At 67.2% G+C, this 459504-nt stretch carries 403 protein-coding genes, 6 tRNA genes, 6 pseudogenes and 1 other annotated feature (2 of these 416 running past the window's edge); of the genes and pseudogenes, 195 read left to right on the forward strand and 220 right to left on the reverse strand.

Annotation, left to right across the window (positions count from 1 at the left end; genetic code table 11):
• The 9 genes from QE363_RS11945 to QE363_RS11985 form a co-directional block, all read left to right on the forward strand.
• Positions 1-12, forward strand: the 3' end of a protein-coding gene (locus QE363_RS11945; RefSeq protein WP_309695488.1) for a patatin-like protein. 2271 nt of this gene lie to the left of the window's left edge; the window shows 12 of its 2283 coding nt (coding positions 2272-2283); its start codon lies off the left edge, out of view; its stop codon occupies positions 10-12.
• 99 nt (positions 13-111) lie between these two features.
• Entirely contained in the window at positions 112-432 is a 321-nt protein-coding gene (locus QE363_RS11950; protein WP_307098822.1) for a hypothetical protein, read from the forward strand.
• 7 nt (positions 433-439) lie between these two features.
• A complete protein-coding gene (gene pyrF, locus QE363_RS11955) occupies positions 440-1114 on the forward strand; it encodes an orotidine-5'-phosphate decarboxylase (protein ID WP_309695499.1) in 675 nt (224 codons plus the stop codon).
• 37 nt (positions 1115-1151) lie between these two features.
• Positions 1152-1793 carry a phosphoribosylanthranilate isomerase gene (locus QE363_RS11960; protein WP_309695501.1) on the forward strand — a complete coding sequence of 214 codons (642 nt, stop codon included), beginning with the start codon at positions 1152-1154 and terminating at the stop codon, positions 1791-1793.
• A gap of 48 nt (positions 1794-1841) precedes the next feature.
• Positions 1842-3074, forward strand: a complete 1233-nt coding sequence (trpB, locus tag QE363_RS11965; protein WP_309695503.1) for a tryptophan synthase subunit beta — start codon at positions 1842-1844, stop codon at positions 3072-3074.
• Positions 3071-3883 carry a tryptophan synthase subunit alpha gene (gene trpA, locus QE363_RS11970; RefSeq protein WP_309695505.1) on the forward strand — a complete coding sequence of 271 codons (813 nt, stop codon included), beginning with the start codon at positions 3071-3073 and terminating at the stop codon, positions 3881-3883. Before trpB ends, trpA begins: the two co-directional genes overlap by 4 nt.
• A complete protein-coding gene (gene accD / locus QE363_RS11975) occupies positions 3880-4734 on the forward strand; it encodes an acetyl-CoA carboxylase, carboxyltransferase subunit beta (protein WP_309695507.1) in 855 nt (284 codons plus the stop codon). The genes trpA and accD overlap by 4 nt, the downstream gene beginning before the upstream one ends.
• Before the next feature lie 97 nt (positions 4735-4831).
• Positions 4832-6151, forward strand: coding sequence for a folylpolyglutamate synthase/dihydrofolate synthase family protein (locus tag QE363_RS11980; RefSeq protein ID WP_309695509.1), 1320 nt, complete (start codon positions 4832-4834; stop codon positions 6149-6151).
• Between the two features lie 92 nt (positions 6152-6243).
• Positions 6244-6672: a DUF6628 family protein gene (locus QE363_RS11985; protein ID WP_307098835.1), complete on the forward strand. Its 429-nt coding sequence runs from the start codon at positions 6244-6246 to the stop codon at positions 6670-6672.
• Here the strand turns inward: QE363_RS11985 and QE363_RS11990 are convergent.
• Both QE363_RS11990 and QE363_RS11995 read right to left on the reverse strand, forming a co-directional pair.
• Positions 6662-7990, reverse strand: coding sequence for an AmpG family muropeptide MFS transporter (locus QE363_RS11990; RefSeq protein ID WP_309695511.1), 1329 nt, complete (start codon positions 7988-7990; stop codon positions 6662-6664). The two genes, QE363_RS11985 and QE363_RS11990, sit on opposite strands and share 11 nt — an antisense overlap.
• Before the next feature lie 83 nt (positions 7991-8073).
• Complete coding sequence (locus tag QE363_RS11995; RefSeq protein WP_309695513.1) at positions 8074-8505, reverse strand: response regulator; 432 nt, start codon at positions 8503-8505, stop codon at positions 8074-8076.
• Positions 8506-8611: 106 nt separating this feature from the next.
• On the opposite strand from QE363_RS11995, the gene QE363_RS12000 reads away from it, so the two are divergent.
• Both QE363_RS12000 and rsmD read left to right on the forward strand, forming a co-directional pair.
• Complete coding sequence (locus tag QE363_RS12000; RefSeq protein WP_309695515.1) at positions 8612-9958, forward strand: pseudouridine synthase; 1347 nt, start codon at positions 8612-8614, stop codon at positions 9956-9958.
• Positions 9958-10494 carry a 16S rRNA (guanine(966)-N(2))-methyltransferase RsmD gene (gene rsmD, locus QE363_RS12005; RefSeq protein ID WP_309695517.1) on the forward strand — a complete coding sequence of 179 codons (537 nt, stop codon included), beginning with the start codon at positions 9958-9960 and terminating at the stop codon, positions 10492-10494. Before QE363_RS12000 ends, rsmD begins: the two co-directional genes overlap by 1 nt.
• Here rsmD and QE363_RS12010 read toward each other — a convergent pair.
• From QE363_RS12010 to QE363_RS12020, 3 genes are all read right to left on the reverse strand, one after another.
• Positions 10485-11759: an MFS transporter gene (locus QE363_RS12010; RefSeq protein WP_309695519.1), complete on the reverse strand. Its 1275-nt coding sequence runs from the start codon at positions 11757-11759 to the stop codon at positions 10485-10487. The two genes, rsmD and QE363_RS12010, sit on opposite strands and share 10 nt — an antisense overlap.
• 66 nt (positions 11760-11825) lie before the next feature.
• Positions 11826-13466, reverse strand: a complete 1641-nt coding sequence (locus QE363_RS12015) for an anion permease (RefSeq protein WP_309695521.1) — start codon at positions 13464-13466, stop codon at positions 11826-11828.
• 127 nt (positions 13467-13593) lie between these two features.
• A complete protein-coding gene (locus tag QE363_RS12020) occupies positions 13594-13902 on the reverse strand; it encodes a UrcA family protein (RefSeq protein ID WP_309695523.1) in 309 nt (102 codons plus the stop codon).
• A gap of 207 nt (positions 13903-14109) precedes the next feature.
• On the opposite strand from QE363_RS12020, the gene QE363_RS12025 reads away from it, so the two are divergent.
• Both QE363_RS12025 and QE363_RS12030 read left to right on the forward strand, forming a co-directional pair.
• Positions 14110-16422, forward strand: a complete 2313-nt coding sequence (locus tag QE363_RS12025) for a UvrD-helicase domain-containing protein (protein WP_309695525.1) — start codon at positions 14110-14112, stop codon at positions 16420-16422.
• An 82-nt stretch (positions 16423-16504) separates the two neighbouring features.
• Entirely contained in the window at positions 16505-17065 is a 561-nt protein-coding gene (locus tag QE363_RS12030; protein WP_309695527.1) for a glycine zipper 2TM domain-containing protein, read from the forward strand.
• A 59-nt stretch (positions 17066-17124) separates the two neighbouring features.
• Here QE363_RS12030 and QE363_RS12035 read toward each other — a convergent pair whose 3' ends face one another.
• Positions 17125-17484, reverse strand: a complete 360-nt coding sequence (locus QE363_RS12035) for a hypothetical protein (RefSeq protein ID WP_307098855.1) — start codon at positions 17482-17484, stop codon at positions 17125-17127.
• A 95-nt stretch (positions 17485-17579) separates the two neighbouring features.
• On the reverse strand, positions 17580-19694 hold the full coding sequence (locus tag QE363_RS12040) for a prolyl oligopeptidase family serine peptidase (RefSeq protein ID WP_309695529.1): 2115 nt from the start codon (positions 19692-19694) through the stop codon (positions 17580-17582).
• Positions 19695-19876: 182 nt separating this feature from the next.
• On the opposite strand from QE363_RS12040, the gene QE363_RS12045 reads away from it, so the two are divergent.
• Complete coding sequence (locus tag QE363_RS12045) at positions 19877-20701, forward strand: alpha/beta hydrolase (protein ID WP_309695531.1); 825 nt, start codon at positions 19877-19879, stop codon at positions 20699-20701.
• Positions 20702-20732: 31 nt separating this feature from the next.
• Here the strand turns inward: QE363_RS12045 and QE363_RS12050 are convergent, their stop codons facing one another.
• Positions 20733-21053, reverse strand: a complete 321-nt coding sequence (locus QE363_RS12050; protein WP_307098861.1) for a septum formation initiator family protein — start codon at positions 21051-21053, stop codon at positions 20733-20735.
• A 23-nt stretch (positions 21054-21076) separates the two neighbouring features.
• Positions 21077-22357 carry a phosphopyruvate hydratase gene (gene eno / locus QE363_RS12055; protein ID WP_309695534.1) on the reverse strand — a complete coding sequence of 427 codons (1281 nt, stop codon included), beginning with the start codon at positions 22355-22357 and terminating at the stop codon, positions 21077-21079.
• Between the two features lie 158 nt (positions 22358-22515).
• Between eno and QE363_RS12060 the strand changes: the two genes are divergently transcribed.
• The 5 genes from QE363_RS12060 to QE363_RS12080 all read left to right on the forward strand — a co-directional run bounded on the left by QE363_RS12060 (position 22516) and on the right by QE363_RS12080 (position 26124).
• Positions 22516-23040, forward strand: a complete 525-nt coding sequence (locus tag QE363_RS12060; protein WP_309695536.1) for a hypothetical protein — start codon at positions 22516-22518, stop codon at positions 23038-23040.
• Entirely contained in the window at positions 23037-23390 is a 354-nt protein-coding gene (locus tag QE363_RS12065) for a phage holin family protein (protein ID WP_309695538.1), read from the forward strand. Before QE363_RS12060 ends, QE363_RS12065 begins: the two co-directional genes overlap by 4 nt.
• A complete protein-coding gene (locus tag QE363_RS12070; protein ID WP_307098869.1) occupies positions 23387-23638 on the forward strand; it encodes a phosphatase in 252 nt (83 codons plus the stop codon). The genes QE363_RS12065 and QE363_RS12070 overlap by 4 nt, the downstream gene beginning before the upstream one ends.
• A gap of 55 nt (positions 23639-23693) precedes the next feature.
• Positions 23694-24134, forward strand: a complete 441-nt coding sequence (locus QE363_RS12075; RefSeq protein WP_309695540.1) for a hypothetical protein — start codon at positions 23694-23696, stop codon at positions 24132-24134.
• 160 nt (positions 24135-24294) lie between these two features.
• Positions 24295-26124, forward strand: a complete 1830-nt coding sequence (locus tag QE363_RS12080; protein ID WP_309695542.1) for a DUF885 domain-containing protein — start codon at positions 24295-24297, stop codon at positions 26122-26124.
• A 42-nt stretch (positions 26125-26166) separates the two neighbouring features.
• On the opposite strand, the gene QE363_RS12085 is transcribed toward QE363_RS12080, so the two are convergent.
• Genes QE363_RS12085 through cyoA form a run of 7 tightly spaced genes read right to left on the reverse strand, consistent with a single transcriptional unit; the run spans position 26167 to position 32995 of the window.
• Complete coding sequence (locus QE363_RS12085) at positions 26167-26700, reverse strand: response regulator transcription factor (RefSeq protein ID WP_307098875.1); 534 nt, start codon at positions 26698-26700, stop codon at positions 26167-26169.
• Positions 26700-28013, reverse strand: coding sequence for an ATP-binding protein (locus QE363_RS12090; protein ID WP_405053182.1), 1314 nt, complete (start codon positions 28011-28013; stop codon positions 26700-26702). The genes QE363_RS12085 and QE363_RS12090 overlap by 1 nt, the downstream gene beginning before the upstream one ends.
• Entirely contained in the window at positions 28010-28732 is a 723-nt protein-coding gene (locus QE363_RS12095) for an SURF1 family protein (RefSeq protein ID WP_309695545.1), read from the reverse strand. The genes QE363_RS12090 and QE363_RS12095 overlap by 4 nt, the downstream gene beginning before the upstream one ends.
• Positions 28732-29139 (reverse strand): cytochrome o ubiquinol oxidase subunit IV, encoded by a 408-nt coding sequence (gene cyoD, locus QE363_RS12100; RefSeq protein WP_373424621.1) that lies wholly within the window; start codon positions 29137-29139, stop codon positions 28732-28734. Before cyoD ends, QE363_RS12095 begins: the two co-directional genes overlap by 1 nt.
• Entirely contained in the window at positions 29136-29774 is a 639-nt protein-coding gene (gene cyoC / locus QE363_RS12105) for a cytochrome o ubiquinol oxidase subunit III (protein WP_309695547.1), read from the reverse strand. The genes cyoD and cyoC overlap by 4 nt, the downstream gene beginning before the upstream one ends.
• A gap of 3 nt (positions 29775-29777) precedes the next feature.
• Complete coding sequence (gene cyoB / locus QE363_RS12110; protein WP_309695549.1) at positions 29778-31772, reverse strand: cytochrome o ubiquinol oxidase subunit I; 1995 nt, start codon at positions 31770-31772, stop codon at positions 29778-29780.
• Positions 31773-31783: 11 nt separating this feature from the next.
• Positions 31784-32995: a ubiquinol oxidase subunit II gene (gene cyoA / locus QE363_RS12115; RefSeq protein ID WP_309695551.1), complete on the reverse strand. Its 1212-nt coding sequence runs from the start codon at positions 32993-32995 to the stop codon at positions 31784-31786.
• Positions 32996-33167: 172 nt separating this feature from the next.
• Between cyoA and QE363_RS12120 the strand changes: the two genes are divergently transcribed.
• From QE363_RS12120 to QE363_RS12130, 3 genes are all read left to right on the forward strand, one after another.
• Positions 33168-34502 carry an MFS transporter gene (locus QE363_RS12120; RefSeq protein ID WP_309695553.1) on the forward strand — a complete coding sequence of 445 codons (1335 nt, stop codon included), beginning with the start codon at positions 33168-33170 and terminating at the stop codon, positions 34500-34502.
• 115 nt (positions 34503-34617) lie between these two features.
• Positions 34618-35046 (forward strand): DUF2147 domain-containing protein, encoded by a 429-nt coding sequence (locus tag QE363_RS12125; RefSeq protein ID WP_309695555.1) that lies wholly within the window; start codon positions 34618-34620, stop codon positions 35044-35046.
• Between the two features lie 69 nt (positions 35047-35115).
• Positions 35116-35388, forward strand: coding sequence for a DUF1488 family protein (locus QE363_RS12130; RefSeq protein WP_307098886.1), 273 nt, complete (start codon positions 35116-35118; stop codon positions 35386-35388).
• A gap of 3 nt (positions 35389-35391) precedes the next feature.
• Here the strand turns inward: QE363_RS12130 and QE363_RS12135 are convergent, their stop codons facing one another.
• Positions 35392-37440, reverse strand: coding sequence for an ATP-binding protein (locus QE363_RS12135; protein ID WP_309695558.1), 2049 nt, complete (start codon positions 37438-37440; stop codon positions 35392-35394).
• Between the two features lie 46 nt (positions 37441-37486).
• The gene (locus QE363_RS12140) at positions 37487-39292 is read right to left on the reverse strand and encodes a glycoside hydrolase family 15 protein (RefSeq protein ID WP_309695560.1); all 1806 of its coding nucleotides are present in this window, start codon (positions 39290-39292) and stop codon (positions 37487-37489) included.
• A gap of 135 nt (positions 39293-39427) precedes the next feature.
• On the opposite strand from QE363_RS12140, the gene QE363_RS12145 reads away from it, so the two are divergent.
• From QE363_RS12145 to QE363_RS12195, 11 genes are all read left to right on the forward strand, one after another.
• Positions 39428-40564, forward strand: a complete 1137-nt coding sequence (locus QE363_RS12145) for a Gfo/Idh/MocA family oxidoreductase (RefSeq protein ID WP_309695562.1) — start codon at positions 39428-39430, stop codon at positions 40562-40564.
• 86 nt (positions 40565-40650) lie between these two features.
• A complete protein-coding gene (locus QE363_RS12150) occupies positions 40651-40965 on the forward strand; it encodes a DUF2934 domain-containing protein (protein ID WP_309695567.1) in 315 nt (104 codons plus the stop codon).
• A gap of 112 nt (positions 40966-41077) precedes the next feature.
• A complete protein-coding gene (gene glgX / locus QE363_RS12155) occupies positions 41078-43180 on the forward strand; it encodes a glycogen debranching protein GlgX (protein WP_309695569.1) in 2103 nt (700 codons plus the stop codon).
• Positions 43177-44871, forward strand: coding sequence for a malto-oligosyltrehalose trehalohydrolase (treZ, locus tag QE363_RS12160; protein WP_309695571.1), 1695 nt, complete (start codon positions 43177-43179; stop codon positions 44869-44871). The genes glgX and treZ overlap by 4 nt, the downstream gene beginning before the upstream one ends.
• Positions 44868-46766 (forward strand): 4-alpha-glucanotransferase, encoded by a 1899-nt coding sequence (malQ, locus tag QE363_RS12165; RefSeq protein WP_309695572.1) that lies wholly within the window; start codon positions 44868-44870, stop codon positions 46764-46766. Before treZ ends, malQ begins: the two co-directional genes overlap by 4 nt.
• 25 nt (positions 46767-46791) lie before the next feature.
• Positions 46792-49197: a malto-oligosyltrehalose synthase gene (gene treY / locus QE363_RS12170; protein ID WP_309695574.1), complete on the forward strand. Its 2406-nt coding sequence runs from the start codon at positions 46792-46794 to the stop codon at positions 49195-49197.
• A 2-nt stretch (positions 49198-49199) separates the two neighbouring features.
• Positions 49200-50504 (forward strand): nicotinate phosphoribosyltransferase, encoded by a 1305-nt coding sequence (pncB, locus tag QE363_RS12175; RefSeq protein WP_309695576.1) that lies wholly within the window; start codon positions 49200-49202, stop codon positions 50502-50504.
• Positions 50501-51097, forward strand: coding sequence for a DNA-3-methyladenine glycosylase (locus QE363_RS12180; RefSeq protein WP_309695578.1), 597 nt, complete (start codon positions 50501-50503; stop codon positions 51095-51097). Before pncB ends, QE363_RS12180 begins: the two co-directional genes overlap by 4 nt.
• An 85-nt stretch (positions 51098-51182) precedes the next feature.
• Positions 51183-51371, forward strand: a complete 189-nt coding sequence (locus QE363_RS12185) for a hypothetical protein (RefSeq protein WP_309695581.1) — start codon at positions 51183-51185, stop codon at positions 51369-51371.
• A gap of 88 nt (positions 51372-51459) precedes the next feature.
• Positions 51460-52095 carry a TIGR02281 family clan AA aspartic protease gene (locus QE363_RS12190; protein ID WP_309695584.1) on the forward strand — a complete coding sequence of 212 codons (636 nt, stop codon included), beginning with the start codon at positions 51460-51462 and terminating at the stop codon, positions 52093-52095.
• Positions 52096-52173: 78 nt separating this feature from the next.
• A complete protein-coding gene (locus QE363_RS12195; RefSeq protein WP_309695585.1) occupies positions 52174-55284 on the forward strand; it encodes a response regulator in 3111 nt (1036 codons plus the stop codon).
• A 450-nt stretch (positions 55285-55734) separates the two neighbouring features.
• On the opposite strand, the pseudogene QE363_RS12200 reads toward QE363_RS12195, so the two are convergent.
• The 4 genes and pseudogenes from QE363_RS12200 to QE363_RS12215 form a co-directional block, all read right to left on the reverse strand.
• Positions 55735-57058, reverse strand: a pseudogene (locus QE363_RS12200) (ATP-binding protein).
• Positions 57055-57765, reverse strand: coding sequence for a response regulator (locus QE363_RS12205; RefSeq protein WP_307098917.1), 711 nt, complete (start codon positions 57763-57765; stop codon positions 57055-57057). The pseudogene QE363_RS12200 and the gene QE363_RS12205 overlap by 4 nt, the downstream one beginning before the upstream one ends.
• 9 nt (positions 57766-57774) lie before the next feature.
• Positions 57775-58344 (reverse strand): gamma carbonic anhydrase family protein, encoded by a 570-nt coding sequence (locus QE363_RS12210; RefSeq protein ID WP_309695588.1) that lies wholly within the window; start codon positions 58342-58344, stop codon positions 57775-57777.
• The gene (locus tag QE363_RS12215) at positions 58344-60452 is read right to left on the reverse strand and encodes a malate synthase G (RefSeq protein WP_309695590.1); all 2109 of its coding nucleotides are present in this window, start codon (positions 60450-60452) and stop codon (positions 58344-58346) included. The genes QE363_RS12210 and QE363_RS12215 overlap by 1 nt, the downstream gene beginning before the upstream one ends.
• Positions 60453-60553: 101 nt before the next feature.
• On the opposite strand from QE363_RS12215, the gene QE363_RS12220 reads away from it, so the two are divergent.
• Both QE363_RS12220 and QE363_RS12225 read left to right on the forward strand, forming a co-directional pair.
• Positions 60554-61426 (forward strand): LysR family transcriptional regulator, encoded by an 873-nt coding sequence (locus tag QE363_RS12220; protein WP_309695592.1) that lies wholly within the window; start codon positions 60554-60556, stop codon positions 61424-61426.
• A 77-nt stretch (positions 61427-61503) separates the two neighbouring features.
• On the forward strand, positions 61504-62442 hold the full coding sequence (locus QE363_RS12225) for a DUF808 domain-containing protein (protein WP_309695594.1): 939 nt from the start codon (positions 61504-61506) through the stop codon (positions 62440-62442).
• Positions 62443-62447: 5 nt separating this feature from the next.
• Here QE363_RS12225 and QE363_RS12230 read toward each other — a convergent pair whose 3' ends face one another.
• Entirely contained in the window at positions 62448-62711 is a 264-nt protein-coding gene (locus QE363_RS12230; protein ID WP_309695596.1) for a DUF5818 domain-containing protein, read from the reverse strand.
• Positions 62708-65764: a diguanylate cyclase gene (locus QE363_RS12235; RefSeq protein WP_309695598.1), complete on the reverse strand. Its 3057-nt coding sequence runs from the start codon at positions 65762-65764 to the stop codon at positions 62708-62710. The genes QE363_RS12230 and QE363_RS12235 overlap by 4 nt, the downstream gene beginning before the upstream one ends.
• A gap of 177 nt (positions 65765-65941) precedes the next feature.
• Between QE363_RS12235 and dinB the strand changes: the two genes are divergently transcribed.
• Complete coding sequence (dinB, locus tag QE363_RS12240; RefSeq protein WP_309695600.1) at positions 65942-67051, forward strand: DNA polymerase IV; 1110 nt, start codon at positions 65942-65944, stop codon at positions 67049-67051.
• 8 nt (positions 67052-67059) lie between these two features.
• Here dinB and QE363_RS12245 read toward each other — a convergent pair whose 3' ends face one another.
• The 4 genes from QE363_RS12245 to glmU form a co-directional block, all read right to left on the reverse strand.
• The gene (locus tag QE363_RS12245; protein ID WP_309695602.1) at positions 67060-68865 is read right to left on the reverse strand and encodes an ATP-binding protein; all 1806 of its coding nucleotides are present in this window, start codon (positions 68863-68865) and stop codon (positions 67060-67062) included.
• Positions 68865-70760 carry an EAL domain-containing protein gene (locus QE363_RS12250; RefSeq protein WP_309695604.1) on the reverse strand — a complete coding sequence of 632 codons (1896 nt, stop codon included), beginning with the start codon at positions 70758-70760 and terminating at the stop codon, positions 68865-68867. The genes QE363_RS12245 and QE363_RS12250 overlap by 1 nt, the downstream gene beginning before the upstream one ends.
• Before the next feature lie 92 nt (positions 70761-70852).
• Complete coding sequence (gene glmS, locus QE363_RS12255; protein WP_307098940.1) at positions 70853-72676, reverse strand: glutamine--fructose-6-phosphate transaminase (isomerizing); 1824 nt, start codon at positions 72674-72676, stop codon at positions 70853-70855.
• A gap of 7 nt (positions 72677-72683) precedes the next feature.
• Positions 72684-74048, reverse strand: a complete 1365-nt coding sequence (glmU, locus tag QE363_RS12260) for a bifunctional UDP-N-acetylglucosamine diphosphorylase/glucosamine-1-phosphate N-acetyltransferase GlmU (protein ID WP_309695607.1) — start codon at positions 74046-74048, stop codon at positions 72684-72686.
• Between the two features lie 63 nt (positions 74049-74111).
• On the opposite strand from glmU, the gene QE363_RS12265 reads away from it, so the two are divergent.
• Positions 74112-74804 (forward strand): HAD-IA family hydrolase, encoded by a 693-nt coding sequence (locus tag QE363_RS12265; RefSeq protein WP_309695609.1) that lies wholly within the window; start codon positions 74112-74114, stop codon positions 74802-74804.
• Here QE363_RS12265 and QE363_RS12270 read toward each other — a convergent pair.
• The 4 genes from QE363_RS12270 to QE363_RS12285 are packed head-to-tail and all read right to left on the reverse strand — an operon-like array spanning position 74764 to position 77341.
• Positions 74764-75804, reverse strand: a complete 1041-nt coding sequence (locus QE363_RS12270; protein ID WP_309695612.1) for a nucleotidyltransferase family protein — start codon at positions 75802-75804, stop codon at positions 74764-74766. The two genes, QE363_RS12265 and QE363_RS12270, sit on opposite strands and share 41 nt — an antisense overlap.
• Positions 75789-76634, reverse strand: a complete 846-nt coding sequence (locus QE363_RS12275) for an HprK-related kinase A (RefSeq protein WP_309695615.1) — start codon at positions 76632-76634, stop codon at positions 75789-75791. Before QE363_RS12275 ends, QE363_RS12270 begins: the two co-directional genes overlap by 16 nt.
• Entirely contained in the window at positions 76631-76912 is a 282-nt protein-coding gene (locus QE363_RS12280; protein WP_309695617.1) for an HPr-rel-A system PqqD family peptide chaperone, read from the reverse strand. The genes QE363_RS12275 and QE363_RS12280 overlap by 4 nt, the downstream gene beginning before the upstream one ends.
• 3 nt (positions 76913-76915) lie before the next feature.
• Positions 76916-77341 (reverse strand): hypothetical protein, encoded by a 426-nt coding sequence (locus QE363_RS12285; RefSeq protein ID WP_405053183.1) that lies wholly within the window; start codon positions 77339-77341, stop codon positions 76916-76918.
• A gap of 127 nt (positions 77342-77468) precedes the next feature.
• Between QE363_RS12285 and QE363_RS12290 the strand changes: the two genes are divergently transcribed.
• From QE363_RS12290 to QE363_RS12325, 8 genes are all read left to right on the forward strand, one after another.
• Positions 77469-78713, forward strand: coding sequence for an ATP-binding protein (locus tag QE363_RS12290; RefSeq protein WP_309695619.1), 1245 nt, complete (start codon positions 77469-77471; stop codon positions 78711-78713).
• A 72-nt stretch (positions 78714-78785) separates the two neighbouring features.
• The gene (locus tag QE363_RS12295; RefSeq protein ID WP_309698196.1) at positions 78786-79832 is read left to right on the forward strand and encodes a substrate-binding domain-containing protein; all 1047 of its coding nucleotides are present in this window, start codon (positions 78786-78788) and stop codon (positions 79830-79832) included.
• Entirely contained in the window at positions 79829-81205 is a 1377-nt protein-coding gene (pstC, locus tag QE363_RS12300) for a phosphate ABC transporter permease subunit PstC (RefSeq protein WP_309695621.1), read from the forward strand. The genes QE363_RS12295 and pstC overlap by 4 nt, the downstream gene beginning before the upstream one ends.
• Before the next feature lie 52 nt (positions 81206-81257).
• The gene (pstA, locus tag QE363_RS12305; protein ID WP_309695623.1) at positions 81258-82472 is read left to right on the forward strand and encodes a phosphate ABC transporter permease PstA; all 1215 of its coding nucleotides are present in this window, start codon (positions 81258-81260) and stop codon (positions 82470-82472) included.
• Positions 82469-83230 carry a phosphate ABC transporter ATP-binding protein PstB gene (pstB, locus tag QE363_RS12310; protein WP_307098956.1) on the forward strand — a complete coding sequence of 254 codons (762 nt, stop codon included), beginning with the start codon at positions 82469-82471 and terminating at the stop codon, positions 83228-83230. The genes pstA and pstB overlap by 4 nt, the downstream gene beginning before the upstream one ends.
• An 11-nt stretch (positions 83231-83241) precedes the next feature.
• Positions 83242-83925 (forward strand): phosphate signaling complex protein PhoU, encoded by a 684-nt coding sequence (gene phoU, locus QE363_RS12315; protein ID WP_307098958.1) that lies wholly within the window; start codon positions 83242-83244, stop codon positions 83923-83925.
• A 13-nt stretch (positions 83926-83938) separates the two neighbouring features.
• On the forward strand, positions 83939-84631 hold the full coding sequence (phoB, locus tag QE363_RS12320; RefSeq protein WP_307098960.1) for a phosphate regulon transcriptional regulator PhoB: 693 nt from the start codon (positions 83939-83941) through the stop codon (positions 84629-84631).
• Positions 84632-84743: 112 nt separating this feature from the next.
• Positions 84744-85094, forward strand: coding sequence for a hypothetical protein (locus QE363_RS12325; RefSeq protein ID WP_307098963.1), 351 nt, complete (start codon positions 84744-84746; stop codon positions 85092-85094).
• Positions 85095-85164: 70 nt separating this feature from the next.
• Here QE363_RS12325 and QE363_RS12330 read toward each other — a convergent pair whose 3' ends face one another.
• Positions 85165-85497: a DUF2794 domain-containing protein gene (locus QE363_RS12330; RefSeq protein ID WP_309695627.1), complete on the reverse strand. Its 333-nt coding sequence runs from the start codon at positions 85495-85497 to the stop codon at positions 85165-85167.
• Positions 85497-86180: a serine O-acetyltransferase EpsC gene (gene epsC, locus QE363_RS12335; RefSeq protein ID WP_309695629.1), complete on the reverse strand. Its 684-nt coding sequence runs from the start codon at positions 86178-86180 to the stop codon at positions 85497-85499. The genes QE363_RS12330 and epsC overlap by 1 nt, the downstream gene beginning before the upstream one ends.
• Before the next feature lie 151 nt (positions 86181-86331).
• Here epsC and QE363_RS12340 point away from each other — a divergent pair, with 151 nt between their 5' ends.
• Positions 86332-87099 carry a sulfite exporter TauE/SafE family protein gene (locus QE363_RS12340; RefSeq protein WP_387430957.1) on the forward strand — a complete coding sequence of 256 codons (768 nt, stop codon included), beginning with the start codon at positions 86332-86334 and terminating at the stop codon, positions 87097-87099.
• 51 nt (positions 87100-87150) lie between these two features.
• Here QE363_RS12340 and QE363_RS12345 read toward each other — a convergent pair whose 3' ends face one another.
• Both QE363_RS12345 and QE363_RS12350 read right to left on the reverse strand, forming a co-directional pair.
• The gene (locus QE363_RS12345; RefSeq protein WP_307098971.1) at positions 87151-87672 is read right to left on the reverse strand and encodes a carboxymuconolactone decarboxylase family protein; all 522 of its coding nucleotides are present in this window, start codon (positions 87670-87672) and stop codon (positions 87151-87153) included.
• Between the two features lie 121 nt (positions 87673-87793).
• Entirely contained in the window at positions 87794-88339 is a 546-nt protein-coding gene (locus QE363_RS12350; protein ID WP_307098974.1) for a peroxiredoxin, read from the reverse strand.
• Between the two features lie 154 nt (positions 88340-88493).
• Between QE363_RS12350 and QE363_RS12355 the strand changes: the two genes are divergently transcribed.
• The 3 genes from QE363_RS12355 to QE363_RS12365 all read left to right on the forward strand — a co-directional run bounded on the left by QE363_RS12355 (position 88494) and on the right by QE363_RS12365 (position 90787).
• Positions 88494-89396, forward strand: a complete 903-nt coding sequence (locus QE363_RS12355; RefSeq protein WP_307098978.1) for a hydrogen peroxide-inducible genes activator — start codon at positions 88494-88496, stop codon at positions 89394-89396.
• A 48-nt stretch (positions 89397-89444) separates the two neighbouring features.
• On the forward strand, positions 89445-90071 hold the full coding sequence (locus QE363_RS12360) for a fasciclin domain-containing protein (RefSeq protein ID WP_307098980.1): 627 nt from the start codon (positions 89445-89447) through the stop codon (positions 90069-90071).
• A gap of 113 nt (positions 90072-90184) precedes the next feature.
• Positions 90185-90787, forward strand: coding sequence for a fasciclin domain-containing protein (locus tag QE363_RS12365; protein WP_309695637.1), 603 nt, complete (start codon positions 90185-90187; stop codon positions 90785-90787).
• Between the two features lie 59 nt (positions 90788-90846).
• Here QE363_RS12365 and QE363_RS12370 read toward each other — a convergent pair whose 3' ends face one another.
• From QE363_RS12370 to pgsA, 3 genes are read right to left on the reverse strand one after another with little or no spacing between them, the layout of a single operon-like run.
• The gene (locus tag QE363_RS12370) at positions 90847-91290 is read right to left on the reverse strand and encodes a molybdenum cofactor biosynthesis protein MoaE (protein ID WP_309695639.1); all 444 of its coding nucleotides are present in this window, start codon (positions 91288-91290) and stop codon (positions 90847-90849) included.
• Positions 91287-91544 (reverse strand): molybdopterin converting factor subunit 1, encoded by a 258-nt coding sequence (gene moaD, locus QE363_RS12375; protein WP_309695640.1) that lies wholly within the window; start codon positions 91542-91544, stop codon positions 91287-91289. The genes QE363_RS12370 and moaD overlap by 4 nt, the downstream gene beginning before the upstream one ends.
• The gene (gene pgsA / locus QE363_RS12380; RefSeq protein ID WP_309695642.1) at positions 91544-92098 is read right to left on the reverse strand and encodes a CDP-diacylglycerol--glycerol-3-phosphate 3-phosphatidyltransferase; all 555 of its coding nucleotides are present in this window, start codon (positions 92096-92098) and stop codon (positions 91544-91546) included. Before pgsA ends, moaD begins: the two co-directional genes overlap by 1 nt.
• A 114-nt stretch (positions 92099-92212) precedes the next feature.
• Here pgsA and QE363_RS12385 point away from each other — a divergent pair, with 114 nt between their 5' ends.
• A complete protein-coding gene (locus tag QE363_RS12385; RefSeq protein ID WP_309695643.1) occupies positions 92213-93523 on the forward strand; it encodes an MFS transporter in 1311 nt (436 codons plus the stop codon).
• Positions 93524-93547: 24 nt separating this feature from the next.
• On the opposite strand, the gene QE363_RS12390 is transcribed toward QE363_RS12385, so the two are convergent.
• From QE363_RS12390 to QE363_RS12410, 5 genes are all read right to left on the reverse strand, one after another.
• Complete coding sequence (locus tag QE363_RS12390) at positions 93548-93715, reverse strand: hypothetical protein (protein ID WP_307098993.1); 168 nt, start codon at positions 93713-93715, stop codon at positions 93548-93550.
• Between the two features lie 100 nt (positions 93716-93815).
• Positions 93816-95519: a cation acetate symporter gene (locus tag QE363_RS12395; protein ID WP_309695646.1), complete on the reverse strand. Its 1704-nt coding sequence runs from the start codon at positions 95517-95519 to the stop codon at positions 93816-93818.
• On the reverse strand, positions 95516-95821 hold the full coding sequence (locus tag QE363_RS12400; RefSeq protein ID WP_309695648.1) for a DUF485 domain-containing protein: 306 nt from the start codon (positions 95819-95821) through the stop codon (positions 95516-95518). Before QE363_RS12400 ends, QE363_RS12395 begins: the two co-directional genes overlap by 4 nt.
• Positions 95822-95906: 85 nt before the next feature.
• On the reverse strand, positions 95907-97223 hold the full coding sequence (locus QE363_RS12405; protein ID WP_309695650.1) for a sigma-54 dependent transcriptional regulator: 1317 nt from the start codon (positions 97221-97223) through the stop codon (positions 95907-95909).
• On the reverse strand, positions 97220-98977 hold the full coding sequence (locus QE363_RS12410; RefSeq protein ID WP_309695652.1) for an ATP-binding protein: 1758 nt from the start codon (positions 98975-98977) through the stop codon (positions 97220-97222). The genes QE363_RS12405 and QE363_RS12410 overlap by 4 nt, the downstream gene beginning before the upstream one ends.
• A gap of 241 nt (positions 98978-99218) precedes the next feature.
• Between QE363_RS12410 and QE363_RS12415 the strand changes: the two genes are divergently transcribed.
• The 3 genes from QE363_RS12415 (at position 99219) to QE363_RS12425 (ending at position 103472) form a co-directional block, all read left to right on the forward strand.
• On the forward strand, positions 99219-100547 hold the full coding sequence (locus QE363_RS12415) for a dicarboxylate/amino acid:cation symporter (RefSeq protein WP_309695655.1): 1329 nt from the start codon (positions 99219-99221) through the stop codon (positions 100545-100547).
• Positions 100548-100654: 107 nt separating this feature from the next.
• The gene (locus QE363_RS12420) at positions 100655-102139 is read left to right on the forward strand and encodes an alginate export family protein (RefSeq protein WP_309695657.1); all 1485 of its coding nucleotides are present in this window, start codon (positions 100655-100657) and stop codon (positions 102137-102139) included.
• Positions 102140-102179: 40 nt separating this feature from the next.
• The gene (locus QE363_RS12425; RefSeq protein ID WP_307099006.1) at positions 102180-103472 is read left to right on the forward strand and encodes an MFS transporter; all 1293 of its coding nucleotides are present in this window, start codon (positions 102180-102182) and stop codon (positions 103470-103472) included.
• 3 nt (positions 103473-103475) lie between these two features.
• On the opposite strand, the gene mtnP is transcribed toward QE363_RS12425, so the two are convergent.
• The gene (gene mtnP, locus QE363_RS12430; protein ID WP_309695660.1) at positions 103476-104351 is read right to left on the reverse strand and encodes an S-methyl-5'-thioadenosine phosphorylase; all 876 of its coding nucleotides are present in this window, start codon (positions 104349-104351) and stop codon (positions 103476-103478) included.
• A 261-nt stretch (positions 104352-104612) separates the two neighbouring features.
• On the opposite strand from mtnP, the gene QE363_RS12435 reads away from it, so the two are divergent.
• From QE363_RS12435 to QE363_RS12450, 4 genes are read left to right on the forward strand one after another with little or no spacing between them, the layout of a single operon-like run.
• Complete coding sequence (locus QE363_RS12435; RefSeq protein ID WP_307099010.1) at positions 104613-105245, forward strand: TetR/AcrR family transcriptional regulator; 633 nt, start codon at positions 104613-104615, stop codon at positions 105243-105245.
• Positions 105246-105281: 36 nt separating this feature from the next.
• Positions 105282-106397, forward strand: a complete 1116-nt coding sequence (locus QE363_RS12440; protein ID WP_309695662.1) for a glycosidase — start codon at positions 105282-105284, stop codon at positions 106395-106397.
• Complete coding sequence (locus QE363_RS12445) at positions 106394-107989, forward strand: alpha-amylase family glycosyl hydrolase (RefSeq protein ID WP_309695664.1); 1596 nt, start codon at positions 106394-106396, stop codon at positions 107987-107989. Before QE363_RS12440 ends, QE363_RS12445 begins: the two co-directional genes overlap by 4 nt.
• The gene (locus tag QE363_RS12450) at positions 107986-108993 is read left to right on the forward strand and encodes a glycosyltransferase family 4 protein (RefSeq protein WP_309695666.1); all 1008 of its coding nucleotides are present in this window, start codon (positions 107986-107988) and stop codon (positions 108991-108993) included. The genes QE363_RS12445 and QE363_RS12450 overlap by 4 nt, the downstream gene beginning before the upstream one ends.
• On the opposite strand, the gene QE363_RS12455 is transcribed toward QE363_RS12450, so the two are convergent.
• The gene (locus QE363_RS12455) at positions 108972-109442 is read right to left on the reverse strand and encodes a MarR family transcriptional regulator (RefSeq protein ID WP_309695668.1); all 471 of its coding nucleotides are present in this window, start codon (positions 109440-109442) and stop codon (positions 108972-108974) included. The genes QE363_RS12450 and QE363_RS12455 overlap by 22 nt on opposite strands.
• Before the next feature lie 63 nt (positions 109443-109505).
• Here QE363_RS12455 and hppD point away from each other — a divergent pair, with 63 nt between their 5' ends.
• From hppD to QE363_RS12475, 4 genes are all read left to right on the forward strand, one after another.
• Positions 109506-110567, forward strand: a complete 1062-nt coding sequence (hppD, locus tag QE363_RS12460; RefSeq protein ID WP_309695670.1) for a 4-hydroxyphenylpyruvate dioxygenase — start codon at positions 109506-109508, stop codon at positions 110565-110567.
• 102 nt (positions 110568-110669) lie between these two features.
• On the forward strand, positions 110670-111959 hold the full coding sequence (gene hmgA / locus QE363_RS12465; protein WP_309695671.1) for a homogentisate 1,2-dioxygenase: 1290 nt from the start codon (positions 110670-110672) through the stop codon (positions 111957-111959).
• Positions 111956-112588 (forward strand): maleylacetoacetate isomerase, encoded by a 633-nt coding sequence (gene maiA, locus QE363_RS12470; protein WP_309695673.1) that lies wholly within the window; start codon positions 111956-111958, stop codon positions 112586-112588. Before hmgA ends, maiA begins: the two co-directional genes overlap by 4 nt.
• A complete protein-coding gene (locus QE363_RS12475) occupies positions 112585-112944 on the forward strand; it encodes a Rieske (2Fe-2S) protein (protein ID WP_309695675.1) in 360 nt (119 codons plus the stop codon). Before maiA ends, QE363_RS12475 begins: the two co-directional genes overlap by 4 nt.
• Here the strand turns inward: QE363_RS12475 and QE363_RS12480 are convergent.
• Complete coding sequence (locus tag QE363_RS12480; RefSeq protein WP_309695676.1) at positions 112934-113830, reverse strand: PEP-CTERM sorting domain-containing protein; 897 nt, start codon at positions 113828-113830, stop codon at positions 112934-112936. The two genes, QE363_RS12475 and QE363_RS12480, sit on opposite strands and share 11 nt — an antisense overlap.
• Positions 113831-113910: 80 nt before the next feature.
• Here QE363_RS12480 and QE363_RS12485 point away from each other — a divergent pair, with 80 nt between their 5' ends.
• The 5 genes from QE363_RS12485 to QE363_RS12505 all read left to right on the forward strand — a co-directional run bounded on the left by QE363_RS12485 (position 113911) and on the right by QE363_RS12505 (position 119234).
• On the forward strand, positions 113911-114186 hold the full coding sequence (locus tag QE363_RS12485; protein WP_309695678.1) for a metal/formaldehyde-sensitive transcriptional repressor: 276 nt from the start codon (positions 113911-113913) through the stop codon (positions 114184-114186).
• Positions 114187-114205: 19 nt separating this feature from the next.
• Positions 114206-115177, forward strand: coding sequence for a CDF family Co(II)/Ni(II) efflux transporter DmeF (gene dmeF / locus QE363_RS12490; RefSeq protein ID WP_309695680.1), 972 nt, complete (start codon positions 114206-114208; stop codon positions 115175-115177).
• 35 nt (positions 115178-115212) lie between these two features.
• Positions 115213-115848 (forward strand): L,D-transpeptidase family protein, encoded by a 636-nt coding sequence (locus QE363_RS12495; RefSeq protein ID WP_309695682.1) that lies wholly within the window; start codon positions 115213-115215, stop codon positions 115846-115848.
• Positions 115849-116071: 223 nt separating this feature from the next.
• The gene (locus QE363_RS12500) at positions 116072-118246 is read left to right on the forward strand and encodes a TonB-dependent hemoglobin/transferrin/lactoferrin family receptor (protein ID WP_309695684.1); all 2175 of its coding nucleotides are present in this window, start codon (positions 116072-116074) and stop codon (positions 118244-118246) included.
• Between the two features lie 13 nt (positions 118247-118259).
• Positions 118260-119234, forward strand: a complete 975-nt coding sequence (locus QE363_RS12505) for a DUF6607 family protein (RefSeq protein ID WP_309695686.1) — start codon at positions 118260-118262, stop codon at positions 119232-119234.
• A gap of 331 nt (positions 119235-119565) precedes the next feature.
• On the opposite strand, the pseudogene QE363_RS12510 reads toward QE363_RS12505, so the two are convergent.
• The 4 genes and pseudogenes from QE363_RS12510 to QE363_RS12525 all read right to left on the reverse strand — a co-directional run.
• Positions 119566-119793: pseudogene (locus tag QE363_RS12510) on the reverse strand (NADPH-dependent FMN reductase); the annotation flags it as partial.
• The gene (locus QE363_RS12515; protein ID WP_309695688.1) at positions 119793-121079 is read right to left on the reverse strand and encodes an arsenic transporter; all 1287 of its coding nucleotides are present in this window, start codon (positions 121077-121079) and stop codon (positions 119793-119795) included. The gene QE363_RS12515 and the pseudogene QE363_RS12510, both read right to left, overlap by 1 nt.
• The gene (gene arsC, locus QE363_RS12520) at positions 121079-121507 is read right to left on the reverse strand and encodes an arsenate reductase (glutaredoxin) (RefSeq protein ID WP_309695690.1); all 429 of its coding nucleotides are present in this window, start codon (positions 121505-121507) and stop codon (positions 121079-121081) included. Before arsC ends, QE363_RS12515 begins: the two co-directional genes overlap by 1 nt.
• A gap of 11 nt (positions 121508-121518) precedes the next feature.
• Positions 121519-121851, reverse strand: coding sequence for a metalloregulator ArsR/SmtB family transcription factor (locus QE363_RS12525; protein ID WP_309695692.1), 333 nt, complete (start codon positions 121849-121851; stop codon positions 121519-121521).
• 155 nt (positions 121852-122006) lie between these two features.
• Between QE363_RS12525 and QE363_RS12530 the strand changes: the two genes are divergently transcribed.
• The 3 genes from QE363_RS12530 to QE363_RS12540 all read left to right on the forward strand — a co-directional run bounded on the left by QE363_RS12530 (position 122007) and on the right by QE363_RS12540 (position 124654).
• On the forward strand, positions 122007-122303 hold the full coding sequence (locus QE363_RS12530) for a hypothetical protein (protein WP_309695695.1): 297 nt from the start codon (positions 122007-122009) through the stop codon (positions 122301-122303).
• A 294-nt stretch (positions 122304-122597) separates the two neighbouring features.
• A protein-coding gene (locus QE363_RS12535; protein WP_309690612.1) for an IS3 family transposase occupies positions 122598-123829 on the forward strand; the annotation gives its coding sequence in 2 pieces (ribosomal slippage) (positions 122598-122889 and positions 122889-123829; 1233 coding nt in all).
• Positions 122882-122998, forward strand: a sequence feature (AL1L pseudoknot). It overlaps the preceding gene by 117 nt.
• Positions 123830-123883: 54 nt before the next feature.
• On the forward strand, positions 123884-124654 hold the full coding sequence (locus tag QE363_RS12540) for a hypothetical protein (protein ID WP_309695697.1): 771 nt from the start codon (positions 123884-123886) through the stop codon (positions 124652-124654).
• A 51-nt stretch (positions 124655-124705) separates the two neighbouring features.
• Here QE363_RS12540 and QE363_RS12545 read toward each other — a convergent pair whose 3' ends face one another.
• The 8 genes from QE363_RS12545 to QE363_RS12580 all read right to left on the reverse strand — a co-directional run bounded on the left by QE363_RS12545 (position 124706) and on the right by QE363_RS12580 (position 130757).
• Positions 124706-125170 (reverse strand): hypothetical protein, encoded by a 465-nt coding sequence (locus QE363_RS12545; protein ID WP_309695699.1) that lies wholly within the window; start codon positions 125168-125170, stop codon positions 124706-124708.
• Positions 125171-125297: 127 nt separating this feature from the next.
• A complete protein-coding gene (locus QE363_RS12550) occupies positions 125298-125918 on the reverse strand; it encodes a hypothetical protein (protein WP_309695701.1) in 621 nt (206 codons plus the stop codon).
• A gap of 142 nt (positions 125919-126060) precedes the next feature.
• Positions 126061-126939 carry a hypothetical protein gene (locus tag QE363_RS12555; protein WP_309695703.1) on the reverse strand — a complete coding sequence of 293 codons (879 nt, stop codon included), beginning with the start codon at positions 126937-126939 and terminating at the stop codon, positions 126061-126063.
• Between the two features lie 57 nt (positions 126940-126996).
• Positions 126997-127503 (reverse strand): hypothetical protein, encoded by a 507-nt coding sequence (locus tag QE363_RS12560; protein WP_309695705.1) that lies wholly within the window; start codon positions 127501-127503, stop codon positions 126997-126999.
• Positions 127504-127623: 120 nt separating this feature from the next.
• Positions 127624-128559 (reverse strand): AAA family ATPase, encoded by a 936-nt coding sequence (locus tag QE363_RS12565; RefSeq protein WP_309698197.1) that lies wholly within the window; start codon positions 128557-128559, stop codon positions 127624-127626.
• Entirely contained in the window at positions 128559-129173 is a 615-nt protein-coding gene (locus QE363_RS12570) for a hypothetical protein (protein WP_309695707.1), read from the reverse strand. Before QE363_RS12570 ends, QE363_RS12565 begins: the two co-directional genes overlap by 1 nt.
• 85 nt (positions 129174-129258) lie before the next feature.
• A complete protein-coding gene (locus QE363_RS12575) occupies positions 129259-130074 on the reverse strand; it encodes a ribonuclease H-like domain-containing protein (RefSeq protein WP_309695708.1) in 816 nt (271 codons plus the stop codon).
• A gap of 47 nt (positions 130075-130121) precedes the next feature.
• Entirely contained in the window at positions 130122-130757 is a 636-nt protein-coding gene (locus QE363_RS12580; RefSeq protein ID WP_309695710.1) for a hypothetical protein, read from the reverse strand.
• A 1414-nt stretch (positions 130758-132171) separates the two neighbouring features.
• Between QE363_RS12580 and QE363_RS12585 the strand changes: the two genes are divergently transcribed.
• Entirely contained in the window at positions 132172-134259 is a 2088-nt protein-coding gene (locus tag QE363_RS12585; RefSeq protein ID WP_309695712.1) for a S8 family peptidase, read from the forward strand.
• A gap of 23 nt (positions 134260-134282) precedes the next feature.
• Positions 134283-134861 carry a hypothetical protein gene (locus tag QE363_RS12590; RefSeq protein WP_309695714.1) on the forward strand — a complete coding sequence of 193 codons (579 nt, stop codon included), beginning with the start codon at positions 134283-134285 and terminating at the stop codon, positions 134859-134861.
• Positions 134862-135080: 219 nt separating this feature from the next.
• On the opposite strand, the gene QE363_RS12595 is transcribed toward QE363_RS12590, so the two are convergent.
• The 3 genes from QE363_RS12595 to QE363_RS12605 form a co-directional block, all read right to left on the reverse strand.
• Positions 135081-136061 (reverse strand): DarT ssDNA thymidine ADP-ribosyltransferase family protein, encoded by a 981-nt coding sequence (locus tag QE363_RS12595; RefSeq protein ID WP_309695716.1) that lies wholly within the window; start codon positions 136059-136061, stop codon positions 135081-135083.
• Entirely contained in the window at positions 136052-136963 is a 912-nt protein-coding gene (locus tag QE363_RS12600) for a macro domain-containing protein (RefSeq protein WP_309695718.1), read from the reverse strand. Before QE363_RS12600 ends, QE363_RS12595 begins: the two co-directional genes overlap by 10 nt.
• Positions 136964-137183: 220 nt before the next feature.
• The gene (locus QE363_RS12605; protein ID WP_309695720.1) at positions 137184-139583 is read right to left on the reverse strand and encodes a type I restriction enzyme HsdR N-terminal domain-containing protein; all 2400 of its coding nucleotides are present in this window, start codon (positions 139581-139583) and stop codon (positions 137184-137186) included.
• Between the two features lie 393 nt (positions 139584-139976).
• On the opposite strand from QE363_RS12605, the gene QE363_RS12610 reads away from it, so the two are divergent.
• The 3 genes from QE363_RS12610 to QE363_RS12620 all read left to right on the forward strand — a co-directional run bounded on the left by QE363_RS12610 (position 139977) and on the right by QE363_RS12620 (position 141845).
• A complete protein-coding gene (locus QE363_RS12610; RefSeq protein ID WP_309695722.1) occupies positions 139977-140348 on the forward strand; it encodes a hypothetical protein in 372 nt (123 codons plus the stop codon).
• 67 nt (positions 140349-140415) lie between these two features.
• The gene (locus tag QE363_RS12615; RefSeq protein ID WP_309695724.1) at positions 140416-140745 is read left to right on the forward strand and encodes a hypothetical protein; all 330 of its coding nucleotides are present in this window, start codon (positions 140416-140418) and stop codon (positions 140743-140745) included.
• Positions 140742-141845, forward strand: coding sequence for an ImmA/IrrE family metallo-endopeptidase (locus tag QE363_RS12620; protein WP_309695726.1), 1104 nt, complete (start codon positions 140742-140744; stop codon positions 141843-141845). Before QE363_RS12615 ends, QE363_RS12620 begins: the two co-directional genes overlap by 4 nt.
• Before the next feature lie 118 nt (positions 141846-141963).
• Here the strand turns inward: QE363_RS12620 and QE363_RS12625 are convergent, their stop codons facing one another.
• The 7 genes from QE363_RS12625 to QE363_RS12655 all read right to left on the reverse strand — a co-directional run bounded on the left by QE363_RS12625 (position 141964) and on the right by QE363_RS12655 (position 148152).
• Positions 141964-142098 carry a hypothetical protein gene (locus tag QE363_RS12625; RefSeq protein ID WP_309695728.1) on the reverse strand — a complete coding sequence of 45 codons (135 nt, stop codon included), beginning with the start codon at positions 142096-142098 and terminating at the stop codon, positions 141964-141966.
• Between the two features lie 54 nt (positions 142099-142152).
• Positions 142153-143067 (reverse strand): hypothetical protein, encoded by a 915-nt coding sequence (locus QE363_RS12630; protein WP_309695730.1) that lies wholly within the window; start codon positions 143065-143067, stop codon positions 142153-142155.
• 16 nt (positions 143068-143083) lie between these two features.
• Positions 143084-144331 carry a thymidylate synthase gene (locus QE363_RS12635; RefSeq protein WP_309695732.1) on the reverse strand — a complete coding sequence of 416 codons (1248 nt, stop codon included), beginning with the start codon at positions 144329-144331 and terminating at the stop codon, positions 143084-143086.
• Positions 144307-145095, reverse strand: coding sequence for a hypothetical protein (locus tag QE363_RS12640; RefSeq protein ID WP_309695734.1), 789 nt, complete (start codon positions 145093-145095; stop codon positions 144307-144309). The genes QE363_RS12635 and QE363_RS12640 overlap by 25 nt, the downstream gene beginning before the upstream one ends.
• Before the next feature lie 123 nt (positions 145096-145218).
• Positions 145219-146340: a hypothetical protein gene (locus QE363_RS12645; protein ID WP_309695736.1), complete on the reverse strand. Its 1122-nt coding sequence runs from the start codon at positions 146338-146340 to the stop codon at positions 145219-145221.
• Positions 146341-146486: 146 nt separating this feature from the next.
• Positions 146487-146560 (reverse strand) — tRNA-Gly (locus tag QE363_RS12650).
• 287 nt (positions 146561-146847) lie between these two features.
• The gene (locus QE363_RS12655; protein WP_309695738.1) at positions 146848-148152 is read right to left on the reverse strand and encodes a lipopolysaccharide biosynthesis protein; all 1305 of its coding nucleotides are present in this window, start codon (positions 148150-148152) and stop codon (positions 146848-146850) included.
• A gap of 324 nt (positions 148153-148476) precedes the next feature.
• Between QE363_RS12655 and QE363_RS12660 the strand changes: the two genes are divergently transcribed.
• From QE363_RS12660 to QE363_RS12680, 5 genes are all read left to right on the forward strand, one after another.
• Positions 148477-149598 (forward strand): acyltransferase, encoded by a 1122-nt coding sequence (locus QE363_RS12660; protein WP_309695740.1) that lies wholly within the window; start codon positions 148477-148479, stop codon positions 149596-149598.
• Between the two features lies 1 nt (position 149599).
• Positions 149600-150943, forward strand: a complete 1344-nt coding sequence (locus QE363_RS12665; protein WP_309695742.1) for a hypothetical protein — start codon at positions 149600-149602, stop codon at positions 150941-150943.
• Positions 150944-151018: 75 nt separating this feature from the next.
• On the forward strand, positions 151019-152107 hold the full coding sequence (locus QE363_RS12670) for an acyltransferase (RefSeq protein WP_309695744.1): 1089 nt from the start codon (positions 151019-151021) through the stop codon (positions 152105-152107).
• Positions 152108-152283: 176 nt separating this feature from the next.
• A complete protein-coding gene (locus QE363_RS12675; protein ID WP_309695746.1) occupies positions 152284-152859 on the forward strand; it encodes a GDSL-type esterase/lipase family protein in 576 nt (191 codons plus the stop codon).
• Between the two features lie 98 nt (positions 152860-152957).
• On the forward strand, positions 152958-153929 hold the full coding sequence (locus tag QE363_RS12680) for an acyltransferase (RefSeq protein WP_309698198.1): 972 nt from the start codon (positions 152958-152960) through the stop codon (positions 153927-153929).
• A 424-nt stretch (positions 153930-154353) separates the two neighbouring features.
• Here the strand turns inward: QE363_RS12680 and QE363_RS12685 are convergent, their stop codons facing one another.
• The 10 genes from QE363_RS12685 to QE363_RS12730 all read right to left on the reverse strand — a co-directional run bounded on the left by QE363_RS12685 (position 154354) and on the right by QE363_RS12730 (position 171447).
• On the reverse strand, positions 154354-155745 hold the full coding sequence (locus tag QE363_RS12685; RefSeq protein WP_309695749.1) for an HlyD family type I secretion periplasmic adaptor subunit: 1392 nt from the start codon (positions 155743-155745) through the stop codon (positions 154354-154356).
• Entirely contained in the window at positions 155742-157877 is a 2136-nt protein-coding gene (locus QE363_RS12690) for a type I secretion system permease/ATPase (protein ID WP_309695751.1), read from the reverse strand. Before QE363_RS12690 ends, QE363_RS12685 begins: the two co-directional genes overlap by 4 nt.
• Positions 157878-158127: 250 nt before the next feature.
• Positions 158128-163275: a hypothetical protein gene (locus QE363_RS12695; protein ID WP_309695753.1), complete on the reverse strand. Its 5148-nt coding sequence runs from the start codon at positions 163273-163275 to the stop codon at positions 158128-158130.
• A 184-nt stretch (positions 163276-163459) separates the two neighbouring features.
• On the reverse strand, positions 163460-164629 hold the full coding sequence (locus QE363_RS12700; protein ID WP_309695754.1) for an acyltransferase: 1170 nt from the start codon (positions 164627-164629) through the stop codon (positions 163460-163462).
• Positions 164630-164803: 174 nt separating this feature from the next.
• The gene (locus QE363_RS12705; protein WP_309695756.1) at positions 164804-165919 is read right to left on the reverse strand and encodes a glycosyltransferase; all 1116 of its coding nucleotides are present in this window, start codon (positions 165917-165919) and stop codon (positions 164804-164806) included.
• Between the two features lie 8 nt (positions 165920-165927).
• Positions 165928-166596: a hypothetical protein gene (locus QE363_RS12710; protein WP_307099059.1), complete on the reverse strand. Its 669-nt coding sequence runs from the start codon at positions 166594-166596 to the stop codon at positions 165928-165930.
• On the reverse strand, positions 166593-167963 hold the full coding sequence (locus tag QE363_RS12715; RefSeq protein ID WP_309695758.1) for a GNVR domain-containing protein: 1371 nt from the start codon (positions 167961-167963) through the stop codon (positions 166593-166595). Before QE363_RS12715 ends, QE363_RS12710 begins: the two co-directional genes overlap by 4 nt.
• Positions 167960-169327, reverse strand: coding sequence for an ATP-binding protein (locus QE363_RS12720; protein ID WP_309695759.1), 1368 nt, complete (start codon positions 169325-169327; stop codon positions 167960-167962). Before QE363_RS12720 ends, QE363_RS12715 begins: the two co-directional genes overlap by 4 nt.
• 44 nt (positions 169328-169371) lie before the next feature.
• Positions 169372-170202 carry a polysaccharide biosynthesis/export family protein gene (locus tag QE363_RS12725; protein WP_309695761.1) on the reverse strand — a complete coding sequence of 277 codons (831 nt, stop codon included), beginning with the start codon at positions 170200-170202 and terminating at the stop codon, positions 169372-169374.
• Positions 170203-170253: 51 nt separating this feature from the next.
• Positions 170254-171447, reverse strand: coding sequence for a hypothetical protein (locus tag QE363_RS12730; RefSeq protein ID WP_309695763.1), 1194 nt, complete (start codon positions 171445-171447; stop codon positions 170254-170256).
• Between the two features lie 401 nt (positions 171448-171848).
• On the opposite strand from QE363_RS12730, the gene QE363_RS12735 reads away from it, so the two are divergent.
• Positions 171849-173234 (forward strand): hypothetical protein, encoded by a 1386-nt coding sequence (locus QE363_RS12735; RefSeq protein WP_309695765.1) that lies wholly within the window; start codon positions 171849-171851, stop codon positions 173232-173234.
• A gap of 25 nt (positions 173235-173259) precedes the next feature.
• Here the strand turns inward: QE363_RS12735 and QE363_RS12740 are convergent, their stop codons facing one another.
• Both QE363_RS12740 and QE363_RS12745 read right to left on the reverse strand, forming a co-directional pair.
• Positions 173260-174480, reverse strand: a complete 1221-nt coding sequence (locus QE363_RS12740; protein WP_309695767.1) for a glycosyltransferase family 4 protein — start codon at positions 174478-174480, stop codon at positions 173260-173262.
• Between the two features lie 40 nt (positions 174481-174520).
• On the reverse strand, positions 174521-175054 hold the full coding sequence (locus QE363_RS12745) for a serine acetyltransferase (protein WP_309695769.1): 534 nt from the start codon (positions 175052-175054) through the stop codon (positions 174521-174523).
• A 246-nt stretch (positions 175055-175300) separates the two neighbouring features.
• Between QE363_RS12745 and QE363_RS12750 the strand changes: the two genes are divergently transcribed.
• Both QE363_RS12750 and QE363_RS12755 read left to right on the forward strand, forming a co-directional pair.
• Positions 175301-175564, forward strand: coding sequence for a hypothetical protein (locus tag QE363_RS12750; protein ID WP_307099073.1), 264 nt, complete (start codon positions 175301-175303; stop codon positions 175562-175564).
• A 3-nt stretch (positions 175565-175567) separates the two neighbouring features.
• Positions 175568-176929: a GDSL-type esterase/lipase family protein gene (locus QE363_RS12755; protein ID WP_309695771.1), complete on the forward strand. Its 1362-nt coding sequence runs from the start codon at positions 175568-175570 to the stop codon at positions 176927-176929.
• Here the strand turns inward: QE363_RS12755 and QE363_RS12760 are convergent.
• Complete coding sequence (locus QE363_RS12760; protein WP_309695773.1) at positions 176926-177999, reverse strand: glycosyltransferase family 1 protein; 1074 nt, start codon at positions 177997-177999, stop codon at positions 176926-176928. The genes QE363_RS12755 and QE363_RS12760 overlap by 4 nt on opposite strands.
• A gap of 199 nt (positions 178000-178198) precedes the next feature.
• Here QE363_RS12760 and QE363_RS12765 point away from each other — a divergent pair, with 199 nt between their 5' ends.
• Positions 178199-179587 (forward strand): exopolysaccharide biosynthesis polyprenyl glycosylphosphotransferase, encoded by a 1389-nt coding sequence (locus QE363_RS12765; protein WP_309695775.1) that lies wholly within the window; start codon positions 178199-178201, stop codon positions 179585-179587.
• Between the two features lie 53 nt (positions 179588-179640).
• Positions 179641-181008, forward strand: coding sequence for a cellulase family glycosylhydrolase (locus QE363_RS12770; protein WP_309695777.1), 1368 nt, complete (start codon positions 179641-179643; stop codon positions 181006-181008).
• Position 181009: 1 nt separating this feature from the next.
• Here QE363_RS12770 and QE363_RS12775 read toward each other — a convergent pair whose 3' ends face one another.
• The 3 genes from QE363_RS12775 to QE363_RS12785 all read right to left on the reverse strand — a co-directional run bounded on the left by QE363_RS12775 (position 181010) and on the right by QE363_RS12785 (position 183416).
• Entirely contained in the window at positions 181010-181513 is a 504-nt protein-coding gene (locus QE363_RS12775; RefSeq protein ID WP_309695779.1) for a hypothetical protein, read from the reverse strand.
• Positions 181514-181645: 132 nt separating this feature from the next.
• Entirely contained in the window at positions 181646-182629 is a 984-nt protein-coding gene (locus tag QE363_RS12780) for an NAD-dependent epimerase/dehydratase family protein (RefSeq protein ID WP_309695781.1), read from the reverse strand.
• A 16-nt stretch (positions 182630-182645) separates the two neighbouring features.
• Complete coding sequence (locus QE363_RS12785; RefSeq protein WP_309695783.1) at positions 182646-183416, reverse strand: molybdopterin-binding protein; 771 nt, start codon at positions 183414-183416, stop codon at positions 182646-182648.
• 51 nt (positions 183417-183467) lie between these two features.
• Here QE363_RS12785 and map point away from each other — a divergent pair, with 51 nt between their 5' ends.
• Both map and QE363_RS12795 read left to right on the forward strand, forming a co-directional pair.
• On the forward strand, positions 183468-184295 hold the full coding sequence (gene map / locus QE363_RS12790) for a type I methionyl aminopeptidase (protein WP_309698199.1): 828 nt from the start codon (positions 183468-183470) through the stop codon (positions 184293-184295).
• Positions 184296-184302: 7 nt separating this feature from the next.
• Positions 184303-185814: an AarF/UbiB family protein gene (locus QE363_RS12795; RefSeq protein WP_309695785.1), complete on the forward strand. Its 1512-nt coding sequence runs from the start codon at positions 184303-184305 to the stop codon at positions 185812-185814.
• Here the strand turns inward: QE363_RS12795 and QE363_RS12800 are convergent.
• Entirely contained in the window at positions 185811-186752 is a 942-nt protein-coding gene (locus QE363_RS12800; protein WP_309695787.1) for a hypothetical protein, read from the reverse strand. The two genes, QE363_RS12795 and QE363_RS12800, sit on opposite strands and share 4 nt — an antisense overlap.
• A gap of 98 nt (positions 186753-186850) precedes the next feature.
• Between QE363_RS12800 and purL the strand changes: the two genes are divergently transcribed.
• A complete protein-coding gene (gene purL, locus QE363_RS12805) occupies positions 186851-189076 on the forward strand; it encodes a phosphoribosylformylglycinamidine synthase subunit PurL (protein WP_309695790.1) in 2226 nt (741 codons plus the stop codon).
• Here the strand turns inward: purL and nhaA are convergent.
• Positions 189073-190479 carry a Na+/H+ antiporter NhaA gene (gene nhaA / locus QE363_RS12810; protein WP_309695792.1) on the reverse strand — a complete coding sequence of 469 codons (1407 nt, stop codon included), beginning with the start codon at positions 190477-190479 and terminating at the stop codon, positions 189073-189075. The genes purL and nhaA overlap by 4 nt on opposite strands.
• Positions 190480-190561: 82 nt before the next feature.
• Between nhaA and QE363_RS12815 the strand changes: the two genes are divergently transcribed.
• The 4 genes from QE363_RS12815 (at position 190562) to katG (ending at position 195579) form a co-directional block, all read left to right on the forward strand.
• A complete protein-coding gene (locus QE363_RS12815) occupies positions 190562-191800 on the forward strand; it encodes a DUF418 domain-containing protein (RefSeq protein ID WP_309695795.1) in 1239 nt (412 codons plus the stop codon).
• 82 nt (positions 191801-191882) lie between these two features.
• Complete coding sequence (locus QE363_RS12820; RefSeq protein ID WP_309695797.1) at positions 191883-192053, forward strand: (2Fe-2S)-binding protein; 171 nt, start codon at positions 191883-191885, stop codon at positions 192051-192053.
• Positions 192054-192185: 132 nt separating this feature from the next.
• A complete protein-coding gene (locus QE363_RS12825; protein WP_309695800.1) occupies positions 192186-193181 on the forward strand; it encodes an SDR family oxidoreductase in 996 nt (331 codons plus the stop codon).
• 133 nt (positions 193182-193314) lie between these two features.
• Complete coding sequence (gene katG, locus QE363_RS12830; RefSeq protein ID WP_309695802.1) at positions 193315-195579, forward strand: catalase/peroxidase HPI; 2265 nt, start codon at positions 193315-193317, stop codon at positions 195577-195579.
• Positions 195580-195603: 24 nt separating this feature from the next.
• Here the strand turns inward: katG and QE363_RS12835 are convergent, their stop codons facing one another.
• From QE363_RS12835 to QE363_RS12865, 7 genes are all read right to left on the reverse strand, one after another.
• Positions 195604-197661 (reverse strand): EAL domain-containing protein, encoded by a 2058-nt coding sequence (locus QE363_RS12835; RefSeq protein WP_309695803.1) that lies wholly within the window; start codon positions 197659-197661, stop codon positions 195604-195606.
• On the reverse strand, positions 197658-198110 hold the full coding sequence (locus QE363_RS12840; protein WP_309695806.1) for a GAF domain-containing protein: 453 nt from the start codon (positions 198108-198110) through the stop codon (positions 197658-197660). Before QE363_RS12840 ends, QE363_RS12835 begins: the two co-directional genes overlap by 4 nt.
• A gap of 163 nt (positions 198111-198273) precedes the next feature.
• Positions 198274-199506, reverse strand: a complete 1233-nt coding sequence (gene lysA, locus QE363_RS12845; protein WP_309695808.1) for a diaminopimelate decarboxylase — start codon at positions 199504-199506, stop codon at positions 198274-198276.
• A gap of 26 nt (positions 199507-199532) precedes the next feature.
• Positions 199533-199799 carry a hypothetical protein gene (locus QE363_RS12850; RefSeq protein ID WP_309695810.1) on the reverse strand — a complete coding sequence of 89 codons (267 nt, stop codon included), beginning with the start codon at positions 199797-199799 and terminating at the stop codon, positions 199533-199535.
• Complete coding sequence (locus QE363_RS12855) at positions 199796-200203, reverse strand: SAM-dependent methyltransferase (protein ID WP_309695812.1); 408 nt, start codon at positions 200201-200203, stop codon at positions 199796-199798. The genes QE363_RS12850 and QE363_RS12855 overlap by 4 nt, the downstream gene beginning before the upstream one ends.
• A 13-nt stretch (positions 200204-200216) precedes the next feature.
• On the reverse strand, positions 200217-200477 hold the full coding sequence (locus QE363_RS12860; RefSeq protein WP_309695814.1) for a hypothetical protein: 261 nt from the start codon (positions 200475-200477) through the stop codon (positions 200217-200219).
• A 136-nt stretch (positions 200478-200613) separates the two neighbouring features.
• Positions 200614-201333, reverse strand: a complete 720-nt coding sequence (locus QE363_RS12865) for an arylesterase (protein ID WP_309695816.1) — start codon at positions 201331-201333, stop codon at positions 200614-200616.
• A 42-nt stretch (positions 201334-201375) separates the two neighbouring features.
• On the opposite strand from QE363_RS12865, the gene QE363_RS12870 reads away from it, so the two are divergent.
• The 8 genes from QE363_RS12870 (at position 201376) to QE363_RS12905 (ending at position 214045) form a co-directional block, all read left to right on the forward strand.
• The gene (locus QE363_RS12870) at positions 201376-202050 is read left to right on the forward strand and encodes an ABC transporter ATP-binding protein (protein WP_309695818.1); all 675 of its coding nucleotides are present in this window, start codon (positions 201376-201378) and stop codon (positions 202048-202050) included.
• Positions 202047-204542, forward strand: coding sequence for an FtsX-like permease family protein (locus QE363_RS12875; protein WP_309695820.1), 2496 nt, complete (start codon positions 202047-202049; stop codon positions 204540-204542). The genes QE363_RS12870 and QE363_RS12875 overlap by 4 nt, the downstream gene beginning before the upstream one ends.
• A gap of 322 nt (positions 204543-204864) precedes the next feature.
• On the forward strand, positions 204865-205740 hold the full coding sequence (locus QE363_RS12880; protein ID WP_309695822.1) for an alpha/beta hydrolase: 876 nt from the start codon (positions 204865-204867) through the stop codon (positions 205738-205740).
• 338 nt (positions 205741-206078) lie between these two features.
• Positions 206079-206753 (forward strand): response regulator transcription factor, encoded by a 675-nt coding sequence (locus QE363_RS12885; protein ID WP_307104536.1) that lies wholly within the window; start codon positions 206079-206081, stop codon positions 206751-206753.
• Between the two features lie 64 nt (positions 206754-206817).
• Positions 206818-208092, forward strand: a complete 1275-nt coding sequence (locus QE363_RS12890) for a HAMP domain-containing sensor histidine kinase (RefSeq protein WP_309695824.1) — start codon at positions 206818-206820, stop codon at positions 208090-208092.
• A 128-nt stretch (positions 208093-208220) separates the two neighbouring features.
• Positions 208221-211442 (forward strand): efflux RND transporter permease subunit, encoded by a 3222-nt coding sequence (locus tag QE363_RS12895; RefSeq protein WP_309695826.1) that lies wholly within the window; start codon positions 208221-208223, stop codon positions 211440-211442.
• The gene (locus tag QE363_RS12900; protein ID WP_309695828.1) at positions 211435-212610 is read left to right on the forward strand and encodes an efflux RND transporter periplasmic adaptor subunit; all 1176 of its coding nucleotides are present in this window, start codon (positions 211435-211437) and stop codon (positions 212608-212610) included. The genes QE363_RS12895 and QE363_RS12900 overlap by 8 nt, the downstream gene beginning before the upstream one ends.
• Complete coding sequence (locus tag QE363_RS12905) at positions 212603-214045, forward strand: efflux transporter outer membrane subunit (RefSeq protein WP_309695830.1); 1443 nt, start codon at positions 212603-212605, stop codon at positions 214043-214045. Before QE363_RS12900 ends, QE363_RS12905 begins: the two co-directional genes overlap by 8 nt.
• Here the strand turns inward: QE363_RS12905 and QE363_RS12910 are convergent.
• The 6 genes from QE363_RS12910 to QE363_RS12935 all read right to left on the reverse strand — a co-directional run bounded on the left by QE363_RS12910 (position 214042) and on the right by QE363_RS12935 (position 221560).
• Entirely contained in the window at positions 214042-214992 is a 951-nt protein-coding gene (locus tag QE363_RS12910) for a spore coat U domain-containing protein (protein WP_309695833.1), read from the reverse strand. The two genes, QE363_RS12905 and QE363_RS12910, sit on opposite strands and share 4 nt — an antisense overlap.
• Positions 214989-217388: a fimbria/pilus outer membrane usher protein gene (locus QE363_RS12915; RefSeq protein ID WP_309695835.1), complete on the reverse strand. Its 2400-nt coding sequence runs from the start codon at positions 217386-217388 to the stop codon at positions 214989-214991. The genes QE363_RS12910 and QE363_RS12915 overlap by 4 nt, the downstream gene beginning before the upstream one ends.
• Positions 217366-218082: a molecular chaperone gene (locus QE363_RS12920; RefSeq protein ID WP_309695837.1), complete on the reverse strand. Its 717-nt coding sequence runs from the start codon at positions 218080-218082 to the stop codon at positions 217366-217368. Before QE363_RS12920 ends, QE363_RS12915 begins: the two co-directional genes overlap by 23 nt.
• Before the next feature lie 22 nt (positions 218083-218104).
• Positions 218105-218596: a spore coat U domain-containing protein gene (locus QE363_RS12925; RefSeq protein ID WP_309695838.1), complete on the reverse strand. Its 492-nt coding sequence runs from the start codon at positions 218594-218596 to the stop codon at positions 218105-218107.
• 271 nt (positions 218597-218867) lie between these two features.
• Entirely contained in the window at positions 218868-219773 is a 906-nt protein-coding gene (locus tag QE363_RS12930) for a formylglycine-generating enzyme family protein (protein WP_309695840.1), read from the reverse strand.
• Positions 219774-219787: 14 nt separating this feature from the next.
• Positions 219788-221560: an arylsulfatase gene (locus QE363_RS12935; protein ID WP_309695842.1), complete on the reverse strand. Its 1773-nt coding sequence runs from the start codon at positions 221558-221560 to the stop codon at positions 219788-219790.
• 325 nt (positions 221561-221885) lie between these two features.
• On the opposite strand from QE363_RS12935, the gene QE363_RS12940 reads away from it, so the two are divergent.
• Positions 221886-224792 (forward strand): TonB-dependent receptor domain-containing protein, encoded by a 2907-nt coding sequence (locus QE363_RS12940; RefSeq protein WP_309695845.1) that lies wholly within the window; start codon positions 221886-221888, stop codon positions 224790-224792.
• A 60-nt stretch (positions 224793-224852) separates the two neighbouring features.
• Here the strand turns inward: QE363_RS12940 and QE363_RS12945 are convergent, their stop codons facing one another.
• The 9 genes from QE363_RS12945 to QE363_RS12985 form a co-directional block, all read right to left on the reverse strand.
• Complete coding sequence (locus QE363_RS12945) at positions 224853-225224, reverse strand: response regulator (protein ID WP_309695847.1); 372 nt, start codon at positions 225222-225224, stop codon at positions 224853-224855.
• 1 nt (position 225225) lies between these two features.
• Positions 225226-226317, reverse strand: a complete 1092-nt coding sequence (locus QE363_RS12950; protein WP_309695849.1) for an HWE histidine kinase domain-containing protein — start codon at positions 226315-226317, stop codon at positions 225226-225228.
• Positions 226318-226347: 30 nt separating this feature from the next.
• Positions 226348-226629 carry a hypothetical protein gene (locus tag QE363_RS12955; RefSeq protein ID WP_309695851.1) on the reverse strand — a complete coding sequence of 94 codons (282 nt, stop codon included), beginning with the start codon at positions 226627-226629 and terminating at the stop codon, positions 226348-226350.
• A 165-nt stretch (positions 226630-226794) separates the two neighbouring features.
• Positions 226795-227613, reverse strand: a complete 819-nt coding sequence (locus QE363_RS12960; protein ID WP_307099155.1) for a serine hydrolase — start codon at positions 227611-227613, stop codon at positions 226795-226797.
• Between the two features lie 174 nt (positions 227614-227787).
• Positions 227788-229971 (reverse strand): M3 family metallopeptidase, encoded by a 2184-nt coding sequence (locus QE363_RS12965; protein WP_309695853.1) that lies wholly within the window; start codon positions 229969-229971, stop codon positions 227788-227790.
• Between the two features lie 422 nt (positions 229972-230393).
• Entirely contained in the window at positions 230394-230912 is a 519-nt protein-coding gene (locus QE363_RS12970; RefSeq protein ID WP_309695855.1) for a GNAT family N-acetyltransferase, read from the reverse strand.
• Complete coding sequence (gene ndk / locus QE363_RS12975) at positions 230912-231334, reverse strand: nucleoside-diphosphate kinase (protein WP_307099160.1); 423 nt, start codon at positions 231332-231334, stop codon at positions 230912-230914. Before ndk ends, QE363_RS12970 begins: the two co-directional genes overlap by 1 nt.
• Positions 231335-231455: 121 nt before the next feature.
• A complete protein-coding gene (locus tag QE363_RS12980; protein ID WP_309695859.1) occupies positions 231456-231896 on the reverse strand; it encodes a DNA polymerase III subunit chi in 441 nt (146 codons plus the stop codon).
• Positions 231897-231913: 17 nt separating this feature from the next.
• Positions 231914-233380, reverse strand: a complete 1467-nt coding sequence (locus tag QE363_RS12985) for a leucyl aminopeptidase (protein ID WP_309695861.1) — start codon at positions 233378-233380, stop codon at positions 231914-231916.
• Positions 233381-233554: 174 nt separating this feature from the next.
• On the opposite strand from QE363_RS12985, the gene QE363_RS12990 reads away from it, so the two are divergent.
• The 4 genes from QE363_RS12990 to rsmA are packed head-to-tail and all read left to right on the forward strand — an operon-like array spanning position 233555 to position 239080.
• A complete protein-coding gene (locus QE363_RS12990) occupies positions 233555-235801 on the forward strand; it encodes an LPS-assembly protein LptD (RefSeq protein ID WP_405053184.1) in 2247 nt (748 codons plus the stop codon).
• A gap of 58 nt (positions 235802-235859) precedes the next feature.
• The gene (locus QE363_RS12995; RefSeq protein WP_307099168.1) at positions 235860-237242 is read left to right on the forward strand and encodes a peptidylprolyl isomerase; all 1383 of its coding nucleotides are present in this window, start codon (positions 235860-235862) and stop codon (positions 237240-237242) included.
• A 13-nt stretch (positions 237243-237255) separates the two neighbouring features.
• Entirely contained in the window at positions 237256-238251 is a 996-nt protein-coding gene (gene pdxA, locus QE363_RS13000) for a 4-hydroxythreonine-4-phosphate dehydrogenase PdxA (protein WP_309695866.1), read from the forward strand.
• 4 nt (positions 238252-238255) lie between these two features.
• Complete coding sequence (gene rsmA / locus QE363_RS13005) at positions 238256-239080, forward strand: 16S rRNA (adenine(1518)-N(6)/adenine(1519)-N(6))-dimethyltransferase RsmA (RefSeq protein ID WP_309695868.1); 825 nt, start codon at positions 238256-238258, stop codon at positions 239078-239080.
• A gap of 300 nt (positions 239081-239380) precedes the next feature.
• Here rsmA and QE363_RS13010 read toward each other — a convergent pair whose 3' ends face one another.
• Genes QE363_RS13010 through guaB form a run of 3 tightly spaced genes read right to left on the reverse strand, consistent with a single transcriptional unit; the run spans position 239381 to position 242574 of the window.
• Positions 239381-239878, reverse strand: coding sequence for a tetratricopeptide repeat protein (locus QE363_RS13010; protein ID WP_309695870.1), 498 nt, complete (start codon positions 239876-239878; stop codon positions 239381-239383).
• Between the two features lie 32 nt (positions 239879-239910).
• Entirely contained in the window at positions 239911-241098 is a 1188-nt protein-coding gene (locus QE363_RS13015; protein WP_309695872.1) for an RsmB/NOP family class I SAM-dependent RNA methyltransferase, read from the reverse strand.
• A gap of 18 nt (positions 241099-241116) precedes the next feature.
• Positions 241117-242574, reverse strand: a complete 1458-nt coding sequence (guaB, locus tag QE363_RS13020) for an IMP dehydrogenase (protein ID WP_307099198.1) — start codon at positions 242572-242574, stop codon at positions 241117-241119.
• Between the two features lie 127 nt (positions 242575-242701).
• On the opposite strand from guaB, the gene QE363_RS13025 reads away from it, so the two are divergent.
• Together QE363_RS13025 and QE363_RS13030 are read left to right on the forward strand one after the other, a co-directional pair.
• A complete protein-coding gene (locus tag QE363_RS13025; protein WP_309695875.1) occupies positions 242702-243670 on the forward strand; it encodes an SPFH domain-containing protein in 969 nt (322 codons plus the stop codon).
• Positions 243667-244116 (forward strand): NfeD family protein, encoded by a 450-nt coding sequence (locus QE363_RS13030; RefSeq protein WP_309695877.1) that lies wholly within the window; start codon positions 243667-243669, stop codon positions 244114-244116. Before QE363_RS13025 ends, QE363_RS13030 begins: the two co-directional genes overlap by 4 nt.
• Positions 244117-244255: 139 nt before the next feature.
• Here the strand turns inward: QE363_RS13030 and QE363_RS13035 are convergent, their stop codons facing one another.
• Positions 244256-245863, reverse strand: coding sequence for a phosphoenolpyruvate carboxykinase (locus QE363_RS13035; RefSeq protein WP_309695879.1), 1608 nt, complete (start codon positions 245861-245863; stop codon positions 244256-244258).
• A gap of 214 nt (positions 245864-246077) precedes the next feature.
• On the opposite strand from QE363_RS13035, the gene QE363_RS13040 reads away from it, so the two are divergent.
• From QE363_RS13040 to QE363_RS13070, 7 genes are read left to right on the forward strand one after another with little or no spacing between them, the layout of a single operon-like run.
• A complete protein-coding gene (locus QE363_RS13040; RefSeq protein ID WP_307099206.1) occupies positions 246078-246785 on the forward strand; it encodes a response regulator transcription factor in 708 nt (235 codons plus the stop codon).
• The gene (locus QE363_RS13045; RefSeq protein ID WP_309695881.1) at positions 246754-248319 is read left to right on the forward strand and encodes a stimulus-sensing domain-containing protein; all 1566 of its coding nucleotides are present in this window, start codon (positions 246754-246756) and stop codon (positions 248317-248319) included. Before QE363_RS13040 ends, QE363_RS13045 begins: the two co-directional genes overlap by 32 nt.
• Complete coding sequence (locus tag QE363_RS13050) at positions 248316-248750, forward strand: HPr kinase/phosphatase C-terminal domain-containing protein (protein ID WP_309695882.1); 435 nt, start codon at positions 248316-248318, stop codon at positions 248748-248750. The genes QE363_RS13045 and QE363_RS13050 overlap by 4 nt, the downstream gene beginning before the upstream one ends.
• Positions 248750-249661, forward strand: coding sequence for an RNase adapter RapZ (rapZ, locus tag QE363_RS13055; protein WP_309695884.1), 912 nt, complete (start codon positions 248750-248752; stop codon positions 249659-249661). Before QE363_RS13050 ends, rapZ begins: the two co-directional genes overlap by 1 nt.
• Before the next feature lie 18 nt (positions 249662-249679).
• The gene (locus QE363_RS13060) at positions 249680-250087 is read left to right on the forward strand and encodes a PTS sugar transporter subunit IIA (RefSeq protein ID WP_307104538.1); all 408 of its coding nucleotides are present in this window, start codon (positions 249680-249682) and stop codon (positions 250085-250087) included.
• Entirely contained in the window at positions 250084-250356 is a 273-nt protein-coding gene (locus QE363_RS13065; protein ID WP_307099215.1) for an HPr family phosphocarrier protein, read from the forward strand. The genes QE363_RS13060 and QE363_RS13065 overlap by 4 nt, the downstream gene beginning before the upstream one ends.
• Positions 250356-251168, forward strand: a complete 813-nt coding sequence (locus tag QE363_RS13070; RefSeq protein ID WP_309695888.1) for an RNA methyltransferase — start codon at positions 250356-250358, stop codon at positions 251166-251168. Before QE363_RS13065 ends, QE363_RS13070 begins: the two co-directional genes overlap by 1 nt.
• Positions 251169-251371: 203 nt before the next feature.
• On the opposite strand, the gene rmuC is transcribed toward QE363_RS13070, so the two are convergent.
• The 3 genes from rmuC to recR all read right to left on the reverse strand — a co-directional run bounded on the left by rmuC (position 251372) and on the right by recR (position 254083).
• On the reverse strand, positions 251372-252835 hold the full coding sequence (gene rmuC / locus QE363_RS13075; RefSeq protein WP_309695890.1) for a DNA recombination protein RmuC: 1464 nt from the start codon (positions 252833-252835) through the stop codon (positions 251372-251374).
• Between the two features lie 84 nt (positions 252836-252919).
• A complete protein-coding gene (def, locus tag QE363_RS13080; protein WP_309695892.1) occupies positions 252920-253441 on the reverse strand; it encodes a peptide deformylase in 522 nt (173 codons plus the stop codon).
• A 45-nt stretch (positions 253442-253486) separates the two neighbouring features.
• On the reverse strand, positions 253487-254083 hold the full coding sequence (gene recR / locus QE363_RS13085) for a recombination mediator RecR (protein WP_307099223.1): 597 nt from the start codon (positions 254081-254083) through the stop codon (positions 253487-253489).
• Between the two features lie 53 nt (positions 254084-254136).
• Between recR and fmt the strand changes: the two genes are divergently transcribed.
• A complete protein-coding gene (gene fmt, locus QE363_RS13090) occupies positions 254137-255042 on the forward strand; it encodes a methionyl-tRNA formyltransferase (RefSeq protein WP_309695894.1) in 906 nt (301 codons plus the stop codon).
• Positions 255039-255788 carry a tRNA pseudouridine(38-40) synthase TruA gene (truA, locus tag QE363_RS13095; protein ID WP_309695896.1) on the forward strand — a complete coding sequence of 250 codons (750 nt, stop codon included), beginning with the start codon at positions 255039-255041 and terminating at the stop codon, positions 255786-255788. Before fmt ends, truA begins: the two co-directional genes overlap by 4 nt.
• Here truA and QE363_RS13100 read toward each other — a convergent pair.
• The 9 genes from QE363_RS13100 to smpB form a co-directional block, all read right to left on the reverse strand.
• On the reverse strand, positions 255770-256966 hold the full coding sequence (locus QE363_RS13100) for a class I SAM-dependent RNA methyltransferase (protein WP_309695898.1): 1197 nt from the start codon (positions 256964-256966) through the stop codon (positions 255770-255772). The genes truA and QE363_RS13100 overlap by 19 nt on opposite strands.
• A gap of 4 nt (positions 256967-256970) precedes the next feature.
• Positions 256971-258350: an NAD(P)H-hydrate dehydratase gene (locus QE363_RS13105; protein ID WP_309695900.1), complete on the reverse strand. Its 1380-nt coding sequence runs from the start codon at positions 258348-258350 to the stop codon at positions 256971-256973.
• On the reverse strand, positions 258347-258733 hold the full coding sequence (locus tag QE363_RS13110; RefSeq protein WP_309695902.1) for a hypothetical protein: 387 nt from the start codon (positions 258731-258733) through the stop codon (positions 258347-258349). The genes QE363_RS13105 and QE363_RS13110 overlap by 4 nt, the downstream gene beginning before the upstream one ends.
• Positions 258720-260441 (reverse strand): dihydroxy-acid dehydratase, encoded by a 1722-nt coding sequence (gene ilvD / locus QE363_RS13115; protein ID WP_309695905.1) that lies wholly within the window; start codon positions 260439-260441, stop codon positions 258720-258722. Before ilvD ends, QE363_RS13110 begins: the two co-directional genes overlap by 14 nt.
• Before the next feature lie 92 nt (positions 260442-260533).
• Positions 260534-260884 (reverse strand): response regulator, encoded by a 351-nt coding sequence (locus QE363_RS13120; RefSeq protein ID WP_307099237.1) that lies wholly within the window; start codon positions 260882-260884, stop codon positions 260534-260536.
• A gap of 25 nt (positions 260885-260909) precedes the next feature.
• Positions 260910-263318 carry a response regulator gene (locus tag QE363_RS13125; RefSeq protein WP_309695908.1) on the reverse strand — a complete coding sequence of 803 codons (2409 nt, stop codon included), beginning with the start codon at positions 263316-263318 and terminating at the stop codon, positions 260910-260912.
• A gap of 73 nt (positions 263319-263391) precedes the next feature.
• Positions 263392-265449, reverse strand: a complete 2058-nt coding sequence (locus QE363_RS13130) for a M13 family metallopeptidase (RefSeq protein WP_309695910.1) — start codon at positions 265447-265449, stop codon at positions 263392-263394.
• A gap of 95 nt (positions 265450-265544) precedes the next feature.
• The gene (locus QE363_RS13135) at positions 265545-266120 is read right to left on the reverse strand and encodes a DUF2062 domain-containing protein (protein ID WP_309695912.1); all 576 of its coding nucleotides are present in this window, start codon (positions 266118-266120) and stop codon (positions 265545-265547) included.
• On the reverse strand, positions 266120-266599 hold the full coding sequence (gene smpB / locus QE363_RS13140) for an SsrA-binding protein SmpB (protein WP_007403364.1): 480 nt from the start codon (positions 266597-266599) through the stop codon (positions 266120-266122). The genes QE363_RS13135 and smpB overlap by 1 nt, the downstream gene beginning before the upstream one ends.
• 137 nt (positions 266600-266736) lie before the next feature.
• Between smpB and QE363_RS13145 the strand changes: the two genes are divergently transcribed.
• Positions 266737-267666 carry an endo alpha-1,4 polygalactosaminidase gene (locus QE363_RS13145; protein WP_309695924.1) on the forward strand — a complete coding sequence of 310 codons (930 nt, stop codon included), beginning with the start codon at positions 266737-266739 and terminating at the stop codon, positions 267664-267666.
• Here QE363_RS13145 and QE363_RS13150 read toward each other — a convergent pair.
• Positions 267632-267940 carry a 5'-nucleotidase gene (locus QE363_RS13150; RefSeq protein ID WP_309695926.1) on the reverse strand — a complete coding sequence of 103 codons (309 nt, stop codon included), beginning with the start codon at positions 267938-267940 and terminating at the stop codon, positions 267632-267634. The genes QE363_RS13145 and QE363_RS13150 overlap by 35 nt on opposite strands.
• Before the next feature lie 87 nt (positions 267941-268027).
• A complete protein-coding gene (dapA, locus tag QE363_RS13155; RefSeq protein ID WP_307099250.1) occupies positions 268028-268927 on the reverse strand; it encodes a 4-hydroxy-tetrahydrodipicolinate synthase in 900 nt (299 codons plus the stop codon).
• A 90-nt stretch (positions 268928-269017) separates the two neighbouring features.
• Here dapA and QE363_RS13160 point away from each other — a divergent pair, with 90 nt between their 5' ends.
• Genes QE363_RS13160 through QE363_RS13175 form a run of 4 tightly spaced genes read left to right on the forward strand, consistent with a single transcriptional unit; the run spans position 269018 to position 272650 of the window.
• Positions 269018-271024 carry a lytic transglycosylase domain-containing protein gene (locus QE363_RS13160; protein WP_309695929.1) on the forward strand — a complete coding sequence of 669 codons (2007 nt, stop codon included), beginning with the start codon at positions 269018-269020 and terminating at the stop codon, positions 271022-271024.
• Between the two features lie 43 nt (positions 271025-271067).
• Positions 271068-271550, forward strand: coding sequence for a transcription elongation factor GreB (greB, locus tag QE363_RS13165; RefSeq protein ID WP_309695931.1), 483 nt, complete (start codon positions 271068-271070; stop codon positions 271548-271550).
• 51 nt (positions 271551-271601) lie between these two features.
• Positions 271602-271826 (forward strand): hypothetical protein, encoded by a 225-nt coding sequence (locus QE363_RS13170; protein ID WP_309695933.1) that lies wholly within the window; start codon positions 271602-271604, stop codon positions 271824-271826.
• Positions 271827-271873: 47 nt separating this feature from the next.
• Positions 271874-272650 (forward strand): NYN domain-containing protein, encoded by a 777-nt coding sequence (locus QE363_RS13175; RefSeq protein WP_309695934.1) that lies wholly within the window; start codon positions 271874-271876, stop codon positions 272648-272650.
• A gap of 36 nt (positions 272651-272686) precedes the next feature.
• Here QE363_RS13175 and QE363_RS13180 read toward each other — a convergent pair whose 3' ends face one another.
• Positions 272687-273871, reverse strand: a complete 1185-nt coding sequence (locus tag QE363_RS13180) for a histidine kinase dimerization/phosphoacceptor domain -containing protein (protein WP_309695936.1) — start codon at positions 273869-273871, stop codon at positions 272687-272689.
• A 193-nt stretch (positions 273872-274064) separates the two neighbouring features.
• Positions 274065-275744 (reverse strand): energy-dependent translational throttle protein EttA, encoded by a 1680-nt coding sequence (ettA, locus tag QE363_RS13185; RefSeq protein WP_309695939.1) that lies wholly within the window; start codon positions 275742-275744, stop codon positions 274065-274067.
• Between the two features lie 108 nt (positions 275745-275852).
• Between ettA and QE363_RS13190 the strand changes: the two genes are divergently transcribed.
• From QE363_RS13190 to QE363_RS13200, 3 genes are all read left to right on the forward strand, one after another.
• Complete coding sequence (locus tag QE363_RS13190; protein ID WP_309695942.1) at positions 275853-277250, forward strand: M20/M25/M40 family metallo-hydrolase; 1398 nt, start codon at positions 275853-275855, stop codon at positions 277248-277250.
• A 192-nt stretch (positions 277251-277442) separates the two neighbouring features.
• Positions 277443-277709, forward strand: coding sequence for a hypothetical protein (locus QE363_RS13195; protein WP_307099264.1), 267 nt, complete (start codon positions 277443-277445; stop codon positions 277707-277709).
• A 160-nt stretch (positions 277710-277869) separates the two neighbouring features.
• A tRNA-Ile gene (locus QE363_RS13200) sits at positions 277870-277945 on the forward strand.
• Positions 277946-277977: 32 nt separating this feature from the next.
• Here QE363_RS13200 and QE363_RS13205 read toward each other — a convergent pair.
• Positions 277978-278625, reverse strand: coding sequence for a PAS-domain containing protein (locus QE363_RS13205; RefSeq protein WP_309695945.1), 648 nt, complete (start codon positions 278623-278625; stop codon positions 277978-277980).
• Positions 278626-278752: 127 nt separating this feature from the next.
• Between QE363_RS13205 and bfr the strand changes: the two are divergent.
• Positions 278753-279276: pseudogene (gene bfr, locus QE363_RS13210) on the forward strand (bacterioferritin).
• A 390-nt stretch (positions 279277-279666) separates the two neighbouring features.
• Here bfr and der read toward each other — a convergent pair.
• The 5 genes from der to QE363_RS13235 all read right to left on the reverse strand — a co-directional run bounded on the left by der (position 279667) and on the right by QE363_RS13235 (position 284521).
• On the reverse strand, positions 279667-281043 hold the full coding sequence (gene der, locus QE363_RS13215; RefSeq protein ID WP_309695947.1) for a ribosome biogenesis GTPase Der: 1377 nt from the start codon (positions 281041-281043) through the stop codon (positions 279667-279669).
• 83 nt (positions 281044-281126) lie between these two features.
• Positions 281127-282449, reverse strand: coding sequence for a PQQ-binding-like beta-propeller repeat protein (locus tag QE363_RS13220; protein ID WP_307099274.1), 1323 nt, complete (start codon positions 282447-282449; stop codon positions 281127-281129).
• Positions 282446-283114: a tetratricopeptide repeat protein gene (locus QE363_RS13225; RefSeq protein ID WP_309695949.1), complete on the reverse strand. Its 669-nt coding sequence runs from the start codon at positions 283112-283114 to the stop codon at positions 282446-282448. The genes QE363_RS13220 and QE363_RS13225 overlap by 4 nt, the downstream gene beginning before the upstream one ends.
• 134 nt (positions 283115-283248) lie before the next feature.
• Positions 283249-284112 (reverse strand): 3-methyl-2-oxobutanoate hydroxymethyltransferase, encoded by an 864-nt coding sequence (panB, locus tag QE363_RS13230; RefSeq protein WP_307099279.1) that lies wholly within the window; start codon positions 284110-284112, stop codon positions 283249-283251.
• Positions 284113-284173: 61 nt separating this feature from the next.
• Positions 284174-284521, reverse strand: coding sequence for an ArsC family reductase (locus tag QE363_RS13235; RefSeq protein WP_309695952.1), 348 nt, complete (start codon positions 284519-284521; stop codon positions 284174-284176).
• A 255-nt stretch (positions 284522-284776) separates the two neighbouring features.
• On the opposite strand from QE363_RS13235, the gene QE363_RS13240 reads away from it, so the two are divergent.
• Together QE363_RS13240 and QE363_RS13245 are read left to right on the forward strand one after the other, a co-directional pair.
• A complete protein-coding gene (locus QE363_RS13240) occupies positions 284777-286831 on the forward strand; it encodes an NAD(+) synthase (protein WP_309695954.1) in 2055 nt (684 codons plus the stop codon).
• 109 nt (positions 286832-286940) lie between these two features.
• Positions 286941-287585 carry a GntR family transcriptional regulator gene (locus QE363_RS13245; protein WP_307099286.1) on the forward strand — a complete coding sequence of 215 codons (645 nt, stop codon included), beginning with the start codon at positions 286941-286943 and terminating at the stop codon, positions 287583-287585.
• Positions 287586-287588: 3 nt separating this feature from the next.
• Here QE363_RS13245 and QE363_RS13250 read toward each other — a convergent pair whose 3' ends face one another.
• The 3 genes from QE363_RS13250 to QE363_RS13260 all read right to left on the reverse strand — a co-directional run bounded on the left by QE363_RS13250 (position 287589) and on the right by QE363_RS13260 (position 291129).
• Positions 287589-288878, reverse strand: a complete 1290-nt coding sequence (locus QE363_RS13250) for an NAD(P)/FAD-dependent oxidoreductase (protein ID WP_309695957.1) — start codon at positions 288876-288878, stop codon at positions 287589-287591.
• 10 nt (positions 288879-288888) lie between these two features.
• Positions 288889-289893, reverse strand: coding sequence for an NAD(P)-dependent alcohol dehydrogenase (locus tag QE363_RS13255; protein WP_309695959.1), 1005 nt, complete (start codon positions 289891-289893; stop codon positions 288889-288891).
• Between the two features lie 63 nt (positions 289894-289956).
• Entirely contained in the window at positions 289957-291129 is a 1173-nt protein-coding gene (locus QE363_RS13260) for a hypothetical protein (protein WP_309695961.1), read from the reverse strand.
• A 142-nt stretch (positions 291130-291271) separates the two neighbouring features.
• Between QE363_RS13260 and QE363_RS13265 the strand changes: the two genes are divergently transcribed.
• Positions 291272-291487 carry a hypothetical protein gene (locus QE363_RS13265; protein ID WP_309695963.1) on the forward strand — a complete coding sequence of 72 codons (216 nt, stop codon included), beginning with the start codon at positions 291272-291274 and terminating at the stop codon, positions 291485-291487.
• Between the two features lie 111 nt (positions 291488-291598).
• Here QE363_RS13265 and QE363_RS13270 read toward each other — a convergent pair whose 3' ends face one another.
• From QE363_RS13270 to QE363_RS13280, 3 genes are all read right to left on the reverse strand, one after another.
• Entirely contained in the window at positions 291599-292189 is a 591-nt protein-coding gene (locus QE363_RS13270; RefSeq protein ID WP_309695965.1) for an alpha/beta hydrolase, read from the reverse strand.
• Between the two features lie 99 nt (positions 292190-292288).
• Positions 292289-292708, reverse strand: a complete 420-nt coding sequence (locus QE363_RS13275; protein WP_307099297.1) for a hypothetical protein — start codon at positions 292706-292708, stop codon at positions 292289-292291.
• Between the two features lie 188 nt (positions 292709-292896).
• Entirely contained in the window at positions 292897-293505 is a 609-nt protein-coding gene (locus tag QE363_RS13280) for a TetR/AcrR family transcriptional regulator (RefSeq protein ID WP_307099299.1), read from the reverse strand.
• 144 nt (positions 293506-293649) lie between these two features.
• Between QE363_RS13280 and QE363_RS13285 the strand changes: the two genes are divergently transcribed.
• Entirely contained in the window at positions 293650-295989 is a 2340-nt protein-coding gene (locus tag QE363_RS13285) for an EAL domain-containing protein (RefSeq protein WP_309695968.1), read from the forward strand.
• Here QE363_RS13285 and QE363_RS13290 read toward each other — a convergent pair.
• The 7 genes and pseudogenes from QE363_RS13290 to QE363_RS13320 form a co-directional block, all read right to left on the reverse strand.
• Positions 295953-297356: an amino acid permease gene (locus tag QE363_RS13290; protein WP_309695970.1), complete on the reverse strand. Its 1404-nt coding sequence runs from the start codon at positions 297354-297356 to the stop codon at positions 295953-295955. The two genes, QE363_RS13285 and QE363_RS13290, sit on opposite strands and share 37 nt — an antisense overlap.
• Positions 297357-297391: 35 nt before the next feature.
• A complete protein-coding gene (locus QE363_RS13295) occupies positions 297392-298102 on the reverse strand; it encodes a GntR family transcriptional regulator (RefSeq protein WP_309695971.1) in 711 nt (236 codons plus the stop codon).
• On the reverse strand, positions 298102-299016 hold the full coding sequence (locus QE363_RS13300; protein WP_309695973.1) for a dihydrodipicolinate synthase family protein: 915 nt from the start codon (positions 299014-299016) through the stop codon (positions 298102-298104). The genes QE363_RS13295 and QE363_RS13300 overlap by 1 nt, the downstream gene beginning before the upstream one ends.
• 74 nt (positions 299017-299090) lie before the next feature.
• Positions 299091-300275: a DUF885 family protein gene (locus QE363_RS13305; protein WP_309695975.1), complete on the reverse strand. Its 1185-nt coding sequence runs from the start codon at positions 300273-300275 to the stop codon at positions 299091-299093.
• A gap of 79 nt (positions 300276-300354) precedes the next feature.
• Positions 300355-300894, reverse strand: a pseudogene (locus QE363_RS13310) (DUF885 family protein); the annotation flags it as partial.
• A 12-nt stretch (positions 300895-300906) separates the two neighbouring features.
• Positions 300907-301902, reverse strand: coding sequence for an Ldh family oxidoreductase (locus QE363_RS13315; RefSeq protein WP_309698200.1), 996 nt, complete (start codon positions 301900-301902; stop codon positions 300907-300909).
• An 11-nt stretch (positions 301903-301913) separates the two neighbouring features.
• Positions 301914-304262, reverse strand: a complete 2349-nt coding sequence (locus QE363_RS13320; protein ID WP_309695977.1) for a glycoside hydrolase family 127 protein — start codon at positions 304260-304262, stop codon at positions 301914-301916.
• A 128-nt stretch (positions 304263-304390) separates the two neighbouring features.
• Here QE363_RS13320 and QE363_RS13325 point away from each other — a divergent pair, with 128 nt between their 5' ends.
• Entirely contained in the window at positions 304391-307132 is a 2742-nt protein-coding gene (locus QE363_RS13325; RefSeq protein ID WP_309695979.1) for a DUF5695 domain-containing protein, read from the forward strand.
• On the opposite strand, the gene QE363_RS13330 is transcribed toward QE363_RS13325, so the two are convergent.
• A complete protein-coding gene (locus QE363_RS13330) occupies positions 307078-307542 on the reverse strand; it encodes a (deoxy)nucleoside triphosphate pyrophosphohydrolase (RefSeq protein WP_309695981.1) in 465 nt (154 codons plus the stop codon). The genes QE363_RS13325 and QE363_RS13330 overlap by 55 nt on opposite strands.
• 32 nt (positions 307543-307574) lie before the next feature.
• Between QE363_RS13330 and QE363_RS13335 the strand changes: the two genes are divergently transcribed.
• Entirely contained in the window at positions 307575-307766 is a 192-nt protein-coding gene (locus QE363_RS13335) for a Flp family type IVb pilin (RefSeq protein ID WP_309695983.1), read from the forward strand.
• 131 nt (positions 307767-307897) lie between these two features.
• Complete coding sequence (locus QE363_RS13340) at positions 307898-308077, forward strand: Flp family type IVb pilin (protein WP_307099319.1); 180 nt, start codon at positions 307898-307900, stop codon at positions 308075-308077.
• 124 nt (positions 308078-308201) lie between these two features.
• On the opposite strand, the gene QE363_RS13345 is transcribed toward QE363_RS13340, so the two are convergent.
• From QE363_RS13345 to QE363_RS13360, 4 genes are read right to left on the reverse strand one after another with little or no spacing between them, the layout of a single operon-like run.
• Complete coding sequence (locus tag QE363_RS13345; RefSeq protein WP_309695985.1) at positions 308202-309152, reverse strand: acetyl-CoA carboxylase carboxyltransferase subunit alpha; 951 nt, start codon at positions 309150-309152, stop codon at positions 308202-308204.
• Between the two features lie 11 nt (positions 309153-309163).
• Positions 309164-310078, reverse strand: a complete 915-nt coding sequence (locus tag QE363_RS13350) for a tyrosine-type recombinase/integrase (RefSeq protein ID WP_309695987.1) — start codon at positions 310076-310078, stop codon at positions 309164-309166.
• Positions 310075-311877, reverse strand: a complete 1803-nt coding sequence (locus tag QE363_RS13355) for a hypothetical protein (protein ID WP_309695989.1) — start codon at positions 311875-311877, stop codon at positions 310075-310077. Before QE363_RS13355 ends, QE363_RS13350 begins: the two co-directional genes overlap by 4 nt.
• Positions 311878-311923: 46 nt before the next feature.
• Positions 311924-312058 (reverse strand): hypothetical protein, encoded by a 135-nt coding sequence (locus tag QE363_RS13360; RefSeq protein ID WP_307099327.1) that lies wholly within the window; start codon positions 312056-312058, stop codon positions 311924-311926.
• A gap of 81 nt (positions 312059-312139) precedes the next feature.
• Between QE363_RS13360 and QE363_RS13365 the strand changes: the two genes are divergently transcribed.
• From QE363_RS13365 to QE363_RS13375, 3 genes are read left to right on the forward strand one after another with little or no spacing between them, the layout of a single operon-like run.
• Positions 312140-312682 carry a shikimate kinase gene (locus tag QE363_RS13365; protein WP_307099329.1) on the forward strand — a complete coding sequence of 181 codons (543 nt, stop codon included), beginning with the start codon at positions 312140-312142 and terminating at the stop codon, positions 312680-312682.
• Entirely contained in the window at positions 312679-313779 is a 1101-nt protein-coding gene (gene aroB, locus QE363_RS13370; protein WP_309695991.1) for a 3-dehydroquinate synthase, read from the forward strand. Before QE363_RS13365 ends, aroB begins: the two co-directional genes overlap by 4 nt.
• Positions 313779-313919, forward strand: coding sequence for a DUF2256 domain-containing protein (locus tag QE363_RS13375; RefSeq protein ID WP_183950758.1), 141 nt, complete (start codon positions 313779-313781; stop codon positions 313917-313919). The genes aroB and QE363_RS13375 overlap by 1 nt, the downstream gene beginning before the upstream one ends.
• Positions 313920-314014: 95 nt before the next feature.
• Here QE363_RS13375 and QE363_RS13380 read toward each other — a convergent pair whose 3' ends face one another.
• Both QE363_RS13380 and QE363_RS13385 read right to left on the reverse strand, forming a co-directional pair.
• On the reverse strand, positions 314015-315382 hold the full coding sequence (locus QE363_RS13380) for a deoxyribodipyrimidine photo-lyase (protein ID WP_309695993.1): 1368 nt from the start codon (positions 315380-315382) through the stop codon (positions 314015-314017).
• Positions 315379-316326: a histone deacetylase gene (locus tag QE363_RS13385; protein WP_309695995.1), complete on the reverse strand. Its 948-nt coding sequence runs from the start codon at positions 316324-316326 to the stop codon at positions 315379-315381. The genes QE363_RS13380 and QE363_RS13385 overlap by 4 nt, the downstream gene beginning before the upstream one ends.
• Positions 316327-316345: 19 nt before the next feature.
• Here QE363_RS13385 and QE363_RS13390 point away from each other — a divergent pair, with 19 nt between their 5' ends.
• The 11 genes from QE363_RS13390 to QE363_RS13440 all read left to right on the forward strand — a co-directional run bounded on the left by QE363_RS13390 (position 316346) and on the right by QE363_RS13440 (position 326982).
• Complete coding sequence (locus QE363_RS13390; RefSeq protein ID WP_309695997.1) at positions 316346-317326, forward strand: alpha/beta hydrolase; 981 nt, start codon at positions 316346-316348, stop codon at positions 317324-317326.
• A complete protein-coding gene (locus QE363_RS13395) occupies positions 317323-317838 on the forward strand; it encodes an RNA pyrophosphohydrolase (RefSeq protein ID WP_309695999.1) in 516 nt (171 codons plus the stop codon). Before QE363_RS13390 ends, QE363_RS13395 begins: the two co-directional genes overlap by 4 nt.
• A gap of 10 nt (positions 317839-317848) precedes the next feature.
• Positions 317849-318760 carry a YdiY family protein gene (locus QE363_RS13400; RefSeq protein WP_307099344.1) on the forward strand — a complete coding sequence of 304 codons (912 nt, stop codon included), beginning with the start codon at positions 317849-317851 and terminating at the stop codon, positions 318758-318760.
• Between the two features lie 48 nt (positions 318761-318808).
• Positions 318809-320011: a hydrolase gene (locus QE363_RS13405; protein ID WP_309696002.1), complete on the forward strand. Its 1203-nt coding sequence runs from the start codon at positions 318809-318811 to the stop codon at positions 320009-320011.
• The gene (locus tag QE363_RS13410; protein ID WP_309696004.1) at positions 320008-321027 is read left to right on the forward strand and encodes an arginine N-succinyltransferase; all 1020 of its coding nucleotides are present in this window, start codon (positions 320008-320010) and stop codon (positions 321025-321027) included. The genes QE363_RS13405 and QE363_RS13410 overlap by 4 nt, the downstream gene beginning before the upstream one ends.
• Before the next feature lie 5 nt (positions 321028-321032).
• On the forward strand, positions 321033-322286 hold the full coding sequence (locus tag QE363_RS13415) for an N-succinylarginine dihydrolase (RefSeq protein ID WP_309696006.1): 1254 nt from the start codon (positions 321033-321035) through the stop codon (positions 322284-322286).
• 39 nt (positions 322287-322325) lie between these two features.
• Positions 322326-322544 carry a hypothetical protein gene (locus QE363_RS13420; protein WP_307099352.1) on the forward strand — a complete coding sequence of 73 codons (219 nt, stop codon included), beginning with the start codon at positions 322326-322328 and terminating at the stop codon, positions 322542-322544.
• A gap of 49 nt (positions 322545-322593) precedes the next feature.
• Positions 322594-323493, forward strand: coding sequence for a sulfate adenylyltransferase subunit CysD (gene cysD / locus QE363_RS13425; RefSeq protein WP_058744137.1), 900 nt, complete (start codon positions 322594-322596; stop codon positions 323491-323493).
• 1 nt (position 323494) lies between these two features.
• Positions 323495-325408 carry a sulfate adenylyltransferase subunit CysN gene (cysN, locus tag QE363_RS13430; RefSeq protein WP_309696009.1) on the forward strand — a complete coding sequence of 638 codons (1914 nt, stop codon included), beginning with the start codon at positions 323495-323497 and terminating at the stop codon, positions 325406-325408.
• A complete protein-coding gene (locus QE363_RS13435; RefSeq protein ID WP_309696010.1) occupies positions 325405-326136 on the forward strand; it encodes a 3'(2'),5'-bisphosphate nucleotidase CysQ in 732 nt (243 codons plus the stop codon). The genes cysN and QE363_RS13435 overlap by 4 nt, the downstream gene beginning before the upstream one ends.
• Positions 326137-326274: 138 nt before the next feature.
• On the forward strand, positions 326275-326982 hold the full coding sequence (locus QE363_RS13440) for a ZIP family metal transporter (protein WP_309696012.1): 708 nt from the start codon (positions 326275-326277) through the stop codon (positions 326980-326982).
• Between the two features lie 49 nt (positions 326983-327031).
• Here the strand turns inward: QE363_RS13440 and QE363_RS13445 are convergent, their stop codons facing one another.
• The 5 genes from QE363_RS13445 to QE363_RS13465 form a co-directional block, all read right to left on the reverse strand.
• On the reverse strand, positions 327032-327550 hold the full coding sequence (locus tag QE363_RS13445; protein ID WP_309696014.1) for a ferritin-like domain-containing protein: 519 nt from the start codon (positions 327548-327550) through the stop codon (positions 327032-327034).
• A 21-nt stretch (positions 327551-327571) separates the two neighbouring features.
• Entirely contained in the window at positions 327572-328354 is a 783-nt protein-coding gene (locus tag QE363_RS13450; RefSeq protein WP_309696016.1) for an SDR family NAD(P)-dependent oxidoreductase, read from the reverse strand.
• An 11-nt stretch (positions 328355-328365) separates the two neighbouring features.
• Positions 328366-329541 carry a zinc-dependent alcohol dehydrogenase gene (locus QE363_RS13455; RefSeq protein WP_309696018.1) on the reverse strand — a complete coding sequence of 392 codons (1176 nt, stop codon included), beginning with the start codon at positions 329539-329541 and terminating at the stop codon, positions 328366-328368.
• Positions 329538-330128: an SRPBCC family protein gene (locus QE363_RS13460; protein ID WP_309696020.1), complete on the reverse strand. Its 591-nt coding sequence runs from the start codon at positions 330126-330128 to the stop codon at positions 329538-329540. Before QE363_RS13460 ends, QE363_RS13455 begins: the two co-directional genes overlap by 4 nt.
• Positions 330129-330268: 140 nt before the next feature.
• Positions 330269-330988, reverse strand: a complete 720-nt coding sequence (locus QE363_RS13465) for a helix-turn-helix domain-containing protein (protein WP_309696022.1) — start codon at positions 330986-330988, stop codon at positions 330269-330271.
• A gap of 531 nt (positions 330989-331519) precedes the next feature.
• Here QE363_RS13465 and QE363_RS13470 point away from each other — a divergent pair.
• Positions 331520-332710, forward strand: coding sequence for an aromatic amino acid transaminase (locus tag QE363_RS13470; RefSeq protein WP_309696024.1), 1191 nt, complete (start codon positions 331520-331522; stop codon positions 332708-332710).
• Positions 332711-332930: 220 nt separating this feature from the next.
• Here the strand turns inward: QE363_RS13470 and xylA are convergent, their stop codons facing one another.
• From xylA to QE363_RS13485, 3 genes are read right to left on the reverse strand one after another with little or no spacing between them, the layout of a single operon-like run.
• On the reverse strand, positions 332931-334253 hold the full coding sequence (gene xylA / locus QE363_RS13475; RefSeq protein WP_309696026.1) for a xylose isomerase: 1323 nt from the start codon (positions 334251-334253) through the stop codon (positions 332931-332933).
• Complete coding sequence (xylB, locus tag QE363_RS13480; protein ID WP_309696028.1) at positions 334254-335702, reverse strand: xylulokinase; 1449 nt, start codon at positions 335700-335702, stop codon at positions 334254-334256.
• A 10-nt stretch (positions 335703-335712) separates the two neighbouring features.
• On the reverse strand, positions 335713-336852 hold the full coding sequence (locus tag QE363_RS13485; RefSeq protein WP_309696030.1) for a glycoside hydrolase family 43 protein: 1140 nt from the start codon (positions 336850-336852) through the stop codon (positions 335713-335715).
• Between the two features lie 272 nt (positions 336853-337124).
• Here QE363_RS13485 and QE363_RS13490 point away from each other — a divergent pair, with 272 nt between their 5' ends.
• The 6 genes from QE363_RS13490 (at position 337125) to QE363_RS13515 (ending at position 347030) form a co-directional block, all read left to right on the forward strand.
• Positions 337125-338204 carry an alpha/beta fold hydrolase gene (locus QE363_RS13490; RefSeq protein WP_309696032.1) on the forward strand — a complete coding sequence of 360 codons (1080 nt, stop codon included), beginning with the start codon at positions 337125-337127 and terminating at the stop codon, positions 338202-338204.
• Positions 338204-340555, forward strand: a complete 2352-nt coding sequence (locus QE363_RS13495; protein ID WP_309698201.1) for a glycoside hydrolase family 95 protein — start codon at positions 338204-338206, stop codon at positions 340553-340555. Before QE363_RS13490 ends, QE363_RS13495 begins: the two co-directional genes overlap by 1 nt.
• A gap of 119 nt (positions 340556-340674) precedes the next feature.
• Complete coding sequence (locus QE363_RS13500) at positions 340675-342585, forward strand: NPCBM/NEW2 domain-containing protein (RefSeq protein WP_309696034.1); 1911 nt, start codon at positions 340675-340677, stop codon at positions 342583-342585.
• Positions 342586-342667: 82 nt separating this feature from the next.
• Positions 342668-343801, forward strand: a complete 1134-nt coding sequence (locus QE363_RS13505; RefSeq protein WP_309696036.1) for an endo-1,4-beta-xylanase — start codon at positions 342668-342670, stop codon at positions 343799-343801.
• The gene (locus QE363_RS13510; RefSeq protein WP_309696039.1) at positions 343798-345465 is read left to right on the forward strand and encodes a glycoside hydrolase family 43 protein; all 1668 of its coding nucleotides are present in this window, start codon (positions 343798-343800) and stop codon (positions 345463-345465) included. Before QE363_RS13505 ends, QE363_RS13510 begins: the two co-directional genes overlap by 4 nt.
• Complete coding sequence (locus QE363_RS13515) at positions 345462-347030, forward strand: glycoside hydrolase 43 family protein (protein ID WP_309696041.1); 1569 nt, start codon at positions 345462-345464, stop codon at positions 347028-347030. The genes QE363_RS13510 and QE363_RS13515 overlap by 4 nt, the downstream gene beginning before the upstream one ends.
• A gap of 120 nt (positions 347031-347150) precedes the next feature.
• Here the strand turns inward: QE363_RS13515 and QE363_RS13520 are convergent, their stop codons facing one another.
• The gene (locus QE363_RS13520; RefSeq protein WP_309696043.1) at positions 347151-348695 is read right to left on the reverse strand and encodes a tryptophan 7-halogenase; all 1545 of its coding nucleotides are present in this window, start codon (positions 348693-348695) and stop codon (positions 347151-347153) included.
• 69 nt (positions 348696-348764) lie between these two features.
• On the reverse strand, positions 348765-351782 hold the full coding sequence (locus tag QE363_RS13525; protein ID WP_309696045.1) for a TonB-dependent receptor: 3018 nt from the start codon (positions 351780-351782) through the stop codon (positions 348765-348767).
• A gap of 246 nt (positions 351783-352028) precedes the next feature.
• Here QE363_RS13525 and QE363_RS13530 point away from each other — a divergent pair, with 246 nt between their 5' ends.
• Both QE363_RS13530 and QE363_RS13535 read left to right on the forward strand, forming a co-directional pair.
• Entirely contained in the window at positions 352029-352718 is a 690-nt protein-coding gene (locus tag QE363_RS13530; protein WP_309696047.1) for a SapC family protein, read from the forward strand.
• A complete protein-coding gene (locus tag QE363_RS13535; RefSeq protein WP_309696048.1) occupies positions 352715-353716 on the forward strand; it encodes a cupin-like domain-containing protein in 1002 nt (333 codons plus the stop codon). The genes QE363_RS13530 and QE363_RS13535 overlap by 4 nt, the downstream gene beginning before the upstream one ends.
• A gap of 4 nt (positions 353717-353720) precedes the next feature.
• Here the strand turns inward: QE363_RS13535 and QE363_RS13540 are convergent, their stop codons facing one another.
• Entirely contained in the window at positions 353721-356186 is a 2466-nt protein-coding gene (locus tag QE363_RS13540; protein ID WP_309696050.1) for a glycosyl hydrolase 115 family protein, read from the reverse strand.
• 119 nt (positions 356187-356305) lie between these two features.
• Between QE363_RS13540 and QE363_RS13545 the strand changes: the two genes are divergently transcribed.
• Positions 356306-357532, forward strand: coding sequence for an SGNH/GDSL hydrolase family protein (locus tag QE363_RS13545; RefSeq protein WP_309696052.1), 1227 nt, complete (start codon positions 356306-356308; stop codon positions 357530-357532).
• Here the strand turns inward: QE363_RS13545 and QE363_RS13550 are convergent, their stop codons facing one another.
• From QE363_RS13550 to QE363_RS13565, 4 genes are all read right to left on the reverse strand, one after another.
• Positions 357533-359962 carry a TonB-dependent receptor domain-containing protein gene (locus QE363_RS13550; protein WP_309696054.1) on the reverse strand — a complete coding sequence of 810 codons (2430 nt, stop codon included), beginning with the start codon at positions 359960-359962 and terminating at the stop codon, positions 357533-357535.
• The gene (locus QE363_RS13555; protein ID WP_309696057.1) at positions 359959-360921 is read right to left on the reverse strand and encodes a FecR domain-containing protein; all 963 of its coding nucleotides are present in this window, start codon (positions 360919-360921) and stop codon (positions 359959-359961) included. The genes QE363_RS13550 and QE363_RS13555 overlap by 4 nt, the downstream gene beginning before the upstream one ends.
• On the reverse strand, positions 360918-361418 hold the full coding sequence (locus QE363_RS13560; RefSeq protein WP_309696059.1) for an RNA polymerase sigma factor: 501 nt from the start codon (positions 361416-361418) through the stop codon (positions 360918-360920). The genes QE363_RS13555 and QE363_RS13560 overlap by 4 nt, the downstream gene beginning before the upstream one ends.
• A 140-nt stretch (positions 361419-361558) precedes the next feature.
• Positions 361559-364702, reverse strand: coding sequence for an autotransporter domain-containing protein (locus QE363_RS13565; protein WP_309696062.1), 3144 nt, complete (start codon positions 364700-364702; stop codon positions 361559-361561).
• A gap of 277 nt (positions 364703-364979) precedes the next feature.
• On the opposite strand from QE363_RS13565, the gene mgtE reads away from it, so the two are divergent.
• Positions 364980-366338 (forward strand): magnesium transporter, encoded by a 1359-nt coding sequence (gene mgtE / locus QE363_RS13570; RefSeq protein WP_309696065.1) that lies wholly within the window; start codon positions 364980-364982, stop codon positions 366336-366338.
• Here mgtE and QE363_RS13575 read toward each other — a convergent pair.
• Positions 366335-367204, reverse strand: a complete 870-nt coding sequence (locus tag QE363_RS13575) for a glycoside hydrolase family 16 protein (RefSeq protein ID WP_309696067.1) — start codon at positions 367202-367204, stop codon at positions 366335-366337. The two genes, mgtE and QE363_RS13575, sit on opposite strands and share 4 nt — an antisense overlap.
• A gap of 78 nt (positions 367205-367282) precedes the next feature.
• The gene (locus QE363_RS13580; protein ID WP_309696069.1) at positions 367283-368086 is read right to left on the reverse strand and encodes an SDR family oxidoreductase; all 804 of its coding nucleotides are present in this window, start codon (positions 368084-368086) and stop codon (positions 367283-367285) included.
• A 136-nt stretch (positions 368087-368222) separates the two neighbouring features.
• Between QE363_RS13580 and QE363_RS13585 the strand changes: the two genes are divergently transcribed.
• Positions 368223-371420 (forward strand): helicase-related protein, encoded by a 3198-nt coding sequence (locus QE363_RS13585; RefSeq protein ID WP_309696071.1) that lies wholly within the window; start codon positions 368223-368225, stop codon positions 371418-371420.
• A gap of 82 nt (positions 371421-371502) precedes the next feature.
• A complete protein-coding gene (gene mgrA / locus QE363_RS13590; protein ID WP_309696072.1) occupies positions 371503-372579 on the forward strand; it encodes an L-glyceraldehyde 3-phosphate reductase in 1077 nt (358 codons plus the stop codon).
• Between the two features lie 57 nt (positions 372580-372636).
• Here mgrA and QE363_RS13595 read toward each other — a convergent pair whose 3' ends face one another.
• Both QE363_RS13595 and QE363_RS13600 read right to left on the reverse strand, forming a co-directional pair.
• Positions 372637-373494 (reverse strand): hypothetical protein, encoded by an 858-nt coding sequence (locus QE363_RS13595; protein WP_309696074.1) that lies wholly within the window; start codon positions 373492-373494, stop codon positions 372637-372639.
• Between the two features lie 69 nt (positions 373495-373563).
• A complete protein-coding gene (locus QE363_RS13600; RefSeq protein WP_309696076.1) occupies positions 373564-374826 on the reverse strand; it encodes a S8 family serine peptidase in 1263 nt (420 codons plus the stop codon).
• Between the two features lie 105 nt (positions 374827-374931).
• On the opposite strand from QE363_RS13600, the gene QE363_RS13605 reads away from it, so the two are divergent.
• From QE363_RS13605 to QE363_RS13615, 3 genes are all read left to right on the forward strand, one after another.
• Entirely contained in the window at positions 374932-375417 is a 486-nt protein-coding gene (locus QE363_RS13605; protein WP_309696078.1) for a sigma-70 family RNA polymerase sigma factor, read from the forward strand.
• Positions 375414-376112, forward strand: coding sequence for an anti-sigma factor (locus QE363_RS13610; protein ID WP_309696081.1), 699 nt, complete (start codon positions 375414-375416; stop codon positions 376110-376112). The genes QE363_RS13605 and QE363_RS13610 overlap by 4 nt, the downstream gene beginning before the upstream one ends.
• A gap of 92 nt (positions 376113-376204) precedes the next feature.
• On the forward strand, positions 376205-377221 hold the full coding sequence (locus tag QE363_RS13615; protein WP_309696083.1) for an LLM class flavin-dependent oxidoreductase: 1017 nt from the start codon (positions 376205-376207) through the stop codon (positions 377219-377221).
• Positions 377222-377546: 325 nt separating this feature from the next.
• Here the strand turns inward: QE363_RS13615 and QE363_RS13620 are convergent, their stop codons facing one another.
• From QE363_RS13620 to QE363_RS13630, 3 genes are all read right to left on the reverse strand, one after another.
• Entirely contained in the window at positions 377547-378365 is an 819-nt protein-coding gene (locus QE363_RS13620; protein WP_309696085.1) for a toll/interleukin-1 receptor domain-containing protein, read from the reverse strand.
• 154 nt (positions 378366-378519) lie between these two features.
• Positions 378520-378596, reverse strand: a tRNA-Arg gene (locus tag QE363_RS13625).
• Positions 378597-378630: 34 nt separating this feature from the next.
• Positions 378631-378707, reverse strand: a tRNA-Arg gene (locus QE363_RS13630).
• A 141-nt stretch (positions 378708-378848) separates the two neighbouring features.
• Here QE363_RS13630 and QE363_RS13635 point away from each other — a divergent pair.
• On the forward strand, positions 378849-379376 hold the full coding sequence (locus tag QE363_RS13635) for a hypothetical protein (RefSeq protein WP_309696087.1): 528 nt from the start codon (positions 378849-378851) through the stop codon (positions 379374-379376).
• Between the two features lie 7 nt (positions 379377-379383).
• Here the strand turns inward: QE363_RS13635 and QE363_RS13640 are convergent, their stop codons facing one another.
• Together QE363_RS13640 and hemB are read right to left on the reverse strand one after the other, a co-directional pair.
• On the reverse strand, positions 379384-381576 hold the full coding sequence (locus QE363_RS13640; RefSeq protein WP_309696088.1) for a hypothetical protein: 2193 nt from the start codon (positions 381574-381576) through the stop codon (positions 379384-379386).
• A gap of 32 nt (positions 381577-381608) precedes the next feature.
• On the reverse strand, positions 381609-382601 hold the full coding sequence (hemB, locus tag QE363_RS13645; RefSeq protein WP_309696090.1) for a porphobilinogen synthase: 993 nt from the start codon (positions 382599-382601) through the stop codon (positions 381609-381611).
• 103 nt (positions 382602-382704) lie between these two features.
• Here hemB and QE363_RS13650 point away from each other — a divergent pair, with 103 nt between their 5' ends.
• Positions 382705-383559 carry a diacylglycerol kinase family protein gene (locus QE363_RS13650; protein WP_307104544.1) on the forward strand — a complete coding sequence of 285 codons (855 nt, stop codon included), beginning with the start codon at positions 382705-382707 and terminating at the stop codon, positions 383557-383559.
• A 3-nt stretch (positions 383560-383562) separates the two neighbouring features.
• Here QE363_RS13650 and QE363_RS13655 read toward each other — a convergent pair whose 3' ends face one another.
• From QE363_RS13655 to QE363_RS13680, 6 genes are read right to left on the reverse strand one after another with little or no spacing between them, the layout of a single operon-like run.
• Positions 383563-385011, reverse strand: coding sequence for an MATE family efflux transporter (locus QE363_RS13655; protein ID WP_309696092.1), 1449 nt, complete (start codon positions 385009-385011; stop codon positions 383563-383565).
• Positions 385008-385865 (reverse strand): hypothetical protein, encoded by an 858-nt coding sequence (locus QE363_RS13660; RefSeq protein ID WP_309696094.1) that lies wholly within the window; start codon positions 385863-385865, stop codon positions 385008-385010. The genes QE363_RS13655 and QE363_RS13660 overlap by 4 nt, the downstream gene beginning before the upstream one ends.
• A gap of 47 nt (positions 385866-385912) precedes the next feature.
• Positions 385913-388561 carry an alanine--tRNA ligase gene (alaS, locus tag QE363_RS13665; protein WP_309696096.1) on the reverse strand — a complete coding sequence of 883 codons (2649 nt, stop codon included), beginning with the start codon at positions 388559-388561 and terminating at the stop codon, positions 385913-385915.
• Positions 388562-388607: 46 nt separating this feature from the next.
• Positions 388608-388904: a hypothetical protein gene (locus tag QE363_RS13670; protein WP_309696098.1), complete on the reverse strand. Its 297-nt coding sequence runs from the start codon at positions 388902-388904 to the stop codon at positions 388608-388610.
• A complete protein-coding gene (locus QE363_RS13675) occupies positions 388904-389581 on the reverse strand; it encodes a phytanoyl-CoA dioxygenase family protein (protein WP_309696100.1) in 678 nt (225 codons plus the stop codon). Before QE363_RS13675 ends, QE363_RS13670 begins: the two co-directional genes overlap by 1 nt.
• Positions 389578-390822 (reverse strand): Xaa-Pro peptidase family protein, encoded by a 1245-nt coding sequence (locus QE363_RS13680; RefSeq protein ID WP_309696101.1) that lies wholly within the window; start codon positions 390820-390822, stop codon positions 389578-389580. The genes QE363_RS13675 and QE363_RS13680 overlap by 4 nt, the downstream gene beginning before the upstream one ends.
• A gap of 88 nt (positions 390823-390910) precedes the next feature.
• Between QE363_RS13680 and QE363_RS13685 the strand changes: the two genes are divergently transcribed.
• On the forward strand, positions 390911-392242 hold the full coding sequence (locus QE363_RS13685; protein ID WP_309696103.1) for a dicarboxylate/amino acid:cation symporter: 1332 nt from the start codon (positions 390911-390913) through the stop codon (positions 392240-392242).
• Positions 392243-392303: 61 nt separating this feature from the next.
• Here the strand turns inward: QE363_RS13685 and QE363_RS13690 are convergent, their stop codons facing one another.
• The 6 genes from QE363_RS13690 to QE363_RS13715 all read right to left on the reverse strand — a co-directional run bounded on the left by QE363_RS13690 (position 392304) and on the right by QE363_RS13715 (position 399208).
• The gene (locus tag QE363_RS13690; protein ID WP_309696105.1) at positions 392304-392930 is read right to left on the reverse strand and encodes a glutathione S-transferase; all 627 of its coding nucleotides are present in this window, start codon (positions 392928-392930) and stop codon (positions 392304-392306) included.
• Between the two features lie 87 nt (positions 392931-393017).
• Entirely contained in the window at positions 393018-393863 is an 846-nt protein-coding gene (locus QE363_RS13695; protein WP_309696106.1) for a class I SAM-dependent methyltransferase, read from the reverse strand.
• Positions 393864-393925: 62 nt separating this feature from the next.
• Positions 393926-394999, reverse strand: coding sequence for a recombinase RecA (recA, locus tag QE363_RS13700; RefSeq protein WP_307099453.1), 1074 nt, complete (start codon positions 394997-394999; stop codon positions 393926-393928).
• Positions 395000-395092: 93 nt separating this feature from the next.
• Positions 395093-395929, reverse strand: coding sequence for a 4-(cytidine 5'-diphospho)-2-C-methyl-D-erythritol kinase (locus tag QE363_RS13705; RefSeq protein WP_309696111.1), 837 nt, complete (start codon positions 395927-395929; stop codon positions 395093-395095).
• Between the two features lie 41 nt (positions 395930-395970).
• Positions 395971-397491, reverse strand: coding sequence for a tetratricopeptide repeat protein (locus tag QE363_RS13710; RefSeq protein ID WP_309696114.1), 1521 nt, complete (start codon positions 397489-397491; stop codon positions 395971-395973).
• Positions 397492-397552: 61 nt separating this feature from the next.
• Positions 397553-399208, reverse strand: a complete 1656-nt coding sequence (locus tag QE363_RS13715; RefSeq protein ID WP_309696116.1) for an electron transfer flavoprotein-ubiquinone oxidoreductase — start codon at positions 399206-399208, stop codon at positions 397553-397555.
• A gap of 143 nt (positions 399209-399351) precedes the next feature.
• Between QE363_RS13715 and QE363_RS13720 the strand changes: the two genes are divergently transcribed.
• The 3 genes from QE363_RS13720 to moaB all read left to right on the forward strand — a co-directional run bounded on the left by QE363_RS13720 (position 399352) and on the right by moaB (position 403054).
• Entirely contained in the window at positions 399352-400131 is a 780-nt protein-coding gene (locus tag QE363_RS13720; RefSeq protein WP_309696118.1) for a uracil-DNA glycosylase, read from the forward strand.
• Positions 400128-401996 carry a lytic transglycosylase domain-containing protein gene (locus tag QE363_RS13725; protein ID WP_309696121.1) on the forward strand — a complete coding sequence of 623 codons (1869 nt, stop codon included), beginning with the start codon at positions 400128-400130 and terminating at the stop codon, positions 401994-401996. Before QE363_RS13720 ends, QE363_RS13725 begins: the two co-directional genes overlap by 4 nt.
• 530 nt (positions 401997-402526) lie before the next feature.
• Positions 402527-403054, forward strand: coding sequence for a molybdenum cofactor biosynthesis protein B (moaB, locus tag QE363_RS13730; protein WP_309696123.1), 528 nt, complete (start codon positions 402527-402529; stop codon positions 403052-403054).
• A gap of 5 nt (positions 403055-403059) precedes the next feature.
• Here the strand turns inward: moaB and QE363_RS13735 are convergent, their stop codons facing one another.
• Positions 403060-403392 carry a VOC family protein gene (locus QE363_RS13735; RefSeq protein ID WP_309696125.1) on the reverse strand — a complete coding sequence of 111 codons (333 nt, stop codon included), beginning with the start codon at positions 403390-403392 and terminating at the stop codon, positions 403060-403062.
• 67 nt (positions 403393-403459) lie between these two features.
• Here QE363_RS13735 and QE363_RS13740 point away from each other — a divergent pair, with 67 nt between their 5' ends.
• Both QE363_RS13740 and QE363_RS13745 read left to right on the forward strand, forming a co-directional pair.
• The gene (locus tag QE363_RS13740) at positions 403460-404527 is read left to right on the forward strand and encodes a PA0069 family radical SAM protein (protein WP_309696128.1); all 1068 of its coding nucleotides are present in this window, start codon (positions 403460-403462) and stop codon (positions 404525-404527) included.
• 48 nt (positions 404528-404575) lie between these two features.
• Entirely contained in the window at positions 404576-404710 is a 135-nt protein-coding gene (locus tag QE363_RS13745) for a hypothetical protein (protein ID WP_309696130.1), read from the forward strand.
• A gap of 343 nt (positions 404711-405053) precedes the next feature.
• Here the strand turns inward: QE363_RS13745 and dnaE are convergent, their stop codons facing one another.
• Positions 405054-408545 (reverse strand): DNA polymerase III subunit alpha, encoded by a 3492-nt coding sequence (gene dnaE / locus QE363_RS13750; RefSeq protein ID WP_309696132.1) that lies wholly within the window; start codon positions 408543-408545, stop codon positions 405054-405056.
• A gap of 98 nt (positions 408546-408643) precedes the next feature.
• Between dnaE and QE363_RS13755 the strand changes: the two genes are divergently transcribed.
• A complete protein-coding gene (locus QE363_RS13755) occupies positions 408644-409213 on the forward strand; it encodes a DUF308 domain-containing protein (RefSeq protein ID WP_309696134.1) in 570 nt (189 codons plus the stop codon).
• Between the two features lie 166 nt (positions 409214-409379).
• Here the strand turns inward: QE363_RS13755 and QE363_RS13760 are convergent, their stop codons facing one another.
• The 5 genes from QE363_RS13760 to QE363_RS13780 all read right to left on the reverse strand — a co-directional run bounded on the left by QE363_RS13760 (position 409380) and on the right by QE363_RS13780 (position 415374).
• On the reverse strand, positions 409380-409859 hold the full coding sequence (locus QE363_RS13760; RefSeq protein ID WP_309696136.1) for a glutathione peroxidase: 480 nt from the start codon (positions 409857-409859) through the stop codon (positions 409380-409382).
• Positions 409856-410449 carry a GNAT family protein gene (locus QE363_RS13765; RefSeq protein WP_309696138.1) on the reverse strand — a complete coding sequence of 198 codons (594 nt, stop codon included), beginning with the start codon at positions 410447-410449 and terminating at the stop codon, positions 409856-409858. Before QE363_RS13765 ends, QE363_RS13760 begins: the two co-directional genes overlap by 4 nt.
• Positions 410446-411144: an ABC transporter ATP-binding protein gene (locus QE363_RS13770; RefSeq protein WP_309698202.1), complete on the reverse strand. Its 699-nt coding sequence runs from the start codon at positions 411142-411144 to the stop codon at positions 410446-410448. Before QE363_RS13770 ends, QE363_RS13765 begins: the two co-directional genes overlap by 4 nt.
• Positions 411145-411157: 13 nt before the next feature.
• On the reverse strand, positions 411158-412408 hold the full coding sequence (locus QE363_RS13775; protein ID WP_309696140.1) for a lipoprotein-releasing ABC transporter permease subunit: 1251 nt from the start codon (positions 412406-412408) through the stop codon (positions 411158-411160).
• 548 nt (positions 412409-412956) lie between these two features.
• Positions 412957-415374 carry a TonB-dependent receptor gene (locus QE363_RS13780; protein WP_309696141.1) on the reverse strand — a complete coding sequence of 806 codons (2418 nt, stop codon included), beginning with the start codon at positions 415372-415374 and terminating at the stop codon, positions 412957-412959.
• 266 nt (positions 415375-415640) lie between these two features.
• Between QE363_RS13780 and QE363_RS13785 the strand changes: the two genes are divergently transcribed.
• The gene (locus QE363_RS13785) at positions 415641-416117 is read left to right on the forward strand and encodes an Hsp20 family protein (RefSeq protein ID WP_309696143.1); all 477 of its coding nucleotides are present in this window, start codon (positions 415641-415643) and stop codon (positions 416115-416117) included.
• Positions 416118-416712: 595 nt separating this feature from the next.
• Here QE363_RS13785 and QE363_RS13790 read toward each other — a convergent pair.
• Positions 416713-418363, reverse strand: a pseudogene (locus tag QE363_RS13790) (CTP synthase).
• Positions 418364-418469: 106 nt separating this feature from the next.
• On the reverse strand, positions 418470-418835 hold the full coding sequence (secG, locus tag QE363_RS13795) for a preprotein translocase subunit SecG (protein WP_309696147.1): 366 nt from the start codon (positions 418833-418835) through the stop codon (positions 418470-418472).
• 265 nt (positions 418836-419100) lie between these two features.
• On the opposite strand from secG, the gene QE363_RS13800 reads away from it, so the two are divergent.
• The 8 genes from QE363_RS13800 to eda all read left to right on the forward strand — a co-directional run bounded on the left by QE363_RS13800 (position 419101) and on the right by eda (position 426343).
• Complete coding sequence (locus tag QE363_RS13800) at positions 419101-419421, forward strand: MarR family transcriptional regulator (protein ID WP_058732142.1); 321 nt, start codon at positions 419101-419103, stop codon at positions 419419-419421.
• Positions 419357-419731 carry an SH3 domain-containing protein gene (locus QE363_RS13805; RefSeq protein WP_309696149.1) on the forward strand — a complete coding sequence of 125 codons (375 nt, stop codon included), beginning with the start codon at positions 419357-419359 and terminating at the stop codon, positions 419729-419731. Before QE363_RS13800 ends, QE363_RS13805 begins: the two co-directional genes overlap by 65 nt.
• Entirely contained in the window at positions 419728-420654 is a 927-nt protein-coding gene (argC, locus tag QE363_RS13810) for an N-acetyl-gamma-glutamyl-phosphate reductase (RefSeq protein ID WP_309696150.1), read from the forward strand. The genes QE363_RS13805 and argC overlap by 4 nt, the downstream gene beginning before the upstream one ends.
• Positions 420655-420663: 9 nt before the next feature.
• A complete protein-coding gene (gene zwf / locus QE363_RS13815; RefSeq protein WP_307099496.1) occupies positions 420664-422127 on the forward strand; it encodes a glucose-6-phosphate dehydrogenase in 1464 nt (487 codons plus the stop codon).
• 103 nt (positions 422128-422230) lie between these two features.
• Positions 422231-422941 (forward strand): 6-phosphogluconolactonase, encoded by a 711-nt coding sequence (gene pgl / locus QE363_RS13820; RefSeq protein ID WP_307099498.1) that lies wholly within the window; start codon positions 422231-422233, stop codon positions 422939-422941.
• Entirely contained in the window at positions 422938-424755 is a 1818-nt protein-coding gene (gene edd, locus QE363_RS13825) for a phosphogluconate dehydratase (RefSeq protein ID WP_307099500.1), read from the forward strand. Before pgl ends, edd begins: the two co-directional genes overlap by 4 nt.
• Positions 424756-424775: 20 nt before the next feature.
• Positions 424776-425741 (forward strand): glucokinase, encoded by a 966-nt coding sequence (gene glk, locus QE363_RS13830; protein WP_309696154.1) that lies wholly within the window; start codon positions 424776-424778, stop codon positions 425739-425741.
• Entirely contained in the window at positions 425738-426343 is a 606-nt protein-coding gene (eda, locus tag QE363_RS13835; protein ID WP_309696156.1) for a bifunctional 4-hydroxy-2-oxoglutarate aldolase/2-dehydro-3-deoxy-phosphogluconate aldolase, read from the forward strand. Before glk ends, eda begins: the two co-directional genes overlap by 4 nt.
• 118 nt (positions 426344-426461) lie before the next feature.
• Here eda and QE363_RS13840 read toward each other — a convergent pair.
• Positions 426462-427332 (reverse strand): annotated as a pseudogene (locus QE363_RS13840) (LysR family transcriptional regulator).
• 94 nt (positions 427333-427426) lie between these two features.
• Between QE363_RS13840 and bla the strand changes: the two are divergent.
• Complete coding sequence (bla, locus tag QE363_RS13845; RefSeq protein WP_309696158.1) at positions 427427-428299, forward strand: subclass B3 metallo-beta-lactamase; 873 nt, start codon at positions 427427-427429, stop codon at positions 428297-428299.
• A 263-nt stretch (positions 428300-428562) separates the two neighbouring features.
• Here the strand turns inward: bla and mltG are convergent, their stop codons facing one another.
• The 6 genes from mltG to fabD form a co-directional block, all read right to left on the reverse strand.
• Positions 428563-429531 (reverse strand): endolytic transglycosylase MltG, encoded by a 969-nt coding sequence (gene mltG, locus QE363_RS13850; protein WP_309696159.1) that lies wholly within the window; start codon positions 429529-429531, stop codon positions 428563-428565.
• Between the two features lie 354 nt (positions 429532-429885).
• On the reverse strand, positions 429886-431142 hold the full coding sequence (fabF, locus tag QE363_RS13855; protein ID WP_309696161.1) for a beta-ketoacyl-ACP synthase II: 1257 nt from the start codon (positions 431140-431142) through the stop codon (positions 429886-429888).
• A 121-nt stretch (positions 431143-431263) separates the two neighbouring features.
• Complete coding sequence (locus QE363_RS13860; protein ID WP_007403554.1) at positions 431264-431500, reverse strand: acyl carrier protein; 237 nt, start codon at positions 431498-431500, stop codon at positions 431264-431266.
• 132 nt (positions 431501-431632) lie between these two features.
• Positions 431633-432373, reverse strand: coding sequence for a 3-oxoacyl-[acyl-carrier-protein] reductase (fabG, locus tag QE363_RS13865; RefSeq protein ID WP_307099515.1), 741 nt, complete (start codon positions 432371-432373; stop codon positions 431633-431635).
• Between the two features lie 2 nt (positions 432374-432375).
• On the reverse strand, positions 432376-432804 hold the full coding sequence (locus tag QE363_RS13870; protein WP_309696168.1) for a GxxExxY protein: 429 nt from the start codon (positions 432802-432804) through the stop codon (positions 432376-432378).
• Between the two features lie 32 nt (positions 432805-432836).
• A complete protein-coding gene (fabD, locus tag QE363_RS13875) occupies positions 432837-433796 on the reverse strand; it encodes an ACP S-malonyltransferase (RefSeq protein WP_309696170.1) in 960 nt (319 codons plus the stop codon).
• A gap of 257 nt (positions 433797-434053) precedes the next feature.
• Between fabD and rpsF the strand changes: the two genes are divergently transcribed.
• From rpsF to rplI, 3 genes are read left to right on the forward strand one after another with little or no spacing between them, the layout of a single operon-like run.
• The gene (gene rpsF / locus QE363_RS13880) at positions 434054-434464 is read left to right on the forward strand and encodes a 30S ribosomal protein S6 (protein ID WP_037567458.1); all 411 of its coding nucleotides are present in this window, start codon (positions 434054-434056) and stop codon (positions 434462-434464) included.
• Positions 434464-434688, forward strand: a complete 225-nt coding sequence (rpsR, locus tag QE363_RS13885) for a 30S ribosomal protein S18 (RefSeq protein ID WP_007403456.1) — start codon at positions 434464-434466, stop codon at positions 434686-434688. Before rpsF ends, rpsR begins: the two co-directional genes overlap by 1 nt.
• Before the next feature lie 13 nt (positions 434689-434701).
• Positions 434702-435295, forward strand: a complete 594-nt coding sequence (gene rplI / locus QE363_RS13890) for a 50S ribosomal protein L9 (RefSeq protein WP_307099521.1) — start codon at positions 434702-434704, stop codon at positions 435293-435295.
• Between the two features lie 334 nt (positions 435296-435629).
• Here rplI and QE363_RS13895 read toward each other — a convergent pair whose 3' ends face one another.
• A complete protein-coding gene (locus QE363_RS13895) occupies positions 435630-436055 on the reverse strand; it encodes a hypothetical protein (protein WP_309696175.1) in 426 nt (141 codons plus the stop codon).
• Positions 436056-436105: 50 nt separating this feature from the next.
• Positions 436106-437815 carry a DNA mismatch repair endonuclease MutL gene (gene mutL / locus QE363_RS13900; protein ID WP_405053185.1) on the reverse strand — a complete coding sequence of 570 codons (1710 nt, stop codon included), beginning with the start codon at positions 437813-437815 and terminating at the stop codon, positions 436106-436108.
• Between the two features lie 212 nt (positions 437816-438027).
• Here mutL and QE363_RS13905 point away from each other — a divergent pair, with 212 nt between their 5' ends.
• From QE363_RS13905 to QE363_RS13940, 8 genes are all read left to right on the forward strand, one after another.
• Entirely contained in the window at positions 438028-439068 is a 1041-nt protein-coding gene (locus QE363_RS13905; RefSeq protein ID WP_261267979.1) for a rod shape-determining protein, read from the forward strand.
• Between the two features lie 24 nt (positions 439069-439092).
• Positions 439093-439962: a rod shape-determining protein MreC gene (mreC, locus tag QE363_RS13910; RefSeq protein ID WP_309696178.1), complete on the forward strand. Its 870-nt coding sequence runs from the start codon at positions 439093-439095 to the stop codon at positions 439960-439962.
• Positions 439959-440483, forward strand: coding sequence for a rod shape-determining protein MreD (locus tag QE363_RS13915; RefSeq protein WP_307099530.1), 525 nt, complete (start codon positions 439959-439961; stop codon positions 440481-440483). The genes mreC and QE363_RS13915 overlap by 4 nt, the downstream gene beginning before the upstream one ends.
• A 2-nt stretch (positions 440484-440485) precedes the next feature.
• On the forward strand, positions 440486-442558 hold the full coding sequence (gene mrdA, locus QE363_RS13920) for a penicillin-binding protein 2 (RefSeq protein ID WP_309696181.1): 2073 nt from the start codon (positions 440486-440488) through the stop codon (positions 442556-442558).
• Positions 442555-443667: a rod shape-determining protein RodA gene (gene rodA / locus QE363_RS13925; protein WP_309696183.1), complete on the forward strand. Its 1113-nt coding sequence runs from the start codon at positions 442555-442557 to the stop codon at positions 443665-443667. The genes mrdA and rodA overlap by 4 nt, the downstream gene beginning before the upstream one ends.
• 116 nt (positions 443668-443783) lie before the next feature.
• A tRNA-Lys gene (locus QE363_RS13930) sits at positions 443784-443859 on the forward strand.
• A gap of 77 nt (positions 443860-443936) precedes the next feature.
• Positions 443937-444299, forward strand: a complete 363-nt coding sequence (locus tag QE363_RS13935; protein ID WP_307099536.1) for a DUF6481 family protein — start codon at positions 443937-443939, stop codon at positions 444297-444299.
• Entirely contained in the window at positions 444296-444967 is a 672-nt protein-coding gene (locus QE363_RS13940; RefSeq protein ID WP_309696185.1) for a spermidine synthase, read from the forward strand. The genes QE363_RS13935 and QE363_RS13940 overlap by 4 nt, the downstream gene beginning before the upstream one ends.
• A 49-nt stretch (positions 444968-445016) precedes the next feature.
• Here the strand turns inward: QE363_RS13940 and QE363_RS13945 are convergent, their stop codons facing one another.
• From QE363_RS13945 to QE363_RS13970, 6 genes are all read right to left on the reverse strand, one after another.
• On the reverse strand, positions 445017-445202 hold the full coding sequence (locus QE363_RS13945) for a DUF4169 family protein (RefSeq protein WP_309698203.1): 186 nt from the start codon (positions 445200-445202) through the stop codon (positions 445017-445019).
• On the reverse strand, positions 445202-446581 hold the full coding sequence (locus QE363_RS13950) for a phospholipase D-like domain-containing protein (RefSeq protein WP_309698204.1): 1380 nt from the start codon (positions 446579-446581) through the stop codon (positions 445202-445204). Before QE363_RS13950 ends, QE363_RS13945 begins: the two co-directional genes overlap by 1 nt.
• A 154-nt stretch (positions 446582-446735) precedes the next feature.
• A complete protein-coding gene (locus QE363_RS13955; protein ID WP_309696187.1) occupies positions 446736-447779 on the reverse strand; it encodes a sulfate/molybdate ABC transporter ATP-binding protein in 1044 nt (347 codons plus the stop codon).
• Positions 447776-448621 (reverse strand): sulfate ABC transporter permease subunit CysW, encoded by an 846-nt coding sequence (gene cysW, locus QE363_RS13960; protein ID WP_309696189.1) that lies wholly within the window; start codon positions 448619-448621, stop codon positions 447776-447778. Before cysW ends, QE363_RS13955 begins: the two co-directional genes overlap by 4 nt.
• Positions 448618-449448 carry a sulfate ABC transporter permease subunit CysT gene (gene cysT / locus QE363_RS13965; RefSeq protein WP_307099543.1) on the reverse strand — a complete coding sequence of 277 codons (831 nt, stop codon included), beginning with the start codon at positions 449446-449448 and terminating at the stop codon, positions 448618-448620. The genes cysW and cysT overlap by 4 nt, the downstream gene beginning before the upstream one ends.
• A 5-nt stretch (positions 449449-449453) precedes the next feature.
• Complete coding sequence (locus QE363_RS13970) at positions 449454-450488, reverse strand: sulfate ABC transporter substrate-binding protein (RefSeq protein WP_309696192.1); 1035 nt, start codon at positions 450486-450488, stop codon at positions 449454-449456.
• A 205-nt stretch (positions 450489-450693) separates the two neighbouring features.
• Here QE363_RS13970 and QE363_RS13975 point away from each other — a divergent pair, with 205 nt between their 5' ends.
• On the forward strand, positions 450694-452133 hold the full coding sequence (locus tag QE363_RS13975; protein ID WP_309696194.1) for an NAD-dependent succinate-semialdehyde dehydrogenase: 1440 nt from the start codon (positions 450694-450696) through the stop codon (positions 452131-452133).
• Between the two features lie 161 nt (positions 452134-452294).
• Positions 452295-452370, forward strand: a tRNA-Lys gene (locus QE363_RS13980).
• A gap of 127 nt (positions 452371-452497) precedes the next feature.
• Here the strand turns inward: QE363_RS13980 and QE363_RS13985 are convergent.
• The gene (locus tag QE363_RS13985; RefSeq protein WP_309696195.1) at positions 452498-454135 is read right to left on the reverse strand and encodes a S10 family serine carboxypeptidase-like protein; all 1638 of its coding nucleotides are present in this window, start codon (positions 454133-454135) and stop codon (positions 452498-452500) included.
• Between the two features lie 310 nt (positions 454136-454445).
• Complete coding sequence (locus QE363_RS13990) at positions 454446-457031, reverse strand: M1 family metallopeptidase (protein ID WP_309696197.1); 2586 nt, start codon at positions 457029-457031, stop codon at positions 454446-454448.
• Positions 457032-457172: 141 nt separating this feature from the next.
• Here QE363_RS13990 and QE363_RS13995 point away from each other — a divergent pair, with 141 nt between their 5' ends.
• Positions 457173-458150, forward strand: a complete 978-nt coding sequence (locus QE363_RS13995; RefSeq protein ID WP_309696199.1) for a nitronate monooxygenase family protein — start codon at positions 457173-457175, stop codon at positions 458148-458150.
• An 87-nt stretch (positions 458151-458237) separates the two neighbouring features.
• Here the strand turns inward: QE363_RS13995 and QE363_RS14000 are convergent, their stop codons facing one another.
• Together QE363_RS14000 and QE363_RS14005 are read right to left on the reverse strand one after the other, a co-directional pair.
• A complete protein-coding gene (locus tag QE363_RS14000) occupies positions 458238-458699 on the reverse strand; it encodes a DUF1465 family protein (RefSeq protein WP_309696201.1) in 462 nt (153 codons plus the stop codon).
• A gap of 75 nt (positions 458700-458774) precedes the next feature.
• Positions 458775-458972, reverse strand: a complete 198-nt coding sequence (locus QE363_RS14005) for a YdcH family protein (protein ID WP_307099560.1) — start codon at positions 458970-458972, stop codon at positions 458775-458777.
• Between the two features lie 207 nt (positions 458973-459179).
• Here QE363_RS14005 and QE363_RS14010 point away from each other — a divergent pair, with 207 nt between their 5' ends.
• Entirely contained in the window at positions 459180-459335 is a 156-nt protein-coding gene (locus QE363_RS14010) for a YdcH family protein (protein ID WP_307099562.1), read from the forward strand.
• Between the two features lie 126 nt (positions 459336-459461).
• Here the strand turns inward: QE363_RS14010 and QE363_RS14015 are convergent, their stop codons facing one another.
• Positions 459462-459504: the final stretch of a PilZ domain-containing protein gene (locus QE363_RS14015; protein WP_309696205.1), read on the reverse strand. Its footprint extends 323 nt past the window's final position; the window shows 43 of its 366 coding nt (coding positions 324-366); the start codon falls outside the window, past its right edge; its stop codon occupies positions 459462-459464.

Consider the following 459504-nt stretch of genomic DNA (forward strand, 5'->3'; position numbering starts at 1 on the left):
GAGATAGGCTGACAGGCTGGTCATGCCGGACCAACGCCGCTAGACCCGCCTCGCCAAGCGATGTCCGGTGCCTGTACGGCGTTCGGACGAGAGAATGACGCGGAGAAGCGCATGCAGTTCCTGAAAATGCTGTTCTGGTGCCTGCTGGCCTTTCTGGCCGCGGCCTTCACGATCGGGAACTGGACGACTGTGCCGATCCGGCTGGTCGGCGGGCTGGTGGCCGACGTCAACCTGCCGCTTCTCCTGTTCCTGACCTTCCTGATGGGGCTGGTCCCGACGCTGATCTGGCAGCATGCGGCACGCTGGCGTCTTCGCCAGCGGCTGAGCGCGGCCGAGCGTTCGCTGGCCGCCGTCTCGGCGGAGACCGACGCCTATGCCGCCACCGGCCCGGTCGCCGCCCAGCCCATCGCCACCCCCCAGCCCATGGTCTGATCCCTTTATGAGCAACCGCATCTTCGTCGCGATCGACACCCCTGACCTCGCCCGTGCCCAGGCGCTGGCGAACAAGGTCCGCCACCATGTCGGCGGGCTGAAGCTGGGGCTGGAATTCTTCTGCGCGCACGGCGCGGGGGGCGTGCGCGAGATGGCGCATATCGGGCTGCCCATCTTCCTCGACCTGAAGCTGCACGACATTCCCAACACCGTCGCCAAGGCGGTCCAGTCGCTGGGGCCGCTCGCCCCGGCGATCCTGACCGTCCATGCCAGCGGCGGCCGCGCGATGCTGGAGGATGCCAAGGCCGCCGCACCGACCGGCACCAAGGTGGTGGCGGTGACGATGCTGACCAGCCTCGACGCCAATGACCTGTCGGATACCGGCGTCACTGGCTCGCCCGCCGATCATGTCCGGCGCCTCGCCGATCTGGCCGCCGAGTCCGGGGTGGACGGCATCGTCTGTTCGGGTGCCGAGGTCGCGGCGGTGCGTAAGGCCTGGCCCAAGGGCTTCTTCGTGGTGCCGGGCGTCCGTCCGGCGGATGGTCCCGTCGGCGACCAGAAGCGCGTGGTGACCCCGCGCGCCGCGCTGGACGCGGGGGCCTCGATCCTGGTCATCGGCCGCCCGATCACCCAGGCCGAAGACCCCGACGCCGCCGCGCGGGCGATCGCCGCGACGCTTTGACGATATTCGCGACAGTCCTCTCTTTTCGGAGCTGGCCATGACGACCACTGCCAAGATCTGCGGACTGACGACCCCCGCCACGCTCGACGCCGCGCTGGGCGGCGGGGCGAGCCATGTCGGCTTCGTGTTCTTTCCCGCTTCTCCGCGCCACCTGACCTTCGACGTCGCGGCGGGACTGGCGGGGCGGGTCCCGGGCCATGTCCAGCGTGTCGGCGTCTTTGTCGATCCCGACGACCAACTGCTGGAGGCCGCGGTGCGCGCCGGAATGCTCGACGCGATCCAGCTTCACCGCACCGCCCCCGCGCGGGTGGCGGCGATCCGGTCGAAATTCGACCGCGAGGTCTGGGCCGCGGTTGCCATCAAGGTTCGCGCCGATGTCGACAAGGTCCGCGACTATGCCGGAGCGGCCACGCGTATCCTGTACGATGCCAAGACGCCTGACGACGCATCGCTACCGGGCGGCATGGGGCTGCGCTTCGACTGGAGCCTGCTCGACGGGGTGCGCCATCCGCTCCGCTGGGCACTGTCGGGCGGGCTGGACGCGGACAATGTGGGCGAGGCTATCCGCCGGACCGGCGCGCCGCTGGTCGATATATCCTCCGGCGTCGAGAGCGCGCCCGGCGTCAAGGATATGGACAAGATCGCGACGTTCCTTAAAGCCGTTGCGACAAATCAGTGACAGGATCGTTTGCAGGGGTCGCCTTTGCAAACGCCCAAGGGAAACGAGATGAACGCCCCCAATTCCTTCCGTGCGCAGCCCGACGAGCGCGGCCATTTCGGTGATTTCGGCGGGCGCTATGTCGCCGAGACGCTGATGCCGCTGATCCTCGACCTGGAACGCGAATATCGCGCGGCGCAGGTCGACCCGGCCTTCAAGGCCGAGTTCGACGACCTGATGACCCATTATGTCGGTCGCCCCAGCCCGATGTACTATGCCGAGCGCATGACCGAGACGCTGCGCGCCAGCGCGCCCGAGGGCAAGGGGCCGAAGGTCTATTTCAAGCGCGAGGAACTGAACCACACCGGCGCGCACAAGATCAACAACTGCATCGGCCAGATCCTGCTCGCCAAGCGCATGGGCAAGACGCGGATCATCGCCGAGACGGGCGCGGGGCAGCATGGCGTGGCGACCGCCACGGTGGCGGCGCGCTTCGGCCTACCCTGCACCATCTTCATGGGCGCGCGCGATATCGAGCGTCAGGCACCCAACGTCTTCCGCATGAAGCTGCTCGGCGCCGAGGTCCGCCCGGTGACCTCGGGTGCGCAGACGCTGAAGGACGCAATGAACGAGGCGCTGCGCGACTGGGTCGCCAATGTCCACGACACCTTCTACATCATCGGCACCGCCGCAGGGCCGCATCCCTATCCGGAGATGGTCCGCGACTTCCAGGCGGTGATCGGCACCGAGTCGAAGGCGCAGATTCTCGAAGCCGAAGGACGGCTGCCCGACCTGCTGATCGCCGCGGTCGGCGGCGGGTCGAACGCCATCGGCCTGTTCCACCCCTTCCTCGACGATCCCGAGGTCGCGATGCTGGGCATCGAGGCGGCCGGACACGGCCTGAACACCACCCAGCACGCTGCCAGCCTGACCGGCGGCAAGCCGGGTATCCTGCACGGCAACAAGACCTATCTGCTGCAGGACGAGGACGGCCAGATCGCCGAGGCGCATTCGATCTCGGCCGGGCTCGACTATCCGGGTATCGGGCCCGAGCATAGCTGGCTGAACGACACGGGCCGGGTCGTCTATGAGGGCGTGACCGACACCGAGGCGCTCGACGCGTTCCAGCTGTGCTGCAAGGTCGAGGGGATCATCCCCGCACTGGAATGCAGCCACGCGCTGGTCGGTCTGATCCGCCGTGCGCCGCTGATGAACCGCGACCAGATCGTGCTGGTCAATATCTCGGGCCGGGGGGACAAGGACATCTTCACCGTGGCCGAAGCGCTGGGAGCCAAGATGTGAGCCGGATCGCCGACACCTTCGCCCGCTGCGGTGCGGCGGGGCGCGCCGCGCTCGTCTGTTTCGTGACCGCCGGCGATCCCACCCCCGCCGACACCGCCGCGATCCTCGACGCGCTGGTCGAGGGCGGCGCGGACCTGATCGAGCTGGGCATGCCCTTCACCGATCCGATGGCCGACGGCCCCGCGATCCAGAAGGCGAATATCCGCAGCCTGGGGGCAGGCACCCGCACTGCCGACGTGCTGGCGATCGCCAGCGCCTTTCGCGCGCGCCATGCCGAGGTGCCGCTGGTCCTGATGGGCTATGCCAATCCGATGACGGTGCGCGGCCCCGAATGGTTCGCGCAGGCCGCAGCTGGCGCAGGCGTGGACGGCGTGATCTGCGTCGACGTACCCGCCGAGGAGGACGACGCGCTGGGCGTCGCCTTGCGGGACAAGGGCATCGCCTCGATCCGGCTGGCGACCCCGACCAGCGACGCCGTGCGGTTGCCGACGATTTTGACGGGTGCCGATGGTTTCCTCTATTATGTCTCCGTCGCGGGCATCACCGGCCAGCAGCAGGCGGCGCAATCCTCGATCGAGGATGCGGTCGCCCGGCTGAAGGCGGCGACGTACCTGCCGGTCGCGGTGGGTTTCGGCGTCCGTACGCCCGACCAGGCGGCCGCGATCGGCCGGGTCGCCGACGGCGTGGTCGTCGGCTCCGCCATCGTGGATCTGGTCGGCGAACATGGCGCGGCGGCGCCCGCCCCGGTCCGCGCCTATATTGAAACTCTGTCGTCGGCGATCGCCGACGCGCGCAAGGAACTCGCATGAGCTGGCTCAACAGCGTCCGCAACGTCATCCCCTTCGTCGCCAAGCGGGAGACGCCCGACAATCTCTGGCACAAGTGCAAGGGGTGCGGGCAGATGGTCTTCACCAAGGAGCTGGAAGACAATCTGAACGTCTGCCCGAAATGCGATCATCACGACCGCATCGGGCCGAAGGCGCGTTTCCGGCACCTGTTCGACGAGGGCAGCTGCGCCGAGCTGTCGCCGCCCAAGGTACCCGAGGATCCGCTGAAGTTCCGCGACTCCAAGCGCTATACCGACCGCCTGAAGGTCGCGCGCGCCAATAACGGCGACGCCGACGCGCTGGTCAATGCGCGCGGCACGATCCTGGGTAACAAGGTCGTGGTCGGCGTGCAGGACTTCGCCTTCATGGGCGGCTCGATGGGCCTGGCCGTGGGTGAGGCGTTCGTGCGCGGGGTCGAGGCGGCGATCGCCGACAACTGCCCCTATGTGATCTTCACCGCCTCGGGCGGCGCGCGGATGCAGGAGGGTATCCTCAGCCTGATGCAGATGCCGCGCACCACGGTCGCCATCCAGATGCTGCACGATGCGGGCCTGCCCTATATCGTCGTGCTGACCGACCCGACCTCGGGTGGTGTGATGGCCGCCTATGCGATGCTGGGCGACGTCCAGATCGCCGAGCCCAAGGCGACTTTGGCGTTCACCGGCCGCCGCGTGATCGAGAGCACGATCCGCGAAAAGCTGCCCGACGATTTCCAGACTTCGGAATATTATCTGGATCACGGCATGCTCGACATGGTCGTCCATCGCCACGACCTGCGCGAGCGGCTGGCGACGGTCATCGGCTATCTGACCGCCTCGCGTCAGGCCGCCTGACATCCCGATTGCGAAGCGTCGCCTTTTCGCCGCGGCGCCATTAGAGGGGCGGGCCGAGAGGTCCGCCTCTTTTTCATTCCCTTCACGAGACCGGCCGATGCCCGATCATGCCCGATCCCAGAACCCCGCCGTTCAGGCGCAACTCGACCGGCTCTGGTCGCTGTCGCCGGGGGCGGACATATTGGGGCTGGAACGGATCACGACGTTGCTCGCCCGGCTGGGGGATCCACAGCATCATCTGCCGCCGGTCTTCCATGTCGCCGGGACCAACGGCAAGGGATCGACCTGTGCCTTTCTGCGTGCCGCGATCGAGACGTCGGGACAGGCGGTGCATGTCTATTCCAGCCCGCATCTGGTTCGCTTCAACGAGCGTATCCGGCTTGGCGGGCGGCTGATCGACGACACCGCGCTGGCATCCGTGCTGGACGAGGTGCTCGACCATGCCGAGGGGATCGGCGCGAGCTTCTTCGAGGTGACGACCGCTGCCGCCTTTCTGTGCTTTGCGCGGACCCCGGCGGCGGCGACCATCGTCGAGGTGGGCCTGGGCGGACGGCTCGACGCGACCAACATCCTGCCGCCCCCCGCCATATGCGGGATCGCGGCGCTGGGGATCGATCATGAGGCCTTTCTCGGCAGCAGCCTGACCGGCATCGCCCGCGAAAAGGCCGGGATCGCCAAGGCGGGCACCCCGCTGGTGACGATGGACTATGCCCGGCCGTTGCGACAGGCGATCGCGGAGGTCGCCGAGGCTGCGGGCGCACCGATGCTGGCGCGTGGTGAGGCCTGGTTCAGCCGATCCGATGGCAAGGCCATTCTCTACGAGGACCGGCAGGGCACGATCGCCCTCCCCCGCCCCTGCCTGTCGGGCCCGCACCAGTCGCGCAATCTGGCCTTGGCGGTGGCCATGGCGCGGCATCAGGCGGCGGTGACGATCCCCGATAGCGCGCTCCAGGCCGCAGCGACGCAGGCGTACTGGCCCGCTCGGATGCAGAGGCTGTCATCCGGCCCGCTGACGCAGGCGTTGCCCGAGGGAAGCGAATGCTGGCTGGACGGCGCGCACAACCCCTCTGCCGCGACGCCGGTGGCGAGAACGATGGCCGGGTGGAAGGCGCAAGGGCCTTCCGCGCTGGTGCTGGGCATGCTGGCCAACAAGGATGCCGGGCCCGTCCTGCATAGGCTGGGCGCGATGGTGGACCTGGTCGTGACCGTGCCGGTGCCGCATCATGCCTGCCACGCGCCCGAGGACCTGGCCGAGCAAGCGCGCCGCCAGGGTCTGTCGGCCGAAGCAGCCACCGATCCGGCCGATGCCTTGGTCCGGATCGCCGGGCATTTCGACCGCCCCGCCAGGGTTCTGATCGCCGGATCGCTCTATCTGGCGGGGCAGGTGCTGGAAGCGAATGACGAGGTGCCGCAATGATGCGACGAACCGATAACGCATCACGCTTTATTTGCGATTGACTATCAATAGCGCCGGTTTAGCATGAGCGGGCAAATACGGAGTCCCGCCCGATGGCCGAAACCACCACGCTCGCCACTGCCCTTCCCCATATGCTCCCGGCCTGCCCCCATGCCCGGATCGCGTTGTTCGCGATCCGTCGGATGGGTGCGCACGGGCTGGCCGATGCCCGGGCCGCGCATACCCTGTTCACCGTCTTCGGGCAGGATTTTCGCCGCCCGCTTATCCTGATGCGGACGCTGATGGCCGATCTCGCGGCGCATGCCTCGGGCCAGATTGCGATCGCGCCGTGCTGCTGCGGGCGGATGACGGCGGCGGAGGCGGCCTTGCTCACCGTCCTGGCGCAGATGGAGGTGGCGCCCGAAAAGGCGCGCTTCCTGATGAGCGATCTGCTCGGCGCCCGGCGGATCGACGGGGTCCTTGCCAGCGCGGCGGCGGTCAGCGCCGCCTTCGCCGATGAGGGGCGGCCGATCAGCCTTTGACGGCTACGTCGGCGCGGGTGTCGCCTTCCCCCTCGACGCCCGCGCTGCCGATCGATCGGTCGATCATCCCCGACCGCGCCATCCAGCCGAACAGGACGACCCCGGGCAAGGCGACGACGGTGGTCAGCAGGTAGAAATCCACATAACCGAACCGCTCGACCAGCGCCCCCGCCGTCGTTCCGCTCAGGATACGCCCCAGCACACTGGTCGCGGCCGAGATCAGCGCATATTGCGCGGCGGTGAAACGCAGATCGGTCAGGGCCGAAAAATAGGCGACCAGCGTGACGCCGCCGATCCCGCTCGCGAAATTCTCGAACCCGATCGCACCCGCCATGCCCAGATTGCTATGCCCCGCCGCCGCCAGCCCGGCGAAGGACAGGTTGGACACCGCCATCAGCACCAGGCTGATCATCACCGATCGCTTCATGCCCAGCCGGGCATAGAGAATGCCGCCGACGAACACGCCGACCAGCAGCGCCCAGAAACCGACCCCGACGTCGTAAAAGGCGATCTCGTCCTTGGAAAAGCCCAGATCGTTGAACAGCAGCCGGAAGGTCAGATTGGCCAGCGTGTCCCCGATCTTGTGGACCAGGATGAAGGCCAGCACGAGAATCGCACCCTGCCGACGAAAAAACTCGGCAAAGGGGCCGACCACCGCGCGCACGATCCCCTCGGCCGGGCGGCGCGCGGTGATTTCGGCATGCCGCGCGGGCTCGCCCATGATCAGCGCGGTGAGCAGCGCGGGCAGCGCGAAGGCGCAGCTGACGATATAGGCGATGCTCCACCCCGCCCGTGCCGCGATCACCAGCGACAGAGAGGCGACCAGCGCCGATCCGATCCGCCAGCCATATTGCCCCATGCCCGCGCCGACGCCCAGCTGGCGCGGCTCCAGCAATTCGATGCGATAGGCGTCGATCACGATGTCGAAGGTCGCACCGGCAATGCCCAGCGCGATCGCGGCCATAGCGGTCTGCGCCAACGAGACGCGGGGGTCCGAAAGCCCCAGTCCGACAGCCGCCGCACAGACGAGCGCGGCGACGACGAACAGCCAGGATACGCGTTGGCCCAGACGGTGCAAGACGGGGATTTTCAATCCCTCAACGATCCAGGCCCACAGCCATTTGAGATTATAGGCCAGGATGACGAGCGCGAAGGCGGTGACGCTCTTCTTCTCGATCCCCGCCTCGGCCAGACGGCTCGCCAGGGTCGCATTGATCATGGTCAGCGGAAAGGCGGAGGATATGCCGAGCGCCAGTGCGGCGAGCGGCGCCGGTTCGATATAGGGTCGTACCGCATCCACCCAACGCCCACTCGCCATACCCGATCCGTTTCGCCTCGACTGCAAAGCGCGGACCGTAGAGGGCTTGGCCGATGGGGGCAATGTCGCCGGTGACGGCGGCGTCAGGCGCCCGCAAACAAGCGGAAGCCCGCGGGCAGACGGCTCGGCGGCTTGCCGGTCCGGCGCTCCTCGATGACCGTGATCGCACCCAGCAGCTCGCGCGGACCATAGGGCTTCATGAGGATGCCCTCGGCCAGTCCGTCCGCCTCGTCGGGGGGCGTTCCGGTCAGGAACAGCACGGGTATGCCCCGCGCCCGCGCCGCGCGCGCCACGTCGAGTCCGCTGCCGTCGGCCAGCCTGACATCGGCCAGAACGAGGTCGATAGGCGTGTCGCCCTCGATCAGCGTCACCGCCTTGCTGGCCCGGTCGACGGTCGCGACGACCTCGTAATCGGCGTCGGTCAGGACATGTTCGGTGTCAAACGCGACCAGCGGCTCGTCTTCGACCACCAACAGCTTGGTCAGCTGTCGCTTCTTTCGCCCGAAGAGTCTCATCCCGTATCGGCCCGTCTTTCTTGCCCGCTCTTGCGCCTAACGCATTGTCGGGGGAAACGACGCAAATATTTTCCTTTGCGCGACACCCTATGTATCAGCGTGGATCATGACACCAGAACAACGTATCGCCAAGCTGCTGGCCCGGGCCGGGGTCGCCTCGCGCCGGGAAGTCGAGCGGATGATCGCCGAGGGTCGGATCGCGCTGAACGGCACGACGATCGACACGCCCGCGACGCTGCTTTCCTCGCTCGACGGAGTGACGGTCGACGGCCAACCGGTCGCCGCGCCCGAACCCACGCGGCTGTTCCTCTACAACAAGCCCAACGGCCTGTTGGTGACCGAACGCGATCCCGCCGGGCGGCCGACCATCTATGACCGTTTGCCCGCCGGGCTGCCGCGCCTCGTGCCGGTCGGGCGGCTCGACCTCAATACCGAGGGGCTGCTGCTGCTGACCACCGATGGCGGGTTCAAGCGCCAGCTGGAACTGCCCGCGACCGGGGTGGAGCGGACCTATCGCGCGCGCGCCTATGGCGACATCACCCAGGCGCAGCTCGAGGATCTGATCCACGGGATCGAAATCGACGGCATCCGCTATGGCCAGATCGACGCCAATCTGGAGCGTCGCACGGGCGCCAATGTCTGGATCGAGATGACCTTGCGCGAGGGCAAGAATCGCGAGGTCCGGCGCGTCCTCGAACATCTGGGCCTTCAGGTCAGCCGCCTGATCCGCCTGCGCTATGGCCCCTTCGTCCTGGACGATCTGCCGGTCGGCGAGATCGGCGAGGTCAAGGGCGCGCAGATCGTCGAGTTCCGCAAGACCCTTCTGGGCGGCATCCCCGCCGATGCCGTCCGCCCGACGCCCCGCGCCGGTTTCCGCACGCCGCCCACGAATGCCAAACCGGAACGCCCGGCCCGTCCCGAGGCAAGGCGCACGGCGGACCAGGATGCCACGCCCCGGCGCGACGCCAAGCCTCGCGCTTCAACACCGTTCGGCGAGCGCGCGCGTCCCGGTGCGCCACGCTCCGGCGACCGGCAGGAGCGTTCCTTCCGCCCGCGATCCGAAAATGCGCCGTCAGGACGGGGGCCGCGTGACGAGCGTCCTGCCCGTGGCGAACGGCCGTCCGGGGGGGAGCGTCCCTTTCGCGCCCGGACGGATGCCGGACCGAGCGGGCGCGGCGTTCGCGAGGATCGGCCTGCACGGGGCGCCGAGCGCCCCTTCCGTTCGCGGCCGGATGCCGGACCCACGGGACGCGGCGCTCGTGACGAAAGACCCGCGCGTGGCGGCGAACGCCCCTCCGGGGGGGATCGTTCTTTCCGGGCGCGGTCCGACGCGGCGCCCTCGGGCGGTGATCGGCCATCGCGGGGGCCGCGACCGCCCGCACCATCGGGCGGCAGACGCCCCTTTGGCGGTGGGCGTAACGGACGGCCCGGTCGTCCGGGAGGAAATCGCTGATGCGCGTCATTGCCGGAGAGTGGCGGGGCCGCCCGCTGGTCGCGCCCAAGGGTGACGTCACGCGCCCAACCGCCGATCGCACGCGCGAAGCCCTGTTCTCGATGCTCGCGGCGCGGTTGGGCGATTTCGAGGGACTGGCGGTCGGCGACTTCTTCGCCGGATCGGGCGCGCTGGGGATCGAGGCGCTATCGCGCGGCGCGGCGTCGTGCCTGTTCGTCGAGCAGGATCGCGGGGCGCTGGACGCGCTACGCGCCAATCTCGCCAAGCTGGGGGCGACGGGCGATGTCCGGGCGACCTCTGTGCTGGCGCTGGGCCCCGCGCGCCAGCCGCTCGATCTGATCCTGATGGATCCGCCTTATGGCACCGGCGCGGGCGTCGTGGCGCTCGACAAGCTGACCCGGCTGGGTTGGGTGGCGGCGGGCACCTGGATCAGTATCGAGACGGCCAAGCAGGAAGAAATCGACCTGCCGGGCTTCATCGTCGACGCCTCGCGCGTCCATGGCAAGGCGCGGCTGACCCTGTTGCGTCAGGGCTGAGCCAGGCTCCGCCCCCGCATCAACGTCAGCCCGGCGAGGCTGAGCAGGCCCGCGGCGACCAGATAGCCGCCGACCCAGTTCAGCCCGCCGCGCTCGGTCAGCGCCTGTGCCGCGATCGGCGCCAGCGCACCGCCGATGATCCCGCCCAGATTGAAGGTCATCGAGACGCCGGTATAGCGCACCCCCGCCGGGAACAGCGCGGGGAGCCAGCCGCCCAGCGGACCATAGGCGAACCCCATCACGAACAGCGCCGCTGCCAGCCAGACGAAGACGATGGCCAGCGATCCCGATCCCAGCATCGGCCCCATTGCGACGCCGACCAGCGCACATCCGGCAAAGCCCAGCGCCAGCATCATGGACGCGCCACGGCGATCGGCCATCACGCTCGACACCACGACGCCCAGCGCCAGGAACAGGATCGCGACGAGCTGGACGCCCAGGAACGCCTCACGCGGATAGCCAAGGGCGCTGGTGCCATAGCCCAGCGCGAAGGCGGTCGCGAGGTAGAAGATGGCGAAACAGGCGATCACCCCGCCCGTCCCCGCCAGCAGCGCACGACCATGCCCCTGCAACAACGTCGCGATCGGCACGCGCGGCAGGGCTTCGGTCCGCTTGGCCTCGGCGAAATCCGGTGTCTCCGTCAGCCGCAGGCGGACCCACAGGCCGAGCATCACCAGCACCGCACTGGCCAGGAACGGCAGTCGCCACCCCCAGGCGCGGAATTGCACATCGGTCAGGACGAGACCCAGGAGCAGGAAAAAGCCGTTCGCCAGGATGAAGCCGACCGGCGCGCCAAGCGGAGGAAACATGCCCCAGGTGTTGCGACGCCCCGGCGGCGCATTCTCCACCGCCAGCAGCGCCGCTCCACCCCATTCGCCGCCCAGCCCCAGCCCCTGTCCCAGTCGCGCGATGCACAACAGCAACGGGGCGATCCAGCCCGCCTGCGCATAGGTCGGCAGGAAGGCGATGGCGACGGTCGATCCGCCCATCAGCATCAGGCTGACCACCAGCGTCGACTTTCGCCCGACCCGGTCGCCGAAGTGACCAAAGGCGATCGCGCCAACCGGCCGCGCGACGAAGGCGAGCCCGAAGCTGGCATAGGACAACAGCAATTGCGCCGCCGCCGAGGAGGCGGGGAAGAAGAGCGGCCCGAACACCAGCGCCGCCGCCGTTGCATAGATATAGAAATCGTAGAACTCGACCGCCGTCCCGGTCAGACTGGCCAGCAGGATATGGCGGTGCGAAGGTGTCGAGGCACGGGTCATCCGCCCGCTGTGGCAGAAGCCAAATGCCGCCGTAAAGACCTATAAGCTGCGACCCGGCAGGCCGGATCAGCCCGCGAGCACCTCGGTCAGCTTCAGCAGCAGCCAGTAAAGCGTGCCCGACAGCAGCATCGCGACCGGCAGGGTCATGATCCAGGCGAGCGCCATGTTGCGGATCGTCCGCGCCTGCAGCCCGGCGCCATTGGCGACCGAGGCACCGGCGACGCCGGAGGACAGGATATGCGTGGTCGACACCGGCCGCCCCAGCTGGTCGGCGAGCAGGATCGTCGCCGCCGTCATCAGCTCGGCCGCCGCCCCCATGCCATAGGTCAGATGCGTCTTGCCGATCCGCTCGCCGACCGTGACCACGATCCGCCGCCAGCCGACCATCGTCCCCAGGCCCAGCGCCAGGGCGACCGTGATCTTCACCCAGAGCGGGATATAGCGGGTGCCGCGCTCCAGCTGCTTGGCATAGCCGTTGAGCGACTCGATCTGACCGGCGGTGAAACGGCTCTTGGCGCCTTCGTCCTTGGTCACCATCCGGGTGGTATCGAGAACCAGATACATATCGTTGCGCAGATTGGGAACGATCGCTGCGGGTACGCGGCTGAGCGTGCCGTAATCGGCGATCCGCTCGCCAATGTCGTGCGACAGAACCGACAGGCCCTCATAGACCTGCGGCGTATCGATCGCCTTGGCGCGCACGCCATCGACGACGGCGGCGCGGGCCTGGTCCAGCGGGACCACATGGCCGGTGCCGTGCGCGGCATAGGCGGCGGAGGCGATGTCGGCGCTGCGGACAAAGGCGGGCATCGCACTTTCGGGCAGCGTCCGGTTGAGCGCATAGGCGGTGGGCGCGCAGCCGATCAGGATCAGCATGATCAGCCCCATCCCCTTCTGCCCGTCATTGCCGCCATGCGCGAAGCTGACCGCCGTGCAGGTGAAGATCAGCAGCGCCCGGATGCCGCGCGGCGGGGGCGTATCGCCCTCGGGTTCGCGATACAGGCGGTCGTCGCGGAAAAAACGCTTCATGACGAGGAGCAGCATCAGCGCACCGGCAAAGCCGATCAGCGGACTGAACAGCAGCGCGGACAGCACTTTCCGCACCTGCTCCATGTCGACGCCCGATGTGCCCGGGATGCTGGACAGAAGCTGGTTGGCGAGGCCGACTCCCAGGATCGACCCGATCAGCGCGTGGCTGGACGAATTGGGCAGCCCCACCGCCCAGGTCGCCAGATTCCAGATCACCGCCGCCAGCAGCAGCGCGAAGATCATCGCGAACCCGCCCGCCGATCCGACATGCAGCATCAGATCGATCGGCAGCAGGGTGATGATGGAATAGGCGACCGCGCCGGTGGAGGTGACGACGCCGAGGAAGTTGAAGAAACCCGACCATATGACGGCCACCGGCGCGGGAAGCGAATGGGTATAGATCACCGTCGCCACCGCATTGGCGGTATCGTGGAAGCCGTTGACGAACTCGAAGCCCAGCGCGATCAGCAGAGCGAGGCCCAGAAAGGCGAAGACACCGACCGCCATCGGCTCGCCGACCCGTGCCGTATCGCTCAGGATGCTGACCCCCGCATAGGCCAGGCCACCGACGATCAGCGCGAGGAAAATCCACCGCCCTGACGGATGCAGCGACGCATCGAGCTTCGGTCCACGAATGCGAGATTCGGATTCCCCGCCGGCAAGCGCATAAGGTGTCATGATGAACGTCCGTTGCGCCACGGAGGTGACGTTTTTATGACGCCGGGCCCGTAAGCCGTGGCGAATGCCATGCCGGGATGCGGCGGGACGCCCTCGTGCGACGTCCCGCCCTATCCCGGACAGGCCCTTATCGCGTGCTGGCCAGCATGACGGGGGCGGCGAGCAGCGTGGCGACCTTCACGGCGGCGTCGGCCTGCATCTCGGCGCGACACCGGGTCACGCCTTCGTTCTGCGCCAGATCATTGGTGATGGGTCCGCATACGATCGCCGCCGCGCGACGAATGCGGGCGTCGAGCATCGCCCGGTGATCGGGTCGATGGAGATCGAGATCGGCGTGACGGACCTTGATGCTGACCGGTTCGCGGATCTGCGCCTGGACGGAGGTACCGGATAGGAAAAACGAGGTCGCAAGGGCGACGGCAAAGATCTTGCTCATGGGAAGCTCCTGCATGGGGTCGTGCCCGTCACGGCGGCGTCGGTGTTTCCACCCCGTCGCTCGTCGGCACGCACCGCCCCTAGGCCGCCCGCATGTCGGTTTCGGGTCGGGCGTGGGACGCCCGTGTGACAGATCCCGCTATGACACAGCATCGCCATCGAACGGCCGAAGGTTGCCCCGGCGGCCAACGTTCCCTAACTGTTCGCGATGACCGTCGCTCCCTCCGCCGATCCCGCCCGGATTTCCACCGGACAAATGGCCGATTACCCCTATCTGCGCACGCTGAACCCGGCACAGCGTGAGGCGGTGCTGACCACCGATGGCCCGGTCCTGGTGCTGGCGGGCGCGGGCACGGGCAAGACGGCGGCGTTGACCGCGCGGCTGGCGCATCTGCTCTACACCCGCAAGGCCTGGCCTTCCGAAATCCTGTCCGTCACCTTCACCAACAAGGCCGCACGCGAGATGCGGGAACGCGTCGGGCGGCTGGTCGGCGATGCCGTCGAAGGGATGCCATGGCTGGGCACATTCCATGCCATCGGTGCCAAGATGCTGCGCCGCCATGCCGAGTTGGTCGGGCTCCAGTCGAACTTCACCATCCTCGACACCGACGACCAGCTCCGCCTGCTCAAGCAGCTGATCGTCGCGGCCGATATTGACGAGAAGCGCTTCCCGGCACGGGCGCTCGGCGGGCTGATCGACGAGTGGAAGAACAAGGGGCTGGTCCCCGGCGATATCGATGCGGGCGAGGCCGAACGCTATGCCAATGGCCGCGGGGCCGAGCTGTATCGCCAGTATCAGGACCGGCTGCGCAGCGTGAACGCCTGCGACTTCGGCGATCTTCTACTCCACATGCTGACCATCCTGAAGACGCATCGCGATGTGCTGGAGCATTATCAGCAGCGTTTCCGCTACATCATGGTCGACGAATATCAGGACACCAACAGCGTCCAGTATCTCTGGCTGCGGCTGCTCGCGCAGGCACGCAAGAATATCGCGTGCGTCGGCGACGACGACCAGTCCATCTATTCCTGGCGCGGCGCGCAGGTGGAGAATATCCTGCGCTTCGAGCGGGACTTCCCCGGTGCCAAGGTCATCCGGCTGGAACAGAATTACCGTTCGACCCCGCATATCCTGGGGGCGGCGTCGGGCGTGATCGCCAATAATGGCGGGCGGCTGGGCAAGACGCTGTGGACCGAACTCGACGTGGGCGAAAAGGTCCGGGTGCTGGGCGTCTGGGACGGTCCCGAAGAGGCCCGCCGCGTCGGCGAGGAGATCGAGGCGGCGCGGCGATCCGGCACCTCCTATGGCGACATTGCGATCCTGGTCCGCGCCTCGCACCAGACGCGCGAGTTCGAGGATCGCTTCATCGCGATCGGCCTGCCGTACCGGATCGTCGGCGGCTTCCGCTTCTACGAGCGCGCCGAAATCCGCGATGCGCTGGCCTATCTGCGGGTGGTCAACCAGCCATCGGACGATCTGGCGTTCGAGCGGATCGTCAACGTTCCCAAGCGCGGGCTGGGCGACAAGGCGCTGGCCAAGATCCACCAATTGGCGCGGGCCGAGGGCCTGCCGCTGACCCTGGCGTCGGCGCGTATCCTCGACACCGACGAACTGACCCCGCAGGCGCGGCGGAGCCTTGGCAATCTGATCGGCGACATCGCCCGGTGGCGCGACATGGCCCGCGACCTGCCGCACCCCGAACTTGCCCGACAGCTGCTGGACGAGAGCGGCTATACCGCCATGTACCAGAACGAGAAGTCGGCGGAGGCGGCCGGGCGGCTGGAGAACCTGTCCGAACTCGTCCGCGCGATGGAGGATTACGAGTCGCTCGGCGCGTTTCTGGAGCATGTGTCGCTGGTCATGGAACGCGACGGCGACCAGCGCGAGCCCGAGGTGACGATCATGACGATCCACGCCGCCAAGGGGCTGGAGTTCGACACCGTCTTCCTCGCGGGCTGGGAGGAAGGGCTGTTCCCCTCGCAGCGGGCGATCGATGAAGGCGGCACGCGCAGCCTGGAGGAGGAACGGCGCCTCGCCTATGTCGCGATCACCCGCGCGCGGCGCAAGGCGGTGATCCTGCATGCAGCCAACCGCCGCATCTATGGCCAATGGACCTCCAGCCTGCCGAGCCGCTTCGTCGGCGAACTGCCGCCCGAGCATATCGACAGCGAGACGAGCATGACCGGCGGCGAAAGTCTGTGGCGCGCCAACTGGTCCGAACATGCCGACCCCTTCGCCAATGTGGCGCGGGGGACGGGGCGCGGGCCGGGCTGGCAGCGAGCGGCGACCAGCCAGAGCGCGACGCCGACGCGCCCCGCGCGGATCGTCGAGTCGCGCGCACCCTCGGTCGGGCTGGGGCAAAAGGGGCGCGACGACCTGGGCGTGGGCGACCGGGTCTTCCACCAGAAATTCGGATATGGGGCGATCGCCGCGATCGAGGGCAACAAGCTGGAGATCGATTTCGAACAGGCGGGGCGTAAGCGGGTGATGGACAGCTTCGTCACCAAAAGCGTCGCCTGATCCGGGCGTCGTTCAGGAACCATATCGATTCGTAGCCGTATCGGTCGCATCGCCCGATTGTCCGGGCGTTGGAGGATAACCGATGGGCTTTCGCCGCTTGGCCACCGTCGCGATCACGACGGCCGTCACCCTGACTGCCATTCCCGCCACGGCACAGACCGCCGCCGACGATGCGCGCTTCCGCGCGGCACAGGCGCGGTTCGACCGGGAATATCAGATCTACCGTCAGGAGGCCGAGCTGTATCTGTCGCGGCGCGAACGTGGCGGATATGACGACGGCTATGACCGCCCTGCCCCGCCGCCGTCCGGCGGTCCCGGTGGCTATCGTGTTGCACCGTCGATCCCGGCGGATGGCTATGCCAATGGCGAACCCTATTACGACCCGGTCGGCGATTATCGGGACGGCCCGCAATATCGCGAGCGCGTGCTGCAACCGCAGGATCGTGTCTATGCGGGCACCGATGGCCGTTATTATTGCCGTCGGTCGGACGGCACGACCGGCCTGATCATCGGCGGCGCGGCGGGCGGCATATTGGGCAATCTGGTCGGCGGGCGAAGCAGCACGATCGCGACGCTGCTGGGCGCGGCGGGTGGTGCGCTGGCCGGGCGGTCGATCGAGCAGAACCAGGTCCGCTGCCGCTGATCCGACATTTGGGGGCGGTCGGGGAACACCCGCCCGCCCGAGATTTCAGCGATGCCCGATCAGGCGGGATCGACCATCATCAGGGCGCAGTTCCTGTATTTCTCCGCATCCCGCTCGAACAGCGCGCTGGCGGGGAAGCGGCGCGGGGTCAGGCGCAGCGAGCCCAAGCCCGCCAGCTTGAACGTCCCCATCTTTTCCTCGCGCGGCGGCTTGCCGTCCCGCTCGACGGTCGTGGCATCGACGTACAGCTCGTCATGCCGCGTGTAGATCACATGGGGCGCCAACACCACTTCGCCGCGATTATACATGGCGGACACCGCCTGCATCTTCACAATGGCTTCGAAGATGATCGCAGGAGCGCCCGCCGCCGGCTCAGCCGGACGGCGCTCGGTCGTCGTCATATCGGTCATGCCCTGCATTTGCCCGTCCTGCCGCAACGCAGCAAGAGCAATTACGCCGCAATCGCCCATCGATAAATGGCGCGAGCGAACGGCATGCGCTCGCGCCCCCTGGTTCACTTCGCCGGGCCCATCAGTTTCTGGGCGAAATAGACCATCTGCTGGGCATTCAGCCGGGCGCCCTGCGCGATGTCGGCGTCGCCCGAATGGCCACCCGCCATATCCTCGTAGAAGAGATAGGGGATGCCATATTCACCCAGCCGCGCCGCGAACTTGCGGGCATGTTGCGGCCCGACCCGATCGTCCTTGGTGGTCGTCCAGATATAGGGCTCGGGATAGGCGACGCCTTTGCGGATATTGGCATAGGGCGAGATCTTGCGCAGGAACGCGGCCTCTTCGGGCACGTCGATCGAGCCATATTCGTCCTTCCACGAATCACCCGCCGCGATCTTTTGATAGCGGACCATGTCGAGCAGCGGGACCTGGATCGTCACCGCCTTCCACAGCTCGGGATGCTGGGTCAGTTCGACCCCCATCAGCAGGCCGCCGTTCGAGCCGCCATAGATGCCCAGCTTCTGCGGGCTGGTGATATGCCGGGCGAACAGGTCCTTGGCGACCGAGGCGAAGTCGTCATAGATGATCTGCCGCTTGGTCTTGCGGCCCGCGTCATGCCATTTCGGCCCGAACTCGCCGCCGCCCCGGATATTGGCGAGCACGAACGCCCCGCCGCGCTCGGTCCAGATCTTGCCGGTCGACCCCAGATAATAGGGCAGCCGCGCAATCTCGAATCCACCATAGGCGGTCATCAGCGTCGGCGTGGTGCCGTCCAGCTTCGCGCCCTTGGGCAGGACGACGAAATAGGGGATCTTGGTGCCGTCGGTCGACACCGCCTCATATTGATGGACCGTCGCGCCGGTCGCGTCGAACCGGGCGGGCAGCGTCTTGAGCACCTGCGGCGCGGACGGTTTCGCCGCATCGAAGCGCGACAGGACGGTCGGGGTCGTGAAGCCCGAGGTCGACAGATAGACGATGTCCGACCGGTCGCTCGTGCTGGCCACGTCGACGGTCATATTGTCGGGCACTTGCACCGCCGAGGACGCCCAGCCGGTGGCGGTGGGGGCAAAGACGCTCGCCCGGCCCCGGACATTGTCGATATAGGTGATGACCACGCGGTCCTTCGTGGTCGACACGCCCTCCACCGCCTGGCGGTCGGTCGGGGTGAACAGCGCGCGCGGGGTGATCCTGCCCGCCTCCAGCTCGGACAGCGGCGCCCAGACGACCGAACCGGCCGGGAACGAGCCCCATGCGTCGCTGGTCTGGAAGATCACGCGGCCATCGACCATCCCGGCGGGGAAGGCGCGCGCGGGCATGGCGATCGCCTTGGCCCCGCCCTGCGGCGTCCAGAACAGCTTGTCGCCGCCGAAAAAGGTTCGCCGCCGCTCGATCACGACCGCGCGGTGGCCCTGGGCATCGGTCAGCACACCCGCATAGGTGCCCAGCTCGTCCGACGGCTCGCCCCGGAAGATCTCAGTCGCCTGTGACAGCGGCTGTCCGCGCCGGACCATCTTCACGACGAAGGGATAGCTCGACTTGGTCAGGGTCCCCTGCCCCCAGTCTCGGCTGACCAGCAGCGTGTCCTTGTCTAGCCATGCCGCGCCCTGCTTGGAGGTCGACAGGCGGAAACCATCGGGTACGAAGCCACCGGTCGCCATGTCGAACTCGCGATACTCGATCGCATCCTCGCCTCCCTCCGACAGCGCGACCAAGCAGAACCTTTCCTCGGGGCTGAGGCAGCTGACGCCCTTCCACACCCATTTCTTGCCCTCGGCCTTGCTCAGCGCATCCAGGTCGAGCAGGGTCGTCCAGCGGGGATTGGCGGTGGCGTAGTCGGCCTCGGTCGTCCAGCGCCACAGCCCCTGGGGGTGATCGGTGTCGCGCCAGAAATTGACGATGCGGCCATACATCTGGCCCGGCATCGGAATGCGATCCTTCGCCGAGGCGATAGCCAGCGCCTGCTGGTAGAAGGTCTGATAGCGCGGATCATTCTGCAACCGGGGCAGTGTCTTGGCATTTTCGGCCTCGACCCAGGACAGCGCCTTGGCGCCATCCTTGTCCTCCAGCCAGATATAGGGGTCATTCTCCGTCATCGTGCTCATCTGGGCCATCGCCGGGGCCCCCGCAACCTGTGTCGCCAGCATCGATCCGGCCAGCATCCACCGCCATCCCCGCATTCGTCATGCTCCATATCCTGAATGGGGGCGAATGTGACTTCATCACCCGCCGCTGGCAATGCGTCATGTCCCGAAAAATCGCACGCGGCCCACATCGCAGTGATGGCGGCATGGCGACGGAACGGTGGCTCGGGCGGCCCGTTCCCCCTTCCGCTTACCACAAGAACGTCAAGGAGTTGGCGATGCCTTATGTGAAGACGCGTGACGGGACCGACATCTATGTCAAGGACTGGGGCGAAGGCCGTCCGGTCGTCCTCATCCATGGCTGGCCGCTGTCGGCCGATATGTGGGACAAGCAGATGATGGGGCTGGCCGAAGCCGGTTTCCGCGCCATCGCCTATGATCGGCGCGGCTTTGGCCGTTCGGGCCAGCCCTGGTCGGGTTACAACTATGACACGCTGTCGGACGATCTGGCCGATGTGCTGGAGGCGACGGGCGCGCAGGACGCCGCGCTGATCGGCTTTTCGATGGGTGGCGGCGAGGTGGCCCGCTATATGAGCCGCCACGACGGCAAGGGCGTGATCGCGGCCGGGCTGATCGCTTCGGTCGTTCCCTATATGCCCAAGACCGACGACAATCCGCAGGGCACCGACCAGTCGGTGTTCGACCAGATCGCCCAGGGCCTGCGCGACGACCGCGCGCATTTCCTGCGCCATACTTTCTTCAAGCAGTTTTTCGGCGTGGGCTATATCTCCAGCCCGGTCAGCGACGAAGTGCTCGACTGGGCGACCGGCGTTGCGATGCAGGCGGGGTTGAAGCCCACGCTGGCCTGTGCCGAGGCCTTCAGCCAGACCGATTTCCGGCCCGACCTGCCCGCCTTCCGCGTGCCAACATTGGTCGTCCATGGCACCGGCGACCAGACCGTGCCGATCGATCCGGCGGGCCGCGCGGCGGCGGCGGGTATATCCGGGTCGCAACTGGTCGAATATGACGGCGCACCGCACGGGCTCAACGTCACCCATGCCGATCGCCTGACCGGCGACCTGCTGACCTTCCTGGGTCGATAATGGAAAAGGGCGGCCCCCGACGGGGTCGCCCTTATTTCAACGGGACGATCACCTCGTCCGGATGCGCGACGTTCAGTTCCTTGCGCACCATCTCATCGACCATGTCGGGATTGGCGTGGTCAGGATCGAGCAGCGCGACACGGTTCTTCAGGATGGTCCGCCGCTTGTCGAGCGCGGCATAATCCTGTTCGCGCTTCACCAACTGCCGCTGATACTCGCCATAAGCGAGCAGACCGTTGCGCCCCAGCACCGCATAGGCACCGAAGAACGCAACGATCGTCAACCCGAGCGCGGGCAAGGCAGCCCGCCGCATGGTCCGCATGAAAGGCGTCGACTTGGTCACAGCGGCCATAATTGTATCGACGCCCTTCGATTTCAAGCGCGGATCAGAATATCGCGACCGGCATAGCGCGCCGAGTCGCCCAGCTCTTCCTCGATCCGGATCAGCTGGTTGTACTTGGCGAGCCGGTCCGAACGCGCAAGGCTGCCCGTCTTGATCTGGCCGCAGTTGGTCGCGACCGCCAGGTCGGCGATGGTCGCGTCCTCGGTCTCGCCGGAACGGTGCGACATGACGGCGGTGTAGCGCGAACGCTGCGCCAGCGACACGGCCTCCAGCGTCTCGGTCAGCGTGCCGATCTGGTTGACCTTCACCAGCAGCGAGTTGGCATAGCCGCCTTCGATGCCCTTCTTCAGACGCTTCGGGTTGGTGACGAACAGATCGTCGCCAACCAGCTGCACCTTGTCGCCGATCAGGTCGGTCAGCGCCTTCCAGCCTTCCCAATCGTCCTCGGCCATGCCGTCCTCGATCGACAGGATCGGGTACTGTCGGGTCAGGTTCGCCAGATACTCGGCCATCTCATGGCTCGACAGGATCTTGCCCTCGCCCGAGATATTGTACTTGCCGTCCTTGAAGAACTCGGTCGCGGCGCAGTCGAGCGCGATCATCACGTCGTCGCCCGGCTTGTACCCGGCCTTCTCGACCGAGGCCATGATGAAGTCGAGCGCTTCGGTGGTCGATGCGATGTTGGGGGCGAAACCGCCCTCGTCGCCCACGCCGGTGGCTAGGCCCTTTTCGTGCAGCGCCTTCTTCAGCGTGTGGAAGATTTCCGAGCCGCAGCGGACCGCCTCCACGATGTTCGCCGCGCCGACCGGCATGATCATGAATTCCTGGAAGTCGATCGGATTGTCGGCATGCTCGCCGCCATTGATGATGTTCATCATCGGCACCGGCAGCAGGTGCGCCGAGACGCCACCGACATATTTGTAGAGCGGCAGGCCCCGTGCCTCAGCCGCCGCCTTGGCCACCGCCAGGCTGACGCCCAGGATCGCGTTGGCGCCCAGGCGCCCCTTGTTCTCGGTGCCGTCCAGCTCGATCATGGCGCGGTCCAGATCGGCCTGGTCCTCGGCGTCCATGCCCAGGATCGCGTCGGTGATCTCGTCATTGACCGCCTCGACCGCCGCCTCGACGCCCTTGCCCATCCAGCGGCTCTTGTCGCCGTCACGGCGTTCGACCGCCTCATGCGCGCCGGTCGACGCGCCCGAGGGCACGGCAGCGCGGCCGAAGCTGCCGTCTTCGAGCAGAACGTCCACCTCGACCGTGGGATTGCCGCGGCTGTCCAGGATCTGGCGCCCGTGGATGTCGATGATTGCGGTCACGTAACGATGCTCCTACATCAGCCTTGAAGGTCTCGGCGGCGCTCTATCGCGTGACACGACGAAGGGCAATTGCGGGAAAAGCATGGAACCGTGCTTCCGTCACCGGGGTTAGAACGCAAATCGCCCGGTGATCCGGGCCTTGGAGAAAGGATTTTCCTATGGTCGACACCGACGGCACATTGCCGACGACGCAGAGCACCACTCCCAATTTCGCGGGCAACGCGGGCGTAGCGCCCGAAGTGGCTCCGTTCGCCAGCGAGGCGGAGGCGCATGACAAGCCCAAGGCGGGACTGGCGGATGCCAAGCAGTCGGTCAAGGAAGGCGCCACCAAGGTGCAGCAGCAGGCGGTAGACAAGGTCTATGCGCTGGCGGGCGACGGCAAGGCCAAGGCGGGATCGGCACTCGATCAGGTCGCGCAGCTGCTCAACGATGCGGCCGGTCAGGTCGATGAGAAGCTGGGCAGCCAATATGGGCAATATGCCCGTTCGGCGGCCGACAGCGTGACCTCGCTGTCCGGCGCGATCAAGGACAAGGACGTCGAGGAACTGCTCGACGACGCCCGCGCCTTCGTCGCGAAGAGCCCGGCGGTTGCGATCGGCATTGCGGCGGCACTGGGCTTCGTGTTGGCGCGCGTGGTACAGTCGGGTATCGAAACCCGCGAGCCGGGTGACGCCACGGCGTGACCCGGGCGGCTGCTCCCCTATCGGCGCGGGTGCCCGAGCCCGAGACGCTGACCTCGCTGGTGTCGCAGCTGGTCGATGACGGTCGCTCGTTCATCGCGGCGGAGATCGATCTGGCCAAGGCGAAAGCCAGCGACAAGGTCGGCCGTTATCGCAGCGCGGCGATCTTCTTCGGTGCGGCGGCGGTCCTCGGGCTTGCGGCGCTGGTCGCGCTGCTCGTCGGGCTGATCCTGTCGCTGACGCCGTTGGTCGGCCCCTTTGGCGCGACGCTGATCGTCGTCGGCCTGGTCGTCATCATTGCAGGCGTGTTGGCGATGATCGGCAAGAGCCGCTTGGCGGGAGGTGCGGCATGACTGTTGCCGAGGCCGAATTGCGGGCCGCCGAAGCGCGCGAGCGGCTGAACAAGACCGCCTCGCGCATCCAGGCGCGACTGGAGCCGCAGGCCTTGGCTGCGCAGGCGCGGGACGCGGGCCGGACCGCCGCCAAATGCGGTCTGGAAGGCGCGAAGAACAATCCCGGCGCGGTGGCGGGCGGCGTCGCCGTCATCGGGCTGCTGCTTAATCGTCGGCGGATCGCACGCCTCTTCAAGCGCAAGCGCTGATTTGGTTTTCCGGCGGATGCGCCCGTCGGCACCGTAGTTCAGAAGGATGATCGCAATGACCACCGAAATCCCTACCGATCAGCAGAATAGCCGGCTTCGCGAGACGCTGGACCATGGTCGCGAGACCGCGTCGCATGCCTATCACGATGCCAAGGACAAGGCTGGCGAGATCGCGCAGAAGACCGCGCGCACCATCGAGGGCAATCCGCTGGGCATTCTGGTCGGCGGCCTTGCGGTCGGCGCGCTCGCCGGGGCGCTGATCCCGCGTTCGCCGCGTGAAAAGCAGCTGCTGGCGCCGGTCGGCAAGAAGTTGGGCGAAACCATTCGCCAAGCCACCCAGGCGGCGCGCGAGACCGGCCTTCGCGAACTGGAGGAAGCCGGGCTGACGAAGGACGCAGCGAAGGACCGTGCCAAGTCGCTGTTCGACGATGTCGTTAAGGCGGCGAGCAATGCCGGATCGGCGGCGGCCAAGGCGGCGGCGAACAAGTCGGCCTGACCCCGCCCACAGCCCTTGACCGAATGACAGCGCGCCGGACCCATAACATGGGTTACGGCGCGCTTTTCATGCGGAAGCGAAGCGGACGACCACACCACCTTGTCGCCGGGGATTGCGGTTTATAGGGATGGGATCTCCTCGATCAGAACGGGATTTCCGCTTGCGCATTCTGCCCCTTGCCGCCTTGCTCGCTGCCGCCACCCTGCCTGTTCCCTTCGCCATCGCGGCCGCTCAGGCGCTGCCCCCGACGCCCGCCCAGCCCGGCGAGGGCAAAGAGGATGCCCGGCTCAAGCAGCTTTTCCATGACAGCGACGAAGCCAGCCTGGCGCGCAATCCGATCAGCGGTCTTTTCCGGGGCGACATACGCCGCGCCGACCGGATCGGCGACTTCTATTCGGACGCCTATATCCAGGCCGAACGGCAGGCAGCGGAAAGCGACCTGAAGCGGCTTGGCCAAATCGACCGTGCCCGGCTGACCGCGACCAACCAGATCGCCTATGAGGTCTTTCGACAGCAGACCGAAACCACGCTCAAGGGCTATGACCCCGCGATCGTCGCGCTGACCATCGTGCGGCCGATGGATCATTTCTACGGCATCCAGACCTTCTATCCCGAATTCGCCTCGGGCCAGGGCGCGGCGCCGTTCAATACGGTGGCGGACTATGAGAACAACCTGAAGCGCAACGTCGAATATGCGCGGCTGCTCGACGAAGCCATCGGCCGCTTTCGGCAGGGCATGGCTAGCGGCGTGGTTCAGCCCAAGCTCGTCGTTCGCAACATGATCGCGCAGTTCGACAATCTGCTCGCCGGGCCGGTCGAGCAATCGACCTTCTACGGTCCGGTCCGTCAGTTTCCCGCAAGCGTTCCGGCGGCGGATCAGGCGCGGCTCAAGGCCGCCTATGCCACGCAGATCCGCGACGTCATCCTCCCCGCCGAGCGGCGGATGCGGGCCTTTCTCGCCGATACCTATCTGCCCGCCGCGCGCGACAGCATCGGCCTGTCGGGAATGCCGGGCGGCGACCGGCTCTATGCCTATCTGATCGAGCAGAATACCACCCTGCCGCTCAAGGCCGAGGATGTGCACCAGCTCGGCCTGTCCGAGGTCGCACGCATCCTGAAGGCGATGGAGGTGCAGAAGCAGGCGGTCGGCTTCAAGGGTAGCCTGGCCGATTTCTTCACCTTCCTGCGCACCGACACGCGGTTCCAGCCCCAGTCGGCGGCACAGCTGCGCGAAGGCTATGAGGCGATCGGTCGCCGCATCGACGCCCGCGTCCGCGAGCAATTCTCGCTGATCCCCAAGACGCCGCTCGAAATCCGCCCCGTGCCCGCCTTCAAGGAGAAGACCGATGCGGGCGGCTCTTACCAGGGGGGCACGCCCGACGGGACGCGGCCGGGTGTCTTCTATTACAACACCTATGACCTGCCCTCGCGCTATATGTGGGAGATGGAGACGCTCTATCTCCATGAAGCGGTGCCGGGGCATCATTTCCAGATCAGCCTTGCACAAGAGAATGCGGCCCTGCCCGCCTTCATGCGCTTCGGCGGTAACACCGCCTATGCGGAAGGCTGGGCGCTCTATGCCGAGACGCTGTGGCCCGAACTGGGGATGGAAACCGATCCCTATCAGCGCATGGGCGGCCTGAGCGACGAGATGCTGCGCGCGATGCGGCTGGTGGTCGATACCGGCATCCATGCCAAGGGGTGGAGCCGCGACCAGGCGATTGCCTATATGCTGGCCAATTCGCCGATGGCGCGGACCGATGCCACCGCCGAGGTCGAACGCTATATCGCCATTCCGGGCCAGGCGCTGGCCTATAAGATCGGACAGATCACGATCAGCCGCGCCAAGGCTAAGGCCAAGGCGGAACTCGGCGTGAAGTTCGATCCCCGGCGTTTCCATGCGGTGGTGCTGGACACCGGCGCTCTGCCGATGCCGGTGCTGGAGAAGAAGATCGACGACTGGATCGCGGCGGAAAAGCGCCGGGGTTGATCGACCGGGGGAGCGGCACATGGTCGCTCCCCCGGCACCGCGTCAGGGAACGTGACGCTTTTCGAGTTTGCGCGCGAGCGTCCGGCGGTGCATCCCCAGCCGCCGCGCGGTTTCCGAGATGTTGAAGTTGGTATCGGCCAGCGTCTCGTTGATCCGTTCCCATTCCAGCGTCTTGATCGAGCTGGGCCGATCGGTGATCGCGGTCGTGGCATCGCCGCTCGCCTTGTGGAAGGCCGCCTCGATATCATCGGTGTTGGACGGCTTGGCGAGATAGTGGCACGCCCCCAGCTTGATCGCCTCGACCGCCGTGGCGATGCTGGCAAAGCCGGTCAGCACGACGATCAGCATTTCGGGATCATGCGCATGGAGGGTCTGGACGCATGCCAGACCTGAAGCCTGGCCCAGCTTGAGGTCGACCACGGCATAGCGCGGCGTCATCTCCGCCAGTGTGGCGACGAGCATGTCGGGCGTTCCCGCCACCCGCACCTGATAGCCGCGCCGCTCGAACGAACGTTGCAGCGTGCGCGCGAAAGTCTCGTCATCCTCGACAATTATCAGCGATCGTTCGCCGTCCATCACATGTCCCGATCCGAAAAGCCTATCATGCTGAGAGGTAGGGTCAGCGTCACCGTCGCGCCACCTTCGACGCGGTTGATCGCCTCGACCCGGCCGCCCAGCTTGCGAACCACGCTGGAGGCGAGGAACAGCCCGACGCCATGCCCCTCGCCCTTGGTCGATTGCTGCGGTCGTCCGAACTGCGCCAGCGTGGCGGCGGTGAAGCCGGGGCCACGATCGGAGACACGCACCGCCACCACCCCGCCCTCGCGCACGACGCTCAGCCCCACCCAGTGCGGCGAGGCCTCTGCGGCATTGTCCAGCACGTTCCACACCGCCTGCTTGATCGCCGGGTCGGACACGATCGGCGCATCGTCGTCGATCGAGCGATAGTCGAGCGGGATCTGGCCATGACTGCGCCGCCATTCGCCGACGATCGCGTCGATGAAGCTGCCCACCTCGGACAGCTCTGCGGCCTCCCCGCGCGGTTCGCCCGCCGATTGCAGGATGCTGGTGACGATCGCCTTGCACCGCTGCACCTCGGCCTGCATCTCGGCGATCTCGCCCATCAGCTCGGCGTCGTCGCGCAGCTTGGGGACGCGGCGCCAGTCGCTCAGGATCACCGAGAGGCTGGCCAGCGGGGTGCCCAGTTCATGCGCCGCCCCCGAGGCGAGCAGGCCCATGCGCACGATATGCTCCTCCTCCGACGCCTGTTGGCGCAGATCGGCGAGCCGTGCGGCGCTGCGCCGCAGATTGCGGCTGATCCGGGTCACGAAGAGGATCAGCAGCCCGGCGACGATCGCAAAGCTCAGCCAGTTGCCCAGCGTGTGGAGCCCGGCAATGTCGCCGAACAGCCAGGACGGAAAGGCCAGCGGGCGGTGATGCAGCGACAACAGGCCGAAGCACAGCCCCGTGATCCCGGCCAGCGCCCAGGCGGACCAGGTCTCCAGCAAGACCGCCCCGAGCACCACTTGGATTAGATAAAGCGAGATGAAGGGATTGGTCGCCCCGCCCGACAGGAACAGCTGAAGCGTCAGCGTACCGACATCGAACATCAGCGCGAACAACAATTCGGTGTTGGTGATCCGGTGGAAGCGAAGGCGCAGATGGCTGAGCAGGTTGATCCCCACCGCCATGGCTAGCACGCCCATCATCGCCGCCACGGGCAGTTGCACGCCCATGATGCGGTTGACAACCAGGATCGTCACCAGCTGCCCCACCACCGCCATCCAGCGCAGATGGATCAGCTGGCGCATGTTCGCGGTGCCCGCCGTCGCGTCGGGCTCGCGCGGACGGACGGTGAACGGCAGGAAGGGCGGCGCGCCCGGCGTCACTCGGAACTCCCGTCCCGACCGCCCCGCCAGAGGATCACAAGCCCAACGCCCGTCAGGATCGCCAGACCGAACCAGGTCAGCGCATAGGACAGATGGCTGTTGCGGAAGGTGACGACGGTCAGGCCGCCGACCGGATAGCCGCCCGGATTGGCCGTGGCGTCGGCATCGATGAAATAAGGGGCGACAGGGCCGAGGCGCTTGGCGGCGGCAATGGCGGAGACGTCGCGTGAGTACCAGCGATCCTGCACGGGATCGTTGGAGCGCAGGAAGCCCCCTTTGGGCTCGGTCATCCGGATCAGGCCGGTCACCGAAACCGGACCAGAGGGACGATCGTGAACGGCGCGCCTTTCGGCCGGAACGAAGCCGCGATTGACCAACACGGTAAATTGCGGGCCGACCAGCGGAGTCATCACCCAATAGCCGGGACCGCGCTCGGTCACCGCCTGGACGAAGGTTTCGCGATCGTTGCGGAAGACACCGCGTGCCGTCACGCGGCGATAGGTGTCGTCTTCATCGGCGACGGGCGGAGCCGCCACCGGGGAGGCATGGAGCCGCGCCTCGACACGGGCGATCAGGTCCAGCTTCCAGACCCGGCGCTGCAACTGCCAGACGCCGAGGGAGACGAAGCCCGCGATCAGGGCGATCCCGATCGCGGACAGGATCGCCAGCCCCAGCGGCGAGCGGCCCCGCCGCTCACCGCTCGTGCCGGCGGCCGTCATTACATGCCACCGCCCATCTGGGCGGCCATGTCGGGCATCATATTGGTGTTCATGTGATACATGACCCAGATCGATCCGCTCAGCGTGATGACGACCAGCACGGCGGTAAACACCAGCGCCATCATCGTCCAGCCACCCTCCGACTTGGTGTTCATGTGGAGGAAGTAGATCATGTGGACGACGATCTGGACGAAGGCCAAGCCCATGATGACGAGCGCGGTCGTCTGGGTATCGCCCAGCGCGCCGGTCATCACTGCCCAGAACGGGATGGCCGTCAGGATGACCGACAGCACGAACCCGATCATATAGCCCTTCATCGAGCCGTGACCGTGCGTATCGCCATGCGCGTGGAGGTCGTGGTCCAGATTGGCGTGATCGCCATGACCATGCGGAGGATGAGCGCTCAACGGAGAACTCCCAGCAGATAGACAAAGGTGAAGACGCCGATCCAGACGACGTCCAGGAAGTGCCAGAACATCGACAGGCACATCAGGCGCCGCTTGTTCGCCTCGATCAGGCCGAAGCGGCCGACCTGCACCATCAGCGTGACCAGCCAGATCGAACCGAAGGTGACGTGCAGACCGTGCGTGCCGACCAGCGTGAAGAAGGACGACAGGAAGGCCGAACGCTGCGGACCCGCGCCCTCATGGATGAGGTTGGCGAATTCGTAGAGCTCGATCGACAGGAAGGCGAGACCGAACAGGCCGGTGATGCCCAGCCAGATCAGCGTGTGCGACTTCTGGTTCTTCTCCATCGCGATCATGGCGAAGCCATAGGTGATCGACGACAGCAGCAGCATCGAGGTGTTGAGCGCGACCAGCGGGAGTTCGAAAATCTCCCGCGGGGTCGGCCCGCCCGCATAGCTGGTGCCCAGCACGCCATAGGTGGCGAACAGGATGGCGAAGATGAGGCAGTCGCTCATCAGGTACATCCAGAAGCCGATGGCCGTCGAGCCACCGGATTCGTGATGATGATCCTCGTCCTCGACCAGATAATAGGTCGGGTTCTTCGCCGGATCGGCGCTCAGAACATCGGTCGACATGGATCAGGCCCCCTGACCGAGCAGGCGACGCCGCTCGTTTTCCGTTGCCACGACTTCATCGACGGGGATGTAGTAATCGCGGTCATAGTTGAACGTGTGCCAGATGGCGACGACGACGACACCGACCAGGCCCAGGGCGGCGAGCCACCACATGTACCAGATCATGCCAAAGCCCGCGGCGGTCGACAGGCCAGCGATGATGACGCCGGTGCCCGTATTCTTGGGCATGTGGATCGGACGATAGCCCTCGGCCGGAGCCTGTGCCTTCTTGTCCTTCATGTCGTACCAGGCATCCAGTTCATGGATGACGGGCGTGAACGCGAAGTTGTAGTCCGGCGGCGGCGACGAGGTCGCCCATTCCAGCGTACGGCCGTCCCAGGGATCGCCCGTCACGTCGCGCAGTTCTTCCTTCTTCCAGATCGACACGCCGATCTGAACCAGGAAGGCTCCAATGCCGCCCGCGATCATCAGCGCGCCCAGCAGCGCGACGACGAAATAAATCTGCAGCGACGGATCGTCGAAGTGATGGAGGCGACGCGTCACGCCCATGAAGCCCAGGATGTAGAGCGGCGTGAAGGCGACCCAGAAGCCGACGACCCACAGCCAGAACGACACCTTGCCCCAGAACTGGTTGAGCTTGAACCCGAAGGCCTTGGGCCACCAATAGTTGATCGCGGCGAAGGCGCCGAACAGCACGCCGCCGATGATCACGTTGTGGAAGTGCGCGATCAGGAACAGCGAGTTGTGCAGCACGAAGTCGGCGGGCGGAACGGCCAGCAGAACGCCGGTCATGCCACCGATGGTGAAGGTCAGCATGAACGCGATGGTCCACATCATCGGCAGCTCGAACCGGATGCGACCCTTGTACATGGTGAACAGCCAGTTGAAGATCTTCGCCCCCGTCGGGATCGAGATCACCATGGTGGTGATGCCGAAGAACGAGTTGACGCTCGCGCCCGAACCCATGGTGAAGAAGTGGTGCAGCCAGACGAGGTACGACAGGATCGTGATGACGATCGTGGCATAGACCATCGAGGTATAGCCGAACAGACGCTTGCCCGAGAAGGTCGAGGTGACTTCCGAGAACACGCCGAACAGCGGCAGGATCAGGATGTAGACCTCCGGGTGGCCCCAGATCCAGATCAGGTTCACGTACATCATCGGGTTGCCGCCGAGATTGTTCGTGAAGAAGTTGGTGCCGACATAACGGTCGAGCGACAGCAGGACGAGCGTGGCGGTCAGCACGGGGAAGCTGGCGACGATCAGGACGTTCGCGCACAGCGAGGTCCAGCAGAACACCGGCAGCTTCATCATGGTCATGCCCGGCGCGCGCATCTTGATGATGGTCGCGATCAGGTTGATGCCCGACAGGGTCGTACCGACACCGGCCACCTGGAGGGCCCAGATATAATAGTCGACACCGACATCGGGACTGAAGTCCAGCTCCGACAGCGGCGGGAAGGCCAGCCAGCCGGTCCGCGCGAACTCGCCGATGAACAGCGAGGCCATGACCAGCACGACGCCGCCCGCGGTCATCCAGAAGCTCAGATTGTTGAGATACGGGAAGGACACGTCGCGCGCACCGATCTGGAGCGGCACGACATAGTTCATCAGGCCGGTGATGATCGGCATCGCCACGAAGAAGATCATGATGACGCCGTGCGCGGTGAACACCTGATCATAGTGATGCGAGTTCAGGAAGCCCTGATTGTCGCCGAACGCGATCGCCTGCTGGCCGCGCATCATCAGCGCGTCGGCAAAACCGCGCAGCAGCATCACGATGCCCAGGATCATGTACATGATCCCGATGCGCTTGTGATCGACCGTGGTGAACCACTCCTTCCAGAGATAGCCCCACAGCTTGAACTTGGTGATGAGCGCGAGCACCGCGATGCCGCCGACCGCGACACCCAGGAAGGTGCCGACGACGATCGGCTCGTGGATCGGCAGCGATTCGATCGATAGCCGTCCGAAGATGGTCTTTATGATGTGTTCCATGATGGCGTGCCTCAGCCGCGACCCGCACCGGCATGACCAAAGGTCTGCGGGCCGGGGGTCTGCGGGATGGAAAGGAAGGACATGCGGCGGTTCTTCATCTCACCGGGCTCCTGCACGCCCTTCGACGGGACAGGCTCCTTGCTCTGATGCGGCGAGGTCTGGATTTCCTCCGGCGACTTTTCGAGCGCGCCCTTGGTCCGATCACCGTGCATGGGGCCGGTATTGTTGACCGGCGGATTGCCCTCGCCGACCTTCATCTTGTGCGGATCGCCGCCACCAGTCATCCGGTCGTGCATCATCACGTCCGACATGCACGGCGTGTTGTCCGCGACGCAGCGGTTGACGACGCGATCGAACAGGCCGCCCTGAACGCCGTTGAAATACATGGCGGGCACATATTCGCTGGGCTTCTCGACCGTCAGGAAGGCGGCGCGGGTCAGCTGGCCATGGCCCTTGCCCTGGCCGGCCTGCGAGGTCCGGACCTTCTCGACCCACTGGTCGAAGCCGTTCGCCTGGAGCGCATAGACCGGAAAGTGCATGCCCGAGAAACCGGCGCCGCTATAGTGCGACGACAGGCCCTTGAACGTGCCCTCGCGGTTGATGACCGCATGCAGCTGCGTCTCCATGCCGGGCATGGTGTAGATCATGCCGGCCATGGCGGGGACGTAGAAGGCGTTCATCACCGAGGTGCCGGTCAGGCGGAACTCGACGGGCCGGTCGACCGGCAACGCCAGTTCGTTGATCGTGGCGACGCCCTGCTCGGGATAGATGAACAGCCATTTCCAGTCGAGCGCGACGACCTGGACCTCGAGCGGCTTGACGCTGGAGGCGATCGGCTGGCCGGGGGCGGTCCGTTCGATCGGGCGATACGGGTCGAGCAGATGGGTGCTCGTCCACGTCACCGCGCCCAGGCAGATGATGATCAGCAGCGGCGCCGACCAGATCACCAGCTCGAGCATGGTGGAGTGATCGAACTCCGGATCATATTCGGCCTGCGTGTTGCTCTTGCGATAGCGCCACGCGAACAGCACCGTCAGCGCCATCACCGGAATGATGATGAGCAGCATCAGGGCCGTCGCGATCAGCACCAGATCGCGTTGCTGCACGGCAACGTCACCGGCAGGGTTTAGCACGACCGCATCGCATCCCCCCAGCATGGCCAGGAGGGGCAAGGCGGCCCAGCGAAGAGGGCGCAGGCGCGCAAGGCTCGACGAATGAGACATATGGCAAGGGCCGCTACGCCTTTGCTGCACCTGCGCACATTGGACAGTTTGTCCAATCCCCCCGGCCCATCGAAAGGCGCATAGGCGCAACAGAATGGCGGTTTTGTGCGGTCGTTTTGCGCCGCCACCGTTCCGCCGAGATGAAAATGCAAGAAATCAGGACTGGCAGCCGATGAGCGCAGAGTTAACCGCATCGACCTCGACGCCCCTTGAGCGGGACGCGCGGCTGGTCAATGCCCGCGATCCGCACCATGTCGCCCCGGGCGACATCGCCATCGGCGTCATCATCGGGCGTACGTCGGAGTTCTTCGACTTCTTCGTCTACGCCATCGCCTCGGTGCTGGTCTTCCCGTCGCTGATCTTTCCTTACGTCGACGCGCTGACCGGCACGATCTATTCGTTCGCGCTGTTCGCTCTGGCGTTCATCGCCCGCCCGATCGGCACCTTCATCTTCATGGCGGTCGACCGCAATCTCGGTCGCGGCGTCAAGCTGACCATCGCGCTGTTCCTGCTCGGCGGGTCGACCATGGCGATCGCCTTCCTGCCCGGCTATGCGCAGATCGGCACGTCGGCCGCCGTGCTGCTCGGCATCTTCCGCGTCATGCAGGGCCTGGCGCTTGGCGGGGCCTGGGACGGCCTGCCGTCGCTCCTGTCGCTCAACGCGCCCGAGCGTCGTCGCGGCTGGTATGCGATGATCCCGCAGCTGGGCGCGCCGCTCGGCCTGCTGGTGGCCAACGGCCTGTTCGCCTTCTTCCTGACCACGCTCAGCCGGGCGGACTTCCTCGACTGGGGCTGGCGCTATCCGTTCTTCGTGGCGTTCGCGATCAACGTCGTGGCGCTGTTCGCACGCCTGCGCATCGTCGCCACGCCCGAGTTCCAGCGCCTGTTCGAAAGCCGCGAGCTTCAGCCCGCGCCGGTCGGCGAGACGCTGAGCACCGAGGGCCGCACCGTCCTTCTGGGCGCCTTCGCGCCGCTCGCCAGCTTCGCCATGTTCCACATCGTGACCGTGTTCCCGCTGTCCTGGGTCGTCCTGTTCAACAAGGAGCGCCCGCAGGACTTCATGATGATCGAGATCATCGGCAGCATCGTCGGCGTGTTCGCCATCCTCGCCTCGGGCAAGATCGCCGACCGGGTCGGCCGTCGCACGCTGCTGGGCTTCTCGGCGGCGGGCATCGCGGCCTTTGCCGGCTTCGCGCCGCAGCTGCTCGACAATGGCGGCACGGGTGAGACGATCTACATCGTGCTCGGCTTCCTGCTGCTCGGCCTGGGCTTCGGCCAGTCGTCGGGTGCGATCAACTCGGGCTTCTCGTCGCTTCGTCGCTACACGGGCGCCGCGATCACCTCGGATCTCGCTTGGCTGATCGGTGCGGGTTTCGCGCCGCTCGCCGCGCTGCTGCTTTCGAGCCATTTCGGCCTGCTGTCGGTCGGCGCCTATCTGCTGTCGGGTGCGGTCGCGACGCTTGCCGCGCTGGGGATTAACAAGGAACTTGCCAAGCGCGCGTCCTGATCCCGATCGACCAATCTCATGCGGGCGGCCGGTGGAGCGATCCACTGGCCGTTTTGTTTTGGCCGGATCGCGCCCTACATCGGTTCTCGACAGGGGATGCATGACGGGAAACAGGATGACGAACGGGAAGCGCTGGATAGCAATGGCCGCCGCGGCGATGGCGGGGATCGGCATGGCCGGGGCGGCGGACGCGCGGGTGCCTGCGGGTACATGGGCCAATCCGTCCAACACCGTGCAGGTCCGCTTCGCCCCCTGCGGCCGTGGCCCCGACGCGGAGCTGATGTGCGGCACGGTGGTCTGGGCGAGCGAACAGGCCAAGGCGGATGCCGCGCGCGGCGGCTCGCCCCGTCTGGTGGGCACCCGGCTGTTCACCGATTTCGAGGAGGAAGAGCCAGGGCGCTGGGCGGGCACCGTCTTCGTTCCGGACATCGGTCGCGAGGTCGAGGGCACGATCACCCAACTCGATGCGCGGACTTTGGTCGGCCAGGGATGCCTGCTGGGGCGGCTGGGCTGTCGCGAGCAGCGCTGGCATCGGGTAAAATAACCGCACTCGATCAGGGAACCCGGGGGCGTCTGCCGCGTCCCCGTCGCGAACATTCAGGAAAGGCACGCCATGGCGGACGACACGCTGACGGTCATCAAGGAAACGGTCGAGGACAATGTCGCGGACCGGCAGGTCGAATTCGTGGCCGAGCTGGAGGGCGAGGAATATCAGTTCGCCGTCCAATATGACCTGCTCGAAGCCCTGAGCGGCGACGTCCCCGATGGCGATGCCGTCGAGATGTTCGATCGCTACTCCGACGATATTCTCGACGCCGCGCTGACCGCGCTGGGCCGGGACATGGAGCAGGCGCTGGTCGTGGTCAGCGAGAATGATCTCGACTGAGCGTCAGACGCCGAACAGCCGATCGATCTGCTGGGCGAGCTCCGCAAGCGTATAGGGTTTACGGAGCAACGCGAAGCCATGGCTCCCCTCGTCGGCGATGACCCGGCTATAGCCGCTGGTGAGCAGAATGCGCAGCTGTGGGTGGAGCCGGGCGATATCGTGCGCGAAGTCGATGCCCGACTGGCCCGGCATCATGACGTCGGAAAAGACCAGGTCGAACCGCTCCGCCCCGGCTTTCAGTTCCTCCATGGCCGCCGCCGCGTTGGTGGCGATGACCGTGCGATAGCCCAGCGTCTGTAGCGCCTCGACCGCGAACTGCCCGACCTCGACATTGTCCTCGACCACCAGCACGCAGCGTTCGGTCCCGTTCGCTGCGCCCGGATCGCCCTGCTGCCGATCGGCGGCGGGCAGGCCGTCGGTCCGGGGCAGGACCAGGGTGAAGGTCGCGCCCTGTCCCGGCGTGCTGGCGACATGCACATCGCCGCCGGACTGGCGCGCAAAGCCGAACACCTGGCTGAGACCCAGGCCGGTGCCCGCCCCCAGCCGCTTGGTGGTGAAGAAGGGCTCGAAGATCTGGTCGAGCCGGTCGGCGGGAATGCCCTCGCCGGTATCGATGATCGCGATCCGGACCTGATCCGGTCCTTGCGACTCCGCCTCCGACCAGACGCGGATGGTCAGCGTCCCCTGCCCCGCCATCGCGTCGCGGGCATTGACCGCCATGTTGACGATCGCGGTGTCGAACTGGCTGCGGTCGACATGGGCATGGCACGGCCGATCCGGCAGATCGAAGACCAGCCGGATGCCCGGCCCCGACAGCGTGGCGATCATGTCGGACAGCGTCATGATGCTTGCCCCGACATCGACCACCTCGGGCGTCAGCGGTTGCCGCCGGGCAAAGGCCAGCAACTGTGCGGTCAGCTTGGCGGCGCGGTCGGCCGCATCCGCGATCGCCTCGATCTGGCACTGGCGGCGCTCGGGCGGGAATCCGGGGCGGCGAATCAGGTCGATCGAACCGCGAATGACGGTCAGCAGATTGTTGAAGTCGTGCGCGACGCTGCCGGTCAGCTGGCCGATCGCCTCCAGCTTCTGCGCCTGACGCAGCTGCTCCTCGGTCTGGCGCAGCGCCTCCTCCGCCGCTTTCTGCTGGGTGATATGGCGACCGACCGCAAAGACTTCGCGCGCGCTGGAGGCGCCGACCCAGGCGATCCACTCGTAATCGCCCTGGGCGTGGCGCATTCGAACCTCGATCCGCGAGACCTGGCGGGTCAGCGAATTGCTGAGGGCCTCTTGCGCCCCGGCCAGATCGTCGGGATGAACCAGCTCCATCACCGATCGCCCGACCAGCGCCTGTCCGCCATAGCCGAGCAGCTTGCCCCAGGCCGGGTTGGTCCGCTGGATCACGCCCTCGGCATCGAGCACGGCGAGCAGGTCGGGCGATACGTCCCACATGCGGTCGCGCTCGGCGGTCCGTTCGATGATCCGCTGTTCGAGCGTGACGTTGAGCCCGCGCAGCTCCTCCAGCGCCTGCGACAATTGCAGCTGGCTGTCGCGCAGCGCCGCATCGGCATGGACGCGCGCCGTCGTCTCGTTGGTGAAGATGAACAGCCCCGCGACATCGCCCTGGCCGTCGAGAACGCGCGAATAGGAAAAGGACCAGAAGGTGTGCGCCTCGCCCCGGTCGGTATCCAGCTTCCAGGGGAGATCGACGAAACGCTGGGTCCGCCCCGCCAGCGCATCGTCTATGATCGGCCGCGCCTGTTCCAGCGCGTCGGTCCATACCTCGTCGAAACGCGTTCCCATCGCCCAGGGCAGACGGGGGCCAAGCAGCGGAAAATAGGTTTCGTTGAAGAAGAAATGCAGCTCCGGCCCCCAGGCCAGGATCATCGATTCCGGTGAGTTGAGCACCAGGCTGAGCGCGACGCGGAACGTCTCCGGCCAATTCCGGGGCGGCCCCAGAGGATGGTCGGTCCAGTCGCGCGCGAGGATCAGGCGTGTCGCCTCGCCGCCCCCGTCGAGGAAGGCCAGGGCGGGATCGGGCTGGGCGGCGGTCATCGCCCCGCTGCTAGCAAGTCGGCCGCGGGTCCGCCACCATGCGCGGCTAGAGTTCCTCGCCCGCCAGCGTGGCCGCCGCCTGAATGACCGCCAAATGGGTCAGACCCTGCGGCATGTTGCCCAGATAATGCCCCGTCTCGGGATCGATCATCTCGGCATAGAGCCCCGCCCCCCGGCTATCGAGCGCGTGCGTCGCGGCGTCGAATGCGGCCTGTGCCGCCTCCTGCTGGCCCAGGATCGCACGCGCCTCGATCATCCAGAAGGTGCAGGCCAGGAAGCACGCCTCCTCCTTCTCTACCCCCGAATAACGATAATGGAATGCTCCCGCCCCCAATTTGCGGTCGAGTGCGTCGAGCGTCCGCGCCAGCCGGTCCTGCCCATCGAAACGGAAGCGCACGGCAAGCGCCAGGCTGGCGTCCAGCGCGTCGCTGTCGGGGTGCATCAGATAGGCGCCGCGCGCTTCCGACCAGCAATGTTCGCCGATCCACGCCTCGATCCGGTCCCGCTCCCGCGCCCAGCGGTCGCGACAGGTGGTGGGAATCTGCCCCTCGTCAGCCAGCTCCACCGCGCGGGCCAGCGCCTGCCAGCAGCTGATCTTGGACATGGTGTAATGCCGTTCCTCCGGCAATTCCCAGATGCCCGCATCGGGCTGGCGCCAGCGATCCGCGCAGGCATCGGCCAGATGCGACAGCGTCTCGGCGCTGGAGGTGTCGAGGAAATTGCCGCACGCGACGAAGCGGCTCGCCGTCTCGAATATGTCGCCATAGATGCCGTGCTGATGCTGGCCACCCGCCAGATTGCCGACGCGCACCGGCCGGGAATGGCGATAGCCGCTCACCGCGATCTCCCGCTCGGCGGGCACGGGGCGTCCGTCGAGCGTGTAGCAGACCTGGGGCTGTCCCTCGCCCAGCCGCTTGAGCAGCCAGGTAAAGGCCGCCTTTGCCTCGGCATGCGCGCCTATCCGCAGGAACGCCTTGATCGTATAGCCCGCGTCGCGAACCCAGGCGTAGCGATAGTCGTAATTCTTCTGCCCGCCGATCCCCTCGGGCAAGGAGGTCGTCGCCGCCGCCGTGATCGCGCCGGTGGGCGAATAGAGCAGCAGCTTCAGCGCGAGCGCGCTGCGTAACACCCGGTCGCGCTGGGCCTCCGGCACTTTCAGTCCGGCGGCCCATTGCCGCCATTCGGCGTCGGAGAGGTCGATCCGCGCATCGATCTGCTCGATATCCTGGCAGACCAGCGGCTCGTCCTCCCCGGCGATCAGCGCGATCCGGGCGCGATCGCCCGGCGCGACCGAGGTATGGCCCGTCACCAGCCCATCCTCCAGATGATCGATCACGACATGGCCGCAATGCCGGAATATGCCGAGCACCCGGTCGACATGGAAGACATTATGCCCCCCGGCGGGCGCGAAATAGGGGCTGACCGTGTCCGCGCGTCGGCTGAAGCGCAGGGTGATGCCGAAGCGGACATGGCCGTCCAGCCCCTCCACCCGCCGCGCCAGCTCCGCCCAAGGCAATCGCCCCGCCGTGCCGCTGTTGATCGACTCGACCAGCTTGGCGCGTCCCGATGCGGTCGTGAAGATCGTCTCCAGCACATTGCTGTCGGGGCGATAGCGGCGCTCGACCGTGAACGGCTCGACCGGGGTGATCGCGAAGGTACCGCCGCGTTCGGCGTCAAGGAGCCGGTCGAACAGCGGCGGGGAGTCCATGTTGGGCACGCACCACCAGTCGATCGCCCCGTCTGCTCCGCTCAGCGCCACGCTACGCCCGTCGCCGAGCGCGGCATAATCTTCGAGGTGCAGAAAGCCGTGCTCGTCGCGAAGCGGGTCGGGGTGCTGATCGGGCAGGGTCACGATGGCGCAGGCTCCGCTGGCGGAAAGACAATCTAGGTTAGGAGCATGGAAACTCGCCAGAACCGTTAAATCTCCGTGGGACCTTCCCGTGATTTGCGCGTTGCAACATCCGACCTGTCTATTGGGAGCATCGCCATGAGCCTGGCATCGGCATTCGGATTCGGCACCAAGAAAGTGCGCTACGCAGTCGTCGGCGCGGGCGACATCACCCAATCGGCGATGCTGCCCGGCATCCGCCACACCGGCAATTCCGAACTGACCGCGATCGTCACTGGCGATGCGGAAAAAGGGCGCCTGCTCGCCGAGAAATACGGTGTCGAGCACGTCTATTCCTATGACGAGTTCGGCAAGCTGCTGACCGCCAATGTCTGCGATGCCATCTATCTGGGCACGCCCAACTGGCGCCATGCCGAATTCGCCATTCCGGCGCTGGAAGCGGGCATCCATGTCCTGTGCGAAAAGCCGCTGGAAATCTCGGTCGAACAGGGCCGCGCCATTCAGGACGCCGAGCGCCGCTCGTCGGCCAAGCTGATGACCGCCTATCGCCTGCATTTCGAGCCGGGCACGCTCGACGCTATCGAGAAGATCCGCAACGGCGAATTGGGCGAGCTGGTCGCCTTCACCTCCTGCTTTGGGCAGAAGCTGGACCCCGACAACCACCGCGCGAAACATGGTCTGGAAGCCGGGCCGCTGTTCGACATGGCGCCTTATCCGATCAACGCCATCCGCTATCTGTTCGGGGCCGAGCCGGTCGCGGTCGAAAGCGCGGTCGCCACGCGCCAGCCGAGCGCGGGTCTGGGCGATCTGGACGATACCTTCGCCGTCGTGCTGCGGATGCCGGGCGACAAGCTCGCCAGCTTCACCGTCAGCTATGCGATGAACGATGTCGACAGCCTGATCGTCGCGGGCATGAAGGGCTCGATCCATATGAGCCCGGCCTATGGCTTCCAGTCGGCGATCGAGCAGAATGTGACGATCGGCGACGAGAAGAGCCATGAAGCCTTCAAGCACACCGACCATTTCGGCGGCGAGATGCGCTATTTCTCGGACTGCATCCTGAACGATCGCGATCCGGAACCGGATACGGAGGAAGGATTGTCCGACCTGCGGGTGATCGAGGGGATCAAGCAGGCGTTGAAGACCGGCGGCCGGGTGGAACTGCCGCCCTTCACCCGTACCCGGCGGATCGATCCCGCCAGCCAGCGCCAGACCCTGTCCGCCGTCGATCGCCCCGCGCCGGTCAAGGTCAAGTCGCCCACCGGCGCAAGCTGATCATTATCTATTCGCTTCTTGGGGAGCGGAATGACAGGATCAATCGTTACGCTGCCGATGACAATTGACGTCACTTCAGGGAGTCGATGGTGGACAACAGGGACGAACAGCTTCGCGAACGGGCCTATGGCATCTGGCAAGCCGAAGGCGAGCCGCATGGGCGCGACCGCGAGCATTGGGAAATGGCGGAACGCGAACTGGCCGGTGCCGACCCCGCGCCGGCCGCCCCCGAGCCTGTCCAGACCGAGGACAAGCCCCAGGCTGCGGAACCCGCTCCGCAGCCCAAGGCCGCCGTCACGCGTCGGAAAAGCAGCAAGCTGACCTCCCCGGCCGGAACCGAAGCCTCGGCCCCCGCCCCTAAGCCGAAGGCGCGCAAGCCGCGCGCCGCCAAGACCGAATAACGCCGCCCGCCTGGCGGGTGGTTCGAGAGCGACGGGCCGGATGCGGCCCCTCGCTTCCCCCTTCTTGCGTTGACCCCACGGATAGTCGTTCGACTTTTGCCGGAGACCCTCTTTGACCGCTTTGCCCTACCAGATGCTTGCCGGTTCGCCCCATCCGCTGGGTGCCACGTTCGATGGCGAGGGCGTCAACTTCGCCGTATTTTCCGCCAATGCCGACCGGATCGAACTCTGCATCTTCGACCCCCAGGGCAAGCGCGAGTTGCGCCGCTATACGCTGCCCGAATGCACGGACGAGGTATGGCACGGCTATTTGCCCGATGCTGGGCCCGGCCTCCTCTATGGCTATCGCGCGCATGGCCCCTATGAGCCGGAGGCGGGACACCGCTTCAACCCCAACAAGCTGTTGCTCGACCCCTATGCGCGCAAGCTGCATGGCGAGATCAAGTGGACCGATGCGCTGCACGGCTATCAGATCCGCTCCAAGAAGGAGGATCTGAGCTTCGACAAGCGCGACAGCGCCGCCGCCATGCCCAAGGCAGTGGTGGTGGACGATCATTTCGACTGGTCGCGCGACGTGAAGCCCAACACGCCCTGGTCCGAAACGGTGATTTATGAAGCTCACGTCAAGGGGCTGACCAAACTGATGGAACTGGTGCCGCCGCGCGAGCGGGGCACCTATGCCGGGCTCGGCCATCCGGCGGTCATCAAGCATCTGAAGCGGATCGGCGTCACCGCCATCGAACTGCTACCGATCCACAGCTTCACCCAGGACCGTTTCCTTCAGGAAAAGGGACTACGCAACTATTGGGGCTATAACACGCTGGGCTTCTTCGCGCCCGAACAGGCCTATTTCGCGACCGATACGCAGGACGAACTTCGTCGTGCTGTTCACCGGCTGCACAAGGCGGGGATCGAGGTGATCCTCGACGTGGTCTACAACCATACCTGCGAAGGGTCGGAAAAGGGACCGACTTTGTCGTGGCGCGGCCTCGACAATGCCAGCTATTACCGGCTGGTCCAGGATCAACCCCGCTATACAATCAACGACACTGGCACCGGCAATACGCTGAACCTGTCCAAGGCGCGGGTGATCCAGATGGTCGCGGACTCGCTGCGCTACTGGGCGACCAGCTTCGGGATCGACGGATTCCGCTTCGACCTCGGCCTGACGCTGGGGCGCGAGGCCGACGGCTTCGATCCGGGCTCGGCCTTTTTCGACGTGCTGCGGCAGGACCCGGTGCTGGGGCGGCTCAAGCTGCTGACCGAGCCCTGGGATGTCGGCCCCGGCGGCTATCAGCTCGGCAATTTCCCGCCCGGCTTTTCCGAATGGAACGACAAGTACCGCGACACCGTGCGCAAATATTGGCGGGGCGACCCCGGCCAGCGCGGCGAACTGGCCGCGCGACTGGCCGGGTCGGGGGACCTGTTCGACCGGCGGGCGCGGCGTCCCTGGGCCAGCCTCAACATGCTGGCGGCGCATGACGGCTTCACCCTGGCTGATACCGTCATGTACGAGGAGCGGCATAACGAAGCCAACAAGGAAGACAATCGCGACGGCCATTCCGAGAATTACTCGCGCAACTGGGGCGCGGAGGGGCCGACCGACGATCCGGGTATCAACGCGGCGCGCGGCCGGGTGATGCGGTCGATGATGACGACGCTGCTCACGTCGCTCGGCACGCCGATGATCGTGGCGGGGGACGAGTTCGGCCGGACGCAGCACGGCAACAACAACGCCTATTGCCAGGATAACGAGATCAGCTGGCTCGACTGGAAGGCGGCGGCGTCGGAGGATGGCGAGACGATGATCGCCTTCACCGCGAGGCTGGCCGAGTTGCGCCGGCGCTTCGTTGTGCTGCGCGCGCCCCAGTTCCTCTATGGCCAGGATACGCCGGGGCACGGGATCAATGATATCGAATGGTGGGACGAGCGCGGCAACCAGCTATCGCCCGAGGACTGGCAGAACCCGGAAGGCCGCGCGCTGATGATGCGCCGGGCCTCGGTCACCGAGGATGGCGAGGTCGAGGCGGTGTCGCTGCTCCTCAACGCGTCGGCCGATCCGATCACCTTCACCCTGCCCCCGCCCCATGCCGACCGCACCGTCCTGATCGACAGCGCCAAGCCGGAGCAGGGTGAGGTCGCGATCGACGACAGCTATGAGGTCGAGCCGCAAAGTGCCGTCCTGGTCACCTGGCGCAATGGGATCGCGGCATGACGCATTGGGGCCCCGAACTGCGCGATGGCGCGGATACCCGCTTCCGTCTGTGGGCACCGGACCGGCCGTCGGTCACGCTGGAGATCGACGGCGGCGGCGAGGTCGCCATGATACGCGACGCCGATGGCTGGTTCACCGGCGAGGCCCCTGCCCCGCCAGGCACCCGCTACCGGTTCAGGGTCGCCCCCGATCTTGCCGTTCCCGATCCCGCCTCGCGGCTCCAGTCGGGGGGCGTCCATGGCTGGAGCGTGGTCGTCGATCCGTCCTTCGCGTGGAGCGCGACCGAATGGCGCGGACGCCCTTGGGAAGAGACGGTGCTGCTGGAGGTGCATGCGGGCACGCTCGGCGGCTTTTCGGGTGTTCGCGAACGGCTGGGCGCGATGGCCGCGTCGGGGATCACCGCGATCGAACTGATGCCGGTCAACGCCTTTGGCGGCACCCGCAACTGGGGCTATGACGGCGTCCTGCCCTATGCGGTGGCCGAAGCCTATGGTTCGCCCGCCGAGCTGAAGACGCTGGTCGACACCGCGCATTCGCTGGGCCTCTCGGTCTTTCTCGACGTGGTCTACAACCATTTCGGGCCGGACGGGAATTATCTGGGCGCTTATGCCGGTGCCTTCTTTCATCAGGACGTCGATACGCCCTGGGGCGGCGCAGTGGCGGTCGATGCTGACCCGGTCCATCGCTATTTCGTCGACAACGCCCTGATGTGGCTGCGCGACTATCGGATCGACGGACTGCGTTTCGACGCGGTCCATGCCATCGAGAATGACCGCTTCCTCGACCGGATGGCCGCCGAAATCCGCGCCGCCCTGCCCGAGCGGCATGTCCATCTCGTGCTGGAAAACGAGAAGAACGATGCGGACCGCCTGACGCCGGGTGGCTATGACGCTCAGTGGAACGACGACTTCCACAATGTCCTCCATGTCCTGCTGACGGGCGAGACGAGCGCCTATTATGGCGACTTCGCGGATCGTCCCGCCGAGCGGCTGGCACGCTGCCTGAAGGAAGGCTTTATCTATCAGGGCGAGGGTTCGCCCAACCATGACGGCAAGCCGCGTGGCAAGCCGTCGAGCGACCTGCCCAGCACCGCTTTCGTCGCGTTCCTCCAGAACCACGACCAGGTCGGCAACCGGGCGATGGGCGAGCGGCTGATCCGGCTGACCGACCGCGAACGGCTGCGCGCGGCGACCGCGCTGCTGCTGCTCGGGCCGCAGATCCCGCTATTGTTCATGGGCGAGGATGAGGGGAGCGAGAGTCCGTTCCTGTTCTTCACCGATTTTCATGACGAACTGGCCGACGCGGTGCGCGAGGGGCGCCGCCGCGAATTCGCCAAGTTCGACGCCTTTGCCGACGAGGCGGCACGCGCGCGCATTCCCGACCCCAATGCGCGCTCCACTTTTGAGGCGTCGGTCCCCGAGCCGGGACCGCAGGCGGGCGAGTGGCGGGCGCTGTACCGCGAATTGCTGAGCCTGCGCCATGCGCATATCGTGCCACGCCTGAAGGATACGGTCGGGCTGGCGGCGGAGGTCTGCGGCCCGGCGGCGGTCAAGGCCCGCTGGCGGATGGGAGACGGCGCGACGCTGACCATCGCGATCGATCTGGGCGACGCGCCGTCGCCGATCGGTGACGAGGAGGCGGAACTGATCTTTCGCGAAGGCGACCGCTTCGCCGCATGGATCGCACGATGAGCGACCTCCACGCCCGCGCCGAAGCCGCCGGTCTGTCGGTGGCGTGGCAGGATGCCAAGGGCCGGGACCAGCAGGTCTCGGACGAGGCACTGGGCGCGATCCTCGACCGGCTGGACACCAGGGTTGAGGAAGAAACGTTCGTCTCCGCCGACCTGGGCGATGCCGTCCTCCTGCCACCGGGTTGGCGGGCGGGAAATGCGCGGCTGATCCTGGAAGATGGTGAGACTTGCCCAGTCGTCCTGACCGGCTATGCCGACCGGGTGTCGCTTCCCGCACCGACGTCATGGGGCTATCACCGACTGGAGCAGGACGACCGTTTCGTGACGGTCGCCGTCGCCCCGCTCCGCTGCCCGGCACCGCCCGCCGGACGCCATTGGGGTAGTGCGGTCCAGATTCCGTCGCTTCGGGAAGGCGGCGGCGCCTATGGCGACTTTGCGAGCCTCGCCTCGGCGGCGGACGCCCTGGCCCGCGCGGGGGCTTCCGCCCTGGCAATCAGCCCGGTCCACGCCCTTTTCCCCGCCGAGGCCAGCCGTTTCAGCCCCTATGCGCCGTCAAGCCGCCTGTTCCGCAACGTCTGGCTGGCGCCGGCGGGGGAGCCTGTGCCGGATCAGCCCGAGCTGATCGACTGGCCCAGCGCCGCACCGGACCGGATGCGCGACCTTCGCGCGGTCTTCGACCGATTGGCCGGGACAGATCGGCAGACCTTCGAGCATTGGCGCGACCGGCAGGGCGAGGTGCTGGAGCATCAGGCCCTCTTCGACGCGCTGCAAGGCTATTTCCACGCCCGCACCGGCGCGCAAGGGTGGCGCGACTGGCCCGCGGATTATCGTGATTTCGCCGGTCCGGCGGTGCGGGCCTTCGCCGACGAGCACCGGGATGCGATCGCCTTCCATGCCTTTGCCCAGTGGCACGCCGACCGCGCGCTCCACGACGCCGCCATGGCTGCGCGGGATGGCGGGATGGGGATCGGGCTGATCGCCGATCTTGCCATTGGCGTGGCCGGAGACGGCGCGGACGCCTGGAGCCGCCCCGACGAGCTGCTCACCGGCCTGTCCATCGGCGCGCCGCCGGACCCGTTGGGCCCCGACGGACAGAACTGGGGGATCACCGCCCTCTCGCCCTTCGCGCTGCGCAGACAGGGGTTCGCGCCCTTCATCGCCACGCTGCGCGCCGTCTTCGCGCATGCTGGTGGCGTGCGGATCGACCATGCGCTCGGCCTGTGCCGCTTGTGGGTCATCCCCGAAGGCGCCGCCGCCGATCAGGGCGCCTATCTGGCGATGCCGTTCGAGGACATGCTGCGCATCCTGAAGATCGAGGCGCACCGCGCCAATCAGGGACGCGGCGCCATCGTCATCGGCGAGGATCTGGGCACCGTGCCGCCGGGATTTCGCGACAGCATGGCACAGGCCGGGATGCTCGGCATGCGTGTCCTTCCGTTCGAGCGGAACGCGGACGGCAGCTTCATCCCGCCGGGGAAATGGGATGCCGAGGCCATTTCAATGACCGCGACCCATGACATCGCGACGGTCGCGGGATGGTGGCGCAGCCGCGATCTCGAATGGCGGGCGCGGATCGCGGGCAAGCCGGTATCCGACGAAGACGCTGCGAGCCGCGATAGCGAACGCGAGGCGCTATGGGCGGTGATCGGCGATGCCGCCCCCCTGCCCGACGACCCCGCCGCCGTCGTCGGTGCCGCGATCGCGGCGGTGGCCGCCACCCCCTGCCCGCTCGCGATCGTGCCGATCGAGGATCTGCTGGCGCTGGAGGAACAGCCCAACCTGCCCGGCACCACCGACGCGCATCCCAATTGGCGCCGCCGCCTGCCCGACAGGCTGGAGCCGCTGCTGGCGGACCCCGACGTCGCCGACCGCATCGCCACGCTCAACGCCCGCTGACCCGCTCGAACCAAAGGACGTCGCCATGACGCCGCGCGCCACCTATCGATTCCAGTTCCACAAGGACTTCCCCTTCGCCCGTGCGGAAGCGCTGCTGCCCTATCTCGATCGACTGGGGATCAGCCATGTCTATGCCTCGCCGATCACCACGGCCACGGCGGGGTCGATGCACGGCTATGACGTGATCGACCCGACGCGGATCAATCCCGAACTGGGGGGTGAGGATGGCTTCCGGTCACTGGCCCTGGCGGCGCGTGCGCGAGGCATGGGCGTCATCATCGATATCGTGCCCAACCATATGGGCGTGGCGGGCGGCGGTAACGAATGGTGGAACGACGTGCTGCGTGCGGGGCCCGACAGCCGCTATGCCCGGTTCTTCGACATCGACTGGTCGAAGAGGCTCGTCCTGCCCATCCTGGGCGATCCGCTTTCCCACGTCCTGGCCGAAGGAAAGATCACCGTCGAGCGGACCGACGGACAGGCGGAGGTCGTCGCCTATGGCGAACACCGCCTGCCGATCCGCGACGCCGATCAGGACGAGGCCGAAATCCTGCCGATCGCCAAACTGCTCGACCGCCAGCATTACCGGCTGGCCTCGTGGCGCGTGTCCAATGACGAGCTCAACTGGCGGCGCTTCTTCACGATCAACGAACTGGCCGGGCTTCGCGTCGAGGACGATGCCGTCTTCGAGGAGACCCATGCGCTCTATTTCCGCCTTTATGCCGAGGGGCTGATCGACGGCGTGCGGATCGACCATATCGACGGGCTGACCGACCCGATCGGCTATGGCCGGAAACTGCGCGCGCGGTTCGATGCCATCCCCCGCGACGACGGCAACCGCGCCTATATCGTGGTCGAGAAAATCCTCGGCGCCGACGAGGCGATGGGTCGCGACTGGGGTGTCGACGGCACCAGCGGCTATGATTTCATGGAGGAGGTCGCCGCCCTGCTCCATGCGCCGGAAGGCACGCGACCGCTTGCCGAACTCTGGGCGCAGCTGAGCGGACGATCAGCCGATTTCGCGCCCGAGGAATTGCAGGCGCGGCAGGATCTGCTTGCCTGGCAGTTCGCAGGCCAGCTGGACGGATGCGTGGCGGCCTTTGCCGCGCTGACGGCATCCGACCCTGCGCTGGAGGGCGCGATCACGACCGCGATGCTCCGCCGTGCGATCGAGCGCCTGCTGTGGGTCTTCCCGGTCTATCGCACCTATGGCCCCGACGCGCCCGCGACGGATGCCGAGGTGCGCGGGCAGGCCCGGTCACGGGTCGAGCGTTTCATCCCGCCGGGCGAAACCTTCGTGGTCGACCAGATCCTCGCTTGGCTGGCGGGCGAAGGTGATGCGGACCGCGCTTTGCTGGCGGAGGCGGTGCGCCGTTTCCAGCAATTGTCCGCGCCGATCGCCGCCAAGGCGGTCGAGGACACCGCCTTTTATCGGCACGGCGTCCTGCTCTCGCGCAATGATGTGGGGTTCGACGCGGCGCGTATGAGCCTGCCGATCGCGGCCTTTCACGACCGGATGTCGGGAAGAGCCAAGACATTCCCGCATGCCATGCTGACCACCGCCACCCATGATCATAAGCGCGGCGAGGATGTGCGCGCCCGCCTTGCAGTGTTGAGCGCGATCCCGGACGAATGGCGCATCGCGGTCGAAGGGTGGCGACAGGACACGCTGGCCCTGTCCGAAGGGGTCGATCCGGCGGACTGGTACATGCTCGTTCAGACGCTTGTCGGTGCCTGGCCCCGGCCGGAGGATTTGGGCGATTTCGCGGAGCGGGTGACGGCGTGGCAGGAAAAGGCGTTGCGCGAGGCCAAGCTGCGCTCGTCCTGGGAAGCCCCGGACGAGGATTATGAGGGGCGCTGCAACGCTCTGGCCGAAGCCCTGATCGACGGCGCGGAGGGTGAGCCGTTTCGAGCGCGGCTGCACGACCTGTTGCGGCGGATCGCACCGGCGGCCTCGGCCAACTCACTGGTGCAACTGGCGCTGCGCTATACGGTGCCGGGGATACCCGATTGCTATCAGGGTACGGAGTTCGCCGACCTCAGCCTGGTTGATCCCGACAATCGTCGTCCGGTCGACTATCCCGCCCGCGAACAGGCGCTGGCGGAAGGCGGCCATGCGAAGCTGGACCTGCTCGCCGGGTTGCTCGACGTGCGCCGTCGATACCCCGCGCTGTTTGCCGAGGGCGATTACCGGCCGCTTCCCGTCAAGGGGCATGGCCGCGACCGCGTGATCGCGTTCGAGCGGCAGCACGGCGATGCGGTGCTGACCTGCGTCATGGGGCTTCGCCTGGCCCCGCTGATGGATGCGCAGGGCCAGGTCGACTGGCGGGATACCGCCGTCGTGCTGGCGGACCGCCCCCGCCTGCTGGCCGATTTGCTGGCGGACGGGCCGGTCTGGTATGACGTTCGGCCCGGCACCAGCAAAGGATAGGCATGGCCGTCACCGATATCGCGACACGGACATGGGATCATGGCTGGCGGCTGGATCCCATTGTCCGCAGCCTGCTGGACACCGATTTCTACAAGCTCCTGATGCTGCAGATGATCCGGAATCTCTATCCGGATACGCAGGCGACCTTCGCACTCCACAACCGAACGCGATCGGTTCGCCTGGCGGACGTCATCGACGAGGCGGAGCTGCGCGCGCAGCTCGACCATGCCCGGACGCTGCGTTTCACGAAGAAGGAACTGATCTGGCTGGCCGGTAACAGCTTCTACGGTCAGACGCGGATGTTCGCGCCGGAGTTCCTGGCATGGCTCGCCGATTTCCAGCTTCCGGATTACGAGCTGAGCCGCCGCGACGGACAGTTCGAACTGCGCTTTCACGGCCCCTGGTGCGCGACGACGATGTGGGAAATCCCCGCGCTCGCCATCGTCAACGAACTGCGGGCCCGTGCGGCGCTGCATGCCAAGGGCCGCTTCGCGCTCGATATCCTCTATGCCCGCGCCAAGGCCAAGCTCTGGGGCAAGGTCGAGCGGTTGCGGGCGCTTCCCTATCTGGCCATTTCCGATTTCGGCACGCGGCGACGCCATGGTTTCCTGTGGCAGCGCTGGTGCGTCGAGGCGTTGAAGGAAGGGCTTGGGGACCGGCTGATCGGCACCTCGAACGTGCTGCTGGCGATGGACAATGATCTGGAGGCGATCGGCACCAACGCGCATGAGCTGCCCATGGCGGTCGCGGCGATGGCGCGGACCGACGACGAACTGCGCCAGGCCCCCTACCGCGTCCTTCAGGAATGGCGGCAGCATTATCACGGCAACCTGCTGATCGTCCTGCCCGACGCGTTCGGCACCGCCGCCTTCCTGCGCGATGCACCCGATTGGGTCGCCGACTGGACCGGCTTCCGACCCGACAGCGCGCCGCCGATCGAAGCGGGCGAGGCGATCCTGGACTGGTGGCGCCAGCATGGCCGCGATCCGCGCGAGAAGCTGCTGATCTTTTCGGATGGCATGGACGTCGACACGATCGATCGGACCTATCGGCATTTCAACGGCCGCGTCCGGATGAGCTTTGGCTGGGGCACCAACCTGACCAACGACTTCCGCGATTGCGATCCCGATGGGCTGCCGGGGCTGGAGCCGATCTCGCTGGTCGCCAAGGTCATCGAGGTGGATGGCCGCCCCGCCGTCAAGCTCTCCGACAATCCGGCCAAGGCCAATGGCGATCCCGCGGAGATCGCGCGCTATCTGGCCGTCTTCGGCAATGACGGGCGAAAGGCCCGCACGACCGAAGTATGATGATGCTGCCGCCCGACTTTTACGGGCAAGAGGTCGATGTCGTAGCCCGCGCGCTGCTTGGCGTCACCCTGCTCGTGGACGGCGTCGGCGGCCCGATCGTGGAGACCGAGGCCTATGACGCCGCCGATCCGGCCTCGCACAGCTTCGCCGGCCGGACCGCACGCAATGCGGCGATGTTCGGACCGATCGGCCATGCCTATGTCTATCGCATCTACGGGCTGCATCATTGCCTCAACATCGTCTGCGGCACGCCCGGCAGCGCCGTCCTCATTCGCGCCATCGAGCCGGTCCATGGCCTGGAGGTCATGCACCGGCGGCGCGGCGGGCGGGTCGCCATCAGGCAGCTTTGCGCCGGACCCGGGCGGCTCTGCGCGGCCCTGGGTGTCGACCAGGGCCTGGACGGGGCCTCGCTCGGCGAGTCCCCCTTCAATCTGCTCCCGACCGCCACCGATGTCGCGATCGTCAGCGGACCGCGCATCGGCATTACTCGCGCTGCGGAACGCCCCCGCCGTTTCGGCATCGCCGGATCTCCGTGGCTGAGCCGCCCATTTCCTCAAGTTCCTGTCGCGGTGCAGCATCGATCGGGCAAATAATGCCATGCGCCGCAGCATCTATTTTGCTTGATCTCACCCCTATTTGTCGCGAGCCTCCCGGGGATAACGATAAGGGGACGAGTCGATGGAGTGGATCAAGGTCCTGGCGGTAGTCGCCATGGTCTATGGCGTCTGGGCGGCCTATCGTTCGCTGGGCGCACCAGTTCTTCACAACGGCAATCGCTATTTCCGTCAACCCGACGGCAGCTTCCGCCGCTGGTATGGCGGCCAGCGTTTCAGCGCGTCGGATGTCGGGGTTGCGGATCAGGGCTGATCGCGTCACGGTCAGCAACGGTACAGACGGATTCCGCGATATAGCCTAATCCGGCCTTTTCCTGGCCCGACAAGGATAGAGCGGTTTCATGTTTGTCGATTGGGGCATCCCCACGCCCTTGCTGTTCGTCGTCGTGGCGATCGTCGTCGCAGGCATCGTCGCGCGTCGTGTGCCGTTCCTGCGGTTGGCGATCAACCTGGTAAGCTGGCTGGTGCTGGGCGGCCTGCTTTTGGTCGTGCTGCAACAGCGCGAGCAGTTCGATCCCTATATCCAGCGGGCGATGCAGGTCCTTAATCTGCAGGACCAGAGCGTCGTCGGTGACACGGTGCGCATCAGGATGTCGCCGGACGGGCATTTCTGGGCACGGGTCACGCTCGACGGGGTCAGCCGACGGATGTTGGTCGACAGCGGCGCGACGCTGACCGCCTTGTCGACCGACACCGCGCGCGCCGCCGGGCTGCGGCCGTCCGCCCCGGTGTTTCCCGTGGTGCTGAACACGGCCAACGGCATGATCCGCGCGCAGACCGGACGCGTGAAGACGCTGGAGATCGGCACGATCCGTGCCGACGGCATCCCCGTCGTCATCTCCCCCGCATTCGGCGAGACGGACGTGCTGGGCATGAACTTCCTGTCGCGGCTCAAGAGCTGGCGGGTCGAGGGATCGACGCTGATCCTGGAGCCGCACCACCCACAGCCATTAACCCACCGGTCATCGCCAACATGACAAGAAGATGATGGAAATCAGTGCAATCGGCGACACCGCCGATTGACTTGGCGGTTTAGCTTACCCATGCGTCAATCCATGAACACTCCCCTGTCGCGAATGCTGCCGCTCCCGGCGCAGCTCGACCGATATGTCGTCCATGCCATTGAAACCGGCCGTTTTCCCGACGAGCACGCGCTGCTGGTCGCGGCGCTCGAGCGGCTGCGCGCGGAGCAGCCTTTCGATGAGACGACCGCCTGGCTGGTCGGCGGCGGCGAATGCGGGCAGCGGGTGCGCGATCATGACTGGGCCGCCACGGCGCTGGGGGCGATCGGCGGCTGGCCCGCCGCGCTGCGCACGACCGTGGCGAACATCGTCCATTCGCCGATCGCCAAGGTCCTGATGTGGGGTCCGGATCATGTGATGATCTATAACGACTCCTATCGCACCATCGCCGGGCCGCGCCATCCCTCGGCGTTCGGTGGCCTGGTGCCGGAGGTCTGGCCCGAAATATGGGACTGGAATCGCAACATCCTGTCGCGGGGATTCCAGGGCGAGGATCTGGCCTTTCACGATCAGAAGCTGATCGTCACCCGCGCGGGTCAGCCCGAAGAGGTGGTGTTCGACCTCTATTACACGCCGGTCTATCTCGACCATGGCGATGTCGGCGGGGTGATGTGCACCGTCGTCGAGAATACGGGACGGGTCGCGGCGGAGCGGCGGCTGGCGGAGAGCGAAGCCGAGCTGCGCGTCATCACCGACTCGCTGCCCGTGCTGGTCGCCTTTGTCGATCGCGAGGAACGCTATCGCTTCGCCAACAGCTATTACCGCGAGTTCCTGGGCGTCGACCCCGACGCCATGCTGGGCACCCGGATCAGCGACGTGCTGACCGACGAGGATTATGCCGAGCGGCGCCCGCTGATCGAGCGGGCGCTGGTGGGCGAGACGGTGGTCGCCGACGTCCGGATCCAGCATCGCGACGGCAGCCATCGGCGCGCCGAGACGCGCTATATTCCCCGCCGGGACGAACAGGGCGCGGTCGTCGGCTTTCATATCCTGGTCTTCGATGTCGACGAGCGGATGCGCCATGCCGAGGTGATCGAGCGCAGCAATCGCCGGTTCCGCGCCGCGATGGACGCCGTCCATGGGGTGCTGTGGACCAACAGCGCCGATGGACGGATGGTCGGCGAGCAACCCGGCTGGGCCGCGATCACCGGCCAGACCCGCGAGGAATATCAGAATTTCGGCTGGGCGAATGCCGTCCATCCGGACGATGCGGCGGACAGCATCGTCGCCTGGAACAAGGCGGTGGCCGCCAAGGGCATGTTCGTTCACGAACACCGCGTCCGTCGCCATGACGGCGAATGGCGCACCTATGCGATCCGGGGCCTGCCGATCGTCGGGGCCGATGGCGAACTGGTCGAATGGGTCGGCGTCCATACCGACATCACCGAGCAGCGCGCGGCCGAACAGGCGCTGCGCGACCAGGCCAATGTGCTGGCACGTCAGGTCCATCACCGCGAACGCGCCGAGGCACAGCTCCGCCAGCTCAACGAGACGCTGGAAAGCCGCGTCATCGAGGAAATCGCCGAGCGCCGCCAGGCCGAGATGAAGCTGGCCCAGGCGCAGAAGATGGAGACGATTGGCAAGCTGACCGGCGGCGTCGCGCACGACTTCAACAATCTGCTTCAGGTCGTGTCGGGCAATCTCCAACTACTGGGCAAAGACGTGGCGGGCAATAGCCGTGCCGAACAGCGGGTCGCCAACGCCATGGCGGGCGTCTCGCGCGGGTCGAAGCTGGCGTCGCAACTGCTGGCCTTTGGGCGGCGGCAGGCGCTGGAGCCCAAGGTCGTCAACGTCACCCGCTTCGTGCAGGGCATGGACGACATGCTGCGCCGTGCGATCGGCGAGGGCGTGGAGATCGAGACGATCGTCGGAGGCGGCCTGTGGAACACCTTCATCGACCCCGCCCAGATCGAGAATGCGCTGCTGAACCTGGCGATCAACGCGCGCGACGCGATGGATGGTCAGGGCAAGCTGACCATCGAGCTGGGCAATGCGCATCTCGACGACGCCTATGCGCGCACCCATGACGAGGTGGTGCCGGGCCAATATGTCATGCTGGCGGTGTCCGACACCGGCAGCGGCATGTCCGAGGACATCATCCAGAAGGTGTTCGAGCCCTTCTTCTCGACCAAGAGCGAGGGCAAGGGATCGGGGCTGGGCCTGTCGATGGTCTATGGCTTCGTCAAACAGTCGGGCGGCCATGTGAAGATCTATTCCGAGGTCGGCCACGGCACCACGATCAAGCTCTATCTGCCGCGCGCGATGGAGGCCGAGGATGTCGAGGTGGCGGTCGACACCGGCCCGATCACCGGCGGCACCGAGACCGTGCTGGTCGTCGAGGACGATGCCGAGGTGCGCGCGACCGTGGTCGAGCTGCTGTCGGACCTGGGTTACCGCGTCCTGAAGGCGGTCGACGCGCAAAGCGCGCTCAACGTCATCGAGAGCGGCATTCCGATCGACATGCTCTTCACCGATGTCGTCATGCCCGGCACGCTGAAAAGCCCCGAACTGGCGCGCAAGGCACGCGAGCGGCTGCCCGATATCGCGGTGCTGTTCACATCGGGCTATACCGAGAATTCGATCGTCCATGGCGGGCGGCTGGACAAGGGCGTCGAGCTGCTGTCCAAACCCTATACCCGCGAGGCGCTGGCGCGGAAGTTCCGCCATGTCCTGGCCAATCAGCGGCAACGCAAGATGCCCAGGGACGATGCGGGCCACGCCGCCCCGGGCGACCCGGTCGACAGCCAGCCGGTCGTCCATCCGCTGCACGACGGACAGACCATCCTGCTGGTGGAGGATGACGATCTGATCCGCGCCAACACGGCCGAGGTGTTGCAGGATGCGGGCTTCGTCGTGGTCCATGCCGTGACCGCCGAGGAAGCGATGACCGCGCTTCAGACGGCGCAGATCGACGTGCTGGTGACCGACATCAACCTGCCGGGCGAATCGGGGATCGAGCTGGCGGGACGGGCGCGGCAAATGCGGCCGACGCTGTCGATCGTGTTCGCGACGGGCGACGGCGGAATGGCGGGCGATGCGGCGGAACTGGACGCGGCGCTGCTGACGAAGCCCTATTCGGCGGGGCAGCTGCTCAACGCGATCCGGGGACGGCTGGATGTTACGGAGCAGGCGGCCCGACCCTGAGGTCGGACCGCCCACCCCCTTCGATCGGGCTCATGCCGGAGGGGGGCGGCAGGGGAGCCCGGACGAAACCGGATAAGGGGTTAGCGGGCCTTCCAGCCCTCGATCGCGGCGAAGGTGATGATCACCGCGAGCACCAGCAGGGCGCCCTGCAATTCCAGTGCGGTCAAATCAAACTCCATCGTCATCGGTCATGCTCCCGAATGATGTCAAAACAACGAACCGTTCGGCGGTCTTTCCACAAGATGCGGCCGACCGTCGCAGGATGGTGCCGAAGCATAAAGGTGCCTCGGCGTTCGTGACGGACCGTCGACCTTGCGCCTCTTCCATGATCGCTGGCTTCAATACTTCTGAAGCCGGTCATGGCCGCTGATCGACGACCCGTCACTCCTCTCCTCTACGGACAGGATATACGCGTTGTTTTTTGCTGTCGTGCAGCGCGTTCGTGACAAATCATGTCCGGCAATGCGGCAGGCGAATTTCCGCGCACAGCCCGCCTTCGGGCCGATTGGCGAGGGTCAACTCCCCGCCTTCGGCCGCGACGACCCGCGCGACGATCGACAGGCCAAGACCAAAGCCCACCGTGTCGCGCCGCCGCGCCGCGTCCAGCCGGACGAACGGTTCCAGGACCAGTTCGAGCGACTCCTCGGGAATGCCGGGTCCGTCATCCTCGACCCGGATGCGCACCGCGTCGCTGCGTTCGACGTCCAGCGTGATGACCGCATGCTGGCCATAGTGCAGCGCGTTCTCGACCAGATTGGTCAGCGCGCGCTTCATTCCGAAGCGGCGAAGACGACAGTCGAAATGATCGGGACCGGCATAGCGGACGTCGCGCCCGTGATCGGCGGCATCGTCGGCCAGATTGGCGCATAATATGGCCAGGTCGGTCAATTCGGGCTGTTCGACATCCCCTTCCCCGCCCAGGAACGCCAGAAGCGACGAGACCATCGCTTCCATTTCCTCGATGTCGTTGCCGATCGCGTCGCGAACCTCGGCCTCGCGGATGGAATCGGCCCGTAAGCGCAATCGCGCGAGCGGGGGTGCGCAGGTCATGGCCCACCGCAGCCAGGGCACGCGTCTGTTCGTCGATCAATCGCCCGATCCGCGCCTGCATCCGGTTGAAGGCACGGGTCACGTGGCGCACCTCCTTGGGGCCGCGCTCGGGAACGATCAGGGCACTGGCACCCTGCCCGCGCCCCAGCTTGTCGGCCGCGCGGGCCAGCGTGCGGAGCGGATGCAGGATCCGCCCGATCAGCGCGCCGCTGACAAACATCAGCGCGATCGCCGGGATCAGCGCCAGCAGCACCCGCCCCAGGGCCAGGTCGAGCGTCCGAACCCCCTCGCGCATCCGGAAGCTCAGCAGCGACCCGTCATCCAGCCGCAAATCCCCCGACACCATCGAGGTCCGCCCCGGCGAGGTCAGCCGAAGATGAATGTCGGTCGCGGCCAGCGACGGCTCCCAATCGACGATCTGGCGGCGCATGCTGTCCATCGCAGGCGCGATGGTCGGGCGTGGCGGGGTCTGGGTGGACCAGCCGACGATATAGCGGTCGGTGGTCAGTTCCTCGGCCACTTCGGGGCGTTCGATCGCGGGCCGCTCGTTGAGGACGCGGCGCGCGACGATCAGATGCTCGGCCAGCCGCCGTGCCTCGTCGTCACGGACCGAGACATGGCTGGCGCGCTCGTAGAGATAGGTGGAGACGGCGAACTCGATCGTCACCGCCAGCAGCAGGATCGCGACGATCCGGCCGAGCAGGCCGACCGAGGGGCGGATCACCGCCGCTCCACCGGCACGTTGAGCATGTAACCGACGCCGCGCACCGTAACGATCGGCGCGGCGCCCCCCGCCCCTGACAGCTTGCGGCGCAACCGGCTGACCAGCACATCGATGCTACGGTCCGAACTGTCGCCGATCCGCGCGCGGGACAGCTCTATCAGACGTTCGCGCGCAATGACGCGCTGGGCATTGTCGAGAAAGGCGACGAGCAGGTCGAACTCGGCCCCCGTCAACTCAACCTGGGCGCCCGATGGCGACATCAGCTCGCGCCGGGGCAGGTTGGCGGTCCAGCCGTCAAAGCCCAATATGCCCGCCTCGCGCTCGCCCGGCGTGCTCTCCAGCCCGCCGCGCCGCAGCACCGCGCGGATGCGGGCGACCAGCTCGCGCGTGCCGAACGGCTTGGCGAGATAATCGTCCGCGCCCAGCTCCAGCCCGACGACGCGGTCGACCTCGCTGCCCTTGGCGCTGATGAAGATGATCGGAACCGGGCTCTTCTGGCGCACCTGACGGCACAGGTCGATGCCGCTGGTGCCGGGCAGCATGATGTCGAGCAGGATCAGGTCGATCTGGCCGACCTCCAGCGCCTGCCACATTTCGGGCGCGGCATTGGCCAGCTTCACGGCAAATCCGTTCTCCTGAAGCGCGCGCGCGGTCAGGGTGCGGAGGGCGGGATCGTCCTCGACGATCAGGATGGTAGGCGGCGTCACCCCATCTGGCTAGGCAGGTGCGACGCCGTCGTCAACGGCCGCTCCGGACCGATCCCGGTCAAGTCGCTGCAACTGCACGGCATATCGCTGAGCACGGTCGGCATAGCCGTCCGCTGACCGCCGCAGCCGTGCCAGATCTTCGGGCGTAAGCGTCCGGATCGCCTTTGCGGGCGCACCCACGATCAGGCTGGCGGGCGGGAAGACCTTGCCCTCGGTCACCAGCGCGCCCGCGCCGACCAGCGAACCGGCACCGATCACCGCATCGTTGAGGATGGTCGCGCCCATGCCGATCAGGCAGCCCTCCTCGACGGTGCAGCCATGCAGGATCGCCCGGTGGCCGATGGTGCAGTCCTGTCCGATCGTCAGCGGGCTGTCCGGATCGGAATGCAGCACCGCGCCGTCCTGCACATTGGTCCGTGCGCCGACCCGGATCGGCGTGTTGTCGGCGCGCACCACCGTCCCGAACCAGAGGCTCGCCTCCGCCTCGACTACTGCCTGTCCGATGACATCGGCGGAGGGAGCGATCCAGGCGCTGGGATGGACGTCCGGGCGAAGCGCGCCCAGGGCATAGAGCGGCATCAGGCGGCCTCCCCCAGCGCCGAACCCTGTTTTGCGACCTGGCGGAAACGATGGAGCAGCGGCTCGGTATAGCCGTTCGGCTGCGCCACCCCCTCGAAGATCAGCGCACGGGCCGCAGCGAGCGCCAGGCTGTCGGCCCGTCCGGCCATCGGACGATAGGCCGGATCGCCCCGGTTCTGGGCATCGACCTTTGCGGCCATCCGCATCAGTGCCGCCTCGACCTGGCCCGCATCGACGATCCCGTGGTGCAGCCAGTTGGCGATATGCTGGGCGGAAATGCGCAGCGTCGCGCGATCCTCCATCAATCCGATGTCATGGATGTCGGGCACCTTGGAACATCCGATGCCCTGATCGATCCAGCGGACCACATAGCCGAGCAGCCCCTGCGCGTTATTTTCCAGCTCGTCGGCGATCTGTTCGGCCGTCCAATCGGGATCGACCGCGATCGGCGGCGTCAGCAGGCGTTCGAGCGCGGCGACCGGCTCGGCCGCACGGGCCCGCTGGCGGGCGGCGACGTCGACGCGGTGATAATGGGTCGCGTGGAGCGTCGCGGCGGTCGGCGACGGAACCCAGGCGGTCGAGGCGCCGCTCATCGGATGCGCCTGTTTCTGCGCGAGCATATCGGCCATCCGGTCGGGTGCGGCCCACATCCCCTTGCCGATCTGCGCCCGCCCGGCAAAGCCGCAGGCCAGCCCGATCTGGACGTTGCGATCCTCATAGGCGGCGATCCAGTCGCATGCCTTCATCGCGCCCTTGCGAACCACCGGACCGGCCTGCATCGCGCTATGGATCTCGTCGCCGGTCCGATCGAGAAAGCCGGTGTTGATGAAGACGATCCGATCCTTCACCGCATGGATGCAGGCCGCCAGATTGGCCGAGGTCCGGCGCTCCTCGTCCATCACCCCGATCTTGATCCGGTGCCGGTCGAGCCCCAGCATATCCTCGACCGCGTCGAACAGCCGATCGGCAAAGGCCGCTTCCTCGGGGCCGTGCATCTTGGGCTTGACGATATAGATCGAGCCCGTCCGCCCGTTGCGCACGGGCGCTCCGTTCCGGCCGTCGCGCATCGCGATCAGGCTGGTGACGATCGCGTCGAGAATGCCTTCCGGTGCTTCGGTACCATTGGCCAGGCGGATGGCGGGCGTGGTCATCAGATGGCCGACATTGCGCACGAAGAGCAGGCTTCGACCGGGCAAGCTGAAGGGCGTCCCGTCGGGTGCCCGATAGGCGCGGTCCCCGGCCAGCCGCCGGGTGGTCGTGCGACCGTTCTTCTCGACTGATGCTGTCAGCGTGCCGTCGATCAGCCCCAGCCAATTGGCGTAGCCCGCCACCTTGTCGGCCGCGTCGACCGCCGCGACCGAATCCTCCAGATCGCAAATGGTGGTCAGCGCCGATTCCAGCACCACATCGGCGATCCCCGCCGGGTCGCTCCGGCCGATCGGATGGCTGCGGTCGACCGTCACCTCGATATGAAGCCCGTGATGGCGGAACAGCCATCCCGTCTCGCTCCGCCCGACGAACTGCGAAGGATCGTCCAGCGCGGCGACCGCATCGGCCAGATCGGTCACCGCCGACCAGCCACCTGCGATCGGCACCGCCGTGTCGAGGAAAGCGCGGGCCCAGTCTATCACCGCCGCCCCGCGTTCGGGGTCATAGCCCTTGGCATCGCCGATGGGGGCGATGGCATCGGTGCCGTAGAGCGCGTCATACAGGCTTCCCCAACGCGCATTGGCCGCGTTGAGCAGGAACCGTGCATTGAGCATCGGCACGACCAGCTGCGGCCCGGCGAGCAGGGCGACCTCGGGATCGACCTTATCGGGCGCGATGGTGAACGGCGGCGGTTCGGGCACCAGATAGCCGATCCCGGTCAGGAAGCGCCGCTGCGCCGCACCGTCATGGAGCCCGCCACCGCGATACCAGTCGTCGATCGCCGCCTGCATCGCGTCGCGCTTGCGCAATAGCGCGGCGTTTTCCGGCGCGAAGCGAGCCAAGACGGCGGCCATGCCGGTCCAGAAGCGATCCGCATCGATCCCGCTTCCCGGCAAGGCTCGTTCTTCCAGGAAGCGGACCAGTTCCGGCGCGACGGACAGGCCTTTGCGGTCGATCATCGATACTCTCCCGAACTGGCATTTCGGGGGACAGGATAGGCCATCGCCATATCCTTCGGTAGAGGTCATAATCGCAACGCTGTCGATCGCCGGAGGAACGAATGGACCCCGATATCGCCCTGTTCGTCGATGTGGTGCGCGAGGCCAGCCTGGCGGGCGGGGCGCGGGCGTGGCGACTGTCCCCCGCCATGGTGTCCAAGCGGATCGCGCGGCTCGAGGCTCGGCTGGGCGTCCGGCTGCTTCATCGCACGACGCGACGGCTGACGATGACCCAGGCGGGAGAGGCCTTTCACGCGGATGTCGCGCCGCTGGTCGCCGGGCTCCGCATGGCCGAGGCGCGGATCAGCCAGACCGCCGCCGCCCCGGCCGGGCCGTTGCGGCTGACCGTTCCGACCTCTTTCGGGCGGCTCTGGGTCGCGCCCTGCCTGCCCGCCTTTCTCGATCGCTATCCGGCGGTCCGGCTGCAACTCGATCTGTCGGACGATTATGTCGATCTGGCTGCGGCACGGGTCGATCTGGCGATCCGGATCACCACCGCGCCGCCGCCGGGGCTTGCCGGGCATCGCTTTGCCGACAATCGCCGCCTGCTCTGCGCCAGCCCGGCCTATCTGGAGCGCGCAGGCCGTCCCACGACGGTCGCGGAGCTTCGCCGACATCGGCTGATCGCCGCACAGGGGCAATTGCCCTGGCGCCTGACCGGCGCGACGGTCGAGGGCGAGAGCCGGGTGGAAACCAATTCCAGCGAGGCCGTACGGGAACTGGCGCTGGCGGGCGCGGGCATTGCGCTTCGCTCGCTCTGGGACGTGGCCGATGCGCTGGCTGACGGACGGCTGGTTCGCGTGCTTCCCGAACGGCAGGGATCGGTCGAGGTCGGCATCTGGGGCCTCCACGCGCCGGTCGGCGCCCCCGCCGCGGTTCCCGCGCTGATCGCCCATCTGACCGAGCAATGGCGCGGGGCGGCCTGGATGACATGACGGCGGCGTCATTTTTCCGTGCATCGGCCCGACACAGGCTTTAGGCACTGCCCATCAATTTGGGGAGTTACGGTTCGATGGCAGGGGGTCTGGTCGCATTGCTGGACGACGTGGCGGCGATCGCCAAGCTGGCGGCGGCGTCGCTCGACGATGTCGCGGCGGCCTCCGCCCGCGCTGGGGCCAAGGCCGCCGGGGTGGTGATCGACGACACCGCCGTCACGCCGCGCTATGTCGTCGGGCTGTCGCCGCAGCGCGAATTGCCGATCATCGGCAAGATCGCGCTGGGGTCGCTGCGCAACAAGCTGTTGTTCCTGCTTCCCGCCGCCCTGCTGCTCAGCGCCTTCGCGCCCTGGGCGATCACCCCGATCCTGATGGCGGGTGGTGCCTTCCTATGCTTCGAGGCGAGCGAGAAGATCCTCGAATCGCTGATCGGCGGGCATGGCGAGGCCGAGGAGGAAGCGGCGGTCGATGCCAGGACGCTGGAGGACCGCCAGGTTTCGGGCGCGATCCGCACCGACCTGATCCTGTCCGCCGAGATCATGGCGATCGCGCTCTCCGAACTGCCCGACCTGTCGATCGGGACCCAGGCGATCGCGCTGGCGCTGGTCGGCATCGCCATCACCGTCGGCGTGTACGGGCTGGTCGCCGCCATCGTGAAGATGGACGATATCGGCCTGCATCTGGCACAGCGCGACAATGCGCTGGCGCAGACGGTCGGGCGCGGGCTGGTCAAGGCGATGCCGGTCTTGCTGCGTATCCTGGCGATCGTCGGCACCGCCGCGATGGTCTGGGTCGGTGGCGGGATCATCGTGCACGGCATGGAAGAGTTCGGGCTGACCACCCTGCCCCATCTGATCCACGACACCGCGCATCACGCGGGCGAGGCGCTGCCCTTTGCCGGAGCCGCGATCGCCTGGATCGTCAGCGCGATCGGGGCCGCGATCGTCGGTCTGATCGTCGGCGGGGTGATTGCGGGGGGGCTTCACCTGCTCCCCTCCCGCAAGGGCGCGCACTGATCCGCTCAGGCGGCGCGGACGCCATCCGCCTCCAGCAGGTCGGGGCCGAGCAACCGGCCGGTGATCGTCACCGACTTGCCGACATGATCGACGGGCACGCGCGACAGACGCAACTCGAATGTCGCACCGTCATCGCATTGCAGGATGAAGGCGCTGTGCTGCCGCACCAGCCGTCCGGTCAGCGAGTGGGTGGGCATGTCCGAAAGGGCGTCGTCGCTCGTCATCATCGGGCCAACGGTGGCGTCCACCTGCGGTTCCCGCAAGGTCATCCATCGACCCTTTCCAGATCGCGGGCCTGTTCCACCCTGTCGCGACCGCCCCGCTTGGCGCGGTAGAGCGCTTCGTCCGCGCGGCGCATCAGGTCGCCCGCGATATTGCCCGCCCGCCAATGGGCGACCCCCGCGCTCATCGTGACGGGCACCGGGCCATGTTCGGCCATGACCGGAGATTCGGCGATCTGGCGCCGCAGCCGCTCGACAATGGCGGTGGCGATCTCCAGCCCGGTGTCGGGAAACAGGATCGCGATCTCTTCCCCGCCATAGCGCGCGACGCAGTCCTTCGCGCGCACCGCCCCCTGGATACGTCGTGCCACCTCGACCAGCACCGCATCGCCGACGCTGTGGCCATGTTCGTCGTTGATCCGCTTGAAATGGTCGAGGTCGAGCAACGCGAAGGCGAAGCCGCCGCCCGAACGGCATGCCCGCTCGGCGGCCTGCTCCATTTCGTTCATCAAGGTGCGGCGATTGGCCAGCCCGGTCAGCGGGTCGGTGCTGGCCAGCCGATCGAGCTGGGCGTTCGCGACGCGCAGCGCGCTGGTCCGCTCGGCCACGATCGCCTCCAGCACGTCGGCGCGCCGCCGGATCACCGCCGTCACCAGCCAGAAGGCGCCGCCGATCGACACCAGCAGCAACAGGCTCAGGCCGATCCGGGCGGGCCAGGTTTCATACCATTGCGGATCGACGGTGATCCGTACCTGTCGCGTCACCGTCCGTGCCGCCAGCCCCGGCACATGCGCGCTGAGCGTCAGCCAGTAATCGCCCGAGGGCAGGTTGGTATAGATGGCGGTGGCAGGGGTGCCCGCAGGCACCGTCATCCAGTCGGCATCGAACCCTTCGAGCCGATAGCGATAGCGTATCTCCTCGGGCGCCGCATAATCGGTCAGCGAAAAGCCCAGCCGCAACGTTCGGCCCTGACGATCGAGATGCACCACCGGGTCGCGCGCGACCGAGTCGATCGCCAGCAGCCGCCCGTTGATATCCGCCTGGCTGACGATCAACTGGGCGGTATCGCTCCTGTCCCGCCGTCCCAGCAGCAGATCGGGTTGCAGGACCATCAACCCCTCGGGCGATCCGAACAGCAACGATCCGTCGTTCATCGTGGCCGCCGCACGCTGGTTGAACGCACGCATCGGCATGCCGTCGCGCTGGCTCATTTCCAGGACATGGAGCGAGGTCGGATCGATGACCGATATCCCGCCCGCGCTCGCCGTCCACAGGCGACGCCGGGCGTCGGGCGTCAGCGAGGCGACATTGTCGCCCGCCAGCCCCTGCGCCTCACCGATCGCGCGGAATTTCCAGCCGCTGCGCGTCGCGCGGCCGAGCGCCACGCCGCCATAGGTACCGACCCATAATCTCCGTCCGTCGGGCACCATCGACCCGACATAATCCTGCGGCAGGCTATAGGGATCGTTCGCCCGATTGGCATAGCAGACGAACCGGCCGCTGCGCGGATCGAACTGCCCGATCCCGCCGGGCGTGGCGACCAGCACCTGGCCATCGGGCCGCGGCAGGATGTTGATGACCTCGTTATTCGGCAGGCTGCGCGGGTCCGCCGGGTCGTGCCGGTACACCGTCACCCGCCCGGTCGCACGGTCGCGCTTGTACAGTCCCTTATAGGTGCCGATCAGCAGATCGCGCTTCGTCTCGGCCAGCGAGATGACCGGCAGGTCGCCAAGCTCGGGGATGGCGAGATCACGGGTGGCGAGCGTCCGGGGATCGATTGCCACGACACCGCGCGCGCCGATCAGGATCGACCCATCCGACGATTCGAGCAGCGCCTTGATATCCTGACCGGCATGATGCCCGGCAAGCGCAAGGTGGCGGACCTGCCCCGCCGCCCGGTCGAGCCGATCGACCGAGCCGTTGCTGAAGCCCAGCCATATCTGCTGGCGACGATCGACCAGCACGCCCCGGACATTGTCATCGGCCAGCGACAGCCGGGGGTCGTGCATTGCCGAACCGATGCGCAGCACGCCGCCCCCCGGCCCCTGGGTCCGCGACGCACCCAGTTCGGTCGCTGCCCAGATCCCGCCGCCATCGTCCATTGCAAGGGCACGCACGGTATCCCCGGCCAGCGCCAGCGGATTGCCCATGTCGTGACGCAGCCCGCTGGCGGCGAACCCGCGCGCCGGGTCGAGCAGGACGATGCCCATGCCGTCGGTCGCGATCCATATCCGCCCGAGCCGGTCCTCGGCAAGGGCGCGGATCGTCCGGTGCCCGATCAACGGCGCATCGCTGGTCAGCGTGGGCAGCTGGACGAAATGCCGGGGATCGCCATTCTCGGACAGGTACACGCCATCCGACCCGGTACCGACCCAAAGCCGCCCCCGGCGGTCGCGCAGGATCGACCAGACATCGCCCGATGGCTTGTGCGCGCCCAGCGGAACAGGGGTGAACGGACGCATACCCGGCGCACGCCTCCATAGTCCATGGTCGGAGCCCGCCCACAAGGTGCCGTCGCCGTCGCGGAACACCGCAAAGGCGCCCTGGGGGCGGCCATCGGGCGAGGGTATCGCGCTTTCGGTCATCGGATCGACGCGATCGAGCCGGGCGATATAATGGTGCACACCGCCGTCCGAGCCGATATAGGCGCCACCCGCCCCGTCCGGCGTGAAGCTGAAGATGCGGGCTCCGATCGCGCCGTGGGTCGGCTTGAGCCGGATGAACGCGTCCCGTTGCGGGTCGTAGCGGGCTAGGCCGCCGACATTGGTGCCGATCAGCACGCCCCCGCCCGGCAGCGCCATCAGCGAGCGGACATAATTGTCGGGCAGCGAATGGGGATCGGCCTGGCGCTGCTTGAAGGTCCGCACCCGCTGGCCGTCATAGCGGGTCAGGCCGCCGCGGGTGCCGATCCACATCGTCCCGTCGCGCGCGCGCACGACCGCGGTGGTCGTGATATGCGGCAGGCCGATCGCTTCGCCGAGGCTCGCGAACGACGTCCATCGCCATGCCGCCCACGAATCGGCCGCCTGAAGGCGCCCAAAAGGCAGGATCATGACCGAAAGGAACAGGGCCAGCGCGGCCAGGGGACGGTATGGCTTCATAGGCTTATGCTGGGAACCCGTATCAGACGACCTCATAAAACCGGGTTAATCGCGCCATGCGCCGCGTGTCGGCCTTTCCCGACAAGCGGCGGGATCCGACTTGACGAACCGCCCGCGTTCCTGTTTCGTTTCCGGGGCCGTGCCTGATCGGCCGACGAACCTGACGAGCTTTTTTCCGTGTCGCTCCAGCCCCCTGCCCCCGACCCCGTCGGCGACAATCGCAAGATCATCCATGTGGACATGGACGCCTTCTATGCGTCGGTCGAACAGCGGGATGATCCGGGTCTGCGCGGGCGGCCGGTCGCCGTGGGGGGATCGCGCGCGCGGGGCGTGGTGGCGGCGGCCAGTTACGAGGCGCGGGGCTATGGCGTCCGATCCGCGATGCCGTCGGTCACCGCGCTGCGCCGCTGCCCCGACCTGGTGTTCGTCCCCCCGCGCTTCGATGTGTATCGCAGCGTTTCGCAGCAGATCCGGGAGATCTTCGCGCGCTATACCGACCAGATCGAGCCGCTGTCGCTGGACGAGGCCTATCTGGACGTCACCAGCGACCGGGCCGGGCTGGGTTCGGCCACCGCGATCGCCGAGGCGATCCGGGCCGCCATTCGCGAGGAGACCGGGCTGACCGCCTCGGCCGGGGTCAGCTACAATAAGTTCATCGCCAAGCTCGCCTCCGACCAGAACAAGCCCGACGGCATTTGCATCATCCCTCCGGCGCAAGGACCGGCCTTCGTCGCCGCCCTGCCGGTCAAGCGTTTCCACGGCGTCGGTCCGGTCACCGCGCGCAAGATGGAGGCGCTGGGCATCCTGACCGGGCAAGACCTGCGCGAGCGGCCGCTCGACGTCCTGCAACGGCATTTCGGTAGCTATGCCGACTATCTGCACGGTGCGGCGCGCGGCATCGACCATCGCCCGGTCCGTACCCATCGCGAGGCCAAGTCGGTGGGCGCCGAGCGGACCTTTGAGAACGACCTGACCGAACGCGACGCGCTGCGGGCCGCGCTGGAGCGGGTGGTCGAGGCCGCATGGGTCCGGATCGAGCGGAGCGGCGTCGCCGGGCGGACCGTGACGATGAAATTGCGGTACAGCGATTTCCGCACGATCACCCGCGCCCGCTCGACCGGCCAACCGATCACCGAGCGAGCGCAATTCCTGGCGATCGGTCTCGACCTTCTCGACCAGCAATTGCCGGTGGCCGGCGGTGTCCGGCTGTTGGGGCTGACGCTGTCGGGCCTCAACGTGGCGCATGGCGGCGAGGACGGGCCGAGCCAGGCCGAATTGCCCTTATAGGCCTTTGGTCACACGGCCCGGTCGGCGTCCGCTTCCGTATCCTCGGCGGCCTCGAGGACCAGTATCGCGACCGCCCCCAATCCCTGGCCATGGCTATGCAGTTCGAGCGATCCGCCCATCGCGGCCGTGGAATTGGCGCACCAGTGGAGGCCCAGCCCGCCGGATTTCTCGGTCCGGGTGGAAAAGCCCGACCGGAACAGCTTGGTCGCCAGCGCCGGGTCGAAGCCCTGCCCGTCATCCATGATCCGCACCGTCACCCGGCCACCCTCCGATTGGATGGTGACGGTGATCGCACCATGGTCGCGCCCGGTTTCGGCGATCGCCTCGATCGCATTGGCGAACAGATTGCCGACCACCTGGCTCAGGATCACCCGATTGGCCAGCACGGGAAAGGGCCGGGCGGGAAAGGCGAAATGGATCGAGGCCGCCTGCGAATAGCGGGCGATGGTGGCGTTGCGTGCGATGATGTCGGTGACGTCGCAGCGTTCGCGTGGAGGGCGTTCATGCGCTCTGGCCTGTTGCGCCCCGATGATCTCCAGCGTCTGACGCATCGCATCGCGCCCGATATCGAGCCGCGCCCGCACCGCCTCGCGCGCCTTGGCTTCGGCATCGAGCGCGCCCGCGACGAACGCCACCAGCTTGACCCGGCGTTCGGACGGAACGTCCTCCCCCGCCAGTTCGGCCAAGGCCCGGTCGATCAGCGCGCGATCATAGGCGGGCGACCGATCGCCGCCATGGCTGAGGATGGCGCCGAGCGGGGATAGCGCGTTGCGGACATTGTGCAGCACCGCCACCGCGCTTTCCGATCGGCCGAGCGCGAAGCTCTGTATCTCATTCTGTTCGCGCAGGTCCTTCAACTGGCTGAGCATCGCATTGAAACTGCGGCCGAGCGAACCGAATTCGTCGTCGCGCCCCTCCCTGTCGTGATAGGGAGAAAGGACGCCCGACGCCTGGACCCGCTGCATATGGCGCTCGACCCGGCCGAGCGGTGCCAGCACCAGCCACCCCAGCGCACGCCGCAGCATCAGCAGCGTGAAGACCAGAAGCAAGATCGATCCGGCCGTCGCCAGCAGGAGCACCCGACGGCCAAGCAGCGTGACCTCACGCGAGATCCGGAACCGCGCCATGCCGACCGCGCGACCACCCAGGCCCGGAACCGGAACGGCAATCTCCATGCGCCGCGTCTCCTTCGACATGGTCCGGTCGGTTCCGGATGCGGGGCCGGTCAGGCGGGCCGTCTTGTGCATCGCGCGGGACAGGTGGGCGGGGGTCAGAATGCGGGCGACGGCGAGATAGTCGCGCGGTCGTCCCACCACGCCGGTGACGGTGGCGATACCGATGGCGGCGATCCGCCCGCGCAACGGCAGATAGAAGCTGTTCGAATCCCGTCCTTCAAGCAGCTGCGAAAGGTCCCTGCGGTTCAGCGCATCGGCCAGCGCCGACGCCATGGCGGCCGCCGCGTCCGGATGTCCGGGATCGCGCCACCGTGCCTTCCACCGCCCATCGGCGGCTCCACGATAGGCCACACCCTGGATCGGATGGTTGGGAAACACATCCGGCACGATACCGGCATGATCGCGCGCGATCTCCTCGACCCGCTGGGTGATATCGGCCAACAGGGTCTGCGCCCGTTGGCGATAGCCCATGATCGCCTGCTGCTCCAGCCGGTCGAAACCGGGTGAGATCACGAGCGCCAGAAAGGTCGCGACCGCCACCGCACCGCCGATCCCGGTCAGCGTCAGCATCGCGACCATCGTGTTGCGCAGCGATCGGCGACGCGACCATTCGCCCAACCACCGGATCGCGGTGCGCATCAGGGGCAGCCTTGCACACCGGCTAACGGGGGTTGGATGGGCGGCGTGCCGTCCAGCGACATGTAGCGGTGCACCGCCAGCGCCCGCGCCTGTGCGGCGGGAACCGGGTGGGAGAAGAGATACCCCTGCAGGTGACTGGCCCCTGCGACGCGCAGCGCCTGGGCCTGCGCCTCGGTTTCGACCCCCTCGGCGATCACGCCCAGCCCAAGGGCACGGCCGAGATGGATGATCGAATGGACGATCGCGGCGGACTCGCGCTCGCGGCCCATGCCGTCGATGAAGCTGCGATCGATCTTCAGGCAGTCGAGCGCGAATTTGCGGATATTGTACAGGCTGGAATAGCCCGTGCCGAAATCGTCGAGAGCGATGCGGAAGCCCAGGTCGCGCAGCTCGCACAGCGTCTCGGCCGCCCGCTCGGCATCGTCGAAGATCGCGGTTTCGGTAATCTCGATCTGAACCCGACCGGGGGCGACTCCCGCCCTCTGCACGCTGTCGAGGATATGCGCGACGAAATGCGAACGGCGGAACTGGATCGGGCTGAAATTCACCGAGACATATTGATCGGGCCAGTGGCGCAACTCGGCCAGCGCATGGTCGAGCACCCAGTCGCCCAGTTCGTGAATGAGATTGCTCTCCTCGGCGATGGGGATGAAGATGGTTGGGCTGACCGCGCCATGTTCGACGGTGTCCCACCGGACCAGCGCCTCGAACCCGACAATGTCGAGATCGGCGCGCCCGACGATCGGCTGGAAGGCCAGGGTCAGCTCGTCACGGGCGATCGCCTGAGTCAGCCCGGCCTCGACACCGCGACGCAGGCGAATGCCGTCGTCCATCTGCGCATCGAACAGCCGGACGACGCCGCGCCCCGCGCGCTTGGCCTCGTTCAGCGCCATGTCCGCCTGACGGATCAGGTCGATCGAATCGCCATCGGTGCCGCCCTGTCGAACCACCAGTCCGCATGACGCGCCGCAGCGCACCGAATGCCCCAATATGCTGAAGGTGGTCGCACAGGCGGTCACGATCCGCTCGCACGCGGCGCCGGCCTCCTCATGATGCGCGCTGTCGAACAGGATGCCGAACTCGTCGCCGCCCAGCCGGGCGATCAGCGCACCGGCGGGTGCGGCCTGGTTCAGCGTGGCATACACCTCGCGGATCAGTTCGTCGCCCGCCAGATGGCCGAGCGTGTCGTTGACCAGCTTGAACCGGTCGAGGTCCAGCATCGCCGTCACGAACCGTCCACCCCGGCGACCCCGCTCGTCCAGCGCGCGCAGAAAGGCGACCCGGTTGGGCGCGTCGGTCAAGGCATCGTGCAGCGCCAGATGCATGGCGCGGCTCTCATTGGCCTCCAGCTCGGCGGTCTTTTCCTCCAGCGCGGCGACCTGCGCGGCCAGCAGGACCCGCGTCGCCGCCAGCTCGCGCTCATTCTGCCAGCGACGACACAGCGCCAGCGCGGTCTGCCAGATTTCGGCGACCTCGAACGGCTTGGCGATGTAGAAGATCTTGTCGGCAGGCCCGGCGACCTTGCTGATCTCGACCGGCGAAAAGTCGGAATAGCCGGTGACGATCACCAGATGGATATCGGGGTCCAGCGCCCGGATCCGCCGTGCCGTCTCGCGACCGTCGAACCCCGGCGGCATGCGGATGTCGATGAAGGCGACGGCAAAGGGCGTGCCGTCGGCCAGTGCCCGCTCGACCGCCGCGACGGCATCCTGGCCCTGACGATAATGGTGACGCTCGAACACCGCATCGCCTTCGTCATCCGATGCTTGGGGCTTGCCGAACAGGTCGGCAGCCATGGCGTCGAGCATCGCGTCCTGCGCCAGACCCTGGCCGGAAAAGCACAATGCATAGCTGTCGTGGATTGCCGGTTCGTCGTCGACGATCAGTATGCGCATCCGGTCACCATGAATCCATCGATCCCCGTTATATGGATCAATGGTAACCGGATACGCTTAAAGTGACGTAAATGGTCAGGTCTGGTCCCCCGTCACTCGACGGTGACGCTCTTGGCCAGGTTGCGGGGCTGGTCGACATCGGTGCCCTTGGCGACCGCGACATGATAGGCGAGCAGCTGAACCGGCACCGCATAGACGATCGGCGCGATCAGCGGGTGGACCTTGGGCATGGTGATGGTCGCGATACAGCCCTCGCCCGCCGCCTCGATCCCGTCATAGTCGGAGATCAGCACGACCTTGCCGCCGCGGGCCTGGACCTCCTGCATGTTGGAGACGGTCTTCTCGAACAGCGGGCCGGACGGCGCGATGACGATGACGGGGACATGCTCGTCGATCAGCGCGATCGGGCCGTGCTTCATTTCGCCAGCCGCATAGCCTTCGGCATGGATGTAGCTGATTTCCTTGAGCTTAAGCGCACCTTCCAGCGCCAGCGGATAGTCGGTGCCGCGGCCCAGATACAGCACGTCGCGCGCGCCCGCGACAGTGCCCGCCATGCCTTCGATCGCCTCGTCATAGGCCAGCGCGCCGTTGATCGCGGCGGGCGCCTCGGCCAGATGACGGACGATCTGCCGTTCCTCGTCGGCGGACAGCCGCCCCTTGGCCTTGGCAAGATTGGCGGCCAGTGCGGCCAGCACGCTCAGCTGGCAGGTAAAGGCCTTGGTCGAAGCGACGCCAATCTCCGGCCCGGCATGGGTCGGCAGCAGCAGGTCGGCCTCGCGCGCCATCGAGCTGGTCGGCACGTTGACGACGGCGGCGATCGTCTGCCCCTCGGCCTTGGCGTGGCGAAGCGCGGCGAGCGTGTCGGCGGTCTCGCCCGACTGGCTGATGACGATCATCAGCCCGCCCGGCTCCATCACCGGCGCGCGGTAGCGGAATTCGGAGGCGACATCGAGGTCGACCGGCACGCGCGCGAACTGCTCGAACCAGTATTTCGCGACCATGCCCGCATAGAAACTGGTGCCGCATGCGACGATGGTGACGCGCTTGATCCCCGACAGGTCGAATTCGGGGATGGGAAGTGCGATCTTGCCCTCAAGCCGCTGGAGATACGAGCGAAGCGTCTGCGCGACGACGATCGGCTGCTCGTAAATCTCCTTCTGCATGAAGTGGCGGTGATTGCCCTTGTCGATCAGCGCGCCCGTCACGCCCGAGATCGTGACGGGCCGCTCGACCGGGTTATTGTCGCGGTCATAGACCTGCGCGCCCTCGCGGGTGCAGACGACCCAATCGCCTTCGTCGAGATAGGCGATGCGCTGGGTGAGCGGGGCCAGCGCCAGCGCGTCCGATCCCAGATAGGTTTCGTCGTCGCCATATCCGACGACCAGCGGCGAGCCCAGTCGCGCGCCGATCAGCAGATCGGGCTGGTCGCGAAACAGGATGGCGAGCGCGAAGGCCCCGTGCAGGCGCGGCAGCACCTCGCGGACCGCCGCGACCGGATCGAGCCCCTGTTCGACCTTCTCGCTGACCAGATGGGCGACGACCTCGGTGTCGGTTTCGCTGGTGAAGACATGGCCGCGACCGATCAGTTCGTCACGCAACGCCTTGAAATTCTCGATGATCCCATTGTGGACGACCGCGACATGATCGGTCGCATGGGGGTGCGCGTTGTTGGTGGTGGGGCCGCCATGCGTCGCCCAGCGGGTATGGGCGATACCGATGGTGCCGGGCAGCGGATGCGCGGCAAGCTCGCGCGCCAGATTGACCAGCTTGCCCGATGCGCGACGCCGCTCGATCGAACCTTGGTCGATCGTCGCGATACCCGCCGAGTCATATCCGCGATATTCCAGGCGACGCAGCCCGTCGAGCAGCCGCTCGGCAACGTCGTCACCGCCCAGAATTCCTACGATACCGCACATAAGCCCTTTACTCCCCAGCCTTTTTCGCGGCCTTCCTGGCCGTCATCATCTCTCTGAAACGCTTGGCCCAACCCGGCTTGGTCTGCCGCTCCGCCCGGACCAGCGCCAGCGCGTCGGCCTCGACATCGCTCGTCACGACCGAGCCCGCGCCGACGATCGCGCCTGCGCCCACCTGGACCGGGGCGACCAGCGCCGAGTTGGAACCGATGAACGCGCCCTCGCCGATCACGGTGCGATATTTGAGGAAGCCGTCATAATTGCAGGTGATCGTGCCCGCGCCGATATTGGCGTTCGCGCCGACCTCGGCATCGCCCAGATAGGTCAGGTGGTTCGCCTTGGCGCCGGGGCCGAGCACCGCCTTCTTCATCTCGACGAAATTGCCGACCCGTGCGCCCTCGCGCACATTGGCACCGGGGCGGAGACGCGCATAGGGGCCGATATCGGCGCCGCTCGCCACGGTCGCGCCCTCCAGATGGCTGAAGGCATGGATGGTCACGCCGTCCGCCACATGGACGCCCGGGCCGAAGACGACATGGGGTTCGATCACCACGTCGCGGCCGATCCGGGTGTCATGGGCGAACCACACCGTCTCCGGCGCGATCAGCGTGGCGCCGTCGGCCATCGCACGGGCGCGGCGACGGACCTGCCAGTCGCCCTCCACCACCGCCAGCTCGGCGCGGCTGTTGACGCCCGCCACTTCCCCGGCGCTCGTCTCGATCACCGCCGAAGGACGTCCATCGCCGGCCGCGAGCATGACGATATCGGGCAGATAATATTCGCCCGCCGCATTGTCGTTGCCGACCCGGTCGAGCAGGCCGAACAGGTCCTCCGAACGGACCGCCATCAGGCCGGAATTGCAAAGGGTTACGGCACGCTCTTCGGCACTGGCATCCTTGAACTCGACCATTCGGTCGATGCGTCCGTCGGCATCGGCGATCACCCGGCCATAAGCGGCGGGGTCGGCCGGTCGGAAACCGAGCACCACCGCCGCAGGACTGTCCGCCTCGGCCAGCCGCCCGATCATCCGGCGCATCGTCGCGGTCTCGACCAGCGGCACGTCGCCATACAGGATCAGCACATCGCCTATGAAGCCCGACAGTGCCTCGCGCGCCTGCGCCACCGCATGCGCCGTACCGAGCTGCTCGGCCTGAAGCGCGGTGCGCACGCCCAGCGGCGTCACGGCCGCCTCGACCTGCTCGCGCCCGGCGCCCGTCACCACGACCATGCGTTCGGGCGAGAGCGCCCCGACGCTGTCGATCAGGTGGAGCAGCATCGGCCGCCCGGCGATCGGGTGAAGGACCTTGTGCAGGTCGGACTTCATGCGGGTGCCCTTGCCCGCGGCAAGGATGATGGCGGCGACTGGTCTCGTCATGATGGTTGCGCCTGCCATGGATTTCTTGCCAAAGCCATACCGAGACTTGGCGCAGGATGGCTCATGGACGCGAATTCACCCGACCGTTTTCCCTTCTCCATCGTGGGCTTCGATCTGGACGGCACCTTGCTCGACACCAGCGGCGACCTAGCGGCGGCGGTCAATCATGCGCTGGCCTCGATCGGGCGTCCGGCCCTCGATGTCGAGGCGGTGAAGCCGATGATCGGCGGGGGTGCGCGGCGGATGCTGGAGCATGGGCTGGCGGCGACCGGGGGATGCGATACCGAGACGCTGGATGTTCTGCACCAGCGGCTGCTGAACCATTATGAGGCGCATCTGGCGGACTATACATGCCCTTTTCCGGGCACGCTGGCGGCGCTCGACGAACTGGCGCTGCGTGGCGTCCGGCTGGGCGTCATGACCAACAAGCTGGAACGCTTCGCGCGGGCGATCCTGGACGGGCTGGGGCTGACCGACCGGTTCGATGCAATCATCGGCGGCGATACGATGGGCGTCGCCAAGCCCTCGCCGGTCCCGATCCAGGCGCTCGTCGCCCGGTGCGGCGGCGGGGCGGCGGCCTTTGTCGGCGATTCGATCTTCGACGTGCAGGCCGCCAAGGCCGCCGGCCTGCCGGTGATCGCCTGTTCCTTCGGCTTCCTCAGCCAGCCGGTCGAGACGCTGGGCGCCGATGCGATCATCGACGGCTATGACAGCCTCATCCCGACGCTGGAGCGGCTCGCGCCTTCCGTCCCTTGATCCACAGGTGCAGCAGGAGGAGCGGCAGGGGCATCCGGATCAGGTGCGAACGCAGATAGAAGGCCAGGCGGGTCAGGGGATGCCGCCCGCGTCCCCAGCCGTCACGCGCCAGGATGCGGCGACGATAGAGACGGTCGGCGAGCGTCAGCGCCTGCCATTGCGGCGGCACGGGCGTGCCGAACAGCGCATGGCTCAGCCGCATCGCGCGGGCGACGGCTCGGTCCAGTCCGTGATGGCGGGCCCGCTCGGCCAGCCCCTCGCAGCCCCCTTCGTCGACCAGCGCATGGATATCCCAGAGATTGCGCAGCCCGCCCGTCAGGTCGCCATCGGCGAACAGATGCGCAGCAGCATGGACGATCATGTCGAGGTGCGACAACACGGCCAGCCCTTTGGCCAGCGGCACCGCCCCCGCGATTAGCCCGGCCGCGTCGGGCTTGGGTCGCGCAGTCGGGGGCAGGATCGTGTGATGCACGTCGAGCATCCGGTCGCGGTCGCGATGGATCAGCGGCGGCAGCTCGTGCATCCATCGCCGGTAGTAACGATCGTCATAGGGGTCGGGCTTGACCCACTCCCATCCCGCCTCGATCAGCCGGGCCTCGGCCCGGGCCAGATCGGCCTGGGGCAGCAATATGTCGCAATCGCCGATCGATCGCCCGCACCCCGCCGCCAGCCCCGCCGCCACGAAGGCCGTTCCCTTCAGCAGGATGACCGGACGACCCAGCGGGGCCAGCGCATGGGCGACGCGGTTCGCCTCCCACAGCGCCGCGCGTCGTCCTTCCTCAGCCGCAGCCTTCGCATCGGCCAGGCACAGGGCGACGCGCGGCGGCAGGTTCAATCCGTCCAGCCGATAGGCCAGCGTGCCGATCAGCAGCTCGGCCCGTGCTACGGTCAGCACCGCCGTCCAGTCACCCGCCGTCAGATGCCGCGCACACCCCGGCTCGCGCAGCAGGGCGATCAGCCGCTCGGCGGGGGGCAGAGCGGGCGTCACAGCGCGGCCCATAGTGTCTCCACGGCGGCGATCCCCGCTTCGCCATCGGGATAATCGACGGCCACCGCCGGAACCTCGGCACGCAGGCGGGTCAGGGCGCGAAACCCCGGCTCGCCCATCGCGACATAATTGGTCGACGCCTGGGTCAGCCGCACGAAACATTCGGCCGGAGGCAGCGGGCGGATCGCCGACGGGAAGCCGAAACGGGGAAACAGCAACAGGGCGGGCCGCGCGGGTTCGTCCATCGCGGCGATGGCGGCGGGGTGGGGCGCGACATGGCGGATGTCGCCCTTGGGCGTTCCCGACAGCAGAGGTCCTGTGACCCGGCCTGCCGGAATGGCCGCCAGGCTCTCATTCTTCAGGCTGACCGGGCGGGGGAAGGGAAAGGCGAGCCCCGATGCGGGATCGATCAGCGCGAATTCGTCGCCCATGAACCGCCAGCCCCGCTCGGCAAGGAGCAGCGCCAGCGTCGACTTGCCCGCACCGGAGATGCCGCTCATCACGATGGCCTTGCTGCCGCGCGCCACGACCGAGGCATGGAGCAGCAAATGCCGTCGATGCCCCAGTGCCATTTGCAGGTTCATGCCCAGCTCGGCCGCCAGCAACCCCTGGGCCAGCGGCAGCGGCGCCGCCTCCGGCAAGCGATAATCGCCGCCGATATGGATGGAGGGCCGAAGCCACCGCCGCCAGGGCTGCCCCGCCTCCAGTCGCACGCTGAAATCGGCAAATTCGGCACGCGGATAATCGCGGTACAGCGCCTCGACCGCCGCGATCGGCCCCCGCCAGTCGGAGCCGATGCGAAAGCCGACCGGCCCGACGCGCAGGGTCGTCCGATACCTCATACCCGCTCGACCAGCCCCGCCGCCTCCAGCTCGGCCAGCCGGGCCAGCAGCATCGCCTCGGCATCGCCCGGCTCGCCCAGATCGAAATCCCGCGACAGCCGGGCCAGCAGCGCCCCGGCGTCCAGCGGCGCATCCGCCAGCGCGCGCAGGATCTGCGGCGCGGGTTCGGTCAGCAAGTGGGTGATGCCCGACGGCCGGTGGAAGACGGCGGTGAACATGTCCAGCGGCTCGACCAGCAACAGCTCCGCCCCCGCCGCGCGGTAGCGCGGAGCGGCCATGCGTCAGCCGCCCGGCATCTGGAGCGAGGCATAGCAGGTGAAGCCGCCCTGCCCCCGCTGCAACCGGCGGATATAGTTGAGATAGGCCCGGTTGCTGAGCGAGTTGGAATTGGGGAGCTGGCCGCCCTGCAGGGCGCGCTTCACTTCCTCGCCGGTATAGGGGCGGCCGGGGGGCGCGAACGAACCCTGCGTGCGCGCGGGCACGGTGGACCCGTCGCGCGCGATATAGCTGCCCGCGCGCCCCGGATCGGGAACGGGAATCTGGCAGTTCAGCACCGAGCCCGTCGTCTGCGCCAGCGCGGGGCGGATCGCGACCACCGTGCTCACCCCGATCGCCCCCAGCATCAGCGCGCGGCGGCTGGATGTGGCGGCACGCGACGGCTCGGGGCCGTCATCGTCGGTCCGGTAGGGCTGGGGCGTCTCGTCCATGTGAAGCGGATGTCCCATATTCGCGCTTTCGCGACAAGCACCTGTGCGATCCCGCCTGCCCCGCATCGGGAGAGGGCGGATGTTGCGGGAAGACAGGGGGAGCCGCGCCCGCTACATCGGCGACATCATGGGATTCGGCATTCGCACCTTGTGGGGCATCGTGGTGGCGGTGGTCGCTGCGGTAGTGGTGTTCCTGACCGCCGGGCCGGGACCCGCCATCATCACGCTGGTCGGCGGGATCGCCGCCGCGCTGGTCGCGAGCGAGGGCGAGGCGACCGGCGCGGAAGAGGACGACAGGCAGATCGAGGACGGCGATACGCTGTCACCCCTGCTGACCGAGGCATTGGACGCCATCGTCGAGCCAGTGCTGCTGATCGAACGCGGCCGGGTGACGCTGGCCAACCGCGCCGCCCGCACGCTGCTGGGCGCGCATATCGTCGGTGAGGATGCGCGGATCGCCATCCGCCATCCCGCCGCCGCCGCCGAACGGTTGATGGCTCCGGGCGCGACCGCCCCCGACCATCCCATTTCGCTCGTCGGGCTCGGCTCGCTCGACCATCGCTGGGAGATGCGGCTGGCCGATACCAGCAGCGGGCAGCGGATCGTCCATCTGATCGACCAGACCGCCCACGACGCAGCCGAGCGGATGCGCGTCGATTTCGTCGCCAATGCCAGCCACGAACTGCGCACCCCCCTCGCCTCGATCCTGGGGTTCATCGAGACGCTGGGCGACGAGGCGGGCGAGGATGCCGAAATTCGCGCGCGGTTCCTGAAGGTGATGTTCGACGAGGCGCGCCGGATGCAGCGGCTGGTCGAGGACCTGATCTCGCTCAGCCGGATCGAAGCGGACAAATATCGCCAGCCCGCCCAGCCGGTCGCCATGGCCGACCTGGTCCAGCATGTCTGGGACGAGTTTCTCGACTCCGGCTCGCCGCGGGCCGAGGATATCGACTGCGATGTGGCCGAAGGGTTGCCGCCGATCGCGGGCGACCGTGCGCAATTGTCGCAGATGCTCCACAATCTGATCGGCAATGCGATGAAATATGGGCGCGCCGACACCCCGGTGCGCGTCACGCTGGACCGCGACGGGCCCATGCTGCGCCTGACGGTGGCGGACCGGGGCGAGGGCATCGCGCCGGGGCATATCCCCCGCCTGACCGAGCGTTTCTACCGCGTCGATTCGGGGCGGAGCCGCAGCATCGGCGGCACCGGGCTGGGGCTCGCGATCGTCAAGCATATCGTCGAGCGGCATCGCGGACGGCTGGATATCGCCAGCGAGGTCGGGGTGGGAACGACCGTCACCGTCCGCCTGCCCCCGATAAAATCCAGCGAGAAACCCGTTTCCGAGGGCACTGTCACAAAACCGCAATAGAAATGTCACACGGAGGTCCGGTGGGCGTGGCAGCGCCGGTCCACACCCGTTCCGGTGTGCTCAAGGATCATGATGCGCCTGCCCTGCCTTCTCGCCGCGATCGTCGCGCTGGCGGCCTGTCACGATCAGGCCAATGGCGGCGGTGCGGGCGTGCGGGATCAGATCACGGCGGTCGGCTCCTCCACCGTCTATCCCTTCACGACCATCATCGCCGAGCGTTTCGTCACCGCCGATCCCGATGCCAAGGCGCCGGTGATCGAATCGACGGGCACGGGCGCGGGCATGAAGCTGTTCTGCGCCGGGATCGGCGCGGCGCATCCCGATATCGAAAACGCCTCGCGTCGGATGAAGGCCACCGAATATCGAGATTGCGCCGCGCATGGCGCGGCCGCGCTGCTGGAGATTCCCATCGGGATCGACGGCATCGCCTTTGCCGAATCGAAGCGCGGTCCGCGCATGGCGCTGAGCACGGTCGACATTTACCGGGCGCTCGCGGCGCATCCCGGCGGGCGGCCCAACACGGCGCGAACCTGGCATGACGTCAATCCCGCCCTGCCCGCCATTCCGATCCAGGTCTATGGCCCCCCCGCGACCAGCGGCACGCGCGACGCGCTGGCCGAGCTGATCCTGATGCGCGGGTGCGATGCGGTCGAACCGGGTGCGGCGGCGCTGGCGCATCGCGATCCCGATGCCCATCGCCTGCTCTGCACCCGCGTCCGCGACGACGGTGCCTATATCGATGCGGGCGAGAACGACAATCTGATCGTCCAGAAGCTGCAATCCAACCCCGATGCGCTCGGCGTGTTCGGCTATTCCTATCTCGAGGAAAACCGCAACACGGTGAACGGAGTGGCGATCGACGGCATCGCCCCCAGCTATGAGGCGATCGCCGCCGACCACTATCCGGGTTCGCGGCTGCTCTATCTCTACGTCAAGAAGGCGCATCTCGATGCCATTCCGGGGCTGCGCCAGTTCCTGTCGCTCTATGCCGCCAATTGGGGGCGTGGCGGGCCGCTGGTCCGGCGTGGGCTGATCGCGGCGCCCGTTGGGGTCCAGGCACGGGCGCGGTCGATCATCGCGAACGAGACCGTCCTCGATCCGGCGACTCTGCCGTCATGAACGGCGTCATCCTTCTGGTCCTGATCGTCGGATTGGGTGTCATCGCCTGGGCGACCACGCGGATGCGCGCGCTCGGCTTTCGGCGGCGGACGGGCGGACGGGTCCGCTCGCTGCCGCATCATCATGGCTGGTATGTCGCGCTGTGGACCGCCGCGCCGCCGCTGATCTTCCTGGCTGTCTGGGCCGCGACCTCGCCCGCGCTCGTCACCGACATGGTGCTGGGCACGCCCGCCGCCGGACAGTTACCGCCGCCGGGCTTCGAGCGCGCGGCGATCCTGTCCGAAGCACGGGCGCTGGCCGCCGGACAGGCGCACGGGGCCTTCCATACGCTTTCGCGCACCCTGGCCCCCGCTTACGCGACCGCCCAGACGCGCATCGACTGGATCGCGACCGCCATCGTCCTGCTGCTCGCGCTGGCGGGCGGCGCCTATGCCTATCTGCGGGTCCGACCCGAATTTTCGGCGCGGACGCGGATCGAGCGGGTGGTGCTGGGGCTGCTGCTCGGCGCCTCGCTCATTGCGATCCTGACGACCGCCGGGATCGTCGCTTCGCTGCTGTACGAGGCCGGGCGCTTCTTTTCGGTGGTGCCCATCACCGACTTCCTGTTCGGCACGCATTGGAGCCCGCAGGTCATCGATCCTCGCGATCCGGGCGCGTCGCTGGGCGCGGTGCCGCTGTTCTGGGGGACGTTCTTCATCGGCGCGGTGATCGCGATGGCGGTGGCCATTCCGTTCGGACTGATGAGCGCCATCTACCTCACCCAATATGCCCGGCCGCGCGCGCGCCGAATCATGAAGCCGGTGCTGGAGGTGCTCGCGGGCATCCCGACCGTCGTCTATGGCTATTTCGCCGCACTGATCGTCGCGCCCGCCGTCCGCCAGTTCGCGGTGTCGATCGGCATCGAATGGGCATCGTCGGAAAGCGCGCTGGCGGCCGGGCTGGTCATGGGGGTGATGATCATCCCCTTCGTCTCGTCCATGGCCGACGACAGCCTGGCGGCGGTGCCCGATTCGATGCGCGACGGCAGCCTGGCGATGGGGGCGACCCCGTCCGAGACGATCACCCGCGTCATGCTGCCCGCCGCCCTGCCCGGCGTGGTCGGCGGCGTCCTGCTGGCGGTCAGTCGCGCGATCGGCGAGACGATGATCGTCGTCATGGCGGCAAGCGGGGTTGCGACCCTGACCGCCAATCCCTTCGCCAGCACCACGACCGTCACCCGCCAGATCGTCGACCTGCTGACCGGCGAGGCGGAGTTCGACAGCCCCAAGACGCTCGCCGCCTTCGCGCTGGGGCTGACGCTGTTCGTCATCACGCTGCTGCTCAACATCATCGCGCTGAGCGTGGTGAAGCGTTACCGGGAAACCTATGAATAGCCCGCCCCCTTCCCCGGCGGACGACGCCCCCACCATCTGGAACAGCCCCGCCATGACGCGCCGCCTGCGCCGTCGCTATGCGGCGGAGCGGCGGTTCCGGTTGATCGGCATGGCGGCGGTCGCCCTGTCGGCGGCGTTCCTGGCCTTTCTGCTGATCACCATGGTGGCGCAGGGGATTGGCGGCTTTACCCAGACGCGCGTCACCCTGCCCGTCGACCTGGCCGCCGCCGAACTGCCGGTCGAGCCCGCCCGGCTGAAGGGGCGCGGTGCCGACCTCGCGCTGGCGGGTGCGGGGCTGGAGCATGCGGTCGACGGCGCGGCGACCCTGGCCTTCGACGCCGACGGCACCGACCTGTTGTCGCCGGGTGCGTGGATCGTGGTGCGCGATGCGGTCAAGGCGGACCCGGCCCTGTTGCGCGGCACCACGCGCTTCTCGCTGCCCGTCGCCAGCGCCTATGACGTCGCCGCCAAGGGCGAAGGCACGCCCGAGGCCGAGGCGGTGGTCGCGCGGCTCAAGGCCCGCGGCGTCCTGTCGACCGGGTGGAACCTGACCTTCCTGACCGACGCCGATGCGACCGATCCGACCCGTGTCGGCATCTGGGGCGCGGCCAAGGGATCGCTGCTGACCATGCTGGTCACGCTGGCGCTGGCCTTCCCGATCGGGGTGCTCGCCGCGCTCTATCTGGAGGAATATGCGCCGAAGAACCGCTGGACCGACCTGATCGAGGTGTCGATCAACAATCTTGCGGCGGTCCCGTCGATCATCTTCGGCCTGCTGGGGCTGGCTGTGTTCCTGGGCACCTTCGGCCTGCCGCGTTCGGCACCGCTCGTCGGCGGACTGACGCTGGCGCTGATGACGATGCCGGTCATCGTGATCGCCGGGCGCAACGCGATCAAGGCGGTGCCGCCGTCGATCCGCGACGCGGCGCTGGCGATCGGCGCCTCGCGGGTGCAGGTCATCTTCCACCATGTCCTGCCGCTCGCGCTGCCCGGCATCCTGACCGGCACGATCATCGGCATGGCCCGCGCGCTGGGCGAGACGGCGCCGCTGCTGATGATCGGCATGCGCGCCTTCATCGCCGCGCCGCCGCAGGGGCTGACCGATCCGGCGACGGTGCTGCCGGTGCAGATCTTCCTGTGGTCCGATCAGGTCGATCGCGGCTTCATCGAAAAGACCTCCGCGGCGATCATCGTCCTGCTCGTCTTCCTGCTCGCGATGAACGGGCTGGCCATTTACCTCCGCAATCGGTTCGAGACACGCTGGTGAGCATTCCCAAGATAACCGCGCGCAACGTCAGCGTGTCCTACGGCGCCAAGCAGGCGATCCACGACATTTCGATCGATGTCGAACGGGATCACGTCATCGCCTTTATCGGCCCGTCGGGCTGCGGCAAGTCGACCTTCCTGCGCACGCTCAACCGGATGAACGACACCATCCCCTCGGCGCGGGTGTCGGGGGACGTGCGGCTGGACGGGCAGGACATCTATGCGCCCGAGATGGACGTGGTGCAGTTGCGCGCCCGCGTCGGCATGGTGTTCCAGAAGCCCAACCCCTTCCCCAAGTCGATCTACGAGAATGTCGCCTATGGTCCGCGCATCCACGGACTGGCCGCGTCACGCGGCGAACTCGACATGATCGTGGAGCGCTCGCTGACCCGCGCCGGGCTGTGGAACGAGGTGAAGGACCGGCTGTCCGAAAGCGGCACCGCGCTGTCGGGCGGGCAGCAGCAGCGTCTGTGCATCGCGCGCGCCATCGCGGTCGACCCCGAGGTGATCCTGATGGACGAGCCGTGCAGCGCGCTCGACCCGATCGCGACCGCGCGGATCGAGGAGCTGATCCACGACCTGCGCGGCCGCTACGCCATCGCGATCGTCACCCACAACATGCAACAGGCGGCCCGCGTGTCGCAGCGCACCGCCTTTTTCCATCTCGGCACGCTCGTCGAGTACGGGAAGACGTCCGACATCTTCACGAACCCGAAGGAAGAGCGGACGAAGGACTATATTACCGGCCGTTACGGCTGAGGACGAGGATCATGGACCACACCGTAAAGGCATTCGACAACGATATCGGCCGCTTGCGCGGGCTGATCAGCCAGATGGGCGGATTGGCCGAGGAAGCGATCGCCAATGCGATCCGCGCGCTGCAACGCTCCGATCTGGAGCTGGCGCGCAAGGTCCGCGAGGACGACAAGGCGATCGACCTGATCGAGGCGGAGGTCGAGCGGCTGGCGGTGCGCACCATCGCGCTGCGCGCGCCGATGGCCAACGACCTGCGCGAGGTCGTCGCCGCGCTGAAGATCGCCAGCGTCGTCGAGCGGATCGGCGACTATGCCAAGAACATCGCCAAGCGCGTGCCGATGATCGAGAGCGAGGACAGGATCGAGCCCGTCTCCATCCTGCCCGCCATGGCCAAGATCGCCTCGGCGATGGTCCATGACGTGCTCGACGCCTTTGCGGCGCGCGATGCCGAGGCGGCGGTCCGGGTCCGCGACAGCGACAACGCACTCGACGATTTCTACGATTCCATCTTCCGCACGCTCGTCACCCATATGGTTGAGAATCCCAAGACGATCGGACAGGTCGCGCACCTGCTGTTCATCGCCAAGAATCTCGAACGCATCGGCGACCATGCGACGAACGTCGCGGAGATGGTCTATTTCGCCGCTACCGGTACCCAGATGGGTGAGCGGGATCGCGGCGGTACTTGGCCTTCTTGAGGGAACAGGCACCATGGCACGGGTAAAGATGTTGCTGGTCGAAGACGATGCCGCGCTGGCGGAACTGCTCGTCTTCCATTTCAAGCGCGAGGATTTCGAGGTCGCCCACACGCCCGACGGCGAGGAGGCGCTGTTGCTGGCGCGCGAGAGCACGCCCGACATCGTCCTGCTCGACTGGATGGTCGAGGGGATTTCGGGGATCGAGGTCTGCCGCCGCCTGCGCCGTTCGCCCGAAACCGCGAACGTGCCGATCATCATGCTGACCGCACGCGGCGAGGAAGAGGACCGGGTGCGCGGGCTGGAGACGGGTGCGGACGATTATGTCACCAAGCCCTTCTCCCCACGCGAGCTGGTCGCGCGCGTCGGCGCGGTGCTGCGCCGCGTGCGCCCGGCGCTGGCGGGCGAGGCGCTGACCTATGCCGATATCGAGATGGACACGGTCGGCCACAAGGTCCGCCGCGCGGGCGAGGTCGTCTCGCTCGGGCCGACCGAGTTCCGCCTCCTGAAGCATTTCCTGGAACATCCCGGCTGGGTCTTCTCGCGCGAGCGACTGCTCGACGCGGTATGGGGTCACGATTCGGATATCGAGAGCCGGACGGTCGACGTCCATATCCGCCGTCTGCGAAAGGCGATCAATGTCGGCGACCGGCCCGATATCATCCGCACCGTGCGCTCGGCGGGCTATTCGCTCGACGCCGGCGGCTGAACGTGAACGAGCCGTCAGAATTGGGCCGGGTGCGAAACGATGGAGCCAAGTCGCGGGTGGGGCGTTCAATCCACCGCGCTAACGCACTTGCGCTTCTGAACAGGAGATTCGCATGAAGCTCGTAATTCTGGCGGCCGCCACGCTGATGGCAGCCCCCGCCCTCGCCCAGACGACCACCCAGGCAGACGCCACGGCCCAGGCCGGTGCCAGCACCGGACAGACCGGCACCACCGCGTCGGCCGACGCCTCGATGCAGGCCAGTGCCTCGGCCGGGACGGAGACGCCGGGCGGCTATCAGCCCGCGCAGCCGCCGATGGCGTCGCCCCCCGCCCCCGGCGTGCCGGTCATCTTCAAACAGGCGCCGAGCCCCGAACAGGCCTATCCGGCCCCGGCCGCGCTGAAGAGCTATCCGATCTGCAAGAAGGGCCAGTTCGACCAGTGTCGCCAGCGCGGCGGCAAGTGATCGCCTGACCCGATTGCTCCGACGAAGCGCCGATCCTCTCACGAGGGTCGGCGTTTTACTGTCGGTGCGGCTATTCCTCGACCAGCTTCATCAGGCGGCGCTCGACCGGCGCCAGCACCGGCCCCAGCTCATGCCCGCGCTTCAGCACCGCCCCGGTCTCGCCGATCAGCGCCCACATGCCCTGGCGGTTGCGCAGTGCCGGGCGCTTCTCGATCCGGTATTCGGGCCGCTCAGCAGTGCGGCGAAAGGCCGAGAAGATCGCGGCGTCGCGCCCCAGGTCCATCGCATAGTCGCGCCAGTGTCCCGCCGCGACCATCCGGCCATACAGGTCGAGGATACGGTTCAGCTCGGCACGCTCGAACCCCACTTGCCCCGGTGCCTTCGGAAACGGGACGATCCCCATCAGGCGCGGTCACGCTCGATATTCTGTTCGGCCAGCAACGTGTCGAGCTGTCGCCGCAGCGTGTCCAGCTCGCACCGCAGCATCTCGATCTTCTGGGTCTGGGGGTCGAACACCTCCGAACAGGGCGTGCCATAGGGGACGAAGCGCTTCTCGGGTGCCGCGCCGCCCTCGACCATCGTCGGCCTTGCCGGAATGCCGACCATCACCGCGCCCTCGGGCACGTCACGGGTGACGACCGCATTGGCCCCCACCCGTGCGCGCGGCCCGATCGTGATCGGGCCGAGCACCTGCGCGCCCGATCCGACGATCGAACCGTCCATCAGCGTCGGATGGCGCTTGCCCGCCACGCCATTGTCGGGGCTGGTCCCGCCCAGCGTCACGCATTGATAGATGGTGACGTCGTCGCCGATCTCCGCCGTCTCGCCGATCACGACGAAGCCATGGTCGATGAAGAAATTCCGCCCGATCTTCGCACCCGGATGGATGTCGATCGCGGTCAGGAAGCGGGTGAAATGGTTGACCAGCCGCGCGAGGAAGAAGGCGCGCGACCGGTAGAGCCGATGCGCCACCCGGTGCCCCGCCAAGGCCCAGACGCCCGGATAGAGCAGGATCTCGGCGCGCGAGTGCGGAGCGGGGTCACGAGCCCGGATCGAATCGAGATAAGCGGCCAATCGGCTCGGCATGAGCATGTCCCCAGATGCGATACCGGCATTTAAGCACGGCTTTTCCTGAATTCCAGATAGGCGTGGAACCTTGGCGGACGCGACAAAGTCTATCTTTGTTGCAGCCACGCTTCGGGCACGGCATGGGCCGGGCGTCACAGGGTAAGGAGAGATGATGGACCCGACCAGTAGCGAATGGATCCATATCCTGCCCTTTATCGGCGTCGGCTTTGCCGCTCAGGTGGTCGATGGCGCTTTGGGCATGGCGTTCGGGGTGATTTCCAATACCCTGCTGATCAGCTTGGGCGTTCCCCCGGCGGCCGCGTCGGCGGGGGTCCACAGCGTCGAGACCTTCACGACCGCCGTATCGGGGATCAGCCATGCGGTGCATCGCAACGTCAACTGGCGGCTGTTCCTCCGGTTGATGATTCCGGGCGTCATCGGCGGCGCTCTGGGCGCCTATGTCCTGTCCAATATCGACGCGGCGGTGGTGAAGCCGTTCATCCTCGCCTATCTGACCGCGATCGGCGTCTATCTCCTGATCCGTGCCTGGCGGCACAAGGCGCATAGCCGCGAGCCGAAGGTGGTCGAGCCGCTGGGCTTTCTCGGCGGGTTTCTCGATGCGGCGGGCGGCGGCGGATGGGGGCCGGTCGTGACCTCCAACCTGCTGGCCCAGGGCGCGGCCCCGCGGACGACGATCGGGACGGTCAACACCGCCGAGTTCTTCCTGACCGCGACGATCTCGGCGACCTTCATCACCCAGCTGGGTTGGGAGGCGTTCACCATGGCGACGGTCGGGCTGCTGATCGGCGGTATCTGCGCCGCGCCGTTCGGTGCGATGCTGGCCAAGCGCGTGCCCGCGCGGGTCTTGCTGACGCTGGTTGGCGTCATCCTGACCCTGACCAGCCTTTGGGGTTTCTACCAGGCCATGAAGGGCTGACCTGCAAGAGCGATGGGGCGCCCGGCCAATGCCGGCGCGCCCCTCGACCGGTTACGCGATCGCCGCATGGACGGTCGCCACCGCCTGCATCACCGCCGCGATACGGACCGAGGTCTGGATGACCTCTGCCGTGACGCCCGCCTTCTTCAGCACCGCCTCATGCGCGTCGATGCACATGCCGCAGCCGTTCATCGCCGACACAGCGAGGCTGAACAGCTCGAAATCGATCTTGTCGATGCCCGGCGCGCCGATCACGTTCATGCGCAGCTTGGCGGGCATGTTGCGATATTCCTGGTTCCCGGCCAAGTGCGTGAAGCGGTAATAGACATTGTTCATCGCCATCACCGCGGCGGCCGCGCGCGCCGCATTGGCCGCCTCGGCCGACAGCTTGGGAGCGCATTCGGCTTCCGCCGCCTCGACCAGCGGCTTGTGGCCCGAGCCATGCGCACAGGCGAGCAGCAGGCCGTATTTGCGCTGGTCGTTCAGCACCGGCTCGTTGATCAGCGAGCCGACGTTCAGGCGGATGTCCTTGGCGAAATCGGGCAGCTGCCCGGCAAATTCCTTGAGCGACATGGATGGAAGGCTCCAGATATGCGACGCCCCAGTCCGGGCCGTCGATCGCACGGGACCGACGACCCTCGCCGGGGCGTCTATAAGATAGGCCGGGGGACGATGCCGCCCCCCGACGCGAAGATTACTCGGCCGCGAGCTGGAGGACGTCGTCGCCCTTGTTCCAGTTGCACGGGCACAGCTCGTCGGTCTGCAGCGCGTCGAGGACGCGCAGCGTCTCGGCCGGGTTGCGGCCAACGTTCAGGCCGTTGATCGTGACGTGCTGGATGACATTGTCGGGGTCGATGATGAAGGTCGCGCGGTAGGCGACATGCTCATTCTTGTCGACGATGCCCAGCGCGTCGGCGAGCACGCGGCCATTGTCCGCGATCCAGGGGAAATCGGCCGCGGCCAGATCCGGGTCCGACTTGCGCCATGCCAGGTGGACGTGCGCGGTGTCGGTCGACGCGCCGATCAGCACGGCGTCGCGATCCTCGAAATCGCCCTTCAGCTCGGAATAGCCGACGATCTCGGTCGGGCAGACGAAGGTGAAGTCCTTCGGCCAGTAGAACAGGACCTTCCACTTGCCCTCGTACGACGTGTCGCTGATCGTCTCGCCGGCGGGCAGCGCGCTGGTGCCCTGCTGGACGGGAACGGTGAATGCGGGGAGCTTGTCTCCAACGGTCAACATGGCAATGTGCCTCCTTCTCTAGAAATTCGGCTCCAGCCATCCTCTCGTGCGATCAGCGGTTCGACCGCCTGTATTCGTTGTACCGACGGATATGGGGACTGGCGCCTTTGATCCAACAAGCTATTTGTCACATGGCAATCGACTGAGACGATCAATGGCCGCGACCTATCTACCGACCCTGAAACAGCTTCAATATCTCGTGGCCTTGCAGGACCATGGCCATTTCGGCCGGGCCGCCGACGCCTGCTTCGTGACCCAGTCGACCCTGTCGGCGGGCCTGCGCGAGCTGGAAACGCTGATCGGCGTGACGTTGGTCGAGCGGACCCGGCGCGTGGTGCGCTTCACCCCGCTGGGCGAGCGGATCGCCGACAAGGCGCGCCGGGTGCTACGCGAGGCGGACGAGCTGGGCGACATGGCGCGCGCCGCCGGACGTCCGCTGTCGGGCGAGATGCGCATGTCGGTCATCCCGACCATCGCGCCCTTCATGCTGCCGCGCATCCTGCCCCGGCTCCGCCGCGACTTTCCCGACCTGAAGCTGTTCCTGCGCGAGGAGCCCAGCGGCCCCGCCTGCGAGCGGCTGCACAATGGCCGCACCGACTGCGTGCTGCTCGCCCTGCCCTTCGCCTGTGGCGAGGTGACCGCCGAGCCGCTGTTCGACGACCGGCTGTTCGTCGCCTTCCCGACCGACGAGGATCACAGCCCGCCGCCCGCCTTCCCGGCGTCGGCGATCGACGAGAACCGGCTGCTGCTGCTCGAGGACGGGCATTGCCTCAAGGATCATGCGCTCGCGGCGTGCAATCGCCCCGAACTGCGGGCCGAGGCGACGATGCTGGGCACCTCGCTCCACACCATCGTGCAGATGGTGGACAATGGGCTGGGCATGACGATGCTGCCCGAAATGGCGCTGCGTTCGGGTATCCTTGACAATACCAACATCACCGCGCGGCCGCTCGACGCCGACAATGCCGTGCGCAAGATCGCGCTGGTCTGGCGCCGGGCGAGCCCGCGCGAGAAGGATTTCCGGCTGCTCGCCCAGGTGCTGGCGGAAGCGGCCTGATCGATCGCGTTCATCGACACCCATCGATTTGCAAAGGAGTTTTGGCCCATGACCCATCCAGCGAAGCGCATGCTGGCGGCCCTGCCGATCGCGGCTCTGGTGATGCTGGGCGCCTGCGGGCGGGGACGGGACGAGCGAGAGGCGCCCGCCGCCCCCTCCGCCACGGCGGTCACGGCGCCCGCGCAGGAGGCGCCCTTCGTCGCCGACCGGCCGATGGCGCCGACCCGCACCATCCTGGACAATGCGGCCGCGACGCCTTCGCTCTCGTCGCTGGTCGCGGCGATCCGCGCGGCCTCGCTCTCGACCACGTTGGCGGGCCCCGGCCCCTTCACGCTGTTCGCGCCGACCAATGCGGCGTTCGGGCGGCTCGCCCCCGGTGTCGAGGCGCAGTTGCTTCAGCCGGCCAACCAGGCTTCGCTGGTCCGCGTGCTGCGCTATCATCTGGTGCCGGGGGTGGTGACGGTGACCGAGCTGCAACGGCGTATCGCGGCGGGCGGCGGGACCGCTACGCTGATGACGGCGCAGGGCGAACCCCTGACCCTCAGCATGACCCAGTCGGTCATCACCCTGACCGATGGCGGCGGCAACAAGAGCTATATCGAGGCGGGCGACATGCGTCAGGCCAACGGCATGATCCACATCGTGAACGGTGTGTTGGTGCCAAAACTGGATTAAGTGCGTTACCCTCGACGGGACGTCCGTTTCGCAACCGGTTCGGATGTCCTGCCCTTCCACGCGGCGTGGGCCCCCATGTGTGCTCCGCCGCCCATAGACGGGAATATGCTTTCATGACGAAGACCCTTGCCATCCTGATGTCCGCCACCGCGCTGGTCGCCGCGGGCACCGCCGCCACCGCCCAGACGGCCCAGACCGCGCCGACGGCCACGGCCCCCGCCCAGGCTCCGGCCCAGCCCGCTCCGGCCACCCCGGCCGCGACCGGCACCGTCGTTCAGGTCCTCGCCGCCACGCCCGATCGCAGCACCCTGGCCAAGCTGGTCACGACGGCGGGTCTGGCCGCCGATCTGTCGGGCCCCGGCCCCTTCACCGTCTTCGCCCCCAGCGACGAGGCGTTCAGCCGCATGCCCGCGGGCGCGCTCGACACGCTGAGCCAGCCCGCGAACAAGGCGGCGCTGACCACGATCCTGAAATATCACGTCGTCTCGGGCAAGCTGACCGCCGAGCAGCTGAAGCAGCAGATCGCCGCCGGCAACGGCACCGCGACGCTGACGACGCTTGCCGGACAGCCGCTGACCGCGCAGCTGGGGCCGAACGGCAATATCATGCTGACCGACGTGAACGGCCAGAAGGCCTATGTCGACAAGGCGGACGTGGCCGCGACCAACGGCGTCGTCCATCTGACCAACGGCATCAGCGTGCCGAAGATCGGCTGATCCGTCCCCTCGGGGACGATCGGAAAGGCGGGGCTGCGGCTCCGCCTTTTTCGTGTCGATCAGATGTCGTCCCAGCGCGCGGCGGCCGCCCCGTCGCTGTCGCGCGCCTCGACCCAGCGGGCGTCCGCCCCCCGCGTCTCGCGTTTCCAGAACGGCGCATCGGTCTTGAGCCGGTCGATCAGATAGGCGCAGGCGTCCAGCGCATCGCGCCGATGCGGGGCCGCCGCCGCGACGAAGACGATCCGCTCGCCCGGCTGCATCGGCCCGACGCGGTGGACGATGGTGGCCGCCTGCAACGACCACCGCGCCTTGGCAAGATGGGCGATCCTGTCCAGCGCGGCCTCGGTCGCGCCGGGATAATGTTCGAGTTCGAGCCGGTCGACCCCGTCGTCCGCGCGGACCAGACCGCAAAAGGTGGCGACCGCGCCCACCTCCGCCTGCTCGACGTGCGCCGCCTCGGCCGCCAGGTCGATGGGATCGCGCGATACGAGAATCCGGATCATCCGCCGGTCACCGGCGGGAAGATCGCGACCTCGCGCGCCCGACCGATCGCCGTATCGAGGCCGACGAAATTCTGGTCCACCGCCGCGCGCAGCCGTTCCGGCTCGGCCAGCGCCCTGGCATAGCCGCCGCCCCGCGTCGCCAGCCAGCCGATCAGATCGGCCATGGTCGCGACCTCGGGCGGCGGGGTCACCGTCTCTTCGGACAGACCGATCCGTTCGCGGACCCAGGCAAAATAGAGAATGGTGAGCGGCATCAGCTGTCCATATGCTTGAGGCCGACGCGCAGATAGTCCCATCCGGTGACGAGCGTCAGCACCGCCGCGCCCCACAGCGCGGCCAGCGCCGCCAGGTGGAGCCAGGGCCATTCGGGCAGCGCCCCGCCCAGGATCAGGCCGCCCAGCGCGATCAGCTGCAGCGTCGTCTTCCACTTGGCGAGCCGCGACACCGGCACCGACACCTGCAACTGCGCCAGGAATTCGCGCAGGCCCGACACCGCGATTTCCCGCAACAGGATGACGAGGCCCGCGACGACGCTGATCCCGCTCAACACCTGCACCGCGACCAGCACCAGGATCACCGAGGCGACCATGATCTTGTCGGCGATGGGGTCGAGGAACACGCCCAGCTTCGACACCGTGCCCTTGGCCCGCGCCAGATAGCCGTCGAAATAATCGGTGATGCCCATCAGGCAGTAGAGCGCGAAGGCGATGGCATAGCCCAGCGCCCATTCGGGTTGCCACAACAGCCCGGCCAGAAGCGGCACGGCCAGGATTCGCGAGAGTGTCAACAGGTTGGGCAGCGTCAGCATAAGGCCTTCTAGCGACAAGCCTGCCCATGACAAACCGCTTTAAGCGGTTGGCGATGGCCCGCCGGATGGTTATGTTGCTGCCATTCTGTTGCCACGATCGGGCCATTTTTCGTTATGCTCAATGCCCTCGGGCTTCTCAAGCGGCGTCGGTTCCTGCCGCTGTTCGCCACCCAGTTTCTCGGCGCCTTCAACGACAATCTGTTCAAGACCTCGATGGTGCTGTTCGCGACCTATGCGATCTTCACCGATGCGACGTCGGAATCCTATTTCAACGCCGCCGCGACCGGGGCGTCGATCCTTCCCTTCGTCTTCCTCTCGGCACTGTCGGGACAGCTGGCGGACAGCCATGACAAGGCGCGGATCATCCGCATCGTCAAGACGGTCGAGATCGGGATCATGCTGGTCGGCGCGGCGGGCCTGCTGATCGCCAGGTCGGGGCATAGCACCATCGGGCTGGCGCTGATGCTGGGCACGGTGCTGGCGCTGGGCGTCCATTCGACCTTTTTCGGCCCGATCAAATACGCCATCCTGCCCCAGCATCTGGAGCCCGACGATATTCTGGGCGGCACCGGGCTGGTCGAGGCGGGGACCTATCTCGCGATCCTGCTGGGCACGGTCGCGGCCGGATGGATCCCGGTCGAGGCGGCGGCGGGCGGCGTGATCGTCGTGGCGGTGCTGGGCTGGTTCACCGGGCGGCAGGTGCCCCCCGCCCCGCGCGAGGGGCCGCCGCTCAAGCTGAACTACAACCCCTTCACCGCATCCTGGCGACTGATCTCGGCGACGCTGCATATCCGCCGCCTGTTCCTGGCGATCATCGCGATCAGCTTCTTCTGGACGATCGGCGCGGTGCTGATCATCGTCTTCCCGCCGCTGGTCAAGAATGTCCTGACCGCCGACAAGGAGGTGGCGAGCTTGGCCATCGCGATCTTCTCGGTCGGGGTGGCGATCGGATCGGTGGTCATCAACACGATGCTGAAGGGCGAGATCTCGGCGCGCTACTCGCCGATCTCGGTCATCGCGATGGGGGCGTTCGTCGTCCTGTTCTCGGTCCTGTGCCGCAACTGGACGCCGGCACCCGATGGCGGGCTGTATAGCTGGCAGGCCTTCCTCGCCGAACCGCGCGCCATCGGCATCCTCGCCACCTTGCTCGCCATCGCGACAACCGGCGGCATGTTCGTGGTCCCGCTCTATGCCTTCCTGACCACCACCGTCGAAAAGGACCAGACCGCGCGCACCGTCGCGGCGAACAACATCGTAAACTGCTTTGCGATGACGATCGGGTCGGTGGCGGTCTTCGGGATCAGCGCGATGGGTGTCACGCCGGAGAATATGCTGTTCGTCGTGGCGGGCATGTGCCTGGTTTCCGCCTGGCTGGCGCTCCGGCTCCACCGCGCCTGCGACGATGGATGCGTCCAGCCGGGCTGATCCCGCCCGGCGAATGGCCGCCGCTCAGAACAGGAAGCTGTAGAAGCAGATGAAGAAGGCGGTGAAGCTGAGCACGAACAGGCGAATGTCCTGATCGTCGTCCCGGCGGCTTCGCGCGGGCGGCACGGGCGGCAGCGACCGCCGGAAGGGGTGACGGGCGGCTTCGTTGGTCAGGACAAGGCGGCGTCTCATGGCATGGACGTTAACGTTTTGTTGACCATTGGGGCACGGGTCCATGCCGCGCCGGAACCGTCCCCGCTGCCCCATTTGAAGACAGCGGGGACAGGCTCAATCAGTGATCGTGCGCCGCCGCCGCGCCGATCCCGGTTTCCGACCGGATGCGCTGGGCCGGATAGCCCGCCTTGTCGACCGCCGCGCGGCCACTACGGTCGGTGATCGACACCAGCCAGATGGTCAGGAACGCCAGCGGCATCGAGAAGATGGTCGGCGATCCATAAGGGAAGATCGGCGCGTCATAGCCGAGCACCTTCACCCAGATGGCGGGCGACAGGATGGTCAGCACCAGTGCGGTCGACAGGCCGACCACCCCGCCCACGACCACGCCGCGCGTCGTGCATCCCGACCAGAGCAGCGACAGCAGCAGCACCGGGAAATTGGCCGATGCCGCCAGCGCGAAGGCCAGGCTGACCATGAAGGCGACATTCTGCTTCTCGAACAGGATGCCGAGCAGGATGGCGACGACCGCCAGCACCAGCACCGTGATGCGCGACACGCGCAGCTCGGAAGCCGAATCCGCCTGCCCCTTCTTGATGACGGTCGCATAAAGGTCGTGGCTGACCGCCGAGGCGCCCGACAGGGTCAGCCCCGCGACCACCGCCAGGATCGTCGCGAACGCCACCGCCGAGATGAAGCCCAGGAACAGGTTGCCGCCGACCGCTTGTGCCAGATGGATCGCGGCCATGTTGCTGCCGCCGCGAAGCGCACCATCGGCATCGAGGAAGCCCGGGTCGGTGGCGACCAGCACGATCGCGCCAAAGCCGATGACGAAGGTCAGGATATAGAAATAGCCGATCCACCCCGTCGCCCACAGCACCGAGCTGCGCGCCGCTTTGGCATCGGGGACGGTGAAGAAGCGCATCAGGATGTGGGGCAGCCCCGCGGTCCCGAACATCAGCGCCGCACCGATCGAGATGGCGGAGATCGGGTCCTTGATGAACCCGCCCGGCCCCATGATCGCCCGGCCCTTCGTCACCGCCTCGTCGGGCCCCGCCCCGGCCAGCGCGGCGAGCGCCGTCTTGACCTCGACCGCGCGCGCGAACAGCGCCTCGGGGCTGAAGCCGAACCGCGCCAGCACCGCGATCGCCATGAAGCTGGCCGCGCCCAGCAGCATCATCGCCTTGACGATCTGAACCCAAGTCGTCGCGGTCATCCCGCCGAACAGGACGTAGAAGGTCATCAGCACGCCGACGATGACGACGGCATAGCCGTAAGGCAGGCCGAAGAGCAGCCGGATCAGCTGCCCCGCGCCCACCATCTGCGCGATCAGGTAGAACAGCACGACCATCAGGGTCGAACAGGCCGCGACCATCCGCACCGGGGTCTGGGCAAAGCGGAACGACGCCACATCGGCGAACGTGAACCGCCCCAGATTGCGCAGCCGCTCGGCCATCAGGAACAGCAGGATCGGCCAGCCGACCAGAAAGCCAATCGAATAGATCAGCCCGTCATAGCCATCGGCATAGATCTGTGCCGAGATGCCCAGGAACGACGCCGCCGACATGAAGTCGCCCGCGATCGCCAGTCCGTTCTGAAAGCCGGTAATGCCGCCGCCCGCCGTATAGAAGTCCGATGCCGTCCGCGTCCGCCGCGCCGCCCAGCGGGTGATCGCCAGCGTGAGTGCGACGAAGGCGGCGAACATGCCGATCGCGGTCCAGTTGGTCGCCTGCTGCACCGCCGGGCCGATCGCATGGGCATGGGCCGCCGACAGGGGCAGCAGCGCCAGAGGCACGGCGAGCCATAGCCCCCGCCCCCTCATGCCCTCTCCTCCGCGCGCAGGACATCGATCACCGGATCAAAGTCGCGATTGGCGCGCCAGACATACAGGCCGGTCAGCAGGATCGCGAGCGCGATCACCCCCAGCCCGACCGGGATGCCCCAGGATGTCGCCCCACCCGAGATCGATCGGGCCAGCAGCGCCTTGTCGAAAGCGATGGTCAGGACGAATCCGAAATAGACGATCAGCATGACGATCGTCAGGATGGTGGTGAAACGACCTCGCTTGCGGACGAGCGCGATATAGCGCGGGTCACGCGCCAGACGGCTGGCGGCATCCTCCATGGCATTCTCCTAACCCTGCGCCGATTGCGTCCGGCGTCGGGACCATGCTCCCCCGCCCCCCGGTCGGCGTCAAGCGGGAATGGCGCTAGCTTCGCTGGGGACGATAGGCATTCAGGTCGATGCCATGACGCGCGACCTTGTCGTAAAAGGTCTTGCGCGGAATGCCCAGGATGGCGAGCGCGGCGCGGACATCCCCCGCCGCTTCCTCCAGCACCGCGCGGATCGTCGCCCCCTCGAACCGCTCGACCCGTTCGGGCAGCGGCAGCGGATCACCCTCCGCCTGTCCCTCGCCCGACAGGCCCAGCGCGACGCGATTGGCGTAGTTGCGCACCTCGCGAACATTGCCCGGCCAGTCGTGCGACAACAGCCGGGCCTGGATCGCGCCGTCGATCATCGGCACCGGGCGGCCGAAGCGCTCGGCCGCCTCGCGCAGGAAATGGGCGAAGAGCAGCGGCACATCGGCCCGCCGTTCCCGCAGCGGCGGCACCCGCAACCGCACCGCGTCGAGCCGATAGAGAAGGTCGGCGCGGAACCGCCCCTCGTCCACCGCCCGCGCCAGGTCGGACTTCGCGGCGGCCACGATCCGCAGGTCCAGGATCTGGGGGTCCTCGGCACCGATGGCGCGCACTTCGCGCTCCTCGACCACACGCAGCATCCGGCCCTGCAGGGCGGGCGCCATGCTGTCCACCTCGTCGAGGAACAGCGTGCCGCGATGCGCCGCCGCGATCCGCCCCGGCGTCCGGCCATGCGCCTGGCCGAACAGCTCGTCCTCGGCAATCGCCTCGGGCAAGGCCGCGCAGTCAACCGCGACGAAGGGGCGCGTCCGCCGCCCGCTCCAGCGGTGGAGCAAGAGCGCGACCAGTTCCTTGCCGGTCCCCGTCTCCCCCTCGATCAGCACGTCGACATCGGCCTGTGCCACCTGCCGCACGGTGTCGCGCAGCCGCATCATCACCGGGGTTTCGCCGATCAGCGGATAGGCCCCTTGCGCCTCCTCCGCCGCCAGCCGCAGCCGCCGGTTGTCCAGAACCAGCCGCCGCATCTCCAGCGCGCGTTCGGCGCTGGCGATCAGGTGATCGGCGGCAAAGGGCTTGGCAACGAAATCGAACACCCCCTGTTTCAGCGCGGCGACCGCCATCGGCACGTCGCCATGCCCGGTCATCAGGATCACGGGGATCTCGCTGTCGATCGCCGCGACCCGCCGGGCCAGTTCGATCCCGTCGATCCCGGGCATCCGGATGTCGGAGACGACCATCCCCGGAAAATCGGCATCGATCCGGGCCAGCGCCGCCAGCGGGTCGCCATGCGGCTCGACATCGATCCCCGCCAGCTCGAACGACTGGGCCAGCGCCTGGCGCAGCACCGTATCGTCATCGACCAGCAGGACGCGCAGCGTATCGCTCATGCCCGGCGCATCCGGATGCGGAAACCCGCACCGCCCAGTGTCGAGGGGATGACCTCCAGCATGCCGCCAAACTCCGTCATGATATCCCTTGCGATCCCCAGTCCCAGGCCGAGCCCGTCGGGCTTGCCGGTGACGAAGGGGGTGAAAATCTCGGTGGCGATGGCGGGGTCCAGGCCCGGCCCGTTATCCTCGACGGTCAGGTCCACCCCGTCCGGCTGCTCGGTGACGGTCAGCCGCACGCGCGGGGCCGGGCGGTCCGCCACGGCGTCGAGCGCGTTCTGGAGCAGATTGACCAGCACCTGCTCCAGCCGGACCCGCCCCGCCACCACCCATGGCAAGGCGCCGCCGCCGGGACGCTCCAATGCGACCCCGGCGGTGCGGAAACGGTCGCCGATCAACAACATGGTGCCGTCGAGCACTTCGTTCAGCGATACCGCACCGATGCCATGCGTGCCCCGCCGGACGAAACGGCGCATCTCCTGGACGATCGACCCGATCCGCTCGGTCAGCTCGACGATGGTCGCCAGGTTGGTCGCCGCCCGGTCGGGCCTGTCGCGGGTCAGGAAGGTGCGGGCATTGTCGGCCAGGGTGCGGATCGCTGCTACGGGCTGGTTGATCTCATGCGCGACGCCCGCCGTGATCGATCCCAACGAGCCCAGCCGATTGGCCTGGGCCAGTTCCTCGCGCGCGGCGCGGAACCGCTGGTCTGCCCGGATGCGCTCGGAGATTTCGACGGTCAGCTGGTCGTTGGTCGCGCGAAGCTCGGCGGTGCGGCGGGCGACCTCCTGCTCCAGCGCCTCGCGCGCCAGTGCGGCGCGTTCGGCGCGGGTCCGACGCCAGATCGCCAGCAGCGTCAGGCCGATCAGCCCGACCGCGATCAGCGCGGTCGCCGAACGGACCCAGCCATCCGCCTCCTTGAGCGCGGGACGCGACGGCAGGACATGGACGAGCCTCCAGCGTGGCAAGGGCGCCGCCGTGGTCCCGGCGACATAGCGCGCGCCGTCGCGGTCGGTCGCATCCCCCCCGGCGATGCGAAAGGGGCCGGGACGCAGCAGGATGTCGCCGAATTGCTGGCTCTGCCGGATCGCCGCCCGTGCCGCGGCGGTCAGCGGGCGGGTCAGGGTGAAGACCGCGCGCGGATCGGTCGTGACCACCACCACGCCATGCTCATCCAGCAGCAGCGTCTGGCCCGCGTCGCTGGCCCAGGCCTGCACCATCCGGGCGAATTCCACCTTCACCACCACGACGCCGTCCGGGGCCGAGGCGGGGCCGATCCGCCGCGCGAGGAACAGGCCGGGTCGAAGGCTGGTATTGCCCAGCGCGAAATATTCGGAAGTGCCGGTGCGCATCGCCTGCCGGAAATAGGGGCGGAAGCTGTAATCCCGCCCGACGAAACTGTCCGACTGGCCCGCATTGGAGGCCGAGATGGTCCGCCCCCGCCGGTCGATCGCATAAATGACGGGCGCGCCGGTCCGCTTCGCCAGTCCGCGCAGCTTTTCGTTCAGCCGCTCGGCCGCGCGGACCGATCCGTTGCGCAACGCCGCGCCCACATCCGGATATTCGACCAGCACGATCGGAAGCAGGCGAAAGCGCTGCAACTCGCTGTTGAGCAACCGCTCTTCCTGCCGGGCCACGCGGACGGCCTCGGCACGCAACTCCGCCACGGCCTGGCGATGCGCATAGACCCGCAGGATCGCCGCCGCCGCGATCGTCAGGATCAGCACGCCGATCAGCGGCAGCGCATAGCGCTGCATGTACAGACGGATGACGGACCATGTCGGCGGCATATGTGCGGAATATCGCAACCCACCACCGAGCGCCATGCGGATTTTCGCGCTACGCTGCTGGTCGCCCCTGTTGATATCGTTGTTTTACAACGACTTAGGTGCGCCTCCGGAAAATTTGTAATGCGTACGTGCATCCCGCACACTCACGGCAATTCGGAAGCGCGGCCTACCGCGTCCGGCCCTTTTTTGCAGAGGATGTCCTAAAGTCATGATCGCTCAGGATTATGCCGTGGCAGAGGCGCCCCGCCGGGCGCGTATCTGGTCCCATCTCTATGTCCAGGTTCTCTTCGCGATCGCGCTCGGCGCGGTCATCGGCCATTTCTGGCCCTCCTTCGGCGAGTCGCTGAAGCCGATCGGCGATGCCTTCATCAAGCTGGTGAAGATGATCATCGCCCCCGTCATCTTCCTGACCGTCGTCACCGGCATCGCGGGCATGCGCGAGCTGGGCTCGGTCGGCCGCGTCGCGGGCAAGGCCTTTTTCTACTTCATCACCGTGTCGACCTTCGCGCTGGTCGTCGGCCTGGTCGTCGCCAATGTCGTCCAGCCTGGCGCGGGCATGAACATCGATCCCGCCACGCTGAACGCCGGATCGATCGCCGAATATACCGCCAAGGCGCATGATACGACCGTCACCGGCTTCCTGCTGGGCATCATCCCCGACACGCTGGTCAGCGCCTTCACCCAGGGCAATATCCTGCAGGTGCTGATGGTCGCGATCCTGTTCGGCGTGGCCATGGCCCTGGTCGGCGAGCCCGCCCGTCCGCTGCTGACCAGCCTGGAGCGGCTCAGCGTCGTCATCTTCCGCCTGGTCGGCATCCTGATGCGCGCCGCGCCGATCGGGGCCTTCGGCGCCATCGCCTTCACCATCGGCAAGTATGGCGTCGGCAGCCTCGTCAATCTCGGCGCACTGGTCGCGACCTTCTACCTCACCTCGATCCTGTTCGTCGTCGTCGTGCTGGGCACCATCGCCCGCGCCAACGGCTTCTCGGTCCTGAAGCTGATCCGCTATCTGAAGGCCGAGCTGCTGCTGGTTCTGGGCACCTCGTCTTCGGAAGCCGCGCTGCCCAGCCTGCTTCAGAAGATGGAGAAGGCCGGTTGCGAAAAGTCGGTCGTCGGCCTCGTCGTCCCCACCGGCTATTCGTTCAACCTCGACGGCACCAACATCTACATGACGCTGGCGGCGCTGTTCATCGCCCAGGCCTGCGGCGTGGACCTGTCGCTCGGCCAGCAGCTGGCCCTGCTCCTCGTCGCGATGCTCTCGTCCAAGGGTGCGGCGGGCGTCACCGGCGCAGGCTTCATCACCCTGGCCGCCACCCTGTCGATCGTGCCGGACGTGCCGGTCGCGGGCATGGCGCTGATCCTGGGCGTCGACCGCTTCATGTCGGAATGCCGCAGCCTGACCAACTTCATCGGCAACGCCGTCGCCACGGTCGTCGTCGCCCGCTGGGAGAATGCCCTCGACAAGGACGCGCTCGACGCCGCGCTGAACGGCGCCCCCATCCTCCCCGATCCCGCCACCCGGCCCGTCATCGCCTGATCCCGGTACAGGCCCGGCCGCTCCCATCGGCCGGGTCATTTGTTTACCTGGGTGCGATAAGGCCGCCATCGTCTTGGCAAAGTGGTTTGATTGAGGGGGGGTATTTCATGAAGTTTCGTTGGCTTGCCGGTACGGCCATAATGACCGCGGGGCTCGCCGCGGCCCCGGTGACGGCGCAGACCGTCACCCCCAAGGCGGCATCCGAACCCGCCAGTCCCGCCAGCACCGCCTATCCGGCCAGTGCGTCGGGTGACGGCAACACCGCCGGCGGTTACAACCAGTCGCGCTGGGCCGAGGACTGGAGCAAGATGTGCGACCCCGCCAAGCGGGACGATGTCATCGACGCGCTCAAATGCGTGAAGCTGACCGAGGACGGCAAGTCCTATGTCACCTTCTCGGGCGAGCTGCGCACGCGGGTCAACATCACGACCAATCCCAATCTTCGCGAGGTCGAGCAGCAGCGGCAGGACATTGCGCGCATCATCGGTGGCGCGGACGTCCATCTGGGCGACCATTTCCGCGTTTTCGGCGAACTGGGCCGCGCCGAGCTGCAGGGAATCAACTTGGGCACGCCGGGCGGCAACCTGCGCAACAAGCTGGCGGTGCAGCAGCTGTTCGCCGAGGTGAAGGGCAAGGCGCTGGGCCTGGATGTCGGCGTGCGCGCGGGCCGTCAGGAATTTTACGACGGGCCGCAGCTTCTGACCGTAGGCCGTGACAACAACACCCTTTATTTCGTGCTGGACGGCGTTCGCGCCTATGCGCGCGGCAAGGATGCGCGGGTCGATGTGTTCGACCTGAACTATGTCACCTATGGCTTTCAGGGCATCAGCGACGACAAGACCAACCCGGACGTGCGCTTCACCGGCGCGACCTTCGGCTTCCGTCTGTCGCCCAAACTGTTCGGCGGATCGAAGCTCTATCTCGATCCCTTCATCTGGCGGTTGCGCAACCGTCGTGCCGTCTGGGGGCCGACCACCGGGCTGGAGGAACGCTATTTCCTGGGCCTGCATGCCTATGGCGATGCCGGCCCGATCAATATCGACTGGACGGTCAACAACCAGCGCGGCACCTTCGCCAACCGCCCGATCTCGGCTTGGCAGGCGTTCATCGCGCAGACCTATCGCCTGGGCAAGAAGCCCGATGCCCCGCGCGTCGGCGTCCATTTCGACTATGGCTCGGGCGGCGGTTCCTATCAGCGGACCGGCGAGCTGAACACGACCAACGGCCTGTTCGGCAACAATATCTATTACAGCTATGGCCTGTTCCTGACGCCGACCAACCTGCTCTACGCGGCGCCGAACTTCACCTTCACGCCGATCAAGGGCGTGCGGCTGGCGACCGAATATGGCTTTGCCTGGCGCCCCGACGAGTTCGACGCGGTCTATCGCGCCAGCGGCGCCTCCTGGGCGGGAACCCAGAATGTCCGGGGCAAGAAGATCGGCGAGGTCGCCCGCCTTCAGGCGGTGTGGACCATCACGCCGCGCTTTTCGTTCACCGGGCGGTACGAACATTTCAAGGCGGACACGGTGATGCAACGCGCCAACCTCAAGAGTTCGGATTTCTGGGCCGGCTGGCTCAGCTTCCGCTTCTGAGGATCGTTCGCGGGCAAGATGCAACCAAAGGGAGTATGACATGACCACCAGTATCGCCGACCCCGGGCGCGAGCGGCTGAAGGCCATTATCGGCGGCTCGACCGGCAATCTCGTCGAATGGTTCGACTGGTATGTCTACTCCGCCTTCACCCTGTATTTCGCGCCGCACTTCTTTCCGTCCGAGGACCGCACCGCGCAGCTGCTGAGCGCGGCGGCGGTCTTCGCGGTCGGTTTCATCATGCGACCGATCGGGGCTTGGGTGATGGGCATCTATGCCGATCGCAAGGGGCGCAAGGCCGGGCTCAGCCTCTCGGTCACGCTGATGTGCCTGGGGTCGCTCATCATCGCGGTGACGCCGGGCTATGCGACGATCGGGATCGCCGCCCCGGCGCTTCTCGTCCTGGCGCGGCTGATGCAGGGGCTGTCGGTCGGCGGCGAATATGGCGCCAGCGCGACCTATCTGACCGAGATGGCGGGCAAGGACCGGCGCGGATTCTTCTCGTCCTTCCAATATGTCACGCTGATCTCGGGCCAGCTGCTCGCTATCTGTGTCCTGCTGATCCTGCAGGCGACGCTTTCGGAGGCGGCGCTGGACGAATGGGGCTGGCGCGTCCCGTTCGCGCTGGGCGCGGTGCTGGCGGTCGTCGTCTTCTATATTCGGCGCGGGCTGGCCGAGACGAAGAGCTTCGAGAACGCCAAGAAGGATGGCGCGCCGCAATCGGGCCTGATCCAGCTGTTCACCAAGCACCCGCGCGAGACGCTGACCGTGATGCTGCTGACGGCGGGCGGCACCCTCGCCTTCTATGCCTATTCGATCTACATGCAGAAGTTCCTGGTCAACACCAGCGGGTTCAGTCGCGAGGTTGCCAGCCAGATCAACGCCGTCACGCTGTTCGTCTTCATGCTGCTTCAGCCGGTGGCGGGCGGGCTGTCGGACCGGATCGGGCGCAAGCCGCTGATGGTTGCGTTCGGCATCGCGGGCGTGCTGTTCACCTATCCCATCTTCTCGACGCTGGCGACGACGCGCGATCCGATGGTGGCGGGCGGGCTGGTGATGATCGCGCTGATCATCGTGACCGGCTATACCTCGATCAACGCGGTGGTGAAGGCCGAGCTGTTCCCCGCGCATATCCGCGCGCTGGGCGTCGCCCTGCCCTATGCGCTGGCCAACACCATCTTCGGCGGCACCGCCGAGTCGGTCGCGCTGCTGTTCAAGAAGGCCGGTTTCGAACAGGGCTTCTACTGGTATGTCACCGCGATGATCGGCGTCTCGCTGATCGTCTATCTGCGGATGCGCGACACCCGCAACCACAGCCAGATCGTCGAGGACTGATCCTCAACCCCGTGCGGCCAGGACGCGCGACACGATCGGGCCGAGGCTGTCGGCCTTGGCCCGATCGATATGCGAACCATGGGTGATCAGCGCCTGGTCGAGCACCGTATCGATGGGCGAGGCGGTCCGCTCCGCGGGCAGCAAGGCCGCCAGTTCCGTCACCAACCCCCGCGCGGTCGCCGCATTCCGGCCCAGTTGCGCCAGCACCGCGTCGACCTCTACATGCGCCTCGTCCTCGCGCCAGCAGTCATAATCGGTGACCATGCCGATCAGCGCATAGGGCAGCTCCGCCTCGCGCGCGAGCTTGGCCTCGGGCATCGCGGTCATGCCGATGACGTCGGCACCCCATTGGCGATAGAGCAGGCTTTCGGCACGGGTCGAGAATTGGGGGCCCTCCATCGCCAGATAGATGCCGCCATGCGTCACCGACGCCCCGGCGCGCTCCCCGGCCTGCGCCGCCAGCGCCGACAGGCGCGGACAGACGGGGTCCGCCATCGAGACATGCGCGACGAGCCCTGCGCCGAAGAAGCTGGTGTCGCGGTGCACCGTCCGGTCGATAAACTGGTCGACCGCGACGAAACGGCCCGGCGCCAGCTCCTCGCGCAGCGACCCGATAGCCGAGATGGCGAGGATGTCGGTGCATCCCGTCAGCTTCAGGGCATGGATGTTGGCGCGCGCATTGACCTCGGTCGGCGACAGGCGATGCCCCCGGCCATGGCGGGGCAGGAAGACGAACCGCACCGCACCGATCCGCCCGCGCACCAAAGTGTCCGACGGCGCGCCCCAGGGGGTGTCGACCACCAGCGGCTCGACATCCTCCAGCGCATCGATCGCATACAGACCCGATCCGCCGATGATCCCGATCGTCCAGCCCGTCATGCCCTGCTCCCGTTCCATGACGGTCCGGTTAAGCGCTCCGGGTCGCAAAGCAAAGGGGTGGGCCGGCGATCCCCCTGTCCGCATGCCGAAGCCGCCAGCGGCGACGGCCCGAAAGGGGAAAATTTGGACCGGCCGTGAAACTCCCCGAACCTCATGACGTTCAAGTCATGCAATTCCCCTGGACCACGCATTTTGCATAAACGACACGACGCAGTGCAGTTGAATTTGACGGCGCAGGGATAAGGCCGCAGAAGGGGGATCATGGCCATTACGAAAAGGACTGCTGGTCGCCCGACCCGGGAGCAGGCACAGCAGATCGACGATATCATCATGTCGGGCGCGCGCGAGGCGTTTTGCCGTCGCGGGATCGAGGGCACCTCGATGGAGGAAATCGCCCTTTCCGTCGGCGTCAGCAAACACACCATCTATCGGCGTTATGCGGGCAAGATGGCGCTGCTCGACGCGGTAGTGTCGCGCGATCTGGACCGCCTCAACCAGGCGATGGTGGAAGACAGCAAGGGCAGCGATCCGCTGGAGCGGCTGAAGAATTCCGCGCGCCGCTTCTTCTTCTTCTGCGTCGAACCCGACACGGTTCGTTTCCTCGCCTTCCTGACCTCCGAAGCGGTGTTTTCCGACGAACTGCGTCGGCGCTTCGCGACTTGGGACCGCGTCCTGTCCGATCCGATCATCGCCTGTATCCAGGCGTCGCAAAAGGTCGGGCTGCTGCGCGCGGACGAGACGCCGATCGCACTGTTCAACCTGCTCGCCGACATGATCGACGGCCCCAGTCGCCGGATGCAGTTCGAATTGCCCGATCCCTTTTCGGGGTTGGACCCCAGCGACTTCTTCGAGCATCGATGGTCGGTCTTCCTGAAGGTCGCCAGCGCCGGATGAGCGGGAACGGGCGATGACAGCAGGCGTTGGCGGCACATGTCCGACGACCTGCTGATTTTTCGCCCCGACGATGTCGACCTGTCCCGGTCGCCGCTGCGCCGGGGCATCGCCGAGCCGACCTATGTCCTCGGCGCTTTCAATCCGGGCATGACCCGGCTGGCCAATGGCAATCTGTTGCTGGTGGTCCGAGTGGCGGAGGCGCTGTCGAACCCGGTCGATGGCGATCATGTCCGCGCGATCCGCTGGACCGGGGCGGGCTATGTGCTCGACCGCTATCCGGTCGACCGGGTCGACATGACCGATCCGCGCCAGTTCGCGATCCGTGGCTCGGCCCATCGCATCTTGGCGCTGACCTCGCTGTCTTGGTTGTTGCCAGTCGAGCTTTCCCCCGACGGCGCGACCGTCCTGGCGGTGCATTACGACAAGGCGATCGAGCCTGCCGCGTCATGGCAGGATTATGGGGTCGAGGATGCGCGGATCAGCCGGGTCGGCGATCGCTGGTACATGACCACCTGTTCGGTCTCGGCGGAGCGGCATTCGACGACGCTCCACATCTCGGACAACGGGCTCGACTATCGCCTGGCGGGGATCATCCTCGACCATCAGAACAAGGACATGCTGTTCTTCGAGGGGCTGGTCGACGGGCGTTTCATGGCGCTGACCCGGCCGCTGGGCGAAGTCTATTTCGCCTATCCCGAGGACAGCCCCTTTGTCGGCGGTCCGTCGATCAACTTCGCGACATCGCCCGACGGGCTTCACTGGAAACCGCTCGAGGCACCCGGCATCCGCGCGCGCAAGGCCTCGACCTCGGCGATGAAGGTCGGTGGCGGCACGCCGCCGATCCTGACCGACCGGGGCTGGCTGACCCTATATCACGGCGTCGAGCGGCGGGAGTCGGTCGGCATCTACCGCAGCTTCTGGGCGCTATTCGACCGGGACGATCCGACCCGCATCCTGCGCATCGAGGACGACCTTCCGCTGCTGGAAGCGAACCCCAGCCTCACCGCCGCCATCGCCCACCAGATGTACCTGCCGACGCCGGTAGTCTTTTCGACCGGCATCGTCGATATGGGCGATCATTATCTAGTGGCCAGCGGTGAGGCCGATCTGGCCTGCCGGATGACCCGGCTGCCCAAGGATCTGTTTCGGTGAGCGCACGGCCCTGGTGGCAGTCGGCCGCCCTCTATCAAATCTATCCCTGGTCGTTTCAGGACAGCGATGGCGACGGGATAGGGGATTTGCGCGGGATCGAGAACCGGCTCGACTATCTGGTCGAGCTGGGAGTGGATGCAATCTGGCTTTCACCGATCTTTCCGTCACCTATGGCGGATTTCGGATATGACGTGGCCGATTATTGCGGGATCGATCCGCGCTTCGGAACGCTGGCGGATTTCGACTCGCTGCTCGCCTCGGCGCATTCGCGCGGGTTGAAGCTGTTGCTCGACTTCGTGCCCAATCACAGCTCCGACCAGCATCCCTGGTTCGTCGAGAGCCGGGCATCGCGCGACAACCCCAAGCGCGACTGGTATATCTGGCAGGACGCCGCGCCGGACGGAGGACCGCCCAACAACTGGATCAGCGATTTCGGCGGCTCCGCCTGGACCTGGGACGCGACGACCGGCCAATATTATTATCACGCCTTTCTGAAGGAACAGCCCGACCTCAACTGGCGCAACCCGGCGGTGCGGGCGGCGATGCTCGACGTCCTTCGCTTCTGGTTCGCGCGCGGAGTGGACGGCTTCCGGATCGACGTGCTGTGGCACATCGTCAAGCATGCCGGGTTTCCCGACAACCCGCCCAACCCGGACTGGGACCCGGCGACCGGGGAAATGAACCGGGTGTTCCAGCTTCATTCGACCGACCAGCCCGAGGTCCATGACATCGCCGCCGACATGCGCGCGATCGCCGATGCCTTTGGCCGCGAAGGGGACGACCGGGTGCTGATCGGCGAAATCTATCTGCCGGTCGAGCGACTGATGCGCTATTACGGACTGGCGGGCGAAGGCGTCCACCTGCCCTTCAATTTCCAGCTGATCGATGCGCCCTGGAATGCGCGCGGACTGGCCCGCATGATCGCCGATTATGAGGCTGCCCTGCCACCGGGCGGCTGGCCCAATTGGGTGCTGGGCAATCATGACCGCCCGCGCAGCGCCACCAAGCGCGGACGCGCGCAGGCGCGGGTTGCCGCCATGCTGCTGCTGACGCTGCGTGGCACGCCGACGCTCTATTATGGCGACGAACTCGGCATGGAGAACGGCCATATCCCGCCCGAGCGGGTCCGCGATCCCCGTGAGTTGCGCGAGCCCGGACTGGGGCTGGGCCGTGACCCCGTCCGCACGCCGATGCCATGGGACGACAGCGCGCAAGGGGGGTTCACCACCGGCGAGCCCTGGTTGCCGCTGGGCGGTGACTGGCCCCGCCGCAATGTCGCCGCCGAGTTGGAAGACCCCGCGTCGATGCTGGCGCTCCACCATGCGCTACTAAGGCTCCGGCGCATGACGCCCGCGCTCGCCAGGGGGTCGATCCGTCTGATCGAGGCGGACGGCGACGTCCTGGCCTATGAGCGGGAACAGGATGGTGAGCGGCTGGTCGTGGCGCTGAACCTGGGGTCCGCCCCGGCGCCAGTCACGCTGCCGCCGGGCGTGGCGCTGCTCTCCACCCTGCCGGGCCCTCCGTCCGACGCCGATCCCACCCTGCTTCGCCCCGACGAGGGGCTGATCCTGAAAGTCGATACCGACGCATGAAAATCGCGATGATCGCCCCGATTGCGTGGCGTACTCCGCCGCACGCCTATGGTCCGTGGGAATTGGTGACGAGCCTGTTGACCGAAGCCCTGGTCGCGCGCGGTGTCGACGTGACGCTGTTCGCCACTCAGGACAGCATCACGAAAGCCAGGCTGGCCGGGCCCGTTCCCGCCGCCTATTCGGAAGATCCGTCGATCGATGCCAAGGTCTGGGAGATGCGTCATCTCGCCGCCGTGTTCGAGCGGGCCGACGAGTTCGACCTGATCCACAATCAGGCCGATTTTCCAGCCCATGCCTTTTCGGGGCTGGTCGATACGCCGATGGTCACGACGATCCACGGCTTCTCGTCCGAGCGTATCCTGCCGATGTACGCCCCCTATCAGGACCGGGTGCATTATGTCGCCATTTCGGACGCGGATCGGCACCCCGATCTGCGCTATGCCGCGACCATTCACCACGGCATTCCGATCGAGGATTTTCCCTTCGATCCAGAGGGTAGCGACGACCTCCTCTTCTTCGGTCGCATCCATCCCGACAAGGGCGCGGCGGAGGCGATTGCGACCGCGCGGGCGGCCGACCGGCGGCTGGTGATGGCTGGGATCGTACAGGATCAGGGCTATTGGGAGCGCGAGGTGCAGCCCCATCTCGATGGCGACCGGATCGTCTATCGCGGCCCCGTCGGCGGTGCGGACCGGACCGCGACGCTGGGGCAGGCCTATGCCCTGCTGCACCTCATCAATTTCGACGAGCCCTTCGGCCTGTCGGTGGTCGAGGCCATGGCCTGCGGCACGCCGGTCATCGCCATCCGGCGGGGCTCGATGGCCGAGCTGATCGAAGACGGCGTAACCGGCTTTCTGGTCGATACGGTCGAACAGGCGATCGAGGCGGTGGCGCGCATCGGCGAAATCGATCGGGCCGCCTGCCGCCGCGCGGCGGCGACACGCTTTTCGGTTGACCGGATGGCCGACGAATATCTGGCGCTCTATCGCTCCATCTTGGGCTGATCGCGCAGGGACAGGGCGACCGCGTCGATCCGGTGGAGCATCGCGACGAATGCCTCCAGCTCCTCCGGCTTGAAACTCGAGAATAATTGTTCCTCCAGTTCCAACGCCTTGGGCGACACATCTGCGTAGAGCTCTCGTCCCGCATCGGTCAGGACGAGCAGGTGCGAGCGTCGGTCGCCGTCATGCGCCGTACGGGCCAGCAAGCCCCGCCCGACCATTGCGATCGCCGCGCGCGAGACGGTGACCTTGTCCATCCGGCTACGCTCGCACACCGCCGACTGCGCCACCGCGCCTTCCTCCGCCACGATCGCGATCAGCCGCCATTCCGGGATCGTGAGCCCGAACAGCTGCTGATAGGCGCTGGCGATATGGTCACTGACCAAATTCGAGGTGATCGACAGGCGATAGGGAAGAAAGGCGTCCAGCCGCAATTCGCGAGATCGTAACATTTGACACCAATTCTCCGGTCTGCGATTTAGTCTCCAACGTTACTGGATCAGGAGTTGGACGTCATGGCAACCACCCCGAACAATCCGCTGGGCCTCGACGGCTTCGCTTTCTGCGAATTCACGACCCCCGAACCCGACATGCTGGCGCGCCAGTTCGACATGATGGGCTTCGTCCCCACCCATCGTCACCCCGCCAAGGCGATCACCCGCTACAAACAGGGGCGCATCACCCTGCTCCTCAACGCCGAGGCCGAAGGCCAGGCCGCCGAGTTCCGCAGCGAGCACGGCCCCTCGGCCAGCGGCATGGGCTTTTACGTGGCCGATCCGGCGGAGGCTTTCGACCATGCGGTGAAGGGCGGCGCGGTGCCGGTCGACGCGGCGCGCGGCTGCCTGAGCCCGGACGCCCGGGCGATCGAGGGCATTGGCGGCAGCTATCTCTATCTGGTCAAGGCGGGCGACGACCTGTTCGCCGACTGGACCGAGGTGGCGGGCTGGCACCAGGCGGAGGCCGAGAACAATGTCGGGCTCGACCTGCTCGACCATCTGACCCACAATGTCCGTCGCGGCGAAATGCGGACCTGGTCGGGCTTCTATTCCAAGCTGTTCGGTTTCGAGGAGCAGAAATATTTCGACATCAAGGGCAAGGCGACCGGGCTGTTCAGCCAGGCGATGATCGCCCCCGACAAGGCGATCCGCATCCCCCTGAACGAGAGCCAGGACGAGAAGAGCCAGATCGAGGAATTCATCCGCGAATATAATGGCGAAGGCATCCAGCATCTCGCGCTGACCACCGACGACATCTACGAGACCGTCGAAAAGCTGCGCGCGCGGGGCGTCCGGCTGCAGGACACGATCGAGACCTATTACGAACTGGTCGACAAGCGCGTGCCCGGCCACGGCGAGGATCTGGACCGGCTGAAGCGCAACCGCATCCTGATCGACGGCAATGTCGGGGAAGAGGGCATCCTGCTCCAGATCTTCACCGAGAATATGATCGGCCCGATCTTCTTCGAGATCATCCAGCGCAAGGGCAATGAGGGCTTTGGCAACGGCAATTTCCAGGCGCTGTTCGAGAGCATCGAACTCGACCAGATCCGTCGCGGGGTGATTACGGTCGACGCCTGACCAGGATCGACCGGCCGGCACGGCGGGGCCACGCCACAGGGGCGCGGCTTCGCCGTGACCGACGGCGTGGCGGGTAGAAGTGCCCGGACAAAGGAGAGGATCATGAACGAGACGGCAACCCCGCGCTACATCCCCGGCTTCGGCAACCACATCGCGACCGAGGCGGTCCCCGGCGCGCTGCCCATCGGTCGCAATTCGCCGCAGCGCCCCGCCTTCGGCCTCTATGCCGAGCAGCTGTCGGGCACCGCCTTTACCGCGCCGCGTCACGAAAACCGCCGTTCCTGGCTCTATCGCCTGCGCCCGACCGCCGAGCATCCGCCCTATCGGCCCTATGACGGCGCGCCGCGTTTTGCGGCCGGCACCAGCGACGCCCCCCTGCCCCCCAACCGGCTGCGCTGGGACCCGGCACCGATGCCGTCCGCCGGGACGGACTGGCTGGACGGCATGACGACGATGCTCGCCAATCGAGACCCCGCCGATCTGGAGGGCGTGGCGGTGCATGTCTATGCCTGCAACCGCGACATGACGCGGGTCTTCGTCGACGCCGATGGCGAGCTGGTCTTCCTGCCGCAATCGGGGCGCCTGACGATCCTGACCGAACTGGGCCGGATCGACATCGCGCCCGGCGAGATCGCGCTGGTGCCGCGCGGCGTGCGCTTCCGCATCGAGTTGCCCGATGGCGAAGCGTCGGGCTATGTCGCCGAGAACCATGGCAGCCTGTTCCGCCTGCCCGACCTGGGACCGATCGGCGCCAACGGCCTGGGCAATCCACGCGATTTCGAGACGCCCGTCGCCTGGTTCGAGGATCGTGACGAGCCCACCCAGGTCGTCCAGAAATTCCTCGGCTCGCTCTGGACGATGACGCTCGACCACAGCCCGCTCGACGTGGTGGCCTGGCACGGCAATCTGGCGCCGTGGCGGTACGATCTGTCGCGCTTCAACACGATCAACACGGTCAGCTTCGACCATCCCGATCCGTCGATCTTCACCCTGCTGACCTCGCCCAGCGACGTGCCCGGCCGGGCCAATGCCGATCTCGTGCTGTTCCCGCCGCGCTGGATGGTGGCGGAGGATAGCTTCCGTCCGCCCTGGTTCCACCGCAACGTCATGTCGGAGGCGATGGGCCTCATCACCGGCGCCTATGATGCCAAAGCGGAGGGTTTCCGTCCCGGCGGGCTGTCGCTGCACAATCTGATGGCGGGGCACGGCCCCGACCTCGCCAGCTGGCAGGCGGCGAGCACCGCCGACCTCAGGCCGCACCGGATCGAGGGGACGATGGCGTTCATGGTGGAAAGCTGCTGGCCCTATCGCCCCACCACCCATGCGCTGTCGCACGCCCAGCTCGACTATGACGCGGTGTGGAAGGACTTCCCCAAGGCCCAGCTGCCATGAACCTGACGCTCCACGGCTATTGGCGGTCGAGCGCGGCCTATCGCGTCCGGCTGGCGCTGGCGCTGAAGGGCCTCTCCTATGACAGCGTGTCGCACGACCTGCGAACGGGCGCGCAGCGGGCGGAAGCATATCGCGCCCTGCAACCGCAAGGGCTGGTGCCGGTGCTGGACGGCCCAGACGGCGCGCTGATCCAGAGCCCGGCGATTCTCGAATGGCTGGAGGAGAGCTATCCCGATCCGCCGCTACTTCCCGCCGATCCGGCTGGCCGCGCGGTGGTGCGCGCCATGGCGGCGATCGTCGCATGCGACATCCATCCGATCAACAATCTGCGCGTCCTGACGGTGCTTCGCCAGGACATGATGGCCGATGAGGATGCGGTCCGGCGCTGGATTGCCCACTGGATCGCGGAGGGCTTTGCCGCGCTGGAGGAGCTGATCGCGCGGCACGGGCGCGGCTATGCCTATGGCGACACCGCGACGCTGGCCGACTGCCATGTCCTGCCGCAGGTCTATAATGCCGAGCGGTTCGCGGTCGACCTCAGCCCCTACCCGCATCTGACCGCCGCCGCCGACCGGCTGCGAAGCCGCACCCCCGAAGCCGCGCCCGAAGCGCAGGAGGACGCGGGATGAGCGACGAACGGCTGACCGCCACCCCGGCGGGAATCGCGCTCGGCCCGCTGGAGACGATCGCGGACGGCGCGGCGCGCAACTTCGTGATCCAGATGCGTGCCGGACGCTTCCACGGCTTCGTCGTCCGACGCGGGACCATGGTGCATGGCTATGTCGACCGCTGCCCGCATATGGGCCTGCCGCTGGCGCAGGAACTCGATGCCTATCTGACCCCCGACGGCGAGCGCATCGCCTGTTCATGGCACGGCGCGCTGTTCGCGGTCGAGGACGGGCATTGCCTGGGCGGCCCCTGCATGGGGCAGGCGCTCACCCCCTGGCCGGTCGCCGTCCGCGACGGAAAGATCGTCACGGAATAGCTTGCGTCAGCTCGGCCTGGGCGATCGCCTGCAACCGGCCGACCACGCGCGGGTCGAGGCCCAGATCACGCCCCGCCCGCTCCTGCTCGCCCAGCCGCCGGACGTCATAGCCGGTCACTTTTCCGAATACGACCAGCGCCTCCAGATAATAGCCCGCCGCGCTGGCATGATACTGGTCCCAGGTCCACAGATCGACCTGGCCATAGGCAATGCCGTCATAGGGGTTCGGATCGGCCACCCGGTCGCGCCATGCCCGGTTCCAGGCCTGGCCCACCGGGATCGCCCCCGCAATCTCCGGATTGCGACGCAGGGCATAGGCATTGCCCGCCGCCAGATCGTCCGCCATCGCGTCGATCGGCTTGCCCCGCCACGGACTGGGGGTGCGATAGGTCAGGTCGGCGCGGCTCCAGGTGGTGACCAGTTCGATGCGGACGCGCGGATTGGCGCGGCGGAGCATCGACGCGATCAGCCCCGCCGCCTCGGCATGGCGGGTCGGATCGCCGGGGCGCTGCGCATCGAGCGTGCTGTAATCCTGCAGGATCACGACATCCCAGCGCCCATCGATCTCACGCCGTTTCTGCTCGTAATGGAACGCCAGATCCTTGCCCGGCGAGGTCTCCAGACTGACCGTCCAGTTCTGCCCCGCCTCCTCGGCAAAGGTCTTGAACAGCGCGGGCACGCCTCCGATCCCCTCATTGTTGAGATCGCGGACCAGATCGGGGCGATAGCGCATGACCGGCGAGTGGGCGCCGAAGGTGAAGCTGTTGCCGACGAACAGGATCGTCTCCGCCCGAACCGGCAGAGCCGCCGTGCCCGCCAGGAACGCCGTCAGCGCCACACTCCATCGCCGCCATGCCTTCACGTCCGCCGCCTCCTGCCGTTGCATCCGCCACCTTGGCCGAACCGAAGCCGCCCCGGCAAGCCGTCTTGCGGAAACACCCAATATACCCTATACCCCTATGCGTTATGGCACATGTCACCACCAGCAAGGAAAAGATCGTCGCACGCGTCCGCCGCATCGCGGGGCAGGTCGCGGCGATCGAGCGATCGGTGACGGCGGATGCCGATTGTGCCGAGACGCTTCATCTGGTGGCGGCGGTGCGGGGTGCGGTGGCCGGGTTGATGGACGAGCTGGTCGAGGATCATCTCCACGCCCATGTCGCCGCCCCCGACCTGGGCGACGCCGAGCGGACCGCCGCCGCCGCCGAGCTGGCCAAGCTGCTTCGCCGCCATTTCCGCTGAGTTCCCATCCCGTGACCCGATGCTGCCGAAGGACCCGACCGTGACCGCCCACAGCCATGATTATCTGGGCCATGCCCATGACGAGAATGCCCGGCGCACGCGGGCGGTCGTCTGGCTGTCGGCCGGAATGATGGTCGCGGAGATTGTCGCGGGCTATCTGACCGGATCGATGGCGTTGCTGGCGGACGGCTTTCACATGGCGACGCATGTCGGCGCCCTGGGGATCGCCGCGCTCGCCTATTCCTATGCCAAGAAGCATGTCGCCAATCCCCGTTACAGCTGGGGCACGGGCAAGGTCGGCGAACTGGCGGGGTTTGGATCGGCCATGGTGCTGGGCATCGTGTCGCTGGGCATCGCCTATGAGTCCGTCGTCCGGCTCGGCGATCCGCATCCGGTCGCGTTTCGCGATGCCATATTGGTCGCGGTGCTGGGCCTGGCGATCAACCTGATCAGCGCGTGGATGCTGGGCGGCGGCCACGGGCATGATCACGGACACGGGCACAGCCATGGGCATGGACATGACCACGGCCATCATCATGGGCATCATCATCACGACCATGCCCATGACCGGCATGGTGGCGATACCAATATGCGCGCGGCCTATATCCATATCCTTGCCGATGCGCTGACCTCGGTCATGGCGATCGTCGCGCTGGTTGCGGGCCGCTATCTGGGTTGGGTCTGGCTCGACCCGGCGGTGGGTCTGTTGGGCGCGCTGGTCATCGCCAACTGGGCGGTCGGGCTGATGCGACAGGCCTCGGCCGTGCTGCTCGACGCCGCCGATCCCAGGCTGGCCACCGAAGTGCGCGAGCGGATCGAGGCGTCCGGCGATACGCGCATCCACGACTTCCACATCTGGCGGATCGGCCCGACCGCCCATGCCGTCGTTCTGTCGATCGAGGGGATCGGCACCGCGCTGGACTGTGCGGAGGTCCATCGCCGCCTGGATGGCATGCCCGCGGTCGGCCATGTGACGGTCGAAATCCGGTAACGCTTCGTTGAAGCCATTCTGCTAAAGCGCTGTCCATGCGCCCCTTGCAGCTTCTGGCCGGTGCGATCCTGATCGGTGCCCTGGGTGGCGGCGTGATGCTGATCCGGCATTCCGCCGATGCGGACGCCACGCGGGCGAAGGTCGCGGCGGCGCCACAAGCGTCGGCTACCCGTCCCCCCGCGCCCTCTCCCAGCCCTAGCCCCTCGCCCGCGCCTTTCGTCGTGCGCCGCATTCTGGACCTGAAGGCGCCGCTGCACCATGGCGACTTCGTGTGGGACGAGAGCGGCGCGCCGCAGGGGCCGGTGGTGATTACCGTCGACCTCGCCGCGCAGGTCGTGTCGATCTTTCGCGACGGCTATGAGATCGGCACGGCGGCGATCATCTATGGCGCGGACAATATGCCGACCCCGCTCGGCGTCTTTCCCATCCTGGAGAAGGACGCCGACCATGTGTCCAACCTCTATGATGCGCCCATGCCCTATATGTTGCGGCTGACCCGCGACGGTGTGGCGATCCATGGCAGCGATGTCCGCTATGGCTATGCGACCCATGGCTGCGTCGGCGTGCCCACCGCCTTTGCACGCAAATTGTTCGCCGCGACGCGGATCGGTGACCGGGTGATCGTCACCAACGGCAAGCGGCTCGCCATGGGACAGAGCATCGTCGGGTAAAACGCATTTCCCGCACAGCCCTATTAGATCACAGCTATTTCAATAGCTTGCACCAAATACCTCTGGCCAGAAACCAAAACGTGACATGAAATCCGCGTAATTGGCGATGCACTACCCCTAGCGTTAGCTCGCAGAACTTAATGCGAGTCATTTGCATTTTTCCATTGAGAATTGCACCTTAGCGTCTTATTGCGAGTGATAGGCAATAGATGAAAGGGGTCATATGCTTCTGGCGCTCGCCGTAATGGCTGCGATCGGGGAACCCGGGGAAAAGGCCGACGAAAAGACCGAACAGCGCGACATCGTCGTGACGGCGACCCGCGCGCCGATCGAGGCGCGGGATGCGCCGGTCACCATCTCGGTCAAACGCGCCGAGACCATCGCCGACGAACTGGCGACCGACATCAAGGATCTGGTCCGCTTCGAACCGGGCGTCAGCGTCCGCCGCGCGCCCACCCGCTTCGGCGCCGCATCGGGATCGACCGGACGAGCGGGCAATGAAGGCTTCGTCATCCGCGGCATCGGTGGCAATCGCGTGCTGATCCAGGTCGACGGCGTACGCGTGCCCTACGGCTTCAGTTTCGGGGCGCAGGATGCCGGGCGCGGCGACTATGTTGACATCGGCCTGATCAAGTCGGTCGAATTCCTGCGCGGTCCCGCCTCGGCGCTCTATGGCAGCGACGGGCTGGCGGGTGCCGTCAGCTTCGTCACCAGCGATCCCTCCGATATTCTGGGCGACAAATCCTTCGGCGGATCGCTGCGCACCCAGTATAATTCGGCGGACGAGGAGTTTACCCAGTCGGGCATCGTCGCGGGCCGATCGGGCGCGGTGTCGGCCATGCTCGCCTATACCCGGCGCGACTTTTCCGAACTGAAGAACCGGGGCGATGTCGAGGGCACCGGCGTCACCCGCACCGCGCCCAATCCGCAGGACGGCCACTCCAATGCCCTGCTGGGCAAGCTGGTCTGGAACGTCGCGCCGGGCCACCGCCTGCGTGCGACCGGCGAGTATCTCGGCAACCGCGTCGCCACCGACGTGCTCACCGGAATCAACACCAGCGTCGCCGGGTTGCAGGCCCGCGACACCGCAGAGCGCTGGCGCGGCGCGCTCGACTGGACCTATGACGGGACCGGCCTGATCGAGTTCGCACGCGCCGCCGCCTATGTCCAGAATGCCGAGGATCGCCAGTTCAGCGCCGAGGACCGCCGGACGCTGGCCGACCGCACCCGGCTCAACACGCTGGAGAACCGGGTCTATGGCGGCTCGGGCGAGGTCCGGCTGGGCTTCTCGACGGGGGCGATCACCCACCGGCTGGTGACGGGCACCGATGTCAGCGTGCTGCGCCAGCGGGGCGTCCGCGACGGCACCGTGCCGCCGTCGGGCGAGACATTCCCGACCCGCGCCTTTCCGACGACCGACTTCGCCCTGGCCGGGGCCTTTGTCGGGGATGCGATCGGCATCGGGCCGGTGACGCTGCACCCGGCGCTGCGCTATGACTGGTATCGCCTGTCGCCCCGGCGCGATCCCCTGTTGCCGCAATTCACCGGCGCCGGGCAATCCGCCGATCGGGTCAGCCCGCGCATCGGCGCGGTCGTCACGCTCACCCCGATGGTGCGACTGTTCGCCAGCTATGCCCGCGGCTTCCGCGCGCCCGAGCCGGGGCAGATCAATCAGTTCTTCTCCAACCTCGCCTTCGGCTATACCTCGATCCCCAATCCGAACCTTCGCCCGGAGACAAGCGAGGCGGTCGAGGCCGGATTGCGGCTGAACAGCGATGCCGTGGACCTGTCGGCGAGCGTCTTTCGCGCCGATTACCGCGACTTCATCAGCCAGGAGGTGGTGGGCGGCCGCTTCACCCCCAGCGATCCCGCGCTGTACCAGTTCATCAATCTCGACCGCGCGAGCGTGAAGGGCGCCGAAGCCCGGTTCGAGGGGCGGGCCCGCAACGGCCTGACCGGCCAGCTCGCCATTTCCTATTCGCAAGGGAACCAGATCGCCGCCGACGGCACCCGCAAGCCGCTGGCGACGATCGACCCGCTCAAGCTGGTGATGGGGGTGGGCTGGCGCGAACCCGGCCAGGGGCGCTTCGGCGGTCAGGTCGTGATGACCCACAGCGCGCAAAAGGCGGCGCGGGACACCACCAGCCTGTGCTCCACCACATGCTTCCGACCGGCCGCCTTCACGATCCTCGACGCGACGCTGTTCGCGAAGCTGACCGACACGCTGACCATGCGCGCGGGCATCTTCAACCTCACCAACGCCACCTATGCCTGGTGGTCCGATGTGCGCGGCCTGTCGGTGCCGCGCCCCCTCCCCACCGGCACCGCCGATGTGCCCCCCGCCGCCTTCACCCAGCCGGGACGCAACGCCAGCGCGTCGCTCTCCTTGCGCTTCTGAAAGGACTGACCCGATGATGAACCGTCCGATGCTGATGCTGGCCGCGCTCGCGCTGCTCCCCGTTCCCGCCCATGCCGATGGCCCGGTGAAGCAGACCATGGCCGAGGCCCAGGCCGCCAAGGCCGCCGACCGGGCCGAGATCCTGGCGATGGCGGGCGATTACAAGGTCCGCTTCGACATGCAGGAAACCACGCCCTGGGCGGCGGGCTATGTTCCGCTGGAGCGCAAGATTTCCGGCGGCAACGAAGTGGTCAGGGTGATCGAGGACACGCCCGACCATATCGCGCTCCAGCACCTTCTGGTCGTCGAGCATGGCGGCAAGACCCATGTCATCAAGCATTGGCGGCAGGATTGGGATTATCAACCGTCCCGCGTGCTGGTCTATGCGGGACCTGGCCGATGGGTGTGGGAGGCCGTGCCCGAGCGGATGCGCGCCGGGCGCTGGTCGCAGACCGTCTATCAGGTCGACGACAGCCCGCGCTATGCCGGATGGGGCCAGTTCGAGACGCAAGCCGGCGTCCGGCGCTGGCGGTCGAACTGGACCTGGCGCCCCCTCGCCCGCCGCGATGCGGTCCGCCATCCGGTCTATGACCGCTATTATGCGATCAACCGGCACCAGCCGACCCCGACCGGCTGGATCCATTGGCAGGACAATACGAAGATGGGCCTGAAGGACGGCAAGCTCGTCCCCATCGTCCAGGAATCGGTGCTGAACAGCTATGAACGCTTCGACGGCTATGACGTGAAGGCCGCCGACACCTATTGGGCGAAGACCAGCGCCTATTGGGCGGCGGTGCGGGCCGCATGGCAACGGGTCGCCGACACCAAGGGCGGTATCGCGATCCAGGAAGAGCCCGAAACCGGCACCGTGATCAGCGGCCGCCTGCTGACGATCGCCGACGAGATCCAGGCGGGCAAGATGACCAACGCCGCCGGAACGGCCGAGGCCATCGCGCTGATCGACGGACATACGAAGCGGATCGGGTGATCGGCTGACGGGTCCGTTCGCATTTTGCCGTCGATCACGACCCGCCGGTTTGCCGACCGGCGGGTCGAACGGCTTGGTGACGTGGCTTTTGTCGGCCCAAGCGTGTGGCGTTTAATTTCGGGGTTCAAGGTCGCGTTGCGGCGATCATCGTCCGGCGATCGGAAATCTGCCGAGCAGGACCTTCATTTCAGAATGGAGCGGGTGAAGGGATTCCGTTCCATGATTTGGCCACACTGAAACCCGCGGAAAACTGCGGTTTCTAGATCGTCCGAAAGGCTATGTGCTACAGTTTGGTGCCCAGATCAATGCGCCTTCCCTGCAACAGATTCAGCAGCCTCGATGGATTGAAGATGCGCGTTTCGCAGCCGAAGAAACGAAGCAGTCGCGCCGCCTCTTCGACGCACAGGCGCGAATAAGACCGCTCACGCAGCGACCCGCAGAGCAGCAGGATGCGGGGCGGCGGATCGCCAGCGCCCAGCCCGAGAGCGGGGCGATCGAGCGCATAGCGCCGGTCGAGCGCGGGCAGATGATCGGGGTCGGCAAGGTCGCGGAGAGGCATCAGGCGATCCCAATTCGCAGCGCGAGCGCCGCCAGCGTGATGAGCAGGACAGGCACGGTCAGCATGACCCCGACCCGGAAGTAATAGCCCCATCCGACGCGCACGCCCTTCTGCCCCAGAACGTGCAGCCACAGCAGCGTCGCGAGCGAGCCGATCGGCGTCAGCTTGGGGCCGAGGTCGCAGCCGATCACGTTGGCGTAGATCATCGCTTCCCTGACGGCCCCGGTCGCGTGCGTTGCGTCGATCGACAGCGCGCCCACCAGAACGGTCGGCATGTTGTTCATCACCGACGACAGGACCGCTGCGATGACGCCCGTGCCCAGCGCAGCGCCCCACACGCCGCCTTGCGCGCTGCTATCGAGCAGCGCCGCCAAATGATTGGTCAACCCCGCGTTCCGTAGGCCATAGACGACCAAGTACATGCCGAGCGAGAAGATGACGACCTGCCACGGGGCGCCGCTCAGCACCTTGGCCGTGGGGATCACGTGGCCCCTCCCTGCGATCACCAGCAGCAGGATCGCGCCGGCAGCGGCCACGGCGCTGACCGGCACGCCGAGCGGTTCGAGCAGGAAGAACCCCGCGAGCAGCAGGGCGAGCACGATCCATCCGGCGCGGAACGTTGCGGCATCGCGGATCGCCTCGCGCGGCGCGCGCAGCGCCCGCACGTCATAGTCTGTCGGTATGTCGCGCCAGAAGAACAGCAGCAGCGCCGCCAGCGTCGCAGCGATCGACACGAGGTCGACTGGCACCATCACAGCCGCATAGTCGCCGAACCCGACGTGGAAGAAGTCGGCCGACACGATGTTGACGAGGTTCGACACGACCAGCGGCAGACTGGCGGTGTCGGCGATGAACCCGGCCGCCATGACGAACGCCAGCGTCGCCTTATCCTTGAACCCCAGCGCCCGCAGCATGGCGATGACGATCGGCGTCAGGATCAGCGCAGCACCGTCATTGGCGAACAGCGCGGACACGCCTGCGCCGAGCAGCACGATCAGGACGAACAGTCGACGACCATGCCCACCGCCCCAGCGCGCGACGTGCAGCGCCGCCCACTCGAAGAACCCCGCTTCATCGAGCAATAGGCTGATGACGATGATCGCGACGAACGCGGCGGTCGCGTTCCAGACTATGCCCCATACCACCGGCACGTCGGACAGGGTGACGACGCCCGCGAGCAGTGCCACGACCGCCCCGCCCATCGCGCTCCACCCGATCCCGAGGCCCTTGGGTTGCCAGATGACGAGCGCGATCGTCGCGACGAAGATCAGGATGGCAAGAAGCATCAGGCGACGCGCTGGCCCGACGCATCGACCACCTCTTCGCCGTCCTCCTTTGCGAACGCGGCAAGCTGGTCGCTCGGCAGCAGATCGAGGACGGTTTCGGACGGGCGGCACAACTTCACGCCGAGCGGCGAGGCGACCAGCGGCCGGTTGATGAGGATCGGGTGTACCATCATCGCATCGACCAGAGCATCGTCGGATAGCGACGTGTCGCCCAGGCCCAACTCCGCATAGGGCGTCCCCTTCTCGCGCAGCAGACCGCGGGGCGTCATGCCGGCGCGGTCGATCAGCTCGACCAGCAGCGCACGCGCGGGTGGGGTCTTCAGATACTCGACCACATGCGGCTCGATGCCGGCATTGCGGATCAGCCCAAGGGCGTTGCGCGACGTGCCGCATTCCGGATTGTGATAGATGACGATATCGACAGCCACGGGGCGTTCTTTCAGCAGCAGGGGGCGAGTTCGGCGATGAGCGGCGCGCACAGTTCCGCGTTGCCCGCACAGCAATCCTTGACGAGGAACAGCGTCAGCACCCGCAGGCCGTCGAGGTCGGCGCGGTAGATGATCGACCGGCTATGGCGTTCGGAGCGGACCAGTCCCGCGCGGGCGAGAATACCAAGGTGCGCGGACATGGTGTTCTGCGGGACGTTGAGTTGGCGGGCGATTTCGCCAGCCGCCATCCCGGCGGGTTCGTGGCGCACCAGCAGCCGGAACACATCTAGGCGCGTTGCCTGTGCGAGAGCGCCGAATGCAGCGATTGCCGAATCAGTTTCCATATATCCAGCATAGTGGATTCGTTGCTATTGTCATCCTGATGGATCGCTTCGGCCTACCCGATCTTACCCAAGTCAGATTCTGCTAGGTGCAGGCTTTCTTCATGCGATTGCCATCGAGTTGGCGGCGTGGACGCGCCAGCCTATAAAGACAGACGATGAGCAGTTCGGCCCCTTCTCAGACCCTGTCTGCGCCCTTGAGCGCCCAGCGGTGTGACGCGATCGGAACACTGCTTGCCGCCGTGTCGCGCATCGTCGGTGCAAGGGCTGACCGCCGTCGCGGCGGCGCCGGTGTATATCGTTGCCTGCAGTCGATCATCGTGACGCTATTTTCGATCGGCATGCTGGTTTGGCTGCGTCTGCAATCGGGCATCCGTCGTATCAGCGCTGCTCTCAACCCACTTGCGCTGCAACGGTTTTTGAATCGTCCGCCCCAACGCTGGGCGGCACCATAACCGCCGTCGCCATTAAATCCCGCGCCTGACCGACACGGTAATGGCGCAAGATGACAATGTGCCAGTCGGATTGACCTGCCGAATGCCTCATCCTGCGGTATCGTAGGTATCGTAGGTATCGTAGGTATCGTAGGTATCGTAGGTATCGTAGGTATCGTAGGTATCGTAGGTATCGTAGGTATCGTAGGTATCGTCTGGCTCGCAGATGGTGAGTGATACAATGAAGAAGAGTGACGAATGGCTCTGAAGCGCGCCGGGTTTGTCGGAGGCCCCAACTCCTGAGAGGAAGGGGCTATGACGAGCAAGACGACGAACAAGTTTTCGCCTGAGGTGCGCGCGCGTGCGGTGCGGATGGTGCTGGACCATGAGAAGGATCACCCGTCGCGCTGGGCAGCGGTGGTATCGATCGCGGCGAAGATCGGATGTGCAGGCCAGACGCTGCACGAGTGGGTGAAGAAGGCCGAGATCGACAGTGGCGCCCGCGCCGGGGTGCCGAGCGATGTTGCCGCCCGGATGAAGGCGCTGGAACGCGAGAACCGCGAGCTGCGCCAGGCCAACGAGATCCTGCGTAAGGCGTCGGCGTATTTTGCGATGGCGGAGCTCGACCGCCGAGTGAAGTGATGGTGTCGTTCATCGACGCGCATCGCAAGGCGTACGGGGTCGAGCCGATCTGCCGGGTCCTGCCGATCGCCCCGTCCACCTATCATGCTCATGCAGCCAGGAGGATTGAGCCGACCAGACGGTCGGCTCGGGTTCGGCGTGACGATGCGCTCGGACCGGAGGTGCGCCGCGTGTTCGAGGAGAACTTCCGCGTCTACGGCGTGCGCAAGGTCTGGCGGCAACTGCGACGCGAAGGGTTCGACGTCGCTCGCTGCACTGTTGCCCGCCTGATGCGGGCGATGGGTCTGGCCGGCGTGATGCGCGGCAAGCCGGTGCGCACCACTGTCGGCGACAGGACGGCCCTATGCCCGCTCGACCGGGTGAACCGGCAGTTCCGCGCGCCAGCACCGAACATGCTGTGGGTATCGGACTTCACCTACGTCGCGACCTGGGCGGGGTTCGTCTACGTGGCGTTCGTCATCGACACCTACGCCCGCCGGATCGTTGGCTGGCGCGCCAGTCGGAGCGCACATGCCGGCTTCGTCTTGGATGCGCTCGAGCAGGCGCTACATGACCGACGGCCGATGCGGGGTGGCGGCCTCGTCCACCATTCCGACCGCGGCAGCCAGTACGTGTCCATCAAGTACACCGAGCGCCTGGCCGAAGCGGGCATCGAGCCGTCAGTCGGCAGCGTCGGCGACAGCTATGACAACGCTTTGGCGGAAACCATCAACGGCCTCTACAAGGCCGAGGTGATCTACCGCCGCGGGCCGTGGCGAAGCTTCGAGGCGGTCGAGTACGCCACGCTGGAATGGGTGGACTGGTTCAATCATCGCCGGCTGCTCGAGCCTATCGGCAACATTCCGCCCGCCGAGGCCGAAGAGCAATACTATGCTGCCGCGAACATCGTCGATATGTCAGCGTGACTCACATCCAACGGCCTCCGGCAAACCCGGCGCGGTTCACTCCGCTCTAATGTCTTGCCTGAGAAGCTCGAAGAGCTGGTCCAGTCCGGGAAGTGGAAACCGGATGACCCTATCTATCAAGCTGCAACTAAGTTGGGCGTTGAGCCCAGTGGTCCATTCTACAAGAACGTGAAGCTATGGAAAGCGACCGTTGCCGACACGGGTGCTCCGCCAGCACTCGAAGTCCCGCCTGACGTCCGCACAGCGTTTCAGGGGCTGTTCGATCGCTTTACAACGGACGGGATGAAAACCCTGCTCGGCGCATTCAGGGATACGGTCAATACGATACATCGCGACGCTTCGCTCCGCATCGCGACGGCCGAGGAGCGTCTGAGCAGGAGCGAAACCGAGGCAGATATGCTGACGGATCACTGGATCGAAGCTGAGAAGGAACGCGATGCCGCGCGAACCCAGTGTGACCAGCTACGGGCTCAGCTCGATGATGCCCGTCAGCGTGAAGATCGACTGCTCGGGCGACTCGAGCAACTGTCTATTCAGTTGGATAAGCCTGCTATCACCAAGGTGAGCAAGGTTGACCTCGGCGCGGGCGACCAGCCTGCGGCCGCGATCGAGAGGAATGACAGGTCGGATGAGGAGCATAATGATCGCGAACCCGCAGCTGACACCGACGCCGCAAGTCGAATCCGCAGCGAGCAGCTCGAGACGATCGAAGGGTCGCAGAGTAGCAGGGCCGTATCGACAGACGATGCTGAACCCGATGCGATGCCGATGAGTGAAATCTGGAGCGGCGGCTCCGCTGACGAGCAGGGTAATATGGAAAGCTGACCCAACAGCGCCCGTGCTGCCGCTGGCGGCGTCAGCACGGGTTCCGTATGCTCACATCCGCTCGAGATCATAAGCCAGCGTGGTCGTCATCCAATCCACTCGCAACAGGAAATCCACCGCGTTCTTCTCCAAATTCTTTGCTCGGATTATCTTGGGATTGGCGAAGTTGACGATACAATGTTCAGGCAATTGCACGACTTCTCTGAGCGGTGTCGCCGATTGATAGAGTTTATTGATAGCGGCTTCGGGCAGCGATGTTCCGGGGACGATCAGTTTAGCGCGCTGGTTGCGCATCTCATCATACAAAATTCCGCCGCACCTTTGATATGTAAGCCAGAATCCGTCACGATAGATGATGTCACCATCAGGAGCATCTTCTTCATAATCTGGATTGTGGCCGGATGATTTACGGCGAGGCGTGACACTCATGCCTTTCTTCCACCGATCTATCATCAAGTCGATGTTCAATCGGTACCGATCCAGCCACTCCAAGCCGGCTAGTGAGATATACTCCATCCATTTCTCCTCTTTGATTTTCCGATGCCGCTATCTTGACGACACATTTCGTCATCTCTTTCCTGCCGAAGCTGCGGAACCTCGGATTGCACAAAGTGCGGATAGAGGCCGGGGCCGCTCCATCTATTCACTTTGCGTGGGGCGATGCCTCGGATCGAAATATCTGCGCGTCAGCGTCGATCCACAGACGTTGCGCGTGACGCTTCAGCGCGCGACGCACGGTGGCGAGATCCTGCATGGACAGGCCTGGGTGGTCGGCAAGCGCCTGCCCGCGCAACCCAAGGCCGATCCCGTCGACCAGCGCGGCCTGACGCGGTGAGGCAGCGCTGAGCTGGTCGAGGATGCGTTCGCACACCAGCCGGACGCGTTCGATCTCGATGACGTCGTCGGCCGCCAAGACGGTATAGCCGCCCATCGCCATCTGTTCGGCCAGGACCTCGACTGGCAGCGACACGATGTCCTCGCCGCGCCGTTCACGAGCGCGGCGATGGGTCGAGGCGATGCTGCGCATGATGCCCGCTAGGAACCGCTCGCCCGACACACCTTCACGACACGTACGCGTTGTCAGCGCACCGACGATTGCCGTCTGTAGGAGATCACGCCCTTCACCCGGATAATCGGCGGCGAATTGGTCGGCGCAGCGCGTCATTGCGGCGCCGGGCGCCATATCGATCCTGACCAGCTCCGCCTTGATTTCGTCGCGGGTGAGTTGGCGGGCGTCCTCGGCAGGAACGAAGGGCTTGGACATGACAGGTCCTACTTCCTCATGCGCCACGCCGAGAATTTGCAGACAGGCTGTCCGCGTTTTTCCGTAATGGCGCATGTGAGAGTAGGACCAGCCTTGTCATGACGGCGAGGCTAACGCAGGTTGGTAAAGCAAGGGTGAAGGGTCAGGCGGCGTCCTGATCCAGCCACGGCGCCAAGATCGCGGCATCGTTGGCGGCTTTCGCATATTGTGTGGCGAAGCGCCGATCCCGATGCGCCTGCAACGCTGCGATATATCCCCGATCCGGTCGCTGTTCGATGACGCGGCGAAGGATGCGATCCTCGACAGCCTCGGCTTCGGCGCGGGGATCCGTCAGCCGCCGCCAGCGGGCCAGCAACAGTGCGGTCGAGACGACGTCGACCTCGCAGGCGGATGCCACCTCTTCCCATCGTCCCGTCTCGATCAGCCGGGTGACCGCGAAGGGCGGACAGGTGATCTTGCCCGGCAGGTCCATCGCGGCGAGAACCTCGGCCAGATGGATCGGCTTGATCTTCATGCCTGCGGTCAGAGCGCGGGCCAAGTCGATATGCCGGTCGCGGTGGAAACCACCATGCGATAGCCAGCCCCAGCATTTCGGTAGCGACAGACCGTGCCGCATCGCGGCCGCAATCAGCACAGGGATGTCATGGACCAATCCCATCCAGGTGCAGAGTTCAGCCTCTGGCGGGGCGTCGGCCAGCACGCGAAGAACGCCGGCCACAACACCGCGTTCATCCAATTCCGGGGCGGACAACGTCTCGAAGCTTCGCACATCAAAGCCGCCCTCAGCATCCTCGACCAGCACCATGATCGACGCGACGCAGAGCGTCTGGAAAATCCATCGCGGACACGTCAGCGGGTCTTCGCTACGGGTGTAGCCACGGCGGATAGGTTTGTCCGGCGACGGCGTCCAACGCTCCATCTGCTGGTAGCGCTGGTGGGCGGTATGATCGAGAACGGCGGACTCAATATCGAGCACGATCCAGCTGCGTCGTGGGCGAGGCGTTGTGGCTTCGAGGGGCATGTAAGGTCTCCAGAACAATCAGGAATTAGCGGCCACCGACTGGTGCCGCCGGGTAAGTCAGGCGAAGCGGACGATTGTCTCGTGCAAGGGCTGCGGGCAGGTAGCGGCGGCACCGGTGGCAACGAACTGGTTATCCGGCAGCAAGTCGCTGCTGCGGGTGGCGGCCACCGCCTTGATCCGCGACATCGCCAGCGCACGGCCGTCGCGCACGGCCTTCGGCCGACCCGCCATGCGGATCAGCGAACCCCGCGTGTCGATCGCGAAATGCTCGTCGGTGGAGGTGCTGACCAGGATCACGCGTGCGCGATCGTCCGCAGCGAAGGGAACAAGCCGATCGATGATGTCGACCGTGACCAGATCGCGAAAGGCCACCGCGAAGCCATCCGGTTCCCTGGCGGTGATGGTCGACCATCCCGAATAGACAAGGTCCTTGTTCAGCGCCTGTGCGATACGGCCAAGCTCAACGCCAACCGGCGCTGACATCGTCTGGCCCGAGGTAAATGCGATCGCGTTGTTCACCGGCGCGAAGGTGGGCCAGCCCATCAGCTGACGCAGCGCGAGCATGAAGTTCTGGTGGCGGACAGTCGTTTCCATGGGTACATTCCTTTTTGGTGACGGCCGCTTCCCGGCCGGAGCATTTTTTCCCGTTCCTGACGGTGCTCACCGCACCGCCTTCGATGATCATCAATGGACTTCGCGGAGCCGGTGGCGTGCCGACACGGCGACCAGCGTCTCGATCGCCTGGCGCAGCCGGCGTATGGAGCGCGTCCGTCGGAACAGGCGCAGCAGCGCGTTTTCGGCGGCCTGTTCGACCTGCGGCAGTGCCGATGACGGCAGGCCGAGCTGATGGGCGACGTCCCGCCAGAGGGCGGGCAGCACCAGTTCGGCATCTTCCGGTCGTGGCCCCGACACGTGGATGACCTCGACCCGCGACAGAAGGGCCGCGGGCAATCGGTCGATGCGGTTGGCCGTCATCACCCAGTTGATGTGCGACAGGTCGATCTCGGCGGCGAGGCAGCCGTCGAAGTAGCGGCTGGCACCACCTCCCTCCAGCATGCCGACCAGCGTCGCGACCGCATCGCCGAGGTCGCTCGCCACCGCCTTCTCGACTTCATCGATGACGATCACCGGATTGGCGGTGTTGGTCCGCTGCATGATCATCGCAGGCAGGCTGGGCTGCGGATGCCGAAAGCCCCTCGGATTGCCCGCCAGTACCGCGTTGCTGTTGACCCCGGCGAAGGACAGCACTGCATCGCCGCAGCCCGACAAGGCCCCCAACCTGCGCGCGAGATACGTCTTGCCCGCCCCCGGCGGTCCGACAAGCAACATAGGGCGCAACGCCAGCCATGGCCGCCCCGCCCAGATGCTCAGCGCGGCGCGTTCTGCGATCCGGTCGGCGAATGCCGCCATCCACGGTGCCTCGGCGCGCAGCGCCGCCGCCAGCCGTGCCTCGCCGCTGCTGCCTGCGCGCTCCAGCATTGCGCCGCCGGCGAGCGGCAGCGGCTGGGTGAGCATCGCATACTGCGTGGGGATTGAGGTGCTCCATTCGTTGTCCGCCAGACCGTCGGACGGGATCGAGCGGCACGGACGGACATGCGGCCTGCAATTGATGACCATCATCACGACCGCACCTCTGCCGCCGGTGTGGCGAGCCAGGCTTCGGCGGCGGCGCGGACTGGGCCAGGGTCCGGCTGGCCGTCCAGCCATAGACGCCATGTGGCCTTGGCACGGGCGGCAAGATGCTCTTCGATATCACCGTGATTGCCGGTCCGGTGCGCGTCGGCGAGCGCGGTGGCCGTCATCGACACGAACGGCAGGCCGGCGCGGTGGGCGACGGCGTCGAACGATGTCGCGGCCGAACCGCCAAAGGCGTCGGCGACGTCGACCATCCCTCCCTCCAACGCCGCATGCAGTCCGCGCAACATCCGGGCGGCGGCGACCGCGTTGCGTGCGGTGCCGGCGCATTCGATCAGCGCGGGAACGACGATGTCCTCGGCGCGCCATAGCAGCAGCCTTCCGGGCGGATGGCGTAGGCGGTCGGCCAGCCAGCCGATCGTCTGGGCCGGATCATCGGTGACGGTGCTGCTGTCGGCAACGAGATCGAAGGCATAGGTGCCGAAGCTGCGGCGTACCGCCAGCGTCGCGGCGCCGATCAACAAGGTGCGCGCCGGTCGTTGCGCCATGGCCGGCTGCCGGATGCAGGCGACGGACAGGACGAGGGTGTCGGTGGTCATGACGGGTGTCCTTGAAATGACGACGGCCCGGCCATCTGCGTTGATGGCCGGGCCGTCCGGGGAGACTTGGTGGTGAAGGTCGTGGTCAGGTGGCGGCAAAGGCCCGCTCATCAGCCTCGCGCCGGAGCGTCGCGGTGACACGGTCCAGCGCGGCACCGACATCGGCCGCGAGCGCCCGCGGGCGCGACCAGCGCATCAGCGGACAGTCGACGAAGGCTTGGAGATGATGAAGCTCCGGCGTCACTTCGATCCGTCTCGCAAGGGCTGCCAGTGGTCGCGTCACCAGCGCCTCGTCAGCGTGGCGCGCCGCCGTCCAGGCGAACCACAGGACGAGGGTGGCGACCGCATCCTCCATCACATAGCGACGGATGCGGTCATGCTCGCCCGCCTCCCACAAGGCGGCGACATCGCCACCCGCCACATCGGTCTTCACGGGGATGCCGATCTGGTCGCACAGCGCTGCCAGCCCCACCTTGCGACCGAAGCTCGCATATCGGTCGGCAAGATCGAGATGCTCGCCGCCATAGCGATGTGCGGCAGAATGATCGGCCAGCGCCGGCAGATTCCATAACCGGCAGCGCTGCGCGGCCAGCCGCAGGACCAGCGCATCGAATTGAGTGGAGTTGTAGCCGGTCACGACTTGCGCCTGGGAGAAGCGGTGGTCGGCCGCGCGGATCAGATCGGTCTCGTCGGTATCGCCGGTTGCGACCAGTGCCTCGATTTCGAACGTCCATTGGCCATTCTGCATGGACGCGGCGGCAAAGCCGATTGCCACCGGCCGATGCAGCGGCCAGGGCGGGAATGCTCCGTCCGGCATCGCCGGGGCGATCGTCTCGATGTCATAGGCCACGACGGAGCCCGGAACGCTGGCGTGGCTGGACGGGCGCTGTGAAAAGCGCATAGGTCACCTCATGCTGTGGAAAGCGGGGCGATGTCCCGCGGGCATGATCAGCGCGGCGGCGGGGCCGGTGTGCCTTTCACCTTTTCCTCACCATCCACCTGATCAAGCGGCATGCGGTAACCGTTCCAGAACGGATGACGCCGCCCGTCCGGCGTGCGGCATTCCTTGTTGCTGCGAATGGGCGGGACGTCGCGCAGCCGGGCCGCAACCTTGCGGCGGACGTATTTGGCGATGACGGCCCATTCCTGCTCGGTAATCACCTCGTGATCGCCGCGCACAATGCCTTGGTTGTGCATCGCTGCGACGAAGGGGCCGTAGACCGTGTCGTTCTTTTCGAAATCCGATGCGGCGTCGACCTCGCGGGCACGTTGGCGTTCGGCATCGTCCAGCGCCTTGAGCATCTCCTCGGCCAGCTCGATCGTGACGATATGTCCGAGCGCCTTGCTCAGCGGTTCGCCCAGCGCCCGCATCGCGTTCAGCCGGTCGGTCTGTAATCTCCCACGAATGCTGTCCGGATAGGTCTGAACCCGGAAGGCGTTCACGAGCATTCGGCGGGTACGTTCGCCTTCGCTGGTCTTTGCGCCGCTGGTGGACCGAATGCGGGTCAGCGCGTCGTCGAGCCTGCTCCAGCGGCCATGAAAACGGCGGGCGAGATGCTTAAAGGCGGCGTAGAGTTCGTCCATGATGATGTCCCGACAGTGTCGGTGGTTATATGTTGGTCGAGCGTTTGCGACAAACGAACGACCCAGCCCCGATGCGGTCGAAGCCGCATCGAGGCGCCCGAGGACGCCGCGCGTCCGATCCGAGGCGCCCCGCGCCGAGCCCAAACGAGCGTATGCGAGCCAACCGCCCCCGAAGCACGGGGGTGGCGCAGCAAACGTGATGGCCTGCCACACGTTTGCGGTATTGCGCCTGACATGAATTTGCCCCTTTACCCGTCCGACCATGGGGGTCGGCGGCTCAGGTCCTAAATTGTACCAATCTGGTTATCCGGAAAATACCGGATGGCGTCCGCAGAGGCGGCTTTTCGCCCTATTCTGCAAAAATGGGGCATTTTCCGGATAGGGTTTTCGGGCTTGCCCCAAAAATCGGTATTTTGGTTTGACCCAAAATACCCCATTTTACGGATAGACGTAAAATCAACGGCTTATGGGCAATTTGACTGCTGATTGCCGGTAGGCGTCCGCGCGCCGGAATGGTCTGATGTCAGAGCCAGGCATAGACGCAACCGGGTTTGTCTCGAAAATCGGCATAGCTGCAAAAAAGACGCTTTTTGAGCTGTCGCAAGGATCGGCGGCGAATGGCCCCAAAATCGCCTTGTCCCGAAAATCAGGTATTTTGCGGATAAGCGATTTGTCCACAAAATGGGCTATATCCCGGATAATCTCGATTTTTAGGTCAGGAGCCCAGTTCGATACCAGTTCGAGGGGACAACGGAGGTGTTTGCAGAATGCGGTCGGTGGTCCCGGAAGACCACAACCATCCGCGCCGCTAGGAATTTGTTAACGATCCGGCTATAGCCTGAGGCGGCCTGCGAGACTTTCAGTTCCGCGGGCCGGGGCGTCGAAACCCTGCAGTAAAAGCCGGTCGCAAGACCACCAGCGGTCGAAAGACCAACACACGGTCGCAAAGCTCTTTGTGACCGGGTGGCGGACGCGTATGTCCAGGCCACCCGGCTAAAGGCGCCCGCGCCTGTTTTACTGCAGGTTTCGAACATCCGGTCTCCAGAGGGCCGGCACCCCGTCATTTAACGGGGTGCCGCCGGCTGGCGTGCATCCCTTCGAGGGGGATGACATGACGAGATTACGGGGGATCAAGGCAGCCTCGGCAAGCCTGCTGACGCTGACGATTGCAGCCTGCGGCGGCGGTGGTGGCAGCATAGCCAGCTCGGGTAGCGTGCCAGTGCCGGCACCGACGCCAACGCCCACGCCAAGCCCAACGCCTGCGCCGACGCCAAGCCCGACGCCGTCTCCGTCGCCAAGTCCTACCCCGTCACCAACACCCACTCCGTCACCGACGCCCACGCCATCTCCAACACCTACGCCAACCCCCAGTCCGACGCCGACGCCCACACCTACGCCCACACCAACACCGCCCGTGTACTCCGCACCGGTGCCACCGCCGGCTGGCTACATCATCACGCCCTCCAACCTGCAGCCGACCAGATCGGCGGCGGACACGGCCGAGTTTCGCCGCAACTACGGCGCGAATGAATTCGTCAACGCGCTCTATGCGCTGGACAGCGGCCATGATGGCCACGGCGTGACAGTCGCGGTCATCGACGACGGCGTTGTCAACGTGAACGGCGAACTCGATGGCCGCATCGACACGTCGCTTTCGAAGGACTTCGGCTACGTCACCAAGGGCGGGGTCAAAACGAAGCGCGACGTCCTGGGCGACGACCAGTCGGACCACGGAACCGCAGTCGCCAACATCATCGCCGGCAACGCAAACGGGCAAGGCGCGGTCGGCTATGCACCCGGCGCGCGGCTCGCGGTGCTTCGCGTATCGGACTGGGATGAGGACACCAAGACCGAGGCGATCTTCCGCGCCGTGGAGGCGCTCGACTATGCGACGGCGCAGAAGATCAGGATCGTCAGCAGTTCGTTGAACCAGGGGGGCAGCACCACCTGGGGCCAGGCCGTCGCCCGCTTCGGCGCGACCGGCGGCCTGATCGTCAATTCCGCTGGCAACAGCGCCGCGGCCAATCCTGCGGATGCCGGCGCCATCGACGCATCCAACGTCAACGCGATCATCTTTGTCGGCGCGCTGAGCCCCAACATCCAGGCCTACACGCTCGAGTCCTATTCGAACCGCGCCGGGACCATGAAGGACCGCTATGTGGTGGCCGTCGGTACTAACGTGACGACCTTGGTCAACGGCAACGTCGGACTGTTCAGCGGTACTAGTTCGGCGACGCCGACGGTCGCCGCACTCGCGGCCGACATCCTGTCGAAATGGCCACAATTGACCGGGCAGCAGGCAGGCCAGGTGATCCTGACCACCGCGAAGGACATTGGTGATCCGGGCGTGGACGATGTGTTTGGCCACGGACTGGTCGACTTCAAGGCCGCGCTGTCGCCGGTCAATCCGACACTGTCGAACGGCGCGACGCAGACATCGGTGGGATCCTCGGTGATGGCGCTGCCGGCACCGATGGGCGCGGCAGCGATCCAGACGGCGCTGTCCAACGTCACGATCCTCGACCAGTTTGGCCGGGACTATTCCGCATCGCTTGCCGAATTGATCGTCAAGCCGCAGGTCGGCGCCGATCATCGGATTTGGCGAAGCGTCGCCCAGATGGGCCACCAGTCGGCGCTGTCCTTCGGCGGCTTCACCGGCACGATGGGCTTCGCCAGCGCGCGGGTCGGCCCCGGCGGCGACCAGGTCGTCACCCGGGCGACGGCCGGGACCATCGACTATGTCAGGGACAGCCTCGGCATTCGTGCAGCGTGGAACGCGGCGGAGTCGCTTCAGTCGGACGTGATGAGGCTTGCCCCCTTTGCCGACGGGGTGCTGGCCTACGCACCGCAGGCGGGCACGAGCATGGGCGTCGATCGGTATCTGGCTGGCGGGCGTCTTGGCATCACCGTCGCCAGCGGCCGCACCCAGGAGAGTGCGGCGAGCGCCGTGACGCTGGGCTGGTCCGGACGGGCAGCCGATATGCGGCTGTCCTTCATCGACGAGACGGGCACGTTGATGGGCATGCCCACCGGCGAAGGCGCGTTGCGTCTCGGCGGCGGCGCCCGCACCGTCATGATCGAAGCGCATCATGGGTTCGGCGTCGCGCCGGGTTGGAGCATCGAGGGCTATGGCTCGCTCGGCCTGACGCGAATGAAGCCGGTCACGGCGTCCCTTGTCACCGGAACGACGCCGCTGGTCGGCAGCCGCCTCGGCTTCCAGATGACCGGCACGGCGCTGGGCGGGCTTGTCAGCCTTGGGGTCGCACAACCGCTGATGATCGAAGCTGGCGCCGCACGTCTGACCTATGCCAGCGGATACGATCTGGCGACCCGATCCCTGATCTATCAGTCGACCAGCGCCAGTCTCGCCGGTCAACGCCGAGTGCAATTGACCGCCGGCTATTCGACCGGCGGCCCTCGCACCACCATCCGCATCGGCCTCATGCAGGATCTGACGGATGGCTCGCCCTCCATGCTCGCCCACTGGGCGGCCCGCTTCTGAATTCCGGACACAGGAACACGACCATGAAGACATTCCCGATCGCCGCTGCTGTCATCGTCGTCACGCTGCCGGCTGTCGCCACCGCGCAAAGTGGCTTCCTCGGCCGCGTGCTGAAGGCGATAACCGTGCCCGCCGCGCAGAACGCGCCCTCACCGACACCGGTTCGACCAATCGCCGTGGTCGAGCCGAGCGCCGAGCAGGCCCGTGCCATTCACGACGCCGTCGCAGCCAGGCAGGCCAACCCGGACATCGCCAAGGATATGGCAGCGGCAGCCCCGCTGATCGAACGCCTCATCCGGACCAGCGCCTGCGGCGTCAACGACACCGCCTGGAGGGCGCTGAACCGCGACGCGGTGACCCCATCGAACTACGGACCGTCGCAAGGCTATGTCGCGCGGGGCGAAGACCAGTATCATGACCCGCGCTACTGCCAGGACGTGCTGCGCCTGAGCGATGTCCGCAAGCCCGCCGCCAATGCGCTGGCTTTCACGGTCTATTACATCTCGCCGCAATCACAGGCCGCGCACCATCAGACGTTCGAACTGCTGCGGACGCCCGAGGGCGCATGGATGGTAAAAACGATCGGCATGGTGTGGGGCTAATTGTTTAGCTGCAAACGGATCAACCTGACGGCGACCCTCAGGTTGATTGGGGGGGCGGACATTTTGAATTTCTCGTAATGGTGGGAACCGGCCTGTCCGCTTTGGAGCGGCTTGCCTAGGAAAGCGGTCATTCGTTGGCGCACCCCATGGGCGACCGCTACGTGCTCAAATTTCGAGCATTCGGCGGCGGTGTTGACTTACCCAATAGCTGACGTGCGCTCAGAACAGCGCCGCACCTAGGGGGATATAAGCGTCATAAGCGAGGTGATCCTCGATCTCGACCCGTACACGGTAGAGGCCGTCGGCAAAGGCGTGATGGTAGATCCACTGTCCTTGGGGTGGCGTGGCTTGCAGATCGGCGTGGTCGAAGCGTCGGACGAACTGTCCCGCGCTATCCCATACTTGGATCGACAGCTTGACACCGCGGCGATCGTCGCGCGGGTTCAGCGTAAAGGTCACACCCTCATGGGTGAGCCCGATCTGCTGGACGAAGCTGTAGCGCTTCTCGAACACCTTAAGCGCATCGGAAACGTAGCAGCGGCCCGCCCAGCGGGCGCGGTGGGCGCCGAGCAGATTGAGGAGCGTGTCTCGCTCGGGCTCTGAGCGAAAGAACACCGCCCTCAGGCACTGGTCGAGGTCGAGCGGCGAGGTCGGCAGCACTTCGGCGCAACGGTGTGGGATGATCGTGTCGTCGCCGCCGGTCGGACCCTCGTGATAAACCTTGCTGAAGGGAATAGCGGCGAAATAGGCTTCGCTGTCGCCAGGCACGGCATTGCCGCTCTGCATGTTGCGGTCGCAGAACTGGGTGCCCGGCAAGGTCAGGATTCGCTCAGCGTCGAGGATCAGCATCACCAGAACCGGCGCATGAGTCTCGTCCCCGAACCGGCATTCGCCGGGCTTGCGGATTCCCTCAATATGGAACTGGGTGGGCGTCTTGGGCCGGAAATAGAGCCGAACCCGGTCATGGGCGTGTACGCGGGCGGCGTTGACCTCGCGTGCGGCGACGTCGCGCGGCCTCGGATTGCCGGGATCGTTGCGGGACCTGAGCACACCTGCGCTGAGAATCGAGACGGCGTTCTCGAGGGGCGCGTGATGGAACAGGCATTCGGGCCAGTAGCGCCGGTGATTGTACCAGGGCTGGTTGAGCTGGGCCTGCCAGTGCTGGACGTGTGCGGCGGCGAACGCCGCGCTCAGTGCCATGCGAAGGCTGTCTGGCCCGGCAGCGGCGCGACGGGCGAGAGGATCTGCCATCCGGGCACGCGCTCGATGGCAAGTTCGGGATCGGCGGCACCGCGCCGCTGAATCTCGATCGGGCGCAGGCCCGGCAACAGGCTCAGCAGCGACACCATCTGGAGGCCGGCATCACGCTCGGTCCAGGCAGCGGCATCCTTGGTCACCACGCCCGACTGAAGCTCGAGCCACACCCCGCGCAGCGCTTCCTCCTCGAACTGCCAACGCGCGTCGCCCGCCTCTATTGCGAGCGCGTCGGGCGCGGTCATCACGGCTCGGAAAGGCGCATGGCTGCCCAACTCGACCAGCTGCTCGCCGCCGAGATCGACAACCTTATGGAGTGATTGCATGAAACTCTCGAACGACGGCTCGGCACGCCCCTCCCGCCGCACCGCATCGGCGATCGTCTCGAGATGCTCGGGCAGGCCGATATCGCGGGTATAGTCGTGGATATAGACCTTGATCGGGAGCTTGCCGAGATAGCGCTCCATCACCGGACGTACCTCGTCCCATTCGAGATTGCCGTTGCCGCAGCCCAGTTTGGGAAACGAGATCTCGGTGATTCCTTGAGATTCAAAGGCCGACACGAACTTGTCGAGCCCGGCCTCGATCCACTCGACCTTGGACGGCTGACGCCAATCCAGCTTGGTCGGGAAGTTGAGCACCCAGTTTGGCGAGCCGCGCCACAGCCACAGCTTGCCCGGCTCGAGCAGATGCTGATCGCAAATCCGCTTGTATGCCGCGAACATCGTCGGCTCGCGTACCTTGAAGGCATGCGCGAGGCCCTTGCCCATCACGCCGACGCAATTGACCGTGTTGACCAGGGTCTGAGCGCTGGATTCGAGAAGGCTGGTGCGTCGGTAAATCAGCATAAAGTGCAGGGCCTATCGCGTCGTATCATGCCCATTTCCTCATGAACCCGCAATGCGCGAAACAGAACAAAGCACGAATAAATCATACATCCGAGCCGGCGTAATGTCCAGCAATGCGCTATGCCGTGAAGCAGGTCCGCGCGCTCAGGGCTGTAAGCCTCGGGCCGAGACCACGTTTGAGATCGCGCCGTCAACCAGCCGGTCGAGATGTGAGGCGACCCTAGTCGGTGGTCGGTGAAAGTGCCTCTCTCAAAGCCGGATTTACCAACGCGTCAAGCTGTGCCTTGGCCCATCTCGCCTGCGATGCCCTTGGATTGAGCTCGGCCAGTATGGAAAGGGCCTGCGAGAGGCGGTTCAGCAAGGGGGCCGATCCGTCGTCACAAGCCTCCTGAAGCCACTCGTCGGCATTGTCCTGCTCGCGCTCAAGGAAGCGCAGCAGCGAGAAGGTAACCGGCTCGATGATCCCGTCTTTCCGGCAGGCGAGCTGGGCACCTCCGGGGCCATCATGGGTATGGTAACCGGAGCGTTCGGGATCTTCCGGCAAGCGGCGCAGAAGGATAGGACTAGTGCCGACCAGCGCCAGGATCGCCGGGTCTATCACGCCGACAATCCGATCCTCGTCGATCGCCAGCGCGCCGATACGGATGCTGGCGAGGTGCGAGAGGATCAGCCAGGCGTCGAGGTCGGCATAAGTCACCGCGGCTTCGTCGGCGGGCAATTCGACGCCTTCGCTCCAGCCAGGCTTCTTGATCACCGTCACGCCATCGGCCCGCGTGACCATGTTGAGCTGGCCGACGCTCGGCATCCAGACGATTGCGCGCGTGCCTGGCTTGAGGGGCCGGATCTTCGGTGTCCGCTGTAGCAAGGTGTTCAGGAAGGCGACACTGATGCCGTTGCGCCATGCAATGAGGTCGACCAGTGCCTGCGCGCCGATGACATCGCCAAACGGCAGTCGGGCGATCGTCGCGACCAGCCAGTTGGCGGCGTTTGCGTCGGCATCCGCCTCCTCGTCTTCCATTAATTTAGCCAGTTGCTCGGCTATCTGCCGAGCGAGCTCGGATGCGATCAGTTCGGGAATGCGTCCGGTGATGACCGAGCGGTTGGCGGCGTCGAGCGTGGATCCTGCAAGCCCAGAGCGCACCATCGCCGCCAATTCGTCGGTATCAGCATGATCTCGCATAGCCGCCTTGCGAACCATGAAACTGTGCATCGAACGCAGAATGACATCGTGGGGCCGGTCGTCCCGATCATAGTCGTCGAGCACGGCGCGAGCGAACGTCGCTGCCTGTTCGGCAAGCTCGTCTTGGACAAAGTGGGTGCGGATGTAGCGGAAGATGTCGACGCTGAGCAGCGGCGGCAGGATCGCCGTCATGCCTTTGGCCCTCTCCGGCGCCTCGACGACGCCGGCCGCCATCGATTGGAGCAGCCAAGGTTGGCGATATTCGTCGGCCCTATCGGCACCGTGCATGAAGGTGACGCCATGCCCCTGCAACACCTTGAGGGCTTGGCCAAACTCGTCGTCGTCGAGCCGATCGACGAGAATGCGCTCGCCACGGCGGGCGAAGACGGTGTCCTTGCGCCGGGTCTCGCCCTTCCAGAGGCGGTCAACGACCGACGTGTCGGCCTCGACGACAAACTTTACCTTCGGTCCCATCGACTGGGCCGACAGAGCTTCGAGTTCGCGACGGATTCCGTCATGCTCAAGGCCGAGGCCATCTATGGCGATCACAAGCTGCGGACCGTCGCAGGTCGCAAGCCGCTCAAGCCAGCGTCGCGCCTCATCTGCCGATATCCGCCAGCCGACCGCCCCGGATAGGAGCTGAGCGACTTCGTCGGCGATCCCGATTGCGGCCGTGCCCGATGCTTCGACCAGGAGCACCGCGATCTTGTCCGACCCGCTGGTGTCGATTGCCAGCTCGCGCAGGACGTGGCTCTTGCCGATCAGGGGCGCGCCCTCGATCGCAATGACGCGGCGGGTGCCGCGCAGAGCCGCCATCGCCTTTGCCGATGCCTTGCGGGAAATGTGGAAGTTCGGCGTGAATGGCATGCGAAAATCGCCCCAGTCACCGGTGAGCTCGTCGAGCGTCTGCTTGGTTGCCGCCCGGATCGCCGCCATCCAAACATCCGAACTCGGACCCATGAGCGTCCCGATGGCGTCTTGCAGACCGGCATGGGCGTTCGCCATTGCGGCATCCATCAACGCGGCGAAGGCCTGCTCGTTGGGCAGCCCGTCCTTCAGAAGATCGCCCGTTTCAGTCGCATAGGTACGGGTCTCGGTGCCATTCGAGACGATCACGATCGGGGGCCTCGGATGCAGAACCCGGGCGTAGGACAGGCCCTGATCAACATCGTCCGAGTCGAGCGGCTGCCCGGGCTTCTTTAGTTCGAGGATCGCCAGGCGCTTGCCGCCGCTTTTGATCAGTACATCGAGCCGGCCGCGCCGGCTAGACGCTTTCGTGCCGTTGATTTCGACCTCTTTATGGCCGAGTTTGAAGGAGAAGGTCAGCTGGTGCTGGATCGCGGTGACGTCGAGCCAAGGCAAGGCAACCTTCAGGGCGGCGTTTGCATTAACTTCAAGGTCAGTTTCGGTTTTGCCGACGGTAGTCTGAGCTATTGTCATCGTTTCGATTTACTAGACATTGTGGCAACTCCAGCACTCAAAATGCCTTGATAGCATGATGACTAGATCATCGCTGAGAAAGCGCGTTCTATGCCCAGGTCGAACGCAGCTGTGACGGCGGCTCAAGCAGGTGGAGAAGCCGCACGTCCGCTTTCGAACGGCGATCGCGGTAAGCCGCCGTTGGTTCAGGTGACGGGGTGGGGGGCTCAAACCCCGGCAACGGGTTTTCGAGCAGCGGGACTTATTTGACGGCCGTCCAAAAGGATCGATGCGACGCAGGCTCCCCCCCATCGGCATCTTAGCTGTATTTCCTGCGCCTTCGTTCACGGCTATTCTTCTTCGGGGCTGGTCGGGCTACGGTCACGCCATTCAACCTTTGGCATCGGGAATGAAGTGGCGGCGGAGATTACATCCTTTCAGAGTCGGGTCGAACGATGGCTTGAAGCCTGCTTCCCACCGGACGTCCGGACGAACCGAGGGGAGCGCACCCACCGCTTTCTTGAGGAGGCGCTCGAGCTAGCGCAGGCGAACGGCTGCACCCGCGACGACGCGCTCGCGCTCGTCGAGTACGTCTTCGGCCGGCCGGCTGGCGAGGCGGCCCAGGAGGTGGGCGGCGTCATGGTGACGCTGGCCAGCCTGTGCAGCGCGTCCGAGATCAACATGGATAACGCCGGTGACCGTGAGCTGGAGCGCAACTGGGAGCGGATCGACCTCATCCGCTCCAAGCAGCAGGCCAAGCCGCACGGGTCTCCGCTGCCGCAATGAACAAGCGCGGCGGCACGATGTCGGCCGTCACGGCCGTCGGTGCCCGCTCATCGGGGGATGGTGAGCGTTGATCACCATCTCGTTCGAGGACCAGCCGCTGCATGACACCTGCGTCGATCTCGAACGGGCCGAGCAGCTTTTCGGCAGCGTCAGCGCGGCGGCGTTGGTGAACTTCATTTCCGACGCCATGGCCTTCGAGCACGTCCAGGAACTCGCCGACTTCCTCGGGGACGACATAAAAATTTTGGGGGATGATTCCCTTTCCGTCGCGATTGGTTCAGACTATCGGGCAGCCCTTGTTGTGGCCGGCAAGCGTTTCGATCGGGACGCCGCCGGACGAGTCGTCTGGTCGAGCGTAGCGAGGTTGAAGCTGGTGCAAATATCGAGGTTGCCTTGACGGACGGACTTGAGTTCACGCCCGATTGGTTCTCGAAGCCCGGAGACTCGCTGCGCGCGCTGATGTCCCGACGCCGCATCGCTGCCACCGACGTCGCCAAGCATCTCCATGGTGGAATGGCTGCCCTCCGGAGCCTTCTCGACGGCACTGGCTCGATTGACCTGGCGCAGGCGGCGGTGCTCGCCCGGCACCTGGGCGGCACCGAGTCGTTCTGGTTGAAGCGGCAAGCGAATTATGAGGCCGCCTTAGAGCGCGCAGTTGATCGTGCGACCGCTATCGAAGGCGACGAGTGGCTGCTCCTGCCGGTACCCGGTGACAAGCCCCGCGGCCGACTTTCGGCGGAGAAGCGCAGGGCCGAGGTGCGGCGCCGGCTGACGTTCTTCAACGTCGGCACCATGAAGGCGTGGGACGCGCGCTACGGCCGGATCTGCTCGGACACGCTGTTCCGCAAGTCCGAGGCGTTCACCTCCGACGACGCCGCGATCCTGATGTGGCTTCGCAGCGGCGAGCTCGGCGCGGATCTGGTCGATACCAAGACCTGGAGCGCCGGGAACCTGGAGGATCGACTCGGCGAGATCCGCAAGCTGTCCAAGGTGAAGGATCCGGAACTGTTCCTGCCCAAGCTGAAGGTGCTGTGCGCCGAGGCGGGGGTCGCGGTCGTGGCGAAGCGTGCGCCGCAGGGTTGTCCGGCGTCCGGCGCGAGCAGGATGGTCGCGCCGGACAAGGCCATGATCCTCCTGAGCTTCCGCGGCCTCTCCGACGACAAGTTCTGGTTCACTGTGTTCCACGAGATCGGGCACTTGATGCTTCACGGCGCCCGGACCTTCATCGACGCCGAGATGGACGGCAAAGGAGTCGACGATGCGGAGCGCGAGGCGAACGACTTCGCCTCGCGCTGCATCGTTCCCGAGCGCAACGCCGAGGAGTTCGTCCGGCTTGATGGAGCCCGAGACGAGGTCGTTCGCTTCAGCGTGCGCGTGGGCGTGTCGGCTGGCCTGACGGTCGGGCAGATGCAGCACCGCGAAATGATCCGTCAGGATCAGCTGAACTACCTCAAGCGGCGTTGGAGATGGGATCAGCTTGAGCCACTACTCGACTAAGTCGCAGAGCCGCCAAACAATGGCGGAGCCGTCTGATCCTAAGCGTTCAGCAGGTGCTTTTCAAAAATCTGCCCGATCGTAAGCCACCAACTTGAACTTGGCGACGCGGTAAGCAACGTCAGCGCGTGCCTTTCTGCATGACGACGATCTCACCGGGGATCCCGAGCGAAGCCGCAAGGCGACGCGCCTCGATCAGCCGGGCTAGGGCGGAGATGCGCGGCGGAAGCGCCGCCGCGGCCTCGATCGCCGGCACCGGGAGCGGCGGATTGGAAAGAATAATTCTCTCTTGCGAACACAAATGCAGCTATCATCCCTTGTAATGGACGAAGTGGCGCGGGCTCTTCTGCCAGTTGCACAGCGCATCCTCCATCACCTCCATGCCGACGTTCAGCCTGCCGTCGAGCGCATCGAGCTTGCTCTGGAGCGTGACGTTGGACGTCGCGCTCGTGGGGTTGCCGTCGAAGAGCTGCCGGACGCCCCGACCCGGGCCGGTCGCGCCATCGAGATAGGCTGATCCGGCAGCGATCGGGGCAAGGCCGTAGCGACCGACGAGCGACAAATAGTCGAACTTGGCCAATCGCCCGAAGGACGTGATCTTCAGCGTGCCGTACAGGTGATCGAAGATCGTGTGCGGATTGTTGCCCGCCGTGCGCACCGCGCCCGCAAAGAAGGCGCGATGCCCGGCCGGCCCGATCCAGGCCAGATAGTCGGCGACGGCTTGCGCCATCGGCCGTTTCGCCGTGGGCCGCATGCTCTCGTACTTGCGGTGGTTGCCGAACGCCCCTCGGACGCTCTGCCAGTTAGCCGCCAGCCATTGGTAGAACGCGGCCGGGTTCGCGGCGACGGTCGGCCAGTCCCAGATGCCGGCGCCAAGCTGTCCATAAACGTCCTTCAGCCGGAGCCAGCCGGTGTCGGGGCGTCGTGCGAAGTGGGTCATCAGAAAGATGAGCCAGCCGGCCTCGTCGACGTTGCCCTGCTGCATGTGGAACGCGACCGCGCGCTCGGCATCGAAGGAGGCGTGGTTCGGATCTGCCCGGCTCGCCGATACCGGCTTGGCCTGGACCTGACGGTAATAGTCCTCACGCCGAATGCTGGCGACGAACTGCATTGCGAGCGTGTCGACGCTCGCGACGTCCGGCAGGCCCTGCAGGCTGAGTGGTCCTCTTGCAGCATTCAGTTCGTTGACGATGCGCTGACGTTCGGCGTTCCTAGACGGCCACATGCTGATTTCCCAAATTCTAGGCGGTGTCGATCTGGAGCGCTGCCCGAGGTTTGGGCTTCAAGTGCATCCTGGCGTCGACGAATGGGTGATATGTTGAGTTGGCGAGTTCAGCACGCAACTGCTTCAGTCGGTGTGGGTGGTCCTCCACCCACTCGCGCGCCCAGAATACCTGCAGGAGCCGGACGATGTCGGCCCAATACGGGTCGGCCATCTCGTTCGAGGCGTCGAGCTCCTCGCCGGCGCGCAGGCGTTGTTCGATGTGCAGCAGTTGGCCGATCAGTTTGAAGGGGTTGCCGTCGGGCATCGCAGGCATTGCGATCGTCTGCTGCACGCCTTCAGCGACGTACTCGGCCATCGCATCGAGCTTGCTCTCGTACACGTGCATGCTGCCCACGTACTGAAGGTATTCGCCCATCTCCACACCCAGGCGCCGAGCCATCATCTCCTGGATCATGGTGAAGCAGAACACATCGTGCGGAAGGCCGAAGTACGCATCGTTCGATCGCATCGTCACCGACATGTGCAGAAGTCCATCGCGCAGGAGGAACTGCCACGTCGTGGTGCAGGGGATCTCCTTGTGGTGGGTGACGATGTCCTCGGCGTTGAACAGCTGGATCACCGCGCGCTTGGATGCGGGACGTTCCTTGAGCAGGGTCTCGACGCTGGCGAACTGGTCGATGCGATCGCGCATCCGCGTAAGCCGTGGGCCGTAAGCGCCTTCAAGGATTCCGTGCACCGCGTCGTCAGCGTAGCGCGCGACATAGGGCTTGATGAATGCGAGGGTGTCGGAACCTGACAGGTACCATAGCAACTCGCCGAACGCGCTGAACGGCTTGCCCCGGTTCTCCGATCTGCTGATGCGCGCTCGTGGATTATGGATGCGCAGCGAGACCCCGAGCATCTCGCGGTTGTCTCCGCGCGTTCCGCCGGCCGATCGACCATGTTTGAGCAGCTCGCGGTATAGTCGATGCAGTACCGCGTCCAGACTTGCTCCCTCGATCTCCATTTCCCGTTCGCCGCCTTGGCGGCGCCCCTCGACATGTTGACGCTGATGATGATGACGACAGAATGAATGATTCCCTCGATGCGTCAACGGTCTGTCCTCTGTCATGGACCGGCTCGGCTTGTTGTCGCGAGCGGCGATGCTCTTCGAACAGGTCGAGCCAGAGTCAACGAAGGTGAACGAACGGCTGGTCTTGGGAAGCGCACCTGGCGGCCTGAGTGTCGCCTCATGGGTCATCACGCCTTCCGCCGCGATGCGCATTCCCTGTACGATCCCGTCCGCGACCGCTCCTCCAGCGGCAGCAGGGCCAGCGGTGCAGGCGTGAGATGCGCCGTCAGGTTCGGCGTCGCGTCGCACATCAGAGCCAGCCGCTTCTGAATGATCGCCGCACCGCCCTTCACGAACCATGCCTTGCAGTATCTGCGCGGCCCCGTGCCTTCACGAACATGGCCCAGAATGTCATCCATATAGACCTGCTTCGCGTCTGAATCCTCCAGGAAACTCGCCCCGGCGGTACGCATCGAATGGAGGTCGGCGCGCTTGCCCGAGGAGGTTCGCAGGAGCGGTACATTTTGATCGACATAGTCGAGCAGGTACCGACCAGCGCCCGCGTAGAAGCGGGCCCCACCACGCTTCGTGAGATCACCCCGATACAATTCGGGGAACAGCATACAGTGACCTTCTGCCTCGATCGCCGTGACGTACTCCTTGAAGCCGAGCCGCAGCAGTTCCGGATGCAGAGGGATGATACGGTGGCGCGAACGGCGTTTCAGGCCCGCCGCGGTTTCGCCATTCTTGCTCTTTGTCATGTTGGCCTTGACGATCAGGAAGGGCGTATCGACGTCGAACACGATCTCGCTGCACTCGAGCCCGCACGCCTCTTCGCGGCTCATGAAGGTGTAGGCCAGCAGCAGTGGAACCCAGTATGCAGCGTCCTGCCACACCTTGTTGTCGGAACCGGTCTTGAACCTTCGGCTGCACCCGCCGCCGCCCGTATAAATCGGAGCCTTGAAGGCGCAGACCAATTGCTCCTCCGTCCACGGCATCCGGTCGGGATCGGTGGGATCATCTTGGACCTTAGCGGTGTGCTCGTTGAAATCGACGATGAGGTCCTTGCCGAATCTCGGCCGCCACGACGCCTTGGCCAGCTACCGCGAGAAGCGCGCCATGATCGTCAGATCGCGATTGTACGTGCGATCGCTGCGCGGCGTCTTCTTCGCCATCGCATCGACCTCCGCAAGCGCCTCCTTCAGCGGACGACTCATGGCGCCCGCCTCGGGCGTTCCCCAGCGAAATTCGGTCGGTAGCTTCCTGAGGGTCTGGGCGTAATGCAGGGCATCGGCAGGGCCATAATCGCATAGGCGCTTGTCGCCGGTGATCCACCCGAAGCTGCGTATCACACGCCGGCGCTGATCGAGATCCTCGTCCCAGTCGCCCGCGCTCTGGATCATCTTGATGGTGTCCTCGATGATCTCGCTGAACCGTCGGGTGTCTTGGGTGAGGAACGGGGAGTCGACCGGCGTTGCGCTGGAGAACCGATGCGGATCAGTCTGATCGAACGGCGCTAGGGTTGAAGGCGCAACCGGCTGGCGCCGGATCGCTCCGACGACATCGTCGTCGAGCAGTGCCGTGTACGGATCCCCCCGGCTGGCTGCGAGCGGGTGATCGGCGAGCGCTGCGCGCGCCTGCGCTTCTGCCCGTGCCCGGAGGAGTTGGACGCGCGCGTCATCGATCGCGCGCGGGGTCGTCGGTGCCGACATCGCCGTCAAGGCGCTCTCCGCGTCACGTTGGGCGCTCTTATGGGGCGCCAAAGAACGGAGCATCATCACGACGGCTGCGCGATCCTCCTCCGAGAAGCCGTCGGTCAGCTCGTTGACGATGGTTTCCGGCACGCTGTCCGCATCGGCAGGCAGACGCGCCGCGATCCGATAGGCCGCCTCCAGCACCCGCAAGGTGCGGCGGTTCCCTTCCAGCGCGTCGGGGGCATCGAAATGGGAGGCCATCGCCAGCCCTAACTCCTCGTCGAGCCCTGCGCGGAAGATGCGCGTCAGTTCCTGCGCCTGGAGGACACCGCGGCTGGTCCGGTTGAACATCTGCATCGCCATCATCTCCCATCGGGCGGACAGCCGGGGGACGAGGCGACGCGCCTCGACCGGATCGGCCGTACCGAGCGAGACGCTTATAGGATGATTGACGACGCTCCGCTGGTACAGGCGGCGGCGGTAGTAATAGCGCGCACCACGCCGGCACAGATAGGTGATCGAGGCCACGTCCCACGTCTCGTCCGATCGCCGGCACGGGCTTGGATTGCGGGCGGACGACGGCGGCGTGTGCGCAACTTGGTGCTACAGCCAGGTGTCCCGCGAAGCGCGGCCGGACGCCGGAATGGCGGAAATCCGTGGGTTCAGTGCGGTGATGGAGCGGGTGAAGGGAATCGAACCCTCGTCGTAAGCTTGGGAAGCTTCTGCTCTACCATTGAGCTACACCCGCGAAACCCCGGAAAACCGGCGTTACTGCGCTTTAAGGCTTGCTAAGGCGACAAGTCAAGCGGCCCGGAGCACGAAAAGGTGGAGGCTTTCCTACAACTGTAACGGCGCGGATGGCTGATTAGACGATGGTAGAAACAATTGGCGCTGACCCCAGTGCAACTGAGGCATAGCGGATCGCCCGTGTAGCCAAAATGAAGATGGAGGCACGGCCCCGTCCGGCCGGAACAGTGGCCGTTAAGCGGCAAGGCGCGCGTAAGGGTTAAGGTGCCGTGCCTTCACGAGCTTGCCTCAGGGAACGGCGGCCTCTGCATGGCCCCGGCGGCCTTGCGCTGCACGCGGGTCGCGCTTGGGTAGCGTACGCAAATAAAGAATGCGAACGATGCACAGGGCCAGCGCCGTGCCCACCGCCGAGATGCCAGCACCGAGCAGACCGAACAGCCATAAGCACAGCGAGCTCAGCATTACCGTCAGGACGACACCGCCGACATTGGTGATGGCATAGACACGGTCTTTGCCTGCGCTGGTCAATCCGACGCTCAATAGGTCACCACAAGCACGAAGGACGGCCGCAACGAGCATCAGGACGAGCAAGGGCCGCGCGACCGGAAAGCGGCCGGGGGGGGCGAAATGGATGATCGCCTCTGTCGCAATGAAGATCACCACGCTCAGCACCGCCGCGAAGCCCAGCACCTTGAAGACTTCACGTCGAAGCGCCGCCAGCCATTCGACGATCCCGCGCTGGCGCAGCACGAGTACCATGCGCGGAAGAGCCAACTGGACGACCGCCGTGCTCAGCAAGGTATAGAGTGCATTGGTGATCGACCAATAGAAGCTGTAAATGCCCGTGGCCGTCAGACCCAGCATCGCATTGAGGATGAAGCGGTCGGCATAGCTGAGCCCCACCAACCCCAGATCACTGAGATAGATATACCAGCCGTTGCGGATGCGCATCCACATTCCCGCCCGGTCCAGTCGCTTGGACAGCGCCGCGCGAACAGGCCAGTGGCGCAGAAAGACGAACAACAGCGCGATCGCCAGAAAGTGACTGACGATCCAGCTGGCAAATACGGTTTCAAGATTGCGGAACGACGGCGAGATCATGCCCAGTCCGACAGCGACCGGAATCCAAAGGGCCGAGCGGACCAAGACCAACATATTGGCCTGCAACGCCATTTCCAATCCCACGAGCGGCATATAGACGTCGAGGGCCAGCGTCTCCAGCCACAGCAGTGCCAGGATGAGCAGATAGACGTTCGGCATTCCGCCAATTTGTGCGAGGATCATCGGTATGGCGACCGCGGTTCCCAGCGACAGTGACAGGATCGTGACGGTCAGTCGGTCGCGCACCAAGGGCGCCGCATCGTCGGGCGTCATCCCGACGACGTCGCGTGACACGAAATAGTTCAGCCCCCAGCCCAGCAGCGCGGGCACGATCCCGATCGCTCCTATCGCCAGACCATAGATGCCAGCGGCTTCAAGGCCGAGATAGCTGACGACATAGAAGGAAAGCGCAAAACGCAGGAACAGCGTCGCCGTGCGAATGCCAAGGCTGACAAATCTGCTACGCAACATGCGACGGAGAAGAGCGGCCATTTGTTCGGGACCTATTCCTGTTTCTGCCGCCATGGCCACGGGTCCTTTCCCAGGCCATGGCCGCGGGGCCTTAGAAAGCCGCGCTCCTGCACGCGGGGTACCCGCCGGATCGACAAATGACGCAGCGCAACATGGCGTCCCAATGCGGGATTATCGCCTGTTGATGCAAGCGTTAAAAAAGAGACAATGTGCCCTATCGGGGCGACAATCAAGCATGTACCCGGCCCATGGTGATGGGCTAAGGCACCAGCCGGTCTTCGGTTTGCTGCTCCTGCGAACAGCGCTCCGACCGCATGGAACAATCTTTGCTCAGGGTGAAATCGGATGCGTTCCGAACGAGTCGATTCACTGCAGATCCTGCGGTTCATAGCGGCGTTTCTGGTGCTTTGCGGCCATGCTCAGCAGGCGCTGGTCGAACAGATGGGCTCGTATGCAGGACACTGGGGTTTCATTCCACTTGATTGGGGACTGGGCGTTGACATCTTCTTCCTGATTTCGGGTTTCGTCATGTATTATATGATGCATGATCGGTTCGGGACACCCGGGGTAGCATCCGACTTTCTCCGGCGCCGGATCATCCGCGTGGTGCCTCTATACTACTTCTTCACCACACTGACCCTCGGGATGGGCCTCTTGCTGCATGTGCCGTTGCCCAGCACGATCCGCATCGTCTTTTCCTATCTCTTCCTGCCGGGTCCGACTTGCGACCTGTACTGCACGCCACTGCTGACGCTGGGGTGGACGCTGAATTACGAGATGATGTTCTATCTTGTTTTCGCGGCCGGGTTACTGCTTCCCTTCCGTCGCGGCTTGGTGACGATCATCGCCATTCTCCTGATCCTGATCGCGGTTGCGACGCTCACCCCGCCCGAGTGGCGCATGATCCGCTTCTGGGGACTGCCTATCACGCTCGAATTTGTCATGGGCATGGGAGTCGCCCATCTGTTCATGGCTGGACGGAGGCTGACCATGCCAATCGCGTGGGCGATGATTGCGCTAGGATTCGCAGCCGCCGTGGCGTTCTATCAGCTTCATATGGTTGAAACCTATGGGCGATTGCTGACCGGCGGGCTCCCTGCCCTGCTCATCGTCAGCGCATCGGTGATGGGATTGGAGCCGCGGCGATCCACCCGTCTGCTGACATTGTTGATCGCGGGCGGCAATGCCTCCTATGCGCTATATCTCTCCCATCCTTTCGCGATCCATGTCGCCCAGTTGCTGGATGACCGGCTGGGTTTGACATCGCGGGCCCCTGCACTGTTCCTGGTCCTGATCGTGCTCGGGGCATTGGCGGGATCCGCGATAGTTCATGTCGGCATCGAAAAGCCGATGCTTAAACGGTTTAACCGACGTTGGAGTCGCTATGGCAGCACCGGCAGAGGCGATGGGCAACCCGCGCCCGGACGCGCCGGTGTGATCGTCACCGCCGAAACGGGAGCGCGTTAATATGGCAACGACCGCAGACGAATTCGCGCCAGTGCGACGCTGGCGTCGGCCGATCGTCAGGACTGTCACAGCTGAGCCCGAGGCCATAAACAGAACGATTGTCAGCGACCGCGCCTTTCTGGTGCTGGTCACCGTCATGCTGATGTTCGCCTATCGCGACATGCTGACAAGTTCGTTACGCTATTATCTCTCATTGGTCCATCTGGGCGTATTGTGGTTCGTGCCGGACATTTTGTCCTTTGGCATCATGGGCTACTTTACCTGGAATATTGCCCTGAAGCGTCGATCACCATTTGCGATCCTGCTCGTGCTGTCATTCACCTTCTCGATGACCGTCGGCATCATCTTCATGCAGACCAACTTGTTCTCCATGTTCTCGGCGGCCAAGCTGTTCATGCCGTTTTTCGTCGGGGCCTCGATGGTTGGGCGCTCGGTAACGGAGTTACGCTGGGTCACCCGGGCGCTGATCGCGCTGTTCGTCATCAGTACCGTCGGCGTTCTTCTCGAACCGCACATCAGTTACCCCTGGCTGGGCCAGGCGCTTGACAATTTCGGACAGGTCAAAAAGGTCGGCAGGATCTGGTGGGCTGGCGGCGGCAAGATCCGCTACGGCGGATTTGCCGGTGAATCCACCATGGCATCATATATGATGCTGATTCCCTATGCGATCGTGCACTTCCGCTTCTCGCGTCTGGTCAACGTGCTGCTTTGGATCCCGATCTACTATGCAATCACGCTGACAACAAACAAGACAGCATTGATCGTCTTCTTCTTTTTCATCACTTGGTATCTTTACACCCATTTCTTGAGCGCCGACCCCACGAGGTTGCTTCGGCGGATCGCAGCCCTATCGTTCTTGACGATCCCGATCGTTTTCATTGCGATGGTGGTGCTGTCGGGGGTGGATCTGACCTCAGTCGACCCCGTACTGTTCAGTCTGCAGGACCGGATCCAGCACACATGGGGCTTCCCGTTTATCTGGATGTCGGAAAATTATCCGGCTGGCTTGTTCATCGGATGCGGCATGGGATGCTTCACCTACCCCATGCAGTACACCAAGCTGGCCTCCTTGTGGGTGCCGGTCGACAATTTCTATCTCAGCACCTTGGCCATGATGGGCCTGCCCTTTGCGGTCTTCGTCATCGGCATGTTCACCGCAGTCTATAAGTCGGCATCGCGGCAAAAGCTGCTGCTGATCGCCATGGTGAACTTTTATTCGGTAACGGTGCAGGGTTACGGTCCATCCACCTGCGCCATCCTGCTAGCCTACGCCTTCAGCGACATGTTCCTGCCAAGCGGTCGCAACTGGATGCGCAAATTCGCACGTCAACCGTCCGCGTCCTGACAAGGTCGAACCGGCCGTAGCGCAACGCCTGCTGTCGGAATTTCGCGGTGGTACGTACAAAGGGAAGAGATTATCATGACATCGCAAGCGCCGGACATTCTGCCGCATGCGCCCAATCATGCGCAACGATTTGCTTTTCTGGACGTCGCCCGCGGCCTAGCCGCCCTGGTGGTGATGTTGCAGCACTCGCTGGAGGGTAGCGGGATTGAGTCGCTGGAACCGGGCGCGGTGGCAACGACATGGCTTAACCTGGGCGAGACGGGCGTCGCGATCTTCTTCCTGGTCAGCGGCTTCATCATTCCGGCCAGCGTTCGCGAAGGATCGACGGTGCGCGACTTCGTCATCCGACGGACGATGCGCATCTATCCGCTTTATTGGGCGATATTCGCAGTCACCATCGTTATCCTGGTCGGGTTCGGCGGCCAGTCCATGCCGCCGCTGGGTACGACCATCGGCAGCCACATGCTGTTCGTTCAGGAATGGCTCCATCTGCCAAATTTCGTGGGCGGGTCGTGGACGCTGTTCATCGAGATGATCTGGTACATCGCGTTCGCGCTGGCCTTCTTTTCCTTTTTCGGCGTCGGCTTCCGACTGGTCGCGAGTTTCCTTGTCGCCTATGCACTCATCACCTTCTCAGCGGCTTATATTTTTCCAAGCTTTCCATTCGGGCGTCTGTCGATTTTCGCGCTCTGCTTCTATGGCTATCTGTATCTTCTCTATTTTGAAGAGCGGGTCAGCAAACATGCGTTCCATATTGGATCTACCATCTTCCTGATACTGATCGCGATCAACATCTTTGTCGGATTCTACCTCAATCCGTCGACGGCGCATGCCGCACCATCCTTTAGTTGCGTCGCTATTTCTTGGTCTATCGCGCTCCTGGTATTTCCCCTGCTTCTTTACAAACGCCACTCCGCCTTCGCTCAGTCTCCGGCGCTGCGATATTTGGGGGAGATCAGCTACTCGGTTTACCTTCTTCACTCTGCGATCATGCGGGCGCTGGAACTGACCGATATTCGCGGACTACCCTTTATTGCCCTGACTTTCACCCTGACGATACTGGGGGCGACCCTTACCTATAAGTACATCGAAAAACCCGGCGTCATGCTCGCCCGCAGCTGGACCCGTTCCAGAACGCCGTCACTCAAAGCAGCCACTCATTGAGAGAACGACTGGAAACCACGCCGATGCAAGATCACATTCGAAGGCCCGGCTCCTTTTCGCGGTCTACATTCTGGTTGTCGATGATCTTCGCGACGACTCTTACCGCAATTCTTACGACTGCAGCCGTAGCCTATATTTCTGTACTGAGAATCCCGCCTTTTAGGCGGCTCTATGACATGGTCCGCCTCATTAAGCCCGAAGATCCCCGGACCAATGTCAATTTCGGCGCACTCGTCCCAATCAACAACGCCAAGCCACTGAGCGCACCCGTGACGCTGACCGGTGACTCCAATATCCAATATGGCCCCTGGCAGGACGTATTGACGCAGCGCGTCGACAATCACGGTATAGCGGGAGACACGACCAGTGGCCTCCTGATCCGGTTGCGTACCGGTGAGAAATCAGCCGGCACGGTGGGAATCATGATCGGAATCAACGATCCCTCGGCCGCCATCACGCTCGCAGAGACTGAGGCCAATTTCCGCGAAATCCTGAAGCTGATGGGACCGCGTCGGATCGTCGTGATCTCGCCGCTGGTCACGGCCATGGCGAAACGTAACTCCCAGATCGTCGCTATCCGGCAGGCAGAGCAGCGCCTCTGCGCATCCTTGCCCAATTGCACGTTCGTGAATATCGGCCCCAGCTTCGAAACGAATGGCGCCCTTAGGGCAAACTACACCCATGACGGGGTGCACCTGTCTTGGTCGGGGTATCAAAAATTAGGTAACATTTTGAATAAAGTACTTTTCTAAACCCGTTTTGGTAGGTAGCGAACGGTCGACCAACGGCACAGGGGGCGACTATTTCCGACACCATCACGGGCCATAACCGCCGGGCACGCCTCAATTATATTCAGGTCCTGCGATCGGTCGCCATTCTCATCGTGGTGGCGACCCATTGCGTCGACCCGTTTCAGCCAGGTGATATCGTCCGTTCGCCGATGGTGGCGTTATTCACTCGACATATTAATATCATGTTCATCTTCGTATCAGGGTTTCTATTCCAGTACCTGATCCATCGTTTTTCCTACGGGCCCTATCTGAAGACCAAGGCGAAGAACGTTCTTCTACCCTATTTTCTGATCTCTCTGCCGGCGATCCTGATCTATGCCACAGGCCTGAAGCCGCTCGATAAGTTTGTCGGATTGGTTACCGCCGATCAGCCGGTGAAGTTGGCTGCGCTGATGCTGGCGACCGGCAGTTCCCTGGCGCCCTTCTGGTTCATCCCCATGATGACCATTTTCTATTTGATATCGCCGGTGCTGAAGTGGATCGACGATCATCCCCGCGCCTATGGAATCATGCTGCCCTGGCTTATCCTGGCTCTGTTCGTTGGCAGATCGGTCGGTGATGCCAATCCGCTTCAGAATGCCATCTTTTTCGGACCCATCTATCTGCTCGGCATGGGTGTGAGCCGTTTGCGGGATAGGGTGATACCCGTGCTGGCACGCTTCTGGCCGCTCCTGATCGCTGCGATCCTCATCCCCATTCCCATATCCCCGAGTGCGGCGATCTGGGATCCGGTGATGTTGCTGACGAAGATCTTGGTCTGTCTCGGCCTTGTCGGCCTGCTATCGAAGGTTGCCGATCATCTGCCGCGCAAGGTTGATTATCTCGGCGATATCAGTTTTGGCATCTTCTTCGTTCATTATTATATCGTGGCAGCGATCACGATCCTGGCGAACAAGGGCAAGCTGCCGTTCCTGCATGGCTTTGCTGTCTATTTCGGCGTGCTATTCCTCGTCGTCGCTCTGTCGAGCATCATCGTTATGGCGATCCGCGAGATTTTCGGTCGGTATAGCCGCCAGCTGGTCGGAGCCTGACCTTAGGACTTGTTCCAAACCATCGCGATCACGCCGGGCGTCAAATACGTCTTGTGCACAGTGCACGCCAGGACGACCGGCGCAAAAGGGGACTGCGATTGCCCTCATCGGGCATTCGGGTAGCAGACCGACGGCCCAATGGCAGGCAGCCATTGATGCGATCGGTCTGCCGATCAGCATCCGTCAGGCACTTGGGGCAAGACGGCGGCTGCCCGCAAACGAATGCCCCCGAAGCGCGTCTCAAGGGCATTGGATGCCGCTTATTACACCGTTCCGCTACTGTCCTTCGATACCGATGACCTTGGTGCTACCGCCGATATCAAAGCCGCCCCAACCGCATCGCTCTGCCCTGCAAGGATACCATCTCCGGGTCTAAGGGCATCCTCGCATGCGCCATGATCTGGCTCCGGCAAATGCAGATACCCTACCGCTCCCGCGCCGCTTCGGATACGTCGCGGCTGACCGGGTCGATCAGATATTCGATCAGGCGCCGCCGACCGGTGCGGATGTCCGCCGTGGCGCTCAGGCCCGGCGTCAGCGGCACCTGCCGCCCATCCACCCCGATCGTCCGCCGGTCGAGCGCGATGCGGGCCAGATAATAGGGCGCGCTTTTCTCCTCGGTCACCGCATCGCGGCTGACCGACAGGATATGGCCCGGCACCGTGCCGTAGCGGGTGAAGGGATAGGCCTCCAGCTTTACCGCGACCGACTGGCCCGCCCGGACGAAGCCGATGTCGCGGTTGAGGAGCTTGGCCTCCACCGTGACCTGTCCGTTGGGCACCACGACCATCAGCGGCCGGACCGATTCGACCACGCCGCCCAGCGTATGGACGCTCAGCTGCTGCACCGTGCCGTCGACCGGTGCGGTCAGCCGCTGCATCCGGCTGTGCTGGCGTGCCTTGGTCAGTTCCTCGCGGCGCTGCATCGCCTCGGTCTGCGCCTTGGACAGGTCGGACAGCGCGATCTGGCGCGCCTGCTCGCGCGAACGGGCCAGTTCCTCGGCATAGCGCCCGGCTTCCGACAGGCCGCGTGAGCGCTGGGCGGCGGCGACGTTGCGGTTGCCCGCCTCGGCCCGCTGCTGGCGTTGCATCTCCAGCACGCGCATGCCCGATGCATAGCCGCGCTGGGCCAGCGTCTCGACCGCCTGGACCTGCCGGTCGAGCAGCGGCTGGTTGGCGGCATAGGTGCGCATCTGCTGCGCCGCCGCCTCGGCATCCGACAAAGCGGAGCGCCGCGCCGCCGCCAGCCCCGCCTCGGTCGCGCGGGCACCGGCGATCTGCGCGGCGACCAGGCGGCGCTGGGTCGCGGCGACATCGGCGGGCGTCCCCTCGGGCGCGGTGAAGACCCCTGCCCCGCCGCTCAGGCCATCGACGATCGCGGCATTGCGCGCGACATCGATCTCGGCCGCGAGCAGCGCCTGACGCGCCTGGGCCTCGTCGGCGCTCGACAGCGTCGGGTCCAGATCGACGAGCGGCTGGCCGCGCCGCACCACATCGCCCTCATGCACCCAGATGCGCCGGACGATGCCGCCGGTCGCGGACTGGACGAGCTTGACCGACTCCGCCGGGACCGTCCGACCCTGTGCCGAGGCGACGACATCGACCTTGCCCAGCACCAACCAGCCGCCGGTCAGCGCCAGACCGCCCATCAACAGCCAGGCGGTGATCCGCGCGGTCGGCGATACCGGCCGCTCGATCACCTCCAGCGCGGCGGGCAGGAAGCTGTGTTCGAGCGGGCGGGCCGCCCCGCGCCGCTCGGCGCGGTCCTCGGACCATGCGGTGCGAAAGAGCGCCCAGTTCTGCGCCAGCGTACTCATGATGCAATTCCATACAGGACGCCCATCTGGCGTCGGTGAAGATCGGCATAGCGCCCGCCGGTGGCGAGCAGTTCGTCATGCGAGCCCGTCTCGACCAGCCGTCCGCGCTCCAGCGCGACGATGCGGTCGCATTGGCGGATCGCGGACAGGCGGTGGGCGATGATGATGACCGTACGACCGGCCGCCATGCGCTTGAGATTGGTTTGGATGATCTCCTCGCTCTCGGCGTCGAGCGCGGAGGTCGCCTCGTCGAAGATCAGGATGCGCGGGCGGTTGATGAGCGCGCGGGCGATGGCGAGCCGCTGACGCTGGCCGCCCGACAGGTTGGCGCCGCGCTCCTCGATCATCGTGTCATAGCCTTGCGGCAGCCGCGTGATGAACTCGTGCGCGCCCGCCAGCTCGGCGGCCTCCATCACCCGCTCCATCGGCAGCGCGGGATTGGCGAGCGCGATATTCTCGCGCACCGTGCGGTTGAACAGGATATTCTCCTGCAACACCACGCCGATCTGCCGCCGCAGCCAGGCCGGGTCGATCTGCGCGACGTCGGTGCCGTCGATCAGGACGCGGCCCCCCGCCGGGACATAGAGCCGCTGGAGCAGCTTGGTCAGCGTCGACTTGCCCGAGCCCGACGATCCGACGATGCCCAACGTCGAGCCCGCCGGAATGGCCAGGTCGATATCCTCCAGCGTCCACGGGCCGTCATCGCCATAGCGGAAGCGAACCCGCTCGAACCGGACATCGCCACGGATCGACGGAAGCGCGGTCTGGCTGCCGCTGCCCGGCTCGACCCGGTGGTTCAGCACGTCGCCCAGCCGGTCGACCGCGATGCGGACCTGCTGGAACTCCTGCCACAGCTGCGCCATGCGGATGACCGGCCCCGACACGCGCTGCGCGAACATGTTGAAGGCGACGAGCGCGCCGACCGTCATGTCCTGCGCGATCACCGCCTGCGCCCCGAAATAGAGGATGGCGGCTAGGTTCAGCTTGGAGATCAGCTGGATCGCCTGCGACCCGCTATTGCCCAGGTCGATGACGCGCTGGTTGGCGGCGGAATAGCCCGCCAGCTTGCGTTCCCAATTGTCCTGCCATTGCGGCTCGACCGCAGCGGCCTTGACCGTCTGGATGCCCGCGATCGTCTCGACCAGAAGCGCGTTGTTGGCCGCGCCCCGCTCGAACTTGTCGTCCAGGCGGTTGCGCAGCGGACCCGTGACCAGCACCGCGACCGCGATATAGGCGGGGATGGCGATGATGCTGATCAGGAACAGCTTGACCGAATAGAGCGCCATCACCGCCAGGAAGACCAGCGCGAAGGCCGGGTCGATCAGCACGGTCAACGAGGCATTGGTCAGGAATTCGCGGATCGTCTCCAGCTGGCGGACCCGCGCGGCGGTGTCGCCGACACGGCGCTGCTCGAAATAGCCGAGCGGCAGGCGCAGCAGATGGCGGAACAGCCGCGCGCCCAGCTCGACATCGATCTTCTGACTGGTTTCGGAATAGAGGCGGGTGCGTAGCCAGCCGAACGCGGTTTCCCAGAAGGACACCGCGACGAAGCCGATCGCCAGCACCGCCAGCGTCGACATGGTGCCATGGACCAGCACCTTGTCCACCACCGTCTGGAAGAACAGGGGCGCCGCCAGGCCCAGCAGGTTGAGTGCCAGGGTCAGCAGCAGCACCTCGCCGATCAGCCGGCGATAGCGGACGATCTGCGGAATGAACCAGGAAATGTCGAAGCCGCGCTGGTTGAGGCGTGCGCTCTCGCGCGTGGCGATCAGGACCAGTTCGCCCGACCACATCGCCTCGAACTCGGCGCGGCCGATCTTCACGACCGGCGCCCCGGCCCGCTGGACCAACAGCTCGTCGCCCTGCATCCGGCCGATCAGGAACCAGCCCTCCGGGCCGTTGCCCAGCACGGGCAAGGGCATGCGACCCAGCTCCGCCCAGTCAGCACGGCGCGTCTTGGCGCGAACCCCGTCCATGCCATTGGCCAGCCGGACCAGATCCTCCCCGGTCAGGCTGTGGAAATGCCCCAGGCCGTGGCGAAGCTGCTCGGGCTCGACCGCGATGCGATGGATCGCCAATAGCGCGGCGAGCGCCGTCAGCCCGCTATCGTCACGAATAGTTTTGAAATCCACTGTCGACCGTCCACCCGCTCATGGCTTGCCGGAACCGGTGGGCGGCGGGGTGCCGCCCTGTCCGGGCTTCCGACGGTCGGATCGTGGCGGCCTGCACCCCGTTCGGCACCACCATCCGATGCGACCGCAATAGCGTGAAATCCCTACATTTTCGTTGTCACGACAGCGCTTGGTCGATGGGCCGAACAAAAATAAGGCCCGGACGACGGAACTTCGTCGTCCGGGCCTCGTTCTGGCCGCCCAGTCGCGATCAGCCGAACTGGAACAGCCCCGATGCCGCCTGATTCGTGTTCAGCTTGTCCGGCGTGACACCGACCAGCGTGACCGATTCCCCTCCGGCATATCGGAGCAGCGTATTGCCGCCCTCCAGCGAGATCATCGGCTGATAACCCGACTTGGCAAAGGCGCTGAGGTCGAGCAGGTCATGGCCCGCGCCGAAGTCGCGGATCGTGGCACTGGCCCCCAGCGTGACCAGGAACCGATCGCTACCGCTGCCGCCCGTCAGCACCATGTCCCGCCGGTCGGCGAGCAGGATATCGTCGGTTGCGCCGCCGCTGATCCAGCCCTTCGAGTCCGAAACCATCACGCCGAAACCGGGCTGGGCCGCGACCCTGGTCGTATCGTGACCGCTGGCCGAGAAGGTCTCGGTCGTCGCGCTGCCGCCCGCCGGCTGGGTCACGCGGCGGACCAGAACGCCGCCCGTATAGGTCGACACGACGCTCGTCCCATCGGCCAGCTTCGCGGTGGCCGACAACGGCGTGCCGGTGGCGGCATCGAGCTGAGTCTCGATCCGGTCGCCATTGGTGCGGACCTGCAACTGGGTCGTCGCTCGCCCCTGCGCATCGCGGTACAGCTCGGTCCGGCCATCGGCGCCCGTCTGGCTGGTGAAGGACAGGGTGCCGTCGCTGCGATAGCGAGACATTGCCGTCACATTGCCCTTTGCATCGACCATCTGGTGCTGCTCCGCATAGGGCTGTCCCGATGCATTATATTGGACATTCTCCCCTGTACCGTCGGCATGGGTCACATATTTCGACGTCAACGTGCCGCCCGCATCATATTTCAACGTGGTCCACTCGCCCACCTTCGTCTTCGTCACATCGGAAACGAGGGTGCCGCTTGCGTTATACTCGCGGAGCCGCTTGGCCCCGTCACTTCCCGTGAACTCGATGCGGCTGACCTTGCCGCCCGCATAGCTGGTCGCGGTCACTCCCTCGGTCTGCTCGACCACCAGATTGAGCAGAGCGCCGCTAGCCGCGTCGTAGTTGCGGGTTTCTCGCGCCCCCGATGCCGAGACCGAGACATCGGCTGTCTTGCGCCCTTTGCCGTCATAATAGGCCAGGTCGCTACCGCCGTCCGCCCGGCGCTGTTCGGTATAGCGCAGGGATCCATCGGCCCCGGTGCGGGTGACAGCCAGGATCTTGCCGCTCTTGTCCAGCTTCTGGACTTGGGTCGTATAGTTCTGGCCCGTGACGTTATAGGCGGTGTTCTCCGACGATCCATCCGCCTGCTCGACAAAGAGCATGGTCGGTTTACCCGTGGCGGGGTCGATCATGGTCGTGCGCCAGACGCCAGCGGCATCGCGATTCTGCGACAGAATCTTCGACCCGGCGCTGTTCAGCGTATCCGCCGACCAGGAGCCATCGGCGTTGAAGGTTTCCAGCTTGATGTTGCCCGTGGCCAGCTGGCTGCGGCGGCTGGCCAGATTGCCTTGGTCATACTGGCTGACAATCACGTCACCGGACGCAGGGCGTTCCAGCTGACGCTTCAACTGGCCACTTGCGGCGTCGTAATCCTTCACGATCTCCCCGCCATCAGTACCGATCAGGATGTCTTGGGTCAGGCGGCCGGTCGAGTCGAAGGTGATCAGCTGGCGCTTGCCATCGTCCAGTCGCCGATCGACATAGGCCAAGCTACCATCGGCATTGCGCCGGTCGAGCCCGATCACCTTACCCTGCGCGTCGACCGCCTGATGCTCGCTGACATAGCTCTGGCCAGTGATGCCATAGCTATAGTTGTCCCCCGTCCCGTCGACGCGTTTCACATAGCGGCGGGTCACAGTGCCGCTGGCATCGTAGAGCGTCGTCGTCCAAGTGTTCGCGCTGTCGACCATCTGGTCGCTGACCTTCACACCCTTGGCATCATATTTCGTCGCGGTGCGCGATCCATCGGTGGCAATCGTCAGCATGGAAGTGATGATACCGGCCGACAGGGTGGCAGTCGTCGAGCCGCCTGCCGCAGGCTTGATCACCCGCTGGGTCAGCGAACCGTCGCTGGCATAGCTCAGGATCGTCTGGCCGCCATCGATGGAGGTCATCGTCTCGACCTGCTTGGCGCCGTTACTGTCATAGACGGTCGCGACCAGACCATTGGCATCGCGCCGCTCGCTATAGACCGCGCTGCCATCGGCGCGGGTCCGGGTCAGCGCGATCAGCTTGCCCGCCGTATCGGTTACTTGGACCTCAGCCGTCCAGCCCTTGCCGGTGATGCCGTATAGGCGCGTCTCTCCGCTGCCATTCGCGTTGGAGAGATAGACCGCCGTCACCGCACCGCTGGCCGCGTCATAGGTCGTCGTCGTCTTATTGCCCGCCGCATCGGTCGCGGTCTGCGACTTGCGCGCGCCATTGGCATCATATGTCTCGATGATGTTGGCCGACCCCGGCTGTGACGTACCCGCTGGCTGGGCATCGGTGCTGGCGGCCGGCTTGTTGACTTGCACCAGCTCCGACAGCTGGGTGTTCGAGGCGGTGCTGGTCGGCGTGAAGGCCTTGCTAGTCCGCGTGCCGTCCGCCGCGATTGTCGTGACGTTGGTCAGCTGTCCGGCGGCGTTATAGGTGCTGAGCGTGCGGGTGCCGTCACTGCTCGTGACATCGGTGAAGTCATAGCTGCCATCGGCATGAGTGCGGACGAGCGAGACGACTTTGCCTGCCTTCGACACGGTCTGCGCTTCGGTCACATAGCTCTGGCCGGTAATGCCAAAGCTGGTATTGGCGCTGCTACCGTCCGGATAGGAAATATAGATCTTGGTCGGCTTGCCCGTGACCGCGTCGTAGAGGCGAGTGGTAAAGGTCTTGTCGACCGCCACCTCGACGCGGCGGACGAGCATGCCGCCCGAGAAGCTGTCGGTCTGGCGGCTGCCATCGGCGCGGGCCAGCGTCCGTTCAGTCGTCGTGCCCGACACATAGGTCGTGGTGGTCGTACCCGCGCTCGTCTGTTCGATACGGCTCGCAATATCGCCGGTGGCGGTGTTGAAGTTCAGGGTCGTGCGATTGCCCTGCGCGGTGACGGTTACTTCCTGCTGCTTCACGCCCTTGCCATCGAAGGTCGTGACGATGTTGCTGCCGTCGCTGGTGAAGCGCTCGGTGTTCACATAGCTGCCGTCCGCGCGGGTCCGCTCGACCAACGTGATCTTGCCGTTCGTCGCCTTCACCTGCCGAACGGTGGTCCAGGCCTGGCCGGCGATGCCGTATGCGATGTTCTCGCCCGAGCCGTCCGGCCGATCGACGAACACACGCGTGACCTTGCCCGCGCTATCAAAGTTGGTGGTCGTCCAGACACCCGCTGTGTCGACACGGACCATCGTGGTCTGCTTGCCGGTCGAGTCGTAGGTGTCGATCTCCCGGCTCTTGTCCGCATTGTTGGTCGTACGGTTGACCAGCACGCCATCCTTATATTGGGACAGGATGGTCGCCTTCCGACTTTCCTCGGCCTTGTCGGTCGGATTGCCCGTCGTCGTATCATAGTTGATCGTGGTGCGCAGACCGCCGGGCGCAGTCGTCACCGAATGGGCCAGCTTGCCCGCCTTGAACACCTGATCGGTGACCGTGCCGTCAGCATATTCCGCATGGGTGTTGTTCAACACACCCCCGACATAGCCATAGTCGATCGTCGACATGGCCTTGCCACTGGCATCGAAACGGCGCTCCTCCTTCCAATTGTCACCGGTCTCGGTAACGAGGAAGGAATAGCTGCCCTTGATCTTCGACAGGACCGAGCCGTAATTCGCCACCATATACTGCATCGTCGCGTTCGAGGCGACGTTGAGCACCGTCGACCCGGTCAGCGTGATGCTGTTCAGTCCGGTAGACACCGCGAGCTTGTCGATCTGCGCCACCAGCGCGTCGGCCGACAGGGTCAGATCGGGCGTAACGCTGGGCTTCACCTCCGTATAGGCGCCCTTGGCCCCGACCTCGACGATCAGCGGCCGGTCGCCCATGGCGACGGTGATCGAGCTGACATTGGTATAGGTTGCGATCGGCGTCGTGCCGTTCAGCGGATCATAGACATAAACGGTCTTCTGGACCCCGCCCAGATCGATCGTCATGGACCGCGGCGCGGTCGTCGTCTCGCTCTGGGTGGCGCTGTCCCACATCTTGACGTCACGCCACAGCAACAGGTCATAAGCGCCATTGCCCTTGGTCAGCGCCAGCGAATGCCCGTCGGTCGGCATGCCATTCAGCTTGTACGCGCTCGCGGCGCTGGCCGCGGTGCCGGTTCCTGCATCCGTGTAGGACAGGATGCTGGTCAGATTATGGAGGGCAACCGCCGACTGCTTGGGCGTACCGTCCGTCTTGAACAAGCCGAAGCTGAATTCGCGCGCCGGACCGCTTGGATCGAGGCTGCTGTCAAAAAGTTCGTAAAGAAATGTCTTGCTCGAGCCGTTCTCAAACGCATGCAGAACCGCATTCAACGTCAGCTTGGCCTGCGCACTCTCGTTGACACCCAGTCCGGTGTCGCTGGCAAGGGTCGTATAGCCGGTTTCCGTGACGACGATCGGATCGCCCTTGGCCGCCCCCGCCGCACGCGCCATGGACTCTTCCATGACCTTGTCCGACTGCCACCCCGTCGCGGTATAGGCGTGCGCGTTCCCATAGTCGGAATAGGCACCAAGGTCGCCGATCGCGGCGTAGGCCGACGTACTCTCCAGGCCGACCGACAGGTTGATGACCGAGATATTGGCCAGCGCGGTATCGCCCTTCACCGCGCCGTACAGCGCCTTTTGATAAGCCGCCGCCGCCTTCAGGTCGCTGCTGCCCTTGTAGGTGAAAGACTGGATATTGACCTCATTCAGCCCCTCGATCGCGACGATGCTGCCGGCATATCTGTTCTGAAATGCCTTGAGACCGGCGATGTAGCTTGTCAGGCCGGCATCACCCTTGGCGGGCATGTCGGATGAGACCACGAAATCGAACTTGATACCTGCCGCCGCCATGGCACCAACGGCCGCGCCGCTCGTTCCCTGATCCGAAAAGCGATCGCGGACGGTGTTGATACCCAGATAGTTAAGCGCGCTGATGACCATGCTCGAATTGGCATAGGCACCATTGGCATTACCAGCATGGGCGTTCACGCCCAGCGTCGACAAAAAGGCGGAGACGGAAAGGGTTTGAGCGGCCACGGGCTGTAGGACTCCGATAAGGATCGAGCCCCATTGTTAGAAATACGCCGGTGGCCGAATCTCTAATCGGCATACTTAAAGTAACTTTAAGTATCCTGAACGATGAGAATTTTCGTTACGCTCTCGATACAGGCAACATTCAAACAAATGATTAACGGCAGCGAAAGGCTGATCCGGAAACGCTTCAGGCCTGACGGGGCTCGGCACCGACGATGGCAGGGCCCTTGCCCCTGCCCCCAGCGAGCCGATTGAAATAGCGCCGCCCAGGGACCTCGATCCAGCGATAGGTCATCACAGCGCACACCAAAAGAACGGCAAGATACCCCAATGCCACCAGATCCATGAGCCAATGGGGCCCAAAATCCATCACGTCGATGCCATTCACTCGCTCAATCAACGCTATGCCTAGCTTGCCTTGGAGAACCCGAACAGCAACAAACATCAGCGAAAAGATGATGAAGTGGCAAAGGTAGATCGAGTAGGACAGTTCGCCGAGCCGTAGCATTACTCGATTGCGCAATCCCCGCGCTACTGCTCCGCCCTCATAAGCGAACAGCAGGATAATGACGCTGAATGCCAGGATATCAAATGATATGAAGCGAGGCTTAAACCAGAACAACAGGACCATCATCACGGTCGCCAGCAGTTCTGGCCAAGTACCCTGCAAGGCTGGTCGATTGTAAAGGCGCAGATAAAGCTCGTAGGTGAGATTGCCTGCAAAAAAGCCAAAGACGCACTGGGCCATACCCATACCCGACGCAATGTTGAGCGTTGGGTAACTCACTTCCAGATATAGCAAAAAAAGCCCCGAAAGAATGAAGGCGATGACACAGCCCAGGATGCGGTGGCGTGCGCCCGCAGCGCTATAGACAGCGAGAAAGACAAGATAAGTGTAGAACTCCGTGCTGATCGACCAGCTTGCAGCATTCCAGCTTAGGTCAGGAAACGGAATGACGGCCTGAAGCAGGAACAGGTTCGCAATCAGCGACGGAACACTATTGGTATTCTGAAAGGGCCCCTCGGATCCGGAAAAGCCATGTTGAACGGCAATCAACTTGGCGAATTCCAACCCCACCAGCACCATCAAGGTCACAAAGTGAAGCGGATACAGCCGCCCAAAACGCCGCACCATGAAACGGATGCCAGCCCCCCGCTCATCCAGCTTTGCACGATAGGCATGAGTAATTACAAAACCGCTCAAAACGAAGAAGAACGGGACTGCTAGATTGCCGTGCCGCACGAGGGGGACGATATAAAAATTGCCCGCAGCCTGGAAGTGGAAGAGCGCGACGAGCAGCGCGGCGATGCCACGCCACGAATCCAGGGCGTCAAACCTGACCTGCCGTTCCGTCATTTAAATTGGATTCCCATTGGTTCCGGATGCGGAACATCGTCGCTCATTCAAAGCATGAACCGTCTAAGGAATTTCTCAATGCCGAATGGCGAAAATCTGTCCCAAAGCGATGCTTTGCATATCTTTTTTGAACAAAACCGCCAAAAATATCCGCACCATAGCAAGGAACAAATCTCAATGCGCGACTAACTCATGATAAACGTCGTCCACTTGTCGCACCATCCGATCTGCAGAATACTCGGTCAGAAAGCGCTGACGACCAATTTCCCCGAAGCGTCCGAGCCACTCGCGGTCAAGCCGGGCGAGAGCTTCGCGCAGGGCCACGACATCCCCCGCCGGAAAGCTGACACCGTAGCGGCCATGATCCAGAATGTCGTTCAGTCCGCCCGCATCGGATGCGATCACCGGGCGGCCGAGCCGCATCGCCTCGATTGCAACCAGGCCAAAACCTTCCCAGCGTGACGGCACGATCACCGCGTCCGCAGCCTTCATTTCGGCCGAGACCCCGTCCCGATCGCGCCACCCGACGAAATCCACGAAATCCAGCGGCGCTCCGAAATCGGTGCCACCGCCGACCACCGGCCGCCCAACCACGCGAACGCTATACTTCCCGCCCAGCGGACGGATCGCATCGATCAAGAGATCCAGGCCCTTCTGCCGATCGAACCGCCCAACGAACAGCAATTTGATGCGCGAATCATTCCAAGGCACTGCGGGAACGGGCGGCGGATCGGTGGCGATCGCGTTGGGAATCGTCACCAGCTTGGCCGCCGCCATGCCGACCTCTTCAGCCGATTCGCGTTCGTGCTCGGAAATCAGGAGAATCCGGTCGGCACGCAAAGCCAAAAGCCGTTCGACCAGGATGATGCAGCGCCGGACCAGCGGCTTGACCTGCATGTTGAAGGCCCAGCCATGCGGGCAAAAGGCAATGCGGGGCCGACCGAAGATCGGCAGAAGCCGCGTGCAGACACCAGCCCCGAAGGAGTGGGCATGGACGATGTCGGGCCGGAAGCGCCTCAGGCATGCCAGATAGGCGAACAGCAATATCGCCATCCCCGCCAACCGATTGGGTCGATTGAAATAGGCGAAGGCAATACCGCTGTCGCGCAATCGGGGCTCGACATCGTCACGATGCTGGCGCGGGATCAACAGCATCAATTGCCCCGGCCCGTAACGCTCCGCCTGGGGTGGCAGCAGTTCAGCCAGGTAACTACCCGTGCCCCCCACGATGCTGTCGCAAACGTGCAGCACCCGGGGTGCCGCACGCGCAGGACCGTGCTCCGACGCCATGGCGTGGCTCAAACCAGGACCGTACCGACGATCGGCACGCGGTGCTGGTCCAGAACGTCGATCAGCGCACGAGTCGGCCGGACTTGCGTCACGTTCTTGCGCGCGACGATCACCGCCGCGTCGAAGCCATGCAGCGCGTTGGCGATGCTGGCGGCGCTATGCGCCTCGTTCAGCGCGATCGCGACGATGACCTGATCGACTCGCGCATTCCATTCGTCGCGCTGCTCGATCAGCGGGCGACGCTCGACCGGGTCGGCCACACCGCCCTCGCCGCGCCCCGTCCCGATCACCGTCAACCCGACCAGCGGCGTCGACTGGACCACCGGCGAATCCGAACAGCCGAACAGCTCGGCGACGCGCGGATGCGCATGGTTGGTGTCGACCACCAGCGTCGACGATCCCATATGCGTCGTCACCACCGCCAGATTGGCGGCCATCACCGCCAGCGCCTCGTTGCAATCGAGACCGATCAGCGCGCAGTAACGGGTGTCGCGCGACACGTCTTCGTAACGCTGGACGATCGAGCTGCGGATGCTGCGGATCGCGACGACATAGGGGTCGTCCATCGTGAAGGCCGCGACCAGCAGGGGATCGATCCCCTGCCCTGTCGCCCGCCCCTGCAGCGCCTCAGCCTCGGCATAGGACTGCGCGGAATTCGCGCTCGAACGGAGCCTCACGCCATTACCTCCCGGTTTGCGGCCCAGCCGCTATTTTGCGTCGACCGCAAGTCGGTCATATCCGCCAGCACGTCCAGATCGAGCGACTGCGACGTGCCCCCCGGCGTGCGCAGCCGCGGCCGGAGCATTTCGGTTCCCAAGGCGGCAGCCAATCCGGCACCGGCTCCAAGAACGATCGCCGCGACCAGCCACAGTACCAGATTGGGCTTGGACGGCAGGAGCGGCGGTTCGGCCGGATCGAGGCTGCTGGCATTGGCGCGGGAAATTTCGCTCTGCAACGTCGCCTCGTTAAAACGCTGGCGGACCGTGTCATAGGTCTGACGCGCGGCATCCACATCCCGCTGGAGCACGTTCAAATCGTCCTGCACGCTGGACAGCGCAACCATGCGGGCCTGTTGCTGCGCGAGATCGGCACGCAGGCTTGCCTCACGCTGCGCGGCGGCGGAACTGGCCGCGGTCAGCGCCTGGGCCTGCACCGATCGTGCGCTACCCAACTGGCTGCGCAACGCATTCAACTGCGCATTGGCGGCGACCATGTCCGGATGGTTGGGCCCCAGTGTCTTGGACAACTCGGCCACGCGACCGGCCTGAATGCCGATCTCCTTCTGCAGGTCCTGTACGATGGTCGACTGAGCGACCTCCGGCTGTGCGGCCGAACCCGATTTGGAACGGGCGGCAGCAGCCGCAGCCTGCGCGGCGACCAATTCGGTCGACAAGCTGCGCGCCTTTTCCGCCTCGAGGTCCATGCGGTTCACACCCACGATGCCGTGCTGGCGCTGGAAGTCCGACAGCTTACGCTGCGCCTCTTCCAACCGACCACGCACCTCCGCCGTACGGGCATTATACCATTTGGCATTTTCGCGTGCAGCGACGCTGCGCAACGTGACCTGCTTGTTCAGAAACACGTCGGTGATTGCGTTCAGCGTGTTTGCAGCTTCCTGCGGCGAGGGCGCGGTGTAGCTCAGCTGAATGACATTGCTGCCCTTGTCGGCGTCCACTTTAAGATTGCGACGGAGAATATTGACCGCGCGCTGCATCCGGCTTTCGCTCGTTCCTTCACTCGACTTCGTGAGTGCCGATGGCGGCGCACGACGTGCGACTTCTTCGAGCACCGCGCCGCTACGGATGATGTCGAGCTGCGTGCCGATGACCGTGTCGATCACCGACGAACTTGTTTCGGCCGTCTGGCGCCCCTCGGATGTCGGATCCCGCTGGGCCAGATCGATCAGAATCGAAGAACCGGCTGTGTAGGCCCGCGGTTGCAAGAAGCCGAGTACCGCAACCACCGCGAATACCAAAGCACCCACAACGATCGCGAGACGTCCACGGTGGCGTATCGCTACTATGAGATCGGAAAAACTGGTCATGCCATGGGCCCTCCCTGCTCCAGGAACGCTCGCAGGTCGGAGCGCAGGCCCTGGTCGGCCGGTTGCGGATCAATCCTGCCGCTGTGCAGCAGGAGGTAGAATTGCGGCGCGAGCGCGTCGTCGAACAGATATTGGCCGTCGATCGCGCTGGGCCGCAAGATGGGACGGAGCATGTCGAACGCGGCCTGGACGACCGCCGGGTCAAGCGAGCCGTCGCCGATCGCCAGCGCGCTGATCTCAGCCTGGTCGACCCGCGTGCGCATCGCCGCCGCATAGGCGATCAGCGCGATCACGAAGCGGTGCCCGGTCGGCAGCTGGGCGCATCGCACCAGCAGGTCCGCCGTCGTGGCGCTGAGCATTCGCCAGTCCGCAAAGGCCTTGCCGAACCCGATGCGCACGATCTCGCGATCGATCCGGCTCACGCCCGCCTTCTCGGCGGCCAGCGCGCAGTTCAGGCCGAAAAGCCGCAGGTGATAGGGCGAGCCATAGGCCGCCGACGCGACCTCGCTCGCCGCGCCGTCCTCGACCGTCAACCCCGCCTGCGTGCAGCAGCGCACGAACAGGTCCTTGAGCGACTCCGCGCCGATCCCGCCGACCGGCACCGACACCATGTGGCGGCGCAGCGAGGGATGGCCCTGGATCAGATCCTCGACATTGGCGGCGATGCCGACCGTCACGACCCGCGTCGTGGCGCGCATATCGGTCAGCAGCTTCATCAGCGCCGCGACCTCGGACTTGGTCGCGGCGGACTCCACGCGATCGAATTCGTCGAGCACCAGGATGACCGGCCGACGCACCCGCTCCGCCAGGATGCTGGCCAGCGCGCGCGCGTCGAACGGCGCATCGAGCAGCGGCGCGATGTCGCCGCGCCGCAATCCGCCGCCGGGAATGGTCGCCAATTCGGTGAGATAGGGTCGATACAGCTCGGAGAAGCTCAGGTCACCGCTGGCGAGATTATAGAAGACCACCGCCCCCTTCTCGTCCGCTAGATCGCCGAACACGCGCGACAGCGACGTCTTGCCCGAGCCGCGCGCGCCGAAGACGATGCCGTGCTTGCCATTTTCGATGACCGCCTCGACCAGACGGTTCAGCTCTTCGGAACGCCCCGCCAGCCCGGCGCGGCTTTCGACCGGCATGCCGGTGTCGAACGCGGCATGGATCCGCGCACGCGCTGACCCCGACGGAGCGGGCGCAGGCGCGGCGAAGGCCGGAGCGACCGGCACCGGCGACCGCACCGAGCCGTCGACCGGCACGCGGGCCATCGGCCGCTCACCCGTTACCGGGCGCGGCAAGCCGGTGGCCGCTTCCGCCGTGCCCCCCATCAGCCACGCCTTGATCGCGGCCAGCCATGTCTTGAACCCCATCTACGCCACTCCCAACGCCATTACCGGGTTCCACGGCCCCAGGATCAGAACCATTTTTCCTTGATGACCAGCACGTCCTCGGGCTGGACCACGTCGTCGAGCGTCGCCTTGGGCAGGACCTTGCCGCCGCGGCGCACTTCGATCCGCTTGGTCGAGCCCGCCAGCGTCGGTCCGCCGGCCAGCGCCAGGGCCTGACGGAAGGTCATGCCCGGCTGGACCGGGAAGCCGCCGCCCTTCTCGACCTGGCCATAGACATAGACCTGCTCGGCGACCGGCACGAACAGCGTGTCGCCCGGCTGGACCAGCCGCGCCGCGCCGCCGCTGACATCGGCCAGCGAGATGCGCTCGGGCTGGCCGCCCATCGGGGTCAGGATCACCGTATTGGCCCCGTCCGCGCGCGGGCCGCCCGCACGCGCGACCATCGCCGCCACCGTATAGGGGCGATCGAGCGGATACAGGCCCGCCTGCCCGACCGAGCCGAGCACCGTCGCGCTCTTGCTGGCATAGTTGGTGACTTCGATGTTGATCGACGGACGGCTGAGATAGCCGCCGCGCAGATAGGCCTCGCTAAGCTGCTGGGCGAGTTGCGCGGTGGTCCGCCCAGCCGCCTGGATATTGCCCAGGAACGGCGCGGTGATCGTGCCGTCGGCGCGGATACGGGTCTTGAGCGACATATTGTCCTGCCCGAAGACCTTCATCTCGATCTCGTCGTCCGGACCCAGCACATAGGCGCTGACGGCGGTATCGACCGGGCGCACGCCCGGGGTCGGCAGCGGGGCCGTCCGCACGGGGGCGGGCGCGACACCCTGCTGGGCCGACGCCATGCCCGGCGTCAGCACGACCATGGCCAGCAATAGCTTATGCTTACGGCGCATTTTTCGTCCTCATGCTATTCGCGCGATATCCGGCCGGTCCGGGAGGACCGATCAGAAACGATAGGAAACTCCGGCAACTAGGCGGGTGAAGTGATATTCGTTCACACCCGTATCCGTGTTGCGATTGCTATACTGCCCGTCCAGGTTCAGGTTCAGACGCTCGCCGAGCTGGCGTGTCACGCCCAGCGAGTAGGACTGAAAATCGTCCTTCGCGAAGGGCGAGGCAATGACGAGCGGGTCGCCCCGAAAGTTGCGATGCCCCAATATGGCACCGGCCCGAAAGCGCGTCCGCTCGGCAAAGCGCAGCTCGCTCGCCAGCTGGACATCGGTCTGCACGGCGAAACCGGCCGGGACCAGCGAGTCGTTGACGATCCGGCGCTCCGTCTCGATCGAGAAGGAGGCGGCGGGAACCGGCTTGAGTTCGAGCTTGGCGTCCCAGCCCGGCCCGCGATAGGGCCGCACATTCGCCCCGCGCGACGTCACATCGAGGTAGCTGAGGTCCAGGTCCAGCGTCACACGGCTGACCACCGCGCGGTGGAAGGTCACCCCGACCTGCTCGGCCCGGTTGGTGACGTTGATCGTCGGACGCTCGCTGTTCAAATGGCGATAATAGAGCACCGCCTGACCGATGCTCGGGCGGCTATAGCCGATGCCGCCCAGCAGCGAGACGCTGCGCAGGTCGGCAAAGTCGAAGGCGGTGCTATTCGTCGTCGTCCGGCGGCTGATGTCCGCCACGGGATAGAAGCCGACGGTGCGCGGGCAGCTGACGCGAAGCGACAGATTGCTGACCGTCTGGAAATTGTCGCGCGCCGCGTTGATGTCGCCATAGTCCGATTGCTGCCGCAGGATGCGCGCATCGGGCTGGATCTGGCATACGCCCGCGACCCGGAACGTCCCGCTGCCATGCAGGTCGGCGCGACCCCGGCTTCGATCCGGGTTCAGCGTGAAGAAGCTATAGGCCAGATCGGCATCGACCCGCACGTCGTTCAACCCGACCTGCCGCCAATATACGCCGCGCACGCCCGGCGTCAGGATGAAGTCGTCCACCGACGGCGTCCGCCGCGAATTGGTGCGGAAGATATTGTCGTCATAGGCCGCTTCGGCCGAGGTGGTTAACGACAGGCCGGGATCGGCGACGACCGGCCGCGCGACCGGCAGGACCGGCACCAGGGGAACGCCCAGCCGCTCGTCCTGCGCATGGGCGGCACCGCCGACGCACCATAAGGCGATCGCGGCAAATCCCATGCAGACAGGCCGTGATGGCAGCCGCAAAATGTCACCGCTTTGCAGCATCCTGCTCGTGCCCTCGTTACGTTTACCCAACCAACAACGACCTGCGGTGCCCTTTCCCCTATCACCGGTCAAGCCCGAGCACTGTCCCAAAAGGGGCGGTTTTGTTGCAACGCGGCAAAAATGGGACAGGTCGAAATTATCTCCTCGACAGGGAACCAAATCGATTTTCCCGATAATGGCAAAATCCCGGTGAATCCGGCATTAACCAGTAGACTTAACCACCCTGCATCATGCTCTGCCTACAAGGTGATGAAACCTAGCAAGGCTTTGTCATGCGTGCCCATTTTGCTCTGCTCCTCCTTCCCCTGATGGCCGCGTGCGGCGGCGGGGGCGGTTCCACGTCATCGGGCGCGGTGAGCGTGGTCACGGGCCCGACACCGACGCCGACACCGACCGCCACCCCGACGCCGACCGGCTCCGCCTCGGCGGACGCCACCGCGCTGGCCAGCGATCCGGGCGCTACCGCCATCATCTTCGGTGCCGGGGACCTGTCCGCCCGGTCGACGCCCTATGAGATCGGGGTGGCGACCCATTTCGCCTATGCCAGCAAGTCCGGCTATGACGCGGCCACCACCACCCAGTGGATGAAGGCGGCCAATGTCACCGCGTTTCGCGACGACATCTTCTGGAACGACTTCGCGCCCGACTGGGACGTCAACGGTTCGCACCTGGCGCCCGCGATCAGCGGCTTCCTGAAGCAGACCAGCGCGCGACCGATGTTCATCCTGACCAACGGCAATCCCTTCATCCCCGAAAGCTGGCCCCCGATCAGCGCCGCCGGTCGCGCGGCCTTCGTCGCCTTCGCCAAGCGCGCCGTCGCGGCAACGGCGGGCCGCAATGCGATGTACGAGATCTGGAACGAGTGGAACGTCACCGCCGCGCCCGACAAGCCGATGCTGATGACCGCGGGCGAGGAAGGCGATGTCCGCGCGGCGCGCTATTATGCAGCGCTGGCCAGCGACACCGTCGCCGCGATCAAGGACAGCACGCCCGATACCAAGGTGATCGTCGGCGCGGGCGGCAGCGACCCCAGCTGGGACTGGATCGCCGATGCGGTCGCACGCGGCGCGGCCAAACGGGCGGACGGGGTGTCGGTCCACCTCTACAACCAGTGCGAACGCACCGACCTGCGCACCGCGACGGCGGCGATCGCGCGCCTCTATCAGCTTCAGACCCGTCTGGCATCGGTCACCGGCGGGCAGACGCCGCCCATCTACATCTCCGAATGGGGCTGGCCGGGCGGATCGCTGTCCTGTTCGGTGGCGAGCTCGGTCGTCGCGACCAGCGTGCCGCAATTCCTGCTCCACACCGCCGCCCTGCCCTGGGTCGCGGGAAGCTGGATCTACGAACTGAAGGACTCGGGCACCAACGCCAACGATCTGGAGCATCATTTCGGGCTGTACGACGCGGCGGGCAACGCCAAGCCCGCGCTGTGCGGTTTCAGCGAAGCGGCACAGATCGTCCGCAACGCCACCGCCATGTCGGTGCAACAGGTCGGATCGGGCCTGACCGTGGTTCGCGCGGCGACGCCGCAGGGGCTTCAGGTCATCGCGTGGAGCAGCCTAGCCGGGCGGACCGGCCGCCTGACCGTGGGCGGCACCGCGGCCTATTCCACGCGCACGCTCTGCCAGTCGGCGACGGCGGGGACGGCCGACCGTACCGTCACGGTCGGCGAGATGCCGGTCGTCATCGACGTACCCGGCGTCAGCCGACTGGGGGTCAACGCCCGGCTGCTCTGACCCGCGGCCCCGCGCTCCTGAGCGATCAGGCTGCGCGGGCCGGTTGCGCGGCGATGTGTTCCAGCGCTGCCATGATCTCTCGGCCCAGCCGGTCATAGTCGAAACGGTCGGCCGAGCGGATCGTGCTTTCGCGCAGCGCCGCCATCTTTTCGGGGTGGCGCAGCACATCGGTGATCGCCGCGCGCCACAGCGCCTCGTCGCCCGGCGGCACCAGCATGCCGTTCTCGCCCGGCTGGATCAGCTCGGGCAGGCCGCCCTTGTCGCTGCCCATCACCGGCAGGCCGTTGGCCAGAGCCTGGATCACCACGCCGGGCGAATTCTCCGCCCAGAGCGACGGCGTGATCAACAGGTCGCTGGTCGCCATGATGTCCGACACCTCCTGCTGCGGGACATGGCCCTTCAGCTCCAGCCAGTCGTGATGGCCATATTGCTCGCGCAGGCGCGGTTCCTCGGGGCCCTTGCCCAGCACGGTCAGATGGAAATCGAAATCCTTCGACAACGTGTCGAGGATGCCGAGCAGGAAGTTGATTCCCTTCGTTTCCTCCAGACGCCCGACGAAGAGCAGCCGGGTCCTGGCCTGCGGCGAATGCAGCACCGTCGGGGCCGGATAGCGGTTGGGGTTAAGGATGTGGAACTTCGGGTAATCGTCGATCGGCAACAGCTCGGCCACACGGTCCAGATTGGCCTGAGACGGCGAGATGAAGCCCAGGCGGGGCAGCTGGCGCAGATAGCCCATCTTGACCTTCGCGCTGAACTTGCACGTCCCGCATTGCCCGGCGCATTCGTCGATGCCGCGGAACATCGTCGTGCGGACGCAGGCCAGCGCCAGATCATGCAGCGTGATCGCGGTCGGGATGCCGTGCCGGGCAATGACCTTCAGCCCATTATAGCCCAGCCCCTGGATCCAGTGGATATGGATGAAGTCGGGCTTGAACTCGGCGATCACCCGGTCGAACACCGCCTCGTTGCGGGGATCGAGAATGTCCTGCATGTGCCAGATCGGCTTCTTCCAGCCCGGTTGCTGGTTGGTCGCGGCGACCGGATAGAGGTGCGGCGTGCTGACGCGATAGACCTTGTAGCCGTCCTTGTCCGCGCCCCATTGCTCGTCCGCCGGGGTCGGCGCGGCGGTCAGCACCGCCGCCTCATGCCCGTTGGCGACGAACCAGTCGGTCAGGTTCTGCGCGCACATCTCCGCGCCGCCGATGACGAAAGGGGTATAGAAGGCCGTGATGCTCAGGATGCGCATGGGGTAATCCTCTGGAAAGTCGGCGGGCGAGGCGAAGGCGTCAGCCGCGCGTGATGATCCGGGCGGGAATGCCCACGGCGGTGGCGCGGGCGGGCACATCGGTCAGGACCACCGCGTTCGCGCCGATCACCGCGCCCTCCCCCAGCGTGATCGCACCGACCAGCACCGATCCGGCCGACAGGTAGCTGCCCCGCCCGATCACCGCCTGGCTGGGCGCTTCGGGCCCGCGCGCGCCGATGGTGACGTTCTGAAGGATCGCGACATCCTCGCCGATGGTGCAGACGCCCACCACGATGCCATAGGGGTGCGGGATATAGAGCCCGTCGCCCACCGTCGCACCGATCGCGATCTCCGCGCCGAAGCGGCGACAGGTCCACCACCACCAGACCCGGCGCAGCGGCCGCCCGGCGACCGGAATCCGTACGATCAGATCCTGGATGCGGCGCGCCAGCACGAACTGGAACCCCTGGGTCAGTAGCACCATGCGAACCGCAAAGGCGAATGACGGCCGCGTCTGCTCGAAATGGGCATAGCGGTGAAGGTCGCGGCAGACCGATCGTAGAAATCCGTTCACCTTGATCCTCTTGATGGCATCGACGTGGAGACAACACCGCTGCGTAGCGGGTTGGATCGAAAGGGTATAGCGGTCGCGACCGGGGCAGGCTGTACCATTTTGCGGCGCAGCATGGCGAAGTCGGGCTGAAACGCACCGTCACGGACGAGCCTCGCGAAAATTTCGCTGTCCTACACGAAAAATGGAACATAACTGGAACAACCATGGAGCGGACGATCCCGTCCGCCCCAATGGGAGAGTCTTTGCATGGCCGATCCACGCAGCATCATCGACACGGTGAACAGCCCCTCGCGCGCGCCCTTCCCCGTCACGCCCAGCGATACCCAGCCCCTGCCGCAGATCCCCAAGGGCATTTACGTCGGCATCGGCGGCGACGTGACGCTTCGCGGGATCGATGGCGCGGTCGACGTCACCTATCGCAACCTGCCCGACGCCAGCTACATCGCGGTGCACGCCGCCTATGTCCGCGCCACCGGCACCACCGCCGCCAACCTGATCGCGGAGGCCTGAGCGATGGGATATGCCTCTGGCAGCATCGGGGTCGGCCTGTCGCGGCTGGCCCGACTGAATGTCAGCCCCGACCGGCGGCTGACCAAGCAGCTGACGGCGCTCGGCGACAGCCGGGTGGCGATCATCTATCTCGACTTCGGCCGCCGCAACCGCTGCGCGCGGTCGCCGATCAACTGGGCCAATGCGCTGCTCGGCCATAATATGACGATCGGGGACACGTTCGGCGTCAGCGGCGACCGGACCGACCAGATGCTGGCGCGGCTGCCCGCCGCGATCGCGACCGGCGCGGGGCTGCTCTATGTGCAGGGCGGTATCAACAATATCGGCCAAGTCGCGACGGGATTTACCTATAATCACGCGGTCACCGGCGAGACGGTGACGATCGACACGGTCGCTGCCGTCACGATGCGGGACCTGAGGCTGATCGCCGATACCGCCTACGCCGCCGGAATGACCGTGGTCCTGGAGAATGAGGTCGGCGGATCGAGCCTGACCAGCGGAGAGAAGATCGCGGCGCTGGTCCAGCTGCGTCACCTGATCGCCGACTATGCCGAACGGACGCCCGGCATCCATGTCCATGACGCCTATCCCGTGGTGATGCAGGCCGGGGCGACGACGCCGACCTTTCGCTCGGGCTATTCCTATGACGGCATCCATATGAATGCGCGCGGGGCCTATTGGCACGGCAAGAGCCTGGCGGCGCTGCTCGCGCGGATCGTGCCGCCGCGCCCGGTCCTGTCGAGCGGGGTCATCGACACGCCCGCCAATGGCCGTCGCCAGATTCTGACCAACCATCTGTTCACCACGACGACCGGCGGGACGGCGGGCAATGGGGTGACGGGCGATGCGCCCTCGGGCTGGACCGCCGCGATGAGCAGCGGCGGCGGCTCGGCCACGCTGTCGAACGTCGCCAATCCCGACGGCATCGGCAACGGGGTTCAGGCCGCGATCAGCTTTGGCGGCGCGGGTCATTTCCGGCTGGAGCAGACCTTGCCCGGCACGGTCGGCGGGCAATATCACGCCAGTCTGCGGCCGGGCGACGAACTGGAGGGCTTCGCACTCGTCGAACTGGTCGCCGCTCCCGCCTCGCTCCAGTCGATCACCCTGGAACTGGCGGGGGCCAGCATGGGCTCCAACGGCACGGCCTTCGGGTCGCAGGACATGAGCAATCCGAACGGCGCCAACGATCAGGGGATCAACGACCCCGCGCTGTTGACCCTGCGCACCCGCCCCGCCATCGTCCCGGCGTCGAGCGGCCCCTATCCCTATCTGATCGCGACGCTTCGCGTCTCCGCGCTGGCGGCGGGCAATGCGACGGTGATCGTCCGGCAGATGGGGCTTCGCCGCCGGGTGACGGCGGCCTAGACCGCCTTCAGCGCGCGCAGCAGGGCATCGGCGCTGGCATCCCAGCTGAACTGCCGACTGCGCGCGCTGACTTTGCCAGCCAGATCGGCATGCACGGCATCGTCGCGCAGCATCGTCTGCATCGCCGTCGCGATCGCTTCGACCGACTTTGGATCGCAATAGAGCGCGGCGTCGCCGCACACCTCGCGCACCGGGGGAATGTCGCCCGCGATCACCGGGCGGCCGAACCGCATCGCCTCCAGAGGCGGGATGCCGAACCCTTCGTAAAGGCTGGGAAAGACCAGCGCCCGCGCCGAGCGATAAAGGCTCATGAGCGCCGCATCGCTGATCCGGCCGGGCAGCACGACGCCCTCGGGCGGCTCGTCGCCCAGCCCGTTCTGCGCGAAGGACCGCACCGCCGCGCCGACCAGAACCAGCCGGTCCTCGGGCCGCCGGATCCGCGCGAACGCCTCCAGAGCGCGCGGCAGGTTCTTGTTGGGCGCGAAGGATCCGACGAACAGCAGATAGCGGCCGCGCTCGACGTCGAGCGCGTTCATCACCGTGTCGTCGGGGGCGATCGCGTCGATATGATCGGCGGCATTGGGGATGACCGGGATGGCATCCGCCGGAACCTTGAGCACCGCCGACAATCTGTCGCGAGAGAACATCGAAACCGTCCCAAGATGGGATCGACGGGACAGAAGCCACCCCAAACTCTGGTGAAGCAACCGGTACGGGCGCGAAAAATTGCCCGGCATGTCATAGACAAGCGCGTCGTGAATGACGGTCAGCGACCGACGTGGCAGCACCGGCCCCGAATTGCACAGATTGACCAGCACCCCGTCCCGCGCCGCCCCCGGCAGCGTCGCCTGCTCCCAGAAATGGCCGCCCCGGCTTCCGACGTTTTTTGCCGCAAAACCAGTCCATTGCACAGGCTTTTCAACCCCTGGCGGCAGGAGGAGCGTCCATCGCGCGGGCTCCGCGCCCGAAACGATCCGCGCATGGACGCGGTCCAGCACCATGAAGGCGAAGCGTTCGACCCCGGTCATCGTCCGGCCGAGGAACCGGCCGTTCACGTAGATCTTCGTCATGACTTGGTTCCATTTGATACGACCCGGACCGGGTTTTCAGAGAGCTGTCGGTACCCCGTGCTCATAATCTGTTGAACGGTCGTAACAGCTATGTTGCAGGTGCGAAAGCAGATTGCTGGCCCGGATGAACCGGGCTAGCCATCACATGCCTGGACAGCGGCGGAGCGTCCTTATGCCGGCTATGGGAAATCAGAATACGATGAGTTTCGCGACAGCGCTGACGGATGAAATGTCGCTCGCCGGGGCTATCCACCGGCGGAACGTCCGCATCCGGCTGTATGTCGCGCTGATGATGATCGACGTGATCGCGATCAGCCTTGGCTTTCTGGTGGCCAGCCTGTTCCGCGACGGCCAGTGGCTGTCGTTCAGCGGCATCGACCTGGCCTATCCGATCCTGCCCATCTACCTGATCATCGCGTTCAACAGCGAGGCCTATGGCCGCGACGCCCTGACCAGCGGCACGATCTCGCTGCGCCGGTCGCTGACGCCGCTGGCGATCACCTTCTTCGCGGCGATGACGCTGATCTTCTTCTTCAAGGCCGGGCCCGAACTGTCGCGCGTCGCGCTGGCGATCGGCATGGCGAGCAGCGCGGTCTTCATGGCGGCGATGCGCATGACGCTGGTCATCATGGTCCGCCCGACCGCCGCGCCCAAGCTGGTCGCCGAGCTGCTGATCGTCGACGACAAGACGCGCGAGGAATGGTCCGAGCCGCAACTGTGCGACACCGTCTTCTCCAAGGAGGCGGGGGTCGAGCCCGATCTCGAAAACCCCTATATGCTCCACCGCCTGGCCGAGCTTCTGGCGAAATATGAGCGCGTGGTCGTCCGCTGCGCCCCCAATCGCCAGCATGACTGGGCGCTGCTGCTGCGCGGCGCGGCGGTGGACGGCGAGATCCTGATCCCCGGCTTCGGCTCGCTCGGCGTGCTTGGGCTGACCGATTTCAAGGGCCGCCAGACCTTGGTCGTGGCGCAGGGGCCGCTCAGCTATCGCGACATGTTCAAGAAGCGCATGCTCGATCTGCTGATCACCGTGCCGCTGGTCATCGCGCTGACCCCGATGCTGCTGCTGATCGCGCTGGCGGTGAAGCTCGACTCGCCGGGGCCCGTGCTGTTCCGGCAGGAACGGATCGGGCGCGGCAACCGTATCTTCCACATCCTGAAATTCCGCTCGATGCGGGTCGAGAGCAGCGATGCCAAGGGCAACACCTCCGCCTCGCGCGACGACAAGCGGATCACCCGCGTCGGCGGCTTCATCCGCAAGACCAGCATCGACGAACTGCCGCAGCTGCTGAACGTCCTGCTGGGCGACATGAGCCTGGTCGGGCCGCGTCCGCACGCGCTGGGTTCGCTCGCCGGGGACCAGCTATTCTGGGAGGTCGACCGCCAATATTGGCAGCGCCACGCGCTGAAGCCCGGGATCACCGGACTGGCGCAGGTGCGCGGCTTCCGGGGCGCGACGCACCGCGACGTCGACCTCAAGAACCGCCTGCGTGCCGATCTGGAATATCTGCACGGCTGGAGCCTGGCACGGGACATCTCGATCCTGTTCCGCACGGCCGCGGTTCTGGTGCACAAGAACGCCTATTGACGGGAAAGCCGGTCGCGCCGGGGGGCGCCGTTGGACAACGAGGGAGACACCACGTGAAACGACGATCATCCCCCGCATCGCTGGTTCGGCTCGGCGGCCGTGTGCTGGCCTGCGCCACCCTGCTGGTCGGGACCCAGTCCGCCTGCTCGGGACAGGCGGCGGGCACGCTGCCCGATGGTCCGCTGACCAGACGCGCCACGCCACTGATCGTCGGGGTGGGCGTGCATTTCGGGATCGGCGGCCAATTCGGCTACGAACCCGCCCCCACCGCCAGGGCGATCGACGAGCTGGGTGTCGCCTCGTTCCGCGACGACATCCCCTGGGTCGCCTTCAAGCAGAAGGGGCTGGCGGTTCCCGGCGACATCTCGCCCCGGCAACAGGCGATGGTCGCCGCCACCCGCGCGCGGCCGCTGTGGATCCTCACCTATACCCACCCCGCCGTCGATGGCGGCAAGGCGCCGGTATCCGATACGGCGCGGCGTGCCTTTGCCGCCTTCAATCAGGACGCCGTGCGTGTCACCGAAGCGCGCCAGCCGCTTTATGAAATCTGGAACGAGTGGAATCTGAACGCCGCGCCCGAGCGCGGAATGCTGCGCGGGGCGGGCACCGCCGACGATCCGCGTTCGGGTATCAACTATGCCCGGCTCGCCAATCAGGCGACGCGCGCGATCCGCGCGGTCGATCCCAAGGCCATGATCCTGGTCGGCGCGGCGGGCGAGGACAAGGGCTGGGCCTGGGTCCGCTCGGTTGCCGCCAATGGCGGGCTGGCCGGGGCGAGCGCGCTGTCGGTCCATTATTACAACCAGTGCGAGCCGGTGGCGAAGCGGACCGGCGCCGATGCGATCGGCCAGATCGAGGCGCTGCACCGCGCGCTGCCGACGACCGACGGCCATGCGCTGCCCATCTATGTCACCGAGCTGGGCTGGCCGACCACCACGGGCGGCCCATGCGGCGATATCGCGCCCGAGCGCGCGGCGGACAATGTCGCGCAATTCCTGCTATGGTCGGCCGCGACGCCCTGGATGGGCGGCGTCTGGGTCTATCAGCTGAAGGATCAGGGACGGCGGCCGAGCGAGATGGAGGATAATTTCGGCCTCTACACCTATGACTATCGCCCTAAGCCCGCCGCCTGTGCGGTGCGCGAGGCGACGGCGCTGGCGTCCGCGGGCAAGGCCTGGCGGGTGGACCGGTCGCAGCCGGGCATCACTGCCCTGCGCGTCGACGGGGCGGAGGGTTCGAAGATGATCGTCTGGACCGACGCGCCGGACGATCGGCTCGTGCTGAAATTCTCGGGGTCGGTGCGCTATCGCCCGATCTGCGGGCAAGCGGGTCAGGGCGCGGCGGTGCCGGTCGGCTATCGCCCGGTCGTGATCGCACTCGGCGCGGCGAAGGCCACCGCGCCGCGCTTCGAACGGCAATAGCTCAGCTGAGGAGCAGATCGGCGAGCGAGACCATCATCGTGCCGCCGACGAAGGTCATCGCGACGAACAGCGCGAAACGGGCGCGGGGCGACCATTTTTCCTCGACCGATTCGCCACGGCTGGCGATCGGCATGATTCGGACCTGGGCATGCGACACGGGCGACGGCGCCCCCGCCAGCGCATGGACATTGTCGGCCAGCGCGGAGCCGACGCTGCCCGCAGGCAGCGGGCGGAGGAAACAGGCGCCATATGCCCCGTCATTCTTCCATTTCACCCGCGCCTCGCGCAGGCCGATGCCGGGAATGCCGATCATCACGGTCTGGTTGACCGAAAGCTCTACCGAGCCGTCGATCCGACAGCCCTCGCGATGGAGGTTCGAGATCAGGATGGGCAGCGAATCGCCGTCGTCGGCGACGCGGACGGTGCCTTCGCGCTGGATCGGGACGCGGACTTCCTCGCGACGCTCGGTCGGGTCCTGCCACGCGATATTCTCGGGGATGCCCACGCTATCTCTTCCTCACGCTCACCGCCCCGTCGACGGTCCGTTGCGCGTATAGGACGAAATTCGTTTCCAAATGCTTTAAATCGGCACTGACATTGCCGGATTTCGGCAGGATGCTGCCGGACCGGCAATCGATCAGACCCGGAAATAGCCGCGATACCAGTCGGCGAAGCGGCCGAGTCCCTCCTGCAATCGGACGCGCGGGGCATATCCCGTCAGCGCGTGGAGCCGCGAGACATCGGCATAGGTCGCCGTCACGTCCCCCGGCTGCATCGGCTTCATGATCTTCACCGCCTCGCGGTCCAGCGCGTGTTCCAGCGTCGCGATCATCTCCATCAGGCCGACCGGATGGCTGCCGCCGATATTCAATATGCGGTGTCCCCCCGTCTCGGGCGGACGGTCTAGCGCGCCGACAATGCCGTCGACGATGTCGTCGATATAGGTGAAGTCGCGCGCCATCCGCCCTTCCCCGTAAACCTCGATCGGCTGGCCCGCCATGATCCGGTCGGTGAACGAGAAATAGGCCATGTCGGGCCGCCCCCAGGGGCCATAGACGGTGAAGAACCGCAATCCCGTCTGCGGAAAGCCATAGAGCGCGGCATAGGACTGGCTCATCAACTCGCAGGCGCGCTTGGTCGCGGCATAGAGCGAGACGGGGCTTGCGGCGGGTTCGTCCTCGCGAAACCCCTGCCCGCCCATCGGCTTGTCGCCATAGACCGAACTGGACGAGGCATAGACGAGATGGACGAAGCCGGGCGCATGGCGACACGCCTCCATCACTGCCAGATGCCCGGCCAGGTTGGAGCGTTCATAGGCGAAGGGATTGGCGATGCTGTAGCGAACGCCCGCCTGCGCGGCGAGATGGACGACGCGGGTGACGCCCCGTTCGCGGACCAGACCGGCGACCGCCTCGGCATCGGCTACGTCCATCCGGTGGAACGCGAAGCCCTCCCGCCCCTCGAAGGTCGCGAGCCGGGCCTGCTTCAGCGCCGGGTCGTAATAGTCGTTGACGATGTCGACACCGACCACCGTCTCGCCGCGGTCGAGCAGCCGGTGAGCGGTGGCGTGACCGATGAACCCGGCCACGCCCGTGACGAGAATGGGTGCGTTCCCGCGCATTGCCGCCGCCACCGGGTCAGATGCCGCCCGGCACCACGTCGCGCCCCGTCGCCTGTAGCGCGCGGGTCAGATCGGCCAGGCACGTCTCCATCAGCGCGGGGTCGGGGCTGCGCACGACGAAATTGGCGCCGGTCCGGCCTTCGCGGAAGAAGGGATAGCTGCCGATGGCGACGCCCTCATGCGCCTTTTCAGTCGCGCGGAGCAGATCGGCCACCTCGCTCTCCCCCACCCAGCAGCCGACCGTGCCCGACACGACCGGCCGCCCGCCCTCCAGCGTGCCGGTCAGCGCATCGAGCATCCCCGCCGTGATATGCGGCACGCCCGCCATGATGAAGATATTGCCGATCCGGATGCCCGGCGCGCCCGACACGCGGTTGGGGATCAGCGAGGCCCCCTCCGGCGTCCGCGCCATCCGCGCGCGGGCCGGGGTTACGCCGCCGCGCGTGGTGTAATAATCCTCCAGGATCGCCCGCGCCTCGGGATGTTCGATCACCGCCACGCCCAGCGCCGCCGCGATCGCATCGACCGTGATGTCGTCATGCGTCGGGCCGATCCCGCCGGTGGTGAAGAGATAGTCGTTGCGCGCGCGCAGCGTGTTGACCGCCTCGGCGATGGCATCCGGCTGGTCCGCGACGACCCGCACCTCGGCCAGCCTGATGCCCTGCACGTTCAGCCATGTCGCCAGTTGCGCGATGTTGCGGTCCTGGGTGCGGCCAGAGAGGATTTCGTCGCCGATGACGATCAGCGCGGCGGTCCAGATACGCTCGGAGGCGGGGTCGGCTTGCATGGTGCCGGACATAGCCTCGCAAAAGCCGCGATGCCACGCTATATCGTGGCCATGACCGAATATGTGACCGTTTCCGCCAACGCGCCCGAGGGGCGGACCGGCGCGATCAAGCTGTGGGGCCGCGAGGCGTTCGATGGCATGCACAAGGCGGGCCGCCTGGCCGCCGAGACGCTGGACATGCTCGTGCCCCATATGGTGCCGGGCGTCGCCACCGCCGAGATCGACCGGCTGATCCACCAGTTCATCCTGGAACGCGGCGGCGTGCCCGCGACGCTGGGCTATCGCGGCTATACCCATTCGACCTGCATCTCGATCAACCATGTCGTCTGCCACGGCATTCCGTCCGAAAAGACGCTGAAGTCGGGCGATATCGTCAATGTCGACGTGACCCCGATCGTCGATGGCTGGCATGGCGACACCAGCCGCATGTACCTGATCGGCGACGTGCCGCTGAAGGCGCGCAAGCTGGTCGAGGTCACCTATGAATGCCTGATGCTGGGCATCGAGCAGGCCAAGCCCGGCAACCATATGGGCGATGTGGCCAACGCCATCCAGCGCCATGCCGAGAAGCATCGCTACGGCGTCGTCCGCGACTTCTGCGGCCATGGCCTGGGCCTGTTGTTCCATGACGCGCCCGAGGTCGTCCATGTCGGTCGCCCCGGCACCGGCCCCGAGCTGAAGCCCGGCATGATCTTCACCATCGAGCCGATGATCAATATCGGCCGCCCCGACGTGAAACTGCTCGACGATGGCTGGACGGCGGTGACGCGCGACCGGTCGCTCTCGGCACAGTTCGAGCATTCGATCGGCATCACCGAAGACGGCTGCGAGATCTTCACGCTCAGCCCGGCGGGCTTCACCCAGCCGCCTTATAGCTGAACCGATCATGCTGGGCGCGATCCGGGTTGCGGCACGCGACCGCGCCCGCCTGGCCGAGGTGATCGCCACCGCCTCGCGCTTCGGGCTGGACGTGTTGCTGGCGCGTATCGGGCTAGACCCGGCGCGGCGGGACCCGGATGCCCTGCCCTTCGACCTGCCCGCAAGGACGCGCGCAGCCATGGAGGCGCTGGGCCCGGTCTGGGTCAAGCTGGGCCAAATCCTCGCCACCCGCGCCGACCTGTTGCCGCCCGAATGGATCGCCGAACTCGAAAAGCTGCATAGCGAGGCGCCGCGCCTTCCGTTCGCGCAGTTGCGCGATCAGGTCGAGGCGGCGCTGGGCGAGCCGCCCGAGAGCGCCTTTGCCCGGTTCGATCCCGAACCGCTGGCAGCCGCGTCGATCGCGCAGGTCCACCGCGCGGCGCTCCACGACGGGACCGAGGTCGTCCTGAAGATCCGCCGTCCCGGCATCCGCGCCATCATGGAGGCCGACCTTCGTCTGCTGACCCAGATCGCCGCGATGGTCGAGGCGGCCAATGCCGAGGCGCGTCGATACGGCGCGATGCGGATGATCCGCGCGCTGGGCCGCGACATCCTAGAAGAGCTGGACTTCACCAACGAAGGCCGCAACGCCGACCGGCTGCGCGAGGATTTCGCGGACGAACTGCGCGTGGTCGTGCCGGTCATCCACTGGTCGCACAGTTCGGAAACGCTGCTGGTGATGGACTTCATCGCGGGCGTGCCGCCGCGCAACGCCGCGATGCTGCAAGCGGCGGGAATCGATCCTGCCGCCATCGCCTCGGCGGGGGCGGACATCGTGCTCGACATGACGCTGATCAACGGGCGTTTTCATGGCGACCCGCATCCGGGCAACCTTCTATGCCTGCCGGGCAACCGCATCGCGCTGCTCGATCTGGGCCAGATCGGCCATGTCAGCCCGCGTCGCCGCGAAGAGGTGATCGCCTTTACCCAGTCCATCGCGAACAGCGACCCGACCTTGCTCGCCGAGACGCTGAGACACTGGTCGCAAACCGATGATATCGCCCCCGAACGGTTCCAGGCGGTCGCCGACCGGCTGGTCGCGCGGCATGGCGGCGGCGCGTTGCGGCTGGCGGCGATCCTGGCCGATATCTTCCCCGTGCTTCGCGAGGAACGGATCGTCCTGCAACCCGACATGCTGCTGCTGTTCAAGGCGCTGATCACCATCGACGGCGTGTTGAGCGGCATCCAGCCCGATTTCGACCTGTCCGCCGCGCTGCGCCGGGCAAGCGCCCGGATCGTCGAGGCGCGGCTGTCGCCCGAGCGCTGGACGCGGCGCGCGGCGGCGCTGGCGCTGGAGCTGGACCGGCTGGGCGACGACCTGCCCCGGCTGATCCGGGCGACGACCCGCAAGCTGGAAAGCGAGGCCCCCGCCGTCTCGACCACCGGGGTCGAGGCCGCGATCCGCACCGGCGCGGGCTGGATCGCGGGCGCGCTGGCCCTGTCGGGCGTGGCGATCGCGGTGGCGATGCGGCTGGGTTAATCCAGCCGCCGCAGTTGTTCGCCAAGCCCGAAGGGCTGGCGGCGATACGCCTGCCGCCAATCGACACCCGAGCGTTCCAGCATCTCCGCCTCGACCGCGCCATAGACGTAGAGCGCACCGCGCTTCCACGTCTTGAAACCCTGCTCGCGAATCGCCCTCAGGCTCGTCGCCAGCCCCGTCCAGCGGCCGAGCGCATCGGCGCGCATCGCAGCGTCCCCCTGCCGCGCCAGCGTCAGTTCGGTCCAGCGTGCGACGCCCTCCTGCCCGACCTGAAATTCGTAATAGAGCCGATCATCGGCGCTGACCTGCGCCAGCGCCGTCTCGCGCGCCGCGACATAGACCGTTCTGGCCGCAAGGCGCTGCTCGGTCGATGGGGCGGTCAGAAAGGCGAGACCCGCCTCCCCCATGGCGAGGAAGGCCTCCCCGACCTTCGGATCGGCATAGGGAAAGGGATAGTTGAGCACCCAGCCGCCATCGGACGAACCCAGCGATCTGCCGACAGCCTGCACGGCCTGGGCATAGCCCGGCAAATGCGATTGATAGAGGTGGAACGCCTCGTGGAGTATCGTGGCTTTCCAATAGGCTGGACTCATCTCCAGCGTCGCGGGATAGCCGATCGCGATGCTCTGGCCGCCGGGAAACACAGGATATGCCGCCGCAAGATCGGGGCTCAGCTGGCGAGGCCTGACCTGTAGATGGCACTTCGTCAGCGGGTCGCGCCCGGCGTCCGTAAAGCCCTTGACCGCCGCGTGGCAGAACAGGGTCTCGCGATCCGCGCCGATCAGCACCAGGTCCAGCGGCACCTTGCCGAATCCCGGCCACAGCCGATCCCCCGCCCCGCGATAGAGACGCCGAACCTCCGCCAGCATCGCCCGCTCGGGTCGGGGCGGCATTGGCGCCCCCGCCAGCGCCGCGCCCATCAGCATCGATAGGATCATCGGATTCAGCCCCCCGCAATTGGTCTCACCGGATAGCAGCACATCATTCGACACAGCGATAGTGACGAACCCGCGACACCTCGCTAAAGGCGCGGGCCATGACCGAGATCACGCCCCAGATCGTCGCCGACCACGGCCTGTCCGAAGAAGAATATCAGCGCGTCCTGAACGCGCTGGGCCGCGAGCCCAATCTCGTGGAGCTCGGCATCTTCTCGGTCATGTGGTCCGAGCATTGCAGCTACAAGTCCAGCCGCATCCACCTGAAGAAGCTGCCCACCGAAGGGCCCCAGGTGATCTGCGGTCCCGGCGAGAATGCGGGCGTCATCGACATCGGCGACGGCCAGGCCGCCATCTTCAAGATGGAGAGCCACAACCACCCCTCGTATATCGAACCCTATCAGGGTGCGGCGACGGGCGTGGGCGGCATCCTGCGCGACGTGTTCACCATGGGCGCGCGGCCGGTCGCGAACCTGAACGCGCTGCGCTTCGGGCGGCCCGATCACCCCAAGATGCGCCACCTGATCTCGGGCGTGGTGCACGGCATCGGCGGCTATGGCAATTGCGTCGGCGTGCCGACGGTCGGCGGCGAAGTGAACTTCCACCCGGCCTATGATGGCAACATCCTGGTCAATGCGATGACCGTCGGCGTCGCCGATCAGGACAAGATCTTCTATTCGGCCGCCAGCGGCGTCGGCAATCCGATCGTCTATGTCGGGTCGAAGACGGGCCGCGACGGCATCCACGGCGCGACCATGGCCTCGGCCGATTTCGGCGAGGATGCGGAGGCCAAGCGCCCGACCGTGCAGGTCGGCGACCCCTTCACCGAAAAGCTGTTGATCGAGGCGTGCCTCGAACTCATGGCCTCGGACGCGATCGTCGCGATCCAGGACATGGGCGCGGCGGGCCTGACCTCGTCGTCGGTCGAGATGGCGTCCAAGGGCGGCGTCGGCATCGAGCTGATCATGGACGACGTGCCCCAGCGCGAAGAGGGCATGACGGCCTATGAAATGATGCTGTCGGAGAGCCAGGAGCGGATGCTCATGGTCCTGAAGCCCGGTCGCGAGGCGTTCGCCGAGGCGATCTTCCGCAAGTGGGAACTCGACTTCGCGGTCATCGGCCACGTCACCGAGACGGGCCGCATGGTCCTGCGCCACAAGGGCGAGATCGTCTGCGACATTCCGCTCGCGCCGCTGGCCGACGACGCGCCGCTCTACGACCGTCCGCATGTCCCGACCGAGGTTCCCGCCGCGATCACCTCGCCCGGCTGCCAGGACCCGGCGGCGGACCTGCTCAAGCTGATGGGCTCGCCCGATATCGCCTCGCGCCGGTGGATCTGGGAGCAGTATGACCATATGGTCGGCGGCGACACGGTGCAGCGCCCCGGCGGCGACGCCGCCGTGGTCCGCGTCCATGGCACGCAGAAGGGGCTCGCGATGAGCACCGACTGCACGCCGCGCTATTGCTATGCCGATCCGGTCACCGGCGGCATGCAGGCGGTGGTCGAGACGTGGCGCAACATCACGGCGGTCGGCGCCAAGCCGCTCGCCATCACCAACTGCCTCAACTTCGCCAATCCGCAGCGCCCCGAGATCATGGGCCAGATCGTTGGTTGCCTCGAGGGCATGAGCCAGGCCTGCCGCGCGCTCGACTACCCGATCGTGTCGGGCAACGTCTCGCTTTACAACGAGTCGAAGGCGACCGGCGGCGGCTCGGCGATCCTGCCGACCCCGGCGATCGGCGGCGTCGGCCTGATGGCCGACTGGTCCAAGTCGGCGACCGTGGCGTTCAAGGGCACCGGCGACGTCATCGTCCTGATCGGCACGCCCAAGGGTGAGATCGGCCAGTCGCTGTGGCTGCGCGAGGTCCATGGGCTGGAGGGCCGCGACGCGGGTCCGCCGCCGTCGATCGACCTGGATGCCGAGCGTCGTACCGGCGACCTGGTCCGCGAGTCGATCACCGCAGGTCATCTGACCGCCGTGCACGACGTGTCGGACGGCGGCATCGCAGTGACGGTCGCGGAAATGGCGCTTGCGGGCAATATCGGCGCGCTGATCCAGTTCCCGGAGACGGGCGAGGCGTGCCGCCAGCTCTTCGCCGAGGATCAGGGCCTCTATATCGCCACGGTCGAGGATACCGCGCTGGTCGACTTCCTGGCGAACGCGCATCAGGCCGGGGTCGAGGTCGAGCGGATCGGCCGCACGGCGGGCAGCCGCCTGATCTTCGAGCGCGAGGATGGCGATTTCGTCGTCGCGCTGGACGACCTGCGCCGCGCGCATGAGGGCTTCTTCCCGGCGCTGATGGGCGCCGACGCGGCCCTCGCCTAAGGTTCCGGCGGGGCCCCGGCCATGGGTCGGGGCCCCGTGCAGGAGCGAAGGATCGCATAGCCGATCGCCGCCGCCAGGATCGAGGCGATCAGCACCCCCAACGACGCCGCCTCGCGCATCTCGCCATCGCCAAAGGCCAGCCCGGCGATGAACAGCGAGATGGTAAAGCCGATCCCGGCCAGCGCCCCTACCCCGGTCACCATCCGCCACGTCACCCGATCGGGACGCCGCGCAAGGCCGATCGCGCTGGCCGCCCAGGTAAAGCCCAGAAACCCCAGTGGCTTGCCCACGACCAGCCCCAGCACCACGCCGATGACGAGCGGGCTGGCCACCATCGCCAGCAGATCGCCCGACAGGTGGATGCGCACATTGGACAGCGCGAAAAGCGGCAGCACGACATAATTGACCCAGGGCGTCAGCACCTCGATCAACCGGCTGCTGGCGACGCGGGTCGCCGACGCCATTTCCTGAAGATAGCCCAGCCGCTCCTCGGCGCGCTCGCGCTGTTGATGCTCCTCCTCGTCATCCTCCGCCCGCTCGGCGGCGCCATGGGCATGTTTGAACTCGTCCACCCGGCGCTGGACCCGCTCGGCAAAGGCCGCCTGGGCCAGTCGCGGCGCGACCGGTACGGTCAGGCCGATCAGCACGCCCGCGATGGTCGCATGGATGCCCGACTCGAGCACCCCGCCCCAGACGATCAGCGCGAGCAGGACATAAGGCACCGAGGACACCCAGCCGATCCGTCGCAGCCCGACGATCCCCGCCAGCGCCGCGCCCGCCACGATAAGTCCGATCGGATCGATCGCATCGCTATAGGCAAAGGCGATGACCAGCAGCCCGCCGACATCGTCCACCGCCGCGAATGCCAGCATCAGCGCGCGCAGGCCGACCGGCAGGCTGGTCGCGAACAGCGCGATCAAGGCCAAGCCGAAGGCGGTATCGGTGGTGATCACCGTGCCCCAGCCCGGCTGGGCCGCGCCCCCGCCCGCCACCAGCAGATACAGGCCGATCGGCACCGCCATGCCCCCGATCGCCCCCGCCAGCGGGAAGGCCGCGCTTCGCCATTGCGACAGGGCCCCGTCGACCAGTTCGCGCTTCACATCGGCGCCGACGATGACGAAGAACAGCGGCAGCAGCGCATGGTCGATCCATTCGGCCAGCCGATGCGACACCGCCCGGTCGCCAAAGGCGATGCGCACCGGCATGTCCCAGAATCGCTCATAGGCGTGAGCGGTGCCGATATTGGTCAGGACCAGCGCCAGGATGGTGGCGATCAGCAACGGGCCGCCCGTGACCTCGCTTCCCGCGAAGAAGGGCTCGACCCGGCGGAGAAACGCCGAGGCCAGCGGCGAATGATGCGCGCGGGCGGAGGCGCGTCCGGTCAGGCGAGGCGATAATCCCATCCCTGGCCAATGCTTCGCGGTCGCCAGCAGTTGCATCCGGCGCGCCGCCAGCTAATCCGACGGGCCGCAACGGAGCCCGTGCTTGTCCGATCCCGCCCCCCTTTCGCCCGCCATGACCACCGATCGCGGGCGGCTGTTGACCCTCGATGCGTTGCGCGGGGTGGCGGTGATGGCGATCCTGATCGCCAACATGCCGGGCTTCGCGCTGCCCGACCCGGCCTATTCCAATCCCGCGGCGTGGGGCGATGCGGGACCGGGCGACATCGCGGTCTGGCTGTTGACCGAGATCTTCGTCAACGGGCGGATGCGCGGGCTGTTCTCGCTGCTGTTCGGCGCCTCCACGCTGCTGATCCTCCAGCGCGCCGATCAGGCCGGGCTGAACGGCGCGTCGCTGCACCTGCGGCGGATGGGGGTGTTGTTCGTGCTGGGCATGATCCACCGGACCTTCATCTGGACCGGCGACATATTGGTGCATTACGCGCTGGTCGGGGTCGTCGCGCTGGCCTTTGTCGGGCTGTCGGTGCGACGGCTGTGCATCGCCGCGCTGCTCATGGCGGGGCTGTCTATGCTGCTCGGCTGGCTGGACTGTGCGAGCCTGCTGGCCGCCTCGGCCCGCGACACGCCCCAGGCGGTCGCGCTGTGGCATGCCTATCAGGTCGCGTTCGGCACACCCGGCGCGGCCGCGCTGGCGCCGGAGATCGCCGCGATGCGCGGGCCGTGGAGCGCCGCCACCGCCTTTCGCCTGGACAATAATGGCGACCCGCTGTTCGACCTGATGACGATCGGGCCGGATACGTTGAGCGCGATGCTGATCGGCATGGCGGCGCTGAAATCGGGTTTCCTGACCGGGGCCTGGCCGCGCGCCCGCTATCGCCGCTGGACGATCGTCGCGATGGCGCTGTCGCTGCCCGCCTATGCCGCCATGGCGATCGTCACCATGGCGAGCGGCTTCGACGTTCGCGCGGTGTCGCTGGCGGAATTGTTCCTGAACGTGCCGTTCCGGCTGATCGGGACGGTCGGCTATGCCGCGCTGATCCTCCTGCTGCTGCGCCCCGGCGGGTGGTGGACGACCCGGATCGCGGCCGCCGGGCGGATGGCGTTCACCAACTATATCGCGACCAGCCTCGTGATGACCTTCATCTTTTACGGCCATGGCCTGGGGCAATTCGCCCGCTGGGACCGGGCGGCCATCTATCTGCTGGTTCCGCCGATGTGGGGGCTGATGCTGCTCTGGTCCAAGCCCTGGCTCGACCGGTTCGGTCAGGGGCCGCTGGAAAAATTGTGGCGTCTGGCGACGCGCGGGCACCCCAGGAACAGCTGACTTTTTCTGCAAACGAGTTGCAAGAGCCTTGCGATCCACTCTCATTAGCGCTACGAAGACGGTGCTTCTTAGGGAGATGGTCTTGGTCGTCTGCGTCTGTAATGCCATTCGGGAATCCCAGGTCCGCGACGCGGCCCGTGCGGGATCGGTCACCCCCTGCCAAATGTATCGCGCGCTGGGCCGCCAGCCCAAATGCGGACAGTGCGCCGTCCTGGCCCGCGCGATCATCGACGAGGAACGCACCGCCGCCTGACGCGCCCGGCATCCTCGCTGCCGGGTTTTACATCCCTCCCGCCGCGCCGGGACAGGGATCATCTTCCATCCCCGCTGGTTGAGCGGGAAGATCACCCGATCTTCTCGTGGGTTAGCGCCGGAAGGATGGATTATGAGCGATATCGAGACCTCTCGGCGCGGCGTGTTGGGCGGCGCGGCCCTGGGCCTTGCGGGCGCGGTCGCCCCCGGCGCGGCGCTGGCGCAGGCGGCGGCCCCCGCCTCCGTCTCCAGCCTGCGCGATCCCCGCAACGCCTATACGCGCACTCCCTTCCCCGAACAGCGCCAGCCCTGGCCCGCATTGGCCAGCAAGATGACCCCCCGCCCCGATCATGGCGAGACCAGCTATCGCGGATCGGGCAAGCTGACCGGTCGCAAGGCGCTGCTGACCGGCGGGGATAGCGGCATCGGCCGCGCCGCCGCCATCGCCTTCGCGCGCGAAGGGGCCGATGTCGCGATCAACTATCATCCCAGCGAGGAACCCGATGCGCGCGAGGTCGCCGACCTGATCCGGCAGGCGGGGCGCAAGGCGGTGCTGCTGCCCGCCGACATCCGCACGCAAAAGGCCTGCGAGGACACGGTCCGCAAGGCGATCGCCCAGCTCGGCGGGCTCGACCTGCTGGTCAACAATGCCGCCTATCAGCAGTCGAAGGCGGATATCATGGAGATCAGCGACGAACAGTTCGTCCGCACCTATGAGACCAATGTCTTCCACGTGTTCCGCTTCTCCAAGGCGGCGATCCCGTCGATGCCGCCGGGGTCGGTCATCATCAACACCATCTCGCAAAACTCCTACGACCCCGGCGAAGACCTGATCGACTATGCCTCGACCAAGGCGGCGATCCAGAACCTGACGCGCGGCATGGCCAAGCAACTGGCGAAGAAGGGTATCCGGGTGAACGCGGTGTCCCCCGGCCCGATCTGGACGCCGCTTCAGGTCGCGGGCGGCCAGTTGCCGGGCAAGATGCACGAGTTCGGGCAGAACACCTCGCTGGGTCGAGCGGGCCAGCCCGCCGAACTGGCCTCGCTCTATGTCGCGCTGGCCTCGGGCGAGGCGAGCTATTCGACCGGCACCGCCGTCGGCGCGCATGGGGGCAAGGGTTTCCCGTAACCCCAAGGCCGCTCTGCACCCTTTCGTCAACCGCCCTGCAATCGATGACTGTAATCGGGTTATCCCGTTATGCCGCGCGCATGCGCTTTCCTAATCGGCCCCCCGCACCACGAACGACACTTAAAGGGGCCTTATGTCGATTGCACCCGTTTCCCTGATCGCGATGGTCGCCGCGCTGACCAGCCCGGCGCAGCAGACCGATCGTCCGCAGCCCAAGGCGGCCACCGCCGCCAAGACCGTGACGCAGGACCCGCCCGCGCCGGTCGTCGCCAAGCCCGGCGGGATGACCGACCGCGACTGGTGGCCCAGCCGCCTCGACCTGACCGCACTGCGCCAGCACGAGGACACGCGCGCCAATCCTTATGGCGCCGATTATGACTATGTGAAGGAATTCAACACCCTGGATATGGCGGCGGTCAAGGCCGACATCCGCAAGGTCCTTCACACGTCGCAGCCTTGGTGGCCGTCCGACTATGGCAATTACGGCCCCTTCTTCATCCGCATGGCCTGGCACAGCGCGGGCACGTACCGCGCAGGTGACGGGCGCGGTGGTTCGGACGGCGGCGAGCAGCGTTTCGATCCGCTGAACAGCTGGCCCGACAATGTCAGCCTGGACAAGGCCCGTCGCCTCGTCTGGCCGATCAAGCAGAAATATGGCCGTCGGCTCAGCTGGGGCGACCTGATGGTGCTCAGCGGCAATGTCGCGCTGGAGGATATGGGCTTCAAGACGGTCGGCTTTGCCGGTGGTCGCGTCGATGCCTGGCAGCCCGACGTCGTCTTCTGGGGTCCCGAGACGAAGATGATGGGCACCGAGCGTTCCAACCCTGACGGCACGCTGAAGCGGCCGCTGGCGGCGACCACCATGGGCCTCATCTACGTCAACCCGGAAGGCCCGAACGGCAATCACGACCCGATCGGCGCGGCCGCCGACATCCGCCGCGCCTTCGGCAACATGGCGATGAACGACGAGGAGACGCTGGCGCTGATCGCGGGCGGCCATACCTTCGGCAAGGCGCATGGCGCGCATCCGCAAAAGGCGTGCCTCGGCGTCGAACCCACCGCCGGTGCGATCGAGCAGCAGGGCATGGGCTGGGCCAACAAGTGCGGCAAGGGCAATGCCGAGGACACGATCACCTCGGGCCTGGAGGGCGCCTGGTCGGCCACGCCCACGCAGTTCACCACGCAATATATCGACAATCTGCTGAACTATGACTGGGTGAAGACCAAGAGCCCGGCGGGCGCGACCCAGTGGGTGCCGACCGATCCGGCGGCGGCGCAGCTGGTGCCCGACGCACACCTGCCGAACGTGCGCCACGCGCCGATCATGTTCACCACCGACATGGCGCTGAAGGGCGACCCCGCCTTCCGCAAGATCCTGGAGAGCTGGCAGAAGAACCCCGATCTGTTCGCACAGGCCTTTGCCCGCGCCTGGTTCAAGCTGACCCACCGCGACCTCGGCCCGCGCGCCCGCTATCTGGGCAGCGAGATTCCGGGCGAGACCTATAATTGGCAGGACCCGCTTCCAGCCGCCAGCTTCGCACCCATCGGGGCGGAGGATCAGGCCAAGCTGAAGGCGATGGTGCTGGCCTCGGGCCTGTCGGGTCCGGCGCTGATCCGGACCGCCTGGGCCTCGGCCTCGACCTTCCGCAGCACCGACATGCGCGGCGGGGCGAACGGCGCGCGGCTGCGGCTCGACCCGCAACAGGGCTGGGCGGTCAACGACCCCGCCGAGCTGAAGACCGTGCTCGCCAAGCTGACCGCGATCCAGAAGGATTTCGCGCGCGGCGGACGCCAGGTGTCGATGGCCGACCTGATCGTGCTGGGCGGCAATGCGGCGGTCGAGCGGGCGGCGCAGGCCGGCGGCGTGCCGGTCAGCCTCCCCTTCACCCCCGGCCGCGTCGACGCCACCCAGGCGCAGACCGACGTGACGTCCTTTGCCCATCTGGAGCCGGTCGCCGACGGCTTCCGCAACTATTACGGGCCCAAGGCGGAGGTCAGCGCGCCCGAGGCGCTGGTCGACAAGGCCGACGCGCTCGACCTGACCGTGCCGGAAATGACAGTGCTGGTCGGCGGCCTGCGCGCGCTGGACGCCAATAGCGGCGGATCGCGGAACGGCGTGCTGACGACCCGGCCGGGAACGCTCAGCAACGACTTCTTCGTCAACCTGCTGACCATGGACACGGTCTGGACGAAGTCGGCGACGCCGGGTCTTTACGAGGGCAAGGACCGCGCGACGGGCAGGGCCCGCTGGACCGCGACGCCGGTGGACCTGATCTTCGGCTCCAACTCCGAACTGCGCGCGGTGGCGGAGGTCTATGCCGCCGACGACGCCAAGGAGAAGTTCGTCAAGGACTTCGCCGCGGTGTGGACCAAGGTGATGGACGCGGATCGCTTCTGATCCGCAGGAAGCGAGGTCGATGGCTCAGGCCACGGCCTCGCTTTCCACGATCTGCGGCCTGCGCGTCGCGATCCGGCGAACCTGATCGGCATCGGCCAGCAGGCGTGACGGCCTGCCGATCAGATAGCCCTGAATGGCCGTACACCCCTCGCGCGCGACGATCGCCAGCTGCGCGGGTTCCTCGATCCCCTCGGCCAGCACCGGCATGTTGAGCGTCGCGCCCAGCGCGGCGACCGAGCGCAGGATCGACACGGCCTGCTCGTCCCGCTCGATCTCCGAGACGAAGGACGCATCCAGCTTGATCCGGTCGAACGGAAAGGATCGCAGCACGTCGAGCGAGGAATAGCCGACCCCGAAATCGTCCAGCGCGATGGCGATGCCCATCGCCTTGAGCGCCCGCAACTGGCCCAGCGCGAAATGCCGGTCATGGATGATCGCGCTCTCGGTCAGTTCCAGCGACAGCCGCTCGGGCGGCAGGCCGCTATCCTCCAGCGCCGAACGCACCGTCTCGATCAGCCGGGGATCGGCCAGATGCATGGGCGACAGGTTGACCGAGACGGGATGGCTGTTGGCCCAGCGCGCGGCCTCGAAACAGGCCTGGCGCAGGATCCAGATGCTCAGCGGCACGATGTCGCCGCTCTTTTCGGCCAGCGGGATGAACTCCGACGGTGGTACCATGCCGCGCATCGGATGGTTCCAGCGGATCAGCGCCTCGTATCCGCAAATCTCACCCGAGGGGATGGCGGCCTGCACTTGATAGTGAAGCTCGAAGGCGTTCTCGTCCAGCGCCGTGCGGAGGTCGGCGACCAGTTCGCGCCCCTGCCGGATCGCATCGTCCATCTGCGCGTCATAGAAGCAGGGCTGGCGGGAATGGGCGGACTTGGCGCGGTACATGGCAAGGTCGGCCTTGGCGAGCAGCGCATCGGCGTCGAAGCCGTCCCGATTGGCGATCGCCACGCCGACATTCCCCCCGATCGAGGCGGTGAACCGCTCGAACAGGAAGGGCGCGTCGCAGGCGGCGGTCAGGCGCGACAGGAAATCGGCCAGCTCCTCGGGCCGGTGATAGGAGATGACCGCCGAGAATTCGTCACCGCCCAGGCGCGCGACGCATTCGCCCGGCTTCAGCATCGCCGACAGCCGGGCGGACAGCGCGGCCAGCAACTGGTCGCCCGCCTGATGCCCATAGGTGTCGTTGACCACCTTGAACCGGGACAGGTCCATCATGACGACCGCCATGCACGGATATCCGCCCCGGATCAGGAAACGCTTCTCGATCTCCTCGATGAAGCTGATCCGGTTGGGCAGATCGGTCAGGCTGTCGTGCATCGCCATATGGCGCAGGCGGCGATAGGTTTCCGACTGGGTATGCCCGTCGATCAACGCGCTGATCGCGGCACAGCCGACGATGATCAGCGTCGCCACCGTCGTCGTCGTCGCCAGCGCCACCATCGTCACATCGGACAGTCCTTGCCCGAATTGCAGGACGGAGATGCGCATCGCCGTCATGCCGGTGAAGTGCAGCGCCGCGACCGCCAGGCTGAGCAGCCCCATCCCCTCCGCGGTCCGCCAGCGCCCGCGCCCACGCCCAGTCAGGACATGAAAGGCCAGCGCCGACAGCCCGCTGGAAAGCAGGATCGAGGCGACGACATAATGCCAGTTCCAGGTCACGATCCCGTCGACGCGATAGGCCGCCATGCCGACATAGTGCATCACGCTGATGCCCAGGCCGATCAGCGCGCCGCCGCACGCCCCGGCCCCGCGCCGTCGCCCGGCGGCGACGGCCAGGCCCGGAATGGCAAGGCCGATCACCGCCAGCAGCGACAGGAGCGTCAATATCGGATCGAGGACCACCGGCGCGGTCGTCCGGAACGCCATCATCGCGACGAAGTGGGTCGCCCATACCATCGTACCCGCCCCGACCGCGCCCAGCACGACCCAGCCGAAGCAGCGATAGCCCGAGGACGCGCGCACCCGGCTGAATAGCTGGACGGTCGCCGCCGATCCGATCAGGCAGATCAGCAGCGCGAGCGCGACGAGGCGCAGATCATGCTGCGTCAAGGTGCAGAGCGCGACCGCGATCATGCCGACCCCCGCATGTCGAGCAGATCCGCCCGTGCCTCCAACGCGGCCGATGCCTGCCGCGCGAGCGCCGCGAGATAGGCCTTCTGGTCGACGGACGCCGGATCGCGCCGCCGGACGTCGATCACGCACAGCGCGCCGACATCCACGCCCGCCCCGACCCGAAGCGGCGCACCGATATAATATCGGATGTGCGGTGCCCCCGCCACGAACCGCAACGTCGCGAAACGACTATCGCCGCACGGATCGCAGACCTCCAGCCCATCGGCCTGATCCAGCGCGAAATTGCAGAAGCTGCCTTGGCGGGAATTGCAGTCGATATCCATGCCATGGGTCGCCTTGAACCATTGCCGGTCGGCATGGATCAGCGAGAGCAGGGCGATCGGCGCGTCGAACGCATGCGCCGCCGCCGAGACGAAGCGGTCAAAGCCCGGCTCGCGTGGCGATCCCATGATGCCCAGGGCATGTACGGCGTGGGAACGTCGCCGTTCCCGGAACAGGCTCTTGAGCATCGTCTCTCATATTATGATCGTTGTTCGACCCCCTAGGTTTCACGAAAGGCTTAAGAAATCATGCTTTTCCGGGATGGTTCGGACGACTGGACCTTGCGCCCCGTCACGCCGCGCGATCGATGACGGTGCCGCGCTCGCCGACAATCCGGTATTCGTCGCCGTCCACCAACAGCTGGGGGCTGACCGCGCGGCAATTATAGGTCGACGCCATCGCCGCGCCATAGGCGCCGGTGGTATGGAACACCGCCAGGTCGCCCCGGCGCACCGCGTCGATCTCCCGCCCCCGCGCAAAGCTATCCCCCGTCTCGCAGATCGGCCCGGCGATATGCGCCTGCATCCGTCCGCCGCGCGGCGCGACCGCCGCAAAGCGGTGGAACGCGTCGTACAGGGCGGGCCGCATGAGGTCGTTCATCGCCGCATCGACGATGACATAGGGATGGGTGACGCCCGGCTTCACCCAGATCACGCGGGTCAGCAGCAGCCCCGCCGCGCCCACAATCGCCCGGCCGGGCTCGAAGGTCAGCGCGACGTTCCAGCCGCAGGTCACGCGACCGACCATCCGGGCATAATCCTCGAACGACGGCGCCGTCTCGCCCGGCGCATAGGCGATGCCCAGCCCGCCGCCCAGGTCGACATCGCTCACCCGGTGCCCGGCCGCGCGCAACGTCCGGACCAGGTCGCCGATGCGGGTAAAGGCCCGCTCCATCGGCATCAGGTCGCGAAGCTGGCTGCCGATATGCACCGCGATCCCCCGCAGATCGAGCCCGTCGAGGCGCTCCAGACGCGCATATATCGCCGGGGCGGCATCGATCGGCACCCCGAACTTGGTCTCGCGCTGCCCGGTCGCAATCTTCGCATGGGTGCCCGCATCGACATCCGGATTGACGCGCAGCACCACCGGCGCACGCACGCCCCGCGCGCGGGCGAGGTCGGACAGCACCTGCCCCTCCTCCTCCAGTTCCAGATTGAACTGGCCGATGCCCGCGTCGAGTGCCTGGACCATCTCCCGGTCGGTCTTGCCGACGCCGGAAAAGACGATGTCCTGCGGCTTCATGCCGGCCGCGATCGCATGGGCCAGCTCGCCCCCCGAGACGATGTCCGCGCCATAGCCGCATTCCGCGAGCAGGCGCAGCACCGCGATGTTGGGATTGGCCTTCACCGCAAAGGCCCGCCGCGCGACGGGCAACGGGGCCAGCGCCGCCGAGAAGCCATGAGCGGCATGGCGCAGCGCCGCAGCGGAATAGACATGCACCGGCGTGCCCACCGCCTCGGCGATGCGCGGCAGCGGCACGTCCTCGGCATGGAGGATGCCGTCGCGATAGTCGAAAAATGCCATGAGGCGTCTCCATGATGGAGGGATGGTCAGTCGAGGCGGCGGCGATGGCGCCGGATACGCTCGGCATGGATCACGTCGGCGGTGTGGCCATGGCCCCGCCGCTCGGCGCGCAGCGCGGTCGCCACCCGCTTGCCATGGGTCATCAGCAGCAGCCCCAGCAGCGCGATCGGAAAGAAGGGGATCGCCAGCGGCGCCTCGCCCAGCCCAATCGCCGCCGCGCAGGAGCCACCGCACAGCAGCGCGCCCATCGCCCGCCAGGCCCTGTCGCGCCATACCCTGTCGTGCTGCGTCATGCCGCCTTCTCCAGCCATGTCCGGTCGTCCTGCGCGATGACGAGGATGGCGGCCTGCGACACCGCGGCCGTGATCGGCCCGCGCCAGAGCAGGATGTCGGCGGGCAGATCGCGTTCGGCTCGCAAGGCTTCGTCCAGCGTCAGCGACGCGAACTCCAGGCCGATGGCGGGGTCGCTGGCCCGCCGCGCGGCGCAGCGGGCGCGGCCGATCATCGCGGGCGAGCCGCTGATCCCCCGCCCCTCGATCGCGGTGAAGCCGAGCATCCGGGCATGCCGCACCGCGCGGATCAACAGCGCCCCCGCGCCGCAATCGGCATCGACGATGCGGACCGAGAAACGCCGCTGCTCGCGCAGGCCGGACAAAGCGGACCGGATGACGGGCCAGCGCGGGTCATGGGCGATCATGGACCGTCCCCCCTCAGGCCGCACGCGGCAGCGCGCGTTCGGACGGCGCGACCGGCACGAACGCCACCAGCGGGCGGAGCGGCTCGATCGCCACCACGACGGCGGCGCGATAGGCGTGACGCTCGCCCTGCGCATACTGCATCGCGGCCGCGAAGGAGACGAAACGACCCTCCATCCGCTTGTCGCTATGCTGGACCAGCCAATGGCCCGCGACATCCTGTCCGACATACAGGGTCGGGCCGCTTGGGTCCGCTTCGGGAAGCACTTCCGACATGACGTACGATCCTCGTCATCGACGCGGACCGACCGTGATCCGCGCCGCCCCAGCTACGGATCGGCGCATAGGGTTTCGAGATCGATTTCCGGGGATCGCATAGCATTGGCATAGCGTCGCGATATGCGGCCCCCGATCAGCCCTTGGGCAGTGTCTCCAGCCCCTTGCCGACCAGCGGCGCGACCCGATCCGCGATCCGGGCGACACCCGTCGCATTGGGGTGGACTCCATCGGGCAGCATCAGCGTCCGGTTACCCAGCACCCCTTGCAGGATGAACGGGTCGAGCACCGCATGATGGCTGCTCGCAAGGTCGGGCCATATCGCATTGAAACGTGCCGCAAAGTCCGGCCCCAGATTGGGCGGCGCCATCATCCCGGTCAGGATCACCGGAATGTCCCGACGGGCCAGTTCGTCCAGCATCGCCGTCATGTTCGCGCGCGTCTCCGCCGGATCGACCTGGCGCAGCACGTCATTGCCCCCCAGCCCGAGCATCACCAGATCGGGCTTCGTCTTCAGCCGGTCGAGCGTATAGGCCAGCCGTCGCCGCCCGTCGGCGGTGGTGTCGCCCGACACCCCGGCATTGATGACCGTGGCATCGATCCCCTGCCCGCGCAGCCGCGCCTGGATCGCATCGGGCAGGCTCTGGCCCCGCTGGAGGCCATATCCGGCATAGAGGCTGTCGCCGAATGCCAGCACCACCCGGCGGGGACCGGACACGGGGACGCTCGCGCTGGGCGAAGGGTTGGGCTGCGCCGGGGCGGCCGAGGCGACATTCGTCGCGGGCGCATCGTCCTCGCGCCGGGCATCACAGGCGGATAACAGCCATGCCGCTTGGAGAAGGGCGGCCCCGGCCACATATGGCGTCCTGGTCATCTCTGTCTTGGAATCCCCGCAACTATGGTCGCAGGCAATATGGTCATCCGGGCGACGGATGTAAGGCTGACGCTGGGCGGCGCCGCGCCGGTCGAAATCCTGAAAGGCATCGACCTGACGGTGGGAGACGGCGAGAGCCTGGCGCTGCTCGGCGCATCGGGATCGGGCAAGTCGTCGCTGATGGCGGTGCTCGCCGGGCTGGAGCGGGCGACGTCGGGCCGGGTCGAGGTGGCGGGAACCGATTTCGGCGCGCTGGACGAAGACGGGCTGGCCATCGCGCGGCGCGGCCGGATCGGCATCGTGCTCCAGGCCTTTCACCTGTTGCCGACGATGACCGCGCGCGAGAATGTCGCGGTGCCGATGGAACTGGCCGGGGAAGCCGACGCCTTCGCCCGCGCGGAGGCCGAGCTGACGGCTGTCGGACTGGCGCACCGGCTGGATCATTATCCCGCGCAATTGTCGGGCGGCGAGCAGCAGCGCGTCGCCATCGCCCGCGCGCTCGGCCCGCGCCCGCGGATCGTCTTCGCCGACGAACCCACCGGCAATCTGGATGCGGCGACCGGCGCGCGGGTGATGGACCTGTTGTTCGACCGGCGCGCGGCGACCGGCGCGACGCTGGTCGTCATCACCCATGACCCGGCGCTGGCCCGGCGCTGCGACCGGGTGGTCGAACTCGCCGATGGCCGGATCGCCGCGTGAGCGGCTGGTCGCTGGCCTGGCGGCTTGCCCGGCGTGAGCTGTCGGTGCGGTTCCGGGGACTGCGCCTGTTGCTGCTGTGCCTGTTCCTCGGCGTTGGCGCGCTGGCCGCGATCGGCAGCCTGAGCGATGCGATCGGCGGAGAACTGGCCGCGCGCGGCCGGGTCATCCTGGGCGGCGATGTCGAATTCGCGGTCTCGCAACGGCAGGCCGACCGACTCGAACGGGCGGCGATGCAGGCCGCCGGACGGGTGTCGGAAACGATCCGGATGCAGTCGATGGCGGTCACCCCAGACGGCGCGACCGCCCCGGTCCAGCTGAAGGCGGTCGATGCCGCCTATCCGCTCTATGGTCGATTGACGCTGGCCGATGGCCGCACCGCCCGCGCACCGGGTGCGGGCGGCGTCTGGATCGGGCGCGCGCTGGCCGAGCGGCTGTCCGTGACGCCCGGCGCCCGGCTGCGCTTCGGCACGGCATGGTTCCGCGTCGGCGGGATCATCGCGGACGAGCCCGACCGGCTGGGCGAAGGCTTCACGCTCGGCCCGGTCGCGATCGTCTCGCGGGCGGGGCTGGATCGCACCGGACTGGTCCAGCCGGGCAGCCTGTACGATAGCCGCTATCGCATCGCCACCGCGCGCGATCCGGCGCAGGTCGCCAAGGCGTTCGAACGCGCCTTCGCCACCGCCGGTTGGGAGACCCGGACCCGCGACCGCGCATCGCCCGGTGCCAGCCGCTTCGTCGCGCGCATGGGGGAGTTCCTGACGCTGGTCGGGCTCGCCGCGCTGGTGATCGCCGGGATCGGGGTCGGCAACGGCGTCGGGTCCTATCTGGAGGCACGGCGCGGCAGCATCGCGATGCTGAAGGTGCTGGGCGCGACATCGGGCCTGGTGGCGAGGATCTATCTGCTCCAGCTGTTCGCCGTGGCCGGCATCGGCATCCTGCTGGGCCTGGCGGCGGGGATCGTCGCGGTTCCGCTGGTCGGGCTGGCCATGGGGTCGGTGCTGCCCGTCGCGCCGGGGCTGACGATCGCGCCCGTCCCGCTAGCGCTGGCGGCGGCATATGGGCTGCTGATCGCGCTCGCCTTTTGCGCGCGACCGCTCGTCGCGGCGGGGCGCGTGCCGGCGGCGGCGCTGCTGCGCGGTGTGCTCGATGCGCGAGCGGGTGGCGGCTGGCGCGGCACCCTGTGGGGCGTGGCGGCGGGCGTGCCCGTCGTGGCGCTCGCGCTGTCGACCACCGGGCGCCCGGGCTTTGCGGCCGGGTTCCTGGGTGCGACGGCGGCGACGCTGGCGCTGCTGGTCGGGATCGGCGCGGCGATCCGGGCGGCCGCGCGCCGCCTGCCCCGCCCGCGCCGCCCGCTCGCGCGACTGGCCGTCACCGCGCTCCATCGGCCGGGATCGCGGACCGTATCGCTGGTCGTCGCGCTCGGCCTGGGGCTGACGCTGTTCGTGCTGCTGGCGAGCATCCGGACCAGCATCGACGGCAATATCCGGCTTTCGGTCCCGGCGCGGGCGCCCGCGCTCTTCGCGCTCGACGTGCCGCCCGAACGCGAAGCGGAATTCCGGCGCATCGTCACGCGGGTCGCCCCGTCCGCCCGAATCGCGACCGTTCCGCTGATGCGCGGCACGATCACCGGCTATGGCTCCACCCGCGTCGCCGACCTGGCCACGATCCCCGAAGGCGCCTGGGCGCTGCGGGGCGAGCGCGGGCTGACCTTCGCGGCGTCGCTGCCTCCCGGCAGCACCCTGACGGCGGGGCGATGGTGGCGTGGCGCGGAGGGCAGCCAGAGCCTCGTGTCGATCGACGAGCGGCTGGCAAAGGCGCTGAACCTGCGGATCGGCGACTCGCTGACCGTCTCGGTGCTGGGGATCGAGCGGACCGCGCGGATCGCCTCGTTCCGGCGGATCGCCTGGGACACGCTGGGGTTCAACTTCGTCATGGTCTTCTCGCCGGGGGCGTTGGCCGATGTGCCGCATAATCTGGCCGCGACCATCGACATGCCCGCCGCACAAGGGCCGGCGGTGACCCGCGCGCTGCTGCCCCATTTCCCCTCCACCTCGGTCGTGGAGGTGGGCGGCGTGCTCCAGCAAGTGCAGGACGTCGTCGGCCAGATGGCGACCGCGATCACCGTCGCGGCGGGCATCGCGGTGCTGGCGGGGATCGCGGTGCTGCTGGGCGCGATCGCGGCCGCGCGCGCGGCACGGACCTATGACGCGGTCATGCTGAAGGTGCTGGGCGCGACACGGCGGCAGGTTCTGGCGACGCAGGCGATCGAATATGCGCTGCTCGCCGGGATCGTCGGCCTGGTCGCGCTGCTGCTCGGCGTGGGTGGCGGGTGGTTCGTCGTCACGCGGCTGTTCCAGTTCGAATGGCTGCCCGACTGGACCGTCATCCTGGCGACGCTGGCGATCGGCGCCGTCGTGACGATCGGCATCGGTATCCTGGGCACGCTTCCGGTCCTGCGGGCACGGCCCTCGGCCGCGTTGCGGGCGCTCTAGGGCGGATCGCCATTCAGTATTGCGTCTTCTTCCCCTCTCCCCTGGAAAGGGGAGAGGGTTAGCGAAGCTTGCCAGCCTGCTGGCTAGCGCAGCTTGGGTGAGGGGTTGAGCGAGCCCAAAGGCTCGCGCGCTCGCTTCGCGAGCGCCAACCCCTCACCCAGCTCCGACTAAGCCTTTGCTTTCGCAAAGGCCAAGTCTGCGCAACCCTCTCCCCTCTGCGAGGGGCGAGGGAAGGAAAGGTATCGCTGAATGTCGATCCGCCTTGGGTCGAGAGGCGTTCCGCATACTGGCGAGCGGTGCGATCGATGCCCATCATGAAGGAATGACGATTCCCTATCATAGTCCCCAGTCGCGTCGCGCCGCCCTGTCGCTGGCCCTTGGGCTGATGATCGGCGCCTGTTCGCCGCTCAAGACCTTCGACGCGCTGGTGCCCAAGGATGGCGAAGCCAGGCGGGTGGCGGCGGGGCTGGCCTATGGCCGCGATGCCCGCCAGACGCTCGACATCTATGCCCCGCGCTCGGGCAAAGCCGGGCCGAAGCCGGTGATCGTCTTCTTCTATGGCGGCAGCTGGAACAGCGGGACGCGGTCGGGGTATGCCTTTGTCGGCCGGGCGCTGGCGGCGCAGGGTTTCGTGGTCGTGATCCCGGATTACCGGCTGGTGCCGAACGTCCGCTATCCCGCCTTTGTCGAGGACGGCGCGGCAGCGGTGCGCTGGGCGGAAGCAAATGTCGGGTCGTTTGGAGGCGATCCACGGCGCATCGTGTTGATGGGCCATTCGGCGGGCGCCTATATCGCGGCGATGCTGGCGGTCGACGATCGCTGGCTCGGCCCGGATCGGAGCGCGGTCCGTGGCCTGGTCGGGCTGGCGGGTCCCTATGACTTCGCCCCCTTCGACGTCGATGTCAGTCGCGCGGCGTTCGGCGCATGGCCGCGTCCCGAAGAGACCCAGCCCGTCCACTGGGCAGGCGCAGGCGATCCCCCCGCCCTGTTGCTGGTCGGGGGCGAGGACCGGACGGTCCTGCCCCGCAACAGCGAGGCGCTGGCGAACCGATTGCGTGCGGGCGGCGTGTCGGTGACGCTGCGCACCTATCCTAAGCTGGGGCATGTCGGGATGATATTGTCGGTCGCACGCCCCTTTCGCGGCCGCGCGCCCGTCATCGCCGACGTCGCGGCATTCGCCCATGCGGTGACGCGGTAGGGCCTGGCCGCTCGGCGCTTCGATTGCGGCGCGCGTGATGGTGGTCGCGGTGACGGCCGGGTTCCCAGCACGGCGTCGCTTCGGCCATGGGTGCCGCGACGTCGAAGCAATCCTCGGCCATGTCTCCGGCGCCCGGCAAGGCATGCGCCGGGACGACGGCCAGGCCCGAGCAAAGGGCGATCATCGACAGGCAGAGGCGGCGCATGGGGAATCCTTCGGGCGTGAGGCGTGCGATACCCCGCCATTTCGCCCGAAAGCCCGATCCGGCCGACTTAAATGAATTTCACCTGGTGCGCCGAGCCTTGGCCGTGAACGGCATGTGGGGCTATGCCGGTCGCATGGCTGCCATCCTGGTCATCGAAGACGACGACGCCACCGCCACGGCCATCATCGCCGAGCTGGAGCGGCACGGCCATGAGGCCAGCCGCGCCGCCGATGGCGAGACCGGCCTGACCCTGGCCACGCGCGAGGCGTTCGATGCGATCACGCTCGACCGGATGCTGCCGGGGCTGGACGGGCTGAGCCTGGTCGCCCGGCTGCGCGAGCGTCATATCGCCATCCCCGTCCTGATGCTCAGCGCCTTGAGCGATGTGGACGAGCGGATCGCGGGCCTGCGCGCCGGTGGCGACGATTACCTGACCAAGCCGTTCGATTTCGCCGAGATGGCGATGCGGGTCGAGGTGCTGCTCCGGCGGCGCGAACAGGCCGAGGCGGTGGTGCTGCGCGGCGGCGGGATCGAATGCGACCTCGTCCGTCGCACGGTCAGGGTGGACGGCGTGCCGACCCGGCTGCTCCATATGGAATTCCGCCTGCTCGAATTCCTGATGCGCAACCGGGGCGAGGTGATGACCCGGCGGATCATCTTCGAACGGGTCTGGGGCTATTATTTCGATCCCGGCGCCAATCTCATCAGCGTCCATATCGCCCGCCTCCGCAAGAAGATCGACCGGCCGGGCCATCCCTCCCCCATCCTGACGGTGAAGGGAGAGGGTTATCTCTTCGACGCCGGTTGAGCCGCTGCACTGGCGCGAGGTCGTCCGGATCAGCACCTTCCGCCTGTCGGCGATGCTGGGGGCGGTGTTCGTCATCGGGCTGATCGCGATGCTGGGCGTGGTCTATTTCGCCGCCGCCCGCGACCTGACCGCGCGCAGCGACCGCATCCTGCACGCCGTCGCCGAGCGTCTGGCGCGGGTGCCCGCCGACCAGCTGCCCGACCGGGTCCGGTACGAGCTGAGGCGGAACCGGACCGGCTTCAACTATCTGGCGCTGATCGCGGGCGACGGCACGCCGGTGCTGGGCAATGTCCGTCTCCTGCGGCCGCTGGTCCCCGGCCGTCCCGTCGATGTGGAGAGCGGATCGCGCGGGCCGTTCCGCCTGGTCGCGTTTCGGACGCGCGATGGCGAGACGTTGCTGGTCGGTCGCGACATCAGCCTGCTGCGCGACCTGCGCCATACCATATTGGAGACGCTGATCGTCAGCGGCCTGCTGATCCTGCTCTGCGTCGCGGCGGCGGCGGTCGGGTTCAGCCGGGCCCCGCTCCGCCGCGTCCGGGCGCTGCAACGCGCCAGCCGGGAGATTGCGGCGGGCGACTTTTCGGTGCGGATGCCGATCGCGGGGCGGCACGACGAACTCGATCAATTCGCCAATACGGTGAACGCGACCGTCGAAGAGGTCGGCCGCGTCGTCGCGCAGGTGAAGGGCGTGACCGATGCGATCGCCCATGACCTGCGCACCCCGCTGACCCGCGTCCGCGCCACGCTGAACGCGCTCTCGCATCAGCCGCATGACGCGGCGGAGGTGGCGGCGGGCATCGGTCGGGCGACCGCCGACCTGGATCTGGTCCTCGAACGGTTCGCCGCGCTGTTGCGTATCTCCGAACTGGAGGCGGGGCGTCGACGCGCGGGCTTCCACAGGATCGACCTGGCCCTGCTGGTCGCGCAGGTCGCCGAGCTGTACGAGCCGTTGGCCGAGGATCGCGGCATCACCCTGTCGGTGGCGACCCGGCCGCTATGGCTCGAGGGCGACGACCGATTGCTGTTCGAGGCGCTCAGCAACCTTGTCGACAATGCGATCAAGTTCGCGCGCGCCGGCGGCCGGGTCGGCATCGCGCTGACCCAGGACGATCGCGGCCCGGCCATCGAAGTCCGTGACGACGGCCCCGGCATCCCGCCCGAGGAGCGCGATGCGGTCCTGCGGCGTTTCCACCGGGGCGTGGCGGCGCGGGACGTGCCGGGCAGCGGCCTGGGCCTCAGCGTCGTCGTCGCGATCCTGAACCTTCACGGCTTTCGCCTGCACCTGTCCGACGCCCGGCCCGGCCTGTGCGTCCGGATCGCGCTGCCCCGGTCGGTGTGAAATTCATTTAAGTCGCCTGCGCGCCCGATCGGCGCGAAGAGGATCCCGTCGGCGACGCGGCCGCGGTCCCCACCCTCTTCCCCCGCGCCGTCGCCGACACCCTGTTCGTGTCCGACACCGGGATGCCCATGCTTCAACTCGTCAAGCTCGCCCTTGCCAAGCCCTATAGCTTCGTCGTCCTCGCGATCCTAATCGTGCTGGGCGGCGGGATCGCGGCGGTCGAGACGCCGACCGACATCTTCCCCGACATCCGCATCCCGGTGATCGCGGCGGTATGGACCTATCGCGGCCTGCCGCCCCGCGACATGTCGGGGCGCGTCATCTATTATTACGAGCGTTCGCTGTCCGCGACGGTCGGCGATATCGACCATATCGAGAGCCAGTCGCTGTCGGGCGTCGGCATCGTGAAGATCTTCTTCCGCCCCGGCGTCGATATCCGCACCGCCACCGCACAGGTGACGGCCGCTTCGCAGACCGTCCTGAAGCAGATGCCGCCGGGCATCACCCCGCCCCTGATCCTGAACTACAACGCCTCGACCGTGCCGATCCTGCAACTGGCGCTGTCCGGCAAGGGCCTGTCCGAACAGAAGATCTACGACCTGGGCCAGAACATGATCCGCCCGGCGCTGGCATCGGTCCAGGGCGCGGCGATCCCGTCGCCCTATGGCGGCAAGGAGCGACAGATCCAGATCGACCTCGATCCCGCCGCGCTTCAGGCGCACCGGCTGTCGGCGACCGACGTCGCCAATGCCCTGGCGCAGCAGAACCAGATCATTCCCGCCGGAACCGCCCGGATCGGCCGCTACGAATATAATCTGCGGCTGAACAACAGCCCCGACGCGATCGAGGATCTCAACGCCCTGCCGATCCGGACGATCGACGGGACCACGGTCCTGATGCGCGACGTGGCGCATGTCCGCGACGGCTCGCCGCCGCAGCGCAACGAGGTCCGGGTCGACGGCGCGCGGTCGGTGCTGATGACCGTGCTGAAGAGCGGGTCGGCCTCGACCATCGCCATCGTCGATCACGTCAAGGCGCTGATGCCGCAACTCGAAGCGACCCTGCCCGCCGGACTGAACGTCAAGCTGCTGTCCGACCAGTCGGTGTTCGTGAAGGCGGCGGTGTCGGGGGTGATGCGCGAAGGCGTGATCGCCGCCGCGCTGACCAGCCTGATGATCCTGCTGTTCCTCGGTTCGTGGCGGTCGACGGTCATCATCGCCGCCTCGATCCCGCTCGCCATCCTGGCCGCCATCGCCGGGCTGGCGCTGGCCGGGCAGACGCTCAACATCATGACGCTGGGCGGGCTGGCGCTGGCGGTCGGCATCTTGGTCGACGACGCCACAGTGACCATCGAGAATATCAACTGGCATCTCGAACAGGGCAAGCCGGTGCGCGACGCGATCCTGGACGGCGCGCGGCAGATCGTCGGCCCCGCCTTCGTCTCGCTGCTGTGCATCTGCATCGCCTTCGTGCCGATGTTCTTCCTGCCGGGCGTCGCGGGCTTCCTGTTCGCGCCGATGGCGATGGCGGTGGTGTTCGCGATGATCGCCTCGTTCATCCTGTCGCGCACGCTGGTCCCGACCATGGGCAATTACCTGCTGCGCGACCATGCGGGGCCGCACACCGCTGAGGTGATGGTGACGCATGACGCCCAGGCCGGACGCCCCGAGAGCCGCAACCCGCTCCGACGGTTCCAGCATGGCTTCGAGCGCCGGTTCGAGGGGGTACGCGGCTATTATACCGGCCTGCTGGCCTTCGCGCTGGCCCGGCGGCGGCCGTTCGTCATCGCCTTCATGGCGGTCGTCCTGATGTCCTTCGCGCTGGTGCCGATGCTGGGCCGCAACTTCTTTCCCGCGGTCGATGCGGGGCAGATCAGCCTTCACGTCCGCGCGCCCGTCGGCACCCGGATCGAGGAGACGGCGGCGCTGTTCGACCATATCGAGAACCGCATCCGCCAGGTCGTGCCCGCCGACCAGATCGACACCATCGTCGACAATATCGGCCTGCCGGTCAGCGGCATCAATCGCGCCTATTCCAACACCGGCGGCGTCGGTCCGCAGGACGGCGACATCCTGATCACGCTGAAGGAAGGCCATGGCCCGACGGCCGGGTTCGTGAAGGCCCTGCGCGAACAGCTTCCGCACGACTTTCCGGGTTCGTCCTTCTCCTTCCTGCCCGCCGATATCGTCAGCCAGATCCTGAACTTCGGCTCGCCCGCGCCGATCGACGTCCAGGTCGCGGGCCCCGACACCAAGGGGGGCGAGGCCTATGCGCGGATGCTGGTCGCGAAACTGTCGCGGATTCCGGGGCTGGCCGATGTCCGGCTGCAACAGGCGTCCAACTATCCCGAATATGCGGTCGATGTGGACCGTGCCGAGGCGAGCCGCCTGGGCATCACCGAGAACGACGTGACGCGCAGCCTGTCGGTCAACCTGGCGGGTAGCGCGCAGGTCGCGCCGACCTTCTGGCTGAACCCCAAGAACGGCGTGTCCTATCCGATCGTGGTCCAGGCCCCGCAATATCGCGCCGACACGGTCGAACAGATCGACAATCTGCCGATCACCGGCAGCACGCCGGGCAGCTTCCAGACGCTGCGCGCGCTGGGCACGCTCCACCGCGAGCCGAGCCCCGCCCTCGTCTCGCATTATGCGGTGCAGCCGGTGTTCGATGTCTATGCCACGCCGCAGGGCCGCGATCTGGGCGCGGTCGCTGCCGACATCCGCCAGGTGCTGGCGCAGACCAAGGGCCAGTTGCCCAAGGGCGCGACGGTGGCGCTGCGCGGACAGGTGGAGACGATGAACACCGCCTTCACCGGCCTGATCCTGGGCCTCGCCGGGGCGGTCGTGCTGATCTACCTGCTGATCGTCGTGAACTTCCAGAGCTGGACCGATCCGCTGGTGATCGTCTCCGCCCTCCCCGCGGCGCTGGCCGGGATCGTGTGGATGCTGTTCGCGACCCATACGCCGCTCAGCGTGCCCGCGCTGACCGGGGCCATCATGTGCATGGGCGTGGCGACCGCTAACAGCGTGCTGGTCGTCAGCTTCGCGCGCGAAAGGCTGGCGGCGTGCGGCGACGCCGTCCAGGCGGCGATGGAGGCGGGCGCCACCCGCTTCCGCCCGGTCCTGATGACCGCACTGTCGATGATGATCGGCATGGCCCCGATGGCCCTGGGGCTGGGCGAAGGCGGCGAGCAGAATGCGCCGCTCGGCCGCGCGGTCATCGGCGGCCTGCTCTGCGCGACGCTCGCCACGCTCGTCTTCGTCCCCGTCGTCTTCGCCATCGCGCACCGCCGCCGGACGGCCGCCACCCCTTCCCCCGCCATGCCCATCGGAGAAGCCATCCATGCATGAAGCCGCCCCGGCCCCCGCTGTGTCGGCCGACACCCCCACGCCCAAGGGCCTGAAGACCGCAGGCCTTGCCGCCGCCGTGCTGGCGATCGGTATCGTGGGGGTGGGAACCCTGTCGCGCAGCCATGACGTCGCGTCCGCGGCCAGCTGGTCGACGGCCAATGCCATTCCGACCGTCCACCTCGTCACCGTCAAGGGCGGCGCGGCGAGCGACACGCTCGACCTGCCCGCGACGCTCCAGGCCTGGGAGGCCGCCCGGCTCTTTCCGCGCGTCAGCGGCTATGTGCGCCGCTGGACGCAGGATATCGGCGCGCATGTCGCGCAAGGGCAGGCGCTGGGCGAGATCGACACGCCCGAACTGGACGAGCAGATCGGGCAGGCCCGCGCCGCGCTCGCCAGCGCCCTGGCGCATGAGAAGCTGGCGCGCAGCACGGCGGCACGCTGGGCCGACCTGCTGACCAGCTCTTCGGTTTCCCGGCAGGAGGTCGACGAGAAGAATGGCGATCTGGCGGTCAAGACCGCCGGGGTCGCCGAGGCCCGCGCCGCGCTGTCGCGGCTGGAGGCGATGAAGCGCTATGCCGTGGTGCGCGCGCCCTTTGCCGGGGTGGTGACCGCGCGCAATGCCGAGGTCGGCGATCTGGTCGGCCCCGGCGCGGCGGCGCAGGCACCGATGTTCGGAGTGGCCGACACCCACCGCATCCGCGTCTATGTCAACGTCCCGCAATCGCTGTCCGCGACGATCCGGCCGGGCATGACCGCGACGCTGAGCGTCCCCGCCTTTCCGGGGCGCCGCTTCCCCGCGACGGTCGCGGGGCTGTCGAGCGCGATCGATCCGCAGTCCGGCGCCTTTCGCGTCCAGTTGCTGGCCGACAATCCCGACGACCTGCTGAAGCCCGGCGGCTATGCCCAGGCGCGGTTCGACCTGCCCGGACAGGCTGGAACAGCGATGGTGCCCTCCAGCGCGATCCTGTTCGGCGCGGGCGGGGCGCAGGTCGCCACGGTCGATCCGCATGGCCGCATCGCGATGCACCGGATCCATATCGGACAGGACAATGGCCCGACCGTCCAGATCCTGTCGGGCGTGACCCCCGGCGAGCGGATCGTCGACAATCCCCCGGACTCGCTGGCGCAAGGCGAACTGGTACGCGTGGGGGACGACCATCATGGCTGAACCCCGCGCCCGCTGGCTGTCGGGAGCGATGCTGGCGCTCCTCGGCGGCTGTTCGATGGCCCCCGCCTATCGCCCGCCGGTCATGGCTGCGCCCGCGGCGTACAAGGAGATGCCGACGACGGGGGATGGCCTGTGGAAGCCGGTCGATGCGATCGCACCCGCTCCGGCGGCGGCATGGTGGACGGGCTTTGGCGATCCGCTGCTCGATGAGCTTGAGGCGCGGATCGAGCGCGACAATCCGACGCTGGCGGGCGCGCTGGCCCGCTATGATCTCGCCCGCGCGACGCTGGCGGGGGCGCGGTCGGGGCTGTTTCCGCATGTCGAGCTGACCCCCGGCCTGCTCCACAACCGGCAATCGGACGAACGCCCGTTGCGCGGCGGATCGCAGCCGGATTTCTACACCGCCGCGACGCTGGGCGGCGACCTGTCCTATGAGGCGGACCTGTGGGGCCGCGTGCGCGATTCGGTGGCGTCCGGCCGCGCGCTGGCGGAGGCGAGCAAGGACGATCTGGCGGCGGTCAAGCTCGCGCTGCAAGGCGAGCTGGCGACCGATTTCGTGCAGTTGCGGGGACAGGACCAGCAACTCGCGCTGCTGACCAAGACCATCGACGCCTTCGCCAAAGCGGACGCGCTGACCCGCAACCGTTTTCGCGGCGGCATCGCGACGGGGATGGATGTCGGCCGCGCAGGCGCGCTGCTTGGCGAGGCGCGCGCCCAATATGCCGCGCTGGAGGCATCGCGCGCGATCACCGAACATGCGATTGCCAGCCTGGTCGGACAGCCCGCCTCCACCTTCGCCATCCCGCGCCGCGACGCACCGCTGGCCCAGCCCGCGATCCCCGTCGGCCTGCCCACCACGCTGCTCGCCAATCGGCCGGACGTCGCGGCGGCCGAACGGCGCATGGCGGCGGCCAATGCCCGGATCGGTGTCGCCCGGGCGGCCTTCTTCCCCCGGATCACGCTGGGCGGTACGGGCGGCTTTCAAAGCACCGCGCTCGCCGGTCTGGTCGCCGCCCCGAACCTGTTCTGGGCGATCGGCCCCGGCGCGATCCTCAACATCTTCGACGGCGGGCAGCGTCGCGCCGATCTCGCCGCCGCGCGCGCCAACTGGAAGGCGGCCATGGCCGACTATCGCAGCCATGCGCTGGGCGCGTTCCAGGATGTCGAAGATGCGCTCGCCACACTCCGCCACCTGGACGACGCCCAGACCGCGCAGGCCCAGGCGGTGGCCGCCGCCGCCAGCACCGAGCAGATCGCGCTGGACCGGTACATCAAGGGGGCGGCCACCTATCTCGACGTCGCGACCGCACAGGAGAGCCTGCTGCGCGACCAGCAGAGCGCCTTGTCCCTGCAGACGCAGCGGCTGGCGGCCAGCGTCGCGCTGGCGCGCGCCCTGGGCGGCGGGGTCACCCCGGCTTCGGTCCGACCGGGCTAATAGGTGACCGTGACGACGACGGTGTCCGAATAGAGGCCGGGCGCCGGGGTCGGCTGGGGCGGCACGCGGCCATGGATCGCCTGCGACTGCGCCAGCCCGGTGCCCGTGGCCTGGAGAGCGCCATCCCAGCTCGACGACAGCGCCGCGTCGCGGAACAGCCCATAGGCGATGAAACTTCCCGAAGCGCCCCGCATGCGCCGGACACCCGACGTATCGGCATTGCGCCCCGCATCGAGCCGCACCGCATAGGCGGTCTGGTTGGTGCAGGTCAGGGTCAACGCGCTTTGCGCCGTCACCGGCCGCGACAGCACGCCGGTCGTCGGGAAGGACAGCGGCGTCGCCGCCACGGTGCAGCCCCTGGACGGCGATGCGCTGACATCGAATGTCGGGCGGATCGAGGCTGAGCCAGCAAAGCCGGTGCAGTTGCTGCTCGCGCCGATCAGTTCGACCCCATAGCTGAACTGCGTGGCGTTGCCGATGAAGCTGGAGCGATAGCTGCCCGGCACGACCGTCGTCTGGCCGCCGAACAGCCGCGCATAGAGGGTGCGCGTCGCCGACCCCGCCCCGTTGAGCGCGACCGACACGATGATCGCGGGCACGCTGCCCAAGGTCGGATTATCGAGCGAACCCCAGGCGACCGATCGCGCGGCATCCTGATACAGCTGATAGCGCAGCGTACCTGCCGTGCCGGTCATCGACCGGGCCGACCCATCGGTGCCGCCGCTGCCCGCGCCGATGCCGGGACAGACCTTGACCACGCTGAGCAGCGGGATGCCGGTGCACGTCACCGACACCGTCCCCGTCACATCGACCGGGCCGCTGCCCAGGAGCACCGGGCCGCCGAAATCGATCGTCGAAACCGTCGCCGAACAGGTCTGCGCCTGCGCGGTGCCGGGCATGACAAGGAGCGCCAGGGCGGCGAGCAGCGCCAGGATCAACGGCTTCATGGGGTCGCACTCCCGATCGGCAGGCAGACGGCGCGGACGCGGACCTGTTCGCCCGGTCGCGCCGCAAAGGCGAAGCGCGCGCGGCAACGCCCGCCATCGGGGTCGGTGACGACCACCTCGTTCCGGGGGGCGAGCGCACCGAGAAAGGCGACCCCGTCATACCCGATCGCCTCCTCGGGCACCCCGTCCCGCGCGATGCGCGATCCCAGCGGCAGCAGCCGCCCTTGCCCATCGACGAACTCGACCAGCGCGGTATCGGTTTCGCGCGCCACCCCGAAGGCGACGCGGGCGGGCACGCGGGAAAAGGCCACCGCCTCGGCATGGGTCGAGGCGATGCGCGCATCGACGGGCAATGACGAGGGGTCGATCGAGATGGCGCTCGGCTCGAACGGCGCGATATCGGGGACCAGCAGCTTGCCCGACGCGCCGGTCGTTCCGACCAGCCGGTTCTCGCGATACACCCGCACGCCGCTCGCCCCCGCATCGGCCACCGCGAAGGACTGGTCGAGCCGCCGGGCCGCATAAAGGTCGCCGCCGATCAGCGCCACGGCCCCCTCCGCCTGCAGGGTTCCCGATACCCCGCCCCCGGCATAGAGGCCCGTCGCCTCGAACTGCGCAAAGCCGGTCGTGTGGCGCAGGATCGCATGTCCCGCCCGTTCGCGGCCATCGGCGACGCGCACCGACCATCCCCAGGAGCCCGGCTCATGTGCGCCCTGGCGCGACATTTCGGCATAGCCCGATACCCGCCCCTGCGAAACCGTCGCGCCGGTGGTGATCGAGGCGCGTCGTCCGAACGGCAGGCTGGCGCCGACGAACAGGCCGAAGCTGCGATCGCCGCCCAGATCGGCCACGGCATTGGCGAACAGCGACAAGCGCCCGACATTAGCGGTCGAGGACAGGCTGGCCAGCCGATAGCGGTCCCCCGCCGCCGATTTGGAATTGACGAGGCTGATGCCGATCGACGCCGAGGTCGCCTGGATGGGAAGCGACAGCGAGAACTGGTCGATCTCGCGCGGCGCGCCGAAGATGCGACGATCGCCCGTCAGGACCGGACCGAAGGATGCGGTCCGCGACGCCAGGTCGGCATAGCCGCCGATCGTCCGCATCGAACGCAGGAGGACCGAGAAGCCGGGGCGGCGCGCCTCCAGCCCGATATCGACAAGCCCGCCGGTCCGCCCACCGGCCTGGCTGATCGCGCCCGCGACCGACAGCAGCGCCCGGTCGCGCAGCGTCACGACGCTCCCCGCGCCGATCTGGAGGAGGCCCGCGCCAGCCTCGAGATGCGCCTGGAGCGTCCATCGGCTGGAGATGCCGCGCCGCGCCGATGCCGAGGCGATCAGCCGCCGGTCATAGTCGTTCGACACGATCGCATAGCTGCGCCGCGCAAAGCCGATCTCGGCGCTGAAGTCCGTCAGCCCCTCCGCCAGCAATTGCGGCGAGGCATAGAAGGGCGCGGTCGACACCGTCTCGCGGCCCAGCGCGTCGCGGACGACCACGGTCGCGACGCCCGCGCCCTGCACAACCGGCGGGTGCATCACGGCATAGGGCCCCGCAGGCACGCGCGCCGACAGCGTGCGGACCCGGTCGATGAACAGGTCAAGGGTCGAGGGGGCGGCCGCGCTCCCCGCCAGGCGCGGGATCGGCATGGTGACCAGGTCGGGCCGCATGCCGAACGTCCGCTGGATCTGAAGGCCGCCCATGCGGATCGGCCGGGTCCAGCCATGCCCGCCATTGATCGTGTCGCCCGCGCGCAGCGTCACCAGACGCGACGGATCCTCATAGCTGTAGGTGGTCGACAATCGCGTGACGCGCGGCCCGTTGGACAGCAGCGCGACGGCGCTGTTCTCGATCAGGCCGAAGGCCCCGAATATCCGCGTCCCGAACGCCCCCGATGCGCCCGTGAAGCGGGGACCGACCGCGCTTCGGTCGCCGCTGGCAAACAGCGTATAGTCGAGCACCACGCCCGGCGGCGGACGATCCGGAACCGCCCCGCCGCGACCGTTTCGCCCGCCATCGATCAGCGTCGGCCGCTCCGCGGTCGGCCCCGCGACCAGCCACATGATCTGCCGCATCTCCTCATAGCGATACCGCAGACCAGCGATACGCTCGAGCGGCACGTCGCCCCGATCGACCTCGACGGGCAGCGCGACGCCGACGGTCCGCAACTCGCTCGCCGGGGCGCTGAAGCCGCCATCCGGGCGCTGGGTGAACGACGCGACATAGCCGGTGGGACGGTCGTTCAGATAGACCTCCAGCTGCAACGCCTGTTCCTGGCGGCGGGGGTCCACGTCGACACCTACCCGCAGGCTGCCGTCATCCTGTGCCCGTGCCGGATGGGCGCAGGACAGCGCGGCCAGGATCGTCCAGCCCAGTTCACCGGCGCGGCTGGGACGCAAGGGAGACCTCGATCGGGCCGCCATCGGAAACCGCGCGCATCCGCACATCGGCGCCGTTCGGAACGCTGGTGCCGGGGTTCAGCGGAATGCGAAGCTCGGACCCCGCCAGGACATAGCCGACCAGCCCCGCCCGCGCGAGGATCTGCTGGCTTCCAGCGATCAGTTGCAGGTCGGCCAGGCGCAGCCGCCGATTGCCCGTATTCCGCCCGACCAGCGCCGTGGTGCCTCCCGAACGCTCGATCCGCCAGCTGACATCGGGCACTCGGCGGGGAATGTCCGAGAAGAAGGCCGGGATCGACTGGCGGACGACCAGGTCGACGGTGCCCGGCTGCGCCCGGCCGGGATCGGGCACCTCGTCGATCAGGACGCGATAAGCCTCCTCACCCACCGGCGGCGCCTTGGCGGTGCGCACGACGCGGATCAGATATTGTTGCTGCGGCGCCAGCGTCGAAAAGGGCGGACTGGCGACGACGTCGCTGGTCGGCGTCAGCACGTCCGCACCGTTACGCGAGGTCCATCGCATCACGCGGACTTGGACCCGCACCGGCCGCTGCTCGGCATTGCTGAGCGTCAGCGCGGTGGTCCGCGCGCCGGGCAAGGGATCGATGGCGACCGGTGCGACCCGGATGTCCGATGCCCGGCCGATCGCCGGGATAGTCAGCAGCATGGCGGCCGCCGCTATGGCGCGTCTCATGGGCGTTCCTCCTGCGGGCATCTCAATAGGTGACGGTCACCTGCACGGTGTCGGTATAGCTTCCGGCCGCCGGGGTGGTCTGTGGCGGGACCCGGCCATAGACGGTCAGCGTCTGCACCGCGCCATTGCCGATCCCGGCCAGCGTATCGGTGCCCGCCGTGTTGCCCCATATCTGCGAGCGTGCGGGGTCGCGGAACAGCTCATAGACCACCGTCGCGCCCGCGCCCGAGGTCATCCGCCGCGCCGTCACGGTCGCGCCCGCCCCCGCGCCCGCGTTCAGGCCGATATTATAGGGCGTCGTGTTGGTGCACTGGACCCCGATCGTGCTGGTCGAGGTGATCGCGGTCTGGATCACGCCGGTCGCGCCGAACGCCAGGTCGCTTGCCGAGGTCAACCGGCACTCGGCCTGGATCGTCATCGTCACCTGGAATTGCGTGCTTTGCTGCGCGGCCGACGGCGCGGGGATCACGACGCAGCCAAGCGCTGCGATACCGATGGCGAGATAGCGTTTCACGATGCGGTGCCTCCAGATCACGCTTCGTCAAAGCGCGATCGCCCGCATCGGCTGCTATAGCTTCGGAATCGGAAGCAAATTCCCGATCATGGGTTAAGGCCCGGCGTGTGCCACCCAATTGCGATCGGGAGCGCGCCACAAGATCGGCGCGCGGTCTGCCGGAATTTGCAGATGGCACCGATGCAAATATGAGCCATGAACTACGGCAAGCTTTTCGTTAACCATAAATTGCACAGGATTGCATGACAGCATTCCTCTTTTCCGGGCAATCCTACCCGCCAATATTGGTCGCTTTGGCCGAACCTGATAAAGACCGACCGATCCGCATCGAAAGCGACGCACCGGGAGCAGCCACCGGATAAGCCACGCGAAACCCGATATGCGAGGTCGGCAGGTCGTGTTCCTGGGCCTGATAGGCGGCGGGGCGGAAATTGGCGCAATAGTTCATCGCGCACAGATAGCTGCCGCCCTTCACCAGCCCCACATCGCCCTCGCCCGCCACCCATTCCCAGACATTGCCGACCATGTCGTAGAGCGTCAGGTCATTGGGTTCGAAACAGCCGACCGGGGCGATACCGGCATAGCCGTCCTCGGCGGTGTCGCGGATCGGGAAGACGCCTTCCCAGACATTGGCGCGCGGTTTGCCATGGTCGAAGGCCCATTCGACCGGGTCGCGCGTGGCATTCTGATTGCCCCGCGCCGCGCGTTCCCATTGCGCCGTGGTCGGAAGCGCGCCGCCGACCCAGCGGGCATAGGCGGCCGCATCGTCGCGGTCGACATGGACGACCGGCTCGTCCGCCCGGCCGGTCAGGTCGCTGCCCGGCCCCATGGGATGACGCCAGTCCGCCCCCTTCGTCCAGCGCCACCAGCGCGAGGCGTCGTCGAGCGAAACGGCCTCGGTCGGGGCGACGAACAGCGCGGATGCGCCTTCGCGCTCGGCCCGGGTGCGATGGCCGGTCGCCGCGACGAAGGCGGCGAACTGGCGGTTGGTGACCTCATGCGCGTCGATGCGGAACGCCGCCACCCGCACCGCCTGCCCCGGACGCTCCGCGCCGTCCTCGCCCAGCAGGACGGTCCCGGCGGGCACCGTGACGATTGCGTCCTGGCCGAGACAGCGATGCGCCGGCGCGGGGGCCTGCGCGCCCAGCGTCGCGGTCGCCGCCACGGCCAGCAGCAACGCCGCCCCTATCCTCACGGCCGCGCCGCCGGGGCGGTTGCGGTCTCAGCCCCGGCGGGCAGCGGCACCACGCCCTTGGCCTTCGCATAGCGATCATAGGCCGCCACCAGATCGGCCAGCCGCGCGGGCTCGGCGGCGGACAGATCCTTCGTCTCGCCGGGGTCGGCCGCGATGTTGAAGAGCTGCCACCGCCCGGTGCTGACGCCGCCGCGCGTGTAGCGATTGGTCGGCGTGGGCAGATAGACGATCTTCCAGTCACCCTTGCGCAACGCCCGGCGGAAGAAGAGTTCATAGCCCAGCGCCTCCTCCGTGCCGCGCACGCCCGCCGCATCTGCCGTCAGCACGGGGCGAAGGCTACGCCCCTCATAGGGCAGGATCGGGCGACCGGCGAACGCGCTGGGCTGGCGCAGCCCCGCATAGTCGAGCAGCGTGGGCGCGACGTCGCGCACGTCCAGATTGGCATTGGCGATCCGCCCGCCGCCCTTCACCCCGCGCCCGGCGGCAAAGGCGCTGACCCGGATGCCGCCCTCGGTGGTATAGCTCTTGACCAGCCAGGACGGGACCGAATTGGCCTGGGCCCAGCCGGGGCCATAGCCGACATAGCTGCTGCCCTTGCCGATATTGCCCAGGCTGTTGTCGATCCCCAGCGCCTCCGCCGGGGGCAAGGCCGCATCGGGCGAACCGACCTTGAAGCGCGGGCTGGGCGCGTGGATGTCGTTCCCTTCGGGGCCATTGTCGGCGAAGAACAGGATGATCGTATTGTCGAGCCTGCCTTGCGCCTTCAGCGCGGCCAGGACGCGACCGACATTCTGGTCCATCCGGTCGACCATGGCGGCATAGACCTCCATCTTGCGCGCCTCGACCGCGCGCTCCTCTGCGGTCAGCGAGGCCCAGGGCCGCGCCAGTTCCAGCGTGTGCGGCACCGCATCGGCGGGAACCAGCCCCAGCGCCTTTTGCCGCGCCAGCCGCTCGCTCCGCAGCGCTTCATAGCCTGCGTCATAGCGGCCCTTATATTTGGCGATCGTCTCCGCCGGGGCCTGGAGCGGCCAGTGCGGCGTGGTGAAGGGCAGATAGGCAAAGAAGGGGCGCCGATCCCCCGACCTGGCCGCCGCGTCGAGATAGCCGATCAGCCGGTCCGCGAAATAATCGGCGGAATAGGTGCCCTTGGGCAGCGCGGCGGGCTTGCCGTCGTCGCGATAGCTGGGGGCGAGGCCCGCCCGGGTCCAGGCGTCGTTCTGGTCCTCGCCGAAATGGTTCGACAGGCCCTGGAGCAGCGCGAAGCTGTGCTCAAAGCCCCGCGCGGCGGGTTCGCGCTCCGGGGTCAGGCCGAGATGCCATTTGCCCGCCATCAGCGTCGTGTACCCGCCCGCGCGCAGCAGCTCGGCGATCGAGGCGACGCGGTCGTTCAGATAGCCCTCATAGCCCGGCCGCCCACGCGTTTCCGGCCCCAGCAACTCGGCCATAGTGCCGAGCCCGGCCTCGTGATTGTCGACCCCGCTCATCAGCATCGAACGGGTGGGCGAACAGGTGGGCGCGGTATGGAAGCCGGTGAAGCGCACCCCCGACAGCGCCAGCGCGTCGAGATTGGGGGTCGCGATCTCGCCCCCGAACGCGCCCAGATCGGACCAGCCCAGATCGTCCGCGACGATGACCAGGAAATTGGGCGCGTCCTTCGCCGCCTGTTGATGGGCGGGTGCGACCGGCGCGGTCTGCTGGGCCGCCACCGGGACAGGCGTGGCTGCCACAAGCGCGGGGATGGCGGACGCCATAAGTCTCAGGCCGATCATATCTGCTCCCTTTGGGCGACCATGGGCGCGGCCGCATGCCCGGCATAAGGCTCTGTGCGGTCGCGACAATGCTAGTTTACCTACTCAACCAATAGGAATTACTTGGTGCGCCGCCCCCGGTACCGCTCGCAGCAAGCCCCTTGACACCATGCGCAATGTAATACCGTATATGAAATAGAGGTGGCAGCGATCGGCATGGGCACACCGTATCAGCGGGCGTCACACGGGCCGATCGTGGCACACTCCATCAAAGGCGGCACGACAGAGGCCGCCCCAATTCGCAGCAGGAACGGGAGCATAGCAGGACCAAAAAAGGGGAAAGATCATGGTTTATCGACCGAGCCGGTTGCGAAAATGGGCGCTGACGGGGGCGGCCATCGGGTCCCTGATCCTGGCCATCGACGCCCAGGCGCAAACCCAGTCTTCGGGCAGCGGCGGTGCCGCCGAGACCGCCGATGGCGATGCGGCGGGCGCGAGCGACGGGACGATCGTGGTGACGGGATCGCGCATCCGCCGCAATCCGCTGGACCAGAGCGCACCACTGACCGCGATCGACAGCGCGGACATCGCGCGGACCGGCCTTTCCTCGATCGGCGACGTGCTGCAACGCCTGCCCGGTGCGGCGGGTGGGCTCAATTCCCGCTTCAATCGGTCGGGCAATAACGGCAACCCGCCCGATGGCGGCGGCGTCGGCGCGGGGTCGGCCGAGATCGACCTGCGCTATCTGGGCAGCCGCCGCACGCTGGTGCTGGTCGACGGCCTGCGCTTCATCAACGGCAGCGCGGCGAGCGGCATTCCCGGCGCGGTCGACCTGAACGCCATTCCCGACAGCATGATCGAACGCGTTGACGTGCTGCGCGACGGGGCGTCGACCATCTACGGCTCGGACGCGATCGCGGGCGTCGTCAATATCATCACCAAAAAGCGCCAGAACGGCTTCCTCGCCTCGGCGCAACTGGGCGGCTATGACAAGGGCGACGGGGTAACCCAGAATTACCAGCTGAGCTGGGGGCACCGGACCTCGGACGGCCGCGTCTCGATCGTCGCGGGCGCCAATTACATCAACCAGGGATCGGTCTTTGCGGGCGATCGGCCCTATTATGCCTTCCCCGATCCCGGCGCGACCGCCTGTACCAGCACGTGCAGCTCGGGCACGCCCAATGGCCGGTTCATCATCAACAACCCCGTGACGGGCGAGGCGATGAACCTGACGCTGAAGAGCAACCCGCTCACCCGGCCGCGCTTCGACCCGTCCGACCCGACCGGCGCGAACAGCGACTTCAAGTCCTTCACCGTCGCCGATCGGTTCAATTTCCGCCCCTATAACTATCTGCTGACGCCGCAGGAGCGGGTCGGCGCCTTCGTCAACTTCACCGGCGAGCTGGCGGACAATGTCCGGCTGACCACCAAGCTGATCTACAATCGCCGCACCTCGGACAATCAGGCGGCGCCGCTGCCGCTGTTCGTCGGCCCGGATGCGGGCAACGGCAATCTGCTCGATACCATTTCGATCGACCGGACCAATCCGTTCAACCCGTTCGGCGTGACGCTGAGCGCGGGCAATAACGGGACGCCCGCCAATTACGGCTTTATCGGGCGGCGCTTCGTCGAAAACGGACCGCGCCACTACAGCCAGCGGGTCGACACCATGTACATGTCCGGCACGCTGGACGGACAATTCGCGATCGGCCAGGGGACCTGGTACTGGGATGCCAACCTCATTTATGCCGAAAACCATGCCAAGCAGGTGGCGCACGGCAATGTGAACGCCGCCAACCTGGCGCTGGCGCTGGGACCGGTGGCGAACTGCACCGGCGCGTGCGTGCCGTTCAATATTTTCGGCGGGGAGGGATCGATCACCCCGGCGATGATCGACTATGTGACCTTCACCCAGCGCGATCGGTCCGAACAGACGATGACCGACGCGACCTTCAACCTGACGGGCACGCTGTTCCAGCTTCCCGCCGGACCGCTGGGGCTGGCCACGGGATATGAGTTCCGCCGCCAGACGGGATCGTTCAACCCCGACCCCATCGTCGCGGCCGGGCTGGGGTCGGACATTCCGGCCCAGCCGACGGCGGGCGCGTTCGACGTCAACGAGGTTTACGCCGAACTCAGCATCCCGGTGCTGAAGGACGTCCCCTTCTTCCGGCTGCTCGAAGGGTCGTTCGCCGCGCGCTATTCCGATTACTCGACCAGCGGCAACCGCACGGTGATGAAGGGCGGGCTCAGCTGGAAGCCGTTCGAGGATCTGCGCCTGCGCGGCACCTGGGCGCAGGGGTTCCGCGCCCCCAGCATCGGCGAGCTGTTCGGAACGCCGTCGCGGTTCGACGGCACCGTCATCGATCCCTGTTCCGGCATCGCCAGCCTGCCCTCGACCAGCACCGTGCGGCAGAACTGCGTCGCGCTGGGCGTGCCGGTCAACTATGTGCAGAACGGCCTGCAATTGCCGATCCTGACTGGCGGCAACCGCGCGCTGAAGCCCGAAAAGTCGGAAAGCTGGGTGCTGGGCGGCGTCTATAGCCCTAGCTGGGCGCGGGAGGCGGGCATCGCCAGCCAGCTGAGCCTGGAGGCCGATTACTACACCATCCGGGTCGACGACGCGATCGCCTCGGTCGGCGCGGACGTGCTGCTGGCGAACTGCATCAACCAGCGCGATGCGATCAGCTGCGGCGCGATCACCCGCTCCTCGACGGGCAGCGGCCAGATCACGCAGATTCGCGGGCTGCTCCAGAATATCGCCTCGCTCAAGAGCGAGGGGATCGACATCACCCTCCTCTATCGCAGTCCGCGCGTCGGGGCGGGCACGTTCGGGCTGAACTGGGCCAGCAACGTCCTGCTCGAATATTCGACCACCCTACCCACCGCCACCGGCAGCGCCAAGCTGGAGCGGCAGGGCACCGAACGCGGCGACCAGGCCTATCCCCGCTTCAAGAGCGTCGCGACGATCGACTGGTCGAGCGAGACGTTCCTGGCGTCGCTGACCGGCCGCTATATCGGCAAGGTGACCGAGCCCGCCTATGCCAATCGCGAGATGAAGCCGATCCTGTATCTGGATGCGCAGGTCGGCTGGACCCTGCCCTGGATGTCGCAGCGGATGACGCTGACCATGGGGGTCAACAACATCCTGGGGAAGAGAGCGCCCGACTGCCTGAGCTGCGGCGGGTTCGATCCGACCACCTATGACCTGCCGGGCCAGTTCGGCTATGCCCGTCTGGGCTTCAAATTCTGACGTGACGGTGGCCGGGGCGTAGGTCCCGGCCGCTCACCCGCGCGTCGGCCGGTCGGACCGTCAGGCGGACAGGCGTTCGATCTCGTCCAGCACGTGCCGGGGATCGAACGGCTTGGCCAGGAACACCGATCCGTCGGGCAGGTCGGCTATGGGCGGATGCCCCATGCCCGACACGATGATGAGGATCGCCAGCGGACAGCGGTCGCGCACGACATGCGCCAGCTTCACCCCGTCCATCGTCCCCGCCATCTGCACATCGGTAAGCACGATGCGGATGAACGTGTGCGCGGCGAGGATCTCGGCCGCCGTGTCGGCATCCTGCGCCGCGAAGACCTGAAAGCCGCGATCCTCGAAAAAGTCCGCCAGGTCGTGGCGGACGAACGGCTCGTCCTCGACGATGAGGATGCTGCGCGGCGAATTGGCCTGTACCATATCAGCCGTCGATCAGCTCGCCGGTGTCGCCCAGCGGCGCATCGATCCGGAACACGACCCCTTCGGGCGGAAAGTCGAGTACCGTCCTGCCCCGAAAATAGGCGCCGAGCGAGCGTTCGATCATGCGCGATCCAAAGCCGCGCTGTGACGGCCGGACGACCGGCGGCCCGCCCCGTTCCTGCCAGCGCAGATGGAAACAGGCACTGCCCTGCGTGCCGCTGACCTGCCATCGCAAGGTCACCGATCCCGTATCGTTGCCGAGCGCACCATATTTGGTCGCATTGGTCGCCAGTTCGTGGAAAGCCAGGGTCAACGCCAGCGCGACATGCGAGTTCAATCGGATGCGCGGACCGTCGATCGCGATCCGCTCCCGCATCCCGGAGACGGCCGACAACCCGGCCTCGATGACATCGTGAAGCTCCGCCTGCTGCCATGCGGTGGTGGTCAGCACATCGGTCGCCCGCCCCAGCGAGGCGAGCCGCGAGGAGAAGGCGGCGGAGGCCTGCTCGATGCTGTGCGCACCGCGCAGCGTCTGATTGGCGATCGACTGGACCAGGGTCAGCACATTCTTCAGCCGGTGGCTCAGCTCGCCGTTCAGGAGCTTCTGCTGCTCGCGGGCTTCGTACAGCGCGGTGAGGTCGCGCGACACCGACAGGATGCGCGCGGGGCGGCCATCCGGGCCGGGGATGGGCGAGACGGAAACCGACCACCATTTGGGAACGCCGATATAGGTGTCCGCAGGCGTCTCGAAATGCGACGAACGCCCCTCGGCCGCCGCCTTCAGCGCCGCGCGGGCCTGGGCCGCGCCGTTGCCCTTCAGGAAATCCGACCAGGGACAGCCACGGACCGCGTTGAAGTCGCTGATGTCCATCACCTTCATGCCGCCCTCGCTCATGAAGGTCAGGTTGCCGTCCAGGTCCACGACCTTGATGCAGTCGGTGGACGCGGCCAGGACGCTGGACAGGAACACCTCGCGCTCCGCCGAGGAACGCTCCCGCTCGACCAGTTCGGCATTCAGCGCCAGCGACCGCCGCAGCGTGTCCCGCAATTCGCCGGTCATCATGACCATGCCGATCAGGATGAAGAGGAACACCGCCGCCGCCGCCCATTGATTGTCCGGCAGTCAATAGGGGTTGGCAGCATTGCCGATCGACAGGGCGCCGGCGACCGTGGACACCATGCTGGCGAACAGTCCCGCGCCCAGCCCCAGGACCAGCGCCACGCCGATCGTGGCCGGAATGAAGAGCAGCCATGGCAGTTCGTCGGGGATGATGAGGATCCGTGCGACCGCCACGAATGCGACGACCAGCGCCGCCAGCGTATAGCGCATGAAACCCGACACCGGTCGGTCGAAAGACCAGATGATGATCCGATCGAAGATGCTGCCTGGCTGTGTCCTGATCATTCTGCCACCCGAAAGCGGGACAAGGCCCCCCAGCCCGTCCCGCCGCCTGCGCTAACGTAGATCATTAAAAAGACAAATCCCCGATGGGTTTGTCCAGCCATTTTCCGTATCCGCGCGGCGCTCCACACGCGCCGACCGGAGCGGATCGACCGCCTCCGGCCCGGATTATCGCAGCTTCATGAACGCCGCGACCGCATTGCGAACGCTGTCGGTGAAGCGATCATAGATCATCCGCGACAGCTCGGCGATGACGGGCTGACGATCGCGTCCCCCGCGCGCGAACACGGCGATCGCCACGCGGCGGCCGTCGGGCATGGTGATGAACCCGACATCGTTCGAGATGCCGTCCAGCGTCCCCGTCTTGTCCTCCACCAGCGTTCCGGCGGGCAGCAGCGCCCGGATTCGGCGGGTGCCCGTCCGGCATTGCCGCATCAGGCCGAGCAGGAAGGCACGGCTCTGCGGCGCGAGGACCGAGCCGCTGTCGAGCCGTTTCAGCAGGGTGACCATGGCGACCGGCGTCGCGACGTCCTTGATGTCCGCCAGATGGCCGCGTTCGCGGAGAAGCTGGGCGATCGTCCGGTCGACCCGGATGCCGGTGATGTTCTGGGTCCATAGCCATTGCTGGACCTTGGCAGGGCCGCCGACGGCCGCGAACAGCTGGTCGGCCGCCAGGTTGTCGCTGCGCACGATCATCGCCTCCATCGCCTTCGCGGCGGTGCGGCCGTGGATCATGTCGCCCAGGCTCCGCCGCCCCTGGTCGACCTCGGTCAGATAGGCGGCCGCGATGGCCAGCTTCACCGTGCTCGCCATCGGAAAGGGGATCGTGCCGTTGACGCTGGCGGTATAGCCGTCGCGCAGATCGATCGCGGCGATGCCATATTCCCCCGAACGTCCGGCCAGCAGCGCGTTCATCTCGCGCTGAAGCTCGACCAGTTCGGACGTCGGGGTGACCGCCGATGCCGGGTTCGTGAAACTCGCCGCCATACCCGTCAGAAAAAGACGGAAAAGCAGGGCTACTCGCATCAACCTTCCTCGATCACGGCATGGGATAATGGATCGACGCTACCCGCAAAAACCGGACGCGTCGCGTGGAATATGACGGTCATGAGACCAGGCGATTTTTTCGGGCGGCACACCGTCATGCCGCCCGGCACCGACCTATCCGGCGGTCGTCCCGCTCTGCGCCTGCTCCGGGGTATCGGCGTCCAGGCCCAGGTCCTTGAGCAACGGGCCGACCTGCGGGTCCGCGCCGTTGAAGGCCCGGAACATCGGCGCATAATCCTCGGTATGCCCCTTCGACAGGATCATGTCGCGGAACCGCTGGCCATTGGCGCGGGTCATGCCGCCATGGCGTTCGAACCAGTTGAACGCATTGGCGCTCAGCATCTTGGTCCAGCTATAGGCGTAATAGCCCGCCGAATAGCCGTTCGACCATATGTGGAGGAAGTAGCTGGAGCGATAGCGCGGCGGCACCTCGGCGATGTCCAGCCCGGTCGCGGCCAGCGCCTTGTCCTCAAAGGCGTCGGCATCCTGCCGCCCCTGCGCCGCCGTCAGCGAATGCCAGCTCATGTCCAGCTCGGCCGCGGCCAGCGCCTCGCCGAAGGAATAGCCCGAATTGAAGGTGCTGGCCCGCTTGATCTTGTCGACCAGCGCCTGCGGGATGGGCTTTCCGTCCTTGTAGTTCACCGCATAATGCGACAGCACCTTGGGATCGAGCGCCCAATGCTCGTTGAACTGCGACGGGAACTCCACGAAGTCGCGGGCGGTATTCGTGCCCGATACCGAGGGATAGACCTGGTTCGCGAACAGGCCGTGCAGCGCATGGCCGAATTCGTGGAACATGGTCACGACATCGTCGAAGCTGATCAGGGCGGGCTGACCGGCGGCGGGCTTGGTGAAGTTCGCGACGTTATAGATGACCGGCTTGGTGCCGATCAGCTTCGACTGGTTGACGAAGTTCGACATCCACGCGCCGCCATTCTTGTTGTCGCGCTTCCAATAGTCGAAATACATCAGGCCCAGCATCGCGCCGTTCGCTTCGTCCACCTCATAGACCATCACGTCGGGCTGATAGACGGGAATGTCGGTGCGGCGCTTGAAGGTCAGGCCGTACAGCTCGTGCGCGGCATAGAAGACACCGTCGGTCAGGACCTTGTTGATCTCGAAATAGGGTTTCAGCTCGTCCTGGTTCAGATCATATTTCGCCTTGCGAACCTGTTCCGAATAGAAATCCCAGTCCCAGGGCTTCAGCTCGAAATCGCCGCCGGTCGTCTTGATCCGCGCCTGCAATTCCGCCGCCTCGCGATGCTGCTCGACGGCGACGGGCTTGCCCAGCCGCTGCATGAAGGCGAGCGCGGTCTGCGGGTTCTTGGCCATCTGGTCCTGCAGCACATAATCGGCCCAGGTGGGGAAGCCGAGCAGCTTGGCCTTTTGCGCCCGGAGCAGGGCGATCTGCGCGATCGTGTCGCGGGTATCGTTGGCGTCGCCCTTTTCCGCACGCGTCCAGCTCGCCCGGAACAGCGCCTCGCGCGTGGCGCGATCGGTCAGGCTGGCAAGCTCGGGCTGCTGGGTGGTGTTCTGCAGGGTCAGCACATATTTGCCGGCCAGCCCCCGCGCCTTGGCCGCATCGGCCGCCGCCGCGATCTCCGCCTCGGACAGTCCGGCCAGCTTGGCGCGGTCCTCGACCACCAGCGCACCCGCCTTGGTCGCGGCGAGCAGCTTCTGCTGGAACGCGGTCTCCAGCGTCGACAGTTGCGCGTTATATTGGCTCAGCGTGAGCTTGTCGGCCGGGGACAGCAGCGCGCCCGCGCGCACCATGTTCTGATAGGTGAGCGTCAGCACCTGAAGCTGCTCGGGCGTCAGCCCCAGCGTCCGGCGCTTGTCGTACAGCGTCCGGACGCGGGCGAACAGCGCCGGGTCCAGGTTGATGGCATCCTGATGCGCGGCAAAGGCCGGGGCCAGATCGGCCTCGGTCTTTTGCAGGACGTCGTCGGTATTCGCACCGACCACGCCCTCGAAAGCCAGGCTGGCACGCTCCAGCAACCGGCCCGACCGTTCGAGCGCGGCGATCGTATTGTCGAACGTCGGCGCGCTGCGCGCATTGGCGATCGCCCGCACCTCGGCCCGTTGCTGCGCCATTCCCGCCAGCAGGGCGGGCGCATAGTCGCTGCTCTTGATCCGATCGAAGGGCGGCGCCCCCAGCGGCAGCGTGCTGGCCGCGGCAAAGGGGTTGGACGCGGGCAGAGACGCCGCATGTGCACCGACCGGGGCGGACGCCGGGGTCTGGGCAATCGCGGTGGTCGACATCAGCAGGATCGTGGCAGTCGCGGCGAACAGGCGCATGGGGGCTCCATCAACTAGCGAATGGCCTGTGCCATGCTCCTGCGAAGCCTGCGGATCAAGAGCCGGGGCGGGACGGTCCGCGTGGGCGGAGGGGAGATGCGCGGTGCGCCCGCCTGCCGTTACGCGCGGCCGCCTGCCGATCGTCGCGTCGTCGCCTTAGGGTCGATCGACATTCACGATTGCTTCTTCTTCCCCTCTCCCCTGGAAAGGGGAGAGGGTTAGCGAAGCTTGCCAGCCTGCTGGCTAGCGCAGCTTGGGTGAGGGGTCGAGCGAGCCCAAAGGCTCGCGCGCTCGCTTCGCGAGCGCCCACCCCTCACCCAGCTCCGACTAAGCCTTTGCTCTCGCAAAGACCAAGTCTGCGCAACCCTCTCCCCTCTGCGAGGGGCGAGGGACGGAAAGGCATGGCTGAATGTCGATCCGACCTAGAGGCGGCGGGCATAGACGACATCGTCATAGACGGTGTCGCCGACCCGGAACTGGCGCGTGCCTGCCAGCGTGAAGCCTTCGCGCTCATAGAAGGCGCGGGCATTTTCGTTGATGCCAAGGACACCCAGCAGCATCCGGCATCGCCCGAGTGCGCGGGCATCGTCCAGCGCGCGGGCCATCAGCCTGTGGCCCAGCCCCGAACCGCGCGTCAGCGACAGCGCATAGATGCGGCGGAGTTCGATATCATGCTCGTCGGTCTCGACCGGCAGGTCGGGCGGGACGAGGAGCGTATAGCCGACGGGCGCTGCGCCATCGGGATGCTCGGCCAAGGTGACGACGCAGGCGTCGTCCGCGATCCAGCGATCGAACTTGGCGGGCGAGCTGTTGGTGGTGCAGTGATACACCATGTCGGGACCCGCAATGGTCCCGGCAAAGGTTTCGAGGAAGGTGGCGGCCGCGACGAGCGACAGCGCAGGCGCGTCGCCCGGCCCGGCCCGTCGCAGCCGCCATTCCATCAGCCGACGATTTCTTCCGGCTTGAAGAAATACGCGATCTCGATCGCGGCATTCTCGTCCGAGTCCGAACCATGGACGGTGTTGGCTTCGATCGACTCGGCCAGTTCCTTGCGGATCGTGCCCGGCTCGGCATTGGCGGGGTTGGTCGCGCCCATGATGTCGCGGTTGCGCTGCATGGCGTTCTCGCCCTCGAGCACCTGCACGACGACCGGGCCCGAGATCATGAACTCGACCAGATCGTTGAAGAAGGGACGCTCCTTGTGGACCGCATAGAAGCCCTCGGCCTGCTCGCGGGTCATGTGGATGCGCTTCGAGGCGACGACGCGCAGACCGGCGTCCTCCAGCATCTTGGTGACGGCGCCGGTCAGGTTGCGGCGGGTCGCGTCGGGCTTGATGATCGAAAAGGTACGGTTCGCGGCCATGATGGTCACGCAGCTCCTGAATTAAGGTGTTGGCTGGAAGTGGCGCCGCCCTAGTCGCGGCGCGAAGGCAATGCAATGTCTTATGGCAACAAGCTGGTCCTCGCCGGGACGGGGAGGAATGTTACGCCGCCTGTTCCCAGCGGCCCTGGTCGTTCTGCTTCCAATAGCGCCGCTCGACGCCCTCGCGATCGGCGAGCGCCCGCCAGGCGGTGCGCGCCTCGGCGATCCGGTCGCCGTCGAAGAAGTGGAAGGCGCGGTCGAAGTCCAGCGCCGCGTCGCGCCACACGCCGTCCGCCAGCGCGACATGCCGTGCGCCATTGGCGGGCTGTACCTCGCCCGAAATCAGGATCGGCTGGGCGGCATCGTCGCCCTCCCCCGCCTGGGCATGCGGCAGGAAGCCGTCCGCCGGGACCATCCAGAGCTGCCGATCGAGGGCGGCCCGCTGGTCGGGGTCGCCGCTGACGATCAGCAGCCGCCCGCCCCCCGCCATCACCCGATCGGCGATGACGGGAAGCAGCCGGTCGAGCGGCGCCATGGTCAGATGATAGAAGTCGACCTGCATCGCGCCGCCCTGTGCCCTTACGCCTCGAACCGGTCCGCGACGAACTGGTCCAGCAGGCGCACGCCGTATCCGGTCGCGCCCTTGTCGTGGTTGACGCCCGGCTTGTCCGACCAGACCATGCCGGCGATGTCGAGATGCGCCCAGGCGACGCCCTCGTTGATATAGCGCTTCAGGAACTGCGCCGCCGTGATCGAGCCGCCGCCGCGCGGGCCGACATTCTTCATGTCGGCGATCGGGCTGTCGATCAGCTTGTCATAGGCGTCGGACAGCGGGAAGCGCCACAGCTTCTCGTCGGTGGTCTTGCTCGCCGCGAGCAGCGCATCGGCCAGCCCATCGTCATTGGCGAACAGGCCGCCATGCTCATGGCCCAGGCTGATGATCATCGCGCCGGTCAGCGTGGCGAGGTCGACGATGGTCGAGGGCGAATGAGTCTTCTGGACCCAGGTCAGCGCGTCGCACAGGACCAGTCGGCCTTCCGCGTCGGTGTTGATGACCTCGATCGTCTGGCCCGACATCGACGTGACGACGTCACCGGGGCGCTGCGCATTGCCGTCGGGCATGTTCTCGACCAGGCCCATGACGCCGACGACGTTCGCCTTGGCCTTGCGCGCGGCGATCGCCTTCATCGCGCCCGCGACCGCACCGGCGCCGCCCATGTCCCACTTCATGTCTTCCATGCCTGCGGCGGGCTTGATCGAGATGCCGCCGGTGTCGAAGGTCACGCCCTTCCCGACCAGCGCCAGCGTCTCGGCATCCGCCGCGCCGCCATTCCACTTCAGGACCAGCAGGCGCCCCTCGCGCACCGAACCCTGGCTGACGCCCAGCAGCGCGCCCATGCCCAGGTCGCGCATCTGCGCCTCGTCCAGCACGGTGACTTCCAGGCCCAAACCCTCGACATCGCGCAGCACGCGCTCGACGAAGCTCTCGGGATAGAGCTTGTTCGGCGGCTCCGAGACGAGCGTGCGGGTCAGCTCCAGCCCGCCATTGACCGCGTGGATGCGCGCATAGGCGGCTTCCGCCTCGGCGCCGGCCCCCACGATCGCGATGCGGGTCAGCACCGGCTTGGCGCTTTCGGGCAGCTTGGTGCGGTACACGTCATAGCGCCAGCCGCGCTGCACCGCCGCCCCGGCAAAGCCCGCCACGGCCTCGGCGGCGGACTGGCCGTCCAGCCCGGTCAGGTCGACCGACGCCGACGATGCCGAGGTCAGCAGCTTGGCGGTCAGCGCGCCGCCCGCCTTGCGCCAGTCGGCCGCCGAACCCTCGCCGATGCCGAGCAGGACGACCCGGCGCACCACGCCGTCGACGGTCGCGAAGAACTCGGCGATCGTGCCCGCATCACCCTTGAAACGCGCCGCCTCGATGGCCGCCTTGCCCAGTGCGCCCTGTTCCTCGCCGCCGAATTGCACCGTGTCGACCTTGCCCTTCGCGACGGGAAGGACGATGACATCGCCGGTTTCGACGGCGGAGGTAAACGCGATCTGCATGGGAAACCCCTGATGAACAAGTAACAGCGGCTATCATCTAGGCCTTGGAGCCGATGTGGCAAGCGCGCGATTGCAGCGGGCGGCCGGTGATGCGATAGGCGGGCCATTCGCGGCGTCGCCCTGCCGGGGGGAGGCTTTCATCATCATGTCGGCAAGGACGGACCTGGTATCATCGTGTTGCGATCGACGCTTCTGACCGGCAGCACCCTGCCCCTCGCCCTGTTGGCCGCGCTCGCTGCGACGCCCGCCGCCGCGCAGGATCTGCAGGACCGCCCCGTGGCACCGCCGCCCGCCGACGGCCCCGCGCCCGAGGACCCCAATCAGGTCCGCTTCAGCGCGGCGCAGCTGGAATATGACATCGACGCCGATATCGTGACGGCGACCGGCGATGTCCGCATGATCCGCGACGGCGAACGCCTGCGCGCCGACAAGGTGACGTGGAACCGCAAGAGCGGCAAGGTGCTGGCCACCGGCAATATCGCGATCACCAACCCCGAAGGCGACATCGCCTATGGCGACCAGATCGAGCTGACCGACTCGATGAAGGACGGGGTGGTCGACAACATGCTGGTCGTGCTCGAACAGGGCGGGCGCCTGGCGGCGGATCGCGGCACCCGCCAGACCGACGGCACCGTCAATCTCGAACATGCCGCCTATACGCCCTGCGCAGTCGAGACGTCCGAGGGCTGCCCCAAGGAGCCGTCGTGGAAGATCACGGCGGTCCGCGTCACCTATCGCCCGGACCGCGAGCGCGTCTATTTCAACGGCGCGCGGCTGAACCTGTTCGGCCTGCCCACCATCCCATTGCCGCGCCTGTCCGCGCCGGTAGGATCGGGCGGCGACAGCGGCTTCCTGACCCCCGACATCCGGCTCGACCGGGTCAACGGGATCGAGATCGCCGCGCCCTATTACTGGAAGCTCGCGCCCAACAAGGGGCTGACCGTCACGCCGCACGTCTTCACCGCCGTGCTGCCGATGATGGAGGCGGAATATGAGGCGCTGAACACGCTGGGCGCGTTCCGCCTGACCGGCTATGCCACCGCCAGCCGCCGCAGCGACGACCTGAACACCCTCAACCCGACCGACACGACCCAGGCGTTTCGCGGCTATCTCGACGGGATCGGCCGGTACCAGTTTTCCCCCGAATGGAGCCTGTCGGGCTCGCTGCGGGTGACGACCGACCGCACCTTCCTGCGCCGTTACGATATTTCGCGCGACGACCGGCTGCGCACCACGGCCAGCCTGGAGCGGATCGACGCCGACAGCTATTTCGCGATCAACGGCTGGTACGTGCAGACGCTGCGCGTCAACGACCCGCAGGGGCAACAGGCGATCGCCCTGCCCGAGATCGACTATCGCCACCGCTTCAACGACGGCCTGCTGGGCGGCAAGTTCGAGATGCAGCTCAACACGCTGGCGATCAGCCGGACGGCGGGCCAGGACACGCAGCGCGCCTTTGCCAGCCTGCGCTGGGACCTGCGCCGCCTGACCAACTGGGGCCAGGAGGTGACGTTCACCGCCTATGCGCGCGGCGACGCCTATAATTCCAGCAACATCGCGACCACGCCGCTGGTCTATCAGGGGCTGGACGGGTTCCAGGGGCGCGCGATCGGGGCGCTGGCGGTCGATGTCAAATGGCCCTTCGTGGGCGAGCTGTGGGGCGGCAGCCAGCGTTTCACCCCGCGCGTCCAGATCGTCGCCAGCCCGCCGATCCGCAATCTCGGCATCCCCAACGAGGATGCCCGCGCGGTCGATCTGGAGGATTCCAACCTCTTCGCGCTCAACCGCTTCCCCGGCTATGATCGGTTCGAGGATTCGACGCGCATCACTTACGGCGCGCAATGGGCGCTCACCCTGCCCGGCTTCACCCTCGACACGCTGGTGGGACAGAGCTTTCGCCTGAACGACCGCCAGACCATCCTCTATCCGGGCACCGGCCTGTCCGATCGCTGGTCGGACATTGTGGGGCGGACCGAGCTGCGCTTCCGCGACTTCGTCTCGCTGACCCACCGGTTCCGGCTGGACAAGGACAGTTTCGCGGTTCGCCGCAACGAGCTCGACGCGACGATCGGATCGCGCGCCACCTATTTCCAGGCGGGCTATCTGCGCCTGAACCGGCATATCTTCCCCTCGATCGAAGATTTGCAGGACCGCGAGGAAGTGCGGCTGGCAGGGCGCGTGCAATTCGCCCGCTTCTGGTCGGCCTTTGGTTCGACGGTCATCGACCTGACCGACCGGTCGGAGGATTCTCTGTCGGTTGCCAATGGCTTCGATCCGATTCGTCACCGGCTGGGCGTGCAATATGAGGATGATTGCCTTCGCCTCGGCTTCACCTGGCGGCGCGATTATGTGAACACCGGCGATGCGCGGGCGGGCAACAGCTTTCTGTTGACGCTGGCCTTCACCAATCTCGGTCGCTAAGCCGACATTCAGCATGGTTGACCCATACCCCCGCGGTTACGCGCCGAGAGCTGGCGCGATGAGGATCACAGACACGGTGAAGCACGACATTCGTTCCAAGGCCCGCTTCCTTCGCATCGGGGGCACGCTGATGCTCGCCGCCGTCGCTGCGGGCGCGCTGGCGCAGACGGTTCCGGATCAGGCCGTGCCCGACACGGGCGGGCTCAACATCCCCTCGAATCTTCAGCTGTTCGGCAAGCTGGACCCCAATATCCGCAAGCCGACCGCGATCGTGAACGACACGGTGCTGACCGGCACCGACCTCGACCAGCGCATGGCGCTGGCACTCGCGCTGAACAACGTCACCAACCTGTCGGCGGAGGACCGCGACCGGCTGCGCATGCAGATCCTGCGCCAGCTGATCGACGAGACGTTGCAAATCCAGGAGGCGAAGACCGCCGACATCACGGTCACGCCCGACGAGATCAACCAGGCCTATGCCCGCTTCTCGCAGCAGTTCGGCAAGACGCCCAGCCAGATGAACGCGTTCCTGCGCCAGGTCGGCTCGTCGGAAAAGTCGATGCGTCGCCAGATCGAGGGCGAGCTGGCCTGGAGCCGCTATCTTCGCCGCAAGGTCGAGCCGACCGTCAATGTCGGCGACGAAGAGGTGAACGCGATCCGCGCCCGCCTGGAAGCCGCCAAGGGCACCGAGGAATATAACCTCAAGGAAATCTTCCTGTCCGCCAACGAGGCGACCGCGCAGCAGGTCTTCGCCAATGCGCGGCAGATCATCGCCGAGATCCAGAAGGGGCAGCAGCCCTTCGAATATTTCGCGCGCAGCTTCTCCGAGGCGTCGACCCGCGCGGTGAACGGCGATCTGGGCTGGGTCCGTTCTGCGCAGCTGCCGCCCGAACTGCAGGCGGCGGTGGGCCAGATGCAGGTCGGCCAGGTCGCCGGGCCGATCCAGATCCCCGGCGGCTTCTCGATCCTGTATCTGACCGACAAGCGGCAGGTGCTGACCGCCGATCCGCGCGATTCGCGGCTGTCGCTCAAGCAGCTGACCGTCAAGTTCCCGGCGGGCACCACCCAGGCGCAGGCGAGCGCCCGCGCGGCGGAGTTCGCCAAGGCGACCCAGGCGATCCGCGGCTGCGGCGACGTGCAGCGCGTGGCGACCCAGCTGAAGGCCGAGGTGGTCGACAACGACCAGGTGACGATCCGCCAGCTGCCCGCGCCGCTCCAGGAAATCCTGCTGAAGCTCCAGATCGGCCAGGCGACCCCGCCCTTCGGCTCGCCGGAGCAGGGCGTCCGCTCGCTGGTGCTGTGCGACCGCGAAGAGCCGCGCTCGGGCAATCTGCCCACCAACGACCAGTTGCAGAACCAGCTGGAGCAGCAGCGCGTCAACCTGCGCGCCAACCAGAAGATGCGCGACCTTCGCCGCGACGCGGTGATCGAATATCGGTGATGGGAGCGACGGCATGATCCGGCCTCTGGCGATTTCGATGGGCGACCCGGCCGGTATCGGTCCGGAGATCATCGCCAAGGCCTGGGCCGCGCGCGACGCGGCCGGGTTGCCCCCCTTCGTCGCGGTCGGCGATGCGCGCGCGATCGAGCGGGTCTGGGACGGGCCGACCCGGCGCGTCACCGACATGGCGGCGGCAGTCGCGGCGTTCGATACGGCGCTGCCCATCCTGTCGGTCGACGATGCGGGCGAGATCCATCCGGGCCGTCCGGATGTCGAGGGCGCACGCTGCGCGCTCCATGCGCTGGAGCTGGCGGTCGGCCTCGTCCGCTCGGATGCCGCCGGCGCGCTGGTGACCGGGCCGGTCAGCAAGGCGCAACTCTACGATATCGGCTTCACCCATCCGGGGCAGACCGAGTTCGTCGCCGAGCGTTGCGGCGTGGCGGGTGCCAATGCCGTCATGATGCTGGCGGGGCCGTCGCTGCGCGTGGTGCCGATCACCACCCATGTGCCGCTCGCGGCGGTATCGGGGCTGTTGTCGGTCGAGCTGATCGTCGCCAAGGGCCGCGCCACCGCGCGCGGGCTGTGCCGCAATTTCGGCATCACCGCCCCCCGCCTGGCCTTTGCCGGGCTGAACCCGCATGCGGGCGAAGGCGGCGCGATCGGGCGCGAGGAGATCGAGCTGATCGAACCCGCCATCGCGCAGCTGCGGGCCGAGGGGATCGACGCGACCGGTCCCTTCGCCGCCGACACGCTGTTCCACCCCCGCGCGCGCACCGCCTATGACGCGGTGCTGTGCTGCTATCACGATCAGGCGCTGGTGCCGCTCAAGACGCTGCATTTCGACGAGGGGGTCAACATCACGCTGGGACTGCCGATCGTGCGGACCTCGCCCGACCACGGCACCGCTTTCGGCATTGCCGGGCAGGATCAGGCGCATCCCGGCGCGATGATCGCCGCGATCGCCATGGCGGGCGATGCCGCGCGGCGCCGGGCCGAGGCCGCGGCCTGACCGCATGACCCCGATCACGCCCCTGCCGCCGTTGCGCGAGGTCATCGCGCGCCATGGCCTGTCCGCCGCCAAGTCGCTCGGCCAGAATTTCCTGTTCGATGGCCAGCTGCTTGCGCGGATCGCCGCGATCCCCGGCGACCTGACCGACCAGGAGGTGCTGGAGATCGGCCCCGGCCCCGGCGGCCTGACCCGTGCGCTCCTGATGGCGGGCGCGCGCGTCACCGCGATCGAGCGCGACCGTCGCTGCATCCCCGCGCTCGCCGAACTGTCCGAGGCCTTTCCCGACCGGCTGAAGGTCATCGAGGGCGACGCGCTGCGCATCAACGCGCCCGAGCTGTTCGAGAGCAAGCCGCACATCGTCTCGAACCTGCCCTATAATGTCGGCACGCCGTTGCTGGTCGGGTGGCTGTCGGGGGCATGGCTTCCCTGGTGGCAGTCCTGCACGCTGATGTTCCAGAAGGAAGTGGCAGAGCGGATCGTCGCCGGTCCCGACCAGTCGGCCTATGGGCGCCTGGCCGTCCTGACCCAGTGGCGCAGCGATTCGCGGATCGCGATGCCGGTCCATCGATCCGCCTTCACCCCGCCGCCCAAGGTCATGTCGGCGGTCGTCCACATCACCCCGAAAGAGGCGCCCGAGGGGGTCAGCTTCCGCACGCTCGAACGGCTGACCGCCGCCGCCTTCGGCCAGCGTCGCAAGATGCTGCGCCAGAGCCTGAAGCCGGTGGCGGGCGCAACCGAAGCGATGGAGGCGGTAGGCATCGACCCGGCCCGCCGCGCCGAGACGCTGTCCGTGGCCGAATTCGTCGCCCTGGCCCGCGCGCTCGGGTGAAGGACTAGATTGGATCGACATTCATCATGTCGTTCCTTCCCTCCCCCCTCGCAGAGGGGAGAGGTTTGCGCAGACTTGGTCTTTGCGACAGCAAAGGCTTAGTCGGAGCTGGGTGAGGGGTGGGCGCTCGCGAAGCGAGCGCGCGAGCCTTTGGGCTCGCTCAACCCCTCACCCAAGCTGCGCTAGCCAGCGAGCTGGCAAGCTTCGCTAACCCTCTCACCTGTCCAGGGGAGAGGAGAAGAAGACGCAATCGTGAATGTCTCCCCCCTAATCCTCCCCTGTAAGGGGGAGGAATTCGGGTTAAGGCGTCGGCGGGGTCTTGCTGTCGACCTGCGCGGTCGTGACCGGGGGGCCCTTGGCGATCAGCGCGGCGAGCGTGGTGGCATCGCCGCAATCCTGCTTGCACAGCGTCTTGATCTTGGCGAGATTGTCCTTGGCGCGGGCGATCGCGCCCTTCTGCACCAGGGCCTCACCCTGACCGCGCAGCGCGCGCGTGTCGTTCGGGTCGAGCAGCAGCGCCTCGCGATACAGCCGGATCGCCTTGCCCGGCAGGCCGCGCGCATCGGCGACCTCGGCGAGCAGCACGAAGGCGGCGCGGTTGCGCGGATCGACCGTCACCGCCGTTTCCAAAATGTCGGTCGCGCCGTCGAGATTGCCCGCCGCCTTCAGGCTGCGCCCCTGCTCCAGCAATTGCAGCGACCGGGCATCGATCTGGCTGTCGGGACGCTGGCCGCTGAGCGACGTGGAAAGCGAGACCACCGCCAATGCGGCGGCGGCGGCCAGGGACGTCAAACGCATGAGGAACTCCGGACTGGGCACGAAGCCGGATGCTAGCATGGTGCCCGGAGGCAGGCGACAAAAAAGCCGTCGGTGCCGTGCGTCGCGGGATCGAGGCGACGGCCCGGCCCATGACCCGTACCGATCGCGGGTTCGATCGGCTCGGCCACCCAGCCGGGATGCCGCGCGAGGAAGGCGGCGACCTGGTTGGTCCCTTCGGCGTCCAGCAGCGAGCAGACGATATAGACCATCCGCCCGCCCGGCTTCACCAGCCCCGCGCCGATCGCCATTACCTGTTCCTGCATCGCGCGCAGACGCTGCAATCGCTCCGGGGTCAGCCGCCAGCGCGCTTCGGGATTGCGCCGCCAGGTGCCGGTGCCCGAACAGGGCGCATCGATCAGGACGCCATCGGCCTTGCCCGCCCAGTCGGCCAGCATCTCGGCCTCGTGCCCCGGATTGAGCAACCGGCTCTCGATGATGCTCGCCCCCGCCCGCTCGGCGCGCGGCGGCAATTTCTGGAGCCGCGCCCGGTCGATATCGCAGGCGAGCAGCGCGCCCTGATTGGCCATGGCGGCGGCCAGCTGGAGCGTCTTGCCCCCCGCCCCGGCGCACAGGTCGACCAGCCATTCGCCGGGTTTCGCGTTCAGCGCCGCGCCGACCAGCTGGCTGCCCTCGTCCTGCACCTCGACCAGTCCGGCGCGGTAGAGGTCGGACGACTCCACCGCCGTCCCGTTGGGCAGGCGGATGCCGAGCGGGGCGAGCGGCGTGGCCGCGCCCTCGGGCCATTGCTCCAGCACCGCCTCGCGCGTGGTCGCCAGACTGTTGACGCGCAGATCGAGCGGCGCGCGGTCGACCAGCGCGGCCTGCCGGGTCGCATCCAGCCCGGACGCGGTCAGCGCCTCGACCAGCCAGCCCGGCGCCACCCCGCCCTCGGCGCGCGGTTCGTCGGGGGCGATCGGCGCGGGGCCATGGCCCGCCCCGTCGAAGGTCGCCGCCACCGCCGGATCGCGATCGGCGACCGCAACCATCGCGGCCCGGCCCGAAACCGGCATCGGTCCGGCCTGCCGGATCGCGGCATAGACCAGCTCGCGCACCGCCCGCCGGTCCTTCGACCCGGCATAGCGACGCGTCGCGAAATAACGCGCGATCAGCGTGTCCGCCGCCGCACCGCCGCTGGCGGCGGCGGCGACGATCTCGTCCAGCAGTTCGATCGCCGCCTGGGTGCGGGCACCGGGGGTCATGCGCGGGCGTCCCTCGGCTCAGCGGGTCGGGTAATTGGGAGCTTCCCGCGTGATCGTCACGTCATGGACATGGCTTTCCTTCAGGCCAGCCCCCGTGATCTGGACGAACTGGGCCCGTTCGCGCAGGTCCTTCAGCGTCGCCGAGCCGGTATAGCCCATCGCCGCCTTGATCCCGCCGACCAGCTGGTGGATGACGTCGCGCGCCGGGCCCTTATAGGCGACCTGGCCCTCGATGCCCTCGGGCACCAGCTTCATCTGATCCTTGATATCGCCCTGGAAATAGCGGTCCGCCGAGCCGCGACCCATCGCGCCGACCGAGCCCATGCCGCGATAGGACTTATAGGCACGGCCCTGGTACAGGAAGGTCTCGCCCGGCGCTTCCTCGGTGCCCGCGAGCAGCGAGCCGACCATGCAGGCGCCCGCCCCCGCCGCCAGCGCCTTGGCGAGATCGCCCGAGGTGCGCAGGCCGCCATCGGCGATCACCGGCACGCCCGACTTCCAGCCTTCCTCGGCGCAGTCCATCACGGCGGTCAGCTGGGGCACGCCGACGCCCGCGACGACGCGGGTGGTGCAGATCGAACCCGGCCCGATGCCGACCTTCACCGCATCGGCGCCCGCATCGATCAGCGCGCGCGTGGCGGCGGCGGTGGCGACATTGCCCGCGATCACCTGCACCGTGTCGGACAGCTTCTTGGCCGCCTCGACCGCGCGAGCGACGTCGCGGTTATGGCCGTGCGCGGTGTCGATGATGACGCAGTCGACCTCCGCCTCGATCAGCGCGCGGGTCCGCTCGAACCCCTTTTCGCCCACCGTCGAAGCCGCAGCGACGCGCAGGCGACCGGCGGCGTCCTTGGTGGCCGAGGGATAGGTGACGGCCTTCTCGATATCCTTGACGGTGATCAGGCCGACGCAGCGATAGCTTTCGTCGACGACCAGCAGCTTCTCGATCCGGCGCGCGTGGAGCAGGCGGCGTGCCTCGTCCTGGCCGACGCCGACCTTCACGGTCGCCAGATCCTCATGCGTCATCAGCTCGGACACCGGCTGTTGCGGGTTTTCGGCGAAGCGCACGTCGCGGTTGGTCAGGATGCCGACGAGACGGCCGTCGAATTCGACGACGGGGATGCCGCTGATCCGGTGCCGCGCCATCAGCGCCTGCGCCTCGGCCAGCGTCGCGGTCGGCGAGATGGTGATCGGGTTGACGACCATGCCGCTCTCGAACCGCTTGACCTGGCGCACCGCGGCGACCTGCTGATCGAGCGTCAGGTTGCGGTGCAGAACGCCCATGCCGCCCAGCTGCGCCATGACGATCGCCATGTCGGCCTCGGTCACGGTGTCCATCGCCGCCGACAGGACGGGGATGTTGAGCGCGATCGAGCGGGTCAGTTGCGTGCGCGTGTCCGCGCTGCTCGGCAGAACGTCGGACTCCTGCGGAACGAGGAGCACGTCGTCGAAGGTGAGGCCGAGGCGGATATCCATGGGGCTGCCAAATCCTGCGAAGGGAACAAGTGGCGGGCCATGTAACCAAAGCGAGCCGTTCCCGCTAGGCCCTTGCTGCACCGCCATGCTAGAACGTGTCAGGATCGATCACTGGGGGAGTTTGTCGATGGGCGTGATCATTGCCGCGCTGGCGGTGCTGCTGGTGCTTCTGTATCTGATGATGTCGATCAAGATCGTCCGCCAGGGCTATCAGTACACGATCGAGCATTTCGGCCGCTATACCGGCACGGCCGCCCCCGGCTTCAACTTCTATCCCGCCTTCTTCTATCGCGTCGGTCGCCGCGTGAACATGATGGAACAGGTGATCGACATTCCGGGACAGGAGATCATCACCAAGGACAATGCGATGATCTCGACCGACGGGGTCGTCTTCTTCCAGGTGCTGGATGCACCCAAGGCCGCCTATGAGGTGTCGGACCTGTATGTCGCGCTGCTGAACTTGGTGACGACCAACTTGCGCACGGTCATGGGCGCGATGGATCTGGACGAAACCTTGTCCAAGCGCGACGAGATCAATGCGCGGCTGCTCAATGTGGTCGACCATGCGACCACGCCCTGGGGGGTGAAGATCACCCGCGTCGAGATCAAGGACATCCGCCCGCCGGTCGATATCGTCAACGCCATGGCGCGCCAGATGAAGGCCGAACGCGAGAAGCGCGCCAACATCCTGGAGGCGGAAGGCTCGCGCGCTTCGGAAATCCTGCGCGCCGAGGGCCAGAAGCAGGCGCGCATCCTGGAGGCCGAAGGCCGCCGCGAGTCGGCGTTCCGCGACTCCGAAGCCCGCGAGCGCGCCGCCGAGGCGGAGGCCAAGGCGACGCGAGTCGTGTCCGATGCGATCGCCTCGGGCGGGACGCAGGCGATCAACTATTTCGTCGCGCAGAAATATGTCGAGGCGGTGGGCAAGTTCGCGACCAGCCCCAATGCCAAGACGATCCTCTTCCCGGTCGAGGCGACCCAACTGATCGGGACGCTGGGCGGCATCGGCGAGTTGGCGAAGGAAGCGCTCGCCCCGAACAAGCCGGGCGCCGCCACCCCGCCCGCCAGGCCGGGGCCGTTCGAGCCGTCGGGTTCGTGAGCCTGGGGGAGATCGACCCCGCCGCGCTCTGGCTGGCGGCGGGGTTGGTGCTGGGCATCTCCGAGCTGCTAGTGCCGGGCGTATTCCTGATCTTCCTCGCCATCGCGGCGGGGGTGACGGCGCTGACCGTCTGGGCGTTGCCGGACCTGCCGGTCGGGCTGCAACTCGCCGATTTCGCGGTGTGGAGCGTGGTGTGCGTCGTGATCGGGCGGCGCTGGTACCGGGACTTTCCCGTGGACAGCGATGCGCCGGTCCTGAACGAGCCCGCCCGGCGGCTGCGCGGGCAGATCGTGACGGTCACGACGCCGATCACGGGGGGCGAAGGGCGCGCGCGGCTGGGCGACGGCGAATGGCCGGTGCGCGGACCCGATGCCGCCACGGGGACTCGGCTGCGCGTGGCGCATGTCGATGGCGGCGTGTTGCTGGTGGAGCCCTTGGCGGATTGAGGCCGGTGTCGGGGCGTGGCCTTCGACTTCGCTCAGGCTGAACGGGCGTTGTTGCGGATTCCCGAAACCCCGTTCAGCCTGAGCGCAGTCGAAGGCCAAGGGAGAACGCCCGCCATGAGCGCCCTCCTCACCCGAGAAGCTACGCCCCCACCGTCACCTTGGGCGCCGCCGCGCGGACACCTTCGTCGACATGGTCCGCGAACTGGCCGAAATTCTCGTTGAACAGATCGACCAGCTTGGCCGCCGTCGCGTCATAGGCCGCCTTGTCCGCCCAGGTATCACGCGGGTTGAGGATGGCCGGATCGACGCCGGGCACCGCGACCGGCACTTGGAAGCCGAAATTGGGATCGGTCCGGAACTCGGCCTGGTTGAGACTGCCGTCGAGCGCGGCGTTGAGCAGCGCGCGGGTCGCCTTGATCGGCATGCGGTGGCCGACGCCATATTTGCCGCCGGTCCAGCCGGTATTGACCAGCCAGCAATCCACGCCCCCCTTGGCGATCCGCTCCTTGAGCAGATTGCCATAGACCGAGGGATGACGCGGCATGAAGGGCGCGCCGAAACAGGTCGAGAAGGTCGCATCGGGCTCGGTCACGCCGATCTCGGTCCCCGCGACGCGCGCGGTATAGCCCGACAGGAAGTGATACATGGCCTGTTCGGGCGTCAGCTTGGCGATCGGCGGCAGGATGCCATAGGCGTCCGCCGTCAGCATCACGATGTTGCGCGGCACGCCCCCCATATTGTCCTTCGACGCATTGGGGATGAAGTCGATCGGGTACGCCCCCCGGCTGTTCTCGGCCAGGCTGTTGTCGTTCAGGTCAAGCTGGCGCGTGACCGGGTCCATCACGACGTTTTCCAGGACCGTCCCGAACCGCTTGGTCGTGGCGAAGATCTCGGGCTCGGCCTCGGGCGAGAGGCGGATCATCTTGGCATAGCAGCCGCCCTCGAAATTGAAGACCGCCGTGTCGGACCAGCCATGCTCGTCATCGCCGATCAGCGTGCGGCTGGCATCCGCCGACAGCGTCGTCTTGCCGGTGCCCGACAGGCCGAAGAACACCGCCGTCGATCCGTCCGCGCCCATATTGGCCGAACAATGCATCGGCATGACGCCGGTCGTCGGCAGCAGATAGTTGAGGAGGCCGAAGACCGACTTCTTCATCTCGCCCGCATAGCGCGTGCCGCCGATCAGGATCAGCTTCTCGGTCATGTTGACCGCGATGACGGTCGAGGAGCGGCAGCCGTGGCGCGCGGGATCGGCGCGGAAGCTGGGCAGGTCGATGATCGTATAGTCGGCGACGAACTTGCGCAGCTCATGCTCTTCGGGGCGGACCAGCATGGTGCGGATGAACAGGTTGTGCCAGGCCAGCTCGGTCACGACGCGGACGCGGACCCGGTGCTCGGGCTGCGATCCGCCATACAGATCCTGGACGAACAGATCTTCCTTCTGGCCCAGCGCGGCGAAGAAATCGGCCTTGAGCGCGGCGAAATCGTCGGGGCTCATCGGCTTGTTGGTCTTGCCCCACCAGACGGTATCGCGGGTCTCGTCGTCGCGGACCATGAACTTGTCCTGCGCCGAGCGGCCGGTGTGCTCGCCCGTCTCGACCACCAGCGGGCCGTCGGCGGACAGCTTGCCCTCGCCCCGCGCGACCGCCGTTTCGATCAGCCGCGCCGTCACCAGGTTCCAATGCAGCGTCGCGCGGGTTTCGATCCCCTGCGCCTGCAATCCGATCTCCGGAATCCGTTCGTTCATAAGAGCTTCCTCATTCCCTCATGCCGGGTGCCGGAAGTTCCGGCACCTCTTGCCGCCGCATAGGAATATGTATGCGTCCCCCTTTTCATAGCCGCTTTGTTTAACACGTCAAACACACGAATCCGCAAAGACGGTTGAGCCGTGTCCCGCTTTGGCCTAACCGAGTGCGCATGGCCGACCGATCGCACGCCACGTTCCAGGGCAAGTCCATCGCATGACCGCTACGATCGCGCTGGTCGACGACGACCGGAACATCCTGACCTCGGTGTCGATCGCGCTTCAGGCGGAGGGTTTCCTCACGCGCATCTATGCCGATGGCGAAGCCGCGCTGAAGGCGCTGATCGACAATCCGCCCGACCTGGCCATCTTCGACATCAAGATGCCGCGCATGGACGGGCTGGAACTGCTGCGGCGCCTGCGCGAGAAGAGCCAGATCCCGGTGATCTTCCTGACCAGCAAGGATGACGAGCTGGACGAGGCGCTGGGGCTGGCGATGGGGGCGGATGATTATATCGCCAAGCCCTTTTCCCAACGGCTGCTGATCGCGCGCATCCGTGCGATCCTGCGCCGGTCGGAGGCGTCCGGGCAGGTGCAGGGCACGACCGCGGCCGAGGTGCAGGGCCCGCTGACGCGCGGGGCGCTGGCGATGGACCCGGCGCGGCACAAGGTGACGTGGAAGGACGAGCCCGTCACCCTGACCGTGACCGAATTCCTGATCCTGGAGACGCTGGCGCAGCGGCCCGGCATCGTGCGGACCCGCAACCAGTTGATGGATGCGGCCTATCAGGACGATATCTATGTCGACGACCGCACGATCGACAGCCACATCAAGCGCCTGCGCCGCAAGTTCCGCCAGGTGGACCCCGATTTCGACGCCATAGAGACGCTTTATGGCGCCGGTTACCGATTCTCCGAGGAGTGAAGCCCCCGATCTGGCCCTGCGCTGGTCGGGCCAGATCTCGCTGACCCAGCGGATCCTGGCGCTCAACATCTTTGCGCTGCTGCTGCTGGCGGGTGGGTTCTTCTACCTCGATTCCTATCGCACCCGGCTGCTCGACAACCGGGTGGCGCAGGCATTGCGCGAGGTGAGGCTGGTCGGCGAGGCGCTTAGCTCGGTCCGGCCGGGCGAGCGCGATGCGCTGATGATGCGGATCGCCAAAGACACTGGCGGGCGGTTGCGGCTCTATGATCCGCAGGGGCGGATGACCGCCGACAGCCGCGACCTGGGCGTGCGCAACTTCGTCCTGCGCGATCCCGACAAGCAGGATTGGGGGCAGGCGATCGCGCGCTTCCTCGACGCCGGGATCGACACCGTCGTCGGTGCCGCGCGGCCGCCCCTCTATCGCGAACGGCGCGGCGGCGCGGAATGGCCCGATGTCGTGGCGGCGCGACAGGCGCGCGTGTCGGGCTCGGTCTGGCGCGCGCCCGACCGCACCCCCGTCATCACCGCCGCCGCCCCGCTGCCCGGCGGCGGCGCGATCATGACGACCGAGAATGCCCGCTTCATCACCGAAACCGTCCGGATCGAGCGGTTCCGGCTGAGCGTTCTGCTGGCGCTCGTCGCGCTGATCTCGGTCCTGCTTTCGCTGTTCCTGGCGCGCACCATCGTCCGGCCGCTCCGGCGGCTGGCCCGCGCGGCGGTCCGCGTCCGGCTGGGCCGCGCACGCGAAGTGGTGGTGCCGCGCCTGCCCGATCGTCGCGACGAACTGGGGATGCTGGCCCGCGCGCTGTCGGATATGAGCCTGGCGCTGCGCGCGCGGATCGATGCGACCGAGGCCTTTGCCGCCGATGTCACCCACGAATTGAAGAACCCCCTCGCCTCGCTCCGCTCCGCAGTCGACAGCCTGGAGATGATCCGCGACCCCGCGCTCCAGGCGCAGCTGCTGGCGATCGTCCGCGACGATGTCCGGCGGCTCGACCGGCTGATCACCGACATCTCCGACGCCTCGCGGCTGGACGCGCAGTTGAGCCGCGCGAAGTTCGATCCGGTCGATCTCCACGCGCTGATCGGCAGGTTGATCGAACAGCGCGAGGCGCGCGGGGTGGAGCGCGGCATCCGCCTGCGCTTCGACTCGCCCGACCCGCGCCCGGCGATCGTCCTGGGCGAAGGCGCGCGGCTGGAACGGGTGTTCGAGAATCTGGTCGCCAATGCGCTGTCCTTCTCGCCCGATCAGGGGGTGGTGGCGATCAGCCTGGCACACGACCATAATGACCTGATCGTCCGCGTCGAGGACGAGGGCCCCGGCGTTCCCGAGGAGGCGCGTGAGGCGATCTTCCGCCGCTTTCACTCGATCCGCCCCGCCGCCGAGGATTTCGGCCGTCATTCAGGCCTGGGCCTCGCCATTGCGCGCACCATCGTCGAGGCGCATCAGGGGCGCATCCATGTCGAATCGCGGGAGGACCGAATGAGCGGCGCGCGTTTCGTCGTCCGACTGCCGCTGGCGCCCGTGCCATGACACTGGCCGATGATCGTGCCGAACTGATCCACGCGACCTGTGTCGTCGTGAAGGGCATGGGCGTGCTGCTGCGCGGGCCATCGGGCGCGGGCAAGTCCGACCTGGCGCTGCGGCTGATCGATCGCGGTGCGATGCTGATCGGTGACGATTACGTCCAGGCCCGCGGCATGAACGGCCAATTGCAGGTCCGCGTGCCCGAGACGATCGCCGGTCTGATCGAGGTCAGGGGCGTCGGCCTGTGCCCCATGCCGCATCGGCCCGAAGCGATGGTCGGGCTGGTCATCGATCTGGGCGACGAGGACCGCATGCCCGAATGGGCCCGGAGCCTGATCGCGGGCGTTTCCCTGCCTGTGTTTCGCCTCGATCCCCGCCCCGCCTCGGCACCGATCAAGGTCGAGCTTCTCGTTACGCACATCAAGGAGCGCTTGTGATGGACCGCAAACGCATTCTGCTGGTCACCGGCATGTCCGGCGCCGGTACGTCGACCACGCTGAAAACGCTGGAGGATCTGGGCTGGGAGGTGGTGGACAACCTCCCCCTCTTCCTGCTCGACAGTCTGCTGGAGGCGCCGCCGCCCGCCGGCATGGAGGGCAAGAAGCGCCCGCTCGCCATCAGCCTGGGGGTCCGGACGCGCGATTTCGATCCGCACAAGATCTCGCAGCGCGTGGCGCGGCTGAACGAAAGCCCCAGCATCGCGGTCGAGACGCTGTTCCTGAACTGTGGCGGGGCCGAGCTGAAGCGCCGCTATGCCGAGACCCGGCACCGCCATCCGCTGGCCATGGACCGGGCGGCCGATGACGGCATCGCGCACGAACGCGCCCTGCTCGCGCCGCTGCGCGACATGGCCGACCGCCTGCTCGACACGACCAACATGACCAGCAACGACCTGGGCCAGTGGCTGCGCGCCAATTATGCGGTCGAGGGGCTGAGCGAGCCGGTGATGACCGTCATGTCCTTCGGCTTTTCCAAGGGGTTGCCGCGCAACGCCGATCTCGTCTTCGACATGCGCTTCCTGCGCAATCCGCACTGGTCGGCCGAGCTTCGTCCGGGCACCGGGCTGGACCAGCCGGTGATCGACTATATCCGCCACGACCCCGCCTATGAGGCATCGCTCGGCCAGATTGAGGGGCTGCTCGACACGCTGGTGCCGCGTTACATCGCCAGCGGCAAATCCTATATCACCGTCGCGATCGGCTGTACCGGCGGGCGACATCGGTCGGTCCATGTCGCCGAGCGGATCGCGGAACGGTTGCGCAAAAGCGGTTTTTCGCCCACGGTGGTGCATCGTGATTTGCGTGCCGTGCCGAAAGACTCTCTGGAAGCCGGGCCGGCCAAGAAATGATGGATATGCGTGTCTGACATGATCGGTCTGGTTCTGGTGACGCACGGGCGGCTCGCCGATGAGTTCGTGACCGCGATGGTGCATGTGGTCGGCCCCCAGGAGCGGATCGCGACCATCGCGATCGGCCCCGAGGACGATATGGAGGAGCGCCGCGCGGACATCGCCGCGGCGATCGCCACCGTCGATGCCGGGCGCGGCGTGATCGTGCTGACCGACCTGTTCGGCGGCACCCCCTCCAACCTCGCCATCTCGCTGATGGAGCGCGGCCGGGTCGAGGTGATCGCGGGCATGAACCTGCCCATGCTGATTCGCCTGGGATCGGCGCGCAAGGCGATGCAGGTCGTCGATGCCGTCGCCGCCGCGCGCGAGGCGGGACGCAAATATATCTCGGTCGCCTCCGAGGTGCTGGGCGAGGCCGCCGCATGACCGAGCAGAGCCGCTCCGTCCTCATTACCAACCGGCGTGGCCTTCACGCCCGCGCCAGCGCCAAGTTCGTCACCCTCGCCTCGACCCAGCCCTGCGAGGTGCGCGTGGGCAAGGACGGCAGCATGGTGACGGGCACGTCGATCATGGGCCTGATGATGCTGGGCGCCGCGATGGGCGACACGATCACGATCAGCGCGACCGGCGACGGCGCGGGCGAGACGGTCGAGGCGCTGGCCGCGCTGGTGGAAGCGAAGTTCGGCGAAGACTGATGCCCCGTGAAATTACCGCTTATTCCAACCCGCTGATCAAGTGGGTCCGCGACCTGCGCGACAAGCGCCACCGCAAACAGGCGCGCCAGTTCCTCGCCGAGGGCCTGCGCATCCTGACCGAAGCGCGCGAGACGGGTCGGGTGCCGACCCTGTTATTCTATGCCCGCCCCTCGGCCGACCATCCGCTGGTCCGCGAGTTGATCCGCGCGGTCGAAAGGGCAGAGGGCGAGGCGATCGAGACGACGCCGGACATCCTGTCCAAGCTGTCGGGCAAGGACAATCCCCAGGCCGTGGTCGGCGTGTTCGAGGAACTGGGCACGACGCTCGACGCGCTCGACCGATCCTCGGCGGGCATCTGGCTGGTGGCGGAGCGGCTGCGCGATCCGGGCAATCTGGGGACGATCCTGCGCACCGGCGATGCGGTCGGCGCGGGCGGGTTGATCCTGATCGGCGAATGCGTCGACCCCTTCTCGGTCGAGGCGGTGCGCGCCAGCATGGGGGCGCTGTTCACCGTGCCGATCGTGAAGACCGAGTGGCAGCCCTTTCTGGACTGGCTGCGGCAGGGCCCGGGCCAGCTGGTCGGCCTCAGCCTCGACACCGATACGGACTATCGGTCCGCCCGTTATGCCGCGCCGACCTTCCTGCTGACCGGCAACGAGGCGCAGGGGATGCCCGCCGACTATGCGGCGGCGTGCGACCAGCTGGTCAAGATTCCGATGCTGGGCAAGGCCGACAGCCTGAACGCGGCGGTGGCGACGGCGGTGATGGCCTATGAGGTTCTGGCCCAACAAGGTGGTGCGTCGGCGCGCTGACGCATTCGCTCTCGTTCGGTCGGGGTAGAAGTGGTTGGCACGGGGAGAGCGGAGTCCCTTGCACTTCGACTTCGCTCAGTGCGAACGGAGCTTTGGCTAGGGTGAGGGTGAGACTATGACCGTAGCCGCCCCACCCTACCTCCGTTCAGCCTGAGCGAAGTCGAAGGCCACGCCCCGCCCTCGCCCCGACTGCCAGCGGCCACTTACCCGGAAACCTCCGCCCCCTCGCCCGCAAGTTCCACCACCGGCATCAACTTCGTCAGCGGTCGCGCCGCCTGTTCGCCGATGGGGGGCTGGTCGATGCTCTTGCCGCCGGTGTCGATGTTCAACGCCTCGAACCGGCGGGCGCTGGTCAGGACCTGGCTCTCCAGGCTGCCGACAAAGGCGTTATAGGCGGTCATCGCGGTGTCAAGATTCTTGCCCAGCTTCGATACATGCCCGCCCATCACGGCCAGGCGGGCGTAGAGCTCCTTGCCCAGCGCGCCGATCTGCCGCGCTTCCTGCGCCAGCTTTTCCTGCCGCCACACCGCGGCCACCGTCCGAGCGATCGCGATCAGGTTCGTCGGCGTCGCCAGCAGCACCCGCTTGTCGAAGGCGAAGTCCCACAGCGTCGGGTCATGCTCGAGCGCCGCCGACAGGAAATGCTCGCCCGGCACGAACATGATGACGTAATCGGGCGCGTCGTCGAACTGGTTCCAATAGCTCTTATTGCCCAGCCCGTTCACATGCGCGCGCATCGCGGCGGCATGGCGCGACAGGCCCGCCAGCCGCTCGACTTCGTCGACCGCGCCGAACGCGTCCTGATAGTCGTTGAGCGACACCTTGGCGTCGATGACCAGCGCCTTGCCGCCGGGCACGCGCACGATCGCATCGGGGCGCAGCTTCCCGCCCTCGCCGTCCGCCACGCTGACCTCGGTCTGGAAATCGGCATGTTCGGACAGGCCGCAGCTTTCGAGCACGTTGCGCAGCTGCTGCTCGCCCCAGCGGCCCCGCGCCTTGGGGGCGTTGCGCAGCGCGTTGACCAGCTTGGCGGCCTCGCCCGAGACCCGCTCCTGGCCGATGCGCATCGCCTCGATCTGGCCCTTCAGTTCGCCGAATGCGTCGCGGCGCTCGTCCTCGACCTTGCGCACGCCCTCCTCATAGCGTTGCAGCCGCTGGTGGACGGGATCGAGCAAGGCCTTGAGCGTCTGGCCCGAGGCTTCCTCCGACTGGCGGAAGCGGGCCTCGGCGCGTTCCAGGAACTGGCGCTGCGCGACTTCGAGCGCGCGTGCCGCCGCCTCGCCGAACTGGCTGTTGATCTGCTCGCGCGCCTGGCCCAGCGCCTCCAGCGCCTGGGCATGCGCCGCCTCACGCTCCTGCGACCGGGCGCGCAGCTCGGCCAATTCGCGCAGGGCCGCATTGCGCTCGGCCTCCACGGCGTCGCGCGCGGCGCGGATCATGTCGAGATCGGCAGCCCGTCCGCGCAACTCCGCCAGCGCCTGGAGCGCGTCGCTCTTGTCACGCTCGGCGGCGTCGCGCGCGGCGCGCAACGGATCGACCTCGGCCGCGCGCGCCCTGGCCGTCGCCAGCTCCCCCGCCAGCCCGTCGGCCTTGCGCCGGGCCGCCAGCCATCCGGCCAGTCCGCCCAGCAACAGCGCCAGCAGCGCGACGGCAATCAATTCGGGCATTGTCACAACCTGTCAGAACCAAAGGACAGGCCGGAACATAGATCGAACGGGCCCGCACGAACAGGCCCATTCGCGCGAAAGGGATCAGCCCTTGCGCATCTTGTTGAGCTTGCGCATCAACATGTCGCGCTTCAACCGGCTGACATGGTCGATGAACAGCACGCCGTTCAGATGGTCGATCTCATGCTGCATGCAGGTGGCAAGCAGTCCGTCGAGTTCGGCCTCATGCGCCTCGCCCTTTTCGTCCAGCCACTTCACCTGACAGCGCGCGGGCCGCTTCACCTCGGCATATTGCTCGGGGATCGACAGGCAGCCCTCATTATAGCTGGACAGTTCGTCGCTGACCGACAGGATCTCGGGATTGATATAGGCGCGCGGGTTCTTGACCGGCTTGCCCTCTTCATCCTCTTCTTCCTGAAGGTCGATGACCAGCACGCGCTTGTCGACGCCGACCTGGATCGCCGCCAGGCCGATGCCATGCGCGTCGTACATCGTGTCGATCATGTCGGTAACGAGCTGGCGCACGCCGTCGTCCACCGCCTCCACCGGCTTGGAGACGAGACGCAGACGGGGGTCGGGAACTTCGACGATCGGAAGAATGGCCATGACGGTTTCGCTACGGCGCATGGGCAAAAGCGTCAAGCCGGGGCGTCAGACCACCGGCCGACGCGCACGCAGGGCCTGGGCCAGCGTCCCTTCGTCCAGATAGTCGAGCTCGCCGCCGACCGGCAGGCCGTGCGCCAGTTGGGTCACGCGGACCGGGAAGCGCTCGATCCGCTCGGCGATGTAATGCGCGGTCGTCTGCCCCTCCAGCGTGGCGTTCATCGCCAGCACCACCTCGTCGATGCCGCCGCCCTCGATCCGACGGACCAGTGCGTCGATCGCCAGGTCTTCGGGCCGCACGCCCTCCAGCGCGGACAAGCGACCGCCCAGCACATGGAAGCGCCCCGGAAACAGCCGCGACCGCTCCAGCGCCCACAGGTCCGCCACCTCCTCGACCACGCACAGCGCGCCCGCGTCGCGCCTGGGATCGGCACAGATCGCGCACGGGTTCGCGGTGTCGATATTACCGCAGGTCGAACAGGTCTCCAGCCGCTCCTCGACCGCCGCCAGCGCCGACAGCAAGGGGGCCAGCGCCGCCTCGCGCTTCTTGAGCAGGTGCAGGACCGCGCGCCGCGCCGAACGGGGGCCAAGGCCGGGGATGCGCGCCAGCGCCTGGGTCAGCGCCTCGATCTCGGGGGATGCCATGGGGAACAGATAGGGGGTTGCGCGCCGTCCCGCCAGCGCAGAGAGGCATTGCCATGCGGATCATCTTCATGGGCACGCCGGGCTTTGCCGTCCCGGTCCTGGAAGCCCTGGCGCAGGCCGGGCATGACATCGTCGCCAGCTATAGCCAGCCGCCCCGCCCCGGCGGGCGGCGCGGGCGGCAACTGGTCGCCTCGCCGGTACAGCAGGCGGCCGAAGCGCTGGGCATCCCCGTCCTCACCCCCGTGTCGTTGCGCGGCGAGGAGGAACAGGCGCGGTTCGCCGCGCACGCCGCCGATGTCGCGGTGGTCGCCGCCTATGGGCTGATCCTGCCCAGACCGATCCTGGCCGCGCCGCGCCTCGGCTGCCTGAACGTCCATGGCTCGCTGCTGCCCCGGTGGCGCGGGGCCGCGCCGATCCAGCGGGCGATCCTGGCGGGGGATGCGGTGACCGGCGTCGGCATCATGCAGATGGAAGCGGGGCTCGACACCGGCCCGGTCAAGCTGGAGGACTCCACCCCGATCGGACGCAAGACGACGGGCGAGCTGACCGACGAGCTGGCGGCGATGGGCGCGCGGCTGATGGTCCGGGTGCTGGAGGACCCCGACCGCTATCCCGCGCGGACGCAGCCCGAGGAGGGCGTCACCTATGCCGCGAAGATCGACAAGGCCGAGACGCGGATCGACTTCACCCGCCCCGCCGTCGAGGTCGAGCGGCAGGTCCGTGCGTTCAACCCGGCACCCGGCGCCTGGTTCGAGGTCGCGGGGGAGCGGGTGAAGCTGCTCGCCGCCGAGCCGGTCGCGGCCGAAGGGGGCCCCGGCGAAGTGCTGGACGATGCGCTGACCATCGCGTGCGGCGAAGGTGCGCTGCGCGCCGTCTCGGTCCAGCGGGCGGGACGCGGCGTGTCGAGCGCGGACGAGTTGCTGCGCGGCTTTGCGATCCCGGCGGGAACCCGGCTTTGACCCGTTTCGCGCTGACGGTCGAATTTGACGGGCGGCCCTTCATGGGCTGGCAGCGCCAGTCGCATGGGCCGAGCGTGCAGCAGGCGCTGGAGGATGCGATCCATGCCGTGACCGGCGAGCGCACCGCCGTCCATGCCGCCGGGCGCACCGATGCGGGGGTGCACGGGCTGGCGATGCGCGCCCATGTCGACATCGCCAAGGACATCGCGCCCTTCCGCCTGATGGAGGCGATCAACGCGCGGATCCGCCCGAACCCGGTGGCGGTGCTGGACTGCGTGACGGTGGCCGACGGCTGGCATGCGCGTTTTTCGTGCATCCGCCGGTCTTACGAATATCGCATCGTCAACCGCCGCGCCCCCCTGACCCACGAAGCGGGGCTGGCATGGCAGGTGCCCCAGCCGCTGGACGAGGCCGCGATGGCCGAGGCAGCCTCCCGGCTGGTCGGGCGGCACGACTTCACCACCTTCCGCTCGGTCCATTGCCAGGCGGACAGCCCGGTTCGCACGCTGGACCTGCTGTCGGTCGAGCGGGTCGGCGTGCGGCTCTATATCCGCGCCGCCGCCCGGTCGTTCCTCCACCATCAGGTACGGTCGATGGTCGGCTGTCTCGCGCTGGTCGGCATGGGGCGCTGGACGCCGGACGATGTCGAGGCGGCACTGGTCGCCCGCGACCGCGCGCAGCTGGGGCTGAACGCGCCGTCGGACGGGCTGTTCTTCGTCGCGGCGGATTATCCCTCGGACGGCTGACGCACGAAGCGCGCCGCCAGCTCGACATGGGTGGACCAGCGGAACTGGCCCACCGGCTGCACCCATTCCAGCTGCCAGCCCTGATCGACCATCTCCCGCGCGTCGCGTGCGAAGCTGGCCGGGTTGCACGAGACATAGGCGACCGAGGCGACATTGGCGCTGGCCAGCGCCGCCGCCTGATCGCGTGCGCCCGCGCGCGGCGGGTCGAGCACGATCGCGTCGAAACGGTCCAGCTCCGCCTTGGTCAGCGGGCGGCGATACAGGTCGCGATGCTCGGCAAAGACCGGCCGCCCCTGCGCATTGGCGGCCCCTTTTAGCGACAGGATCGCGTCGCGCGCACCCTCGGCCGCATAGACCTTGCCGGGCAGCGCCAGCGCGAAGGTGCCTAGCCCGGCGAACAGATCGGCCGTCGTGCGCGGCCGACCCACGGCTTCGCGCACCGCCGAGACCAGCGCGGCCTCACCATCGCGCGTCGCCTGGAGAAAGGCACCGGGCGGCAGGGGCACGCCCACGCCGCCGAGCGTCACCGTCACCGGCTCGGGCTCCCAGCGCGTCTCCGGGCCCAGCCCATCATCGACCGCGAATCGCGCGACGCCGTGTCGCTCGCAAAAGCCGATGATCGTCTCCGCCGCTTCGAGGCCATCCGGCGAGAAATTGGTGACGAGGACGTCCGCCCCCTGGTCCGCCAGCGTGAGGTGCACGTCGCCGCGCCGCTTGAACCCCAGCCGCTGGAGCAGCGCGCGCAGCGGCGCGACCAGCGCGAACAGTATGGGGTCGAGGATATGGCATTCGGCGATGTCGACGATCGCGTGGCTCTTTTCCTCCGAAAAGCCGATCATCACGCGCCCGCCCTTCGCCTCGGCGTGCAGCGTCGCGCGACGGCGGCTGCGCGGCGGCGAGACATGGGTGGCGCGAAGCGGCGCGGCCAGCCCCTGCGCGTCCAGCGCGGAGGCGACCCGGTCGGTGACGAAGGCGGCATAGCTTTCGTCGTCCAGATGCTGGAGCTGGCACCCGCCACAGCGGGGGAAATGGCCGCAGGGCGGCTCCTGGTGATGCGGGCCGGGCGTGACGGTGCCGTCCGCTTCCAGCAGGTCGCCGGGGGCGGCAAAGGCGGCGTGGCGGCCGTTTTCGGTCACGCCGTCGCCGCGCGCGGCAACGCGGATGATGATATCGCTCATGCGATCAGCCTCTGACGGCGGAAAGCGCGTCTGCCAAGTCGTCGGCGATGAAAGCCGCCCCGCAACGCCGCGCCGCCTCGGCATGAAGCCACACGCCCGCCGCCGCCGCCTCGAACGGATCGAGCCCGGCCGCCAGCATCGCGCCGACTGCGCCCGCCAGCACGTCGCCGGTCCCAGCGGTCGACAGCCAGGAATTGGCCTCCGGGCACAGGATGGTGCGGCCATCGGGCGCGGCGATGACCGTGTCGGCGCCCTTATGGACGACGACCGCCCCGGTCCGCTCGGCCGCGCGGCGGGTGCGATCGGGCTTGGTGCCGGAGCCATCGCCGAACAGATGGCTGAACTCGCCGCCATGCGGGGTCAGGATCTTGGGGCCGATATGCTGTCCCAGCGCCTCGGCATCGATCAGCCGCAGCGCATCGCCATCGACGACCAGCGGGCGGCCGCTGCCCAGCGCCGCCGCCAGCCGCGCGCTGGCGTCGCCATCCCGGCCCAGGCCGGGACCGATGACGATCGCGCCGATCCGCTGCTCGTCCAGTGCTTCGGGCGCATAGTCGCGGCGAACGATGGCATGCGGATGCACGACGGCGGACGCCCCCGCGCTCAGATGAAGGACATAGCCCGCCCCGGCGCGAAGCGCTGCGGTGGCGGCGAGTTCCGATGCCCCCGACATGCTCCCCGCCACCACCGCGACCATGCCACGGCTATATTTGTGCGATCGGGCGTCGGGCTCGGGCAATGTAGGCCGATCCAGCACATGGGTCGTCCCCTCGACCGGCACGCCGATATCGAGCAGCCGCACCTGCCCCATCCGACCGGCGGCGGGTTGCAACAGGTGCGAGGGCTTCACCGCGCCCAGCGCCAGCGTCACGTCGAAGCGGGGCACCTCGCCCCCTATCGCGCCGTCATCGCTCGCGACCCCGCTGGGCATGTCCACCGCGATGGCGAGCCAGGCCTCGCCCGCCAGCCGCGCCAGCGCCGCCTGCACCACGGGATCGAGCGCCCGCGACAGGCCGATCCCGAACAGCGCATCGACCAGCACCGGCGCAGGACGCGCCGTCGCCAGCAGCTCGACCGGGCCATCCCAAAGCGAGCGGGCCCAGCGCGCACCGTCGCTGCGCGGCTCGTCGCTCGCCGCGACCCGGACGGCGATGCCCCTATGTTTCAGCGTCGCGGCGGCGACATAGCCGTCCCCGCCATTATTGCCGGGGCCGCACAGGACCAGAACCTCGCGTGGGCCCGCGAGCCGGGCCACCGCCTGGGCCACCGCTTCCCCCGCACGGCGCATCAGCGCGGTCGGGTCGAGGCCGGATGCGAAGACCGCCGCCTCGGCCGCGCGCATCGCCTCGGCGGTCAGGACGGTGCGGCCAGCGATCGGGATCATCGCGCGCCGACCGTGGCGGGCAGGCGATAGCGGTCGGGGCCGATGGCGATCTCGATCTCCCGGTCGCCCGCGATGGTGACCTGCGCCGGAAGCGCCCCATCGGCGGCGGCGACGCCGTGACCGTCCTGCGTCACTTTAAGCCGCCGGAACCCGCCATCGGAATGGCGAAGGGTCAGGATCACCGCATCGCCCGCCGCCGATTGCTCGACGGTGCAGTCCTGCGAAAATCGCGCGGCCCCCGCCCGGGCACAGGCAATGGCGAGACCGGGCTTTTGGGCCGGAACGGTGGCGGCGGCGTCATCCCCCGCCTGGCCATCGCTCCGCCCCGAACATCCGGCCAGCGCCAGGGCGCCGGCCAGACAGACGGATTCAGATATCCGCATAGACATGGCGCTCGGACTTGGCGCCGGGATGGGTGACGGCGCCCTGGTGCGCCGGGCCGACATTCTGGGCATAGCGCCACAACACGCCGGACTGGTAATCGTTCATGCGCGGAGTCCAGCGGGCGCGGCGTTCGGCCAGCACCTCCTCGGCCACGTCCAGGTCGATCGTTCCCGCCTCGGCATCGATGCGGATGGTGTCGCCATTCTCGACCAGCGCGATCGGGCCGCCATCCGCCGCCTCGGGCCCGACATGGCCGATGCAGAAGCCGCGCGTGCCGCCCGAGAAGCGCCCGTCGGTGATCAGCGCGACCTTCTCGCCCAGCCCCTGGCCATAGAGTGCGGCGGTGGTCGACAGCATCTCGCGCATGCCCGGACCGCCCTTGGGCCCTTCATAGCGGATGACGACCACGGTGCCGTCGGTGATCTCGCGCGCTTCGACGGCGGCGAACGCCTCTTCCTCGCAGTCGAAGACGCGCGCGGTGCCTTCGAACTGGAGGCGCTTCATGCCCGCCACCTTCACGATCGCCCCCTCTGGCGCCAGGCTGCCGCGCAGGCCCACGACGCCGCCGGTCGGCGTGATCGGGGTCTTCACGTCATAGATGACCTTCTGGTCGGGGTTCCACGTCACCTCGTCGATATTCTCGGCCAGCGTCTTGCCGGTGACGGTGATGCAGTCGCCGTGCAGATAGCCGCCCGCCAGCAGCGTCTTCATCAGCATATAGACGCCGCCCGCCTCATACATGTCCTTGGCGACATAGCGGCCGCCGGGCTTGAGGTCGGCGATATAGGGGGTGGTCTTGAAGATTTCGGCCACGTCGAACAGGTCGAAGTCGATCCCCGCCTCGTTCGCCATAGCGGGCAGGTGAAGCCCGGCATTGGTCGAGCCGCCGGTCGCGGCGACGACGCGCGCCGCATTCTCGAACGCCTCACGGGTGCAGATGTCGCGCGGGCGCAGGTTGCGCGCGACCAGCTCCATCACCTGCTCACCCGCCGCCTCGGCGATGCCGTGCCGGTCGAGGAAGGGCGCGGGCATCATGTTGCTGTTGGGCAGCGACAGGCCGATCGCCTCGCCGACGCACGCCATGGTGTTGGCGGTGAACTGGCCCCCGCACGCGCCGTGACCGGGGCAGGCGACCTTTTCCAGCGCGATCAGGTCATGGAGCGGACAATTGCCCGCCGCATGCTGGCCGACCGCCTCGAACACGTCGACCACGGTCACGTCGCGGTCCTGGTGACGGCCGGGCAGGATCGAGCCGCCATAGACGAAGATCGACGGCACGTTCAGGCGCAGCATCGCCATCATCATGCCGGGCAGCGACTTGTCGCATCCGGCAAAGCCGACCAGCGCGTCATAGCAATGGCCGCGCACCGACAGCTCGACCGAATCCGCGATGACCTCTCGGCTGACCAGCGAGGACTTCATCCCCTGATGGCCCATCGCGATGCCGTCGGTCACGGTGATGGTGTTGAACCGGCGCGGCATGCCGCCGCCGCGGATCACCCCGCCCTGCGCGGCATCGGCCTGTGCATCGAGGGTGGTGTTGCAGGGGGCGGAATTGTTACCCGCACTCGCCAGCGCGACGAACGGCTTGGCGATATCCTCTTCCTGGATACCCATGGCGTAGTAATAGCTGCGGTGCGGCGCACGCTCCGGGCCGACGGAAACGTGGCGGGACGGCAGGCGGGACTTGTCGAATTGGCGTGTCATGACGCAGCCCTATGTCGCCAGACACCCCGCCCACGCAAGCAAATTTCGCGAGCCATGCCATCGACGGGGCTTTTCGCACCCCGTCGGAACGGTCAGAGCGACCCCAGCGCCTTGGCCACGCCGTCCATGGTGAACGGCTTTTGCAGGCGCGGGCGGTCACGGAAGCGTTCGTCCACCGCATCGTCCGACCCGCCGGTGGCGAAGACGAAGGGCACGCCGCGCGCCGCCAACGCTTCGGCGACGGGGGTGCTCTTCTGGCCGCCCCGCAGGTTGACGTCGAGGATGGCGGCGTCGATACCCCCCTCGGCCACCCGCGCCAGCGCGTCGTCGACGCTGTCCACGGTGCCCGCGACCTGTTTGTCGAGGACGTCCAGAAAGTCCTCCAGCATCATGGCGATCAGGGGTTCGTCCTCGACGATGAGGATCTGCACGGGCTCTGTCATCGGCACCGCCATATCATGCTTTGCATCATCCGCCAGCCGCTTGTTGCGCCAGCGCGATCTGCGTGGCCTCGGCAAGCTGCTGGACCGAGAAGGGTTTGGGCAGGAAACCGACATTGGGCAGGGTGATCGACTTGCGCAGCTGTTCCTCGGCATAGCCCGACATGAACAACACGGCCAGGTCGGGATAGCGTTTGCGGACCAGCCCGACCATCGTCGGCCCGTCCATGGTCGGCATGACCACGTCGGAGATCAGCAGGTCGGGCTTGCCATGCCTGTCGAGCATGTCGAGCGCCGCCTCGCCATTTTCCGCCGACAACACGGTATAGCCCTGCCGGGTCAGCGCGCGTTCGGCGACCGCGCGGACCATGTCCTCGTCCTCGACCAGCAGGATCGTGCCCGAACCCCAGGGCGTCGGCGCAGGCAGAGCCGGTTTGACCTCCACCGCCTTGCCGACGGGCACCGCCGGGGCGGCATGGACCGGCAGATAGATGGAGAAGCGCGCGCCCCCGCCCGATGGCGATTCGGCGAAGATATAGCCGCCCGACTGCTTGATGATGCCATAGACGGTCGACAGGCCCAGCCCGGTCCCCTTCCCCATTTCCTTGGTGGTGAAGAAGGGTTCGAAGATCTTGGGCAGGATCTCGACCGGAATGCCCGTGCCGTTGTCGCTGATGATGAGCGCGGTATAGTCGGCGGCGGGCAGGATGTCGTGGTTCATCGCGCGCACGTCGGCCATCGAGACACCGCGGGTCTGGATGGTCAGGATGCCGCCGCCCGCCGGTTCATTCTCCAGGATCGCGTCGCGCGCATTGACCGCCAGGTTGACGACCACCTGCTCAAGCTGCCCCGGATCGGCACGGATCGGGCCCAGGTTGCGGCCATGACTGACGTCCAGCCGGACGCGTTCGCCCAGCAGCCGCTTGAGCAGGTTCGACACTTCCGACACGACATCGGGCAGTTGCAGGATCTGCGGGCGCAGCGTCTGCTGGCGGGAAAAGGCCAGCAACTGGCGGGTCAGGCTCGCCGCGCGGTTGGAGTTGGTGCGGATCTGCTGGATGTCGTCATAATCGCTGTCGCCGGGCGAATGGCGCATCAGCATCAGGTCGCAATGCCCGATGATCGCGGTCAGGATGTTGTTGAAGTCGTGCGCGACGCCGCCCGCCAGCTGGCCGACCGCCTGCATCTTGGTCGCCTGCGCCACTTCGCGCTTGAGGCGACTTTCCTCGGAATTGTCCTTCAGGCTCAACAGCACGGCGGCATCGCCCAGCCCGCGCGCGCCCGCGATGGTCAGTGCGACGGGCTCCTCGGGATGATCCTTCAGCCGGACCGCCATGTCGGCGGAATGAGTCGCTCCCCCGGCGAAGCGGCGAATCGCGTCCGCCACCGCCGCCTTGTCCTCGCGCACCACCAGATCGCCCGGATAGAGCGGCGGCTGCCCGCCATTCACCCCGGCCGCGCGCATGAAGGCGGAGTTCATCTGAAGGAACCGCCCGTCCCGGTCGACCAGCGCGATGCCGAACGGCATCAGCGAGACCAGCCCACGGACATGGTTGCCCGCATTCGCCCCGGTCGGTGCGACCATCTGCTGCTCTTCGTCGAGCAGGACGACCAGCATCGGCGCGCCCTCGCCCTCGACAAAGGGGATTTGCAGGATGCGCAGGCTATGCTGGGTCGCGGCATCCTTTTCGGCGACGAACCGGATCTGGCCGGAGGGGCTGTGGGCGAGGAAGGTCGCGAAGTCGCGGCCGACGATCGACTCCATCTCGCCGCCCATCGCCCGCGCGCACAGCACCCGGTTGGCGGCCCGGACGCGGCCATCGGGGGCGATCAGCGCCGCCATGATCCCCGCCGCGCCCAGCCGGTCGCCATGGATGCCGCCAATTAGCTGCTCGACCGTCTCGGCCAGGTCCTGCTCCTCGGCAATGGCGAAGCGCCAGACCAGCAGGTCCGCCTCGTCCCCCGACCGGGTGACCAGCACCGACAGCTCGGTGCCCATCACCCCGATCCGGTCGGCCCGGCCCAGTCCGTCGCGCCACGCCGTCCGACCCGCCTGGGCCAGCGCCTCGACGCACGGGCCGTCCAGCGGGACGCCCGGCGGGGTCGGCATGCCAGGAAACAGCGCGGCATAGGCCTCGTTGGCGCAGACCAGACGCCCGGCGCGGTCGGTCACCGCGATCGCGTCATGGCTGGCATCGGCGACGACGCGCGCGAAATCCCAGTCGATGGTGCGCCGCATCTCCTGCGCGCGCGGGCTGAGCAGCCGCCACATGACGAGGATGGCCAGCATCAGCAGCGCGGTCGCCAGAAAGCCGGCCGCGACGATCCAGTTCCGGATCGCGAAGAACATCAGTCCCGCCGCCGCCGTCCCGCCCAGGATCGAGACGAGCGCGGCGGCACGGACGGGGGACAGGGTTTCGGAAGACGCGATTGCCATGGTGCGACTCATCGTCCGCCGACGGGGCATGGGTCAAGCGCGATCCTGAACCATGCCCCCATGCGGGGTCCGCTTACCAGATGCGGACGCGCTGCGCCGGGGTCAGCGCCATCTTGTCGGTCGGCTTGACGCCGAACGCCTTGTACCAGGGGTCGAGGTTGCGGACGGTCAGCACGCGCTCATGGCCGGGCGAATGCGGATCGGACAGCAGCGCCTGTTGCAGCGCAGGGTCGCGCCACTTGGTCCGCCACACCTGCGCCCAGCCATAATAGAAACGCTGGTCGCCGGTCGTCCCATCGATGATCGGCGCGGGCTTGCCGCCCAGCGACTTGTGATAGGCGTCGAGCGCGACGGTCAGCCCCGCCAGGTCGGCGATATTCTCGCCCAGCGTCAGGCCGCCCTGGACATGCTGGCCGGGCAGCGGCTCATAGCCGTCATATTGCTTCACCAGCGCGTCGGTGAAGGTCTTGAACCGCGCCACGTCCTGCGGCGTCCACCAGTCGGTCAGCTTGCCGGTCGCATCATATTTGCGGCCCTGATCGTCGAAATGGTGGCTGATCTCATGTCCGATCACTGCACCGATACCGCCATAGTTCACCGCCGGATCGGCCTTCGGATCGAAGAAGGGCGGCTGGAGGATCGCCGCCGGGAAGACGATCTCGTTCATCGGCGGGTTGGCATAGGCGTTGATCGTCATCGGCGTCATGAACCATTCGCCGCGATCGATCGGCTGGCCCAGCTTGTTGAGATCGCGCTGGAACTCGAAGGCATTGGCGCGCGCGACATTGCCGACCAGGTCGTTCCGGTCGATCCGAAGCCCCGAATAATCCTTCCACTTGTCGGGATAGCCGATCTTGGGCGTGAAGGCGGCGAGCTTGGCCAGCGCCTTCTGCTTGGTCTCGGGCGCCATCCATTCCAGATTGCGCAGCCGGTCGCCCATCGCGGAGATCAGGTTCCGGACCAGCGCATCGGCGGCGGCCTTCGATTCCGGCGGGAAATATTTGGCGACATATTGCTTGCCGACCTCTTCGCCCAGCCCGTTGGAGACGAGGCCGACGCCGCGCTTCCACCGCGCCTGCTGCTCGGGCGTGCCCGACAGGGTGGTACCGTAGAAGGCGAAGTTGGTCTTGTCGAAGTCGCTCGACAGATAGCCCGCATAGCTGCGCAGGACCTTCAGCATCGCATAGTCCTGAAGGACGTTCAGCGGCGTCTCGCTATACAGCTTGGCCTCGCCGATGATCGCGCTGGGCTGTGCGACCAGATAGGCGGGGCGGCCCGCAATGCCCAGCGTCTGCATATATTGCGCCCAGGGGAAGCCCGGCGCCTTCGCCGAGAAGTCCGCCGCCAGCCACTTGTTATAGGTCTTGTCCGCGTCGCGGCTTTCGATCCGGGTCCAGTGGACGCCCGCCAGCGCCTTTTCGAAGTTGAACACGGCCGCCGCGCGCGCCTCGGCATTGGGCTCGCCCGCCAGCGTCAGCATCCTGGCCAGATAGGCCTGATAGGCGGTGCGGATCGTCGCCAGCTTGGCGTCGTCCTTCAGATAATAGTCGCGGTCGGGCAGACCAAGCCCGCTCTGGCCGAAATTGGCGATATAGGTGTCGGGCGCCTTGTCGTCCTGGCCGATATAGACACCGAACGGCGCGCCGACGCCCTGCCGCTGGAGCTTGGCCATCTCGACCGCCAGCGCGTCGCGGCTCTGGGTCGCGCGGATCTGGTTCAGCCACGGCTTGACGGGCGCGACGCCCTTGGCGTTGACCGCCGCCTCATCCATGAAGCTGGTATAAAAATCGCCGACCTTGTCGCCCGGCCGCTTGGCCGCGTCGTCCAGGATGGTGCGGGTCTGCTCGAGCGAGCGGTCCTGCAGGACGTGGAACATGCCATAGGAGGAGCGATCGGCGGGGATCGTCGTGGTCTTGTACCAGGTGCCGTTGGCATAGTCGAAGAAATCGTCACCCGGCTTCACCGTGGTGTCGCGGCCCGCCATGTCGAAGCCGAAATCGCCGATTTCGGGGCCGTTCTTGGCATGCGGCTTGACCGGGCCGACGGCGGCCTTGTCGACGGGGTTTTGGGTCTGGGCGAAAGCGGGAGTAATCGCGGTGGACAGAAGAGCGGCGACCAGCAGAGAGCGCATCGAAATTCCCGAACAGGACAGTGATGCGACGGTTGTAGCGGGACGACACGACTAGTCAAACCGTTAGAAACCCACGCCAAACCGATATACCGCTATCAAATTGCGGGCGATCTCCGCCGATTGCGCCATTTGCGCGCGATCCACAGCCGCCAGCCCAGCGCCGACCCGGCATAGCCGACCACCGCGCAGGACGCGGTCAGGACGCACAGTCCCAGGCCGAAGGCGGGCCCCTGCTCCCACAACCAGTGAAAGGCGCTGAGCGCCCATTGCAGCCACCCTGTCGCGGCCTCGGCCACCGGCTGGGTGTTGATCGGCGTCTCGCTGCGCAACAGGAACGTGCCGATGCGATAGGCGATGACCCAGATGATCGGGGTGGTCAGCGGGTTGGTGATGAAGGTGGTCAGCGCCGCGACCGGCACATTGGCGCGGAACGGCAGCGCGAAGACCGCCGCGATCGCGATCTGCGCGACCGGGAACAGGAAACCCGCCACCACGCCCAGCGCGACGCCGCGCGGCACCGACCGGCGGGTGAAACGCCACAGCTCGGGCGCCAGGACACGGTGCGCGACCGGGCGGAGCAGCCGGTTGCTCTCCATCGAATCGCGGGTCGGCATGTTGCGCCGGACCCAGTTCATCGTCCGGCCCCACATCGTCGGCGCGGCCGTGGCCATCAGCCGCGATCGCGCAGGATACGGCCCTGCTCGCGCTTCCAGTCGCGTTCCTTGATCGAATCGCGCTTGTCGTGCGCCTTCTTGCCCTTCGCCAACGCCAGCTCCACCTTCGCACGTCCGCGCGAATTGAAATAAATCATCAGCGGCACCAGGGTCATGCCCTCGCGCGCCACCGCACCGTGGAGCTTGTTTATTTCGCGCTCATGAAGGAGCAATTTACGCGGCCGCTTGGCTTCGTGGTTGAAGCGGTTGCCGTGGCTGAATTCGGGCACGTTGGAATTGACCAACCAGACCTCCTCGCCGCGCACCTCGGCATAGGATTCCGCGATCGATCCCTCGCCGAAGCGGAGCGATTTCACCTCGGTCCCGGTCAGGGCGATACCGGCCTCATAGGTCGTCTCGATGGCGTAATCGAAGCGGGCGCGCCGGTTCTCGGCGACGATCTTCTTCTTGTCGAATGTCTGGGGTTTCGGGCGCATGGACGGAGCGATGTAGGCGTTCGCGTCCGCCATGAAAAGCCGCTCGCTGTGCAATGTCCCGTTTCCGGGCGTTCCCCGCCTGTGCCATCCCGCGACAGGGCTGGCCCCGGGCGGGATGGCGGCGCAAAGGCGCGGGCATGGGCCGGACACGCAAGCATCGATCGCTCTCCCGCATATGGCGCCTGGGGGTCGCCTGCACCGCGCTGGCGATGGTCGGTGCCTGTGGCGGCGGCGCGGCGGACGGCGACCCGGTGATCGTGACGCCCACGCCCGTCCCCTCGCCCACCCCGACCGCGACCCCCACGCCGAGCGCGGCCGGATGGTGGCGGCCCGAGCGGACGCTCAGCTGGCAATGGCAACTCAGCGGGACGCTCAATACCGGCTATGCCGTCGCCGCCTATGACATCGACCTGTTCGACAGTTCGGCCGCGACGATCGCCGATCTCCATCGGCAGGGGCGACGCGTGATCTGTTACTTCTCGGCGGGCAGTTCGGAAAACTGGCGCCCCGACGACGCGCAATTCGCCAGCGGCGACCGGGGCAAGGCGCTGTCCGGCTGGGCAGGCGAGCGCTGGCTGCGGATCGATTCGGCCGGCGTCCGCAAGGTGATGGCCGCGCGACTCGACCTGGCGAGGGCCAAGGGCTGCGACGCGGTCGAGCCGGACAATGTCGATGGCTATGCCAATGACAACGGGCTCGGGCTGACCGCCGCGATGCAACTCGACTATAACCGCTTCCTCGCCGCCGAGGCGCATGGCCGGGGGCTGGCGATCGGGCTCAAGAACGACACCGACCAGTTGGCCGCGCTGCAACCCGCCTTCGACTTCGCGCTCAACGAGCAATGCCATGAATTCTCGGAATGCGGCGGCTATTCGGCCTTTCTCGATGCCGGAAAGCCGGTGCTGGTCGCCGAATATGCCGACCGCTATCGCAGCAACAGCGGCGGCGCGCGCGACACGATGTGCGCGGCCTCGCGCCAGCAGGGGGTCCGCACGCTGGTCCTCGCGCTGGCACTGGACGACAGCTATCGCTTCAGTTGCGACGACGCCCACCCAGCGGGATCTTGAGGCGGATCATCGCGCGGTTACTGGGAAAGCCGCCGACGCCCCCTTGCTCGACCTCCGCCGACAGGGTCCCGACGCCGGGGATTTCGGTGCCCGCCCTGGGCAGGGTCATGGGCGAGGAACGGTCCGGGATGGGCCGCAACCGATAGCTTTCGGATGAACGCCCGCACACCACGACATCGCCGCCCGCATCGTCCGCCGGACAGCGGCCGGTGGAGGGACGCCTGGGCGCGGGCAGGACCGGCCCCGCCACCGCCCCGGCTTGCAAGGCCATCATCACCGCGATCCACATCGGCCGACCTTTCCCTGATCTCGGGAAAAGGTCGGCGATGATTGCGGCAGGATCAGGGCCGGGCGGCCCGGATCAAATCAATCCGGCATGCGCCAGCGCGGCGTCCACCTGCGCGCGCGCCGCTTCGGACGGCCATGTCATCGGCAGGCGGATGCCGGTCGGGAAATGCGGCATGATCCGGCTGAGCGCATATTTGACCGGGCCGGGCGAGGCGTCGGTGAACATCGCCTCGTGCAACGGGAACAGCCGGTCATGCAGCTCGAGCGCGCGCGCGCTCTCACCCGCCGCGCAGGCCGCCTGGAACTCGGCGCACAGGCGCGGCGCGACATTGGCGGTGACCGAGATGCAGCCGACACCGCCCATCGCGTTGAACGCCAGCGCCAGATCGTCATTGCCCGACAGCTGGCAGAAATCCGCGCCCAGCGCCGCGCGGTGGTGCGAGACGCGCGGCAACGCGCCGCTGGCATCCTTCACCCCGACGAAGATGTCGGGTGCGGACTGGACGATCCGGATCAGCGTCGCCGCCTGGATGTCCGTCACCGTGCGGCCGGGCACGTTGTAGAGGATGATCGGCAGCGGCGCCTCGCGCGCCAGCTCGGCGAAGTGGCGGACGATGCCGTCCTGGCTCGGCCGGTTGTAATAGGGCGGCACCATCAGCGTGGCATCGGCCCCCGCCGCCTGCGCGGCCTTCATATTCTCGATCGCGACGATCGTGTCGTTCGATCCCGCACCCGCAATCACCGGCACCCGGCCATTGGCCTGGTCGACGCAGACCCGGACGACATGGAAATGCTCGTCCTTGGGCATGGTCGCCGCCTCGCCCGTGGTGCCGCACGCGACCAGCGCCGACGATCCCTCGGCGATCTGCCATTCGACGAAGTCCCGGAATTTCGCTTCGTCGAACGCCCCGCCGAGATGATCGCCACGATCGTCGAACGGCGTCACGAGCGCCGGAATGGACCCTGAAAACATGAGAGGAAATGCGCTCCTGCTGCGCCGAAATTGGGCCGAAATGGGAAATTGTTCAGGACATGTACGGGTAGAGGCCCTATTCTGTCCACCATGATGGCATTGACGAAGGCGGGGGCTATCCTCGCGACGCTGGCGAGTTCCATGGTCGCATCGGGCGAGCAGGATCAGCTCGAACGGTATCGCACCCAGATGGCGAATATGAGCCCGCAGGAGGTTCGGGGGATGCCCGCCCCGGCCGATGGCGCGATCGCGGCGGCGCTGGCCCAGTGGCGCGCGCTGCAACAGACCGATTCGCTGCCCTTCGACAGCTATGCCGGGTTCGTGATGGCGCATCCCGGCTGGCCCGGCGAGGCGAGCAACCGCCGCGCGGCCGAGCGACAGGCGGCGAACTTCACCGCCGCGCCCGGCAGCATCGTCGCCTATTTCCGCCGTTTCCCGCCCCTGTCGGCGGCGGGCGGCGTCGCCTATGCCCGCGCCCTGCTGGCGACCGGCGCGCCGGGCGAAGCGGCGCAGGCCGCGCGTACCGCCTGGCGACGCGGCGCGCTGTCCCCGACCGACGAGGCGCTGGTCATGTCGACCTTCGCCTCGGCGCTGACGCCCGAGGATCATGACGCGCGCATGGACATGCTGCTGTGGAGCGGCCAGACCAGCGCGGCGGCGCGCCAGCTGGGCTATACGAGCAGCGCCCGGCGCCCGGTCTTCGCCGCCCGCCTGGCCTTCCGCACCAAGTCGGCGGATGCGGCCAGCCTGTCCGCCTCGACCGCCGAGCTTTACGCCAATGATGCGGGCTATGTCGCCGACCGCGCGATGTGGCTGCGCGACACCGGCGACAGCCTGACCGCGCGGTCCTGGCTGGCGCGCAGCCGCCAGCTGAGCGTGCGGCCGGGCAATGTCGAGAAATTCTACGAGGCGTTGCTGGTCAATGCGCGCGCCGCCTCGGCCGACAACCAGCTTCAGACCGCCTATGACATCGCGCGGCAGGTCGACGACGCCTATCCGGCGGGCACCGACGTCTCGACCAAGCCCTATGGCGAGCGCGACGATTACACCAGCCTTGTCTGGCTGGGCGGGCAGACCGCGATGAAGCTGGGCCGTCCCGCCGACGCGATGACCCTGTTTGACCGCTATGGCCGGGGCAGCCAGTCGCCGCAGACCCGCGCGAAGGGCTTTTACTGGGCCGGACGCGCGGCCGAGGCGGCGGGCCGGACGGCAGAGTCCGCCGCCTTCTACAATCGCGCGGCGCAGTATCGCGATCAGTTCTACGGCCAGCTGGCGCTGGAGCGGACCGGCCGTCCGCTGGTCGCGCCGCCCGCCATCGCCGCGACCGGCATCGCGCCCGCCATCCGTGCCGCCTTCGACGCCAAGGAGATCGTCCGCGCGGCACGCTTCCTGGGCCAGATCGGCCAGTGGCAGGACCAGACCGCCTTTGTCCGCCAGATCGCGGCCGATGCGCAGGACGAGAACGACCATCTGCTCGCCGCCGACCTGTCGCGCAGCATCAATCGCCCCGACCTGGCGGTGATGGTCGGGCGCAGCGCGATGCAGAACGGGCTGACCGATTATTCCGCCGCCGGTTTCCCGACCGTTCCGGTGCCTCCCGGCTATGAATCGAGCTGGACGATCATCCACGCGATTGCGCGCCAGGAAAGCCAGTTCGACCGCGCCGCCGTCAGCCATGCGGGCGCGCGCGGCCTGATGCAGCTGATGCCCGCCACCGCCGCCGAACAGTCGAGCAAGATCGGGCTGGCCTATTCGCCCGCCTCGCTGACCACCGATCCGAACCTGTCGATCCAGCTGGGGGCCAGCTATTTCGAGCGGATCCGCAACAACTTCGCCAGCTATCCGCTTGCGATCGCGGCCTATAATGCCGGGGGCGGCAATGTGAACAAATGGCTGCGGCTGAACGGCGACCCGCGCACGGGCAGCGTCGACATCGTCGACTGGATCGAGGCGATCCCCTATTCCGAGACGCGCAATTACGTCCAGCGCGTGCTGGAAAACGCCGTCGTCTATGACCTGATGAACCCGGCCCGCGCGACCAGCCGGGGGCCGACGCCGCTCAGCTGGTATCTGGGCAAGACGTCCCGGCCGGGTTGATCGGGCGGGTTGATCAGCTGGGCCCAGTCGATAGAGCAGGCGGATGGATCGCCCCAATTACATCACCCCGGCGGGTTATGCCGCGCTTCGCCAGGAATATGAGACGCTGTTCGCCGTCGAGCGACCCAAGCTGGTCGACACCATCGCCTGGGCGGCGGGCAATGGCGATCGGTCGGAGAATGGCGACTATATCTATGGCCGCAAGCGCCTGCGCGAGATCGACCGGCGGCTGGGCTGGCTGTCCAAGCGGATGAAGGCCGCCAAGGTGGTCGACCCCGCGCGGCAGGAGGACCGGACCAAGGTCTGGTTCGGCGCCACCGTCACCATCGCCGACGAGGATGACAATGAACGCGTGCTGACGCTGGTCGGCGATGACGAGGCCGAGGCAGGCCAGGGCCGGGTCGGCTGGAATGCGCCGCTGGTCCGCGCGCTGCGCGGGGCGGCGGTGGGCGACCTGCGCCGCGTCGTCCTTCCGGCCGGTGAAAAGGAATATGAGGTCATCGCCATCACTTACCCGACGAACTGAGCAACGGGTGATCGCTCTCATGCGCTTGATGCGCAGCACAGGAGAGCGACCATGGAACATCCCCGTACCACCAGCGCGCGCGATCATGACGACAGCGCGATCATCGACGCGGCCGAGGCGGCCCCCTCGGCGGTCGGTCGGACCGGCGGCATTGCCACCGATGTCGGCACGCGCGACGAGCTGACCCGCGCCGTCGAGGATCCCGAAAGCCATGAGCGCGTGACCAAGGGCACCGAAATGGCCAATGGACAGGTCCGCAACGGCGGCCGACGCTGACGCTTCGGCCCATGGCTCCGGCGGCACGGCTTTGCTAGACAGGGCAGATGAATGCCCTGACCCGCAACATCGCGCTGCTGATCGATGCCGACAACGCCCAATCGGCCGCCATTGACCCGGTCCTGACCGTGCTGGCCGAGCTCGGCACGGTCAATGTCCGCCGCGCCTATGGCAACTGGTCCAAGCCCGGCCTGAAGGGCTGGCGCGACGTCATGGTCAAGCATGGCATCGAACCGCAGCAGCAGTTCGACCTGACCAAGGGCAAGAACGCCACCGACATGAAGATGACCATCGACGCGATGGACCTTCTGTTCCGGGGGCGGATCGACGGCTTCGGCATCATGTCGTCGGACAGCGACTTCATGCCGCTCGCCACCCGCATTCGGCAGGACGGCTTTCCCGTCTATGGCTTCGGCAATTCCCGGACGCCCGAGGCCTTCAAGCAGGCGTGCAGCCGCTTCATCGATGTCGGCGCGCTGATCGGCGAGGCGACGCGCCCGGCAAGCGCCAAGCCGACCGCCGCCGACGTGCCGCTCGCCGAATCGCTGCCCCCCTCGATCGAGCAGACCAAGCGGACCGCAGGCACGCCGCGCCCGATCGACGAGGAACTGCTGAAGCTGCTGGTCGACGCCTATAATTCGGTGAAGCGCGACGAACGGGGTTTCGCCAGCCTGTCCGCCATCGGCCAGCTGGCGGGTAACCGCTCCAGCTTCGACACGCGCAATTATGGGTTCAAGCGCCTGTCCGAGCTGATCGAGGCGGTGCCCAATTTCCAGACCGAACGCCGCGAGGACGGCCGGACCTTCGTCAAGCGGGTGCGGTGATCCCGTAACGTCCTCCCCGGCAAGGGGAGGAATGTCCTACTCCCTGGGGTCGGGCATGGTCAGCGTCGCGCAGGTGCCGGGTGCCGCATCGTCGAACCGCACCTCCCCGCGCAGCTGGCGCGCCAGGCTGGCGATCATGCGCATGCCCAGGCTGTGCCGCGACGCCGCCTTCATGTCGAAATCGGCGGGCAGCCCCTGGCCATGGTCGCGCACCGTCAGGACGATCTGGCCGTCGCGCGCGTGGAGCGAAACGTCGATCGCCCCGCCCTGGTCGTCATACGCATATTTGATCGCGTTGGTCAGCAGCTCGGTCAGCATCAGGCCGATCGGGATCGCGGTATCGGCGTTCATCTCGATCGCCTCGATATCGCAATGCACCTGATGGTTCTGCGCCTGCTCGGCCAGTTGATGCGCGATCCCGCAGGCGAGATCGTCGAGCGACACCATCCCCACCCGCTCGCCGCGCCAGAGCTGGTCATGCGTCTGGGCGATGGCGGCGATGCGGGCCTGCGCGTCGTTCAGCATACGCAGCACGCGGGGATCGTCATCCTCCTGCTTTTGCAGGTTCAGCATGGCGGAGACGAGCGCAAGGCTGTTCTTGACCCGGTGGCTGGCCTCGCGGGTCAGCAATTGCTGGTGCTCGACCGCCTCGGCCAGCCGACGCTCGGCCTCCTGCCGTTCGATGGCGACGCCGATCAGATTGGCGAAACCCTGCATGAAGGCGAGGTCGGCCTCCTCGAATCGCCCTTCGTCGGGGCTGTCGACCTCGAGCACGCCATAACGCTGCCCGGAGGCTTCGACGAGCACGTTGATCGCGCGGCGGATATGGTGGTCGGCCATGAATTGCGGAGTGCGGAACCGCTCTTCTTGGTCGAGATGGTTGGAGATCACGCCCTGCCCGGTCTGGAGCGCGAAGCCCGCGGGCGAACCCATGTCGGTCCGCATCTCGGTCGACCCGACCACGCCCGGCCCCCAACCGACGCCGGTGCGCACCAGCAGCGTGTCACGGTCGGCGCGATATTCCAAGAACTTGCAGAAGCGCGAGCGCATCCCCTCAGCGCATAATTCGGTCGCGCGTTGCAGCATCGGGTCCAGATCGCGCGCGCGCAGCGCCTCGATTCCGAAGGCGGCAAGCACCGATTGCTGGCGAAGCCGATAATGCAACTGCCCCGCGCCGGCGATTTCCAAATCCTCGCCCTGCGCCTGCTCCACCACCGCCATTCGCCGTCGAACCCCTTTCATCCCCGTCCGGACGCGTCCAGAATAAGGATTGTCTTAACCATTTTAAACCCGATCCGGGTCCGTTCCGAAGGCGATCGGCACCCCTGGCCGCAAATGGACCGAGCGCCCATGGCACGACGCCCTCCCCGATCGCTCGGGAAGGGCGCCGGATGTCAGTGATGCGCGAGACGGATCAGCGCGTCAGCTTCTTATAGGCCAGACGGGTCGGACGGTCGGCGGCATCGCCCATGCGGCGACGCTTGTCCTCTTCGTACGACTCGTAATTGCCCTCGAACCATTCGACATGGCTGTCGCCCTCGAACGCCAGGATGTGGGTGCAGAGGCGGTCGAGGAAGAAGCGGTCGTGGCTGATGACCACGGCGCAGCCCGCGAACGTCTCCAGCGCCTCTTCGAGCGCGCGCAGCGTTTCGACGTCGAGGTCGTTGGTCGGTTCGTCGAGCAGCAGGACGTTGCCGCCCTCCTTGAGCATCTTGGCCATATGGACGCGGTTGCGTTCACCGCCCGACAGCTGGCCGACCTTCTTCTGCTGGTCGGGACCGCGGAAGTTGAACGCGCCGACATAGGCGCGCGTGCCCAGTTCCTGCTTGCCGAAGCGGAAGACCTCCAGCTCGTCGGAGATTTCCTGCCAGACATTCTTGTTGGGATCGAGCTCGTCGCGGCTCTGGTCGACATAGCCGAGCTTGACGGTCGAGCCGATCTCGATCGTGCCCGCATCGGGCTGTTCCTGGCCGGTGATCAGCTTGAACAGCGTCGACTTGCCCGCGCCGTTCGGCCCGATCACACCGACGATGCCGCCCGGCGGCAGCATGAAGTCGAGATTTTCGAACAAAAGCTTGTCGCCATAGGACTTCGTCAGCCCCTTGGCCTCGATCACCTTGCCGCCCAGACGCTCGGGAATCTGGATCAGGATCTGCGCCTTGCCCGCGACGCGGTTCTCCTGCTTCTCCATCAGCTCCTCGAACGCGCGGATACGCGCCTTCGACTTGGTCTGGCGGGCCTTGGGCGTCTGACGCATCCAGGCCAGCTCGTCGGCGATCGCCTTCTGCTTGCCCGCCTCGTCGCGCTCTTCCTGCTCCAGGCGCTTGGCCTTCTTCTCCAGATAGCCGGAATAGTTGGATTCGTAGGTGTAATAGCGGCCGCGATCCAGCTCGAGCACCCAGTTGACGACGTTATCCAGGAAGTAACGGTCGTGGGTGACGAGAATGACGTTGCCGGTATATTCCTTGAGGTAATTTTCCAGCCACGACACGCTCTCGGCGTCGAGGTGGTTGGTCGGTTCGTCGAGCAGCAGGATGTCGGGCTTTTCGAGCAGCAGCTTGCAGAGCGCCACGCGACGCTTCTCACCGCCCGACAGGCGGGTGACGTCGGCATCGCCCGGCGGGCAGCGCAGCGCTTCCATCGCCTGTTCCAGCTGGCTGTCGAGCGACCAGCCGTCGACCGCGTCGATCTTGGCCTGAAGCTCGCCCATCTCTTCCATCAGGGCGTCGAAATCGGTGTCGTCCTTCGGGTCGCCCATCTCCGCCGAGATGGCGTTGAAGCGATCGACAAGGTCGGCGATCGGGCGGACGCCGTCCTTGACGTTGCCCATCACGTCCTTGGCGGGGTCGAGCTGCGGCTCCTGCGCCAGATAGCCGACGCGGACGCCCTCGGCGGCCCAGGCCTCGCCGGTGAAGTCCGTGTCCATCCCCGCCATCACCTTCATCAGCGTGGACTTGCCCGCGCCGTTCGGGCCGATGATCGCGATCTTCGCGCTCGGCAGGAACTGGAGGTGGATGTTGTTCAGGACAGGCTTGTTGGCGCCGGGGAAGGTCTTGGTCAGACCCTTCATCACATAGGTATATTGGACGGCCATGGCGGCGCGGGGCTCCGTGCTTTTTTGCGACTGTTGGATGTTTGCCCGACCATGTAGTGGGTGCGCGGGCGGTTGGCAAACGGGACGGGCTGGGCAACAGTCGCCCCCATGAAGCGAATTGTCCTTGCGGCACTGGCCGCCTCCGCCCTTTCCTCTCCCGTTCTGGCACAGCGGACGCCCCCGCCCATGCCCGCGACCGTCGCGCCCGAGGTCGAACGGCTGCGCGACGCCGCGCTGACCGACACGGTCGCCTGGGACATTGTCGAGGGGCTGACGACCGAAGTCGGCCAGCGCCTGGCGGGAACCGAGGCGGAGGCGCGGGCGCGGCAATGGGCGGTCGCCCGGCTGACCGCGCTGGGGTTCAAGAATGTCCGGATCGAGCCCTATCAGATGCCCGTCTGGGAACGCGGTGCGGAGAGCGCCGAGATCGTCGCACCCTTCCCACAGAAGCTGACGCTTGCCGCGCTCGGCAATTCGGGTGCGACCCCGGCGGGCGGGCTGACCGCCGACGTCGCGGTCTTCCCCAGCATGGCCGCCTTCCAGTCGGCCCCCGACTCGGCGATCAAGGGACGGATCGTCTATATCGGCAACACCATGCCCCGGACCCAGGACGGATCGGGGTACGGCGCCTATGGCACCGCGCGCTTTACCGGGCCCGCGCTGGCGGCCAAGCGGGGTGCGCTGGCCATCGTGATCCGCTCGATCGGCACCGACCATCACCGCTTTCCGCATACCGGCACGACCAATTTCCCCGAGGGCGTGAAGCCGATCCCGGCGGCGGCCCTGTCGGTGCCCGATGCCGAACAGCTCGAACGCGTCGCGGCGCGCGGCAAGCCGGTGCGGATGAAGCTGGTCCTGACCCCGCGCATGGTCGGCACGCGCGAATCGGGCAATGTCATCGCGGAGGTGCCGGGCAGCGATCCGTCGGCGGGCATCGTGCTGGTCGGTGGGCATCTCGACAGCTGGGACCTGGGCACCGGCGCGATCGACGATGCCAGTGGACTGGCGATCACCACCGCCGCCGCCAAGCGAATCATGGATGCGGGCCAGCCGAAGCGGACGATCCGCGTCGTCTGGTTCGGCGCCGAAGAGGTCGGCGGCATGGGCGGCGCGGCCTATGCCAAGGCGCATGCGGGCGAACGCCACGCCACCGCGTCGGAAAGCGATTTCGGCGCCGACCGGGTCTGGCGGTTCGAGGTCAACCTGCCCGCCGCCGCCAGCCCGGTCGCGGACCGGCTCCAGACCGCTCTGGCGCCGCTGGGCATCACGCGGGGCAGCGGCCTGGGCGGCGACGGCACCGACATCGGCCCGACGCTGAAGCTGGGCACCGCGGCGATCGACCTGAACCAGTCGGGATGGGATTATTTCGATACCCATCACACGCCCGACGACGTACTGGACCGCGTCGACCCGGCCGGGTTGCGCCAGAATGTCGCGGCCTGGACGACGATGCTGGCGGTCGTGGCCAACGCGCCCGAGCCGATCGGAGCCGTCACGCCGCGCTGACCGGGGCGATTCCGGTAACCATTTGGTAACGTCAACGCCTTGAAAAAGCCCGATAGGCGCCATCGGTTCGTCGCGAACCTTGCTTTCGTATGAATTTTGCGGATTGACCGCGATGAACCGCACGTTATTTGAGCCGCTTCGCGACGGCATTCGGGTCGGCCGCGATGATTGCTTATGCTTGGGAGCATTCGAATGAAGAAGATTGCCTTTGTTCTCGCTGCCGCCGGCCTGATGTCCGTGGCCGCCTGCACGAAGTCGCCGGAAGCGGCCGCTGTTGAAAACAACGCGGACATGCTGGCTGACAACATGGAAATGCAGGCCGACAACCTCGACGCGGTTGCCGACAACACCTCGAACACCGCCGCTGCTGCGTCGCTCGAGAACGCTGCCGACAACATCAACGCCGCCGCCGACAACGTCCGTGACGCTGCCGACGCCAAGGCTGACAACCTGCAGTAATGCGGCCTCGGACCTTCGGGTCCGAAGCGCAGACTGTGTGTCGGAAAAAGGGTGCTTCCCCACGGGGAAGCGCCCTTTTTCTTTGCCCGAATTTCTTGTGGAAATTGCCGATCCGGCGTTGCGAAAAGGCCCTGCGTCACGCTACGGACGGATTACGGTTGGGCCTGTAGCTCAATGGTTAGAGCTGGCCGCTCATAACGGCTAGGTTGCGGGTTCGAGTCCTGCCGGGCCCACCAACCGTCCCCGCGTGCGTCGCCCGGCTCCGGGGTCAGCCCAGATTGAGCGACGCCTGGTTGATCCGCCCGATCTCCACCAGCACATCCGACGTCTCCAGCGACAGGTCGCGGACCTCGTCGGCGACGACCGCGAAGCCCCGCCCCTCATGGCCCAGCCTCGCCGCCTCGATACGGGCGTTCAGCGCGACGAGCCGGGTGTTGGCCGAAATCCGGCCGACCCGCTCCAGCATCGCCTGAGCCTGCCGCGCCAGATCCTCGCGCCGTTCGCTCACCCGCGCCAGGTTGCGGGCATGGGTCACGTCGACAAAGGTCATGACCGCGCCATGACCGGCCTCGGGGTGAAAGGTGATCTCGAACACCAGCCCGTCATCGAAATGATGATCGAACTGCCGCCGCACGCCCTCGCGGGCCCAGCTCCGGTGATTCTCCAATATGCCCGCCACCCGCTCCCGCGACCAACCCACCGTCTCGCCGACACAGGTGAGATAGTCCGAAAGCGTCGACCCGACCGTCACCGCCGTTTCGGCGATCCCGAATATGCGGCTGACATAATGGTTGATCAGCGTGATGCGCTCGTCCCGATCGTAGATCAGGATGCCATGGCGCAGATGCTCCATGACCCGGGCCAGTTGATCCGTCGCCTGTCTAGCCAGCGCCCGGCCTTCCATCTCGCTTAACATATATTGGGAATACCACATTTCGCGGCGACCGGGAGGGCGTTTCGCACCGTATCGGCAAGGGACGACTTGTCGCCTGGAACTAACCGTCGTTAAGATGGCGACCGAAACGATCACAAAGGACGAGCATATGGCCGCAAAAGGCGACCCCAAGGTCATCGAATTTCTGAACGAGGCGCTCAAGAACGAGCTGACCGCGCGATCAACCAGTATTTCCTCCACTATCGCCTGTTGGACCACTGGGGCGTCTACAAGCTGGCGCAGTTCGAATATCACGAATCGATCGACGAGATGCGCCACGCCGACTGGCTGGCCGAGCGCATCCTGTATCTGGACGGCCTGCCCAATTTCCAGCTGCTCGGCCGCCTGCGCATCGGCGAGACGGTCGAAGAGGTGCTGAAGGGCGACCTGGCCATCGAGATCGAGGCCGTGGCGCAGCTGAAGGGCGCGATCGCCTATTGCGAAGAGGTGAAGGACTATGTCAGCCGCGACCTGTTCGCGCGCATCCTCGCCAGCGAGGAAGAGCATGTCGACACGCTGGAGCGTCAGTTCGAGATGATCGAGCGCATGGGCATCCAGAATTACGTCCAGCTCAACGCGATGGCCGAGAACGACACGCCCAAGTCCGGCGCGGCTCCGCATCTGAAGGGGTGATTTCGTGGGGGCGGACTTGAGGGTCCGTCCCCCGGTTTTGCGAGGCACGGCTCCGCCGCTGTCGAATGGCGTGGCCTTCGACTTCGCTCAGGCTGAACGGGGCTGTGGGTTGGATAAGGCGAGAGCGGGCCTTAGGGCGGCGCTCTTCCATCGCCTGTCACGATGCTGTCCCACCAGCCGTTCAGCCTGAGCGAAGTCGAAGGCCAAGGGCAGACCTCCACCCCGTCGCCCCAATTCCATAGCGACGATATGAAACTGACCCACCCCCGTCAGGGGAGGGGCCGGGGGTGGGGCGCATCCGCAAGCGTGGGGTTCGCGGCGATGCCCCACCCCAACTCCTCCCCTGAAGGGGAGGGGCTTGCATCGACTGCTATGGCCCCGTCCCCGCCCTTATCCGTCCTTGTTGCCGAACGGGTTCTTCGGCGCGCGCAGCGTCAGGCGGACGGGAACCGCGCCGAAGCCGAGTTCGCGCCGCATCGAATTGACCAGATAGCGTTCATAGCTGGCGGGCAGCTGATCGACGCGCGTGCCGAAGATCACGAAGCTCGGCGGGCGCGACTTTACCTGGGTAACGTAGCGCAGCTTGATCCGCTTGCCGCCGGGCGCGGGCGGCGGGTTGGCGTCGACCGCGCGCTCGAACCAGCGGTTGAGTTCGCCGGTCGGCACGCGCTTCGACCAGGCGGCGCGCGTTTCGAACGCGGCCTCGATCAGCGTGTCGAGCCCCTTGCCGGTCGCCGCCGACACCGCCAGCAGCGGCACGCCCTTCACCTGGCTGAGCCCGTCCTCCAGCGCCTTCTTCACGCCGTTGAACAGCGAGGACGGACTTTCCGCCACGTCCCACTTGTTAAGCGCGATCAGCAGCGCGCGGCCTTCTTCCAGCACGCGGTCGGCGATGCGCAGGTCCTGCGACTCCAGGCCCAGCGTCGCGTCGAGCAGCAGGACGACGACCTCGGCGAAGTCGACCGCGCGCAGGGCATCGGCGACCGACAGCTTTTCCAGCTTGTCCTGCACCTTCGCCTTTTTGCGCATGCCCGCCGTGTCGATCAGGCGAACCTGCCGCACTTCGCCGTCCCGGTCGCGCCATTCCCAGTCGATCGCGATCGAATCGCGCGTGATCCCGGCCTCGGGGCCGGTGATCAGCCGGTCCTGGCCGAGGAAACGGTTGATCAGCGTCGACTTGCCCGCATTGGGGCGGCCAACGATCGCGAGCTTCAGCGGGGCATAGGGATTGTCGAGATCGACCTCCTCTTCTTCCTCCTCGTCCTCGCGGTCGATGAAGGGCAGCAGCGCCTCGAACAGGTCGCCCACGCCTTCGCCATGCTCGGCAGACAGCTGGACCGGGTCGCCAAAGCCCAGCGCCAGCGCCTCGAGGACGCCCTGCTCGGCGGCACGGCCTTCGGCCTTGTTCGCGGCGAGCACGATGGGGGTGTTCGAGCTGCGCAGCCAGCGGGCGATTTCCTCGTCCAGCGGCATGACGCCCGCGCGCGCATCGACCAGGAACAGCGCGACATCGGCCTCGCCGATAGCCGCCTCGGTCTGGCGGCGCATCCGGCCGGGCAGGGTATCGGGGTCTTCGTCCTCGTAACCCGCCGTGTCGATCACGCGGAAATCGAGGCCCAGGAGATGCGCGTCGCCTTCACGCCGGTCGCGCGTCACGCCGGGCCGGTCGTCGACCAGCGCCAGCTTCTTGCCGACCAGACGGTTGAACAGCGTCGACTTGCCGACATTGGGTCGGCCGACGATCGCGACGATAGGGAGTTTAGCCATCGCGCTGCGTTAGCGAAAGCCGAGCCCTTCGTCACGGTACAAACGTATCGCCTCCCCGACCGTGCCGGGGAGGCGACAAGCGATCACTTGTAAGCGGTCACCCGCCCCTTCTGATCCAGAACGTACAGCGTGCCGTTCGCGACGATCGGCGGCAGCGCGAAGGGCGCCTTGGTGTCGACCGTCGCCTCGACCGAGCCGTCGCCCGGATTGGCATAGACGATCTGCCCTTCCGAATTGGTCAGGATCAGGCGGTTGCCCGCCAGCACCGGACCGAACCAGGTGATCGCGCCGGTCTTCTTCTTCTCGTTGTGGAAACGCTGGAGCTGGGCGATCCAGCGCGCCTTGCCGCTCGACCGGGCGAGCGCGACCAGACGCGCATCGTCGGTGACGAGGAAGATCCATTCGCCCGCGATCCACGGCGTCGAGATACCGGCGAAATTCTGTTCCCAGAGACGCTGTCCGGTCGACAGCTCCAGCGCGACCATGCGGCCGCCCTGGCCCAGCGCATAGACGCGGCCCTGGTCGATCACCGGCGCGGCGTCGATGTCCGACAGGCTCGACACCGAGGTCGAGATGGTCGTGCGCGACAGCGCGTCCTGCCACAGCATGCGGCCATTCTCATAGCGATAGGCGTTCAGCTCGCCGCTGGAGAAACCGGCGATCACCGTGCCCTGGCTGGCCGAAGGGGCGGCGACGCCGAGCACGCCCTGCGTGCCGAGCGTCCCCTGCCCCGCCCAGACGATCTTACCATCGGCCTGGTTGATCGCATAAAGCTGATTGTCCTGGGTCAGGACATAGACATTGCCGTTGGCGATCGTCGGCGAACCGCGCAGCGGGCCGCTGGGCTTGGCGCGCCAAAGCACCTTGCCGTCGGCCGCGCTGGCGGCGATCACGTCGCCCAGGCCGTCGGTGGCGAAGACGGTGCCGGAATCATAGCTGACCCCGCCGCCGAAACGGGCCGAACGGTTGGCCTCCCCCTCGCTGACCGCGGTCGACCAGAGCTTGGCGCCGGTATCGGCGTTCATGGCGATGACGTTGCCGTCGACATCGACGACGAACAGCTTGCCCTCCGCCACCACCGGCGCGGTGGTCAGCGGATCGCGGGCCGAGCCGCCGTCGATCGTGCTCTGCCACAGACGCTGCGGCTGCGCCGCCAGCGCGAGCTGCCCCATCGACTTGGCGGCATTGCCACCCGGCTGCGACCAGTCGGTGTTGGTTTCGGGTGCGGGCAACAGGACCTGCACGTCGGCGATCGTCTTGTCGGCCTCGACCCCCGTCTCGGAGACGAGGATCGGCACCCGGTTGCCGATGGTCGGCGTCTTCTTCGGTGCGCCCTTGAATACCCCACAGGCGCCCAGCGCCATCAGCGCGGCAAGCGCTGCCGAGGTGCGGAAATGCTTCGTCATTGGGTCTTCGTGTCCTCGCTCTGGCCGACCGCATCGACCCCCAATACGCCGGCCATCTGAACCGCACGTTGCCGCAACGTATCGGGCACATCCTTGTCGCTGGCAATCTGTCCGAACAGGCGGCCCGCTTCGGCCCGCTTGTTCATCCGCAGATAGGCGACCGCGACCATCTCGCCCGCGCTGCCGAACCAGGCATTGCCGGGCACCGCCAGCGTGCCCAGACGGGCGACGACCGCCTGGGGCTTCATCGTGTCATATTCGGCCATGGTCTGGCGAACCAGCGCCAGGTCGCGAAACGGCTGCGCCAGCGAGTTGTCGCCCGCGATCGCGGCGAACCTGGCCGCCGCGCCCTTCAGGTCGTCGCGCTGGAGCAGGATGTCCGCCTGGGTGAATTCCGCCAGCGCGCGATAGGCGTCGACATTCGACCCGGCCAGCGTCTTCAGCTTGGCGTCCGCCGTCTTGGTGTCGTTCTGCGCCAGCGCGTCATAGGCGCTCTGCAACTGCTCGCCATCGACGCCCGCGGCCTGATGCTGGCGGTGCTGCCAATAGAGATAGCCGCCAAAGGCCGCGAGGCCGATCAGGATTGCCGCCCCGACCACCAGGCCCCAGCGGGTCCAGAAACGGGTCAGCCGGTCGCGACGCAGCTCGTCGTCGACCTCGCTCATAAAGGCCTGGCTGGATTGGGGCGTTAGGGCCAAGACGGGCTCCGCTATTCTGGATCAGGGCAATAAGGAAGCCGCGACCTTTAGCGAGGAGCGGCCCCGGTGGGAAGCGGGGTTGGGAATTGGGCCCCGCGCGATCAGGATTCGCGGGGGGCGTAGACCTGTTCGGGCCCCGGAAAACGCCGCGCGCGGACATCCTCGGCATAGGTCCGCGCCGCCTCGCCGATCCGCTCGCCCATCGTCTCGTAACGGCGGACGAAGCGCGCGGTGCGGTCGAACAGGCCCAGCATGTCCTCGCCGACCAGCACCTGCCCATCGCACTCCGCCGACGCGCCGATGCCGATGGTCGGGCAGGCGACCTGCCGGGTGATCTCGATCGCGATGGGTTCGACCACCCCCTCGATCACCACCGAAAAGGCCCCCGCCTCCGCCACCGCCACCGCATCGGCGACGATCTTGGCGGCTTCCTCGGGGCTGCGGCCGCGCGCGCCATAGCCGCCCAGCACGTTTACCGCCTGCGGCGTCAGGCCGACATGGCCCATGACGGGGATGCCGCGCTCGACCAGGAAGCGGACGGTCGGTGCCATGGCGACCCCGCCCTCCAGCTTGACCGCCGCCGCGCCGGTTTCCTTGAGCAGCCAGGCGGCATTCTCGAACGCCTTTTCCGGGCTCGCCTCATAGCTGCCGAAAGGCAGGTCGATGACGACCACCGCATGATAGCTGCCCCGCACGACCGCCGCCCCGTGCGCCGCCATCATCTGGAGCGTGACCGGCACGGTCGAGGGCAGGCCATAGATCACCTGCCCCAGGCTGTCGCCGACCAGCAGCATGTCGCAATGCGGGTCGAGCAGCTGCGCCGAGCGCACCGTATAGGCGGTCAGCATGACCAGGGGCGTGCCGCCCTTGGCACGGCGGATGGCGGGAATGGTCAGCCGCTTCATCGGCGCGGGCGTGGGGTTGGCGCGACTCGTCGCGGTGTCGAGCGTGTAGGTCGTGGACATGGCGCCAGCCTCTACTCCCGCTACGCCACCGGCTCCAGCCCCCTGCTTTGCGGGCGGATTTTCAGGGGAGGATTTCGGCGTAGCGTTCGGGCTTGAAGCCCACGGTAAGCGTACCGTCGCGGTCGAGCACCGGCCGCTTGATGAGCGAGGGCTGCGCTTGCATCAGGCGGATCGCCTTGTCGGCATCAATATCCTGGCGTTCGGCTTCGTCCAGCTTGCGAAAGGTCGTGCCCGCCCGGTTCAGCAGCACTTCCCAACCCAGCTGATCGACCCAGCGGCGCAGGCTGGCCTCGTCGATCCCGTCGGTCTTGTAGTTGTGGAAGCGATAGTCGACGCCGTGCTGGTCAAGCCAGGTCCGCGCCTTCTTCATCGTGTCGCAATTGGGGATGCCGTAGAGTTGGACGGTCATTCGAGGCTCCGGATCGTGGTTCGTCGGGGGCTTTAGCGGTGATGTGGGGGAATTGCAGCAGGTCGGTTCGGGGATTGGATTTGGGAGTGGGGCGTGGCCTTCGACTTCGCTCAGGCTGAACGGAGCGAGGGATGGCAGCTCTCCCCAACCGCCGTTCAGCCTGAGCGAAGTCGAAGGCCAAGGGCTCCACAAACCTAACCCGTGGCAATCCACACGGGGTGGCGCCCCCCTTCCCGGCCCGCTATCCCGACAGCCATGCAGGACCATCCCTTCTACGCGCTTCACACCCATGGCCTGATCCGGGTCGCCGCAGCGACGCCCGCCGCCTCGGTGGGAGATGCGTTCGCCAATGCGCAGGCCATGCTCGACCTGGCGCGGACGGCGGACGAAGACGGGGTCGACCTGATCGTCTTTCCCGAATTGTCGCTGACCTCCTATGCGATCGACGACCTACACCTTCAGGGCGCGATGCACCGCGCCACGCTGGAGGCACTGGGCGAGATGGTCGATGCCAGCGCCGCCCTGTCGCCGGTGATGCTCGTCGGAGCGGCGCTGCCGCGCAATGGGCGGCTGTACAATTGCGCCATCGCCATCGCGCGCGGCCGCATCCTGGGCGTGGTGCCCAAGAGCTTCCTGCCCAATTACCGCGAATATTACGAAAAGCGCTGGTTCGCGAGCGGCGCCGGGCTGACCGGGCTGACCATCGATCTGGACGGACAGTCCGTGCCCTTCGGCACCGACCTGATCTTCGCGGCCGAGGACCTGCCCGGCTTCGTCATCCATGCCGAAATCTGCGAGGATTACTGGGCCCCCACCCCGCCCTCGACGCTGGGAGCGCTGGCGGGCGCGACGATCTGCTGCAACCTGTCGGCGTCGAACATCGTCATCGGCAAGGCGCGCGACCGGGCGATGCTGGCGGCGGCGCAGTCGGCGCGGGCGGCCTGCGCCTATGTCTATTCGGCGGCGGGGATCGGCGAGAGCACGACCGACCTGTCCTGGGACGGCCAGGGCCTGATCCACGAACTGGGCGAGCTTCTGACCCAGTCGGAGCGGTTCGACCGGCAACCCGCGCTCACCATCGCCGATGTCGATGTCGAGCGGATCGTGCAGGAGCGGCTGCGCTTCGGCACGTTCAACGACGCCGCCGCCGCCACGGGCCATCCCGAGACGCGGTTCCGCCGCATCGGCTTCGTCCACGGGGTCGAGCCGGTCGATCAGGGCCTCCGCCGCCAGGTGCAGCGTTTTCCCTTCGTCCCCGACGACCCCGCGCGGCGCGACGAAGATTGCTTCGAGGCCTATAACATCCAGGTCGAGGCGCTGGCCAAGCGGCTGGAGGCGAGCCGCGCCCGGACGCTGGTCATCGGCGTGTCCGGCGGGCTCGATTCCACCCATGCGCTGATCGTCGCGGCCAAGGCGACCGACCGGCTGGGCTGGAGCCGCGACCGCATCCTGGCCTTCACCATGCCCGGCTTCGCCACCGGCGAGGGGACGAAGGCACAGGCCTGGGCGCTGATGCGCGCGCTGGGGGTGAGCGCCGAGGAGATCGACATCCGCCCCGCCGCGCAGCAGATGCTGGCGGATATGGGCCATCCCTTCGCCGCCGGGGAGCCGGTCCATGACGTGACCTTCGAGAATGTGCAGGCGGGGCTTCGCACCGACTATCTCTTCCGCCTCGCCAACCAGCGCGGCGGGATCGTGCTGGGCACCGGCGACCTGTCGGAGCTGGCGCTCGGATGGTGCACTTACGGCGTCGGCGACCAGATGAGCCATTATGCGGTCAATGCGGGGGTTCCGAAGACGCTGATCCAGTTCCTGATCCGCTGGTGCATCCGTACCGGCCAATATGACGCGGCGACCAACCAAGTGCTGGCCGCGATCCTGGCGCAGGAAATCTCACCCGAACTGGTCCCCGCCGATGCCAGCGGTGCGATGCAGTCGACCGAGGCGATGATCGGCCCCTATGCGCTCAACGATTTCTTCGCGCATTACGTCATCCGCTTCGGCCTGAAGCCCTCCAAGATCGCCTTCCTCGCCTGGCATGCGTGGCGCGACGCGGAGGCGGGCGGCTGGCCCGAGGATCTGCCGGAGGACGCGCACATCGCCTATGACCTGCCCGTGATCCGCCACTGGCTGGAGCGGTTCCTGACGCGCTTCTTCCAGACCAGCCAGTTCAAGCGTTCGGCGCTTCCCAACGGGCCGAAAGTGTCGCCGGGCGGCGCGCTTTCGCCCCGTGGCGACTGGCGTGCGCCCTCGGACGGCAGTGCGGCTGTCTGGTTGGCGGAATTGCGGGACACCCTGCCACCGGCCTGACCAGAGCGGGCTTGGCAGGGGAGGACGTTCGGCGCTATGCTGAACGCTTGACGTATACGTTTCTTCCCAAATTACAGGCTCCTCCCGGCCTGTCGGCACGAGAGATACCATGAGCCTTGTCGTTCGCACCCTGTCGGAGCAGATCTTCACGATCGTCCGCGAACGCATCATCAGCGGCGCCCTGCCCGAAGACCAGCCGATCCGCCAGGACGCGCTGGCCAACGAGCTGGGCGTCAGCAAGATTCCGCTTCGCGAGGCGCTGGCGCGTCTGGAACAGGAAGGGTTGCTGGTCAGCCAGGCTAATCGCGGCTTCTTCGTCCGATCGCTGGGCGCGGGCGAGGCGGAGGAGATCTACGAACTCCGCCTGTCGATCGAACCCGATGCCGCCGCGCGGGCCAGCCGCGTCGCGTCGATCGCCGATCAGGCGGCGGCGCGCGAGGCGCTGACCGCGCTCGACGTGGCGGCGCGCGAGGCGCTGCACGAGGTCGCGCTCCTCAACCGCGCCTTCCACCTCGCGCTGGTCCGGCCGCTGGGCGCCGCGCTCACCTTCCAACTGATCGAGCGGTTGCAGGTGCTGGCCGAACGCTATGTCGTCCAGCATCTGAAACCCGCCGGACGCGAGGACCGCGCGCATGAGGAGCATCATGCGCTGCTCGACGCATGGCTGGCGCGTGACGAGGCGCGGGTCGCCGGGCTGCTGACCGATCATATCGGCGCGACGATCGTCGACCTTCGCGCCCAGCTGGCCGAATAAACGCTATCCCGACCCCCGCACCACGGGCGTCGTGATGATCCGCGCGCCCCGACGATAGGTCAGATAGCGCCAGAGCCATTGCAGGCTGACGCGGATGCGTTGCGCGAAGCTGACCAGCAGGACGACATGGACGATCGCCCATAGCATCCAGGCCGGATAGCCCTTCAACCGATAGCGGCCGAAATCGAAGATCGCGGCGTGTCGCCCGATGATCGCCGCATTGCCGCGATTGTGGAAGCGAAAGGGCGGCGCGGACCGGCCCCGGGTCAACAGGTCGCGCAAAGCCTTGCCCAGATAGTCGCCCTGTTGCTGCGCTACCTGCGCCAGTCCCGGCAGCGGCTTGCCCGCCTCGTCCGGACAGGCGGCGACATCGCCCAGCGCATAGACGCCCTCCAGCCCCTCGACGCTCAGGTCGGGTTTTACCGCGACCCGGCCGCCCGGCCCCGGCTTCACCCCCAGTAGCGCCGCCGCCCCCGTCGGCGCGACGCCCGCCCCCCACAGGACGGTGCGCGCCGGGATGAAGCGGCCGCCCGCAGTCAGCCCCTCTTCGGTGATCGTCTCGACCGGCATGTTCGTCAGGATCTCGACGCCCAGCCGCCCCAGCGCCCGCTCGGCATAATCGGCCAGCGAATCGGGAAAGGCCGCCAGGATGCGCGGACCCGCCTCGACCAGAATGATCTTCGCCGCCTCGGGCCGGATGCGGCGGAAGTCCGAGGTCAGCGTATAGCGTGCCAGCTCGGCGACCGAGCCCGCCAGCTCCACCCCGGTCGGGCCGCCGCCGACGATCACGAAGGTCATCAGCGCCTCGCGATCCGCCGCACCGTCGCGCTCCGCCTCCTCGAACGCGCCCAGCACGCGCGAGCGGATCAGCCGCGCCTCCTCGATCGACTTGCAGGCGGGCGCGACGCTGCGCCATTCGTCATGCCCGAAATAGCTGCTGGTCGATCCGGTGGCGACGACCAGCCGGTCATAGGACAGCGTCTCGCCGGTCGACAGGCCGATCCGGCGCGCCCCGGTGTCGATCTGCGCGACCTCGCCCAGCACGACGCGGATATTGGGGAACCGGCCGAGGACATGGCGGATCGGCTCGGCCACATCCGCCGGGGACAACGCGGCGGTCGCGACCTGATAGAGCAGCGGCACGAACAGATGATAGTTGTTCCGGTCGATCACCGTCACCCGCACCGGCGCGCGGGCCAGCCGCTTGGCCACTGCCAGCCCGCCAAACCCGGCGCCGATGATGACGACATGCGGCCAGGCAGGATCGACGGCCTCGCCTTCGGGCCCGCTCATGACGGCACCCTCACCATGTCACCGCGATCTTGCCGAAATGCGCGCCGCTTTCCTGATGGCGGAACGCGTCGCCGAGTTCGTCCAGCGCAAAGCTCCGGTCGATCACCGGGCGGAGGTCGGCGGTGTCGAGCGCGCGGACGAAGTCCTGCTGCATCCGGCGGCTGCCGACGATCAGGCCCTGGAGCCTTGCCTGCTTGAGCATCATGGTCGCGGTCGGCACTTCGCCGCTGGCGCCGGTCAGCACGCCGATCAGGCCGATATGTCCACCGATCCGCACCGCGTCGATCGACTGGGCGAGCGTGCCCGGACCGCCGACCTCCACCACATGGTCGACGCCGCCTCCGGCCCAGTCATGGACCATCCGGCCCCAGTCGGCATGGGTGCGGTAGTTGATGACATGATCCGCGCCCAGGGCCCTGGCCCGTTCCAGCTTGGCATCGGAGGACGAGGTGACGACCACGCTCGCCCCCATCAGCTTGGCGATCTGGAGCGCCCAGATTGACACGCCGCCCGTGCCCAGCACCGCCACCCGGTCCCCGGCCTTCAGCCCGCCATCGACCACCAGACTGCGCCACGCGGTCAGCCCGGCGGTGGTGATCGTCGCGGCCTGGGCATGGTCATAGCCCTTGGGCGACAGGGTGAAGGCGGTCGCGGGCGCGACCACCGTCTCGCAGGCATAGCCATCGATCCCGTCGCCGGGCGTCCGGGCGAAGTCGCCGACCCGCGCGGGCCCCTCCTGCCAATCGGGAAAGAAGCACGCAACGACCGAATCGCCCGCCGCGAAGTCGGTCACGCCCTCGCCCACCGCCTCGACGATCCCGGCGCCATCCGCCATCGGAATGCGGCCATCCTCGGTCGGCATCCGGCCAGAGACGACGCCATAGTCATGATAGTTGAGCGACGTCGCATGCAGCCGGACCCGGATCATGCCCGCGCCCGGCGCGCCCGGATCGGGACGCTCGACCAGACGCAGACGGTCCAGCCCGCCGGGTGCGTCGAGGATCATCGCTTTCATGTCGTCGCCCTTTGTCGATATCCGTTACCGACACGCCAACGTTGCAATGCAGCGATGCGATCCTCAGCCGGTCGCCAGGGACCATCCGCTGGGCAGGAAATCGAGCGACATATAGAAATAAAAGGCGCAGCTGCCGTCGGCGCGGTAGCTGCCGCCCTTGACGATCCCGAAGGCGGTGCCGCCCAGGAAGACCGGCCCGCCGCTGTCGCCGCTGCGGCAGGTCGGCCCGCGCACCGCGACCCAGGCGGCCGTACAGCCGCCGCCGCACAGATCGCCCGCGGGCGCGAAATCGGGCATCCATATCTCGGCACAGCTATAGCCGGTCCGCTCGCCGCGATGGCAGACGATGTCGCCCGCCCGCGTCGAATCGCGCGGCCGCTCGCCGGTGACGGTCCGGCTGATCGTCTTGGCCGTGTCGCTCCAGAAACGCGGCGCGAGCGGCACCGGGCTGCCATTGACCTGCACGTCCTGATAGCCCCAGCCCCATTGCCCCAGGAAAGGCAGCGGATGTTCGGTGCGGGCGGCGTCGCTCCACGACAGATTGTCGGGGCAATGCGCGGCGGTGACGACCGCATCCTCCGCGCCGCGCCGCACGACGAAGCCGCTGGTACAGGCATAACGCCGCCCGTCGGCCGGATCGACCCCGACCAGCCGCGCACCGCCTTGCAGATCGGCAAGGTCGGTATCGGGCGTCTCCATGCTGGCGATCCGCACCGGCACCCCCGCCAGCCGCGCGATCCGGTCGCGCAAGGCTTCGCCCGGCTCGGCCAGCAGGTCCGCCTGCCCCACCATGACGACCAGCGCGCCGATACGCGGATCGACGCCGATCCCCGGCGGGCGCGTCAGGCTGGCGCGGATTTCGGTCTGGTGAAGCGCGAGTGCGGTGACGAGCTGGCCATGGGTGGCATAGGCTCCGGTGCGAAAGCGGATCAGCACCGGCATGCCCGCCACCTGCACCACCCGGTCCGCCACGGGCGCGTCGCCGGTCAGCAGCACATCGACATGGAAGGGCGCATGCCCCACCGACAGCCCGGCCAGCCGATCGGCGAACTCCGTGCGGAGCGCATCGGTCACCGGCACCGATGCGTCCTGGACCTGCAACTCGCGCAAGGCGTTGGACGGCGACAGGCCGGACTGCGCCGCATAGGTCGCGGCGTCGAGCGCAAGCGCCGCCTGCCCGTCGAGCGCGGGCGGCCCGACCGGCTGGGCGCTGGCGACACCGGCGATCGACACCATGCCGACCAGAGCCCATATCAGGCGCCAGATAGCCCAGCTATCAGCCGCGAAAGAATAGCGCTTCTTATATCCCATCGATTTGGTATGTATTTATCAGACCGAGCCGAACAGGGCTGTACAGGGACAGAAGGGAACCGGATTCATGATGCGACGTCGCGCCTTTCCATTGATCCTGCTGGCGTCGATCGCGCCGCTTGCCGGTTGCTCGCCCAAGGGGACCGCCGCCGACAATGCCACGCTGGATAACGGATCGGTGGTGCTTGCCAATGACGAAACGCCGGTGGCGGATAACGAGGCCCTGGGCAACGACCTGCTGACGTCCAACGACGCCGACCTCAACAGCACGGCCCCGCAATAGCGGCGGACGGACGCGGGCGACGCGGCCCGCCACCTCTCCTGCTCGCCAAAGGAAGCTCCCTATGGCGTTCGACTGGCCCGGCGGCATCCCGCCGGGCCATTTTTATGCCTGTCATCGGTCGGGAATGCCCAGCGTGCGCAGGACGCGCATATCCTGTTCGACCACGCCGGCCGACAGTCGCTCGATCAACCGCTGCGCCTGTCGCCACATGCCGGTCGCGGGCGGCGCGGCGCGCGGTGCCTCCAACAGCCGCCCGCCACAGGCCTGCGCCAGCGCGGGTCCATGCAGCGCGCCGTCGATCACCAGCGACGGGAAAGGCAGCGCCGCCTCGGGCGAAGCGAAGAGTTGCCCGCCGGACCGGTCGAGCGGCGCGATGGAGGGCGGCTGGAAGAACAGCGCGCCCGCGACCTTCGAGACATAATGGCTGGGCGACAGCCGCGCCCACCAGATGCTGGCCAGGCAGGCGGCGTTTTCCGCGACCAGCAGCACCGCCTTGTCAGCATGCGCCACCGCATGGTCGAGCCGGGTGGCCCAGGCATCGCGCGCCTCGCGGCTGCTGGCGTCGAAGGGAAGCTGGACATCGCCACGACGGGGCCAGGCGAACAGCCTTTCCCACGGCGCCGCCTGCTCGCTGCCCGGCGCGCCCGCCATGGGCAGGGTGATGATCGAAAAGGGGTCGGTCAGACGCAGTTCGGCCGCCATGGATCTGCTCCGTCGCTGATCCCCCCAAGGTACGCCGCTTATCGCGCGAGGCAAGGGGCATCGACGCGACGCCGCCTCGTCCCGGCGCGACGATCGTCGTCAGGCGGCGGCGGCGATCCGGGTCGAACGGCGCGAACCCGCCAGCGCGGTCGCGATGCTGTCGACCATCAGCTCATATTGATCGGGGCTGTACCCGGCGGCCAGGAACGCGCGGACCTCGTGCGAGGGCACGCTATAGCCATGATGCCAGCTCAGCACCGCCATCCGGCGCAGCGCCTCGAGCGAAGGGTCGGCCAGCCGGGGATTGCGCGTCTCGCCGAAGATGGAGCCGAGCGCGCGGCCCAGACGGCTGGGCGCGCGCAGCGACGAGACGCGATCGCGACGGGCCAGTGCCACGACCTGCCATTCCAGCGCCGACAGTCGGGCGTCCGGCCGAATCGCCGCCGCACCCTGTTCGGCGGTGGCGGCATCGAACGCGGCCCGCGCGGCACCGATTTCCTGAAAAGCGACATAGGCCATGACATACCCCTTTTGCGTCGCGCGACACCCTGTCCGGCAAAGCGCATCCGCCCGCCGCGATCCGGCGACCCCATGCCGCCCGTATCCATGTCTCGCCAATGATGTTCGGAAGACTACCAGGCGCCTTCCATACCAAGCGGTATATTAAGCCGCCGACGCCCCGTCAAGCATTTTATACCGACTGGTATTCAACGCGTAGGCCAGCATTTCAGCCCCGTCTCGACCAGCCTTTCCAGGTCGGCGCGGCTGGCCCCCGACCCGGCCTGCACGGCCATTCCCTGGAACAGCGCATAGAGCATCGCGGTCAGCCCCTCGGGCTCGACATCCTCGCGCAGATCGCCTTCGTCCTTGGCGCGCTGGAACCGGGCGAGCAGCGCCGCCTGTGACGAGGCGCGGCGGGCGACGACCTCCGCCTTGATCGATTCGGCTTCCGACCCGCAGGCGACCGAGTGGATCACCCCCAGGCAACCGCGCGGTTCCTGCTGGTTGGTCTGCGCATCAACCGCGCCGCGCAGCAGATGCTCGGCCACGCCCCGCGCGGTGGGCTGATTCAGCGCCTCGCGGATAAAGGCCATCTTCTCGGCCTCATAGAGGTCCAATGCCTTGTGAAACAACGCTTCCTTGTTGCCGAACGCGGCATAGAGGCTGGGCTTGGTGATCCCCATCGCCTCGGTCAGGTCCGCCATCGACGCGCCCTCATACCCCTTGCTCCAGAAGACCCGGAGCGCCGAGGCCAGCGCCTGCTCGGTGCAGAATTCGCGAGGACGCCCCTTACAAGCGGGCAAAGCATTTTCCATAACAGTCGGTATATAATTATCCCGGCGATTTTTGAAACCCCCGAACGCCCTACCCGGTCGGCTTCCTCCGATCCGGTGCCAACGCTCTTAAATGTTCGGAAAGCGACGTCGTCCTATGAAGGGTCGTCGGGGGACCAGTACAGCATGCTCAATATCGTCGGATGTATCACCAAAGACCATGATCCCTGGCTGGTCGGACTGGCCGCCGGGATTTGCGTCCTGGGATTGTCCGCGCTCTTCCTCCTGCACGCCCGGTCGGAGGAATGCGTCGAGGGTCGCCGCCGAAGCTGGCTGGCCTTTGCCGCGATCACCGCCGGGATCGGCATCTGGGCGACGCATTTCCTGGCCATGCTCGCCTATCGGGGGCCCCTGCCGCTGGGGTTCGACCTGTCGCTGACCGTCGTTTCGATCGGGATTCCGATCGCGGGCATCTGGCTCGCGCTGGCCTTCATCGCCCGGCGGCGGGAGACGGGGATGCTGGTGATCGCCGCCACGATCATCGCCGCCAGCATCGCCGCGATGCACTTCGTTGGCATGAGCGCGCTGATCGTGCCCGCCCGCATCCTGTACCGGCCATGGGGCGTCACGCAGGCGATGCTGGGCGCGACGGCCTTCCTCTCGCTCGCGCTGATTGCCCATATCCGGCTGCGCGGGATGACGCGCGCGGTCCTGCCGATCCTCGCGGGCGCGATGGGGGTCGTGATGCTGCATTTCGGGGCGATGGCGGCGACGACGCTCCTGCCCGGCGGGGTGGTGGTCGATCCGACCCTCGAACCGCTCCAGCCGCACGGCCTGGCCCGCGCCGTGCTGGGGGCGACCGGCCTGATCGTCGTGATGATGATCGGCGCGGCCATCCTCGACCGGCGGCTGACCGACCTGCACGGCCTGACCCAGGCGACCCGCGAGGGGATCGCGATCCTGCTGAACGGCCGTATCGTCGAGACCAATGCCCGGCTCGCCGCGATGCTGGGGGTCGAGCCGCAGGCGTTGATCGGCTCCACCCCCGGGGACTGGCTGGAAACCATGGACAGCGTGCCGCTGAGCCTGGCGCACGATCACCCGGTCGAGACGCGCCCCTGCCACGCCTCGATGGAACGCTATCTGGAGGTCGCCTGTCACGAGATCGAATATCGCGGACGACGATCGACCGTGATGGCGGTGCGCGACCTGACCGAGCAGCGGCGGGCGCAGCGCCAGATCGAATATATGGCGGTCCATGATCCGCTGACCGGATTGCCCAATCGCGCCTATTTCGCCCAGGCGCTGGAGGGGGCCATCGCACAGGCCGACCAGAAGGGCCCCTTCGCGCTACTCGCGCTCGATCTCGATCGGTTCAAGGCGGTCAACGATTTGTTCGGCCATGCGGCGGGCGACATGATCCTGTGTCGCGTCGCCCGGATCCTGACCGGCGTGGTCGACGAGGCGGCGGTGGTCGCACGGGTCGGCGGCGATGAGTTCCTGATCCTGCAGCGCGGGGTCGACGATCCCGACCGGGTCCACAAGCTGGTCGCGACGATCCTGGGCGCCTTTGCCACCGAAATGGACCTGAGCCGCGATCCGACGGCGGTCGGGGTCAGCATCGGCGTGTCGCTGTTCCCGCAGGATGCCGCCGACGCCGATGGACTTCGCCACAATGCCGATGTCGCGCTATACCGCGCCAAGACGAGCGGACGCGGCGCGGCGTCCTTCTTCGACCAGGACATGGACCATGCGGTCCGCCATCGCCGCGCGCTCGAACATGACCTGCGCCACGCCCTGCTGCGCGACCAGATGCAGCTGGTCTATCAGCCGCTGGTCTCGACCGAGGGCGCGAGCGTCATCGGTTATGAGGCACTGCTCCGCTGGCAGCATCCCGAGCGCGGCGAGATCGTCCCCGACGAGTTCGTGCCGATCGCCGAGGATACGGGCATCATCCTGCAACTCGGCGAATGGGTGCTGGGCGAGGCCTGCCGCGCCGCCGCTGCCTGGCCCGAGCCGATGACGCTGGCGGTCAACGTCTCCCCCATCCAGTTCCAGCTGCCCAACCTGGCCGAGATCGTCGCCAAGGCGCTGGCCGAAAGCGGCTTTCCCGCGCGTCGGCTGGAGCTGGAGATCACCGAGAACGTCCTGCTCCACGACCGGGAGGGCACGCTGCGGACGCTGCATCGGCTGAAGGCCATGGGGGTCGGGATCGTCATGGACGATTTCGGCACCGGCTACAGCTCGCTGAGCAACCTCCAATGCTTTCCGTTCGACAAGATCAAGATCGACCGCAGCTTCATCTCGGGCGTCACCGATGACGAGGCCGCGCGGTCGATCGTCCGCGCGATCGTCGGGCTGGGCCAGAGCCTGAACCTGCCGGTGGTGGCCGAAGGGGTGGAGACGGCCGAACAGCATCGCATGGTGCTGGAGGAGGGATGCCCCCAGGCCCAGGGTTATCTGTTCGGCCGCCCCGGCCGCCTGCCCGTTTATCCCGCTGCCAGCGCGCTCCGCCGCCGACCATAGACGAAGTAGAAGGCCAGCCCGGCCAGGTTCCAGATGACGAACCGGATGATGGTCGAACTGGGCAGGCTGAACAGCAGATAGATACAGCCCAGGATGGCGAGCGTGCCGACCAGATAGGGCTGCGGGCAGCGGAACAGCCGCTTCGCGTCCGGCGCCTTGCGCCGCAGCACCATCAGGCAGGCGCCGACCGCGATGAAGGCGAGCAGCGTGCCCGCATTGGCCAGCTCGGCGATCTCGTCCAGCCGGAAGGTGCCTGCGACCAGCGCGATCGACAGGCCGGTGACCAGCGTGATGCGGGTCGGCGCGCCGCTGCGCTTGCTGACCACGGCCAGCGACTGCGGCAACAGGCCGTCGCGTGCCATGGTGAAGAAGATGCGGCTCTGTCCGTACATCATGACCAGGATGACCGAAGGCAGCGCGATGACCGCGGCCAGCGCGATCAGATGCGCCGCCTGGGGCTGGCCCAGCGAGCGAAGGACCAGCGCCAGCGGCTCCGGTGAATTGGCGAGCTGCTGGAAGGGCATCGATCCGATCGCCGCGACGGCCACCGCCATGTAGATCAACGTGCAGACCAGCATGGAGCCGACGATACCGATGGTCAGGTCACGACTGGGATTCTTGGCTTCCTCGGCGGAAGTCGCAACCGCGTCGAACCCGTAAAAGGCAAAGAACACGATCGCCGCCGCCGCCATCACGCCGCGCTTGGCACCGTCCACCTCGTGCGCGGCAAAGCCATAGGGCATGAAGGGATGGAGATTATCGCCGTGGAAGGCCGGAAGGGCAAAGGCCACGAAGATGCCCAGCGCCACCAGCTTGATGACGACGAGGACGATATTGAGCGTCGCGCTCTCACGCGTGCCCGCGATCAGCATGCCCATCACCGACAGGGCGACGACCACCGCAGGCAGGTTTACGATGCCGCCGCCATGCGGCCCGGACAGAAGTTCGGGCGGCAAGTGTATGCCCGCCGCCTGTATCCAGCCGACCAGATAGCCACCCCAGCCGACCGCGACCGCCGAGCAGGACAGCGAATATTCCAGGATCAGGCTCCACCCCACGACCCAGGCCAGCGTCTCGCCCAAGGCAGTGTAGCTGAAGGTATAGGCGCTGCCCGCCGCCGGGATCAGCGTGGCCAGTTCCGCATAGGCAAGCGCCGCGCAGGCGCAGACCGCGCCCGCGATCGCGAAGGCCAGGATGACGGCGGGCCCCGCCCGTTCCGCGCCCACCCCAGTCAGCGTGTAGATGCCGGTGCCGACGATCGCGCCGACCCCCAGCGCGATGAGGTGCGGCCAGCTGAGCGTCTTGGCCAGCGCCTGCCCTTCCCCATGCTGGGTCGCGCTGCCCAGCGGTTTGAACGGTCCGAACATGTGAAGCAAAATCCCCCGCCTCGATGGTTTCCATGCTATCCGGCGAGTGCGAACCCGCCCTTCAGGTCCATCAGCGTGGACCGGATATGCGCGTCAAGCAATGATTGAACCCGTTCCGCGTCGCGCGCCAGAAAGGCATCGAGCTGTTCGCGGTGTTCCAGATGCGCGCGGGCATCGCGCCCGGCGGGTTGCAGATGCGCGACGACATAGCGCTCCGCCAGCACCGCCAATTGTCGGATCATGCGGATGGTCAGCGGCCGTCCGATCGGGCGGACCATCGCCATGTGGAATTGCCGGTTGGAGATGGCGACCTGCGCCAGATCGCTGGTCGCGGCGCGGTCCAGCATGTCGAACGCCGCGATCAGCCGCGCCCGGTCCTCGTCATCCGCGACCAGCGCCGCGCGCGCCGCCGCCGCCGGTTCGAGGCGGCAGCGAAGCATGTAGATTTCCTCGGCCCGCGCCGCGCTCAACCGACCGACCAGATAGCCGCGATTGGCGATCCCCTGGAGCAGCCCCTCCTGCTCCAGCCGGGCGAGCGCCTCGCGCAGCGGAATCTTGCTGACCCCCAGTTCGGCGGCCAGCGCGTCCTGCCGGATCGGTCGGTCGCCCCCCAGCGTCCCGGCCACGATCCGTTCGCGGACGATGGCGAAGATCCGGTCCGCCAGCGTCTGCACGACGATGACGCCCCCGCCCCGCGCTCGGCCGTCATCCGGCACCATGTCGCGGGGCGGGAGCGTCGTCGCCATCAGGCGGCCTTGCTCAGCCCGAGGGTCGGGCGGGTCGCGGCGGCCTTTTCGACCATCGCGATCACTTGCGCGCGGCGTTCGCCCTCGAGGACGTAGCGCGGCGGCAGCACGCGCTCCGAACCGCGACCCATGACCTGCTCGGCCAGCTTGATCGACTGGACCAGGTCATGCTCGGCATCGAGGTGGAGGAGCGGCATGAACCAGCGATAGATTTCCATCGCCTTGGCATGATCGCCCCGCTCGAACGCGGCGACCAGTTCGACCGACTCCTTGGGGAAGGCGTTGGTCAGGCCCGAGACCCAGCCCTGCGCCCCGAGGTACAGCCCCTCAAGCGCCACGTCGTCCAGCCCCGCGAACAGGACGTAGCGATCGCCAAAGGCATTGCGGAAGTCGGTGAAGCGACGCGTGTCGGGGGCCGATTCCTTGACCGCGACAATGTTCTTCACGTCGATCAGCGCTTCCAGCACCGTCTGGTCGATGACCGTGCGATAGGCGGGCGGGTTGTTGTAGAGCATGATCGGCAGGCCGACCTGATCCGCCACGCCCTTGAAATGGTTCACCAGCTCATGCGCCTTGGGCACATAGACCATCGGCGGCAGCAGCATCAGGCCGTCGGCGCCAGCCTTTTCGGCAGCCTGCGCATAGCGGACCGCGCGGCGCGTGTCATATTCCGACACGCCGGTGATCACCGGCACGCGGCCGTCGACCGCCTCGACGATCGCGGTCAGCACCGTGACCTTCTCATCATAGTCGAGCGAGTTGTTCTCGCCGACCGTGCCAAGGGCGATGACGCCGGTCACGCCGTCGCGGACCAGATCGTCCACCACGCGCTGCGTGTCGGCGAGATCGATCGAAAGATCCTCCCGCACCTGGGTCGTCACCGCGGGGAATACGCCACGCCAGCCGATGCTCACAATCTGTCTTCCTGCTGTTTATATTTAGATACCGTATACTTTTTAGCAAATCGATCATCGCAGGTCAATCGCGATCATTCCTCATCGGGATAGGGCCCCTTGCCACCCTCCGCGATGAACTGATCGGTGCGCTGCGCGATGACGGGCAAGGGCACATAGCCCAGTTGCAACATCGCATCGTGCCAGGCGCGGATGTTGAACTTCGGCCCCAGCGCCTTCTCCGCCTTGGCCCGCGCCTTCTGGAAGGCGAGCTGCCCCATATAATAGGACAGCGCCTGGCCCGGCCATGCGATGTAGCGGTCGACCTCGGTCTCGATCTCGTGATCCGACAGCGCGGTGTTGTCGTGGAGATAGGCCTGGGCCTGCTCGCGGCTCCATCCCATGGCATGGATGCCGGTATCGACCACCAGCCGCGCGGCACGCCAGGCCTGATAGGACAGCATGCCGAACCGATCATAGGGCGTCTTGTAGAAGCCCATATCCTCGCCCAGCGCCTCGCAATACAGCGCCCAGCCCTCGCCATAGGCCGACAGATAGCTGTCGCGGCGGAAGGCGGGCAGATCCTTGTTCTCGGCGGCCAGCGGCATCTGGAAGGCATGGCCGGGCGCGCTTTCGTGCAGCGTCAGCGCGGGCAGCGCATAGAGCGAACGCGACGGCAGGTCATAGGTGTTGACCAGATAGATGCCCGGACCGCCGCGCCCGGCGGTATAGAAGGGTGCGAGATCGGCGGGCACCGGCTTGATCGCGAACCGGCTGCGCGGCAGGCGGCCGAACCAGTCGGCGGCGATGCCGTCGAAGCTCTTGGCGAACCAGGCCGCGCGGTCGAGCAGTTCCTGCGGCGTCTTGGCATAGAATTGCGGATCGGTGCGCAGGAAGGTCAGGAAGGCGGGGAAATCGCCCGTGAACTTCACCTCGCGCATCACATCGTCCATCCGCGCCCGGATGCGCTTGATCTCCGACAGGCCGATGGCATGGATCTGTTCGGGGGTCATGTCGGCGGTCACATATTCGCGGATCTTCGACCGGTAATAGGCCTTGCCGTCGGGCAGGTCATAGGCCGCCGTGCTGGCCTGCCCGCCCGGCATATAGTCGTTGCGCAGGAAGGCGAGCAGCTTGACATGCGCGGGCAGGACATCGTCGCGGATCGCCGCCTTCGCCTCGGCCCGCAGCGCCGCGACGGTGGCGGGCGCCATGGTGGCGGGCATGGTGCGGAACGGCGCGTAGAAGGGCTGGTCCTCGCCCAGGCCGGCATCGACCACCTGCGCGACGCCGATATCGCGCCCCTTCAGCGTGACGCGCGGCGGGGGTGAAGCCCCGCGCCAGTCCGGCGCGCATATTGCCGATCTGCTGGTCGTAATAGCGCGGCATCTGGTGGAGCATCGCGATATAGTCGCGATACTGGCTTTCCTTGGTGAAGCTGCCCCGCGCCCAGCTGGCGAGATTGCCCCAGAAGCTGGTATCGGCGTTCAGCGGCCTCTCATATTCCCGGAAGCGCTGGGCGGCGAGCAGGGCATCGATCTGGCCGCGATAGACCATGTAATCGGTGCGAACATCGGGCGACAAGGCGTTGATATCGATGCCGTCCAGCGCCTTGGCGGTTGCCTCCCACCGCGCGAGCCGTGCCGCCTGCGCCGCCGAACCGACATCGGGCAACTGGCGCGATCCGGCGCTGCCGCTATCCTCGTCGGCAGCGTTCTGGCTGACCCGCCATTTATACTCCGCCTCGGACAAGGCACGGAAGCGGGCGTCCGCCGCACGCGTCGCCGTCGCCGCTTTGCCACGCGGCTGCGCCGTCGGCGCCTTCGCCTCCCCCGCCCCCGGTACGCAGAGAAGGGCCATTCCCGCCAGAAGCGGTGCGATCCGGTTCGTCATGCTCATACCCTTCCTGCTTCAACCATTCAGTGCCGTGACGTCGCGGTGGAGATCAGCGGGAATCACCACGCCCTCCGCCAGCGAAACCGCCCGCGCCGCATAGCGCCGGGCCGAAGGCAGCCGTGCCCCCTGCCCCGTGATCGCGGCGAACATCGCCTCCGCACGCGCCTGATGTTCGGGCAGAAGATCGCCCAGGAACCCCTTGGGATCGATCGCGATGATCAGTTCGCCGCCCAGGGGCGATCCGCCGCGCCCCGCATCGATGTCGATCGACTCGCGGCTGGTCATGTCGCCGATCAGCGGCCCGGCAAGCAGCTCGACCATCGCCGCCAGCGCCGATCCCTTATGCCCGCCAAAGGTCCGCATCGCGCCCGACAGGATCGCGGCGGGATCGGTGGTGGGACGTCCCTCCGCATCGACGCCCCAGTCGTCGGGCACCGCCTTGCCCGCGCGGCGGTGAAGCTCGATCTCGCCGCGCGCGACCATGCTGGTGGCGAAGTCGAAGACGAAGGGCGGGCCATCGGGGCGCGGCCAGCCGAACGCGATCGGATTGGTCCCGAACACCGGCTCAGCCCCGCCCGACGGCGCGACCCAGGCATGGCTGGGGGTGAAGGCCAGCGCGACCAGCCCCGCCTCGGCCAGTTCCTCGACCTCGGGCCAGAGCGCGGCGAAATGCACGACATTGTTCAGGGCCAGCGCGGCGATGCCGTTCCTGCGCGCCTTTTCGATCAGTGCGGGCTTGCCGGTCTGGAACGCCAGCTGGGCAAAGCCGCCGCCACCATCGACGCGGACCAGCGCATGCGCCGGATGCGACAGGACGGGTTCGGCATCGGGCACGACGACGCCTTTGTTGATGCTGGAGACGGCGACCAGCAGGCGATAAATGCCATGCGACGCGCATCCGTCGCGCTCGCCCGCGACCATCGTCTCGGCCACCGCCTCGGCATGGGCGGGGGCGAGCCGCGCGCCCAGCAGCTTGGCCCGCGCGAGCGACCGCAACTCCGCCAGCGTCATGCGGATGCCGGTCACGCGGTCACGCCCTTCTTCGCGGTGAACAGGCGCATGCCGAAGATCGGCCCCGCCGTGCTGCGGTCATGCGGGACGATGCGGATGCGCACACTCTTCTTGCCCGCCGTCACCCCTAGCGGAAGCGGATATTCGACGTCGAAGAACTGACCAGGCTTGTCGCTTTCCAGATGCTGGGTGGCGACCTTCACATTGTCGACCAGAATGTCGAAGTCGCGCTTGCGCTCGTCGCCCCAATAGGTCGCCTGAAGCACCAGCGGGCCGGGACGCACCGCCATGCTGAACTCGATATAGCCCCCCGACCGCGCATCGCGCCCCTGCCGCCCGCGATAGGAGACGGGATAGGAAATTTCCGAGGTAAGTCCATGATCGCGCTCGGGTTGCATCTCGCCCAGATGCATCACGTCGACCGAGCGCGCGGCGATGTCGCGGGCGCGTGCCTGATCGGCGAGGAAGGCCGCCTCCTCCGCCTTCCATCCCGCTTCGGTGAAGCGCTTGAAATAGACCGCGCTGCGGCGATCATATTGACTGAAGAAGGGGACGAAGCTGAGATCCGCCGGGCGGAATACGCCGCGCGTCGCATAGCGCGCCGGTGCGCCCTCGGCCGGGGTGAAGGCGGCCAGCGGATGCGCGCCGACCATGGCGGGGTCGGGCGAGTTCCACGGCGTTTCGACCGACCCCAGATCGGCGGCCATCACCATCGGCCCGCGCACCACCGCGACCACGCTGTCGTCGCCCGGCGTCGGTTCGACCCGCAATTCCAGCGGCAGGCGGATGGCGACGCTGTCGCCCGCCTTCCACCGCCGCTCGACCACCGCATAACCGCGGTCGAACACCGGCTCGACCGGCTGGCCATTGACCTCCACCACCGCCTGGCCCTGCGTCCAGCCGGGCACCCGCAGCGCCACCGGAAAGCGTCCCGCACGGTCGAGACGGGTGAAGCGCAACGTCGCCTGCCCCTCCATCGGATAGGCAGTGTCGAGCGTGACGGTCGCCCCGCGCCGCTCCCACCGCGCCTCGGCCGGGATATAGAGGTTCACGAGCAGCGCGTCCCCGCCCTGCCAGAAGATCGACTCGCCATGCTTGGCATGCGACTCCATCCCCGAACCGACGCAGCACCAGAAGGCGTCATCCTTGGGCGTCGAGAATTCGCGCGCCATGCCGGTCATCAGCGGCGTCATATAGGTGAAGCCGCCATCCTCCGGATTCTGCGCCGCCATGACATGGTTCAGATGCGCGCGTTCATAAAAGTCGAACAGCGCCGCCTGGGGCTGCCAGCCATAGAGGTGCCGGGTCAGCTTGAGCATGTTGTAGGTGTTGCAGTGCTCGCACGTCTGCTCGGTGATGTGCCGCGCGATCGTGTCGGGCTCCGAGAAATATTCGCGGTCCGCATTGCCGCCGATGACATAGCTGTGATGCTGCGTCACCGTGTCCCAGAAGAAGCGCGCGCCCGCCGCCGGTGCGGGGTTGCCGGTGATCTCATGGATCCGCGCCAGGCCGATCAGCTTGGGCACCTGGGTATTGGCGTGGAAATTGGCGAGCTGATCCTTCCCCGCCACCAGCGGGTCGAGCACCTTGCGGTCATAGATGCGCTCGGCCAGCGCCAGCCACTGGCGGTCGCCAGTCCGCTGATAGAGTTCGGCGAAGCTCTCGTTCAGCCCGCCATATTCGCAGCCCAGCACTTCCTGCATCCGCGCATCGTCCAGCGCGGCGAAGACGCGGGCGAAATAGCCGCCCAGCGCGACCGCGACCGACAGCGCCTGCGCATTGCCCCAGCCGCCATGGATGTCGAGTAGCCCGGCGAACAGCTTGTGAACCGTGTAGAGCGGCGACCAGGACCCGTTGAGGTCGAAGCCGCCCGACTTGATCTTGCCCGCCATGATCTCGGGAAAGATCTCCTCGCCATCGACGATGGTGCCGTCGGGGCGCTTGCGGCCCAGCCCGCCGACATAGCCGTTGCCGCGTTTGGCCTGGGCCTCGGCCAGTTCGGCGACGATATAGTCGGCGCGCCGCCGCATCTCGGTATCGCCGGTCTGCTGCCAGGTCAGCACCAGCGCCGACATGTAATGGCCCAGCGTATGGCCCGCGATCGTATCGCTTTCCCAGCCGCCATAGATCTCCGCCTTGGGCTTCAGCCCGGCATAGAGGCGGAAATTGTGGAGCAACCGGTCGGGATCGAGCCGATGGAGATAGCGCCGGTTGGTCTCAACCGCGGTCGCATAGATGGACGGGCGCAGGCGAACGGCGTTCAGCGGCAGGGGTTCGGCCTTGGCGGGAAGTCGCGAAGCCGGTGCCGCGATCGCGCGGGGCGCCGCACCGATCAAGGCGGCGGTGGCCGCTCCCCGCATCCATTCGCGCCTGCTTGCCCGTACCATCTTGCTCTCCACAAAATACCGTATACCGTTAGCGTTCGTTGGAGAGAGGGTCAATCGCGTTGCCATAACCGGCGAAGCGACACCCGATGAAAGGGTTCTCGATGCGTCGTTCTCCGTTCCGCCTGTTCCCCGTGACACTGGCTCTGCTGTCCGTCGCGGCGGTTCCGGCCCAGAAGGCCGTGCCCCGTGCGACCGGGCCCAAGGCGGCCGCACCCTCCGCCCCGGCGATGCGCGTCGGCGCCTTCCGCCTTAGACTCGATCCGGCCAGCCAGACCGCGCGCAGCCTGTCGCCGCTCGCCGATCCCGCTTTCGACTTCCTGCCGGTCGGTCGGTCGCGGGAGCGGAGCGGCAATGGGTACAACCATCTGGGCGACCTGCACCTGCGGGTCCGTACCGGCACCGGGCCGTGGCAGGATTTCTCCTCCTCGAAGCAACGCGTGCCGGTCCGCGCCCTGCCCGCGAAGGGCGGCGTACTGGCGGCGGCGGACATGACCGCGACGATGGGCCCGGGACTGCCGCTGCGCATCGTGCGCGAATGGACGAACGCGGCGGGCGCGCCGGGGCTGGCCTTCACGCTGACCAACACAAGCGGCGAGACGGTGGAGATTGGCGGGCTGGGCCTGCCGATGGTGTTCGACAACATCATCACCGACCGCACGCTCGAACAGGCGCATACCCAGGCGAGCTTCGCCGATCCCTATATCGGTCGCGACGCGGGCTATGTGCAGGTGACGCGGCTGAACGGCGCGGGCCCCGCGCTGCTGGTCCTGCCCCAGGCCGCAACGCCGCTGGAGGCCTATGTTCCGATCCCCACGGTCCGCGAGACCGGCGGCAAGGCGGTGATCGCCGAGGCGAGCCCGCGCGCCCAGACGTCGGAGGGCTTTTACGACTGGACGGTCGCCAGCGCCGCCTATGCGCAGACCGACTGGACCAAGGCGGGCGCGCCGTGGAATGCGCCGACCAGCATCCGCCTCGCCCCCGGCGAGAGCCGCCGGATCGGCCTTCGCTTCGTCGCCGCGCCCAGCATCCGGGGGATCGAGCCGACCCTGATCGCGCAGAAGCGGCCGGTCGTCGTCGGCGTGCCGGGCTATGTCGTGCCGAGCGACCTCGACGCGTCGCTGTTCGTCCGGGCCCCCTCGCCCATCACCGGGATCGAGAGCTATCCGGCGGGCGCGCTGGAGGTGACGCGGGCGGCGGGCAAGCCCGGCTGGGAGAAGCTGTCGGTGCGCGGGCGGCAATGGGGCCGTGCGCGGCTGTCGCTGACCTATGCCGACGGCCAGGTCCAGACCATTCCCTATTTCGTCACCAAGCCGCTCGAGCGGACCATGGCCGATCTCGGCCACTTCGCGACGACGCGGCAATGGTATGAGGGCAAGGACGATCCCTTTGGCCGGTCGCCCGCCATCCTGACCTATGACCGCGAGGCGGATCGCATCGTCACCGCCGATCCGCGCGTGTGGATTTCGGGGATGAGCGACGAGGGCGGCGCGGGCAGCTGGGTCGCCGCCGTCATGAAGCAGCTCGACAATCCCGACGCGACCGAACTCGCCCGGATCGAGGAGCTGGTCGACAAGACGGTGGTCGGCCGCCTCCAGGTCGCCGACGGCCCGCATGCGGGCGGCGTGAAGAAGAGCCTGTTCTATTACGACCCGGCCGCCTTCCCCTCTCTCTATCAACCCGCCAAGGACTGGCAGAGCTGGACCTCGTGGAAGAAGGATCAGGCGGACGATCTGGGTCGCGCCTATAATTACCCGCATGTCGCGGCGGGGCATTGGGCACTCTACCGGATCGCGCGCAACCATCCGGGGATGACGCGGGTGCATGACTGGCGCTGGTATCTCGACCATGCCTATCGCACCATCACCGCGATGATGCGCGACGCGCCGCATTATGCGCAATACGGCCTGATGGAAGGAGACGTCTTCGTCGACATCCTGACCGATCTGAAGCGCGAGGGCTGGACCGCCCAGGCCGCCGAGGTGGAGGCGCTGATGAAGGGGCGCGCGGACCATTGGCGGACGCTGCGCTATCCCTTTGGCAGCGAGATGGCGTGGGACTCGACCGGCCAGGCCGAAGTCTATGCCTGGATGCGCTATTTCGGCTATGGCCCGCAGGCCGACGTCACGCGCGAGGTGATATTGGGCTATGACCCGTCCATCCCCAGCTGGGGCTATAACGGCAATGCCCGGCGCTATTGGGATTTCCTCTATGGCGGCAAATATCCCCGGCTGGAGCGGCAGATCCATCATTACGGATCGACGCTGAACGCCATCCCGCTGTTCGATTCGTTCCGGCGCAACCCGGCCGACCTGCATCTGCTGCGCGTCGCCTATGGCGGGTTGATGGGCGGGATCACCAATATCGGCCAGGACGGATCCTCCTCCGCCGCCTTCCACAGCTGGCCCGACCGGATGGAGTGGGATCCGTATAGCGGGGATTATGGCATGGGCTTTTTCGGCCATGCCTATGCCGCCGCCACCTATGTGGTGAACGATCCCCGGCTGGGCTGGCTGTCCTATGGCGGCAACCTGACAGAAGCGGACGGGACGATCCGCGTCGTGCCGAAGGACGGCGCGCGCAGCCGATTGTTCGTCGCGCCCGCCGGGCTCTGGCTGACGCTGGAGGCGGGCAAGATCGCCGAGGCGCGCTACATCCCCGCCACCGGCACGGTGCGGCTGATCCTCGATCCCGCCAGGGCCGACACGCCGCAGGCCCGGCTGTTCGTCGAGACCACGACGACCGGCGGCCGCGCCTATACGCCCGATCGGGGGGTGATGGAGCGCGGCGGCTATTCGGTGCCGTTGGCCGCCGGGCCGACCGAGGTCGTCCTCTCGCCCAGATAAGCGCGCAACTGACGCACCAACGGGCCGTCCGCCGGGGGCATGGGCAACGCGTCCATCGCCTCCGGCGTGCGCCACACCAGCCCGTCCGCCTCCAGCGCGACGGGCTCGCCCGACCAGCGCCGGATCACATAGAGCAGCAGCAGGAGATGCCGGTCGGGCAATATCTCGGTCGCGAAGCCCGCGGGCTCCAGTGCGGCGAGATCGACGGTGATCGCCAGTTCCTCATGGAGTTCACGGATCAGCGCCTCGTCGGCGCTTTCGCCCGGCTCCAGCTTGCCGCCCGGAAATTCCCACAGCCCGGCCAGCGTCTTGCCCGCCGGACGCTGCTGCAACAGCACCCGCCCCTCGCCATCGACCAGCGCCGCGGCGACGACCGGAAAGAGCGGGCGGGCCATGGGTTCGACAGACATTCTTAACCTTTCCTCGTTACGCCATAGAATCGATGAAAGCGCTCGGCCCGATCCTCACCCTGGCACGCGAAATCGCGGCGGACCATCGCGGCGCGACCGCCGTCGAATATGCGTTGATCATAGCCTGTGTCATGCTGGTCATCGTCGCGGCCCTGTCGCAGATCGGCGTGGACCTCCAGGCCGTGTTCGACCGGATCAGTACGACCCTGACCGACGCGACCTGATCCGCGCTCGGCCGGAAACCCGCGAATTAAACTTTCTTCAATGAATACAAGCCTATGAATAACCAGCTGATCCGGCCCTCCGGCTCAGACTGTGACTGGTCAACACGGCATTCAAAGGAATGGAGCCCGGAATGAAGACGATCCGCAAGATGATGAAGGACAGCAAGGGCGCGACGGCGATCGAATATGGCCTGATCGCTGCCCTGATCGCGGTCGCGGCGATCGGTGCGATGCAGACGCTCGGCAACAGCCTGAAGAACACCTTCACCAACGTCTCGACCCGCCTCAACAATTCGTCCAGCGCCAATTGATGAACGGACCCGGCAACCGGCGCCAACGCCGCTTGCAGGATACGAGAAAAAGGGTCGGCGACTGCGTGATGCGGTCGCCGACCCTTTTCGTTTCAGACCCGGCCGTCCAGGCGGCCGACGCCGATTAAAGCCGCCCCATCGCCAGGAACTTGGCGGCACGACCGCGCTTCAGCTCGTCGCGGCCCAGGCCGCCCAGCTCGCCCAGCGCCTTCTCGACCGCATCGCCCAGATTGGCGATCGCCCCCGCCGGATCGCGGTGCGCGCCGCCGACCGGCTCGGCCACGATCGTGTCGATCACGCCAAAGCCCTTCAAGTCCTGCGCGGTCACGCGCATCGCCTCGGCCGCCTCGGATGCCTTGTCGGCGGTGCGCCACAGGATCGAGGCACAGCCTTCCGGGCTGATCACCGAATAGACGGCATGCTCGAACATCAGCACCCGGTTGCCCGCCGCCAGCGCCACCGCGCCGCCCGAGCCGCCCTCGCCGACGATCGCCGAGACGACCGGCACGCCCGCCGCCAGACAGGCCTCAGTCGAGCGGGCGATGGCTTCCGCCTGGCCGCGCTCCTCGGCCTGGATGCCGGGAAAAGCGCCCGAGGTGTCGACCAGCGTCACGATCGGCAGGCCGAAGCGATCGGCCAGCTCGACCAGGCGAATCGCCTTGCGATAGCCCTCAGGCTTGCCCATGCCGAAATTGTGGCGCAGGCGGCTGGCGGTATCCTCGCCCTTTTCATGGCCCAGCACCATCACGCGCTGGCCCCGGAACTGCGCGAAGCCGCCCATGATCGCCTGGTCGTCGCCAAAGGCGCGGTCGCCCGCCAGCGGCACGAACTCGTCGAACAGCCCGGCGACATAATGTTTGAAATGCGGACGCTGCGGATGCCGGGCGACCTGGGTCTTCTGCCACGGGGTCAGCTTGGCGAAGGTATCGCGCAGCAGCTTGTCCGACTTGGCCTGAAGCTTGGCGATCTCCGCGCCGATATCGACCGTCCCTTCGGCGGTCGTGTCGCGCAGTTCGTCGATCCGGCTCTGAAGCTCGGCAATGGGTTTCTCGAAATCGAGGAAGCTCGTTGACATGGCGCTACCGCCTAAGGGCGCTTGTCCCGAAAATCAACGAGCGGGTGGCGGGTGTTGACCAGTTCGACCAGCCGACCCGCCTCGACATGGGTGTAGATTTCGGTCGTCGCGATGTCGGCATGGCCCAGCATCGCCTGCACCGCGCGCAGATCGGCGCCCCCGCCCAGCAAATGGGTGGCGAAGGCATGGCGCAGGACATGCGGGCTCACCCGGTCGGGCGGGATGCCCGCCTCCGCCGCCAGCGCCTTGACCAGTTGATAGAGGCGGATGCGCGAGAGGTGCTTCTTGCCGCCGGGAAACAGCCAGGGCTTGTCCGCCGGGACATGCGCGCGCCACGCCGCCACCGCCGCGCGCGCGCGGTCGGAGATCGGCACCATCCGCTCGACCCCGCCCTTGCCGCGTAGGATCAGGAACGGCCGGTCGGGATGGATGGCGTTGCGGGGCAGCGCGACCAGCTCGCTAGCCCGCAGGCCGGAGCCATAGAGCAGCTCGATCAAGGCCGCTAGCCGCAGGTCGGCGGGGGCCGGATGCGCGGCCGTCACGCGCTCGCCGATCGCGGCGAACAGCCGGTCGATATCGGCATGGCTCAGGATCTTGGGGAGCGCGCGCCGCTGGCCCGGTCGCGGCAGCACCGAGGAAGGGTCGTCCTCGCGCATCCCCTCTTCGTACAGAAAGGCATAGAAACGTCGCAGCGCCGCCGCCTTGCGCGCCACGGTGGCGTTGGCCAGATCGCACCAGCCGTCCGCCAGCCGCCGCAGCGCCGCCTCATCCGCGTCGGCCAGCCCGCCGATCGCCTCGCCCGCCAGCCGCAGATCGGAGCGATAGGCGGCGACGGTGTTGCCCGCCGCCCCCGCCTCCGCCGCCATCATCTCCAGGAAACGGTCGATCAGCGCCCGGTCGGTCAGTACGGGGTCGGTGGCGCTCATGCCCGCGCGATCGCCTCCGCCGCGATCATCCGCGCCTCGCCGTCCAGCCCGACGCTGCGCAGCGCCTCGACCATGCGGTACAGCGCCTGGGGCGGCACGCCGCTCCAGCTGCCGGTCTGCATGCCGATCGCGCAGAGCAGGACGACCATGCCGGTCTGCCCGTCGGCCACCGCCTGTTCCAACGCCTCGGTCCAGGGATTGCGCTGGCCGATGCGGACGTCGAAGGCTTCGGCCCCGCGCTCCATATCGGCGGCGGACAGGCGGCCGAGCCCGGCCATCCCCGCGAAGAACAGCCGCTGCTTCAACCGCGTGTCGCCGCCCGTACCCGCATAGCCGGTGATGCGGTCATACGGGACCTGACCCTGCTGCTCGGGATCGGTCAGCTCGATCATCGCCCAGCCATCGCCGCCCTGCTTGACCGCGCCGTGCCAGCGCGCTGCGCTGCGATCCAGTCCGGCGGACAGCATCGAGGCGACCAGCCGGTCCGCCTCCTCGCCATCGTCCACCACCGGCAACCGAGCCGCCGCCCGTGCGGTCAGGATCAACCGGCCATAGGGCGTGCGTACGCCATCCCCCCAGAGCGAACGGATCGCGCTCAACCGCGCCCCCGCATCCCCGGCGGCATAGGCATTGCGCAGATCGTCGGCGATCGCGCCCTGGGCGCGGCTGGCCTGGTCGTTATCGGCCAGCGCCGCATAGAAATCGACCAGCGCGACGTTGGAGAGCACGCCCATCGCCGCCGCCTGATCGACCACGCTCGCGCGCTCGGTGGCTGGGACGGCAGGCGATGTCGCCAGCCAGCCGCGCACCTGCGGGCCGACATAGGACAGATAGTCTTCGGGGATCGACACGCCGGTCGCGGTCGACAGGCCGAAGCGCCAGGTCGTCAGCCGGTCCGCGCCGCTCCACTCGATCGTCACCGCCCGGCGACCATTGCCGCCCGACCCGATCAGCTTTTCGGCCAGCTTCAGGTCGAAATCGTCGGCGGCGCGCTGTCGCCGGACCTGCCGGACGATGGCGATGCCACGCGCGGCATCGCCCGCCAGCGCGTCGCACATGCCCTGCGCGACGCGGTATCCGACCAGCCCGGTCACCGCCGCACCGCGATCCGCCAGCGGACAGAGCCCGGCCGGATCGCTGGACGCCAGCAGCGCGTTGATCGCGACCTGATAGAGTTTGGGCGTATAATTGGCCGTATCGACCGACTGGACGACCGCGCGCGCGACCTGCGCCTCGCCCATGCGCAGCAACAGCCAGGCGCGTTCGGCGGCGAAATCCGCGCCGTTCACGCCATTCGGGGTCGTCAGCTGCGCGGCCAGCGTCCGGCGCAGCAGGATCGACATCCAGCGCGACGGCAGCGGGGCGGACAGGCGCCGCATCAGCGCCTCGGCGACGCGGCCATCGGCCCCGGCGAACATTTCCGGCCCCATCGCGCCCTCGCGCGGCCCGGCGGGCCCGACCAGCGCCAGCGACCGGCGCGACGAAGCGGGCAGCTCATATTCCGCCAGCGTCCGCGCATCCATCGCCGGGGTCGGCGAAGGGGATGGCGTGGGGGTCGGAACCGGGGTCGACAGCGATTCGATCAGCGCGCCGACCGGGTCGGCCTGGGCCGGAGTCGGCGCGGGCGACGGCACCGCGACGGGCGTCCCGCTCGCGACCGGACGCGGCGTGGCGCGGGGCGTCGCGGTGCCACGCGGCGTCGGCCGGGGAGCGCCCGGCGCGCTCGGCTGGCCGAACCCCGGCGGGAGCAGCGATTCGGGACGATCCTGCGCGGCGGCCAGCGCGGCCGCGCCGGCCATCAGAAGCGCGACGGCCCTCGGCACATGGCGGAGGGCGCGACGACGCTTATTGCAGGTTGCCAAGCGAGACCGCCTTTTCGACCTGCGTCACGGGCCGTTCGGTCGCCCGGCCCGAGAGCAGGAACAGCCCCCCGACAATGACGACGAGCAGGACGATAAGCGATACGACCATACGGGACATGAAACGCAAAACCTTATAATGGACCCGTGAAAGCCCGGTCGGTGTTGCCGGGCGCGCGCCCGCTGTATAGCGCAGAGTGCAATGTTGCAAAGCCACAACCCCGTTGATGCAAGCTGGACCGGTTCGCCGATCGTGCTCGTCGGCCTGATGGGCGTGGGCAAGTCGACCGTGGGCCGCCGTCTGGCGAATCGGTTGCGCGTGCCCTTCGTCGATGCCGACCACGCGATCGAACAAGCCGCCGGCATGAGCGTGACCGAAATCTTCGAACAATTCGGCGAACCCTATTTCCGCGACGGCGAGCGGCGCGTGATCGCGCGGCTGGTCGATGGCCGTCCCAAGGTGATCGCGACCGGCGGCGGCGCGTTCATCAATGACGAGACCCGCGCACTGATCCTGGAACAGGCGACCGCCATCTGGCTGAACGCCAGCCCCGAGGTGCTCGCCGAGCGGGTAAGGCGGCGCGACACCCGCCCGCTGCTGCGCGGCAAGGACCCGCTGAAGGTGCTGCGCGAGCTCTCGGCGGTCCGCAATCCGATCTATGCGCTCGCCCCCATCCACGTCTCCAGCAAGCGCGGCCCGCACGAGGCCACCGTCAACGCCATATTGAAAGCCATCGGACGATGAAGACCGTCACCGTGTCGCTGGGCGACCGCAGCTATCCCATCCATATCGAGGCCGGCCTGCTGGCGCGCGCGGGCGAGATACTGGCGCCGCTGTCGCGCGGCCGCACCATGGCGATCGTCACCGACGAGAATGTTCGCCCGCACCTGGCCATGCTCCAGGCGTCGCTGGCCGATGCGGGCGTCGTCAGCGAGGCGATCATCCTGCCGCCGGGCGAGAAGACCAAGAGCTGGGCGATGCTGGAGCGGGTCTGCGACCGGCTGCTCGAACTGGGGGTGGAGCGGTCGGACCATGTCATCGCGCTGGGCGGCGGGGTGATCGGCGATCTGGTCGGTTTCGCCTGTTCGATCGTCAAGCGCGGCTGCCGCTTCGTCCAGATCCCGACGACGCTGCTGGCGCAGGTCGACTCGTCGGTCGGCGGCAAGACCGCGATCAACACCTCGGCGGGCAAGAACCTGATCGGCGCGTTCCACCAGCCCGCGATGGTGCTGATCGACCCGGCCGTGCTCGACTCGCTGCCCGCGCGCCAGGTGCGCGCCGGTTATGCCGAGGTCGTCAAATATGGCCTGATCGACGATTTCGCCTTTTTCGAATGGTGCGAGGCCAATGCCCCTGCGCTGCTGGCGGGCGATGCGGAGGCGCGGGTCCATGCTATCGCGCATTCGGTCGCGGCCAAGGCGCGGATCGTGGCGGCGGACGAGCATGAGACGAACGGCATCCGCGCGCTGCTCAATCTCGGCCACACTTTCGGCCATGCGCTGGAGGCGGAGGCGGGGTTCTCCGACCGGCTGCTCCATGGCGAGGGCGTCGCGGCGGGCTGTGCGCTCGCCTTCCGCTATTCGGTGCGCAAGGGGATTTGCGAGGGGCAGGATGCCGAGCGGGTCGCCGCGCATCTGCGCGCGGTCGGCCTGCCCGACGGCCTCGCCGCCGCCGGGATCGATGCGCCGTCCGCGACGTTGGTCGAGCATATGAAGCACGACAAGAAGATGGCGGCGGGCACCCTGCCCTTCCTGCTCGCGCGCGGGATCGGGCAGACCTATCTCGACAAGACGGTCGATCTGGTCGACGTGGCGGCGTTCCTGGACACGGAAGCGCGCTGATGCCCAATGGCGTCCGCAAGCAGGACCTGCCGAGCAAGACCTGCCCGGCCTGCGGACGCCCCTTCACCTGGCGCAAGAAATGGGCGCGGGATTGGGATCAGGTCGTCTATTGCTCGGATGCTTGCCGCAGGAAGCGGTAAGGTTTTCGCTTGGCCTTCGACTGCGCTCGGGCTGAACGGGTCAGGCCATTCTCACCTCCGTTCGGCCTGAGCGAAGTCGAAGGCCACGTCCCACCCTATCCCCGCACCGCCTTCCCCGCCGCCAGCGCCCGCTCGCGCCCCTCGCGGTGGCCGATGATCTTGGCCGGATAGCCCTTGGGCCGCCGTCCCGCCTCGTCGGGATCATGGATCACCGCATCGGACAGGTCGCGCAACTCCGGCACCCATTGACGGATATAATCCCCCGCGTCGAACTTCTCCGACTGGCTGAGCGGTGCCATGATCCGGCCGAACATATTGGCGTCGATTCCGGTCCCCGCCACCCATTGCCAGTTCACCGAATTGTTGCCGTAATCGGCATCGACCAGACAGTCCCAGAACCAGCGTTCGCCTTCGCGCCAGTCGATCAGCAGATGCTTGATCAGGAAGGAGGCGGCGATCATCCGCACCCGGTTGTGCATCCATCCGGTCGTCCAGAGCTGGCGCATACCGGCATCGACGATGGGGTATCCGGTCCTGCCGGTCTGCCACGCCTTGAGGTCGGCCTCCGCCGCCTTGCCCGTGCGCCAGGGCAGCCGATCGAACGCCTCGCGCCCGTTGCGATCGGCATAATCGGGCAGCGCCATCACCACGCCATCGGTGAAGTCGCGCCACGCCAGTTCCTTGCGGAACGTCTCGGTATCGCCATGCCGGTCGAGCGAGTGCCACACCGCACGCGCCGACACCTCACCGAAATGCAGATGCGGCGACAGGCGCGAGCTTCCTTCCTCGGACGGCATGTTGCGCGCGGTGTCATAGACCGAGGCCTTGGCCCCGAAATCCGCCATCCGCTCGCGCGCGGCCGCCTCGCCCGGTTCCCAGTCCTGACCGAAGCCGGTCGACCAGTCGGGGCTGGTCGGTAGCAGCTTCCACTCGGCCAGCGCATCGCCCTCGGGCCATGCCTCCGGCGCAACGAGCTGGTCAGGCGCGTCGAGCGGATGGGCGGGCGGCATATGACCCTGCAAGCCCTTCCAAAAGGCCGCATAGATGCGGAACGGCTTGCCCCCGCCCGTCGTCACGCATTCGGGGCGGGCCAGGTGATTGCCGTCATGCAGGGTCAGCACGTCGCCCAGTTCGTCCTCGGCCGCGCGCCACCAGGGTTCGTAATGGCGGATGGCATGGACCTGCGCGGCGCCCGTCTCCTCGACCAGCGCGCGGATCGCCGCGACCGCCGACCCGCGCCGCAGGATCAGGCGACTGCCCAGCGCCTCCAGATCCTTGCCCAGCGAGGTGAGGCTGTGATGCAGCCACCAACGCTGCGCGCCGCCGATCCGCCAGTCGCCGGGCGTCTCATCGTCCAGGATATAGACCGGGATGACCGGCCCCGCCTGCGCCGCCTCCAGAAGCGCGGGCTGATCGTGAAGGCGGAGGTCCTGGCGAAACCAGACGATATGCGGGGATGTCATGCAGCCGTTACGTTTCGATCCCGTTCCGGTTCCCCGCGTTCCGGTCGCCGCGCCAATCTCTGGCCCAGCGTCATGAGCGCGGTGACGTGCCGCTCGGCAATGGCCATCGCATCGTCGCCATAGCCGCCGCCCACCGTGCTGGCGAGCGGCAGCGCGTGCGCCAGCGCCAGGTCGGCGATCAGGTTTTCGCGCGCGACCAGCCCCGCCTGGCTGAGCGACAAGCGTCCCAGCCGGTCGTCGACGAAGGGATCGACGCCTGCCTGATACAAGATAATGTCCGGCCTATGCTCGGCGAGGAACGGGCGCAGCGTCGCGTCCAGCTCGGCCAGATAGCCGTCATCGTCCACCCCGTCGGGCAATCCGACGTCCAGCGTCGAGCGCGCCTTGCGCGCGGGGAAGTTCTTTTCGGCATGGATCGAATAGGTGACGATATCGGGCCGCCCGGCGGTCAGCGCCGCTGTGCCGTCGCCCTGGTGCACGTCGCAATCGACGATCGCGACACGCCCGACCGTCCCCTCCTCGACCAGACGCACCGCCGCGATCGCGAGGTCGTTGAACACGCAATAGCCCGCGCCCGTCGTCGCCAGCGCATGATGGCTGCCCCCGGCGGTGTTGGCGGCAAAGCCATGCTCCAGCGCCAGCATCGCCGCCGTCCAGCTTCCCCCCGGCACCGCCTGCGCCCGAAACGCGACCTGTTCGGTGACGGGAAAGCCGATCCGCCGCGTCTTGTCCGGCGGCACCCGCGCCTCCAGCACCTCGGCGACATAATCGGGATCGTGCACCGCCTCGAGCCAGCGGCGCGGCATCGGCAGCGGCTCGGTCCAGGCGACATCATCCCCCTTCGCACGCAGCAGGTCGCGGATCGCGCCATTCTTGCCCCAGCGATAGGTGGAGCGGGCCGGGGCCTCCGTCACATAGGACGGGTGATGGACGACATGGATCATGCGCCCTAGTTAGGAAGCCATGACCCGCGATAGGAGGGCCCCGGCCCCGTTGCCCGAACTGCGCGCCGATGTTGCCCGCTTCCTCGGCTATTACAACCGCCTGCCCGGCCCGCCGCAGCATGAACTGGGGCCCGAGAGGGCGCGACAGATGATGCGCGCGGCGCGCGACCTGACCGATCCGCCGGTCGGGCCGCTCGGCACCGATCGGTCCTTCACGATCGAGGGCCCGACGGGCGGGATCCCGGCGCGGCGGTTCGATCCGCGCGAGGAGCGCGCGCCCGGCCCGGTCGTGCTGTTCTGCCATGGCGGCGGCTTCGTCATCGGGGATATTTACACCCACGCCTCGCTGGCGGCCGAGATGGCGCGGCGGCTCGACCTGCCGGTCGTGTCGGTCGATTACCGCCTCGCCCCCGAACATCCCTGGCCCGCCGCGCCCGAGGATTGCGAGGCCGCCGCGCGCTGGCTGGCGGGACAGCCGGGTACGACCGGGTTGATCGTCACCGGCGACAGCGCGGGCGGGACGCTCGCCACCGTCACCGCCATGGCGCTGCGCGACCGGCCCGCCGCCGTGCCGGTGATCGCGCAGGGGCTGCTCTATCCTGCGACCGACATGGGCCGCGCGCATCCGTCCTTGCGCGATTTCGCCGAGGGGCATTTCCTGACGCGCGCGATGCTGGACTGGTTCGTCGCCTGCTATGCCGCCGACCTGGGCGATGTCCGCGCCGCCCCGATGCGCGGCGACCTGACCGCCATGCCGCCCGCCGTCATCGTCACCGCCGAGTGCGATCCGATCCGCGATCAGGGCCGCGCCTATGCCGCCGCGCTGGCGCGCGCGGGCGTGCCCGTCACCTTCCGCGAGGCGCGGGGCACGATCCACGGCTTTGCGACGCTCCGCAAGGCGATCCCCTCCGGCGTTGCCGACCTGACCGGATTTCTGCTTGCGTTGCGCGCACTGATCGCCGAGGCGATGGGGCATAGCGAAATGGGACAACAGCCATGACCGACCTTCCCTATCGCCCCTGCGCGGGCGTCATCCTGATGAACCGCGACGGCCGGGTCTTTGTCGGCCAGCGGATCGATTCGACGCTGGAGGCGTGGCAGCTGCCGCAGGGCGGGATCGATCCGGGCGAGGATGCCGATGCGGCGGGGCTTCGCGAGTTGTTCGAGGAAACCGGCGTCACCGCCGACAAGGTCGAACTGATCGCCAGGGCCCCTCGCGAGCTGACCTATGACCTGCCCGAGGACATGATCGGCAAGGTGTGGAAGGGCAAATGGCGCGGCCAGCGGCAGATCTGGTTCCTCTATCGCTTTCTGGGCGAGGACGGCGACATCCGCATCGAGACCGAGCATCCCGAATTCCGCGCCTGGCGCTGGGCCGAGCCGGAGACGCTGCCCGCGATGATCGTGCCGTTCAAGAAGGCGCTGTACGAGGAACTGCTGGTCGTCTTCGCGGCGCATTTCACCGCAGGCCACGGGGCCCGCGCCGTTTCCGCGGAACCGCCAAAGGCGTAAGGCACGAACCATGAAGACCCGGCTGTTGCTGATCCCCATGGCGCTCGGCCTGCTGGCCAATGCCGAGCCGAACGATCCCGACCCCGCGCTGATCCCGCCGCCGATCCGTGCCATGCTGGAGGCCGCGATCGCCAGCGGGAACGAGACCGAGATCACCACGGTCGTCAAATATGCCCGCAACGCCGTGCCCGAGGCCGCCGACGCGATCGATGCGATGGCCGATGTCTGGCGCGACGAAAAGACCGCCAGCCGCAGCCGGACGCTGCGCGAGGCGACCTTTTTCGACCTGTGGCATGGCCGCGTCGAACTGGGCGGGTTCGCGACGACGGGCAACAGCCAGAATCTGGGCCTGACCGGCGTGCTCGACCTGACGCGCGAGGGGCTGCAATGGCGGCACAAGCTGCACGTCCAGGGCGATTATCAGGAGAGTTTCAACGTCACCAGCCGCGAACATTATGTCGCGTCCTACGAACCCAATTACAAACTCAGCGCCAACAATTACGTTTACGGCGCGGCGCAATATGAAGGCGACCGTTTTCTCGGCTATTTCAACCGTTTCTCGGCTTCGGCGGGTGCGGGTTACAGCGCGATCCGGAAACCCCGCATGACGCTGGACGTCGAACTCGGCCCGGCGTTCCGGCATACCGAGTTCACCGACGGCCGGATCGAAAGCGCGCTGGCGGCGCGCGGTAATCTGAACTTCGTCTGGAAACTGACCCCGGCCATGTCGCTGACCCAGAGCGCCTCGGCCTATCTGCAGAAGTTCAACAGCACGATCGGCACCAATTCGGCGCTGAACGCCAAGGTGTTCGGGCCGCTCTCCGCGCAGATTTCGTACAATGTCCAGTATGAAAGCCAGCCGCCGGCGGGCCGCCAGACGACCGACACGATCACCCGCGCCTCGGTGGTGTACAGCTTCTGACGCGGCGGGGGGTTCACCTGCCCCCATGGCATGGCATAGTCTCGCGCGATGGAGAGACTGACACCCATCGAACGCGACGCCGTGGCATCCGCCGCCGCCTATCCGATGCTGCCGCTGGTCGAGCAATGGGCCGCGATCAACAGCGGCACGCGCAACCTGCCCGGACTGGCGATCATGGCCGATCGGCTGGCCGAGCGATTCGGCACCCTGCCCGGCACGCTGACCCTGGTCGATCCCGACCGGGTCGAGCGGGTCGGTGCGGACGGGCGGCTCGCCCCCCTCGACCATGGCCGCCACCTGCATCTCTCGGTCCGGCGCGACGCGCCGGTGCAGATGCTGTTCACGGGCCATATGGACACCGTCTATCCGGCCGATCACCCCTTTCAGGCGGTGACGCGGCTCGACGCCAACCGCATCGGCGGGCCCGGCGTCGCCGACATGAAGGGCGGGCTGGCGGTCCTGCTCGCCGCGCTCCAGGCGGTGGAGGCGAGCCCGCTGGCCGAACGGTTCGGCTATGACGTCCTCATCAACTCCGACGAGGAAACCGGCTCCGCATCGTCGGCGGCGCTGATCGCGCGCGTCGCGGCGGGCAAGGTCGCCGCGCTGACCTATGAACCTGCGCTGCCCGACGGGACGCTGGCGGGTGCGCGCGGCGGCACCGGCAATTTCACCATCGTCGTGCGTGGGCGCAGCGCCCATGCGGGCCGCAATCCCGAGGAAGGGCGCAACGCCATCGTCGCCGCCGCACGGATCACGCTGGAACTGGCGCGGCTGGGCTCGGACGACATCACCGTCAACCCGGCGCGGATCGATGGCGGCGGGCCGAACAATGTCGTGCCCGACCTCGCCATGCTGCACGTCAATTTCCGCCCCCGCGCGCTCGCCGCGATCGAGCGGACCGGCCCCGCGATGCAGGCCATTGCCGAGCGGATCGCCGCCGAGCATGACGTGGGCGTGGCGGTGCATGGCAGCTTCAACCGTCCGCCCAAACCGATCGACGACGGTGCCGCCCGGCTGTTCGAGACGGTGCGCGCGGCGGGCGGCGATCTGGGTCTGACCATCGGCTGGCGCGACACGGGCGGGGTGTGCGACGGCAACAACATCGCCGCGGCCGGGGTTCCGGTGGTCGACACCATGGGCGTTCGCGGCGGCGCGATCCACTCGGCGGAGGAATATATGTTGATCGACAGCCTGGCCGAACGCGCGGGCTTGTCGGCGCTGACCATCCTGCGCATCATCGGTGCCGCATGAGCAGCTTCTGCATCCGCCCCGCGGTCGATAGCGACCTTCGCCATTTGTATGAAATGGCCAAGCTGACCGGCGGCGGCTTCACCAACCTGCCCCCCGACCGCCGCGCGCTGACCGCCAAGCTGGCGCGCAGCCATGAGGCCTTTGCGGGTGACGGCGACGGCAAGGTCAAGGACGAGCTGTTCGTCCTGATGCTGGAGGACCGCGCGACCGGCGAGGTGCGCGGCACCTGCCAGATCTTCACCCATGTCGGGCAGAAGCATCCCTTCTACAGCTATCGCATCGGCACGCTGACCCAGCATAGCCGCGAGCTGGAGCGCACCTTCCGCGCCGAGATGCTGTCGCTGACCACCGATCTGGAGGGCGCGAGCGAGGTCGGCGGTCTGTTCCTGCACCCCGGCGAGCGCGCGGGCGGGCTGGGCCTGCTGCTCGCGCGCAGTCGCTACCTGTTCATGCGCGCCAACCGGGCGCGCTTCGCCGACCGGGTGCTGGCCGAGCTGCGCGGGGTGATCGACGAGGCGGGGGGATCGCCCTTCTGGGACGGGCTGGCAGGGCGTTTCTTCGGGATGAATTTCCAGGAGGCCGACCAGTTCAATGCGATCCACGGCCACCAGTTCATCGCCGACCTGATGCCCAAGCATCCCATCTACACCGCGATGCTGACCGACACCGCGCGCGCCGCGATCGGCCTGCCCCACCCCTCGGGCCGCGCGGCGATGCGGATGCTGGAGAATGAGGGCTTCGCCTTCGAGCATTATATCGACATCTTCGACGGCGGTCCGACCATGACCGCGCGGACCGACCAGGTGCGCACCATCCGCGACGCGCGCGAAAGCCGGGTGGTCGCGATCGATGCGCATCCGGGGCGCGAGGCGCTGGTGGCGGCGGGACGGCTGACCGATTTCCGCTGCGCGCTGGCGGAGGTCCGCGACGGGGACGGCGGGGTCATCCTGTCCGAACAGGCCGCCAACACGCTCGACCTGGCGGTCGGCGACACCGTCCTGCATATCGATCGGTGAGCGTCATGCTGAGAGAGATCAACTTCGACGGCATCATCGGGCCGAGCCACAATTATGCGGGGCTCAGCCATGGCAATCTCGCCGCGACCCGCAATGCGGGCAGGACCTCGCACCCCCGCGCCGCCGCGCTTCAGGGGATCGCCAAGATGCGCGCGAATCTCGACCTGGGACTGGTGCAGGGCATCCTCCTGCCGCATCCCCGGCCCGATCATGGCTGGCTCGGGCGGCTGGCGACCGACTATGACGCCGCCTCGCCCGTCCTGAAGGCGCAAAGCCTGTCCGCCTCGGCGATGTGGGCGGCCAATGCGGCGACCGTCTCGCCCGCGCCCGACACGCGCGATGGGCGATGCCACCTGACCGTCGCCAACCTGCTGACCATGCCGCATCGCAGCCACGAATGGCCCGCGACGCTGGCGCAGCTCAAGCTGATCTTCGCCGATCCGGCCTTCGTCGTCCATCCGCCGGTCCCCGCCCCGTTCGGCGACGAGGGCGCGGCCAACCATATGCGGCTGTGCAGCGGCCACGATCATCCCGGGGTCGAGGTCTTCGTCTATGGCGAGAGCGGCGGCCCCTTCCCGGCGCGCCAGCACCGTCAGGCGTGCGAAGCCGTGGCACGTGCGCATCGCCTGTCGCCCGACCGGGTGCTGTTCGCGCGCCAGTCGGATGCCGCCATCGCGGCGGGCGCCTTCCATAACGATGTCGTCGCGGTCGCCAATGAACGCGTGCTGTTCGCGCATGAACAGGCCTTTGCCGACCGGGAGAGCCTCCACGCTAACCTGCGCACCCTGATGCCCGATGTCGAGATCGTCGAGGTGCCCGCCGCACGGGTCAGCCTGGAGGATGCCATCACCTCCTATCTGTTCAACGCACAGCTCGTCACCCCGCCGGACGGCCAGCCCACGCTGATCCTGCCGCAGGAGGCGCGCGACAACGCCGCCGTCTGGTCCTGGCTACAGGAGCATGTCGCGGGCAATGGCCCGATCCGGCGGCTGGAGGTGGTGAACGTCCGCGAATCGATGGCCAATGGCGGCGGCCCCGCCTGTCTGCGGCTGCGCGTCGTCGCCGACCCCGCGACCATCGACCCGCGCTTCCTGGTGGATCATGCCGCGCTCGACCGGATCGCCGCCGTCGTCGAGGCGCATTGGCCCGAGGCGATCGATCCGACCGGGATCGCCGATCCCCGCCTCGTCGCACAGGTCGAGGGGGCCCGGCGCGCGCTGCTGGAATCGCTCGACTGTCTCATATTGGCCGCCGGTTGAGGCTTGGCGCGGGGCCTGAGCGGTGGTGTAAAGCGCCGCATGTGGTCTCGCCTGGTCGCCCTGTTCACCATCAAGACGAAGTTCGAGGCGTTTCTCGTCATCTATGGGCTCGGCCTGGGCGCGGTCGAGCGCGGGATGCATTATCTGACCGCTTATCCGGGACTTCCCGGCAAGATCCTGTTCGCCGCCTGCCCCATTGCGGTGTTCATGGCGGGTGCGCGGATTCTGGACTCGCTGGAGCGGGACTATCGCGATTGACAGGATAAGTTGGTCGCGCGGTTCGCTGGCGACATTATCTGACAATCCGATGACTGGCCTAACCCACCTTCAGCGCCTCGAAGCCGAGAGCATCCACATCCTGCGCGAAGTCGTTGCCGAGACCGAAAGGCCGGTGATGCTCTATTCGGTCGGCAAGGATTCGGCCGTGATGCTCCATCTGGCCAAGAAGGCATTCTTCCCGGCGCGCCCCCCCTTCCCGCTGCTCCATGTCGACACGACCTGGAAGTTCCAGGCGATGTACGAACTGCGCAACCGTGCCGCCGAGGCGGCGGGGATGGAGCTGATCGTCCACCGCAATCCGGAGGCCGAGGCGCTGGGGATCAACCCGTTCGACCATGGCAGCCGCCACACCGACATGTGGAAGACCGAGGGGTTGAAGCAGGCGCTGACCGCGGGCGGCTATGACGCGGCGTTCGGCGGCGCGCGGCGCGACGAGGAAAAGAGCCGCGCCAAGGAGCGCGTCTTCTCCTTCCGCTCCGCCGCGCATGGCTGGGACCCCAAGGCGCAGCGGCCCGAGCTGTGGAACCTTTACAACAGCCGCATCCACAAGGGGGAGAGCATCCGCGTCTTCCCGCTGTCCAACTGGACCGAACTCGATATCTGGCAGTACATCCTTCAAGAAGGCATCGAGATCGTGCCGCTCTATTTCGCCGCCCCCCGCCCGACGGTGGAGCGCGACGGGATGCTGCTGATGGTCGATGACGACCGTTTCCGCCTGAAGCCGGGCGAGGTGCCGGTCGAACGCTCGATCCGTTTCCGCACGCTGGGCTGCTATCCGCTGACCGGCGCGGTCGAGAGCGAGGCGGCGACGCTGTCCGAGGTCATTCAGGAAATGCTGCTGACCACCACCTCGGAGCGGCAGGGGCGCGCGATCGACCACGATCAGGCCGCCAGCATGGAGAAGAAGAAGCGCGAGGGGTATTTCTGAGATGACCGCCTATCAACCCGATGCGCTGATCGCCGCCGATATCGACGCCTATCTCGCCACCCATGCCGCCAAGTCGATGCTGCGCTTCATCACCTGCGGCTCGGTCGATGACGGCAAGTCGACGCTGATCGGTCGGCTGCTCTATGATTCCAAGACCATTTTCGAGGATCAGCTCAGCCAGCTGGAGGCGGACAGCCGCCGCGTTGGCACCCAAGGAGCCAATATCGACTTCGCGCTGCTGGTCGACGGCCTCGCCGCCGAGCGCGAGCAGGGCATCACCATCGACGTCGCCTATCGCTTCTTCGCGACGGAGAAGCGCAAGTTCATCGTCGCCGATACGCCCGGTCACGAGCAATATACCCGCAACATGGTGACCGGCGCCTCGACCGCCGACCTGGCGGTGATCCTGATCGACGCGCGCAAAGGCGTGCTGACCCAGACGCGGCGGCACAGCTATCTGGCGCATCTGGTCGGCATCAAGGAGATCGTGCTGGCGGTCAACAAGATGGATCTGGTCGGCAACGACCAGTCGGTCTTCGATGCCATCGTCGCCGATTATGCCGCCTTCGCCCGCGGCATCGGGATCGAGCGTTTCACCGCCATCCCGCTGTCGGGACTGACCGGCGCGAACGTCACCACGCTGTCGCCCGACATGCCCTGGTATGACGGCCCGGCCCTGCTGCCGCATCTGGAGACGGTGGCGATCGACGGCGACCGCGCGGTCGCGGCGTCGTTCCGGATGCCGGTACAATGGGTCAACCGGCCCGACCTGGACTTTCGCGGCTTTGCCGGGCTGATCGCCAGCGGCCGGGTGTCGGTCGGCGACCGGGTGCGGATCGCGCCATCGGGCCGGACGACCAGCATCGCGCGGATCGTCACTTATGACGGCGACCGGGATCAGGCGATCGCAGGCGAGGCCGTGACCCTGGTGCTGGCCGAGGAGGTCGACTGCTCGCGCGGCGACGTGATCGCGGCGGCCGAGGACCCGCCCGAGGTCGCCGACCAGTTCGTCGCCACCATCGTCTGGATGGCCGATGCGCCGCTAGTGCCGGGGCGCAGCTATTCGCTCAAGCTCGGCACGCAGCTGGTCGGTGCGACCGTCCAGCCGCCACGTCATGTCGTCGATGTGAACAGTCAGGAGGAACGCCCCGCCGATACGCTGGCGCTCAACGATATCGGCCTGGCGGAAGTCTATGCCGACCGCCCGATCGTGTTCGAGCCCTATGCGAAGGGCAGCGCGCTGGGCGGTTTCATCCTGATCGACCGCGCGACCAATGCGACGGTCGCGGCGGGGATGATCGACCATGCGTTGCGCCGCGCGCAGAACGTCCACTGGCAGTCGACCGTCATCACCCGCGAGGCGCATGCCCGGCAAAAGGGACAGTCGCCGCGCGTGCTGTGGTTCACCGGCCTGTCGGGGTCGGGCAAGTCGACCATCGCCAATCTGGTCGAACAGAAGCTGCACGCCATGGGCCGCCACAGCTTCCTGCTGGACGGCGACAATATCCGCCACGGGCTGAACCGCGACCTGGACTTCTCCGAAGCCGGGCGGGTCGAGAATATCCGCCGCGTGGGCGAGGTCGCCAGGCTGATGGCCGATGCGGGCCTGATCGTGCTGACCGCCTTCATCTCGCCCTTCAAGGCCGAGCGCGACATGGTCCGCGCGCTGCTGCCCGAAGGGGAATTCGTCGAGATCTTCATCGACACGCCGCTGGCCGTCGCCGAGGAGCGCGACGTGAAGGGCCTGTATGCCAAGGCGCGCGCGGGCGAGATTGCCGAGTTCACCGGCATCTCCAGCCCCTATGAAGCGCCCGAACGGCCGGAAATCCGCGTCGACACGACGAAGGAGACGGCGGAACAGGCCGCCTCGCGGATCGTGGAGCATGTACTGGGCGTCTGGAGCTACGACCTGTGACCGATGCCAAACTCGCACGAGCCATCGCCGTCGAGGCGGGGGCGCTGCTCCGCGATTTGCAGGTTAATGGCGGGCTGGAAGGCGCGGCGCTGGGTGCCAGGGGGGATCGTGACGCCAACACGCTGATCCTCGACCGGCTGCGCGCCGCACGGCCGGACGATTTCATCCTGTCCGAAGAGTCGCTCGACGACCGCGCCCGGTGCGCGGCCAGCCGGGTGTGGATCGTCGACCCGCTCGACGGCACGCGCGAATATGCCGAGGGGTCGGACGAATGGGCGGTGCATATCGGCCTCGCCATCGACGGTCGCCCGGCGCTCGGCGCGGTGGCCGTCCCGGCGCGGGGGCAGGTGTTCGCAACCGACGACCTTCCCCCGGTCCATCCCCCCTGCCCGGCGGGCCTGCGCGTCGTCGTCAGCCGCAGCCGCGCGCCCGAGATCGCGCGGTGCGTCGGCGACCGGCTCGGCGCGACGCTGATCCCGATGGGGTCGGCGGGGGCCAAGGCGATGGCGGTGGTCGAGGGGCGTGCGGATGTCTATCTGCATGACGGCGGCCAATATGAATGGGACAATTGCGCCCCCGCCGCCGTTGCCCTGGCCGCCGGGCTTCATGCCTCGCGCATCGACGGCAGTCCGCTCGTCTATAATTGCGCGAATCCCCTGCTGCCCGATCTGTTGATCTGTCGGCGCGAGGTCGCCGCGCAGGTGCTGGACGCGATCGCGCGCGGATAGCGCGCGACCGGGCCCACCCATCCCGTCCCGGCAGGCGACCGCGACTGTTACAGGTAACCTTGTAACGTCACATCGGCTGGTCCATGGGGAATATATGCCGCCTGCCCCCCTTGCCCCTTCCGTTACGCGGTCCGCCCGATGACGTTCATTCCCCTGGCCTTCGGTCTTGCGGCGATGATGGCGACGCTGGCGGGCGGATTGCTGGCGCTGCGTCTCCAGCACCGGATCGGGCTGGTCCTGGGCGTGACCGCCGGGATCGTGCTGGGCGTCGCGCTGTTCGACCTGATTCCCGAGGCGCTGGGGCTCGCCGAGGGGCGCTGGCCGGTGCGCGGGCTGATGCTGTTCTCCGCCGCCGGGCTGGGCGGCTATATGCTGCTCGACCGGCTATTGGCGGGCATCCCACGCGCCGCCGAATCCTGGCGCGGGCATCTGGGCCCGGCCATGCTCTGCCTGCACAGCCTGATGGACGGGTTGGGCATCGGGCTGGCGTTTCAGATCGATACGGCGGCGGGATGGATGATCGCGCTGGCCGTGCTGACCCATGACGTGGCGGACGGCGTGAACACGGTCAGCCTGAGCCTCGCCGCCCGCTCCGAAGCGGCGGCGCGGCGCTGGTTGCTGGTCAACGGGCTGGCACCGATGCTGGGCGTGGTGCTGGGGCTGGCCATCGCGATCCCCAGCGGGATGCTCGCGCCGCTGATGGCGCTGTTCGCCGGGGCCTTCCTCTATATCGGCGCGTGCGAGCTGGTGCCGCGCAGCCGGGCGCTCGATCCCCGGCTCTGGACCAGCATGGCGACGCTGGCGGGCATGGCCCTGATGCTGGGCGTCACGCATTTCGCCCATTGAGGCGGGACCGCCGCCGGATCGCGAGGAGCCGGCGGCGATACCCCAAATGTCAGGCGGGCTGAACCGCTTCCGCCGCCGCGTTCGCGCCGCCTTCGGCCAGGCCGGTCAACTTCTCGTCGGTCGCCTTTTCCTCGGCCAGCGTCTCGTCCAGGATCGCCGCGCAGTCGCTGCGCCCTAGCTGCCGCGCCCAGGCGACCAGCGTGCCGTAACGGGCGATCTCATAATGCTCGACCGCCTGCGCCGCCGCGATCAGGGCCGCGTCCAGCACCTGCTTGTCGGCGACCTCGCCCGCGACCTCATTGGCCTCCTTGATGATGCCGTCGATCGCCGGGCAGGTGACCGCCTTCGCGGTCGTCCCGTGCATCTCGAACACCTGTTCCAGCCGCCGGATCTGCCCCTCGGTCTCGCGCAGATGCTGCTCGAAGCCCGCCTTCAACTGCGGGTCGGTCGCCTTCTCGATCATCTTGGGCAGCGCCTTGGTGATCTGATGCTCGGCGTAATAGATATCCTGCAACTGGTGGACGAACAGATCGTCCAGCGTCGCGATGTCCTTGCTGAATAGGCCCATGATCCGTCTCCTTCGTGATGGTCAGCGGTCGGCCGAGCCGGGCTCGGCGATCTTGCGATGGGCTTCGGCCAGCACCGATTGCGGGACGACGCCTGCTGCGGCGACCTGCACCTTGTTCATCAGCCCGGCGGTGATGCGCCCCCGGCCCGCCTTCATCGCGTCCCAGCCGGTGCGCGCGACCTGGGCGGGGTCGTCCTTGTCCATCGCCCCGACGCGGGTGTCGAGCATATCGGCGCGCGCGAAGAATTCGGTGTCGGTCGGTCCGGGCATCAGCGTGGTCAGCGTGACGCCCTTCTGCTCCTTCAACTCGTTGCGCAGCGCCTCGGTGAAATTGTCGATGAACGCCTTGGTCGCATTGTAGATCGCGTTGAACGGGCCGGGGATGAAGCCGACGATCGACCCGGTGACCAGCACCTTGCCCTCGCCATGCCGGACCATGCCGGTCAGCACCCGCTGGAGCAGATGGACGGTGCCGGTGACGTTGGTGTCGATCGATCGCCGCCAGTCCTCCACCGGCTGGTCGAGGAACGCGCCGCCCTTGCTGTTACCCGCATTGGCGCACAGCACGTCGATCCGCCGCCCGTCCGCCGCCGCCAGCAGCGTGTCGACGCCCTCCAGCGTGGACAGGTCGGCCTCGACCGCCTGTACATGCGTGCCGAGCGCGGCCAGATCGGCGGCGGCGGTGTGGATAGCCGGTTCGTCCGCGACGATCAGCAGGTCATAGCCGTCCCGCGCCGCGCACGCCGCCAGATGATAGCCGATGCCCGAAGAAGCGCCGGTCACGATTGCGAATGTCTCTGCCATGTCGGACCTCCTTATTGACCGGGCTTCAGCACGATCTTGGTCACTTCGTTCTGCTTGTCGTGGAACATGCGATACCCCTCGGGCGCCTGTTCGAGCGGAAGCCGGTGCGAGATCAGGAAGGTCGTATCGATCTTCCCCTCCATGATCGCGTCGAGCAGGCCGGGCAGGTAATGCTGGACATGCGTCTGCCCGGTCTTGAGCGTCAGCCCCTTCTGCATCACGGCACCCAGCGGGAATTTGTCGACAAAGCCGCCATAGACGGCGGGCATCGACACCCGGCCGCCCTTGCGCACCGCCAGGATCGCCTGGCGGATGGCGTGGATGCGATCGGTGCCCAGGAAGGTCGATGCCTTGATCTGGTCGATGGCGTTGTCGACGAACAGGCCGTGCGCCTCCAGCCCGACCGAGTCGATCACCGCATCGGGGCCGATCCCGCCGGTCATGACCATCAGCGCGTCATAGGTCGCGCTTTCCTCGAAATTGATCGTCTCGGCGCCGAACTGGCGGGCGAGCTCCAGCCGGTGCGGGAAATGGTCGATCGCGATAACCCGCTCCGCGCCCATCAGGAACGCCGACTGGACCGCGAAGAGGCCCACCGGGCCGCAGCCCCAGACCGCGACCGTGTCGCCAGGCTCGATCTGGGCATTCTCGGCCGCCATCCAGCCGGTGGGCAGGATGTCGGAAAGGAACAGCACCTTCTCGTCGTCTACCCCTTCTGGGATGACGATGGGGCCGGTATCGCTGAACGGCACGCGGACATATTCCGCCTGTCCGCCCGCATAGCCGCCGGTCATGTGGCTGTATCCGAACAGCCCGGCCATCGGATGGCCATAGATTTCGCGCGCGATATCCTGATTGTCGGCGGGCAGCCCGTTCTCGCAACCCGAATATTGATGCTTGCCGCAATGATAGCAGGCGCCGCAGGCGATGGTGAACGGCACCACCACCTTCTGCCCCTTTTTCAGCGTCGAGGCGGAGCCGGTCTCGACCACCTCGCCCATGAACTCATGGCCCAATATGTCGCCCGACTTCATGGTTGGGATATAGCCGTCATAGAGGTGCAAATCCGATCCGCAGATGGCGGTCGCCGTCACCCGGATGATCGCGTCGCGCGGGTTGACGATGCCGGGGTCTTCGACATTGTCGATACGGACGTCATGCTTGCCGTGCCAGGTCAGCGCCTTCATGCACCCTGCTCCTCGAACTGCTTGGGGTTCATCGCATTGGTCGCGACCTCGCCGGTTTCCATCAGCTGTTTGAAGCGGGCGAGATCGCGGCGGAGCTGGATATTGGGTTCGCGCTGGAACAGCTTGGCGACCAGCTTGCCGATGACCCCGGCGGGCGGGTCATAGAGGATCGTCGCGGTCACGACGGTGCCGCGCGCGCCCGCGTCGCGGAAGGTGATGCGTCCCGAATTGGCGACATCGGCCCCCTCGGCGGAGGCCCAGGCGATCAGCCGGCCCTCCTCTTCCTCGGTCACGATCGCATCCCATTCGACGGTCGTCCCGCCGGGCGCCTTGACCACCCAGTGCGAGCGCGTGGCATCGATCCTGTCGATCCGTTCGACATTCTCCATCACGCTCGCCAGATTGGGAAAGTCGCGCCACCAGGCGAACAGCTCGCCCGCCGGGCGGTTGATCGTGGTCGCACAGGCGGTCAGGCTGTCGCCGCGATCCGCGATCGCCTCATGGGTCGCGATCCGGACCGCGGCGTCCGTGTCCTTCGCCGTCGAAAGCGGCGCGTCGTCATAGGGTCTGTCGGCGCTATCCGGCATAAGCCTCTCCTCGTTCCGAGCCCGGACAGCGTCGGGTGAGGCGGCTTGTTCCGTGATTTACATCGGTTTTACAGTATCTTGACAAACATCAATCACCCATGTGGGTGATTGATCCAATTCCGCGACCGATGGTGGGCGGCTCAGTCGGCCATGACCCGGATCTGTGCCCGCCTGACCTTGCGCGCCAGCTGACGGGGATCGGGGATGGTCATCGACCGCGACGACCAGATCAGATCGCCCGCGCGCCGGGCGGCCTGGAGCATCCGGTTGACGTGCACCGCGGTCAGCCCCAGCGCATCGGCCAGGGTTTCCTGCGTGATCGGCAGCTCGAAGCTGCGGCCATGGCTCAGGTCGCTCAACGCCAGCCGTTCGTGCAGCTCCAGCATCAGGTCGCCGATCCGCTCCATCGCGTTCATCCGCCCCAGCCGCGCGATCTGCGCCAGCAGATACGCCTCGTCGAGCGCATGTCCCACCGCATAGGCCTGGTCCAGCGCGGGCGAGACGCCCCAGTCGGGCGGCACGCAGCTCGTCACCTCGGTCAGCGAGATGACCGTGGTCGGTGCGACTGCACGGGCGTGATGATAGAGGCCGACCACATCGCCCGGCAGGACGAAGTTGAGGAACTGCCGCCGCCCATCGAGCAGGATGCGCACCCGCGCGGCCCAGCCGGACAGGATCAGGTGCGGCGTCACGATGTCGCGCCCCTCGACCAGCAACTCGCGACGCGGCCGGAAGACGGTCGGACGGCCCATCGCTTCCATCAGCGCGGCGACGGCGGCCTGGTCGAGCGTCGCCAGCCGCGACAGACGCTGGAGCGCGGGCGGCGAACTGCCGAGCGGTCGGCTGAGGCTCAGGCTCATGGGATATATCCCCATGGCGAACGGGCCGAGGCGGGCATCCGGTCTCGCGATGCGTCGTCGCCCGGCACCCCATATCGATCATAGGAACGGCAGATCTTCATCGCAGGCTATCCTCTTCGGGCCGCCGACCATCGGTCATGCGGCGAGGGCGATGACGCGAAACACGTCACCGGGGAAAAGATCGTGTCGGATCCAACGCGGCGATCGCACCGACCATGTCATCCGTCGTCGATGCGCCCTCCCGAACTTGCACACCGTGTCGGATGCCGCAGCGGCGATTTCCGTTCACATTGTGTACGAACAACAATCCGCCGGGCTCCATAATTCAAATCAATATCCAGATTATTTCGTGCGTTAGCGCGAAAAACAGGGCGAGCCGTGCTTGCATGCGGCCCATTTGGGGTGGTGATTGCGCCGGGCGGCATAGCGGTCGCGACCGCGCGGCCGGGACGGCGCGATTTGGGTCATGGCACATTCCCTTTCGGCGCGACGGCCCTATGGTGCGCGCCTTTTCCTCAAGAGGTTCCATCGATGCGTTTCGCCCAACTGACCCGCCAGCCCGACGATCCCCTGTTGCGGATCATCGGCCAGCACGCCGCCGATCCCCGCAGCGACAAGATCGACCTGGGCGTCGGCGTCTTCCGCGACGAGGCGGGGCGGACTCCGGTGATGACCGCGGTCAAGGCGGCGGAGGCGCGGTTGCTGTCCGAACAGTCGACCAAATCCTATCTGGGGCCGGAGGGCGATGTCGGCTTCGTCCAGGCGCTTGGCGAGCTGGTGCTGGGCCAGGTCGTGCCCGCCGACCGCCGGGTCGGGTTGCAGACGCCGGGCGGCACCGGGGCGCTGCGCCTCGCCGCCGAGCTGCTGGCGCGCGCGGGCGTGCCGCGCATCTGGATCGGCAGCCCGAGCTGGGCCAACCATGCCCCGCTGTTCAAGCAGGCGGGGGTCGAGCCCGCCCTGATCCCCTGCTACGACCTGACCAGCCAGCATTTCGACCTGGACGGCTTCCTCGCCGGTCTGGGCGGCGCGGCACAGGGCGATGCGGTGCTGCTGCACGGCTGTTGCCACAATCCGATCGGGATCGATCCCGATGCGCAGGGCTGGGCCGCGATCGCGCAGCATGTCGCCGACCATGCGCTGCTGCCGGTGGTCGATCTCGCCTATCAGGGGCTGGGCGACGGGTTCGATATCGATGCGGCGGGCGCGCGCACGATCCTGTCGGCGGTGCCGGAAGCGCTGCTCGCCTATTCCTGCGACAAGAATTTCGGGCTGTATCGCGAGCGGACCGGCGCGCTGTTCGCGCTGTCGCCCGATGCCGATACGGGCGCGGTCGTGCTGTCCAACCTGCTGGCGCTGGCGCGCGCCAACTGGTCGATGCCGCCCGACCACGGCGCGGCGATCGTCCGCATCATCCTGGAGGACGCAGCCCTGACCCGCGAATGGCGCGACGAGCTGGAGACGATGCGCCAGCGGCTCGCCAGCCTGCGCGCCGCCCTGGCGGCGGGCGGGCGGATCGGCGCGATCGATCTGGCGGCGGTCGCCCATGGCAAGGGCATGTTCGCCACCCTGCCCCTCTCCCCCAGCCAGGTCGCCTGGCTGCGCGACCGGCACGGCATCTACATGGCCGGATCGGGGCGGATCAACATCGCCGGGTTCAGCACCGCCGCGATCGCGCGCTTCCACGACGCGCTGCGCGATATGGTCGCGAACGGGGTGGCCTGATCCAGCGGCTCCCGCCGTTCGCTTGGGGCGGCGGGAGTCCCTTGGCCTTCGACTTCGCTCAGGCTGAACGGGGGTTGGGGATGGGACCTGCTACAACACCCCGTTCAGCCTGAGCGAAGTCGAAGGCCACGCCACCCGGCCAGCAAAAAGGGGCGCATCCGAACCACCGGATGCGCCCCTTTTTCTAGGAAGCGGGCCGGATCACCCGGCCCACCCCACCTTACTTGCCCGAATGGACGAAGCGGTTGACGATATTCTCGATCCGCTCCTGACGGCCCGAACGGGGCTTGGGATCGATCGCCTTCTGCTCGGCGAGGTCGGCGATCCCGGCCAAGTCGAGGCTGCCGACCTGCTGGCCGAACTCGCCGGTCCAGCCCGCATAGCGCTCGGTCTTGATCGCATCCAGGCGGCCGTCCTCGATCAGCGCGGCGGCGTTGAGCAGGCCCTTGGCCACCACGTCGATCCCGCCGACATGGCCATGGAACAGGTCGACCGCGTCCATCGACTGGCGGCGCACCTTGGCGTCGAAGTTGAAGCCACCGGTGGTGAAGCCGCCCGCCCGGATGATCTCGATCATCGCCAGCGTCAGCTCCTCGACCGAGTTGGGGAATTGATCCGTATCCCAGCCATTCTGGTGGTCGCCACGATTGGCGTCGATCGAACCGAAGATGCCCAGCGCGCCCGCCGTCGCGATCTCATGCTCGAAGGTATGGCCCGCCAGCGTGGCGTGGTTCGCCTCGATATTGACCTTCACTTCGTTTTCCAGGCCATAGGCCTTCAAGAAGCCGTACACGGTCGCGGTGTCGAAGTCGTACTGGTGCTTGGTCGGCTCGTGCGGCTTCGGCTCGATCAGGATGGTGCCGGTGAAGCCGATCTTGTGCTTGTGCTCGACCACCAGGCTCAGGAAGCGACCCAGATTGTCCAGCTCGCGCTTCATGTCGGTGTTGTGCAGCGTCTCATAGCCTTCGCGACCGCCCCACAGCACATAGTTGGCGCCGCCCAGCCGATGTGTAGCCTCCAGCGCGTCGCGGACCTGCATCGCGCCGAACGCATAGACTTCGGGGTCCGGGTTCGTCGCGCCACCGGCGGCGAAGCGCGGATGGCTGAACAGATTGGCGGTGCCCCAGAGGAGCTTGCGGCCCGACGAGGCCTGGAGCTGTTCGAGATGATCGACCGCCTCGGCGAAATAGCGGCGATGCTCGGCAACGCCCTGCGCATCGGCCATCACATCGACATCGTGGAAGCAGTAATAGGGCACGTCCAGCTTCGAGAAGAAGTCGAATGCCACTTCGCGCTTCTGCGCGGCCGCCGCGCTGTCGTTCGCGCCCGCATGCCAGGGGCGGTTGAACGTGCCGCCGCCGAACACGTCCGAACCCGGCCAGCAGAAGGTGTGCCAGAAGCAGGCGGCGAAGCGCAGATGCTCCTCCATCGTCTTGCCCAGCACGACGCGGTTCTTGTCGTAGAAGCGATAGGCCAGCTCATTGTCGCTGTCCGGGCCTTCGTAACGGATCGTCGGGATGTCGGCGAAGAAATCGGTAGCCATTTAGAAGCTCCTCGGGGTGATACGGGAATAGCTGTCGCGGAAACGCGCGATCTTGGGGGCGAAACGCTCGGCGAGCGCCGCGTCGGGCGCGATGCTGTGGGAAACGGGCGGAGGCGCACAGACCGCCTCGGGCGAACCGCCATCGACCGCCAGCTGGGCGAGCCGCGCCGCGCCCAGTGCCGGGCCGACCTCGCCGCCCTTTAGATAAACGAGCTCGACGTTCAGCGCGGCGGCCAGCGTCTGGCCCCAATAGGACGACCGCGCGCCGCCGCCGATGACGGACAACTGCGTGAGTTCGGTCCCGGCGTCGCGCAGCACCGACAGGCCATCGGCCAACGCAAAGGCCACGCCCTCCAGCACCGCCTGCGCCAGCCGCTCCGGCGTGGTGTCATGATCGAGGCCCAGGAACGCGCCGCGCACCTCGGCATCGTTATGCGGCGTCCGCTCGCCCGACAGATAGGGCAGGAAGATTTCCGGGCCGCTCGCCGGGCCAACGCTTTCGGCACGGGCGAACAGTTCCGCCGCGCCCGCCGCGCCGGTCAGCCGCGCAACCCAGTCGATGCACGCCGCCGCCGACAGATGCACCGACATCTGGTGCCACAGGTCCGGCAGACAATGGCAAAAGGCATGGACGGCACCGGCCGGATTGGGGCGGAAATCCTTGGTCGCGGCGAAGATCACCCCCGACGTGCCCAGCGACAGCAGCGCATCGCCGTCCTTGACCACGCCGACGCCGACCGCTCCGGCGGCATTGTCGCCACCGCCGCCCGCGACCGGCACCCGGTCCAGCCCCCAGGCCTCCGCCACCTCGGCGCGCAGGCGGCCGGTCTGCGCCGTCCCCTCGACCGCCTGCGGCATCTGCTCGCGGGTCAGCCCGGTCGCAGAGAGGATGTCGTCGCTCCATTCACGGCGTTCGACGTCGAGCCACAGCGTGCCCGCCGCATCCGACACGTCGGACGCCTTCTCGCCGGTCATCCGCAGCCGGACATAATCCTTGGGCAGCAGGACGATCCGGATCTTCGCGAACGTTTCCGGCTCGTGATGCGCGACCCAGAGCAACTTGGGCGCGGTGAAGCCCGGCATCGCCAGATTGCCCGCGACCCGGTGGAGTTCGGGCGCCTTCGCCTCCAGCTCGGCGCATTCGGCATGGCTGCGGCCGTCATTCCACAGGATGCCCGGACGCAGCACCTGATCGTCCGCGCCCAGCAACGTCGCGCCGTGCATCTGCCCGGCCAGACCGATGCCGCGCACCGAGCGGCGCACCGCCGGGTCGATGGCGCGGACCGCCGCCGTCGTCGCCTGCCACCAGGCCTCCGGATCCTGTTCGGACCAGAGCGGATGCGGCCGCTGCACGGTCAGCGCGGCGGTCCCCTGCCCCACCACCGCGCCATGTTCGTCCAGCACGACGGCCTTGACGCCCGAAGTGCCGATATCGATGCCCAGAAACATGGCCCGGTCCTTACTTCACGAACGGATCGATGGTCGGGATCGTGCCGTCCGGGTTGAACCTCAGCTCGGTCATCTTGACGTTGCGCAGGTGGTTCTTCCCCGACAGCTGGGTGTCGGCGTAGAACAGCCACCACTTGCCCTTCCACTCGACGATCGAATGATGGGTGGTCCAGCCCTGCACCGGGCTCAGGATATGGCCCTTATAGGTGAAGGGGCCATAGGGGCTGGTCCCGATCGCATAGTTCAGGAAATGCGTGTCGCCGGTCGAATAGGTGTAATAATATTTGCCGTCGCGCTTGAAGACCCAGGATGCCTCGAAGAAGCGGCGGTCATGGTCGCCGCCCAGCACCGGCTTGCCCTGTTCGTCGAGGATCACGACGTCGCGCGGGGTCTCCGCAAAGGTCTTCATGTCGGGGTTCAGCTTGGCGATCTTGCCCGAAATGGCGGGCTGGTCGTCCTGCTTCAGGTCGGTGTCGCTGCCGTTCGGATCATATTTGCCGTCCTTCCAGCGCTGGAGCTGCCCGCCCCAGATGCCGCCGAAATACATGTACGCCGTGCCGTTCGTATCCTGGAAGACGGCGGGGTCCATCGAGAAGCTGCCGGGGATCGCCTCGGGCTCGGCCTTGAAGGGGCCCATCGGGTTCTTCGAGGTGGCGACGCCGATGCGGAACGCGCCCAGACCGTTCTTGTCCTTGGTCTTATCGCGCGCCGGGAAATAGAGATAATAGGTGCCGTCCTTATAGGCGGCATCGGGCGCCCACATCTGCTGCGAGGCCCAGGGCACATCCTTCACGTCGAGCGCGACGGGGCCGACGGTGACCGGACCGCCCGGCTCGTCCATGCGCAGCACGCGATAGTCGCGCATCGCATATTGGTTGCCGAGATCGTCGTCCTTGGTCTCGGTGGGGATGTCGTGGCTGGGATAGATACACATCTTGCCGTCGCCCCAGACATGGGCGGACGGATCGGCGGTGAAGATGTCGCGGACCAGCGGCTGCGACAGATAATGGCGACCGTCGGGGGCGGTCGGGTTGGTGTCGTTGGACGTCGCGGCTGTTTCCTGCGCCGTGTTCCCGGCGTCGGTCGACGTTCCGCAGGCCGTCGTGCAAAGACCCAGCACGGCCACGCTGGCCATCATCAAGCGCTTCATCGCTTACCTCTCCCTTTCGCTCCATCTTCGGAGCTTTCGAGTAACGATAGCGCTATCAAGCGGAAGGATGCAAGGTCGGTTCATCGTTTTCCGGTGGCGACCCGACGTGGCCGTCGGCTTCGCTTGGGCGGTCGGGCATTCGGGACCAGGCCACCCGCTCCACCCCGCTTGACAACACCCCGCCCCGCATAGTTGGTAACGATACCCGATACGGTGAACGAACAGACCGACACGCCCATGTCGGCGCAATTTCCAGGACAGAGGATGACCGCATGGCCCTTCGCCTTTCGCAGCCGCGCTGGCTGATCGCCGCCGGACTGGCGCTGGTTCCGCTCCACGCCGCGCCCGCCCAGATGGCCACCCAGGCCCCCGCCGTGGTGCCGGGCGCGAAGCCCGTGACGATCGAGCGGATCAAGGTCCATTCGCTCGCGATCGAAGGCAATCTGGAGGGCAACAGCCCCGACCGCGACGTCATCGTGGTGCTGCCCCCCGACTATGCCAGGGACAAGGCGCACCGCTATCCGGTGGTCTATGCGCTGCACGGCTATTCGATCGGCGCGGACCAGTGGACGAAGGAGATCCATGTCCCCTCCTCGATCGAGGGCGCATTCGCGCGCGGCGTGCCGCCGATGATCCTGGTCTTTCCCGACAGCCGGACGATGCACAACGGGTCGATGTACTCCTCGTCGCAGACGGTCGGCGATTTCGAGCGTTTCGTCAGCCACGACCTGATCGCCGCGATCGACGCGCGCTATCGCACCATCGCCCGCCGCGAAGCCCGTGGCCTGGTCGGTCATTCGATGGGCGGATATGGCACGTCGCGGATCGGGATGAAGCATGCCGACATGTACGGCGCCATCTATATGATGAGCCCCTGCTGCCTGTCGCCACGCATGATGGCGCGGCCCGAGGGGACCGACGAGACGCTGCTGACCGGCCTGGCCTCGCCGAAGGAATCGGAGAAGCTGAACTGGGGCCAGCGCGCGATGCTCGCCGCCTCGGCCGCCTGGTCCCCCGATCCGAAGAACCCGCCGCTCTATCTCGACCTGCCGGTCAAGGACGGCAAGGTGCGGGACGACGTGATGGCCAAGTGGCTCGCCAACACGCCGCTGGCCTTTGTCGACCAGTATATCACGCCGTTGCGCAGCTATCGTGCGATCGCGCTGGACGTGGGCTCGCAGGACGGGTTGAAGGCGGATGCGCAGGCGCTGCACGACACGCTGGACCGCTATGGCATCGCGCATCGGTTCGAGATTTACGAGGGCGATCACGTCAACCGGATCGGCGTTCGTTTCCAGGACAAGGTGCTGCCCTTCTTTGGAGAAATGTTGACGGCCAAGGGCGGCCGGTGATGCGCCCGTCGCGGCGCGGGGTCCTGCACGGGCTGACCGCCGGCGCGGTTTCGGGCTCGCTGGCGGGGCCGGTCGGCGCCCGTCCGGCGGCCGCGCCCGACCCGACTCACACGCTCTGGTATCGCCAGCCCGCCAAGGCCTGGACCGAGGCGCTGCCGGTCGGCAACGGGCGGCTGGGGGCGATGGTCTTTGGCGGCGTGGCGCGCGAGCGGTTGCAGCTCAACGAGGATTCGCTGTGGAGCGGCGGCCCCTATGACCCGGTCAACCCCGCCGCCCGCGCCGCCCTGCCCCAAGTCCGCCGCCTGATCGCGGCGGGGCAGTGGAAGGAGGCGCAGGCCCTGGCCGACAAGGCGCTGCTGGGCATTCCGCGCACCCAGATGCCCTATCAGCCGCTGGGCGACCTGATACTCAACTGGCCGGGGCTGAGCGATGCCGATGCGACCGGCTATCAGCGGCAACTCGATCTCGACACCGCGACCGCGACGACGCGCTTCTCGGTGGGCGGGGTGGAGCATCGGCGGACCGTCTTTGCCTCGCCGGTCGATCAGTTGCTGATGGTGCGGATCGAGGCGGATCGCACCTTCGACCTCGACATCGCGCTGACCTCGCCACAACCCGACGCGCGGGTCGAGGCACAGGTCGAGGCGGCGGACATGCGGCTGACGCTGACCGGACGCAATGCCGATCATGCGGCGGTGAAGGCGGTGCTGCGCTTTGCCGCGCAGATCCAGGCCCGGACCGTCGGCGGCCGGGTGACGGTGTCGGGCGACCGGCTGGCGGTGCGCGGCGCGCGCGCGGTGACGCTGCGGGTCGCGATGGCCACCAGCTATCGGCGGTTCGACGACCATGGCGGCGATCCGGTCGCGCTGACCGCCGCGACTCTCCGCAAGGCCGCCGCCCGCAGGGACGATCGGATCGCCGCCGACGCGGTGGCCGAGCATCGCCGCCTCTATGCGCGCGTCCGCCTCGACCTCGGCACCAGTCCGCAGGGTTCGCGCGCGACCGACGAACGGGTCCGCGCCGACCGCGCGGTCGATGACCCGGCGCTGGCGACCCTGTATTTCAACTATGGCCGCTATCTGCTGATCGCCTGTTCGCGCCCCGGCGGACAGGCGGCCAATCTGCAAGGGCTGTGGAACGAGAGCACGAACCCGCCCTGGGGTTCCAAATACACGGTCAACATCAACACCGAGATGAACTACTGGCCCGCCCAGCCGACGGGGCTGGGCGAATGCGTCGCGCCGCTGGTCGCCATGATCCGCGACCTGGCCGTCACGGGCGAGCGGACCGCGCGCGAGATGTATGGCGCGCGCGGCTGGGTCTGTCACCACAACACCGATCTGTGGCGCGCGACCGCGCCGATCGACGGCGCCCCCTGGGGCATGTGGCCGACCGGCGGTGCCTGGCTGTGCACCCATTTGTGGGAGCATTATGACTATGGCCGCGACCGGGCCTTCCTCGCCTCGGTCTATCCGCTGATGCGCGGGGCGGCGCTGTTCTTCCTCGACGCGCTTCAGACCGATGCCCGGACCGGGCTGCTCGTCACCAGCCCTTCGCTATCGCCCGAGAACGAACATGCCCCCGGCGTCTCGATCTGCGCGGGGCCGGCGATGGATCAGCAGATCCTGCGCGACCTGTTCGATCAGGTGGCCCGCGCCGCCGCGATCCTGAACACCGATACCGCCTTCGCCCGGCAGGTTCGCGAGGCGCGCGACCGCCTCGCCCCCGATCGGATCGGGCGCGATGGCCAGTTGCAGGAATGGCAGGAGGATTGGGACGGCCGCGCGCCCGATCCGCACCACCGCCATGTCTCGCACCTCTATGCGCTTTTCCCCAGCGACCAGATCACCCCCGACCGCACGCCCGCGCTCGCCAACGCGGCCCGCCGCTCGCTGGAGATACGCGGCGACCAGTCGACCGGCTGGGCCACCGCCTGGCGCGCGAACCTCTGGGCGCGGCTGCACGATGGCGAGCATGCGCACCGGATCATCGCCTATCTGCTGGGGCCGCAGCGCACCTATCCCAATCTGTTCGACTCGCACCCGCCCTTTCAGATCGACGGCAATTTCGGCGGCACGCGAGCGATGGTCGAGATGCTGATGCAGAGCCGCGACGACGAGATCCTGCTGCTCCCCGCCCTCCCCCGCGCCTGGCACAGCGGATCGGTCGCCGGGCTGCGCGCCCGCGGGCGGACGCGGGTCGATCTGGTCTGGCGAGAGGGTCGGCTGGTTTCGGCGACGCTGACCGGCGATCTGGCGGGCAGGCGGACCGTGCGGCTGGGCGGGCGCCGGGTCGCGGTGACGCTCGCCCCCGGCCGCCCCGTGCACCTCGACGGCGCCGATCTGGCCTGACCGTCTTTCGGCGGCACAAATTCCCCGCTTTTTCAATCGCAAGGCAATGGACAGCGGCGGTTTACTCGGACAAGATAAGGCCAAGATCGAATATGGGGAGGATGGCCATGCGGCCTGTCATGAGAGCGGCGCTGGGGAATGCTGTCGCCCTGATCACGCTGGCGATATCCGGTGTTCCGGCCAGCGCACAGGCCAGGGTCGATCCGCTCGCCCCGACCGGCCGCTGGAGCGCCAATCAGGACGGGCAGGCCGCGCTGCCGCCGATGGGCTGGAACAGCTGGAACGCCTTCAACAGCGATGTCGACGAGGAGAAGGTCATGGCCTCGGCCCGGCTGATCCGGGAAAAGGGGCTGGCGGAGGCGGGCTATCGCTATATCAACATCGATGACGGCTGGTGGCTGCGTCGCCGCCAGCCCGATGGGCGCATGGTCATCCGCGCGGACAAATTCCCTTCCGCCGCCGCCGGCCCCGACCAGCAGACCAGCTTTCGCCCGCTGACCGACCGGCTGCACGCCATGGGGTTCAAGGCGGGCATCTATTCCGACATCGGCCGCAACAGCTGCGGTCAGGTCTATACGCCCAGCTTCGCCAACCAGCCCGAGGGCACGGTCGCCGAACGCGAGGTCGGGCTGTACGGCCATATCGACCAGGACATCGCGCTGTATTTCCGCGAATGGGGGTTCGATTACATCAAGGTCGACGGCTGCGGCATCCGGGGGCTGGGCAAGGATTCCGAGCATGTGCGCAAGGGCGATTATCGCGAGCTGACGCCGCTGATCGACATGAATTCGCTGGCGCGCACCGACATTCCGGCGGTCCGTGCGCTGTACGACCAAGTCGCCGCCGCGCTGCGCCGCGAGAATCCGGACGGCGACTATATCTTCTCGCTCTGCCTGTGGGGATCGTCCGACGTCCGAAGCTGGGGCAAGCAGATCGGCAATGTCTCGCGCACCAGCGACGACATCACCGCGCACTGGTCGCGGATGCTGACCAATTTCGATACCAGCGCCAGCCGCGCGCTCTATGCGCATCCGCATGGCTGGAACGACCCCGACATGCTGTTCGTCGGATCGGGCGATTTCGATGCGAACCACATGACCGAGGCACGGTCGCATTTCGCGCTCTGGGCGATGATGAATGCGCCGCTGCTGATCGGGTTCGATCTACGCAAGGCCAATGCCGAGCAGATCGCGCTGCTGGGCAACCGGGCGATCATCGCGCTCAACCAGGACCCGGCCGGGCATCAGGCGGTGCCCGCCTATCTGTCCGACGATGTCCAGATTTTCGTGAAGAGCCTGGCCAATGGCGACAAGGCGGTGGCGATCCTCAACCGGACCGCCAGCCCGGTCCAGCCCGTCCTGACCGCCGACCATCTCAAGCTGCGCGGTGACCGCCCGGTCGCGATGACCGATTTGTGGACCGGACAGAAGAGCAGCTTTTCGGGTGAGACCAAGCTGACCGTCGCGCCGCACCAGACGCTGATCTACCGCGTCACGGGCGCGCACCGGCTGGCGAAGGGCCATTATCTGTCCGAAGCCCCCGGCGACGTGAACCCCGCCGAGGACGGCATCCGCACGCCTGAGGGCGATCCCACCATCCATCACGAACTCAGCCCCTGGGGCGGCAGCAAGGGGCCGGGCGACTATCCGCAATATGCGGGCTGGGGCGGCGCGCAGGCGGACCGCACCCCCTTTGGCCGCCCCCTGCGGCTGGCGGGCAAGGGATATGACACCGGGCTGGGCGTACTGGCCAATTCGCGGCTGGAGGTGCGCAATCGCGGGCAGGCGCGCTTTGCCGCGACGGTGGGCATCGACGACTCCGCCACCGCGCGCGGGCGGCGCGTCGTGTTCGAGGTTTATGGCGACGGACGCCTGCTCGCCCGGTCGCGGCCGATGGCGCTGAACCAGGCCCCCGCCCCGATCGAGGCCGATGTGCGGGGCCGTACGCTGATCGAGCTGGTCGCCCGCGCCGATAGCGCTCCCGAGGCAGCCTTGCCGGTCGTCTGGGGCGAGGCGCGGCTGATCGACTGATCCATTTTGACAGGGGCGATCATGGCCTTGCCGGATCGGTTGGGCCATGCGACTGTCCCGCGCAAAGACCAAGGAGAGGGTGATGAAACCCAATGGAAAGGGGCCGATGCTGACCCGTCGTCAGCAGCTGGCCGGTATCGCGGGCGGCCTGGTTATGGGAGCGCTCCCTTCGCATCTCGACGCGGCCGGTGACGAACCGTTGAAGGACCTGGCCGCGCAAAAGGGCGTGCTGTTCGGCACCGCGATCAGCGCGGGACGATCCTCGCCGATGGTCGATCCCGGCTATGGCGCGCTGGTGGCCCGCGAATGCGCGGTCGTCGTGCCCGAGAACGAGATGAAGGTCTATGTCCTCGGCAACGATCCGCAGGCGCTGAACTTCGGTCCCGCCGACCGGATCGCGACGTTCGCGCGGGACCATCGCATGAAGCTGCGCGGCCACACGCTGCTGTGGAATTACGGCAAATATATCTCGCCCGCGCTCGCCCAGACGGTCGAGGCGACCGGCGCCGAGAAATGGCTGCGCGCCTATATCGCGAAGGTCGCGGGGCATTTCGGCGACCGCATCTATTCCTGGGACGTGGTCAACGAGACGATCGATCCCAAGACGGGCGAGGTCCGCGGCACGGTGTTCGACAAGGCGCTGGGCTTCGACGTGTTCAAGATCGCCTATGAGACCGCGCGCGAACACGCCCCCCATGCCCAGCGCGTCTATAACGACTATATGTCCTGGGAGGTCGGCAACGAGACCCACCGCGCCGGCGTGCTCCGCTTGCTCGCGCGGTTCCGCAAGGAGAATGTCCCCGTCGACGCGCTCGGCATCCAGAGCCATCTCGGCAATGACGGCAGCCATTCGCGCGTCCAGCGCGCCGAATGGAAGCGGTTCCTGGATGAAGTCGTCGCCATGGGCTATCGCCTGCTGATCACCGAGTTCGACATCAACGACCGCGAAATGCCGCGCGACGTGGCGCGGCGCGATGCGCAGACCGCCGCCGTCGCCAAAAGCTATCTCGACCAGATGCTCGCCTATCCGCAACTCGACCAGCTGCTGTGCTGGGGATTGTGGGACAAGCATAGCTGGCTGAACGGCTTCGCGCCGCGCGCCGACGGCCTGCCCCAGCGGCCCCTGCCCTATGACGAGGCGCTTCGCCCCAAGCCGATGCGCGCCGCCATCGCCGACGCGCTGCGCGCCGCGCCCGTCCGAAAGGGAATCGCATGATCCGCCGCAGCCTGACCGCTCTCGCCCTGGCGCTGGCCGTCGCCGGTGGCGCCGCCGCGCAGACCGCCAGCTTCGATCGCTTCACCTATCAGGGCCGCTCGCTCGAACAGGTGAAGCCGAAGGCGGGCGAGTATCTGAACCCGATCGTCGCGGGCTATTATCCCGATCCCTCGGTGACGCGGGTGGGCAAGGACTATTACCTCGTCAACTCGTCTTTCGCGCATTTCCCCGGACTGCCGATCTTCCATTCGACCGATCTCGTCCACTGGACCCAGATCGGCAATGCGATCGACCGGCCGGGCCAGCTCGACTTTTCGGGCCGCGCCATATCGGAGGCGGTGTTCGCGCCCGATATCAGCTATCACGACGGCACCTTCTATATCGTCAACACCTGCGTCCAGTGCCGGGGCAATTTCATCATCACCGCCACGAACCCGGCGGGCCCCTGGTCCGATCCGATCTGGCTGCCCTTCGAGGGGATCGACCCCTCGCTCTATTGGGAGGGCGACCGCGCCTATATCGTCAACAATCGCGCCCCCGCCGAGCCGCCGCGCTATGACGGCCACCGCGCCATCTGGATCCAGGAATATGACTGGCGCGCAGGAAAAATGGTCGGCGAGAGCACGCAGCTGATCAACGGCGGCGTCGACCTGTCCAAGAAGCCGGTCTGGATCGAGGGGCCGCATATCTTCAAGAAGGACGGCTGGTATTATCTGACCGCCGCCGAGGGCGGGACCAGCGTCAACCATTCGCAGGTCGTTCTCCGCTCGAAGCAATTGCGCGGCCCCTATGTCCCGTTCGCGGGCAATCCGATCCTGACCCAGCGCGACCTCGACCCCGCCCGCCCGCATCCGATCAGCGCGGCGGGCCATGCCGAGCTGATCCAGACCCAGAATGGCGACTGGTGGGCGACCTTCCTGGCGACGCGCCCCTATGCCGAGGATTATTACAATATCGGGCGCGAGACCTTCCTGCTGCCGGTGACGTGGCGCGACGGCTGGCCGATCATCCTGGACAAGGGCAAGACGGTGCCCTGGACGCAAAAACGGCCCCAGCTGCCCGCCAGCCCGGCGCCCACGCTGCCGACCAGCGGCGACTTCGGCTATACCGACGAGTTCGACGGCCAGCGTCTGGCGATGCAGTGGATCGGCATCCGCACGCCCCGAACGCCCTTCTACAGCGTGGCGAATGGCCGCCTGTCGCTGAACGGCGGTGCGGCGCTGGGCGACCGGAGCGGCGTGCCCGCCTTTGTCGGACGGCGGCAGCAGCATGTCGTCGCGGACGTCTCGACCACGCTGACCTTCGCCCCGACCGCGAACGGCGCGCGGGCCGGGCTGGCGGCGATCCAGAACGACTATGCCTATCTGTTCTTCGGGCTGACCCGGATCGATGGACAGCCCCGGATCGCGCTCTATGCGCGAGAGGGCCGGAACACCCGCGACGAGACCGCGCCGGAAACGCTGATCGCCTCCGCGCCCTTTGCCGCCAAGGGGCCGGTCACGCTGACCATCCATGCCAGGGGTGGGACGATGAGCTTCGACTATCAGGCGGACGGGCGGACGGCGACGCTCAAGTCCGACATGGATGTCCGCTTCCTCAGCACCGCCAAAGCGGGTGGGTTCGTCGGCACGGTGATCGGCCCCTATGCGTATAGCCCGCAATGACGGCGCGGCGGCTTTTCTCGCTCGCGCTCGGCGCGGCGCTGGCGGGGGTGTCCGCCATGGCGGGCGGGCAGGTCTGGCAGTCGGATCGCGGTGACGGCACCTATGCCAACCCGCCGCTTTATGCCGATTATCCCGATCCCGACATCATCCGGGTGGGGCGCGATTTCTATTTCATCACCACCACCTTCGCGAACGTCCCCGGCCTGACGATCATGACCTCGCGCGATCTGGTGAACTGGCGCTTCGTCGGCCATGTCATCGACCGGCTGGAGGGCTTGCCCGCCTATGAGCTGAAGGATGGCGGCGCCTATCGCAAAGGCATTTTCGCGCCCAGCCTGCGCTACCGCGACGGTGTCTTCTACATCGCGGTGACGCCGGTGGGCGAGAAGACGCGCATCTATCGTTCGCGCGACATTCGCGGCCCCTGGGCGATGAACCGGATCGGCGAGGAAGCCTTTGATCCGGGGCTGTTCTTCGACACCGACGGCAGCGCCTATATCATGACCTCGGTGGGGTCGGACGGCACGACCACGCTCCTTAGCCTGGACCGCGACCTGCGCCGCGTCACCGACAAGCGCGTCGTCTATTTCAACAAGGGGGCCGAGGGCTCGAAGATCGTCAAGCGCGGCGAATATTACTATATGTTCAACGCCATACCCCGGCGGCTGGGCATGACGGTGTCGCGCGCCAGGAGCCTGTTCGGCCCCTGGGAAACGCGCGACCAGATCGACGACAAGACCGGCGGCCACCAGGGCGCGATCGTCGACCTGCCCGATGGCCGCGACTATGGCTTCGTCATGGTCGATGCGGGCGCGATCGGGCGGATGACCAATATCAGCCCGGTCTTCTGGCGCGACGGCTGGCCCGTCTGGGGCACGCCCGACGCGCCCGGCCGCGTTCCCGCCACCGCGACCAAGCCGATCATGGGCCAGCCGATCCGCCAGCTCCCCGCCTCGGACGATTTTGCGGGCCGCACGCTCGGCCTGCAATGGCAGTGGAACCACAACCCCCTGCCCGACCGCTGGTCGCTGACCCAGCGGCCCGGCTTCCTGCGGCTGCGCGCCACCCAGGCCCCGGCGCTGTGGAGCGCGCGCAACACCCTGCTGCAAAAGGGACAGGGGCCGTTCGGGCGCGGGGTCGTGGCGATCGACGCCTCGCACATCGTCGCGGGCGACCAGTGCGGCTTTGGCACCTTCGGCAAATATAGCGGCCATATCGCGGTCGGGCGCGGGGCCGATGGGCGGCTGACCCTGACCATGCGGGTGATCGAGGATGTCGCCGCAGACAAGGGCACGACGCAGAAGACCGATGTCCGCGTCGACGCCCGGCCGGTCGCGGGGCAAAGGCTGTTCCTGCGCACCGACATGGACTTCCGCACCGACCGGGGGAGTGTCGCCTATAGTCTGGACGGGCGCGATTGGCAGGCGCTGGGCGGGGACTTCCCGCTGGCGTTCGACTGGCGGACCGGCACCTTCCAGGGACAGCAATTCGCGCTGTTCTGCTACAATCCGGGAGCCAAGGGCGGGTGGATGGACGTGGACCGCTTTACCCTGTCGGGGCGATAGGTCGAGGGGTGTCCCTTGGCCTTCGACTTCGCTCAGGCTGAACGGTGGTGGGGAATGGGCGATCTGAATACCTCGCGCCGTTCAGCCTGAGCGCAGTCGAAGGCCACGCCCCCTCCCCCGTCAGATCGTCGGCATCCCCCGCTCCACGATCTTGCGGATCAGGTCGCGGTGGCGCGGCAGGCCCGCCAGCAATCGTCCGGTCTGCACGTCATTCTCCCGCCGCGCCCGCTCGGCGATTACGGTTTCGGCGTGGAGGCTGCCCGGCGCGATCTCGGTCCGCTGGCCCATGCCGTACAGGACATATTGATAGCTGGCCGAGGGAAAGACCTCCTCCACCCGGTCGAACTCGTCATGCATCCACGGCGTCTGGTATCGCCATAGCGCCATCAGCTCGCGCAGACGGTCGGGCATCGTCTCGGCCCGGCGATTGTCGCGCCAGAAATCGCTGTCGGTCCGCTGGGTCAGCGCATAATGCAGCTTCAGGAAATCGACGATCCGGCCCCAGCGATACAGGGTCGTGTCGTTGAACCGCCTGGCGACCGTGTCCATCACCTCGCGACAGGCGGGCATCTGCTCGGCGATCAGCTTGGCGGACAGCTCGATCAGGACGATCGCCGAAGCTTCCAGCGGCTCTAGGAACCCCGCCGCCAGCCCGACGGCGACGCAGTTGCGCTCCCAGAAGCGCGCCCGGTGGCCCGCACGGATCTTCAACTCGCGGACGGGCAGGTCGCGCCCCGCCTCGCCCAGATAGGCGCGCAGTTCGCGTTCGGCGGCATCACGGTCGATATGGCTGCTCGAAAAGACATGGCCCACCCCGCGTCGGGTCGGCAGGCCGATATCCCATATCCACCCCGCCGACTGCCCGGTCGAAATGGTGTGCGAGGCGATCGGCGCCTCGGGATCGTCATAGGGCACCTGGATGGCCAGCGCCGTGTCGCAGAACAACACGTCGTTAAGCGGCTGGAATGGCACCCCCATCGCCTCGCCCAGTAACAGCGAGCGGAAGCCGGTGCAGTCGACGAACAGGTCGCCCGTCACCTCGCCCGCCTGCGCCGTGCGGACCGCGCGGATGTCGCCGTTCTCGGCCAGCAGCACCTCCTCGACATCGGCGAGCACATGCCGGACGCCCAGCGTCTCGCAGCAATGGTGGCGCAGGAAATCGGCGAATTTGCCCGCGTCGAGATGATAGGCATAATTGGCCAGCGCGTCATATTCGGGTGTCGCGATGGTCTTGGGCGCCAGCCCCGCGTCACAGATGCGCCCCTGCGGCGTGACCGCGTCGCAGAAGCTCCCCTCGCCCTCGCCCGCCAGCCAGTGCGAGGCCAGGTTCACCTGCGCAAAGCCCTGCGGCAGCATCAGCGGGTGGTAATAGCCGTCATCCGCCGCGCCGGTGGTCCAGCGGTTGAAGCGCGCACCCTGCTTGAACGAGGCGTCGCACTGGCGGAAGAATTCGGTCTCGGACACGCCCATCCGCTTCAGCGTGGTGCGCAGCGTCGGCCAGGTCCCCTCGCCCACCCCGATGATCGGGACATTGGGGGATTCGACCAGCGTGACGGTGAAGCCGTGCGGCCGCCGCCCCTGATGCCGGGCGGCGATCACGCCCGCGGTCAAACAGCCGGCGGTGCCGCCGCCGACGATCACGATATTCTGGACGGGTTGAACCATGGTGTCAGAAGGTCCGATTGGACGCGGGGATGTCAAGCCGAAGCCCGGCATCCCCGCCCCTGGCCATCGTCAGAAGCGATAGCGCGCGCCGACGGTGAAGCGGCGGCCATAGTCGAACACGTCGAGCAGCTGGTTCTTGAACCGGCCATGCGTGCTCTGCTTGTTGTTGTTCAGGTTCAGGATCTCGCCGAAGATCGAGAAGTTCTTCGACACGTCATAGCTGCTGGTCAGATCGACCTGGAAGCTCTGGTTCACGAAGGTCGGCTCGGCACCATAGGAGCCGGTATTCTGGTTCTGGCTGAACGCCAGCAGATACTCGTCGCGCCAGTTGAGCGCGGTGCGGAACTGGAAGCCGTTCTTGTCATAGAAGCCGACGAAGTTGGCCGAGTTCGCAAGCCCCGTCACCGCAAAGCCGCTCTGCGAGACGTCCTTGGCGTTGTACGGCTTGTTGGTGTCGACCAGCGTGGCATTGGCCTGGAAGCCGAAGCCGCTGTCGCCGAACACCTGCTGCCAAGCGATTTCGACGCCGCGCACGGTGGCATCCGGGCCGTTGATCGACTGCGAGATCGAGAAGACGGCAGGCTGGCCGGTGGTCGGGTCGACCACGCCGTTCACCGTCTGGCGGGTCACGCCGTTGACGATGAAGTTGCTGACATTCTTCAGGAAGAAGTCGACCGACAGATAGGAGTTGCGCTGATAATACCATTCGGCGGCCAGATCGTAATTGTCCGCCAGATAGGGTTTCAGCTGCGGGTTGCCGCCGCTGCCCGACAGCGCGCCGACACGCTGGCCGTTGCCGATGCTGAGCACCGGGCTGAGCAGCGTCAGGCCCGGACGGGTCAGCGTGCGCGACGCGTCGAAGCGCAGCTGCAGCTTGTCGGTCACCTCCAGACGCAGGTCGAGGGTCGGCAGCATGTAGGAATAATTGTTGCGGCCGACGACCGGCTGGGTCTGGGTGAAGTCGATCGACAACAAGGTTGGGTCGGCGGCGCTGCGCGTGATGGTGGTCGGCTGGCGACCCTGCCCGGCCGAACTGAGATGCGTATTCTCGTTACGCAGCCCCACCGCGATGTGCAGCGGCATGCTGGCGACCTGTGCCTCGATTTGCGCGCTGAAGAACAGTGACCAGGTCTTTTCCTGGATGGTGCGGACCGAGTTGGGATCGATCGCCTGATCGAACGCGCCGGTGAAGCCGTTGACCCCGCCGCCATAGTTGAAGCCCGGCACGGTCTGCGCCTGCGGGTTGCCCAGGCTGGTCAGATAATTCTGATAGGCTTGCGGGCTGTAGATCAGGACCGATGGCGGCAGGCCGCCCTGGAAGCCGGGGATGAAGTTGTTGAGGCTGATCGAGCCCTGATACAGGTTCGACGGCAGCGGCGCGATGCCCGAGGTGCGGCCCGACGGCGAACCGTAACCCGCATAGGCCTGCCAGTAATTGTTGGTGAAGGTGCTGGCATTCTGCTGATAGAATTTGTCGTCGACATACTGACCGCCCGCCTTCAGCGTCAGATTGTCTTCCTTCCAGGTGGCGACGGCGCGGAATTGCTTCAGCTCGTCGGTGTTCTTCTGGGTCTGGAGCACGGTGACGTGCGAGCCGATCAGCGACTGGTCCGCCCAGCGCGCGCCGTCCCCGGCGGGGCCGAAATTGCTGATCGTCGGGAACGCCTTGTTGCTGTCGCCCGTGATGTTGAAGCCCAGATTGGTGCCCAGATTGCCGCCGTAACCGATATCGCCGTTGCTGCTGCCCACGACGCCGCCGGGGTTCAGCCAGCTCTTGGCATAGGCGCCGTCCGCCTCGACGGTCAGCTTGGGGCTGACGTCCCATTTGACGTTCAGGCCGGTCTGGTTGGTCTGAAGCACCTGCTTGTTGATCGCGGAGGTGAAGTCGGTCGGGGTGCCGGTCTGGGTGAAGCTGACCGCCGTACCATTAGCATCCTGCTTCACGTTGCGCAGGTCGCCCTGGTTGAACCACACGCCGAAGCCGAACACGTCGGTCGTGATCGTCTGGCGCGAATAATTGTTGTCGAGCGTCAGCATCACGTCTTCGGACGGATGCCATTGCAGCGCGACGCGACCGTCGACGCGCTCGTCCTTGGTCCGCTGCTGCTCGGCGCCATATTGCTGCGGGAACCAGCCGGTCAGCGTCCGCTGGTCGGACGCCGCCGCCGTGCCGTTGGTGGTCGGCGCGCAGCTGGTCGCGGTGCTGCCCGACAGCTGGCAGGGCGCGAAATTGCCGCCCGGCCAGCCCGACACGAAGACGCGGTTGGTATCGGTATCGCGGCGGGTGTAGATGAAGCTGGACAGGATGCCGATCGTGTCGTCGGCAAAGGTGTCGCTGACCAGCGCGCCCAGCGTCGGGGTGACATGGCCCGAACGGTCCTGGAGCGAGCCCGAGGCGCTGACCGCCGCGCGGAAGCCGGGATGGTCGAACGGCTTGGGGAACTGGATGTCGACGGTTGCGCCGATCGAGCTGGAGGCCAGCGACACGTCGGGCGTCTTCAGGACGCTGATCCCGCCGATGAAGTCCGAGCCGACGGTGCTGAAGTCGATCTGGCGGCCGCCCGCGGCGGTCGAGATGCGACGGCCGTCATAGAGGGTGGTGTTGAAGTCGCCGCCAAAGCCGCGAACCGTGATGCCGGTCGGCTCGCCGCGCGAACCGTTGCGCTGGATCGAGACGCCGGGAAGACGCTGGAGCGACGCCGCGACGTTGGAGTCGGGGAACTTGCCGATATCCTCGGCGGAGATGGCGTCGACCACGCCGGTCGCGGTGCGCTTGATATCGAGGTTGCGCTGGAGCGAGCTGCGCAGGCCGGTGACGATGATCTCGGCGGAGCTCGCCTCGCCCGAGGGCGATGGAGAGTTATTCTGTTCGCTGGGCGCGGTCGCCTGATCCTGCGGCGTGCCGGCCTGCTGCGCGGTGGTGGCGTTGGCCTGAACGAGCGTATCGGGACGGACGGCACCCGGCGCGGCGGTCTGCGCATAGGCGGTGCCGGGCGCGAGAAGCGCTAACGCCATCAACGGCGAGACGCCGCCCATCAGTGCACGGCGTGAAACCAGTGCGGCAACAGAAACAGTGCGAGACACCATTTTCCCCTCTCCTTCAATCTTTTATCACCGGGGCCGCTAGCGTTATGCCGCCATACCGCCCTTTCGATACGCTTATGCTACTCTTATGATAGCGCTATAACAAGCCATTTGTCAGAGCGACGGGGCCGCGTTATGCCCACCCTTGACGAAGACCTTGGGAACCGAACACAAACCGGGCTTCGACGCCGCTGTCGGCCAGCCGGACGACGCGGGCGAGAGGATGCGACGCGAAAGGATTTGCCCGTCATGGCCGATATGGAATTGCTCGACAGCGCACGGCATGCCGCGCTCCGCGTCTCCGCCGCACCCGACCGAAACCGCCATTTCGTGCAGTTGGTGGCTGATGAATTCCTGCCCGCCGCGCTCCATTATCCGATCCTGTTCGCCCGTCATCCGGAAACCGGCGACCTGTATCCCGGCGCGTTGATGGGGCTGGTGCCGGAGGAAAATCTCTGCCTGGGCGCGAACGGAACGCTGACCGGATACCGCGCCGCCGATCTGGAAAGACAGGGTTTCTACGTCTCCGGCGAGAATATCGCGATCGATCCCGGCCATGCCGCGCTCGGCCAGGGCGAAGGGGACCCGATCTTCGAAAAGGACGGCGACGCCGCCCCGGCATTGCAGCGGATCCAGGCCGCCCTGCGACGGCTGCACCGGGGCCTGCCCGAGACCGAGGCCTTTGTCGGCCGCCTACTGGCGCACAAGCTGATCGAGCCGATCGACCTCAGCTTCCGCTTCGACAATGGCGAGAGCCTGCGGCTCGACGCGCTCTATACGATCAGCCTCGATGCGCTGCATGACCTGCCCGACGAGGCCGCAATGGCGCTGTTCCGCTCGGGCGACCTGCAACTCATCTATGCGCAGACCGCATCAGTCCGACATATCCCGTTCCTCGCGCGGCGGCGCAACGACCGGTTGAGCGGGCTGGCGGCATGACCGACGCGGCGGTCGAGATCGATCGCGCCGCGCTCGACGGATATGACGCGTTTCGGCATCTGGTCGCCGAACCCTGTCGCCCCGCGATCATTCGGGGCGCGGCCGATGGCTGGCCGTTGCGGCAGGCGGCCAGCGCGGCGACGCTGGCCGGGTATCTGGCGGGCTTCGATGCCGGACGACAGGTGGAGGCCTTTATCGGCCCGCGCGCCATCGCCGGGCGCTACAGCTATTGCGACGACCTGACGGGCTTCAATTTCCGCCGCGAGACGATGACGCTGCGCGCCGCGATCGAACGGCTGACGAGCGGGGCGGAGACGGAGGAGAGCCTCTATATAGGATCGGTGCCGACCGAGGCGGTCCTGCCCGGACTGGCGCAGGCCAACGCCCTGCCCTTCGCGCCGCCGGGCGTGTCGCCGCTGATCTGGATCGGCGATGCGTCGACCGTGCCCTGTCATTACGACATGATGGACAATATCGCCTGCGTCGTGGCGGGGCGGCGGCGGTTCACCCTCTATCCGCCCGATGCGATCGGCGACCTCTATGTCGGGCCGATCGACCATACCATGGCGGGCCAGCCGATCGCGCTGGCCGTCGAGGCACAGAGCGGCGATCCGCGCTATCCCCGGTTCGAGCAGGCCCGGCACCGCGCGATCATGGTCGAGCTGGAGGCTGGCGATGCGCTCTACATGCCCAAGCTCTGGTGGCACCGGGTCGAGGCGATGGGGACGCTCAACATCCTGGTCAATTACTGGTGGGACGCGTTTCCGGTCAGCCCCGACCAGCCCTTCGCGGCGCTGCTCCTCGCCATGACCGCCATCGCCGAACGGCCCGAGGCGGAGCGCGCGGCGTGGCGTGCGTGGTTCGATCATTATGCGTTCCGCCGCGATGGGCATCCGCTGGCGCATCTGCCCGAGGAACGGCGCGGCGTGCTGGGCGCGGCCCCGGAAAATACCGGGATGCTGCGCGCCCACGCGATGCGGATGCTGCGCGGGGGCTAAGCCGTCAGGGCAGGACTTCGATCCCCTCGAACACCACCTCGGGATCGACCAGCCACAGGGTCACGCGATGCCGCCCCGCCGCGACGCCCGGCATGGTCGTCGTCGCGACCCGCCGGTTCTCGATCACCGAACGATCCCAGGTCGCGGCCGTCTCTCCGGCCATCAGGTTCAGGATGACGGGGGCGCCGTCATCGACCGACACTGCGATCCGGTGCCGCCCGCCGCCGCGCACGTCCAGTCCCGGCGCCGCGACGATGGCGAGCTTGAGCGGCCCGGCGCGCTCGGTGGCCAGGTCATAGACGAGGTGCGGGCTCGCCCCGCCCGGCCGCTCGATGGTCGGCGCGGTGGTCGGCGTGGCGATCATCGCGGCTCCCTCCGCGGTGAAGTTCGCGACACGCTGCCACCGGATGCCGCCGCCATCGACCGCCCGGCCCTGATCGGCTGCGATCCGCTGTACGGCACGGGGCGGCGCGGGTGGCAGGGGAAGCGGCGCGGCGACGGTGGCGAGCGCGGGCATCGCGTCGCTGTCGGGCTGTTGCCAGCCGGTATAGCCGATATGCGTCTGCGCCATCATCGCGGGCCATTTGCCGCCCGCCGTCTCCACCTCGTAACGGCGGCGGATCGCGGCGTCGCGGGCGAAGAAGCCCCGCGCGGCGGCCGCCATCTTCTCCGCCGTCGCCGCATCGCCCGCACTGGCGGCGGCGCGGTTGGCGGCGACCGCCTGATACAGCCGATGCAGGTTCGTCATCGCCTCGATCCGGTGCAGCACCAGTTCGTAATAGGCGTCGCGCCGGTCGGCGGGGATCCGCGTCTCGAGCTTGCGGGCGGCCGCGTCGAGCGCATTCCACTCGGCCAGCACCCGCGCCCATTCGCCGCCCCGATAGTCATAGCTGGTCGCGTCGATCAGCTCGGGCTTGCGACGGCTGGCGAGCTGGCCATAGCGGCGGATCAGTTCGCCGATCTGCGGCCCCTGCGCAGCCCCGAACTGCTGCGTCGCCCAGCGCACCGGATAGGCCTGCATCGCAGAGAGGTCCATGCGGTCGGGATTCCACGCCATGTCCAGGAAGAAGCTGGTCGGATATTCCATCGGCTTCAGGTCGCCGACGTTGACGATCCACAGCCGGTCCGCGCCATATTGGTGCGCCATCGTCATCTGCTGCCACACGCGCGGGATCGCGTTGGTGTCCAGCCACTTATAGTTGCGCGGGCCGCCGACATAATCGAAGTGATAATAGACGCCCGATCCGCCGACACGCGTCTCGCCAATGGGGGGCAGACGGCGGATATTGCCCCAATTGTCGTCGGCGAACAGCAGGGTCACGTCGTCGGGAACGCGCATCCCCTTGTCGTAATAATCCTGCACCTCCTTGTAGAGCGCCCAGACCTGCGGCGTCTGCGCGGCCGGGCGGCCGGTCACATCGGCGATGATCCTGCGCTGGTCGGTGACGATCCGTTCGAGCAGTTCGGTCGCGGTCCCCTCGGTCATCGGCTCGTCGCCGTCGCCGCGCATGCCGATCGTCACCGGGTCCTCGGCCCGGCCGCGCCGCTCGATCCCGAAGCGCCAGAATTTGCGGAGTTCGTCGGCATTCTTCGTATAGTCCCACGCGCCGCCGCCCTGCCGCTTCCACTCGATCTGCGCGCGCTGCATCGGTTCATGGTGCGAGGTGCCCAGCAGCACCCCCATCTCCTGCGCCAGCGGCGCGGTCGCGGGGTCGTCCTGCCACAACGACTTGCCCCACATGGCGGGCCACAGGAAATTCGCCTTAGAGCGGAGCAGCAGGTTGAACACCCGCTCATAGGCCCGGTGGTTGATCCCCCCGAAGCTCTTGCGCGCCCAGCCGCCGAATGCGGGCTCCTCGTCATTGATGAAGATGCCGCGATATTTGACCACCGGATGATCGGCGACGCGTCCCGCCGTCAAATAGAGCGTCGGATGGCGCTGCGCCGGAACGTCGGCCCACCAGGTCCAGGGGCTGACCCCGGCCTTCGCACTGATGTCGTACAGGCCATAGATGGTGCCGCGCCGATCCGCCCCCACGATCACCAGCGCCCGCGCGACACCCGGCATGGGGTTGTCGACCACCTGCTCGACATAGCCCTCCCATTGCCCGGCGAGGCCGGAGACATCGATCCTGCCCGCCTTGACCAGCGCATCCACGACCGCGCTGTGCCCCAGCGTCCCGGCAATGACGGTCGCCCCGCCCGCCGCATCCCCCGCCAGCCGGACATCGCCGCCGCCCACCGCTTTCAAATCGGCAACCAGATCGGTGGCGGCGCGGCGGACGCCGGGCTCGTCCCCCGGATCGACGACCACCGTCGCCACCCGCCCCGGCGCCAGCAGCGACAGGGCGCCCGCCACGCTCCGCTCGCAGGCGACGACCGGTCCCGCACAGGTCGGGTGGGCGGCGGCCGCTGCGGCAGCGCCAGGGATCAGCGCGACGAGCGCGGCGGACAATAGCAGGGGGTTCATCGTCTCTCCGGTCTCCCCGTCGTGCAGGACGACCGGGACTATTTTCGTTTGTCTCGCTTACTGTTATCGCTCACAAACCGCAGGCCGCAAGCGCGGATGCGACAAAGAGAGGATCGGGCATGAAGCACTGGACGATGGTGGCCGCGGCGGCCGTGATGATCGCGACCGGCGTCCAGGCGCGCGACACCCGCTGGACCCCCGCCTGGGGCTCGTCCCAGGTTCGGGTCGAGGGGGCCAATGCCGACAGGGTGGCCAAGGCCGGTCCCGTCACGATCCGCCAGATCGTCCGCCTGACCGCCAGCGGCAGGGTGCTTCGCCTTCGCCTGTCCAATGTCGCGGGCACCACCCCGCTCCATATCGGCGCGGCAAGCATCGGCCTGGCCGCGCCCGGCCGGTCGGACGTCGCCACGCCGCTGATCGTGACCTTCGACGGCGCAGGCGAGGTCGTGGTGCCGCCGGGGGCCGAACTCTATTCCGACGCGATCGCCCTGCCGGTCGCGGCGGGCGGCGATGTGGCGGTCAGCCTTTATTTCCCCGATCCGGTGACGACCCCGACCGGCCATACCGGCGCACGCTCGACCACCTTCCTGATCGCCGGAGACGCCACCGCGCGGCCCGCTTTGCCCGATGCGCAGACGATCGGCGGCTGGTGGGCGCTCTCGGATGTCGAGATACGCGACGCCGCGCAGACCGCGACCATCGTCACCATCGGCGACTCGATCACCGACGGCTATGGCATCAAGGACGACAGCAACACCCGCTGGCCCGACGATCTCGCGCAGCGGCTGGCGGCCTCGCCCGCCACGCGCCGCTTCTCGGTGGTCAATGCCGGGATCGGCGGCAACCGGATGCTGCTCGACGGGATCGGCCCCAATCTGATGGCGCGGTTCGACCGCGACGTGATCGCGCGGCCGGGCGTCAGCCATGCCATCCTGCTGGAAGGGGTCAATGACCTGGGCGTGCTGACCCGCGAGCATCCGGTCGACGCCGCGACCCATCAGGCGATGGTGCGCCGGATCACCGGTGCCTATCGCCAGTTGGCCGAACGCGCCCATGCCCATGGCATCCGCCTGATCGTCGGGACGATCACGCCGTTCCAGGGCAACGACTATTATCATCCCGGCCCCGAGACCGAGGCGGACCGGCAGGCGATCAACCGCTTCATCCGCACGTCGGGGCTGTTCGACGGGGTGATCGATTTCGACCGGGCGGTGCGCGATCCGGCCAGGCCCGACCGGCTGCTGCCCGCTTACGACTCGGGCGATCATCTGCATCCCAGCATGGCGGGCTATCGCGCCATGGCCGAGGCGGTGCCCCTGTCGCTGTTCGCGGCCCCGCGCCGCTGATCAGAAAGCGGCGTCCAGCCCGATGCGCAGCGTGCGGGGGCGCAGCGGCGTCACCTGGTCGCGCCCGGTGGCGAAGGGCGTGCCGAGCGCGAAGCGATTGCCGCGCACATCGGCCAGGTTGGTGACGCTGGCGGTGATCCCGATCGCGCCCAGCCCCAGCCGCGCGGTCAGCCCGCTGTCGAGATAATCGCCCTGGCGCTCGCCCAGGATCGGCCCCACGCCCAGCCGTGACGCCCCGACATAGCGCAACCAGCCATCGACGCGCAGGTCGCGCCCGCCCGCCAGCATGCGGCGATAGACCCAGCCCGCGCGCGTGGTGACCCGCGCGATATTGGGAATCTGGCTCAACCGCGCCAGCACCGCCGCGCGCGCCGCCGCCGGATCGCCGGCAAGATCCTCGGCCAGCGCGAAGACGCGGGTGCTCGACGGCTCGTCGATCCGGCTGTCATTATAGGAGAGCGCCCCCTCGACCCGCAGCCCTTCGGCCAACCGCGCGCCGACCAGCGCCTCGATCGTCCAGAGCTTTCCGTCGCCGATATTAGCGGTGCTGGGCAGGCCGCCGGAATCGATGAAATCGGCCTGGATGTCGCGCCACGACGTGTGGGCCAGCGTGATCGACCCGTCGAACCGGTCGCGCCCCGGCCGCCCGGTCCGCAACCCCGCCTCGATCGTCGCCACCCGGTCGTTGCGGAACCTGCGGACCACCGGCCCCTCGATGGTCAGCCCGCCGGGACGAAATCCCTGCTGATAGCGCAGGAAGAGCTGCGCCCGCGGGGTCAGGTCGATCAGCGCGGAGGCGGCGGGCAGCAGGATCGTCTGCGCACGTCGCGCCGTCACATCCTGCAACCGCGCCAGCGCCTGGACCGACAGGGCGGAAGGCAGGTCCTCGCCCGCCCCGTCGAGCACCGAATGGGTAACGCGCAGCCCGCCCGTGGTGAGCAGGCCGGGGAGCAGCCGCACGCTCGCCTCGCCATAGAGCGTCGCCTCCTCGACGCCGTTGACCACGCCGGTCCGCGCGACCAGCGCGCCGGGCTCGCCGAACAGCCGGGTCAGCCGGGTGCGGTTATGGACATAGCTGAACCCCGCCAGCCAGCCCGAGCCGTCGGGCGACGACTGCCACAGCCGGGTCTCGTTCGCCTGCATCCGGGTGGCATTGGCCTGGGCGAACAGCTGGACCGGGCCGCCCGGCGGGGTCGCGTCATAGCGTTCCATCAGGTCGTGCGCGGTGATGCCGCTGCTCGAACGGAACCGGACGCCTCCCAGGCGGCCCGACAGGACCAGCTGAGCCTGGCCGAAATCGGCCGAAAAGCCCTCCGCCACCGGCGCGGCGCGGGTCAGCGGGGGGCCGTCGCGATCGGCATATTGGCTGTCGGCGCCGCGTATCCGCTGGCCGATCCCGATCGCCTCGACGCTCCAGCCGCCGCCCAGGTCGAGCCGCGCGGCGGCGCGTCCGCCTTCGATCCGGGTGCGGTTGACATCGGTCCGGCCGAGCAGCGGCTTGTCGATATATCCACCCTCGCTCGCGGTATCGGCGACGATCCGGATCGCCAGCCGGTCGGCGATGACCGGCATGTTGAGCACCGCCTGCGCATCCACCCCCGGCGCGCCCCGCGCGGTGGCCGACCCGCCCAGCATCACCGATCCCCCGGCCCGCGTCGCATCGGGCGCATTGGGAACCAGCCGGATCAACCCGCCCAGCGACCCCGCGCCGTACAAGGTCCCCTGCGGCCCCTCCAGCACCTCGACCGCCGCCAGATCGGCGAGCCGCAGGTCAGGGTCGGGCGCGTTGTAGCTGAGCCGCAGATCGCCGAAATATTGCCCCACCGTCGCCTGGGTCGGGCCGGTGAAGCTGGAGTCGGCGATGCCCCGGATGAACAGCTTGTTGCGCCCCGGACCCAGATAGGTCGAGGCGATCACGGTCATCCGGTCCGCCAGCTTGCCCGTGCCGCCCGCGCCGCCCAGTTCCAGATCGGCGCCCGCGACCTGCACCAACTGCCCCGCGAAATGATCGCGGGTCGTGTCGCGCTTGCTGGCGGTGACGACGACATCGCCGTCCGGCACTTCCGGCGGCGGTGGCGGCGGCGGCGCGGACCGGCGGCGATGCGGGATCGCGATCCGAGGCCGCGCCTTGGGGAGCAGCCGCCAGCTGCCGGGGCCGAGCGCCTCGACCCGCGCATCGCTGCGCTCGGCGATCAGCGCCAGCGCCCGCTCCACCGACATGCGGCCCCGCAAGGCGGGCAGCGCGCGGGACCAGAGGCGCGCGTCGGGCACCACGATATTGGCATGCGCCCTTTGCCCCAGCGCCATCACCTGGGTCGCGACGGTCCCGCCGGGCAGGTCGAGGGGCAGGCGCTCGGCCGCCGCCGCCGCCGTCGCGCAAGCCGCGACGGCCGCCGTCAGGACCGCGAACCCCGCCCCCGAAAATCTCACCCGCGCGGTTCCAGCATCCACCCGGCCGCCTGGCGACGGACCCGCACATCGAGCAATCGGCCCAGCAGGTCGGGCTGCTCCCGCACCGCGTCCAGCTCGATGGTGCCGCGAAATCCCCGGTCCGCGATGGCAGGCATGACGGCGACCGGCTGGCGGAGGAAGCGCGAAAGATCCTCGGCGACGTCGGCCAAAGGCGCCCCGTCATAGGCCAGCCGCCCCTGCCGCCAGCCGCCGACCTGTTCGACCGCGACCGGCTGGCGGATCAGCCGATCCCCCTCCGCCACCACCGCCTGTCCGGGGGTCAGGCGAAGTGCGGCACCCTTCGGATCGACCATGACGGCGCCCTCGGCCACCGCCACCCGCATGGCACGCGCGCCCAGCCTGACGTCGAAGACGGTGCCGAGATCGGTCAGCCCGATGCCCCGCGCCTCGACCGCAAAGGGATGCGCGGCGTCGTGCCGCACCTCGAACAGGGCCTCGCCCCGGTCGACCACGGCGCGGCGTCGATCCGCCCGGTCCAGCGTGACGCGCGATCCCCCGGCCAGCATGATCCGGCTGCCGTCGGGCAAGGCGATGTGCCGCATTTCCCCGGCGGCGGTCTCGACCGCATAGGGCTGCGGCCGGTCGAGCCAGAGCGGGACGCCGACCATCCCGACCAGCGCCGCCGCGACCGCGCCGCCGATCCAGCGCAGCGGTCGCCGCCGCCGGGCGGGCATGACGGGTTCGTCGTCGACCACGACCGGGGCCGCCATGACATCCGGGTGCGCCGCCAGCGCGTCCGCCGCATCCAGCAGCATCGCCGCGGCGCGATCATAGCGTCCGGCATGATCCGGATCGGCCTCCAGCCAATCGGTGAAGGCGTCCCAGTCGGCCGATGCCGGATCGGCCATGCGCAGCGCCCATTCGATCGCGACCGTGTCGATCGTCGCATCGGGCGGGGATTGCGGGGGCTGGCTCATCCAATCTGTTCCTTGAGCGCGGCGAGCGCGTGCGCCGCCATGCGAAGATCGCTTTCGACGGTGCTGATACTGATGCCGAGTTCGGCGGCGATCTGCTTCTGCGGCACCCCCTCCACCCGCGCGCGCCGGAACACCAGCGCGGGCCGCTCGCCCAGCGCCGCCAGCGTCGCGGCGATCCGCTCGGCGGTCTGGCGTGCGACCACGGCGCGTTCGGCGGCGGGGACCTCGGCATCGCCCGCCTGCTGCCCCTCGGCCCAGTCCCGCTCGCGCCGCTCGGCCTGTCGGCTGGCCCGGTAGCGATCGATCATCAGCATGTCCGCCGCGCGGTAGAGATAGGCCAACGGATTGGCGATCGGCCCGTCCATCCGCCCCGACACCTTCAACCACAGGTCCTGGACCAGATCCTCGGCCGCGTCGCCCGCCCCGCGCGCGCCCAGGAAGCGCACGAGCCTGTCGCGATTGGCGAGGAAGACGGCCTCGATCCCGGTGGGCGGCATGCTGGTGACCGAAGAAAGGGAAAGGGAATGTCGTGGTTTAGCCGAAGAGCCCCGATGTGGAAAGGAGCCCCACCCAAGGACGGGGTGGGGCTCCGAACGCCCGCGTGCGCTACAGGGGTGATGCACGCGGACGAACTCGCCTAGAAGGCGAATTGGAGGGCCGCGCGCGCCGCCAGCGCCACGTTGCCCAATCTCTGTTCGGCATTGACCTCGCCGCTCAACCGGATCTCACTGGTCCCGGTGATCGCGCGCACCCGGCCGACCCAGCCGCCGCGACGCGCCTCGGGATCGAGGATGAAGGGCGTGCCGTCGCCGAAGCTGGCGATCGTGCGGCCCAGCGCCCCGGCGACGCGCTCGCGCCGTCCGCCCTCGATCTCCAGGCGGCTCCACTGGTCATAGCGATTGTCGCCGCCGAAATTGATGCCCGCCGCGACGCTGGCGGTGACCGCCAGTTCGTCGCTGCTCCGCTTGCGCACGGTCAGGTCATACCCCGTCCCGCCGCCGCTCTCGCGATAGCCGTCCTCGTTCAGGCGGTAATAGTCGAGGGCCAGGATGGGCCGGACGCTGAACTGGCCCGCCCAATGTTCCCACGACACCGATCCCGACCCCGAATAGAGCATGCCCTTCCAGTCGGCGGTCGCGCGGCGCTGGACCGCTTCCGATCCCACGACGCCGTTGAACTGACGCTGCGACCCGAAGGACAGGAACGCCGCCGAGGCGCGGGCCTGGCTCGCCAGCGCACCCCAGCGCGCGCGCCAGAAACCGGCCAGCTCATATTGGCTGTGGTCGACACGGTTGACCGCCGAGCCTTCATTGTCGCGACCGCTCATATAGGACAGCGAGGCGCCGAAATTGCCCGCATCGGTCTTGTGCTCGATGCCGCCGCTGATCCCCCAGCCGCGCACGTCATAGCTGCGGGTCGAGCGGGTGCCCTTGGACGCGTCCCAGCCAATCGGGGTCAGCCAATAGCCCCATTTGCCTTCTTCGCTGAACTCGCCCGCCGGTTCGCGCAACTGCGCGGCAGCAGTGCGCGAGGCCAGCGTCACGCTTTCGAACACGCCGCCGCTGTAATTGGGCAGCATCTGCTCGATCGCGCCCCGGAACGCCGCGCCGTCGTAAATGCCCCGGATCGCGTCGGACAGCTTGGCGTCCTTTGCGATCGCGGTGTCGATCGCGTCGAAGGCGCTGACGCCCGCGCGGTTCAGGCCCAATTCGGTCTTGGCCTTGCGCGTGACGTCGACCGCGATCTCATTGGGTTGCGTGGCGACGATCGCTCCCTTGTAGAGGAAGGGCATCGCGCTCGCGGCCAGGGTCAGGTTGTTCGCGCCGGTCAGCGTGCCCGACCGCAGCACGACATAGCGCCCCGTCACGTCGGTCCCGCCCGACACACGAAGCGCCAGCTGGCTGTTGGCGCCGATCACCGTCGCGCCGCCGACCTGGATCAGGTTGCCGGTCGGATTGGCCTTGTCCAGCGCCACGCTCAGGATCGACTGGTCGCCCAGCGTCAGCGAGCCGATGCTGGATACGCCGTTGGCCGCGAAGGTGCCGCCGCCGCTGGCGACCGTCACCGCGACATGGCCCGCATTGGCCAGCCGCCCGGCAAAGACGCCCTTGCCGGTGATCGACAGCAGATCCTGGCCCTGGCCCGCGAAATCGGCGACGCCGTCGAACCGCGCGCTGCCGCCGACGACCAGCGTGTCGGCACCGGTGCCGAAGGTCGCGGTGCCCGCATAGGTGCCGCCGCTAATCTCCAGCCGGTTGTTGCCCGCGCCGAAGCTGACATCGCCGCTGACCGAACCGCCCGCAATCTCCAGCCTGTCATTGCCGCTGCCGAAGCGGATCGCCCCGCTGATGCTCGGCGCGGTGGCACCGGTCGCGGGTGCGAGCTGCCGGACGACGGCGCCGCTGGTGTTCGCCGACAGGTCGATCGCGATGCTGCGCGAGGAATCGCCCCCCGCCGCGGCGATCGAGCCGCCATTCTCGATCAGGGTCAGCCCGCCCGAGCGATCGAGGATCGCGGTGGCCGAGGCGCCGGTCGCGCTGGCCTTGATCGCGCCGGTGTTGCGGAGCGTCGGGACCGATGCGCCGCTATCGATCAGGATCGCGGTCGTCATCGCGCTCGCCGCGCCCCCGCCGGTCGCGGTCACGCTGCCGCCGACCTGAAGCTGCGGGGTCGAGGCGCCCGTGCCGAAGCGGATGGCGGTCGCCTCCGCGCCGTTCGCCGTCGCCTGCACGGTCCCGCCGACGGAGACGCCCTGCGCGATCTGCACCGCGCCGCCCAGCCCCCCGATCGACAGCGCGGTCGCGCGCACGCCGCTATAGACGCCCGCCGCCGACACACGCCCGTTGACGACCAGCCCCGCCGCCGGGGTGGTGCCGCCGGTCGCGCCGATGACCACCGCCCGGTTCGCCGCGCCGATCTGCATCGTCGGCGCCGCGCCGTTGGTGATGAGGTCGGCCGCCTTGCCCGTCACATTGCCCAGCGTGATGCCGCCCGCGACATTGCCGGCGACGACCAGCGCCGATCCGCCCTGGAGCAGGTCGTCGCGGTCCAGCTTCGACACATCGGCGGGCGGGGTGGTATAGCGATAGCCGGTCGACCCGATCCCGCCCTCGACGGTCAGCGCCCCGCCGACATCGCCGTCGATCCGCGCGCCGACCGCATTCTCGCCGACCGCGACGATGCTGCCGCCCAGCGTCACATTGCCCGAGACCGCCCCGGTCTGCACGCCCACCGACCGATCGCCCAGCACGTTGATCTTGCCCGACTGGACGAGACTGCCGGTCAGCGGACCGCCCAGCGCGATCCCGGCGGAATCGGTGCCCTTGATGGTGATCTCGCCGCTATTGGTGATGGTGCCGGTGAACGCGCCATCGGTGCGAATGCCATAGCGGCGGGCGCCCTGTGCGAAGGGGCCGTCCAGGTCGCCGTCCTTGTCGACATCGACCGCCGTATAGCGTTCGTCGATGATGATCTTGCCGGTGTTGGTGATCTGGCCGTTGACGCCTGCCGCCGCGCCGATGCCGGTCGAATCGTTGGCGTCGGTGATCTGAATCGTCCCGGCATTGGCGACCTTGTTGTTGCTGTCGATCCGGACGGCGGTGCCGCCGGTCGGGACCACGCTGCCCGCCGTCGTGATGCTGACATCGGCAGCCGCGCCGTTGTTGACGGTGGCGGTGCGGACCGGCGTCGTGCGCTTGGTGTCGATCACGGTCTGGGCCGAGGCGGCCGCTCCCGCCGCCAGCGCGAGCGTGGCGGTCGAGGCGAAGAGCAGGCGATGCACGGATGAGGTCCCCTTTATGTCCCTTTTGCCCCTCCAGACGGAGCCACGGCCCCCGATCCTTGCCGCCCGGATTAAAATTTTGTCAGGTTGCCCGGCGGTGTTGACGATTGCCCTGCGGAGGATCACAGGGCCGGGCAGATGCGGGGCCCCCCGCGTCGTTCCAGAAAGCGAGAACATGTCCAGCGACAGTTCCAGTAGCGCCGCACGCCTCGGGCCCGTTCGCTAGTTTTCGTGACTGGCTTTCGTCCGCCCGGGTCGTGCGGACGAAAGGTTTGAAATGGTCAACGATCTGATTGCCGGCGTCGCCGCCGGTTTCCGTTCCTCGCGGCGCGGCCTGTCCATCGCCGATCTCGTCGATACGTTGCAGTCGCTGCCGGTCGCGGAGGCCGCCGACGCCCTGTCGCAAATGCCCGATGCGCGCGCCGTGGCGGTCCTCGACAGCCCCGAACTCCGCTGCGCGTCCGAAATCCTGCCGCTGCTGACCACCGCGCGCGCCGCCGCGCTGGTGTCGCAAATGGCCGAGGACCGCGCCGCCGACGTGCTCGCCGAAATGGACGAGGACGATGCCACCGCGATCCACGCCGCGCTCCCCGCCCCCATCCGCGCGTCGATCGACACGCTGCTCCGCTGGCCGCCCGACAGCGCGGGCGGCATGATGACGACCGAATATGTCGCCGCCTCCGCCGACGCCACCGTCGGCGAGGTGCTGGCGCATATTCGCACCGTCGAGCGCAGCCGCGAGACCGTCTATTCGGTCTTCCTGCTCGAACCGCAGGGGCGGCTGGTCGCGACCGTCTCGCTGCGCCAACTGATCGCCGCCGACCCCGACTCGCTCGCGATCGAGCTGGCGCGTGGCCATGATCCGATCACCGTCGCGCCGACCACCGACCGCGAGGAGGTGGCGCACATGATCCGCCGCCACGATCTGCTCGCCCTGCCCGTCATCGACGAACAGGGGCGCCCGATCGGCATCGTCACGGTCGACGACGTGCTCGACGCGCTGGTCGCCGCGCATACCGAGGATACGCAGAAGTTCGGCGGCGTCGAGGCGCTCGACAATCCCTATCTGGAAACCGGCTTCCTTGCGATGATCCGCAAGCGCGCCGGGTGGCTGAGCATCCTGTTCTTCTCGGAGATGCTGACCGCCAGCGCGATGCAGCATTTCGAATCCGAGCTGGAGCGCGCGGTCGTCCTGACCCTGTTCATCCCGCTCATCATGAGCTCGGGCGGCAATAGCGGCAGCCAGGCGACCTCGCTGATCATCAGGGCACTCGCGCTGGGCCAGGTGCGGCTGCGCGACTGGTGGCGGGTCGCGCTGCGCGAACTGCCCGCCGGGCTGACGCTGGGAGCGATCCTGGGGATGCTGGGCATCGCGCGGATCGCGCTGTGGCAGACGCTGGGCTTCTATGACTACGGCCCGCACTGGGTGCTGGTGGCGACGACGGTCGGCACCGGGCTGGTCGGCATCGTCACCTTCGGCTCGCTGGCGGGATCGATGCTGCCCTTCCTGCTCCAGCGGCTGGGCTTCGACCCCGCCAGCGCCTCGGCCCCGTTCGTCGCGACGCTGGTCGATGTGACCGGGCTGGTGATCTATTTCACGATCGCGCTGGCGATCCTGTCCGGCACGTTGCTCTAACGCCGCCAGTAGCGGACGTAATCGACCTCCATGCGCTGGGGCAGCGCGGCGTCGTCCACGCCCTTCTTGCCGCCCCAGTCGCCCCCGACCGCCAGGTTCAGGATCAGCGAATAGGGGCGGGTGAAGGGCCAGGCCGCCGCGCCGCCCGGCCGGTCGTTCTTCACCCGCATATAGGCGCGGCCATCGACGCCGATAGTGATCGCCTGCGGCGTCCAGTCGAGCTGATAGCGGTGAAAGGCGGTACACGCCCCCGGCACCGGCGTCTCGGCCCCGCGCTGCGTGCCCAGCCGGTGGTTATAGGCCGCCGAATGGACGGTCGCATGAATCACGTCCGGGTTCCAGCCGACCATTTCCATGATGTCGATCTCGCCCCCGTCGGGCCAGCGCGAGCCATCCATCGGCAGCAGCCAGATGGCGGGCCACATGCCGCGCCCGCATGGCAGCTTGGCGCGCACTTCATAGAACCCATAGCCAAGCGGCTTTTGCGTCACCAGCTTGGCCGAACTGTAGCTCTGGCCGCCCCAGTCGGCCTCGTCGCGCAGGGCCTCGGCCTTCGCCTCGATCACCAGCGCGCCGTGTTCGACCCGCGCATTGGCGCGGTCCGGCCCGGCATAATATTGCAGCTCGTTGTTCGGCCAGCCCTTGCGGTTCTGGCTGACGTCCCAGCGCCAGCGGGTGGGGTCGATGCGGCGGCCGAACTCGTCCCCGAAGCTGGGCGCGGTGCGGGGGGCGGTCATCGGCCCGGCAAATCCGTAATTTGTCGCGCCCAGCGTGTCGGTCCGGACGGGGGCTTGTGTCTGCTGTGCCGCCCCGCCCGTCGCCAGCGCCGCCACACCGGCCAGCACCAGCCATCCCCGCCCGATCATCGCTCATCCTCCCATCTCGTCCGGCCGCCAGCCTAGCCCCGCCCATCGGCGAAAGCCATGCCGGCGGCCTGCGGGAAATCAGCCTGCAATCGTAAAAACCGACCCGGAATCAACGCGTATGCCCGCACCGTTGATGAAGCTCGCCCGCTCCGACACCAGGAAGGCGACGGCGGCGGCGACCTCTTCGGGGCGGCCGCGCCGCTTCAGCACCATGCCGGGGCGCTCTTCGTCGAGGAAGGTCGCGATCGCCTCGTCGAAGCCGACGCCCTTTTCCTCGGCGCGCTTCGTCATCATCGCATCGGTCATCGGCGTCGCGATAAAGGCCGGGGAGACGGTGTTCACCAGCACATTGTCCGCGCCATAAGCCTTGGACAGCCCCTTCGCCAGGCTGAGGATCCCCGCCTTCGCCGCGCAATAGGGGAGTTCGTCGACATAGGGCTGGACCGCATCCTCGGAGGCGAAAAGGACGATCCGCCCCCATCCCTTGCGACGCATCGCCGGGATCGCCTCACGGCACATGCGCACCGCGCCCATCAGGTCGATGTCGAGCGTCTCCAGCCAGCCCTTGTCATCGATCTCCAGGAAGTCGCCGGTCGCGCCGGTGACTCCCGCCGCGTTGACATAGATGTCCGGCTCGCCCAGCCGATCGCGCACCTCGCGCCAGATCGCGGCGACCTGATCGGGCTTGGTGACGTCGCCGGTCACCGCCACGATCTCGCCCAGCGGCGTCAGTTCGTCCACCGCCTGGTCCATCGTGCCGCCCGGCTTGTCGGTCAGCGCGACGCGGACCCCGGCTTCGAGCAGCAGCCGCGCGGTTTCCTTGCCCATGCCCGAATCCGCGCCGCTGATCAGTGCGATGCGGCCCTTGATGCCCAGATCCATTCACCTTCTCCCTCGCATGTCCCGGTCCGTAAGGGGCGAGACGGCATAGGGTTCCGCCGCGATCGCTCCGGTAAATGCCTGATCCGTCACGGAACGACGCCGCACCCCGCCCGTTCGGAACTGGGAATTTCAGGGGATGCCATCGTCCGTGCGCAAGCTGTCCGACACCCAAATCGCCACCATGCCGCCGGTCGGCGACGGCCCCGTGCCCCTGCTCGGCATCGCCGAATTGGCGGCGGGCGTCGCCGGGCATCTGGCGAAGGACGATGTCCTCCTCGCCGTCACCGACGAGACGCGCGCCATCGCGGTCGCACGGATGCTGGCCGCGATGGCGCCCGACGCGACGGTGCTGTTCTGCCCCGGATCGGATGCGCTGCCCGGTGACGACGCCCCCGCCTCCCCCGCCAATGTCGGACAGCGCGTGTCGGCGCTTCACGGCGTGCGGGTGGCGCTGGCGCAGCCCAAGCGGGGCCGGATCGCGCTGGTCACCTCGGGCGAGGCGCTGGCCCAGCCCCTGCCCTCGCCCGCGACCTTCGATGCCGAACCGCCCTGCGTCGCGACGGGCGAGCCATGCGATCTGGCCGCGCTGTATGCGACGCTGATCGACCTGGGCTATGTCGCCGACGAGCGGGTGGACGAACCCGGCGAGATCGCGTTGCGCGGGCAGGTCCTCGACATCTTTCCTGCCGATGCCGAACAGCCGCTGCGGATCGAGGTCGGCGACGACCGGATCGTGGCGATCCGCGCCTATGACCCCGCCGACCAGCGCAGCACCGGCGATATCGCCCGGCGCGAACTCGGCCGCGTCGCGGAGCCGGTGCAGGGCGACCGGACCAGCAGCCTGCTGGACCATCTGCCCGACGCGCTCGTCATCGTCGAGCCGGGCGCGGACGAACGGCGCCGCCGTCTGCTGCTGCTCAGCGCCGATGTCGCCAGGCGCGGCTCGAAGCGCGCCGCGCGGGACATGATCGGCGACGCGGCCTGGAAAGACGCGCTGGCCAAGCGGCGCACCGCCACCATCGCGCGCGAGGGCGAGGAGCCGCCCCGCTTCGTCGAGACACGCGCGCCGCTGCGCGACTTCGCCAGGCTCGCCCGCCCCGCGCTCGACGCCGGGGACCGGGTCGTGCTGATCGGCAGCGAGCGCGATCTTCGCTTCCTGGGGCGCCGCGTCGACCATGTCCTGAAGGCCGAGGCGAGGCGGGTCGAAGGCTGGCGACAGGCGACCAGGGCCAGACGGGGTTCGCTGCTGACCCTGGTCGCTCCGGCCGAGCGGGGGTTCCGGCGCAAGGGGATCATCGCCATCGCCGCGGCCGACCTGCTGGGCAGTCGCGCCGATCGCGGCGACGGCGGCACGCCGCATGTCGACCTGTCGCTGATCCAGACCGCCGAGATCCGCGTCGGCGATACCGTCATCCATGAGGATCACGGCATCGCGACGGTGGCGGGCGTCGTCCCGCTCGACGGGCAGGACGGGGTGCAGGGCGATGCGATCAAGCTGGTCTATGCCAAGTCCGCGACCCGGCTGGTCCCGGTCACCGAGGCCGATCGGCTGTGGCGCTATGGCGGCGAGGACGACGTGGTCAGGCCCGACACGCTGGACGGCAAGAGCTGGCAGGAGCGGCGCGGCGACATCGATGCGGCGATCGCGCAGACCGCCCGCCAGCTGACCGACATGGCGGCGGACCGGGCCGAGCGTCATGCCCCGGTGCTCGATCCGCCGGTGGCCGACTATGAGCGTTTCGCCGCCGGTTTCCCCTTCAGCGAAACCCCCGACCAGCTGACCGCGATCGAGGCGGTGCGCGCCGACCTCGCCTCCGGGCGGCCGATGGACCGGCTGGTGGTCGGCGATGTCGGCTATGGCAAGACCGAGGTCGCGCTGCGCGCAGCCGCCATCGCCGCGCTCGCGGGCCGCCAGGTCGCGCTCGCCGCGCCGACCACGGTGCTGGCCCGCCAGCATCTCGACAGCTTTGCCGCGCGGTTCGAGGGCACCGGCGTCACCGTCGCCGGGCTGTCGCGCCTGTCGACTGCCGCCGAGAAGCGCCGCGTCAAGGCGGGGCTGGCCGATGGCAGCATCCGGGTGGTGATCGGCACCGGCGCGGTGGCGGGCAAGGGCATCGCCTATCAGGACCTGGCGCTGGTGATCGTCGACGAGGAGCAGCGGTTCGGCGCGGGCGACAAGGCGAGGCTGCAGGAACTGTCCGCCGGTCATGTCCTGACCCTGTCGGCCACCCCCATTCCCCGCACGCTGCAATCGGCGCTGGTCGGCTTGCGGCGCCTGTCGATCATCGCGACGCCCCCCGCGCGGCGGCAGCCCATCCGGACGGCGGTGTCGCGCTTCTCGCCCGAGACGCTGCGCGCCGCGCTGCTGCGCGAACGGTCGCGCGGCGGACAGAGCTTCGTCGTGGTGCCGCGCATCGCCGACATGGCCCCGCTGGCCGAGCGGCTGGCCATGCTGGTCCCCGAGCTGGAGGTCCTCCAGGCCCATGGCAAATTGCCCGCCGCCGAGATCGATGACGTGATGGTCCGCTTCGGCCGGGGCGATGGCGACGTGCTGCTGGCGACCAACATCATTGAGGCGGGGCTGGACGTCCCCCGCGCCAACACCATGGCGATCGTCCATGCCGACCGCTTCGGCCTGTCCCAGCTCCACCAGCTGCGCGGCCGGGTCGGGCGCGGTCACCGGCGGGGCCAGGTGCTGCTGTTCACCGAGGCGGAGGACGCCATCGCCCCGCGCACGCTGAAGCGGCTCCGCACGCTGGAGGCGTTCGACCGGCTGGGCGCGGGGTTCGCGATCAGTGCGCGCGACCTCGACATGCGCGGCGCGGGCGAGCTGCTGGGCGATACCCAGGCCGGGCATATGCGGCTGATCGGCGTCGAGCTGTACCAGCAACTGCTGGAGGATGCGCTGCGCACCGCGCGCGGTGAGACGGTCGAGCGCTGGACGCCGGACCTGCGCCTGGGGGTCGAGGGGCGGCTGCCCGACGATTGGATACCCGATGAGGATCTGCGCATTTCGCTTTATGCCCGACTGGGTCGGCTGCGTGACGATGCGGCGATCGACGGGTTCGAGGCGGAGCTGGAGGACCGGTTCGGCACGCTGCCCGAGGATGCGCGCATCCTGCTCGCCACCGCCCGGCTGCGCGAGCGGATGCGGGGACTGGGCATTGCGCGCATCGATGCCGGTCCGGCCGCGATCGCGCTGACCCCGCATGGCGAGGATGCCGATCTGGCGCAGGTGGAGGGGCTGGTCGAGAAGGACGGCCGCTATCTGCTCAAGGAGCGCCATGACGACCCGACCGAGCGGTTGGAGCGGCTGGCGACGCTGCTCGGATAAACGCCGCCGCTTATCCCAGGCGATTGGCGGCACGCGCGCGGCCGCCTAATCCTGGCCGCCAAAGTCAAAGAGGATGATCCCGATGCCCTTCCCCGCCCCCTATGCCGCCGATCCGGCGCGCTATGACGGTCGCATGCCCTATCGCCGCTGTGGGCGAAGCGGGTTGAAGCTGCCCGCGATCAGCCTGGGACTATGGCAGAATTTCGGAGCCGCCGACGTGTTCGAGACCGGCCGGGCGATCCTGCGCCGCGCCTTCGACCGGGGGGTCACCCATTTCGACCTCGCGAACAATTACGGCCCGCCTTACGGATCGGCCGAAGAGAATTTCGGCCGTGTCCTCGCCAGCGACTTCGCCGCGCATCGCGACGAGCTGATCGTCTCGACCAAGGCGGGATGGGACATGTGGCCCGGCCCCTATGGCGATATCGGCTCGTCCAAGAAATATCTCATCGCCAGCTGCGACCAGAGCCTGAAGCGGATGGGGCTGGACTATGTCGACATCTTCTATTCGCACCGGGTCGATCCCGACACCCCGCTGGAGGAAACGGTCGGCGCGCTCGTCCAGCTGCACCGGCAGGGCAAGGCGCTCTATATCGGCCTTTCCTCTTACGAACCCGGACTGACCCGGCGGGCGGCGGCGCTGCTGGCGGAGGAGAAGGTGCCGCTGTTCATCCATCAGCCCAGCTATTCGATCCTCAATCGCTGGATCGAGCGCGAGCTGCTGGCCACGCTGGAGGAACTGGGTACGGGCTGCATCGCCTTCTCGCCGCTGGCGCAGGGGATGCTGACCGCCAAATATCTGAACGGCGTGCCGCAGGATGCGCGGGCCAGCCGGGGCGGATCGCTGTCCGAGACTTTGCTGACCGAGGACAATCTGGCCGCGATCCGGCGGCTGAACGCGATTGCGGAGGCGCGAGGCCAGACGCTGGCGCAAATGGCGATCGCCTGGGTCCTGCGCGATCCCCGCATCACCTCGGCGCTGATCGGCGCGCGCACCGTCGAGCAGCTGGATGACTCGCTCGATGCGGTGAAGAACCTCGACTTCTCGCCGGAAGAGCAAGGCGCGATCGACCGCGCGGCGGAGGATGGCGGCATCAACCTGTGGGCCGAATCCTCGGACATCGTCACCCTGCCCGCCGCACAAGGGGTGCCTGCCTAAAATACGATGATGCGCCCGGCCGTGGGACCGGGCGCATCGCTTGAGCAGGGGTGGCGCTTATTCGGCGGCGTTCTTCACCGCGCCCTTGCCCATCGCCGAGACCAGCACCTGTCCCGATCCCGAGAAATTGGCGGCGGGCAGATCGGCCACCCGGTTGCCGACCTTCACCAGCACCCGGTCGACCGCGCCCTGCGCATTGGTGCGGACCGACTGGACCGCGCCGATCGCACGCCCCTTGGCATCGGTCACCGCCATGCCGGGATTGACCGGGAAGCCGCCGCTGCGTGCCGCGCCGCTACCGGCCAAGGCGAGATTGCCCGACAACAGGCCATTGCCGCCCAAGGCCGAGGCCGATCCGGCCGCGCTGCCGCCAATAGTGCCGAGGTTCGATGCACGCTCGGTCAGGCCGGCGGCCGTGCCGCGCACCCGCTGTCCCACTGCGCCCGCCGTGCTGCGCGCGCCGTCGGCGACCCGCCCCACCGCATTCACCCCGCGACCAGCCGCATCGCGAACCGCGTCGGTGCCGACCAGCTGCGCATCGACCCCGCCGCCGACCGATCCCGAGGCCGAGCCATTGCCGCCGCCCGAAGCGCCGCCGATCCGCGTCGCGCTATCGAGCGTCGATCCGCCCGAGGCATTGCCCGAGGCCGACACGCGGCCGCGACGGGTATCGACGGCGCGATCGGCGCGGACCGAACCGCGCGTGCGGGTCGCGCCCTCGGTGGCGATCCGGCCCTGATCCAGCGTGCCGTTCAGCGTACCGCCCGCAGCCCCGCTTAGGGTGCCGGTCGCTCCGCCGAGCGCACCACCCAGGCCGCCGCCAAGTCCTCCGCTGCCCCCAAGCAGCTGTGCCGACACGGGGGCCGCGATCAGAGCCACGGCAAGCATCGCGGTGCTGGACAGAAGCGTCTTCATCGTCATTCTCCTTTTCTTCTGCGGAGACAACGGCGCGACATCGGGGTTTAATCCCGGCGGCTGTCGAATTTATCGCGAAAATGTGCGGCAATTCCTGCAAACCATTCCACGGCCAAAGAATTTATCTTGCCCGCGCGGCCCCAGATCCTCCGCCGAGGCGTCGACGCGCGCCAGCGCCGCCGCGATGGCTCCGGGATCGAGGCGCGGATAGAGTGCCGCGATACGCCCGGCGACCAGCGGAGCGGCGAAGGAGGTTCCGCGCACCTTGAACCGCCGCCCGCCCACGCCCGCCGCCAGCATATCGGCCCCCGGCGCGGCATAGTCGACATGGCTCGCCTGCCCCGCCTCGATCAGTCGCCGGTTGCGGCCATCGACGGCGGTGACCGCGATGACGCCCGGATAGGAGGCCGGATAGGCCGGAGGCGCGGCGGGGCCGTTGTTTCCGACCGCCGCGACGATCACCAGCCCGCGCGCCCGTGCCGCCGCGACCACCCGTGCCAGCAGCGGATTGGCGGGGCCGACCAGGCTGATCGTCGCGACCGACACCCCCTGTTGCACCATCCAGCCCAGCGCGCGGGCGATGGCGGTGGCGTTGCCGCCCGCCGGGTCGGTGCCATAGACATCGGCCGAGGCGATCCGCGCCCCCGGCAGCGACCCGGTGATGCCATGCCCGCCCGCGATCAGCGAGGCGACCGCCGTACCATGGTCGTTGGCGCGCGGCGCTCCGGCTGCGAAACCCTGCGTCACCGCCGCGCCTTCCACCCCGCCATCGATCACGCCGACCAGCGTCCCCTGCCCGCCGCGCTGCGCCAGCGGCATCATCGCGAGGGCGCGGCCGCCACCGCTGGGCAGGTGGAGCTGGTCCGCGCTGACCTCTCCCCCCAGCGCGCGGAGCTCGTCCAGCGCGGCCTTCAGCGACCGCCCCGGCGGCAGCCGCAACCGCACGAAGCCGACGCCCAGCACATCCTCGCGCGCGATCACCCCATATCCCGACCGCGCCGCCGCGTTCAGCAGCGTCTCGCTGGGCGAATCGACCACCACCTCGCCCGCACGCGCCGGAAAGCCCTGCGGATCGAGCACGATCGCATCGGGGTGATCGCGGACCAGCTGCGCGAAGGCTGCCCGCCGCGCTGCGTCCAGCCGCGCCACCGTCGCGCGCGACACGCGGCCGACTTCGGACAGGATCGTATCGGGGCCGGGAATGTCGGGCAGGCCGCCGCCGATCCCCGGCATGGCGGGCAGCGAGGGCAGGCCCGGCAGCAGCTGTGCCGAGGCCGCCCCCCATGCCGTCATGCCCGCCACCAGCACCAGACCCATCATCACCGGCCGCATCGTCACGCTCCCATCGCCGAAACCGGCCCCATTGCCAAAATCGACACTGACATGGATTAAACGACATTCCTCACCCGTTTCATCCTGACAAACAAGGAATCAGGCTTGGCTGCGTTCGAACAGGAGTTGTTGGCCCTGCTGCCGCGTCTGCGGCGGTTCGCGCGATCGCTCACCCATGACGCGGCCGATGCCGACGATCTGGCGCAGGTCACGATCGAGAAGGCGTTGCTCGCCCGCTCGTCCTGGCAGCCTGGAACGCGATTGGACAGTTGGATGTACCGCATCATGCGCAACGCCTGGATCGACACCACCCGCGCCCGCCGCCGCGCGTCCGAGACCTTCATCGCGGAGGATGCCGGGATGGGCGTCGGCGCGCCGGGCGCGGCGGAGGCGCATGTCGCGCTGACCGAGGTGGAGGCGGCGATGCGCGCCCTGCCCGACGAACAGCGCGAGGCGGTGGCGCTCGTCCTGGTCGAAGGGCTGGCCTATAAGGAGGCGGCGGAGATACTCGATATTCCGATGGGCACCCTGACCTCGCGGCTGGTGCGCGGGCGACAGGCGCTGATGGCGCGGCTGGGAGAAGCGGCATGACGATCGAACCCGAAATGCTGATGGCCTATGCCGACGACGCGCTCGATCCGCTGACCGCCAAGCGCGTCGAGGCCGCCATCGCCGCCGATCCCGCGCTGGGCGAGGAAGTGGCGCGGCATCGGCGGCTCCGCGCGACGCTGTCGGGCGCCTATGCCCCGGTCGCCGACGAGCCCGTGCCCGACCGGCTGGCCGCGCTGCTGCGGTCCAATGTCGTCGCCCTGCCGACCCGCGCGCCCGCGCCGTCGCGCTGGGCCGGGGCCCCGTGGCGCTCGGTCGCGGCGATGGCGGCCTGTCTCGTGATCGGCGTCGTGCTGGGGCAGCGGGTGGACCAGGGGCCGGTCGCCGCGAATGCCGACGGGCTCTATGCCGCCGGATCGCTGGCGAAGGCGCTCGACCGGCAGCCCAGCGGGACGGCGGGTGCGGTGCGGATCGCGGTCAGCTTCCGCAACCGGGACAATGGCTATTGCCGTGTCTTCCAGTCCGCCGCCGCCGACGGCATCGCCTGTCGCACCGATCGCGGCTGGGCGCTAGAGCGGACCATGCCAGGCAGCACGCCCGAGCGCGGCGGCGGCTATGCGCAGGCAGGCTCCTCCGACGCCGCGCTGATGGCGGCGGCGCAGGACATGATGGCCGACATGCCGCTCGACCGCGATGGCGAGCGGGCGGCGCTCGACCGGGGCTGGCGCACCCGATAGCCCCGGTTACGCCGATCAGGAAAACCCAGCGTTTCCCGATCGGTGCCCCAGCCCCCCGTGCAAGGCGGCCATGCCCGCGCTATCTTGGGGGCATGAAGAAGATCGGATTTCTGTCATTCGGCCATTGGTCGCCCTCGCCCCAGTCGGCCACCCGCTCGGCGCAGGACGTGCTGCTCCAGTCGATCGACCTGGCGGTCGCCGCCGAGGAACTGGGCGCGGACGGCGCCTATTTCCGCGTGCACCATTTCGCGCAGCAGCTCGCCTCGCCGTTCCCGCTCCTCGCGGCCGTCGGCGCGCGGACCTCGCGGATCGAGATCGGCACCGGCGTCATCGACATGCGCTACGAAAACCCCTTCTACATGGTCGAGGATGCGGGCGCGGCGGATCTGATCAGCAACGGCCGGTTGCAATTGGGCATCAGCCGGGGTTCGCCCGAACAGGTGATCGAGGGCTGGCGGCATTTCGGCTATGGTCCCGCCCAGGGCGAGAGCGATGCCGATCTCGGCCGTCGCCATGCCGAGGTCTTCCTGCACCTGCTGAAAGGCCAGGGTTTCGCCAAGCCCAATCCGCGCCCGATGTTCCCCAACCCGCCGGGCCTGTTGCGGCTGGAGCCGCATTCGCCGGGCCTGCGCGACCGGATCTGGTGGGGCTCGGCCTCCAACGCGACCGCGATCTGGGCGGCACAGCGCGGCATGAACCTGCAAAGCTCGACCCTAAAGGCCGATGAGAGCGGCGAGCCCTTCCATGTCCAGCAGGCCAGGCAGATCCGCGCCTATCGCGAGGCCTGGGCGGCGGCGGGCCATGCCCGGCCCGCGCGGGTGTCGGTCTCGCGTTCGATCTTCGCGCTGACCACCGACCAGGACCGCGCCTATTTCGGGCGCGACGACAGCCAGGACCAGGTCGGCATCATCGACAATATGCGCGCCGTCTTCGGCCGATCCTATGCCGACGAGCCCGAACGGCTGATCGAACAGCTCCGCGCCGACGAAGCCATTGCCGAGGCGGACACGCTGCTGCTGACCGTGCCCAACCAGCTAGGCGTGGCGTATAACGCGCATGTGATCGAGAACATCCTGCGCCACATCGCGCCCGCGCTCGGCTGGCGCTGAGCCGCACCGGCGTCGGCGCGGCCCATGGCTGCGCCGGCGCTGAAGCGCGACGACAGGCCCCCGGCGGGGTGGCGGTAACGACGATGTAGGAAGAAATGGCGCGCCCGGAACGAGTGGCCGTGGGACGGCGGCACCCGGCGTGAGCCGGGCTGGACACTGACCACAACCCGCCGCGCGTGGTCAGGCACGTGGGCTGGCGGTCGTGCCTGCGGTGCCGCCGCCAGTTCTTCTCCGCCGACGTGGCGCGGGTGCGCATGTGCGACCCGTGCAAGGACGTGATCTAGGATAGCCAGCAAACAAGCCCGGTAATCGCGAGCTTGCAACGCTACGAAATCTTTGTGTTGATCAACCCAGTCGTCGCGCGGGGAACCGGTACCCACTCCTTCTCGCCCTTCTGGTGGAATACATCAATAAAGTTGATTGGGCTAGAACCGCGCTTTTCGATCTTCATACGAAGTGGAAGAGAGGGAGTTAGTGCTCGGCTCATGGCATATAGTAAAATTCCATGAGCTTTCGAACCATCGGCCGCAGTGAAGGTGTCCTTGTTGTATCCCATCACGATTGTGTCCTCGCCAACGATGCTACCAAGCACCTCCTCTTCTGGATTGGTGACGACGAGAACGAAACGGGGATTGGGCTCCATCAAGTGGGATGCACGGACGACTACTTCCACGTCACCCGTCGAACTGACCGACTTTGTGTAGGACAGATTTGAGAAGCCGCTATGCTGAGGCGTAAACGAGGCGTTGCCCTGAGTGACGCTAACAATTTGCGCGAGAGCGGCTTCAAGCCCAATCGTGTGCATGTCTATGAACAGCGTCTGCTTGAGCACCGCCGGCATCTCGCTTCCGTCGAGCCGCACCGGCACGATCCGCGTTTTCCCCTTCGAGGCTGAGTAGAGCGCGTTCTGCCATTCCAGCGCCACCATGCCGCTGGCGAGGCTGTTCTTCGACACAAAGAAGAACACGAACTCGGGAGCCTCCAGCCCCTTGTTCATCTGGTCGATGATCCCATCGCCAGGCCTAATCGACCAAGAGTCGTAAAAAACTTGGTCTTGCCCGAAAATGGACGCGAGCTTGACCGCCACCGCTTCCACGAGCGGCTTATCGTTATGGTTGTGACTCAGAAAAATCTTGTGTGGCATACGCTTCTCCCTGTCCTTGGAAGGTAAGAAGCTGCCCCGGTTCGCGGAAGGGCGCGAACAAGCCGCTCGTTAGAAATCTGCTCGAAAGCTGCTAGCAAAGAAAAAGGGGCAGCTCTCGCCGCCCCTGTATCTCCCTGCTTTCCCAAGGGGAAAGTGGCGCGCCCGGAACGATTCGAACGTCCGACCCTCAGATTCGTAGTCTGATGCTCTATCCAGCTGAGCTACGGGCGCGCATGAGGTCGTGAAGACCTGTTATGTGATCCACTGGCGCGCCCGGAACGATTCGAACGTCCGACCCTCAGATTCGTAGTCTGATGCTCTATCCAGCTGAGCTACGGGCGCGCTGTGGAGGTGGGCTGATAGAAGCGGTTTCCGATCGTGGCAATATACAAAAAACACTTATCCACATTTTCTTGCAATCGGGTCCGCTTTGCCGTGCCGGGCATTTTCCACCGGCCGCTTCCACGGCTAGGATGGGCGACGATGACCCAGTTCCGCTTTCGCAAGACCGCCCGCCCCCTCCTCGCACTCGGCCTGATGTCCGCCGGTTTGCTGGGGGGATGTTCGCGCGACACCGCCGCCTATCCCTCGCTGGCGGTGCGGCCGGTCGAGAAGCGCGGCTTTGCCGAGCCCGAGGTGGAGACGCCCGAGGCCAGGCCCGACCCCGCGCTCGATGCGCAGATCGCGCAGCTGGCGGGGCGGCTGGACGGCATCCAGGACGAATTCGCCAAGGCCTATGACCAGGCGCGGGCCAGTGCCGCCAAGGGGCGCGGGCAGACGGTGGGCAGCGATGCCTGGCTGACCGCGCAGACCGATCTTGCCGCGCTCGACGAGATCCGGGCGCGCACCTCGGGCTTGCTGACCGAGATTGACGACCGGGCGATCGCGCGCGCGGCGGCGCTGGAGGCGGACTATCCCGCGCTCACCGCGCTCAGGACACGCGCGGTCGAGGCGAACACGCGGCAGGGCGAACAGATCAAGGCCCTGTCGGCCAGCCTGCCCGCGGGCTGAACGTCGCTTAGAAGTTGCGGATGAAGGGCAGGACCGTCGAATAATCGTCGGTCCACGCGGCCAGCCCCCTGGGCGCAGCGACCCGGCGCCAGTCGCCGCCCTGCGCCGCCAGCCGGGCCAGCATGTCCACATCGCGGGACAGCGCCAGCCAGACCGATCCGGTCGCCTCCGCCTCTCGGTCCAGGTCGGTGGGCGCATAGGCCAGCTTGCGCACCGCCCATCCGCCGTCGCGCGCCGCCGCCGCGACCAGCGGCTCCAGATCGACGAAGCGGTTGGAGATATGGATCAGCAGCAGCCCCCGGCGGGACAGCACCCGCGCATAGGTCGCAAAGGCCTCCCGCGTCAGCAGATGCGCGGGCACCGCGTCGGACGAAAAGGCGTCGAGCGCCAGCAGGTCGAGGCTGTCCGGGGCCTCCGCCGCCAGCCGGATGCGCGCATCGCCGATGCGGATCACCGGATCGGGCTGGCACCGCCGCAGATAGGTGAACTGGCCGGTGTCGCGCGCGATGCGGACGATGACCGGATCGATCTCGTAGAAGCGCCAATGCTGCCCCGGCCGGGCATAGCAGGCCAGCGTCCCCGTCCCCAATCCGACGACGCCGATCCGCGCGCCCGGACCGTAAAGCAAGGGCGCGGCCCGCATCGCGCGGCCGACCCCGGAATAGGGGGCGTAATAGGTGGTCGGCGTCCGCTCCCGCTCCGCCGAGCCGCGCAGCTGGATGCCATGCACGGTCGCCCCATGGTCCAGCTCGCGATAGCCCGGCCCGTCGCGGACCGTATAGACGCCGAAATAGCTGCGCATCCGCGCGTCGTGCTCCATCGACAGGGACAGCGCGCGATAGCCGCCGAACAGCACCAGCGCCCCCGCCAGCAGCAGGACGAACCCCGTCCGCGCGCCGATCGTCAGGAAGCCCAGCGCCGCGATGACCAGGAACGCCAAGCCCTGCCGGTCCTCGCCGAACCAGGCCGGAGAGCCGACCAGCCGCAGGTCGAGCAGCACGCCCACCACGATCGCCAACGCGACCAGCATGGTCCGGTGATGCCGCCGCCACAGGTCGCGCAGGGATGCGGTCATGAACTGCTGCGGGATCAGCATCCCCGCCGCCAGGATCAGCAGGGGATATTCATAGGTCCAGTCGAACAGGACCGGCGCCACCAGCCCCGTGAACACGCCGCCCAGTGCCCCGCCGACCGCCATCCACAGATAGAAGCCCGTCAGCCGGTCGACCGCCGGCCGCGCGCGGTACAGCGCGGTGTGCAGCGCGACCGACACCATGAACAACAGCATCAGCGCGACGGCGACGTTGAAATAGGGCCGCTGCGGATAGCCGCCCATGATGACCCCGCCGAACAGCAGCAGCGTGACCGGCGCGATCCGGGTCAGCATGTCCGCGACTCCGCGCCGCGCGGCAAAGGCGAGGATGAAGCTCAGCAGATAGAGCCCCAGAGGCAACACCCATAGCAGCGGCATCGCGACGATGTCGGTGGTGATATAGGTCGAGGTCGCCAGCACCAGCCCCGAGGGCACCGCCGCCAGCGCGGTCCACAGCGCGCGCCGCCGCCATCCGGGTGCAGGCGTCGGCGTGGGGATGCCCTCGGCCTTATGCCCGGTCGCGGGCAGTCGCGCCGCGCAGGCCAGCACCAGGCAGGCGAGCAGGCCATAGCCGATGCTCCACATCAGGCTCTGCCCCCGCAGCGCCATGGCGGGCTCGACCAGCAGCGGATAGGCGATCAGCCCGGCAAAGCTCCCCAGATTGGAGGCCGCGTAGAGCACATAAGGGTCACGCCCCGGCGCGGCGAGCGCGAACCAGCGCTGGATCAGCGGCGCCTGCGCGGACACGGCGAAGAACAGCGGCCCGATCGACAGTCCCAGCAGCCAGGGCACCCACAGGGTCGGCTCGGCATTGGCAGGCAGGTCGACCGCGATCAGCCCGATCGGCAGCCACAAGGCCGCCGCCGCCAGCACCCCGACATGCACCGCCGCCTGCACCCGTGGCCGCCATCGGCCCAGCGCATGGGCATAGGCATAGCCGCCGAGCAGCAGCGCCTGATAGACCAGCATCGCTGAGTTCCAGACGGCGGGCGCGCCGCCCAGCCGGGGCAGCGCCATGCGCGCGACCATCGGCTGGACCAGGAACAGCAGGAACGATCCCGTCAGGATCGTCGCCACGAACAGCGCGCGCACCAGTAGCGCGGGCAAGCGGCCGGACCGGGAAATGGCGATGATCCGGCTCAGCCGTTCAGCAGCCGGGCGGCATGGGCGGCATGATAGGTCAGCACGCCCGAACATCCGGCGCGCTTGAACGCCATCAGCGTCTCCAGCACCATCGCATCGCGGTCCGCCGCGCCCGCCGCCACCGCCGTCTCGATCATCGCATATTCGCCCGACACCTGATAGGCGAAGGTCGGCACGCGGAATTCGTCCTTCACGCGGCGGATGATGTCCAGATAGGGCAGGCCCGGCTTGACCATCACGCTGTCCGCGCCCTCGGCCAGATCGAGCGCGACCTCGCGCAGCGCCTCCTCGGCATTGGCGGAGTCCATCTGATAGGTACGCTTGTCGCCCTTCAACAGCCCGCGCGTGTTCACCGCGTCGCGGAACGGGCCGTAAAAGGCGCTGGCATATTTGGCGGCATAGGCCATGATCTGGACGTTGACGAAGCCCTCGGCCTCCAGCGCCGCGCGGATCAGCCCGATGCGGCCGTCCATCATGTCCGACGGTGCGATCACGTCCGAGCCCGCGCGTGCCTGGGTCAGCGCCTGCTGGACCAACGCGTCGGCGGTGCGGTCGTTGACGACATAGCCCGCCGCATCGACCAGCCCGTCATGGCCATGCGTCGTATAGGGATCGAGCGCCACGTCGGTCAGCACGCCGATATCCGGCACCGCGTCCTTGATCGCCGCGATCGCCCGGCACATCAGATTGTCGGGGTTCAGCGCCTCTCGCCCGTCATCGGTGCGCAGGTGCGAGGGGGTGTTGGGGAACAGCGCCAGGCAGGGAATGCCCAGCGCCTCCGCCTCCTTGGCGCGCGCCACGATGCCGTCCAGCGACCAGCGCGACACGCCGGGCAGGCTGGCGATCGGTTCCTCCACCCCCTGCCCCTCGGTCACGAACAGCGGCCAGATCAGATCGGCCGGGGTCAGCACCGTTTCGGCGTGAAGCCGCCGGCTCCACTGGGAAGCTCGGGTGCGGCGAAGGCGAAGCGCGGGGTAGGATGCCGTCATGATTGTCCGCATTTGGGGGATCGGACCGCGCTTGCCAAGCGTTGCATGCAAGCGTTCCGGGGGCGAAAGGAAATCCGTCTTGAGAGAGATACGATCGGCGGCGATGGTGGTGAACGCCAAGTCGCGGCGCGGACAGGCGCTGTTCGAGCGGGCCTGCAAGGCCATGTCGGGCCTGCCCTATCCGGTCGATGCGCGCGCGGTCGAGGATCCGGAGGATCTGGAGCCCACCGTCCGCGAACTGCTGGCGGCCAAGCCCGACCTGCTGATCCTGGGCGGCGGCGACGGCACGATCAGCGGGCTGGTCGACTTGATGGTCGGGCATGACGTGATGCTGGGCGTGCTGCCGCTGGGCACCGCGAACAGCTTCGCGCGCTCGCTGGACATCCCGCTCGATATCGAGGGGGCGGTGGAGGTGATCCGGACCGGCCGGCCCCGCCGGATCGACCTGGGCATGATCGACAACGACTATTACGCCAATTGCGCCGCGATGGGGATGAGCCCCAAGATCGCCGAGACGGTGCCGCACAAGCTCAAGAAGGTGGCGGGGCGGCTGGGCTATCTCGGCTGGGCGGCCTATCAGTTCCTGCGCTTCCGCCCCTTCACCCTGATCGTCGAACAGAACGGAACGCGCGAAAGGCTGCGCGTGGTCGAGGTCCGCATCTCCAACGGGCCCTATCATGGCGGCACCGAGCTGGTGGAATCGGCGTCGGTCGATTCGGGCGAGATCGTGGTCCAGGCGGTGTGCGGCCATGTGAAGCGGCGCCTGATCGTCAACTGGGCGGCCAGCATCCTGCGCAGCGACTATCGCAAGGAAAAGGTGCGCGAGTTCCGGGGCCGCGCGATCCGGATCAACACCATCCCGCCGCTGCCCATCTCGATCGATGGCGAGGTGCTGGCGCACACGCCCGTCACGGCCAGGATCGCACCGGGGATCATCGAGGTGATGGCCCCGGCCTGATCGTCAGCCGACCGGCATCGCCTTGTTGGTCGGCTGCCCCTCGGCCAGTGCCTGTTCTTCACATTCCTGCGGGGTGGTCGCCTGAGCCAGCCTGCCCTTGCGCCAGCCGCCATGCCGGTAATAGGCGATCGTCATCAGCATCGAGGCGAGCGAGCCCGCCGGGAAGCTCCACCAGATCGCATCCGCGCCCAGCATCGGCGCGAAGGCATTGGCCAGGCCGAAGCGGACCGGGAACATCGAGATGGCCAGGATGACCAGCGGCCCGACGACCGCCCCGTTGGCGCGCACCGTCGCCGCCAGCACCATCGAGACGCCGAACAGGATGAAGCTCCACCCGCCGATCAGATTGATCCGCGCGGCGATGGCGATCGCGCCGGGCTCGCTGCCCAGGAACAGCCACAGGACATGTCGGTCGAGCAGGGTGACGAGCGCCACCAGCGCCCCGGTCAGCAGCAGGTTCATGCGCAGGCCCGCCTGGGTGATCCGGCCCACCCGATCCCATTGCCCCGCGCCGATATTCTGCGCCGCCATGGCGCTGACCGCCGCGCCCACCGCCATGGCGGGCATCTGGATATAGGTCCAGAGCTGGTTCGCCGCGCCATAGGCCGCCGTGGTCGCGGTGCCGTGCCGGTTGACCAGCCCCATCATCGCCAGCGCCGAGGTGGAGACGACCAGCATCTGGAGCCCCATCGGAAAGCCCTTGACCAGGATCGTCTTCAGCAATTCGGGCGTGGGGATCAGATAGCGCCACTCCGCCCCGCGCAGCCGGATGACCAGGTCCTTGGCATAGAGATAGGCGACCAGCGCCAGCAGCGAGCCGCCATTGGCGATCAGCGTCGCGACCGCCGACCCCTCGATCCCCAGCGCCGGGGCGGGCCCCAGCCCCAGGATGAAGACCGGGTTCAGCACGACATCGAGCACCGAGCCCAACGCCATGAACTTGAGCGGGGTGATCGAATCCCCCACCCCGCGCAGCGCCATGGTCAGCAGCACGCTGATGAACCCCGGTGGCATCGCGACGAAGATCACCCGCAGATAGGCGAGCGCGAGCGGATAGACCTCCGTCGGGGTCGCCAGCGCGCGCAGGATGGCGGGCGCCGCCCACCAGCCGATCCCGACCGTCAGGGTCGAGATGACCGCGAACAGCCCCAGCGCCGATCCCAGCACCCGGCGCACCGCATCGATATCGCGGCGGCCCATATTCTGGCCGATCAGGATGGTCGCCGCCATGCCGAAGCCGAAGGTGGCCGCGACCAGCAGGAACATGATGATATTGGCGTTGGTGGTCGCGGCCAGCGCGCGCTCGCCCAGAAACTGGCCGATCCAGATCGCGTTGATCGACCCGTTGAGCGATTGCAGGATGCTCGATCCCAGCGTCGGCAGCGCGAACAGCAACAGGGTGCGGCCGATCGGCCCGGCGGTCAGGTCCCGGCGTCCGTTGGGCGCGGTCACGGTGTCTTGCCTCCGGCGTTGATTTCCTCGTCCACGAACCGCGCCATCGCCGCATATTGAAAGCCGGGCCTCTGGTTGCCCTGCCCCGCATACAGCCCGCGCAGATAGCCCCAGTCGAACGGGGTCAGCCCTTCCGGCGCCGCCTGCTCGTCGAACAGGGTCAGGATCGTCGAGATCCCCTCGGTCCTGCGCGGCCGGACCACCGCCAGCGCGCGCATCGTGGCATAATCGGCGATCTGGTGGATCGTCTTGCCGTTCACCGCATCCCGGTCGATCATCACCACCGCCGCCGCGATATGCGATTTGGTGGGCAGGGTGATCCGGCTGGCGCTGGGGATGTTGAGGGTCGGAATATTGTTGGCGCCCGGGACCAGCTGGTCACCGTCGCGGCTGGTGATCGCGGTCATGTGCCAGGCATGGACCGGGCCCTTGTCCTTCGCCATCGCCCGGACATCGGCGAAGGGGAGGTCACCGAAGATGCCGGGCCGGTGATCGATCAGCCATGCGACCTGCTGCGCGCCATTGTCGACGAACAGGATCAGGACATTGGGGCGGCATTTGTCGCCGCCCAGCCGAATGCCCAGCCGCTCGGCATGGCCCAATATGCGGTCGGCGACCGGCAGCGCGGCCTTGGCCGCCAGGCCGGAGCTGGCGATGCACAGGGGTTCGGTCAGCCGCGACAGCGGCGCGTCGCCATCGGGATAGCCCGAAATCGCGCCAAACCAGCGCAACGTCTCTCGCCGGGGCGGCAGCGGCCGGGCGGTCACCACGACCGGATCGGCGGGCGATGCGCCGGTCTGCGCCTCCAGCGGCAGGGCGATCGACGCCCCGCCCAGGGAAGCAAGCCATGCCAACGACGTAAGAACCGTTCCTCGCATCGACCTGCCCCCCTTGGCTACGTTCAGCCGGCCAGCGCGTCCCGTACCGCCTGAACCGCCTCGGTACCCTTGGTGCCGTCCGGCCCGCCGCCCTGCGCCATGTCGGGACGGCCGCCGCCGCCCTGCCCGCCCAGCGCCGCCACCGCCTTGCGCAGCAGCTCGACCGCATTGTGCCGGGCCGTCAGGTCGTCGGTGACGCCGACCGCGACCGAGGCGCGGCCATCGTTGATCGCGACCATCACCGCGACACCCGAACCGCCGAGCCGCTGCTTGGCGTCGTCCACCGCGCTGCGCAGCCCCTTGGCCTCGAAGCCGTCGAGCACCTGGCCGATGAACGCGACGTCACCGATCTGCTCGGGTCCGGCGGCAGCCCCTCCGGCCCCGGCGCCCATCGCCAGCGCCTTCTTGGCCTCGGCCAGTTCGCGCTCCAGGCGACGGCGATCCTCGACCAAAGCCGCGATTCGCGCGGGTACCTCGTCCGGCGTGGTCTTCAGCGTCGCGGCGGCGGCCTTCAGCATGTCGTCACGGTGCGACAGATAGGCGCGCGCGCCCTCACCGGTCAGCGCCTCGACCCGGCGCACGCCGCTCGACACCGCGCCTTCGGACACAATCTTGAACACACCGATCTCGCCCAGCGCACCGACATGCGTGCCGCCGCAGAGTTCGAGGCTGTAGGTGCCGTCGGCATCCTCGCCCATCGACACGACGCGCACCTCGTCGCCGTACTTCTCGCCGAACAGCGCCATCGCGCCCATTTCGATCGCCTCGTCGGGCGTCATCAGCCGGGTGACGACGGGGCCGTTGCCGCGCACCTGTTCGTTCACGCGTGCCTCGACCTCGGCAATGTCGTCGGCGGTCATGCCGACCGGCTGCGAAAAGTCGAAGCGCAGGCGTTCGGGCGCGACCATCGAGCCCTTCTGCGCGACATGCGTGCCCAGCCGCTGGCGAAGCGCCTCGTGCAGCAGATGCGTCGCCGAGTGGTTGGCACGGATCGCGGCGCGGCGGGTGGTGTCGATCGCCAGCTTCACGCTGTCGCCGACCTTGATCCCGCCTTCCTGGATTTCGGCATTGTGGACGAAGACGCGGCCCAGTTGCTTGGACGTGTCGGTGACGACCGCCTTCAGCCCGGCGTCGCTGGAGATGGTGCCGGTATCGCCGACCTGGCCGCCGCTCTCGCCATAGAAGGGCGTCTGGTTGACGATGATCGCGACGCTCTCGCCCGCCGCCGCGCTGTCGACCCGCGCGCCGTCCTTGACCAGCGCCAGCACTTCGCCCTCACCGGTGTCGGAGGCATAGCCGAGGAACTCGGTCGAGCCCGTCTCTTCGGCGATGTCGAACCAGACATCGTCCGACGCCTTTGCGCCCGAGCCCTTCCAGGCGGCGCGCGCGGCGCGCTTCTGCTCGGCCATGGCGGCGTCGAAGCCAGCCCGGTCGACCGACAGGTTCTGCGCCCGCAGCGCGTCCTCGGTCAGGTCATAGGGGAAGCCATAGGTGTCATAGAGCTTGAACGCCGTCTCGCCCGCCAGCGTCGCGCCGGGGGCCATGCCCGCCGTCGCCTCGTCGAGCAGCTTCAGGCCCTTGTCCAGCGTCTGGCGGAAGCGGGTTTCCTCCTGCTTCAACGTGGCCTCGATCAGCGGCTGCGCGCGGACCAGCTCGGGATAGGCCGCGCCCATCTCCGACACCAGCGCCGGGACCAGCCGGTGCATCAACGGCTCCTTGGCGCCCAGCAGATGCGCGTGCCGCATCGCGCGGCGCATGATCCGGCGGAGCACGTAACCACGCCCTTCATTGGCGGGCAGCACGCCGTCGGCGACCAGGAAACCCGCCGAGCGCAGATGGTCGGCGATCACGCGGTGCGACGCCTTCTGACCGTCCTCGGCCTTGGTGTGGGTCAGTTCGCACGACGCGGCGATCAGCGCCTTGAAGGTGTCGGTGTCGTAATTGTCGTGCACGCCCTGGAGCACGGCCGCGATCCGCTCAAGCCCCATGCCGGTGTCGATCGACTTCTTGGGCAGCTCGCCGACGATCTCATTGGCTTCCTGCTCGAACTGCATGAAGACCAGATTCCAGATCTCGACGAATCGGTCGCCATCCTCTTCCGGGCTGCCGGGAGGGCCGCCATAGATATGGTCGCCGTGGTCGTAGAAGATTTCGGAGCACGGACCGCACGGCCCATTCTCACCCATCGCCCAGAAATTGTCCTTGGTCGGGATGCGGATGATCTTGTTATCGGGCAGGCCCGCAATCTTCTTCCACAGCGCGAACGCCTCGTCATCGGTGTGATAGACGGTGGCGGTCAGCTTTTCGGCCGGGATACCCCAGACCTTGGTCAGCAGGGTCCAGGCATGGGTGATCGCCTGTTCCTTGAAATAGTCGCCGAACGAGAAATTGCCCAGCATTTCAAAGAAGGTGTGATGCCGCGCGGTATAGCCGACATTGTCCAAATCGTTATGCTTGCCCCCGGCGCGCACGCATTTCTGCGAGCTGGTCGCAGTCGAATAGGGGCGCGATTCCAGGCCGGTGAACACGTTCTTGAACGGCACCATGCCCGCATTCACGAACATCAGCGTCGGGTCGTTCTGCGGCACGAGCGGTGCGGAAGGCACGATCTGGTGCCCTTCGCTTCCGAAATAGTCGAGAAAGCCGCGGCGGATGTCGTTGGTCGAGGTCATGCACGCGACTTAGGCGAGGTTTCGCGCGCGCTCAAGCGCCCGCGCGTCAGGGGCGTTCCATCGCATCGGCCCGGACCGCAGGACGACGCCACCACAGATACCAGATCATAGCGAAACCCAGCATATCGCCGATCAGCCGCCCCACCGGATGCCCCGCCATGTCCGCCGCATCCTCGAACCGCCCCAGCGTCAGGCCCAGGACGAACAGAAAGGCGGGCAATCGTGGATCGGCCACATCGAACACCCGGCCAAGCAGCCAATGGGCAAAGGCGCAGAAAATGGCGGTGCCCAGAAGGCCGTTGGCGAACCCGACCAGCAATGCGCCGATCAAATCGGCGCTCATCATGCCCTCCCTTCGCCATCCGTGCTCCAGGACAGGCCGCCGGGCAAGCTCTCCGCAGACAGATCGATCTGCAACACCCGTCGACGCCGCCCCGGTGCCGACCGCGCGGAGGCGTGAAGGATCGGCGTCCGGTACAGCCACACCGAGCCTGCCCCGGCCAGACAGGCATCGTCACCCAGTCGGTCGACCACGCCGGATATGGCATCCTCCGCGATCAGGCCCAGCCGGTGGGACCCCGGCGCGACGAGCAGCGGCGCATTGTCCGCATCGACCGGATCGAGATGGAGGCGCACCGTCACCATCCGCTCCAACAGCGACACCGGCGGCGCGACATGGACCCGGCCCTGCTTGACCGTCCACGGCCCGAAACCCGGAACCTCTCGCCGCTCCACCACTTCGATCGTGCGATCCTGATGCCAGCCCAGCGCCCAGTTCCCGCCGTCCTGCTTGTCGAACAGGATCGCGCGAACCGGCCGCGCGCCCTGGCCGATCACCGGCACCATGGCGGCACAGAGCCGCCGAACACCCCCGAGACGCGCGACCCGCGCGGGATCGATCCGCTGTCCGGGGCGCCCCTCGGGCCAGTCACTGAAAAGCCGTGCCAGTTCGGCAAGCTCGCCCCGATCCAGTCGCGACGGCCAAAGGGCATAGCCACGCGCGTCCAGTTCGGCGATCATCCGATCGGCGCATCGAGCGAGGTGGGCGGCGTCGAGAACCAGACCGGCCCGCTTTCCGTCATGTGGAAGCAATCCTCGATCCGGATGCCGAAATTGCCGGGCAGATACAGGCCGGGTTCGTTCGAAAAGCACATGCCGGGCGCCAGCGGTGTCGCCTCACCATGCACCAGATTGACCGGCTCGTGCCCGTCCAGGCCGATGCCGTGCCCCGTCCGGTGCGACAGGCCGGGCAGGCGATAGCCGGGGCCGAAGCCCTGCTCCTCGTAGAACCGGCGCACCGCGTCGTCGATGCTGCCCGCCGGGGCGCCGATCCGCGCCGCCGCCCGCGCCACCTGCTGCCCCTTGGCAACCAGATCCCAGACCTTGCGCTGCTCGGCGGTCGCCGCGCCATGGACCCAGCTTCGCGACACATCGGACTGATAGCCGTGCACCGTGCAGCCGCAGTCCATCAGCACGACCTGCCCCTGCGCCACCCGGTGCACCTGGCGGCTGCCATGCGGATAGGCGGAGGCTTCGCCGATCAACGCCATGCTGAACTCCGGGCTGCCGCCCAGCTTGCGCGTCGCGGCGCTCATCAGCGCGCCGATCTCCGCGCCGGTCATCCCCGCCTCGACGCGCGGGTGGAGCCAGCGATAGGCCGCCATCGTCACATCGGTCGCGAGTTGCATCAGCGCGATCTCGGCGGGGGCCTTGATCATCCGGCACCCGCGCACGACCGGATTGGCCGAGACGAGCCGCGCCCCCGGCAACACCTGTCGCAACCCGTCAAAGGCGAAGAAGCGCGCCGTTTCCTCGATCCCCACCGGACGGCCCGCCAGCTTGCGGTCGCGCAGGAAGCCCGCGACGATGGCGAGCGGGTTCTGGTCCTCCTGCCACACCCGTATCTCGGCGGGCACGGCCAGCGTCTCACGGACCGAGGGTTCCTCAAAGAACGGGGTGACGATGCACGGCTCGCCCTCGACCGGCAGGATCGCGGCGGTCAGCCGCTCGCTGCGCCACCATTGGACGCCCGTGAAATAGACCATGGTCGATCCCGGCTCGATCAGGAGCGCGCCGATGCCGTTCGCCTTCATCAGCGCCTGTGCGCGGGACAGCCGCCGGGCCCGCTCCTGCGCGCCAATCGGCACCGCGCCGCCGGTCATGTCGGACAGCCCCGCCAGATCGGGTTCGGCCGCGCGCAACAGGCCGGGGCGGACGAGGAGCGGCAGGGCGGCGGCGGCGAGCACGGCGCGGCGGGACATCGGGGTCTGCATGACCGCGACGATAGAATTCTTGACCTGAGCGCCGCAATGCCCTTGGCTCGCGCGCGTAATCTATATTGGGGTATGCATGGCCAAGCGGCTGACCTTGTACATCTTCATCGGGCTGGTTCTCGGGCTCGTCGTCGGACTGGCGCTCAACCTGTCGCTCGACGACGGCAGCGCCGCGGCGGCCGCCGAATTGAAGACGATCGCCGGCTATTTCGCGATCGTCACCGGCCTGTTCCTGCGGCTGATCAAGATGATCATCGCACCACTCGTCTTCGCCACCCTGGTCTCGGGCATCGCGCAGATGGGTGATACCAAGGCATTGGGGCGGATCGGTTTTCGCTCGCTCGCCTGGTTCATCTCGGCCAGCCTGGTCTCGCTCAGCCTGGGCATGATCCTGGTCAACCTGCTGCATCCGGGCGTCGGCCTGAACCTGCCGCTGCCCGCGGTCACCGCCGATAGCGGGGTGGTGAAGACCGGGTTCGACCTCCAGAAATTCGTCACCCATCTGGTCCCCGCCTCGCTGGTCGAGGCGATGGCGACCAACGAGGTGTTGCAGATCGTCATCGGATCGCTGTTCCTGGGCGTGGCTATCACCGCGGTCGGCGAACGCGCCGCGCCGCTGGTCCGCGCGGTCGATGCGCTGGTCGCGGTCATGTTGCAGGTGACCGATTATGTCATGCGCCTGGCGCCGCTGGCCGTGTTCGGCGCGGTTGCGGGCACGCTGACCGAGCGGGGGCCGGGAGTCATCGGCAATCTCGCGGTGTTCATGGGCAGCTTCTATCTCGGGCTGCTGCTGCTCTGGGTGGTGCTGATCGCCGTCGCGACGCTGTTCATCGGCGGGCGCATCCGCGAGCTTTTGTCGCATATCCGCGCGCCGTTGATCCTGGCCTTTTCGACCGCCTCGTCCGAGGCCGCCTATCCGCGCATCTTGGAGGGGTTGGACCGGTTCGGCGTGCCGCCGCGCATCGCCAGCTTCGTGCTGCCGCTGGGCTATTCGTTCAACCTCGACGGGTCGATGATGTACATGACGTTCGCGTCGCTGTTCATCGCCCAGGCTTACGGCATCGACCTGTCGATCGGGCAGCAAATCACCATGCTGCTGGTCCTGATGGTCACGTCGAAGGGGATTGCGGGCGTGCCGCGTGCCTCGCTGGTGGTGATCGCGGCGACGATGCCGATGTTCCACATTCCCGAGGCGGGGCTGTTGCTGATCCTGGCGGTCGACCATTTCCTCGACATGGGCCGGTCGGCGACCAATGTGATCGGCAATGCGGTGGCCAGCGCGGTCATCGCGAAGTGGGAGGGGCCGCTCGACGCGCCCGAGCCGGTCGATGTCGAGTCGCTCCGCGCACCGTCGGGACATCCGGCCCAGCCCGCCCCCGACAGCTTCCGGCAGATCGGGGGGCATTAATCCCCCCGCCCGCCATCCGGGGGGCGGTCCTGCCCCCTATGGCCGAGCGGGATCGTCCCTATCAGGCATAGGCATAGGGGCCGCCCTTGGCGAGCGCGACCTGATAGGCGGGGCGGGCGTGGATGCGTTCCAGCCAAGCGATCGTCGCGGGGCGGCTTTCGTTCAGCCCCGCCCGCGACCGCGCCGCCTCTAGCGGGAAGCTCATGATGATGTCCGCGGCGGTGAACTGGTCGCCCGCGAACCAGGGCGAATGGGTGAGTTCGCTTTCGACATAGTCGAGATGCCGGTCGATCATCGGCATGAACCGCTTGATCGCCGCCTTGCCCAGCACGGGAATGCGGCTGAGCACGAGCAGGACGAACAGGGGCGGCATCAGCGAGCCCTCGGCATAATGCAGCCAGAAGCGCCAGCGTTGCACCGCGTCGCGGTGCGCAGGCGGGCCCAGGCGGCCATCGGCCTTGCCGACCAGATATTCGATGATCGCCCCCGTCTCGGCGATCACCATGCCGTCATCCTCGATCACCGGCGATTTGCCGAGCGGATGGACCGCGCGCAGCTCGCGCGGAGCCAGCATCGTCGTGCGGTCGCGCCGATAGCGTTTCACCGCATAGGGCAGGTCGAGTTCCTCCAGCATCCACAGGATGCGTTGCGACCGCGAATTTTCGAGATGATGGACGATGATCGTCATGCCTGTTCCCCATGATGCGGGCGGGGTAACGCGCCAGACCGACCGCAAGGCCCAAAGGCCGCCGGAATGCGGCCATGGACCGGTGGCTCAGGCCGCTCCCGCCCTTACCCGCCAGATCCAGGCGGAGGCCGGCAGGGCCACCTGGTCGCCGGTCCGGTGATGGGACAGCCCCTCGTGCAGCGCCGCCGCGATCCGTTCCCGCTCGTCCGGGGCGGCGGTCGCCATCGCCCGCGCCGCCGGGCCGATGCGGGACAGGAAATCCACCGCATCCTCGACCGGCGCCGCACCCTGCCCGACGACATATTCGAAATCGACCCGCGCGGCGGCCTCCAGCGCCCATCCGGCCTGTTCCAGCCATGCCCCCACCCGATGCGAATCGGCAAAGGCGAAGGGGCCCGGTTCGTAACCGGCGGCGGGCGCGGGCGAATGGCCGACCGCTTCGTCCGCCAGCGTCGCAAATCCGTTGCGCGCCCGCTCGTCGAAGCAGGAAAAGACCATCGCCGCCCCCGGCGACGCGGCCGCCCGCAAGCCCGTGAACGCCGCGACGGGGTCGGGAAAGAACATCACGCCGTGACGCGAGACGAAAAGGTCGAAGGGCCCCTCGGACGCCGCGACCGACACCGCGTCGCCGCAGACGAAACGGAGCGCCCCGCCCCGGCCTTCCACGTCCACCGCCCGCGTCCCTGCCAGGGCCAGCATTTCCGGCGACAGGTCGACCCCGACGACGTCCAGTTCGGGACGCGCCGACCGGAGCGCCAGGCCGGTCGACCCGACGCCGCAGCCTATGTCCAGCGCCCGCCCCCGCCGGGGCGCGACGGCGGCGATGGCGGCGTCGAGATGCGCCGTCAGATGGGTGAAGCTGCGTTCGGTGCGACGCCATTGCTCGGCCCAGACATCGCCGACCCGGCCGCTCCAATCCAGTCCGCTGGTCATCGCCCCCCTATCATCCCCCAAAGCAAAACGACCCGCCGTCTCCGGCGGGCCGCTGGTCCCTCTTACAGATCGTCGTCCGCGTCGGGGCCGGTCATCATGTCCTCGGCCACCTGCTCGGTCCGCTGGCGGATCGCGCGTTCCAGGCGGTCGGCCATGTCGGGATTCTCGCGCAGGTAATTCTTGGCGTTCTCACGCCCCTGCCCGATACGGACCGAGTCGTAGGAGAACCAGCTGCCCGACTTCTCGACCAGCCCGGCCTTGACGCCCAGATCGAGGATCTCGCCGATCTTCGAGATGCCTTCGCCATACATGATGTCGAATTCGACCTGCTTGAACGGCGGGGCGACCTTGTTCTTCACCACCTTCACGCGGGTCGCGTTGCCGGTAATGTCCTCACGGTCCTTGATCTGACCGGTGCGACGGATGTCGAGCCGGACCGAGGCATAGAATTTCAGCGCGTTGCCGCCCGTTGTCGTCTCCGGGTTGCCGTACATCACGCCGATCTTCATGCGCAGCTGGTTGATGAAGATCACCATGCAGCGCGAACGGCTGATCGATCCGGTCAGCTTGCGCAGCGACTGCGACATCAGGCGGGCCTGGAGGCCGACATGGCTGTCGCCCATCTCGCCCTCGATCTCGGCGCGTGGGACGAGGGCGGCGACCGAGTCGACTACCAGCACGTCGATCGCGTTCGATCGGACCAGCGTGTCGGTGATCTCCAGCGCCTGCTCGCCGGTATCCGGCTGCGACACGATCAGTTCGTCGATATTGACGCCCAGCTTCTTGGCATAGACGGGGTCGAGCGCGTGTTCGGCGTCGACGAAGGCAGCGGTGCCGCCCATCTTCTGCGCCTCGGCGATGACGTGCAGCGCCAGCGTGGTCTTGCCCGACGATTCGGGGCCATAGACCTCGATCACGCGACCGCGCGGCAAGCCGCCCACGCCCAGCGCGATGTCGAGCCCCAACGAGCCGGTCGAGATCGCCTCGACCTGCATCGTCTCCTTCTGCCCCAGCTTCATCGCCGAGCCCTTGCCGAACGCCCGGTCGATCTGAGCGAGCGCGGCGTCGAGCGCCTTTTGACGGTCTGCGTTTGCGGTTGCCATGCCTGTTTCGATCACTTTCAGATTGGCGGCCATCAGATGCTTCCTTCGCTAGACCAAGCGCGTGGTCCATTCAACGCATCTGCAATGTATGCACTTTGTTCCATAGGAACAAGATGGGAACAAATATCAGGTCAAAAAAGTCGGCAGCGCCCACCAGCCCTGGTTGCGCGCCTGGGTCGCCGCCGCATCCCGGTCCGCGACGGTGTCGAAGATCGCAAAACAGGTCGCCCCCGATCCCGACATGCGCGACAGCCTGGCGCCGGGCGCCTGGGCCAGAAAGGCCAGCACCGCGTCGATCGCCGGGGCCAGCGCGCGCGCCGGGGGTTCCAGATCGTTCCGCCCCGCCGCCGCGACCGCCATCACCTCGCCCTCCCCCAGTCCGCCGCGATCCGTGCCGTCCCAGCGGCCGAACACCGCCGCCGTCGACACGCCGACGCCCGGATTGACCAGCAGCACCGGCACCTCGCCCAGCGGCGGCAGCGGTTGCAGCGCATCCCCCTTGCCCCGGCCCCATGCGGTCCGGCCGAGCAGACAGGCGGGCACGTCCGCGCCCAGCTCGCCCGCCAGCGCGAACAATTCGGGATGGTCGGGCGCCACGCCATGCAGCCGCGCCAGCGCGCGCAGCGTCGCCGCCGCATCCGCCGACCCGCCACCAATGCCCGAGGCGACCGGCAGATGCTTGTCGAGCGTGATCGCATGATCCGCCGCAACGCCGAACCGCACGCCAAAGCCCTGCGCGGCGCGCATGACCAGATTGTCCTGCTGCGCCTCGCCCGCCAGACGGTCGGCGAACGGCCCGGTCAGGGTCAGGCCAGTCGCGGCGGCGGGTGCGACCGTCACGACGTCGCCGTCGCGGCAAAAGGCGAACAGCGTCTCCAGCTCGTGATAGCCGTCCGCCCGGCGCGCCCGGACGTGAAGGGCCAGGTTGATCTTGGCGGGCGCGGTCTCGACAATGGCGGTCATCCCCGCCCCATGCGACGCCCCGCGCCCGCCAGCAAGAGCGATCAGCGCGACAGCTTGGGCGTGATCCGCGCCCGTTCGCTCTCGTCGGCGGTCAGCGCCGCCGCGCGCCAGGCATAGCGCGCCTCATAATGCCGCCCCAGCGACCAATAGATGTCGCCGAGATGATCGTTGATCTCGCTATTGGCGGGCTCGGCCATGGCGGCACGCTCGATCAGCGGCAGTGCACGCCCGGGCTGCCCCGCCCGGAAATAGGCCCAGCCCAGCGAATCGGTGATCGAGCCATTGTCGGGCGCCAGCTTGCTCGCCCGCTCCAGCATGGCCAGCGAGCCCGCGACATCCTGCCCCCGCTCGACCCGCGCATAGCCCAGATAGTTGAGCGCCAGCGGCTCGTCCGGCGCCAGCGCCACCGCGCGGGCGAGCGCCGCATCCGCCTCCTCGCGCCGCCCCGCCTGATCCAGCGCGCCGCCATATTGCAGCCAGGCCGCCCAGGGCAGCGGCGGATCGGCGCGGGTCACCTGCTCATACCAGGGCACCGCCTCGGCGGGTTGCCCGGCGGCGATCAGCTGGTCGGCATAGACCTGCCAGTCGTCGACCGTCGCATTCTTCGCGGTCGCCAGCCCGCGCGCCAGCATCAGCGCCTCGCCCATCCGCCCGGCCGCCCCGAGCAGCCCGACCCGCACCACCGCCGCGCGGTGGGCGAAGGCGCGGCGCGGGTCCACCCCCGCCAGCGCGGCAATGGCGGCGTCCCACGCCTCGTCCTTCGACAACGCCTCGGCCAGCAACAGCCGTGCCCGATCATTCCCCGGATCGGCGATCAGCGCGGTGCGCGCAAGCGCGATGACCAGTGGGCGCGGGCCGTCGCTCGCCAACTCGGCGCCGACGCGGACGAACAGTTGCGACACGCCGAAGCCCAGGTCCGGCTTGACGCCCAGCGCCTTGCGACCGGCATCGACCAGCGGATCGGTCATCAGGCGGCGCGCATCGGCCTCGTCGCCATGGCCCGCCATCAGCGCGGCGGCGGCGATCCGGGTATCGGCGGGCGGGCGCATCGCCTCCAGCAGCAGCCGGACCGAGGAATCGTCCATCTTCCTCGCCGCCAGCGCCAGCAGCAGCCGATGCTCCTCGGCCAGCCGCCGCGCGACCGGCTCCTTGCCCGCGCTGTCGAGCGCGGGTTCGACCGGCTGTCGGCGATCCCAGGCCGCCCAGGCCTTCAGCACGGGCGACAGAATCTTGAGCGGCCCACCGGCAATCCCGGCGATCGCCGCGTCATAGCCCGCCCGGTCGCCCTTGCGCGCCGCGATCGCCAAGTCGAGCAGCGTCACGTCGATCGGCGCGACCTTCTCGGCCTGCATGACGCGCGCGGCGCGCAGCGCCAGCGCCTCGTCGCCGCTGATCATCGCCTCGCGATAGGCGCGCACCGCCACCGCCGGATCGTCGGGCCACCCCGCCAGCGCGGTCGCATAATCGCCCGCCGCCTCGGCCGCGCGCCCCTCGGCCGCCGCGACGCGGGCGGCGAGATAGGCGGACAGCGGCTCGGGCGTGGCACGAACCGCCGCCGCCACGGGCGCCGTCCAGGCGGCGGAGGCCAGGACCGTCGCCGATAGGAGGGAGACGAGCCGACGCTTACATATTGGGATAATTGGGTCCTCCGCCGCCTTCGGGTACGACCCAGTTGATATTCTGGGTCGGGTCCTTGATGTCGCACGTCTTGCAGTGGACGCAGTTCTGGGCGTTGATCACGAATTTCGGATCGCCCTCGTCCACGCCCACCACCTCATAAACACCCGCCGGGCAGTAGCGTTGCGCGGGCTCGTCGAACAGCGGCAGGTTGTGCGCGATCGGCACGCTCGCATCCTTGAGCGTCAGATGGACCGGCTGATCCTCCTCATGGTTGGTGTTCGACAGGAACACAGAGGAGAGGCGATCGAAGGTCAGCACGCCGTCGGGCTTGGGATAATCGGGCTTCTTCACCTGATCCTTGCGCCACAGCGTCTCGTGATCGGGCTTGTGCTTCATGGTGAAGGGCATCTTCAGCCCGAAATGCTCCGACCACATGGTGACGTTGGCAAGCCCGCTGCCGACGAAGTCGCCATATTTCTTGACGAGTGGCACGACATTGCGGACGCCCGCCAGCTCCTTGTAGAGCCAGGAGGCGCGGAACGCCTCGGGATAGTCGGTCAGCTCGTCGCCCTCGCGCCCCGCCTGCACCGCCGCGAACGCCGCCTCGGCGGCCAGCATCGCCGACTTCATCGCGCCGTGCGTGCCCTTGATCCGCGGCACGTTGAGGAAGCCCGCCGAACAACCGACCAGCACACCGCCGGGGAAAGTCAGCTTGGGAATCGCCTGAAGCCCGCCGTCATTGATCGCGCGCGCGCCGTAAGAGACGCGCTTGCCACCCTTCAGCAGCTCGGCGATGACGGGATGGGTCTTCCACTTCTGCATCTCCTGGAACGGGGAGATGTACGGGTTGGAATAGTTCAGCCACGTCACGAAGCCGATCGCGACCTGTCCCCCCGCCTGGTGGTAGATGAAGCCGCCGCCATTGGCGTCGTCGCCCAGCGGCCAGCCCTGGGTATGGATCACGCGGCCCGGCACATGCTTGGCGGGATCGATGTCCCACAATTCCTTGATGCCCAGACCATAGATTTGCGGATCGCTGTCGCGCGCCAGGTCGAACTGGCGGATGATCTCCTTGGACAGATGCCCGCGCACGCCCTCGGCGAAAAAGGTGTATTTGGCGTGAAGCTCCAGGCCCGGCTGGTAATCGGGCTTGTGGGTGCCGTCACGCGCCACGCCCATGTCGCCGGTCGCCACGCCCTTCACCCGGCCATCCTCGTGGAACAGGATCTCGGCGGCGGCGAAACCGGGGAAGATTTCGACGCCCAGTTCCTCGGCCTTGCCCGCCAGCCAGCGGCACAGATTGCCGAGGCTGCCCGTATAGGTGCCCTTGTTGTGCATGAAGGGCGGGACCAGCGCGTGCGGCACGTTGCGGTGCTTGCCCGCGGTCAGGATCCAGTGATGATTCTCGGTCACCGGCACCTCGGCGAGCGGACAACCATCGTCGCGCCAGTCGGGCAGCAGCTCGTCGAGCGCGATCGGATCGATCACCGCGCCCGACAGGATGTGCGCACCGACCTCCGAGCCTTTTTCCAGCACGCAGACCGACAGCTCGCCGCCGGTTTCGGCCGCCAGCTGCTTCAGGCGGATCGCGGCCGACAGGCCCGCTGGCCCGGCGCCGACGATCACCACGTCATAGGGCATCGATTCGCGTTCGCTCATGGCATCCTCGCATCTGGTCCGCACCGCTGCCGTAGCGTCCCGTGGATCGGGCTCGTCCGGGCGCGGACGGGAAACAACTTGTCCTGACAGCCGATCCGACAGATTGACGCGCACGTCAACCTTGCAGCATGGGCTAATCCCATATGGGGGCTTTTCCGACGTTCGACAGCGCACCGTTCGACAGCGCACAGGCGGCCAGCGTGCTCGACTGGTGGCATGACGCGGGCGTCGACCTGCTGGTCGAGGACGAACCCCGCGACTGGATGGCCGCCGAGCCCGTGCGGCCGATCGGCTTCGCCGCGCCCGCCCCCGCCCCGCTACCCGCACCGGGGCTGGTCCCCGCCCTGCCCGCCGCCGCCCCGGCCGCACTGCTGCCCGATACGCTGGACGCCTTCCTGGCCTGGCGCCTGTCCGACGCCGCGCCGGAGGCGGCGTGGGACGGCATCTCGCTGACCGCCACCGGCCCCGCCGAGGCGCCGCTGATGGTGCTGGTCGATTGTCCCGACCGCGACGACGGCGAAGCGGGACAGATATTGTCGGGCGCAGCCGGTCGGTTGTTCGACCGGATGCTCGCCGCCATCGGACAGTCGCGCGAGACGGTCCACCTCGCCTCGGTCTGCGCGCGGCGGCCGCTGGCGGGCCGGACTCCGGCGGGACTGGAGGCGCGGCTGGCCGAGATTTCGCTGCATCATATCGGGCTGGTCCGGCCGCGTTCGCTGCTCCTGCTGGGCAATGCGGCGAGCCGTGCCGTGCTCGGGACCGAACTCACCAGCGCGCGCGGACATTCGCATGCCGTTGACCATAAAAGCGGCAAAAGCCAGGCGGTCGCCAGTTTCCATCCGCGCTTTCTGATCGAAAAGCCGATGGCAAAGGCGGAAAGCTGGAAGGATTTGCAAAGGATCATGGGGGACATGCGCGCATGAAGCTGGGCCAGGCGATCGCACGGACGGCGACCATCGGGGCTTTGCTGGCGGCCGGAACCGGCACCGCCTTCGCCGCTGCGCCGGGAGAACCCTCGGCGGATGCCCGCACCACCGCCTCGCCAAAGGCCCCGCCCGCCATCCCCGCGCTGCTCGATGCCGATCAGAAGGCGGGCTATGCGCGCATCTTCACCGCGATCCGCGAGAGCCGCTGGACCGATGCGCAGCTGGAGCTCGACTCGCTGAAGCCGGGGCCCCTCCACGCCATCGCCCGCGCCGAGCTGTATACCGCCAAGGGATCGCCCAGGGTCGATGCCGAGCGGCTGGTCGCGCTCCTCAATGAAGCGCCCGAACTGCCCCAGGCCGAACAGCTCGCCCGGCTCGCCCGGTCGCGCGGCGCGAAGGACCTTCCCCCGCTGCCCGAGGCGCACAGTCTGATCTGGCAGGATGGCGCGCCCCGCCGCGTCCGCGCCAAGAGCGTGCGGAGCGACCAGATCGCCGCCGAGCTGGCGGTGCGGATGCAGCCCTTCATCAAGGCCGATGACGGCCCCTCGGCCCAGGCCCTGCTGGACGCGACCCAGGGCCTGTCGCCCGAGGCGCTGACCGAGTGGCAGCAGCGTGTCGCCTGGATCTATTTCCTGATGGGCGACGACGCCAATGCCCGGACCATGGCGGCCAAGGCGGCCGACGGGACCGGCGAATGGGCGGTGCAGGGCCGCTGGACCACCGCGCTTTCGGCGTGGCGGCAGAATGACTGCCAGGCCGCCGAGACCGCGTTCGAGGGCACGGCGGCGCGCGCCACCGATGTCGACCTGCGCGCTGCCGCGCTCTATTGGGCCGCGCGCGCCGACATGGTCTGCGGCCGTCCCGACAAGGTCGAGGGGCGGCTGCGCTCCGCCTCGCAGTTCCGCGAAAGCTTCTATGGCCAGCTCGCGCGCCAGGCGCTGGGCATGCGCGGCGACCGCGAGCCGCGCGGACAGCTGGTCGCGACCGACTGGGTCGCGCTCGACCGTCGCCCCAACATCCTCGTCGCCGCCGCGCTGGTCGAGATCGGCGAGACCGATCTGGCCGATCAGGTCATCCGCCAGCAGGCGCGGATCGGCCAGCCGCAGGAGTTCCGCAACCTCGTCCGCCTGGCCGAATCGCTCGACCTTCCCGCCACGACCGTATGGCTGGCGCACAACTGCCCGGCGGGTGTCACCGCCACCGCCGAGGCGCGCTATCCGACGCCGAGCTGGACGCCCGATAGCGGCTGGCGGGTCGAAAAGGCGCTGGTCTATGCGCACACGCTTCAGGAAAGTGGCTTTCGCAACAAGGTGGTCAGCCCGGCGGGCGCCTATGGCCTGATGCAGATCATGCCCGCCGCCGCCACCGACTTCGCGCGCGAACGCGGCGTGTCGATCGACCGCTCGGCGCTGACCAAGCCGTCGACCAACATGGATATCGGCCAGCGGCATCTGGAGCGGTTGCGCGACATGACCGGCGTGACCGGCGGCCTGCTGCCCAAGGTGATCGCGGCCTATAATGCCGGGCCCAAGCCGGTCGGCGAATGGAACAGCCTGGTCCGCGACAATGGCGACCCGCTGCTCTATATCGAGAGCATCCCTTATTGGGAGACGCGCGGTTACGTGACCACGGTGCTGCGCAATTACTGGATGTACGAAGGCCAGACCGGCAAGGCCAAGTCGCCCAGCCGCGCCGCGCTGGCCCAGGGGATGTGGCCGCGCTTCCCCGGCCTTCCGGGGGCCAGCGCGGTACGGCTCCAACGGCCCAACACCGCGCAGGCGAGCCTGCCCCGCCGGACCACCATCGCGCTGAACGCGGCGGTGAACCCGCAGTCGAGCACCGCGCTGCCCCAGGCGAATTGAGCGGGGGTGTCGGGGCCGAGGGTTTCGCTTGGCCTTCGACTTCGCTCAGGCTGAACGGAAGGTGCGAGGTCCATCGCCATTTCTACCCGGTGAGGGCCGGTCGACATTCAGCGATGCCTTTCCGTCCCTCGCCCCTCGCAGAGGGGAGAGGGTTGCGCAGACTTGGTCTTTGCGAGAGCAAAGGCTTAGTCGGAGCTGGGTGAGGGGTGAGCGCTCGCGAAGCGAGCGCGCGAGCCTTTGGGCTCGCTCGACCCCTCACCCAAGCTGCGCTAGCCAGCAGGCTGGCAAGCTTCGCTAACCCTCTCCCCTATCCAGGGGAGAGGGGAAAAGACATAATCCTGAATGGCGATCCGCCCCCGCTGGCGTGGTCGATCACACCGCCCCTTTCCCGACAGGCCAGCCATGACGCAACCCGAATATCGCTTCCGCCCGCCAGTCCCTCCCCTCCGTTCCGCCTGAGCGAAGTCGAAGGCCACGCCCCATCGCCCGCCAAGCCGCCCCCGAAACTCCCGCAGAGACGTTCACCCCCCATGCCCATCGACACAAGCCGCAGCTTCCTGCCCGTCCGCATCGCAGTGCTGACCGTCTCCGACACCCGCTCGCTGGCCGAGGACCGCTCGGGCGACACGCTGGCGGGACTGCTGACCGAGGCGGGGCATGAACTCGCCGCACGCAGCATCCTGCGTGACGATACCGACCAGATCGTCGCCCAGCTGAACCGCTGGATCGACGATGCCAGCATCGACTGCATCCTGACCACCGGCGGCACCGGCGTCACGGGGCGCGACGTTACCCCCGAGGCGGTCGAGCAGGTCGCGACCAAGATGATCCCCGGCTTCGGCGAGCTGTTCCGCTGGCTCAGCTTCCAGACGATCGGCACCTCGACCATCCAGTCGCGCGCCTGCGCCTGCGTCGCGCGGGGCACCTATATCTTCGCGCTGCCCGGCTCGACCGGCGCGGTCAAGGACGCGTGGAACGGCATCCTGCGCGACCAGCTCGACAGTCGCCACCGCCCGTGCAACTTCGTCGAGCTGATGCCCCGCCTGCTGGAACGCTGACCGGATCAGTCCGCCTGCATCACGGCGAGCTCATGCCCGTCGACATCGCGGAAATGAAAGCGCCGCCCGCCGGGAAAGGCGAAGATCGGCACCACGATCGTCCCGCCCGCCGCCTCGATCGCCGAGAGCGTCGCCTCCAGCGCCTCGACCCGGATGACGGGCAGCGGCGCCTTCACCTTTTCGGGTGAGGCGTCCAGCCCGACATCGGTATCCCCACTCATCGTCGCGGCATAGTCCGGCCCGAAATCGGTGAAGCGCCAGCCGAACGCCTCGGCATAGAAACGCTTCGCCGCCGCCCGGTCCCCGACCGGCAGTTCGAGATAGTCCAGACGCGCCATGACCGACCCCTTCGTTCTTGCTATGTTCCATTTCTTGCCCTAGTTTCGGGCGATGGGCAAGCGCGATATGGCCAGGCGGACTCCACGCGGTGCGACGGTCAACGCGACCAGCGCCCGTTTCGCCTTGCCGCAGGTCATGCCGGACGGCGACTGGCTCGACATGCAGGATCAGGTCGATGGCGCCCCGCCTCCCTTGCGGACCAGCGTGACCGTCGAGCGGCCGCGCACGATCCTGAGCCGCAACAGCTCGCCCGACGTGCCGTTCGACCGCTCGATCAATCCCTATCGCGGCTGCGAGCATGGCTGCATCTATTGCTTCGCGCGGCCCAGCCACGCCTATCACGACCTGTCGCCGGGACTGGATTTCGAAAGCCGGCTGTTCGCCAAGCCGAACGCGGCCGAATTGCTGCGCGGCGAACTGGCCAGGCCCGGCTACCGCGTCGCGCCGATCGCGCTGGGCACCAACACCGACCCCTATCAGCCGATCGAGGGCGAATGGCGGATCACGCGCGACATTCTGGGCGTGCTGGCCGAGACGAACCATCCGCTGGCGATCACGACCAAATCGGACCGCGTCGTGCGCGACATCGACATTCTGGCCCCGATGGCGGCCCGGGGGCTGGCGACGGTGTGCGTGTCGATCACCTCGCTCGACGCCAGGGTCGCGCGCACGGTCGAGCCCCGCGCGCCGACGCCCGAGCGGCGGCTGGCGGCGGTGGCGAAGCTGGCGGCGGCGGGCATCCCCACCTATGTCTCGATCGCGCCGGTCATCCCCGCGATCACCGATCACGAGATCGAGCATCTGATCGCCCGCGCTGCCGAGGCCGGGGCGCGCCATGCCTTCTTCATCCCCGTCCGGCTGCCGCACGAGGTCGCGCCCCTGTTCCGCGCGTGGCTGGACACGCATTTCCCCGAGCGCGCGGGCAAGGTGATGGCGATCATCCAGTCGTTGCGCGGGGGACGCGACAATGATCCCGATTTCTTCACCCGGATGCGCGGGCAAGGCCCCTGGGCGGAATTGCTGCGCGTCCGCTTCCACCGCGCCTGTCGGTTGCACGGCCTCAATCGCGACCGGCCGCCGCTCGACACCGGCCAGTTCCGTCCGCCGAGCGGCCCGCAGGGCGAGCTGTTCTGAGGATCATCCCGCTTTGCCCGCGCGTTGGGACCGGGAAGGAGAGCGACGATGATCCACGACCCCGAACAGACCCAGCCCGAACAGGTGCCCAACGAGGACGAGGCCGACAGCTCCGGCGGCGGCTATGGCAATCATGGCGAAGCGGGCGAAGAAGAGCAGGATCGCCGCGAGGTCGGCGGCTGAGGCTGATTGCGTCATCGCCCGAACACCGTCACCCCCGCTTGTGCCGGGGTGACGGTCCGAACTGCTAGGGCCGATCGACATTCAGCGATGCCTTTCCCCCCTCGCCCCTCGCAGAGGGGAGAGGGGAGAGGGGAGAGGGTTGCGCAGACTTGGTCTTTGCGAAAGCAAAGGCTTAGTCGGAGCTGGGTGAGGGGTGGGCGCTCGCGAAGCGAGCGCGCGAGCCTTTGGGCTCGCTCAACCCCTCACCCAAGCTGCGCTAGCCAGCAGGCTGGCAAGCTTCGCTAACCCTCTCCCCTGTCCAGGGGAGAGGGCAAGAAGCAGAAATACTGAATGTCGATCCGCCCTACCCTACCAACGCCAGCCGCGCTTCGGACGACTTCATCGCCACCGCGGTCACGCCCGGCAGGTCCTCGATATGGCTGGCCAGCTCGGCGTCGAGCAGGAAATTGCGCCCCAGCATCAGCAGCGTATCGCCGTCCGGCCCCGTGATCCGCGCCCGGACTTCGCCCCGGCCGTTGCGCAGCGGGTCGAGCATTGCGTGAAGCGCCTTGAACGCCGCCTTGTCCGCCACCGTCACCTCGACCACGAACTTCGCGGTGCTGGCGAGCCCGTCGAACGGCTGGACCCGCTTGATGCTGACACGCGGGGCCTCTTCGCCCGGACGGCGATCCAGTTCGACGGTGATGAGCGCGCAATCGCCCTCCTTGGCGGCCTTTTCCAGATCGCCCGCCACCGAATCGTCGAAACAGGTCGCCAGGAACTGCCCGGTCGCGTCGGATAGCTGCGCCATCATATAGCGCTTGCCCCGCGCCGAGGTCCGCCAGCGCGCATCCTCGACCAGCACCGCCATGGTCGTGCCGATCCGCGCGCCGTCGTCGGGGATGATCAGGTCGGTCAGCGAGGTATAGGTCCGCGCGCCGTGCATCTTGGCGATATGGGCATGGCGGTCGACCGGATGCGCCGAGAAATAGAAGCCGAACGCCTCCTTCTCCTGCTCCATCCGCTGCGACAGGCTCCAGCGGGTGCCGGTCGGCAGCTTGATCGCGTCGCCCGCCACCTCGGTCTCGCCGAACAACCCGCCCTGCCCGCTGGTCCGCCCCTCATGGGTGCGCGCGGCGATGGCGAGGACGGTTTCGGCGACCGAGTGGACGCCCGCACGGTTGACCTCGATCCCGTCGAACGCCCCTGCGGACGCCAGCGTCTCCAGCTGGCGCTTGTTCATCAGCCGCGGGTCGACCCGCTTGGCGAGCGCATCGAGCGAGGCGAAGGGGCCGCCCGCATTACGCTCGGCGACCAGCTTCTCCATCGCGCCTTCGCCCACCGATTTGAGCGCACCCAGCGCATAGCGGACGCCCAGGCCGTCCTCATGCGGCTCGACATCGAACTCGGCCTGGCTGGCGTTGATGCAGGGCGGCAGCATCGTCACGCCCATCCGCCGCGCATCGTCGACGAAGATCGCCAGCTTGTCGGTCAGCGCCATGTCGTAGCACATCGACGCGGCATAGAATTCGTGCGGGTGATGCGCCTTCAGCCACGCGGTCTGATAGGCGAGCAGCGCATAGGCCGCCGCGTGGCTCTTGTTGAAGCCGTACCCTGCGAACTTGTCGATCAAGTCAAACAGTTCATTGGCCTTTTGCGACGGGATGCCGTTCACCTCCTGGCATCCCTTGACGAAGATGGCGCGCTGCGCGTCCATCTCCGCCTTGACCTTCTTACCCATCGCGCGGCGGAGAAGATCCGCGCCGCCCAGCGAATAGCCCGCCAGGATCTGCGCGGCCTGCATCACCTGTTCCTGATAGACGAAGATGCCATAGGTCTCGGACAAGATCTGTTCGAGCAGGGGATGCGGGTAGACGATCTCCTCGGTCCCCTGCTTGCGGCGACCGAAGCTGGGGATATTGTCCATCGGACCCGGTCGATAGAGCGACACGAGCGCGATGATGTCGCCGAAATTGGTCGGGCGTACGGCGGACAGGGTGCGCCGCATGCCTTCCGATTCCAGCTGGAACACGCCGACCGTGTCGCCCTTCTGGAGCAGGGCGTAGGTCGCCTCGTCGTCCCAGGCCAAGGCCCCGAGATCGACCTCGACCCCGCGCTTGGCGAGCAGTTGCACCGCTTTTTGCAGCACCGACAGCGTCTTGAGGCCGAGGAAGTCGAACTTGACCAGCCCCGCGCCCTCGACGAACTTCATGTCGAACTGCGTGACCGGCATGTCCGAGCGCGGGTCGCGATAGAGCGGCACCAGCTGCGCCAGCGGCCGGTCGCCGATCACCACACCAGCGGCGTGGGTCGAGCTGTGGCGCGGCAGCCCCTCCAGCTTGGTCGCCAGGTCGAGCAACCGGCGGACCTGGTTGTCGTTGGCATATTCCTTCGCCAACTCCGGCACGCCGTTCAGCGCGCGCTTCAGGTCCCAAGGGTCGGTCGGGTGGTTGGGGACCAGCTTGGCGAGGCGGTCGACCTGGCCATAGCTCATCTGGAGCACGCGGCCGGTGTCCTTGAGCACCGCGCGCGCCTTCAGCTTACCGAAGGTGATGATCTGCGCGACCTGGTCGCGGCCATATTTCTCCTGGACGTAGCGGATGACCTCGCCACGCCGGGTTTCGCAAAAGTCGATGTCGAAGTCGGGCATCGACACGCGTTCCGGGTTCAGGAAGCGCTCGAACAGCAGGCCCAGCTTCAGCGGATCGAGGTCGGTGATGGTCAGCGCCCAGGCGACCACCGAGCCAGCGCCCGAACCACGGCCCGGCCCCACGGGAATGTCGTGGTCCTTGGCCCATTTGATGAAGTCGGCGACGATCAGGAAATATCCGGGGAAGCCCATCTGGATGATGATGTCGACCTCGAACTTGAGCCGTTCGTGATAGGCCTCGCGCCAGCCGGGTTCGCCCTCGCCCTCCAGCTCGGCGATACGGTCGAGCCGCGCCTCCAGACCCGCCGTGGCGTCGCGGCGGAGCATCGCCGCCTCGCCCTCGCGGTCGCCCGCCAGGCTGGGGAGGATCGGTTTGCGCCACGGCGCCATCACGGCGCAGCGCTGTGCGACGACCAGCGTGTTGTCGATCGCTTCGGGCAGGTCGGCGAAGAGCTGCTTCATCACCTCGGCGGGCTTCAGCCAGGCCTCGGGGCTGCTCTTGGGGCGGTCGTCCATTTCGACATAGGTCGAATTGGCGATGCACAGCATGGCGTCATGCGCATCGCGGAAGCCGCTATCGGCAAAGCAGCAGGGATTGGTCGCGACCAGCGGCAGGTCGCGGTCATAGGCCAGGTCGATCAGATCCTGCTCGGCCGCGATCTCGACGGGATCGTCCCGCCGCGCCAGTTCGATATAGAGCCGGTCGCCGAAGATCGCCTGGAGCCGGTCGGCATAGGCCTTGGCGCGGTCCGGCTGACCTTCGGCGAACAGCCGCGCGATGCCGCCCTCCCCGGCGGCGGTCAGCGCGATCAGGCCGGTGCTGAACTTCTCCAGCGTGTCGAAGCCGACATGCGCCGCCAGTTCGATCGGCCGGTCGAGATGCGCCGCCGATACCAGCGCGCACAGATTGTCATAGCCGGTCATGTCCTGCGCATAGAGCGCGATCCAGTCGACCACCGCGCCGACATTGTCGGGCATGTCCGGCCGCGCCAGGCCCAGCATCGTGCCGATCACCGGCTGTACCCCGGCCTTCTTGGCGGCGTCCGAAAAGGCCATCGCGGCATAGAGGCCGTTGCGATCGGTCAGCCCGGCGGCGGGAAAGGCGTTCGCCTTGGCCTGCGCCGCAATCGCCTTGGGATCGATCGCGCCGTCGAGCATCGTGAAGGAGGAAAAGATGCGAAGCGGCACATATCCGGAATGCATCACGCACCCTTACGCCAAGCGACATGATTCGACCAGTACGGAACCCCGGCCAAAGGGAGTCGTTACGCCGACAGAATATCCTGATCTCGCTCAAGGACGTGATGATGACCGATACGGACCGTTCTTTTGCCGCCTCGCTTCGGCCCGGTGCCGGATGGGGCTGGATCCTGGCTTACGGCATCCTGTCGGCCTTGCTGGGTCTGGCGGCGTTCCTGTTCCCGGTGCCCGCCACCTTCGCCGCGACGCTGGTGATCGGCGCGTTCCTCATCGCCTCGGGGCTGGTGTCGATCGGTGCCGGTATCTTCGGCAAGGGGCATGAAGGACGCGGCTATGCGATCGGATTCGGGATCGTGTCGCTGATCATCGGGCTGATCATGGCGTTCGAGCCCGCGACCGGAGCCATTTCGATCACGCTGCTGATCGCGGCGTGGCTGGCGCTGCGCGGCGTGCTGGAAATCGGGCTTGGCGCGCGGATGCGGCGGCGGCGCGGCTGGATGATCGCGCTGGGCGTGCTGAACATCATCCTGGCGCTGTTCGTGCTGGCGACGCTGCCGTGGAGCGCGATGACGTTGCCGGGCTATATTCTGGGGCTCAGCTTCCTGTTCGGCGGGATCACCTCCATCGCCTCGGCACTGGATCACAAGAAGGGGGCGAGTGCGTTTTCGCTTTGAGGCCCTTGGCCTTCGACTTCGCTCAGGCCGGACGGCCGTTCGGACCAACCTCCGTTCACGCTGAGCGAAGTCGAGGCGGACGCCCGGACATCTGCCAAACGGCGCTACTTGCTCCCCGGCCTCAGGCCGAACGGGGGTCGGGTTCAAGCCCCAGCAACCGTGAGACCTAGAGGAGCCCCTCAATGTCGCGCGCCAGATTCTCCGGCTTGGTGGTCGGGGCATAGCGGCCGACCACCTTGCTCGAACGATCCACCAGGAACTTGGTGAAGTTCCACTTGATCGCCTTGGTCCCCAGCAACCCCGGCGCTTCGCGCTTCAGCCACCCGAACAACGGATCGGCGCCGTCGCCATTGACCTCGACCTTCGCCATCACCGGGAAGGTCACGTCATAGGTCAGCGAACAGAAATTCGCGATCTCCGCCGCGTCGCCCGGCTCCTGCGCGCCGAACTGGTTGCAGGGAAAGCCCAACACCGTCAGCCCCTGCGCCGCATAGCGGCGATGCAGCGCCTCCAGCCCTTCATATTGCGGGGTGAAGCCGCACTTGGACGCGGTGTTGACCACCAGCAGCACGCGCCCGGCATAGGCCGCCATGGCGACCGGCGTGCCATCCGCCGCCCGGATGGTGAAATCGCCGATCCCGCTCATCGATGCTTCCCCAGCAGATAGTCCAGATTGGCGCGCACGCCGGGCCATTCGCGGTCGATGATCGAATAGACCACGCTGTCGCGGATGCGTCCGTCCGCCATGACCTGATGCCCGCGCAGCACGCCGTCCTTCTTGGCGCCCAGCCGCTCGATCGCCGCCTGGCTACGCTTGTTGAGCGAATCGGTACGGATCTGGATCGCCTGACACTCCATCACCTCAAAGGCATGGGCCAGCAGCATCCGCTTCGCCTCGGTATTGACGCCGGTCCGCTGGACGCGCGTCGCGTAGAAGGTGCCGCCGATCTCCAGCCGCCGATGCTGCGGCGCCATCCGCATATAGCGGGTCGTGCCGACCACCGCGCCGTCCGGCGTCTCGACCGTGAAGAGCAGCGCACGGCCCACGTCGCGCTCCTTGAGCGCCGCCGCCAGCCAGCGCTCGGGCGTCTTCATCATCGAGACATTGGCGTAGAAGATGTTCCAGAGCTCGCCCTCGCGCGCGGCCTCGACCAGCGCGGGCAGATCGGCCTCGACGAAGGGGCGCAAGCGAACGTGGCGGCCGGTCAGCGTCGGCGTCTCGGTCCAGGCGCTCATTGCAGGCGGCCTTCGTGGAGGCGGACCACCCGGTCCATCTTCAGCGCCAGCCGCTCGTTATGCGTCGCGACCAACGCCGCCGAGCCCTCGCCGCGCACCAGCCGCAGGAACTCGGCCAGCACGACCTCGGAGGTGTGCTCGTCCAGATTGCCGGTCGGCTCGTCGGCCAGCACCAGCGGCGGCTGGTTGGCGAGCGCACGGGCGACCGCGACGCGCTGCTGCTCGCCGCCGGACAGCTGGCTCGGCCGGTGGGTCAGCCGGTGTCCGAGGCCGAGTGCGGTCAGCAACCCCCTGGCCCGCGTATCGGCCGCGGCGGGCAGCTTGCCCTGCACCAGTTGCGGCAGGACGACATTCTCGATCGCGTTGAAGTCGGGCAGCAGGTGATGAAACTGATAGACGAAGCCCAGATAATCGCGCCGCGCGATGGTGCGGCCGTGCGAGTCGAGCTTCGACACCTCCTCGCCCGCGATCCGGATCGAGCCGGAGAAACCGCCCTCCAGCAAACCGACAGCCTGAAGCAGCGTCGACTTGCCCGAGCCCGAGGGGCCCAAAAGCGCCACGATCTCACCCGGCGCGACGGCCAGGTCGACACCGCGCAGCACCTCGATCGTCTGCCCGCCCTGGGTGAAGCTGCGCGAGAGCCCGCGCGTCTCCAGCACCGGTTCGGCGGTGCGGGGGGCGACGGCATCGCCCATGCGGATGATCGGATCATTCATAACGCAGCACCTGCACCGGGTCCGTGCTCGCCGCCTTCCAGGCGGGGTAGAGCGTGGCGAGGAAGGAGAAGACCAGCGCCATCGACGCGATCACGATGATCTCCACGGGGTCGGTCTTGGACGGCAGCTCGGTCAGATAGCGGATCGAGGGGTCCCACAGATTCTGCCCCGTCACGAACTGGACGAAGTTCACGACACCCTGGCGATAGAACAGGAACACCGCGCCCAGCGCCAGCCCCGCGACTGTGCCCAGCGCGCCGATCGTCGTGCCCACCGTCATGAAGATGCGCATCAGCCCGCCCCGCGTCGCGCCCATCGTGCGCAGGATGGCGATGTCGCGCGTCTTGGCGCGGACCAGCATGATCAGCGAGGACAGGATGTTGAACACCGCGACCAGGATGATGATCGACAGCACGGTGAACATCGCCACCCGCTCGACCGCCAGCGCCTCGAACAGCTGCGCGTTCATCGTCCGCCAGTCGGCGATGACGGCGCGACCGCCCAGCTTGTCGGCGAGCGGTGCCAGGATCTGGCCCACCCGGTCGGCGTCCACCGTCTGGATCTCGACCATGCCGACCGTGTCGCCCATCAGGAGCAGCGTCTGCGCATCCTCGATCGGCATGATGACATAGGCCTTGTCATAGTCGTACACCCCGATCTCGAAGATCGCGCCGACCGTATAGCTGACGATGCGCGGCACGGTGCCGAAGGGGGTGGTCTGCCCCTGAGGGCTGATCAGCGAAATCTCCGAGCCGACCTGCGCGCCCAGCGCCTCCGCCAGCCGGCTGCCGATCGCGATGCGGCCGCTGCCCGGCGTGATGCTGTTCAGATTGCCCATGATGATCTTGGAGCGGATCGCCGAATTGCCCCGGATGTCCTGCACCCGCATGCCGCGCACCAGCACCGCCTCGACCCGGCCGTTATAGCTGGACATCAGCGGCTGCTCGATCATCGGCACCGCGCTGGTCACGCCCGGCGTCGCTTTGGCCTCGCGCACGATGTCGCGCCAGTCGGGCAGGCGCCCGCCCACCCCCTGCACCACCGCATGGCCGTTCAGCCCGACGATCTTGTCGAACAGTTCGGCGCGAAAGCCGTTCATCACGCTCATGACGATGACGAGCGCGGCGACGCCCAGCATGACCGCGACCAGGCTGATCGAGGCGACGAGGAAGATGAACGCCTCTCCCTTGCCCGGCAGCAGATAGCGCCGGGCGATCATCCGTTCATAGCGTGACAGGATCATTGATGTCCGATCGATCCGTGGAGAAACTGATAAGCCCAGCGGCTGTACGGGCGGCGTCCGGCGGTGGCAATGCCGCGCCCGGTTCCGGCGGCCAAACGGCCGACTCGCCGCATTGTTGCGCGACGGCCACACAAGCCCCGCAATCGTAGCATCGATGCCGCAAGAGGGATGACAAGCCCCGCCATCCTAACGTACCACAATCTCACTGAGACACAGGCAGCAACGGCCGTGGTTCGGGGATTGCTCCAACGCTCACCCAAAGAGGTTGATGCGGGAGCGGGAAAAGGGGGCTGACGAGCGATCGTCACGCAGGCGCCCGGATCGGAAACGGTCCGGGCGTTTGTCATTAGGGCCTCGTCGCGCATCGCTCCATCGAAAAGCCGCCGGAACCGGCTGAGAAACGGGGAGCTTCCAAACTCCGTTTCCAGATGCCGGCCCGGCGCCCGTTCACGGGACTGTGGCTATACCAGATCAAGATGAACCGAATGTGGACGAATCCTGTGATTCGTCCCCTTCGATCCTCCCCACCTCCAATGGGGAGGAATGGGTCAGAACGACTTGGAAATGGTGAACCCATATGTGCGCGGATCGCCCGGCTGGCCGACGATCAGCCCGGTCGAACCCGACTGGGTCGCCAACAGCTCGTAATAATTGTGATCGAATAGGTTGCGGACCCAGACGAACGCGTTCCAGCTGCCCGGCGCCTTGAACCCCGCCCGCACATTGGACAGGCTATATCCGTTGATGTCGGTATAGGCCGAGCGCGACGGGTTGGACGAGAATTTCGACCGATAGCTGCCGTCATAGCCGAGATAGAATTGCCCCTCGGTCCCCGCCACGGTCGCGGGCAGGTCATATTCCGCACCGTAGGAAAAGGCCCAGCGCGACACGCCCGGCAACCACTGGCCCGAAATGTTGCAATAGGGCAGCGAGTTGCCCGGCGTCCCCGCCGCCGCCGGCGTGCCGACGATCTGGCCGTTGACCACCGGCAGCGCGGTGCCGCCCGACAGCTCGGGCGGGCATGGCGCGTTGGTGAAGCGGGTATAGCGCGCATCGGTGAAGGCGCCGTTGGCATAGACGTTGAACCGTTCGGTCGGGCGGAAGGCCGAATCGATCTCGATCCCCCGCGTCCGCACGCGCCCGGCATTCGCCAGATAGCCACGCAGGACGTTGACTTGAAGATTGTTCACCGTCGCCTGATAATCGCCGATCTCGGTCCAGAAACCGGCAATGTTCACGGTCGCGCGGCGGTCGGCGAACTGGGTCTTCAGCCCCAGCTCGAAATGATTGACCTTTTCCGGCTTCACCGTCTGGGTGGCCAGGATCGGGTTGTTCTGCGCATCCAGCGGCAGGCCCGACAGATTGATGCCCCCCGACTTATAGCTTCGCGCATAGGTCGCGTAATAATGGACATTGGGGTTGAATTCATAGGCGATGGTCAGATCGCCCGACAGGTTCCAGTTGGTGAAGGACGGCGTGTAATTCTGCGGCGCCAGCACGCCGCGCTGGTCGCTGGTCAGGCTGGTCGAGCCCGCGCCATTGGTGACGACCGAGACATAGGAGCCGTCCTTGCGGTCGTAATTGAGCCGCAGGCCCGGCGACACAGACAGGCGGTCGTCGACATGCCAGGTCAGTTTGCCGAACAGCGCCGCCGAGGTGTTGGTGAAGCCGATCGTGTTGCGCGCGGTCAGCCCATTCAGCGTCGCGGGGTTACGCCCGGCGGAGCCGGTCGGATTGAGCAGGAAGGCACTCGCCGCCGGGCCCTGCACCTGCAAACCCTGCGTGTCGATCGACTGCCAGAAATAAAAGGCGCCCAGCACATAATCGAGCGTCCGCTTGCCGTTGGAGGCGATGCGGATTTCCTGCGTCACCTGGCTCTGCTGCGACGGATTGGCCGAGACGGTGGTGATGGGCAGGCCGATGAAGTCGCGGTCGTTGGACGGGTCCCAGTGCCAGAAGCGCCACGCCGACACGCTGGTCAGCGTCGCCTCCCCCACATCCCAGTTGGCGACCAGCGACAGCCCGCCCAGTTCCTGTTTGGCGCGCAGATCGGTGTCGACATCGGTCAGCCGGTCGAAGGCGTTGGTCGACGGCACGCTATAGCCCTGCGCGGCGGCCAGCGCCGGATATTGGCGATTGAGCGGACGCTGGGTCGCGCCCACCCGCGCATAATATTGGACGCAGCAATTGGGGTTCTGCCGCGCATAATCGCCCGACAGGGTCAGGTCGAGCGTGGGCGTGGCATGCCACAGGAACTGGCTGCGCAGCGACAGATTGTCCTGGCTGTTCTGCCACTCCTGCTGGCGGGTGTTCCAGACGGTGCCGCGCCGCGTGGTGATCGAGGTCGACAGCCGCACCGCCACCTTGTCGTCGACCAGCGGGCCGGACACCGACGCCTTGCCCTGGAAGAAGTCGTAATTGCCGCCGCTCAGCTCGACCCGCGCCTCGGGCGTGAAGCTGGGCGGGCGGGTGATGATGTTGATCGCGCCCGCCGTGGTGTTCTTGCCATAAAGCGTGCCCTGCGGCCCGCGCAGCACCTCGATCCGCTCGGTATCGGTGAAGTCGAACGTCGCCGAGGCGATGCGGCTGTAATAGACCTGGTCGACATAGATGCCGACGCCCTGCTCGATCCCGTCATTGGTCAGCCCGAACGGCGCGCCGAGCCCGCGGATATTAGCAGCCGAGTTGCGCGGATTGGTCGAATAGAATTGCAGCGTCGGCTGGATCTGGGTCAGCCGGTTGACATTATAGGTGCCCGTCTCCGCCAGCGCGGTGCCGCCGATCACCGACATGGCGATGGGGACCGACTGGATCGTCTCGGCGCGACGGCGCGCGGTGACGACGACGTCGCCCCCGCCCTGTTGCGCGGTGCCCAGCCGCCCTTCTTCGCGCCCCGACCGGGCGGCGGGCCTCGGGCGGCGTGGCGGTCTGTGGATCGGACGTGGCCGCCACCGTCTGGGCAGCAAGCATGAGTGCCAGGGTCAAGGACATGGAAGCTCCCCTTTTGATTTCACCTCCTATTCACACATCGATTTACTGGGCATTCAAGCGCGGACCGGCTTGGGCTGCTGGAAGATTTGCTTCTCGATCCGTAGGGGCTCTTGAAGGATAAAAGACACGAACCATATCGGTTCGCGTGCGGTGCCGCTGACGGGCCGCACGGAGCGGCCTTGCCCGTCCGGACGACGGGTGGGCCGATCCTCTTCAATTCGCTTCTGATGGAGGTTTTGACATGCGTATCGACCTGACCCCGTATCGCCGTTCGACCATCGGTTTCGACCGGCTGTTCGATCTGCTGGAGGCCAATTCGCGCGGCGCTTCGGCGGAGAATTATCCCCCCTTCAATCTCGAGCGTCTGGCCGAGGACCGTTACCGCATCACCCTGGCGGTGGCCGGTTTCGCCCGCGACGAGATCGAGATCACCGCGCAGCAGAACATGCTGCTCGTCACCGGCAAGAAGGATGACAAGGCGACCGCGCCCAACTTCCTGCATGTCGGCATCGCCAATCGCTCGTTCGAGCGGCGCTTCGAGTTGGCGGACTTCGTGTTCGTCGAGGATGCGCGCCTGAACGACGGCCTGCTCGTCATCGACCTCGTCCGCGAGGTGCCCGAGGCGATGAAGCCCAAGACGATCGCGATCAAGACGGGCCAGCCGCTGGCGGCGGTCGAACATCACGCCGAAGAGGCCGACGCGGCCAAGGCGGCGTAACTAGGCTCGACGTCTTTCCCTCCCTGAAGGCGTCGCGGGGCGTCCGGACCGACGGGTCCGGGCGCCTTTTGGTTTTTCTGCGGGCTCCGTTCGGGCTGGGCGAGGTCGAGGTCTGTGCGCCGTCATCCGCCAGGTGGACAGGTTTTCCCTTGGCCTTCGACTACGCTCAGGCTGAACGGAGGGTGGGCGAGCGGCAAGGACTGTCGCTTCGAACGCCTTCCCCAAATCCCAAACCCGTTCGGGCTGAGCGTAGTCGAAGCCTACGCCCCGTCATCCGCCAAGTGGGCAGGCTTCCCCCTTGGCCTTCGACTACGCTCAGGCTGAACGGAGGGTGGGCGGGCGGCAGGGGCTGTCGCTTTGGACGCCTTTCCCGAAACCCCACACCCGTTCAGGCTGAACGGAGGGTGGGCGGGTGGCAAGGACTGTCGCTTCGAACGCCTTCCCCAAATCCCACACCCGTTCAGGCTGAGCGTAGTCGAAGCCCACGCCCAGCCATCCGCCAGGTGGACAGCGTCTCCCTCGCCCAACCCGAACGAAGCAAAAAATCACTCCAAAAGAAAAACCCCGCCTCCCTCTGGAGGCGGGGTCATCAAAATCACACCAACCGGCTCTGCTTCACCGCCGCTTCAACGAAGCTGGCGAACAGGGGATGCGGGTCGAAGGGTTTCGATTTGAGTTCCGGGTGGAACTGCACGCCGACGAAACCATGGATGATCGGGCCGCTCGACGATCTCGGGGAGCGTGCCGTCCGGCGACATGCCACTGAACACCAGCCCGCCCTTTTCCAGCGCTTCCTTATAGGCGGTGTTCACCTCGTAACGGTGACGATGCCGCTCGGAAATATCCTCGCTGCCATAGATGGAGGCGACGACGCTGTTGCCCGCCAGCTTCGCCTGATAGGCGCCCAGCCGCATCGTACCGCCCAGGTCGCCACTGGCCTCGCGCTTCTCCAGGCCGTCACGGCCCATCCATTCGGTGATCAGGCCGACCACCGGCTCCGAGGTCGGGCCGAACTCGGTCGAGGAGGCGTCCGTGATGCCCGCCAGATCGCGCGCGCCCTCGACACAGGCCATCTGCATGCCGAAGCAGATGCCGAAATAGGGCACGCGGCGTTCCCGCGCGAACCGGACCGCCGCGATCTTGCCCGCCGCGCCACGCTCGCCGAACGCGCCGGGGACGAGGATGGCGTGGCAGGGTTCGAGCTGCTGCGCGATCTCGCTCTCGTCGCCCTCGAACAGCTCGGCGTCGATCCAGCGGATATGGACCTTCACCTTGTTGGCGATGCCGCCATGCACCAGCGCCTCGTTGAGCGACTTGTACGCATCCTGCAGGCCGACATATTTGCCGACCACGCCGATCGTGACCTCGCCCTCGGGATTGGTCAGGCGATCGACGATCTCGGTCCAGCGCGACAGGTCGGGCGCGCCCTCCGGCTCGATCCCGAAGGCGCGCAGCACCTCCGAATCGAGGCCCTCGGCATGGTACTGAAGCGGCACCGCATAGATGCTCGCGGCGTCCAGCGCCGGAATAACCGCCGAGGGCGGTACGTTGCAGAACAGGCCGATCTTGGCGCGGTCCGAGGCGGGCAGCGGATGCTCGCAGCGGCAGACCAGCACGTCGGGGGCCACGCCCAGCGCCGCGATCTCGCGCACCGAATGCTGGGTCGGCTTGGTCTTCAGCTCGCCCGCCGCCGCGATATACGGCACCAGCGTCACGTGGATGCTGATCGACTTGCCACGGCCCAGCTCGTTCTTGAGCTGGCGGATCGCCTCGATGAAGGGCAGCGACTCGATATCGCCGACCGTGCCGCCGATCTCGCACAGCACGAAGTCGAGATCCTCGCCATTCTCGTCGACCGTATCGGCCTTGGCGAACGCCTTGATCGCGTCGGTGACGTGCGGGATCACCTGGACGGTCGCGCCCAGATAGTCGCCGCGCCGCTCGCGCTCGATGATCGTCTTGTAGATGCGGCCCGAGGTGACGTTGTCCGACTGGCGCGAGGCCACGCCGGTGAAGCGTTCATAGTGGCCGAGGTCGAGGTCGGTCTCCGCCCCGTCGTCGGTCACATAGACCTCACCATGCTGATACGGGCTCATCGTGCCCGGATCGACGTTGAGATAGGGATCGAACTTGCGGATGCGCACGCGGTAACCGCGTGCCTGCAGAAGAGCCGCAAGAGAGGCCGCCATGAGGCCCTTGCCGAGCGACGAAACCACGCCGCCGGTGATGAAGATATACCGCGCCATGGGAAGAATCGCCTAGCTTGGATGGGGTGGATACGACAACAGCAAAGATGCGCGCCGCCGGAAATTATCGGCGGCGCGTTGGCCTATGCTGCGATGGAAACGAAATTTAACGGGCGAGCGGAACCGCCGAATTGTCCGCCGGAGCCTGGACCGGTGCGGTCCCGGTCGGGACCGGAGCGGGCGCGGGCTGGGTGATCGGCGCCTGGGTCGCGGGCGTACGGGCCAGCGAGGTGTCGATGGCGGGCGCGCCGCGCGTCGCGGCAAGGACCGCGAGCAGGATCGAGAAGCCGATAAAGGCGGTGGCCAGCACCGCCGTCGCACGGCTGAGGAAGTCGGCCGCGCCGCGTGCCGACATCAGCCCCGACGGGCTGCCCCCCATGCCCAGACCGCCGCCTTCCGACCGCTGCATGAGAATCACCGTGACGAGGGTCGCGGCGATGATGGCGTGGATGACGAGCAGGAATGCGAACATGAGGCGCGTGTGATCCCGATGGAGGGTGTGCGAAAGCGCGCACATAGGCGAGGCCGCGGCTGCGATCAACCTTGCCGCGCCGGACCGAGCCGCGACGAATCGCCGGTCGGGGGGCGACAAGATGTTCGCAAATGCGGAACATCAGTGGAAACCACCATTGGGAAAGGGCGTTATGAACACGTAACAACGCCCGGCAAAGCCCGGCACAGCCATTGGAATCGCCATCGTGTCCCACCCACACGAACCGCAGACGCTGCTGGCCTGGATGTCGGCGCTGGTCGATTATGTCCGTTCGGGTGAACCCGACCTGACCAACCGGCAGATGGCCCTGCTGCTCGTCGTTTACCTGCGTCCCGGCCCGCATACGGTGCGCGGTTTGGCGCGCGCCTTGAACGTCTCGAAACCCGTCGTCACCCGCGCCTTGAATAGACTGGGAACGCTGGGCTATCTGCGCCGCCAACGCGATGATAGCGACAAGCGTAACATCTTTGTCGCCAGGACACCTGAAGGGGCGGACTTTCTTGAAGAATTCGGACATTTCATCGGCGCTGGCGACGCCCCTGCCCTCCAGCGAGCCAGCGCGTAAGAGCTTTGCGCTGCAGGGACGGCGGGTCAGCCTCGACCCTCGCACCCATGCGGTTCGCGCCGATCTGGCCGATGTCCGGCTGGCCGAATACGTATTCGCACCCCATTACGCCGCGCCCCTGCCCTATAAGACGTGCAGCGCGCTGACCTTGCGCGAGGGACGCAAGATCGACAGCGAGGTGCTGGCCGAACTCGCCCCCGGCGAGGCGTTCGAGGTGCTGGAAGTCGCGGGCGGTCTGGCCTGGGGCATTGCGCCGCATATGGGCCTGGTCGGCTATTGCGATGCGGCGTTGCTGGAGCGGGTGCAATGACGAAGACGGTGTTCATCGACGGCGGCGCGGGTACGACCGGGCTGGAAATCGCCGACCGGCTGGCCGGGCGCCCCGACCTGGCGATCGTCACCCTGCCCGACGACCGCCGCAAGGACGCGGGAGCGCGGCGCGAGGCGATCAACGATGCCGATTTCGTCATCCTGTGCCTGCCCGACGACGCCGCGCGCGAGGCGGTGTCGCTGATCGACAATGATCGCACGCGCGTCGTCGATGCCTCGACCGCGCACCGCACCGCGGAGGGCTGGGTCTATGGCATGGCCGAGCTGGAGCCCGAGCAGGGCGACCGGATCGCGGCTGCGCGTTTCGTCTCCAATCCCGGCTGCTATCCCACCGGCTTCCTGGCGCTGGTCCGGCCGCTGGTCCGTGCGGGCCTGATCCCCGCCGACTGGCCGGTGTCGGTCAACGCCGCGTCGGGCTATTCGGGCGGCGGCAAGGCGATGATCGCCGAATATGAGACCGCCGAGCACCGGGCGTTCCGCCCCTATGGCCTGTCGCTGGCGCACAAGCATGCGCCCGAGATGCAGCGTCATTCGGGCCTGGCCCATGCGCCGATCTTCGCCCCCGCCGTGGTCGACACCTATCGCGGCATGGTCGTCGAGGTGCCGTTGCCGCTCTACGCCCTGCCCGGCCGCCCCTCGCTCCAGGCGGTGTCGGACACGCTGGCAGCGGCCTATGCCGACAGCCGCATCGTCCGCTTTTCCACGCAGGACGTGGCGGCGGTGAATATCGAGGAAAATGCCGGAACCGACCGGATGACCTTGCGTGTCTGCGGCAATCCGGCCACGGGTCTTGCTCGACTGATCGCCACGCTCGACAATCTGGGCAAGGGTGCCGGTGGGGCGGCAGTCCAGAATCTGAACATCATGGCCGGGCTCGATCCGACCGCCGGCCTCGTGCTCTAAGGAGACGTCATGACGCGCAATCCCGTTGGCAAGCTGCTGCTGTTCGGCGCGACCGGCGACCTGTCGCAGCGTATGCTGCTGCCGTCGCTCTATAATCTTCACGCCGATGGGCTGTTGCCCGAGGAGTTGACGATCACCGGGACGGCGCGGTCCGATTATGACGATGCGGGCTTCCGCGACTTCGCCGCGCACGCGCTCGACACGTTCCTGCCCGATGACCGCAAGGACGCCGAAAAAATTGCGGGCTTCTTAAATCGATTGCAGTATCAATCGCTCGACGCCTCCTCGATGGAGGGCTTCCCCGCGCTCGCCGAGAAGGTCGGCGACGTGTCGAACGGCCTGGCCATCTATCTGTCGACCGCGCCCAGCCTGTTCGAATCGACGATCAAGGGCCTCGAATCGGTTGGCCTGGCGGGCGAGACGGTGCGGATCGGCCTGGAAAAGCCGCTGGGTTACGACCTCGCCTCGTCCAAGGAGATCAACGACGCGGTCGCCTATGGCTTCCCGGAGGAGCGGACCTTCCGCATCGACCATTATCTGGGCAAGGAAACCGTCCAGAACATCCTGGCGCTGCGCTTCGGCAATTTCTTCTTCGAGCCGATCTGGAACGCCAACGGCATCGACAATGTCCAGATCACCATCGCCGAGACGGTCGGGCTGGAGGATCGCGCGGGCTATTACGAGGGCGCCGGTGCGCTGCGCGACATGGTGCAGAACCATATCCTGCAATTGCTGGCGCTGATCGCGATGGAGCCGCCCGCGCGCTACGACGGCACCGCGATCCGCGACGAGAAGGCCAAGGTCTTCCGCTCGCTGCGCCTGATGAAGCCCGAGGAAGTGCCCCACAACACCGTCACCGGCCAATATGTAGACGGCGCGGTGGGCGGCAAGATCGTCGGCTCCTATGCCGACGAACTGGGCAAGCCGTCGCGCACCGAGACCTTCGTCGCAATCAAGGCGCATGTCGACAATTGGCGCTGGCAGGGCGTGCCCTTCTACCTGCGCACCGGCAAGCGCATGGCCGCGCGCCGTTCGGAGATCGCGATCCAGTTCAAGCCGGTCCCCCATTCGATGTTCGCGGGACGCGGCGGCCTGCTCCAGCCCAACACGCTGGTCATCCGCCTCCAGCCGGAGGAATATATCCAGCTGCTGGTGATGGCCAAGGAGCCGGGGCTGGACCGCGACGGCATCCATCTGCGCGAAGTGCCGCTGAACCTGTCGCTCGACGCCGAGTTCGCCGGGACCCGCCGCCGCATCGCCTATGAGCGGCTGCTGCTCGACCTGATCGAAGGCGACCAGACGCTGTTCGTCCGCCGCGACGAGGTGGAGGCGCAGTGGACCTGGATCGACGCGATCCGCGCGGGCTGGGACGCCAACGACCTCAAGCCCAAATCCTATCCCAGCGGCAGCTGGGGCCCGTCCGCCGCGATCGCGCTGACCGAGCGCGACGGCGTGACCTGGCAGGACGACTGACCCACCCCCGCCCCACCGAGCGGGCGGACGACATCGGCGCGATCCCGGCCCGCCCCACCCGGCGGGCCGCACCTCGCGCCCGGACTATCAGGATAGAGACGACATGACCGACGAAATCGAATGGTGGGATTACGAGGACACTGCCGAGATGGCGGGCGCGCTGGCGGGCGATATCCAGTTCATCATCGAAAGCGCCATCGAGGCGCGCGGTGCGGCGGTGATCGCGCTGTCGGGCGGCAAGACGCCGATCCCGGTCTATGAGAAGCTGGCCCAGGCCAAGCTCGACTGGAAGCGCGTGACGATCGTCCCCGCCGACGAACGCATCGTGCCGCTGGGCGACCCGCTGTCCAACGTGACGATGATCGGCAAGATCTTCCTGCCCAAGGGTGCGCGGGTGATGCCGATCGTGCCGCAGGCGACCCAGGACTATAAGGCCGCGGGCCGCTCGGCCGATGCGCTGATGCAGGAACTCCACTGGCCGCTCGACCTGGTCCTGCTGGGCATGGGCGCCGACGGGCACACCGCCTCGATCTTCCCCGGCCCTGATTATGACGAGGCGCTCAACGGACCCAAGGAGCGCCGCGCGCTGGGCCTGATGCCGGAGCCCCTGCCCCCCGAGGCACCGGTGGCGCGCGTGACGCTCAGCCGGGCGGGAATCGTCTCGGCCCGATCGATCATGATTGCCATTTCGGGACCGGCCAAGAAAAAGGTGCTGGAAGACGCGATCAAGGAAGGGGCATCGTCCCCCTATCCGATCGGCCGCGTGCTGGCCGACGTCGAACTGCCGATCGACATCCACTGGAGCGAGCAATGAGTCTGAACGCCGCCGTCTCGGCCGTCACCGACCGGGTCATCGAACGCTCGAAGCCCGGTCGGCAGGCCTATCTCGACCTGATCGCGCATGAGGCCGAAACGGCGGTGCGCCGCCCCAATCTGGGCTGCGCCAACCTGGCCCATGCCTATGCCGGGACCGAGGAGGACCGCGACGCCATGAAGGCGGATCGCGGCATGAACATCGGCATCGTGTCGGCCTATAACGACATGCTGTCCGCGCACGCCGTCTATTACCGCTATCCGGAGCTGATGAAGGTCTGGGCGCGCGAGGTCGGTGCCACGGCGCAGGTCGCGGGCGGCGTGCCCGCCATGTGCGACGGCGTGACGCAGGGCTATGCGGGCATGGAGCTGTCGCTGTTCAGCCGCGACACCATCGCGCTGTCGACGGCAGTCGCGCTGAGCCACGGCACCTTCGAGGGCGCCGCGCTGCTGGGCATCTGCGACAAGATCGTGCCGGGCCTGCTGATGGGCGCGCTGCGCTTCGGCCATCTGCCGATGATCCTGGTCCCCGGCGGCCCGATGCCGACCGGCCTGCCCAACAAGCAGAAGGCCGCCGTCCGCGAGGCCTTTGCCGAGGGCAAGGCGGGGCGAGACGAGCTGCTCGACGCCGAGATCGCGGCCTATCATTCCAAGGGCACCTGCACCTTCTACGGCACCGCCAACACCAACCAGATGATGATGGAGGTGATGGGCCTGCACATGCCGGGCGCCGCCTTCGTCAATCCGGGCACCAAGCTGCGCCAGGAGCTCAGCCGCGCCGCCGTCCACCAGCTGGCGAAGATCGGGCAGCGCGGCGAGGATTATCGGCCGCTGGGACGGTGCGTCGATGAAAAGGCGATCGTCAACGCGGCGGTCGGCCTGCTGGCGACCGGCGGCTCGACCAACCACCTGATCCACCTGCCCGCCATCGCGCGCGCGGCGGGGATCATCATCGACTGGGAGGATATGGACCGCCTCTCGGCCGCCGTGCCGTTGATCGCGCGGGTCTATCCCAACGGCTCGGCCGATGTGAACGGGTTCGAGGCGGCGGGCGGCATGCCCTATGTCATCCGCGAACTGCTGTCGGAGGGGCTGCTCCACCGCGACATCCTGACGGTGGCGGGCAAGGACCTGTCCGATTACGGCCAGACGGCGGTGATCGCCGACGACAAGCTGGCCTGGACCCCGGTCGGCGATAGCGGCGACGAGACGATCCTGCGCCCGGCCGCTGCGCCCTTCTCGCCCGATGGCGGGATGCGCATCCTGTCGGGCAATATCGGCCGCGCCTGCATCAAGGTGTCGGCGGTCGAGCGCGAGCGCTGGATCATCGAGGCACCCGCGCGCGTCTTCTCCGACCAGTCGGAGGTGCAGGCCGCATTCAAGGCGGGCGAGCTGGAGCGTGACGTCGTCGTCGTCGTCCGTTTCCAGGGTCCCAAGGCCAATGGCATGCCCGAGCTGCACAAGCTGACCCCGCCGCTGGGCGTGCTCCAGAACCGGGGCTTCAAGGTCGCGCTCGTCACCGACGGCCGCATGTCGGGCGCCAGCGGCAAGGTGCCCTGCGCCATCCATCTCAGCCCCGAGGCGATCGGCGGCGGCGCGATCGGGCTGATCCGCGACGGCGACATCGTCCGGCTGGACGCGGTGGCGGGCACGCTCGACGCGCTGGTCGATCCGGCCGAATGGGCCGCGCGCGAACAGGCCGTGACCCCCGCCCCGGTTCAGGGCATGGGCCGCGAGCTGTTCGCATTGTTCCGCCAGGCCGCCGACGAGGCCGAGAAGGGCGCATCGCCCATTCTCGCCGGCGCCGGCCTGTAAAAGATAAGGGGGAGGATATCATGGAAATCGTCGCTGCCGATATCGGGGGCACCCACGCACGCTTCGCACTCGCCGAGGTCGAGAATGGCCGCGTCGTCAAGCTGGGCGAGCCGTGCACGCAGAAGACCGCCGAGCACGCCTCGCTCCAGACCGCGTGGCAGGCCTTCGCGGCGCATATCGGGCGTCCGCTTCCCAAGGCGGCGTCCCTTGCCATCGCTTCGCCGATCACCAGCGACGTGATCCGGATGACCAACAATCCCTGGGTCATCCGCCCTTCGCTGATCCCCGAGCGGCTGGGCGCGGACATCTATACCGTCATCAACGACTTCGGCGCGATCGGCCATGCCGTCGCACAGGTACCCGAGGAGGATTTCCTCCATATCTGCGGCCCCGAGGAGCCTATGCCCGCGCACGGCGTCGTCACCGTCTGCGGTCCCGGCACGGGCCTGGGCGTCGCGCAGGTGCTGATGACGCCGCAGCGTTATCACGTGATCGAAACCGAGGGTGGGCATATGGACTATGCCCCACTCGACGGGATCGAGGATGCGATCCTCAAGCGCCTGCGTCGCACCTATACCCGCGTGTCGTGTGAGCGCATCTGTTCGGGACCGGGCATCATCGCGATCTACGAAACGCTGGCCTCGCTCGAGGGGCGCGCGGTTCCCAGCCGCGACGATCGCGAAATCTGGGCCGAGGCGCTCGAGGGCACCGACTCGATCGCACTGGCCGCGCTCGACCGGTTCTGCCTCGCTCTGGGTGCCGTCGCAGGCGACTTTGCGTTGGCGCAGGGGGCCAAGACAGTCGTGATCGCGGGTGGCCTGGGCTATCGGATCAAGGACAAGCTGCTGCGCTCGGGCTTCGACCAGCGCTTCATGGCCAAGGGGCGTTTCCAGTCGCTGATGGCGCGCATCCCCGTCAAACTCATCACCCATCCCCAGCCCGGCCTGTTCGGCGCGGCCGCGGCCTTCGCACAGGAGCATTCATGACCGACATCGCCACCATCATGCGCACCAGCGCGGTCATCCCCGTGCTGGTCATCGACGACGCCGCCACCGCCAGGCCCCTTGCCGAGGCGCTGGTCGCCGGTGGCCTGCGGGTGCTGGAGGTGACGCTGCGCACCCCCGCCGCCCTCGAGGCGATGGCCGAGATGAAGAAGGTCCCCGGCGCGATCGTCGGCGCGGGTACCGTCGTCAACGAGCAGCAGCTGCGCGACGTGGCCGATGCGGGCGGCGAGTTCATCGTCTCGCCGGGCCTGACCGACCGTCTCGGTTCGGCGGTCGTGGAAAGCGGCATCCCCTATCTGCCGGGCGTCGCCAATGCGGGTGACATCATGCGCGGGCTGGACCTGGGCCTGACCCACTTCAAGTTCTTCCCCGCCGAGACCAGCGGCGGGCTGAAGGCGCTGAAGGCGCTGGCCGCCCCCTTCTACCAGGCACGCTTCTGCCCGACCGGCGGCATCACCGAGGCGAGCGCGGCCGACTGGCTCGCCTTCGACCGCGTGCTGTGCGTCGGCGGCAGCTGGGTCACCGGCGGCTCGATGGCGGACGTCGAGGCCAAGGCCCGCGCGGCGTCGGCTCTGCGGGGCTAATGTAAAATCCTCCCCGGCTTGGGGAGGTGGCAGTCCGATGGACTGACGGAGGGGGGCGTCCTTGAGTGTACCCCCTCCACCACCGCCTTGCGGCGCGCTTTCCCCGTACCGGGGAGGATCAGTGCTGGACCGCCTCCATCAGCCACTGACGAAACGCCTTCATCGCCAGCCCCTCTTTCCGCGACAGCAACCGGGTCAGCCAATAGCATCCGGCGTCGATCTCGATCGCGAAGGGCTGGACCAGCCGCTCCGTCGTCAATTCGTGGCCGAACATCACTTTGGGCGCGAGCGCGACGCCCAGCCCGGCCATCGCCGCCGCCACCATCAGGGCGGAGCTGTCGAACATCGGTCCGCGCAATGCCGGTGCCGGAGCACCCGCCGCCGCGAACCAGCTTTCCCATTCGCTGACCCGATAAGATCGCAACAGCCGCTCGCGCGCCAGATCGCCCGGCTCGCGCAGCCGCGTGGCGACCAGCGGGCGCGCAAAGCGGGGTCAGCGGCGCCGCCATCAGCCGCTCGGCATGGGTGCCGTGCCACGCGCCGTCTCCGAAGCGGATGGCATAATCCAGCCCCTCCCCCGCCAGATCGACCCGATTGTTGTTGATCGACACGCGCAGGTCGATGTGCGGATGGGTGGCCGCGAAATCGTCCAGCCGTGCCAGCAGCCAGCCGGTGGCGAAGGTCCCGACCACGCCGATGTTCAGCACATATTGGAACCGCCCATCGGCGAAGCGATCCAGCGTCGCGCCGATTCGGTCGAACGTCTCCGCCAGCACCGGCACCAGCGCCTGCCCGTCATCGGTCAGCGCCAGCCCACGCGGCAGGCGGTGGAACAGCCGCGCCCCCAGCCTTTTCTCCAGCCCTGCGACCTGATGGCTGACCGCGCCCTGGCTGACGCACAGCTCGATCGCCGCGCGGGTGAAGTTCAAATGCCGTGCCGCCGCCTCGAAGGCGCGCAGGGCGTTGAGCGGCAATTGGGCGCGGTCCATGCTTCATCATGAAATGCGCTCATGGCTCTGTCGAGGGAAGATGCTTTGTCACCGGCGCGCATCACCGGCATCAGGGGGGCGAAGGAGATGGGACATGCCGATCCGAATAGCCGCCGCGCTGATCCTCGCCGCATCCGCAACCGCCGCACCCCAGCATGCCGACGATCCGCTGATCCGCCCGATCGTGACCGACCGCACCGCCGAATGGCTGGCCCCGCGCCCGCCAGTCCGCGTCTTCGGCAACAGCTATCTGGTGGGCTTTGGCGGCCTGAACGTCGCGCTGATCGATACTGGCCGGGGGCTGATCCTGATCGACGGCGCGCTGCCCCAGGCGGCGCCCGCGATCCTCGCCAATGTCGCCCGACTCGGTTTTCGCCCGCGCGACATCAAATATATTCTCAGCACCGAGCCGCATTTCGACCATGCCGGCGGGATCGCCGCGCTGGCCCGCGACACCGGCGCGACCGTCATCGCCAGCCCGCGCGGGGCCCAGGGCCTGCGCACCGGACGGCTGACGGCGGACGATCCGCAGCGCGGCTATGACAGCCGCTTCCCGGCGGTTTCCAAAGTACAGACGATCCGTGACGGTGAAACGCTGACGCTCGGCAACACGACCGTCACCGCACGCGCAACGCCGGGGCATACGATGGGCAGCCTCAGCTGGAGCTGGCGGAGCTGTGCGAACGGATCATGCCGCGCGATCGTCTTCGCGGCGAGCCTGAACCCCGTCTCGACCGACGATTATCGTTTCTCCGCCCCGGCCAACAGGCCGGTGGTTGCTGCCTTCGCCCGGGGGCAAGCGGCGATGCGCGCTCTGCCCTGCGACATCCTGATCACCGCGCATGCCGATCAGGACGGCGCCACCGACCGCTTCCGCACTACCCCAGGCGCCTGCCGCGCCTATGCCCTCTCGTCGCAGCGCGCCCTGGCCCGGCGCATCGCCAAGGAGCGGCACGGCGCACGCTAGGCCCGATCGATATTCACGATTGTGTCTTCTTCCCCTCTCCCCTGGACAGGGGAGAGGGTTAGCGAAGCTTGCCAGCCTGCTGGCTAGCGCAGCTTGGGTGAGGGGCTGAGCGAGCCCAAAGGCTCGCGCGCTCGCTTCGCGAGCGCCCACCCCTCACCCAGCTCCGACTAAGCCTTTGCTCTCGCAAAGACCAAGTCTGCACACCCCTCTCCCCTCTGCGAGGGGCAAGGGAAAGAAAAGGCATCGCCGAACCCTGGTACGGCTTACATTTCCCCGCGCCGGCGGCGGATTGCGTACCATTTCTGCACATTGGCATTATGCTCGGCCAGCGTGTCGGCGAAGACATGGCCGCCCGATCCATCCGCCACGAAATAAAGCGCCTTGCTGTCCGCCGGATCGAGCACCGCGTCGATCGAGGCGCGGCCCGGATTGGCGATCGGCCCGACCGGCAGGCCGGGGCTGGCATAGGTGTTGTAGCCGTTCTTCGCGTGCAGTTCGGATCGCAGGATGCGGCGGCCGAGCGGACGGCCCTTGGTGATCGGATAGATGACGGTCGGATCGGCCTGGAGCGGCATCCCGATGCGCAGGCGATTGCCATAGACCGCCGCCACCGTCCGCCGCTCGGACGGCTTGCCCGTCTCCTTCTCGACGATCGAGGCGAGGATGATCGCCTCCTGCGGCGACTTGACCGCGATGCCGGGCTTTCGGTTGGCCCAGGCGCGGGCGAGATAGTCCTTCATCGCCTTCTGCATCCGCGCGACGACCGAGGCGCGCGTGTCGCCCTTCTGATAGGCATAGCTGTCGGGCAGGATCGATCCCTCCGCGGGCACCGGCACATCGCCGGTCAGCCCGTCGGCCCGCATCAGCGCGTCATGGACCAGGATCGAGGGATAGCCCTCGGGCACCGGCACCAGCCGCTGGCGAACCTTGCCCTCCTGCAGCAGCGCCAGCACGTCCGAGGCGCTGGCCTGTTCGGGAATGGCATATTCGCCCGCCTTGATCGCGCCGCCATGGCCGAACAGACGCGCATAGAGCCGGAAGCGCCCCGCCGAGCGGATCGCGCCCGCCTTCTGGAGTGCGGTGGCGGCGCGCGCCAGGCTCGCACCCTCGGGGACGACCACCGCCAGCGGCTTGTCCGCCGGGCCGCTGCCCGCCCAGTCATGCGCGACCCAGCCGAAGACGGCGATGCCGATCAGCCCCAGCAGCAACCCGATACAGCCGACCTTGCGCATATCTCACCCGGTTTGGTGGGGCGATGCCCCGGACATAGAACAACCCCGGCCCCGATCCGGGTCCGGTCGCGATCAGGCCGATGGCGCGGCTTGATCCAGATTGCAACCGGACCCGGTCGTAGCCGGGGTTGGATATTTCGGCGGGCTGGCCCGGTCCTCCGTTCGCATTGAACGAAGTCGAAGTGCCCGTGCTGCCCGCAGCCACTGACCCCCTTGGCCTTCGACTTCGCTCAGGCCGAACGGAGGTTGGGGATCATGGCATACTATGACCGCCGTTCAGCCCGAGCGCAGTCGAAGGCCAGGGGAAACCCCTGAAGCGCAACGACTCCGCCCCGCCCGAACGGCGGACGGGCGTCAGATCGCCTTCATCACCAGCGAGGCGTTGGTGCCGCCGAAGCCGAACGAGTTGTTCAGCACCGCCTTCACTTCGCGCTTCTTGGCGACGTGCGGAACCAGGTCGACGCCCTCGGTCCCCTCGTCCGGATTGTCGAGGTTCAGCGTCGGCGGCACGATCTGGTCGCGCAGCGCCAGGATGCAGAAGATGCTCTCGACCGCACCGGCCCCGCCCAGCAGATGGCCGATCGCCGACTTGGTGCTCGACATCGACGCACCCGACAGGTCGTCGCCGAACACCCGCTTGGCGGCGGCGAGTTCGATCGTGTCGGCCATGGTCGAGGTGCCATGCGCGTTGATGTAATCGATGTCCGAGGGCTCCATGCCCGCCTTGCGCAGCGCCATGCGCATCGCATTCTCGGCGCCCTTGCCATCGGGGTGCGGCGCGGTGACGTGATAGGCGTCGCCCGACAGGCCATAGCCGACCACCTCGGCATAGATCTTCGCGCCGCGTGCCTTGGCGTGCTCATATTCCTCGAGCACCACGACGCCCGCGCCCTCGCCCATCACGAAGCCGTCGCGGCCCTTGTCATAGGGACGGCTCGCCTCGGTCGGGCGGTCGTTCATGCTCATGTTGAGCGCGCGCGCCTGGGCGAAACCGGCCACGCCGAGCGGGTTGATCGTGCTTTCCGCACCGCCCGCCAGCATGATGTCGGCATCGTCGTCACGGATCATCCGCGCCGCGTCGCCGATCGAATGCGCGCCGGTCGAGCAGGCGGTGACGACCGCATGGTTCGGGCCCATCAGGCCGTATTTGATGCTGACCTGACCCGAGATCAGGTTGATCAGGCGACCATGGACGAAGTGCGGGCTGACCCGGCCCGGGCCCCGCTCGTGCAGGTTCACCGATTCGATCTCGATGCCCGGCAGGCCGCCGATGCCCGAGCCGATCGACACGCCCGCACGCAGCTTCGTGGCCTCGTCCATCTCCGTCAGCCCGGCATCCTCCAGCGCCTGTCCGGCGGCGTCGATGCCATAGACGATGAACGGATCGACCTGGCGCTGGACCTTGTGGTCGACGCGCTTGTCGGGGTCGAAGCCATATTCATGATCCTTGGGCTTCACCTCGCACGCGATGGTGCATTTCTGCCCGGTGGTATCGAACCGCGTGATCGGACCGGCGCCGGACTTGCCAGCGATCAGATTGGCCCAGGCGGTTTCCACGTCCGCGCCCAGAGGCGTGACAAGACCCAGTCCGGTTACGACGACGCGCCGCATATTCCACTCCATTCCACAACGAAAACGGCTCCCCGCCCGCTAGTCGGGGTCGGGGAGCCGCTTGAAACCTGGCCTTAGCGGCCCGTTCGGCCCGCATCACCTGCGGGCCGAGGCCCCGGTATCAGGCCTTGTTCTCGTCGATGTACGTGATCGCGTCCTTGACGGTCGTGATCTTCTCGGCGGCATCGTCCGGGATTTCGACACCGAACTCTTCCTCGAACGCCATGACGAGCTCGACGATGTCGAGGCTGTCGGCACCGAGGTCGTCGATGAAGCTCGCGTCCTCGGTCACCTTGTCGGCTTCGACGCCGAGATGCTCGACGACGATCTTCTTCACGCGGTCGGCGGTCTCGCTCATGGTAATCCCTTCTCGTATCTAATCGGGGGTTGGTAATTCCTGAACGCACGTAGAACGCGCGTCCATGTCTGGCAAGCCCGTCCAGCGACGGACCAGCGCCAGGATAAGATCATTCGTGGCGATTATGCCGTTTTACAGCATCGCCATGCCGCCATTGACGTGCAGCGTCTGGCCGGTGACGTAGCCCGCTTCCCTGGACGCCAGATAGACGACGGCCGCGCCGATATCCTCGCCCTTGCCCAGATCGCCCGCCGGAATCCGGCCCAGCAGCGCTGCCTTCTGCGCCTCTGGCAGCACGTCGGTCATCGCCGACCGCATGAAGCCGGGCGCGACGCAATTGACGGTGATGTTGCGGCTGGCCAGCTCCTGCGCGACCGCCTTCGACATGCCGACCAGGCCCGCCTTGGACGCGGCATAATTGGCCTGCCCCGGATTGCCCGTGGCCCCGACGACCGAGGTGATCGAGATGATGCGGCCGAAACGCGCCTTCATCATCGGCTTGGCCGAGGCGCGGATCAGGCGGAACGCGGCTTCGAGGTTGACGCGGATCACCTGATCCCACTCCTCGTCCTTCATCCGCATGGTCAGGTTGTCGCGGGTGACGCCCGCATTGTTGACCAGGATGTCGAGCTTGCCGCCCAGCGCCTCGACCGCCTGCGGGATCAGCGCATCGACCGCGGCCGGGTCCGAAAGGTTGCAGGGCACCGCGACATGATCGCCGCCCAGCTCGGCCCGAAACGCCTCCAGCTTGTCGATATTGGAGCCGGACAGCGCTAGCTTCGCCCCCTGCGCCGCCAGCGCCTTCGCGACGGCCGAACCCAGCCCACCGGACGCGCCGGTCACGAGGGCGGTCATTCCTGTAAGGTCGAACATGCTTATTCTCCGATTTTCTGGTTCACGCGAAGCCGCGAAGACGCGATGGGCGTATAGTCGTTGACGATGCGGCGGAGCCCTTCCTTCAGGGTGGCACCGCCGAAGTTGATAAGCAGCCCCAAGGGCTGCCTGGTCAGGCGCAGATAGGTGAGGAGTTGTTTTGCATGAGCGGCATTCAGCCGCTCGACGGATTTGATTTCGACAAGAAGGCTGCCTTCGATCAGAAGATCGATGCGGAACGCCCCATCGAATTGCAGGCCATCAAAGCTGAAATCGACCGCCCGCTGCCGCTCTGTGCGATAGCCCATGTCGCTCAGCTTGGCAGCCAGGATCGTCTCATAGACGCTCTCCAGCAATCCAGGGCCCAGCTCACGATGAAGGCGCAAGGAAAGATCGATCACATCGAACGCTATCGTTTCAATGTCTTTCATCTTCGCGTCCTCGCGCCTTCGCGTGAACCAAATCAGAGCTTCGCCAGAAGCCCCTCGATATCGTCCATCGTCACCACGCTGAGCGCGTCCGCATCCGGCGCGATACGCTTGACCATGGGGCCAAGGACCTTGCCGCCGAACTCAACGAACTGCGCCACGCCCGCCGCTTCCATCGCCAGCACCGATTCGCGCCAGCGGACCATGTCCGTCACCTGCGCCACCAGCAGCGCGCGGATCGCGCCGGGATCGGCGACCGGCGCCGCCTCGACATTGGCATAGACCGGGACCAGCGGCGCCCGGATCGTCGCTTCGGCGAGGGCGGCGTCCATCGCATCGGCGGCGGGCTGCATCAGCGGGCAGTGGAACGGCGCCGACACCGGCAGCAGGACGGCGCGCTTGGCGCCCAGGTCCTTGGCCAGCGCCACCGCCTTCTCGATCGCGGCGCGGTGACCCGAGATCACCACTTGGCTCGGGTCATTGTCATTGGCGACCGTGCAGACCAGCGGCTCGCCACCCTCGGCCAGGATCGCATCGACCGCCGCGCCCGCAATGACCTTCGCCTTTTCGAGGTCCGCGCCCAGCAGAGCGGCCATCGCACCCTCGCCCACCGGCACCGCCGCCTGCATCGCCCGGCCGCGCAGCTTGAGGAGACGCGCCGTGGTCGCCAGGTCGATCGCATCGGCCGCGCACAATGCGGTATATTCGCCCAGCGAGTGGCCCGCGACGAAATCGGCCTTTTCCGACAGGCGGACGCCGCCTTCCTTCTCCAGCACGCGCAGGGTCGCGATGGCGTTCGCCATGATCGCGGGTTGCGCATTCTCGGTCAGGGTCAGTTCGTCGGCGGGCCCCTCGACCATCAGGCGATAGAGATGCTGGCCCAGCGCCTCGTCGACCTCCTGGAACACTTCGCGAGCGACCGGGCTCGCCTCGGCCAGCGCCTTGCCCATGCCGACGGCCTGGCTGCCCTGGCCCGGAAAGATGAATGCACGCATGTTCGTATCTGCCATGAAACGGTAATAGGATGCCCGCGCGGTAGAAAGGTCGCCCGCCGCTGGCAAGTCCGCGTGCCCCTTCGCCGCTTGCCTTTTGCCGCCAAATCGCTATGAGCCAGCGCACCATTGGGCGGGAAGCACCTGCTTCACCCGCCCTCATGCCATTTTGGCGTGACGGTATTGAAGTATGGAAGACAGCCGGAGGGGCGTTCCACATGGGGTGGGCGTCAGCGATCGGCCAACATAAGGTAAGCTGCATGGCTCTTTACGAGCACGTGTTCCTTGCGCGCCAGGATCTGGCACAGGCGCAGGTGGACGCGCTGGCGGAAGCCGCCACGAAGATCGTCGAGGACAATCAGGGCAAGGTCGTGAAGACCGAGACCTGGGGCCTGCGTTCGCTGGCGTACAAGATCGCCAAGAACCGCAAGGCGCATTACGTCATGCTCGAAATCGACGCCCCCGCGGGTGTCGTCGCCGAGCTGGAGCGCCAGACCCAGATCAACGAAGACGTGATCCGCTACATGACCGTCAAGGTGGACGGCCATGAAGAAGGTCCGTCGGTGATGATGCGCAAGCAGGAGCGCGACCGCGAGCGTCGTGCCGATCGTGGCGAACGCCCCGACCGCGCTGACCGCCCCCGTCGTGATCGTGAAGAGGAAGCCGCATAATGGCCCGCCCGTTTTTCCGTCGCCGCAAGAGCTGCCCCTTCTCCGCGAAGGACGCGCCCCGGATCGACTATAAGGACGTCCGTCTGCTCCAGGGCTTCGTGTCCGAGCGCGGCAAGATCGTGCCTTCGCGCATCACCAGCGTGTCGGCCAAGAAGCAGCGCGAACTGGCCCAGGCCATCAAGCGCGCCCGTCACCTGGGCCTCCTGCCCTACGTCGTGAAGTAAGGAGTCCTAAGAGATGGACGTTATTCTGCTTGAGCGCGTCGAGAAGCTCGGCGCCATCGGCGACGTGGTCACGGTGAAGGACGGCTTTGCCCGTAACTTCCTGCTGCCGCGCAAGAAGGCGCTGCGCGCCAACGAAGCCAACAAGAAGGTGTTCGAGGCCAACCGCGCCCGCATCGAAGCCGAGAACGCGAACCGTCGCGCCGAGGCCGAGGTCGAGTCGAAGACCTTCGAGAACGCCACCGTCACCCTGATCCGTCAGGCGTCGAATGTCGGCCAGCTGTACGGCTCGGTCGCGGTGCGTGACCTGGTCGAGGCGCTGGTCGCCGATGGCCACAAGGTCAACAAGAGCCAGATCGTGCTTGACCGTCCGATCAAGGCGATCGGCCTGTACGACGTGCGTGTCGCGCTTCACCCGGAAGTGGCCGTGACCGTCAAGGTCAACGTCGCCCGCTCGCCGGAAGAAGCCGAGATGCAGGCGCAGGGCGTCGACGTCATGGCCTCGATGTTCGAGCGTGACGAAGCCGGCTTCACCGAGGATTACGATCCCAACGCCGAGCCGGGCGCCACCGCCGAGGTTCAGCCGGAGCAGGACGAAGCGCAGGGTTAATCCCGACGCTTCGACCCTCGGTCGAATAGAAGAAGGGCCGTCCGGCATGTCCGGGCGGCCCTTTTTTGTGTCCTGTGGGCGGCCGGGCCACAATGAACCGGCCGTGCGGGGATCAACTCAGGGACAGGTGACGCACGCACTGACGACGGCAGCCAGCGGAATGAGCGCGCAAATGAGTGGCATGATATGTTTCATGATGATGCCCGATCCTGTCCAACGCACGATAAATAAACGGCCGAGTGCAAAAGTTTCGTTACGATGAACGCACGACCGAAAAATTTTTCGGTTCATCGCTCCATGGGATCGGCTCGTCGCCCAGACAAGGGGCGGTAAGCTATCGCTTGATCCGAGCAATCAGGCGGCGGGCATAATCGTCCGCCAGACCCAGAAGTTCGGCGACCTCCTCGACACGGATGTCCGGTCGATCGCGGCGCAAATCCTTGATCGTCGAGATGAGCGAGTCTGCCATCGGCTCCAGGAAGCAACAGGGTGTCGCCAGCGAGCGCGCGATGCGGAGTACGTCTTCGTACGTTGCGAACCTCTCCGGCCATGCGTTCGCGGTCAGGATCCGGGCAGCCTCCGCCTCGTTGATCCGCGCGAGCAAATGCTCGTCAAAGATGCGCTCCTCCTGCGCCACCAGCCAATATTGGGTACAGGCCCGACACTGGCCGAGATAGCGCCACCATTGCGGATCGCCCGGCGACGTTAGCTCTTGAACCGTCGCCAGGAATCGCTCGTCGTGCCCCTGATGATCGCCCATCGGGATATGCGCAATGTCGGGCAACGAGGCGCACAGACAATCTGTCATCGTCACTTCCGCCCGAACAGCTTCTCAATATCGCCGTGCTGCAACTTCACCCAGGTCGGGCGGCCGTGATTGCATTGTCCGGAGTGTGGCGTGACCTCCATCTCGCGGAGGAGCGCATTCATCTCCGCGACCGAGAGGATGCGGCCCGCGCGGACCGAGCCATGGCAGGCCATGGTCGCCGCAACATGATCCAGCCGTTCGCGCAAGGACAGCGCCTGGTCGAACGCCGCGAGTTCGTCCGCCAGATCGGCGACCAGCCCCTTGGGATCGCTCTGCCCCAATAGAGCGGGCGTGGCGCGGACCAGCATCGCGGTCGGGCCGAACCGTTCGAGATCGAGCCCGAACTCGGCCAGTTCCTCGGCGCGCGCCTCCAGCCGGTCGCAGGCGGGCTCGTCCAGCTCGACCACTTCGGGAATCAGCATCGCCTGCGACGCGATCCGCCCGCCGGTCAGCGCGGCGCGCATCCGCTCCAGCACCAGCCGCTCGTGCGCGGCATGCTGGTCGACCAGGACGAGGCCATCCTCGGCTTCGGCGACGATATAGGTCTTGGCGACCTGTCCGCGTGCGACGCCCATCGGATATTGGCGCACCTCGGGCGGGGCTGCGAAGGCGGCTTCGGCGCGGGCGAGCGGTGGCGGGGCCGCAAAGCCGGGGCGCGACGCGAAGAGCGACTGGCGCTCCATGACGCGCGTCTCGGGCGCGGACGCGGCCCAGCTGTCGAGTGGCGGCGTGCCGCCGGGCGGAGCCGCGACGCTCTCGCTCTGCCACATCGCCAGCGCCGAGTCGGGCGGGCGCTGGACGCTGCGATGCCCGGCTTCATCCAGCGCGCGGCGCAGGCCCGACACGATCATCCCCCGGATCAGCGCGGGGTCGCGAAAGCGGACCTCGGTCTTGGCCGGGTGGACGTTCACATCGACTTCGGACGGCGGCATGTCGAGGAACAGCGCGACCACCGCGTGCCGATCGCGTGGCAACATCTCGGCATAAGCGCCTCTGATCGCGCCCATCAGCAGGCGATCGCGGACCGGGCGGCCATTGACGAACAGATATTGGTGGTCGGCGATGCCCCGGTTGAAGGTCGGCAACCCCGCCACGCCGCCCAGCGACACCGTGTCGCGCACCCAGTCGATCGCGACCGAGTTTTCCGCGAGCGCCCGGTCGGTCAGCCCCGCGACGCGCCCCGGCCGCTCCTCCCCGCCCGGCACGGTCAGCACCCGCCGCCCGTCATGCTCCAGGGTGAAGGCGATGTCGGGCCGCGCCATCGCCAGACGGCGCACCATGTCGAGACAGGCGGCATATTCCGACCGGGGCGAGCGCAGGAACTTGCGCCGCGCCGGGACACGCGCGAACAGGTCCTCGACCAGGATGCGGGTGCCGGGCGGCACGGCCGCGGGGCCGTCGCGCAGCACCTCGCCATTGTCGACCACCCGGCTCCAGCCGTCGCTGCCCGCCGGACGACTCTCGATCGTCACCCGCGCGACGCTGGCGATGGACGGCAGGGCTTCGCCGCGAAATCCGAGGGTTAGGACCGATTCGATCGCCTCGTCGGGCAGCTTGGAGGTGCAATGCCGCTCCAGCGCGAGGGCCATGTCCTCGGCCGACATGCCGCATCCGTCGTCCGCCACCTCGATCCGGCCGACCCCGCCCTGACCCAGCGCGACCGCGATCCGCGTCGCCCCGGCATCGATCGAATTTTCGACCAACTCCTTCAACGCACTTGGCGGGCCTTTCCACCACTTCACCGGCCGCGATACGATTGACGAGATGGGGAGGCAGACGCCGTATTGACATGCGGCAAACCCTAGCCCAAGCGACGGCATCCCGCGACCCCGCAAATGACGGTGCAGGTGCCTGTGACGGCTCTTGGCGGCGGTTCGGGATATGAGTCACGCCCACCCGGTCCACAGACGGAACGAAAGCCTCGATGCCCCTCCCCCGCTTCCTGAAATTCATGTCGCAAGACATGGCGATCGACCTCGGCACCGCGAACACCGTGGTCTATGTCCGCGGACGCGGCATCGTGCTGAACGAGCCGTCCGTCGTCGCGGTCGAGACGATCAACGGCATCAAGAAGGTGAAGGCGGTCGGCGACGACGCCAAGCTGATGATGGGCAAGACGCCGGGCAATATCGAGGCGATCCGTCCGCTTCGCGACGGCGTGATCGCCGACATCGACGTCGCCGAACAGATGATCAAGCACTTCATCCTGAAGGTGCACGGCCCGCGCAAGTTCGCGCGCTGGCCCGAGATCGTGATCTGCGTGCCGTCGGGTTCGACCAAGGTCGAGCGCCGCGCGATCCGCGACGCCGCCTCGAACGCGGGCGCGAGCCAGGTCTTCCTGATCGAGGAGCCGATGGCCGCCGCGATCGGCGCCGACATGCCGGTGACCGAGCCGATCGGATCGATGGTGGTCGATATCGGCGGCGGCACGACTGAAGTCGCGGTGCTGTCGCTTCGCGGCCTCGCCTACACCACTTCGGTCCGCGTCGGTGGCGACAAAATGGACGAGTCGATCGTCTCCTACGTTCGCCGCAACCATAACCTGCTGATCGGCGAAGCCACCGCCGAGCGGATCAAGCAGGAAGTCGGCATCGCGCGTCCCCCGGCGGACGGCATCGGCGTGACCATCCAGATCAAGGGCCGCGACCTCGTCAACGGGGTGCCCAAGGAAATCCAGATCAACCAGGGCCAGATCGCCGAGGCGCTGTCCGAGCCCGTCGCGACCATCGTCGAGGGCGTCCGCGTCGCGTTGGAAAACACCGCGCCCGAACTGGCCGCCGACATTGTCGACCAGGGCATCGTCCTGACCGGCGGCGGCGCGCTGCTCGAAGGGCTGGACGAGGTGCTGCGCGACGAGACCGGGCTGCCGGTGACGGTGGCGGAGGATCCGCTGACCTGCGTGGCGCTGGGCACCGGCCGCGCGCTGGAAGATCCGATGTACCGCGGCGTCCTGCTGAACGGCTAACCTCCAGCATAAGGGGACCGGCGCATGGCGCCCGCCCGCGACCGTCGCACCGGGTTTTCGCGACGGCGGCAATATGGAGCTTTCCTGGCCTATGTGCTCGCGGTGGCGGGTGCGGTGGTGGGCGTGGTGCTGCTTGTCGCATCCACGTTCAACCCACCCGCCTTCGCCGGCCTGCGCATGACGCTGGGCAGCGTCACCGCGCCCGTCTCCGGCGCCTTCGTCGCGGTCGGCGACGCGGTCGACGACATTCCCCAGGCGATCGGGCGTTATTTCTTCGTCCATTCGGAAAACGAACGGCTGCGCGCCGAACTGGCCCAGTCGCGCCAGTTGCTGCTGACCGCGCGCACCATCGCCTATGACAATCGCCGCCTGCGCACCTTGCTGGCGGTGCGCGACCGGACCCCCGACACCGTCGTCACCGCGCGACTGGTCAGCTCGACCGGCAGCAGCGGTCGCCGCTTCGCGCTGCTCAATGCGGGGCGGTGGCAGGGCGTCGCGCCCGGCATGGCGGTGCGCGGTCCCGAGGGACTGATCGGGCGCGTGACCGAGGCGGGGCCCGCCGCCGCGCGCGTCCTCCTGCTGACCGATCCCGAAAGCATCGTGCCGGTCCGCCGCACCCGCGACGGCCTGCCCGCCATCGCGGTCGGGCGCGGCGACGGGACGCTCGACATACGCTCGGTCAACACCAATGTCCGGCTGGCCAAGGGCGAGCTGTTCGTCACCTCGGGCACCGGCGGGCTCTATGCCCCCGATATTCCCGTCGCCCGCATCCGCGCCGATGGCGGCGATACGGCGGTGGCGCGGCCCTTCATCCATCCCGACACGCTGGATTTCGCGATCGTTCAGCGCGCCTTCATGCCGATGCCGGTATCGGCGCCGTCGCCCCGGCCGTGACCCTCGACATCAGCAACCCCTTCGACCCCGGACTGCCGCCCGCACGCGCCCGCGCGCTGCCCTGGCTGACCGTGATGGCCGGTTCGCTCCTCGCCATCGTGCCGGTGGTGGCGATCGTACCGTTGCAGCCGCCCATGGGCCTCGTCATGCTGCTCGCCTGGCGGCTGGTCGCGCGGTTCGCGCTGCGGCTCTGGGCCGCCGCGCCGCTGGGGCTGTTCGACGATCTGCTGTCGGGCCAGCCGCTGGGCTCGGCGATGCTGCTCTGGTCGCTGACGTCGCTGGCGATCGACCTGTTCGAGCATCGGCTGGTGTTCCGCGACTTCTGGCAGGACTGGCTGATCGCCAGCGGCGCCATCGCCTTCTGCCTGATCGCGGGGCGTTTCCTGGCGGTGCCGGTCGGCGCGCAGGTCGATGCGGCGCTGGTCATCCAGATCGCGATCACCATCCTGCTCTTTCCCATGGCAACCCGGCTGGTCGCATGGATCGATCGCAAGCGTGGCCGTAATGAGGTAGGGGCATAGGCATGGAACGCCAGGGGCGGATCATGACCGAGGCGGCACAGGCCTACAGCTTTTCCCGGCGCGCCTTCGTGCTGGGCGCGGCGCAGGGGGCCGTCGGCCTGCTGCTCGCCGGGCGCATGGCCTGGCTGTCGATCGCGCAGAACGAGAAGTATAATCTTCTCTCCGAGAGCAACCGCGTCAACACGACGATGATCCCGCCGCGTCGCGGCTGGCTGATCGACCGGCACGGCCTGCCCATCGCCAACAATCGCACCGATTTCCGCGTCGACATCATTCCCGACCGGCTGGAGGACAAGGACCGGGTGCTGGCGCTGCTCCGCCAGATCCTGCGGCTGGACGACGAGGCGATGAACCGCATCCGCCTGGACCTGGAACATGCCGCCGGGTTCCAGCCGGTGCAGGTCGCCGAGCGGCTCGACTGGGAACGGTTCGCGGCGGTCAGCGTCCGCCTGCCCGAACTGCCCGGCGTCCAGCCGACGCGCGGCTTTGCGCGCTTCTATCCGGCGGGCGCGGCGGTGGCGCACCTGACCGGCTATGTCGGCACGCCCACCGCCGAGCAGTTCAAGGCGACCCACGACCAGCTGCTCGTCACCCCCGGCTTCAAGCTGGGCAAGGACGGGCTGGAAAAGATGCTGGAGCCGGTGCTGCGCGGCAAGCCCGGCGCCAAGCGGGTCGAGGTGACGGCGCGCGGCAAGGTGGTGGCCGAACTCGCCACCCGCCCCGACACGCCCGGCCGCAACATTCGCCTGACCATCGATGCGGGGCTCCAGGAATTTGCGGCGCGGCGGCTGGGGACCAATTCGGGCTCGGCGGTGGTGCTCGACTGCCGCACCGGCGAGACGCTGGCGATGGTGTCGATGCCCGCCTATGACCCCAACAGCTTTTCGGACGGGATCAGCCATCTGGAATGGGCGATGCTGTCGGAGAACGACCATGTGCCCTTGATGAACAAGGTGACGCAGGGGCTCTATCCGCCGGGCTCGACGGTCAAGCCGATGAACGGCCTCGCGCTGCTGGAGGCTGGGGTCGGCGCCGACGACCGGGTGCTGTGCACCGGCGCGATGCGGGTCGGCACCGGCGTCTTCCACTGCCACAAGCGCGGCGGGCACGGCGCGCTGAACCTGAAGGGCGCGATCGAGCAGAGCTGCGACATCTATTTCTACGAGATGATCCGCCGCATGGGCTATGACCGGATCGCGCCCATCGCGCGGATGGTCGGGCTGGGCCAGAAATTCGACCTGCCGCTCAGCGCACAGCGTTACGGCACCGTGCCAGACCCCGACTGGAAGCTACGGAAATACAAGAAGAAGTGGACGATCGCGGACGGCCTGAACGCCTCGATCGGACAGGGCTATGTGCTCGCCAATCCGCTTCAGCTGGCGGTGATGGCGGCGCGGATCGCCTCGGGCCGCGCCTTGCAGCCCAGCCTGCTGGCGCATCAGGTCCATCTCGACGCCCCCGCCCTGCCCGTCGCCTCCGAGCATCTGGCGGTCGTGCGCGACGCGATGTTCGGCGTGGTCAACCAGGGCGGCACCGGCGGCGCGGCGCGGATGCTGGTGCCGGGCGTCAGCCTGGCCGCCAAGACCGGCACCGCGCAGGTCCGCCGGATCACCATGGCGGAGCGGCGCATGGGCGTGCTGAAGAACGGCCAGCTGCCCTTCAAGCTGCGCGACCACGCGCTGCTCGTCTGCTTCGCCCCCGCCGACAATCCGCGTTACGCGGCCGCCGTCGTGCTGGAGCATAATGGCCATACCGTGCGCAATCTCGACGCGCCGCTGATCGGGCGCGACATCATGACCTATCTGTTCGACCGCGACCGCGCATTGGCATCGCTGGCGCAGGACGAGCCCACCTGGGGCGGCGACATCGCCACGCGCATGGCGGCCGAGGAAGCCGCCTATCGCGCGGCACAGGTCCCCAAGCCCGCCTCCGCCGCGACCAAGACCGATGCCGGTGCCCCCACCGCCGCCCCGGCTGTCAAGGCCGCGACCAACGTCTCCGACGCGCAGGCCGAGGCGATGGCCGCCAGCAGCAGCGAGCAGCCCGCCGACGATGCCGGGACCACCGACGAATGAGCGGCCCGCGCATTATCCCCGAACCGATCGCACAACTGCCCTGGCGGGTGATCCTGCTGGTCATGGCGATCGGCTGTTTCGGGCTGGTCGTGCTCTATTCGGCGGCGGGCGGCTCGCTGACCCCCTGGGCCAAGCCGCAGGGGGTGCGCTTCTTCGTGCTGCTCGCCGGGTCGCTCGTGCTGTCGCGACTGCCGCTCGACCTGTGGCGACGCATCGCCATGCCGGGCTATCTGATCCTCGTCGTCGCGCTCGTCCTGGTCGAACTGCTGGGTGCGGTGCGCGGGGGCAGCCAGCGATGGCTGGACGTGGGCTTCATCCGGCTCCAGCCGTCCGAGCTGATGAAGCTGTTCATCGTGCTGGGCGCCGCGCGCTTCTATGAGATGATGCCGCCCGCCGAGACCAGGCGCTTCTCGGGTATATGGCCGGTCGCGGCGATGATCGGCGTGCCCGCCGCGCTGGTGATGAAGCAGCCCGATCTGGGCACCGCGCTGATGATCTGCGCGGGCGGGGCGACCGTCATGTTCCTTGCCGGGGTGCCGCTGCGGCTGTTCATCGGCGGGGCGATCGGGCTGGCGGTGATGGCGCCGCTCGCGGTCAATTTCCTGCTGCACGACTATCAGCGCAACCGCGTGCTGATCTTCCTCGACCCCGAAAGCGATCCGCTGGGCACCGGCTATCACATCAGCCAGTCCAAGATCGCGATCGGCTCCGGCGGCATCTGGGGCAAGGGGTTCCTGAACGGCACCCAGAGCCATCTCGACTATCTGCCCGAGGGGCATACCGATTTCGTCTTCGCCACCATGGCGGAAGAATGGGGGCTGGTCGGCGGATGCTTCCTGATCCTGGCCTTTTTGCTCGTCATCCGCTGGGGCCTGAACGTCGCGCAGGCCGCCCCGACCCGGTTCGCGCGGCTGACCGCGGCGGGGCTGTCCACGACGATCTTCATCTATGTCATGGTCAATCTGATGATGGTCATGGGGCTGGCGCCGGTCGTCGGCATCCCGTTGCCGTTAGTCAGCTATGGCGGATCGTCGCAGATGACGGTGCTGCTGTGCCTGGGCATCTTGATGGCGATCGACCGCGAAAATCGCCGCGCCGCCCGCTGGTGATCGACAAAAAATCGGTCGCCCACGCAAAAAGCATTTGCAAAGCCCGACCACGGTGCTAAAGGCGCGCCTCCCGATCACGAGGCGGGCCGCCGGACGGCCAGGTCGACGTGACGAACGGACGCATAGCTCAGTTGGTAGAGCAGCTGACTCTTAATCAGCGGGTCCTTGGTTCGAGCCCAAGTGCGTCCACCAGTTTCTCCAACGGCTCTGCAGCGATGCGGGGCCGTTGTGCTATGGGGCCGTCCGGCCCCCAACGGGATAGATGATTGATGGCAGGATATAAGGTTCCCGGTTTCGCCGATCGCGCATCGGCCTCGCGCGATGCCAAGGCGGCCGCGCTCGAAAAGCTGCGCAACAAGGCCGCGCCCGACCCGGCGGTGGTCGCCGCCCGCGCCGCCGCGCGCGAAGCCAAGGAGGCCGCCGAGGCCGAGCGCCGCGCTGCGCACAAGGCCGCGATCGAACAGGAAAAGGCCGCGCGCGAGGAAGCCCGCGCCAAGGCGAAGGCCGAGGCCGAGGCCGCTGCGGAGGCCGCCGCTGCCGCCGCGCGCCCGCCGGTGGTCCCGACCGCCGCCGAGCTGAAGGCCGCCCGCGACGCCCGCTACGCCGCTCGCAAGGCGCGCCAGGGCAAATGACCCCGCGCGAGCTGCTCGGCATTGCCGAAGTGCCGGGCGGCGAGCCCCTGCGGCTGTTCCGCCGGGGCAAGGACTTCATGATCGTACTCGATCGCAACGAGCTGATGAGCACGCGGATGAGCGGCTCCGAGGTGGCGTTGGGCACGATGACCTGCGACCGGCTGGGCGGCCGCACGGCGCCGCATCTGCTGATTGGCGGCTATGGCATGGGCTTCACCCTGCGCGCCGTCTTGGCCAAGCTGGGGCGCGATGCGCGGATCACGGTGGCCGAGCTGGTGCCTGGCATCATCGAATGGGCGCGCGGCCCGATGGCGGAACTGACCGCCGGATGCCTGGACGACCGCCGCGTCACCCTGGCAATGGGCGATGTCGGCAATGCGATCTATGCGGGGCGCGGGGCTTATGACGCGATCCTGCTCGACGTCGACAACGGACCCGACGGGCTGACCCGGCCGGACAATGACGGGCTCTATTCGCTTCGTGGACTGGACGAGGCCCGCGTCGCGTTGCGACCCGGCGGTGTGCTCGCCATCTGGTCCGCCGCGCCCGATCCGGTGTTCACCCGGCGGCTGTCGCGCGCAGGCTTCACCGTCGACGAGGTGAAGGTGCGCGCCCGTGAGAATGGCAAGGGCGCGACCCACACCATCTGGTTCGCCACGCCGCGCTGAACGCGATCGTCGCCCCGGCAAAGGCGGGGCCGACCGTCATCGGCGGGGCTTACGCCCCATCCTCTTCCCGCTTCGCCCCGTCCAGCTCGCGGCGAAGGCGCTCCTGCTCCGCCGCATCCCGCTGTTTCTCGGCCTTGGTCCGGCCAAAGCGCGCGCGGTTTTCCGTCGCCTGCTGCTCGGCCTGCCGCCGGTCGCGGGCCTTTCGTGCCTGGCGGAAGTTGACGATCTCGCCCATCAGCGCCGCCGCCACCGCCGGAACAGCCCCTTGCGGCTGCTGAGCGCCTCGAACATCTCGTCGGGGCTTTCGGGATCGAGGACCTCATTGTCGGCCAGCCATTCCTCGACGCTCGACAGGTCGGGCACCTCATAGGCGCGCAACGTCCGCCCCTCGGCTCCGCGCAGCGCCTCGACCGCCGCGATCAGCGCGCCGGTCCGTTGCACCGCCGCCTGCACCTCGGCGGGGCTGGTGCCCAGATGCTCGGCGAGCAGGTCGTCGCGGATCGCCCCGATCCGCCGTCCCGCCGCGCTGTCGGGCTCGACCGCGATCGCCAGGTCGCATTCGGTGTCCAGACGCATCGAACGGTTGTTGAGATTGGACGAACCCAGCCGGAACACCCGGTCATCGGCGATCAGGATCTTGGCATGGCAATAGATCGGCTCGCCCCCCGCCGTGAAGGGATGATAGATGCGGAAACGCCCGTGCCGGTCGCGCCGCCTGAGCGCCTCGACCAGCCGCGCGCGCGCCGTGTCCATCGCGATCGGCTCCAGCCAGCCTTGCGCGGTCAGCGGATTGACGATGACGAATTCGGGGCCATTCTCTTCGTCCAGCCGCCGCGCGATCGCCTCGGCGACGCGGCGCGACGCGAAATACTGGCTCTCGATATAGACATAGCGCTCCGCCCGCGCGATCTGCGCCAGGAACAGCGCCTCATTCTCGTGCACCGACACCTGGTCGTCCATCTCGGGCATGGTGCGCGCGATGGCGACCGGCTGGTCGAGGAAGTCGGGCTCCAGCCCCTCGGGCCAGCAGCTTTCGCCCGGCGAGGCGGGGGCCATGCGCTTGCCGCCCGCCGCATGCCAGCGTTCGCGGAACAGCTCGCCCAGCGCATGCGTCACCGGCCCCTCCACCGCGCTGATCGCATCGTGCCAGGGCTTGTAGGGCTGGCCACCGGGCCGCTTGCGACCGGGATCGTCGTCGCGATGCTCGCGCGTGTCCCAACGGTCGCTGGTCATGTCGATCCCGCCGCAAAAGGCCAGCTTGTCGTCGATGATGACGATCTTCTGGTGGTGCGAGGCCGCGATGGGATGATGGCCGTCCAGCTTGGTATGGATGCGCTTGTGCGCCATCCATTTCATCACCGTGAAGAATGTCCGCCCCCGGAACAGCGACTTGATCGCGCCGGTGTCCCAGCGGAGCAGGAAGATTTCCAACTCCGGGTTCCGTTCGACCAGCGAATAGATGAAGTCGCCGACGGATTCGTTGGGGGCCTCGTCGTGATCGAGGACGATGCGCGCGTCGAAGTCCCATCCGATCAGCAGGATCTGCTTGCGGGCGCCGAGCATCGCGCGGCGGGCCATCCGGAAATATTTCTCCGCATCGATGATGACCGCCATGCGCTCGGCCTGCTCGATCCGCCAGCACTCCTGTCCGACCTTCAAACCCGATCTCCCCGTCTGCCTGCGTCCACGACCATCTCATGCCCATGCCCTGCCGGGCTGGCAAATGGCCAAACGGTTGCGATGGCGAAATGGTCCGTGGGAAGGGCGATCAGGTCTTTGCGAATATCCGATAGCGGGTCGGGCGCAGGTTCAGCACATCGCCCGTCGCGGCGCTGGCATCGACGGGCAGGTCGAAGGTCAACGGCTCGGCCAGCCCCGCCATCGTGGCGGTGATCCGACGCGACCGGCCGATCGGGCGGCTCGTCTCCACCGTGACGGCCAGCGCATCGGGGGCGCCGGGTTCGACCAGTTCGACATCATGCGGCCGGATATGAAGCTCGCCCGCCCCCTGCCCCTGACCCGTATCGGGCAGCACCGTCTGCCCCTGCCCCACCATCGCCGAACCGTTCGACCGGGTGACGGGCAGGCAGTTGGTCTCGCCGATGAAGGACGACACGAAGGCAGTGGCCGGCTCGGCCTGCACCTCATGCGGGGTGCCGACCTGTTCGATCACCCCGCCGCGCATCACGACGATGCGGTCGGCCAGTTCCAGCGCCTCTTCCTGATCGTGCGTCACGAAGATCGAGGTCAGCCCCGTCTCGTCATGGATCCGCCGCAGCCAGCCGCGCAGGTCCTTGCGGACCTGGGCGTCGAGGGCGCCGAACGGCTCGTCGAGCAATAGCAGGCGCGGCTCGATCGCCAGTGCACGGGCCAGTGCCACGCGCTGGCGCTGGCCGCCCGACAGCTGCGCGGGATAGCGGTCGCCGACATCGGGCAGCTGGATCAGGGCGAGCAGTTCGGCGACCTTGGCCGCGATCGCCGCCTTGGCCGGACGGTCGCGCCGCTTGCGCACGGTCAGGCCGAAGGCGATGTTCTGGGCGACCGTCATATGGCGGAACAGCGCGTAATTCTGGAACACGAAGCCGATCCGACGCTCGGCCGCGGGCGTGTCCGTCATGTCCTGTCCGTCGAACAGCACTTGCCCCTCATCGGCGAAGTCCAGCCCCGCAATGGTCCGTAGCAGCGTCGTCTTGCCCGATCCGGAGGGGCCGAGCAGCGCCAGGAACTCGCCCGCCCGCGTCTCCAGCGACACGCGGTCGAGCGCGGTGAAGCCGCCGAAGCGACGGGAAATAGTCTCGACGACGATGCTCAATGCGCGGCTCCCGCCCGGTGGATGCCGAAACGCCATTCCAGCACGGTCTTCACTCCCAAGGTCACGAGCGCGAGCGAGGCGAGCAGGGACGCCACCGCGAACGCGCCGACAAAGTCATATTCATTGTACAGGATCTCGACATGGAGCGGCATGGTGTTGGTCAGCCCCCGGATATGCCCCGACACGACCGACACCGCGCCGAACTCGCCCATCGCGCGGGCATTGCACAGGAGCACACCGTAGAGCAGCCCCCAGCGGATATTGGGCAGCGTGACATGCCAGAAGGTCTGCCACCCGCTCGCCCCCAGCGACCGCGCGGCTTCCTCGTCGTCACGGCCCTGTTCGGCCATCAGCGGGATCAGCTCGCGCGCGACGAAGGGAAAGGTGACGAAGACGGTCGCCAGCACGATGCCGGGCACCGCGAAGATGATGCGGACGCCATGCTCGGTCAGCCACGGCCCCAGCCACCCTTGTGCCCCGAACAACAGCACGAAGATCAGGCCCGACACCACCGGCGACACCGAAAAAGGCAGGTCTATCAGGGATATGAGCAGGCTTTTTCCGCGAAAGTCGAACTTGGCGATCGCCCAGGAGGCCGCCACGCCGAACACCGCGTTGACCGGCACCGCAATGGCGGCGACCAGCAGCGTCAGGCGGATCGCGGCGAGCGCGTCGGGGTCCGCGATGGCCGCGACGAAGACCTGCCATCCCTTGGCCAGACCACCCGCGAACACCATGACAAGCGGCAGGAACAGGAACAGCGCCAGAAAGGCGAAGCCGGTGCCGATCAGCGCCCAGCGCGCCACCGGACTTTCGACGGTGGTGGGGTTGGAACCGCTCATCGCGTCCCCCGCTTGGCGCGCCACGCCTGGAGCAGATTGACGAACAACAGCATTGCGAAGGACAGCACCAGCATCACGCACGCGATGGCGGTCGCGCCGTCATAGTCGAACTGCTCCAGCTGGGTGATGATCAGCAGCGGCGCGATCTCCGACTTGAAGGGCATGTTGCCTGCGATGAAGATGATCGAGCCATATTCGCCGACCCCGCGCGCAAAGGCGAGCGCAAAGCCCGTCAGCAGCGCGGGCGCGATGGCGGGCAGGATGATCCGGCGAAAGGTCTGCGCCCGCGTCGCGCCGAGCGTGGCGGCCGCCTCCTCGACATCGCGCCCCAGATCGGCCAGCACCGGCTGCACCGAGCGAACAATGAACGGCAAGCCAATGAAAACCAGGGCAATGGTGACGCCCAGCGGCGTATAGGCGACCTTGATCCCCAGCGGCGCGAGCAGCGACCCGATCCAGCCATTATCCGCATAGAGCGAAACCAGCGCGATGCCCGCCACCGCCGTCGGCAACGCGAAGGGCAGGTCGACTGCGGCATCGATCAGCTTCTTGCCGGGAAATTCATAGCGGACGAGTATCCAGGCGATCAGCAGCCCGAACACCGCATTGACCGCCGCCGCCGCCAGCGCCGCACCGAAGCTGAGCCGATAGGCGGCCAGCGCGCGCGGCGACAGGCCGACCGCGGCAAAGCCGTCCCAGCCCATGCCCGCCGCGCGTATGACCAGCGCGGACAGCGGCAGCAGGACCACCAGCCCCAGCCAGAACAGGGTCATCCCCATGGTCAGGCCGAAGCCCGGCAAGGCGGATCGGCGCGTCGAAGCCCGCATCCGGATCAGCGCTTCCTGCCGCCGGCATAGATGGCATCGAATACGCCGCCATCGGCGAAGAAGCGCTTCTGCGCCGCGCCCCAGCCGCCAAAGTCGCGGATCGTCACCATGTCCAGCTTGGGAAACACCGCCGCATATTTCGCCAGCACCGCCTGGTCGCGCGGGCGGTAGAAGTTGCGCGCGACGATCTCCTGCCCTTCGGGCGTGTAGAGGAATTTGAGATATTCGGTCGCGACCTTCTCGGTGCCATGCGCCTTGGCATTGGCGTCGACCACCGCGACCGGCGGCTCGGCCAGGATCGAGATGGAGGGGACGACGATGTCGAACTTGCCCGCGCCCAGTTCCTTTTCGGACAGAAGCGCCTCATTCTCCCACGCAATCAGCACATCGCCCAGGCCGCGTTCGACAAAGGTCGTGGTCGCGCCGCGCGCGCCCGAATCCAGCACCGGCACATGGGCGTAGAGGTCCGCGACATAGCGCTGCGCCGCCGCCTCCGAGCCGCCCGCCTTCTTGCCATAGGCCCAGGCGGCCAGGAAATTCCACCGCGCGCCGCCGCTGGTCTTGGGGCTGGGGGTGATGACCTGCACGCCCGGCTTCACCAGATCGGCCCAGTCGCGAATGCCCTTGGGATTGCCCTTGCGGACCAGGAACACGATGGTCGAGGTATAGGGCGCGCTATTGTCCGGCAGGCGGGCCTGCCAATCGGCCGGAAGCAGCTTGGCCCGCTCGGCGATCGCGTCGATGTCATAGGCCAGCGCCAGCGTCACCACATCCGCCGACAGCCCGTCGATCACCGACCGCGACTGCTTGCCCGATCCGCCATGGCTCATCCGGAACGAGACGGTCTGGCCGGTCTTGGCCTTCCACTGCTTGGCGAAGGCGGCGTTGACGTCCTTGTACAGCTCGCGCGTCGGGTCATAGCTGACGTTCAGCAGCTCGACCGAGCCCTTCCCGCCGCCGCTGCCGCTCCCCGAACAGCCGGACAGGCCAATCGCCCCGATCATCAACGCGGCAAGGCTTGCCGAAAATGGTGCTCGCATCTGGACCCGTCCCTTTCGTTTCGGTGCGTAACCTATCTCGATCCCCCCGATAGGAAATGCCGGAAAGCTTGGGACGCACAAAGCCCTGCTTTTGCTCCCTCGACCCCGACAGAAGCCCGGTCCGGCCTCCTTCGCCCTTGCATCGGGCGCGGACAGGGCCGATCTCCCGCCCGCATCATCCCCTTATTCCCTGGAAAGGACGCGCATGACCGCGACTGATTTCGACGTGAAGACCGGCTTGTATATCGCGGGCGAATGGCTGGGCGCGGACGGGCGCGAGACGCAGGCGGTGCTGAACCCCGCCACCGGCCAGCCGCTGGGCGACCTGCCGCTGGCGACGAAGGCGGACATGGACCGTGCGCTGGAAGCCGCCGCGCGCGGTTTCGAGACGTGGCGCAAGACCGCGCCGCAGGAGCGCGCCGCCGTCCTGCTGCGCACCGCCGCGCTGGTCCGCGAGCGTGCCGAGGATCTCGCCCGCCTCGCCACGCTGGAGGAAGGCAAGCCGATCGTCGAGGCACGCGGCGAGGTGGCCGCCACCGCCGCGCTGCTGGAATTCCATGCGGGCGAGGCGGTGCGCATCTATGGCCGCGTCCTGCCCCGCCCCACCGGCACCCGCTCGCTGGTGCTTCACCAGCCGGTCGGGCCGGTCGCGGCCTTTTGTGCGTGGAACTTCCCGGTCATGAACCCGGTCCGCAAGATCTCGCCCGCCATCGCGGCGGGCTGCTCGGTCATCCTGAAGCCCAGCGAGGAAACCCCCGCCAGCGCGATCGCGATCATGCGCTGCTTCCAGGATGCAGGCCTGCCCGGTGACGTCGCGCAGCTGGTCTTCGGCGTGCCCGACGCGGTGTCGCGCCACCTGCTCGCCTCGCCCGTCACCCGCAAGCTCAGCTTCACCGGATCGGTGCCGGTCGGCAAGCACCTGCTGAAGCTGGCCGCCGACACGGTGATGAAGTCGACCATGGAGCTGGGCGGGCATGGCCCCGTGCTGGTCTTCGACGATTGCGATCTCGACAAGACGCTCGACACGCTCGTCACGCACAAGTTCCGCAATGCGGGCCAGGTCTGCGTCGCGCCCACCCGCTTCCATGTGCAGGAGGGCATTTACGAGCGTTTCGCCAAGGGCTTCGCCGAGCGCGCCGCCGCGCTGAAGATCGGTGACGGCCTGTCGAGCGACACCCAGATGGGCCCGATGGCCAATCCGCGCCGTCCCGAGGCGATCGGCGCGATGATCGAGGATGCGGTGCGCTCGGGCGCGCGGATGCTGACCGGCGGTGAGGCGAAGGGCGGTGACGGCTTCTTCTTCGCGCCCACCGTGCTGGCCGACGTGTCGCTGGACGCCAAGGCGATGAACGAGGAGCCGTTCGGCCCGATCGCGCTGATCCGCCCCTTCGCCACCACCGAAGACGCCATTGCCGAGGCGAACCGCCTGCCCTTCGGCCTGGGCGCCTATTGCTTCACCGAGAATGGTCGTCGCCAGAACCAGCTGGGCGACGAGATCGAGGCGGGCATGGTCGCGATCAACACCGTGCGGCTCAGCTGGGGCGACGCGCCCTTCGGCGGGGTCAAGGAAAGCGGCTATGGCTCCGAGGACGGCCCCGAGGGCATCGCCAACCACATGATCACCAAGGCGGTTCATATCGCCTGACGCATCCGGCCCGGCGCGCTTCGGCGGGCCGGGCCGTTTCGCCGTCATTTCGCTGTCGCAAGAAAAATGTCAAAAACCCTCTTGGCAGGTCGAAAAAGCTCGGCTAACAGCGCGCCACCAGACGGGGACATCGCTTCCCCGCCATGCCGCAGACCGGCATCGGACGCATAGCTCAGTTGGTAGAGCAGCTGACTCTTAATCAGCGGGTCCTTGGTTCGAGCCCAAGTGCGTCCACCACCCTCTCCCATATATCTTTACTTATGCTTCGCCAAGAGGCCGAGGCACGGCGCCATCGTCATGACGGGTCCGTCGGGCCTCTCCGACAAAGCGGAGCATGCGCCGAAACGCATGCTCCCTCGCTTGCTCACCGCGCCCCCTGCCCCGAAGGCGGCACCCGCGGGGTCAATGACCTGGCGTCACTCACCGCTTCGTCATACCAGCCCGCCAGATCGGCCTTCATGCTCCGCAGCGCATCGGGGTTCAGGTAGGTCATGTGCCCCGCCGGATAGTAGGTGAAGCGCAAATTCGCCTGCTGCGCGGGCTCCAGCATCATATGGCCCAGGTCGTTCTCGGTGCCGAAGAACGGCGTCGCCATGTCGTAATAGCCGTTCATCGACAGCACCTTCAGATACGGGTTCGCCCGCATCGCGGCGGCCAGGTCGATCGCGGTATTGGGGTTGTTCTGCGACCCGTCGGGCGCCTTGTGCTTCCAATTCCAGGTCCAGCCCGCCGCATCGCGCGCCGACAGGCGATAGGGCAACTCGGTCTTGTAGCCGAGCGTGGATTGCAGATAATCCTGGAAGGACGCGATATAAGCGCCTGAAATCGCATCCGAAGAGGCGTCCGTCTCCGGCCGTTCGCCCGCCGCGTCGGTGTCGATGCCGAGGTAGCGCGAGTCGAACCGCCCCACCGTCCGTGCCGAGCCGCGCAGCAATTCCTTCTGGAACCGCGGCAGGTCGATGCGCAGGTTGGCGCGCTTGATGAAGTCGGGCGACAGGCCGATCAACCGGCTCATCTGCTCGGCGATCTGGTCGCGCTCCTGGGGCGAGATGCTCTGCCCCTTGGCCAGCGCGGACATATACTGCCCCACCGCAAAGGCGCGCGCCTGCGCCACCACGGTCGCCACATCGGCGGGGCGGTCGGGCAGGCGGTTGTGATACCAGGCGGTCGCGGCGTAGCTGGGCAGGTAATTGAGATAGACCTGATCCAGCCCCGGCTGGCGATAGCCGTAATTCATGATCGAGCTGAGCAGGATCACGCCGTTCAGCGCCATCCCCCGCTCCTGAAGCTCATAGGCCAGCGCGCCCGAGCGCAGCGTGCCATAGCTTTCGCCGAGCAGGAATTTGGGGCTCATCCAGCGGCCATATTTGGTGACGTAACGCTGGATCGCCTTGGCGAAGACGTCGACATCCTCGTCCACGCCATAGAATTGCGCGGGCTTCATATCGCCCAGCGGCCGCGAATAGCCCGATCCGATCGCATCGAGGAAGACGAGGTCGGTCTTGTCGAGCAGCGAGTCCGGATTGGGTCCGACATCATAGGGCGCGGGCCGGACGAATTCCGGGCTGGTGGTGCGGATGCGGATCGGCGCAAACGAGCCCATGCGCAGCCAGAAGGAGGGCGAACCCGGTCCTCCATTATAGAGGAAGGTGATCGGCCGCTTGGTGCCGGGCTTCACCCCCTCCAGCGTATAGGCGGTGTAGAACATCGAGGCGGTCGGCTTGCCCTCAATATCGCGCACGGTCAGCGTGCCTGCCGAAGCGACATAGGGATAGGCGCGGCCGCCCAGGGTCACGCTGTCGCGGTGGCGGACCTCGGCTTCATCGAGCGGCGCGCGAGCCCAGGCGGCCTCGACCTCGGCCTTGGCCGCCGCTTCGTGCGAGGATTTCTTCTCTCCCTCTTCCTGCGCGGCAAGCGGCGCGGTCAGGGCGGTGGCGGCGAGGAAAAGGGCAAGGCTGTTGCGGATCACGAAGCGCTCACGAATGAATGACGGATACGTCATCGTTTCGTGTTTCGTCGTTCAAGGCAAGCGGGTTGCGCAGGTCCCGCCCCTCCCCTGCCAGACGGCTCCCTCCCCAGGACCGATCGACATTCCGTCCCTCGCCCCTCGCAGAGGGGAGAGGGTTGCGCAGACTTGGCCTTTGCGAAAGCAAAGGCTTAGTCGGAGCTGGGTGAGGGGTGGGCGCTCGCTTGGCGAGCGCGCGAGCCGAAGGCTCGCTCAACCCCTCACCCAAGCTGCGCTAGCCAGCAGGCTGGCAAGCTTCGCTAACCCTCTCCCCTGGACAGGGGAGAGGGGAAGAAGAGGATCGGGATCAGCGTGCCAGCCAGGCCTCGACCGCGGGCTTCAGACGGTCGGCAACCGCCTTGCGCACCGCGATGGACGAGATGGCGCGCTTGGCGCCGCCGCGCGACCCTTCGGGCAGGTTGGCGGCGGCCCAGGCCTCGATCTTGCCGGGCATGGCGGGATCGTTCGACCCGGCGCCCAGACCGACGATGAAGGTCGCGCGGTTGCTCTCCTCCAGGAAGCTGTCGACCAGCGGCTTGTTCGCCGCCGCCCAGTCGAACGCCATGTCGGGATGCGCCCCCGCGATCGAACGGAGCAACGCCGCGCGCTGCGGCGGGGTGAAGGTGTCGTTCTTCAGGACGCTCAGCGCCCGGCGCGCCGCACTCTCGTCCTCGGCATAGCCCAGCAGCGAGACATAGCGGTTCTTGACCACCGGATTGCGCTCGGCCTTGGCCAGTTCGTACAGCCGGTCCCACTCGGCCGGGGTGGCGCGGGTGGCATAGGTCGCCAGGATCGGCTGGCGGATCGCCGCCGGAATCGCATTGGGATCCTTGGCGAGCGCCCCGACATAGCCGCGCGCGCGCGCCGCGACCATCGCGTCGCCACTGGTCCCCAGCCGCCCGATCAGCGTCTCGCGCAGGTTGGAGACGAGCGCACCCTCATCGGGCTTGGCCTCGAACCCGATCCGCGCCAGCACCGGCGACAAGAGAGCCGCGATCTTCGCGCGCAGCGGCTTTTCGAGCGGCGTGCCTTCATACAGCCCGTCGAGACGCGACAACTCGCCCGCCACCGTCTGCCATTCCAGCGGGCTGGCTTCGGGCGAAACCTGCGCCATCAGGTCGAACCAGCGACCCAGGCTCTGATAGCCGCCCGCCGCCAGCGCATAATCGTCGCCCAGCGTGCCCAGGCGATCCTCCAGCGCCAGCCTGGCATAGTCGCGCACGATCGCGGCATGGCCCGCATCATCGTACATCACGCGGGTATAGGAGCCCTTGCCCCGGTTCAGGACCAGCGTCCCGCACCCGCCGACGCTGACCGGCGTCGGCGTTGCGCCGGTGACGATGGCGCTGGTCTCACCGCCGCCGATCGTGGCGATGCGGATGGGCACATGCCAGGTCTGCGGCGCCTTCGAGGCTTCGTCCAGGCCGAACCGGCCTTGCGCCAGCATCGCCACCGTCTTGCCGCCCTCGCAGCGCGCGCCCGACAGCGTGACCAACGGCACGCCGCCCTGCAAGGTGAAGTCGTGCGCGATGGTCGCGACATTGGTGCCCGACGCCTTGGACAGTTCCTCCCACAGCTGTTCGGTCACCGTGTTCTGATACTTGTACTTGGCCATATAGGCGCGGATGCCCTTGCGGAACGTGTCCGCGCCCAGCGTCGCTTCGAGCATCCCGATCACCGCCTGCCCCTTGAGATAGGTGATGCTGTCGAATGCCTCGCCGATCTGGTCGACCGTCTCGACCTTGCGGATGATCGGATGGGTGGCGCTGGTCGCGTCGATGCCCATCGCCGATTCGCGCTCGCCCGCGATGCTGGCGGCGGCAGCCTTCCAGCTGGGGTTCAGGTCGTTGGACGCCTTGCCCTCCATCCACGAGGCAAAGCCTTCGTTCAGCCACAGATCGTCCCACCAGCGCGGGGTGACGAGATCGCCGAACCACTGATGCGCCATTTCATGCGCGACGACGGTGTGGATGCGCTGGCGATTGCTCTCGGTCATGACCTTGGGGTCGAAGAGCAGTTCATTCTCGAAATAGAAGATCGCGCCCCAATTCTCCATCGCGCCGAAGAACTGGCTGGAGCCCGGCCCCGCGATCATGTCCATCTTGGGCAGCGGATAGGGCGTGCCGAAATAGTCGTTATAATAGGTCAGCAGCTTCGACGCCGAGGCGAGCGAGTAATCGCCCTGGTCGACCACGCCCTTGCGGCTGACGATGCCGATCTGGACGCCATTCGCCTCCACCGTCTTCCGGTCGAGATTGCCCGATCCGAAATAGAGTAGATAGCTCGACATCACCGGCGTCTCGTCGAACCGATAGAGCTGGCTGCCATCGGCCTGCGGCGTGATCGAGGAGGCGGGCATATTGCTGATCGCGCGCTGCCCCTTGGGCGCGGTGGCGGTCAGGCGGAACTTGGCCTTGAAGGCGGGCTCGTCCCACATCGGCGCGAAGCGGCGCGCGTCGGGGGCCTCGAACTGGGTCGCCAGCATCCGATCGGGCGTGCCGTCGGCATTGGTATAGTCGATCGCGAACAGCCCGTTGGCCGAGCGGTTGATCGTGCCGGTCCAGGCGAAGCCGACCTTGTGCCGCCCCGTGCTCGCCGCCTGCGGCAGCGTCAGGGTGAGCGTCTGCGCATCCTTGTCGAGCGCGAAGGGCACCGGTTTGCCGTCGAAGGTGGCGCGGGTGATGGTCAGCTCGGCGGCGTTGAGCACGATGGTCGCGGTGGCCTGGCGGACATCGACATCGACCGTCTCCTCGCCCGAGAAGCGCATCGCCTTGGCATCGGGACGGATCGAGATGTCGTACAGCACGGGTGCCACCGTCTGCGGCAGCTGGCCCGCCGCCAGCGCCGGGGTGGAAACGGTCAGGGCAAGCAGCGCCGAGAGGGCAGACTTCATTACGATCAAGGCCTTTCCATAGGGATCGGCAAATCTCTACGCGCTCACCCGCGCAAAGCAAATGACGCTCATGTCACATAGTCTCATGGGCCGGGATACGGGAGGGCTGGACAGCCTTTACGCTTACGTTATCGTCAAGCCATGACCCAGCCTCGCTCCCCCCTGCCCCCTGCCCTGAGTCGCCTGACTTTGCCCGTGATCGGGTCGCCGCTGTTCATCATATCCCATCCGGATCTGGTGATCGCCCAGTGCAAGGCGGGGATCGTCGGCTCCTTCCCGGCGCTGAACGCACGCCCCGCCAGCCAGCTCGACGAATGGCTGCACCAGATCACCGAGGCGCTGGCCGCGCATGACCGCGACCATCCCGATCGCCCCGCGGCCCCCTTTGCGGTGAACCAGATCGTCCACCGCTCCAACAACCGGCTGGAGGAGGATCTGGCGGTGTGCGCCAAGTGGAAGGTGCCGATCGTCATAACCTCGCTAGGCGCGCGCGAGGATGTGAATGCGGGCGTATCGGCCTGGGGCGGGATTACGCTGCACGATGTGATCGACGACCGCTTCGCGCGAAAGGCGATCGAAAAGGGCGCGACCGGGCTGATCGCGGTGGCGACCGGCGCGGGCGGCCATGCGGGGCGCCTGTCCCCCTTCGCGCTGGTCCAGGAAATCCGGCAATGGTTCGATGGTCCGCTGGCGCTGGCGGGTGCGATCGCCACGGGCGATGCGGTGCTGGCGGCGCAGGCGATGGGCGCGGACTTCGCCTATATCGGCTCGCCCTTCATCGCGACGGGTGAGGCGCGGGCGGCGCAGGCCTATAAGCAGGCGGTGGTCGACGGCCAGGCGCGCGACATCGTCTATTCGAGCCTTTTTACCGGGGTGCATGGCAATTATCTGCGCGCCTCGATCGTCGCGGCGGGGCTGGACCCCGACCATCTGCCGGACGGTGATGCGGCGCATATGGATTTCGGCGGCGGACAGGCCGCTAAGGCGTGGCGCGACATATGGGGCGCGGGCCAGGGGATCGGGGCGGTCGATGCGATCCTTCCCGCCGCCGATCGGATCGCGCAGCTTCGCCGTGAATATGACGCCGCGCGCGAGCGGCTGCTAGGCGGTTCCGCCTGACGGCCATCGACATTCACGATGCCTTTCCTTCCCTCGCCCCCCACAGAGGGGAGAGGGAAAAAGACGCAACACTGAATGCCGATCCGCCTAGAAGGCACGGTCCAGCCGGGCGTGCAGGGCGCCGACCGGGCTGGTCGAGGGGGGCTCTTCGTCCGCCATCTGGTCGAGCCGGTCCAGCCGCCGGTGGAGATCGAGGCTGGCATGGATCAGCATCCGCGCGCGGGTCGGCAGGCTGGCCACGACCGCATCTTCCGACTCGGGCGACGCGCCCAGCCGCCGGACGGGCTCCCGCGCCTGCGACCAGCTGATCTCCCCCGCCTCGACCGCGCGCTGGGTCAGGACCCAGGCGATGACGTGCATCAGCCGTGTCGTGACCTTGAGCGACTCGCAGGAAAAGGCGACGCGCGCGATCGGGTCCAGTGTGCCGCGTTCGTCGCGCCCCGCCTCGTCGAAATAGCCGCGCGCCGATTCGGCCAGCAGCATCGCCTCGGCATAAAGGCTGTCGATCAGCCGTGACTGGAACTGGGACCGGAACGCCGCGCAAAGCATGGCGCCATCGCTCGCACGACCGCCAAGGATCGGACAAGCCCCGGAAATCCGGCCCCTTGTCCCGTTACGACGCGGTCAGGCGATGATGTCGGGGATCAGGCGATCCTCCAGCTCGGCCAGCTCGTCGCGCAGCCGCAGCTTGCGCTTCTTCAAGCGCGCGATCTGCAACTGGTCGGGGGTGGCGGATTGCAACAGGGCCGAAATCGCATCGTCGAGATCGCGATGCTCGACACGCAACATGTCGATGCGCGCGCGTGCCAGCGTGACGTCCATCCTGCCCCCTTTTCGACGCGACCGACGCAGGGTTGCGCGTCGATCCGCCCCACCTCTAGCAAGGCCGGGCGATGCGCGCGAGAGGCCTTCGCATCGTCGCACGGATCGGCTCGCTTGGTCGATTCTGACGAAATTGAGGGGGGACAGACGCGCGTTTTGGTGTTTTACTTCCTGCCCCAAAGCAATGGATCAGGAGGTTGAAGCCCTATGCATACGGCGCATCAAACGGCCCTGGAGACCAAGCACGCGACGCTGGACCGGCGAATCAGTGCCGAGACGCAACGCCCCGTGCCGGACGCGATGATCCTGGCGGATCTCAAGAAACAGAAGCTGAGGCTGAAGGAAGAGATACAAGGCCTGTAACCCTGACCGGCCGCGCGGGTCATGCCGACCCGCCGCGGCCCTTTCGGCGGACCAACCGCGCCGTCACGATAGGCCATGGCGACCATCGTCGAGCCGGACGCCCGGAGGCGTACCGTCACCCAACGCTCAATAGGTAAAGGGTCGAGTCCGCCCGGCCATATTGGGCTTG

It is taken from the genome of Sphingomonas sp. SORGH_AS_0870 (genome assembly GCF_031453175.1).
Classification (GTDB): domain Bacteria; phylum Pseudomonadota; class Alphaproteobacteria; order Sphingomonadales; family Sphingomonadaceae; genus Sphingomonas.

What these genes read in the sequence shown, in the direction of transcription:
- QE363_RS11950 (WP_307098822.1), top strand. Translation starts at nt 112, where the DNA reads ATGCAGTTCCTGAAAATGCTGTTCTGGTGCCTGCTGGCCTTTCTGGCC.
- pyrF (WP_309695499.1), top strand. Translation starts at nt 440, where the DNA reads ATGAGCAACCGCATCTTCGTCGCGATCGACACCCCTGACCTCGCCCGT.
- QE363_RS11960 (WP_309695501.1), top strand. Translation starts at nt 1,152, where the DNA reads ATGACGACCACTGCCAAGATCTGCGGACTGACGACCCCCGCCACGCTC.
- trpB (WP_309695503.1), top strand. Translation starts at nt 1,842, where the DNA reads ATGAACGCCCCCAATTCCTTCCGTGCGCAGCCCGACGAGCGCGGCCAT.
- accD (WP_309695507.1), top strand. Translation starts at nt 3,880, where the DNA reads ATGAGCTGGCTCAACAGCGTCCGCAACGTCATCCCCTTCGTCGCCAAG.
- QE363_RS11980 (WP_309695509.1), top strand. Translation starts at nt 4,832, where the DNA reads ATGCCCGATCATGCCCGATCCCAGAACCCCGCCGTTCAGGCGCAACTC.
- QE363_RS11985 (WP_307098835.1), top strand. Translation starts at nt 6,244, where the DNA reads ATGGCCGAAACCACCACGCTCGCCACTGCCCTTCCCCATATGCTCCCG.
- QE363_RS11990 (WP_309695511.1), bottom strand. Translation starts at nt 7,990, where the DNA reads ATGGCGAGTGGGCGTTGGGTGGATGCGGTACGACCCTATATCGAACCG.
- QE363_RS11995 (WP_309695513.1), bottom strand. Translation starts at nt 8,505, where the DNA reads ATGAGACTCTTCGGGCGAAAGAAGCGACAGCTGACCAAGCTGTTGGTG.
- QE363_RS12000 (WP_309695515.1), top strand. Translation starts at nt 8,612, where the DNA reads ATGACACCAGAACAACGTATCGCCAAGCTGCTGGCCCGGGCCGGGGTC.
- rsmD (WP_309695517.1), top strand. Translation starts at nt 9,958, where the DNA reads ATGCGCGTCATTGCCGGAGAGTGGCGGGGCCGCCCGCTGGTCGCGCCC.
- QE363_RS12010 (WP_309695519.1), bottom strand. Translation starts at nt 11,759, where the DNA reads ATGACCCGTGCCTCGACACCTTCGCACCGCCATATCCTGCTGGCCAGT.
- QE363_RS12015 (WP_309695521.1), bottom strand. Translation starts at nt 13,466, where the DNA reads ATGACACCTTATGCGCTTGCCGGCGGGGAATCCGAATCTCGCATTCGT.
- QE363_RS12020 (WP_309695523.1), bottom strand. Translation starts at nt 13,902, where the DNA reads ATGAGCAAGATCTTTGCCGTCGCCCTTGCGACCTCGTTTTTCCTATCC.
- QE363_RS12025 (WP_309695525.1), top strand. Translation starts at nt 14,110, where the DNA reads ATGACCGTCGCTCCCTCCGCCGATCCCGCCCGGATTTCCACCGGACAA.
- QE363_RS12030 (WP_309695527.1), top strand. Translation starts at nt 16,505, where the DNA reads ATGGGCTTTCGCCGCTTGGCCACCGTCGCGATCACGACGGCCGTCACC.
- QE363_RS12035 (WP_307098855.1), bottom strand. Translation starts at nt 17,484, where the DNA reads ATGCAGGGCATGACCGATATGACGACGACCGAGCGCCGTCCGGCTGAG.
- QE363_RS12040 (WP_309695529.1), bottom strand. Translation starts at nt 19,694, where the DNA reads ATGCGGGGATGGCGGTGGATGCTGGCCGGATCGATGCTGGCGACACAG.
- QE363_RS12045 (WP_309695531.1), top strand. Translation starts at nt 19,877, where the DNA reads ATGCCTTATGTGAAGACGCGTGACGGGACCGACATCTATGTCAAGGAC.
- QE363_RS12050 (WP_307098861.1), bottom strand. Translation starts at nt 21,053, where the DNA reads ATGGCCGCTGTGACCAAGTCGACGCCTTTCATGCGGACCATGCGGCGG.
- QE363_RS12060 (WP_309695536.1), top strand. Translation starts at nt 22,516, where the DNA reads ATGGTCGACACCGACGGCACATTGCCGACGACGCAGAGCACCACTCCC.
- QE363_RS12070 (WP_307098869.1), top strand. Translation starts at nt 23,387, where the DNA reads ATGACTGTTGCCGAGGCCGAATTGCGGGCCGCCGAAGCGCGCGAGCGG.
- QE363_RS12075 (WP_309695540.1), top strand. Translation starts at nt 23,694, where the DNA reads ATGACCACCGAAATCCCTACCGATCAGCAGAATAGCCGGCTTCGCGAG.
- QE363_RS12085 (WP_307098875.1), bottom strand. Translation starts at nt 26,700, where the DNA reads ATGGACGGCGAACGATCGCTGATAATTGTCGAGGATGACGAGACTTTC.
- QE363_RS12095 (WP_309695545.1), bottom strand. Translation starts at nt 28,732, where the DNA reads ATGACGGCCGCCGGCACGAGCGGTGAGCGGCGGGGCCGCTCGCCGCTG.
- cyoC (WP_309695547.1), bottom strand. Translation starts at nt 29,774, where the DNA reads ATGTCGACCGATGTTCTGAGCGCCGATCCGGCGAAGAACCCGACCTAT.
- cyoB (WP_309695549.1), bottom strand. Translation starts at nt 31,772, where the DNA reads ATGGAACACATCATAAAGACCATCTTCGGACGGCTATCGATCGAATCG.
- cyoA (WP_309695551.1), bottom strand. Translation starts at nt 32,995, where the DNA reads ATGTCTCATTCGTCGAGCCTTGCGCGCCTGCGCCCTCTTCGCTGGGCC.
- QE363_RS12120 (WP_309695553.1), top strand. Translation starts at nt 33,168, where the DNA reads ATGAGCGCAGAGTTAACCGCATCGACCTCGACGCCCCTTGAGCGGGAC.
- QE363_RS12125 (WP_309695555.1), top strand. Translation starts at nt 34,618, where the DNA reads ATGACGAACGGGAAGCGCTGGATAGCAATGGCCGCCGCGGCGATGGCG.
- QE363_RS12130 (WP_307098886.1), top strand. Translation starts at nt 35,116, where the DNA reads ATGGCGGACGACACGCTGACGGTCATCAAGGAAACGGTCGAGGACAAT.
- QE363_RS12135 (WP_309695558.1), bottom strand. Translation starts at nt 37,440, where the DNA reads ATGACCGCCGCCCAGCCCGATCCCGCCCTGGCCTTCCTCGACGGGGGC.
- QE363_RS12145 (WP_309695562.1), top strand. Translation starts at nt 39,428, where the DNA reads ATGAGCCTGGCATCGGCATTCGGATTCGGCACCAAGAAAGTGCGCTAC.
- QE363_RS12150 (WP_309695567.1), top strand. Translation starts at nt 40,651, where the DNA reads ATGGTGGACAACAGGGACGAACAGCTTCGCGAACGGGCCTATGGCATC.
- treZ (WP_309695571.1), top strand. Translation starts at nt 43,177, where the DNA reads ATGACGCATTGGGGCCCCGAACTGCGCGATGGCGCGGATACCCGCTTC.
- malQ (WP_309695572.1), top strand. Translation starts at nt 44,868, where the DNA reads ATGAGCGACCTCCACGCCCGCGCCGAAGCCGCCGGTCTGTCGGTGGCG.
- treY (WP_309695574.1), top strand. Translation starts at nt 46,792, where the DNA reads ATGACGCCGCGCGCCACCTATCGATTCCAGTTCCACAAGGACTTCCCC.
- pncB (WP_309695576.1), top strand. Translation starts at nt 49,200, where the DNA reads ATGGCCGTCACCGATATCGCGACACGGACATGGGATCATGGCTGGCGG.
- QE363_RS12180 (WP_309695578.1), top strand. Translation starts at nt 50,501, where the DNA reads ATGATGATGCTGCCGCCCGACTTTTACGGGCAAGAGGTCGATGTCGTA.
- QE363_RS12185 (WP_309695581.1), top strand. Translation starts at nt 51,183, where the DNA reads ATGGAGTGGATCAAGGTCCTGGCGGTAGTCGCCATGGTCTATGGCGTC.
- QE363_RS12190 (WP_309695584.1), top strand. Translation starts at nt 51,460, where the DNA reads ATGTTTGTCGATTGGGGCATCCCCACGCCCTTGCTGTTCGTCGTCGTG.
- QE363_RS12195 (WP_309695585.1), top strand. Translation starts at nt 52,174, where the DNA reads ATGAACACTCCCCTGTCGCGAATGCTGCCGCTCCCGGCGCAGCTCGAC.
- QE363_RS12210 (WP_309695588.1), bottom strand. Translation starts at nt 58,344, where the DNA reads ATGCCGCTCTATGCCCTGGGCGCGCTTCGCCCGGACGTCCATCCCAGC.
- QE363_RS12215 (WP_309695590.1), bottom strand. Translation starts at nt 60,452, where the DNA reads ATGATCGACCGCAAAGGCCTGTCCGTCGCGCCGGAACTGGTCCGCTTC.
- QE363_RS12220 (WP_309695592.1), top strand. Translation starts at nt 60,554, where the DNA reads ATGGACCCCGATATCGCCCTGTTCGTCGATGTGGTGCGCGAGGCCAGC.
- QE363_RS12225 (WP_309695594.1), top strand. Translation starts at nt 61,504, where the DNA reads ATGGCAGGGGGTCTGGTCGCATTGCTGGACGACGTGGCGGCGATCGCC.
- QE363_RS12230 (WP_309695596.1), bottom strand. Translation starts at nt 62,711, where the DNA reads ATGACCTTGCGGGAACCGCAGGTGGACGCCACCGTTGGCCCGATGATG.
- QE363_RS12235 (WP_309695598.1), bottom strand. Translation starts at nt 65,764, where the DNA reads ATGAAGCCATACCGTCCCCTGGCCGCGCTGGCCCTGTTCCTTTCGGTC.
- QE363_RS12245 (WP_309695602.1), bottom strand. Translation starts at nt 68,865, where the DNA reads ATGCGCACCGCGATCCGGTGGTTGGGCGAATGGTCGCGTCGCCGATCG.
- QE363_RS12250 (WP_309695604.1), bottom strand. Translation starts at nt 70,760, where the DNA reads ATGCGCATACTGATCGTCGACGACGAACCGGCAATCCACGACAGCTAT.
- glmS (WP_307098940.1), bottom strand. Translation starts at nt 72,676, where the DNA reads ATGTGCGGTATCGTAGGAATTCTGGGCGGTGACGACGTTGCCGAGCGG.
- glmU (WP_309695607.1), bottom strand. Translation starts at nt 74,048, where the DNA reads ATGACGAGACCAGTCGCCGCCATCATCCTTGCCGCGGGCAAGGGCACC.
- QE363_RS12265 (WP_309695609.1), top strand. Translation starts at nt 74,112, where the DNA reads ATGGACGCGAATTCACCCGACCGTTTTCCCTTCTCCATCGTGGGCTTC.
- QE363_RS12270 (WP_309695612.1), bottom strand. Translation starts at nt 75,804, where the DNA reads ATGGGCCGCGCTGTGACGCCCGCTCTGCCCCCCGCCGAGCGGCTGATC.
- QE363_RS12275 (WP_309695615.1), bottom strand. Translation starts at nt 76,634, where the DNA reads ATGAGGTATCGGACGACCCTGCGCGTCGGGCCGGTCGGCTTTCGCATC.
- QE363_RS12280 (WP_309695617.1), bottom strand. Translation starts at nt 76,912, where the DNA reads ATGGCCGCTCCGCGCTACCGCGCGGCGGGGGCGGAGCTGTTGCTGGTC.
- QE363_RS12285 (WP_405053183.1), bottom strand. Translation starts at nt 77,341, where the DNA reads ATGGACGAGACGCCCCAGCCCTACCGGACCGACGATGACGGCCCCGAG.
- QE363_RS12290 (WP_309695619.1), top strand. Translation starts at nt 77,469, where the DNA reads ATGGGATTCGGCATTCGCACCTTGTGGGGCATCGTGGTGGCGGTGGTC.
- QE363_RS12295 (WP_309698196.1), top strand. Translation starts at nt 78,786, where the DNA reads ATGCGCCTGCCCTGCCTTCTCGCCGCGATCGTCGCGCTGGCGGCCTGT.
- pstC (WP_309695621.1), top strand. Translation starts at nt 79,829, where the DNA reads ATGAACGGCGTCATCCTTCTGGTCCTGATCGTCGGATTGGGTGTCATC.
- pstA (WP_309695623.1), top strand. Translation starts at nt 81,258, where the DNA reads ATGACGCGCCGCCTGCGCCGTCGCTATGCGGCGGAGCGGCGGTTCCGG.
- phoU (WP_307098958.1), top strand. Translation starts at nt 83,242, where the DNA reads ATGGACCACACCGTAAAGGCATTCGACAACGATATCGGCCGCTTGCGC.
- phoB (WP_307098960.1), top strand. Translation starts at nt 83,939, where the DNA reads ATGGCACGGGTAAAGATGTTGCTGGTCGAAGACGATGCCGCGCTGGCG.
- QE363_RS12325 (WP_307098963.1), top strand. Translation starts at nt 84,744, where the DNA reads ATGAAGCTCGTAATTCTGGCGGCCGCCACGCTGATGGCAGCCCCCGCC.
- QE363_RS12330 (WP_309695627.1), bottom strand. Translation starts at nt 85,497, where the DNA reads ATGGGGATCGTCCCGTTTCCGAAGGCACCGGGGCAAGTGGGGTTCGAG.
- epsC (WP_309695629.1), bottom strand. Translation starts at nt 86,180, where the DNA reads ATGCCGAGCCGATTGGCCGCTTATCTCGATTCGATCCGGGCTCGTGAC.
- QE363_RS12340 (WP_387430957.1), top strand. Translation starts at nt 86,332, where the DNA reads ATGATGGACCCGACCAGTAGCGAATGGATCCATATCCTGCCCTTTATC.
- QE363_RS12345 (WP_307098971.1), bottom strand. Translation starts at nt 87,672, where the DNA reads ATGTCGCTCAAGGAATTTGCCGGGCAGCTGCCCGATTTCGCCAAGGAC.
- QE363_RS12350 (WP_307098974.1), bottom strand. Translation starts at nt 88,339, where the DNA reads ATGTTGACCGTTGGAGACAAGCTCCCCGCATTCACCGTTCCCGTCCAG.
- QE363_RS12355 (WP_307098978.1), top strand. Translation starts at nt 88,494, where the DNA reads ATGGCCGCGACCTATCTACCGACCCTGAAACAGCTTCAATATCTCGTG.
- QE363_RS12360 (WP_307098980.1), top strand. Translation starts at nt 89,445, where the DNA reads ATGACCCATCCAGCGAAGCGCATGCTGGCGGCCCTGCCGATCGCGGCT.
- QE363_RS12365 (WP_309695637.1), top strand. Translation starts at nt 90,185, where the DNA reads ATGACGAAGACCCTTGCCATCCTGATGTCCGCCACCGCGCTGGTCGCC.
- QE363_RS12370 (WP_309695639.1), bottom strand. Translation starts at nt 91,290, where the DNA reads ATGATCCGGATTCTCGTATCGCGCGATCCCATCGACCTGGCGGCCGAG.
- moaD (WP_309695640.1), bottom strand. Translation starts at nt 91,544, where the DNA reads ATGCCGCTCACCATTCTCTATTTTGCCTGGGTCCGCGAACGGATCGGT.
- pgsA (WP_309695642.1), bottom strand. Translation starts at nt 92,098, where the DNA reads ATGCTGACGCTGCCCAACCTGTTGACACTCTCGCGAATCCTGGCCGTG.
- QE363_RS12385 (WP_309695643.1), top strand. Translation starts at nt 92,213, where the DNA reads ATGCTCAATGCCCTCGGGCTTCTCAAGCGGCGTCGGTTCCTGCCGCTG.
- QE363_RS12390 (WP_307098993.1), bottom strand. Translation starts at nt 93,715, where the DNA reads ATGAGACGCCGCCTTGTCCTGACCAACGAAGCCGCCCGTCACCCCTTC.
- QE363_RS12395 (WP_309695646.1), bottom strand. Translation starts at nt 95,519, where the DNA reads ATGAGGGGGCGGGGGCTATGGCTCGCCGTGCCTCTGGCGCTGCTGCCC.
- QE363_RS12400 (WP_309695648.1), bottom strand. Translation starts at nt 95,821, where the DNA reads ATGGAGGATGCCGCCAGCCGTCTGGCGCGTGACCCGCGCTATATCGCG.
- QE363_RS12405 (WP_309695650.1), bottom strand. Translation starts at nt 97,223, where the DNA reads ATGAGCGATACGCTGCGCGTCCTGCTGGTCGATGACGATACGGTGCTG.
- QE363_RS12410 (WP_309695652.1), bottom strand. Translation starts at nt 98,977, where the DNA reads ATGCAGCGCTATGCGCTGCCGCTGATCGGCGTGCTGATCCTGACGATC.
- QE363_RS12415 (WP_309695655.1), top strand. Translation starts at nt 99,219, where the DNA reads ATGATCGCTCAGGATTATGCCGTGGCAGAGGCGCCCCGCCGGGCGCGT.
- QE363_RS12420 (WP_309695657.1), top strand. Translation starts at nt 100,655, where the DNA reads ATGAAGTTTCGTTGGCTTGCCGGTACGGCCATAATGACCGCGGGGCTC.
- QE363_RS12425 (WP_307099006.1), top strand. Translation starts at nt 102,180, where the DNA reads ATGACCACCAGTATCGCCGACCCCGGGCGCGAGCGGCTGAAGGCCATT.
- mtnP (WP_309695660.1), bottom strand. Translation starts at nt 104,351, where the DNA reads ATGACGGGCTGGACGATCGGGATCATCGGCGGATCGGGTCTGTATGCG.
- QE363_RS12435 (WP_307099010.1), top strand. Translation starts at nt 104,613, where the DNA reads ATGGCCATTACGAAAAGGACTGCTGGTCGCCCGACCCGGGAGCAGGCA.
- QE363_RS12440 (WP_309695662.1), top strand. Translation starts at nt 105,282, where the DNA reads ATGTCCGACGACCTGCTGATTTTTCGCCCCGACGATGTCGACCTGTCC.
- QE363_RS12450 (WP_309695666.1), top strand. Translation starts at nt 107,986, where the DNA reads ATGAAAATCGCGATGATCGCCCCGATTGCGTGGCGTACTCCGCCGCAC.
- QE363_RS12455 (WP_309695668.1), bottom strand. Translation starts at nt 109,442, where the DNA reads ATGTTACGATCTCGCGAATTGCGGCTGGACGCCTTTCTTCCCTATCGC.
- hppD (WP_309695670.1), top strand. Translation starts at nt 109,506, where the DNA reads ATGGCAACCACCCCGAACAATCCGCTGGGCCTCGACGGCTTCGCTTTC.
- hmgA (WP_309695671.1), top strand. Translation starts at nt 110,670, where the DNA reads ATGAACGAGACGGCAACCCCGCGCTACATCCCCGGCTTCGGCAACCAC.
- maiA (WP_309695673.1), top strand. Translation starts at nt 111,956, where the DNA reads ATGAACCTGACGCTCCACGGCTATTGGCGGTCGAGCGCGGCCTATCGC.
- QE363_RS12475 (WP_309695675.1), top strand. Translation starts at nt 112,585, where the DNA reads ATGAGCGACGAACGGCTGACCGCCACCCCGGCGGGAATCGCGCTCGGC.
- QE363_RS12480 (WP_309695676.1), bottom strand. Translation starts at nt 113,830, where the DNA reads ATGCAACGGCAGGAGGCGGCGGACGTGAAGGCATGGCGGCGATGGAGT.
- QE363_RS12485 (WP_309695678.1), top strand. Translation starts at nt 113,911, where the DNA reads ATGGCACATGTCACCACCAGCAAGGAAAAGATCGTCGCACGCGTCCGC.
- dmeF (WP_309695680.1), top strand. Translation starts at nt 114,206, where the DNA reads ATGCTGCCGAAGGACCCGACCGTGACCGCCCACAGCCATGATTATCTG.
- QE363_RS12495 (WP_309695682.1), top strand. Translation starts at nt 115,213, where the DNA reads ATGCGCCCCTTGCAGCTTCTGGCCGGTGCGATCCTGATCGGTGCCCTG.
- QE363_RS12500 (WP_309695684.1), top strand. Translation starts at nt 116,072, where the DNA reads ATGCTTCTGGCGCTCGCCGTAATGGCTGCGATCGGGGAACCCGGGGAA.
- QE363_RS12505 (WP_309695686.1), top strand. Translation starts at nt 118,260, where the DNA reads ATGATGAACCGTCCGATGCTGATGCTGGCCGCGCTCGCGCTGCTCCCC.
- QE363_RS12515 (WP_309695688.1), bottom strand. Translation starts at nt 121,079, where the DNA reads ATGCTTCTTGCCATCCTGATCTTCGTCGCGACGATCGCGCTCGTCATC.
- QE363_RS12525 (WP_309695692.1), bottom strand. Translation starts at nt 121,851, where the DNA reads ATGGAAACTGATTCGGCAATCGCTGCATTCGGCGCTCTCGCACAGGCA.
- QE363_RS12530 (WP_309695695.1), top strand. Translation starts at nt 122,007, where the DNA reads ATGAGCAGTTCGGCCCCTTCTCAGACCCTGTCTGCGCCCTTGAGCGCC.
- QE363_RS12545 (WP_309695699.1), bottom strand. Translation starts at nt 125,170, where the DNA reads ATGGAGTATATCTCACTAGCCGGCTTGGAGTGGCTGGATCGGTACCGA.
- QE363_RS12550 (WP_309695701.1), bottom strand. Translation starts at nt 125,918, where the DNA reads ATGTCCAAGCCCTTCGTTCCTGCCGAGGACGCCCGCCAACTCACCCGC.
- QE363_RS12555 (WP_309695703.1), bottom strand. Translation starts at nt 126,939, where the DNA reads ATGCCCCTCGAAGCCACAACGCCTCGCCCACGACGCAGCTGGATCGTG.
- QE363_RS12560 (WP_309695705.1), bottom strand. Translation starts at nt 127,503, where the DNA reads ATGCTCGCGCTGCGTCAGCTGATGGGCTGGCCCACCTTCGCGCCGGTG.
- QE363_RS12565 (WP_309698197.1), bottom strand. Translation starts at nt 128,559, where the DNA reads ATGATGGTCATCAATTGCAGGCCGCATGTCCGTCCGTGCCGCTCGATC.
- QE363_RS12570 (WP_309695707.1), bottom strand. Translation starts at nt 129,173, where the DNA reads ATGACCACCGACACCCTCGTCCTGTCCGTCGCCTGCATCCGGCAGCCG.
- QE363_RS12575 (WP_309695708.1), bottom strand. Translation starts at nt 130,074, where the DNA reads ATGCGCTTTTCACAGCGCCCGTCCAGCCACGCCAGCGTTCCGGGCTCC.
- QE363_RS12580 (WP_309695710.1), bottom strand. Translation starts at nt 130,757, where the DNA reads ATGGACGAACTCTACGCCGCCTTTAAGCATCTCGCCCGCCGTTTTCAT.
- QE363_RS12590 (WP_309695714.1), top strand. Translation starts at nt 134,283, where the DNA reads ATGAAGACATTCCCGATCGCCGCTGCTGTCATCGTCGTCACGCTGCCG.
- QE363_RS12595 (WP_309695716.1), bottom strand. Translation starts at nt 136,061, where the DNA reads ATGGCACTGAGCGCGGCGTTCGCCGCCGCACACGTCCAGCACTGGCAG.
- QE363_RS12600 (WP_309695718.1), bottom strand. Translation starts at nt 136,963, where the DNA reads ATGCTGATTTACCGACGCACCAGCCTTCTCGAATCCAGCGCTCAGACC.
- QE363_RS12605 (WP_309695720.1), bottom strand. Translation starts at nt 139,583, where the DNA reads ATGACAATAGCTCAGACTACCGTCGGCAAAACCGAAACTGACCTTGAA.
- QE363_RS12630 (WP_309695730.1), bottom strand. Translation starts at nt 143,067, where the DNA reads ATGTGGCCGTCTAGGAACGCCGAACGTCAGCGCATCGTCAACGAACTG.
- QE363_RS12635 (WP_309695732.1), bottom strand. Translation starts at nt 144,331, where the DNA reads ATGCGCATCGCGGCGGAAGGCGTGATGACCCATGAGGCGACACTCAGG.
- QE363_RS12655 (WP_309695738.1), bottom strand. Translation starts at nt 148,152, where the DNA reads ATGGCCGCTCTTCTCCGTCGCATGTTGCGTAGCAGATTTGTCAGCCTT.
- QE363_RS12660 (WP_309695740.1), top strand. Translation starts at nt 148,477, where the DNA reads ATGCGTTCCGAACGAGTCGATTCACTGCAGATCCTGCGGTTCATAGCG.
- QE363_RS12665 (WP_309695742.1), top strand. Translation starts at nt 149,600, where the DNA reads ATGGCAACGACCGCAGACGAATTCGCGCCAGTGCGACGCTGGCGTCGG.
- QE363_RS12670 (WP_309695744.1), top strand. Translation starts at nt 151,019, where the DNA reads ATGACATCGCAAGCGCCGGACATTCTGCCGCATGCGCCCAATCATGCG.
- QE363_RS12675 (WP_309695746.1), top strand. Translation starts at nt 152,284, where the DNA reads ATGGTCCGCCTCATTAAGCCCGAAGATCCCCGGACCAATGTCAATTTC.
- QE363_RS12685 (WP_309695749.1), bottom strand. Translation starts at nt 155,745, where the DNA reads ATGAGTACGCTGGCGCAGAACTGGGCGCTCTTTCGCACCGCATGGTCC.
- QE363_RS12700 (WP_309695754.1), bottom strand. Translation starts at nt 164,629, where the DNA reads ATGACGGAACGGCAGGTCAGGTTTGACGCCCTGGATTCGTGGCGTGGC.
- QE363_RS12705 (WP_309695756.1), bottom strand. Translation starts at nt 165,919, where the DNA reads ATGGCGTCGGAGCACGGTCCTGCGCGTGCGGCACCCCGGGTGCTGCAC.
- QE363_RS12715 (WP_309695758.1), bottom strand. Translation starts at nt 167,963, where the DNA reads ATGACCAGTTTTTCCGATCTCATAGTAGCGATACGCCACCGTGGACGT.
- QE363_RS12720 (WP_309695759.1), bottom strand. Translation starts at nt 169,327, where the DNA reads ATGGGGTTCAAGACATGGCTGGCCGCGATCAAGGCGTGGCTGATGGGG.
- QE363_RS12725 (WP_309695761.1), bottom strand. Translation starts at nt 170,202, where the DNA reads ATGCGCCGTAAGCATAAGCTATTGCTGGCCATGGTCGTGCTGACGCCG.
- QE363_RS12730 (WP_309695763.1), bottom strand. Translation starts at nt 171,447, where the DNA reads ATGGGATTTGCCGCGATCGCCTTATGGTGCGTCGGCGGTGCCGCCCAT.
- QE363_RS12740 (WP_309695767.1), bottom strand. Translation starts at nt 174,480, where the DNA reads ATGCGCATCCTGAGCATCACGGCCTTCTATACCCCTTTCGTCATCGGC.
- QE363_RS12750 (WP_307099073.1), top strand. Translation starts at nt 175,301, where the DNA reads ATGGCCGATCCACGCAGCATCATCGACACGGTGAACAGCCCCTCGCGC.
- QE363_RS12755 (WP_309695771.1), top strand. Translation starts at nt 175,568, where the DNA reads ATGGGATATGCCTCTGGCAGCATCGGGGTCGGCCTGTCGCGGCTGGCC.
- QE363_RS12760 (WP_309695773.1), bottom strand. Translation starts at nt 177,999, where the DNA reads ATGACGAAGATCTACGTGAACGGCCGGTTCCTCGGCCGGACGATGACC.
- QE363_RS12765 (WP_309695775.1), top strand. Translation starts at nt 178,199, where the DNA reads ATGAGTTTCGCGACAGCGCTGACGGATGAAATGTCGCTCGCCGGGGCT.
- QE363_RS12780 (WP_309695781.1), bottom strand. Translation starts at nt 182,629, where the DNA reads ATGCGCGGGAACGCACCCATTCTCGTCACGGGCGTGGCCGGGTTCATC.
- QE363_RS12785 (WP_309695783.1), bottom strand. Translation starts at nt 183,416, where the DNA reads ATGCAAGCCGACCCCGCCTCCGAGCGTATCTGGACCGCCGCGCTGATC.
- map (WP_309698199.1), top strand. Translation starts at nt 183,468, where the DNA reads ATGACCGAATATGTGACCGTTTCCGCCAACGCGCCCGAGGGGCGGACC.
- QE363_RS12795 (WP_309695785.1), top strand. Translation starts at nt 184,303, where the DNA reads ATGCTGGGCGCGATCCGGGTTGCGGCACGCGACCGCGCCCGCCTGGCC.
- QE363_RS12800 (WP_309695787.1), bottom strand. Translation starts at nt 186,752, where the DNA reads ATGATCCTATCGATGCTGATGGGCGCGGCGCTGGCGGGGGCGCCAATG.
- purL (WP_309695790.1), top strand. Translation starts at nt 186,851, where the DNA reads ATGACCGAGATCACGCCCCAGATCGTCGCCGACCACGGCCTGTCCGAA.
- nhaA (WP_309695792.1), bottom strand. Translation starts at nt 190,479, where the DNA reads ATGGGATTATCGCCTCGCCTGACCGGACGCGCCTCCGCCCGCGCGCAT.
- QE363_RS12825 (WP_309695800.1), top strand. Translation starts at nt 192,186, where the DNA reads ATGAGCGATATCGAGACCTCTCGGCGCGGCGTGTTGGGCGGCGCGGCC.
- katG (WP_309695802.1), top strand. Translation starts at nt 193,315, where the DNA reads ATGTCGATTGCACCCGTTTCCCTGATCGCGATGGTCGCCGCGCTGACC.
- QE363_RS12835 (WP_309695803.1), bottom strand. Translation starts at nt 197,661, where the DNA reads ATGATCGCGGTCGCGCTCTGCACCTTGACGCAGCATGATCTGCGCCTC.
- QE363_RS12840 (WP_309695806.1), bottom strand. Translation starts at nt 198,110, where the DNA reads ATGGGATCGCCACGCGAGCCGGGCTTTGACCGCTTCGTCTCGGCGGCG.
- lysA (WP_309695808.1), bottom strand. Translation starts at nt 199,506, where the DNA reads ATGGCATTTTTCGACTATCGCGACGGCATCCTCCATGCCGAGGACGTG.
- QE363_RS12850 (WP_309695810.1), bottom strand. Translation starts at nt 199,799, where the DNA reads ATGACGCAGCACGACAGGGTATGGCGCGACAGGGCCTGGCGGGCGATG.
- QE363_RS12855 (WP_309695812.1), bottom strand. Translation starts at nt 200,203, where the DNA reads ATGATCGCCCATGACCCGCGCTGGCCCGTCATCCGGTCCGCTTTGTCC.
- QE363_RS12860 (WP_309695814.1), bottom strand. Translation starts at nt 200,477, where the DNA reads ATGTCGGAAGTGCTTCCCGAAGCGGACCCAAGCGGCCCGACCCTGTAT.
- QE363_RS12870 (WP_309695818.1), top strand. Translation starts at nt 201,376, where the DNA reads ATGGTCGCAGGCAATATGGTCATCCGGGCGACGGATGTAAGGCTGACG.
- QE363_RS12880 (WP_309695822.1), top strand. Translation starts at nt 204,865, where the DNA reads ATGACGATTCCCTATCATAGTCCCCAGTCGCGTCGCGCCGCCCTGTCG.
- QE363_RS12885 (WP_307104536.1), top strand. Translation starts at nt 206,079, where the DNA reads ATGGCTGCCATCCTGGTCATCGAAGACGACGACGCCACCGCCACGGCC.
- QE363_RS12895 (WP_309695826.1), top strand. Translation starts at nt 208,221, where the DNA reads ATGCTTCAACTCGTCAAGCTCGCCCTTGCCAAGCCCTATAGCTTCGTC.
- QE363_RS12900 (WP_309695828.1), top strand. Translation starts at nt 211,435, where the DNA reads ATGCATGAAGCCGCCCCGGCCCCCGCTGTGTCGGCCGACACCCCCACG.
- QE363_RS12905 (WP_309695830.1), top strand. Translation starts at nt 212,603, where the DNA reads ATGGCTGAACCCCGCGCCCGCTGGCTGTCGGGAGCGATGCTGGCGCTC.
- QE363_RS12910 (WP_309695833.1), bottom strand. Translation starts at nt 214,992, where the DNA reads ATGAAGCCGTTGATCCTGGCGCTGCTCGCCGCCCTGGCGCTCCTTGTC.
- QE363_RS12920 (WP_309695837.1), bottom strand. Translation starts at nt 218,082, where the DNA reads ATGAGACGCGCCATAGCGGCGGCCGCCATGCTGCTGACTATCCCGGCG.
- QE363_RS12935 (WP_309695842.1), bottom strand. Translation starts at nt 221,560, where the DNA reads ATGATCGGCCTGAGACTTATGGCGTCCGCCATCCCCGCGCTTGTGGCA.
- QE363_RS12940 (WP_309695845.1), top strand. Translation starts at nt 221,886, where the DNA reads ATGGTTTATCGACCGAGCCGGTTGCGAAAATGGGCGCTGACGGGGGCG.
- QE363_RS12945 (WP_309695847.1), bottom strand. Translation starts at nt 225,224, where the DNA reads ATGGTACAGGCCAATTCGCCGCGCAGCATCCTCATCGTCGAGGACGAG.
- QE363_RS12955 (WP_309695851.1), bottom strand. Translation starts at nt 226,629, where the DNA reads ATGATCAGGACACAGCCAGGCAGCATCTTCGATCGGATCATCATCTGG.
- QE363_RS12960 (WP_307099155.1), bottom strand. Translation starts at nt 227,613, where the DNA reads ATGGCGGCGAGTTTCACGAACCCGGCATCGGCGGTCACCCCGACGTCC.
- QE363_RS12965 (WP_309695853.1), bottom strand. Translation starts at nt 229,971, where the DNA reads ATGCGCCTGTTCGCCGCGACTGCCACGATCCTGCTGATGTCGACCACC.
- QE363_RS12970 (WP_309695855.1), bottom strand. Translation starts at nt 230,912, where the DNA reads ATGGAATGGCGGCTGCGACGGGCCGGGCCGGGCGACGCGCCTGCGCTG.
- ndk (WP_307099160.1), bottom strand. Translation starts at nt 231,334, where the DNA reads ATGGCCGCGAACCGTACCTTTTCGATCATCAAGCCCGACGCGACCCGC.
- QE363_RS12980 (WP_309695859.1), bottom strand. Translation starts at nt 231,896, where the DNA reads ATGCAGGTCGACTTCTATCATCTGACCATGGCGCCGCTCGACCGGCTG.
- QE363_RS12985 (WP_309695861.1), bottom strand. Translation starts at nt 233,380, where the DNA reads ATGCAGATCGCGTTTACCTCCGCCGTCGAAACCGGCGATGTCATCGTC.
- QE363_RS12995 (WP_307099168.1), top strand. Translation starts at nt 235,860, where the DNA reads ATGAGGATCACAGACACGGTGAAGCACGACATTCGTTCCAAGGCCCGC.
- pdxA (WP_309695866.1), top strand. Translation starts at nt 237,256, where the DNA reads ATGATCCGGCCTCTGGCGATTTCGATGGGCGACCCGGCCGGTATCGGT.
- rsmA (WP_309695868.1), top strand. Translation starts at nt 238,256, where the DNA reads ATGACCCCGATCACGCCCCTGCCGCCGTTGCGCGAGGTCATCGCGCGC.
- QE363_RS13010 (WP_309695870.1), bottom strand. Translation starts at nt 239,878, where the DNA reads ATGCGTTTGACGTCCCTGGCCGCCGCCGCCGCATTGGCGGTGGTCTCG.
- QE363_RS13015 (WP_309695872.1), bottom strand. Translation starts at nt 241,098, where the DNA reads ATGACCCCCGGTGCCCGCACCCAGGCGGCGATCGAACTGCTGGACGAG.
- guaB (WP_307099198.1), bottom strand. Translation starts at nt 242,574, where the DNA reads ATGGATATCCGCCTCGGCCTCACCTTCGACGACGTGCTCCTCGTTCCG.
- QE363_RS13025 (WP_309695875.1), top strand. Translation starts at nt 242,702, where the DNA reads ATGGGCGTGATCATTGCCGCGCTGGCGGTGCTGCTGGTGCTTCTGTAT.
- QE363_RS13035 (WP_309695879.1), bottom strand. Translation starts at nt 245,863, where the DNA reads ATGAACGAACGGATTCCGGAGATCGGATTGCAGGCGCAGGGGATCGAA.
- QE363_RS13040 (WP_307099206.1), top strand. Translation starts at nt 246,078, where the DNA reads ATGACCGCTACGATCGCGCTGGTCGACGACGACCGGAACATCCTGACC.
- QE363_RS13045 (WP_309695881.1), top strand. Translation starts at nt 246,754, where the DNA reads ATGGCGCCGGTTACCGATTCTCCGAGGAGTGAAGCCCCCGATCTGGCC.
- QE363_RS13050 (WP_309695882.1), top strand. Translation starts at nt 248,316, where the DNA reads ATGACACTGGCCGATGATCGTGCCGAACTGATCCACGCGACCTGTGTC.
- rapZ (WP_309695884.1), top strand. Translation starts at nt 248,750, where the DNA reads ATGGACCGCAAACGCATTCTGCTGGTCACCGGCATGTCCGGCGCCGGT.
- QE363_RS13060 (WP_307104538.1), top strand. Translation starts at nt 249,680, where the DNA reads ATGATCGGTCTGGTTCTGGTGACGCACGGGCGGCTCGCCGATGAGTTC.
- QE363_RS13065 (WP_307099215.1), top strand. Translation starts at nt 250,084, where the DNA reads ATGACCGAGCAGAGCCGCTCCGTCCTCATTACCAACCGGCGTGGCCTT.
- QE363_RS13070 (WP_309695888.1), top strand. Translation starts at nt 250,356, where the DNA reads ATGCCCCGTGAAATTACCGCTTATTCCAACCCGCTGATCAAGTGGGTC.
- rmuC (WP_309695890.1), bottom strand. Translation starts at nt 252,835, where the DNA reads ATGCCCGAATTGATTGCCGTCGCGCTGCTGGCGCTGTTGCTGGGCGGA.
- def (WP_309695892.1), bottom strand. Translation starts at nt 253,441, where the DNA reads ATGGCCATTCTTCCGATCGTCGAAGTTCCCGACCCCCGTCTGCGTCTC.
- recR (WP_307099223.1), bottom strand. Translation starts at nt 254,083, where the DNA reads ATGGCATCCCCCGAGATCGAGGCGCTGACCCAGGCGCTGGCGCGCATC.
- fmt (WP_309695894.1), top strand. Translation starts at nt 254,137, where the DNA reads ATGCGGATCATCTTCATGGGCACGCCGGGCTTTGCCGTCCCGGTCCTG.
- QE363_RS13100 (WP_309695898.1), bottom strand. Translation starts at nt 256,966, where the DNA reads ATGAGCGATATCATCATCCGCGTTGCCGCGCGCGGCGACGGCGTGACC.
- QE363_RS13105 (WP_309695900.1), bottom strand. Translation starts at nt 258,350, where the DNA reads ATGATCCCGATCGCTGGCCGCACCGTCCTGACCGCCGAGGCGATGCGC.
- QE363_RS13110 (WP_309695902.1), bottom strand. Translation starts at nt 258,733, where the DNA reads ATGCGGATATCTGAATCCGTCTGTCTGGCCGGCGCCCTGGCGCTGGCC.
- ilvD (WP_309695905.1), bottom strand. Translation starts at nt 260,441, where the DNA reads ATGACACGCCAATTCGACAAGTCCCGCCTGCCGTCCCGCCACGTTTCC.
- QE363_RS13120 (WP_307099237.1), bottom strand. Translation starts at nt 260,884, where the DNA reads ATGACAGAGCCCGTGCAGATCCTCATCGTCGAGGACGAACCCCTGATC.
- QE363_RS13125 (WP_309695908.1), bottom strand. Translation starts at nt 263,318, where the DNA reads ATGGCAATCGCGTCTTCCGAAACCCTGTCCCCCGTCCGTGCCGCCGCG.
- QE363_RS13130 (WP_309695910.1), bottom strand. Translation starts at nt 265,449, where the DNA reads ATGCGCTCTCTGCTGGTCGCCGCTCTTCTGTCCACCGCGATTACTCCC.
- QE363_RS13135 (WP_309695912.1), bottom strand. Translation starts at nt 266,120, where the DNA reads ATGGCCACGGCCGCGCCGACGATGTGGGGCCGGACGATGAACTGGGTC.
- smpB (WP_007403364.1), bottom strand. Translation starts at nt 266,599, where the DNA reads ATGCGCCCGAAACCCCAGACATTCGACAAGAAGAAGATCGTCGCCGAG.
- QE363_RS13145 (WP_309695924.1), top strand. Translation starts at nt 266,737, where the DNA reads ATGGGCCGGACACGCAAGCATCGATCGCTCTCCCGCATATGGCGCCTG.
- QE363_RS13150 (WP_309695926.1), bottom strand. Translation starts at nt 267,940, where the DNA reads ATGATGGCCTTGCAAGCCGGGGCGGTGGCGGGGCCGGTCCTGCCCGCG.
- dapA (WP_307099250.1), bottom strand. Translation starts at nt 268,927, where the DNA reads ATGTTTTCAGGGTCCATTCCGGCGCTCGTGACGCCGTTCGACGATCGT.
- QE363_RS13160 (WP_309695929.1), top strand. Translation starts at nt 269,018, where the DNA reads ATGATGGCATTGACGAAGGCGGGGGCTATCCTCGCGACGCTGGCGAGT.
- greB (WP_309695931.1), top strand. Translation starts at nt 271,068, where the DNA reads ATGGATCGCCCCAATTACATCACCCCGGCGGGTTATGCCGCGCTTCGC.
- QE363_RS13170 (WP_309695933.1), top strand. Translation starts at nt 271,602, where the DNA reads ATGGAACATCCCCGTACCACCAGCGCGCGCGATCATGACGACAGCGCG.
- QE363_RS13175 (WP_309695934.1), top strand. Translation starts at nt 271,874, where the DNA reads ATGAATGCCCTGACCCGCAACATCGCGCTGCTGATCGATGCCGACAAC.
- QE363_RS13180 (WP_309695936.1), bottom strand. Translation starts at nt 273,871, where the DNA reads ATGGCGGTGGTGGAGCAGGCGCAGGGCGAGGATTTGGAAATCGCCGGC.
- ettA (WP_309695939.1), bottom strand. Translation starts at nt 275,744, where the DNA reads ATGGCCGTCCAATATACCTATGTGATGAAGGGTCTGACCAAGACCTTC.
- QE363_RS13190 (WP_309695942.1), top strand. Translation starts at nt 275,853, where the DNA reads ATGAAGCGAATTGTCCTTGCGGCACTGGCCGCCTCCGCCCTTTCCTCT.
- QE363_RS13195 (WP_307099264.1), top strand. Translation starts at nt 277,443, where the DNA reads ATGAAGAAGATTGCCTTTGTTCTCGCTGCCGCCGGCCTGATGTCCGTG.
- QE363_RS13205 (WP_309695945.1), bottom strand. Translation starts at nt 278,625, where the DNA reads ATGTTAAGCGAGATGGAAGGCCGGGCGCTGGCTAGACAGGCGACGGAT.
- der (WP_309695947.1), bottom strand. Translation starts at nt 281,043, where the DNA reads ATGGCTAAACTCCCTATCGTCGCGATCGTCGGCCGACCCAATGTCGGC.
- QE363_RS13220 (WP_307099274.1), bottom strand. Translation starts at nt 282,449, where the DNA reads ATGACGAAGCATTTCCGCACCTCGGCAGCGCTTGCCGCGCTGATGGCG.
- QE363_RS13225 (WP_309695949.1), bottom strand. Translation starts at nt 283,114, where the DNA reads ATGAGCGAGGTCGACGACGAGCTGCGTCGCGACCGGCTGACCCGTTTC.
- panB (WP_307099279.1), bottom strand. Translation starts at nt 284,112, where the DNA reads ATGTCCACGACCTACACGCTCGACACCGCGACGAGTCGCGCCAACCCC.
- QE363_RS13235 (WP_309695952.1), bottom strand. Translation starts at nt 284,521, where the DNA reads ATGACCGTCCAACTCTACGGCATCCCCAATTGCGACACGATGAAGAAG.
- QE363_RS13240 (WP_309695954.1), top strand. Translation starts at nt 284,777, where the DNA reads ATGCAGGACCATCCCTTCTACGCGCTTCACACCCATGGCCTGATCCGG.
- QE363_RS13245 (WP_307099286.1), top strand. Translation starts at nt 286,941, where the DNA reads ATGAGCCTTGTCGTTCGCACCCTGTCGGAGCAGATCTTCACGATCGTC.
- QE363_RS13250 (WP_309695957.1), bottom strand. Translation starts at nt 288,878, where the DNA reads ATGAGCGGGCCCGAAGGCGAGGCCGTCGATCCTGCCTGGCCGCATGTC.
- QE363_RS13255 (WP_309695959.1), bottom strand. Translation starts at nt 289,893, where the DNA reads ATGAAAGCGATGATCCTCGACGCACCCGGCGGGCTGGACCGTCTGCGT.
- QE363_RS13260 (WP_309695961.1), bottom strand. Translation starts at nt 291,129, where the DNA reads ATGGTGTCGATCGCCGGTGTCGCCAGCGCCCAGCCGGTCGGGCCGCCC.
- QE363_RS13265 (WP_309695963.1), top strand. Translation starts at nt 291,272, where the DNA reads ATGATGCGACGTCGCGCCTTTCCATTGATCCTGCTGGCGTCGATCGCG.
- QE363_RS13270 (WP_309695965.1), bottom strand. Translation starts at nt 292,189, where the DNA reads ATGGCGGCCGAACTGCGTCTGACCGACCCCTTTTCGATCATCACCCTG.
- QE363_RS13275 (WP_307099297.1), bottom strand. Translation starts at nt 292,708, where the DNA reads ATGGCCTATGTCGCTTTTCAGGAAATCGGTGCCGCGCGGGCCGCGTTC.
- QE363_RS13280 (WP_307099299.1), bottom strand. Translation starts at nt 293,505, where the DNA reads ATGGAAAATGCTTTGCCCGCTTGTAAGGGGCGTCCTCGCGAATTCTGC.
- QE363_RS13285 (WP_309695968.1), top strand. Translation starts at nt 293,650, where the DNA reads ATGCTCAATATCGTCGGATGTATCACCAAAGACCATGATCCCTGGCTG.
- QE363_RS13290 (WP_309695970.1), bottom strand. Translation starts at nt 297,356, where the DNA reads ATGTTCGGACCGTTCAAACCGCTGGGCAGCGCGACCCAGCATGGGGAA.
- QE363_RS13295 (WP_309695971.1), bottom strand. Translation starts at nt 298,102, where the DNA reads ATGGCGACGACGCTCCCGCCCCGCGACATGGTGCCGGATGACGGCCGA.
- QE363_RS13315 (WP_309698200.1), bottom strand. Translation starts at nt 301,902, where the DNA reads ATGACGCTGGCGGAGTTGCGGTCGCTCGCGCGGGCCAAGCTGCTGGGC.
- QE363_RS13320 (WP_309695977.1), bottom strand. Translation starts at nt 304,262, where the DNA reads ATGCGGGGAGCGGCCACCGCCGCCTTGATCGGTGCGGCGCCCCGCGCG.
- QE363_RS13325 (WP_309695979.1), top strand. Translation starts at nt 304,391, where the DNA reads ATGCGTCGTTCTCCGTTCCGCCTGTTCCCCGTGACACTGGCTCTGCTG.
- QE363_RS13330 (WP_309695981.1), bottom strand. Translation starts at nt 307,542, where the DNA reads ATGTCTGTCGAACCCATGGCCCGCCCGCTCTTTCCGGTCGTCGCCGCG.
- QE363_RS13335 (WP_309695983.1), top strand. Translation starts at nt 307,575, where the DNA reads ATGAAAGCGCTCGGCCCGATCCTCACCCTGGCACGCGAAATCGCGGCG.
- QE363_RS13340 (WP_307099319.1), top strand. Translation starts at nt 307,898, where the DNA reads ATGAAGACGATCCGCAAGATGATGAAGGACAGCAAGGGCGCGACGGCG.
- QE363_RS13345 (WP_309695985.1), bottom strand. Translation starts at nt 309,152, where the DNA reads ATGTCAACGAGCTTCCTCGATTTCGAGAAACCCATTGCCGAGCTTCAG.
- QE363_RS13350 (WP_309695987.1), bottom strand. Translation starts at nt 310,078, where the DNA reads ATGAGCGCCACCGACCCCGTACTGACCGACCGGGCGCTGATCGACCGT.
- QE363_RS13355 (WP_309695989.1), bottom strand. Translation starts at nt 311,877, where the DNA reads ATGGCCGGCGCGGCCGCGCTGGCCGCCGCGCAGGATCGTCCCGAATCG.
- QE363_RS13360 (WP_307099327.1), bottom strand. Translation starts at nt 312,058, where the DNA reads ATGTCCCGTATGGTCGTATCGCTTATCGTCCTGCTCGTCGTCATTGTC.
- QE363_RS13365 (WP_307099329.1), top strand. Translation starts at nt 312,140, where the DNA reads ATGTTGCAAAGCCACAACCCCGTTGATGCAAGCTGGACCGGTTCGCCG.
- aroB (WP_309695991.1), top strand. Translation starts at nt 312,679, where the DNA reads ATGAAGACCGTCACCGTGTCGCTGGGCGACCGCAGCTATCCCATCCAT.
- QE363_RS13375 (WP_183950758.1), top strand. Translation starts at nt 313,779, where the DNA reads ATGCCCAATGGCGTCCGCAAGCAGGACCTGCCGAGCAAGACCTGCCCG.
- QE363_RS13380 (WP_309695993.1), bottom strand. Translation starts at nt 315,382, where the DNA reads ATGACATCCCCGCATATCGTCTGGTTTCGCCAGGACCTCCGCCTTCAC.
- QE363_RS13385 (WP_309695995.1), bottom strand. Translation starts at nt 316,326, where the DNA reads ATGATCCATGTCGTCCATCACCCGTCCTATGTGACGGAGGCCCCGGCC.
- QE363_RS13390 (WP_309695997.1), top strand. Translation starts at nt 316,346, where the DNA reads ATGACCCGCGATAGGAGGGCCCCGGCCCCGTTGCCCGAACTGCGCGCC.
- QE363_RS13395 (WP_309695999.1), top strand. Translation starts at nt 317,323, where the DNA reads ATGACCGACCTTCCCTATCGCCCCTGCGCGGGCGTCATCCTGATGAAC.
- QE363_RS13400 (WP_307099344.1), top strand. Translation starts at nt 317,849, where the DNA reads ATGAAGACCCGGCTGTTGCTGATCCCCATGGCGCTCGGCCTGCTGGCC.
- QE363_RS13405 (WP_309696002.1), top strand. Translation starts at nt 318,809, where the DNA reads ATGGAGAGACTGACACCCATCGAACGCGACGCCGTGGCATCCGCCGCC.
- QE363_RS13410 (WP_309696004.1), top strand. Translation starts at nt 320,008, where the DNA reads ATGAGCAGCTTCTGCATCCGCCCCGCGGTCGATAGCGACCTTCGCCAT.
- QE363_RS13415 (WP_309696006.1), top strand. Translation starts at nt 321,033, where the DNA reads ATGCTGAGAGAGATCAACTTCGACGGCATCATCGGGCCGAGCCACAAT.
- QE363_RS13420 (WP_307099352.1), top strand. Translation starts at nt 322,326, where the DNA reads ATGTGGTCTCGCCTGGTCGCCCTGTTCACCATCAAGACGAAGTTCGAG.
- cysD (WP_058744137.1), top strand. Translation starts at nt 322,594, where the DNA reads ATGACTGGCCTAACCCACCTTCAGCGCCTCGAAGCCGAGAGCATCCAC.
- cysN (WP_309696009.1), top strand. Translation starts at nt 323,495, where the DNA reads ATGACCGCCTATCAACCCGATGCGCTGATCGCCGCCGATATCGACGCC.
- QE363_RS13440 (WP_309696012.1), top strand. Translation starts at nt 326,275, where the DNA reads ATGACGTTCATTCCCCTGGCCTTCGGTCTTGCGGCGATGATGGCGACG.
- QE363_RS13445 (WP_309696014.1), bottom strand. Translation starts at nt 327,550, where the DNA reads ATGGGCCTATTCAGCAAGGACATCGCGACGCTGGACGATCTGTTCGTC.
- QE363_RS13450 (WP_309696016.1), bottom strand. Translation starts at nt 328,354, where the DNA reads ATGGCAGAGACATTCGCAATCGTGACCGGCGCTTCTTCGGGCATCGGC.
- QE363_RS13455 (WP_309696018.1), bottom strand. Translation starts at nt 329,541, where the DNA reads ATGAAGGCGCTGACCTGGCACGGCAAGCATGACGTCCGTATCGACAAT.
- QE363_RS13460 (WP_309696020.1), bottom strand. Translation starts at nt 330,128, where the DNA reads ATGCCGGATAGCGCCGACAGACCCTATGACGACGCGCCGCTTTCGACG.
- QE363_RS13465 (WP_309696022.1), bottom strand. Translation starts at nt 330,988, where the DNA reads ATGAGCCTGAGCCTCAGCCGACCGCTCGGCAGTTCGCCGCCCGCGCTC.
- QE363_RS13470 (WP_309696024.1), top strand. Translation starts at nt 331,520, where the DNA reads ATGCGTTTCGCCCAACTGACCCGCCAGCCCGACGATCCCCTGTTGCGG.
- xylA (WP_309696026.1), bottom strand. Translation starts at nt 334,253, where the DNA reads ATGGCTACCGATTTCTTCGCCGACATCCCGACGATCCGTTACGAAGGC.
- xylB (WP_309696028.1), bottom strand. Translation starts at nt 335,702, where the DNA reads ATGTTTCTGGGCATCGATATCGGCACTTCGGGCGTCAAGGCCGTCGTG.
- QE363_RS13485 (WP_309696030.1), bottom strand. Translation starts at nt 336,852, where the DNA reads ATGAAGCGCTTGATGATGGCCAGCGTGGCCGTGCTGGGTCTTTGCACG.
- QE363_RS13490 (WP_309696032.1), top strand. Translation starts at nt 337,125, where the DNA reads ATGGCCCTTCGCCTTTCGCAGCCGCGCTGGCTGATCGCCGCCGGACTG.
- QE363_RS13495 (WP_309698201.1), top strand. Translation starts at nt 338,204, where the DNA reads ATGCGCCCGTCGCGGCGCGGGGTCCTGCACGGGCTGACCGCCGGCGCG.
- QE363_RS13500 (WP_309696034.1), top strand. Translation starts at nt 340,675, where the DNA reads ATGAGAGCGGCGCTGGGGAATGCTGTCGCCCTGATCACGCTGGCGATA.
- QE363_RS13505 (WP_309696036.1), top strand. Translation starts at nt 342,668, where the DNA reads ATGAAACCCAATGGAAAGGGGCCGATGCTGACCCGTCGTCAGCAGCTG.
- QE363_RS13510 (WP_309696039.1), top strand. Translation starts at nt 343,798, where the DNA reads ATGATCCGCCGCAGCCTGACCGCTCTCGCCCTGGCGCTGGCCGTCGCC.
- QE363_RS13515 (WP_309696041.1), top strand. Translation starts at nt 345,462, where the DNA reads ATGACGGCGCGGCGGCTTTTCTCGCTCGCGCTCGGCGCGGCGCTGGCG.
- QE363_RS13520 (WP_309696043.1), bottom strand. Translation starts at nt 348,695, where the DNA reads ATGGTTCAACCCGTCCAGAATATCGTGATCGTCGGCGGCGGCACCGCC.
- QE363_RS13525 (WP_309696045.1), bottom strand. Translation starts at nt 351,782, where the DNA reads ATGGTGTCTCGCACTGTTTCTGTTGCCGCACTGGTTTCACGCCGTGCA.
- QE363_RS13530 (WP_309696047.1), top strand. Translation starts at nt 352,029, where the DNA reads ATGGCCGATATGGAATTGCTCGACAGCGCACGGCATGCCGCGCTCCGC.
- QE363_RS13535 (WP_309696048.1), top strand. Translation starts at nt 352,715, where the DNA reads ATGACCGACGCGGCGGTCGAGATCGATCGCGCCGCGCTCGACGGATAT.
- QE363_RS13540 (WP_309696050.1), bottom strand. Translation starts at nt 356,186, where the DNA reads ATGAACCCCCTGCTATTGTCCGCCGCGCTCGTCGCGCTGATCCCTGGC.
- QE363_RS13545 (WP_309696052.1), top strand. Translation starts at nt 356,306, where the DNA reads ATGAAGCACTGGACGATGGTGGCCGCGGCGGCCGTGATGATCGCGACC.
- QE363_RS13555 (WP_309696057.1), bottom strand. Translation starts at nt 360,921, where the DNA reads ATGAGCCAGCCCCCGCAATCCCCGCCCGATGCGACGATCGACACGGTC.
- QE363_RS13560 (WP_309696059.1), bottom strand. Translation starts at nt 361,418, where the DNA reads ATGCCGCCCACCGGGATCGAGGCCGTCTTCCTCGCCAATCGCGACAGG.
- mgtE (WP_309696065.1), top strand. Translation starts at nt 364,980, where the DNA reads ATGGTCAACGATCTGATTGCCGGCGTCGCCGCCGGTTTCCGTTCCTCG.
- QE363_RS13575 (WP_309696067.1), bottom strand. Translation starts at nt 367,204, where the DNA reads ATGATCGGGCGGGGATGGCTGGTGCTGGCCGGTGTGGCGGCGCTGGCG.
- QE363_RS13580 (WP_309696069.1), bottom strand. Translation starts at nt 368,086, where the DNA reads ATGGATCTGGGCATCAAGGGCCGCATCGCACTGATCAGCGGCGCGGAT.
- QE363_RS13585 (WP_309696071.1), top strand. Translation starts at nt 368,223, where the DNA reads ATGCCATCGTCCGTGCGCAAGCTGTCCGACACCCAAATCGCCACCATG.
- mgrA (WP_309696072.1), top strand. Translation starts at nt 371,503, where the DNA reads ATGCCCTTCCCCGCCCCCTATGCCGCCGATCCGGCGCGCTATGACGGT.
- QE363_RS13595 (WP_309696074.1), bottom strand. Translation starts at nt 373,494, where the DNA reads ATGAAGACGCTTCTGTCCAGCACCGCGATGCTTGCCGTGGCTCTGATC.
- QE363_RS13600 (WP_309696076.1), bottom strand. Translation starts at nt 374,826, where the DNA reads ATGCGGCCGGTGATGATGGGTCTGGTGCTGGTGGCGGGCATGACGGCA.
- QE363_RS13610 (WP_309696081.1), top strand. Translation starts at nt 375,414, where the DNA reads ATGACGATCGAACCCGAAATGCTGATGGCCTATGCCGACGACGCGCTC.
- QE363_RS13615 (WP_309696083.1), top strand. Translation starts at nt 376,205, where the DNA reads ATGAAGAAGATCGGATTTCTGTCATTCGGCCATTGGTCGCCCTCGCCC.
- QE363_RS13620 (WP_309696085.1), bottom strand. Translation starts at nt 378,365, where the DNA reads ATGCCACACAAGATTTTTCTGAGTCACAACCATAACGATAAGCCGCTC.
- QE363_RS13635 (WP_309696087.1), top strand. Translation starts at nt 378,849, where the DNA reads ATGACCCAGTTCCGCTTTCGCAAGACCGCCCGCCCCCTCCTCGCACTC.
- hemB (WP_309696090.1), bottom strand. Translation starts at nt 382,601, where the DNA reads ATGACGGCATCCTACCCCGCGCTTCGCCTTCGCCGCACCCGAGCTTCC.
- QE363_RS13650 (WP_307104544.1), top strand. Translation starts at nt 382,705, where the DNA reads ATGGTGGTGAACGCCAAGTCGCGGCGCGGACAGGCGCTGTTCGAGCGG.
- alaS (WP_309696096.1), bottom strand. Translation starts at nt 388,561, where the DNA reads ATGACCTCGACCAACGACATCCGCCGCGGCTTTCTCGACTATTTCGGA.
- QE363_RS13670 (WP_309696098.1), bottom strand. Translation starts at nt 388,904, where the DNA reads ATGAGCGCCGATTTGATCGGCGCATTGCTGGTCGGGTTCGCCAACGGC.
- QE363_RS13675 (WP_309696100.1), bottom strand. Translation starts at nt 389,581, where the DNA reads ATGATCGCCGAACTGGACGCGCGTGGCTATGCCCTTTGGCCGTCGCGA.
- QE363_RS13680 (WP_309696101.1), bottom strand. Translation starts at nt 390,822, where the DNA reads ATGTCCCGCCGCGCCGTGCTCGCCGCCGCCGCCCTGCCGCTCCTCGTC.
- QE363_RS13685 (WP_309696103.1), top strand. Translation starts at nt 390,911, where the DNA reads ATGGCCAAGCGGCTGACCTTGTACATCTTCATCGGGCTGGTTCTCGGG.
- QE363_RS13690 (WP_309696105.1), bottom strand. Translation starts at nt 392,930, where the DNA reads ATGACGATCATCGTCCATCATCTCGAAAATTCGCGGTCGCAACGCATC.
- QE363_RS13695 (WP_309696106.1), bottom strand. Translation starts at nt 393,863, where the DNA reads ATGACCAGCGGACTGGATTGGAGCGGCCGGGTCGGCGATGTCTGGGCC.
- recA (WP_307099453.1), bottom strand. Translation starts at nt 394,999, where the DNA reads ATGGCCGCCAATCTGAAAGTGATCGAAACAGGCATGGCAACCGCAAAC.
- QE363_RS13705 (WP_309696111.1), bottom strand. Translation starts at nt 395,929, where the DNA reads ATGACCGCCATTGTCGAGACCGCGCCCGCCAAGATCAACCTGGCCCTT.
- QE363_RS13715 (WP_309696116.1), bottom strand. Translation starts at nt 399,208, where the DNA reads ATGAGCGAACGCGAATCGATGCCCTATGACGTGGTGATCGTCGGCGCC.
- QE363_RS13720 (WP_309696118.1), top strand. Translation starts at nt 399,352, where the DNA reads ATGGGGGCTTTTCCGACGTTCGACAGCGCACCGTTCGACAGCGCACAG.
- QE363_RS13725 (WP_309696121.1), top strand. Translation starts at nt 400,128, where the DNA reads ATGAAGCTGGGCCAGGCGATCGCACGGACGGCGACCATCGGGGCTTTG.
- moaB (WP_309696123.1), top strand. Translation starts at nt 402,527, where the DNA reads ATGCCCATCGACACAAGCCGCAGCTTCCTGCCCGTCCGCATCGCAGTG.
- QE363_RS13735 (WP_309696125.1), bottom strand. Translation starts at nt 403,392, where the DNA reads ATGGCGCGTCTGGACTATCTCGAACTGCCGGTCGGGGACCGGGCGGCG.
- QE363_RS13740 (WP_309696128.1), top strand. Translation starts at nt 403,460, where the DNA reads ATGGCCAGGCGGACTCCACGCGGTGCGACGGTCAACGCGACCAGCGCC.
- QE363_RS13745 (WP_309696130.1), top strand. Translation starts at nt 404,576, where the DNA reads ATGATCCACGACCCCGAACAGACCCAGCCCGAACAGGTGCCCAACGAG.
- QE363_RS13755 (WP_309696134.1), top strand. Translation starts at nt 408,644, where the DNA reads ATGATGACCGATACGGACCGTTCTTTTGCCGCCTCGCTTCGGCCCGGT.
- QE363_RS13760 (WP_309696136.1), bottom strand. Translation starts at nt 409,859, where the DNA reads ATGAGCGGGATCGGCGATTTCACCATCCGGGCGGCGGATGGCACGCCG.
- QE363_RS13765 (WP_309696138.1), bottom strand. Translation starts at nt 410,449, where the DNA reads ATGAGCGCCTGGACCGAGACGCCGACGCTGACCGGCCGCCACGTTCGC.
- QE363_RS13770 (WP_309698202.1), bottom strand. Translation starts at nt 411,144, where the DNA reads ATGGGCGATGCCGTCGCCCCCCGCACCGCCGAACCGGTGCTGGAGACG.
- QE363_RS13775 (WP_309696140.1), bottom strand. Translation starts at nt 412,408, where the DNA reads ATGATCCTGTCACGCTATGAACGGATGATCGCCCGGCGCTATCTGCTG.
- QE363_RS13785 (WP_309696143.1), top strand. Translation starts at nt 415,641, where the DNA reads ATGCGTATCGACCTGACCCCGTATCGCCGTTCGACCATCGGTTTCGAC.
- secG (WP_309696147.1), bottom strand. Translation starts at nt 418,835, where the DNA reads ATGTTCGCATTCCTGCTCGTCATCCACGCCATCATCGCCGCGACCCTC.
- QE363_RS13800 (WP_058732142.1), top strand. Translation starts at nt 419,101, where the DNA reads ATGTCGGCGCTGGTCGATTATGTCCGTTCGGGTGAACCCGACCTGACC.
- argC (WP_309696150.1), top strand. Translation starts at nt 419,728, where the DNA reads ATGACGAAGACGGTGTTCATCGACGGCGGCGCGGGTACGACCGGGCTG.
- zwf (WP_307099496.1), top strand. Translation starts at nt 420,664, where the DNA reads ATGACGCGCAATCCCGTTGGCAAGCTGCTGCTGTTCGGCGCGACCGGC.
- pgl (WP_307099498.1), top strand. Translation starts at nt 422,231, where the DNA reads ATGACCGACGAAATCGAATGGTGGGATTACGAGGACACTGCCGAGATG.
- edd (WP_307099500.1), top strand. Translation starts at nt 422,938, where the DNA reads ATGAGTCTGAACGCCGCCGTCTCGGCCGTCACCGACCGGGTCATCGAA.
- glk (WP_309696154.1), top strand. Translation starts at nt 424,776, where the DNA reads ATGGAAATCGTCGCTGCCGATATCGGGGGCACCCACGCACGCTTCGCA.
- eda (WP_309696156.1), top strand. Translation starts at nt 425,738, where the DNA reads ATGACCGACATCGCCACCATCATGCGCACCAGCGCGGTCATCCCCGTG.
- bla (WP_309696158.1), top strand. Translation starts at nt 427,427, where the DNA reads ATGCCGATCCGAATAGCCGCCGCGCTGATCCTCGCCGCATCCGCAACC.
- mltG (WP_309696159.1), bottom strand. Translation starts at nt 429,531, where the DNA reads ATGCGCAAGGTCGGCTGTATCGGGTTGCTGCTGGGGCTGATCGGCATC.
- fabF (WP_309696161.1), bottom strand. Translation starts at nt 431,142, where the DNA reads ATGCGGCGCGTCGTCGTAACCGGACTGGGTCTTGTCACGCCTCTGGGC.
- QE363_RS13860 (WP_007403554.1), bottom strand. Translation starts at nt 431,500, where the DNA reads ATGAGCGAGACCGCCGACCGCGTGAAGAAGATCGTCGTCGAGCATCTC.
- fabG (WP_307099515.1), bottom strand. Translation starts at nt 432,373, where the DNA reads ATGTTCGACCTTACAGGAATGACCGCCCTCGTGACCGGCGCGTCCGGT.
- QE363_RS13870 (WP_309696168.1), bottom strand. Translation starts at nt 432,804, where the DNA reads ATGAAAGACATTGAAACGATAGCGTTCGATGTGATCGATCTTTCCTTG.
- fabD (WP_309696170.1), bottom strand. Translation starts at nt 433,796, where the DNA reads ATGCGTGCATTCATCTTTCCGGGCCAGGGCAGCCAGGCCGTCGGCATG.
- rpsF (WP_037567458.1), top strand. Translation starts at nt 434,054, where the DNA reads ATGGCTCTTTACGAGCACGTGTTCCTTGCGCGCCAGGATCTGGCACAG.
- rpsR (WP_007403456.1), top strand. Translation starts at nt 434,464, where the DNA reads ATGGCCCGCCCGTTTTTCCGTCGCCGCAAGAGCTGCCCCTTCTCCGCG.
- rplI (WP_307099521.1), top strand. Translation starts at nt 434,702, where the DNA reads ATGGACGTTATTCTGCTTGAGCGCGTCGAGAAGCTCGGCGCCATCGGC.
- QE363_RS13895 (WP_309696175.1), bottom strand. Translation starts at nt 436,055, where the DNA reads ATGGGCGATCATCAGGGGCACGACGAGCGATTCCTGGCGACGGTTCAA.
- QE363_RS13905 (WP_261267979.1), top strand. Translation starts at nt 438,028, where the DNA reads ATGCCCCTCCCCCGCTTCCTGAAATTCATGTCGCAAGACATGGCGATC.
- mreC (WP_309696178.1), top strand. Translation starts at nt 439,093, where the DNA reads ATGGCGCCCGCCCGCGACCGTCGCACCGGGTTTTCGCGACGGCGGCAA.
- mrdA (WP_309696181.1), top strand. Translation starts at nt 440,486, where the DNA reads ATGGAACGCCAGGGGCGGATCATGACCGAGGCGGCACAGGCCTACAGC.
- rodA (WP_309696183.1), top strand. Translation starts at nt 442,555, where the DNA reads ATGAGCGGCCCGCGCATTATCCCCGAACCGATCGCACAACTGCCCTGG.
- QE363_RS13935 (WP_307099536.1), top strand. Translation starts at nt 443,937, where the DNA reads ATGGCAGGATATAAGGTTCCCGGTTTCGCCGATCGCGCATCGGCCTCG.
- QE363_RS13940 (WP_309696185.1), top strand. Translation starts at nt 444,296, where the DNA reads ATGACCCCGCGCGAGCTGCTCGGCATTGCCGAAGTGCCGGGCGGCGAG.
- QE363_RS13945 (WP_309698203.1), bottom strand. Translation starts at nt 445,202, where the DNA reads ATGGGCGAGATCGTCAACTTCCGCCAGGCACGAAAGGCCCGCGACCGG.
- QE363_RS13950 (WP_309698204.1), bottom strand. Translation starts at nt 446,581, where the DNA reads ATGGCGGTCATCATCGATGCGGAGAAATATTTCCGGATGGCCCGCCGC.
- cysW (WP_309696189.1), bottom strand. Translation starts at nt 448,621, where the DNA reads ATGAGCGGTTCCAACCCCACCACCGTCGAAAGTCCGGTGGCGCGCTGG.
- cysT (WP_307099543.1), bottom strand. Translation starts at nt 449,448, where the DNA reads ATGCGGGCTTCGACGCGCCGATCCGCCTTGCCGGGCTTCGGCCTGACC.
- QE363_RS13970 (WP_309696192.1), bottom strand. Translation starts at nt 450,488, where the DNA reads ATGCGAGCACCATTTTCGGCAAGCCTTGCCGCGTTGATGATCGGGGCG.
- QE363_RS13975 (WP_309696194.1), top strand. Translation starts at nt 450,694, where the DNA reads ATGACCGCGACTGATTTCGACGTGAAGACCGGCTTGTATATCGCGGGC.
- QE363_RS13985 (WP_309696195.1), bottom strand. Translation starts at nt 454,135, where the DNA reads ATGACGTATCCGTCATTCATTCGTGAGCGCTTCGTGATCCGCAACAGC.
- QE363_RS13990 (WP_309696197.1), bottom strand. Translation starts at nt 457,031, where the DNA reads ATGAAGTCTGCCCTCTCGGCGCTGCTTGCCCTGACCGTTTCCACCCCG.
- QE363_RS13995 (WP_309696199.1), top strand. Translation starts at nt 457,173, where the DNA reads ATGACCCAGCCTCGCTCCCCCCTGCCCCCTGCCCTGAGTCGCCTGACT.
- QE363_RS14000 (WP_309696201.1), bottom strand. Translation starts at nt 458,699, where the DNA reads ATGCTTTGCGCGGCGTTCCGGTCCCAGTTCCAGTCACGGCTGATCGAC.
- QE363_RS14005 (WP_307099560.1), bottom strand. Translation starts at nt 458,972, where the DNA reads ATGGACGTCACGCTGGCACGCGCGCGCATCGACATGTTGCGTGTCGAG.
- QE363_RS14010 (WP_307099562.1), top strand. Translation starts at nt 459,180, where the DNA reads ATGCATACGGCGCATCAAACGGCCCTGGAGACCAAGCACGCGACGCTG.